The organism is Herbaspirillum sp. (assembly GCF_017744395.1).
Lineage (GTDB): Bacteria > Pseudomonadota > Gammaproteobacteria > Burkholderiales > Burkholderiaceae_D > Herbaspirillum.
The window spans coordinates 115,343-576,715 of sequence record NZ_JAGIBI010000003.1 but is presented as its reverse complement, the minus strand read 5'-3'; the positions used below and the strand labels follow the sequence as shown (position 1 = coordinate 576,715).

At 63.5% G+C, this 461,373-nt stretch carries 418 protein-coding genes, 3 tRNA genes, 2 pseudogenes and 1 riboswitch (2 of these 424 only partly in view); of the genes and pseudogenes, 224 read left to right on the top strand and 199 right to left on the bottom strand.

The window, feature by feature from the left end; genetic code table 11:
- Both J7548_RS11430 and J7548_RS11425 read left to right on the top strand, forming a co-directional pair.
- Positions 1-442 carry the 3' portion of a response regulator gene (locus J7548_RS11430; protein WP_290974702.1) on the top strand. The gene continues 149 nt to the left of window position 1, outside the view, so 442 of the gene's 591 nt are visible here — the last part of the coding sequence; its start codon lies beyond the left edge, outside the window; its stop codon occupies positions 440-442.
- 18 nt (positions 443-460) lie between these two features.
- Entirely contained in the window at positions 461-1,351 is an 891-nt protein-coding gene (locus J7548_RS11425) for an AEC family transporter (protein ID WP_290974700.1), read from the top strand.
- 19 nt (positions 1,352-1,370) lie between these two features.
- On the opposite strand, the gene J7548_RS11420 is transcribed toward J7548_RS11425, so the two are convergent.
- Together J7548_RS11420 and queG are read right to left on the bottom strand one after the other, a co-directional pair.
- On the bottom strand, positions 1,371-3,836 hold the full coding sequence (locus J7548_RS11420) for a penicillin acylase family protein (protein WP_290974699.1): 2,466 nt from the start codon (positions 3,834-3,836) through the stop codon (positions 1,371-1,373).
- 43 nt (positions 3,837-3,879) lie between these two features.
- Positions 3,880-4,962: a tRNA epoxyqueuosine(34) reductase QueG gene (queG, locus tag J7548_RS11415; protein WP_290974698.1), complete on the bottom strand. Its 1,083-nt coding sequence runs from the start codon at positions 4,960-4,962 to the stop codon at positions 3,880-3,882.
- 41 nt (positions 4,963-5,003) lie between these two features.
- Here queG and tsaE point away from each other — a divergent pair, with 41 nt between their 5' ends.
- Positions 5,004-5,480, top strand: coding sequence for a tRNA (adenosine(37)-N6)-threonylcarbamoyltransferase complex ATPase subunit type 1 TsaE (tsaE, locus tag J7548_RS11410; protein ID WP_290974697.1), 477 nt, complete (start codon positions 5,004-5,006; stop codon positions 5,478-5,480).
- Positions 5,444-6,796, top strand: coding sequence for an N-acetylmuramoyl-L-alanine amidase (locus tag J7548_RS11405; RefSeq protein ID WP_290974696.1), 1,353 nt, complete (start codon positions 5,444-5,446; stop codon positions 6,794-6,796). Before tsaE ends, J7548_RS11405 begins: the two co-directional genes overlap by 37 nt.
- 75 nt (positions 6,797-6,871) lie before the next feature.
- Here J7548_RS11405 and J7548_RS11400 read toward each other — a convergent pair whose 3' ends face one another.
- Positions 6,872-7,534, bottom strand: coding sequence for a VTT domain-containing protein (locus J7548_RS11400; protein ID WP_290974695.1), 663 nt, complete (start codon positions 7,532-7,534; stop codon positions 6,872-6,874).
- Positions 7,535-7,879: 345 nt separating this feature from the next.
- On the opposite strand from J7548_RS11400, the gene J7548_RS11395 reads away from it, so the two are divergent.
- The 8 genes from J7548_RS11395 to J7548_RS11360 all read left to right on the top strand — a co-directional run bounded on the left by J7548_RS11395 (position 7,880) and on the right by J7548_RS11360 (position 20,292).
- Positions 7,880-9,625, top strand: a complete 1,746-nt coding sequence (locus tag J7548_RS11395; RefSeq protein WP_290974694.1) for a methyl-accepting chemotaxis protein — start codon at positions 7,880-7,882, stop codon at positions 9,623-9,625.
- 126 nt (positions 9,626-9,751) lie between these two features.
- Positions 9,752-12,721 (top strand): EAL domain-containing protein, encoded by a 2,970-nt coding sequence (locus tag J7548_RS11390; RefSeq protein ID WP_290974692.1) that lies wholly within the window; start codon positions 9,752-9,754, stop codon positions 12,719-12,721.
- A gap of 380 nt (positions 12,722-13,101) precedes the next feature.
- Entirely contained in the window at positions 13,102-15,081 is a 1,980-nt protein-coding gene (locus J7548_RS11385; RefSeq protein ID WP_290974691.1) for a methyl-accepting chemotaxis protein, read from the top strand.
- Positions 15,082-15,150: 69 nt separating this feature from the next.
- Positions 15,151-17,034, top strand: coding sequence for a DNA mismatch repair endonuclease MutL (mutL, locus tag J7548_RS11380; RefSeq protein ID WP_290974689.1), 1,884 nt, complete (start codon positions 15,151-15,153; stop codon positions 17,032-17,034).
- Between the two features lie 3 nt (positions 17,035-17,037).
- Positions 17,038-17,994: a tRNA (adenosine(37)-N6)-dimethylallyltransferase MiaA gene (miaA, locus tag J7548_RS11375; protein ID WP_290974686.1), complete on the top strand. Its 957-nt coding sequence runs from the start codon at positions 17,038-17,040 to the stop codon at positions 17,992-17,994.
- Positions 17,995-18,084: 90 nt separating this feature from the next.
- Positions 18,085-18,161 (top strand) — tRNA-Met (locus J7548_RS11370).
- A gap of 317 nt (positions 18,162-18,478) precedes the next feature.
- Complete coding sequence (locus J7548_RS11365) at positions 18,479-19,261, top strand: SDR family oxidoreductase (RefSeq protein ID WP_290974683.1); 783 nt, start codon at positions 18,479-18,481, stop codon at positions 19,259-19,261.
- Positions 19,261-20,292 carry an AraC family transcriptional regulator gene (locus J7548_RS11360; protein ID WP_290974681.1) on the top strand — a complete coding sequence of 344 codons (1,032 nt, stop codon included), beginning with the start codon at positions 19,261-19,263 and terminating at the stop codon, positions 20,290-20,292. The genes J7548_RS11365 and J7548_RS11360 overlap by 1 nt, the downstream gene beginning before the upstream one ends.
- A 394-nt stretch (positions 20,293-20,686) precedes the next feature.
- Here the strand turns inward: J7548_RS11360 and J7548_RS11355 are convergent, their stop codons facing one another.
- Positions 20,687-22,234, bottom strand: coding sequence for a methyl-accepting chemotaxis protein (locus J7548_RS11355; RefSeq protein WP_290974678.1), 1,548 nt, complete (start codon positions 22,232-22,234; stop codon positions 20,687-20,689).
- Between the two features lie 443 nt (positions 22,235-22,677).
- Positions 22,678-23,031 carry a hypothetical protein gene (locus tag J7548_RS11350; protein ID WP_290974675.1) on the bottom strand — a complete coding sequence of 118 codons (354 nt, stop codon included), beginning with the start codon at positions 23,029-23,031 and terminating at the stop codon, positions 22,678-22,680.
- A gap of 39 nt (positions 23,032-23,070) precedes the next feature.
- On the opposite strand from J7548_RS11350, the gene J7548_RS11345 reads away from it, so the two are divergent.
- Positions 23,071-24,663 carry a methyl-accepting chemotaxis protein gene (locus tag J7548_RS11345; protein ID WP_290974672.1) on the top strand — a complete coding sequence of 531 codons (1,593 nt, stop codon included), beginning with the start codon at positions 23,071-23,073 and terminating at the stop codon, positions 24,661-24,663.
- A 102-nt stretch (positions 24,664-24,765) separates the two neighbouring features.
- Here the strand turns inward: J7548_RS11345 and J7548_RS11340 are convergent, their stop codons facing one another.
- Positions 24,766-25,014: a hypothetical protein gene (locus J7548_RS11340; protein ID WP_290974669.1), complete on the bottom strand. Its 249-nt coding sequence runs from the start codon at positions 25,012-25,014 to the stop codon at positions 24,766-24,768.
- Between the two features lie 59 nt (positions 25,015-25,073).
- Between J7548_RS11340 and J7548_RS11335 the strand changes: the two genes are divergently transcribed.
- From J7548_RS11335 to J7548_RS11295, 9 genes are all read left to right on the top strand, one after another.
- A complete protein-coding gene (locus J7548_RS11335; RefSeq protein ID WP_290974667.1) occupies positions 25,074-26,408 on the top strand; it encodes a sigma-70 family RNA polymerase sigma factor in 1,335 nt (444 codons plus the stop codon).
- Between the two features lie 163 nt (positions 26,409-26,571).
- Positions 26,572-28,857 (top strand): TonB-dependent receptor, encoded by a 2,286-nt coding sequence (locus tag J7548_RS11330; RefSeq protein WP_290974663.1) that lies wholly within the window; start codon positions 26,572-26,574, stop codon positions 28,855-28,857.
- Positions 28,858-29,012: 155 nt separating this feature from the next.
- Complete coding sequence (locus J7548_RS11325; protein WP_290974660.1) at positions 29,013-30,104, top strand: TauD/TfdA family dioxygenase; 1,092 nt, start codon at positions 29,013-29,015, stop codon at positions 30,102-30,104.
- Between the two features lie 33 nt (positions 30,105-30,137).
- Positions 30,138-31,145 (top strand): ornithine cyclodeaminase family protein, encoded by a 1,008-nt coding sequence (locus J7548_RS11320; protein ID WP_290974658.1) that lies wholly within the window; start codon positions 30,138-30,140, stop codon positions 31,143-31,145.
- A gap of 6 nt (positions 31,146-31,151) precedes the next feature.
- Positions 31,152-32,588: an alanine racemase gene (locus J7548_RS11315; RefSeq protein WP_290974655.1), complete on the top strand. Its 1,437-nt coding sequence runs from the start codon at positions 31,152-31,154 to the stop codon at positions 32,586-32,588.
- A 32-nt stretch (positions 32,589-32,620) separates the two neighbouring features.
- Positions 32,621-33,700 carry a cysteine synthase family protein gene (locus J7548_RS11310; protein WP_290974652.1) on the top strand — a complete coding sequence of 360 codons (1,080 nt, stop codon included), beginning with the start codon at positions 32,621-32,623 and terminating at the stop codon, positions 33,698-33,700.
- The gene (locus tag J7548_RS11305; RefSeq protein WP_290974649.1) at positions 33,697-35,103 is read left to right on the top strand and encodes an MATE family efflux transporter; all 1,407 of its coding nucleotides are present in this window, start codon (positions 33,697-33,699) and stop codon (positions 35,101-35,103) included. The genes J7548_RS11310 and J7548_RS11305 overlap by 4 nt, the downstream gene beginning before the upstream one ends.
- Before the next feature lie 95 nt (positions 35,104-35,198).
- Positions 35,199-35,684 carry a GNAT family N-acetyltransferase gene (locus tag J7548_RS11300; protein WP_290974646.1) on the top strand — a complete coding sequence of 162 codons (486 nt, stop codon included), beginning with the start codon at positions 35,199-35,201 and terminating at the stop codon, positions 35,682-35,684.
- Positions 35,681-36,421, top strand: a complete 741-nt coding sequence (locus tag J7548_RS11295; RefSeq protein ID WP_290974641.1) for a DUF4198 domain-containing protein — start codon at positions 35,681-35,683, stop codon at positions 36,419-36,421. Before J7548_RS11300 ends, J7548_RS11295 begins: the two co-directional genes overlap by 4 nt.
- A gap of 134 nt (positions 36,422-36,555) precedes the next feature.
- Here the strand turns inward: J7548_RS11295 and J7548_RS11290 are convergent, their stop codons facing one another.
- From J7548_RS11290 to J7548_RS11260, 7 genes are all read right to left on the bottom strand, one after another.
- Positions 36,556-37,656 carry an adenosine deaminase gene (locus J7548_RS11290; protein WP_290974640.1) on the bottom strand — a complete coding sequence of 367 codons (1,101 nt, stop codon included), beginning with the start codon at positions 37,654-37,656 and terminating at the stop codon, positions 36,556-36,558.
- A 30-nt stretch (positions 37,657-37,686) separates the two neighbouring features.
- Positions 37,687-38,655 carry a nucleoside hydrolase gene (locus J7548_RS11285; RefSeq protein WP_290974638.1) on the bottom strand — a complete coding sequence of 323 codons (969 nt, stop codon included), beginning with the start codon at positions 38,653-38,655 and terminating at the stop codon, positions 37,687-37,689.
- A 50-nt stretch (positions 38,656-38,705) separates the two neighbouring features.
- On the bottom strand, positions 38,706-39,719 hold the full coding sequence (locus J7548_RS11280) for an ABC transporter ATP-binding protein (RefSeq protein WP_290974636.1): 1,014 nt from the start codon (positions 39,717-39,719) through the stop codon (positions 38,706-38,708).
- Positions 39,720-39,731: 12 nt separating this feature from the next.
- Positions 39,732-40,511 carry an ABC transporter permease gene (locus tag J7548_RS11275; protein ID WP_290974635.1) on the bottom strand — a complete coding sequence of 260 codons (780 nt, stop codon included), beginning with the start codon at positions 40,509-40,511 and terminating at the stop codon, positions 39,732-39,734.
- Positions 40,508-41,368 (bottom strand): ABC transporter permease, encoded by an 861-nt coding sequence (locus tag J7548_RS11270; protein ID WP_290974633.1) that lies wholly within the window; start codon positions 41,366-41,368, stop codon positions 40,508-40,510. The genes J7548_RS11275 and J7548_RS11270 overlap by 4 nt, the downstream gene beginning before the upstream one ends.
- Positions 41,369-41,445: 77 nt before the next feature.
- Complete coding sequence (locus J7548_RS11265) at positions 41,446-42,489, bottom strand: ABC transporter substrate-binding protein (protein ID WP_290974630.1); 1,044 nt, start codon at positions 42,487-42,489, stop codon at positions 41,446-41,448.
- A 107-nt stretch (positions 42,490-42,596) separates the two neighbouring features.
- Positions 42,597-43,694 (bottom strand): porin, encoded by a 1,098-nt coding sequence (locus J7548_RS11260; RefSeq protein ID WP_290974930.1) that lies wholly within the window; start codon positions 43,692-43,694, stop codon positions 42,597-42,599.
- Between the two features lie 190 nt (positions 43,695-43,884).
- On the opposite strand from J7548_RS11260, the gene J7548_RS11255 reads away from it, so the two are divergent.
- The 4 genes from J7548_RS11255 to J7548_RS11240 all read left to right on the top strand — a co-directional run bounded on the left by J7548_RS11255 (position 43,885) and on the right by J7548_RS11240 (position 48,781).
- Complete coding sequence (locus tag J7548_RS11255) at positions 43,885-44,802, top strand: LysR family transcriptional regulator (protein ID WP_290974628.1); 918 nt, start codon at positions 43,885-43,887, stop codon at positions 44,800-44,802.
- A gap of 191 nt (positions 44,803-44,993) precedes the next feature.
- Complete coding sequence (locus J7548_RS11250; RefSeq protein ID WP_290974625.1) at positions 44,994-46,202, top strand: MFS transporter; 1,209 nt, start codon at positions 44,994-44,996, stop codon at positions 46,200-46,202.
- A gap of 159 nt (positions 46,203-46,361) precedes the next feature.
- Positions 46,362-47,852, top strand: a complete 1,491-nt coding sequence (locus J7548_RS11245) for a methyl-accepting chemotaxis protein (RefSeq protein ID WP_290974622.1) — start codon at positions 46,362-46,364, stop codon at positions 47,850-47,852.
- Between the two features lie 203 nt (positions 47,853-48,055).
- Complete coding sequence (locus J7548_RS11240; RefSeq protein ID WP_290974620.1) at positions 48,056-48,781, top strand: flagellar brake protein; 726 nt, start codon at positions 48,056-48,058, stop codon at positions 48,779-48,781.
- 42 nt (positions 48,782-48,823) lie between these two features.
- Here J7548_RS11240 and J7548_RS11235 read toward each other — a convergent pair whose 3' ends face one another.
- The gene (locus J7548_RS11235; protein WP_290974617.1) at positions 48,824-49,036 is read right to left on the bottom strand and encodes a hypothetical protein; all 213 of its coding nucleotides are present in this window, start codon (positions 49,034-49,036) and stop codon (positions 48,824-48,826) included.
- A gap of 97 nt (positions 49,037-49,133) precedes the next feature.
- On the opposite strand from J7548_RS11235, the gene J7548_RS11230 reads away from it, so the two are divergent.
- Positions 49,134-50,036 carry a LysR family transcriptional regulator gene (locus J7548_RS11230; protein ID WP_290974614.1) on the top strand — a complete coding sequence of 301 codons (903 nt, stop codon included), beginning with the start codon at positions 49,134-49,136 and terminating at the stop codon, positions 50,034-50,036.
- On the opposite strand, the gene J7548_RS11225 is transcribed toward J7548_RS11230, so the two are convergent.
- The 3 genes from J7548_RS11225 to J7548_RS11215 are packed head-to-tail and all read right to left on the bottom strand — an operon-like array spanning position 50,033 to position 55,775.
- Positions 50,033-51,502, bottom strand: coding sequence for an efflux transporter outer membrane subunit (locus tag J7548_RS11225; RefSeq protein WP_290974611.1), 1,470 nt, complete (start codon positions 51,500-51,502; stop codon positions 50,033-50,035). The genes J7548_RS11230 and J7548_RS11225 overlap by 4 nt on opposite strands.
- Positions 51,502-54,651, bottom strand: a complete 3,150-nt coding sequence (locus J7548_RS11220) for an efflux RND transporter permease subunit (RefSeq protein ID WP_290974608.1) — start codon at positions 54,649-54,651, stop codon at positions 51,502-51,504. The genes J7548_RS11225 and J7548_RS11220 overlap by 1 nt, the downstream gene beginning before the upstream one ends.
- A complete protein-coding gene (locus J7548_RS11215) occupies positions 54,648-55,775 on the bottom strand; it encodes an efflux RND transporter periplasmic adaptor subunit (RefSeq protein WP_290974929.1) in 1,128 nt (375 codons plus the stop codon). Before J7548_RS11215 ends, J7548_RS11220 begins: the two co-directional genes overlap by 4 nt.
- 175 nt (positions 55,776-55,950) lie before the next feature.
- Between J7548_RS11215 and J7548_RS11210 the strand changes: the two genes are divergently transcribed.
- On the top strand, positions 55,951-56,643 hold the full coding sequence (locus J7548_RS11210) for a TetR/AcrR family transcriptional regulator (RefSeq protein WP_290974605.1): 693 nt from the start codon (positions 55,951-55,953) through the stop codon (positions 56,641-56,643).
- A 21-nt stretch (positions 56,644-56,664) separates the two neighbouring features.
- On the opposite strand, the gene J7548_RS11205 is transcribed toward J7548_RS11210, so the two are convergent.
- Complete coding sequence (locus J7548_RS11205; RefSeq protein WP_290974602.1) at positions 56,665-56,967, bottom strand: putative quinol monooxygenase; 303 nt, start codon at positions 56,965-56,967, stop codon at positions 56,665-56,667.
- Between the two features lie 47 nt (positions 56,968-57,014).
- Positions 57,015-57,914 (bottom strand): helix-turn-helix domain-containing protein, encoded by a 900-nt coding sequence (locus J7548_RS11200; RefSeq protein WP_290974599.1) that lies wholly within the window; start codon positions 57,912-57,914, stop codon positions 57,015-57,017.
- A gap of 245 nt (positions 57,915-58,159) precedes the next feature.
- On the opposite strand from J7548_RS11200, the gene gdhA reads away from it, so the two are divergent.
- Complete coding sequence (gene gdhA / locus J7548_RS11195; protein ID WP_290974596.1) at positions 58,160-59,506, top strand: NADP-specific glutamate dehydrogenase; 1,347 nt, start codon at positions 58,160-58,162, stop codon at positions 59,504-59,506.
- Between the two features lie 68 nt (positions 59,507-59,574).
- Here gdhA and J7548_RS11190 read toward each other — a convergent pair whose 3' ends face one another.
- Positions 59,575-60,177 (bottom strand): cysteine hydrolase family protein, encoded by a 603-nt coding sequence (locus tag J7548_RS11190; RefSeq protein ID WP_290974593.1) that lies wholly within the window; start codon positions 60,175-60,177, stop codon positions 59,575-59,577.
- 109 nt (positions 60,178-60,286) lie between these two features.
- On the opposite strand from J7548_RS11190, the gene J7548_RS11185 reads away from it, so the two are divergent.
- The 11 genes from J7548_RS11185 (at position 60,287) to J7548_RS11135 (ending at position 72,831) form a co-directional block, all read left to right on the top strand.
- Positions 60,287-61,156 carry a LysR family transcriptional regulator gene (locus tag J7548_RS11185; protein WP_290974591.1) on the top strand — a complete coding sequence of 290 codons (870 nt, stop codon included), beginning with the start codon at positions 60,287-60,289 and terminating at the stop codon, positions 61,154-61,156.
- Between the two features lie 256 nt (positions 61,157-61,412).
- Complete coding sequence (gene miaB, locus J7548_RS11180) at positions 61,413-62,753, top strand: tRNA (N6-isopentenyl adenosine(37)-C2)-methylthiotransferase MiaB (protein WP_290974589.1); 1,341 nt, start codon at positions 61,413-61,415, stop codon at positions 62,751-62,753.
- Between the two features lie 23 nt (positions 62,754-62,776).
- Complete coding sequence (locus tag J7548_RS11175; protein ID WP_290974587.1) at positions 62,777-63,913, top strand: PhoH family protein; 1,137 nt, start codon at positions 62,777-62,779, stop codon at positions 63,911-63,913.
- Positions 63,900-64,355 (top strand): rRNA maturation RNase YbeY, encoded by a 456-nt coding sequence (ybeY, locus tag J7548_RS11170; RefSeq protein ID WP_290974585.1) that lies wholly within the window; start codon positions 63,900-63,902, stop codon positions 64,353-64,355. The genes J7548_RS11175 and ybeY overlap by 14 nt, the downstream gene beginning before the upstream one ends.
- A 185-nt stretch (positions 64,356-64,540) precedes the next feature.
- Positions 64,541-65,419, top strand: a complete 879-nt coding sequence (locus tag J7548_RS11165) for a transporter associated domain-containing protein (RefSeq protein WP_290974581.1) — start codon at positions 64,541-64,543, stop codon at positions 65,417-65,419.
- A gap of 20 nt (positions 65,420-65,439) precedes the next feature.
- Positions 65,440-67,065: an apolipoprotein N-acyltransferase gene (lnt, locus tag J7548_RS11160; protein ID WP_290974578.1), complete on the top strand. Its 1,626-nt coding sequence runs from the start codon at positions 65,440-65,442 to the stop codon at positions 67,063-67,065.
- 145 nt (positions 67,066-67,210) lie between these two features.
- Entirely contained in the window at positions 67,211-68,128 is a 918-nt protein-coding gene (gene glyQ, locus J7548_RS11155) for a glycine--tRNA ligase subunit alpha (protein WP_290974575.1), read from the top strand.
- A 77-nt stretch (positions 68,129-68,205) separates the two neighbouring features.
- Positions 68,206-70,326 (top strand): glycine--tRNA ligase subunit beta, encoded by a 2,121-nt coding sequence (glyS, locus tag J7548_RS11150; RefSeq protein WP_290974573.1) that lies wholly within the window; start codon positions 68,206-68,208, stop codon positions 70,324-70,326.
- 97 nt (positions 70,327-70,423) lie between these two features.
- Entirely contained in the window at positions 70,424-70,981 is a 558-nt protein-coding gene (gene gmhB / locus J7548_RS11145; protein WP_290974570.1) for a D-glycero-beta-D-manno-heptose 1,7-bisphosphate 7-phosphatase, read from the top strand.
- Between the two features lie 32 nt (positions 70,982-71,013).
- Positions 71,014-71,799: a lysophospholipid acyltransferase family protein gene (locus J7548_RS11140; RefSeq protein ID WP_290974567.1), complete on the top strand. Its 786-nt coding sequence runs from the start codon at positions 71,014-71,016 to the stop codon at positions 71,797-71,799.
- Between the two features lie 30 nt (positions 71,800-71,829).
- Positions 71,830-72,831, top strand: a complete 1,002-nt coding sequence (locus J7548_RS11135) for a SprT family zinc-dependent metalloprotease (RefSeq protein WP_290974565.1) — start codon at positions 71,830-71,832, stop codon at positions 72,829-72,831.
- 98 nt (positions 72,832-72,929) lie between these two features.
- Here the strand turns inward: J7548_RS11135 and J7548_RS11130 are convergent, their stop codons facing one another.
- From J7548_RS11130 to J7548_RS11095, 8 genes are all read right to left on the bottom strand, one after another.
- A complete protein-coding gene (locus tag J7548_RS11130; RefSeq protein ID WP_290974562.1) occupies positions 72,930-74,501 on the bottom strand; it encodes a PAS domain-containing methyl-accepting chemotaxis protein in 1,572 nt (523 codons plus the stop codon).
- A 437-nt stretch (positions 74,502-74,938) separates the two neighbouring features.
- Positions 74,939-76,486, bottom strand: a complete 1,548-nt coding sequence (locus J7548_RS11125; protein ID WP_290974560.1) for a methyl-accepting chemotaxis protein — start codon at positions 76,484-76,486, stop codon at positions 74,939-74,941.
- A gap of 411 nt (positions 76,487-76,897) precedes the next feature.
- On the bottom strand, positions 76,898-77,302 hold the full coding sequence (gloA, locus tag J7548_RS11120; RefSeq protein ID WP_290974558.1) for a lactoylglutathione lyase: 405 nt from the start codon (positions 77,300-77,302) through the stop codon (positions 76,898-76,900).
- A 156-nt stretch (positions 77,303-77,458) separates the two neighbouring features.
- The gene (locus J7548_RS11115; RefSeq protein ID WP_290974556.1) at positions 77,459-77,821 is read right to left on the bottom strand and encodes a hypothetical protein; all 363 of its coding nucleotides are present in this window, start codon (positions 77,819-77,821) and stop codon (positions 77,459-77,461) included.
- Positions 77,822-78,257: 436 nt separating this feature from the next.
- Positions 78,258-79,034, bottom strand: coding sequence for a 16S rRNA (adenine(1518)-N(6)/adenine(1519)-N(6))-dimethyltransferase RsmA (gene rsmA, locus J7548_RS11110; RefSeq protein WP_290974555.1), 777 nt, complete (start codon positions 79,032-79,034; stop codon positions 78,258-78,260).
- Positions 79,031-80,056: a 4-hydroxythreonine-4-phosphate dehydrogenase PdxA gene (gene pdxA / locus J7548_RS11105; protein WP_290974554.1), complete on the bottom strand. Its 1,026-nt coding sequence runs from the start codon at positions 80,054-80,056 to the stop codon at positions 79,031-79,033. The genes rsmA and pdxA overlap by 4 nt, the downstream gene beginning before the upstream one ends.
- A gap of 74 nt (positions 80,057-80,130) precedes the next feature.
- Positions 80,131-81,627 (bottom strand): peptidylprolyl isomerase, encoded by a 1,497-nt coding sequence (locus J7548_RS11100; RefSeq protein WP_290974552.1) that lies wholly within the window; start codon positions 81,625-81,627, stop codon positions 80,131-80,133.
- Positions 81,628-81,648: 21 nt separating this feature from the next.
- Entirely contained in the window at positions 81,649-83,922 is a 2,274-nt protein-coding gene (locus J7548_RS11095; protein WP_290974549.1) for an LPS-assembly protein LptD, read from the bottom strand.
- A 97-nt stretch (positions 83,923-84,019) separates the two neighbouring features.
- Between J7548_RS11095 and J7548_RS11090 the strand changes: the two genes are divergently transcribed.
- The 5 genes from J7548_RS11090 to upp all read left to right on the top strand — a co-directional run bounded on the left by J7548_RS11090 (position 84,020) and on the right by upp (position 89,001).
- Complete coding sequence (locus tag J7548_RS11090) at positions 84,020-85,051, top strand: phosphotransferase (protein WP_290974548.1); 1,032 nt, start codon at positions 84,020-84,022, stop codon at positions 85,049-85,051.
- Between the two features lie 12 nt (positions 85,052-85,063).
- Entirely contained in the window at positions 85,064-85,780 is a 717-nt protein-coding gene (gene murU, locus J7548_RS11085; RefSeq protein WP_290974547.1) for an N-acetylmuramate alpha-1-phosphate uridylyltransferase MurU, read from the top strand.
- Positions 85,777-87,123, top strand: a complete 1,347-nt coding sequence (gene pepP / locus J7548_RS11080; RefSeq protein ID WP_290974545.1) for a Xaa-Pro aminopeptidase — start codon at positions 85,777-85,779, stop codon at positions 87,121-87,123. The genes murU and pepP overlap by 4 nt, the downstream gene beginning before the upstream one ends.
- Positions 87,124-87,143: 20 nt before the next feature.
- The gene (locus J7548_RS11075; protein WP_290974543.1) at positions 87,144-88,292 is read left to right on the top strand and encodes an FAD-dependent monooxygenase; all 1,149 of its coding nucleotides are present in this window, start codon (positions 87,144-87,146) and stop codon (positions 88,290-88,292) included.
- Positions 88,293-88,353: 61 nt separating this feature from the next.
- Positions 88,354-89,001 carry a uracil phosphoribosyltransferase gene (upp, locus tag J7548_RS11070; RefSeq protein WP_290974541.1) on the top strand — a complete coding sequence of 216 codons (648 nt, stop codon included), beginning with the start codon at positions 88,354-88,356 and terminating at the stop codon, positions 88,999-89,001.
- 81 nt (positions 89,002-89,082) lie between these two features.
- On the opposite strand, the gene J7548_RS11065 is transcribed toward upp, so the two are convergent.
- The 4 genes from J7548_RS11065 to J7548_RS11050 all read right to left on the bottom strand — a co-directional run bounded on the left by J7548_RS11065 (position 89,083) and on the right by J7548_RS11050 (position 92,465).
- Positions 89,083-90,522 carry an NAD(P)(+) transhydrogenase (Re/Si-specific) subunit beta gene (locus tag J7548_RS11065; protein WP_290974539.1) on the bottom strand — a complete coding sequence of 480 codons (1,440 nt, stop codon included), beginning with the start codon at positions 90,520-90,522 and terminating at the stop codon, positions 89,083-89,085.
- A 2-nt stretch (positions 90,523-90,524) separates the two neighbouring features.
- A complete protein-coding gene (locus tag J7548_RS11060; RefSeq protein ID WP_290974537.1) occupies positions 90,525-90,842 on the bottom strand; it encodes an NAD(P) transhydrogenase subunit alpha in 318 nt (105 codons plus the stop codon).
- Positions 90,843-90,897: 55 nt separating this feature from the next.
- On the bottom strand, positions 90,898-91,260 hold the full coding sequence (panD, locus tag J7548_RS11055) for an aspartate 1-decarboxylase (RefSeq protein ID WP_290974535.1): 363 nt from the start codon (positions 91,258-91,260) through the stop codon (positions 90,898-90,900).
- An 89-nt stretch (positions 91,261-91,349) separates the two neighbouring features.
- Positions 91,350-92,465: a Re/Si-specific NAD(P)(+) transhydrogenase subunit alpha gene (locus tag J7548_RS11050; protein ID WP_290974534.1), complete on the bottom strand. Its 1,116-nt coding sequence runs from the start codon at positions 92,463-92,465 to the stop codon at positions 91,350-91,352.
- A 187-nt stretch (positions 92,466-92,652) separates the two neighbouring features.
- On the opposite strand from J7548_RS11050, the gene J7548_RS11045 reads away from it, so the two are divergent.
- The 9 genes from J7548_RS11045 to bfr all read left to right on the top strand — a co-directional run bounded on the left by J7548_RS11045 (position 92,653) and on the right by bfr (position 98,017).
- Positions 92,653-93,144 carry an NUDIX hydrolase gene (locus J7548_RS11045; RefSeq protein WP_290974532.1) on the top strand — a complete coding sequence of 164 codons (492 nt, stop codon included), beginning with the start codon at positions 92,653-92,655 and terminating at the stop codon, positions 93,142-93,144.
- Between the two features lie 33 nt (positions 93,145-93,177).
- On the top strand, positions 93,178-94,287 hold the full coding sequence (gene mnmA, locus J7548_RS11040; protein ID WP_290974530.1) for a tRNA 2-thiouridine(34) synthase MnmA: 1,110 nt from the start codon (positions 93,178-93,180) through the stop codon (positions 94,285-94,287).
- Between the two features lie 203 nt (positions 94,288-94,490).
- Positions 94,491-94,679: a hemin uptake protein HemP gene (locus J7548_RS11035; RefSeq protein ID WP_290974528.1), complete on the top strand. Its 189-nt coding sequence runs from the start codon at positions 94,491-94,493 to the stop codon at positions 94,677-94,679.
- Positions 94,680-94,778: 99 nt separating this feature from the next.
- Complete coding sequence (locus tag J7548_RS11030; protein WP_290974526.1) at positions 94,779-95,102, top strand: hypothetical protein; 324 nt, start codon at positions 94,779-94,781, stop codon at positions 95,100-95,102.
- Between the two features lie 30 nt (positions 95,103-95,132).
- A complete protein-coding gene (locus J7548_RS11025; RefSeq protein WP_290974524.1) occupies positions 95,133-95,360 on the top strand; it encodes a (2Fe-2S)-binding protein in 228 nt (75 codons plus the stop codon).
- Between the two features lie 7 nt (positions 95,361-95,367).
- Positions 95,368-96,069, top strand: a complete 702-nt coding sequence (locus J7548_RS11020) for an energy transducer TonB (protein WP_290974522.1) — start codon at positions 95,368-95,370, stop codon at positions 96,067-96,069.
- Positions 96,070-96,106: 37 nt separating this feature from the next.
- Complete coding sequence (locus J7548_RS11015) at positions 96,107-96,838, top strand: MotA/TolQ/ExbB proton channel family protein (protein ID WP_290974520.1); 732 nt, start codon at positions 96,107-96,109, stop codon at positions 96,836-96,838.
- Positions 96,838-97,254, top strand: a complete 417-nt coding sequence (locus J7548_RS11010; RefSeq protein WP_290974518.1) for a biopolymer transporter ExbD — start codon at positions 96,838-96,840, stop codon at positions 97,252-97,254. Before J7548_RS11015 ends, J7548_RS11010 begins: the two co-directional genes overlap by 1 nt.
- Before the next feature lie 283 nt (positions 97,255-97,537).
- A complete protein-coding gene (gene bfr / locus J7548_RS11005) occupies positions 97,538-98,017 on the top strand; it encodes a bacterioferritin (protein WP_290974516.1) in 480 nt (159 codons plus the stop codon).
- Positions 98,018-98,105: 88 nt separating this feature from the next.
- Here bfr and J7548_RS11000 read toward each other — a convergent pair whose 3' ends face one another.
- Complete coding sequence (locus J7548_RS11000) at positions 98,106-98,720, bottom strand: glutathione S-transferase N-terminal domain-containing protein (RefSeq protein WP_290974513.1); 615 nt, start codon at positions 98,718-98,720, stop codon at positions 98,106-98,108.
- A gap of 216 nt (positions 98,721-98,936) precedes the next feature.
- Here J7548_RS11000 and purB point away from each other — a divergent pair, with 216 nt between their 5' ends.
- From purB to J7548_RS10970, 6 genes are all read left to right on the top strand, one after another.
- Positions 98,937-100,304 (top strand): adenylosuccinate lyase, encoded by a 1,368-nt coding sequence (gene purB, locus J7548_RS10995; RefSeq protein ID WP_290974510.1) that lies wholly within the window; start codon positions 98,937-98,939, stop codon positions 100,302-100,304.
- Positions 100,305-100,646: 342 nt separating this feature from the next.
- Positions 100,647-101,171 (top strand): cytochrome b, encoded by a 525-nt coding sequence (locus J7548_RS10990; RefSeq protein WP_290974507.1) that lies wholly within the window; start codon positions 100,647-100,649, stop codon positions 101,169-101,171.
- A 78-nt stretch (positions 101,172-101,249) separates the two neighbouring features.
- A complete protein-coding gene (locus J7548_RS10985; RefSeq protein ID WP_290974504.1) occupies positions 101,250-101,828 on the top strand; it encodes a YceI family protein in 579 nt (192 codons plus the stop codon).
- A 129-nt stretch (positions 101,829-101,957) separates the two neighbouring features.
- A complete protein-coding gene (locus tag J7548_RS10980; protein ID WP_290974501.1) occupies positions 101,958-102,533 on the top strand; it encodes a YceI family protein in 576 nt (191 codons plus the stop codon).
- Positions 102,534-102,728: 195 nt separating this feature from the next.
- Positions 102,729-103,364 carry a pyridoxamine 5'-phosphate oxidase gene (gene pdxH / locus J7548_RS10975; RefSeq protein ID WP_290974498.1) on the top strand — a complete coding sequence of 212 codons (636 nt, stop codon included), beginning with the start codon at positions 102,729-102,731 and terminating at the stop codon, positions 103,362-103,364.
- 56 nt (positions 103,365-103,420) lie between these two features.
- Positions 103,421-104,632, top strand: a complete 1,212-nt coding sequence (locus J7548_RS10970; protein ID WP_290974495.1) for a cyclopropane-fatty-acyl-phospholipid synthase family protein — start codon at positions 103,421-103,423, stop codon at positions 104,630-104,632.
- 69 nt (positions 104,633-104,701) lie between these two features.
- Here the strand turns inward: J7548_RS10970 and msrA are convergent, their stop codons facing one another.
- On the bottom strand, positions 104,702-105,235 hold the full coding sequence (gene msrA, locus J7548_RS10965) for a peptide-methionine (S)-S-oxide reductase MsrA (protein WP_290974492.1): 534 nt from the start codon (positions 105,233-105,235) through the stop codon (positions 104,702-104,704).
- Between the two features lie 178 nt (positions 105,236-105,413).
- Between msrA and J7548_RS10960 the strand changes: the two genes are divergently transcribed.
- Positions 105,414-105,923: a flavin reductase family protein gene (locus J7548_RS10960; RefSeq protein WP_290974489.1), complete on the top strand. Its 510-nt coding sequence runs from the start codon at positions 105,414-105,416 to the stop codon at positions 105,921-105,923.
- 88 nt (positions 105,924-106,011) lie between these two features.
- On the opposite strand, the gene J7548_RS10955 is transcribed toward J7548_RS10960, so the two are convergent.
- The 10 genes from J7548_RS10955 to J7548_RS10910 all read right to left on the bottom strand — a co-directional run bounded on the left by J7548_RS10955 (position 106,012) and on the right by J7548_RS10910 (position 115,896).
- Positions 106,012-106,743, bottom strand: coding sequence for an OmpW family outer membrane protein (locus J7548_RS10955; protein WP_290974486.1), 732 nt, complete (start codon positions 106,741-106,743; stop codon positions 106,012-106,014).
- 311 nt (positions 106,744-107,054) lie between these two features.
- Entirely contained in the window at positions 107,055-108,104 is a 1,050-nt protein-coding gene (locus J7548_RS10950; protein ID WP_290974481.1) for an L-threonylcarbamoyladenylate synthase, read from the bottom strand.
- Between the two features lie 17 nt (positions 108,105-108,121).
- Positions 108,122-109,327: a 5-(carboxyamino)imidazole ribonucleotide synthase gene (locus tag J7548_RS10945; protein ID WP_290974479.1), complete on the bottom strand. Its 1,206-nt coding sequence runs from the start codon at positions 109,325-109,327 to the stop codon at positions 108,122-108,124.
- The gene (gene purE, locus J7548_RS10940; RefSeq protein ID WP_290974476.1) at positions 109,324-109,824 is read right to left on the bottom strand and encodes a 5-(carboxyamino)imidazole ribonucleotide mutase; all 501 of its coding nucleotides are present in this window, start codon (positions 109,822-109,824) and stop codon (positions 109,324-109,326) included. Before purE ends, J7548_RS10945 begins: the two co-directional genes overlap by 4 nt.
- A gap of 3 nt (positions 109,825-109,827) precedes the next feature.
- Positions 109,828-110,724 (bottom strand): phosphoribosylaminoimidazolesuccinocarboxamide synthase, encoded by an 897-nt coding sequence (locus J7548_RS10935; protein WP_290974473.1) that lies wholly within the window; start codon positions 110,722-110,724, stop codon positions 109,828-109,830.
- 81 nt (positions 110,725-110,805) lie between these two features.
- On the bottom strand, positions 110,806-111,870 hold the full coding sequence (gene fba / locus J7548_RS10930; RefSeq protein ID WP_290974470.1) for a class II fructose-bisphosphate aldolase: 1,065 nt from the start codon (positions 111,868-111,870) through the stop codon (positions 110,806-110,808).
- Between the two features lie 26 nt (positions 111,871-111,896).
- Positions 111,897-113,330 carry a pyruvate kinase gene (gene pyk, locus J7548_RS10925; protein WP_290974467.1) on the bottom strand — a complete coding sequence of 478 codons (1,434 nt, stop codon included), beginning with the start codon at positions 113,328-113,330 and terminating at the stop codon, positions 111,897-111,899.
- Between the two features lie 108 nt (positions 113,331-113,438).
- Positions 113,439-114,629: a phosphoglycerate kinase gene (locus J7548_RS10920; RefSeq protein WP_290974464.1), complete on the bottom strand. Its 1,191-nt coding sequence runs from the start codon at positions 114,627-114,629 to the stop codon at positions 113,439-113,441.
- A 146-nt stretch (positions 114,630-114,775) separates the two neighbouring features.
- Positions 114,776-115,099 (bottom strand): AzlD domain-containing protein, encoded by a 324-nt coding sequence (locus J7548_RS10915; RefSeq protein WP_290974462.1) that lies wholly within the window; start codon positions 115,097-115,099, stop codon positions 114,776-114,778.
- Positions 115,096-115,896 (bottom strand): AzlC family ABC transporter permease, encoded by an 801-nt coding sequence (locus J7548_RS10910; protein WP_290974459.1) that lies wholly within the window; start codon positions 115,894-115,896, stop codon positions 115,096-115,098. The genes J7548_RS10915 and J7548_RS10910 overlap by 4 nt, the downstream gene beginning before the upstream one ends.
- A 182-nt stretch (positions 115,897-116,078) precedes the next feature.
- Here J7548_RS10910 and J7548_RS10905 point away from each other — a divergent pair, with 182 nt between their 5' ends.
- The 5 genes from J7548_RS10905 (at position 116,079) to J7548_RS10885 (ending at position 119,380) form a co-directional block, all read left to right on the top strand.
- Positions 116,079-116,999 (top strand): branched-chain amino acid transaminase, encoded by a 921-nt coding sequence (locus J7548_RS10905; RefSeq protein WP_290974457.1) that lies wholly within the window; start codon positions 116,079-116,081, stop codon positions 116,997-116,999.
- Between the two features lie 70 nt (positions 117,000-117,069).
- The gene (locus J7548_RS10900) at positions 117,070-117,270 is read left to right on the top strand and encodes a zinc-finger domain-containing protein (RefSeq protein ID WP_290974454.1); all 201 of its coding nucleotides are present in this window, start codon (positions 117,070-117,072) and stop codon (positions 117,268-117,270) included.
- 54 nt (positions 117,271-117,324) lie between these two features.
- The gene (locus J7548_RS10895) at positions 117,325-117,759 is read left to right on the top strand and encodes a nuclear transport factor 2 family protein (protein WP_290974451.1); all 435 of its coding nucleotides are present in this window, start codon (positions 117,325-117,327) and stop codon (positions 117,757-117,759) included.
- A gap of 27 nt (positions 117,760-117,786) precedes the next feature.
- Positions 117,787-118,779 carry an alpha/beta fold hydrolase gene (locus J7548_RS10890; RefSeq protein WP_290974448.1) on the top strand — a complete coding sequence of 331 codons (993 nt, stop codon included), beginning with the start codon at positions 117,787-117,789 and terminating at the stop codon, positions 118,777-118,779.
- Entirely contained in the window at positions 118,772-119,380 is a 609-nt protein-coding gene (locus tag J7548_RS10885; protein WP_290974444.1) for a DUF2946 family protein, read from the top strand. Before J7548_RS10890 ends, J7548_RS10885 begins: the two co-directional genes overlap by 8 nt.
- Positions 119,381-119,403: 23 nt before the next feature.
- On the opposite strand, the gene J7548_RS10880 is transcribed toward J7548_RS10885, so the two are convergent.
- Positions 119,404-120,906: a M48 family metalloprotease gene (locus J7548_RS10880; RefSeq protein ID WP_290974441.1), complete on the bottom strand. Its 1,503-nt coding sequence runs from the start codon at positions 120,904-120,906 to the stop codon at positions 119,404-119,406.
- A 181-nt stretch (positions 120,907-121,087) separates the two neighbouring features.
- On the opposite strand from J7548_RS10880, the gene moaC reads away from it, so the two are divergent.
- Positions 121,088-121,597, top strand: a complete 510-nt coding sequence (gene moaC / locus J7548_RS10875) for a cyclic pyranopterin monophosphate synthase MoaC (RefSeq protein ID WP_290974439.1) — start codon at positions 121,088-121,090, stop codon at positions 121,595-121,597.
- An 81-nt stretch (positions 121,598-121,678) separates the two neighbouring features.
- Here the strand turns inward: moaC and J7548_RS10870 are convergent, their stop codons facing one another.
- The 6 genes from J7548_RS10870 to recA form a co-directional block, all read right to left on the bottom strand.
- Entirely contained in the window at positions 121,679-122,185 is a 507-nt protein-coding gene (locus J7548_RS10870; protein WP_290974437.1) for a pilin, read from the bottom strand.
- A gap of 112 nt (positions 122,186-122,297) precedes the next feature.
- A complete protein-coding gene (locus J7548_RS10865; RefSeq protein ID WP_290974435.1) occupies positions 122,298-123,023 on the bottom strand; it encodes a TerC family protein in 726 nt (241 codons plus the stop codon).
- A gap of 139 nt (positions 123,024-123,162) precedes the next feature.
- The gene (sucD, locus tag J7548_RS10860) at positions 123,163-124,044 is read right to left on the bottom strand and encodes a succinate--CoA ligase subunit alpha (RefSeq protein WP_290974433.1); all 882 of its coding nucleotides are present in this window, start codon (positions 124,042-124,044) and stop codon (positions 123,163-123,165) included.
- A 100-nt stretch (positions 124,045-124,144) separates the two neighbouring features.
- On the bottom strand, positions 124,145-125,305 hold the full coding sequence (sucC, locus tag J7548_RS10855; protein ID WP_290974431.1) for an ADP-forming succinate--CoA ligase subunit beta: 1,161 nt from the start codon (positions 125,303-125,305) through the stop codon (positions 124,145-124,147).
- Positions 125,306-125,816: 511 nt separating this feature from the next.
- Entirely contained in the window at positions 125,817-126,284 is a 468-nt protein-coding gene (gene recX / locus J7548_RS10850; RefSeq protein ID WP_290974428.1) for a recombination regulator RecX, read from the bottom strand.
- 229 nt (positions 126,285-126,513) lie between these two features.
- Positions 126,514-127,563 carry a recombinase RecA gene (recA, locus tag J7548_RS10845; protein ID WP_290974426.1) on the bottom strand — a complete coding sequence of 350 codons (1,050 nt, stop codon included), beginning with the start codon at positions 127,561-127,563 and terminating at the stop codon, positions 126,514-126,516.
- 378 nt (positions 127,564-127,941) lie between these two features.
- Here recA and J7548_RS10840 point away from each other — a divergent pair, with 378 nt between their 5' ends.
- The 6 genes from J7548_RS10840 to J7548_RS10815 all read left to right on the top strand — a co-directional run bounded on the left by J7548_RS10840 (position 127,942) and on the right by J7548_RS10815 (position 133,366).
- Positions 127,942-129,570, top strand: a complete 1,629-nt coding sequence (locus tag J7548_RS10840; RefSeq protein WP_290974424.1) for a tetratricopeptide repeat-containing response regulator — start codon at positions 127,942-127,944, stop codon at positions 129,568-129,570.
- A gap of 2 nt (positions 129,571-129,572) precedes the next feature.
- Positions 129,573-130,181 carry a HAMP domain-containing sensor histidine kinase gene (locus tag J7548_RS10835; protein ID WP_290974422.1) on the top strand — a complete coding sequence of 203 codons (609 nt, stop codon included), beginning with the start codon at positions 129,573-129,575 and terminating at the stop codon, positions 130,179-130,181.
- Positions 130,182-130,319: 138 nt separating this feature from the next.
- Complete coding sequence (locus tag J7548_RS10830) at positions 130,320-131,306, top strand: aliphatic sulfonate ABC transporter substrate-binding protein (RefSeq protein WP_290974419.1); 987 nt, start codon at positions 130,320-130,322, stop codon at positions 131,304-131,306.
- A 4-nt stretch (positions 131,307-131,310) separates the two neighbouring features.
- Positions 131,311-132,186 (top strand): ABC transporter permease, encoded by an 876-nt coding sequence (locus J7548_RS10825; RefSeq protein WP_290974417.1) that lies wholly within the window; start codon positions 131,311-131,313, stop codon positions 132,184-132,186.
- A 25-nt stretch (positions 132,187-132,211) separates the two neighbouring features.
- On the top strand, positions 132,212-133,198 hold the full coding sequence (locus tag J7548_RS10820; protein ID WP_290974415.1) for an aliphatic sulfonate ABC transporter substrate-binding protein: 987 nt from the start codon (positions 132,212-132,214) through the stop codon (positions 133,196-133,198).
- 6 nt (positions 133,199-133,204) lie between these two features.
- Entirely contained in the window at positions 133,205-133,366 is a 162-nt protein-coding gene (locus J7548_RS10815; RefSeq protein WP_290974413.1) for a hypothetical protein, read from the top strand.
- 33 nt (positions 133,367-133,399) lie between these two features.
- Here J7548_RS10815 and J7548_RS10810 read toward each other — a convergent pair whose 3' ends face one another.
- The 3 genes from J7548_RS10810 to J7548_RS10800 form a co-directional block, all read right to left on the bottom strand.
- Positions 133,400-133,822: an OsmC family protein gene (locus J7548_RS10810; protein ID WP_290974412.1), complete on the bottom strand. Its 423-nt coding sequence runs from the start codon at positions 133,820-133,822 to the stop codon at positions 133,400-133,402.
- A gap of 403 nt (positions 133,823-134,225) precedes the next feature.
- Complete coding sequence (locus J7548_RS10805; protein ID WP_290974410.1) at positions 134,226-135,176, bottom strand: Tim44-like domain-containing protein; 951 nt, start codon at positions 135,174-135,176, stop codon at positions 134,226-134,228.
- 199 nt (positions 135,177-135,375) lie between these two features.
- A complete protein-coding gene (locus J7548_RS10800; RefSeq protein ID WP_290974408.1) occupies positions 135,376-135,789 on the bottom strand; it encodes a hypothetical protein in 414 nt (137 codons plus the stop codon).
- Between the two features lie 357 nt (positions 135,790-136,146).
- Between J7548_RS10800 and J7548_RS10795 the strand changes: the two genes are divergently transcribed.
- Genes J7548_RS10795 through J7548_RS10780 form a run of 4 tightly spaced genes read left to right on the top strand, consistent with a single transcriptional unit; the run spans position 136,147 to position 140,830 of the window.
- Positions 136,147-136,848, top strand: a complete 702-nt coding sequence (locus J7548_RS10795; RefSeq protein ID WP_290974406.1) for a response regulator transcription factor — start codon at positions 136,147-136,149, stop codon at positions 136,846-136,848.
- 56 nt (positions 136,849-136,904) lie between these two features.
- Positions 136,905-138,500 (top strand): sensor histidine kinase, encoded by a 1,596-nt coding sequence (locus J7548_RS10790; protein WP_290974403.1) that lies wholly within the window; start codon positions 136,905-136,907, stop codon positions 138,498-138,500.
- A 1-nt stretch (position 138,501) separates the two neighbouring features.
- Positions 138,502-138,786: a DUF4212 domain-containing protein gene (locus J7548_RS10785; protein WP_290974401.1), complete on the top strand. Its 285-nt coding sequence runs from the start codon at positions 138,502-138,504 to the stop codon at positions 138,784-138,786.
- Positions 138,776-140,830: a VC_2705 family sodium/solute symporter gene (locus tag J7548_RS10780; protein ID WP_290974399.1), complete on the top strand. Its 2,055-nt coding sequence runs from the start codon at positions 138,776-138,778 to the stop codon at positions 140,828-140,830. Before J7548_RS10785 ends, J7548_RS10780 begins: the two co-directional genes overlap by 11 nt.
- A 9-nt stretch (positions 140,831-140,839) precedes the next feature.
- Here the strand turns inward: J7548_RS10780 and J7548_RS10775 are convergent, their stop codons facing one another.
- The 4 genes from J7548_RS10775 to phaZ form a co-directional block, all read right to left on the bottom strand.
- The gene (locus J7548_RS10775; protein WP_290974397.1) at positions 140,840-141,790 is read right to left on the bottom strand and encodes a transglutaminase family protein; all 951 of its coding nucleotides are present in this window, start codon (positions 141,788-141,790) and stop codon (positions 140,840-140,842) included.
- Between the two features lies 1 nt (position 141,791).
- Positions 141,792-144,296 carry a circularly permuted type 2 ATP-grasp protein gene (locus tag J7548_RS10770; protein ID WP_290974395.1) on the bottom strand — a complete coding sequence of 835 codons (2,505 nt, stop codon included), beginning with the start codon at positions 144,294-144,296 and terminating at the stop codon, positions 141,792-141,794.
- 30 nt (positions 144,297-144,326) lie between these two features.
- Positions 144,327-147,695 carry a transglutaminase family protein gene (locus J7548_RS10765; protein WP_290974392.1) on the bottom strand — a complete coding sequence of 1,123 codons (3,369 nt, stop codon included), beginning with the start codon at positions 147,693-147,695 and terminating at the stop codon, positions 144,327-144,329.
- A 105-nt stretch (positions 147,696-147,800) separates the two neighbouring features.
- A complete protein-coding gene (gene phaZ / locus J7548_RS10760; protein ID WP_290974389.1) occupies positions 147,801-149,027 on the bottom strand; it encodes a polyhydroxyalkanoate depolymerase in 1,227 nt (408 codons plus the stop codon).
- Positions 149,028-149,183: 156 nt separating this feature from the next.
- Here phaZ and J7548_RS10755 point away from each other — a divergent pair, with 156 nt between their 5' ends.
- From J7548_RS10755 to J7548_RS10735, 5 genes are all read left to right on the top strand, one after another.
- Complete coding sequence (locus tag J7548_RS10755) at positions 149,184-149,840, top strand: glutathione S-transferase family protein (RefSeq protein WP_290974387.1); 657 nt, start codon at positions 149,184-149,186, stop codon at positions 149,838-149,840.
- An 82-nt stretch (positions 149,841-149,922) separates the two neighbouring features.
- Entirely contained in the window at positions 149,923-150,360 is a 438-nt protein-coding gene (locus J7548_RS10750; RefSeq protein WP_290974384.1) for a cupin domain-containing protein, read from the top strand.
- Positions 150,361-150,639: 279 nt separating this feature from the next.
- Positions 150,640-152,067 carry a circularly permuted type 2 ATP-grasp protein gene (locus J7548_RS10745; RefSeq protein WP_290974382.1) on the top strand — a complete coding sequence of 476 codons (1,428 nt, stop codon included), beginning with the start codon at positions 150,640-150,642 and terminating at the stop codon, positions 152,065-152,067.
- Position 152,068: 1 nt separating this feature from the next.
- The gene (locus tag J7548_RS10740; protein ID WP_290974380.1) at positions 152,069-153,043 is read left to right on the top strand and encodes an alpha-E domain-containing protein; all 975 of its coding nucleotides are present in this window, start codon (positions 152,069-152,071) and stop codon (positions 153,041-153,043) included.
- 144 nt (positions 153,044-153,187) lie between these two features.
- Entirely contained in the window at positions 153,188-154,066 is an 879-nt protein-coding gene (locus tag J7548_RS10735) for a peptidase (protein ID WP_290974378.1), read from the top strand.
- Positions 154,067-154,214: 148 nt separating this feature from the next.
- Here the strand turns inward: J7548_RS10735 and purM are convergent, their stop codons facing one another.
- A complete protein-coding gene (gene purM / locus J7548_RS10730; protein WP_290974375.1) occupies positions 154,215-155,258 on the bottom strand; it encodes a phosphoribosylformylglycinamidine cyclo-ligase in 1,044 nt (347 codons plus the stop codon).
- Positions 155,259-155,359: 101 nt separating this feature from the next.
- Here purM and J7548_RS10725 point away from each other — a divergent pair, with 101 nt between their 5' ends.
- From J7548_RS10725 to folK, 5 genes are read left to right on the top strand one after another with little or no spacing between them, the layout of a single operon-like run.
- Entirely contained in the window at positions 155,360-156,445 is a 1,086-nt protein-coding gene (locus tag J7548_RS10725) for an AI-2E family transporter (RefSeq protein WP_290974372.1), read from the top strand.
- Positions 156,442-157,149, top strand: coding sequence for a DnaA regulatory inactivator Hda (gene hda, locus J7548_RS10720; RefSeq protein WP_290974369.1), 708 nt, complete (start codon positions 156,442-156,444; stop codon positions 157,147-157,149). Before J7548_RS10725 ends, hda begins: the two co-directional genes overlap by 4 nt.
- Positions 157,146-157,826: an HAD family hydrolase gene (locus J7548_RS10715; protein ID WP_290974366.1), complete on the top strand. Its 681-nt coding sequence runs from the start codon at positions 157,146-157,148 to the stop codon at positions 157,824-157,826. Before hda ends, J7548_RS10715 begins: the two co-directional genes overlap by 4 nt.
- Positions 157,823-159,364: a polynucleotide adenylyltransferase PcnB gene (pcnB, locus tag J7548_RS10710; protein WP_290974363.1), complete on the top strand. Its 1,542-nt coding sequence runs from the start codon at positions 157,823-157,825 to the stop codon at positions 159,362-159,364. Before J7548_RS10715 ends, pcnB begins: the two co-directional genes overlap by 4 nt.
- An 8-nt stretch (positions 159,365-159,372) precedes the next feature.
- Entirely contained in the window at positions 159,373-159,870 is a 498-nt protein-coding gene (gene folK, locus J7548_RS10705) for a 2-amino-4-hydroxy-6-hydroxymethyldihydropteridine diphosphokinase (protein ID WP_290974928.1), read from the top strand.
- A gap of 7 nt (positions 159,871-159,877) precedes the next feature.
- Here the strand turns inward: folK and J7548_RS10700 are convergent, their stop codons facing one another.
- The 10 genes from J7548_RS10700 to J7548_RS10655 all read right to left on the bottom strand — a co-directional run bounded on the left by J7548_RS10700 (position 159,878) and on the right by J7548_RS10655 (position 171,277).
- Positions 159,878-161,140: an EAL domain-containing response regulator gene (locus J7548_RS10700; protein ID WP_290974927.1), complete on the bottom strand. Its 1,263-nt coding sequence runs from the start codon at positions 161,138-161,140 to the stop codon at positions 159,878-159,880.
- The gene (locus J7548_RS10695; RefSeq protein WP_290974360.1) at positions 161,118-162,293 is read right to left on the bottom strand and encodes a chemotaxis response regulator protein-glutamate methylesterase; all 1,176 of its coding nucleotides are present in this window, start codon (positions 162,291-162,293) and stop codon (positions 161,118-161,120) included. The genes J7548_RS10700 and J7548_RS10695 overlap by 23 nt, the downstream gene beginning before the upstream one ends.
- Positions 162,294-162,372: 79 nt before the next feature.
- Positions 162,373-163,185, bottom strand: coding sequence for a CheR family methyltransferase (locus tag J7548_RS10690; protein ID WP_290974357.1), 813 nt, complete (start codon positions 163,183-163,185; stop codon positions 162,373-162,375).
- A 22-nt stretch (positions 163,186-163,207) separates the two neighbouring features.
- A complete protein-coding gene (locus tag J7548_RS10685; protein WP_290974354.1) occupies positions 163,208-163,801 on the bottom strand; it encodes a chemotaxis protein CheW in 594 nt (197 codons plus the stop codon).
- 34 nt (positions 163,802-163,835) lie between these two features.
- Positions 163,836-165,413, bottom strand: a complete 1,578-nt coding sequence (locus J7548_RS10680; RefSeq protein WP_290974351.1) for a methyl-accepting chemotaxis protein — start codon at positions 165,411-165,413, stop codon at positions 163,836-163,838.
- Positions 165,414-165,464: 51 nt separating this feature from the next.
- Positions 165,465-167,252: a methyl-accepting chemotaxis protein gene (locus J7548_RS10675; protein ID WP_290974348.1), complete on the bottom strand. Its 1,788-nt coding sequence runs from the start codon at positions 167,250-167,252 to the stop codon at positions 165,465-165,467.
- Positions 167,253-167,255: 3 nt separating this feature from the next.
- Positions 167,256-169,490 carry a chemotaxis protein CheA gene (locus J7548_RS10670; protein WP_290974345.1) on the bottom strand — a complete coding sequence of 745 codons (2,235 nt, stop codon included), beginning with the start codon at positions 169,488-169,490 and terminating at the stop codon, positions 167,256-167,258.
- Positions 169,487-169,816: an STAS domain-containing protein gene (locus tag J7548_RS10665; RefSeq protein ID WP_290974342.1), complete on the bottom strand. Its 330-nt coding sequence runs from the start codon at positions 169,814-169,816 to the stop codon at positions 169,487-169,489. The genes J7548_RS10670 and J7548_RS10665 overlap by 4 nt, the downstream gene beginning before the upstream one ends.
- 35 nt (positions 169,817-169,851) lie before the next feature.
- Complete coding sequence (locus J7548_RS10660; protein ID WP_290974339.1) at positions 169,852-170,220, bottom strand: response regulator; 369 nt, start codon at positions 170,218-170,220, stop codon at positions 169,852-169,854.
- A gap of 10 nt (positions 170,221-170,230) precedes the next feature.
- A complete protein-coding gene (locus tag J7548_RS10655; RefSeq protein ID WP_290974336.1) occupies positions 170,231-171,277 on the bottom strand; it encodes a chemotaxis protein in 1,047 nt (348 codons plus the stop codon).
- Between the two features lie 462 nt (positions 171,278-171,739).
- On the opposite strand from J7548_RS10655, the gene J7548_RS10650 reads away from it, so the two are divergent.
- Complete coding sequence (locus tag J7548_RS10650; RefSeq protein ID WP_290974332.1) at positions 171,740-172,381, top strand: deoxynucleoside kinase; 642 nt, start codon at positions 171,740-171,742, stop codon at positions 172,379-172,381.
- Between the two features lie 5 nt (positions 172,382-172,386).
- Positions 172,387-173,217 carry a 3-methyl-2-oxobutanoate hydroxymethyltransferase gene (gene panB, locus J7548_RS10645; RefSeq protein WP_290974329.1) on the top strand — a complete coding sequence of 277 codons (831 nt, stop codon included), beginning with the start codon at positions 172,387-172,389 and terminating at the stop codon, positions 173,215-173,217.
- Between the two features lie 90 nt (positions 173,218-173,307).
- Here the strand turns inward: panB and can are convergent, their stop codons facing one another.
- From can to J7548_RS10610, 7 genes are all read right to left on the bottom strand, one after another.
- Complete coding sequence (can, locus tag J7548_RS10640) at positions 173,308-173,985, bottom strand: carbonate dehydratase (RefSeq protein ID WP_290974326.1); 678 nt, start codon at positions 173,983-173,985, stop codon at positions 173,308-173,310.
- Positions 173,986-174,331: 346 nt separating this feature from the next.
- Positions 174,332-175,459 carry a molecular chaperone DnaJ gene (gene dnaJ / locus J7548_RS10635; protein WP_290974323.1) on the bottom strand — a complete coding sequence of 376 codons (1,128 nt, stop codon included), beginning with the start codon at positions 175,457-175,459 and terminating at the stop codon, positions 174,332-174,334.
- A 244-nt stretch (positions 175,460-175,703) separates the two neighbouring features.
- Positions 175,704-177,632 (bottom strand): molecular chaperone DnaK, encoded by a 1,929-nt coding sequence (gene dnaK, locus J7548_RS10630; RefSeq protein WP_290974320.1) that lies wholly within the window; start codon positions 177,630-177,632, stop codon positions 175,704-175,706.
- Positions 177,633-177,787: 155 nt separating this feature from the next.
- Positions 177,788-178,327, bottom strand: coding sequence for a nucleotide exchange factor GrpE (gene grpE, locus J7548_RS10625; RefSeq protein WP_290974317.1), 540 nt, complete (start codon positions 178,325-178,327; stop codon positions 177,788-177,790).
- A 567-nt stretch (positions 178,328-178,894) separates the two neighbouring features.
- A complete protein-coding gene (hemH, locus tag J7548_RS10620) occupies positions 178,895-179,935 on the bottom strand; it encodes a ferrochelatase (protein ID WP_290974314.1) in 1,041 nt (346 codons plus the stop codon).
- A gap of 3 nt (positions 179,936-179,938) precedes the next feature.
- Positions 179,939-181,585, bottom strand: a complete 1,647-nt coding sequence (gene recN, locus J7548_RS10615) for a DNA repair protein RecN (protein WP_290974311.1) — start codon at positions 181,583-181,585, stop codon at positions 179,939-179,941.
- Positions 181,586-181,669: 84 nt separating this feature from the next.
- The gene (locus J7548_RS10610) at positions 181,670-182,587 is read right to left on the bottom strand and encodes an NAD kinase (protein WP_290974308.1); all 918 of its coding nucleotides are present in this window, start codon (positions 182,585-182,587) and stop codon (positions 181,670-181,672) included.
- 36 nt (positions 182,588-182,623) lie between these two features.
- Between J7548_RS10610 and J7548_RS10605 the strand changes: the two genes are divergently transcribed.
- Together J7548_RS10605 and hrcA are read left to right on the top strand one after the other, a co-directional pair.
- On the top strand, positions 182,624-183,337 hold the full coding sequence (locus J7548_RS10605; protein ID WP_290974306.1) for an HAD family hydrolase: 714 nt from the start codon (positions 182,624-182,626) through the stop codon (positions 183,335-183,337).
- Positions 183,338-183,386: 49 nt separating this feature from the next.
- Positions 183,387-184,412 carry a heat-inducible transcriptional repressor HrcA gene (gene hrcA / locus J7548_RS10600; RefSeq protein WP_290974304.1) on the top strand — a complete coding sequence of 342 codons (1,026 nt, stop codon included), beginning with the start codon at positions 183,387-183,389 and terminating at the stop codon, positions 184,410-184,412.
- A 114-nt stretch (positions 184,413-184,526) separates the two neighbouring features.
- Here the strand turns inward: hrcA and fur are convergent, their stop codons facing one another.
- The gene (fur, locus tag J7548_RS10595) at positions 184,527-184,952 is read right to left on the bottom strand and encodes a ferric iron uptake transcriptional regulator (RefSeq protein WP_013232645.1); all 426 of its coding nucleotides are present in this window, start codon (positions 184,950-184,952) and stop codon (positions 184,527-184,529) included.
- Positions 184,953-185,045: 93 nt separating this feature from the next.
- Here fur and J7548_RS10590 point away from each other — a divergent pair, with 93 nt between their 5' ends.
- From J7548_RS10590 to J7548_RS10570, 5 genes are all read left to right on the top strand, one after another.
- Positions 185,046-185,612 carry an outer membrane protein assembly factor BamE gene (locus tag J7548_RS10590; protein WP_290974295.1) on the top strand — a complete coding sequence of 189 codons (567 nt, stop codon included), beginning with the start codon at positions 185,046-185,048 and terminating at the stop codon, positions 185,610-185,612.
- A 20-nt stretch (positions 185,613-185,632) separates the two neighbouring features.
- A complete protein-coding gene (dapB, locus tag J7548_RS10585) occupies positions 185,633-186,439 on the top strand; it encodes a 4-hydroxy-tetrahydrodipicolinate reductase (protein ID WP_290974293.1) in 807 nt (268 codons plus the stop codon).
- A 112-nt stretch (positions 186,440-186,551) separates the two neighbouring features.
- On the top strand, positions 186,552-187,247 hold the full coding sequence (locus J7548_RS10580; RefSeq protein ID WP_290974290.1) for a MotA/TolQ/ExbB proton channel family protein: 696 nt from the start codon (positions 186,552-186,554) through the stop codon (positions 187,245-187,247).
- Between the two features lie 16 nt (positions 187,248-187,263).
- Positions 187,264-187,683 (top strand): biopolymer transporter ExbD, encoded by a 420-nt coding sequence (locus tag J7548_RS10575; RefSeq protein WP_290974287.1) that lies wholly within the window; start codon positions 187,264-187,266, stop codon positions 187,681-187,683.
- A gap of 2 nt (positions 187,684-187,685) precedes the next feature.
- Positions 187,686-188,012 carry a barstar family protein gene (locus J7548_RS10570; protein ID WP_290974284.1) on the top strand — a complete coding sequence of 109 codons (327 nt, stop codon included), beginning with the start codon at positions 187,686-187,688 and terminating at the stop codon, positions 188,010-188,012.
- Positions 188,013-188,443: 431 nt separating this feature from the next.
- On the opposite strand, the gene J7548_RS10565 is transcribed toward J7548_RS10570, so the two are convergent.
- From J7548_RS10565 to J7548_RS10540, 6 genes are read right to left on the bottom strand one after another with little or no spacing between them, the layout of a single operon-like run.
- Entirely contained in the window at positions 188,444-189,271 is an 828-nt protein-coding gene (locus J7548_RS10565; protein ID WP_290974282.1) for a phosphodiesterase, read from the bottom strand.
- Positions 189,268-190,338, bottom strand: coding sequence for an ABC transporter ATP-binding protein (locus J7548_RS10560; protein ID WP_290974279.1), 1,071 nt, complete (start codon positions 190,336-190,338; stop codon positions 189,268-189,270). Before J7548_RS10560 ends, J7548_RS10565 begins: the two co-directional genes overlap by 4 nt.
- The gene (locus J7548_RS10555; RefSeq protein WP_290974276.1) at positions 190,335-191,138 is read right to left on the bottom strand and encodes an ABC transporter permease subunit; all 804 of its coding nucleotides are present in this window, start codon (positions 191,136-191,138) and stop codon (positions 190,335-190,337) included. The genes J7548_RS10560 and J7548_RS10555 overlap by 4 nt, the downstream gene beginning before the upstream one ends.
- Before the next feature lie 10 nt (positions 191,139-191,148).
- On the bottom strand, positions 191,149-192,009 hold the full coding sequence (locus tag J7548_RS10550) for an ABC transporter permease (RefSeq protein WP_290974273.1): 861 nt from the start codon (positions 192,007-192,009) through the stop codon (positions 191,149-191,151).
- The gene (locus J7548_RS10545) at positions 192,009-193,016 is read right to left on the bottom strand and encodes an ABC transporter substrate-binding protein (RefSeq protein ID WP_290974271.1); all 1,008 of its coding nucleotides are present in this window, start codon (positions 193,014-193,016) and stop codon (positions 192,009-192,011) included. Before J7548_RS10545 ends, J7548_RS10550 begins: the two co-directional genes overlap by 1 nt.
- A gap of 42 nt (positions 193,017-193,058) precedes the next feature.
- Positions 193,059-194,123 carry a LacI family DNA-binding transcriptional regulator gene (locus J7548_RS10540; protein WP_290974269.1) on the bottom strand — a complete coding sequence of 355 codons (1,065 nt, stop codon included), beginning with the start codon at positions 194,121-194,123 and terminating at the stop codon, positions 193,059-193,061.
- 247 nt (positions 194,124-194,370) lie between these two features.
- Between J7548_RS10540 and J7548_RS10535 the strand changes: the two genes are divergently transcribed.
- The 15 genes from J7548_RS10535 to J7548_RS10465 all read left to right on the top strand — a co-directional run bounded on the left by J7548_RS10535 (position 194,371) and on the right by J7548_RS10465 (position 210,192).
- Complete coding sequence (locus tag J7548_RS10535) at positions 194,371-195,042, top strand: DUF1120 domain-containing protein (RefSeq protein ID WP_290974267.1); 672 nt, start codon at positions 194,371-194,373, stop codon at positions 195,040-195,042.
- A 222-nt stretch (positions 195,043-195,264) separates the two neighbouring features.
- Complete coding sequence (leuS, locus tag J7548_RS10530; RefSeq protein WP_290974264.1) at positions 195,265-197,913, top strand: leucine--tRNA ligase; 2,649 nt, start codon at positions 195,265-195,267, stop codon at positions 197,911-197,913.
- A gap of 16 nt (positions 197,914-197,929) precedes the next feature.
- The gene (lptE, locus tag J7548_RS10525; RefSeq protein ID WP_290974261.1) at positions 197,930-198,469 is read left to right on the top strand and encodes an LPS assembly lipoprotein LptE; all 540 of its coding nucleotides are present in this window, start codon (positions 197,930-197,932) and stop codon (positions 198,467-198,469) included.
- 54 nt (positions 198,470-198,523) lie between these two features.
- Positions 198,524-199,543: a DNA polymerase III subunit delta gene (gene holA / locus J7548_RS10520; RefSeq protein WP_290974259.1), complete on the top strand. Its 1,020-nt coding sequence runs from the start codon at positions 198,524-198,526 to the stop codon at positions 199,541-199,543.
- An 82-nt stretch (positions 199,544-199,625) separates the two neighbouring features.
- The gene (locus tag J7548_RS10515; RefSeq protein ID WP_290974257.1) at positions 199,626-200,894 is read left to right on the top strand and encodes a glutamate-5-semialdehyde dehydrogenase; all 1,269 of its coding nucleotides are present in this window, start codon (positions 199,626-199,628) and stop codon (positions 200,892-200,894) included.
- A 96-nt stretch (positions 200,895-200,990) separates the two neighbouring features.
- Complete coding sequence (locus tag J7548_RS10510; protein ID WP_290974255.1) at positions 200,991-201,416, top strand: CopD family protein; 426 nt, start codon at positions 200,991-200,993, stop codon at positions 201,414-201,416.
- Positions 201,417-201,463: 47 nt separating this feature from the next.
- Complete coding sequence (locus J7548_RS10505; protein WP_290974253.1) at positions 201,464-202,069, top strand: 2-hydroxychromene-2-carboxylate isomerase; 606 nt, start codon at positions 201,464-201,466, stop codon at positions 202,067-202,069.
- A gap of 101 nt (positions 202,070-202,170) precedes the next feature.
- Entirely contained in the window at positions 202,171-203,427 is a 1,257-nt protein-coding gene (locus tag J7548_RS10500; protein ID WP_290974249.1) for a class I SAM-dependent RNA methyltransferase, read from the top strand.
- Positions 203,428-203,580: 153 nt separating this feature from the next.
- Positions 203,581-203,994, top strand: coding sequence for a DoxX family protein (locus J7548_RS10495; protein ID WP_290974246.1), 414 nt, complete (start codon positions 203,581-203,583; stop codon positions 203,992-203,994).
- A gap of 62 nt (positions 203,995-204,056) precedes the next feature.
- A complete protein-coding gene (locus J7548_RS10490; protein ID WP_290974243.1) occupies positions 204,057-204,887 on the top strand; it encodes a class III extradiol ring-cleavage dioxygenase in 831 nt (276 codons plus the stop codon).
- A gap of 55 nt (positions 204,888-204,942) precedes the next feature.
- Complete coding sequence (locus tag J7548_RS10485; RefSeq protein ID WP_290974241.1) at positions 204,943-205,842, top strand: LysR family transcriptional regulator; 900 nt, start codon at positions 204,943-204,945, stop codon at positions 205,840-205,842.
- A 470-nt stretch (positions 205,843-206,312) separates the two neighbouring features.
- A complete protein-coding gene (locus tag J7548_RS10480) occupies positions 206,313-206,840 on the top strand; it encodes a 2,4'-dihydroxyacetophenone dioxygenase family protein (RefSeq protein ID WP_290974238.1) in 528 nt (175 codons plus the stop codon).
- 291 nt (positions 206,841-207,131) lie between these two features.
- The gene (locus J7548_RS10475) at positions 207,132-208,418 is read left to right on the top strand and encodes an MFS transporter (protein WP_290974235.1); all 1,287 of its coding nucleotides are present in this window, start codon (positions 207,132-207,134) and stop codon (positions 208,416-208,418) included.
- A gap of 114 nt (positions 208,419-208,532) precedes the next feature.
- Positions 208,533-209,258, top strand: a complete 726-nt coding sequence (locus J7548_RS10470) for an SDR family oxidoreductase (protein WP_290974233.1) — start codon at positions 208,533-208,535, stop codon at positions 209,256-209,258.
- A gap of 136 nt (positions 209,259-209,394) precedes the next feature.
- Complete coding sequence (locus J7548_RS10465) at positions 209,395-210,192, top strand: IclR family transcriptional regulator (protein ID WP_290974230.1); 798 nt, start codon at positions 209,395-209,397, stop codon at positions 210,190-210,192.
- 71 nt (positions 210,193-210,263) lie between these two features.
- Here J7548_RS10465 and J7548_RS10460 read toward each other — a convergent pair whose 3' ends face one another.
- Complete coding sequence (locus J7548_RS10460; protein WP_290974227.1) at positions 210,264-211,886, bottom strand: alkaline phosphatase D family protein; 1,623 nt, start codon at positions 211,884-211,886, stop codon at positions 210,264-210,266.
- Positions 211,887-212,230: 344 nt separating this feature from the next.
- Here J7548_RS10460 and J7548_RS10455 point away from each other — a divergent pair, with 344 nt between their 5' ends.
- The 3 genes from J7548_RS10455 to J7548_RS10445 all read left to right on the top strand — a co-directional run bounded on the left by J7548_RS10455 (position 212,231) and on the right by J7548_RS10445 (position 221,177).
- A complete protein-coding gene (locus tag J7548_RS10455) occupies positions 212,231-213,433 on the top strand; it encodes an ammonium transporter (protein WP_290974224.1) in 1,203 nt (400 codons plus the stop codon).
- A 694-nt stretch (positions 213,434-214,127) separates the two neighbouring features.
- A complete protein-coding gene (locus J7548_RS10450; protein WP_290974221.1) occupies positions 214,128-215,855 on the top strand; it encodes a ShlB/FhaC/HecB family hemolysin secretion/activation protein in 1,728 nt (575 codons plus the stop codon).
- A gap of 60 nt (positions 215,856-215,915) precedes the next feature.
- On the top strand, positions 215,916-221,177 hold the full coding sequence (locus J7548_RS10445; protein WP_290974218.1) for a YDG domain-containing protein: 5,262 nt from the start codon (positions 215,916-215,918) through the stop codon (positions 221,175-221,177).
- 105 nt (positions 221,178-221,282) lie between these two features.
- On the opposite strand, the gene J7548_RS10440 is transcribed toward J7548_RS10445, so the two are convergent.
- The 8 genes from J7548_RS10440 to J7548_RS10405 form a co-directional block, all read right to left on the bottom strand.
- Positions 221,283-222,749, bottom strand: coding sequence for a methylenetetrahydrofolate reductase C-terminal domain-containing protein (locus J7548_RS10440; RefSeq protein ID WP_290974215.1), 1,467 nt, complete (start codon positions 222,747-222,749; stop codon positions 221,283-221,285).
- Positions 222,750-222,853: 104 nt separating this feature from the next.
- Entirely contained in the window at positions 222,854-223,363 is a 510-nt protein-coding gene (locus tag J7548_RS10435) for a flavin reductase family protein (protein WP_290974212.1), read from the bottom strand.
- Positions 223,364-223,481: 118 nt separating this feature from the next.
- Complete coding sequence (locus J7548_RS10430) at positions 223,482-224,510, bottom strand: methionine synthase (RefSeq protein WP_290974209.1); 1,029 nt, start codon at positions 224,508-224,510, stop codon at positions 223,482-223,484.
- Positions 224,511-224,537: 27 nt separating this feature from the next.
- Entirely contained in the window at positions 224,538-225,521 is a 984-nt protein-coding gene (locus J7548_RS10425; protein WP_290974205.1) for a DUF1852 domain-containing protein, read from the bottom strand.
- Positions 225,522-226,088: 567 nt separating this feature from the next.
- Positions 226,089-226,817 carry a YitT family protein gene (locus J7548_RS10420; RefSeq protein ID WP_290974202.1) on the bottom strand — a complete coding sequence of 243 codons (729 nt, stop codon included), beginning with the start codon at positions 226,815-226,817 and terminating at the stop codon, positions 226,089-226,091.
- 230 nt (positions 226,818-227,047) lie between these two features.
- A complete protein-coding gene (locus J7548_RS10415) occupies positions 227,048-228,016 on the bottom strand; it encodes a DMT family transporter (RefSeq protein WP_290974199.1) in 969 nt (322 codons plus the stop codon).
- A gap of 142 nt (positions 228,017-228,158) precedes the next feature.
- Positions 228,159-228,527 carry a hypothetical protein gene (locus J7548_RS10410; protein WP_290974196.1) on the bottom strand — a complete coding sequence of 123 codons (369 nt, stop codon included), beginning with the start codon at positions 228,525-228,527 and terminating at the stop codon, positions 228,159-228,161.
- A 342-nt stretch (positions 228,528-228,869) separates the two neighbouring features.
- Positions 228,870-229,754 (bottom strand): NAD(P)H-binding protein, encoded by an 885-nt coding sequence (locus J7548_RS10405; protein WP_290974193.1) that lies wholly within the window; start codon positions 229,752-229,754, stop codon positions 228,870-228,872.
- Positions 229,755-229,932: 178 nt separating this feature from the next.
- Here J7548_RS10405 and J7548_RS10400 point away from each other — a divergent pair, with 178 nt between their 5' ends.
- From J7548_RS10400 to J7548_RS10360, 9 genes are all read left to right on the top strand, one after another.
- Positions 229,933-230,805, top strand: a complete 873-nt coding sequence (locus J7548_RS10400; protein ID WP_290974190.1) for an AraC family transcriptional regulator — start codon at positions 229,933-229,935, stop codon at positions 230,803-230,805.
- A 142-nt stretch (positions 230,806-230,947) separates the two neighbouring features.
- Entirely contained in the window at positions 230,948-232,027 is a 1,080-nt protein-coding gene (locus J7548_RS10395; RefSeq protein WP_290974188.1) for an ABC transporter substrate-binding protein, read from the top strand.
- 3 nt (positions 232,028-232,030) lie between these two features.
- Entirely contained in the window at positions 232,031-232,873 is an 843-nt protein-coding gene (locus J7548_RS10390; RefSeq protein ID WP_290974185.1) for an ABC transporter permease, read from the top strand.
- Positions 232,874-232,882: 9 nt separating this feature from the next.
- Positions 232,883-233,680, top strand: a complete 798-nt coding sequence (locus tag J7548_RS10385; protein ID WP_290974182.1) for an ABC transporter permease — start codon at positions 232,883-232,885, stop codon at positions 233,678-233,680.
- Between the two features lie 17 nt (positions 233,681-233,697).
- Positions 233,698-234,537 (top strand): ABC transporter ATP-binding protein, encoded by an 840-nt coding sequence (locus J7548_RS10380; RefSeq protein WP_290974179.1) that lies wholly within the window; start codon positions 233,698-233,700, stop codon positions 234,535-234,537.
- A complete protein-coding gene (gene soxC, locus J7548_RS10375) occupies positions 234,534-235,814 on the top strand; it encodes a sulfite dehydrogenase (RefSeq protein ID WP_290974176.1) in 1,281 nt (426 codons plus the stop codon). The genes J7548_RS10380 and soxC overlap by 4 nt, the downstream gene beginning before the upstream one ends.
- Positions 235,801-236,391, top strand: a complete 591-nt coding sequence (locus J7548_RS10370) for a cytochrome c (protein WP_290974174.1) — start codon at positions 235,801-235,803, stop codon at positions 236,389-236,391. Before soxC ends, J7548_RS10370 begins: the two co-directional genes overlap by 14 nt.
- A gap of 59 nt (positions 236,392-236,450) precedes the next feature.
- Positions 236,451-237,371, top strand: coding sequence for a TauD/TfdA family dioxygenase (locus J7548_RS10365; RefSeq protein WP_290974171.1), 921 nt, complete (start codon positions 236,451-236,453; stop codon positions 237,369-237,371).
- Positions 237,368-238,735 carry an LLM class flavin-dependent oxidoreductase gene (locus tag J7548_RS10360; RefSeq protein WP_290974168.1) on the top strand — a complete coding sequence of 456 codons (1,368 nt, stop codon included), beginning with the start codon at positions 237,368-237,370 and terminating at the stop codon, positions 238,733-238,735. The genes J7548_RS10365 and J7548_RS10360 overlap by 4 nt, the downstream gene beginning before the upstream one ends.
- 48 nt (positions 238,736-238,783) lie before the next feature.
- Here J7548_RS10360 and J7548_RS10355 read toward each other — a convergent pair whose 3' ends face one another.
- From J7548_RS10355 to J7548_RS10340, 4 genes are all read right to left on the bottom strand, one after another.
- Positions 238,784-241,801: an FAD-binding and (Fe-S)-binding domain-containing protein gene (locus tag J7548_RS10355; RefSeq protein WP_290974165.1), complete on the bottom strand. Its 3,018-nt coding sequence runs from the start codon at positions 241,799-241,801 to the stop codon at positions 238,784-238,786.
- A gap of 38 nt (positions 241,802-241,839) precedes the next feature.
- Positions 241,840-242,607, bottom strand: coding sequence for a 2-keto-4-pentenoate hydratase (locus tag J7548_RS10350; RefSeq protein WP_290974163.1), 768 nt, complete (start codon positions 242,605-242,607; stop codon positions 241,840-241,842).
- 31 nt (positions 242,608-242,638) lie between these two features.
- Positions 242,639-243,922, bottom strand: coding sequence for an MFS transporter (locus tag J7548_RS10345; RefSeq protein ID WP_290974160.1), 1,284 nt, complete (start codon positions 243,920-243,922; stop codon positions 242,639-242,641).
- Positions 243,923-244,079: 157 nt separating this feature from the next.
- Positions 244,080-245,297 (bottom strand): aminotransferase class V-fold PLP-dependent enzyme, encoded by a 1,218-nt coding sequence (locus J7548_RS10340; protein ID WP_290974157.1) that lies wholly within the window; start codon positions 245,295-245,297, stop codon positions 244,080-244,082.
- A gap of 267 nt (positions 245,298-245,564) precedes the next feature.
- Here J7548_RS10340 and J7548_RS10335 point away from each other — a divergent pair, with 267 nt between their 5' ends.
- Positions 245,565-246,293, top strand: a complete 729-nt coding sequence (locus tag J7548_RS10335) for a GntR family transcriptional regulator (protein WP_290974153.1) — start codon at positions 245,565-245,567, stop codon at positions 246,291-246,293.
- Between the two features lie 13 nt (positions 246,294-246,306).
- Here J7548_RS10335 and J7548_RS10330 read toward each other — a convergent pair whose 3' ends face one another.
- The 4 genes from J7548_RS10330 to J7548_RS10315 form a co-directional block, all read right to left on the bottom strand.
- Complete coding sequence (locus J7548_RS10330; protein ID WP_290974150.1) at positions 246,307-246,969, bottom strand: methionine ABC transporter permease; 663 nt, start codon at positions 246,967-246,969, stop codon at positions 246,307-246,309.
- Positions 246,941-248,113 carry an ATP-binding cassette domain-containing protein gene (locus tag J7548_RS10325; RefSeq protein ID WP_290974148.1) on the bottom strand — a complete coding sequence of 391 codons (1,173 nt, stop codon included), beginning with the start codon at positions 248,111-248,113 and terminating at the stop codon, positions 246,941-246,943. The genes J7548_RS10330 and J7548_RS10325 overlap by 29 nt, the downstream gene beginning before the upstream one ends.
- Before the next feature lie 29 nt (positions 248,114-248,142).
- Positions 248,143-248,949 carry a MetQ/NlpA family ABC transporter substrate-binding protein gene (locus J7548_RS10320; RefSeq protein ID WP_290974147.1) on the bottom strand — a complete coding sequence of 269 codons (807 nt, stop codon included), beginning with the start codon at positions 248,947-248,949 and terminating at the stop codon, positions 248,143-248,145.
- A gap of 64 nt (positions 248,950-249,013) precedes the next feature.
- A complete protein-coding gene (locus tag J7548_RS10315; RefSeq protein ID WP_290974145.1) occupies positions 249,014-249,838 on the bottom strand; it encodes a MetQ/NlpA family ABC transporter substrate-binding protein in 825 nt (274 codons plus the stop codon).
- Positions 249,839-250,331: 493 nt separating this feature from the next.
- On the opposite strand from J7548_RS10315, the gene infA reads away from it, so the two are divergent.
- On the top strand, positions 250,332-250,595 hold the full coding sequence (gene infA / locus J7548_RS10310) for a translation initiation factor IF-1 (RefSeq protein WP_290974142.1): 264 nt from the start codon (positions 250,332-250,334) through the stop codon (positions 250,593-250,595).
- 213 nt (positions 250,596-250,808) lie between these two features.
- Here infA and J7548_RS10305 read toward each other — a convergent pair whose 3' ends face one another.
- A complete protein-coding gene (locus tag J7548_RS10305) occupies positions 250,809-251,291 on the bottom strand; it encodes a hypothetical protein (protein ID WP_366005225.1) in 483 nt (160 codons plus the stop codon).
- 81 nt (positions 251,292-251,372) lie between these two features.
- Here J7548_RS10305 and J7548_RS10300 point away from each other — a divergent pair, with 81 nt between their 5' ends.
- Positions 251,373-251,882, top strand: a complete 510-nt coding sequence (locus J7548_RS10300) for a hypothetical protein (RefSeq protein ID WP_290974139.1) — start codon at positions 251,373-251,375, stop codon at positions 251,880-251,882.
- 9 nt (positions 251,883-251,891) lie between these two features.
- Here the strand turns inward: J7548_RS10300 and J7548_RS10295 are convergent, their stop codons facing one another.
- Entirely contained in the window at positions 251,892-253,520 is a 1,629-nt protein-coding gene (locus J7548_RS10295; protein WP_290974137.1) for a hypothetical protein, read from the bottom strand.
- A 136-nt stretch (positions 253,521-253,656) separates the two neighbouring features.
- Positions 253,657-254,583, bottom strand: a complete 927-nt coding sequence (locus tag J7548_RS10290; RefSeq protein ID WP_290974134.1) for a cation diffusion facilitator family transporter — start codon at positions 254,581-254,583, stop codon at positions 253,657-253,659.
- A 251-nt stretch (positions 254,584-254,834) separates the two neighbouring features.
- On the opposite strand from J7548_RS10290, the gene J7548_RS10285 reads away from it, so the two are divergent.
- Both J7548_RS10285 and J7548_RS10280 read left to right on the top strand, forming a co-directional pair.
- Positions 254,835-256,472 (top strand): FapA family protein, encoded by a 1,638-nt coding sequence (locus tag J7548_RS10285; RefSeq protein ID WP_290974131.1) that lies wholly within the window; start codon positions 254,835-254,837, stop codon positions 256,470-256,472.
- A 12-nt stretch (positions 256,473-256,484) separates the two neighbouring features.
- Positions 256,485-256,886: a hypothetical protein gene (locus J7548_RS10280; protein WP_290974925.1), complete on the top strand. Its 402-nt coding sequence runs from the start codon at positions 256,485-256,487 to the stop codon at positions 256,884-256,886.
- Between the two features lie 10 nt (positions 256,887-256,896).
- Here J7548_RS10280 and J7548_RS10275 read toward each other — a convergent pair whose 3' ends face one another.
- A complete protein-coding gene (locus J7548_RS10275) occupies positions 256,897-257,745 on the bottom strand; it encodes a LysR family transcriptional regulator (RefSeq protein ID WP_290974128.1) in 849 nt (282 codons plus the stop codon).
- A gap of 140 nt (positions 257,746-257,885) precedes the next feature.
- On the opposite strand from J7548_RS10275, the gene J7548_RS10270 reads away from it, so the two are divergent.
- From J7548_RS10270 to J7548_RS10250, 5 genes are all read left to right on the top strand, one after another.
- On the top strand, positions 257,886-258,890 hold the full coding sequence (locus tag J7548_RS10270) for a bile acid:sodium symporter family protein (RefSeq protein ID WP_290974125.1): 1,005 nt from the start codon (positions 257,886-257,888) through the stop codon (positions 258,888-258,890).
- Between the two features lie 144 nt (positions 258,891-259,034).
- Positions 259,035-259,406 carry a VOC family protein gene (locus tag J7548_RS10265; protein ID WP_290974122.1) on the top strand — a complete coding sequence of 124 codons (372 nt, stop codon included), beginning with the start codon at positions 259,035-259,037 and terminating at the stop codon, positions 259,404-259,406.
- Between the two features lie 121 nt (positions 259,407-259,527).
- Positions 259,528-260,235 carry a YafY family protein gene (locus J7548_RS10260; protein WP_290974119.1) on the top strand — a complete coding sequence of 236 codons (708 nt, stop codon included), beginning with the start codon at positions 259,528-259,530 and terminating at the stop codon, positions 260,233-260,235.
- A gap of 113 nt (positions 260,236-260,348) precedes the next feature.
- Positions 260,349-260,789, top strand: coding sequence for a DUF2325 domain-containing protein (locus J7548_RS10255; RefSeq protein WP_290974116.1), 441 nt, complete (start codon positions 260,349-260,351; stop codon positions 260,787-260,789).
- A 122-nt stretch (positions 260,790-260,911) separates the two neighbouring features.
- The gene (locus J7548_RS10250) at positions 260,912-261,415 is read left to right on the top strand and encodes a hypothetical protein (protein WP_290974112.1); all 504 of its coding nucleotides are present in this window, start codon (positions 260,912-260,914) and stop codon (positions 261,413-261,415) included.
- Between the two features lie 87 nt (positions 261,416-261,502).
- Here the strand turns inward: J7548_RS10250 and J7548_RS10245 are convergent, their stop codons facing one another.
- From J7548_RS10245 to J7548_RS10235, 3 genes are all read right to left on the bottom strand, one after another.
- Positions 261,503-263,176: a diguanylate cyclase gene (locus tag J7548_RS10245; protein ID WP_290974109.1), complete on the bottom strand. Its 1,674-nt coding sequence runs from the start codon at positions 263,174-263,176 to the stop codon at positions 261,503-261,505.
- A gap of 119 nt (positions 263,177-263,295) precedes the next feature.
- Positions 263,296-264,864 (bottom strand): class I SAM-dependent methyltransferase, encoded by a 1,569-nt coding sequence (locus J7548_RS10240; protein ID WP_290974106.1) that lies wholly within the window; start codon positions 264,862-264,864, stop codon positions 263,296-263,298.
- A 72-nt stretch (positions 264,865-264,936) separates the two neighbouring features.
- The gene (locus J7548_RS10235; RefSeq protein ID WP_290974103.1) at positions 264,937-265,344 is read right to left on the bottom strand and encodes a nucleotide pyrophosphohydrolase; all 408 of its coding nucleotides are present in this window, start codon (positions 265,342-265,344) and stop codon (positions 264,937-264,939) included.
- A gap of 170 nt (positions 265,345-265,514) precedes the next feature.
- Between J7548_RS10235 and J7548_RS10230 the strand changes: the two genes are divergently transcribed.
- From J7548_RS10230 to J7548_RS10205, 6 genes are all read left to right on the top strand, one after another.
- A complete protein-coding gene (locus J7548_RS10230) occupies positions 265,515-266,111 on the top strand; it encodes an attG domain containing protein (protein ID WP_290974100.1) in 597 nt (198 codons plus the stop codon).
- Positions 266,112-266,396: 285 nt separating this feature from the next.
- On the top strand, positions 266,397-268,046 hold the full coding sequence (locus J7548_RS10225; RefSeq protein WP_290974097.1) for a PAS domain-containing methyl-accepting chemotaxis protein: 1,650 nt from the start codon (positions 266,397-266,399) through the stop codon (positions 268,044-268,046).
- Positions 268,047-268,226: 180 nt separating this feature from the next.
- Positions 268,227-268,436 (top strand): protamine P1 domain containing protein, encoded by a 210-nt coding sequence (locus tag J7548_RS10220; protein ID WP_290974094.1) that lies wholly within the window; start codon positions 268,227-268,229, stop codon positions 268,434-268,436.
- A 436-nt stretch (positions 268,437-268,872) separates the two neighbouring features.
- On the top strand, positions 268,873-271,791 hold the full coding sequence (locus J7548_RS10215) for an autotransporter domain-containing protein (RefSeq protein ID WP_290974091.1): 2,919 nt from the start codon (positions 268,873-268,875) through the stop codon (positions 271,789-271,791).
- Between the two features lie 134 nt (positions 271,792-271,925).
- A complete protein-coding gene (locus tag J7548_RS10210) occupies positions 271,926-272,552 on the top strand; it encodes a trimeric intracellular cation channel family protein (RefSeq protein WP_290974089.1) in 627 nt (208 codons plus the stop codon).
- Positions 272,553-272,603: 51 nt separating this feature from the next.
- Positions 272,604-273,260 (top strand): uracil-DNA glycosylase family protein, encoded by a 657-nt coding sequence (locus J7548_RS10205; protein ID WP_290974086.1) that lies wholly within the window; start codon positions 272,604-272,606, stop codon positions 273,258-273,260.
- 22 nt (positions 273,261-273,282) lie between these two features.
- Here the strand turns inward: J7548_RS10205 and J7548_RS10200 are convergent, their stop codons facing one another.
- The gene (locus J7548_RS10200) at positions 273,283-273,891 is read right to left on the bottom strand and encodes a rhodanese-like domain-containing protein (protein WP_290974083.1); all 609 of its coding nucleotides are present in this window, start codon (positions 273,889-273,891) and stop codon (positions 273,283-273,285) included.
- Positions 273,892-274,160: 269 nt separating this feature from the next.
- Between J7548_RS10200 and J7548_RS10195 the strand changes: the two genes are divergently transcribed.
- A complete protein-coding gene (locus tag J7548_RS10195; protein ID WP_290974081.1) occupies positions 274,161-274,961 on the top strand; it encodes a hypothetical protein in 801 nt (266 codons plus the stop codon).
- Between the two features lie 35 nt (positions 274,962-274,996).
- On the opposite strand, the gene J7548_RS10190 is transcribed toward J7548_RS10195, so the two are convergent.
- The 3 genes from J7548_RS10190 to J7548_RS10180 all read right to left on the bottom strand — a co-directional run bounded on the left by J7548_RS10190 (position 274,997) and on the right by J7548_RS10180 (position 277,165).
- A complete protein-coding gene (locus J7548_RS10190) occupies positions 274,997-275,536 on the bottom strand; it encodes a cytochrome b (protein WP_290974078.1) in 540 nt (179 codons plus the stop codon).
- 1 nt (position 275,537) lies between these two features.
- Entirely contained in the window at positions 275,538-276,233 is a 696-nt protein-coding gene (locus tag J7548_RS10185; protein WP_290974075.1) for a VIT family protein, read from the bottom strand.
- A 155-nt stretch (positions 276,234-276,388) separates the two neighbouring features.
- Positions 276,389-277,165, bottom strand: a complete 777-nt coding sequence (locus J7548_RS10180; protein ID WP_290974073.1) for an alpha/beta hydrolase — start codon at positions 277,163-277,165, stop codon at positions 276,389-276,391.
- A 293-nt stretch (positions 277,166-277,458) separates the two neighbouring features.
- Between J7548_RS10180 and J7548_RS10175 the strand changes: the two genes are divergently transcribed.
- From J7548_RS10175 to trmB, 6 genes are all read left to right on the top strand, one after another.
- Positions 277,459-277,878, top strand: a complete 420-nt coding sequence (locus tag J7548_RS10175; protein WP_290974069.1) for a YidB family protein — start codon at positions 277,459-277,461, stop codon at positions 277,876-277,878.
- Between the two features lie 307 nt (positions 277,879-278,185).
- Positions 278,186-278,440 carry a GlsB/YeaQ/YmgE family stress response membrane protein gene (locus J7548_RS10170; protein ID WP_366005216.1) on the top strand — a complete coding sequence of 85 codons (255 nt, stop codon included), beginning with the start codon at positions 278,186-278,188 and terminating at the stop codon, positions 278,438-278,440.
- A gap of 60 nt (positions 278,441-278,500) precedes the next feature.
- Positions 278,501-278,941, top strand: coding sequence for a DUF3761 domain-containing protein (locus tag J7548_RS10165; protein ID WP_290974067.1), 441 nt, complete (start codon positions 278,501-278,503; stop codon positions 278,939-278,941).
- A gap of 351 nt (positions 278,942-279,292) precedes the next feature.
- Positions 279,293-280,147, top strand: coding sequence for a DUF2846 domain-containing protein (locus tag J7548_RS10160; RefSeq protein WP_290974064.1), 855 nt, complete (start codon positions 279,293-279,295; stop codon positions 280,145-280,147).
- Between the two features lie 428 nt (positions 280,148-280,575).
- Positions 280,576-280,649 (top strand) — tRNA-Gly (locus J7548_RS10155).
- Between the two features lie 73 nt (positions 280,650-280,722).
- Positions 280,723-281,442: a tRNA (guanosine(46)-N7)-methyltransferase TrmB gene (gene trmB / locus J7548_RS10150; protein WP_290974061.1), complete on the top strand. Its 720-nt coding sequence runs from the start codon at positions 280,723-280,725 to the stop codon at positions 281,440-281,442.
- A gap of 83 nt (positions 281,443-281,525) precedes the next feature.
- Here trmB and recQ read toward each other — a convergent pair whose 3' ends face one another.
- The 3 genes from recQ to J7548_RS10135 all read right to left on the bottom strand — a co-directional run bounded on the left by recQ (position 281,526) and on the right by J7548_RS10135 (position 285,236).
- Complete coding sequence (recQ, locus tag J7548_RS10145; RefSeq protein WP_290974058.1) at positions 281,526-283,379, bottom strand: DNA helicase RecQ; 1,854 nt, start codon at positions 283,377-283,379, stop codon at positions 281,526-281,528.
- A 37-nt stretch (positions 283,380-283,416) separates the two neighbouring features.
- Positions 283,417-284,289, bottom strand: coding sequence for an undecaprenyl-diphosphate phosphatase (locus J7548_RS10140; protein ID WP_290974055.1), 873 nt, complete (start codon positions 284,287-284,289; stop codon positions 283,417-283,419).
- A gap of 92 nt (positions 284,290-284,381) precedes the next feature.
- On the bottom strand, positions 284,382-285,236 hold the full coding sequence (locus J7548_RS10135; RefSeq protein ID WP_290974052.1) for an undecaprenyl-diphosphate phosphatase: 855 nt from the start codon (positions 285,234-285,236) through the stop codon (positions 284,382-284,384).
- A 208-nt stretch (positions 285,237-285,444) separates the two neighbouring features.
- On the opposite strand from J7548_RS10135, the pseudogene arsC reads away from it, so the two are divergent.
- A pseudogene (gene arsC / locus J7548_RS10130) lies at positions 285,445-285,795 on the top strand (arsenate reductase (glutaredoxin)); the annotation flags it as partial.
- A gap of 116 nt (positions 285,796-285,911) precedes the next feature.
- Positions 285,912-286,853: a DUF2520 domain-containing protein gene (locus J7548_RS10125; protein WP_290974046.1), complete on the top strand. Its 942-nt coding sequence runs from the start codon at positions 285,912-285,914 to the stop codon at positions 286,851-286,853.
- 9 nt (positions 286,854-286,862) lie between these two features.
- Here the strand turns inward: J7548_RS10125 and J7548_RS10120 are convergent, their stop codons facing one another.
- Entirely contained in the window at positions 286,863-287,126 is a 264-nt protein-coding gene (locus J7548_RS10120; protein ID WP_290974923.1) for a YkgJ family cysteine cluster protein, read from the bottom strand.
- 339 nt (positions 287,127-287,465) lie between these two features.
- Here J7548_RS10120 and J7548_RS10115 point away from each other — a divergent pair, with 339 nt between their 5' ends.
- The 7 genes from J7548_RS10115 (at position 287,466) to J7548_RS10085 (ending at position 295,189) form a co-directional block, all read left to right on the top strand.
- Positions 287,466-288,095 (top strand): TetR/AcrR family transcriptional regulator, encoded by a 630-nt coding sequence (locus J7548_RS10115; protein WP_290974044.1) that lies wholly within the window; start codon positions 287,466-287,468, stop codon positions 288,093-288,095.
- Positions 288,096-288,156: 61 nt separating this feature from the next.
- Positions 288,157-289,344, top strand: coding sequence for an efflux RND transporter periplasmic adaptor subunit (locus J7548_RS10110; RefSeq protein ID WP_290974041.1), 1,188 nt, complete (start codon positions 288,157-288,159; stop codon positions 289,342-289,344).
- 3 nt (positions 289,345-289,347) lie between these two features.
- A complete protein-coding gene (locus tag J7548_RS10105; RefSeq protein WP_290974038.1) occupies positions 289,348-292,545 on the top strand; it encodes an efflux RND transporter permease subunit in 3,198 nt (1,065 codons plus the stop codon).
- Positions 292,535-292,681: a hypothetical protein gene (locus tag J7548_RS10100; protein ID WP_290974035.1), complete on the top strand. Its 147-nt coding sequence runs from the start codon at positions 292,535-292,537 to the stop codon at positions 292,679-292,681. Before J7548_RS10105 ends, J7548_RS10100 begins: the two co-directional genes overlap by 11 nt.
- Before the next feature lie 10 nt (positions 292,682-292,691).
- The gene (locus J7548_RS10095) at positions 292,692-293,357 is read left to right on the top strand and encodes a protein-L-isoaspartate O-methyltransferase (RefSeq protein WP_290974032.1); all 666 of its coding nucleotides are present in this window, start codon (positions 292,692-292,694) and stop codon (positions 293,355-293,357) included.
- An 8-nt stretch (positions 293,358-293,365) separates the two neighbouring features.
- Entirely contained in the window at positions 293,366-293,689 is a 324-nt protein-coding gene (locus J7548_RS10090) for a rhodanese-like domain-containing protein (RefSeq protein WP_290974029.1), read from the top strand.
- A 195-nt stretch (positions 293,690-293,884) separates the two neighbouring features.
- Positions 293,885-295,189, top strand: a complete 1,305-nt coding sequence (locus tag J7548_RS10085) for a TolC family outer membrane protein (protein ID WP_290974027.1) — start codon at positions 293,885-293,887, stop codon at positions 295,187-295,189.
- Between the two features lie 22 nt (positions 295,190-295,211).
- Here J7548_RS10085 and J7548_RS10080 read toward each other — a convergent pair whose 3' ends face one another.
- Together J7548_RS10080 and J7548_RS10075 are read right to left on the bottom strand one after the other, a co-directional pair.
- Positions 295,212-295,853 (bottom strand): TetR family transcriptional regulator, encoded by a 642-nt coding sequence (locus tag J7548_RS10080; RefSeq protein ID WP_290974025.1) that lies wholly within the window; start codon positions 295,851-295,853, stop codon positions 295,212-295,214.
- Position 295,854: 1 nt separating this feature from the next.
- Positions 295,855-296,208, bottom strand: coding sequence for a hypothetical protein (locus J7548_RS10075; RefSeq protein ID WP_290974022.1), 354 nt, complete (start codon positions 296,206-296,208; stop codon positions 295,855-295,857).
- A 287-nt stretch (positions 296,209-296,495) separates the two neighbouring features.
- Between J7548_RS10075 and J7548_RS10070 the strand changes: the two genes are divergently transcribed.
- From J7548_RS10070 to J7548_RS09935, 28 genes are all read left to right on the top strand, one after another.
- On the top strand, positions 296,496-297,671 hold the full coding sequence (locus J7548_RS10070) for an efflux RND transporter periplasmic adaptor subunit (RefSeq protein ID WP_290974019.1): 1,176 nt from the start codon (positions 296,496-296,498) through the stop codon (positions 297,669-297,671).
- Positions 297,672-297,682: 11 nt separating this feature from the next.
- On the top strand, positions 297,683-300,844 hold the full coding sequence (locus J7548_RS10065; RefSeq protein WP_290974016.1) for an efflux RND transporter permease subunit: 3,162 nt from the start codon (positions 297,683-297,685) through the stop codon (positions 300,842-300,844).
- Positions 300,837-302,288, top strand: coding sequence for an AdeC/AdeK/OprM family multidrug efflux complex outer membrane factor (gene adeC / locus J7548_RS10060; RefSeq protein ID WP_290974922.1), 1,452 nt, complete (start codon positions 300,837-300,839; stop codon positions 302,286-302,288). Before J7548_RS10065 ends, adeC begins: the two co-directional genes overlap by 8 nt.
- A gap of 189 nt (positions 302,289-302,477) precedes the next feature.
- Positions 302,478-302,975 (top strand): transcription/translation regulatory transformer protein RfaH, encoded by a 498-nt coding sequence (rfaH, locus tag J7548_RS10055; protein WP_290974014.1) that lies wholly within the window; start codon positions 302,478-302,480, stop codon positions 302,973-302,975.
- A 430-nt stretch (positions 302,976-303,405) separates the two neighbouring features.
- A complete protein-coding gene (locus J7548_RS10050; RefSeq protein WP_290974011.1) occupies positions 303,406-304,704 on the top strand; it encodes a nucleotide sugar dehydrogenase in 1,299 nt (432 codons plus the stop codon).
- 26 nt (positions 304,705-304,730) lie between these two features.
- On the top strand, positions 304,731-305,786 hold the full coding sequence (locus J7548_RS10045) for a Gfo/Idh/MocA family oxidoreductase (RefSeq protein ID WP_290974009.1): 1,056 nt from the start codon (positions 304,731-304,733) through the stop codon (positions 305,784-305,786).
- A 2-nt stretch (positions 305,787-305,788) separates the two neighbouring features.
- The gene (locus J7548_RS10040; protein ID WP_290974006.1) at positions 305,789-306,364 is read left to right on the top strand and encodes an acyltransferase; all 576 of its coding nucleotides are present in this window, start codon (positions 305,789-305,791) and stop codon (positions 306,362-306,364) included.
- A 9-nt stretch (positions 306,365-306,373) separates the two neighbouring features.
- Positions 306,374-307,465 (top strand): DegT/DnrJ/EryC1/StrS family aminotransferase, encoded by a 1,092-nt coding sequence (locus tag J7548_RS10035; protein WP_290974921.1) that lies wholly within the window; start codon positions 306,374-306,376, stop codon positions 307,463-307,465.
- A gap of 5 nt (positions 307,466-307,470) precedes the next feature.
- Entirely contained in the window at positions 307,471-308,685 is a 1,215-nt protein-coding gene (lhgO, locus tag J7548_RS10030; protein ID WP_290974003.1) for an L-2-hydroxyglutarate oxidase, read from the top strand.
- Between the two features lies 1 nt (position 308,686).
- Complete coding sequence (locus J7548_RS10025) at positions 308,687-309,688, top strand: NAD-dependent epimerase/dehydratase family protein (protein ID WP_290974000.1); 1,002 nt, start codon at positions 308,687-308,689, stop codon at positions 309,686-309,688.
- The gene (locus tag J7548_RS10020; protein WP_290973996.1) at positions 309,685-310,866 is read left to right on the top strand and encodes a DegT/DnrJ/EryC1/StrS family aminotransferase; all 1,182 of its coding nucleotides are present in this window, start codon (positions 309,685-309,687) and stop codon (positions 310,864-310,866) included. The genes J7548_RS10025 and J7548_RS10020 overlap by 4 nt, the downstream gene beginning before the upstream one ends.
- Positions 310,866-312,746 carry an asparagine synthase (glutamine-hydrolyzing) gene (gene asnB / locus J7548_RS10015; protein WP_290973994.1) on the top strand — a complete coding sequence of 627 codons (1,881 nt, stop codon included), beginning with the start codon at positions 310,866-310,868 and terminating at the stop codon, positions 312,744-312,746. The genes J7548_RS10020 and asnB (J7548_RS10015) overlap by 1 nt, the downstream gene beginning before the upstream one ends.
- Positions 312,747-312,756: 10 nt before the next feature.
- Positions 312,757-313,419, top strand: a complete 663-nt coding sequence (locus J7548_RS10010; protein ID WP_290973992.1) for a class I SAM-dependent methyltransferase — start codon at positions 312,757-312,759, stop codon at positions 313,417-313,419.
- The gene (locus J7548_RS10005; RefSeq protein ID WP_290973989.1) at positions 313,419-314,441 is read left to right on the top strand and encodes a GNAT family N-acetyltransferase; all 1,023 of its coding nucleotides are present in this window, start codon (positions 313,419-313,421) and stop codon (positions 314,439-314,441) included. Before J7548_RS10010 ends, J7548_RS10005 begins: the two co-directional genes overlap by 1 nt.
- Before the next feature lie 13 nt (positions 314,442-314,454).
- On the top strand, positions 314,455-315,861 hold the full coding sequence (locus J7548_RS10000) for an FAD-dependent oxidoreductase (protein ID WP_290973986.1): 1,407 nt from the start codon (positions 314,455-314,457) through the stop codon (positions 315,859-315,861).
- The gene (locus tag J7548_RS09995; protein ID WP_290973984.1) at positions 315,854-317,011 is read left to right on the top strand and encodes a class I SAM-dependent methyltransferase; all 1,158 of its coding nucleotides are present in this window, start codon (positions 315,854-315,856) and stop codon (positions 317,009-317,011) included. Before J7548_RS10000 ends, J7548_RS09995 begins: the two co-directional genes overlap by 8 nt.
- Positions 317,008-317,739 carry a hypothetical protein gene (locus J7548_RS09990; RefSeq protein ID WP_290973982.1) on the top strand — a complete coding sequence of 244 codons (732 nt, stop codon included), beginning with the start codon at positions 317,008-317,010 and terminating at the stop codon, positions 317,737-317,739. The genes J7548_RS09995 and J7548_RS09990 overlap by 4 nt, the downstream gene beginning before the upstream one ends.
- Before the next feature lie 72 nt (positions 317,740-317,811).
- Complete coding sequence (locus J7548_RS09985; RefSeq protein ID WP_290973979.1) at positions 317,812-318,729, top strand: methionyl-tRNA formyltransferase; 918 nt, start codon at positions 317,812-317,814, stop codon at positions 318,727-318,729.
- Between the two features lie 10 nt (positions 318,730-318,739).
- Positions 318,740-320,029, top strand: coding sequence for a hypothetical protein (locus J7548_RS09980; protein WP_290973977.1), 1,290 nt, complete (start codon positions 318,740-318,742; stop codon positions 320,027-320,029).
- Complete coding sequence (locus J7548_RS09975) at positions 320,029-321,459, top strand: flippase (protein ID WP_290973974.1); 1,431 nt, start codon at positions 320,029-320,031, stop codon at positions 321,457-321,459. Before J7548_RS09980 ends, J7548_RS09975 begins: the two co-directional genes overlap by 1 nt.
- Positions 321,449-322,324 carry an NAD(P)-dependent oxidoreductase gene (locus tag J7548_RS09970; protein ID WP_290973971.1) on the top strand — a complete coding sequence of 292 codons (876 nt, stop codon included), beginning with the start codon at positions 321,449-321,451 and terminating at the stop codon, positions 322,322-322,324. The genes J7548_RS09975 and J7548_RS09970 overlap by 11 nt, the downstream gene beginning before the upstream one ends.
- Complete coding sequence (locus tag J7548_RS09965; RefSeq protein WP_290973969.1) at positions 322,321-323,097, top strand: hypothetical protein; 777 nt, start codon at positions 322,321-322,323, stop codon at positions 323,095-323,097. The genes J7548_RS09970 and J7548_RS09965 overlap by 4 nt, the downstream gene beginning before the upstream one ends.
- On the top strand, positions 323,090-323,986 hold the full coding sequence (locus J7548_RS09960; protein ID WP_290973966.1) for a formyltransferase family protein: 897 nt from the start codon (positions 323,090-323,092) through the stop codon (positions 323,984-323,986). Before J7548_RS09965 ends, J7548_RS09960 begins: the two co-directional genes overlap by 8 nt.
- Positions 323,979-325,136, top strand: coding sequence for a glycosyltransferase family 1 protein (locus tag J7548_RS09955; protein ID WP_290973964.1), 1,158 nt, complete (start codon positions 323,979-323,981; stop codon positions 325,134-325,136). Before J7548_RS09960 ends, J7548_RS09955 begins: the two co-directional genes overlap by 8 nt.
- A 3-nt stretch (positions 325,137-325,139) precedes the next feature.
- A complete protein-coding gene (gene asnB / locus J7548_RS09950; protein WP_290973962.1) occupies positions 325,140-327,038 on the top strand; it encodes an asparagine synthase (glutamine-hydrolyzing) in 1,899 nt (632 codons plus the stop codon).
- Positions 326,999-328,219 carry a hypothetical protein gene (locus J7548_RS09945; RefSeq protein ID WP_290973959.1) on the top strand — a complete coding sequence of 407 codons (1,221 nt, stop codon included), beginning with the start codon at positions 326,999-327,001 and terminating at the stop codon, positions 328,217-328,219. Before asnB (J7548_RS09950) ends, J7548_RS09945 begins: the two co-directional genes overlap by 40 nt.
- A 3-nt stretch (positions 328,220-328,222) precedes the next feature.
- The gene (locus J7548_RS09940) at positions 328,223-329,509 is read left to right on the top strand and encodes a glycosyltransferase (RefSeq protein WP_290973956.1); all 1,287 of its coding nucleotides are present in this window, start codon (positions 328,223-328,225) and stop codon (positions 329,507-329,509) included.
- 116 nt (positions 329,510-329,625) lie between these two features.
- Entirely contained in the window at positions 329,626-331,572 is a 1,947-nt protein-coding gene (locus J7548_RS09935; RefSeq protein WP_290973953.1) for a nucleoside-diphosphate sugar epimerase/dehydratase, read from the top strand.
- 145 nt (positions 331,573-331,717) lie between these two features.
- Here J7548_RS09935 and waaA read toward each other — a convergent pair whose 3' ends face one another.
- From waaA to J7548_RS09890, 9 genes are all read right to left on the bottom strand, one after another.
- Positions 331,718-332,989, bottom strand: a complete 1,272-nt coding sequence (waaA, locus tag J7548_RS09930) for a lipid IV(A) 3-deoxy-D-manno-octulosonic acid transferase (RefSeq protein WP_290973950.1) — start codon at positions 332,987-332,989, stop codon at positions 331,718-331,720.
- Positions 332,990-332,991: 2 nt separating this feature from the next.
- Entirely contained in the window at positions 332,992-333,861 is an 870-nt protein-coding gene (locus J7548_RS09925; RefSeq protein WP_290973948.1) for a Kdo hydroxylase family protein, read from the bottom strand.
- Positions 333,862-334,016: 155 nt separating this feature from the next.
- Entirely contained in the window at positions 334,017-334,994 is a 978-nt protein-coding gene (gene waaC / locus J7548_RS09920) for a lipopolysaccharide heptosyltransferase I (RefSeq protein ID WP_290973946.1), read from the bottom strand.
- A gap of 49 nt (positions 334,995-335,043) precedes the next feature.
- Positions 335,044-336,420 carry a phosphomannomutase/phosphoglucomutase gene (locus J7548_RS09915; protein WP_290973943.1) on the bottom strand — a complete coding sequence of 459 codons (1,377 nt, stop codon included), beginning with the start codon at positions 336,418-336,420 and terminating at the stop codon, positions 335,044-335,046.
- 500 nt (positions 336,421-336,920) lie between these two features.
- A complete protein-coding gene (locus tag J7548_RS09910; RefSeq protein ID WP_290973940.1) occupies positions 336,921-338,147 on the bottom strand; it encodes a DegT/DnrJ/EryC1/StrS aminotransferase family protein in 1,227 nt (408 codons plus the stop codon).
- Between the two features lie 2 nt (positions 338,148-338,149).
- Positions 338,150-338,788 carry a NeuD/PglB/VioB family sugar acetyltransferase gene (locus J7548_RS09905; RefSeq protein ID WP_290973937.1) on the bottom strand — a complete coding sequence of 213 codons (639 nt, stop codon included), beginning with the start codon at positions 338,786-338,788 and terminating at the stop codon, positions 338,150-338,152.
- Positions 338,781-339,383: a sugar transferase gene (locus J7548_RS09900; protein WP_290973934.1), complete on the bottom strand. Its 603-nt coding sequence runs from the start codon at positions 339,381-339,383 to the stop codon at positions 338,781-338,783. The genes J7548_RS09905 and J7548_RS09900 overlap by 8 nt, the downstream gene beginning before the upstream one ends.
- Entirely contained in the window at positions 339,380-340,543 is a 1,164-nt protein-coding gene (locus tag J7548_RS09895) for a glycosyltransferase family 4 protein (RefSeq protein ID WP_290973931.1), read from the bottom strand. Before J7548_RS09895 ends, J7548_RS09900 begins: the two co-directional genes overlap by 4 nt.
- A complete protein-coding gene (locus tag J7548_RS09890; RefSeq protein WP_290973928.1) occupies positions 340,540-343,452 on the bottom strand; it encodes a lipid II flippase MurJ in 2,913 nt (970 codons plus the stop codon). Before J7548_RS09890 ends, J7548_RS09895 begins: the two co-directional genes overlap by 4 nt.
- A 192-nt stretch (positions 343,453-343,644) precedes the next feature.
- Here J7548_RS09890 and J7548_RS09885 point away from each other — a divergent pair, with 192 nt between their 5' ends.
- A complete protein-coding gene (locus J7548_RS09885) occupies positions 343,645-344,463 on the top strand; it encodes a symmetrical bis(5'-nucleosyl)-tetraphosphatase (protein ID WP_290973925.1) in 819 nt (272 codons plus the stop codon).
- Here J7548_RS09885 and J7548_RS09880 read toward each other — a convergent pair.
- The 17 genes from J7548_RS09880 to polA all read right to left on the bottom strand — a co-directional run bounded on the left by J7548_RS09880 (position 344,393) and on the right by polA (position 363,212).
- On the bottom strand, positions 344,393-345,193 hold the full coding sequence (locus tag J7548_RS09880) for a lysophospholipid acyltransferase family protein (protein WP_290973922.1): 801 nt from the start codon (positions 345,191-345,193) through the stop codon (positions 344,393-344,395). The genes J7548_RS09885 and J7548_RS09880 overlap by 71 nt on opposite strands.
- Before the next feature lie 31 nt (positions 345,194-345,224).
- Positions 345,225-346,511, bottom strand: a complete 1,287-nt coding sequence (locus J7548_RS09875) for a dihydroorotase (protein WP_290973920.1) — start codon at positions 346,509-346,511, stop codon at positions 345,225-345,227.
- A complete protein-coding gene (locus tag J7548_RS09870; protein WP_290973918.1) occupies positions 346,511-346,795 on the bottom strand; it encodes a GIY-YIG nuclease family protein in 285 nt (94 codons plus the stop codon). Before J7548_RS09870 ends, J7548_RS09875 begins: the two co-directional genes overlap by 1 nt.
- 155 nt (positions 346,796-346,950) lie before the next feature.
- The gene (locus J7548_RS09865; protein WP_141914558.1) at positions 346,951-347,910 is read right to left on the bottom strand and encodes an aspartate carbamoyltransferase catalytic subunit; all 960 of its coding nucleotides are present in this window, start codon (positions 347,908-347,910) and stop codon (positions 346,951-346,953) included.
- The gene (gene pyrR, locus J7548_RS09860) at positions 347,903-348,424 is read right to left on the bottom strand and encodes a bifunctional pyr operon transcriptional regulator/uracil phosphoribosyltransferase PyrR (RefSeq protein WP_290973912.1); all 522 of its coding nucleotides are present in this window, start codon (positions 348,422-348,424) and stop codon (positions 347,903-347,905) included. Before pyrR ends, J7548_RS09865 begins: the two co-directional genes overlap by 8 nt.
- Positions 348,421-348,807, bottom strand: coding sequence for a Holliday junction resolvase RuvX (ruvX, locus tag J7548_RS09855; protein WP_290973909.1), 387 nt, complete (start codon positions 348,805-348,807; stop codon positions 348,421-348,423). The genes pyrR and ruvX overlap by 4 nt, the downstream gene beginning before the upstream one ends.
- Before the next feature lie 7 nt (positions 348,808-348,814).
- Positions 348,815-349,591 carry a YqgE/AlgH family protein gene (locus J7548_RS09850; protein ID WP_290973906.1) on the bottom strand — a complete coding sequence of 259 codons (777 nt, stop codon included), beginning with the start codon at positions 349,589-349,591 and terminating at the stop codon, positions 348,815-348,817.
- Between the two features lie 66 nt (positions 349,592-349,657).
- On the bottom strand, positions 349,658-351,076 hold the full coding sequence (locus J7548_RS09845; protein WP_290973903.1) for an amidohydrolase family protein: 1,419 nt from the start codon (positions 351,074-351,076) through the stop codon (positions 349,658-349,660).
- A 151-nt stretch (positions 351,077-351,227) separates the two neighbouring features.
- Positions 351,228-352,031 (bottom strand): ABC transporter permease, encoded by an 804-nt coding sequence (locus J7548_RS09840; protein WP_290973900.1) that lies wholly within the window; start codon positions 352,029-352,031, stop codon positions 351,228-351,230.
- The gene (locus tag J7548_RS09835) at positions 352,015-352,890 is read right to left on the bottom strand and encodes an ABC transporter ATP-binding protein (RefSeq protein WP_290974920.1); all 876 of its coding nucleotides are present in this window, start codon (positions 352,888-352,890) and stop codon (positions 352,015-352,017) included. The genes J7548_RS09840 and J7548_RS09835 overlap by 17 nt, the downstream gene beginning before the upstream one ends.
- A gap of 31 nt (positions 352,891-352,921) precedes the next feature.
- The gene (locus tag J7548_RS09830) at positions 352,922-353,947 is read right to left on the bottom strand and encodes an aromatic ring-hydroxylating dioxygenase subunit alpha (RefSeq protein ID WP_290973898.1); all 1,026 of its coding nucleotides are present in this window, start codon (positions 353,945-353,947) and stop codon (positions 352,922-352,924) included.
- A 97-nt stretch (positions 353,948-354,044) separates the two neighbouring features.
- Complete coding sequence (locus J7548_RS09825; protein ID WP_290973897.1) at positions 354,045-355,034, bottom strand: 2-oxoglutarate and iron-dependent oxygenase domain-containing protein; 990 nt, start codon at positions 355,032-355,034, stop codon at positions 354,045-354,047.
- A gap of 59 nt (positions 355,035-355,093) precedes the next feature.
- Positions 355,094-356,098, bottom strand: a complete 1,005-nt coding sequence (locus J7548_RS09820; RefSeq protein WP_290974919.1) for an ABC transporter substrate-binding protein — start codon at positions 356,096-356,098, stop codon at positions 355,094-355,096.
- 73 nt (positions 356,099-356,171) lie between these two features.
- Positions 356,172-357,206 carry a PDR/VanB family oxidoreductase gene (locus tag J7548_RS09815; RefSeq protein WP_290973895.1) on the bottom strand — a complete coding sequence of 345 codons (1,035 nt, stop codon included), beginning with the start codon at positions 357,204-357,206 and terminating at the stop codon, positions 356,172-356,174.
- A gap of 278 nt (positions 357,207-357,484) precedes the next feature.
- Positions 357,485-358,369 (bottom strand): dienelactone hydrolase family protein, encoded by an 885-nt coding sequence (locus J7548_RS09810; protein WP_290973893.1) that lies wholly within the window; start codon positions 358,367-358,369, stop codon positions 357,485-357,487.
- Positions 358,370-358,459: 90 nt separating this feature from the next.
- Positions 358,460-360,139 carry a methyl-accepting chemotaxis protein gene (locus tag J7548_RS09805; protein WP_290973890.1) on the bottom strand — a complete coding sequence of 560 codons (1,680 nt, stop codon included), beginning with the start codon at positions 360,137-360,139 and terminating at the stop codon, positions 358,460-358,462.
- Between the two features lie 310 nt (positions 360,140-360,449).
- Positions 360,450-363,212, bottom strand: coding sequence for a DNA polymerase I (gene polA, locus J7548_RS09800; RefSeq protein ID WP_290973887.1), 2,763 nt, complete (start codon positions 363,210-363,212; stop codon positions 360,450-360,452).
- Between polA and J7548_RS09795 the strand changes: the two genes are divergently transcribed.
- The 5 genes from J7548_RS09795 (at position 363,213) to J7548_RS09775 (ending at position 368,235) form a co-directional block, all read left to right on the top strand.
- On the top strand, positions 363,213-363,959 hold the full coding sequence (locus tag J7548_RS09795; protein ID WP_290973885.1) for a TIGR00730 family Rossman fold protein: 747 nt from the start codon (positions 363,213-363,215) through the stop codon (positions 363,957-363,959).
- 167 nt (positions 363,960-364,126) lie between these two features.
- Positions 364,127-364,567, top strand: a complete 441-nt coding sequence (locus J7548_RS09790; RefSeq protein ID WP_290973882.1) for a hypothetical protein — start codon at positions 364,127-364,129, stop codon at positions 364,565-364,567.
- Between the two features lie 157 nt (positions 364,568-364,724).
- Positions 364,725-365,702: a homoserine kinase gene (locus J7548_RS09785; RefSeq protein ID WP_290973879.1), complete on the top strand. Its 978-nt coding sequence runs from the start codon at positions 364,725-364,727 to the stop codon at positions 365,700-365,702.
- A gap of 20 nt (positions 365,703-365,722) precedes the next feature.
- A complete protein-coding gene (locus J7548_RS09780; protein WP_290973876.1) occupies positions 365,723-366,526 on the top strand; it encodes a BPSS1780 family membrane protein in 804 nt (267 codons plus the stop codon).
- A 146-nt stretch (positions 366,527-366,672) separates the two neighbouring features.
- Positions 366,673-368,235, top strand: coding sequence for a PAS domain-containing methyl-accepting chemotaxis protein (locus J7548_RS09775; protein WP_290973873.1), 1,563 nt, complete (start codon positions 366,673-366,675; stop codon positions 368,233-368,235).
- 72 nt (positions 368,236-368,307) lie between these two features.
- Here J7548_RS09775 and xylB read toward each other — a convergent pair whose 3' ends face one another.
- The 7 genes and pseudogenes from xylB to J7548_RS09740 form a co-directional block, all read right to left on the bottom strand.
- Positions 368,308-369,783, bottom strand: a complete 1,476-nt coding sequence (gene xylB / locus J7548_RS09770; protein WP_290973871.1) for a xylulokinase — start codon at positions 369,781-369,783, stop codon at positions 368,308-368,310.
- Between the two features lie 54 nt (positions 369,784-369,837).
- Positions 369,838-371,283, bottom strand: a complete 1,446-nt coding sequence (gene dalD, locus J7548_RS09765) for a D-arabinitol 4-dehydrogenase (protein WP_290973867.1) — start codon at positions 371,281-371,283, stop codon at positions 369,838-369,840.
- Positions 371,284-371,312: 29 nt separating this feature from the next.
- Entirely contained in the window at positions 371,313-372,431 is a 1,119-nt protein-coding gene (ugpC, locus tag J7548_RS09760; protein WP_290973864.1) for a sn-glycerol-3-phosphate ABC transporter ATP-binding protein UgpC, read from the bottom strand.
- A gap of 45 nt (positions 372,432-372,476) precedes the next feature.
- Positions 372,477-373,172 carry an HAD-IA family hydrolase gene (locus J7548_RS09755; protein WP_290973862.1) on the bottom strand — a complete coding sequence of 232 codons (696 nt, stop codon included), beginning with the start codon at positions 373,170-373,172 and terminating at the stop codon, positions 372,477-372,479.
- Positions 373,172-373,954 (bottom strand): annotated as a pseudogene (locus J7548_RS09750) (carbohydrate ABC transporter permease); the annotation flags it as partial. The pseudogene J7548_RS09750 and the gene J7548_RS09755, both read right to left, overlap by 1 nt.
- A 29-nt stretch (positions 373,955-373,983) precedes the next feature.
- Positions 373,984-374,967, bottom strand: a complete 984-nt coding sequence (locus tag J7548_RS09745; protein ID WP_290973856.1) for a sugar ABC transporter permease — start codon at positions 374,965-374,967, stop codon at positions 373,984-373,986.
- Between the two features lie 126 nt (positions 374,968-375,093).
- Complete coding sequence (locus J7548_RS09740; protein WP_366005374.1) at positions 375,094-376,302, bottom strand: sugar ABC transporter substrate-binding protein; 1,209 nt, start codon at positions 376,300-376,302, stop codon at positions 375,094-375,096.
- Between the two features lie 427 nt (positions 376,303-376,729).
- Between J7548_RS09740 and J7548_RS09735 the strand changes: the two genes are divergently transcribed.
- Both J7548_RS09735 and J7548_RS09730 read left to right on the top strand, forming a co-directional pair.
- Positions 376,730-377,695 carry a sugar-binding transcriptional regulator gene (locus J7548_RS09735; protein WP_290973850.1) on the top strand — a complete coding sequence of 322 codons (966 nt, stop codon included), beginning with the start codon at positions 376,730-376,732 and terminating at the stop codon, positions 377,693-377,695.
- A 40-nt stretch (positions 377,696-377,735) separates the two neighbouring features.
- Positions 377,736-378,641 carry a carbohydrate kinase gene (locus tag J7548_RS09730; RefSeq protein ID WP_290973847.1) on the top strand — a complete coding sequence of 302 codons (906 nt, stop codon included), beginning with the start codon at positions 377,736-377,738 and terminating at the stop codon, positions 378,639-378,641.
- Between the two features lie 27 nt (positions 378,642-378,668).
- Here J7548_RS09730 and J7548_RS09725 read toward each other — a convergent pair whose 3' ends face one another.
- Positions 378,669-380,945 carry a UvrD-helicase domain-containing protein gene (locus tag J7548_RS09725; RefSeq protein WP_290973844.1) on the bottom strand — a complete coding sequence of 759 codons (2,277 nt, stop codon included), beginning with the start codon at positions 380,943-380,945 and terminating at the stop codon, positions 378,669-378,671.
- A gap of 64 nt (positions 380,946-381,009) precedes the next feature.
- On the opposite strand from J7548_RS09725, the gene aroQ (J7548_RS09720) reads away from it, so the two are divergent.
- The 3 genes from aroQ (J7548_RS09720) (at position 381,010) to J7548_RS09710 (ending at position 383,695) form a co-directional block, all read left to right on the top strand.
- The gene (aroQ, locus tag J7548_RS09720) at positions 381,010-381,576 is read left to right on the top strand and encodes a gamma subclass chorismate mutase AroQ (RefSeq protein ID WP_290973841.1); all 567 of its coding nucleotides are present in this window, start codon (positions 381,010-381,012) and stop codon (positions 381,574-381,576) included.
- A gap of 179 nt (positions 381,577-381,755) precedes the next feature.
- Complete coding sequence (locus J7548_RS09715) at positions 381,756-382,979, top strand: MFS transporter (RefSeq protein ID WP_290973839.1); 1,224 nt, start codon at positions 381,756-381,758, stop codon at positions 382,977-382,979.
- 221 nt (positions 382,980-383,200) lie between these two features.
- Complete coding sequence (locus tag J7548_RS09710; protein ID WP_290973837.1) at positions 383,201-383,695, top strand: Dps family protein; 495 nt, start codon at positions 383,201-383,203, stop codon at positions 383,693-383,695.
- An 85-nt stretch (positions 383,696-383,780) separates the two neighbouring features.
- Here the strand turns inward: J7548_RS09710 and thiE are convergent, their stop codons facing one another.
- The 3 genes from thiE to J7548_RS09695 all read right to left on the bottom strand — a co-directional run bounded on the left by thiE (position 383,781) and on the right by J7548_RS09695 (position 386,293).
- Positions 383,781-384,413: a thiamine phosphate synthase gene (gene thiE, locus J7548_RS09705; RefSeq protein WP_290974918.1), complete on the bottom strand. Its 633-nt coding sequence runs from the start codon at positions 384,411-384,413 to the stop codon at positions 383,781-383,783.
- 252 nt (positions 384,414-384,665) lie between these two features.
- Complete coding sequence (locus J7548_RS09700; protein WP_290973834.1) at positions 384,666-385,493, bottom strand: hydroxymethylpyrimidine/phosphomethylpyrimidine kinase; 828 nt, start codon at positions 385,491-385,493, stop codon at positions 384,666-384,668.
- 2 nt (positions 385,494-385,495) lie between these two features.
- Positions 385,496-386,293 carry a thiazole synthase gene (locus J7548_RS09695; RefSeq protein ID WP_290973832.1) on the bottom strand — a complete coding sequence of 266 codons (798 nt, stop codon included), beginning with the start codon at positions 386,291-386,293 and terminating at the stop codon, positions 385,496-385,498.
- Between the two features lie 150 nt (positions 386,294-386,443).
- On the opposite strand from J7548_RS09695, the gene J7548_RS09690 reads away from it, so the two are divergent.
- Positions 386,444-387,025, top strand: a complete 582-nt coding sequence (locus tag J7548_RS09690) for a LysE/ArgO family amino acid transporter (RefSeq protein ID WP_290973829.1) — start codon at positions 386,444-386,446, stop codon at positions 387,023-387,025.
- Here J7548_RS09690 and thiS read toward each other — a convergent pair.
- Entirely contained in the window at positions 387,022-387,222 is a 201-nt protein-coding gene (gene thiS / locus J7548_RS09685) for a sulfur carrier protein ThiS (RefSeq protein WP_290973826.1), read from the bottom strand. The two genes, J7548_RS09690 and thiS, sit on opposite strands and share 4 nt — an antisense overlap.
- A gap of 7 nt (positions 387,223-387,229) precedes the next feature.
- Positions 387,230-389,143 carry a phosphomethylpyrimidine synthase ThiC gene (thiC, locus tag J7548_RS09680; protein WP_290973823.1) on the bottom strand — a complete coding sequence of 638 codons (1,914 nt, stop codon included), beginning with the start codon at positions 389,141-389,143 and terminating at the stop codon, positions 387,230-387,232.
- An 87-nt stretch (positions 389,144-389,230) separates the two neighbouring features.
- A riboswitch (TPP riboswitch) is annotated at positions 389,231-389,336 on the bottom strand.
- A gap of 210 nt (positions 389,337-389,546) precedes the next feature.
- Between thiC and J7548_RS09675 the strand changes: the two genes are divergently transcribed.
- Positions 389,547-392,357, top strand: coding sequence for a valine--tRNA ligase (locus tag J7548_RS09675; protein WP_290973820.1), 2,811 nt, complete (start codon positions 389,547-389,549; stop codon positions 392,355-392,357).
- A 200-nt stretch (positions 392,358-392,557) separates the two neighbouring features.
- On the top strand, positions 392,558-393,031 hold the full coding sequence (locus tag J7548_RS09670) for a DUF2147 domain-containing protein (RefSeq protein ID WP_290973817.1): 474 nt from the start codon (positions 392,558-392,560) through the stop codon (positions 393,029-393,031).
- 81 nt (positions 393,032-393,112) lie between these two features.
- Here J7548_RS09670 and J7548_RS09665 read toward each other — a convergent pair whose 3' ends face one another.
- The 4 genes from J7548_RS09665 to ruvA form a co-directional block, all read right to left on the bottom strand.
- On the bottom strand, positions 393,113-393,568 hold the full coding sequence (locus J7548_RS09665; RefSeq protein WP_290973814.1) for a YaiI/YqxD family protein: 456 nt from the start codon (positions 393,566-393,568) through the stop codon (positions 393,113-393,115).
- Between the two features lie 48 nt (positions 393,569-393,616).
- Entirely contained in the window at positions 393,617-394,459 is an 843-nt protein-coding gene (locus J7548_RS09660) for a fumarylacetoacetate hydrolase family protein (protein ID WP_290973811.1), read from the bottom strand.
- A 213-nt stretch (positions 394,460-394,672) separates the two neighbouring features.
- On the bottom strand, positions 394,673-395,728 hold the full coding sequence (ruvB, locus tag J7548_RS09655; RefSeq protein ID WP_290973809.1) for a Holliday junction branch migration DNA helicase RuvB: 1,056 nt from the start codon (positions 395,726-395,728) through the stop codon (positions 394,673-394,675).
- Between the two features lie 11 nt (positions 395,729-395,739).
- On the bottom strand, positions 395,740-396,318 hold the full coding sequence (gene ruvA, locus J7548_RS09650) for a Holliday junction branch migration protein RuvA (protein WP_290973806.1): 579 nt from the start codon (positions 396,316-396,318) through the stop codon (positions 395,740-395,742).
- Positions 396,319-396,439: 121 nt separating this feature from the next.
- Between ruvA and J7548_RS09645 the strand changes: the two genes are divergently transcribed.
- Complete coding sequence (locus tag J7548_RS09645; RefSeq protein WP_290973803.1) at positions 396,440-397,384, top strand: DUF808 domain-containing protein; 945 nt, start codon at positions 396,440-396,442, stop codon at positions 397,382-397,384.
- A 116-nt stretch (positions 397,385-397,500) separates the two neighbouring features.
- Here J7548_RS09645 and ruvC read toward each other — a convergent pair whose 3' ends face one another.
- From ruvC to tyrS, 9 genes are all read right to left on the bottom strand, one after another.
- Positions 397,501-398,043: a crossover junction endodeoxyribonuclease RuvC gene (gene ruvC / locus J7548_RS09640; RefSeq protein ID WP_290973800.1), complete on the bottom strand. Its 543-nt coding sequence runs from the start codon at positions 398,041-398,043 to the stop codon at positions 397,501-397,503.
- A 17-nt stretch (positions 398,044-398,060) separates the two neighbouring features.
- Positions 398,061-398,711 (bottom strand): glutathione transferase, encoded by a 651-nt coding sequence (gene yfcF, locus J7548_RS09635; RefSeq protein WP_290973798.1) that lies wholly within the window; start codon positions 398,709-398,711, stop codon positions 398,061-398,063.
- 90 nt (positions 398,712-398,801) lie between these two features.
- Positions 398,802-400,373, bottom strand: a complete 1,572-nt coding sequence (gene purH / locus J7548_RS09630; RefSeq protein ID WP_290973795.1) for a bifunctional phosphoribosylaminoimidazolecarboxamide formyltransferase/IMP cyclohydrolase — start codon at positions 400,371-400,373, stop codon at positions 398,802-398,804.
- Between the two features lie 70 nt (positions 400,374-400,443).
- Entirely contained in the window at positions 400,444-400,677 is a 234-nt protein-coding gene (locus tag J7548_RS09625) for a Fis family transcriptional regulator (RefSeq protein ID WP_006463627.1), read from the bottom strand.
- 181 nt (positions 400,678-400,858) lie between these two features.
- The gene (gene dusB, locus J7548_RS09620; RefSeq protein ID WP_290973788.1) at positions 400,859-401,875 is read right to left on the bottom strand and encodes a tRNA dihydrouridine synthase DusB; all 1,017 of its coding nucleotides are present in this window, start codon (positions 401,873-401,875) and stop codon (positions 400,859-400,861) included.
- 301 nt (positions 401,876-402,176) lie between these two features.
- A complete protein-coding gene (locus J7548_RS09615; RefSeq protein ID WP_290973785.1) occupies positions 402,177-402,821 on the bottom strand; it encodes a histidine phosphatase family protein in 645 nt (214 codons plus the stop codon).
- Positions 402,822-402,823: 2 nt separating this feature from the next.
- The gene (locus tag J7548_RS09610) at positions 402,824-403,465 is read right to left on the bottom strand and encodes a YbhB/YbcL family Raf kinase inhibitor-like protein (RefSeq protein ID WP_290973782.1); all 642 of its coding nucleotides are present in this window, start codon (positions 403,463-403,465) and stop codon (positions 402,824-402,826) included.
- Between the two features lie 103 nt (positions 403,466-403,568).
- Positions 403,569-404,024: a D-aminoacyl-tRNA deacylase gene (dtd, locus tag J7548_RS09605; protein WP_290973779.1), complete on the bottom strand. Its 456-nt coding sequence runs from the start codon at positions 404,022-404,024 to the stop codon at positions 403,569-403,571.
- Between the two features lie 12 nt (positions 404,025-404,036).
- Positions 404,037-405,296: a tyrosine--tRNA ligase gene (gene tyrS, locus J7548_RS09600; RefSeq protein WP_290973776.1), complete on the bottom strand. Its 1,260-nt coding sequence runs from the start codon at positions 405,294-405,296 to the stop codon at positions 404,037-404,039.
- Between the two features lie 248 nt (positions 405,297-405,544).
- On the opposite strand from tyrS, the gene J7548_RS09595 reads away from it, so the two are divergent.
- Together J7548_RS09595 and J7548_RS09590 are read left to right on the top strand one after the other, a co-directional pair.
- Positions 405,545-406,939 (top strand): M23 family metallopeptidase, encoded by a 1,395-nt coding sequence (locus tag J7548_RS09595; RefSeq protein ID WP_290973773.1) that lies wholly within the window; start codon positions 405,545-405,547, stop codon positions 406,937-406,939.
- Between the two features lie 69 nt (positions 406,940-407,008).
- Complete coding sequence (locus tag J7548_RS09590) at positions 407,009-408,139, top strand: anhydro-N-acetylmuramic acid kinase (RefSeq protein WP_290973770.1); 1,131 nt, start codon at positions 407,009-407,011, stop codon at positions 408,137-408,139.
- A gap of 71 nt (positions 408,140-408,210) precedes the next feature.
- Here J7548_RS09590 and J7548_RS09585 read toward each other — a convergent pair whose 3' ends face one another.
- From J7548_RS09585 to mpl, 9 genes are all read right to left on the bottom strand, one after another.
- On the bottom strand, positions 408,211-408,591 hold the full coding sequence (locus J7548_RS09585) for a hypothetical protein (protein ID WP_290973767.1): 381 nt from the start codon (positions 408,589-408,591) through the stop codon (positions 408,211-408,213).
- 147 nt (positions 408,592-408,738) lie between these two features.
- Positions 408,739-409,704, bottom strand: a complete 966-nt coding sequence (gene corA / locus J7548_RS09580) for a magnesium/cobalt transporter CorA (RefSeq protein WP_290973765.1) — start codon at positions 409,702-409,704, stop codon at positions 408,739-408,741.
- A 177-nt stretch (positions 409,705-409,881) separates the two neighbouring features.
- Positions 409,882-410,589 carry a monofunctional biosynthetic peptidoglycan transglycosylase gene (gene mtgA, locus J7548_RS09575; RefSeq protein WP_290973763.1) on the bottom strand — a complete coding sequence of 236 codons (708 nt, stop codon included), beginning with the start codon at positions 410,587-410,589 and terminating at the stop codon, positions 409,882-409,884.
- A gap of 27 nt (positions 410,590-410,616) precedes the next feature.
- The gene (gene aroE / locus J7548_RS09570; RefSeq protein WP_290973761.1) at positions 410,617-411,432 is read right to left on the bottom strand and encodes a shikimate dehydrogenase; all 816 of its coding nucleotides are present in this window, start codon (positions 411,430-411,432) and stop codon (positions 410,617-410,619) included.
- 60 nt (positions 411,433-411,492) lie between these two features.
- Positions 411,493-412,374: a TonB C-terminal domain-containing protein gene (locus tag J7548_RS09565; protein WP_290973759.1), complete on the bottom strand. Its 882-nt coding sequence runs from the start codon at positions 412,372-412,374 to the stop codon at positions 411,493-411,495.
- A 55-nt stretch (positions 412,375-412,429) separates the two neighbouring features.
- Positions 412,430-414,496, bottom strand: coding sequence for an RNB domain-containing ribonuclease (locus J7548_RS09560; protein ID WP_290973756.1), 2,067 nt, complete (start codon positions 414,494-414,496; stop codon positions 412,430-412,432).
- 11 nt (positions 414,497-414,507) lie between these two features.
- Positions 414,508-415,107, bottom strand: a complete 600-nt coding sequence (locus J7548_RS09555) for a chorismate lyase (RefSeq protein ID WP_290973753.1) — start codon at positions 415,105-415,107, stop codon at positions 414,508-414,510.
- On the bottom strand, positions 415,107-415,697 hold the full coding sequence (locus J7548_RS09550; RefSeq protein ID WP_290973751.1) for a YqiA/YcfP family alpha/beta fold hydrolase: 591 nt from the start codon (positions 415,695-415,697) through the stop codon (positions 415,107-415,109). The genes J7548_RS09555 and J7548_RS09550 overlap by 1 nt, the downstream gene beginning before the upstream one ends.
- Positions 415,694-417,073: a UDP-N-acetylmuramate:L-alanyl-gamma-D-glutamyl-meso-diaminopimelate ligase gene (mpl, locus tag J7548_RS09545; RefSeq protein ID WP_290973749.1), complete on the bottom strand. Its 1,380-nt coding sequence runs from the start codon at positions 417,071-417,073 to the stop codon at positions 415,694-415,696. Before mpl ends, J7548_RS09550 begins: the two co-directional genes overlap by 4 nt.
- 86 nt (positions 417,074-417,159) lie before the next feature.
- On the opposite strand from mpl, the gene J7548_RS09540 reads away from it, so the two are divergent.
- The 9 genes from J7548_RS09540 (at position 417,160) to J7548_RS09500 (ending at position 424,748) form a co-directional block, all read left to right on the top strand.
- Positions 417,160-417,801 (top strand): hypothetical protein, encoded by a 642-nt coding sequence (locus J7548_RS09540; protein ID WP_290974917.1) that lies wholly within the window; start codon positions 417,160-417,162, stop codon positions 417,799-417,801.
- Positions 417,798-418,319: a TlpA disulfide reductase family protein gene (locus J7548_RS09535; protein WP_290973746.1), complete on the top strand. Its 522-nt coding sequence runs from the start codon at positions 417,798-417,800 to the stop codon at positions 418,317-418,319. Before J7548_RS09540 ends, J7548_RS09535 begins: the two co-directional genes overlap by 4 nt.
- An 85-nt stretch (positions 418,320-418,404) precedes the next feature.
- Positions 418,405-418,842 carry a type II 3-dehydroquinate dehydratase gene (gene aroQ, locus J7548_RS09530; RefSeq protein ID WP_290973743.1) on the top strand — a complete coding sequence of 146 codons (438 nt, stop codon included), beginning with the start codon at positions 418,405-418,407 and terminating at the stop codon, positions 418,840-418,842.
- 131 nt (positions 418,843-418,973) lie between these two features.
- Positions 418,974-419,447, top strand: a complete 474-nt coding sequence (accB, locus tag J7548_RS09525; protein WP_290973740.1) for an acetyl-CoA carboxylase biotin carboxyl carrier protein — start codon at positions 418,974-418,976, stop codon at positions 419,445-419,447.
- 179 nt (positions 419,448-419,626) lie between these two features.
- Positions 419,627-421,003 carry an acetyl-CoA carboxylase biotin carboxylase subunit gene (accC, locus tag J7548_RS09520; protein WP_290973738.1) on the top strand — a complete coding sequence of 459 codons (1,377 nt, stop codon included), beginning with the start codon at positions 419,627-419,629 and terminating at the stop codon, positions 421,001-421,003.
- A gap of 14 nt (positions 421,004-421,017) precedes the next feature.
- The gene (gene prmA / locus J7548_RS09515; protein WP_290973736.1) at positions 421,018-421,932 is read left to right on the top strand and encodes a 50S ribosomal protein L11 methyltransferase; all 915 of its coding nucleotides are present in this window, start codon (positions 421,018-421,020) and stop codon (positions 421,930-421,932) included.
- A 4-nt stretch (positions 421,933-421,936) separates the two neighbouring features.
- Positions 421,937-423,109, top strand: a complete 1,173-nt coding sequence (locus tag J7548_RS09510) for a DUF3426 domain-containing protein (RefSeq protein ID WP_290973734.1) — start codon at positions 421,937-421,939, stop codon at positions 423,107-423,109.
- A 102-nt stretch (positions 423,110-423,211) separates the two neighbouring features.
- Positions 423,212-424,147, top strand: a complete 936-nt coding sequence (locus tag J7548_RS09505; RefSeq protein WP_290973731.1) for a carbohydrate kinase family protein — start codon at positions 423,212-423,214, stop codon at positions 424,145-424,147.
- Positions 424,148-424,190: 43 nt separating this feature from the next.
- Entirely contained in the window at positions 424,191-424,748 is a 558-nt protein-coding gene (locus tag J7548_RS09500) for a peroxiredoxin (protein ID WP_290973728.1), read from the top strand.
- Positions 424,749-424,826: 78 nt separating this feature from the next.
- On the opposite strand, the gene J7548_RS09495 is transcribed toward J7548_RS09500, so the two are convergent.
- The 10 genes from J7548_RS09495 to J7548_RS09450 form a co-directional block, all read right to left on the bottom strand.
- Complete coding sequence (locus tag J7548_RS09495; protein ID WP_290973726.1) at positions 424,827-425,366, bottom strand: YggT family protein; 540 nt, start codon at positions 425,364-425,366, stop codon at positions 424,827-424,829.
- 265 nt (positions 425,367-425,631) lie between these two features.
- Positions 425,632-426,306 carry a histone H1-like DNA-binding protein gene (locus tag J7548_RS09490; protein ID WP_290973724.1) on the bottom strand — a complete coding sequence of 225 codons (675 nt, stop codon included), beginning with the start codon at positions 426,304-426,306 and terminating at the stop codon, positions 425,632-425,634.
- A 503-nt stretch (positions 426,307-426,809) separates the two neighbouring features.
- Positions 426,810-427,976 carry a ribonucleotide-diphosphate reductase subunit beta gene (locus J7548_RS09485; protein WP_290973721.1) on the bottom strand — a complete coding sequence of 389 codons (1,167 nt, stop codon included), beginning with the start codon at positions 427,974-427,976 and terminating at the stop codon, positions 426,810-426,812.
- 208 nt (positions 427,977-428,184) lie between these two features.
- Entirely contained in the window at positions 428,185-431,181 is a 2,997-nt protein-coding gene (locus tag J7548_RS09480) for a ribonucleoside-diphosphate reductase subunit alpha (protein WP_290973719.1), read from the bottom strand.
- 362 nt (positions 431,182-431,543) lie between these two features.
- Positions 431,544-432,191, bottom strand: a complete 648-nt coding sequence (gene ampD, locus J7548_RS09475; RefSeq protein ID WP_290973717.1) for a 1,6-anhydro-N-acetylmuramyl-L-alanine amidase AmpD — start codon at positions 432,189-432,191, stop codon at positions 431,544-431,546.
- Positions 432,192-432,194: 3 nt separating this feature from the next.
- Entirely contained in the window at positions 432,195-432,467 is a 273-nt protein-coding gene (locus J7548_RS09470; protein ID WP_290973714.1) for a PP0621 family protein, read from the bottom strand.
- Positions 432,464-433,276 carry a cytochrome c biogenesis protein CcsA gene (gene ccsA, locus J7548_RS09465; RefSeq protein WP_290973711.1) on the bottom strand — a complete coding sequence of 271 codons (813 nt, stop codon included), beginning with the start codon at positions 433,274-433,276 and terminating at the stop codon, positions 432,464-432,466. Before ccsA ends, J7548_RS09470 begins: the two co-directional genes overlap by 4 nt.
- Positions 433,277-433,467: 191 nt before the next feature.
- A complete protein-coding gene (locus tag J7548_RS09460; RefSeq protein WP_290973708.1) occupies positions 433,468-434,277 on the bottom strand; it encodes an ABC transporter ATP-binding protein in 810 nt (269 codons plus the stop codon).
- Position 434,278: 1 nt separating this feature from the next.
- Positions 434,279-435,100 (bottom strand): ABC transporter permease, encoded by an 822-nt coding sequence (locus J7548_RS09455; RefSeq protein WP_290973705.1) that lies wholly within the window; start codon positions 435,098-435,100, stop codon positions 434,279-434,281.
- A gap of 17 nt (positions 435,101-435,117) precedes the next feature.
- Positions 435,118-436,077, bottom strand: coding sequence for an ABC transporter substrate-binding protein (locus J7548_RS09450; RefSeq protein ID WP_290973703.1), 960 nt, complete (start codon positions 436,075-436,077; stop codon positions 435,118-435,120).
- A gap of 309 nt (positions 436,078-436,386) precedes the next feature.
- On the opposite strand from J7548_RS09450, the gene ffh reads away from it, so the two are divergent.
- The 3 genes from ffh (at position 436,387) to J7548_RS09435 (ending at position 439,311) form a co-directional block, all read left to right on the top strand.
- Positions 436,387-437,754 (top strand): signal recognition particle protein, encoded by a 1,368-nt coding sequence (gene ffh / locus J7548_RS09445; RefSeq protein ID WP_290973699.1) that lies wholly within the window; start codon positions 436,387-436,389, stop codon positions 437,752-437,754.
- 447 nt (positions 437,755-438,201) lie between these two features.
- The gene (locus tag J7548_RS09440; protein WP_290973696.1) at positions 438,202-438,675 is read left to right on the top strand and encodes an SWIB/MDM2 domain-containing protein; all 474 of its coding nucleotides are present in this window, start codon (positions 438,202-438,204) and stop codon (positions 438,673-438,675) included.
- Between the two features lie 213 nt (positions 438,676-438,888).
- On the top strand, positions 438,889-439,311 hold the full coding sequence (locus tag J7548_RS09435; protein ID WP_290973693.1) for a hypothetical protein: 423 nt from the start codon (positions 438,889-438,891) through the stop codon (positions 439,309-439,311).
- Between the two features lie 110 nt (positions 439,312-439,421).
- Here J7548_RS09435 and J7548_RS09430 read toward each other — a convergent pair whose 3' ends face one another.
- Positions 439,422-441,149 (bottom strand): proline--tRNA ligase, encoded by a 1,728-nt coding sequence (locus J7548_RS09430; protein ID WP_290973692.1) that lies wholly within the window; start codon positions 441,147-441,149, stop codon positions 439,422-439,424.
- A gap of 228 nt (positions 441,150-441,377) precedes the next feature.
- On the opposite strand from J7548_RS09430, the gene J7548_RS09425 reads away from it, so the two are divergent.
- A complete protein-coding gene (locus tag J7548_RS09425) occupies positions 441,378-441,965 on the top strand; it encodes an RNA pyrophosphohydrolase (RefSeq protein ID WP_290973689.1) in 588 nt (195 codons plus the stop codon).
- Positions 441,962-442,537, top strand: coding sequence for a CNP1-like family protein (locus J7548_RS09420; RefSeq protein WP_290973686.1), 576 nt, complete (start codon positions 441,962-441,964; stop codon positions 442,535-442,537). Before J7548_RS09425 ends, J7548_RS09420 begins: the two co-directional genes overlap by 4 nt.
- 85 nt (positions 442,538-442,622) lie before the next feature.
- Here J7548_RS09420 and proB read toward each other — a convergent pair whose 3' ends face one another.
- The 4 genes from proB to rplU all read right to left on the bottom strand — a co-directional run bounded on the left by proB (position 442,623) and on the right by rplU (position 445,749).
- Positions 442,623-443,741: a glutamate 5-kinase gene (gene proB / locus J7548_RS09415; protein ID WP_290973683.1), complete on the bottom strand. Its 1,119-nt coding sequence runs from the start codon at positions 443,739-443,741 to the stop codon at positions 442,623-442,625.
- A gap of 77 nt (positions 443,742-443,818) precedes the next feature.
- Complete coding sequence (cgtA, locus tag J7548_RS09410; RefSeq protein ID WP_290973680.1) at positions 443,819-444,928, bottom strand: Obg family GTPase CgtA; 1,110 nt, start codon at positions 444,926-444,928, stop codon at positions 443,819-443,821.
- Positions 444,929-445,125: 197 nt separating this feature from the next.
- Positions 445,126-445,383: a 50S ribosomal protein L27 gene (gene rpmA / locus J7548_RS09405; RefSeq protein ID WP_290973677.1), complete on the bottom strand. Its 258-nt coding sequence runs from the start codon at positions 445,381-445,383 to the stop codon at positions 445,126-445,128.
- A gap of 54 nt (positions 445,384-445,437) precedes the next feature.
- Positions 445,438-445,749 (bottom strand): 50S ribosomal protein L21, encoded by a 312-nt coding sequence (gene rplU, locus J7548_RS09400; protein WP_006713215.1) that lies wholly within the window; start codon positions 445,747-445,749, stop codon positions 445,438-445,440.
- Positions 445,750-446,034: 285 nt separating this feature from the next.
- Between rplU and ispB the strand changes: the two genes are divergently transcribed.
- The 10 genes from ispB (at position 446,035) to yacG (ending at position 455,856) form a co-directional block, all read left to right on the top strand.
- Positions 446,035-447,024 carry an octaprenyl diphosphate synthase gene (gene ispB, locus J7548_RS09395; protein WP_366005171.1) on the top strand — a complete coding sequence of 330 codons (990 nt, stop codon included), beginning with the start codon at positions 446,035-446,037 and terminating at the stop codon, positions 447,022-447,024.
- 16 nt (positions 447,025-447,040) lie between these two features.
- Positions 447,041-447,117, top strand: a tRNA-Pro gene (locus tag J7548_RS09390).
- 198 nt (positions 447,118-447,315) lie between these two features.
- Positions 447,316-449,061 (top strand): tannase/feruloyl esterase family alpha/beta hydrolase, encoded by a 1,746-nt coding sequence (locus tag J7548_RS09385; protein ID WP_290973666.1) that lies wholly within the window; start codon positions 447,316-447,318, stop codon positions 449,059-449,061.
- Between the two features lie 172 nt (positions 449,062-449,233).
- Positions 449,234-450,547 (top strand): HlyC/CorC family transporter, encoded by a 1,314-nt coding sequence (locus J7548_RS09380; RefSeq protein WP_290973663.1) that lies wholly within the window; start codon positions 449,234-449,236, stop codon positions 450,545-450,547.
- 159 nt (positions 450,548-450,706) lie between these two features.
- The gene (locus J7548_RS09375; protein ID WP_290973660.1) at positions 450,707-451,915 is read left to right on the top strand and encodes an ATPase, T2SS/T4P/T4SS family; all 1,209 of its coding nucleotides are present in this window, start codon (positions 450,707-450,709) and stop codon (positions 451,913-451,915) included.
- On the top strand, positions 451,902-453,158 hold the full coding sequence (locus tag J7548_RS09370; RefSeq protein WP_290973658.1) for a type II secretion system F family protein: 1,257 nt from the start codon (positions 451,902-451,904) through the stop codon (positions 453,156-453,158). The genes J7548_RS09375 and J7548_RS09370 overlap by 14 nt, the downstream gene beginning before the upstream one ends.
- Positions 453,159-453,186: 28 nt before the next feature.
- On the top strand, positions 453,187-454,050 hold the full coding sequence (locus J7548_RS09365; RefSeq protein WP_290973656.1) for an A24 family peptidase: 864 nt from the start codon (positions 453,187-453,189) through the stop codon (positions 454,048-454,050).
- 10 nt (positions 454,051-454,060) lie between these two features.
- The gene (coaE, locus tag J7548_RS09360; protein WP_290973654.1) at positions 454,061-454,681 is read left to right on the top strand and encodes a dephospho-CoA kinase; all 621 of its coding nucleotides are present in this window, start codon (positions 454,061-454,063) and stop codon (positions 454,679-454,681) included.
- A 223-nt stretch (positions 454,682-454,904) separates the two neighbouring features.
- Positions 454,905-455,660: a cell division protein ZapD gene (zapD, locus tag J7548_RS09355; protein ID WP_290973652.1), complete on the top strand. Its 756-nt coding sequence runs from the start codon at positions 454,905-454,907 to the stop codon at positions 455,658-455,660.
- A gap of 10 nt (positions 455,661-455,670) precedes the next feature.
- A complete protein-coding gene (yacG, locus tag J7548_RS09350) occupies positions 455,671-455,856 on the top strand; it encodes a DNA gyrase inhibitor YacG (RefSeq protein ID WP_290973650.1) in 186 nt (61 codons plus the stop codon).
- Positions 455,857-455,942: 86 nt separating this feature from the next.
- Here yacG and mutT read toward each other — a convergent pair whose 3' ends face one another.
- The 6 genes from mutT to secA all read right to left on the bottom strand — a co-directional run.
- Complete coding sequence (gene mutT, locus J7548_RS09345; protein WP_290973649.1) at positions 455,943-456,362, bottom strand: 8-oxo-dGTP diphosphatase MutT; 420 nt, start codon at positions 456,360-456,362, stop codon at positions 455,943-455,945.
- The gene (locus tag J7548_RS09340; protein ID WP_290973646.1) at positions 456,362-457,234 is read right to left on the bottom strand and encodes an ATP-binding protein; all 873 of its coding nucleotides are present in this window, start codon (positions 457,232-457,234) and stop codon (positions 456,362-456,364) included. The genes mutT and J7548_RS09340 overlap by 1 nt, the downstream gene beginning before the upstream one ends.
- Before the next feature lie 169 nt (positions 457,235-457,403).
- Complete coding sequence (gene argJ / locus J7548_RS09335; RefSeq protein WP_290973643.1) at positions 457,404-458,639, bottom strand: bifunctional glutamate N-acetyltransferase/amino-acid acetyltransferase ArgJ; 1,236 nt, start codon at positions 458,637-458,639, stop codon at positions 457,404-457,406.
- 45 nt (positions 458,640-458,684) lie between these two features.
- A complete protein-coding gene (locus J7548_RS09330) occupies positions 458,685-459,431 on the bottom strand; it encodes an SGNH/GDSL hydrolase family protein (RefSeq protein ID WP_290973640.1) in 747 nt (248 codons plus the stop codon).
- 10 nt (positions 459,432-459,441) lie between these two features.
- Positions 459,442-460,260 (bottom strand): DUF2272 domain-containing protein, encoded by an 819-nt coding sequence (locus J7548_RS09325; protein ID WP_290973638.1) that lies wholly within the window; start codon positions 460,258-460,260, stop codon positions 459,442-459,444.
- A 103-nt stretch (positions 460,261-460,363) separates the two neighbouring features.
- Positions 460,364-461,373: the end of a preprotein translocase subunit SecA gene (gene secA / locus J7548_RS09320; protein WP_290973635.1), read on the bottom strand. It continues 1,747 nt past the right edge of the window; 1,010 of the gene's 2,757 nt are visible here — the last part of the coding sequence; the start codon falls outside the window, past its right edge; its stop codon occupies positions 460,364-460,366.

The window sequence follows — 461,373 nt, the reverse complement described above, 5'->3', positions numbered from 1 at the left end:
GTGCATCCTGCTCGACGTGCGCATGCCCGACATGAGCGGCGTGGCGCTGTTCAACGAGCTGACGGCCAGGGGCCTGGCGCGGCGGCGCCCGGTGATCTTCCTGACCGGCCACGGCGATGTGCCGATGGCGGTCGACATGCTGAAAAACGGCGCCTTCGACTTCTTCGAAAAACCCTTCAACGACAACCAGTTGATGGACCGCGTGCTGCAGGCGCTGGAAAGCTCGCGCGCGGCCGGCGCGGAAGATGCGGTGCAAACCCGGCTGGCCGGCCTGTCGGCGCGCGAACGCGAAGTGCTGGACCTGATCCTGGCCGGCAAGATGAACAAGGTCATCGCCGACGAGCTCGGCATCAGCATGCGCACGGTGGAAGTGCACCGCGCCCATATCTTCGACAAGATGAACGTCAAGACCGCGGTCGAACTGGCGCGCCTGCTGAAATAACCGCGCCTAGGCCGTGTCATGAATATCCTCAACCTCCTGCTGCCCGACTTCAGCCTGATCGCGCTGGGCATGCTGGTCTACCGCATCACCAACTGGGGCGAGCACTTCTGGGCCGGGCTGGAAAAACTGGTCTACTTCCTGCTGTTCCCCGCCCTGCTGTTTTATTCCACCGCGCGCCTGAAGCTGGACCTGTCGGTCACCGGCGGCCTGCTGCAGACCGGCATGCTGGCGCTTCTGTGCGGCATCGCGCTGACCTGGCTGGGCAAGCCTTTCATCAAGGCCACGCCGATGACCTACGAGTCCGGCATGCAGACCGCCTACCGCTTCAACTCCTACATCGCGCTGGCGCTGGCGACCCGCATGGCGGGCGAGGAAGGCGCCGGCCTGATGGCGATGCTGCTGGGCTTCGGCGTGCCGTTGTGCAATGCGGCGGCGGTGCATGCGCTGGCGCACAAGAGCGGCAACCTGCTGCGCGAACTGGCGAAGAACCCGCTGCTGATCGCCACCGCCGCCGGCTTGCTGTTTTCAGTCGCCGGGCTGCATCTGCCGGAAGTGGCCGGCGTGGTGCTGTCGCGCCTGGGCGGCGCATCGATCGCGCTGGGGCTGCTGATGGTGGGAGCCGGACTTCGTTTGTCGGGCCTGAAGGAAAGCAAGCTGATGGTGGCCTGGCTGGTCGGCATCAAACTGCTGGCGGTACCGGCGGCGGCCTTCTTCATCGGCCGCTACCTGCACTTGCCGCCGCTGCAATGGCAGATCGCGGTGCTGTTCTGTTCGCTGCCGACCGCCTCCAGCGCCTACATCCTGGCGACCCGCATGGGCGGCAACGGGCCGGCCACCGCCTTCCTGATTTCCTTCGGCACGCTGGTGTCGGCCGTCACCATCCCGTTCTGGCTGACGCTGGTGCATTGACCGGCGCCAGCCATACACGCTACTGCCCCGGCGTCGCCACGATCCGCTGCTCGGTCTCGCGCAGGATCGCCGCGCGCGAATACAGCAGCGGGAAGTACTCGCCCTTCAGCCATTTCCCGGCCAGGTCTCGGTAATGCGGGCTGGCCGGATCGCCCGACTGCCCCGGCGAATTGACGGCCCAGGAGTTGTCCCAGCGGCCCACATCCACCACCACCCGGAACGACGGCCCGTTGGTCTGGCGGAAGTCGCTCACGCGGTAAGTCGACTGGTTCGGCGAATAGGCGCCGCCATGCTTGGGCAAAGGTCCCACGTTCAGCTTGGCGCGCATCGCCTCGTCCACCACGCCGGCCAGCGGATGCTCCATCAGGTTGTGGTGCAGCTTGCCCCATTGCCATTGCGCCGCATCGCCGCCCTGCAGCTTGACCATTTCCGCATAGGCTGCGCCCAGGCTGGACAGCAGCACCTGGTCGCGCTTGGCGCGCGCCGCGCTGTCGGTGGCGCCGAAAGACGGCGTCGGTTGTTCCAGCGTATCGAGCAGCACCGCGGTATCGGGCGCGCCCATCGCATCGGCGGCGGCACGGCTCAGCACGGCCTCCTTGAAGGCCTTGCCCAGATGGCGCGACAGCCAGACTTCGTACAGGGCCGGTTGGGCGGCATCGCTGCGTTCGACGTAATCCCAGTTGGCCAGCAGGGCCAGCGCCGCCTTGGTATTGGCATCCTCGGACGACAGCGGCTTGAGCAAGGCCCCCAGCCGCCGCGCCGGAATCGCCAGGTCGTCGTTCTGCAGCTTCATCGAATCCTGCAGCGACACCTTGGGCAAAGCGGCCAGCACTTCGCTGATGCGGGTAAAGCGCGAGTTGTTGGTCCACTCGAAGCCGAGCTTGCGTTCCTGGTAGGGATAGTCGGCCGGCAGGTTCATCTGGTTGGCCGAGGCGAACCAGCCCTGCTTCGGGTTGTAGGTCGAAGGCAACTGGTCGCCGCGCCAGAAGCCGTCCCATTCGTAGCGGCCGTCGCCGGGCACCGGCAACAGGCCGTCCCAGTTGAGACGCTTGGGCGCCAGCCCGCCCGGCACCCAGCCGATGTTGCCCTTGACGTCGGCATACACCTGGTTCTCGGTAGGCGCGCCCCAGTTCAGCATCGCATGCTTGAAGCTGGAGAAATTACGCGCGCGCATGTAATCGATGCTGCCGAAATACGGCGACATGCCCGGCTCCAGCCAGCCCGAACGCACCGCGTAGGCGCGGTGCTTTTCCTTGTCGACGTAGATCACCGGGCCGTGCCGTGTAAAGACCAGGTCGGCGACCGCCGGCGCGCCGCCTTTCACCCGCACCGGCTCGTGCAGCACCTTGAACGGCTCCCAGCCGCCCTTGTACTTGTACTCGCTGGAATTGGCCGGGTTGAGCTCGTACACGTAGAGGTCTTCCTGGTCGATGTTGAAGATGGTCAGGCCGAAGGCGATGGTGCCGTTGTGGCCGATCGAGATGCCCGGCAGCGCCGGCTCCCCGGCGCCGATCACGTCCAGCCCCGGCGCGCTGATATGGGCGATGTAGCGCAGCGACGGCGCCGAATAGGCGCGGTGCGGATCGTTGGCCATGATGGCGCGGCCGGTGGCCGACTTCGACGGCGCCACCACCCAGTTGTTGCTGCCTTCGGTGGTTTCTTCCGGGTTCGTCGCCAAGGCCAGCCTGACCAGGCTGCCATCGTCGGCATTGGCCGCGCTCAAGCTTTCCCGGGTGATCTTCACGCCCTGCGTGGCCAGCGTGAACACCTTCAGCAAATCCTTGGGCAGGCAGGGATCGAGGCCTTCGGGCATCTGCGCGGTCCACTTCGGCGTCAGGCCGGAACGCACCTCGTCGGACTTGAGGTCGGCCGCGCAGGCGACCTTGGCGCGCGCCACTTCGCTTTGCAAATTGCGCGTCAGGCCGTGGCTGCGGATGCGCACCACGTCTTCGGCCTGCCACTTGGCGGGCAGGTAGCTCAGTTGACGGAATTCATACGGCAGCTTGTCCCGGTGCTGGCCCACATGATCGATATAGGCGTTGATGCCTTCGACGAAGGCCTGCGCCACTTGCTCCGAACCCGGGCCATAGGATTTCCACTCGCGCCGCATGTCGCCGCGGTAGAGGAACAGGCGGGTCGCCTTGTCCTGCTCCAGGTAGGCCGGGCCGAACACTTCCGACAATTGCCCCAGCCCGCGCCGGCGCCACAGGTCGATCTGGAACAGGCGGTCGCGCGCGGCGTTGAAGCCCTGCATGAAGAAGGCATCGCGCTGGCTGGCGGCGAAGATGTGCGGCACGCCCCAGCGGTCGACCAGGATTTCCGCCTGGTGCTGCAGGCCGGGAATGGCCAGTGTTTCGGTGGATGCGGAAGAAGGCAGCTTGGCCGCTTGCGCGTCGCGGGCCTGCGACGCCGGCACGAAGATGAGGGGGATGCTGCAGCCCAATGCGGCGGCGATGACGCCCGCCCGGTGTTTCAATCCTGGCATGGTTTGTCTCCGTATGTTTTTTTAGAACCTGTTTAGCGGAGACTCACTTTACCCCATGCCGCTCCAGCGCCCAAGCCACATGTTCGCGCACCAGTTCCGACGGATGAGTTTGACGCGTGCGCAGCGCGGCGACGATGGCGGCATCGGCCTTGCCGGCCGGCGACGCGGCGGCGTTGCCCAGGCCGACGGCGAGATTGCGCAGCCAGCGCTCATGGCCGATGCGGCGGATCGCGCTGCCTTCGGTGTTTTTCAGGAATTCCTCTTCGCTCCAGGCGAACAGCTCGACCAGCCCGGCCCGGTCGAGGCCGTGGCGCGCATCGAAGTCCGGCAGGCTGGCGCGCTGGGCGAACTTGTTCCAGGGGCAGTAGAGCTGGCAGTCGTCGCAGCCGTAGATGCGGTTGCCGATCAGCGGGCGCAGCTCCAGCGGGATGCTGCCCTTGAGTTCGATGGTGAGGTAGGAGATGCAGCGCCGCGCATCCAGTTCATACGGGGCGACGATGGCCTTGGTCGGGCAGACATCGATGCAGGACGTGCACTGGCCGCAATGCGGGGTGACCGGCTCGTCCACCGGCAGCGGCAAGTCGATCAGCATCTCGCCGAGGAAGAACATCGAGCCAGCCTCCCGATGCAGCAGCAGCGTGTGCTTGCCGCGCCAGCCGAGACCGGCCTTTTCGGCCAGCGCCACTTCCATCACCGGCGCCGAATCGGTGAACACGCGATAGCCGAAGCTGCCGATCTCGCCTTCGATGCGGGTCGCCAGCTGCTGCAGGCGGGCGCGCAAGACCTTGTGGTAGTCGCGGCCGCGGGCGTAGATGGAGACCTGGGCCGCGGCCGGGTCGGCCGCGCGCGCCTCTTCGCGGGCGCGCCAGTCATCGTCCCGGGCCGGCAGGTAAGGCATGCGCACGCTGACCGAACGCACCGTGCCCGGCACCAGTTCGGCCGGACGGGCGCGCTTCATGCCATGGCTTGCCATATAATCCATCTCGCCGTGGTAACCCTTGTCCAACCAGGCCTGGAAGCCGGCTTCGCGATGCGAGAGATCGACGTCGGCGATGCGCACCTCGGCAAACCCGAGCTCACGCCCCCAGGCTTTGATGGCAACGGCAAGTGCGGCGAGATCGGCCATGAATCGGTTATAAAACAGTCAATCGGAAATCAGGTTTGAACATGCAACTCCACCTCCCCGACGAAGCCGCCACCGCCAGGCTGGGCGCCGACCTGGCGCACGCGCTGGCGCCGGGCCTGGCGCTGTACCTGCACGGCGACCTGGGGGCCGGCAAGACCGCGCTCACGCGCGCGCTGCTGCATGCGGCAGGCCACCAGGGGCGGGTCAAGAGCCCCACCTATACGCTGGCCGAGCCCTATGAGGTCGAAATTGCAGGACGCATGGTAACAGCCATCCACTTCGATCTCTACCGGATGGCCAGCCCGGAGGAGTTCCTGGAGGCGGGATTCCGCGAACATTTCAACGAAAATACCGTCTGTATCGTCGAATGGCCCGAAAAGGGGGAAACAGTGTTGCCGCCGCCGGACATTCACATCACCCTGGCGCTCGCACAGCACGGCCGTGATGTAGAATTACGTGCGTTGTCCGACAAGGGTCATCAATGCCTCGCTCGACTGAAATTCGCTCCCAACCTGTAAAGTCCAAAAGCCGCCGCACCATCCTTAAAGCAGGCGGCGCCCTCTTCGTCTCCGTCATCACCCCGCTGCCCGCCTGCGCTTCGCAGATCCTGGCCGTGCGCGTGTGGCCGTCCGACGACTATACCCGCGTGACGCTGGAGAACGACAGCGACCTCAAGGTCACCCACTTCGTGGTGAAGAATCCCGAGCGCCTGGTGGTCGACATCGAAGGCATCGACCTCAACAGCACCCTGAAGGACCTGGTCGCCAAGATCCAGCCCAACGACCCCTATATTAAACAAGTGCGCGTGGGCCAGAACCGCCCCAGCGTGGTGCGCCTGGTGTTCGACCTGAAGGATGAAATCAAGCCGCAGGTGTTCACGCTGGCGCCGGTGGGCGAATACAAGTACCGCTTCGTGATCGACCTCTATCCGGCCAATCCGCCGGACCCGATCGCGGCGCTGATCCAGAAAGGCGACTGGTTCAAGGAAACCCCGCGCGACCCGGCGCAGGCCCAGATACCGATGCAGCCGGAACCGGCCCCGCAGGCGGAGGCCAAGCCGCAGCCCGAGGAAAAAGCCGACAAGAATCCCAAGCTGGCGCAGGACGAGCCGCGCATGCAGCTCACCCGCATGATCACCATCGCGCTCGACCCCGGCCACGGCGGCGAGGATCCCGGCGCCACCGGCGCGCGCGGCAACCGCGAGAAGGACGTGGTGCTGTCCATCGCCAAGCGCCTGAAACGCAAGATCGAGCAATATCCCAACATGCGCGTGATGCTCACGCGCGACGCCGACTTCTTCGTGCCGCTGGGACAGCGCGTGGTCAAGGCGCGCAAGGTGCAGGCCGACCTGTTCGTCTCGATCCATGCAGACGCTTTCGTGCAGCCCACCGCGCGCGGCTCCTCGGTATTCGCGCTGTCCGAAAAGGGCGCCAGCTCGACTGCCGCGCGCTGGCTGGCCAACAAGGAAAACTCGGCCGACCTGATCGGCGGCGTCAACATCAAGACCCACGACCGCCAACTGGCCAGCGTGCTGCTGGACCTGTCGACCACGGCCCAGATCAACGACAGCCTGCGCGTGGGCAATGCGGTGCTCAAGGAAATCGGCGGCATCAACCGCCTGCACAAGGGCGCGGTGGAACAGGCCGGCTTCGCCGTGCTGAAGGCCCCGGACATCCCCAGTATCCTGATCGAGACGGCCTTCATCTCCAACCCGGAGGAAGAAGCCAAGCTGACCGACGAGCGCTACCAGGACCAGATGGCCGACGCCATCCTGACCGGCATCCGCAAGTATTTCGCCAAGAACCCGCCGCTGGCCAAGAACAAGCTGACCTGACCGGCTCGCATCAAGCAAAAGCCCCGGCCCGCATTGCGCGGCGCCGGGGCTTTTGCTTTCATGCGGCCGGGAAAATCAGGCGTTGCTGACCTTGCGCTTGCCGCGCAGCTTGCGCCATATCTGCCACAGGGCGCCGATGACGATGGGTACCACCGCGGCAATGAGGCCGACGATGACCAGCAGGTTCAGGTTCTCCTGCACCAGCGGAATATTGCCAAACCAATAACCCAGCACCACCAGGCTGACCACCCACAGCACCGCGCCCAGGATGTTGAACAACTGGAACTTGGCGAACGTCATGGCCGAGACGCCGGCGATGAACGGCGCGAAAGTGCGGACGATGGGGGTAAAACGGGCGATCACGATGGTCTTGCCGCCGTGTTTCTCGTAGAAGGCGTGGGTCTTTTGCAGCGCCTCGGGGTTGAGCCAGCGATAGCTGTGGGAGTAGACCCGGTGGCCGACCAGCGAACCTATCCAATAGTTGAGGGTATTGCCCGAAACGGCCGCCGCCACCAGCAGGATCATCAGCACCCAGATATTCATGGCGCCGGTGGCGCAGAACGTGCCGGCGATGAACAGCAGCGAATCCCCCGGCAAAAACGGCAGCACCACCAGGCCGGTCTCGCAAAAGACGATCAGGAAAAGTACTGCGTAGATCAGGGTACCGTACTGCTCGATCAGAACACCAAGGTATTTATCGACGTGGACCAGCACGTCAAGCAACTGCAGATAATCCATAAGAACCTGTTCAAAACCCGCCTGCCCCGATTGCACCGCCATGCCTGTGCCCCATGCCGCACGGCCTTGCGTTTCCCGCATTGCCCTGGCGACAACACTGCCGGAAGGATGACGAGGTGTAATGACCTCATCACGACGAAGCATCATACACCATCGCCCTTCCCGTTTTGGACTACATTGAATCGACACCGGCGAACGCCGCCGGCATCCGGCACGTTAAGCACGTTAACGAAAACGGGCCACAAATTGGCGGAGCGCTCTTCAGAACCGCCATGCGCCGGCCGATAACAAGCATGGCTTATGCATAAGAACCTGCCGGACAACTAAAACAAATGGGGGATCAAGATGAATATCAGCCTGAAGAATACGAAAATCGGCATCCGTCTCGCCATGGGTTTCGCCGTCATGGTGATATTGCTGGTGGGCATCGGCACGCTATGCCTGACCCGCATGGCCGAACTGAACCGCCAGATGCACAGCGTGACGCAAAGCGCCTACCCGAAGACGGTCATGGCCAACGACATCATCCTGCAGGAAAACATCATCCTGCGCTCCATGCGCAACCTGGTGCTGATGACCGATCCGGAGCAGTTGAAACAGCAGCATGAGGCGATCGCCTCCGCGATCAAGAATATCGCCGGCGACATGGACGGCCTCGACAAAAGCATCGCCAGCGCCAAGGGCCGCGCCCTGTTCAACGAAATCCGGCAAGTGCGCACCGCCTATGTCGCCGGCAGCGAGAAAGTGGCGCAACTGATCAAGGATGGCAAGCGCGAAGAGGCCATCGCCGCCATGTACGACCCCGCCGAGCAGAGCCTGCGCGTGGCCTACCTGGGCAAGGTCGCCGAACTGGTCCGCTACCAGGATCAGATCATGCGCGACGCTTCCGATGCCGTGAGTGCCCAATATGAACAGGCGCGCGACCTGACCCTGGGTATCGCGGCGCTGGCCATCCTGTTCGCCGTGGTCGTCGCATGGAAACTCACCAGCGGCATCACCCGCCCGCTCAACCATGCGGTAAACCTGGCGCGCACCGTGGCCCAAGGCGACCTCACCAGCAACATCGAAGCCACCACCCGCGACGAAACCGGCCAGTTGCTCGAAGCGCTGCAAACCATGAACGGCAACCTGCAAAAAATCGTCGCCCAGGTCAGGCAGGCCACCGACACCATCAATACCGCCTCCGGCGAAATCGCCACCGGCAACCTCGACCTGTCTTCCCGCACCGAACAACAGGCCGGCTCGCTGGAAGAGACCGCCTCGGCCATGGAAGAACTGACGTCGACGGTGCGCCAGAACGCCGACAATGCGCGCCAGGCCAACCAGCTGGCCGCCTCCGCCTCCGAAGTGGCGCAGCAGGGCGGCAACGTGGTCGGCGAAGTGGTGCAGACCATGGATTCGATCAACGAATCGTCGAAGAAGATCGTCGACATCATCAGCGTGATCGACGGCATCGCCTTCCAGACCAACATCCTGGCGTTGAATGCGGCGGTGGAAGCGGCGCGTGCCGGCGAGCAGGGCCGCGGCTTCGCGGTGGTGGCGTCGGAAGTGCGCTCGCTGGCCCAGCGCAGCGCCTCCGCCGCCAAGGAAATCAAGGCGCTCATCGACGACTCGGTGGAAAAGGTGGGCAACGGCAGCAAGCTGGTGGAACAGGCCGGCGTGACCATGAGCGAAGTCGTCGCCAGCGTGCAGCGGGTGACCGACGTGGTGGTGGAAATCTCCGCCGCCAGCCAGGAACAAAGCGAGGGCATCGAACAGATCAACCTCGCCATCTCGCAGATGGACCAGACCACCCAGCAAAACGCGGCGCTGGTGGAACAGGCCGCCGCCGCCGCGCAGGCGCTGCAGGAGCAGGCCAACGGCTTGACCGCGGTGGTCGGCGTGTTCAAGATCGATGGCATGGCGGCCGATATTCCCGCCTTGCCGGCCGCGCGCCCTCAGCCGCTCAAGGCGCCGGCCCGCGCGCCGGCGAAAATCCCGCCGGCGCAAGTCGGGCGCGTAGCGCTGGCGCCTGAAAAGCCGCCGGTCAAACCGGATCGCCCGAAAGCCGGCGCGGCGACCGGCGACGATGGCGACTGGGAACAGTTCTGAGCGGGAACTGCCGGCCCACAATGCAAGAATTCGGCAGGACAGGCTGGAAAAAACGGCATATGATCAAGCTCAGCGGCGCGGAATCGGGGTCCGTGTCGTTTCCGCCAAGCCAAGGGGATAAAGAGGATGTACAACCATGAGCCGTTCATCAGGGAATTGAACCGCAGGCATTTGTCGGGAGACGAGCGGGATGCGCTGCTGGCCGCCCTTTCGCGTTCGATGGCGATGCTCGAATTCGCCGCCGACGGCACCTTGCTCGACGCCAACGACAACTTCCTGCGCCTGCTCGGCTACCGGCGCGAAGAACTGGTCGGCAAGCACCACAGCATGCTGTGCGACGACACCTATTCCAATACCGACGACTACAGGCAATTCTGGGAACACCTGCGCAGCGGGGAAGTCATTTCGGACACCCTGCAGCGCATCCGTTCCGACGGCTCCACCGTATGGCTCGAAGCGATCTGCAGCCCCATCCTGGACGACCGCGGCCAACTGCTGAAAGTCATCTCGGTGGCGGCCGACATCACCGCCTACATCGACGACTCGCGCCATAGCAACAGCGTGCTCAATGCGCTGAACCGGTCGCTGGGCGTGGTCGAACTGTCGCCCGACGGCATCATCCTGTCGGCCAATGGCAACTACCTCAAGACCATGGGCTACCTTGCCGACGAACTGATCGGCCAGCCGCACAGCATCCTGTGGAGCGGCGACTGGGCCGACAGCGCCGAATACGCCACCTTCTGGCGCGACGTATGCAACGGCCGCTTCTTCTCCGGCCGCTTCCAGCGCCGCGCCCGCAATGGCCGCTCGGTGTGGTGGGAAGCCACCTACTCGCCGGTGCTCGACGCCAGCGGCCGCCCCGAGCGGATCATCTGCATCGGCGCCGACGTCACCTACCGCGTCACGCGCGAAGTCAACGACCGCAAGCACCTGCACCTGCTCTCGCTGGGCATCAACGAGACCGACAACGCCGTCCTCATCACCGACGACAACAACCGCATCGTCTTCCACAACATCGGCTTCACCCGCATGCTGGGCTTCCAGGCGCAGCAGGTGATCGGGGAAAGGCCCAACGACCTGTTCGCCGGCCATCCCGCCTTCGTGCGCCTGATCGAGCGCTGCCACGGCGAACTGCTGCAGGGCCAGAGCTTCCATACCGAAGAACTGATCCGCGACATGAACGACCAGCCGATCTGGATATCGGCGGTGGTCAACCCCATCCTCGACGCCGCCGGCAAGCTGGTCAACGCCGTGTGCGTGATGACCGACATCACCAACACCAAGGTGCACGAGGTGCTGCAATACCGCGTGCTCAATGCGATGGCGCGCGATTCCTCGCTCAACGAGCAGATGAGCCTGCTGTGCGAGGAAGTGGAACGGGTGGCGCCGGAAGTGATCGCTTCCGTCCTGCGCGTGGATGAACAAGGCAAGCTGCATACCCTGGCCGGCCCCAGCCTGCCCGAGTTTTACAACCGCGCGCTGGACGGCATCCAGATCGGCCCCGATGTCGGCGCCTGCGGCACCGCCGCCTTCACCGGCGAGCCGGTCGTCTCCGCCGATATCGAAACCGACCCGCACTGGGCCGACTACAGGAACCTGGCCCTGCCGCACGGGCTGCGCGCCTGCTGGTCGACGCCGGTCAAATCCTCAGACGGCAAGGTGATCGGCACCTTCGCGTTCTATTTCCGCGAACCCCGCGCGCCCGGTCCGTTCCACCAGTTATTGGTGGATGCCGGCCTGCACCTGTGCGCGCTGGCCATCGAGCGCGAAGCCTCGCGCGCGCGCATCCACCAGTTGGCCTTCTACGATTCCCTGACCGGCCTGCCCAACCGCAGCCTGCTGCTGGTGCAGGCCGGGCAGGCGATCGCCACCGCCGAACGCAACCGCAGCACGGTGGCGGTCATGTTCATCGACCTCGACCGCTTCAAGCAGGTCAACGACTCGCTCGGCCACCAGGCCGGCGACGAGCTGCTGCGCACGGTGGCGATGCGGCTGCAGTCGCAGGCGCGGCGTTCCGACATCGTCGGCCGGCTCTCCGGCGACGAGTTCGTGGTGGTGCTCACGCAATACGACGACCGGCACCTGCCCGAAGTCGTCAAGCGCATCCAGGAAAAACTGGCGCAGCCCTGCCACATCAACGGCACGCCGCTCAATCCCTCGGCCAGCATCGGCGTGGCGATGTTCCCTGCCAACGGCAACGACATCGAGACGTTGCTGCACCGCGCCGACATCGCGATGTACCAGGCCAAGGCCGTCAACCGCGGCCGCCACAGCTTCTTCAGCGACGAGATGAACAGCATGGCGCAAGAGCGCCTGGCGCTGGAAAGCGCCTTGCGCGACGCCTTGCGCGGCGGCGACTTCGAGCTGCATTACCAGCCGCAGATCCACCTGGAAGACAACCGCCTGCATGGGGTGGAGGCGCTGGCGCGCTGGCAGCATCCCCAACTGGGCAACGTCTCGCCCGGCCGCTTCATCCCGATCGCCGAGGAGTGCGGCCTGATCGGCGAACTGGGAAAATGGGCGCTGGAGGAAGCCTGCTTCCAACTCTCCGACTGGCGCCGCCGCGGCATCAAGGTGCCGTCGGTATCGGTCAACCTTTCCGCCACCAACTTCCACGACCTGGAATTGCCGCGCTTCCTGACCGACCTCCTGCAGCGCCATGCGCTGTCCCCCTCGGACCTCTCCATCGAGATCACCGAAACCGTGCTGATGGATACCAACCCCAGCACCAACCAGACCATCGCCGCCGTGCATGCGCTGGGCGTGCCGCTGGCCATGGACGACTTCGGCACCGGCTATTCCAGCCTGGGCTACCTGCGCAAACTGCCGGTTTCCGAACTGAAGCTGGACCAGAGCTTCGTGCGCGACATGGCCAAGGATGCCGCGGTGAGCGCGCTCACCAACGCCGTCATCCGCATCGGCGAAAGCCTGAAACTGACGGTGGTGGCCGAAGGGGTCGAAGACGCGGACCAATACGAACTGTTGGTGCGGCAAGGTTGCGACGTGGCGCAGGGCTATTATTTTTCGCCCCCGTTGTCGCCTGCCGGCCTGGAAAACTGGATCCGCGATTTCATGGCCGGCCAGAACAAGCACTGACGCACTGATGCGCCAAGGAAGAAATTGACTGATTGACTGCCATCGACAGCAAGATGGCATATCAAAAAAATAAGTTTCCTGACGGAAAAACAACAGGACCGATAAATGTAGGCGCAAACATCGAAAGTATCCGAAACAGATCAAAAGCCTGTCGGTATACTTCGGCCTTCCCCAGCACATCCTGAAATGCGGACGTAACCGCCGGCATCCACATGCCTGGCCGCTTCCCGCCATTCCTGCATGGCGATGGCCATGTTCCGGAACGCGCCGTACCGGCACCGACGAAGGTGCAGCGGGTTACTCCGATGCGATATGCAAGGCATTCCGGGCGGCGCGTATGCGCCTTCCCTGCCCTTTGATCCAACAACAAGAACATCATCATGTCTATTGACCTGTCCGCTCCGGCGCGCCGCGCCTCTTTCCTGAGCCGCTCCGTCGGCGCCAAGCTGACGGCCCTGACCGTCACCCTGGTCGGCGCCGTCTTCATCATCGCCCTGCTGCTCATCACCTATTCGGCATCGCATATGGTCGAGAAGCGCTCGATCGAGCAGATGTCGGGCGAAGTGCGCAGCGTGTCGCACATGGTGCGCATGTTCGACCATACCGTCACCAGCCAGGTAGACCGCTTCTCCGACATGTTCGGCAATGAGTTCGCCGGCAAATTCGCGCTCGATGAAAGCCGCTCCGTCCAGATCGGCGAGCGCGCCACCCCGGTGCTCACAAGCGACGGCCGCGACCTCAACCTCGACTTCACCATTCCCGACCGCTTCACCGCCGAAACCGGCGTCTCCGCCACCATCTTCGCCAAGACCGGCGACGACTTCGTGCGCGTGTCGACTTCCCTGAAAAAAGAGAACGGCGAGCGCGCCATCGGCACCCTGCTTGACCGCGCCCATCCGGGCTACGCCGCGCTGAAGGCCGACAAGGCCTATAGCGGCCTGGCCACGCTGTTCGGCAAGCAATACATCACCAAGTACGTGCCGATCAAGGATGCCGCCGGCCAGATCGTCGGCATCCTGTATGTGGGCATCGACATCTCGGCCGACATCAAGGCGCTCAAGGACCAGATCAAGTCGCTCAAGATCGGCGATACCGGTTTCTTCTATGTACTCAACGGCAAGCAAGGCAAGGAGCTCGGCACCATGATCGCCGGCGCCCCGCGCGAGGGCAAGGAAGAAGGCGCCAGCCTGCTCGACCTGAAGGACGCTTCCGGCAACGGCTATATCAAGGCCATGCTGGAACAGAAGGAAGACGTGCTGCACTACACCGCCGCCGCCGGCCGCAAGAAGATCATCGCCCTGGCCCGCTACCCCGGCTGGAACTGGGTGGTCGCCGGCGAAGCCTATGTCGACGAACTCACGCGCGAAGTCAATTCGATGCGCAACATCTACATCGGCTGCGGCCTGCTGTTCCTGGCGCTGCTTGGCCTGGTCCTGGCCCTGATGGTGCGCAAGATGGTGTCGCGCCCGCTGGACGCGGTCTGCCAGGCGGCCGACCAGATCGCTGGCGGCGACCTGACGACCCGCCTGACGGTTACGCGCGGCGACGAAATCGGCCGCCTGATGCGGTCCTTCAACGGCATCAGCGAAGGCTTGTCGGCCGTGGTGGCCAGCGTGCGCTCCGGCACCGAGGAGATCAATACCGCCGCCAGCGAAATCGCGGCCGGCAACCTCAACCTGTCAGGGCGCACCGAGCAGCAGGCCAGCGCCCTCGAAGAAACCGCCTCGGCCATGGAAGAGCTGACCTCGACCGTCAAGCAAAACGCCGCCAATGCGGCGGAGGCGGACCAACTGTCGGGCTCGGCATCGACCGTCGCCAGCCAGGGCGGCGAAGTGGTCGGCCAGGTGGTGGAAACCATGAATGCGATCAACACCTCCTCGCAACGGATCGTCGACATCATCGGCGTGATCGACGGCATTGCCTTCCAAACCAACATCCTGGCGCTCAACGCCGCCGTGGAAGCGGCGCGCGCCGGCGAGCAAGGCCGCGGCTTCGCGGTGGTGGCCACCGAAGTGCGCACGCTGGCGCAACGCAGCGCCACCGCCGCCCGCGAGATCAAGGAACTGATCGATGCCTCGGTCCAAACCGTGGGCGCCGGCGGCACACTGGTGGCGCAGGCCGGCGCCACCATGGGCGACGTCGTGGCCAGCGTGCGGCGCGTCTCCACCGTGATCAACGAAATCTCCACCGCCAGCCGCGAACAAAGCGAAGGCATCGACCAGATCAACCGCGCCATCGCGCAAATGGACGAAAGCACCCAGCAAAATGCCGCCCTGGTGGAGCAGGCGGCCGCCGCCGCCCAGTCGCTGCAGCAGCAAGCCCAGCGCCTGGCGGAGGCGGTCAGCACGTTCCGCATCTGAGCGGTAATGCCCCCGCCGTCCAGGCGCCCGGCACTGACCCCGGGGCGCCTGCGGCGGTATAATCGCGCCATGAACGCACCGCTTTCCCCTCCCCCCGCGACACCCTCTTACCGCCCCATCCAGGCCCTGCCGGATCAGCTGATCTCGCAGATCGCCGCCGGCGAGGTGATCGAGCGCCCGTCGGCGGTGGTCAAGGAATTGCTGGAAAACGCGCTGGACGCCGGCGCCACCCAGATCACGGTGCGCCTGGAGCAAGGCGGCGTCAAACGCATCGCCATCACCGACAACGGCCGCGGCATCCCGCCCGACCAGCTGCCGCTGGCGCTGGCGCGCCATGCGACCTCCAAGATCGCCTCGCTGACCGACCTGGAAAACGTCGGTACGCTGGGCTTCCGCGGCGAAGCGCTGGCCTCGATCGCCTCGGTGGCGCAACTGACCGTCACCACGCGCACCGCCGACGCCGCCCACGCCTGGGAAATCACCGGCTCGCAGCACGGCACGGTCGCCCCCGCCTCCGGCGCCCTGGGCACCACCATCGACGTGCAGGACCTGTATTTCAACACCCCGGCGCGCCGCAAGTTCCTCAAGTCGGAGCAGACCGAATACGGCCATTGCGCCGAGGTCGTACGCCGCATCGCGCTGGCGCGGCCGGATGTGAGCTTCTCGCTGTCGCACAACGGCAAGACCGTCGACCACTGGAACGTCGGCGAATTCGCCAAGCGCAGCGCCCACATCCTCGGCGACGAATTCGCCAACGCCCGCCTGCCGCTGGACGAAGCCGCCGGCCCGTTGCGCCTGCACGGTTTCGTCGGCCTGCCGACCGCCTCCAAGGCGCGCGCCGACAGCCAGTATTTCTACGTCAACGGCCGCTTCGTGCGCGACAAGCTGCTGACTCACGCGGTGCGCGCGGCCTACCAGGACGTGCTGCACGGCGACCGCTACCCATCCTACGCGCTGGCGCTGGAACTCGATCCAGCGCTGGTCGACGTCAACGTCCACCCGTCCAAGATCGAAGTGCGCTTCCGCGACAGCCGCAGCGTGCACCAGTTCGTGTTCCACGCGGTCAGCCGCGCGCTGGCGCAGACCTCGGCCACCTCGTTCGGCAATACGCCACCTCCGCAGTTGCAGCAGGCGGCATCCAATGCGCCGATGCCATGGATACGCGAGCAGCAGCAAACCTCGTTCGCCAACCAGTTCACCGCCGAACCGGCCAAGCCCTTTTCCTTCGGCGGCAACAGCAGCTTTGGCGTACGCCAGAATTCGGAAGCCTACGGCGCCATGTTTCGCGGCGACGCCACCACGCCGCCGCAGTTCAGCCCAAGCGATGCCGCAATCCGCACGCAAGCGCCGCAAGACTTGCCGGCCGGCGACTTCCCGCTCGGCTTCGCGCTGGCGCAATTGCACGGCATCTACGTGCTGGCGCAGAACAGCGCCGGCCTGGTGGTGGTGGACATGCACGCCGCCCATGAGCGCATCCTGTACGAACAGCTCAAGACCGCGCTGGACGGCAACGAGATGTTCGTCCAGCCGCTGCTGATCCCGGTCACCTTCTACGCCGACGCGGTCGAAGTCGGCACCGCCGAGGAACACCAGGAAACGCTCTCGGCGCTGGGCTTCGACATCGCCGTGATGTCGCCCACCACGCTGGCCGTGCGCGCGGTGCCGGCGCTGCTGAAGAACGCCGACGCCCAGACGCTGGCGCGCGACGTGCTGCGCGACGTGCGCGAATACGGCGGCTCGCGCGTGCTGCTGGAGCGCCGCAACGAACTGCTCGGCACGCTGGCCTGCCACACCGCCGTGCGCGCCAACCGCAGCCTGACCATCCCCGAGATGAACGCCCTGCTGCGCCAGATGGAAGCCACCGAACGCGCCGACCAATGCAACCACGGCCGGCCGACCTGGAGCCAGATGGCCTTGTCCGACCTGGACAAGCTGTTCCTGCGCGGACAATAAGCGATGACCGCAGTTCGTCCCCTGGCCGTGGCCATCATGGGCCCCACCGCCTCCGGCAAGACCGCCGCGGCCCTGGAAATCGCCCGCCGCCTCCCGTGCGAAATCATTTCCGTCGACTCTGCGCTGGTCTATCGCGGCATGGACATCGGCACCGCCAAGCCCAGCCCGCAGGAACTGGCCGCGGTACCGCACCACCTGATCGACATCATCGACCCGGCCGACGCCTATTCGGCCATGCAATTCCGCCAGGACGCGCTGCGCCTGACCGAAGAAATCGCCGCGCGCGGCAAGCTGCCGCTGCTGGTGGGCGGCACCATGCTGTACTTCAAGGTGCTGCGCGACGGCCTGGACGAACTGCCGCAAGCCGATCCCGCCCTGCGCGCGCAACTGGATGAAGAAGCCGCGCGCGTGGGCATGCCGGCCATGCACGCCAAACTGGCGGCGCTGGATCCGGCCACGGCCGAACGCCTCAAGCCCAACGACAGCCAGCGCATCCAGCGGGCGCTCGAAATCACGCTGCTGACCGGCCAGCCGATGTCCTCCCTGCTGTCGCAGAAGGCCCCGGAACCGCTGCCGTTCGACCTGCTGCCATTGGCGCTGGAACCGTCCGACCGCGCCGTCCTGCACCAGCGCATCGCCCTGCGCTTCGACCAGATGCTCGACGGCGGCGGCCTGCTGGAAGAAGTCAAGGCGCTGCGCGCGCGCGGCGACCTGCACCCGGGCCTGCCGTCGATACGCTGCGTCGGCTACCGCCAGGCCTGGGAATACCTGGACGGCCTGATCGACTACGCCGCCATGCGCGAAAAAGGCATCGCCGCCACCCGCCAGTTAGCCAAACGGCAACTGACCTGGCTGCGTTCGATGCCGGATCGGATCGTGATCGATTGCAATGCGCCCGATGCCACGGAAAAGGTATGGGAGCAGGTGAGAAATGCCCGAATGGGCCGCCAGGAAGGCTGAACAGGCCGGAATTACCGGTATCGGCAATAAAAAACAGTACTACCTATTGACAGATTCAGGCAATGCCAATATAGTTGCGGGCTTGCTTCTGGTGATATAGCTCAGCTGGTTAGAGCACAGCACTCATAATGCTGGGGTCGGTGGTTCAAGTCCACCTATCACCACCAGACATTGATTCTAAGCAGTCCGATAGAATCCAAGAACCCGCTCCAAACCCCGTGTTTGAGCGGGTTTTTTGTTTCCCTCCTCTAGGTTTGCCCCACCTCCCACTGCCTTCCGAAGGCAGCCAGCGCAAGAACACGTCCATGCCGCATGCGGTGAAGCCTTGACCCGACGTACCGGCATGTGCCGCCGCCAGATCGCCGCGCTCATCGCATCCAAGATTGGCGCGATCGGAATTATTTATGGCGCATTGTGCTAGTGAATTGTAGAGATTAAACTTCTACCATCTCCTTATTCATTCAATCTGAATCAAGGAGAAATCATGCAAAATGCAACCGCATTGATTACCGGCGCTTCGAGCGGCATAGGCCTGGAATTGGCGCGCATCCATGCAAGCAAAGGCGGTGATGTCATTCTAGTGGCACGTTCCCGCGACAAGCTCGAATCCATCAGGCATGAACTGCAGACGAGGTACGGCGTAAAAGTGCATGTAATCGCCGCAGATCTTGCTGATCCCACATCGGCTGACAGGATCTTCGCTGCCACCGAGGCGCAGGGACTTTCTATCGACGTGCTGATCAATAACGCCGGCTTCGGTGGCCATGGCAAGTTTTTCGAACGAGACCTTGCCGCTGACCAAGCCATGATGCAGGTGAACATGGTAACGCTGACCAACCTGACTCATCATTACCTGGCAGGCATGGTGGCGCGTCGGCGCGGACGCATCCTGAACGTCTCGTCGACCGCGTCGTTCATGCCGGGCCCCCTGCAAGCGGTGTATTACGCGACCAAGGCCTATGTCACTTCGTTCACCCAGGCTATCGCCGAAGAAGCACGCGAATACGGTGTAACTGCCACGGCTTTATGCCCAGGCGCGGTCGCTACCGGTTTTGTTGCTGCCGGCGATCTGCAAGGCGTAGAAGTCTGGAAAAACGCGAAGTCGGCCGAGTCTGTAGCGCACTGCGGCTACAAGGCCATGGAACGAGGAAAACTGGTGGCTTTTAACGAGAAGAAGCTGCAAATCATGCTCGATTGGATTGTCCCGCTATTGCCGCGTAAAGCGGTGCTGAAGATGTCACGTCAAGCCATGGAAAAGGCATCTTGATGAAACAAGCCACGCGCTTTGCCGTGCACCCCGGCTGGAAACTGATCCTCACCGACATGAACGTCGCTCCTGGCGATTTGCTCGCACTGGCCGAGCTGCCTGCCGATCTGTTCAGCCGCAAAGATGCCTCGCTTACTCCCGCCGAGTACTTTCGTATTTTTCACAGCCTCGAGCAAATGGTCGGTGACGCGCAGCTACCGCTGCAACTCGGCAGCGCCATCTCCGTTGAAGCCTTCGATCCGTCGCTCTTCGCCTGCCTGTGCAGCCCGAACCTCAATGTCGCCCTCACCCGGCTCGTCGAGTACAAACGCCTTTGCGGACCATTGGCATTGAATCTCTTCATCAGCAAGGACTACACCGAGGTAACCGTTGAATGCTACGGATACGACCGCCCGCTGCCGCGCAGCCTGGGCGCCATGGAGGTCGTTTTCCTCACAAAACTGGCACGTCTTGCTACGCGGCAAGCGATTCGCCCGATCGAGACGGAATTGGCAACCCTGCCAAGCCAGGTCGGCCCATGCGAAAACTTCCTCGGTTGCAGTGTGCAGCAAGGCTCCCATAACCGAATCCGCTTCTCGGCAGAGGATGCTGCACGGCCCTTCCTGACCGAGAACATCGCCATGTGGCAGTTTTTCGAACCAGAGCTCCAGGCGCGCCTCTCCCAGCTTGATGCCAAAGCCAGTATGCGGGAACGCGTGCGCAGCGCACTGCTCGACATGCTGCCGAGCGGCCAAAGCACTATTGAAGATATATCCAGTCGTCTTGCGGTAAGCAAGCGATCATTACAGCGCCATCTTTCTGACGAATCGATCAGCTATCAAGACGTTCTTAATGAAACCCGACAGGAATTGGCCAGCTATTATCTAACCCGCTCCGCCATCTCGCCGGGAGAAATTTCTTTCCTGATTGGTTTTCGGGACACTAACTCATTCCTGCGCGCCTTCAAAACCTGGACCGGAGTTACGCCGGGAGAATACCGCAGTTCGCAACGCTCGGCCGGGCGCCCCGTTGGTACTGCATCCGTCATGTGACTGTTGAATCAGGCCCCCTCTTTCCTCCCTCATTTTTCCGCCGCCACCAGTACCAAAGAAGTCGGCAATTCAACCTGCCGGGAATACCTGCCTTGCCGAAATTGCGATTGGAATTTCCGCCGCCCTGACGGAAAGTCAGGACCTGTCGTTCCACGGCCGTTGAGGCAAGATGAAAGACACGGGATCCCGGCCTTCGCCGGGATGACGATCTGCGGATGGAAGGCTTGGCTGAACGGCACTACCGCGCATTGCGGACGTTTCGCCATCCGGAGCGCCTGATTACAAGTCCGGCACGAAAATCAATTAATCAAATACTTAGAGATATTGGCGAAGACGATCCACGACGCAACAGGATCATCGTTGGCACGAATTCGCCAGCGATGATTCCTTGCGCTCAGGCTGTCTGCAGGGCAAAGAACGCCACCGCCCGTTTCAGTTGCGCCGCCTGGTCTTCCAGCGACTTGGCTGCCGCCGCGGCCTGTTCCACCAGCGCGGCATTTTGCTGGGTCACGCCATCCATCTGGCCCACTGCCTGGTTGACCTGATGGATGCCCTCGGCCTGTTCGCGGCTGGCGGTGCTGATCTCGCCCACCAGGGAATGCGTGCCGTGCACGCTGTCCACCACTTCCTGCATGGTCTTGCCGGCCTTTTCCACCAGCTGGCTGCCGGCGCCGACCTTTTCCACCGCATCATCGATGAGCTGCTTGATTTCCTTGGCCGCCGATGCCGATCGTTGCGCCAGGGCGCGCACCTCGGAAGCCACCACCGCAAAGCCTCGCCCCTGCTCGCCGGCGCGGGCCGCTTCCACCGCCGCATTGAGGGCCAGGATATTGGTCTGGAAGGCAATGCCGTCGATTACGCCAATGATGTCCACGATCTTGCGCGAAGAGGCATTGATGTTACCCATGGTGGAGATCAGTTCCTCCATCACCGTCCCGCCCTGGCCGGCGATGGAGGCGGCGGAGCGGACCAGGTTGTCGGCCTGATGCGCGTTCTCGGAATTGGTGCACACGCTGGAGGTCAGCTGCTCGATGGAGGCGGCGGTCTCTTCCAGCGCGCCGGCCTGCTCTTCGGTCCGCGCCGATAGGTCGAGATTGCCATTGGCGATCTCGCCGGAGGCGATGGCGATACTGTCAGCACCGTGGCGCACCGTGGACACCACGTCGTGCAGGCGTTCGCTCATGCCTTGCAGCGACGCCACCAGCTGTCCCAGCTCATCACGGCCCATGGGCTGCGTGCGCGAGGTCAGGTCGCCGGCCGCCACGCGCTGGGAAATGGCCAGTGCCGCATGCACCGGCCGCGTGATGCTGCGGGTGAGCAGCACCGCGAATGCCACGCCACAGAGCAGGATCACCGCTTCCAGCACGAAGATCTGCCATTGACTGTTGGCGGCAGCCTGCTGGATTTGCGCGGAGATGTCATCGATGCGCTCGCGCTCGAAATCGAGCAAGGCGCGCATGGCGTTCTGGGTATTCCTGGCGATGCCCATGTATTGCTGCTGATAGAGTTCGTCCACCTTGGCGGCATCGCCCTGCTTCTTGGCGGCATAGATCTCATCGCGTATCGCCAGGAACTGCTTGCGGGCGACATTGATGGCAGCGAACATCTTCTTCTCATCGTCGCTGGTCAACAGCGTCTCGACATCCTTGAGGGTCTGGGCCGATTCCTTGCTGGAGGCGGCAGCCTCCTTGGCCAGGAAGGCTTCCAGTTCGGGATCGCGGCTCTTGACCACGGTGGTGGTGCGCTGGATGGCGATCAACAGCAAGGTATTCCACTGCGAGACCAGGCGCTCGGTACGCAACGGCACATCCATCATCTGCCGGGTCTGCTGCGCCACGGTCTTGAGTCGCCAGATCCCCACTGCCGCCACCAGCATTGAAAATACCAGCACCACGGCAAAGCCTGTACCCAGGCGCGAACCGATACGCATATCCTTGATCATTCTTGTTTTCCACCCCTGCAGCGTTGTTCCCGGCACTCCGGAAGATGGATCATCCCTCTGTTCCATCACAACCGGCTTGCCCCCATGCCGGCTTAGCAAGACCGGTGCCAGCCCGCATGCCCGCGATACTGGCATGCGATCGATTCTAGAAGCACGCTACGTTCTCGGCTATATCAAAATTAAGAATCCTGCCATGCCGATACGGCAATGATCTGACATAAAGCGATGTGTTGATTTGCCCGCAGAATTGTCTATTTCCATCAGCCCCCTCCATTGCCTTCCGAAGGCTGCTACACGGTCATACACATCCTCATAGGTTCGATCGCTTCAGATCGAATGTAGCGTCGATCCATGTTCCGGGAAATGTCCAGCCTGCGTACAACTTCCCTGATCGGGCAGAAGTAGAAATTTCGGGCGTCTCACGTCTCCCCCACTTGTCGTGGTCAAGCAATGCAACGATGCATTGGCCACTCATTCTCATCATTGCAACGCTCACGCCAGATGCGCGTTTTCGACTCTTTATTTTCGGCAACCAGCATATTGTTCACTAATCGCTCAATCTGATCGATAGTCGCACGATTTTGGAAAATCGCCAGTGGAGTCTCCACATCCTCATCCCTAAAATAACCAGATGTACTTGCGCGCTGCAAAGAAAGAAACACGGCATACCGCAGCTTGAAAAGTCCCGGAAAGTATTTTGCGATCCGTTCCGGGCGCTCTTCGTTGCCGCCCCAAAGGCCGTAGTACACAAAAAACATGAGGATTTGACGGCAAATCAACGCCAGCAGGAAAAACAACGGACAAGTTCCCAGGGCCTTTTTCACTTCAAAGACACTATGAAAATTTCGACACGATTGATGCTCCTGGTCGGCGTTGCGGTGATCGCGCTGAGCGCGCTGTGCGGAGCAGGTCTGTACTCGCTCAAGACATCCATGATGGACGATCGCAAGGCGCAAATCGTCAACATGCTAAAGATGGGCATGAAGTTGGTGACCTACTACCAAAGCCTGGAAGCCAATGGCACGTTGACCCGCGAACAAGCGCAGGCCGCGGCCAAAACCGCCTTGTCGCAACTGGACAACGACAGTAAAAGCTATTACTGGGCGCGTTTGCCGAATGGCTTGACCTTTGTCCACCCCAACCCTCAAGTGCGCGACACCATCACCCAGGGTGAAACCATGGATGGCAAGATAGATGCCATCGCTTACCGAGAAGCCATGGATCGCGATACCTACGGTCTGGTGCTGATCAAAATCAAGCGCGGCGATCAGGGCGTCGTGCCGAAACTGAATGGCATCGTCGAGTTCAAGCCATGGAATTGGTGGATAGGAACCGGTTTCTATATCGATGACATCAATCAAGTGTTCTGGCATGCCGCCATGATTTTCATGGCCATTTGTGCCGTATCGATTTTTCTTCTGGCAGTCATCGGTTGGCGCTTCATTCTCGATTTCGTTAGAGAATTGGGCGGAGAGCCGACCTATGCTTCAGCTGTCACGCAAAAAATAGCCGGCGGCGACTTATCCTCGCCGGTGCAATTACATCGTCGCGACCGCAGCAGCTTGCTGCATGCCATCTCGGGCATGCAGCAAAGTCTGATTGGCATCATTTCCGGGATTCGCGCCGGTGCGACCAACATCAGCACCACCTCATCTGAAATCGCGCTCGGCAATCAGGATTTGTCATCCAGAACCGAGCAGCAGGCCAGTTCGCTGGAAGAAATCGCGTCGACGATGGAACAGCTCACCAGCGCAGTGAGGCAAAACGCGGAGAACAGCCAGCATGCCAATACCCTGGCGGGCAAGGCCTCGGAAGTCGCGGAGCTGGGCGGCAGCGTGGTGGCGGAAGTGATCGATACCATGTCGTCGATCAATGCATCTTCAAACAGGATTGTCGACATCATTGCCGTGATCGACGGCATCGCCTTCCAGACCAATATATTGGCGCTCAACGCGGCAGTCGAGGCGGCCCGGGCCGGTGAGCAGGGGCGCGGCTTTGCGGTGGTCGCCAGCGAAGTGCGCAGCCTGGCGCAACGCAGCGCCAGCGCCGCCAAGGAGATCAAGGAATTGATCGCCGACTCGGTACAAAAAGTGCAGACCGGCAGCTCGCTGGTGGAACATGCCGGCGCCACCATGACGGAGGTCGTTTCCAGCGTCAAACAAGTTACCGACATCATCGCCGAAATTGCGGCCGCCAGCCGCGAGCAAAGCACGGGGATTGACCAAGTCAATCGGGCCATCACCCAAATGGACGATGTCACGCAGCAAAACGCAGCGCTCGTGGAGCAAGCCGCCGCGGCCGCAGAATCGCTGAAACAGCAAGCGCTCGCCTTGGCGCAATTGGTGGAAGTGTTCAAGCTCGCGGCGCCGTCCCAGAACGCTGCCAGCATCACACCAGGACGGCCAATGTTGCCACTGATGGGAGCTTGAGTCGGTTCTGCCAGGTGCATTTCCAGGTACACCTGCAGTAATACCCGCGATCACTCCTGTTGTGGCGCCAGCTCAAAATGGCTACCGATTCGCAGATCGCAATTAGCGATGATGCACATTGGCGGCCTCTCCTCTTGAATAAACCTCCTGCTCGAATTGCAAGGAAATCCGCGTCGGCTTTTCCAAAGCTTCTTGCCACCCCACATCCTGGTTGCGCCCCATCCCGGATCGGAAAAACCGTTGATATGGCATCGACTTCGCCGCGAGCGGCGATGCAAAGCTCATCAGGACTGCTTTCTCCACATCAATCCATGCGCGCCCGGCAACAATGCAGGGGCTCGAATAAAACATCAAATAAAAATCATTATCATTTATAATTTGCCGCTCCCCCTCTCATCGATATTGGCGGTATGCGCGAAAACTCACAGAATCTGCCTCTGCTGGATGCCCTGATGCGCCACTACGACGAGCTGGTTGATCATGTGCGCAGGCGTTTCGGCGACAAAGATTTTGCACATGAAGTCGTGCATGAGGTGTACATGCATGTGGAGAATGCGCGCCCGCGCGAACAGGCCGGCACGCCGCTGGCGCTGTTGAAGCATATCTCCACTTGCAAAGCGATCGACCTGCAGCGTGCGTCCAACAGCCGAAATCAATGGCAAGAGTCGGTGGATTCCATTCCTGACGTTGAGCAACATCACATTGATGGCGAAGAAATATTGCGCAACAAGCAACTGGTCGATGCGCTCGACAGCGTCATTGGCGGCCTGCCGCCGCGCTGCCGTGAAGTCTTCGTGCTGCACAAGCTTGAGGAGATGTCGCAGGATGAGGTGGCAGCGCTCCTGGGCATCTCGCGCAAGATGGTAGTCAAGCACATGGAGCGCGCGATGTCGGCGATTCGTCCGGTGTGGTCCGGCGCGCACGGGGAAATCGGCGGCGCGGCACTGCGCGAGCCGATGGGCAGGCGCTTCCCATCAAGGGAGGCCATTGCGCGCGGGGCGGCCAAACGCCGCGTGGTGCGCAAGATAGCCGCCATGACCGCGATGCTGCTGCTGAGCGCCGGCACGGCATGGCTGGTCGATCCGGTCTATGACACGCATCGGCTGGCCACCGCGGTCGGTGAGACAACAACCCTGACCATGGCCGACGGCACCCGCATCTATCTCAATACCGACAGCGAACTGCGCGTCGAGTCGCGCCTGTTCTCGCGACGCATGACACTAGTGCGCGGCGAGGCCGGATTCGACGTCGCCCATACCTACCGCTCCTTCGTGGTCGAGGCCAATCGCACGACGGTGACCGATATCGGCACCGTGTTCGATGTGCGCAACCTGGAAGACGGTGCTCGCGTGAGCGTGCAGCAAGGTTCGGTGGAAGTGCGCAGCGACGGCGGCCAGACGGAAGTGCTCGCCGCGAATCAGGCGCTGCGCTCCGCCGGCGGCCGACTGGAGCACCGGCCCGATCTGGATGCCGACCAGAACGGCGCATGGCGGCGCGGCAAGCTCTACTTCAACGGAACTCCGCTGCGCGAAGCGGTGACCGACATGCAGCGCTATCTGGCGCAACCCATCATGCTGTCCGATGCGCGCATCGGCGAACTGCGCCTGTCCGGCGAATATGACATAAAGGACGTGGACGATCTGCTGCGCGTGCTGCCCACCATCCTGCCGGTGACGGTAAAGCGCGGCGCGCACGCAGTTGTCATTTCGGCCAGTTCCAACACCGCCAGGGATTTGGCCAAATAAAAATAATTTTCATTCCGAGGTTCCCAGATGGCGCTTTGGTTTCGGTAACTCCTATAAGCATCACTCATTTTTATAGGAGTAGTTCATGCGTTGTGCTGTTCCGGGGGCAGGCCATTCCTCTCGCCATACACTAAAACTAAAATCGTGCGTCTTCGCCGTCGGCATGTCGCTGGCCGCGCTGTCCTGGGCGCAATCCGCGACGGTGGATCTGGATATCCCGGCGCAGCGCCTGGACAATGCCCTGCGCTCCCTGGCGCGGCAGTCGGGCAAGCCCATCGTGTTTTCCACCGACATCGCCGAAAAGCGCCAGGCGCCCGCTATCAAGGGCGCGCTGACCGTCGATGAAGCGCTGCAGCGCCTGCTCGACCACAGCGGCCTGGAAGCGCACCCGACCGGCGCCGGCGGCTACGCCATCAGCGACGGCAAAAGCCCCGCGGCCGACAAGTTGCCGGAAGTCGGCGTGATCGGATCGCGCCCATCGCTGTATGCCACCGATGGCGTCAATGTCGGCGCGCTCGGCTACAAGCAGCCGGAAGAATTGCCGTTCTCCGTGCAGTCGTATTCCAGCGAACTGATCCAAACGCAGGAATCGCGCACGATGATGGACGTACTCAAGAACGACCCGTCGGTGCAGGACGCGACGCAGGCCGGCGCCTATGAGATGGTGCGCATCCGCGGCTATTTCTCCGACTGGACCAACACCGTGCGGCGCGACGGCATGTCGGTCGCTCCCTACTATGAAATCCCGCTGGAAAACATCGAACAGATCGACCTGCTGAAAGGCCCGTCAGGCTTCCTGTACGGCATCAATTCGCCGGGCGGCACGATCAACTACGCCATCAAGCGCCCCACCAAGGAACGCTTCACCAGCATCAAGACCTCGCTGCGAGACAATGGCGGCACCTACATCGCGCTCGATACCGGCGGCCCGCTGGACGATGGCCGCTTCGGCTATCGCTTCAACATCGCGCGCGAACGCAACGGCGATTTCCATCACAACGGCGACACCTCGCGCGACTTCGTCAGCGGCGCCTTTGACTGGGCTATCAACTCAGACCTGCTGGTGCGCGCCAACTTCGATTACCAGGAGCGCAAAATCTCGGCGCAACCCTCGATCGGCCCCTACCTCAACGGCCAACTGCCGCCGATCAGCGGCATCGATCCGCGCACGCTGCTGGGCCAGCCGTGGCTGCAATATGAAACGCGCACCTTCAACATCGGCGCCGATCTGCAATACCGCATCAACGACAACTGGAAACTGACCACGCGCGCCGCACAGTCGTACAACGGCCGCGTGGCAGCCTTCCCCGATGTGTATAACGTCGCGGCAAACGGCAACATCCTGTCGGGCGACATTTACTACAACCCCAACCAGAGCTTCCGAGTGATCTCGACCGACACCTATGTGTCAGGCGATTTCGATACGATGGGCGTCAAGCACCAACTGGTGACCGGCTTCTCCACGCGCAACTTCCAGGCCATCGAATCCGGCTTCGCGGTGCTGCCCGACACGGTCGGCAACATCTACAATCCGGTCTTCACGCCCGCGCCGTCCAATCTCAACTACCCGAATCACAACAAGTCGAAGAACTATCAGCCCAGCGTCTTCATCAGCGACCTGATGTCGCTGTCGGATCGCTGGGACCTGATGCTGGGCCTGCGCCACGTCCGCTACAAGAACGACAGCATGCCGGCCTCGGGCAAGAATACCTCGCAGACCGCCAGCATCAATGCGCCGTCGGCGGCTGTGACCTTCAAGATCCTGCCGAATCTCTCGACTTATCTGAGCTATGCAGAAGGTTTCGAACAACCCGGCCCAGCCGGCTACGACACCAACAATGCCGGCGAAAACCTGCCGCCGCTGAAGACCAAGCAATATGAAACCGGGGTCAAGTACGGCCTCACGCCGGACCTGATGCTCACAGGCGCGGTGTTCCGCCTGGAGAAGACGCTGCAATACGTCAACTCTAGCCGCTTCACCGTGCAGGGCGGCGTGCAGCGCCATACCGGCGTCGAGCTGATGGCCAACGGCCGCATCAACAAGCAACTGTCGGTGGTCACCGGCCTGGCCTATCTGCGGACCAAGGCCGACAACCCGGCCGATCCCACGGTCGCCGGCAAGCAGATCGCCGACGTGCCCAAGCTGCAAGGCAGCGTGTTCCTCGATTACCGCGTTCCTGCCATCGACGGCCTCAACGTCAACGGCGGCCTGTACTACGTCGGCCGCCGTCCGCTCAATACGCAGAACACGGCATGGATGGGCGGCTACACGCGCTTCGACGCCGGCGCGCGCTATGCCACCCGCATCGGCGGCTACAGGACCACCTTCGGCCTGACCGTGCAGAACCTGCTGGACAAGCGCTACTGGGCCGCCGGCGATGCCGACATCAACGGCGCCTGGGCCGGCAAGCCGCGCACCATGTTCATCAGCGCACAGGTCGATATGTAATCCGCGCCGCATCCCGGCCTCGCCGTCAGTTTCAGGCAACAGCAGCATCGCGTTCCGCGCCCCGCCGGGGGAAGCGGAACGCCCATCGCCCGCCAGCCCTTGCCAGCATGCGCGACCCTCATCCCGTTCAACCCGGATCAGATCAGGAAGGCATCATGGCACTTGCTCTTGCTCACACTATCTCCGCAACCGGACCGGCGGCCTCGCCGCTGCCGGCCATTTCCTCCTCCATTTACCGGCATCGCCTGACGCCGCTCGAATGGACGGCCATCACCCGCATCGTCGATGAACTCGAGCAGAGTTTCGGTAGCGTCGAGACGCCCGAATTCGCCGATGCCTGCAGCCTCTCTGCCCAGCAGCTTCCACGCAGCCTGCGCGAACTGGCGCATCGCTTCAAGTATCTGCATCTGCCATGCGGCGCGGTGCTGCTGAGCGGCGTGCCGGTCGACGATGCCCGCATCGGGCCTTCGCCCGCACACTGGGATGCGCCTTGGCGCAATCCGCCCAGCCTGCGGGAAGAGATCGCGCAATGCCTGATCTCGGCGGCGCTGGGCGACATCTTCGGCTGGCGCACACAGGAGAACGGCCGCTTCCTGCGCCACATCGTCCCCATCGACAAGGAGCGCAACGAACAGCTGGGCGGCAGCAGCAGCGCCACGCTGGTATGGCACAACGAGGAAGCCTTCCACGCGCTGCGCTGCGACTTCCTGTCCATCTTCTGCTATCGCAACGAGGAACGCGCCGAGACCATTCTTTCCTATATCGGCGACCTGCACATCCCGGACGACAAATGGGCGGTGCTGGCGGCGCCGCGCTTCGTCATCCTGCCGGACAAATCGCATCTGCCGGACCAGAACATCAGCGAACATTGGCGCCTCGACGACCATGTCTTCGAGCACATCCGGCGCATGCATGCCGATCCGCAGCCGGTGCCAGCCTTGTCGGGCGCGCGCGAACAGCCTTTCATCCAGGTCGATGAAGCCTTCATGCAGGCGCTGCCCGGCGACCAGGACGCCGCCGACGCGCTGGATTGGCTGCTGCGCCAGTTCGACGCGCACAAGGCCTCGGTCATCATGCAGCCCGGCGACATGCTGTGGATCGACAACAAGCGCGCCGTCCACGGCCGCTCGATTTACCGGCCCAACTACGGACCGCGCCATCGCTGGCTGCGCCGGGTCAACCTCACGCTCAATCTGCGCGGTTCGCTGCCCTACCGCGAAAACGCCATCGGCCGTCACATCGTCTGAACGGCCTCCATCCCCCTACACCACGGAGACACCATGGCTTCCATCAATGCAGTCGACGCAGGCTCCATCTGCGTCCTCAACAAGCAAGACCTGGCCGGTCTGCGCTATTCCCTGGCCGAGGTGCTGAGCACCGTCGAAGGCGCTTACAAGGCTTATGCCGCCGGCCTGTCCGCCAATCCGCGCAAGCTCGCTGCCAAGCCCGACGACGGCCACTCATTGGCTTACTCGATGCTGGGCCGCGACGGCGAGAGGCAGACGGTGGCGTTCAAGACCTCTTACAAATTCAACGCCGACAAAGAGCAGTCGCTGCAAAAGTACTACACCTCGCTGCTCCTGTATGACGACATCACCGGCCTGCCGATCGCGCTGATGGATTGCAGCCTGGTCGGCGCGCTGCGCACGCCGGCGGCATCGGCCTTGCTGGCGCGCAGTTGCGCGCATGGCGACGCCCGGACCGCGCTGGTGATCGGCAGCGGCGTACAGGGACAGAACGCCTTCCCTTTCCTGGTCGCCGCCATGCCTCAGCTGGAACGGCTGATCATCCACGGCAATCACGAAGATGGCATCGCCGCGGCCAGGGAACGCCTGCGCGCGCACTACCCAGAGCGTGATATCGAAGTCTCCACCGATCTGGAACGCTCGGCGCGCGCCGCCGATATCATCATCGGCGCAGCCGGCCCGGCCTCGGAAAAAACTTACGGCGCGGTGCGACGCGCCTGGATCAGGCCCGGCGCGCTGACCATCCTGGTCGGCTACGGCCTGCACGCCGAACTGCTGCATCAGGCCGACCATCGCGTGGCCACCAGCGAAGCCCAGATGCGCGTCACCGGCACCGATCTGGCCGATGCCGAAGGCGCATTGCCGGCGGTCGATGCCGAACTGCCCGACATCCTGGCGGGCAACAAGCCGGGACGCGCACACGATGACCAGCGCATCTTCGCCTACAACAGCGGCATGATCGTCACCGACATCGCGCTTGGCCGGCTGTTTGCCGAACGCGCCCGCGCCCAGCAATTGGGCCAGACCATACGCCTGTGGTGAGCCGGCATGGATCGATTCCACGATGAGGCGCTCGGCGCCACGCCATTTGCGCTGCCGCGGGTTCCGGCGCTGCAGCATCCGCTCACGGCCGAACTGACCGGCCGCCATCGCGACCTGCTGCGTCAGCTCAGCCATGGCCTGGGCAGCACCTTGCATGTACTGCTGCCGGAGGTGTTCGCCGACAACGCGCGGCAATTCAAGCGCGCGCTGGGCGAGGCCGGCGTGAGCGGCTTCGTCCTGTTCGCGAAAAAGGCCAACAAAGGCCGCGGTTTCGTCGAGCAATGCCCGGCGCTGGGCATCGGCGTCGATGCCGCGAGCCTGCAGGAAGCCGAGCAGGCACTGGGCTGCGGCGTACCCGGCGCGCATATCGGCATCACCGGCCCCGGCAAGCATCCGGCGCTGTTGAACCTGGCGCTGCGCCAGCGCTGCCTGGTAGCCATCGACAGCGTGGAAGAATTGCGCGTCTTCGCGGCGCAAGCCCGTCAAACCGTGAAGGCCCTGCTCGGCGGCTACCGCGGCCGGGTGCTGCTGCGCTGCCGTCCCGCCAGCCAGCCGCGCAGCCGCTTCGGCATGTCGCCCGAGGAACGCGAAGCCGCGTTGCAATTGTGCCTGGCGCATCGCGACGTGATCGACATGGAAGGCTTCTCCTTCCATCTCTCCGGCTACAGCATCGCCGCGCGCGCGGAAGAAGCCCATCGCATGATCGATGCCTGCCTCGACGCGCGCAGCCGGGGCCTCGCGCTGTGCGCGAGCATCAATATCGGCGGCGGCTTCGCGGTGCGCTACGTCGATGAGGCGCACTGGTCGGATTTCCTGCGGCAGCAACAGCCGCGGCACTACCATGCCGGCAAATCCTTCGACGACTTCTATCCCTACTACAGCGCCGCTCCCGGCCACGAGATGCTGTCGGCGATCCTGGCGCACGCCGTTGACGGGCGCGCGCTGGCGCTGCGCCTGCGTGAACACGACATTCGCACGCTGCTGGAGCCCGGCCGGGCGCTGCTCGACCAGGCCGGCTTCACCGCGTTCGAGATCCAAAGCGTGAAGCACAGGCACGGCGCCGGCGATGCCGGGCAGGACTATGGCATCGTCACCGTCGGCGGCACCAGCTTCAGCCTCTCCGAACAGTGGTTCAACAGCGAATACATTCCCGATCCCCTGCTGCTGCCGCGGCAGGACGGCGCCGTCGGCGATGCCTATGCCGCCTGCGTGGGCGGCGCCAGCTGCCTCGACGGCGACATGGTGAGCTGGCGCAAGATCCGATTCCCGCAGCCCCCGCAGCCCGGCGATCTGCTGCTCTACCTGAACACCGCCGGCTATCAGATGGATTCCAACGAATCGCCCTTCCACGATTTACCCCTGCCAGCCAAGGTCGTCGTCACGATGCATCAGGGCAAGCCATGCTGGCGTCTGGATAGCCGTCCGCACGCCGACTTCGCATAAATCATCTTCCTTATCCCCGAAGGAGAAACAATATGGATCGTCAATCCCCGCAGGTCTTGTCCCTCATCGCCGCGCCCGAGCGCAGGCATGCCGCCGGCATCGTCAAGCGCGTCTCGGAGCTGATCGGCGGCACGCCGCTGATGGAGTTGCTGCGCACGCGCTTCGGCAGCCGCATCCTGCTCAAGCTGGAGCAGAACAATCCCACCGGCAGCGCCAAGATCCGCATGGCGCGCCAGATGCTGGACGAAGCCGAACAGCAAGGCCTGCTGGCGCCGGGCGGCTGGGTCATCGAATCCACCTCGGGCAATACCGGCATGGGCCTGGCCCTGCTTGCGGCCGAGCGTGGTTATCGCTTCACCGCGGTGGTCGACCATCACGCCTCCAAGGACAAGCTGCGCGCGATGCAAGCCTTCGGCGCCGAACTGATCTACGTCAACGAAGACGGCGGCGATTCGCTCGCCACCGCCGACCGCGAAGCGCTGGCCGAAAGGATCGCGGCCGACCAAGACGCCTATTGGACCGAGCAGCACAACAATCCGGCCAACGGCAACGGCTACGCCTATGTCGCCGAGGAATTGCTGGACGCGCTGGGCGAAGACATCACGCACCTGATCGGCGCGGTCGGTACCGGCGGTTCGCTGTTCGGCACGGCGCGCGCGCTGAAAACCCGGCTGCCGCTGCTACGCACCATCGGCATCGAACCGGAAGGCTCGATCGCCTTCGGCGGCCCCGGCGGCCCCTACTATCAATCCGGCACCGGCACGCCGCCTGGCGCCGAGATCGGCGCGCTGGTCGATTACGAGCTGCTGGACGAGGGGCTCAAGGTCTCCGACAAGCAAGCCTTCAACACGGCGCGCTACATCGCCCGCAAATACGCGCTGCTGGTCGGCGGCTCCGGCGGCGGCGTGCTCTACCAGTCGATCAAGCGCATCGAGACTGCGCCGCCGGGCAGCACCTTCGTGGTGCTGATCTGCGACGGCGGCGAGAAGTATCTCGATACCGTCTTCAATGACGACTGGATGAATGAGCGCAATCTCATCGACGCCTCGGTCGGCGCCGAGCTGGACGGCATGCTGGCGCAGCTGACGGGTCAATCGCCGGAGCGCGCATGAGCCTCTCCCCGTCCATGCTGAAAGCCGATATCGCACACATCGGCGCGCTGGCCGCGCCGCTGATCCTGACGCAGTTCGCTCAGGTGGCGCTCTCGACCACCGGCGTGGTCATGATGGGCTGGCTCGGCCCGCTGGACATCGCCGCCGGCGGGCTGGCGCTGGCGGTGTTCAATTTGCTGCGCACCACCGGCGTCGGCCTGGTCACGCCCACCGGCAACCTGGTGGCGACGGCCGCCGCGGCCGGGTTGGAAACGCCTCACGCCGCCGCCGAAGTGCGCGGCATGGTACGCGCCAGCTTCGCCATCGCGACGCTGGCCGGCCTGGTGTTCTGGGCAGTGATGCTAGGCGCCGGCCATGCCTTGCGCTGGATGGGGCAGGACGCGGCCGTGGTGGCGCGCACGGCGGACTACCTGTTCGCCTCCGCTCCGGGCATCCTGCCCTTGCTGTGGTTCCAGGCGCTGCGCAATTTCACGGTCGGGCTGCGGCGACCGGGGCCGCTGCTGGCGATCACGCTGGCGGCGGTAGTCGTCAACATCGCGCTGAACTATGTGCTGACGGTGGGCGCGTTCGGCATGGCGGGCATGGGGCTGACCGGCATCGCGCTGTCTGCGACCATCGTCAATCTGTTTTCCTTCGTGGCGTTCCTGCTGGTCGTTCGCCGCGATCCCGTGCTGGCGCGCTTGCTGTCGGTGCGCATCTGGAAGACCGCGCCGCAGGCGCTGTGGCGTACCTGGAAGATGGGCTTGCCGGTGGCGGCCACCTATGGCTCGGAGGCCGGCTTCTTCGCGGTCATCGCGCTGCTGGTCGGTTCGCTGGGCGCGGATGCGCTGGCCGCGCATACGGTGGTGAACCAGGCGGTGTATATCGTGTTCATGGTCTCGGTCGGCCTGTCGCATGCCACCTCGATCTGCATCAGCCGCACCTGGGCGCAGAACGACATCGCCACCTCGCGCCGCTACGGCTACACGGGTCTCGGCATGGGCATGGCCTGCATGGCGCTCATCGGGGCGATCTATTGCATCGCGCCGCGACTGGTGCTGGCGGCCTTTCTGCGCGACACCGGCGCCGGCGACGCCACCGTGCTGCTGATCGCGGGCAAGCTGCTGCTGTTGGCGGCCGTGCTGCAGGTCTTCGACTGCGCGCAGAATATCGGCATCGGCATCCTGCGCGGCGCCGGCGAAACCGGATCGTCTTTCGTGATGACGCTGATCGGCTATTGGGCCGTCGGCCTGCCCGGCGCATGGCTGCTTGGCCACTGGCTCGGTTTGGGCGCCGCGGGCGTCTGGCTGGGACTGATGCTGGGGCTGATCGTGACCGCCGCGCAACTGCTCATCCGTTTCCGCCGCCTGATTGCGGAGCGGACGACCGGCAATGAGGCCGCACACTATGAATTGGCGCAGTAAGGCGATCGGCTGAAATGACGCCCTGCTCGCATCAATGCCATTCGGCGATTAACTGAGCGGTACGATCCGCTCCAACCATTTTTTGGAAAATGCCCATGCTCCACTGGATCTGGAAAACCTTCGACCAACTCTCGCTGGAACAACTGTACGATGCCATCCGCCTGCGCCAGCAGGTCTTCGTGATCGAGCAGGAATGCCTCTATCCAGACGCCGACGGTTTCGACCCGGCCTGCCTGCACGGCCTGGGCTATGACAACGAAGGTGCGCTGATGGCCTATGCGCGCGTCCTGCCGCCGGGGGTGCGCTATGCCGAACCATCGATAGGCCGCCTGATCGTCGCGGAACAGCTGCGCGGCAAAGGCGCCGGCGAGGCCTTGATGAAACAGGCCATGGCGCGCACCACGGCGCTCTATCCGGGCATGCCGATGCGCATCAGTGCCCAGGCGAGACTGGAGCGCTTTTACCGGCGCCTCGGTTTCATCAGCGTCGGCGACCTGTACGACGACACCGGCATTCCTCACGTGGATATGCTGGCCCCTGCGGATGTGCAAATCCCGCTTTCCATAAAAGAGGCTCCATGATGAAAAACAAATGGCTTCCCATTACACTGGCCCTCGCCGGGATTCTGAGCGCAGCGACGGCCCAGGCTCACGGCGTCTGGGTTGCCCAGCGCGCCGGCGAGTGGGCGCTGGTGCTGGGGGAAAACGGCGTGGATGACGCCTATAAACCCGAAGCGGTGAAGAAAGTCATTGCGCTGTCTGCCGACGGTACGGAGAGTACGATCAAGATCCGGCCGCAGGAACGCAATGTGATTCTCGAACCCGCCGCCAGCGCCAAAGCCATCGCCGCGAGTTTCGAGGACGGCTATTGGAGCCAGGACGCGAACGGGAAATGGCTGCCAGGCCCGAAGACTGCGGTCGCCGGCGCCAAACATGGCGGCTTTTATCAGATGTATACCCAGACTATTCTGGCGCCTGGATATCAGCCGACCTCAACCACGTTGAGCGCGGCGGATTTCCCGCTGCAGATCATTCCGCTCAGCGATCCGCTGGCCTTGAAGAAAGGAAAATCGCTGCGGGTGCAGGTACTGTTCCAGGGCAAGCCGTTGCCTGGAGTGCCGGTAGCCACCGATTACACCGGCGACACCAAGGTACGCACCGGCAAGACCGACAAGCAGGGCCAAGTCGCGTTCAACATCCGCAATGCGGGCCTGAACGTAATCAAGGTCTCGCACACCGTCAAGCGCATCGATCGTACCGACGCGGACGAAGACGGTTACGCGGCAACGCTGGCTTTTACCTTCCCGCACGAGGATTGACGCTTTGTGGAGGGCAGTGGCAGTTAGCGGCCAACCCTTAACCGCTTCAGCTTGCCGACAGTTCTCAAGACGGACACTAGGGCCTGTTGGCGTACGCAGCGCCAGGTCCATGTTGATGCTGCCGGTGATGTGGATTATGTGCTCACCCGTTCCAGGGAATCGCCAGGCGCCAGCCGCATGCGCAAGGCATCGAAGCGCGCGCTCCACTCGCTGCGCCAGCGCTGGCGCAGGGCGTCGTCCATCCAGGCCGCGTCCAGGCCGTTGAGCATGAAGCCGCGCAGGTCGTCGATGCCGGCGCCCAGATGCAGCATCATCAGCCAGGCGCCGGTGGGCGTGACCAGGTGCAGGGTCGGGTCGTCGGTATTGGGATGCAGGCGCAGGCCGGCCGCCAGCATCCGGCGGATCGGATGGTCCTGGGCCCAGCGCTCGGCAGGCAGTGTGCGCAGGTAATAGGAATTGGTGGGCACGACCGTGAAAACCAGGCCGCGCCCAATGCAGCGCTGCAGCAAGGCAGGATTGTCGATGACCGTATAGCCATGATCCACGCGGTCGACCCGCAGCAGGTCGATGGCCGTGGCCACATTGTTCCAGGGCATGCCGAACTCGCCCGCATGGGCGGTGGCCTTGAAGCCGGCTTCGCGCGCCAGGCGGTAGGCTTCCTCGAACAGTTCCGGCGGACGATCGTTCTCGCGGTAATCCATGCCGATGCCGGGCACCTCGGGAACGCGCCGCGCGCACATCCAGCGCACCATGGCCACCGCCTCGTCCGGACTGGCTTCGCGGTCGATGCTGGGGATCAGGCGGCCGATGATGCCGAAGTCGCGCCCGGCTGCGGCGATGGCCGCGACGATGGCGTCCTGGGCATCGCCATAAGCGATGCCGGAGACGCGCACCGTCCCGGTCGGGTTCCAGAAGAATTCGCTGTAGGCCACGCCGTGGCCGTGCGCATCCTGCAGGTATTCATAGGCGATGCGGTACAGGTCGGCCGGTTCCCGGATCAGTTCCGCATCCAGCGCGCGCAGCACGCGCAGCACGCCGACCGGCTTTTCGCCGCGCGTGTAGAAGGCATCGATCTCCTCGCGCGATACCGGGTTGCCGGCCTTTTCGGAGAGGTCGATGAAAGTCTGGCGCCGTACCGCGCCGAACAAATGGCAATGCAGTTCGGCCTTGGGCAGCGCGCGCACGAACTGTTCGAGCGACAACGTTCCCGCGGACGTTTCTTGAAACGGGGTCATAGGGCCTATCGGTGAAAGAAGACGGGCTGCTCAGGACAAGGTGCCCAGCAGTTCCTGCATCATGCATTGCAAGGCGCGCGGGCCATCGACGCTCATGGCGATCTCGGCGTTGGCCTGGGCGCGGCGCGGCACGCGGAATTCGCAAACCGTCATGCCGCGCGTAAAGCGGCCCTGTAGTTCGATGTCGACGTGGGCCGGCAGGAAACTGAACAGCTCGGGGCGCTTGAGCCAGATGGCCACGGCCGGGTCGTACATGGGCATGGGCACCGATCCGTCGGGACTGCGGATGCGCATGTAGGCGTCGAAATAGCCCGCCAGCCATTTCGCGCGCGCCGTTCCCAGCGCGCGCACCTGCTGCACCTCGGCGCCGGTGACCAGTATCTGGCGGCACAGGTTCAGGCCGAACATGCGCAGCGGGATGCCGGCGCGGAATACGACATCGGCGGCTTCGGGATCGGCGAAGATATTGAATTCGGCGGCCGCAGTATGGTTGCCCTGGTCGGAAGATCCTCCCATCAGGATAATCTCCTTGACCCGCGGCGCGATGTCCGGCGCGCGCTGCAGCGCCACGGCGATATTGGTCAGCGGGGCGATGCACATCAGGGTGATCTCGCCGGCATGGGCGCGGATGGCTTCGATCAGCGCGTCCACCGCATGCGGCAACGGGGAGCGCTTGAGGCGCTCGGCCTGCTGCGCCTCCAGCACGCCGATATCGACCTGCGGCAAGGGCTCGCCGATGGTGGCCATGCCGGCGTCGCCCAGGATCGATTGCGCGGTCTCGGCGACGCCGCCGAGCGGCGCGTCGCAGCCGGCATAGACCGGCACGTCCAGGCGGTAGTGCTTCTTGATGCGCAGCGCATTGTCATAGGTCGTGACCAGCGGGGCATTGCCCGCCACTACCGATACGCCCAACCAGGTAACGTCGAGGTTGGCCGACAACATCAGCATGGCCAGCCAGTCGTCGAAGCCGGGATCGGTATCAAGCCAAATCTTGTGCATGGATTGCTCTTGCTTGTTCTGGTTGGAGACAGAGGTTCGGGCGCCGGAATTTATGCCGGCAGCAACAGCGCCTCGCCGGCCGGCAGGCTGAACGGCACGTCCTGCCCTTCGCGCGCCTCGGCGCCGGCGGCCGGCGCCATGCCCTTGACCTCACCGATCGGCGTTTGCAGCAGGTATTCCACGCTGTCGCCGAGGAAACCGCGCGACAGCACGCGGCCGGTGTACGGGCCTTCGCCCACCAGCACCTGCTGCGGACGCCAGGCCACGCAGGCGGTGCCGGCCGGCAGCGCCGCCAGCGGCAATTGGCCGCGATTGCCGTGCAGGTGGCCTTCGCGATAGTCGAACAGGTTCTCGAAACCCATGAAGTTGGCGACAAAGCGCGTGCGCGGCGCATTGAACAGCCGCTCCGGGGTATCCAACTGTTCGATCCGGCCGCCGTTCATGACCACGATGCGGTCGGACATGGCCAGCGCTTCTTCCTGGTCGTGGGTCACGTACAGCATGGTGATGCCCAGTTCGCGCTGGATGCGGCGCAGTTCGGCGCGCATCTGCACGCGCAGCTTGGCGTCCAGGTTCGACAGCGGCTCGTCCAGCAGCAACAGTTTGGGCTCGATGACGATGGCCCGCGCCAGCGCCACGCGCTGCTGCTGGCCGCCCGACATCTGCGCCGGCAAGCGCGATTCGAAGCCGGCCAGGCCGACGGCGGCAATCACCTTTTCCACGCGCTGGCGCAACTGCGGCGCCGGCACCTTGCGCAAGCGCAGGCCGAACGCGACGTTGTCGAACACGTTCAGATGGGGAAACAGGGCATAGGACTGGAACACCAGTCCGATATTGCGCTTGTTGGGAGGCAGGCGGCCGATGTCGCGCCCATCCAGGGCGATGCTGCCGCCGCGCAGTTCAATCAGGCCGGCAATGGCGCGCATGGTGGTGGTCTTGCCGCAACCGCTGGGGCCCAGCAGCGAGATCAGCTCCCCTTGCGCGACCTCCAGGTCGAGCCGCTCCACGGCGGTCTTGCTGTTGCCGTAGCCGAGGGAGACTTGCTGCAATTTCAGGTAACTCATCGCGTTCTCACATCACATGTATTTGGAAATGCCCAGCACCTTCTCGGTGGCCAGCACGAAAGCCATGGTGAACAGCACCAGCAGCGTGGAAAGAGCGGCGATGGACGGATCGAAGCTGTTTTCCATGTGGCCCAGCATTTCGATCGGCAGGGTGCTGATGCCGGGGCCGGTCAGGAACAGCGACACCGGCACCTGGTTGAAGGAAGTGACGAAAGCCAGGAAGAAGGCCGCGATCACGGCGCTGCGGATATTGGGCAGCACCACCAGCCGGAAGGTCTGGCCGCGCGTGGCGCCCAGGGTGATGGCGGCTTCCTCGATGTCCATGCGCAGGTTGGCCAGGCTGGAATACACCACGCGCACCGCATACGGGGTGAGCAGGCCGACGTGGCCGATCAGCAGCCCCAGGAATACCGGCGCATCCACCAGCAGCACGAAATGGCGCAGCAGGCCCAGGCCTACCAGCATGGCCGGGATGATCAGGGGCGAGGTCAGCACCTGCTTGATCACGGCCATGCCCGGCGGCGGCGTGCGCGACATCGCATAGGCCACGGGCACGCCCAGCAGCAGCGCGATGACGGTGGCCAGCAAGCCGATCTGCAGGCTGGTGAAAAAGGCCTGCCGGAACTCCTCGGCCGCCACCACTTCGACGATCCAGCGCCAGGAATAGGACGGCGGCGGAAACGCCAGCGTCTCGCCGCCGCTGAAGCCGGCCAGGAAGACGATCAGGAACGGGCCTAGCAGGAACAGCATCACGGCCCACAGCACGATGCGCGAAAACAAGCCTTGCTTCATTTGGAACTCCGGGCCGAGGAAATGCGTTTGAGGGCGGCGTTGACCGCCAGCGTCATGGCCACCAGGATCACCGCGATCACATTGGCGGAGCCGAAGTCGCTTTCGACGCTGACTTTCTGGTAGAGCAGGGTTTCCAGCATCAGGACCTTGGGGCCGCCCAGCAGGGCCGGGGTGACGTAGGCGGTGACGCTGCCGGTGAAGACCAGGGTGCCGCCGACGATCAGGCCTTCCTGGGTCAGCGGCAGGGTCACGCGCGAGAACACTTGCCAAGCATTGGCCCCCAGGGTGGATGCCGCCAGCGCGAGGTCGGCGGAGATGTTCTCCATGGCGCTGACCAGGGACATCAGCATCAGCGGCAACAGCAACTGCAGCAAGCCGACGAACACCGCCATCTCGGAGAACAGCAGGCGTTGCGGCTCATCGGCCAGGCCGAGGTGGAGCAACGCGGCATTGACCGCGCCATTGCGGCCGAACAGCACGATCCAGGCGTAAGTGCGGGCGATAGGCGACACCATGAGCGGCAGGATCATCATGCCCAGCACCAGGCCGCGCCAGCGCGGCGACACGCGCACGATGGCCTGCGCCGCCGGATAGCACAGCAAGGCCGAGCACAGCGTCACCAGCACGGCGATGCGCAGCGTGCGCAGGAACACCTGGACATGCAGGGGCTCGGCGAAGAAGGCCGCGAAGCGCTCCAGGCTCCAGCGCAGCGCGCCGCCATCCAGGCTGTCCGGGCCGCCGACGCGGAACGCGTCCAGCAGCAGCGCCGCCACCGGCAGGAGGAAGCACACGACGGTGAAGATCAGCGCCGGCGTCACCAGCATGATGCCCAGGCGTGTTTTTTGTTGTGCAAGCATGTCGCGCGATATCGATACAAAAAGCAAAACATGGCGGCACCCGATGAACGGATGCCGCCATCGGATGGCGCCTCAGCTTATTTGCTGATGCCCTTGTTCCATTGTTCCAGCCAGGCCGAGCGATGCTGGAGCAGGTCGGTCGGCTTGACGAACTTGAGCGAAGCGATGTGCTCGCCGCCGTAGGTATTGAATTCCGCCTTGTCCTTGGGCAAGGACACCTGGGTATTGACCGGCGAATCCACCAGCTCCATGGCCAGCGCGGTCTGGACTTCCTTGGACAGCCAGAAGTCCATCAACTGGTAAGCCAGGTCGGCGTTCTTGGCCTTGGCCACGATGCCCATGACGTTCATGCCGGCCGCCTGGCCTTCGGCCGGGATGCTCCATTTCAGCGGCATGCCGGTCTTCATCAATTGCGCCCAGGTAAAGCGCGCCACCGGCGCGGCCCAGATCTCGTCCTGCGCGAACAGCGACGACAACTGGGCGCTGTTCTTGGTAAACGTCACCACGTTGTTCTTCACCGCCAGGATCTGCTTCATGCCGGTGGCGAAGTCGCCGCCCTTGCCGCCCCAGGCGATGTCGGCCATCTGCAGCGCCAGCGGGCCTTGGGTGGTGCTGACGTCAGGCAAGGCGATGCGGCCCTTCATCGCCGGGCTCCACAGGTCTTTCCAGGAGTCCAGCGACTTGATCTTGTCGGTCCGATAGACCAGGCCCACCGAGTAGATGGTGTAGCCGACGGCATAGTTGCCGCCGATGGGATTGCGCGCGAAGGGATAGATCTGGCCGTAGTTCTTCAGGCGGCTGTAATCCAGCGGCTGCACCAGGCCCTTGCGGGAGGCTTCCAGCATGCCGAAGTCCGACAGCAGCACCAGGTCGACCACCGGGTTGTTGCGGCGCGCATCCAGCTTGGCGATGCGGTCGGCGTTGTTGCCGGTCTCGACCACGATTTCGCAGCCGCATTTTTCCTTGAACGGGGCATAGACCAGCTTGTTGAACAGCGGCTGGGCGATGGGATAGGCCGACAATACCAGCGTGCGCTTTTCGGCATGGGCCGGTGCGGACAGGACCGCCATGGCCAGGGCGGCCGCGGCAAATGCACCGGAAAAACGGACTTTGTTCAACATGATGATTCCGAGGACGGACAGAAAGGTCATCTATTGTAGACCCGCCCCCAAGGGCGGATCCGGCCGGCGCTGGATACCCGGCGCCGGCGCGCCGGACGGCGAACCGGTCAGAACACGTGGCGCATGCCCAGCATCAGCACGGCCTGCTTCTTGTCGCTGGAAGCGGGGAAGCCGAAGATGTTGGCGTTCTTGGCGTCGCCTGCAGCCAACTGGTAGCTGTAGGTGATGGCCACGTCGGTGCGCTTGGACAGGAAGTAGTCGGCCTGCAGGTTGATCTGGTGCCACTTGGGCCTGGTGTTGGTGGTCTCGTACTTGCCGGTCGTGAAGAAGTAGGACGCGCCCAGGTTCAGCGCCGGCGTGTAATGGTTCACCAGGTTGATGTCGAAGTTCTCCAGGGTCAGCTTGGTGTTGTCCAGGTAGTCGTACTTGACGTTGCTGTACATGGCCCCGAAATCGGTGTTGCCCACGGTATAGAAACCGCCGGTACCGGAAATGCGCTGGCGGCGCACGCCGGCGCCGCCGACGCTCTTGTTGAAGATCAGCAGCGAGCTGGCGTAATCGTTGCCCATGGCGCCGTCCGGGCTCTTGGGGCTGTTAGGCGTATCCATTTGCGTGAACGCCACGGCCCAGCGGAAATTGCCGCCCTTGTAGCCGGAACCGATACTCATGACGCGGTTGACGCTGCTGTCGCCGGCGGCCTCGCCGAAACCGTACAGCGCGGTGACATTGAAGTCATTGAAGTAAGGGCTGACGTACTTGACCGAATTCTGCGCGCGCAGGTTGTTGTAGCCGTTGTCGTTGTCGCCGATGTGCACGCCGTTACTGGCGATCACCACCGGGCCCAGGTAATCCTTGACCGCTTCATACTGGCGCCCCAGGGTCACGGTACCCATGGTATTGCTGGACAGGCCGACGAAGGACTGGCGTCCAAACAGGCGGCCGCTTTGCGCGGCGGCGCCGGTCATCATGTTGAAGCCGTTTTCCATGTTGAAGATCGCCTTGTTGCCGCCGCCCAGGTCTTCCTGGCCGCGGAAACCGATGCGCGGGTTCTGGTTGGTGCCCGACAAGGCTTCCAGGTTGTGCGCCCCCTTCTCGTTGGTCAGGTAGCCGATGCCTCCCGAAATCAGGCCATAAATCTCGACCTTGCTTTGCGCCTGTGCCTGTACCGCGGCCAGTGCAGCCGGAATTGCCAGCGTACCGATCATCCAATGCTTCATCATGCCTACCCCCATTCGATTTGATAATGGCCTTGCAGCCCTAAATTGCTTAAATTTGCTGCGAATGGTGTGGAGAATAGGTCAAGTGGTTAAATAATATAATTTGTTTATATTTATAATTTCATAAACCAAATTTATAAACAAAGCGCCCCGCCGCCCCGCGGCCGCGATCTTCGCCATGATCAAATTGAACCAGAAAGTCACTCTGCGGCATTTGCAGGCCCTGGTTACGCTGGCCGCCACCAACAGCTTCAGCCGGGCCGCCGACGAGTTGGCGGTAACCCAGCCGGCCCTGTCGGCCGCTATCAAGCAGCTCGAAAACCAGCTTGGGATAAGGCTTTTCGACCGGACCACCCATCAGATCAACCTGACCGCGCAAGGCGCGGTGGTGCTGGAATATGCCCGCCATCTCCTCAACACCGCCACCAATATCTTCAATGACATCGAGCACGCCATTGGCACCGGGCGCCAACGCATCCGCATCGGCGCCATCCCGTCGGCGGTGACTTTGACCGCCGCGACGATCGCCCGCTACAACCAGGCGCACGACCAGCATGTGGAAATTATGCTACAGGACATGCCCAACGACGCGCTGCTGGATGCCTTGTATTCCGGCAAGCTGGACTTCTGCGTGGGCATCAAACCGCCCGATTCCCAGGCGCTGGAAACGGTGCCCCTGTTCGAGGACGAACTGGTGCTGATCGTCCCTCGCCACCACGCCCTGGCCGGCGCCAAGGAAGTGCAATGGCGCCAGATGGCCGGCGAGGAAATCGTCATCTTCACCCAGGGCAGCATCTGGGAATTCGCCTCGGCGGCGCTGATGCAGCACGGGCTGGCCGCGTCGCAGCGCTACCAGATGGTGCACAGCGAGTCGTTGTACGGCGTGGTGCGGGCAGGCATTGCCATCGGCATCATGCCCAGCCTCTATACCAGCTACCTGCGCGACGACAGCCTGCACGTGGCGCCGCTGCGCCAGCCCACGCTCAAACGCAAGATCGTGCTCATGCGCCGCAACGAAGTCAGCCGCAGCCGTTGGACCGACCATTGCTTCAAGGAGCTGCGCAACGACCTGAAACAGGCCAACCATTGGTTTTGAAAGCGGAGCGGGCATCTCCGCTTCCCTTCTCTTTAGCCAGCTACATAATGGCGTATCCTTTCACAAGGCAATCCATGGCGCCGTTGAAGAACGGCCGGCAGATGAGTGAAGCCCATGGGGCCCTTCCTGCAGTCCGTTTTCAAACCCAGGGAACAGCGATAAATATCCTCCTTTGAAAAAGACCAAGAACAATGAACAGCCCCTACGCCGAAGCCGACAACACCCAAACATCCCGCCCTGAAGCGTCGCCACGACGGCGCAGCTTATTCGCCGCGTGCGGCGCGCACGCGGTCCACGACGGCCTGACCGATGTCATCTACGTTCTCCTTCCGCTATGGCAGTCGCAGTTCGCGCTGAGCTATTCCCTGGTCGGCCTCTTGCGCGGCTCCTACTCCGGCGTGATGGCCGGCTTCCAACTGCTGGCGAGCCGCTTCGCCCGGCGCTGGGGCCGCAAACGCGTGCTGGTGGGCGGCACTGCGCTGGCCGGCCTTTCCTACCTGATTGCCAGCCAGGCGAACGGCATCGGATGGCTGCTCTTGGCGCTGGTGCTCGGCGGGCTGGGCGCCAGCACGCAACATCCGCTGGCCTCGTCGCTGGTGGCCGACAGCCAGCAAGATGGCGGCAAGGTCAAGGAAGCGCTGTCGCATTACAACTTCGCCGGCGATATCGGCAAGACCCTCATTCCCGGCCTGATCGGCCTGCTGCTGGTGGTGGCGAGCTGGCAGGCCGGCGCCGCGCTGATCGGCCTGCTGGGCATGGGAGCCGCTGCGCTGCTGTGGTGGCTGATCCCGCGGAACCAAGGATCGGATACGAACCGCCCCAAGAATTCCGCAGGCAAAGCCGCCGCGCCGCGCGGCGGCATGTGGGCATTGCAGGCGACCGGCATCATCGACAGCGCGGTACGCATGGGATTCCTCACCTTCCTGCCGTTCCTGCTCAGCAGCAAGGGCGCCGGCACAGCCGGCATCGGCGTCGCGCTTTCGCTGCTGTTCGTCGGCGGCGCCTTCGGCAAGCTGCTGTGCGGCTATCTCGGCGCGCGCGTGGGCATGATGAAGACGGTCTGGCTGACCGAGGGCACCACCTCGTTATGCATCCTGCTGGCCGTGTGGCTCCCGCTGTCCTGGCTGATGATGATGCTGCCGCTGCTGGGCCTGGCCCTGAACGGCACCTCCTCGGTCTTGTATGGCACGGTGCCGGAACTGGCGGGCTCCGAAAAGCGTGACCATGCCTTCGCGCTGTTCTATACCGGCACCATCGGCGCCGGCGCGCTGTCGCCGGTGCTGTTCGGCCACCTGGGCGATCTCTCCGGCGTTCCGGCCGCCCTGCAGATGCTGGCGGCATTCCTGCTCCTCACCTTGCCGCTGTCATGGAAGGTGCAGAACAGCCTGGATGCGGGCTGAACAATCGCTGCAGCGCCATGTCGCGGCTCAACTACGCAGGGCGCCAAATTGCGCCGTCCCCCTTTCTTTTCAGCCGCCTTTAGGTAAGATCAGCAAAACGCATAACTACAATCACCAGGGGGATTTATGAAAATAGGAACCCGTCTAGGCGGTTCGTTCATGCTGGTGACATTGCTCACCTGCGTCTTGATCGCTGTTTCCCTCCTGACTCTGGGCCAGATAGGACGGCACTGGGATGGATTTTCCGGCACGGTCCTGAATAAGCAGGCTTATGCCACCCAGGGCTATATCAAGCTCGGGGACGGCGTCCAGAATTTCAAGAACTATGTTGTCAGAGGCAAGGAGTACGACAAGAAATTTCTTGGCGATATGGATGCGATTTCCCAGCTGGTTGCGGACTACAGGAAACTGGGGATCGACAATCCCAAAGAGCAGGAACTGCTGGAAAAAATAAAATCGGGCGAGCAGCTGTACCGGGAGGCCTTGTCCAAGGCCCAGTCGATGAAAGCGAGCGGCGCATCGATTGCCGAGATAGACGCCGCAATCAGCGGCGCGGACAAGATACTTGCCGCCGGATTTTCCGGCTTGCTCGCCATTGCCCGCGATAGCGCCGACTCCACCGGCCAGGGCATTTCCACCTCGATCGGGTCGGGCAAAATCATTGAGATAAGCGTCGGCGCGGCGACGCTGGTTCTCGCCATCGTTCTCGCCGTCCTTGCCACGCGTTCCATCACCCGCCCCATGCGCGATGCGGTCGAGATCGCCAAGACGGTCGCCGCAGGCGACTTGAGCAGCCGCATCGATGTCACACGAAAGGATGAGACGGGAGAACTGCTGCAAGCCTTAAAGGATATGAATGAAAGCTTGAGAACGGTTGTCGGCAGCGTGCGATCGGGAAGCGATACCATCGTGGCGGCGTCGACCCAGATCGCCGGAGGCAACCTGGACTTGTCGGCGCGCACGGAGGAACAGGCCAGCTCGCTGGAACAGACCGCCGCGGCCATGGAAGAAATCACATCGACGGTCAGGCGCAATACGGACCACGCCCGGCAAGCCAATTCCCTGGCAGCCTCGGCCTCGGCGGCAGCCACCAAAGGCGGCGCCGTGGTCTCCGACGTGGTGACGACCATGGGGCAAATCAGCGAGTCCGCCAAAGAAATCGTCGATATCATTTCCGTGATTGACGGGATAGCGTTCCAGACAAATATCCTGGCGCTGAACGCGGCAGTCGAAGCGGCCCGCGCCGGCGAGCAAGGCCGGGGATTCGCCGTTGTCGCCTCGGAGGTGCGCAGCCTGGCGCAACGCTCCGCCACCGCCGCCAAGGAAATCAACCTCCTGATCAGCAACTCGGTGGAGAAGGTGGAAGCCGGCAGCAAGCTGGTCCGGGAAGCCGGCGCGACGATGGATGAACTGGTCGCCAGCGTGAAAAACGTGACGGACATCATGGGCGAGATATCGGCCGCGAGCAGCGAACAGGAGGCCGGCATCGAGCAAGTCAACCAGGCCATTGCGGAGATGGACACCGTGACGCAGCAAAACGCGGCGCTGGTCGAAGAAGCCGCGGCGGCGACCGAATCGCTGAAGACCCAGGCCAGGAACCTGTCCGCCGCGGTCAGCGTCTTCAAGCTGGAACGCATCCAATTCGCTTAGACCGACCTTCAAAACACCCCGTCCCAGCCCTTCCCCCGACCCGATTGCCGCATGGCAATCCGGGTGCTATGCTATGGCCTCGTTTCATGCACTTTTCTGCTGCATCGCACAACGACGGGATAATTCGATTCTTTGTTGAACCGAAATGAGGGGTCTGACAAATGAACACTAATGCGCCTGATACAGAGGACGCAAGATACCAGGTGTCGTCCAAGAGGGAAATCGTCGCTCTGCTGAGCACGATGATGAAGGAGAGCCTGGAGCTGTCCATCCGGGTCAAGGATATGGAAGGAGCGGTCGCGACCTCCATCCTGCGCATGGACGAGAACGTGATGTTCATCAAGGCGGCGCCGAACGCCGGCCTGAACAAGGCGATCGTCGAAAGCAGCGACGTGGTTTTTTCCGCCAATCCGCGCAACGCCCTGATCAAGTTTTCCGCCAAGCAAATCCTCCACACCGGGGCCAATGAACAATACCTGGCGCTGAAAGTCGCCATCCCCGATCAGCTGGTGCGCATACAGCGGCGCGAATTCTTCCGGATCGATGTTCCGCCGACTTCTTCCTTGCGCTGCAAAATCCGCTTCACCGGCCCCGACGGCAAATTCAACCTGCTGTGGGCCGCGGTCAGCAACATCAGCGCGGGGGGCATCGGCATTATCGACAAAAGCGCGTCGCTCCCGTTGCAGGCCGATACCGTCTACGACGATTGCCACCTGGAACTGGGCGTGGCCACCACCGTCCCCGTCAGGCTGAAGGTGCGTTCGGTCAAAAAAGAAGAACAGCCCAACGAAAACCATATCCACCATTTCGGCTGCGAATTCGTCGAGACGCCGCGCGCCGTCCTGGCCGCCATCCAAAAATTCATCTTGCAACTGGAGCGGGAACAGAACGCCCAGAAGATCAAGGTCAAGGACGACCCCGCCAAATAAGTCCATGCGACGGCAGGATGTCTCCGGCGTCCGCCCCCCTTCCTATAGAAAAATAGAAAAGATGTTGCAGCCGTTGATCACCTCCAGCGGCAGCACATTGACCAGCGGCCGCCCGTCTTCGCGACCGTTGATGGCGCTGAACGCGCTTGCCGTCACTCGGCATCCCGTTCGGCGACCAGGATCTGCCCGTCGATCCGCATCCACTTCACGCTTCGCGCCGATGCGGGAGAAGCCCGGGGTGTGGATGGCGATCATGGTTGGCTCCCCCAAATTCGTACTGGCATCGTTAAGAGTACGAATCATGAAGTAAGATGGCCTCATCTCAACAATCCATGATTTTTCCTCATCCAACATGCTTGATCGAATCCATTTGTCCATCGTGCAGGAAGTGGAGCGGCAAGGTTCGCTGACCGCCGCCGCCGGCGTCCTGCACGTGACGCAGTCGGCCCTGAGCCACAGCATGAAGAAGCTGGAGCAGCAACTGGGCACCGACATCTGGCTGCGGGAAGGCCGCAGCCTGCGCCTGACCCAGGCCGGGCAATACCTGCTGGCGGTAGCCAACCGCGTGCTGCCGCAGTTGTCCCTGGCCGAAGAACGCCTGCGCCAGTTCGCCCAGGGCGAACGCGGCGCGCTGCGCATCGGCATGGAGTGCCATCCCTGCTACCAGTGGCTGCTGAAGGTGGTGTCGCCGTACCTGGCGGCGTGGCCCGACGTGGATGTGGACGTGAAGCAGAAATTCCAGTTCGGCGGCATCGGCGCGCTGTTCGGTTATGAGATCGACCTGCTGGTGACGCCCGATCCGCTGGACAAACCGGGACTGGTATTCGAACCAGTGTTCGACTACGAGCAGGTGCTGGTGGTGGCCGGCAAGCACCAGTTGGCCAAGGAGGAATACATCAAGCCCAAGCAATTGACCAATGAGGTACTGGTGACTTACCCGGTGCCGGTCGACCGCCTGGATATCTACAGCATGTTCCTCACGCCGGCCGGCATCGCGCCCAAGCGCCACAAGGCCATCGAAACCACCGACATCATGATGCAGATGGTCGCCAGCGGCCGCGGCGTGGCCGCGCTGCCGCGCTGGCTGGTGCTGGAATACGCCGACAAGATGGACGTGGTGCCGGTGCGGCTGGGCAAGCACGGCATCGCCAAGCACATCTTCCTGGGCGCCCGCGAAGCCGATGTCGGCATCGACTACCTGAGCGCCTTTATCGAGCAGGCGCGCGGACCGCTCTCCGCGGCGCCGAAAAGCTAACGCCGCTCCTGAATCGCCTGCGCCGGCGCATCGATGCCCACGCCCATGGCCTGGAACAAGGTCGCCGTATCGGCCAGCCGCGCCGCCGTGGCGCGGATCTCGCCCAGGCGCGCATTGCGGTATTGGCGCTCGCCGGCGCGCACGGCGCCGGGTGCGATAGCGCCCAGCGCGTTCCGCTTTTGCGCATTGCGCCAGCTCTGCTCGCTGTGGCCGCGCGCGGCGGATGCGGCCTGCAGCGCGTCGGCGTCATGGGTCAGCGCCACCAGGCTGTCGGCCACGTTCTGGAACGCGTTCAATACCGTCTGCCGGTAATTGTCTTCCGATGCCAGGTAAGCCTCTTGCGCGGCGCGCCGGCGCGCGCGCAAGGCGCCGCCGTGGAAGATCGGCTGCGTGAGAGAGGCGCCGATGCCCCACACCGCGCCCGCGGCGCCGGTGGCCTTGGGCCAGGTGAAACCGGATTGCCCGAACGATGCATTGATCGACAGGCTGGGGAACATCTCGGCCGTGGCCAGCGCTTCCTGGGCCGCGGCCACCTTCAGCGCGGCGTCGGCCGCCAGGATGTCCGGCCGCTGGCGCAGCAGGTCGGACGGCACCGACAGCGGCACCTGCTCGGGCAGGCGCAAGGCGGCGATGTCGAGGTCGGCGGGTGCGGCGTCGGGCGTGCGTCCCATCAGCACCGCCAGCGCATGCCGCATGGCCTGCCACTGCGATGTCAGCCCCGGCAGGCTGGCGTGCAGCGATTGCGCATTGGCCTGCGCCGCCAGCACGTCGTCGGCGGCCACCGCGCCGACGGCGGCGCGCCGCCGCAATTCATCCGCATCGGTGTCGGCCAGCGCCGCCAGGCGCTCGGTCTGCATGACCTGCTCGCGCAGCGAGGCCGCATTGATGGCGGCGATCACCACATTGGCCGCCAGCGCGCGGCGCGCCGCATCGAGCTGGTAGGACTGGGCGTCGACCTGGGCCGCCAGCGCCGAGTTGGCGTAGCGCTCCACGCCGAACAGGTCGAAGGTATAGCTGGCGCGGATCTGGCCGGCAAAGACGTTGTACAGGTTGGTCTGCGGTCCCATGGTGGGCAGGCCCAGCGCGCGCTGGCGCGAGGCTTGCCCGACCGCGTCGATGGTGGGCCACAGCGACTCATTGACCTGCGCGCGCAATTGTTCCTTGGCGCCGGCCAGGCTACGTTCGGCCTGCGCCAGCGAATGGTTGTGCCGCAGGGCCTCATCCACCCAGGACGACAATTCGGGCGAGGCATAGGCCTGCCACCACTGCGGCACGGCGCGCTGGCCCAGCACGAATTGCTGGCGGGCGCCGTCGGTGCCGATGGCCGCCGGGGTCGCCTCCACCGCATAGTGATCGGGCTGCGGCATGGCGGGCGCATCGCCGGCCGGCCCCAGGGCGCATCCGGACAATGCCGACAGCGCCAGCGCCGCCAGCAGCCGGGGCTTGAACAATTCATGAGTAAGCATCAGTGGCTCCCTTGCGTGGCCGCATTGCCGTGGTGGGTTTCGCTGGTCTTGACCCGGTAGCACAGCGCATACAGCGCCGGCAGGTAGAACAGGGTCAGCACGGTGGCGATGGTGATGCCGCCCATCAGGGCGGTGGCCATCGGACCGAAGAAGTTGCTGCGCAACAGCGGGATCAGCGCCAGCACCGCCGCCGCCGCGGTCAGCGTGATGGGACGGAAGCGGCGCACGGTGGCGCCGACGATGGCGTCGAAACGGCCGCGGCCGGCGGCGATGTCCTGCTCGATCTGGTCCACCAGGATCACCGAATTGCGCATGATGATGCCCAGCATGGCGATGGTGCCCAGCATGGCGACGAAGCCGAACGGCTGGTGGAACAGCAGTAGCGCGCCGACCACGCCGATCAGGCCCAGCGGCGCGGTCAGCACCACCATCATGGTGCGGCCGAAGCTTTGCAACTGCACCATCAGGAGCAGCAGCACGGCGATCACCATCAGCGGCATCTGCGCCGAGATCGAGGACTGCGCCTTGGCGTTTTCCTCGACCGGGCCGCCGACGTCGATGCGGTAGCCCACCGGCAAGCCGGCGCGCAGCGCATGGAGCTTCTGGTCCACCGCGTTGGTCACGTCGATGCCCTGCACGCCGGCGCGCACGTCGGCCAGCACGGTGATGGTAGGCTGGCGGTCGCGTTCCCAGATCACGCCGTATTCCAGCGTATTGCGGAACTGGCCGAGCGTGGCCAGCGGCACCGGGCCGTTGGCGGTCGGCATGGACAGCGTGGCCAGGCGCGCGGGATCGACGCGCTCGTTGCGCGGCGCGCGCAGGTCGACGCTGATCAGCTTGTCGCGCTCGCGATACTGGGTCACGGTGTAGCCCGACAATTGCATGGCCAGGAAGTTGGAGATCTGCAGCGAGGTCAGCCCCAGTTCGCCGGCGCGCTTCTGATCCACCTCGAACGACACCGAGCGCTGGGCCGGCTCGTCCCAGTCGAATTGCACGTTGGTGGCGCGGCTCTCCTTGCGGATCTCGGCGGCCACCTGTTCGGCGATGGCGCGCACCTTGGGGATCTGCTCGCCGCTGACGCGGAACTGCACCGGGAAGCCGACCGGCGGGCCGTTCTCCAGTCGCGTCAGGCGTGTGCGCAGGCCGCTGAACTGCGTGCGCAGCGGCTCTTCCAGGGCCTTGGCCAGCGCCTCGCGGTCTTCCACCGATTTGGCCGTGACCACGAATTGCGCGAAGTTGGCGCTGGGCAGCTGCTGGTCCAGCGGCAGGTAGAAGCGCGGCGCGCCGGTGCCGACGAAGCTGATCACGTGGTCGATCTGCGGGCGGCCCTTGAGCACCGCTTCCATGCGCTGCGCCTCGCGCTGGGTGGCCTCGAAGGAAGCGCGCTCCGGCAGGCGCAGGTCGATCAGCAGTTCGGGACGGTCCGAACTGGGGAAGAACTGCTGCGGCACCAGGCCGAACGCGGCCAGCGAACCGATGAACAGCAGCGTCGTGGCCAGCACCACGCGGCCGCGGTAGGCCACGCACCAGGCCACCATCTTGCGCAGGCGGGTGTAGATGCGGGTCTGGTAGATCGGATGGTCGTGGTCTTCCTCGTCGTGGCCGGCGTGGGGATTGGCGGCCAGCTGCTCGTCGGTCAGCGCATCCGGCTTTTCCTTGAGCATGTGGTAGCCCAGCAGCGGGATCAGCACTACCGCCGCCAGCCAGGACAGCAGCAAGGCGATCGCCGACACCTCGAAGATGGAGCGCGTGTATTCGCCGGTGCCCGACTTGGCCAGCGCGATCGGCAGGAAGCCCGACACCGTCACCAGCGTGCCGGTCAGCATCGGGAAGGCGGTGCTGGTATAGGCGAACGCGGCGGCGCGGCGGCGGTTCCAGCCCTGCTCCAGCTTCACCGCCATCATTTCCACGGCGATGATGGCGTCGTCCACCAGCAGGCCCAGCGCCAGCACCAGCGTGCCCAGCGAGACCTTGTGCAGGCCGATGTCGAACATGTACATGAACAGGGCGGTGACCGCCAGCACGATGGGAATCGAGATCACCACCACCATGCCGGTCCGGATGCCCAGCGACACCAGGCTCACCACCAGCACGATGGCGACCGCCTCGGCCACCGCCTCGAGGAAGTCGTCGACCGACTTCTCGACCGCGTGCGGCATGCTGGCCACCGGCGTCAGCGCCAGGCCGGCCGGCAAGCGACGGCGCAGCTCGTCGGTGCGCGCGTCGAGCGCCTTGCCCAGGCGGATGACGTCGCCGCCGGGCTGCATGGTCACGCCGATGCCAAGCACCGGCTTGCCGTTGGAACGCATCTCCTGCTCCTGCGGCTCGTCGTAGCCGCGCCGGATGGTGGCGATATCACCCAGGCGGAAATTGCGGTTGTTGATGTGGACGATCTTGTCCTCGATCGCGCGCAGGTCCTCGAACTGGCCGCTGGGCCGCACATACACGCGGTCGCCGCCGGTGGTCACCAGCCCGCCCGGCGCCACCGCGTTCTGGCCGCCGATGGCGTCGGCCAGCTGTTGCGGGCTGATGCCCAGGCGCGTCATCTTGGCGTTGCCGATGTCGATGTAGATGTGCTGGTTGCGCTCGCCGAAGTAGTCGATCTTGCCCACGCCGGGCACGCGCAGCAGTTCGCCGCGCAACTGGTCGGCATAGTCGCGCAGCTGCGCCGGCGTGAAGCCGTCGCCTTCCAGCGCGTAGATGTTAGTGTAGACGTCGCCGAACTCATCGTTGAAGTAAGGCCCGCGCACGCCCTGCGGCAGGGTGGCTGCGATGTCGCCGACCTTCTTGCGCACCTGGTACCAGGTCTTGGGCACCTGCGCCGCCGGCGCCGTGTCCTTGATGGTAAAGAACAGCTGCGACTGCCCCGGGCGCGAATAGCTGCGCAGGAAGTCGACGTCCGGCGTCTCCTGCAGCTTGCGGGCGATGCGGTCGGTGACCTGCTCCTGCACCTGGCGCGCGGTGGCGCCCGGCCAGTCGGTCTGGATCACCATCACCTTGAAGGTGAACGGCGGATCTTCCGATTGCGACAGGCGGGTGTAGGAGCCGATGCCCAGCAGCGTCACCAGCGCCAGGATGAAGGTCACCAGCGCCTGGTGCCGCAGGGTCCAGGAAGACAGGTTGAAACGGTCGGTGCCGGGCGTGCTCATAGTGCGAAGTCCTCGGCGTGCAGCGGGGCGATGGGCTTGACCTTTTCGCCGACGGTCAGCGTGTGCACGCCCTGCACCACCACCTTGTCGCCGGCAGCCACGCCCTGCGCCAGCGAGATGCTGCGCTCGCCGTAGGCGGCCACCGTCACCGGACGCAGCGCCAGCTTGCCGTCGCCGCCGACGATCCATACCGCGGGCTTGTCGCCCTGGTGGAACAGCGCCGTGGCGGGCAGCACCATGACCGGCCCGGCCTGCTGCGCGCGCGCGCCCGGCGCAATGGCAACCTCACCGGTCATACCCAGGCGCAGGGCCGCATCCGGTTGCTCCAGCGTGACCTTGACGCGGTAGGTGCGGCTTTGCGGATCCGCCGCCGGGCTCACTTCGCGCACGCTGCCATTGAAGCGCTTGCCCGGCAAGGCCGGCAGCGTGACGGTCGCCGCCGCGCCGGGATGGATGCCGGCGACCTGGCTGTCGGCCACGTCGGTGATCACATCCACCGCGCCGGACCAGGCTAGCGAGAACACCGGCTGGCCGGCCGCCAGCACATCGCCGGTGTTGGCCTGCTCGGCGCTAATCACGCCGTCGTGTTCCGCCACCAGGCCGGTGTAGCCGCGCTGGTTGCCGGCTACCGCCGCGCGCGCCTGCGCCGCCTTGAACTGGGCTTGCGCCGCCGCGTGGGCATCCTGGCTTTGCTCCAGTTGCTGGGTACTGATCAGGTTGTCGCGCGCCTGTTCGGTATCGCGCCTGAGCTGCTTTTGCGCCGCCTCCAGGTGCTCGCGCGCCGACGCCAGTTCAGCCTGCGCGCTGGCGGCATTATGTTCGGCATCGGCCGGATCCAGGCGCGCCACCACCTGCCCCTTGCGCACCGTATCGCCCAGGTGTACGCGGCGCTCCACCAACTGGCCGGCGACGCGGAAAGACATCGCGGTAACGAAGCGCGGCTGCACTTCGGCCGGCAAGTACAGCGTTTGCGCGCCGTCGCGCTGCTGGGCTTGCAGGACCACCACTTCACGCGGCATTTCGGCCACCGGGGCAGGCTTGCCGCAGGCGGCCAGCGCCAGGGTGAGCGACAGCGCCAGCGCCGGGGGCGCCAGGCGATGCGTGCCGGCAATGCGCGCAGGCAGGCTGCGCAGGGAGGGATGGAGGACGAGCTTCACGACGTTCCTTTCATGGAAGGTGGATGTCCGGACCGCCGTGCGCTCCGAATCCCGGGGGCAATTGAATTTCCCGGAATTCTAATTCACATACGAATTCAAATGCAACATTGTATTTGAATTCACCGATGCTAGAATTCGCCCCATGACACGCCAACGACTCAGCCGTGAACAAAGCCGTGAGCAGACCAGGGAAAGGCTGCTGGAGGCGGCGCACGCGGTTTTCACGCAAAAGGGATTCCCGCTGACCAGCGTGGAGGACATCAGCTCTGCCGCGGGCTATTCGCGCGGCGCCTTCTATTCCAACTTCGACGACAAGAACCAGCTGTTCTTCGAACTGCTGCGCCGCGAAGGCGAAAGCATCGACCAGGAATTCCGCCGCATGCTGGGCGGCCCGGTCGACGACCCGGCCGCCCTGGAAGAAGCTGTTGCCGCCCATTACTCCCGGCTATACCAGGGGGACAAGTGCAGCCTGCTGTGGATGGAGGCGCGCATCGTCGCCTTGCGCGACGAGAAGTTCCGGGCTGAACTCAACGGTTTCCTGGAAGAGCGCTATCGCCAGATCGCCGGATTCGTCGAGATGTTCTCCAAACTGACCGGCACCGAGACCGCGGCGCCGCCGCGTGAAATCGCCATCGGCCTGATGGCCTTGTGCGAAGGCGTGAGCTTTGCGCACCGCTGCGCGCCGGACATGGTGGATGACAAGACGGCTGAATCGGTCTTGTCATGGTTCCTGAAGGCATCCATTACGGCGCGCGCTCCCGCCGCGCCCGAACCCAAACCAAAACGGGAAACACCGATGGGCAAACCGGCGGCGAAAAGAAAAAAAGCGGCCTGAGGCGCGTTGCGCGCCTTTCCTTCAAACAGCCGAACTTATCGCGACGGCATCGCAGAAAGTCAACTTGGGCGGCGCCGCCAGCAGGGAGTCAAAACGGTCGAGCTGTTCCTTCGCCGGCGCGTACTGCAGATGCGTTTCCCAGGCGGCCTTGTCCGCATAGTATTCGTAAAGGATGAACCTGCCCGGATCGCCTTGAGGGCGCTGGACCGCGTAAAAGAGAATGCCGGGTTCGGCCCGGGCGGATGCCGCCAGCGAGCGCAGGACGCTTTCCAGCTCAGCGGCCCGCGCCGCATCGGTTTCAAGTTCGACTAACAATACAAACATGGTTCGGCTCCATCGGTTTATTGATCGGGAGCCGGCAGCATGCCGGGTCAGCGCAAGGGCGTATTGTAAAAATGCGTCTTGTCGCGGGCCAGCCGCAGATAATGCCCGGGCGCCATCCCCACCCGGCGCCGGAAATCATGGATGAAATGGGCCTGGTCGAAATAACCGCAAGCCAGCGCGGTATCGGCCACGCCGGCCGAGGGGATGATCATCAGTTGGCGCACCGCCCGCTGGAACCGGATCAGGCCCTTGACCTCGCTCGGGGACTGGCCGCTGAACTTCTGCCAGCGGCGTTCGAATTGCCGGCGCCCGAGGTTCGCCCCGCCGGCCAGCGCATCGATCGACAACGCCGTGCCTTGCCGGTAAAGCAGACCCATCGCCTGCTCGACCGGCAAGTCTTCCGACTCCGTCCGCAGATGGCGCAGCAGGAAGCGCTGGAGCAGCGCGATTCGCTCCCGGTGGCCGGCTGCGCCGGACAGCTGCTGCGCCAGCCGCGTTCCCGCCACACCCCACAGGTCATGCACGCAAAGCCGGCTATCCGCCAGTTCATTGGCAGGGAGATTGGTGAACCGGCGCAGCATGCCGATCTTGAAGCGGACGGCGACGAAACCGATGCCGGACGCCGGGGACAGCGGAATCGGAGTATTGCGGATGCAGAACAGATGCCCCCGGTCGACGGCGGCCGGCGGTCCGCCCCGGGTTTCGATCCGGAACGGTTCGCCGTAGTGCACATAAAGCTCGGCGCCCGTGCCGGGCAGCAATGTCGGCAGGCGGACGGGTTCCGGGGACACGCTCTCCCAGCCCCACAGGCGATCAATGAAGGGGCTGAGTGCCGCATGCGGATATTGGTGAAATATTTTCACGGGAAACAAGGATGGCTGGCCGCCGGAGCAATGTTTTCTATGTACTGGCGCCGTGCCGTGCAAACCATCCGTTCCGGCGTCCATTCTTTGATCATAGCGGCAATCCCCTGCCTGCGGCCATGGCCGGGCGCATGCCCAATCCAAGCCGCCATCGGACGTCTCCCCATTTAATTGGCAAAGAATAAATTCTAATTTTCACCATATCGATGCAAAAACACCCAAAACGCACCAACACCGGATGCAATACGCACCATAAACAATCGTTTATGCACCACTTTTTGGCATAATTAAAGGTTACCCCGCAACCACAAACAGCCAGAGAGTCCTTCATGAAGTACCAGTCAGTCGGCCAGTTCCTCGAAGAAGTGGCGCAACGCAATCCCGGCCAGCCAGAATTCCTGCAGGCGGTCACCGAAGTGATGGAGAGCCTCTGGCCTTTCATCGGCAAGCATCCGAAGTATGCGGAAAGCGCCTTGCTTGAACGCTTGGTCGAACCCGAGCGCATCATCCAGTTCCGCGTGAGCTGGACCGACGACAAGGGCCAGGTGCATATCAACCGCGGCTTCCGCATCCAGCACAGCATGGCCATCGGCCCCTACAAGGGCGGCCTGCGCTTCCACCCGTCGGTGAACCAGTCGGTGCTGAAGTTCCTGGCATTCGAACAGACCTTCAAGAACGCGCTGACCACGCTGCCCATGGGCGGCGGCAAGGGCGGCGCGGACTTCGATCCCAAGGGCAAGAGCCCGGCCGAAGTGATGCGCTTCTGCCAGGCCTTCGTGGCCGAACTGTTCCGCCACGTCGGCCCCGACACCGACGTCCCGGCCGGCGACATCGGCGTGGGCGGGCGCGAAGTGGGCTTCATGGCGGGCATGTACAAGAAGCTGTCCAACACCGCGGGCAGCGTGTTCACCGGCAAGGGCCTGTCGTTCGGCGGCTCGCTGATCCGCCCCGAAGCCACCGGCTACGGCACCGTGTACTTCGCCCAGGAAATGCTGGCCACGCGCGGCCAGTCGTTCAAGGGCAAGACAGTATCGGTTTCCGGCTCTGGCAACGTGGCCCAGTACGCCGTGGAAAAAGCCATGCAGCTGGGCGCCAGGGTCGTCACCGTCTCCGACTCCTCGGGCACGGCCTATGACCCGGAAGGCTTCAGCGCCGAGAAGCTGGCCCTCCTGATGGACATCAAGAACCACCACTACGGCCGCGTCAGCGACTACGCCGCCAAGGTGCCCGGGGTGCAATTCCTGGCCGGCCAGCGCCCGTGGTCGATCAAGGTGGACGTGGCGCTGCCCTGCGCCACCCAGAACGAGCTGGACCTGGACGACGCCAAGGCGCTGATCGCCAACGGCGTGCAGTGCGTGGCCGAAGGCGCCAACATGCCCTCGACCATCGAAGCGGCCAAGGCCTTCGAAGCCGCCGGCGTGCTCTACGCGCCCGGCAAGGCATCCAACGCCGGCGGCGTGGCCACCTCGGGACTGGAGATGAGCCAGAACGCCATGCGCATGTCCTGGACCCGCGAGGAAGTGGATGCGCGCCTGCTGCAGATCATGCAAGGCATCCATGCCGCCTGCGTGCAGTACGGCAAGCGCGAGGACGGCACCGTCAGCTACATCGACGGCGCCAACGTGGCCGGCTTCGTGAAGGTGGCCGATGCCATGCTGGCGCAGGGCGTGATCTAAGACCCTGCTCCAGCCCGACTACTTCGCAATCCCCATCCGGCGCCATGCCGGGTGGGGATTTTTCTTTCCTACCGCAATGCCGCCGCGTCCGGCACCACCGTGGCGTAACGGTCGGCCAGTTCGGCCAGCGCCGCGCGCTGCAGGTCGGCCGCCTTGATCGGCGCGCCGCCCAGCGGATCGGGCAAGTCGCGGGTGGCGCAGGCGGCGGCCACCACGGTCGATGCGTAGCCATGGTCCAGCGCCGAACGCGTGGTGGCGCTGACGCACATGTGGGTGGCGAAACCGGCGATCACCAGCGACTTGCGGCCGGTCTTCTTCAGTTCGGCGTCCAGCGTGGTGCCGGCGAAGGAATTGGGCAGGCTCTTCACGATGACCGTTTCGCCATCCTGCGGCCGCACGCCGTCGATGATGGCCGAGGACGGCCCTTGCGGATCGAACAGCACGCCGCCCGGCTTGCCGTGATGGACGATGTGGATCACCGGCGCGCCGGCGGCACGCGCCTGGCGCAGCAATTCGGCGACCTGCGCGAGCGCGGCGTCGATGCCGGCCAGCGGCACCTTGCCGGTGGTGTACTCGGCCTGGTGGTCGATGACGACCAGGGCGGCTTCCTGCCACGTCGGGATGCGCGGCGCGGCGCCGGCGATCTGGTTCAGGGTCTGGGGGATGCTCATGGCGGCTCCTCTGTGTCGGTGGATGGTGAAGCCATCTTAGGCTAGTAAAATACGCACACCAATTCCCTAAAACTGCCAGCCGACTGTGAAAAAATCATCAGCCCCGCCTTTGGCCGCCAGCGCTGCCGCCCTGCCCGACTGGGAAGGCCTGCGCACCTTCGCCGCCTTCATCGAGTCCGGCAGTTTCTCGGGCGCGGCGCGGGCGTTGGACCTGACGCACGCCACCGTCAGCCGCCGCCTCCAGTTGCTGGAACACGCCATGGGTGCGCCGCTGTTCACCCGGCGCGGCGGCGATACCGAACTGACCCGGCTGGGCGAGACCGTGCTGGCGGCGGCGCGGGCGATGCGGGAACAGACCGCGCAGCTGGCGCGCACGCTGGCCGGCGAAGACCTGCGGCTGGAAGGCAAGCTGCGCATCGCCGCCACCGATGCCTTCGGTTCGCTGTTCCTGGCGCCGCGGCTGCCGTCGCTGCTGCAGCGCTGGCCCAATCTCGACGTGGAATTCACGATGGGCCACCAGACCGTCAGCCTGGCGCGGCGCGATGCCGACCTGGCGATACGCTTCGCGCGGCCGCAGGACGGCGAGCTGATCGCGCGCCCTCTGGGCAAGCTGGCGTATTACCTGTGCGGCACCGCCGAGGTCGTGGCCGCCTGGCGCGAGAATCGCAAATCCGCGCCCTTCGTCGGTTACGACGACGGCGTGCCCGACATTCCCGAAACCCTGTGGCACAGCGCCCACGCCGCCGGCAATCCGGTGCGCCTGCGCAGCGCCAGCCTGGCCGCGCAATGCATGGCCGCGCGCGCCGGCGTAGGCCTGGCGCTGCTGCCGCGCTACCTGCTGGCGCCGGAGCTGGTGCCGGCCGAACCGCAGGTGCAGCTGGAGCGCGAACTGTGGGCGGTGTTCCACCGCGACCTGAAAGCCGTGCCGCGGCTGCGGGCGGTGCTGGACTGGCTGGAGCAGTGCTGCCAGGATCTTTGAATGCGCAAACCGGCAACATTGCCGCAAAGACATTATTTCCAGCGCCCACCCGCTCCGCCAAAGCCGCCTCGGGCGGGCTCCGCAAGGCTTCCGGTGCTATAATCGCCAGCCTTTGAGGAATGGTCCGCCCACCGCGCCGGCATCGTATCTGATGCCCTGCGCCGCGCCCGCCGGCCACGCTGCCGGCCCGCCTCCCTTTGCCGGCGCCCGCATCCCACATGCGTCTTCCCTTGCGTCCCACGCTGGATTGAGATTTATGCAAAAGAAAATATTCATCAAAACCTTCGGCTGCCAGATGAACGAGTACGACTCGGACAAGATGGCCGACGTGCTCAACATCGCCGAAGGCCTGGTCAAGACCGACCGCCCGGAAGAGGCGGACGTGATCCTGCTCAACACCTGCTCGGTGCGCGAAAAGGCGCAGGAGAAGGTGTTCTCCGACCTGGGCCGCCTGCGCGCGCTGAAGAAGAAGAACCCCGACCTGCTGATCGGCGTGGGCGGCTGCGTGGCTTCGCAGGAAGGCGAAGCCATCGTCAAGCGCGCGCCGCACGTGGATATGGTGTTCGGCCCGCAAACCCTGCACCGCCTGCCGCAGATGATCAGCGAGCGCCGCTACACCGGCCGCCCGCAGGTCGACATCAGCTTCCCCGAGATCGAGAAGTTCGACCACCTGCCTCCGGCGCGCGTGGAAGGCGCCACCGCCTATGTCTCCATCATGGAAGGCTGCAGCAAGTACTGCAGCTATTGCGTGGTGCCTTACACCCGCGGCGAGGAAGTCTCGCGCCGCTTCGAGGACGTGCTGACCGAAGTGGCCGGCCTGGCCGAGCAGGGCGTGAAGGAAATCACGCTGCTGGGCCAGAACGTGAACGCCTACCGCGGCGCGATGGAAGACGGCGAGATCGCCGACTTCGCGCTGCTGATCGAATACATCGCCGAGATGCCCGGCATCGAGCGCATCCGCTTCGTCACCAGCCATCCCAAGGAATTCTCGCAGCGCCTGATCGATACCTACGCCAAGGTGCCCAAGCTGGTCGACCACCTCTACCTGCCGGCGCAGCATGGTTCCGACCGCACGCTGGCGGCGATGAAGCGCGGCTATACCGCGATCGAGTACAAGTCGGTGATCCGCCGCTTGCGCAAGGTGCGCCCCAACATCACGGTGTCGTCCGACTTCATCGTCGGCTTCCCCGGCGAGACCGAGGAGGATTTCGAAGCGCTGATGAAGCTGATCGACGACATCGGCTTCGATAACAGCTTCTCCTTCGTCTTCAGCGCCCGTCCCGGCACCCCGGCCGCCAACCTGGCCGACGACACGCCGCAGGAAGTCAAGCTCAAGCGCCTGCAGCGCCTGCAGGCCGTGATCAACGACAACGTCGCCAAGATCAGCGAAGCCATGCTTGGCAGCGTGCAGCGCATCCTGGTGGAAGGGCCGTCCAAGCGCGATCCCAGCGAACTGCAGGGCCGCACCGAGAACAACCGCGTGGTCAACTTCGACGGCGGCCCCAACGGCGCGCGCCTGGTCGGCCAGATGGTCGACGTCACCATCCTGCAGGCCTTCCCGTTCTCGCTGCGCGGCGAAATCGTCGTCAAACAATAACCAGACAAGATACCGGACCCTCATTGAAAAAGATCCCCAACCAGCCGCACCACTTCATTCCGCAACCGCTGGACAACCGGCGCCTGGCCAACCTGTGCGGCGCGCTGGATGAAAACCTGCGGCAGATTTCCAACGCGCTGGACGTGACCATCTTCCGCCGCGGCGACCGTTTCGTGGTCACCGGCAGCAACGCCGAGCGCGCGGTGGAAGTGCTGGAGCGCTTCTACCAGTTGGCCGACCGCGCGGTGTCGCTGGACGACGTGCAACTGGCGCTGGTCGAGCAACGCGCCAGCGCGGCCGCCGATGAGGAAGCCGGCCTGCCGCCGGCCGCCGCCGGCGTGCGCCGCGCACGCAAGGCGCAGGCGCCGAATAAGGACGACCGGGAAGACGCCGTCCCCGACGAGCACGCGCTGCCCGACAGCCCGATCCTGAAAACCCGCAAGCACGACCTGCGCGGCCGCACGCCGCACCAGAGCCAGTACCTCAACGCCATCCTGGAGCACGACATCACCTTCGGCGTCGGCCCGGCCGGCACCGGCAAGACCTACCTGGCCGTGGCCTGCGCGGTGGATGCGCTGGAGCGCGACGCGGTGCAGCGCATCGTGCTCACGCGCCCGGCGGTGGAAGCCGGCGAACGCCTGGGCTTCCTGCCGGGCGACCTGGCGCAGAAGGTCGATCCGTATTTGCGCCCGCTGTACGACGCGCTGTACGACCTGCTGGGCTTCGACCGCACGCAGAAGCTGTTCGAGAAGCAGGCCATCGAGATCGCGCCGCTGGCCTACATGCGCGGCCGCACGCTCAACCACGCCTTCATCATCCTGGACGAGGCGCAGAACACCACGCCGGAACAGATGAAGATGTTCCTGACCCGCATCGGCTTCGGCAGCAAGGCGGTGGTCACCGGCGACGTCACCCAGGTCGACCTGCACCACGGACAGAAGAGCGGCCTGGTGGATGCGCTGGCGGTGCTGCACGATGTGCGCGGCATCGCCTTCTCGCGCTTCACCAGCGCCGACGTGGTGCGCCATCCGCTGGTGGCGCGCATCGTCGACGCCTATGACGCCGCCGGCAACGCCAAGCCCGATACCGCCCGCGCCACCGCGCGCGCCGCCACCAACCTGCTGACCAAATCCGCCAAGCCACGCCATGCCAAAACCTAAGCTGACGCTGTCGGTGCAATACGCCGACGACCGCCTGAAAGACACCATCACCCGCCCCATGCTGCGCCGCTGGGTGCAGGCCGCGCTGTTTGCGCCGGCCGAACTGACGCTGCGCTTCGTCGGCAGCGAAGAAGGCCAGGAGCTGAACCGCGACTATCGCGGCAAGGACTACGCCACCAACGTGCTGACCTTCGCCTATACGGAAGACGAAGACAGCGAAGTGACGCAAGCCGACATCATCTTCTGCACCGACGTCTTGCAGAAGGAAGCCGCCGAGCAGAACAAGAGCATCGAGGAACACATTGCGCACCTGGTGGTGCACGGCGTGCTGCACGCCCAGGGCTACGACCACGAAGAGGAAGAGGAAGCGGTCGAGATGGAAGCGCTGGAAACCGAGCTGCTGGCCGGACTGGGATTCGCCGATCCTTACAAGCAGCGCTGATTTCTTGCCGTTTTCATATTGTTTTTCTCCATCGTCGCCCCGGCCGAAATCCGGGCGACGATAAAAAGGCGGAACAGCACGTTTCCGACATACAACATCCGGCAATTGCCGCTGTTTCGCTGTTTTGTCATATAAGTGTTGTATCCTATGGCCTTCGAAACTACGTCGGGCTAGCGCCTAACGCCATGCAAGAACACCCTAGTAGCGTCAAGTCTGACGCTAAACCCCACCGTTCATTGTTTGAACGCCTCACCGCACTGATTTCCCCCGAACCAGAAAACCGCGCCGAGCTGCTCGAAGTGCTGCACGACGCGCATGAACGCAACCTGATCGACGCCGACGCCCTGTCGATGATCGAAGGCGTGTTCCAGGTCTCCGACCTGGCCGCGCGCGACATCATGGTGCCCCGCTCGCAGATGGACACCATCGACATCAGCAAGCCGATCGATACCTGGATGCCCGATGTGCTGTCGACCTCGCACTCGCGCTTCCCCGCCGTGGACGGCGAGCGCGACAAGGTGGTCGGCATCCTGCTGGCCAAGGACCTGCTGCGCTACTACGCCGAAGAATCGTTCGACGTGCGCGACATGCTGCGCCCGGCCATCTTCATCCCCGAATCCAAGCGCCTCAACGTGCTGCTGCGCGACTTCCGCGCCAACCGCAACCACATGGCCGTCGTGGTCGACGAATACGGCGGCGTGGCCGGCCTGATCACTATTGAAGATGTGCTGGAACAGATCGTCGGCGACATCGAGGACGAATACGATTTCGACGAAGCCGAAGACAACGTGCTGGCCCTGAAGGACGGCCCCAACGGCGCGCGCTGGCGCGTCAAGGCGCTGACCGAGATCGAGCAGTTCAACGAAGAAACCGGCAGCCATTGCGCCGACGAGGATGCCGACACCATCGGCGGCCTGGTCGCCAATCACCTGGGCCGCGTGCCGCGCAAGGGCGACGAGTTCGACATCGACGGCCTGCATTTCGAAGTGCTGCGCGCCGACGCGCGCCAGGTGCACGTGCTGCTGGTCTCCATGCTGCCGCCCGCGGCGGCGCAAGACGAATAATCCCGCCCGCACTGCCCAGCGTGAACTCCCCCGCCCCCAACAACACTCCCGGCCTGCGCGGGGATGCCGCCGCGCCCGGCCGCATCGCCGGCGCGGCCGCGCTGCTGCTGCCGGTCCTGGCCGGCGCGGCCAACGTCTTCGCGTTCGCCCCTTTCAAGCTGTGGCCGCTGCAAGTGATCGCGCTGGCCTGGCTGTTCCACCAGACCATCGCCGCTCCCGCGGCCACTACCCGCAGGCACTTCCTGCAAGGCTGGCTGTACGGCTTCGGCTGGGCCGCGGCCGGGGTGCACTGGCTGTACATCAGCATGCACGACTACGGCGGCATGCCGGCCTGGATGGCGGCGCTGGCCGTGGCGCTGCTGGCGCTGTACCTCGGCCTGTATGCGGGCGGCGCCGTGGCGCTGGCCGGCCTGCTGCGCCGGCACTGGTCGTCGTCGTCGCTGATCATGGGCCTGCTGATGCTGCCGGCGCTGTGGGCCTTGTCGGAATGGGCGCGCGGCTGGATCTTCACCGGCTTTCCCTGGCTGGTGTCGGGCTATGCGCATACCGCCGGGCCGCTGGCCGGTTTCGCGGCGGTGGGCGGCGTCTATGGTGTGGGCTGGATCGCCGCGCTGGCGGCCGGCGCGCTGGCGCTGCTGTGGCAGGGCCTGGGCCGCAAGGGCAGCGCCGGCGGCGCCCTCCGCATCGGCGTGCCGCTGGCGACGCTGCTGGCGCTGGGCGCGCTGGGCCTCTTGCTGCGCCAGGTGGCATGGACCACACCGCAGGGCGAACCGATCTCGGTACGGCTCCTGCAGGGCAATATCCCGCAGGAGATGAAATTCTCCAACGATGCGCTGGTGTCCACGCTCACCATGTACGAGCAGATGATCACGGCCGAACCGGCCGACCTGATCGCCACCCCGGAAACCGCCATCCCCTTGTTGCCGCAGCAATTGCCGCCGGACTACCTGGCGCGCCTGGTGCGCTTCGCGCAAACCAGCGGCAGCCACCTGGCGCTGGGCATCCCGCTGTCGGACGCGCCCATGCAATATGCCAATTCAGTGCTGGGCTTCGGCCCCGAAACCGGTTCAGCCGCCTCGCCTTATCGTTATGACAAGCACCACCTGGTGCCTTTCGGCGAATTCATCCCGCTGGGATTCCGCTGGTTCGTCGACATGATGCATATCCCGCTGGGCGACATGACGCGCGGCGCCCCCGTACAGCCGCCGTTCGCCGTGGGCGGCCAATGGGTGCTGCCCAACATCTGCTACGAAGACCTGTTCGGCGAGGAAATCGCCGGCCAGCTGCGCGACGCCTACCGCGCCGGCCAGCCGCAGGCCAGCGTGCTGCTGAACCTGTCCAACATCGCCTGGTTCGGCAATTCGATCGCCCTGCCCCAGCATTTGCAGATCTCGCAGATGCGCACGCTGGAAACCGGCCGCCCGATGCTGCGCGCCACCAACACCGGCGCCACCGCCGTGATCCTGCCCGGCGGCGCATTGCAGGAACTGGCGCCCTATACGCGCGGCACGCTGGCGGCCAAGGTACAGGGCTATGCGGGCCAGACGCCCTATGTTCTGCTGGGCAACAAACTGGCAGTCGGCCTGGCCCTGCTGATGCTGCTGGTGGCCTGGGGCCACAACAAGGCGGCGCGCATCCGGCACTGATCCCCGCGCCGAACCGTTTCAAGGCTGCAAACGGTTCGGCCCCGCCAGCATCCGTCCATCCCGAAACCGGGTCAAACAGGCCAAAAGACGCTAAAATTCAAGGTTTTAGCAATTCCTCGCCGGTTCCACCAGGCAACCACACAAGATGCTGACATTTCAACAAATCATCCTCAAGCTGCAAGAATATTGGGACGCCCAAGGCTGCGCGCTGCTGCAGCCCTACGACATGGAAGTCGGCGCAGGCACTTCGCACACCGCGACCTTCCTGCGCGCGATCGGCCCGGAGCCGTGGCGCGCCGCCTATGTGCAGCCCTCGCGCCGCCCCAAGGACGGCCGCTACGGCGAGAACCCCAACCGCATGCAGCACTACTACCAGTACCAGGTGGTGTTGAAGCCGGCGCCGGAAAACATCCTCGACCTGTACCTGGGTTCGCTGGAGGCGCTGGGGCTGGACCTGAAGCAGAACGACGTGCGTTTCGTCGAGGACGATTGGGAAAACCCGACCCTGGGCGCCTGGGGCCTGGGCTGGGAAGTGTGGTTGAACGGCATGGAAGTGACCCAGTTCACCTACTTCCAGCAAGTCGGCGGCCTGGACTGCAAGCCGGTGCTGGGCGAGATCACCTACGGCATCGAACGCCTGGCGATGTACCTGCAGGGCGTGGAAAACGTCTACGACCTGGTGTGGACCGAATGGACTGAAAACGGCGTCAAGAAGAAGCTGACCTACGGCGACGTGTTCCACCAGAACGAAGTCGAGCAGTCGACCTTCAACTTCGAGTACTCCAACACCGAGTTCCTGTTCTCGCTGTTCACCAACTACGAAGCCGAAGCCAAGCGCCTGATGGAAGTGCCGCTGGCGCTGCCGGCCTACGAGCAGGTGTTGAAGGCGGCGCACACCTTCAACATGCTGGACGCGCGCGGCGCCATCTCGGTCACCGAGCGCGCCGCCTATATCGGCCGCATCCGCAACCTCTCGCGCGCCGTGGCGCAAGCCTATTTCGAGTCGCGCGAACGCCTGGGCTTCCCGATGCTGGGCGCGGACGCGGCCAAGGCCGCCGCCTGAGCGCGGCGGCAGCCGCATACGACAGAACCGGCGCCTGACATCGCAGGCGCACCGAGCAAGACAGCAAGACATACAACATGAACCAAACACTTCTCGTAGAACTCGTCACCGAAGAACTGCCGCCGAAAGCGCTGGCCAAGCTGGGCGACGCCTTCGCCGCCGGCATCTTCAACGGCCTGCAAAGCCGCGGCTACCTGGAAGCCGATTCCGCCGCCACCGCCTACGCCACGCCGCGCCGCCTGGCGGTGTCCGTCACCAACGTGCGCGCCGCCTCGCCCGACAAGGCGATCCGCGAAAAGGTACTGCCGGTGTCGGTCGCGCTGGATGCCGAAGGCCGCCCGGCCGCGCCGCTGGTCAAGAAGCTGGCCGCGCTGGCCGCCCAGACCGGCGCCCCCGTGATCACGCCCGACCAGCTGGAACGCGCCCAGGACGGCAAGGCCGAAAGCTTCTTCTACACCTACACCGCCAAGGGTTCGGCCCTGGCGCAAGGCCTGCAGGCGGCGCTGGAAGACACCGTCGCCAAGCTGCCCATCCCCAAGGTCATGAGCTACCAGCGCCAGTTCGGCCGCGCCGCCGGCGAGACCGTGCATTTCGTGCGCCCGGCGCATTACCTGGTCGCCCTGTTCGGCGAGGAAGTGCTGCCGCTGACCATCCTCGGCCTGGACGCCAGCCGCACCACGCTGGGCCACCGCTTCCTGTCGCAGGGCGTGCTGCAGATCACCTCGCCGCAACAGTATGTCGAGACGCTGGCCACGCAAGGCCGCGTCATCGCCAGCTTCGCCGAGCGCCGCGAAAAGATCCGCGCCGCGCTGCTGGACAAGGCCGGCGCCGACCAGGTGCTGATGCCCGACAGCCTGCTGGACGAGGTCACCGCGCTGGTCGAGTGGCCGGTGGTCTACGAATGCAAGTTCGAAGACGAATTCCTGGCCGTGCCGCAGGAGTGCCTGATCCTGACCATGCAAACCAACCAGAAGTACTTCGCGCTGACCGACGCCAACGGCAAACTACGCTCACGCTTCCTGATCGTCTCCAACCTGGAAACCGCGCATCCAGAACACATCATCGGCGGCAACGAGCGCGTGGTGCGCCCGCGCCTGTCGGACGCAAAGTTCTTCTTCGAGCAGGACAAGAAGAAAAAACTGGCCGACCGCGTGCCGCTGCTGGCCAACGTGGTCTACCACAACAAGCTGGGCAACCAGCTGCAGCGCACCGAGCGCGTCCAGGCGCTGGCGGGCAAGATCGCCGGCCTCCTGGGCGGCGACGTGGCGCTGGCCGAACGCGGCGCGCTGCTGGCCAAGGCCGACCTGCTGACCGACATGGTGGGCGAGTTCCCCGAGCTGCAAGGCATCATGGGCACCTACTACGCGCGCCATGACGGCGAAGCCGAAGAAGTCGCGCAGGCCGCATCCGAACACTACCAGCCGCGCTTCGCCGGCGACGCCCTGCCGGCCACCGCGACCGGTACCGCCGTGGCGCTGGCCGACAAGCTGGAAACCCTGGTCGGCATCTGGGGCATCGGCCTGCAGCCGACCGGCGACAAGGACCCGTTCGCGCTGCGCCGCCACGCCCTGGGCGTGCTGCGCATGCTGGTCGAAAAGCGCCTGCCGCTGTCGCTGCCGGCGCTGGTCGACGCTAGCGCCGCGCTGTTCGCCGGCAACGCCAACTTCAAGGACCCGCGCGCCGACGTGCTGGCCTTCCTGTACGACCGCCTGCGCGGCCTGCTGCGCGAGCGCGGCTTCGCGCAGAATGAAGTCGAGGCGGTGGTAGCGCAGCAGCCGGCCGTGCTGGACAACGTGGTCGAGCGCCTGGACGCGGTCAAGGCCTTCGCCGCCCTGCCCGAAGCCGAAGCGCTGGCCGCGGCCAACAAGCGCATCACCAATATCCTGAAGAAGATCGAAGGCGTGGCCATCGACGGCCACGGCCAGGTGCAAAGCAGCCTGCTGCGCGAAGCCGCCGAGCAGGGCCTGTATTCGGCCATGCAGCAGTCGCGCCCGCAGGTCGAGGCGGCCTATGCCAAGGGCGATTTCGCCGGCGCGCTGAAGGCGCTGGCCCAATTGCGCGAGAACGTCGACGCCTTCTTCAACGATGTGATGGTCAACGCCGAAGACGAGCAGTTGCGCAAGAACCGCCAGGCATTGCTGGCCGAATTGCACGGCATGCTCAACCAGGTCGCCGACATCTCCAAGCTAGCCGCGTAATAGCGTAATAAATACCCAGGCACGACCGATACCGGGAAAATCCGCCGCGCATGGCCCCGTGCCTGCGCGGCGGATTTCATGAAGGGAAACCTAGCGCATGAAACTGATCATTCTCGACCGCGACGGCGTCATCAACCACGACTCCGACGCGTTCATCAAGTCGCCCGACGAGTGGATCCCGATCAAGGGGTCGCTGGAAGCCATCGCCCGCCTGAACCAGGCCGGCTACCGGGTGGTGGTCGCCACCAACCAGTCCGGCGTGGCGCGCGGGCTGTTCGACATCAAGACCCTGAACGCCATCCACCAGAAGATGCACACCGCGGCCCAGCAGGTCGGCGCCGACATCGACGCCGTGTTCTTCTGCCCGCACTCGGCCGACGACAACTGCGATTGCCGCAAGCCCAAGCCCGGCATGTTCCTGGAAATCGCCAAGCGCTTCGGCATCAGCCTGCGCGGCGGCGTGGCCACCGTGGGCGATTCGCTGCGCGACCTGCAGGCCGGCTTCGTGGCCGGCTGCGCGCCTTACCTGGTGCTGACCGGCAAGGGCGAGAAAACCAACGCCAAGGGCGGCCTGCCGCCCGGCACGCTGGTCTATCCCGACCTGTCGGCGGTGGTCGATTTCATCCTCAAATCGCCGGTCGACGTCTCGGTATAGCCGTCCGTTCCATCACAACAACATGCTGCGGCATGGGAGAAAGTATTTTGCGCCTTATCCTGATTCTGCGTTCCGTGCTGTTCCTGGTCCTGATGGCGGTCGCCACCATCATCTGGTCGTTCGCCTGCCTGCTGTCGGCTCCCTTCCCATATAAGCTGCGCTACTGGTGGACCTCGCGCTGGAACGTGTTCGTCCTGTGGGCGGCCCGGACCGTCTGCGGCATCCGCTACCAGGTGCGCGGCGATGAAAACCTGCCGGATGCGCCGGCGATCCTGCTGTCCAAGCACCAGTCGGCCTGGGAAACCATCTTCTACGTGCTGCACATGCCGCGCCCGCTGGTGTATGTGTTCAAGAAGGAGCTGACCTACATCCCCTTCTTCGGCTGGGGCATCGGCCTGTTGCGCATGATCCCGATCGACCGCAGCAAGGGCCGCGACGCCTTCGCGCAAGTGCTGGAGCACGGCCGCCGCCGCCTGCGCGACGGCCAGTGGATCATGATGTTTCCCGAAGGTACGCGCACCAAGGTAGGCTCGCAGGGCAAGTACAAGGCAGGCGGCTCGCGCCTGGCGGTGGAAACCAACACGCTGGTGGTGCCGATCGCCGTCACCTCCGGCGAATGCTGGCCCAAGGGCACATTCATCAAGAAACCGGGCGTCATCCAGGTATCGATCGGCAAGCCGATCTCGCCGGAAGGATTGACACCGGCCGAACTCAACGCACGGGTTGAAAATTGGATAGAATCCGAAATGCGCGTGATTTCGCCGGACGCATACAAGAACAGCGCGCCCCGGCAGGCTGCAGATTCCACCCAACCTTAGCAACTGCACTATCAGGACGCCGCGACTCCCTTGAAACTGCTTCGCAAACCCAAGCCCAATCCGAACCAGCTTTCGCTGCAACTGGATTTGTTCGCTCCGGAGCCGGAGCAGGCCGGGTCGCCAGCATCCCCATCCGTCATTCCCGCCGCCGAACTCGGGCCTGCCTTGCCGTCGCCGACGGTGCAGCCGCCGCTGATCGTCACGCCCGCGCCGGTAGTGCACGCCGCACCACTGCCGCCGCCCGTCATCGCCGCTCCGCCGGTCCCCGACAACACCCTGGTGCCGCCCCCGGCGGGCCGCCCGGCCGACGGCAAGCGCCGCATCCAGTTGGGCGAGCACACCCTGGACTACGCCCTGCTGCGCTCCAAGCGCCGCACCATCGGCTTCCTGGTAAGCGATGAAGGCTTGCGCGTGACCGCGCCTAAGTGGGTGACGATCGCCGAGATCGAGAACGCCGTCCGCGAAAAGCAGCGCTGGATCCTGGCCAAGCTCAACGAGCGCCGCGAGCGCTCGGCGCGCCGCCTGCAGCCGCAGATGCAATGGCGCGACGGCGCCACCCTGCCCTACCTGGGCCACGACATCACGCTGCGCATCCGCGCCGGCCAGCGTTCCGGCGTACAACTCGATGAGGAAACGCGCGAACTGAACGTCAGCCTGCCCGCCGACGCCAGCGAGCAGCAACTGAAAGACCGCGTACAAGGCTGGCTGCAGGCGCGCGCCGAAGAACTGTTCGGCAAGCGCCTGATCATCTACGCCGAAAAGCTCGGCGTCACCTACCGCTCCTACGCGCTGTCCTCGGCCACCACCCAATGGGGCTCGTGCACCGCCGACGGCCGCATCCGCCTGAACTGGCGCCTGATGCATTTCGCCCTGCCGCTGATCGACTACGTCATCGCGCATGAGCTGGCGCACCTGCGCGAAATGAACCACGGCCCGCAGTTCTGGGCCACGGTGCAATCGATCTTCCCCGAATTCGAACTGGCCAAGAAAGCGCTGCGCGACAGCGCACCGGAGACCTTGCCGATCTTCTGAGCGTCCTCCGCCATACCGCCGGACCAAGAAAAAATGCCGCTGCGAATCACTTCGCAGCGGCATTTTCCCGTTACAGGCCTCGGCTCGGCTGACTGGTATTACGCCATGACCGAAACCAGCTTGAACGTATCGACCAGTTGCGCCAGCTTGACCGACTGCTGCCGCATATCCGACGCCGCAGCTGCCGCTTGTTCGACCAGGGCATAATTTTCATGGGTGACGCTGTCCATTCTCGCAATCGCCTGGTTGACATGCTCGATCCCCTGGCTTTGCTCCTGGCTGGCGGAGGTGATCTCATCCATGTAGCCCGCCACTTGCTGCACCGATGCCATGATCTCGTCCATGGTCTTGCCGGCGCCGTCGACCAGCTTGCTGCCCGCTTCGACCTTTTGCGCGGAATCGTCGATCAGCTCCTTGATTTCCTTGGCGGCGCTGGCCGAACGTTGCGCCAGGCTGCGCACTTCCTGGGCCACCACCGCGAAACCGCGACCTTGCTCTCCGGCCCGGGCGGCCTCCACGGAGGCATTCAACGCCAGGATATTGGTCTGGAAGGCGATGCCGTCGATCACGCCGATGATGTCGCCTATCTTGCGCGAACTGTCCTTGATCACGGCCATCGTGTCGATCACTTCCCCGACGGCTTGTCCGCCGCGGGTGGCGATATCGGAAGCCGATGCGACCAGGTTGTTGACATCGTGCGCATTGTCCGCGTTCTTGCGCACCGTGCTGGTCAGCTCTTCCATGGAAGCCGCCGTCTCTTCCAGCGAGCTCGCCTGCGACTCGGTCCGGGACGACAGATCGGCGTTGCCGCTCGCGATTTCGCTGGCGCCGTAATTGACGACCTCGGTGGCTTCCTTGATCTGTCCGACCAGCAGTTTCACGTTGGTCTGCAAAACGCGCAGCGACTGGACCAGCCGGGTCAGCTCATCGTCGCCTTCGGCCATGATCTTCCCGGAAAGATCGCCGGCGCTCATCCGCTCGATGTCATTTCGCACGCGTTCCATCGGCACCACGGTGGCGCGATGGAGCAGGTATCCGAACAGCAGGCTCGATACCAGCCCCGCCATCGCGGCTCCCGCCGACCAGGTGTCGAATGGCTGGCCGGCCAATGCTGCCGCGGTCAGGCTGGCGGCGAACAGCAGCATCAGCAAGCCGGATGACAATACGATCTTGGAGCGGATCGAGCACGCGCCCCAGAAATTGAAGTGCCGGAAAAACGACCGCTTGACGACGGCGCCCTCATGAATCTTGAGAGACTTGTTGCCGTTCCTGATTTCGGCATAGGCACGCTCGGCCTCGATCACCCGTTCCCGGCTCGGCTTGACCCGGATCGACGTGTAGCCGACGATCTTGCCGTTCTCCAGCATCGGCGCGGCGTTTGCCTCGACCCAGTAATGGTCGCCGTTCTTGCAGCGGTTCTTGACCAGGCCGGTCCATGCCTTGCCGCTCTTGATGGTGCGCCAGAAATCCGCAAACGCTTCGGCCGGCATGTCCGGATGGCGCACGATATTTTGCGGCGCCCCCATCAGTTCCTCGGCGGAGAATCCGCTGATGTTGATGAAATCCTGGTTGATATAGGTGATGTTGCCGTACAGGTCGGTTTTGGAAACCACGGTTTCCCCATCTTGAAGAATGTACTCGACGTTGGTGACTGGCAGTCTGTTTCGCATGGTGCTACCCCCTGACGATGGTTGACTTGTTGAAAGCGGAATTGCTCGCATGTCGTGGCAGCTGGCGCCTGGTTCCGGGTTATTTCCCGGTCGCCCGAATTGCCGTTCCATGCAACAAGTTCAGTGTAAAAGTCGGGGGCGATCGGCCACACCTGACAAGAACGAAAGCAGGGGCTCCCCTTGTAGTTCCAGTACGAAATTGATTCGTTGAAGAAATGGATAAGAAAGCTTGAAGCCAGTGTCTGCGCGGCTCTGAAGGTAGATCGCATGGATTGCGCCGACATGGGACTCGTCCCAGTCATTGCGTACGCGATTCAGGAATGCGCTTACGCGGCCTCGTCGTCCGAAACCGGAGCGCCCATGAAAAACGCCGCAGCGGAAACATCCGCAGCGGCGTTGATTGCCGGCCGGCTCACCCCATCGGGAAGGATGGCCGCTTATTCCAGCTTGAATTTCCCGACCAACAACGCCAGGTTGCTTGCCTGCCCTTTCAATGCATCGGCCGCCGCCGCGGCCTGTTCCACCAATGCCGCATTTTGCTGGGTGGTCTGGTCCATCTGGGTGATGGCATTGTTGATTTCGTTGATGCCGCCGCTTTGCTCGTGCGTGGCGGCGCTGATTTCGCCGACGATATCGGTCACGCGTTTCACGCTGGCCACCACCTCGCCCATCGTCGCGCCGGCGCGGTCGACCAGTTGGCTGCCGGTGCCGACCTTCTCCACCGAGTCGTCGATCAGTTCCTTGATCTCCTTGGCGGCAGCGGCCGAACGTTGCGCCAGCGAACGCACTTCGGAAGCCACCACGGCGAAGCCGCGCCCCTGCTCGCCGGCGCGTGCGGCCTCCACCGCGGCGTTCAATGCCAGGATGTTGGTCTGGAAGGCGATGCCGTCGATCACGCCGATGATGTCGGCGATCTTGCGCGAGCTTTCGGTGATGCCTTCCATGGTCTGCACCACCTGCCCCACCACTTCGCCGCCCTGGCTGGCGATCTCGGAAGCGGATACCGCCAGTTGGTTGGCCTGGCGCGCGTTGTCGGCGTTCTGTTTGACGGTGGAGGTCAGTTCCTCCATGGCCGAAGCGGTCTCTTCCAGCGAACCGGCCTGCTGCTCGGTACGCGAAGACAGGTCGAGGTTGCCGGTGGCGATTTCCTGCGAAGCGGTGCTGATGGCGTCGGTTCCCTGGCGCACTTCGTTGACAATGTTCTTCAGGCTTTCGCTCATCGCCCGCAGCGCTTCCATCAGGCGGCCTGTCTCGTCGCGGCTGCCGGCGCGGATATGCATCGCGAGGTCGCCCCCGGCCACGCGTTGCGCGACCTCCACCGCCTCCCGGAGCGGACGCGACACGTTGCGCCCCACCACCATCGCCAGCGCGAAGGCGATCAGGACGGCCGCCGCCAGCAGGCCGAAGATCAATGTCCTGGCGCCCCGATAGACGCCGGTGGCGGCCTGGTCGGCGCGCGCGCCGCCTTCGCTGTTGACTTTCACGATCGCGTCGAGACTGGCGACCATGCCGCGAAACAGCTTTTGGGATTCGCCGTTGAACAGCGCCCGCGTTTCGTCGTATTGCTGGTTGGCCGCCATCTCGGCCAGTTGCTTGTCTATTTCGATATAGGCGGCGAAGCTCTTGGCGAACTGCGCGTATTGCTCTTTTTCAGCCGGCTCCGAAATCAGCTTCTCGTAGGCCGCGCGCTGTTTGGCGATGATCTCCAGGCGCGTCTTGATCGCGGTGTTTGCGGCGGTACGCTCGGCGGGCTGCACCGCTGTCACCAGTTCCAGTTCGGAAATGCGCATGCGCGGCAGCGATCCTTGTATTTCCCGCGCCGCTTCGATCGACGGCAGCCACCTGCTGACGATTTCCGAAGAGGCCTTGTTGACTTCCTTGAGCTGGATAACAGCGAACAAGCCGAGCAGCACGGTCAGCGCGATCACCGCCGCGAAGGACAAGGCCAGCTTTTTCGCGATGTTCAGATTGTGGAACCAGTTCATGTCATCCTCGAATTTCTATTTATATAATTTTTGAGGGGCGATCCCGGACGTCCCTGCGTTGCCGGGCGCGGCAGGAAACCTGGAGCGAGCGTCCAAGGAATGGGAATCTCGTGAGAATGGACCGGATCGACGCCCCGTTCTGACTTGGCTTATCCCGGTACTTGTACTGCAGGTTCCGGCGCGCCTTCCCTCGTCGGCTCGCCGGTCATCGCATCATTCCGGCATGGCTGACCGAAATAACAGTGAATGGTAAATAGTCGAACAATGTCTTTCCAATGAATTAAATCGCAAAGCCCATGCGCGATTCGATATCACTTGCCGGCGAAAAAAATGCCCGGTTCAGCCAGGCTGAATCGGGCATGTTCAAGGAATCCGGCCGGCGGCACCGATGGCCGCCGCGGCGATGGCGCGTCAGTCCGGTGCGCCTGAGTGTTCTTTTTTCTGGATGAACTCGATCTTGTAGCCGTCGGGGTCCTGGACAAACGCAATCACGGTCTTCCCGTGCTTCATGGGGCCGGCTTCGCGTGTGACCAGGCCGCCTTTCTGCTTGACGGCGTCGCAGGCGGCGTAGGCATCCTCGACTTCGATCGCGATGTGTCCATAGCCGGTGCCGAGGTCGTAGCTCTTGGTGTCCCAGTTGTGGGTCAATTCGAGCACCGTGTGGTCGCTCTCGTCACCGTATCCGACAAATGCCAGGGTGAACTTGCCGTCCGGGTAATCATTGCGGCGCAAGAGCTTCATGCCCAGCACCGTTGTGTAGAAATCGATGGAACGATCGAGATCGCCTACGCGAAGCATCGTATGCAGCATCCTCATTTGGCTCTTCCTTATGTGGCTGATTATGGCTAATGGCAACCGGCGCATTATCGTACATTTGGCCTCGGGGCGCTGGCGCATGGCCGCGGGTTCGGCAACGCAAAACGGGCAAGCCGCGAAGCTTGCCCGTTTTCTTCCCACTGGTTTCCGGCGCGATCAATCGTCGTCATCGCCCCAGCGGTCACGATAGCGATAGCTGCGCACCACGGTGCGTTCGACATAGCGCGGCGGCGGTGCGTAATAGCGCGGCTGCTCGTAATACACGCGCTGGGGAGCTTCGTAGTACAGCGGCTGCGGGGCTTCGTAATATACCGGCTGCTGCGGCGGCGCCTGGTAGACCGGTGCGGAATTGGCGTTGGCGATCAGCGAACCGATGGCGACAGCGCCGATGATGCCGGCGGCGATGGCGACGCCGTTGTTGCCGCCGCGGTCATGCGCCATGGCGGGCGTGCTGACGGCGGCGGCCGTTGCGAGCAGTGTGGTTGCGATCAGAACCGTTGCGATTTTTTTGCTGGCCATGATTGGCTCCTGTCTAGAACTCATTTCATCAATAGGCGTGAGTGCGAGCGAGTCCCGTTTGGGATGAAGTGCAAGGCGCGAACTTGGGTCAAGACTGGGCGTCTTGACCCAAGTTCGTAACGCGGCAATTCGCCCAAACGGGCCGCTCCCTCCGGGTTCTGCTCAGAAAGGGCGCTGGCCGCGTTGCGCTCCTTGCGTGTGGCACCGCCACACGACGCGTCGCGCGCCTTGCCAGCGCCCTTTCTGAGCAGAACGCATCTCACGCCTATTGATGAAATGAGTTCTGGTCCGCTATGTTGTCGCGGCACGATTCCACTATATGTCAGCGAATCTCGAATTTCATCGATTCTGAAACTTGGTTACAGTTCTTACGAGTCACGTCCCGGATGTGACTTTCTGCAACCGGATGGCCCTGGAGCCGCCTTGGAAGCTGTCCTTAGCGTTGCCCCAGCAGATTGGCCAGCGCCACGAACTGCTCCACCGGCACCGTTTCCGGACGGGCCTGCGGATTGACGCCGGCCTGACGCAACTCGTCTTCGGTGAACAAGCTCGCCACGCAATTGCGGATCACCTTGCGGCGCTGCGAGAAGGCCTTGGTGACCACCTGCTCCAGCAGTTTTTCTTCGCACGGCATCGGCTGCGCCAGCGGAATCATGCGGACGATGGCCGAATCCACCTTGGGCGGCGGATCGAACGCGGTGGGCGGCACCACGAACAGCAGCTCCATGTGGTAGCGCCATTGCAACATCACCGACAGGCGTCCGTAATCCTTGCCGCCCGGCTCGGCCACCATGCGCTCCACCACTTCCTTTTGCAGCATGAAATGCTGGTCGCGCACCTGCGGCGCGATGCCGGCCAGATGGAACAGCAGGGGACTGGAGATGTTGTACGGCAGGTTGCCGACTACCCGCAGCTTCTGCCCTGGCGGCACCGGAATGCTGCCGAAATCGAACTTCAGCGCATCGGCCGAATGTACCGTCAGGCGCGCCGGGTCGAAACGCTTGTTGAGCCGCTCGACCAGGTCGCGGTCGAGTTCGACCACGTGCAGGTGCCTGAGCGAGTCGAGCAGCAGCGACGTCATCGCCGCCAGGCCGGGGCCGATCTCGACCATGGCGTCATCCGGCTGCGGATCGATGGAGCGGATGATGTCGTACAGGACGGCATCGTCAGTCAGGAAGTTCTGGCCGAAACGCTTGCGGGGAATGTGCTTCATGTCTTGCCTTGTTGGTTGCGCGCCATGCCGGCGGCGGCGCGGATCGCCACTGCCATGCTGCCGTGGTCGGCGTGGCCCAGCCCTCGCGCGGCCAGGTCCAGTGCGGTGCCGTGGTCGACCGAAGTGCGGATCAGCGGCAGGCCCAGCGTGATATTGATGCCGTGGCCGAAGCTGGCGAACTTGAGCACCGGCAGGCCCTGGTCATGGTACATCGCCAGCACGCAGTCGGCGCCTTCCAGGTACTTGGGCTGGAACAGCGTATCGGCCGGATACGGCCCGCGCGCGTCAATGCCGCGCTGCTGCGCTGCCAGCAGCGCCGGCGCGATGACGTCGATTTCCTCGTGGCCGAGATAGCCGTTTTCTCCGGCATGCGGGTTCAGGCCGGTGACCAGGATGCGCGGCGCGGCGATGCCGAACTTGGCGCGCAGGTCGGCCTGGATGATATCCAGCGTACGTGCCAGGCTGTCGCCGGTGATGGCGGCCGGCACATCCTTCAAGGCCAGGTGGGTGGTGGCCAGCGCAACGCGCAGATGCGGCGCATCGCCGCCGGCCAGCATCATCACCACTTGCGGCGTATGCGTGGCTTCGGCCAGATATTCGGTATGACCGATGAAGGCCACGCCGGCGTCGTTGATGGTGCTCTTCTGCAGCGGTGCGGTGACGATGGCGGCAAAGCTGCCGTTCATGGCGCCTTCGACCGCCAGGTCCAGCGTCTGCAGCACTGCCAGGCCGTTGCGCGCATCGAGCTGGCCGGGGCGCACCGGCTCCGCCACCGGGCAGTCGATGACGGTCAGGCAGTCGGTCGGGAAATCCGGCAAGCCGCTGTTGCGCCACGCCTGTATCGACAGCGCCGCCACCCGCATCCCCGGATCGATGGCCTGCGCCGTTTGCGCCAGCAAGGCGGCATCGCCCAGCAGCACGCAACGCACTTCGGCGCGCAACTCCCAGGCCGCGCGCAGCGAGATTTCAGGTCCGATGCCTGCCGGTTCGCCGCAGGTCAGCGCAAGGATGGGTCGGTTCATAGCGTAAAGAGCGGTATCAGAAACGCAAGAGCCGGCACCAGGGCCGGCTTCTCGCGACAGCGGGAAAAAATGCGTCAGTCGTCGTTGCGGTACTCGACGTAGGCGCGGTCGCGGATCTGGCGCATCCAGTCTTCGTTGGCCTCTTCGATCTTGCGCTCGCGAATGGCTTGGCGGGCTGCCTGGCGGGTGCGTTCCTTGGAAGCGTCGTCGGTCTTGCGCTCGACCACCTGGATCAGGTGGTAGCCGAACGGCGATTCGATCGGCTGGCTGACCTCGCCCGGTTTCAGCTGGTCCATCGCGCGTTCGAATTCAGGCACGGTATCGCCCGGGTAGACCCACCCCAGGTCGCCGCCCTTGGCCGCCGACAAGTCGTTCGAATACAGCTTGGCCAGCTCTTCGAACGAGGCCGATCCGTGGTCCAGGCGCTCCTTCAGTTCGGTCAGCTTGCGCTTGGCTTCGGCGGCCGTGACCACCTGGGTGACCTTGATCAGGATATGGCGCACATGGGTCTGCTGGACTGCCGGCGCCGCAGCCTGCTGGTTGCCGGCGGCGCGACGGCCGACCAGCTTCAGGATGTGGAAGCCGTTGCCGCTCTTGAGGATGGCGCTGACCTGGCCGTCCTGCAGCTTGGCCACGCCGTCAAGGAACAGCTGCGGCAGGCGCTCGGCCGCGCGCCAGCCGAGGTCGCCGCCATTGAGGGCATCGGCGGCGTCGGAGTAGGCGGCGGCGGTCTTGGCGAAGTCGGCGCCGGTGCGCAACTGGCGCAGCACGTCCTCAGCCCGGTCGCGGCGCGCGGCCAGTTGTTCCGGCGTGGCGTTCTCGGGCACGCGGATCAGAATCTGGGCGATATCCAGTTCCTGGTGCTCGCCGCCGGCATTGGCTTCGGCGGCCAGGTAATTGTCGATTTCCGATTCGGTCACGGTGACCTTGTTGTCGACCTCACGCTCGCGCAGGCGCTGGCCCAGGATTTCGCGCCGGATTTCTTCACGGAAGGTGGCGTAGACCATGCCTTCCTTTTCCAGGCGGCTGCGGAATTCCGGCATCGACATCTTGTTCTGCTCGGCGATGCGCTGCATGGCGCGGTCCAGCATGGCGTCGTCGACCACGATACCGCTTTCCTTGGCCATCTGCGCCTGGGCGCGCTCGACGATCATGCGCTCGACCAACTGGCGCACCAACTGGTTGCGCGGGGGCAGTTGCACGTTCTGCGCGGCCATGCGCTGTTCGACGCTGGCCAGGCGCTCGGCGACTTCCTGGCGCGTGATGACCTCGTTGTTGACCACCACCAGGATGGAATCGACCGGCCTGGGTTCACGGGATGCGCGGGCGGCCTCCGGCGCCGGGGCTGCCACGGGAGGCGCCGCCAGCGGCACGGCGGCGGCCGGTTTGGCGGCGGCCGCCGCTGGCTTGGCCGCCGGCTTGGCAGGCGCCTGCGGCGCCGTGTCCGCCGGCACGGCCGGGGTGATGGTCGTGGCAAACTGCGCATGCGCATTGCCGATCACGCCAAGCATGCACAGCAGCGCGGTCACTGTTTTGGTTTTTGCGAGGAGTGGTGTATGCATATTACGCATGGATTGTGGGTCAGGAAAGGGTTAGAAGTTGTTGTCTACCGCGCTATCGGGCAAATTCACTTTCTGATAGCCCGGAACGCTGCTCTTGATCGCATCCAGTGGATTGGAGCCAATCTGCGAGAAACCGTTAAGTTCCAGCTGGAAGAAGAAACCGGTCGACGCCTTGCTGGACGAGGTCGGGATGCGCTGCGCCACGATGCGGAACACCCAGCAATCCGCCTTGTACTCCATGCCTAGCAGGCCTTCGGCCACGGTCCTGTCGGGGATCGAGTAGTTCATGCGGCCCACAGCATACCAGCGTTGCGACACCGGCCATTGGCCGGACACGTCGACTTGCTTGAGCGGAGTCATCAGGCCGGTGTAGGGGTTCAGGTAAGTGCGGTCCAACCGGTATTGCAGGTTCAGCACGCGCTTGGGCGCCGGCTGCCAGCGCACGCCGAAAGTCGAGCGCACCATCTGGCGCAGGGTCTCGCTGTACTGCACCGTGTTGTCGGTCGAGAATTCCTTCGAGATCTGGCCTCCCAGCGCTAGCAGCAGATCGGATTTGCTGCCCAGCGTAGTCGTGGTGGTGGTGTTGAGGCCAACCTTGGGGTCGGCAAAATAATAGCGCTGTCCCACCGCCATGCGCAGGCGCTCCAGGCCGTTTTCCTCGATCAGGCGAGAAGTCACGGCCGCGGTCAGTTGGTTCGCATCGCTGATGCGGTCATGCCCGACGAAGCGGTTTTCGCTGAAGATTTGCGCGAAGTTGAAGTCAGCCAGCCCGGAATCGAAATTGGGCAATTGCGACTGGTCGCGATACGGCGTGCGCACATAGAACAGGCGCGGCTCCAGGGTCTGCGTCATGGAGCGGCCCAGCAGCGTGGATTCGCGCTCGAAAATCATGCCGGAATCGAGCGACACCGTCGGCACTGTGCGGTTGAAACTGGTCGGCTGTCCCGGGGAAAGGTTGTTCAGGCGATAACTGGTGGCGTCCAGGATGACCTTAGGCGTGATGAAGTAGCCCGGGCGCACGAACGGATACGACACGGTCTGGGTAACGAAGGCGCGGTCACCACCGACCAAGTCGCCACTGGAAAAGCGGGTGAAATCGGCCGTCGTCGAAAAATCGAAGCCCCCGACGTCATAGCGGTTGCCGTTGAAGACGATCTGCGGCACGCGGTCGTAAGGCTTGGTGATGGGATTATTGACATCCTGCAGCAACTGGTACTTGGAGACATGGCCGTACAGGCTCCAGTAAGTGCTGCCATAGGTCAGGCTCACGTCGCGCGTGAGCAGGCGCTGAGTGCTGGCCGTGATCGAATGGGCGAAATCCGACGGATAGTCGTTATCGGACGCCTTATTCAGGTTCCAGGCCAGTTGCAAACCTGGCGCCAGCGTCTGGTTATGCAGCGAAGACAGCGAGTAGCGGCCGGTGCCGGTCACACGATCCTGGATGCCCTCCACATAGGTGGTGCCGGAGTAGGTATCGCCCAGGTAGCGCGTTTCCGCGCCCAGTTGCAGACCGCGGCGGACGATGTACTTCGGAACCAGCGTCAGGTCGTAGTTGGGTGCCAGGTTGAAATAGTAAGGCACCGCGATTTCCGCGCCGCCGGTACTGGTCATGCCGATGGTCGGCGGCAGCACGCCGGACTTGCGCTCGCCCGACAGCGGAAAAGTCATCCACGGCGAACCGAGGATAGGCACGTCCTTGAAATACAGCAAACCGCCATGCGCGGTACCGACATCGCGCCCGCTGTCCAGGTCCATGGTATTGACGCGCAGGTACCAGTCGGGATCGGTCGCTTCGCAGGTACTGTAGGTGCCCTGCGTCACCTGCGCCTGGTCGTTGGACAGGAAATCGATGCGCTCGGCCTTGCCGCGCCCGCCATTCTTGCCAAACAGATAGGTCGGATTGGTCACGAAGCCAGCGCCGGACTCCATGTTCATCTGCGCATGGTCGCCGGTGTACTGGTCTTGCAGTCGCCGCATCCAGACGTGGCCGGTCGCCTCGACTTCATCCTGGATGATGCGGTATTCCGCTTTATCGGCCTTGATCGTGGTGCTGCCCTTGACCACTTCGACGTCACGGTCCAGGTTCACCTGGCGGTCGGGGCGGCCGGTCATCTGTTCGGCGCTTACATTGACGGGGGCATCCTTGTCGTCGGCCGGCGCCGCGGCCGGCTTGGGCATCGCCATCTGCGCATGCACCGTGAGCGGCAGCAGGCCGGAGGCCGATGCCACCACCGCCGACGAGAACAGGCGCGCCAACCGCCAATTGACGGCGCGTTCAGAAAGAGACTTGGAAAACCGGATCATGAAAAGAGTGGCAAGACACCGTGCAGGCGGATTTTTTGAGGTTAATCCCTTATTATATGGGAACTCATACACATCAAACGAATTCCTCAGATTGTTCATGTCCTCCCCAAGTTCTTCCCCCGATTTGCGCTTATCCGAATTGCAAGACTGGCTGGCCACGCTGGCGGCCACGCCAGTATTGCCGGCCACCCTGCGCCCGGCCTCCGCCGACGCCAGTTTTCGCCGGTATTTCCGCGTGGATACGCCTGACGGCGGCACCGCCATCGTCATGGACGCGCCGCCGCCGCAAGAAGACGTGCGTCCGTTCATCCACGTGGCCGGCGTCTTCGGCGCCACCGGCGTGACGGTGCCGCAAATCCTGGCGCAAGACGTGCAGCGCGGCTTCCTGCTGCTGTCCGACCTGGGCTCGGTCACCTACCTGCAGCAACTCTCGGCCGACAGCGCGCACAAACTATACATGGATGCGATCGATGCCTTGGTACTTTTACAAGCGCAAAGCAAGCCCGACGCCCTGCCCGAGTACGACCGCGCACTGCTGCTGCGCGAGCTGGAACTGTTCCGCGAGTGGTATATCGGCAAGCACCTGGGCGTGACGCTGACTGACGAACAGAACGCGGTTCTGACCAAGACCTTCGACGCCATCCTGGCCAACAACCTGGCGCAGCCGCAGGTCTACGTGCACCGCGACTACCATTCGCGCAACCTGATGGTGCTGCCCGCCGGCAATCCCGGCATCCTCGACTTCCAGGACGCGGTCTACGGCCCCATCACCTACGATCTGGTTTCGCTGCTGCGCGATGCCTACATCCAGTGGGACGAGGAACTGGTGCTGGACTGGACCATCCGCTACTGGGAAAAGGCGCGCCGCGCCGGCCTGCCGGTGGCGCCGGACATCGACGGTTTCTACCGCGACTTCGAGTGGATGGGCCTGCAGCGCCACCTGAAGGTGCTGGGCATCTTCGCCCGCCTGTACCACCGAGACGGCAAGGACGGCTACCTGAAGGACATGCCGCTGGTCATGGACTACACGCTCAAGACCGCGCGCCGCTACGTCGCCTTCACGCCGCTGGTGCGCCTGATCGAAAAGCTCGAACAGGAACACGCGCCCAAGTTCGGCTATACCTTCTGAAGGCGCGCATACATGAAAGCCATGATCTTCGCAGCCGGCCGCGGCGAGCGCATGCGCCCGCTGACCGACGCCACACCCAAGCCGCTACTGAAAGTACGCGGCCGACCGCTGATCGTGTGGCAGATCCTGTCGCTGGTGCGCGCCGGCATCACCGAGATCGTCATCAACCATGCCCACCTGGGCCGGCAGCTTGAGGAAGCGCTGGGCGACGGCGGCAAGTTCGGCGCGCAATTGCATTACTCGCCCGAAGGCACCGCGCTGGAAACCGCCGGCGGCATCGCCAAGGCCCGCCACCTGCTGGGTGAACAACCGTTCGTGGCCGTCTCAGGCGACATTTATTGCCCGCACTTCGACTACGAGCAAGTCAAGACCGTGCTGGAAGACGAAGACCCGTGGGGCAACCCGCTGCCGCTGGACAAGCGCGACGTGGCCTGGATCTGGCTGGTCAAGAATCCGCCCTTCCATCCCGAGGGCGATTTCGCGCTCAACAATTTCTCGATCGCCAATGAAGGCGAGAACAAGCTGACCTTCGCCAACATCGGCGTCTACCGCCCGCAGATGTTCGACGCCATCGCCCCCGGCGAGCACGCCAAGCTCGGCCCGCTGCTGCGCGAATACGCCGCGCGCGGCCAGGTCGGCGGCGACGTCTATCGCGGCGAATGGCATAACGTTGGTACCATCGACCAACTGGAAGCATTGAACCAGCCGCCCGGAGGAACTCGTCCATGAGCTTCAACGCCACGCCCTTCATCGAACGCCGCGCCCGCCTGCTCGCCAGCATGCGAAAGGCCGGCGGCGGGGTCGCCATCATCCCGACCGCGCCGGAAGTCATGCGCAACCGCGATGCCGACTATCCCTATCGCCACGACAGCTATTTCTACTACCTGACAGGCTTCACCGAACCCGAGGCGGTGGTGGTGCTGGTGGCCGGCAAGGAAAGCCGCAGCATCCTGTTCTGCCGCGACAAGAACCTGGAACGCGAAATCTGGGACGGCTACCGCTTCGGCCCGCAAGCGGCGCAGCAGCAATTCGGTTTCGACGCCGCCCATGCCATCGACGAACTCGACAAGAGCATGCCGGCATTGCTGGCCGACGCGCCCGCCATTTATTACGCGCTGGGCCACGACGATAAGCGCGATGCCCAGCTGCAGCGCTGGCTGCAGGGCGTGCGCGCCCTCGCCCGCAGCGGCGTGGCCGCGCCCGGCGCGGTAGTCGACGTCAGCGTGCTGCTGGACGACATGCGCCTGTTCAAGGACTCCTTTGAGATCGACCTGATGAAGCGCGCCGGCGTGATCTCCGCAGAAGCCCATTGCCGCGCCATGCGCATCGCCCGCCCCGGCTTGCTCGAATACCAGCTGGAAGCCGAGCTGCTGCACGAATTCCGCCGCAACGGCTCCCAATACCCGGCCTACGGCTCCATCGTCGCCACCGGCGCCAATTCCTGCGTGCTGCACTATCGCGCCGGCGACGCCGAACTGAAGGATGGCGACCTGGTGCTGATCGACGCCGGCTGCGAACTGGACAGCTACGCCTCCGACATCACCCGCACCTTCCCGGCCAACGGCAAGTTCTCCGGCCCGCAAAAGGAGCTGTACGAAATCGTGCTGGCCGCCCAGAACGCCGCCGTCGCCGAAATCGTTCCCGGCAAGCGCTTCATGGACGGCCACGACGCCGCCGTGCGCGTGCTGGCGCAAGGCATGCTCGATACCGGCCTGCTCGACAAGAACCGTGTCGGCTCGCTGCAGGACGTGATCGAGAAAGGCGACTACCGCCAGTTCTACATGCACCGCACCGGCCACTGGCTGGGCATGGACGTGCACGACGTCGGCGACTACCGCGATCCGCCGGCCGCCGATGGCAGCAAGCCATGGCGCACGCTGCAGCCGGGCATGGTGCTCACTGTCGAACCGGGCATCTACGTGCGCCCGGGCGAAGGCGTGCCGGAAAAATACTGGAACATCGGCATCCGCATCGAGGACGACGCCCACGTTACCGCCACCGGCTGCGAACTGCTGACCACCGGCGTGCCGAGCAAGGTCGACGACATCGAAGCGCTGATGCGCCAGGGCTGACCCGACATCGTTTCCGTACCATGAACATCGCCGACTTCGACCTGATCATCTGCGGCGGCGGCCCGGTCGGCCTGTGCGCCGCCGGCCTGCTGGCGCGCCGCGGCCTCGATCCCGCGCGCATCGCGCTGGTCGATCTGAAGACGCCGCAACAGGCTGCCGCCGACCCGCGCACCATCGCCCTCTCCTACGGCAGCCGCCAGATCCTGGAAGAACTGGGCGCCTGGGACGGCGTAGGCAAGGCGGCCACCGCCATCGAACAGATCCACGTCTCGCGCCGCGGCCATTTCGGCCGCACCCTGCTCGACCGCGCGGATTACGACTTGCCCGCATTGGGCTATGTGGCCCGCTACGGCAGCGTGAACCAGGCGCTGGCAACTGCCACCGACCATTTGGGCCTGAACCTGTTGCGCCCGGCAGAAGTCGTGGCGCTGGCCGAGGAAGACGACCACGTCGCCGTCTCGCTGCAGGATGGCAGGATATTGCGCGCGGCGCTGGCCATCCAGGCCGAGGGCGGCGTGTTCGGTGAGCAGCAGCAGAAAAGCATGCAGCGGGACTACCGGCAACTGGCGCTGATCGCCCATGTGCACGCCGACCAGGCCGTCGCCCACCGCGCCTTCGAACGCTTCACCGACGAAGGGCCGCTGGCCCTGCTGCCGCAGGACGACGGCTACGCGTTGGTCTGGTGCGTGCGTCCGGATACCGGCGAACGCCTGCTGGCGCTCGATGACGCTGCCTTCCTGGCCGCATTGAACCAGGCCTTCGGCCAGCGCGTGGGCCGCTTCACCCGCACCAGCCCGCGCCACTCCTATGCGCTGGGCCTGAATGCCAAACCCGGCCGGACGCAGCGCGTGGTCGCCATCGGCAATGCCGCCCAGACGCTGCATCCGGTCGCAGGCCAGGGCCTGAACCTCGGCCTGCGTGACGCCAGGGTGCTGGCCGATGTGCTGGCGCGCGAACGGACACCGGAGGCATTGCAGCAATTCCACCGCCGCCGCGGCCAGGACCGCGACCTGACCATCCGTCTGACCGACCTCATGGCGCGCATCTTCGCCAGCGCGCCGCAAGGCACGCCGGCGCAGGCGCTGCTCGGCCTGTCGCTGGGCGCGATCGACCTGCTGCCGCCGGCGCGCGACCTGCTGGCCGGGCAGATGATGTTCGGCCGGCGCTGACCCCAAGCCCTTGACGGCATGAGACAATGCCGCATCAACACAGCCAACACCGCTTGCCGCCATGAAACAAGACCCGCGCTTCAAGAACCTCTACATCCTCGATCACCCGCTGATCCAGCACAAGCTCACGCACATGCGCGACAAGCGCACCTCCACGCGCACCTTCCGCGACCTGCTGCGCGAGATCACGCTGCTGATGGGCTATGAAATCACGCGCGACCTGCCGCTGACCACCGAAACCATCGAGACCCCGCTGGTGACCTACGACGCCCCCGTGATCGCCGGCAAGAAGCTGGCCATCGTGCCGGTGCTGCGCGCCGGCGTAGGCATGAGCGACGGCCTGCTGGAACTGATCCCGTCGGCGCGCGTGGGCCACATCGGCGTCTACCGCGACGAGAACCACCAACCGGTGGAATACCTGGTGCGCCTGCCCGACCTGCAGGACCGCACCATGATCTTGTGCGACCCGATGGTGGCCACCGGCAACTCGGCGGTGCACGCGGTCGACGCGCTGAAAAAGCGCGGTGTCCCCAGCGAACACATCGTGTTCGTGGCACTGGTGGCCGCGCCTGAAGGCGTGAAGGTATTCACCGACGCACATCCGGACGTCAAGCTGTATGTCGCGTCGCTGGATTCACACCTGGATAGCCACGCCTATATCGTGCCAGGACTGGGCGATGCCGGCGACCGCATCTTCGGTACAAAATGAAATAAGCGGCTAGTAGTAGCCGCCATAAAAAACGCCGCCGCGAAGTGATTCGCGGCGGCGTTTTTCATGGCAAGGAAAAACTCAGTCCACTGCCTTAACCATATCTTCGATGACCTTCTTGGCGTCGCCGAAGACCATCATGGTCTTGTCCATGTAGAACAGTTCGTTGTCCAGGCCGGCGTAGCCGGCGGCCATCGAGCGCTTGTTCACGATCACCGTCTTGGCCTTGTAGGCTTCCAGGATCGGCATGCCGGCGATCGGCGACTTCGGATCCTTGGCGGCCGGGTTGACCACGTCGTTGGCGCCCAGCACCAGCACCACGTCGGCCTGCGCGAACTCGCTGTTGATGTCTTCCATCTCGAACACCTGGTCGTAAGGTACTTCGGCCTCGGCCAGCAGCACGTTCATGTGGCCCGGCATGCGGCCGGCCACCGGGTGGATCGCATACTTCACGGTCACGCCCTTGTGGGTCAGCTTCTCGGTCAGCTCCTTCAGCGCATGCTGCGCGCGCGCCACCGCCAGGCCGTAGCCGGGAACGATGATCACGGTCTCGGCATTGCCCATCAGGAAGGCCGCATCGTCGGACGAACCGGACTTGACCGGACGCTGCTGCTGCGCGCCGCCGCCGGCGGCCGCCGCTTCGCCGCCAAAGCCGCCCAGGATCACGTTGAAGAACGAGCGGTTCATCGCCTTGCACATGATGTAGGACAGGATCGCGCCCGAGGATCCCACCAGCGAACCGGCGATGATCAGCATCGCGTTGTTCAGCGAGAAGCCGATGCCGGCCGCGGCCCAGCCCGAGTAGCTGTTCAACATCGACACCACCACCGGCATGTCGGCGCCGCCGATGGGGATGATGATCAGCACGCCCAGCGCGAAGGCGATCGCCGCCATGATGATGAAGGGCAGCCAGTTCTGGGTCAGCACGAAGATGATGCCGAAGCCGATCATGGCGATCGCCAGCAGCAGGTTCAGGAAGTGCTGGCCGGAGAAGTTCACCGGCGCGCCCTGGAACAGGCGGAACTTGTACTTGCCCGAGAGCTTGCCGAAGGCGATCACCGAACCGGAGAAGGTGATGGCGCCGACGAAGGTGCCGATGAACAGTTCGACGCGGTTGCCCACCGGGATCAGCGCGCCATGCGCCGAGATGCCCAGCGCCCACGGTTCGGCCACGGCCGCGACCGCGATACACACCGCCGCCAGACCAATCAGCGAGTGCATTGCCGCGACCAGTTCAGGCATCTTGGTCATTTCAACGCTGCGTGCGAGGTAGGCGCCGATGCCGCCGCCGACGATCACGCCGGCCGCCACCAGCAGATAGCCGATGTCGCCCGAAGCGTTCGCGCCTTCGCCCTTCAACTTGACGATCAAGGCCAGTGTGGTCAACACCGCAATCGCCATGCCGGCCATGCCGAAGGTATTGCCGCGGCGCGCGGTGGCCGGGTGCGACAAGCCCTTCAACGCCTGGATGAAGCAGATCGAGGCGATCAGGTACAACAGGGTAACCAGATTCATGCTCATGCTTATGCTCCCGCCTTGTCTGCCGCTGCCTTGGGCTCTTTCTTCTTGAACATTTCCAGCATGCGCCGGGTCACCATGAAGCCGCCGAACACGTTGACCGCCGCCAGCGCCACGGCCAGCGTGCCGGCGATGCGGCCCACGGTGCCTTCGGTCAGGCCGGCAGCCAGCATGGCGCCGATGATGATGATCGCCGAGATGGCGTTGGTGACCGCCATCAGCGGCGTGTGCAGCGCCGGGGTGACGGTCCAGACCACGTGGTAGCCGACGTAGATCGCCAGCACGAAGATGATCAGGTTGATGATGGTATGGCTGACTTCCATTTCTTGTTCCTCTCGTTATTGCGCGATGCGGGCATCGCGGGTCAGATCGCTGGGGTCAGATTGCCTTCAGGCTGGTGATGCGGTTCTTGTCGTCGACGAAGACGACCTTGGGCTTGTACTGCGCCACCTGCTCGTCGGTCATCGGCGCATAGGTGCAGATGATCAGCAGATCGCCCAGGTGCGCGAGGCGGGCCGCCGCGCCGTTGAGGGAAATCTCGCCGCTGCCACGCTTGCCGCGGATAGCGTAGGTGGAGAAGCGTTCGCCGTTGTTGACGTTGTACAGCTCGATTTTTTCGAACTCGCGGATGTCGGCCGCCTCCAGCAGGTCTTCGTCGATGCCGCAGGAGCCTTCATAGTTGAGGTCGCATTGGGTGACGGTTGCGCGATGGATCTTGGCGCGCAGCATGATGCGTTGCATGTACTTCTTTCCTTGTAAGGCGTGCGCCGGCCGCGCCGGCGCGTAGTAATAGGGATAGGAGCCGCCGCGCGAGCGCGGCAGGCCCTTTTTTATTTGCGCAGGACTTCGCCGCCGCTGCACAGCAGCGTGGCGGCGACGATGTCGTCTTCGCGGTTGATGACCAGCTTGCCTTCGCCATCGATGATCAGCTTCAGGAAATCCAGCACGTTGCGCGCATACAGGGCCGAGGCATCGGCCGCCACCAGGGCCGCCAGGTTGCCTTCGCCGATGATGTGCACGCCGTGTTTGATGACCGTCTTGCCCGGTTCCGACAGCGGGCAGTTGCCGCCCTGGTCGACCGCCATGTCCAGGATCACCGAACCCGGCTTCATCGCCTTCACCGTCTCCTCGCTGATCAGCACCGGCGCCTTGCGACCCGGAATCAGCGCGGTGGTGATGATGATGTCGGCCTGCTTGGCGCGCTCGTGGACCAGTTCGGCCTGGCGCTTCATCCAGTCGGGCGGCATCGGGCGCGCATAGCCGCCCACGCCCTTGGCGATTTCCCTTTCCTCGTCGGTCAGGAACGGCACGTCGAGGAACTTGGCGCCCAGCGACTCGATCTGTTCCTTGACCGCCGGACGCACATCGGATGCCTCGATCACCGCGCCCAGCCGCTTGGCGGTGGCGATCGCCTGCAGCCCGGCTACACCGGCTCCCATGATCAGCATGCGCGCCGCCTTGACGGTGCCTGCGGCCGTCATCAGCATGGGCATGAAACGCTGGTACGTGTTGGCTGCCATGATCACCGCTTTGTAACCGGCGATATTGGCTTGCGAGGACAGGACGTCCATCGATTGCGCACGGGTGGTGCGCGGTGCGGCTTCCAGCGCGAAGGCGGTCAGCCCTGCGCCGGCCATGGCCGCGATGTTGTCGGCATCGAAGGGATTCAACATGCCGACGACAACAGTTCCAGCTTTGATCTGCGCGCGCTCCGACTGGCTCGGGGCGCGCACCTTGAGAATGACTTCCGCGGTATAGACGGCGTCGGCGCTGCCGATACTGGCGCCGACGGCGACATAGGCTTCATCGGGAATGCTGGATTTGACGCCTGCGCCCGATTCGACCATGACTTCGTGCTTGGCGGCCACCAGTTTCTTGACGGTTTCCGGAGTTGCCGCGACACGCGTTTCCCCATCCCGACTTTCGGCGGGAATACCTATCCTCATTCAAAGCTCCTGTTTGGTTGATTCTTACCCCAATCTTACACGACAAAATTTGAAACCCAACAACTTTACCAGGGCATGGGGATAAGAAAGGAATCCGCCTGCAGAAGCAGGAAATCCGCCTGCGGCGGGGCTTTGCGCTGAAGAGTCCGGCGCGACGCGGTAAAATGGCGGATTCACGAGGTAATCAATGTCTGAAGTCTGGAAACCTTCGGTCACCGTCGCCGCCATCATCGAGCAACAGGGCCGCTTCCTGCTGGTGGAAGAAGAAAGCGGCGGCGCCATTCGCATCAACCAGCCGGCCGGCCACCTGGAGCCGGGCGAATCGCTGCTGGACGCGGTGGTGCGCGAAGCGCTGGAAGAGTCGGCGCGGGCCTTCACGCCGACGGCGCTGGTAGGCACCTACCTGTCGCGCAACGTATCGTCGTCGCGCGGCGGCATGAGCGTGACCTATCTGCGCTTCGCCTTCGCCGGCACGGTTGGCGAACAATTGGAGCGCGCCCTCGACGAAGGCATCCTGCGCACCGTCTGGATGACCCGCGACGAACTGGCGGCATGCGCCGATCGCCACCGCAGCCCGCTGGTGCTGCGCTGCGTGGACGACTATCTGCGCGGCCAGCGGGCGCCGCTGGAACTGGTGCATACCGATCCAAGCGCGATCGGCAGCCTGGCAGACTATTGACATCGATTCCCGCCATTTGCGAGCAACATCATCATGAGTAAGAAAAGAGTAGTCATCGGCATGTCGGGCGGCGTGGATTCGTCGGTCTCGGCGTGGCTGCTGAAGGAACAGGGTTATGAAGTCATCGGCCTGTTCATGAAGAACTGGGAAGACGACGACGATTCCGAATACTGCTCGACGCGCGAAGACTGGATCGACGCCGTCAGCGTGGCCGACGTGGTCGGCGTGGACATCGAAGCGGTCAACTTCGCCTCCGAGTACAAGGACCGCGTGTTCGCCGAATTCCTGCGCGAATACCAGGCCGGCCGCACGCCCAACCCGGACGTGCTGTGCAACGCCGAGATCAAGTTCAAGGCCTTCCTCGACCACGCCATGAAGCTGGGCGCCGACTACATCGCCACCGGCCACTACGCGCGCGTGCGCGAAAATGCGGCCGGCAAGTTCGAGCTGCTCAAGGCGGTCGACGCCAGCAAGGACCAGAGCTACTTCCTGCACCGCCTGAACCAGGAGCAGCTCGCGCGCGCGATCTTCCCGCTGGGCGAAATCCACAAGACCGAGGTGCGCAGGATCGCCGAACAGTTGCAATTGCCCAACGCCAAAAAGAAGGACTCGACCGGCATCTGCTTCATTGGAGAACGCCCGTTCCGCGAATTCCTGAACCGCTACCTGTCGTACAAACCCGGCCCGATCAAGACCGCGGACGGCAAGACCGTGGGCGAGCACGTCGGCCTCTCCTTCTACACGCTGGGCCAGCGCAAGGGCATCGGCATCGGCGGCCTGAAGGCGCACCAGAACGCCGATGGCCACGGCGACGCCTGGTACGTGGCGCGCAAGGATGTGGAAAACAACACCTTGTATATCGTGCAAGGCCACGACCATCCCTGGCTGCTGTCGCCCACCCTGTCGGCCGGCCAGGTCAGCTGGGTGGCGGGCAACGCCCCCGACAAGGCGGCGCTGTCGGCCAAGACGCGCTACCGGCAGGCCGATGTGCCCTGCGGCTTTACCGCCGGCGCCGGGCAATTCGCGCTCAGCTTCGACACGCCGCAATGGGCGGTCACCCCGGGCCAGTCGGCAGTGTTGTACGACGGCGATATCTGCCTGGGCGGCGGCATCATCGAAAGCGGCGGCGCCGGCCCCGGATAAATGCCAATCAATTAATAAAATCACGCCCCGCAAGCGTTTCCGCTGCGGGGCGTTTTCTTTTCGGCAAGACAATCCGCGCACAATGCCGGGAGGAAATCCTTTACTGATAAAAATAATCAATCGCATTGATAAAAGGACTTGCATTCTGGCCGCAAATGACAAATAATCTAAATAAGAATTGTTCGCATTTAATAGGAGGTGTTATGAGCCAACTGCACGAACAAGGCACGGACCGCCGCAACAAGCCGGGTACGGCTGCCAACGGTACGCCGATTACCCGCATCAAGAGCACGGACCTGTTCCGCCAGATGCGCGAACTGGAAATCGACCATGGCGGCCGCATTTATAAATTGCGTTTGACCCAGTTGAACAAACTGATCCTGACGGCGTAATGCCGTCGCAACCGAAGTACAAGTTGGACAAACAAGCCAGCCGACGTTGAGGCCATTCTGACGTCCAGCCAGCAAAGCTAGCCTAGCGAGGAGAGTTTGATGGTTACCGACAAAATGAATTCCGCTTTCGTGGAACCCAACGGCGCGCCGGCCCAGCCTGAACTTCTGGTTTCGGCCGTCTTGCATTTGATGTCCCACTACACCGCCAACAACCATCAGGAAACTCAAAGCTGCGTCAAACTGGCGTCAGTCATCGAGCGCCACCTGAAAGCCCTGGCGGATCTGCCCAACCTGGCGCCGGTGCTGCGCGCGACTTGCCAGCAGCTCTCGGAACAATGGGCTAATGTAGTGGAACGAACGATGCCGCAGCCGGAAAAATTCAATTTCTTCACGCGTATCGTCGCAGGAGCGCGATCCGCATAAGGCCTGATCAAGCAGGCGGCAAGGCGTAAAATGATCGTATGTGTTTGCAATAATGTCTCTGAAGGCAAGATTCATCAGGCGGTCGATGCAGGACTGACGTCGATGGCCGAGTTGCGCACGCAGCTCGGCGTCGGCACCTGCTGCGGCAAATGCCATTCCTGCGCCAAGCACGTCCTGCGCGAGTGCCTGAGCAACGCCGCCCAAATGCACCAACAAGCGCGCCCCATCATGTTCCATGCATCGATGGCTGCCGCGTAAGTCACTCATGAATGCAATTTCTCCACCGGTTATTATGAGCAGCAGTACCCCCAGCGCATGGATGCGCCAGGCAAGAAAAATCGGCCCGCTCGGGCTGATCGTCCTTCTGCACATCGCCTTTTTCTGGGCCTTGCAAAGCGGCCTGGTGCACCAAGTGACCAGTGCCGTCCCGAAAGAAGTGATCGCCACTTTCATCGTTCCGCAAAAAGCCCCTGAACCGGCGCCGCCCAAAGCCGAGCCGGCACCGCCCAAAGTCGTCCAGACCGTCAAGAAGAACATCGCCCCGCCGCCGATCCCGGTGACGCAAGCGCCGGCGCCCACCGCCATCACGGCGCCGCCGCAACCGCCGCAGCCGGCAGAACCTGCGCCGCCGGTCGCCGCCGCGCCCGCGCCGGCGCCGGCCGCGCCTCCCGGCCCGGTGCTGCCCAAGCAGATCACTTCCGGCATCGAATATATCGAGCCGCCGCGCGTGAACTACCCCGCCACTTCCAAGCGCATGGGCGAAGAAGGCGTGGTGCAGTTCAAGGTGACAGTCAACACCAGCGGCCGCGCCGAAAAGGTGGAAATCATCAAGTCCTCCGGCTATCCGCGCCTGGACGATGAAGCGCGCCGCGCCGTCATGCGCGCCGTGTACAAGCCGTATATCGAAGATGGCCGCGCCATCGTCGTCGCCACCACCGGCAGCATCGCCTTCAAGCTGAACTCATAAATCCATAAACTCATCAACAGTATCAAAGGAAGTCATCATGGAAGTTAGTCCGTACGGATTGGAAAGCCTTTGGGCGCAAGGGGATTTCGTCACCAAGGGCGTCGCGGTCCTGCTGCTGGCCATGTCGGTCGCATCCTGGTATGTGATCGTCACCAAGGCCATCCAACTGCTGCGCCTGTCCAAGGCATCGGATGCCGCCGGCCACCAGTTCTGGGATACCACCAGCCTGCCGGAAGGCGTGGCCACGCTGGGCACCGACAACCCGTTCGCCGATGTCGCCAAAGCCGGCGTCACCGCGATGAGCCACCACACCGCCCACAAGGGCCACCTGCACGACCAGTTGTCGGTCAGCGACTGGGTCACCCTGTCGCTGCGCCAGGCCATCGACGAAGCCTCCGGCAAGCTGCAGACCGGCATGGCCGTGCTGGCCTCGGTCGGCTCGACCGCGCCGTTCGTCGGCCTGTTCGGCACCGTCTGGGGCATCTACCATGCGCTGGTGTCCATCGGCACCACCGGCCAGGCCAGCATCGACAAGGTCGCGGGGCCCGTGGGCGAAGCGCTGATCATGACCGCGCTGGGCCTGGCCGTGGCGATTCCCGCCACCTTCGGCTACAACGCCCTGGTGCGCGGCAACAAGACCATCATCGCCAAACTCAACAAGTTCGGCTTCGATCTGCACGCGCTGTTCGTGACCGGTGCGCGCACCGCCTCGGAAGAGTCTGAAAAGAACGGCGGCAAGGCCAAGCTGTCCGCTGTCGGAGGCGCGTAATGGCGATGGGCTCCCTGTCCGATTCGGACGACGATTTCAATCCGGAGATCAACACCACGCCGCTGGTCGACGTGATGCTGGTGCTGCTGATCATCTTCATCATCACCATCCCGGTGATGAACCATGCGGTCAAGATCGATCTGCCCAAGGCCAGCAGCCAGCCTGACCAGGTCAAGCCGGAAAGCATCAACCTCTCCATCGATGCCGCCGGCCAGGTGTTCTGGAACGAAGAGAAGATCGACAGCAACCAGCTCGGCATGCGCATCGCCGCCGCCGCGCAGAAGCAACCGCAACCCGAGCTGCACCTGCGCGCCGAACGCACCACGCAGTATGAGAAAGTGGCCCAGGTCATGTCGGCCGCGCAATCCGGCGGCTTGACCAAGATCGGTTTCGTGACGGATCCGGTAAAGAAGTAAGCTGTACATGCGATGGCCGCGGTCCGGCCATCCTGCTGCGAACGAAGACGAAGGCCTCCCTCGCCATGCGATGGAGGCCTTTGTTTTCCGTACCGGGTAGTCGCCGGCTTCGCTATGCAAAGCAGCGCGGAACTATGACAAGAATGATTCGCGCTAATTAATGGTGAAGAAACAAAAAGCCTGCGATATGATGCGTCCGTTCTTGCCGCCGCACGCCTGCTGTCCGTTTGTCAATGTTCCGTGCGCGGTTTCTCCCTCCCCCCCAACGAATTCAGAGGTTTCTATGAAAGGCGATCCCGCAGTCATCAAGTTGCTCAACGCGCAACTGACGAACGAGCTCACCGCAATCAACCAATATTTCCTGCATGCCCGCATGTACAAGCATTGGGGCCTGGAGAAGATCGGCGCAAAGGAATACGCCGAATCGATCGGCGAGATGAAGCACGCCGACAAGCTGATCGACCGCATCCTGATGCTGGACGGCCTGCCCAACCTGCAGGCGCTGCACAAGCTGATGATCGGTGAAAACACCAAGGAAATGATCGAGTGCGACCTGAAGCTGGAGAAGGCCGCGCAGAAGACCGTCAAGGAAGGCATCGCCGCCTGCGAACAGCATAACGACTATGTGTCGCGCGAACTGTTCCAGATGATCCTGGACGATACCGAAGAGCACATCGACTGGCTGGAAACCCAACTGGACCTGATCGAGAAGGTCGGCATCCAGAATTACCTGCAAAGCCAGATGTCCCCGGCCGGCGAATAAGCCTTGCCGCAACGCCCGGCGAAAAAAAAACGCGCTTCCTGGAAGCGCGTTTTTTTATGTACGCCGGCTACGGCAGGCACTGACCGCATCAAACGTGCGGCACCGTTTCCTTGAACGATTGCCGTTCGGACAGCTTGTCGAACAGGCGAACCAGTTCCGGATAATCCTCGCGCCACGCCAGTTCGGGAAAACGGAAAGTCAGCCAACCCAGGGCACAGCCGACGGCGACATCCGCCAGGCTGTAGTGGTTGCCGACGCAAAACGGCTTTTCGCCGAGGCCTTCGGCCATCGCTTTCAGGGATGCCTCCACCTTGCCCCACTGGCGTTTGATCCATTCCGGGCTCTGCTGCTTGGCGGGGCGCTGGGTCTTCTCCAGGCGCACCAGCACCGCGGCGTCCAGCATGCCGTCGGCCAGCGCTTCCCAGCACTTGATCTCGGCGCGCTCGCGGCCATTGGGCGGCAACAGCTTGCCGACCGGAGTCAAGGTATCGAGGTATTCGACGATCACGCGCGAATCGAACATGGCGCCGCCGTCATCCATCAACAGGCAAGGTACCTTGCCCAGCGGATTGCTTTGCTGAATGGTGGTCGATGCGCTCCAGACGTCTTCGAGGATGAATTCGTAATCGATTTTTTTCTCGGCCATCACAACGCGCACCTTGCGCACGAATGGACTGCCGTAAGAACCAATGAGTTTCAGCATAGTTTTTAGCGTAATTATCCGCAGCGATTATAGCATCCGGCCCCCGGCGTAAATTCAGGCGCAAGGCTCGCCTGCCGGAAAGCAACAGCGCGGCAAAACTGGGGCCGGATGGCCGGCGGATGGTAAAATCCCGCCTTCGGGCGATTCCGGGGTTGATGTCACTTAACGTCAAATTTCCGCCAATCTTCAGTCAACGCACCTCATCCGTTTTCCATCATGTCTCTCTCCGCTCTCTCGGCCCTGTCCCCGCTGGACGGCCGCTATGCTTCCAAAACCGACAAACTGCGCCCCATCCTGTCCGAGGCCGGCTTCATGCACCATCGCGTGAAGGTCGAGATTGCCTGGCTGCAAGCTTTGTCGGAAGCCGGCTTTGCCGAAATCAAACCGTTCCCGGCCGCCGCCAACAACCTGCTCAACAAGCTGGCCGCCGACTTCACCGAAGCCGATGCGGCCCGCATCAAGGAAATCGAAGCCGTCACCAACCACGACGTCAAGGCCGTGGAATATTGGCTCAAGGAAAAAGTGAAGGATGTGCCGGAACTGGTGGCCGCGTCGGAATTCATCCATTTCGCCTGCACCTCGGAAGACATCAACAACACCTCGCACGGCATGATGCTCAAGGCCGCGCGCGACGGCGTGATGCTGCCGGCGCTGCAGAACGTGATCGCCAAGCTGACCGAACTGGCGCATGAGCATGCCGCCGTGCCGATGCTCTCGCGCACCCACGGCCAGCCGGCCAGCCCGACCACGCTGGGCAAGGAAATCGCCAACGTGGTGGCGCGCCTGCAGCGCGCCGCCAAGCGCATCGCCGCGGTCGAGATCCTGGGCAAGATGAACGGCGCCGTAGGCAACTACAACGCCCACCTGTCCGCCTACCCGAATACCGACTGGGCCGCCTTCTCGAAGAACGTGATCGAGCAGCGCCTGGGCCTGGTCTTCAATCCCTACACCATCCAGATCGAGCCACACGACTACATGGCCGAACTGTTCGACGCCTTCGCCCGCGCCAACACCATCCTGCTGGACCTGAACCGCGACATCTGGGGCTATATCTCGCTGGGCTACTTCAAGCAACGCACCAAGGCCGGCGAAATCGGTTCCTCGACCATGCCGCACAAGGTCAACCCGATCGACTTCGAAAACTCGGAAGGCAACCTCGGCATGGCCAACGCCGTGCTCAAGCACCTCTCCGAGAAGCTGCCGGTCTCGCGCTGGCAGCGCGATCTGACCGACTCCACCGTGCTGCGCAATATCGGCGTGGGATTCGGCTATGCGCTGCTGGCCTACGACAGCTGCCTGCGCGGCCTGAACAAGCTGGAAGTCAACCCGGCGCGCCTGGCCGAAGACTTGGATGCCACCTGGGAAGTGCTGGCCGAACCGGTGCAGACCGTGATGCGCCGCTACGGCATCGAAAACCCGTACGAGCAACTGAAGGAACTGACCCGCGGCAAGGGCATTTCCAAGGAAGCGCTGCGCGACTTCATCAATGGCCTGGCGATCCCGCAGGAAGCCCGCGACCACCTGCTGGCCATGACGCCGGCCAATTACATCGGCAACGCGGTGGCATTGGCCAAGCAGATCTGAGCCTACTTCCGGATTGCCCGTCATCGGACGGGCAATCCAGCTCCCTTCATGGCGTGCGTCCCGCACGCCATTTTTGTTTCCCCCATGCCGCCACGGCCTGCTCTCCCCGCTCAATTACTCGCAAAACTGGACGAGTGAAATTCGGTTTAGTCCAGTAGCAGACGGCTGCGAACCTCTTTATACTCACAATCGGCCCAAATAGTGGCATGATGCAACGCGCTTGGCGCATCCCGCCCTGCAAGCCGCCATCGTGCGATCCTTGCCTGGATATCCGGGATATTTCCCGCGACGAAACCATTTCCAGCCACATTGCTCCAATCGCAACAACAAAATTCACACGCCATGGACCGTTACACCAAACCCGCCGTGCTGCTGCACTGGCTGATCGCCCTGCTGATCATCTCCACCTTCGGCCTGGGGCTGACAATGGTCGACATTCCCGGCCTGACCCCGACCAAGCTCAAGTATTTTTCCTGGCACAAATGGCTCGGCGTCACGGTACTGGCGCTGGCCTGCCTGCGGCTGCTGTGGCGCCTGGCCAGCAAGCCCCCCGCCTACCCGGCGCACATGCCGCAATGGCAGCAGACCATGGCGCACTGGATGCATGCGGGCCTGTATGTACTGATGTTCGCAGTCCCGGTTTCCGGCTATTTCTACAGCCTGGCGGCCGGCGTGCCGGTGGTCTACCTGGGCATCGTGCCGCTGCCGGTGCTGATGGCGCCCAATCCTGAGCTCAAGCCTTTGCTCAAGGAAGTCCACTATGTGCTGAACATGGCCATGCTGGCCGCTTTCTGCCTGCATGTGCTGGCGGCGCTGAAGCACCAGTTCATCGACCGCGACAATCTGTTCCGGCGCATGCTGCCGTAAGCAGCCGGCCTCAGCCATTACCGCACCGGAATCCCATCGGCCCGCTATTCGTTTAGCTTGTTTTTATCGGAACCACCCATGACACTGCGAAGCTTCCTCTCCCCGTCCCTGGCCGCCATCGGCGCGATCGCCCTGGCTACTGCCGCCCAGGCTGCGCCGCTCAAGATCGATGCGGCAAAAAGCACGGTCGGCGCCACCTTCAAGCAACTGAATGTGCCGGTCGACGCCAAGTTCAAGAAATTCACCGCCGCCATCGATTTCGATCCGGCCAAACCCGCCGCCGGCAAAGCCAGCATCGACATCGACATCGCCAGCTTCGACCTGGGCGAGGCCGAATACAACAAGGAAGTGCAGAAGAAGGAATGGTTCAACGCGGCCCAATTCCCCAAGGCCACCTTCGTCGCCAGCTCGATCAAGCCCAGCGCCGGCGCCCCTGCCGGCACCAAGTTCGATGTCGCCGGCAAGCTGACCATCAAGGGCAAGAGCACCGATGTCAGCTTCCCGCTGGCGGTGAAGAAGGAAGGCAACGCCCAGGTCTTCGACGGCACGCTGCCGATCAAGCGCCTGACCTACAACATCGGCGAAGGCGAATGGAAAGACACCGGCATGGTGGCCGATGAAGTGAACATCAAGTTCCATATCGTTGCCACGCAGTAATCCGGCTTGCCTGCGGCGCATTGCCATATACCGTATGCCGCAGGCGAGGACGCATAACAAAACATCGCCATCCACGCATCAACCCACCTCACACCGCGCGCAAGCGCCAACCCTGTTAAGGAAGTACGCATGAAACTGAACCACGCCCTCCTCGCCCTGATCGCCGCCGGCACCGTCGGCTCCGCCTTTGCCGCCGACAGCTACACCATCGACCCGAACCACACCTATCCGAGCTTCGAAGCCGACCACATGGGCATCTCGGTCTGGCGCGGCAAATTCACCAAGACCAGCGGCACCGTCACCCTGGATCGCGCCGCCAAGACCGGCACCATGGAAATCACCATCGATACCTCGTCGATCGACTTCGGCCACGCCAAGATGAGCGACCACGCCAAGAGCGCCGAGATGTTCGATGTGGCCAAGTACCCGACCGCCGTCTACAAGGGCACCGCCATCAAGTTCGAAGGCGACAAGCCGGTTTCCGTCGAAGGCACGCTGACCCTGCACGGCGTGACCAAGCCGGTGGCCCTGACCATCAACAAGTTCAACTGCATCCAGCATCCGATGCTCAAGCGCGAAGTCTGCGGCGCCGATGCCTCGGCCAGCTTCAACCGCGCCGACTTCGGCGTCGACTACGGTGCAAAATATGGCTTCTCGATGGAAACCAAGCTGGCTATCCAGGTCGAAGCGATCAAGACCAACTGATCAGCTTCGCAAAGAACGAAAGCCGATGCCCTGCGCATCGGCTTTTTTATGCCGCCTGCTCGTAGGGAATTCTTGCAATAGATCATTGAGTCAAGCACCGGGATGCCGCACAATGGCTCGCATTCGCCGTTCTGCTGCTCTGCAGAACTTTTTAAAACGCGCTAATCTAGCGCTGTTCCAAAAGGACCAAGTAGCATGTCGATAGCAGACCTACGTAAAGACTACAGCCGCGCCAGTTTGTCCGAACTCGAAGTCGCCGCCGATCCGGTTGACCAATTTGCAATCTGGTTCGATGAAGCGACCAAAGCACAGATCCCCGAACCCAACGCGATGAGCGTTGCCACGGTCGGACCTGATGGAAGACCATCTTCGCGCATCGTATTGATCAAGCAATTTGATCAGCATGGCTTTACCTGGTTTACCAACTACGACAGCCGCAAGGGAAAGGAAGCCGCCGCCAACCCGTACGTCGCCTTGCTGTTCCACTGGGTCGAACTTGAGCGCCAGGTTCGCATCGAAGGCAAGCTGGAACGCGTCAGCAAAGAAGAAAGCGACGCGTATTTCGCCAGCCGCCCATTGGCCAGCCAGTTGGGAGCGATCGCTTCCCGGCAAAGCCAGGTAGTTGCGGATCGCGACACGCTGGAACGGCAATACGAAACGACGAAACGGCAACACGGCGACCACCCGGTCCGCCCTGACCATTGGGGCGGCTACCGGGTCATCCCTGATCGCATCGAATTCTGGCAAGGCCGGCCATCGCGCATGCACGATCGCGTGCTCTATACCCGCACCAGCGGCGGGGAATGGCAACGGCAACGCCTACAGCCCTGATCCCGCGAGCGTGAACGGGGCTGTTAAGCATTCACGTCACTACGCGGAGGAATATCGTGTTTTGGGAAAAGAAGCTTAACGCCTGGGTAGAGAATGTACGCAACGTGTCGGCGCTGCCGCTGCCGCTGCGGCTGGTGCTGTGGAACGGCCAGCAATACGACTTCAGCCAGGGAGCCCCGGAAGTCACGCTGAAAGTGCCGCAGGCATCGGCCATCACCTCCCTGCTAAACCCCTCTCTCGCCAACCTCGGCGAGGCCTACGTCGAGGGCAGGATCGAGGTCGACGGCGCGGTCAAGAACATCATCAGCGTAGCCAACGCGCTGGCCTCCAACACGCTCAAGGCCGAAGGCAAGCTGGGACGCATGGTGCGCAGCGTGACCCACACCAGGAAGAAGGATGCGGAGGCGATCCAGTACCACTACGACGTCTCCAACGACTTCTACAAGCTGTTCCTCGACGAGAACATGGTGTATTCCTGCGCCTACTTCGAAAACGGCGACGAGGACCTGGGCGCGGCACAGATCAAGAAGATCGACCACATCCTCAATAAGATCCAGCTCAAACCCGGCCAGACCCTGCTTGACATCGGCTGCGGCTGGGGCGCGCTGGTGCTGCGCGCGGCGCAAAAGTTCGGCGCCAGGTGCGTGGGCATCACCCTGTCGCAGAACCAGTACGCGCTGGCCAGGGAACGCGTGGAGCGCGCCGGCCTCGCCGACCGGATCGAGATCCGCCTGCAGGACTACCGCGACGTCACCGGCACCTTCGACCGCATTACCAGCGTGGGCATGTTCGAACACGTCGGCATCAAGAATCTGCCGCTGTATTTCAGGCAGATCCACAACCTGCTGGCCGACGGCGGCATGGCGATGAACCACGGCATCACCACCACCGACATCGACAACGGCGAATCGCCTTACGGCGCCGGCGAATTCATCGACAAGTACGTGTTCCCGGCCGGTGAGCTGCCGCATATCAGCGTGGTCCTGAAGACCATGCAGGAAGGCGGGCTGGAGGCTTTCGACGTGGAAAACCTGCGCCGCCACTATGCCAGGACCTGCGGCATCTGGGCCGACAACTTCGAGGCCAACGCCGATGCCATCCGCCAGGCCACCGACGAGAAGCGCTACCGCATCTGGCGCGTCTACCTGGCGGGCAGCGCCTATGGCTTCGAGCGCGACTGGATTTCGCTGTATCAAGTGGTTTGCACCAAGGCCAACACCAGCGCGCAAGGCTTGCCGTGGTCGCGCAACTACATCTACGGCAAGTAAAGTCCAAAAGAAAACGGGCATGCGGATGATCCGCTGCCCGTTTCTTTCTTGCCCCATACAGGGCCGCGCTTATTCCGGCTTGCTCTTCTCGGCGAAGACCTCGCGCAATTTCGCCACCTTGGGCGCCACCACGAACGCGCAATATCCCTGGAAAGGATGCTGCTGGAAATAATTCTGGTGGTAATCCTCGGCCTTGTAATAAGGCTGAGGCGGACTGAGTTCAGTGACGATCGGCGCATCCCACACCAACGCCATTTCGGCGATGACATGCCTGGCGGTCTCGTGCTGCCGCTCGTCCTGGTAATAGATGACGGAACGGTATTGGGTGCCGACATCGTTGCCTTGCCGGTTCAGTGTGGTCGGGTCATGGATGGTGAAGAATATCTCCAGGATTTCCCGATAACTGATGGTTTGCGGATCGAAAGCCAGTTTCACCACTTCCGCGTGGCCGGTCTGGCCGCCGCAAACCTGCTCGTAGCTGGGATTGGCGAGCGCGCCGCCGGTATAGCCCGACTCCACCGACTCAACGCCCTTGACCTGCTGATAGACCGCCTCCAGGCACCAGAAGCAACCGCCGCCCAGCACTGCGATTTCGCCAGCCATAATGACCTCCCCGTTCTCAATTGCATTAGTAAAACTCTAACGCAAAACGGCGGCTGCCGTACGGCTTTGTTGACACGCACCAATAGGGCGGCAGGACATGCCGCGATCCGTTATCATTCGTATATCCGGCCATTGCGCTTGCGGGCGCCGCCATTTCGAAACAACCCCCATATCTTCGATGCACACACGCTTTCCGCGCGCCGAGTCGCGCGAATTCGACGCCGCCCATTTCCGCCAGGCCCTGTCCCAGTTCGCCACCGGCGTGACGGTCATCACCACGCGCCTGGCCGACGGCACCTTGCTCGGCCTGACCGCCAGCTCCTTCAATTCGGTTTCGCTGGACCCGCCGCTGGTGCTGTGGAGTCTGGGCACGAAGGCCAACAGCCTGCCGGTTTTCTCGGGCAATTCGCACTATGTCATCAACATCCTAAGTGCCGATCAAGCGCACATCGCCCAGCAGTTCGCCAGCAAAAAAGAGAACCGATTCGAAGGTATTGCCTACTCGCTCTCGCGTACCGGGCAACCGGTGCTGGATGGCGCCTCGGCCTGGTTCGAATGCCACAATCGCAGCCAGTATCCTGAAGGCGATCATGTGATTTTCGTCGGTGAGGTGGAGCATTGCGAAGTACAGCCGCAGGCGGCGCTGGTATTTCATAACGGCCGCTTCATCAAGACGGATGATGTGTGATCCGCGATCCTGCAAAGGCTTGCCCTAACTTTGATGCAAGCAATAAAAAAGCGCCCGAAGGCGCTTTTTTATTTGGTACTGATTCAAATCAGAACTTGTAGCCGACGGACAGGAATGTCACCACCGGATTGATCTTAACTTCAGTTTCCGAACGAACCGTACCCAGGGCGGTATTGGTCGTCGTCAGCTCAGCCTTGGTTTTCAACGGAATGTAGGAAACCGACAAGCCAACCGACCATTTGTCGTCGATGTTATAGACACCACCCAAATTGAACACCGGCGCCCACGAGCTGCTCAGATTTGCACTGGTCGGGGAGTTGGGATTGCCGAAGCGAGTGCCGATGGTGCGCTGGAAGTTGGAGGTCAGGTTGACATCGTCATACCACACGTAGGTAATACCCAAACCGACAAAAGGACGGAATGCCGACTTCGCCTCGCCGAAATAATATTTTGCGACCAGTGCCGGGCTCCACTGCTTCGCGCTACCCAGTTCACCGACGCCTGCCAGGGTGCCGCTGCCATTGAGTTTGAATGTCGGCGGGATGCCCAGGTCAGCAGTCAGTGCAACGTTGTCAGTGAAGAAGTGCGTGAAAGCAAAACCCACGGTATCTGCGTTGGAGACCGAGGATCCCGAACCTGCCAATGTCGTTTGGAGCGGGCTGGTGACGCGAATCGGATCGCTGGAATCACGTGGCGTAAAATGAAACCAACCTAGGTTGACGATATTGCTGCCAGCGCTTTGCGCCATCGCCGGAGCGGCGAATGCAGCCATCACGGACAGCGCTGCGATCTTGGGCAAAAGGGAAAATTGTTTCTTCATTTATACGTCTCCAAGTAATTGGGGGCTGCGCCCCGATTTTTATTCCCCCGGTTAATACCGGCAGGCTTGTTTTCCAACGGCTGGTTTACCGTTTTTTGATTTTTCTACCTAATTCAGGGTTACCGCCCCTCGGTGCTTACTTACATCAAGCAAAAAGAACGCGCGTGCTATTCTTTGAAGATACTATGCCAGCTTTGTGACAATTTGTATAGACGATGTTACCCGCTGTCTTGTTTTGACAACCAGCAACTGACCAAAAGGTCAGTACTGGCGCGAATGGCAGAGCTATGAGGAAGGGGAAGACGGCGCGCTCAGGCGCCGGTCAGGCGTGACAGGATGCCAATGGAATCGAAGGCGGCGCGGCGCAAACGGTCGTTCACTCCTTGCCATTGTCCAGTCACAGGAAGCGCCTCGACGACGATGATGTCGGCGCCGGCGTGATCCATGTCGCGCAAGGCGGCATAGATGTCGTGCGCATAGGCATCCGCCTCTTGCGGCATGCGCCGGGCGGCGAATACCTGGGGCGGTTGCGGCGCGCGGTGGATCAGCGCCGCTGTCTTGTTCTGCGCGTGCAGCCTGGCGAGCACCTGCGGTACTTCTTCCGGGCTCACCTGCACCACCGGCGTATGCGGCGCGTAGTGCGCATCCAGCGTCCCCGAAGCGCGCGGCGCGGCGGCATCCGGCGCGGCAGGCGCGGCGCCCAGCACCGCGGCGATCTGTTCGGAACTGATCTGGCCCGGACGCAGCAGCACCGGACCATGGGTATCGATGCGGCTGAGGTCGACGATGGTCGACTCGATCCCGACCTCGCTCTGGCCGCCATCGAGCACGTAATCGACCAGGCTGCTTTCATCGTCGCCGAATTCTTCGCGCACATGCGCGGCGGTGGTGGGGCTGACGTGTCCGAATTTGTTGGCGGAGGGGCCGGCGATGCCGCCCTTGCCGCCGCGGAATTCGCGCAGCAGCGCCTGCGCCACCGGATGCGACGGGCAACGCACGCCCACCGTATCCTGGCCGCCGGCGACGGCGTCGGGAATGTGCGGCGCGCGTTTCAAGATCAGCGTCAGCGGCCCCGGCCAGAATGAAGCGATCAGGCGGCGCGCCTCCACCGGCACCGATGCCGCCCAGTAGCCGATGTCGGCCTCGGGCGCAATATGCACGATCACCGGATGGTTGGCCGGACGCCCCTTGGCGGCATAGATCGCCGCAATTGCCGCGGGGTTTTCGGCATCGCCGCCAAGGCCGTAGACCGTCTCGGTCGGGAACGCCACCAGCTTGCCCTGCTCCAGCTTGCGCGCGGCCAGCATCACGGCGGCCGCATCGATCGCTTGTTCGTGGGGAATACGCTTGTCGTCGCTCATGGTTGCGTCCCGCCGGCTTAAAGCGCGATGCCGAGGATGGCGCAGGCGGCAGCGAGCTGCCGTTGCGCATCTTCCATCGTGGCGCCGGTGAAGGTCACGTGGCCCATCTTGCGGCCACGGCGCGGTTCGGCCTTGCCGTACAGGTGCAGATGCGCGCCGGGCAATGCCAGCACTTGCTCCCATGCCGGTTCGCGCACGTTCTCGCCCGCGCCTTCGTACCAGACGTCGCCCAGGATGTTCAGCATCACCGCCGGCGAATGCTGGCGCGCGTCGCCCAACGGCAAGCGCGCCATCGCGCGCGCCTGCTGCTCGAACTGACTGGTGACGCAGGCGTCGATGGTGTAGTGGCCGCTGTTGTGCGGACGCGGCGCCATTTCGTTGACCACCAGCGAGCCGTCCTGCAGCACGAAGAATTCGATGCACAGCACGCCCACATAATGCAAGCCGTCGATGATCTGCAACGCGGCCTGCTGCGCACGCGCGGCTGCTTCCGGCTTGATGTTGGGGCCGGGCACGGTCGTGGTGAACAGGATGCCGTCGCGGTGCACGTTCTCGGCGATCGGATAGACCACGGCCTGGCCGTCGTCGCCGCGCGCCACCAGCACCGAAACTTCATAAGCCAGCGGCAGCATCTTTTCCAGCACACAGGTCACGCCCTGCATGCCGGCGAAGGCAGCGCGCACTTCGTCTTGCGTGCGCACGCGCACCTGGCCCTTGCCGTCGTAACCCATGCGTGCGGTCTTCAGGATACCGGGCAGCAGGTCGTCGCCGATGCCGTCGATGTCGGCGGCGGTATTGATCACGCGGTGCGGCGCCGGCAGCACGCCGGAACGGCTGCCGCATTCGGTGAAGAAAGCCTTCTCGGCTGTGCGGTCCTGGGCGATCGATACGCCGCTTGCCGCAGGCGCCACGAAGGTCTGTCCCGCCAGGGTCGCCAGGCTTTGCGCCGAGACGTTTTCGAATTCGGTAGTCACGGCGGCGCACAAACCGCCCAACTCGGCCAAAGCCTTGGCATCGTCATAAGGCGCGGCCAGCAAGCGATCCGCCACCTGCCCGGCCGGGCAATCGGCGTCGGCCTCCAGCACGGCGACCTTGAAGCCCATGCTTTGCGCGGCATGGGCGAACATGCGGCCGAGTTGGCCGCCGCCCATCACGCCCAGCCAGGTGGCTGGGGTAGTCGAAGGAACGGCGGGACGGGCTTGTTTCTGGGACTGCTTGGTCATACGGGCAATTTCATATCTAGGGCGACTTGCGTCTGGGTCTTGCGGAAGGCTTCCAGCTTGGCGGCCAATGCGTCGTCGGTGGTCGCCAGCATGGCGATGGCCGACAGCGCGGCGTTCGCGGCGCCGGCTTCGCCGATGGCGTAGGTCGCCACCGGAATGCCCTTGGGCATCTGCACGATGGACAACAGCGAATCCTCGCCGCGCAGGTACTTGGAGGGCACCGGCACGCCCAGCACCGGCACGATGGTCTTGGCGGCGATCATGCCCGGCAGGTGGGCGGCGCCGCCGGCGCCGGCGATGATGGCGCGCAGGCCGCGCCCGCGCGCGGTCTCGGCGTAGGCGAACATCTGGTCCGGCATGCGGTGCGCGGAAATCACCTGCGCCTCATGCGCGACGCCGAAATCCTTGAGGATGGCGACCGCGTGCTGCATCACGTCCCAGTCCGAGGACGATCCCATGACGACGCCGATCACCGGCTTGATTGCGGAGGTGCTCATCGTTCAGTCCTTCAGCTTTTCGCCGGTCAGGCGCTCCAGCGCTTCGCGGTACTTGGCGCCGGTCTTCTCGATCACGTCGGCCGGCAGCGCCGGCGCCGGCGGCGTCTTCTTCCAGCCGTCCACGGTTTCCAGGTAATCGCGCACGAACTGCTTGTCGAACGACGGCGGCGAGATACCGACCTGGTAGCTGTCGGCCGGCCAGAAGCGCGAGGAATCGGCGGTCAGCACCTCATCCATCAGGTGCAGCACGCCGTTGTCGTCCAGGCCAAACTCGAACTTGGTGTCGGCGATGATGATGCCGCGGGTGGCGGCGTAGTCGGCGGCGGCGACGTACAGCTTGATCGCGACGTCGCGGATCTTGTTAGCCAGCTCGGTGCCGATGCGCTTCTCGGTTTCCTCGAAGCTGATGTTCTCGTCATGCTCGCCCAGATCCGCCTTGGCGGCCGGGGTGAAGATCGGCTGTTCCAGCTTGGAAGCCTGCTGCAGGCCGGCCGGCAGCTTGATGCCGCAGATCGCACCGGTCGCCTGGTAATCCTTCCAGCCCGAACCGATGATGTAGCCGCGCACCACGGCTTCCACCAGGATCGGCTTGAGGCGCTTGGCCACCACGGCGCGTCCGCGCACCTGCTCCACTTCATTGGGCGCCACCACCGAGGCCGGGTCGATGCCGGTCAGGTGGTTGGGCACGATATGGCCCAGCTTCTCGAACCAGAAGTCGCTCATCTGGTTCAGCACGCGGCCCTTGCCGGGAATCGGCTCGTTCATGATGACGTCGAAGGCCGACAGGCGGTCGGTGGTCACGATCAGCAACTTGTCGTCGCCGACGGCGTAGTTTTCGCGGACCTTGCCTGTGCCCAGCAGCGGCAGGGAAGTGATCGAGGATTTGTACAGACTGCTCATGGTGGTATTCCGTAAAGTCAAAAACCGGAACCGCTGTGAACGGTCCCGGTCGGTTAGTGCGCGTGCGTCGAATAACTGAAATTATTGAACGATTTGCGCCAGTTCGCCCTTCTTGTACTTCTCTGCAATCTTCTCCAGCGGCAGCGCCTTGATCTTGCCGGCCTGGCCTTCGCAGCCGAACGACAGGTAGCGCGCCTTGCACACCAGCTTGGCCGCTTCGCGCGCCGGCTTCAGGTAGTCGCGCGGGTCGAACTTGGACGGATTTTCGAACAGGTAGCGGCGGATCGCGCCGGTCATCGCCAGGCGGATGTCGGTGTCGATGTTGATCTTGCGCACGCCGTGCTTGATGCCTTCCTGGATCTCTTCGACCGGCACGCCGTAGGTTTCCTTCATGTCGCCGCCGAATTCGCGGATCTCGGCCAGCAGTTCCTGCGGCACCGAGGAGGAGCCGTGCATCACCAGGTGGGTGTTGGGGATGCGGGCGTGGATTTCCTTGATGCGGTCGATCGCCAGGATGTCGCCGGTCGGCTTGCGCGAGAACTTGTAGGCGCCGTGCGAGGTGCCGATGGCAATCGCCAGCGCGTCGCACTGGGTCTGCTTGACGAAGTCGGCGGCCTGGTTGACGTCGGTCAGCAGTTGCTCGCGGGTCATGGTGCCTTCGGCGCCGTGGCCGTCTTCCTTGTCGCCCTTCATGGTTTCCAGCGAACCGAGCACACCCAGTTCGGCTTCCACGGTCACGCCGATGGCGTGCGAGAACTCGACCACCTTGCGCGAGACTTCGACGTTGTATTCATAGCTGGCGACCGACTTGCCGTCTTCCATCAGCGAGCCGTCCATCATCACCGACGAGAAGCCCGACTTGATCGCGGCCATGCACACCGCCGGCGACTGGCCGTGGTCCTGGTGCATGACGACCGGGATGTGCGGATAGGCTTCCACCGCCGCCGAGATCAGGTGGCGCAGGAAGGCTTCGCCGGCATACTTGCGGGCGCCGGCCGAGGCTTGCATGATCACCGGCGCGCCGACTTCATCGGCCGCCTGCATGATGGCGGTGACCTGCTCCAGGTTGTTGACGTTGAATGCCGGCAGGCCGTAACCGTTTTCGGCGGCGTGGTCCAGCAATTGACGCATAGAGACGAGAGGCATGATAAGAACTCCAGAACGATAAAAAATCAGTACTCGCCGACCCGCAGGATCTTCAGGGCGTTGGTGCCGCCGACCTGGCCGATGGGCTCGCCCCAGGTCACGACGATCAGGTCGCCCTTCTGCACGACGCCTTGCGCCAGCAGCAGGTCCTGCACGCCCTTCAAGACCACTTCGGTATCGGTCGATTGGGCCAGTTCGAAGGTACGCACATTGCGGTACAGCGCCGCCTTCTGGCGGGTGGCCACATTGGGCGTGATGGCGAAAATGGGAATATCGATGTTGTGGCGGCTCATCCACAGCGCGGTCGAACCCGACTCGGTGAGCGCGGCGATAGCCTTCACGCGCAGATGGTGCGCGGTAAACAGCGCGCCGTACGCGATCGACTGGTCGATGCGGGTAAAGCGCAGGTTCAGGAAATCGGCATCCAGGCGGACATCTTCGGAGCGCTCGGCTTCCAGGCAGATGGCCGACATGGCTTCCACGGTTTCCACCGGATACTTGCCGGAGGCGGTCTCGGCCGAGGTCATCACGGCATCGGTGCCGTCCAGCACGGCGTTGGCGACGTCGGACACTTCCGCGCGGGTCGGCACGGCGTTGACGATCATCGACTCCATCATCTGGGTCGCGGTGATGGTCAGCTTGTTGGAGGCGCGCGCCATCTTGATCATACGCTTTTGCAGGCCCGGCACGGCGGCGTTGCCCACTTCCACGGCGAGGTCGCCGCGCGCCACCATGATGCCGTCGGAAGCGTCCAGGATTTCCTGCAGCAGCGGGATCGCTTCGGCGCGTTCGATCTTGGCGATCATCATCGGCTTGTGGCCGAACGGCTCGCCGGCGACGTTGGCCAGCTGGCGCGCCATTTCCATGTCGGTGGCGTTCTTGGGGAAGGAGACGGCGATATAGTCGGCCTGGAAGCTCATCGCGGTCTTGATGTCGTCCATATCCTTGGCCGTCAGCGCCGGCGCCGACAAGCCGCCGCCCTGGCGGTTGATGCCCTTGTTGTTGGACAGCTCGCCGCCGATCTTGACCACGGTGTGGATCTCGTTGCCCAGTACGCGTTCGACGATCAGCACGATCAGGCCGTCATTGAGCAGCAGCACATCGTCGCCCTTGAGGTCGCGCGGCAATGCCTTGTAGTCGAGGCCGACGCGCTCCTGGTTGCCCAGCTGGCAATCGGCGTCGAGGATGAACTTGTCGCCGTTGGCCAGCGTGATCTTGCCTTGCTCGAACTTGCCCACGCGGATCTTCGGACCTTGCAGGTCGGCCATGATGGCGACCTTCTTGTTGCATTCGTCGGCCACCTGGCGCACCAGCGTGGCGCGGTCGATATGGTCTTGCGGCTTGCCGTGCGAAAAGTTCAGGCGCACGACATCGACGCCGGCGCGAATCATGCGAGTCAGGGTTTCACGGTCGCTGGAGGCCGGGCCGATGGTTGCGACGATTTTTGTTGCTCTGGACATGAGGACTCTCTGTTTTCGACTTTTCGACTGGGTGCGGAAAACCGCCGGCTTGGCGGGCGGGTTTCCAATTCCGGGATGCGCATCTCCCGCGCATCCCCATGGATGCTGTTACTGCGCGCGCTGCAGCAGGATCTCGACCGCCGGCAGGGTCTTGCCCTCCAGGAATTCCAGGAAGGCGCCGCCGCCGGTCGAGATGTAGCCGACCTTGTCGGCGATGTTGTACTTGGCGATCGCGGCCAGGGTGTCGCCGCCGCCAGCGATCGAGAAACCCTTGGAGGCGGCAATCGCGCGCGCCAGCGTTTCGGTGCCTTTGCCGAACTGGTCGAATTCGAACACGCCGACCGGACCGTTCCAGACGATGGTGCCGGCATTGGCGAGCTGCTCGGCCAACAGGGCCGCGGTCTTCGGGCCGATGTCGAAGATCATGTCGTCGTCGGCCACATCCTTCGCATCCTTGACGGTCGCCGCGGCGGTCGGCGAGAACTCCTTGCCGCACACCACATCGACCGGGATCGGCACCGAGGCGCCGCGCTTGGCCATCATGTCGATGATCGCCTTGGCGTCATTGACCAGGTCCGGCTCGGCCAGCGACTTGCCGATCTTCAGGCCGGCCGCCAGCATGAAGGTGTTGGCGATGCCGCCGCCGACGATCAGGTTGTCGACCTTTTCGGCCAGGGTCTTCAAGATGGTCAGCTTGGTCGAGACCTTGGAGCCGGCCACGATCGCCACCAGCGGACGGGCCGGCTGGTTCAGCGCCTTGCCCAAGGCATCCAGCTCGGCCGCCAGCAGTGGACCGGCACAGGCGACCGGCGCGAACTTGGCCACGCCGTGGGTGGTGGCTTCGGCGCGGTGCGCGGTGCCGAAGGCGTCGTTGACGTATACATCGCACAGCTTGGCGATCTTTTGCGCCAGTTCGTCGCTGTTCTTCTTCTCGCCCTTGTTCAAACGGCAATTTTCCAGCAGCACCACCTGGCCCGGCGCGACATCCACGCCGTCAACCCAGTTGGCGACCAGCTTGACTTCAAAACCCAGCAGCTCGGACAGGCGCTTGGCGACCGGCGCCAGCGAATCTTCCGGCTTGAATTCACCTTCCACCGGACGCCCCAGATGGGACGTCACCATCACCGCGGCGCCGGCCTTGTGCGCATCGCGAATGGCCGGAATCGAGGCGCGAATGCGCGTATCTTCGGTGATATTGCCTGCATCGTCCTGCGGCACGTTGAGATCGGCACGGATGAAGACGCGTTTCCCTTGTAACTGGTTGGCAGAAATCAGGTCGCTCAGTCGGTTGAATTTCATAAGTCCAAATGCGAAGGTGAGGGCGAAAAATGCAGTATTTTACTCCAGCCAGCCCGCCTCCAGACGGTTTCTGGGGGAATTCGCCCGGTATCCGCGCTGGGCTGGCGACGACGCATGGCAATCCCGGTCAACTGCCCCGCAACTGCCTACAACACCAGTCTCAATACGGTAAAGAGTGCCATTCCCGCCACAATAGTTCCCAGCAGGCTTCGTGTTGCCAGGAAGAAAACCGCGCCGCCGATGCCTGCCAGCAATTTGGGATTGGCCAGGCTGATATCGACCATGCCGTCAGCGGCCGCCAGGTCGGGAATGACGATGGCCGCCATGGCCGCCGCCGGCGCATAGCTCAGGGCATGCTTGAGCCGGGGCGGCAGCTTGACGGCGTGGCCGAACAGGAAGAAGCCGCTGCGGGTGACCAGCGTGGACAAGGTCATCAGGGCGATGGCCGCCCAGACATACCAATCGCTCATGCCGCCACCTCGCCGCCCTCGTCTTCATCCTCATCCTCTTTCTCGCGCATCGGCAGGAACTTGTCCGCCGCCAGCGCCGCGGCCATACCCGTGACCATCGCCGCCAGCAAACCCAGGCGATAAGGGAAATGCAGCGCCAGCACCGCGACGGTGCCCGACACCGCCACGCCGGCCAGCGCCGGCAGGTTGTTGGTCATCGGGATCATGATGGCGATCAGCGCCAGCGTGCCGGCAAAGCCGATGTTCCAGCTTTCCGGGATCTGGCTGGCCAGCAGGATGCCGACGGTCGCGCCCAGTTGCCACGCGACCCAGCCGGGATAGCAGATGGCCGCGAAGAAACCGATCTTGCCGGCCGGCTGGCCCACGGTATGGAGGGGGAAGCGCTGCGGAAAAAACGCCATCGAGATGTCACCGTTGAAAAAGCCGTACCAGACCCGCCGGTACCAGGGCAAATGCTCGAAATGGGGAGCCACGGCGGCGGAAAAGATGACGAAGCGCAAATTGACGATCATCGCCGTGAAAAACACCACCAGCAGCGGCGTGCCAGCCGCCAGCAGCGGCAGCACCGCGAACTGCGCCGACCCCGCATAGACCAGCAGGCTCATGCCCAGCGACTGGAAGATGCTCATCCCCGACTTGACCATGGCCATGCCCGACACGATGCCCCAGGCGAACACCGCCGGTATGGTCGAGGCGCTGGCCCGCCAGCCTTCCTGGAACGCTTCCTTTTCGACGCGGCGCGCCTGCGACAGCGCGGTGCTGTCCGATGGCGTAGCGGCGCCAGTCTCCTTCTGCATTGTTGTTTCCGCTTTGCGCTTGATGAAATGGGCGCCGGCCTCCGGAACGGAGGGCAGGCTTGCCTCACAGCATTTTTACCCAAGCCTGTCATTCTATAGATGAAAGTTTTTGCTCGCTTGAATCCGCTAAAATGGAGCTCTTTCGTTCCGTTTTCCGATTATTCCCCGGGGAGATATCCATCATGTCCATGGCAGACCGCGACGGCAAAATCTGGAAGGATGGCAAGCTGATCGATTGGCGCGACGCCACCATCCACGTGCTTACCCATACCCTGCACTACGGCATGGGCGTCTTCGAAGGCGTGCGCGCCTACAAGACGCCGCAGGGCACGGCGATCTTCCGTTTGAAGGAACACACCCAGCGCCTGTTCAATTCGGCCAAGATCTTCCAGATGGAGGTGCCGTTCGACCAGCAAACCATCTACGAGGCGCAGCGCCAGGTGGTGCGCGAGAACAAGCTGGAATCCTGCTACATCCGCCCGCTGGTCTGGATCGGCTCGGAAAAGCTGGGCGTGTCCGCCAAGGGCAACACGATCCACGTCGCCATCGCCGCCTGGCCGTGGGGCGCCTACCTGGGCGAAGATGGCATCGCCAAGGGCATCCGCGTGAAGACCTCGTCGTTCTCGCGCCACCACGTCAACGTCTCGCTGGTGCGCGCCAAGGCCTGCGGCTACTACATCAATTCGATCCTGGCCAACCAGGAGGCGCTGGCCGACGGCTACGACGAAGCGCTGCTGCTGGACACCGACGGCTACGTCTCGGAAGGCTCGGGCGAGAACGTCTTCATCGTCAAGAACGGCAAGATATATACCCCCGACCTGGCATCCTGCCTGGACGGCATCACCCGCGACGCGGTGCTGACCATGGCGCGCGACCTCGGCATCGATGTCATCGAAAAGCGCATCACGCGCGACGAGATGTACTGCGCCGACGAAGCCTTCTTCACCGGCACCGCCGCCGAGATCACGCCGATCCGCGAACTGGACCGCCGCACCATCGGCAGCGGCGCGCGCGGCCCCGTCACGGAGAAACTGCAATCGCTGTTCTTCGACGTGGTCGCGGGCAAAGTGCCGAAGTATTCGCACTGGCTGACGCTGGTCTAAGAACCTGTTCACCATCGATTCATTGCATCAACGTTTCAACGCTTACACAGCATCACCTACGGAGAAAAACATGAGCCAAGCTCAATCCCCCCAGGCAGTCGTCCAACTCGAAGGCCGCGACCTGCCGGCCCACTGCCCCAACCCCAACATGACGAGCTGGTCCTCGCACCCGCGCGTGTTCCTGGAGCTGGACGAGCATGGCGCGGCCAAGTGCCCGTACTGCGGCACCCAGTACCAATTGAAACCCGGTACCGTGGTCAAGGGCCACTGAAGCAAAAACGAAGAGGGCCGAACGGCCCTTTTCTCATCTGACTCGGAGATTCTCATGCCCCGTGCCAAAATGATCCACGGCTCCCCCGATGAAATCGAAGCCGCCTACTACGATGCCCTCGCCCGCGCCGATGTCGAAGCGCTGATGGACCTGTGGGCCGAGGACGAGGAGATCGTGTGCATCCACCCCGGCGCCCGGCGCCTGGTGGGCCATGCCGAAATCCGCGCGGTGTGGGAAGAGATCCTGGGCAACGGCGGCCTGCATCTGCGGCCGCGCCAGCTGCATGCCACGCAAAACATGATGGCGGCGGTGCACAGCGTGGTCGAAGAAGTCCACCACGGCGGCGATCCGCAACCCGATGTGCATGTCATCGCCACCAATATCTACATGAAGACCACGCTGGGCTGGCGCATGGTGATGCACCACGCCTCGGTGGCGCCGGGCGCGGCGCCGGCCGAACCGATTTCCAGCGGCGCCATGCTGCACTGACGCCACGACCGCGCAACAAGGCTGCATATGCTCTACATCCCGCCCCGCTGGCTTCCCGGCGGCCACCTGCAAACCATCTATCCGTCGACCTTCATCGCCAAGCCGCCGGTGACCTACCGGCGCGAGCGCTGGGACGCGCCCGACGGCGACTTCGTGGACGTCGATTTCGTCGACGGCAAACCCGGCCGCCCGCTGGTGGTGCTGTTCCACGGGCTGGAAGGCTCGTCGCACAGCCATTACTCGCGCGCGCTACTGGCCGAGGTGCAGCGGCGCGGCTGGCACGGCGCGGTGCCGCATTTCCGCGGCTGCTCGGGCGAGATCAACCTGGCGCCGCGCTTCTACCACTCGGGCGATTCGGCCGAGCTGGACTGGATCCTGCGGCGGCTCAAACAGCGCCAGTCGAACCTGGGCGCCACACACCTGTATGCCGCCGGCGTCTCGCTCGGGGCCAACGCCCTGCTGCGCTGGCTGGGCGAGTCGCAGCACGAGGCCGAAATCGTCGACGCCGCGTGCGCGGTATCGGCGCCGCTCGACCTGGCCGGCGGCGGCGCGGCGCTGGCGCGCGGCTTCAACCGCCTCTACACCTGGGTGTTCCTGCGCACCATGCGGCCCAAGTGCCTGCTCAAGCTGGGGCAATTCCCTGGCCTGTTCGACCGCGATGCGCTGCTGGCCGCGCGCGACCTGTACGCCTTCGACAATATCGTCACCGCGCCGCTGCACGGTTACCGCAACACCGACGACTACTGGGACCGCGCCAGCGCCAAGCACATCCTGCACGACATCACGGTGCCGACGCTGGTCCTCAACGCCAGGAACGATCCCTTCCTGCCGGCGCGCCACCTGCCGCGCACGGCGGCGCCCGAAGTGCTGCTGGAGTACCCGGAACAGGGTGGCCACGTGGGTTTCGCCGCCGGCGGGCCGCCAGGCCGCCTGGACTGGCTGCCGCGCCGGCTGCTGCACTTCCTGGAAGGCCGTGCCGAATCGGCCTTCGCCGCGCAAGAGGAGCACGCGCATGGATAAGATCGTCCGCCAGGCCATGGCCAAGTGGCCCAACGTGCCGCACTGCTTCGGCTGGCTGCGGCTGGATGCGCGCGGCGGCTGGCGCATGCGCGACGAACGCGCGCAGCACCTGGACCTGCCGGGCGAACGCATCGCCCACCCTGCCTTGCTGGCCTTCATCGAACGCAACTATGCCAACGACGAAGCCGGCCGTTGGTATTTCCAGAACGGCCCGCAGCGGGTGTATGTCGATCTCGAACTGATGCCCTACATCGTGCGCACGCAGCCCGGCGCCGACGGCGGCATCGAGCTGGTCCTGCACACCGGCCGACGCATGGAAAACATCGATGCCGCCTGGCTCGACGAGCAAGGCCGCCTGTACCTCGGCGACGGGGAACGCGCCGGCGCGCTGGACGACCGCGACATGCCGCAGATGCTGGGCGCATTGAAGGTGGATGGCAAGGCGGACGAAGATGCGCTGCTGCGCTGGCTGGAAGGCAGCAGCGGCAATGGCGCCGCCCTGCGGCTTGAGCACGCCGGGAAGACAATCGACGTGCAGCGCCTGGACTCGAACGAACTGGCGCGGCATTTCGGCTTTGTCGCCATGCCGCGCCAGGATTGAAGATGCGCTGAAGCGCCGCCGCGTCAGCCGCGGTCCTTCATGTCCTTGGACTCATCCTTCCATTTTTCCTTCCACTCGCGCTCGCGCGCATCGATCAGCGCCTGGTCGTAGAAGGTGGCATCGGGCGCGCGGCGCGCGATGCCCAATTGCTCGATGGCCGCCAGCAGGCTGCCGTTCAAGGCATAGGACTCGGCCAGCGCCAGATGCTGCAAGGCTTGCTTGCCCTGCAGCGCATAGACTTTCGCCAGCTGGTTCTGGATTTGCGGATCGGAACGGTAAAGCTGGGCCTGGTCGCGCAGGTAGGCCACCGCTTCGTCATAGCGCTTCGTCGCTATCAAGGCCTCCCCATACTGGCGCGCCATCACGCGCGAGATCGGGAATTGCTTGCGCATCGCGTCGGCCAGTTGCAGCGCCTGCTGGCCTTGCTTGCGGGCGATCTTGATGTCGATGTCCAGGCTGGCGAACATGATGCCGGCCTTGAACGGCTGCGATGCCTCCTGCGCTTCCTTGAGCATGGCGTCGGCCTGCTCCAGCTTGTTCTGACGGTAGTAGACATAGGCCAGCCCGTACTTGGCGGCCACCGTCTGCAGCTTGGTGTTCTGCTTGGCCTGGCTCTGGAAGCGCTCGGCCGCATCGCGCAAGCCCTGCACCGAATCGTTCTGCAGCACCTGGGTGCGCACGCGCACCAGCTGGAATTGCGGATTGTCCGCGCGCTGCTTGTAGCGCTGGTCACGGATGCGCGCTTCGATATCGGCGATACGCTCGGTGGTCAGCGGGTGGGTCAGCAGGTAAGGCGGCACGGCATCGCTGAAATTGCGCGAAGCCGTCTGCAGGCGGCCGAAGAAGGTGACCATGCCGGACGGATCGAAACCGCCGTCGCGCATGATCTGCAGGCCGATGCGGTCGGCTTCGCGTTCGGCGTCGCGGCTGAAGCTGAGCTGGCGCTGGATGGCCAGGCCGGTGCCGCCCATCATGGTCGCCATGGCGGCATCGCCGCCGGCCTTGGACACGCCGGCCAGGGCGCCCAGCACGATGGCCGCCAGCTGGATCATCGAGTTCTGCTTCTGCTGCCCCAGCATGCGCGCGATGTGGCGCTGGGCGACGTGGCCGATTTCGTGCGACAGCACGCCGGCCAGTTCGGATTCGGACTGCGCCGCCAGGACCAGGCCGCTGTTGACGCCAATGAAGCCGCCCGGCAACGCGAAGGCATTGAGCGTCGGGTCGCGCACCATGAAGAACTGGAAATCGAAGCCGGCTTCGCCGCGCACTTCAGGGTGGACCGACACCAGGTTCAGGCCGAAATCGTTCAGGTATTCCGAGACCGGGCCGTCGTCGATATAGTCGCGGTCGCTGCGGATGTCGCGCATGATCTGCTCGCCCAGCTTGCGCTCCATCAGCGGCGACAGCCCCTCGCGCTCGGTATCGCCCAGCGTCGGCAGGTTCTGCGCCACGCTCGCCGCCGGCGCGATCGTCAGCGGCACGGTAGGCAACAGCAGCAGCGCCGCGGTCAGCGCGCGCGCCAGCATCCTGCGCGCCGGGTGAAGTGGAAGGGTAACGGGCAAAGTCTCGGATCGTTGCATGGACAAAATCTGGAAATGATTACCGTCGTGCCGAAAGCGGAAAGATGGACGCCGCAAGCCGTCCCGGCACGCCTGATATGATACCCGCTCTGTTTCAACGTTCATCATTTTCCCGGCGGACCCGCACATGAGCACACCCAGCGACCAACAGCCCCCCAACGGCGGCCTCACCCATTTCGACCAGAGCGGCCAGGCCCATATGGTCGACGTCGGCGGCAAGCACGAATCGCACCGCGTGGCCGTGGCCAGCGGTGTGATCCGCATGAAGCCGGAGACCCTGACCATCATCGAATCCGGCAGCGCAAAAAAGGGCGATGTCCTGGGCATCGCCCGCATCGCCGCCATCATGGCCGCCAAGCGCACCGGCGACCTGATCCCGCTGTGCCATCCGCTGGCGCTGACGCATGTATCGGTAGAGTTCGAGACCAACGCCGCCGATTCCAGCGTACTGTGCACCGCGCGCGTGGAAACCTACGGCAAGACCGGGGTGGAAATGGAAGCGCTGACCGCGGTGCAGGTCGGGCTGCTGACCATCTACGACATGAGCAAGGCGGTCGACAAGAGCATGGTGATGACCGATATCTGCGTGACCGAGAAGCGCGGCGGCAAGAGCGATATCAGCATGGCGCGGCCTTGAACCCTCCTCCCCCTCGCCAATGAAAAAAGCGCCTCATGGGCGCTTTTTTCATTGAGACGTCGGCGCTAACGCCGGCACGGATCAAGCGCGGCAGTTCGCCGGTGCGAAGCGCGCTTCCAGCGTCCCGGCAGCAAAACCGGTATTGTTGATAGCGCCTTCCGGGGTTGTAGCCTGCGCGACGCCGGCTGCGGCGCACTGCCACTGGATCGAGGAAGAAGTCAGGGTCGGGGTCAGCGTCAGCGTGCCGCCGTTGCCGACACGCTGGGTGAAGGTGATCGTAATGACACCGCCTACGCCGCGTTCCGTCATGGGAGTAACGGTAATGTTTTCCACATTTTCAGTTTTCGTGAAGGTCGGCAAGCCCAACTGGGACACATTGAAGATGCCGTTGTTGGTATTGGCCTGCTCCGCCACCGCCAGCTTGTAGGGCGTAGCCAGGTTCAGGCCCTCGGACACGCGCGAGCGGGCGATGTAATCCTGGAGCTGGCTGGCGCCGATAGTAGCGAGGATGCCGATGATGGCCAGCGTCACCATCAGTTCGAGCAGGGTGAAACCTTGTTGCTTCTTGTTGCGGACGACGGTTTTCATTGAATTCCTGTTTAAAGATGAAGGGCGTTGCCAGTATCGGCAGCGCCCATGATGCGGCAAAGCGAAATACTTCCAAACTAGCAAGATTTAGCGCACACCGCGCTGACCTGCATCAAGGCTGCTGAGTTTCCTGGTTCCTGCGCTTGAGGCTCAGGCCGACCAGCACCACGCCGATGGCGCCGACCAGGCCGGGCAGGCTCAGGTGCAACTGCGCGCCGGGGACGACGAATTCGCTGTCGGGGATGAAGTTCTGCAGGTAGGGCTGGATGCCGCTATCGCTGAAGATCATGCCGCCGGCGATGTAGCCCAGCAATGCAGCGCCCAGCGTGATGATAACTGGGAATTTCTCCATCAATTTCAAGACCAGCGTGCTGCCCCAGACGATGATGGGAATGCTGACCACGATGCCGAACACCACCAGCGCCATCTGGTGCTGGCCGGCCTGTTCGGCTGCGCTGGCAATGGCGATCACGTTGTCCAGGCTCATCACCAGGTCGGCCACGATCACGGTCTTGACCGCGCTCCACAGGCGGTCGCTGCCGCTGACTTCGGCGTGGCCGTCGTCTTCGTTGAGCAGTTTGACGCCGATCCACAGCAGCAACAGGCCGCCGACCAGCTTCAGGTAAGGCAGCTCCAGCATGGTCACGGCAAAGGCAATCAGCGCGATGCGGATGGCGATGGCGCCCAGGGTGCCCCAGACAATGCCCTTGATGCGCAGGTTGGCCGGCAGGTTGCGGCATGCCAGCGCGATCACGATGGCGTTATCGCCGCCAAGCAGGATATCGATCAGGATGATTTGCCCGACCGCCACCCAATTCAGATTTGCCAGAAATTCCATTTACGTCCTTTGCCGTACCGATAGCACGTCGTTGCGCCGCAAACTCCACGGCGACAACCGGCTGCCCGAGCTTCCATAAAAAGACATGGGGAGCCGAAGCTCCCCATGCTTGTCTTGCTGGTTCTGCGTTGGCGCTAAATTACAGCACCGACTTCAGCAGGCGGCCCATTTCGGACGGGTTGCGGGTCACCTTGATGCCGCACTCTTCCATGATCGCCAGCTTGGCTTCAGCGGTGTCGGCACCGCCGGAGATCAGCGCGCCTGCGTGGCCCATGCGCTTGCCCGGGGGCGCGGTCACGCCGGCGATGAAGCCGACCACCGGCTTCTTCATGTTGTCCTTGATCCAGCGCGCTGCGTTGGCTTCGTCAGGACCGCCGATTTCACCGATCATGATGACGGCGTCGGTGTCCGGATCGTCGTTGAATGCCTTCATCACGTCGATGTGCTTCAGGCCGTTGATGGGATCGCCGCCGATGCCGACTGCCGACGATTGGCCCAGGCCCAGGGCGGTCAGCTGGCCGACCGCTTCATAGGTCAGGGTGCCCGAGCGCGAAACCACGCCGATGCGGCCCTTCTTGTGGATGTGGCCCGGCATGATGCCGATCTTGATTTCGTCCGGGGTGATCAGGCCGGGGCAGTTCGGGCCCAGCAGCAGGGTCTTGGAACCGGCCTTGGCCATGCGGTCCTTCAGGGCCAGCATGTCACGCACGGGGATGCCTTCGGTGATGCAGATGGCCAGGTCCAGCTCGGCTTCGACGGCTTCCCAGATCGCGGCGGCGGCGCCGGCGGGCGGCACGTAGATCACCGAGACGGTGGCGCCGGTGGCGTTCTTGGCTTCGCTCACGTTGGCGTAGATGGGAATGCCTTCGAAGTCTTCACCGGCCTTCTTCGGGTTCACGCCGGCGACGAACGCGTTCTTGCCATTCGCGTAATCGCGGCACATGCGGGTGTGGAACTGGCCGGTCTTGCCAGTGATGCCTTGGGTGATGACCTTGGTGTCTTTGTTGATGAGGATCGACATTTCTCTTCCTTGACTGTGATGCCCGCGCCCGGATTCGGTCGGTGCGCAATCTGTTTTCTGGCTCCGGACCTTGCCGGCGCAGGCTTTCGTGTTGGGTTACTTACTTGGCTGCAGCCACGACCTTTTGCGCGGCTTCTTCCATCGAGTCGGCCGAGATGATCGGCAGGCCCGAGTCAGCCAGCAGCTTCTTGCCGATCTCTTCGTTGGTGCCCTTCATGCGCACCACCAGAGGCACCTTCAGCGAAACCGCCTTGGATGCGGCGATCACGCCTTCGGCGATCACGTCACAGCGCATGATGCCGCCGAAGATGTTGACCAGGATGGCCTTCAGGCCCGGGTTCTTCAGCATGATCTTGAAGGCTTCGGTGACCTTCTCGGTGGTGGCGCCGCCGCCCACGTCCAGGAAGTTGGCCGGTTCGCCGCCGAACAGCTTGATGGTGTCCATGGTGGCCATGGCCAGGCCTGCGCCGTTGACCAGGCAGCCGATGTTGCCGTCCAGCGAGATGTAGGCCAGGTCGAACTTGGAAGCTTCGACTTCAGCCGGATCTTCTTCGTCCAGGTCGCGGTAGGCGACGATTTCCGGATGGCGGAACAGGGCGTTGGAGTCGAAGTTGAACTTGGCGTCCAGGGCGACCACGCGGCCGTCGCCGGTCAGGATCAGCGGGTTGATTTCGGCCAGGGAAGCGTCGGTTTCCCAGTAAGCCTTGTACAGGCCTTGCAGGTTCTTGCGGGCTTCGGGGATCGAAGCGGCGGGCACGCCGATCTTGGCGGCCACGTCATCGGCTTGCGCGTCGGTCAGGCCGGCGACCGGGTCGATGACCACGTTGTGGATCTTTTCCGGGTTGCTGTGGGCAACTTCTTCGATGTCCATGCCGCCTTCGCTGGAGGCCATCAGCACGACCTTCTGGGTCACGCGGTCGGTCACCAGGGAAACGTACAGTTCCTTCTTGATGTCGGCGCCTTCTTCGATCAGCAGGCGGCGGACCTTCTGGCCTTCGGGACCGGTCTGGTGCGTGACCAGTTGCATGCCCATGATCTGGTTGGCGTATTCCTTGACCTGCTCGATCGACTTGGCGACCTTCACGCCGCCGCCCTTGCCGCGGCCGCCGGCGTGGATCTGCGCCTTCACGACCCACACCGAGCCGCCCAGGCTCTTGGCTGCCGCTTCGACTTCGTCGACAGACATGCAAGGAACGCCGCGCGGAACGGTTACGCCGAACTGGCGCAGGATTTCTTTACCCTGATACTCATGGATTTTCATGGGAGCTTCCCTTTAGACACTAAATGAATAAAACTTGCCGGATTGAATTTCTGCCGTCGGCGCAATGCCGGATGGCGAGAAAGCAGACCGCAACCCGCAGGCGGGTGTCGCGTCCGTCGCCGGACGAAAACTGGCGCAGGCATGAGCTGCGCGGATTGCGAAAGAATTCGTAGAATTGGGCATGTTCATGCCGTCTGCATGAGTTGGTCTCTGATAGTCGCATCGCGCCGGCATGCGCCGGAGCGATCCGCATTATCCGCCTTCGCTGCTGTCGCCAGCCTTACATCGACCAGTCGCCTTTCAAAGAAACGGCGATAAATCGACACCCTATCGGCTACCGCGCCGCAGCAAAAACTCCCGAATTCTAGCACAGGGCAGGACGGGCGGAGCGGTGGTAGCGCTAACGTTGCCGATAAAGACCTGGGCGCCAGGCTTTTCAGGCACCATTGAGGTCCAATGCCGCCGGAACCGGCATCACCGAAAAACAGGCGCCGCGACGGCCGCACGGCAGTCAGGCATCCATCTCATCCTGGTCCGCCCAGGCGCTATCGAGCGCTTCGCGGATACTGCGATGGGAGAAGCCGCGCTGCTGCAAAAAACGCATGCATTTGGCGCGGGATTCCGCATCCGCCGGCGGCGCGCTGAATTTGCGCCGCAACACCTGGGCCGCACGCGCGCCCTCATCCTCGGCAAGGCCGGATTTCAGCTCGGACAAGGCCTCGCCTTCGATGCCATGGCTTTGCAACTCGGACAGGATGCGATTGTTGCCATAGCGCGCCGCGCGCCGGTGCACCAGGGATTCGGAAAAACGCTCGGAAGAAAGGAAGCGGGACTGCTCAAGCCAGTTGAGCAAGGCGTCGACATCATCGCCCTCTTGCGCGTAAGGGGTAAGCTTACGCGCAAGTTCCAGGCGACTATGCTCACGTGAAGAGAGATATTTGAGCGCCCGTGCTTTCAGGCTGATCGGCGGTCTAGGCATGACGTTCGACTACACGGGCAATAAGGCGGATGACACTGTTGCCGCACACGGCCAAAACGCTACCGGCATGCGGACAAAACGGATACAGCAAAACAATTGAACCACAACTGCTGATATACCAACTGCGGCCGATACGGCGCAACAAGACCTCGCCATACCGACAACAGCTACCACAAGCGGGACGGCGGCGACGGGCGAGGCATCCCTTGCCGCCGTCCCGGCATGCGAATTACGAGGCTTCGGCTTCAGCTTCGCCGTTGGCCAGTTCCGGCACGCCAAGCGCGACGCGGACCTTGTTTTCGATTTCACGCGCCAGTTCCGGATGCTCTTTCAGGAAGTTGCGCGCATTGTCCTTGCCCTGGCCGATCTTTTCGCCGTTGTAGCTGTACCAGGCGCCGGATTTTTCCACTACCTTGTGCTCGGAGCCGAGATCGAGGATTTCGCCTTCGCGCGAGGTGCCTTCCCCGTACAGGATGTCGAAATGGGCTTCGCGGAACGGCGGCGCGACCTTGTTCTTGACGACCTTGACCTTGGTCTCGCTGCCGATCACTTCATCGCCGGACTTGATCGAACCGGTACGGCGGATATCCAGGCGCACGGAAGCGTAGAACTTCAGCGCATTGCCGCCGGTGGTGGTTTCCGGGTTGCCGAACATGACGCCGATCTTCATGCGGATCTGGTTGATGAAGATAACGGTGGTGTTGGTGCGGTTGATGCTGCCGGTCAGCTTGCGCAGCGCCTGCGACATCAGGCGGGCCTGCAGGCCGGGCAGCGAGTCGCCCATGTCGCCTTCGATTTCGGCCTTGGGGGTCAGCGCCGCGACCGAGTCGACCACGATCAGGTCGACCGCGCCCGAGCGCACCAGCGCGTCGGTGATTTCCAGTGCCTGTTCGCCGGTGTCGGGCTGCGAAATCAGCAGGTCGCTCAGGTTGACGCCCAGCTTTTGCGCATAGGTGACATCCAGCGCGTGCTCGGCATCGATGAAGGCGCAGGTGCCGCCCAGTTTTTGCATTTCGGCAATGGCTTGCAGGGTCAGCGTGGTCTTGCCCGAGGATTCCGGACCGTAGATCTCGATGACGCGGCCGCGCGGCAGGCCGCCGACGCCCAGCGCGATGTCCAGCCCCAGGGAACCGGTCGAGACGACCTGGATTTCCTCCGCGACGACGCCATCCTCCATGCGCATCACGGAGCCCTTACCAAACTGCTTTTCGATCTGCGCCAGCGCGGCGGCAAGCGCCTTGCCCTTTTCAGAGTTGTTCGCAGCTTTTTTGTCGTCCATAAATCTCTCTCGGCAAAAGGTCGTGAAGAAGGTGTATCGGAAAATTGTTTCCCTGGTGCACGATGCGCCGGCCATTTCCAGCGGCGCTGCACTCATGAAGCGATACTGTATAAAAAAACAGTAATCGATGCAAGCTTTTTTGTCGCCTGGCCACGGCGACCGGTCCGCGCGCAAGGCGCAAGATTATAAAAGATCGGAAATTGCGCGGGAGAAATGCCACACAAATGCTGCAAGCCCAAGCAAAAACCGGCAGACTATACGGTTTGCTCAGAAATGCCTATCGTTTCCGCCCCTGACTTTGCTACGGGAGCATATCGATTTGGGATACATTTCAGGCTAGCAATATAACGAGATAAAGACTGTTTCCAGATTGTTGTCATGAGTTTAGTCCCCTTTAGCCATATCAGCGCCCTGCGCTGCCTGATCATCGACGACATGCCGACGATGCGCCAGAACATCCGGATGCACCTCGGCCAGCTCGGCGTGACCAAGGTGGACCAGGCCGCCACGCCCGACGAGGCCATCCGTTTCGTCCAGGCCGCGGCTTATGACCTCATCATCTGCGACTACAACCTGAACAAGGAAAGCAACGGCCAGCAGTTGCTGGAGTTCTTCCGCACCCAGAACATGCTTTCGCCGACGTCCATGTTCATCATGGTGACGGCCGAAAGCGGCTACAACCTGGTGGCCAGCGCCGCCGAATTCCAGCCCGACGCCTACATGCTCAAGCCGCTCACCGCGAGCCGCATCGCCGAGCGCGTCGACCGCCTGCTGGAAAAGCAGCACGCCATGCTGCCGGTGACCGAAAAGATGAAGCGCAAGGATTTCGCCGGCGCCATCGCCGAATGCGACAACGTCCTCAAGGCCGCGCCCAAGTGGGTCGTCGAAATCATGAAGACCAAGGGCTCGCTGCTGATCGAGCAGCGCCGCATCGACGAGGCGCGCGAGGTCTACACCCAGGCCCTGGCCATGCGCGACGACCTGGTATGGGCCAAGATCGGCATGGCGCGCTGCAATATCGTGGCCGGCCAACTGGATGACGCGCGCCGGACCGTCGAAGAAGTGCTGGCCCAGAACAAGCAGTTCATCGCCGCCTACGACCTGCTGGCGCAGATCGACGAGGCGCAGGGCAACCACGAAGGCGCCCTGGCGGCGCTGACGATGTCCTCCGAAATCATCCCCTCCGCCCGCCGCAGCCGGCTGGTAGGAGACGTCGCCTACCGCAACGGCCATCTGCAGCAGGCGCGCGAAGCCTACGACAAGGTACTCAAGCACACCAAGGGCTCGCTCACCGCGCAGCCGACCGACCTGCTGTCGCTGGCCCAGGTGCATGTCGACAGCGGCGATCCCGACCAGGCCCTGCGCCTGCTCGAAAGCGCCCCGCGCCGCTATGAGGAGTCCAAGATGTTCACCGCGGCCCAGGCCGCGGTGCAGGCCCAAGCCTATGTGCAACTGGGCGATACCATCTCGGCCCAGCAAGCCTTCGACGCGGCCAGGCAAGCCGCCGGCAGCGACATTTCCGAAGCTGCCACGCTGGCCCTGGCCAAGGCCGCCTTCTCGATGGGCAAGGACGACGAGGGCGCCCAGCTGATCGCCGGGGCCATCAAGTCCGACCACGAAAACAAGACGCTGCTGATGCTGGCGCGCAAGGTATTGGCCGACACCGGCAAGGCCGCGCTGGCCGAAGAACTGATCGACGGCACCGTCAAGCACTGCATGAGCATCATCGCCGAAGCCAATGCCCTCATGCGCAATGCCAAGCCCGACGAATCGCTGGCCAAGCTCGAGGAAGCGCTCTCCAGCATGCCGGAGAATACCGGCGTGCTGCTGGCGTCGGCCCAGTTGCACCTGCTGTGGATGAGCCAGCGCGGCTGGAACGAGGAATATGTCAAACGCGTCAGGCGCTATCTCGCCACGCTGGACCGCCTGATTCCGGGCAATGACCGTGTCGCCAAGATGCACAAGTTCCTGCGCGACACCTTGAGCAAAGTAGCCCCGAAGAGCTGACCATGGATCCCAAGCTTGCCGCGATCATCATTCACGACATCAAGAACTCGCTGGGCGTCCTTGAGGGCGAACTGCGCAGCCTTTCCGACGATGTGCCGCGCGTGCAGCAGGCGCATGTCACCTGCCTGGCGCTGCAGGAAAAGCTGATCGCCTTCCTCACGCTCTACAAGGCAGACTCGCAAGGCTTGCGCGCGCAGGTCGAAGCGGTCTCGCCGCTGGATTTCCTGGAAGCGCTGCTGCGCGAACAGGCCGTCGGCCGCAATGGCCAGGGCGTGGAGGTCAAGCTGGATGAGACCGACATGCCGCTGATCGGCTTTTTCGACGAACACCTGGTGTCCCTGGCGCTGGAAGCCGCGCTGCAAAACGCCAGCCGTTTCGCCTGCACGCGCATCGAGCTGGGCTGCCGCAAGAACCCGGCCGGCGGCGTGATCTTTACCGTGCGCGACGACGGCCCCGGTATCGGCGCCCAGGAAAAGAAACAGTCCACCGGACTGGGCATGGACCTGTGCAATGCCATCGCCACCGCCCACAACAAGGAAAACCAGCAGGGCGAAGCGCGCCTGTCCAGCCATCCGGACGGCGGCGCGCTGTTCGAGCTCATCCTGCCGTAACCGCTGCGCCCCCGCGCTCCCGTCGCCGCCGCGAGAGCATGCGCAAAGCGCATATCCAAGTTTGAAAATAGTCGTTCTGCCGCATCGCGTTCGTCCTTAGAGTGTTTGTCTTCCCCCGACACAACAAGAACGGACCCCATGGAACGCAGACACTTCCTCCGCCTCGGCCCGGCCGCATTGGGCGCCGGCCTGCTGGGCGCGGCACCCCTGATCGCGCGCGCCGCGACAGCGCCCAAGACCATCCGCCTGGACTACGCCTACTACTCGCCGCCCAGCCTGGTGCTGCGCAAGTTCGGCTGGCTCGAGGAAGACCTGAAAGCCCAAGGCACCGACGTCAAATGGGTACTGAGCCAGGGCAGCAACCGCGCGCTCGAATACCTCAACAGCGACAGCATCGACTTCGGCAGCACGGCCGGGCTGGCGGCGCTGCTGGCGCGCGCCAACGGCAATCCGATCAAGGCGGTGTATGTCTATTCGCGCCCGGAATGGACGGCGCTGGCGGTGGGCAAGGATTCGCCCATCAAGTCGGTGCGCGAGCTCAAGGGCAAGAAGGTGGCCGCCACCAAGGGCACCGATCCCTACCTCTTCCTGCTGCGCGCGCTGCATGAGAACGGCCTGAAGAAGGGCGATGTCGAGATCGTCCACCTGCAGCATCCCGATGGCCGCGCCGCGCTCGAGCAAGGCCGCGTCGACGCCTGGGCCGGGCTCGATCCGCACCTGGCCGCCAGCGAACTGGAAGCGGGCTCGCGGCTGATCTATCGCAACGTCAACTTCAACACCTACGGTTTCCTCAACGTCAGCGACAGCTTCGCTGCGCGCCATCCGGACCAGGTCAGGCGCGTGATCGCCGCTTACGAGAAAGCGCGCGCGTGGATCAAGGCCCATCCCGACGAAACGGTCGCGCTGCTGGCCGAAGAATCGAAACTGTCGCCGCAGGTGGCGCGCCTGCAATTGCAGCGCAACGATTTCTCGCATCCGCAGATCGGCCGCGAACACGCCGATGCCTTGCGCGCCGCCGCGCCCATCCTGACCGAAGAAGACCTGGTCAAGAGCGGCACCGACCTGCCGCGCACCATCAACGCGCTGATCGACTCTTCGTACGCGCAAGGCGTGATCAGGGCATAAGGCGATGAGCGACCCCGGATCCGGCAGCCTGCCCGCGCAGGTCATCCCCCCCGCGCCGCCGCAAGGCCAACGCACGGCGAAGAAAGGCTGGCCGCATGACGATGGTTACCGTCCCGGCAAATTCACCGGCTGGATCCTGCCGCTGGGCTTTCTGCTGCTGGTCGAGGCCGGCGCGCGGCTGGAGCTGATCCCGGCGCGGCTGCTGCCGCCGCCCAGCGAACTGGCGCAGACCTTGTGGTCGCTGGCCGCGCGCGGCGAGTTGCTGCCGCACATCTGGGCCAGCCTGGCGCGGGTATTGGCGGGCTTTGCCATCGGCAGCCTGCTGGCCGTGGCGCTGGGCCTGCTGGTAGGCATCAGCCGCCGCGCCGAAGCCTTGCTCGAACCCTGCTTCCAGGCCTTGCGGGCCATTCCCAGCCTGGCCTGGATCCCGCTGCTGCTGCTGTGGCTGGGCATCGACGAAACGCCCAAGATCGTGCTGATCGCCATCGGCGCCTTCTTCCCGGTCTACCTGAACCTGGTAGCCGGCATCCGCGACATCGACCACAAGCTGATCGAAGTCGGCACCAGTTCCGGCCTGGGCGCCTGGGCGCTGATACGCCACATCCTGCTGCCGGCCGCCCTGCCCTACCTGTTCGCCGGCTTGCGCGGCGGCCTCAGCCTGGCATGGATGTTCCTGGTGGCGGCCGAACTGATCGCCGCCACCCGCGGCGTCGGCTATCTGCTCTCCGACGGCCGCGAGAGCAGCCGGCCCGATCTGGTGCTGGCGGCGATCCTGATCCTGGCGCTGCTGGGCAAGCTCAGCGACAGCCTGCTGCGTGCGATCGAACAGCACAGCCTGCGCTGGCGCGACGCCCACCGGGCTTCATCCGCCAAATCCTGAACGCTCCATTGCTCCTCACATTCCCATGTCCAAGCACACCCAACCATCCTCCATCCGCCGCCGCCTGCTGCAGGCAGGCGCCGCCATCGCCGCGGCCACGCTTGCGCCAGCCGTGCAAGCGCAAGGCAACGGCCGCGCGATTCGCATCGGCTACCAAAAATCCTCAACGCTGCTGACCATTCTCAAAGCCAACGGCACGCTGGAGAAACTGCTGGCGCCGTCCGGCGCCCGGATCAGCTGGCATGAATTCGCCAACGGCCTGCCGCTGCTGGAAGCGCTCAATGTCGGCGGACTCGACCTGAGCGCCGATGTGGCCGATACGGTTCCGGTGTTTGCCCAGGCCGCGGGCGCGCGGCTGACCTATCTGGCGCAAGAGGCGCCCTCGCCCGCGGCGCAAGCGATCATCGTGCGCGCCGATTCGCCCATCCGCAGCGTGGCCGAACTCAAACGCAAGAAGATCGCCGTGACCAAGGCTGCCGGCGTGCATTACCTGCTGATCGCCACGCTGGAAAAGGCCGGCCTGAAATTCTCCGACATCGAAGCCGCCTACCTGTCGCCGGCCGACGGCCGCGCCGCCTTCGAGCGCAACAACGTGGACGCCTGGGTCACCTGGGATCCCTTCCTGGCAGGGGTGCAGCGCCAGACGCAGGTGCGGGTGCTGGCGGATGGCCGCGGCGTCGCCGATTACCAGCGTTACTATCTCGCCGCGACGCAATTTGCCGAGACCAACCCGGATGTGCTGCGCGTGGTATTCGATGAACTGCAGAAAACCGGGCAATGGGTCAAACGCAATCCCAAGGAAGCAGCCAGCTTTCTCGCCCCGCTGTGGGGCCTGGATGCCGCCACCATCGAACTGGCCAACAGCCGGCGCAGCTATGACGTGCGCGCGGTCAAGCCGGAGGCGCTGGGCGAACAACAGCGCATCGCCGACACCTTCTTCTCCGCCGGCCTGCTGCCGAAGAAGATCGACGCCGCCAGCGTCGCCATCTGGCAACCTGCGCGCCAGGGATGATGCCGCATGGACGGGCTCGATAAGGTGACACTGATCCTCACGGCATGCCTGGTGGTGGTAGCGTTGCTGTTTCCTCTTTCGTCGCGCCGCCTTCCCGGCGACGATGCCGCAGAGCCAAAAGAAGACGGCGCCCGGAACGAGCAAAAGAACCAAAAGAAGCGCCGCTGATGCGGCGTTTCTTTCGTACCGCCGACGGTGTCGTCAAACCAGCGTCGCGGCCACCGAAATATCCGCCTCCAGCGCCTTGGATACCGGACAGCCGGCCCTGGCTGCGGCCACTGCCTCGTTGAACTTGTCCTCATCGCGCTCATCCAGGGCGACCTTGACCTCCAGGTGGATGGTAGTGATGGCCAAGCCTGGATCGGACCGCTCCAATGTCAGCGTGGCTTCCGTGTCGATCCGCCTGGGTCCCAGGCCGGCCTTTTCCAAGCGCCCCGACAAATCCATCGAAAAGCAGCCGGCATGCGCCGCCGCGATCAGTTCTTCCGGATTGGTGCCTGCGTCGTTTTCGAAACGGGTGGAAAACGAGTATTGGGTATCGGACAGCGTCTTGCTCTCGGTGGTGAGCGCCCCCTTGCCGTCCTTCAGATTGCCGATCCATACCGCCGATGCCTTGCGTTTCATGACAACCTCCTTCGCTCAGGGTTGAGACAGGCGCGGCAACCTCCGCGCGGATCGTAATCCGACACCGACAAGCTGCCCGCAGAGTCCTCCATCATGCGGCCGCGAACAGCGGCGCGACGATAGGACAACAGCTTGGCAGCGCGTAGGAATTTGCGAGGGGAAGCGATGAAGATGATGCAAAGGCGGCTGGCCGCAATGGCGAGGCCGGAGGGATGCCGTCACACAGCGAAGCAGCGTGGCGAAGGGGAACCGCAAGGCAGGGACAACTGGCGTGGAATGCAAATAAAAAAACCGCCGGCAGAGCCGGCGGTAAAACGGACTGGCGACGCTCATCCACTAACCGCCGCCTTCCGCGCCAAACTTTTACTACTGATGCATGAGCTTGCTCACGCTAAAACCGGGTTCAAGCCGACACCGGATCCAGTTGCTGGATACCCGCCAGCACCCAGCCGCCCTGGCCGGCAACCGGCTTGGACAGGTTCCAGATCTCGGCGAACTGCGCCGGCGAACTGTTCGGGTCTTCCTTAATGAAACCGAAGAATTTCACGCTGGCCAGGTAGTCGTTGCCCACGGTTTCCACGCCCAGCACTTGCGCGTCCAGCGACACCACATCGGTCTGGTTGGGCGAAGCGCCGCGCTCCTGCAATTGCAGGCGCAGCTCGGCAAACATTTCCGGCGTGGTGAATTCGCGGATATCGTTGACGTTGGCCTTGTCCCATGCCGCTTGCAGGCGGATGAAATAGGTCTTGGCGTTGCGCACGAAACCGACGGTGTCGAAACCGGCCGGGATGCCATACGCAGGGGCCGCTTCGGTGGCGCCGAAACCACCACCGAAACCAGTGCCTTGCGATGCTGCGGACGGCTGCGAGGCTTCCAGCATCGAACCGATCTGCGGCGTCGCGGCAGCGTCGGCCGACTGGCCGCCGTTAGCTGCGGCCCAGGCCGGACGCGGCTGCGAAGCTTCCGATTTGCGGCGGAACATGCGATAGATGAACATCGCCGCCATGGCGATCAGCGCCACGGTGAGGATGGTGCTGATCATGCTGGCCAGCGCGCCGCCCAGGCCGAAATGCGAGAGCAAGGCGCCCAGGCCGAGGCCCAGCAGTGCACCGCCCAGAATGCCCTTCCACGGGCTGGGCTTGGGTGCGGCAGCAGGCGCCGCGGCCGGTGCTGCCGGCTTGGCTGCAGCGGCTTGGTTCTGCTGCATCGGGGCCGGGCTTTGCGCCTGGCGGCTGGCCGACGAAGACTGTTTGCCGAACGAACCGCCGCCGCCAAGACGCTTGGCTTCGACGCTGGTGATGCCGACCGACAATGTCATCGCCGCCACTATCAGCGCGACAAATGCTTTTTTCATGCTATCTCCTGAGATGGAATCTGATGTGAACCGGTCACATCTTCCGTATTGATTGAACTGTTGAGTACCCGAACGGCACCGGACGAAGCCGGCGAACGCGCCATGCGCGGACAGGCATCGCCGTCGCGGGACGCAAAGCCACAGGTATCAGGAGCGGTTCAGCGGACGCGGCAGATGCATGTCGCGCAAGGCGACAGGATCAGGCCCGGGGAGGACGGCCTGCGAGGGGGAGGAACGGGGGTTGGCTGGCGTCGTCGCTGCGAAGAGCGGGCGCCAGGCGCGAAGCTTCCGGCAAAACCGCCAGGGATTGCACCAGCATCGGCTCGTCACCGATACCGGCATGGGTAGAGAAGTCTTCGCCGCTGTCGGCGTAGCCGTTGCTGTCGTCATCGGCGCTGCCGTTGTCGGCAACTGCGCCATGCCGCAGGTCGTCGGCCGCATGATCGGCCACGCTGGCAGTATGGACACCAAGATGCTTGGCGGCGACATTGAGCTCAGCCTGGACCGGGGCCGAGAAATCGGTTGCGGCAACCGAGCTGGCATAAGTCAGCACCGCTGCAAATACTTGCACCGGGAGCAAACAGATCAGCAACAGAACCCACAAACGTTTCATCAGACTTTCCAGCAAAGATGCGAGAAATTATAACAACAAAAATTAGGACAACAGCACGGAAAAGATCAAACCAGGAACAATATGGAGACCATGCAGGCAATTTCAAGGGCCAATCTGCCGCGTCGTGACATCGGCGAATGGTCGCACGATGCCGGCGCCCTTTTTCTGATCTTCTGCAAGCTTTCCGGATAAATCGCAAACCCTGCGAAAACCGTTGGCCGGATTGCGAGCTTGCATGCAAGACAATCGCCGCCCTCATTTGCATTGGCGATTGAATTAGTAGATTATGCGTAAAAATACCACAATAATCCTACATTACGAGACAAATCAGACGAGGCCCCTCTCTGATCGATTCCTATGCGCATCCTCCTAGCTGAAGACGATAGTGTTCTGGCCGATGGCTTGACGCGCTCCCTGCGCCATTCGGGATATGCCGCCGATTGCGTCAAGAATGGACTGGAAGCCGACTCCGCCCTCTCGACCCAGGATTTCGATCTGCTGATCCTGGATCTCGGCCTGCCCAAGATGTCCGGACTGGAAGTGCTGCGCCGCCTGCGCGCGCGCAACTCGCGCCTGCCGGTGCTGATCCTGACGGCGGCCGATTCGGTGGAGCAGCGTGTGCAAGGACTTGACCTGGGCGCCGACGACTACATGGCCAAGCCGTTCGCCCTGTCCGAACTGGAGGCCCGCGTGCGCGCCCTGACCCGGCGCGGCGCCGGCGGCGGCCCGACCGTGATCAAGCACGGCCCGCTCTCATACGACCAGGTCGGCCGCATCGCCTACATCGGCGAACAGATGCTGGAATTGTCGGCGCGGGAACTGGGCCTTCTGGAAGTATTATTGCAACGCACGGGACGGCTGGTTTCCAAGGAACAGCTGGTGGACCATCTGTGCGAATGGGGAGAGGAAGTCAGCAACAATGCCATCGAGGTCTATGTCCATCGCCTGCGCAAGAAAATCGAAGTCGGCGGCGTGCGTATCGCTACCGTACGCGGGCTGGGCTATTGCCTTGAAAAGCTCCCTGAAGCCGCAGCCGGCACAGCCAGCAACGCCGCCTGAGGCGCCGGCGCCCCGCGCCGGCCTTGCCTTGCGCCCATCCCCTGCGGCACGCCACCATGCCGCAGCGTAATCCATCCTCCGCGCCGCCGGAACAGGCCGCGCCGCCCGCCGGCGAATCCCAGCCTGCGCCGCGCAAGAAACGCCGCGCCGCCATCGCCACCCAGCCGGTGGAACGCATCCAGCGCTCGCTGTTCGGCGAGATCCTCGACTGGATGCTGGCCCCGCTGCTGCTGCTGTGGCCGATGAGCATCGCCATCACCTACCTGATCGCGCAATCGATCGCCAACCAGCCGTTCGACCGCGCGCTGGAGGACAGCGTCACCGTCCTCTCCCAGCAGGTGTCCGAAGTCAACGGAAAGGTGGTGGCGAAGCTGCCCGTCTCCGCCCGCGACCTGCTGCGCGCCGACGACATCGACAACATCTATTACAAGATCAGCGGCCCGGACGGGGAATACGTGGAAGGCGACGTCGACATGCCGCAGCCGCCGCCGGAAGAAGACCGCCAGAACGTCGGCACCGTGCAGTTCCGCAACGACATCCTGCACGGCAGCGACGTGCGCATCGCCTACGTGCAGGTCGACCTGCGCCGCAGCGCCGCGCAACGCGCCGCTTCGCGCGAGCCGCGGCTGGCCACGGTGCAGGTTGGCGAAACCCTGGAAAAGCGCGCCCAGCTCGCCAATGAAATCATCAAGGGCGTGATCCTGCCGCAATTCATCATCCTGCCGGTGGCGCTGGCGCTGGTGTGGTTCGCGCTCTCGCGCGGCCTGTCGCCGCTGTCGGAACTGCAGCAGCGCATCCGCGCGCGCCGTCCGGACGACCTCAGCCCGATCGACTCGGGCCAGGTGCCGGAAGAAATCTCGCCGCTGGTGCGCTCGCTCAACGACATGCTGGAACGGCTGTCGCAGACCATCGCGATCCAGAAGCGCTTCATCGCCGACGCCGCGCACCAGATGAAGACGCCGCTGGCCGGCATGCGCATGCAATCCGAACTGGCGCTGCGCCAGGATGACCAGGTCGACGTGCGGCGTTCGCTGGAGCAGTTGGCCAAGAGTTCCGAATCGGCCACCCGCCTGGTCAACCAGCTGCTGTCGCTGGCGCGCGCCGAGAACCAGGGCTCGCAGGCCGGCGCCATGGCGCCGGTCGAGCTGACCGAGCTGGCGCGCACGGTGGTGCAGGACTGGGTGCCGATGTCGTTCACCCAGCGCATCGACCTGGGTTTCGAACAGCCCGGCCATCCGATCATGATCTACGGCAATCCGCTGATGCTGCGCGAGCTGCTCTCCAACCTGCTCGACAACGCGCTGCACTACACCCCGCACGACGGCAGCGGCAGCGTGACGGTGCGCGCGCGCACCGACGAGGGCGGCGGCCTGGCGGTGCTGGAAGTGGAAGACACCGGCCCCGGCATCCCGCCGGCGGAACGGCAAAACGTCTTCGAGCGCTTCTACCGCATCCTCGGCACCTCCAGCACCGGCAGCGGGCTGGGACTGGCCATCGTGCGCGAAATCGCCCAGCAGCATGACGCCAAGGTCGACATCGCCAACAACCCGCGCAGCAGCGATCCCAGGTTCCCGGGCAGCCTGTTCAGCGTCAGCTTCCGCATGATGCCGCGCACGCCCTACATCAACAACAATAGCGACGACATCGGCTGACATGGACCAAGGCTCATCTCATCACGGCCCCGGCGACGCCGGCAACCACTGGAACAGGATCCGCAAGCACACCACGGTGCTGCTCGCCGTCTGGTTCCTGGCCACCTTCTTCTTCATCTTCTTCGCGCGCGAGCTGGACCGGGTCCACCTGTTCGGCTGGCCCATCTCTTTCTACATGGCGGCCCAGGGCATGATGCTGATCTACCTGGCCATCGTGGTGATCTACATCCGGCGCATGAAGCGCATCGAACAACTGGTACACGGCGAGCAGGGACATGGAGAGTAACCGCGACTTTTTCTGGCGGCTGACCCGCTACTACTCGCTCTACACGATCGGCTTCATCGCCTTCCTGTGCGTGCTGGCGATCCTGGAACACGAGGGCATGCCGCGTTCCTGGATCGGCTACCTGTTCCTGTTCGTCACCATCGGACTGTACGCCGCCATCGGCGTGGTCTGCCGCACCTCGGACGTACCCGAATACTATGTCGCCGGGCGCCGCGTGCCACCGCTGTTCAACGGCATGGCCACCGCCGCCGACTGGATTTCCGCCGCCACCTTCATCAGCCTGGCCGGCGGGCTCTACCTGCAAGGCTTCGACGGCCTGGCCTACATCCTCGGCTGGACCGGCGGCTACTGCCTGGTGGCGCTGCTGATCGCGCCCTACTTGCGCAAGTTCGGCCAATACACCATCGCCGACTTCCTGGCCGCGCGCTATCCCGGCAAGTTCGGCGGCACCCCGATCCGCATCCTCGCGGTGGCCGCCACCATCCTGATCTCCTTCACCTATGTGGTGGCGCAGATCTATGGCGTTGGCCTGATCACCTCGCGCTTCACCGGCATCGATTTCTCGATCGGCATCTTCCTGGGCCTGGCCAGCATCCTGGTGTGCTCCTTTCTCGGCGGCATGCGCGCCATCACCTGGACCCAGGTGGCGCAGTACATCATCATCCTGTTCGCCTACCTGATCCCGGTGGTCTGGCTATCGGCCAAGCACACCACGGTGCCTGTGCCGCCGGTGGCCTACGGCGCGGTGCTGCCCAAGCTCAACGCGATCGAGCACAAGCTCGAAGACGACCCCAAGGAACAGGAAATCCGCAAGATCTTCCAGGCGCGCGCCGACGAACTCGAGCGCAAGCTGCAGAACCTGCCCCGCTCCTGGGAAGAAGGACGGCTGGAAGCGCAGCGTCACATCGACGAGGTCAAGCGCGACACGCATGCGTCGCTGGCGGAAATCAAGGCGGCCAGCCGCGCGCTGTCGTCCTATCCAAAGAGCGAGGAAGAAGCCGAGCGGCGCTGGAGCGATGCGCGCGCCGCCAACCTGGTGCGGGCGCAGCCGCCGGTGTCGCAGACCGAGCCCTTCCCCGGCCGCGGCAACGGGAAAGAGCGGGAAAGCTCCGACACCAAGCGCAACAACTTCCTCGCGCTGGTGTTCTGCCTGATGCTGGGCACCGCCGCGCTGCCGCACATCCTGATGCGCTACTACACCACGCCCACCGTATCGTCGGCGCGCAAGTCGGTGTTCTGGACGCTGTTCTTCATCATGCTGATCTACCTCTCGGTGCCGGCGCTGACGGTGCTGGTCAAATACGACATCTACACCTCGCTGGTAGGCAGCAGCTACAGCCACCTGCCCGACTGGGTCTATTACTGGGCCAACATCGACAAGGTCAACCCGCTGGTCAGCATCAACGACCTCAACCACGACGGCCTGGTGCAGCTCGGCGAAATCTCGATGGACGGCGACATCATCGTGCTGGCCATGCCCGAGATCGCCGGCCTGCCCTACTTCATTTCCGGGCTGGTCGCCGCCGGCGGCCTGGCGGCGGCGCTGTCGACCGCCGACGGCCTGCTGCTGACGATTTCCAATGCGCTCTCGCACGACATCTACTACAAGGTGGTCGACCCCAGCGCCTCGACCCAGAAGCGCGTGACCATCTCCAAGCTGCTGTTGCTGGTGGTGGCGCTGCTGGCGGCCTATGCCGCCTCGCTCAAGCCCGGCGACATCCTGTCGATGGTCGGCGCAGCCTTCTCGCTGGCCGGCTCGACGCTGTTTCCGGCGCTGGTGCTGGGGGTGTTCTGGAAGCGCGCCAACCAGGCCGGCGCGGTAGCCGGCATCGTGTGCGGCTTCCTGATGTGCGTGTACTACATGCTGCATACCAACCCGACCTTCGGCGGCAACGCCAGCGGCCAGTGGTTCCACATCGCCCCGATCTCGGCCGGCGTGTTCGGCGTGCCGGCCGGCATCGCGGCCATGGTCATCGTCAGCCTGCTGACGCCGCCGCCGGACGAGGCCACCATCGCGCTGATCGATCACATCCGCACGCCATGACAGCCGCCTTCAGACGGAGAATTGCAGCCCCTGCGCCTCCTCGCCCGGCATCACCGTCACCGCGACCCGCATGCGCTGCTGGCCGCCGCCGATCAGTACGCCGCGCAGCGGCGACACATCGAGGAAATCGCGCCCCCACCCCAGCGTGATGTGGCTGGTATCGGGGAACAGGCCGTTGGTGGGATCGGCATCGATCCACACGCCCGCTTCCCCGTCCCGCCCCGGGCAATACACCGACACCCAGGCATGCGAGGCATCGGCCCCGATCAGGCGCAGCTGGCCCGGCGGCGGCTGGGTCAGCAGGTAGCCGCTGACGTAGCGCGCGGCGAGGCCGATCGAACGCAGGCAGGACAGCATCAGGTGAGCGAAATCCTGGCAGACGCCGCGCCGGTTGGCGAACACCTCGGTCACCGGCGTCGATACCGTGGTGGCGGCGGGATCGAAAGCGAACTCGTCGAAGATGCGCAGCATCAGCGCACGCACTCCCTCCAGCAACGGCAGGCCCGGCGTGAAGCATTGCTCCGCATAGCGGATGAATTCGCGCTTGATGCGCACATGGGAAGACTCGAACAGGAAGTTGGACGCATCCAGCATCGCCGGCGACAAAGTGCGCGCCCCCTGGTACGCCAACAGCGCCGACGCCTCTTCCCACGGGATCGTGTTTTCCGGCAGCAGGCGCGGCGTCAGTTCGACCCATGACTCGGCATCCACATCCAGGCTGGTATGGTCGCCATCCAGCGAAAATGCCTTGATGACGTTGCCGAAATTGTCTTCATAGGTACGCACCAGCGGCGGCTCCGGCCGGATATCGACCTGGTGCGAGATGCAGCGCTGCCAGGCCAGTTCGCGCGGCGTCAGGTGCAGCATCTGGTGCGACAGGCGCACCGGCAGCGAATACTGGTACGTGGTCTGGTGGTGGATCCGGTAGATGATGCGCCCGGCGGCGTCTTTTTCCGTCATCTCATACCCCCTGGCTGACCGGCGCCGTCAACGGCGTGAAGTAATGGCGCGACAGGTCGTCGGAGAGCATGTAGCCGCAACTGACGGCGTCGCGCATCAGTTGCGCCAGGCGCGCATTGGCCTCTTCCGCGGCGGGCGCCCCATGCGCGAAATCGGCCAGGCTCATCGCCTCCAGTTGGCCGGCCAGGTGCGTGGGAATGGTCATGCTCAGCATGCCCAGCTGCTGCCCGATGTCGGCCAGGTATTGCCGCAGCATGCGGAACTGGTAAGCCATGCCGTGCGGATTGCTGGGGTCGAACACCAGCAGGTGCAGCACCGGCAACCATTCCGGCGTGCGCCGGTAGCGCACGCGGTAGGTGACGATGCTGCTGGCCGCTTCCAGCAGCCACGGCAGCGCCGCCGTCTGGCGCGCCGGCGGCAGGCGCAGGAAATTGTCGAACAGCGCGGCCATGTTGACCATGCGCTCGATATGGCGCCCCACCATCAGGAATTGCCAGCCGGCGTCGCGCGTCATGTCGTCCAGCGCGTGGCCCGCCAGGCCGGAACAGGCGTCGATCACATTGCCCAGCGCCTGCTGGGTGGCGGCGGGCGTGCCGATGCGCTCATGCACCATGGCCGGCATCTTGGCCAGCGCATGCCAGTTGTCCAGCGACAGGTGTTCGCGCACCTGGTACGCGGCCTGCGCCAGTTGGCGCAGCTGGGTCGCCACGCTGACCGGCGCCGAGGTATCGATGACGGCCGCCTGCAAGCTCTGCTGCACGCCGGTGATGGTCGGGCGCGGATCGGGCTTGGGCATGAGCACGCCGAGCTGGCCGCACATCCAGCTCGCGCTGCCCAGTATGCCGCGGCTTTCGGCCTGGCCGTCCATCGTGTATTGCATGGTGGTGCGCAACAGGCGCGCCAGGTTCTTCACGCGCTCGGAATAGCGCCCCATCCAGAACAGGTTTTCGCCGGAATGGGAAGACACGTCGACGGTGCTGCAAATCGGCGTGCCGCCGGCCGCTCCCGCGGCATCGTCGGACGCCTGCTCGAGATGGCCGGATTCGCTCTCGCGCAACACCCACACATCCTTGGTGGTGCCGCCCTGCTGCATCGACACCACGTCGCGGCGCTGGCGCGAGGCCACCCGGGTCAGGCCGCCCGGCATCACCTGGTAGCCGCCATGGCCGTCGGCCACGGCGAACACGCGCAGGCTGATGGTACGGCCGGCCAGGCCATGGTCGCCGCTGCGCGCCATCACCGGCGCCTGCGACAGGCGCACCCATTCTTGCGCGGCATAGGCGTGCGGCTGCAATTGCAGGCTCTCGATCAGGCGCCGCCGCGCGGCGCCGGACACGGCATGGCCGAACACCGGCTGCATCCGCATCGAGGAAAAGGCCGGCACGATCACCAGCTCATCCAGATGCTCCAGCGTGTAATCCAGCGCCGGCTTTTCGCCGCACCACCAGGATGCCACCGCCGGCAACGCCAGCGGCTCGCCCAGCAGGCGTTCGCTGATGGCCGGCAGGAAACCGTGCAGCGCGGTCGACTCCAGCACGCCGCTGCCCAGCGCGTTGGCCACCAGCACGTTGCCCAGGCGCGCCGCCTGCGTCAGGCCGGGAATTCCCAACGCCGAGTCGGCACGCAGTTCCAGCGGGTCGCAATAGTCGTCGTCCATGCGGCGCAAGATGGCGTGCACGCGGCGCAAGCCGTTCAGCGTCTTCAGGAATACCTGGTCGCCGCGCACCGTCAGGTCGACGCCTTCAACCAGCGGGAAACCCAGCGTATGCGCCAGGAAAGCGTGTTCGGAATAGGTTTCGTTGTAAGGCCCCGGCGTGAGCAGCGCGATCAGCGGCACCTCGCCGCCGGCCGGCGCCAGTTGCGTGAGCATGGCGCGCAGCGTGTGGAAGTAGCCATGCGGCGCCTGCACGTGCATGTCGCGCAGCGCCTCGGGCATGGCGCGCGACATGATCTGGCGGTTCTGCAGGGCATAGCCGGTGCCCGACGGCCCTTGCGTGCGGTCCGACACCACCCACCAGTTGCCGTCGGCCGAGCGCGCCAGGTCGATCGCATAGGCATGCAGGTGCACGCCGCCCGGCGGCCTGATGCCGTGGCATGGCATCAGGTAGCCGTGCTGGCCGAACACCAGCGCCGGCGGCAACAAACCTTCGCTGAGCAAAGACTGCTCGCCGTACAGGTCGGCCAGCACCGCGTTCATCAGCCGCGCCCGCTGGGCCACCGCCTTTTCCAGGAACTGCCATTCGTCGGCGGCCACGATATGCGGCAGCAAATCCAGTTCCCACGGACGGTTGGCGCCCTTGGGGTCGGCGTAGACGTTGTAGGTGACGCCGTCCGCGGCGATGGCCTCGCGCACCTCGTTGGCGCGCCGGCGCAGCATCTCCGGCGACAGGTTTTCCAGCTGGTCGATCAGCGTCCGCCAGTGCGGCCGCAGGCGGCCGTCGGCCTGCAGCATTTCGTCGTAACGATCGCTGCCGGCCTGATAGCTTTCCAGTAAACGCTGGTGCATGGGTAAGGCGATACGGGGCGCCCGGTTGGGTTAAAAGTAGCGCAAGTCTAACGTAAAAGGAAACTCCGCAGACGGCCGCGCGGGCTGCACGTCGAACTTCCCCGGCGTATGGTTGAGGCGGAAATAGCGCGCCAGGCGGCGGCTTTCGGCCTCGAAGGCATTGACCGGGAAAGTCTCGTAGTTGCGTCCGCCCGGATGCACCACGTGGTACTGGCACCCGCCCAGGCTGCGGCCGTTCCAGGTATCCATCAGGTCGAAGGTCAGCGGCGTGTCGACCGCGATCGTCGGATGCAGCGCCGACGGCGGCTGCCAGGCGCGGTAACGGATGCCGGCCACGAACTGGCCGACCGTGCCGGTGGGCTGCAGCGGCACCGAGACGCCGTTGCAGCTCAGCACATAGCGCTCGGAAGCCATGCCCGAGACCTTCACCTGCAGCCGTTCCAGCGACGAATCCACATAGCGCGCGGTGCCGCCGGCCGTGCTTTCCTCGCCCAGCACGTGCCAGGGTTCGAGCGCCGTGCGCAACTCGATCTGCATGCCCTTGACCGCGTAGTCGCCGATCTTGGGGCAACGGAATTCCATGTGCGGCGCGAACCATTCGGCCCGCATCGGATAGCCGGCCTCGTTCATGTCGTCGATGACGTCGCGGAAATCCTGTTCGATGAAATGCGGCAGCAGGAAGCGGTCGTGCAGTTCGGTGCCCCAGCGCACCAGCCGCGCCGGCCGGTACGGCTGCTTCCAGAACCGCGCCACCAGGCCGCGCAGCAACAGCTGCTGGGTCAGGCTCATGCGCGCATGCGGCGGCATCTCGAAGGCGCGCAATTCCAGCAAACCCAGGCGGCCGGTGGCGCTGTCGGGCGAATACATCTTGTCGATGCAGAACTCGGCGCGGTGGGTGTTGCCGGTGACGTCGATGAGCAAATTGCGCAGCAGGCGGTCCACCAGCCACGGCGGGCAGTCGCCTTTGGCGACCTGCTTGTCCATTTCGCTGAAGGCCAGCTCGATCTCCACCGTGGAATCGTTGCGCGCCTCGTCGATGCGCGGCGCCTGCGAAGTCGGGCCGATGAACATGCCCGAGAACAGGTAGGACAGCGACGGATGGTTGTGCCAGTACGAGATCAGGCTGCGCAGCAGGTCGGGCCGGCGCAGGAAGGGCGAGTCGCCGGTGGTGATGCCGCCCAGCACCATGTGGTTGCCGCCGCCGGTGCCGGAATGGTGGCCGTCCAGCATGAATTTCTCGGTGGTCAGGCGGGATGCGCGCGCGGCGTCGTACAGGTGGGTGGTCTGCTCCACCAGTTCGCCCCAGTTGTTGGCCGGCTGAATATTGACCTCGATCACGCCGGGGTCGGGGGTGACGCTGAACTTGCGCAGGCGCGGATCGTTGGGCGGCTCGTAGCCTTCCAGCAGCACCGGCTGGCCGAGTTCCTCTGCCACCGCCTCGATGGCGGCGACCAGTTCCAGGTAATGCTCCAGTTGCGCCAGCGGCGGCATGAACAGGTAGAACACGCCATTGCGCACCTCGGCCGACAAGGCCGTGCGGGTGATCCAGTTGGCCGATTCGGCATGGGCCGGCGCTGCATCGCCGGCATGGGCGGCATGGCCTGCGTGTGTTGCATGTGTCGCGTGCGTTGAGTGTGTCGCGTGCGCGGCCTTGGCCGCACGCGATGGCGCGTCCTGCGGCCCGCCCATCTGGCGGCGAATCTCGGCGGCGCTGGGCAGCGCCTTGAACGCTTGCGACGGGTCGGCCGGATATACCGCCGGATATTCGCTGCCGCTGACCCAGGGCAGCGAATCGAGAGGCAGGCGATAACCCAGCGGCGAATCTCCCGGATACAGGTAGCAGCGCTCGCTGCGCAGGAACCAGTTGCCGCTTTGCCAGCCGCTGCCGTCGAAACGGCGCGCCAGCGGCAGCACATGGCCCACTTCGCTTTGCAGCCCCTGCGTGAACACGCGCATCAGGCGTTCGCGTTCCTGTTTGTCATCCACCCGCGAATCGAAGGGGTCGACATTGCCCGGCAGGCGGCGCTCGCGCCACATGTAGTAAAACACGTCCTCGTACGCCGGGAACACGTTCTTGCCGTCCACCTTCAGGCGCTGCGCCACGCGCTGAAGGAAGCGGCTGGTAATGCTCTTGTCGGCCACGTTCGGTTTGGTCTCGTCACCGATCAATGCCGGGTTCAGCCAGATCGGTTCGCCGTCGCGCCGCCAGTAGCAGTTCAGCGCCCAGCGCGGCAACTGCTCGCCGGGGTACCACTTGCCCTGGCCGAAGTGCGGCAGGCCCTGCGCGGCGTACTTGTCGCGCATGCGGTGGTAGAGGTCGGCCGCCAGCGGCTTCTTGGTCGGCCCCATGGCGGCGGTGTTCCACTCCGGCTCGTCCGGATAATCGAGCGCGACGAAGGTCGGCTCGCCGCCCATGGTCAGGCGCACGTCGCCGGCGGCCAGGTCATGGTCGATGGCATGGCCGAGCGCTTCGATCTCGGCCCATTGCTCCTCGCTATAGGGCTTGGTCACGCGCGGCGCTTCCCAGATACGCTTGACGCTCATCAGGTGTTCGAACTCGACTTCGCAGGGATCGACCAGGCCCGACACCGGCGCCGCCGACGCCGGCTCCGGCGTGCATGACAACGGGATATGGCCTTCCCCGGCAAACAGGCCGGAAGTGGGATCCAGCCCGACCCAGCCGGCGCCCGGCAGGTAGACCTCGCACCAGGCGTGCAGGTCGGTGAAGTCGGCTTCCGGGCCGGAGGGGCCGTCCAGCGATTTCTGGTCGGCCGTCAGCTGGATCAGGTAGCCGGAGACGAAACGCGCCGCCAACCCGAGATGGCGCAGCAATTGCACCAGCAGCCAGGACGAGTCGCGGCATGAACCCGACTTCAGTTCCAGCGTCTGCTCCGGCGTCTGCACGCCGGGTTCCATGCGGATGGTGTAAGCGATGTGATTGGCCAGCTTCTGGTTGAGCGCGACCAGGAAATTGGCGCTGCCGGTTTTCTCGCGCGAAATGCCGTCCAGGAATTCCTTGAACAGCGGCGACAGCGGCAGCTTCTGCCGGTAAGGCAGCAATTCGTTTTGCAATTCCTCGGCGTATTCGAAGGGAAATTCCTCCGCGTAGGGCTCGAGGAAAAAGTCAAACGGATTGATGACCGACATCTCGGCCACCAGGTCGACCTCGATCCTGAATTCGGTCGTCCGCTCGGGGAACACCAGCCGGGCCAGGTAGTTCGCTTCCGGATCCTGCTGCCAGTTGATGAAATGCGGCTCCGGCAGGATGCGCAGCGAATAGCTCAGGATGCGGGTACGGCAATGCGGCGCGGGCCGCAGCCGGATGACCTGCGGCCCCAGGTTGATGGCCCGGTCATAATGGTACGAGGTGACATGGTTCAGCGCCACGTGAATTGACATGGTGATCCTTTACGGCGAGCAAAAAATGAGAGGTGCCTTGCCGGGTACGGAAGGCAGGCTGGATGGTGCTTTATTCTCCCTATCGACTGCGGCTGTGCCGCGCGCCTACCTGTGATGCATATTAATGAAATCGCGCAGGCGCGGATAGATTTCGTTTTCCCAGCGTCGGCCATTGAACACACCGTAATGCCCCACCGCCGTCTGCACATGGTGCAAGCGCATATAGGGCCGGATGCCGCTGCACATTTCCTGTGCCGCGACGGTCTGGCCGACGGCGCAGATGTCGTCTTTCTCCCCCTCGATGGTGAACAGCGCGGTGCGGCGGATGGCGCGCGGGTCGACCGCATCGCCCCGATAGGTGAGCGTGCCCAGCGGCAATGCATGCTCCTGGAACACCGTGCGCACAGTCTCCAGGTAAAACTCGGCCGGCAGGTCCGACATGGCGAAGTATTCCTCGTAAAAAGTCTTGATCTGCAGCGCTTTCTCGTCTTCTCCCTCTACCAGGTGGCGATAGAGGTTTCGGAATGCGTCGACATGGCGGTTCAAATTCATGTTCATGAACGCCGCCAGTTGCATGAAACCCGGATAGACGCGCCGCCCGCGCCCCGGATGGCGGGTCGGCACGGTGCTGATCATGTTCTTCTCAAACCATTCGATCGGCTTGCTCTTGGCGAGCGCGTTGACGGTAGTGGGGTTGACCCGCGTATCGAGCGGGCCGGCCATCAGCGTCATCGTGCGCGGCTGGGCCGGATTGCCGTCCCCGGCCATCACGGCCGCCGCGGTCAGGGCCGCCACAGTCGGCTGGCACACCGCCAGCAGATGGGCGCCCGGCCCCAGGATTTCGAGAAAGGAAATGATATGGGAAACGTACTCATCCAGGCCGAACTTGCCGTGTTCCAGCGGGATATCGCGCGCATTGTGCCAATCGGTGATGTAGACATCGTGATGCCGCAGCAACACGCTGACGGTGCCGCGCAGCAAGGTAGCGAAGTGGCCCGACATGGGCGCCACCACCAGGACCTTGGGCTGGCTGTCCGACGTTTCCTTGTGGAAACGCAGCAAGCTGCAAAAGGGTGTGGCGGCGACGACTTCCTCATGCACCAGAACTGTGCAACCATCTTCCTGAACCTGGTCGATCCCGAAATCCGGGCGCGCATGGGTAAGCCGGGTACGCGAAAAGACTTCACACGCCGACGCCAGCTTGCGCATCAGCGGATGTGCCGGCACGCCCGGCCATTCGTATCCGAACAGGGGCGCCATCATCCCGGCGCAAGCCCGTAGCGGATCGGTGGCGTCTGCGTATTGCTGGTAGAACTGATAGGTATCGATCATGAGGACGCCGCCCTTCCGTCTTTTCTTGTCGGTTCGCAGTGGGGATGCGATGCAATATGCATGCCATTGAGATCGGCGGCGCGACAATCCCATGGGCTGGCACGGGCTTTGCAAGCATACCGGCAAGCCAACCAATAAGACGGATAAAGGACTGACATGCCTAAGACGACTTTGCGCATCACCAGCAAGAACTACTCTTCCTGGTCATTACGCGGCTGGCTCCTGGTCAAGTTCGCGGGACTGCCGTTCGAAGAAGACATCGTGCCGCCGGACGATCCGGCCATGCGCGCGGAGATCCTGCTGCTCTCCTCCTCCATCCTGGTGCCCAGCCTCAAGCACGGCAACGTGCTGGTATGGGACACCCTGGCCATCGCCGAATACCTCAACGAAATCCGCCCCCGGGCCTTGCTGCTGCCGGCCGACCAGGCGGCGCGCGCGCACTGCCGCGCGGTATGCGGCGAGATGCATTCGGGCTTCTCGGCGCTGCGCGCGGCGCTGCCGATGAACCTCAAGGCGCACTTCCCCAACTTCAAGGTGTGGTCGCGCGCCGAGGCCGACATCGCCCGCATTACCACCATCTGGAAGGAATGCCTGGCCCGGTACGGCGGCCCGTTCCTGTTCGGCGAGCAGCGCACCATGGCCGACGCCATGTACGCGCCGGTGGTGACGCGCTTCGTCACCTACGGCGTGCCGCTGGACCCGGTGTGCGCGGCCTACGGCAAGCGCATCATGGCCATGCCCGAAATGCAGGAATGGATCGCCGCCGCCAAGAAGGAACCCGAGGATATTGATGAGCTGGATGTGGAATTCTGAACACTGCTTTTGAGGTGCGGCAGCCGCCGCGCCTGTTTTTGTCGCAAGCCAAATGCGGGACGCCGCGGAAAGGATGGATGTGATGAATACGGTAGATCAAAGCGTATCGGCAGCGAACACGTTCTCGCATGTCTGCGAGGGCGACACGCCCTACGAATCGGGAGGATTGCGTGACTTTTTCCTCTACCGCGACCTCGGCATCGCCGCGGCCACCGGCGGGCAGGTGGTGGCGCAGCTGGTCAAGGCCAACATGGCGCCGGAACAAGGCACCGGGTGGCACCGGCACGAGGCCAATTTCCACATCGTCATCATGCTCAAGGGATGGGCGCGCTTCATGTATGAAGACCAGGTCACCTTGGTAAAAACCGGCGATTGCGTACACCAGCGGCCCGGCATCGTACATTTCCTGTTCGATTATTCGCCCGACATGGAATACCTGGAAATCGTCAGTCCGGCCAATTTCACGACCATCGACATGCCCGGCCCGTGTGCCGTACCGCCGCCCACGCCGTGGAATTAGGCGAGGTTGCGACCGTGCATTCCGTTTCATCAGCGCACTGACATCGATGAAACGGGACACATTTTTTCAGATTTGTTCGAACGTATGCAAGAACGTAAAACAACCACGGAGAAAAGGTCCCCACCATGTAATTTTCCACTGTCCAAAACCAGATGCCTCTGCTAGGCTTAACCGGCAAACGCCAGCAAGCATGCGCGTTTGCAGAAATCATCACGTCTCGCTTGTCGTCAAATTCAACCCGGAAAATTTCCTGCCCACACAGGAAAACGAATCAAATCTATGGCACATTTTTTCGATGAGATGTATTCGGGAATCGCCGCAGGCGACAACCCGCAAGTGCGCCAGCACTACGCCGAATTCGCCAGCTGGCTGGCGTCGCAGTCGGCGGAAACCATCGCCCGCAAACGTGCCGAGTCCGACCTGATCTTTCGCCGCGTCGGCATCACCTTCGCGGTCTACGGCAACGACGCCGGCACCGAACGGCTGATCCCTTTCGACATCATCCCGCGCATCATCCATAAGGCCGAATGGGCCAAGCTGGAAGCGGGGCTGGTGCAGCGCGTCAAGACGCTCAACATGTTCATCCACGACATCTACCATGAGCAGAAGATCGTCAAGGCCGGCATCATCCCGCCCGAGCAGATCTTCCAGAACGCGCAATACCGCCGCGAGATGCAGGACGTGAACGTGGCCAGCGACATCTACGCCCACATCGCCGGCGTCGATATCGTGCGCGCCGGCGAGGGCGAGTTCTACGTGCTGGAAGACAACCTGCGCGTGCCTTCCGGCGTGTCGTACATGCTGGAGAACCGCAAGATGATGATGCGCCTATTCCCCGACCTGTTCACGCGCCACAAGATCGCCCCGGTAGCCCACTATCCCGACCTGCTGCTGGACAACCTGCGTTCGGTGGCGCCGGCCGGCGTGACCGATCCGACGGTGGTGGTGATGACGCCCGGCATGTACAACTCGGCCTATTTCGAGCACGCCTTCCTGGCCCAGCAGATGGGCGTGGAGCTGGTCGAGGGCCAGGACTTGTTCGTCAAGGACAACGTGGTCTACATGCGCACCACGCGCGGCCCCAAACGCGTGGACGTGATCTACCGCCGCATCGACGACGACTTCCTCGACCCGCTGGCGTTCCGTCCCGATTCCGCGCTGGGCGTGCCGGGCCTGCTGCAGGCCTACCGCGCCGGCAAGGTGACGCTGACCAACGCCATCGGCACCGGCGTGGCCGATGACAAGTCGATCTATCCCTACGTGCCCGACATGGTGAAGTTCTACCTGTCGGAAGAGCCGATCCTCAACAACGTGCCGACCTACCAGTGCCGCAAGCAGGCCGACCTCGACTACACGCTGGCCAACCTGGAAAAGCTGGTGGTCAAGGAAGTGCACGGCGCAGGCGGCTACGGCATGCTGGTCGGCCCGGCATCCACGAAGCAGGAGATCGAGGACTTCCGCGCCCGCGTCATCGCCAAGCCCGACGGCTACATCGCCCAGCCGACGCTGGCACTGTCGGTCTGCCCGACCTACGTCGAGGCCGGCATCGCGCCGCGCCACCTCGACCTGCGCCCGTTCGTGCTGTCCGGCAAGAACGTGACGATGGTCAAGGGCGGCCTGACGCGCGTGGCGCTCAAGGAAGGCTCGCTGGTGGTGAACTCGTCGCAAGGCGGCGGCACCAAGGACACCTGGATACTGGAGAAATAAGATGCTCAGCCGCACCGCCGATCACCTGTTCTGGATGGCCCGCTATACCGAGCGCGCCGAAAACACCGCGCGCATGCTCGACGTGCATGTGCAGACCGCCCTGCTGCCGCAATCGGCCGACGACGCCGAGCAAGGCTGGCGCGCCGTGCTCGGCATCTCCGAGCTGCTCTACGGCTACAATCAGAAATACGACAAGCTCACGCAGCAGGACGTCATCGACTACATGGTGCGCGATCCGAACAACCCGTCGTCGATCGCCTCCTGCCTGCGCCAGGCGCGCGAGAACGCGCGCGCCGTGCGCGGCGCGCTGACCACCGAGGCCTGGGAAATCCAGAACGCCACCTGGATCAAGATGCAGTCCTACCTGCAGACCAATGCGCTGGAGCACAGCCCGAGCGACTTCTTCGAATGGGTCAAACACCGTTCGCACCTCTCGCGCGGCGTCACCATCGGCACCATGCTGAAAGACGAGGCCTTCCACTTCATCCGCCTGGGCACCTTCCTGGAACGCGCCGATAATACCGCGCGCATCATCGACGTCAAATTCCACGGCGCCCGCGAAAGCCAGTCGCAAACGCAACCAGGGCAACCGGGCAAGAACGGCGACGGCCAGATCGACTTCTACTACTGGGCGGCGATCCTGCGCTCGGTGTCCGGCTTCGAGATCTACCGCAAGGTCTACCGCGACGTCATCACGCCCGAGCGGGTGGCCGAACTGCTGATCCTGCGCCCCGACATGCCGCGTTCCTTGCTGGCCTGCATGGGCCATGTGCTGTCGAACCTGAAGAACGTGCACAACGACGTCTCGGCCGACACCGAACGCTTCGCCGGCAAGCTGCATGCCGACCTCAAGTTCGCGCGTATCGAGGAAGTGCTGGACGCTGGTTTGCACGATTACCTGACGGTATTCCTGGAACGCATCTTCGAGCTGGGCAATCGCATCAGCCGGGATTTCCTGGTCCCCCTGGCAGCATGAAAATACAAAAAATCACCTGCCCCGCCTAAGAAAATCTCGAAATGTGCCGTGAATGTAGGTAAGCGGCGACAGCCAGCCCCGCCCGCAGCCTTTGCCGGCGGGGCTTCCTGTAGAATCCGGTATTTACATTTATCAGATCACATCATGACTTATTGCGTTGCCATGCGCCTGAACAGCGGCCTGGTATTCCTCTCCGATTCGCGAACCAATGCGGGCGTCGACCATATCGGCACCTTCCGCAAGATGAGCGTCTATGAAAATCCCGGGGATCGCGTCATGGTATTGATGACTGCCGGCAACCTTTCGATTTCGCAATCGATCCGCCAGATGCTGAACGAGCGCACCAACGCCGAAGGGCGCAGCATCTGGACCGCCACCTCCATGTACGAAGCGGCCCAGATCCTGGGCGACGCCATCCGCGCGGTGCATGACCGCGAAGCCGCCGAGCTGAGCAAGTTCGGCATCGACTTCAACGTCAGCATCATCTTCGGCGGCCAGATCAAGGGCGAGCGCTGCCGTCTGTTCCAGATGTATTCGGCCGGCAACTTCATCGAATCGCACGACGAGAACACCTATTTCCAGATCGGCGAAGCCAAGTACGGCAAGCCCATCATCGACCGCGTGGTCACGCCGCAGACCACGCTGGACGAAGCCGCCAAGTGCGCGCTGATCTCGATGGACTCCACGCTCAAGTCCAATATCTCGGTCGGCCTGCCGCTCGACCTGCTGCTCTACAACAACGACGAATTGGCCGTCAGCCGTTTCGTCACCATCGACGAGCAGAACCAGTATTTCCAGATGATCCGCCGCAGCTGGGGCTCGCAATTGAAGCGCGTGTTCGAGGCCATCGACGACCCGGTCTGGGATGCCGCGCCGGAAGCCACGCGCAACGTGCTGTCGTCGTCGTCCGACCATAGCGAGCCGGTACGCGTGCCGCCGCCGGCCGAGATCGCGCGCAATGCGCCGACCGTGCCGCGCCAGATCCTGGCGCATCAGGACGGCTCATCCAAGCAGGCGAGCTAAATTCCTTTCAGGCAATAAAAAAATGGCTGCGATAGCAATATCGCAGCCATTTTTCATTCAATGCCGTTGTTGCCTTGGCAAGTGTGCTTCCGGCGCCACAAACGACGCTGGCCCCTGACTTTCGTCAGGGCGACGGGCTTGTTTCAGGTCAGATAACGATCGTCTGCGCTTCGCCTTCGGCGCGGGCGCGGATCTCGCCGATGCGGTACACGGTCTCGCCGGCCGCCTTCAGGTGAGCTTCGGCAGCGTCGGCATTCTCCTTGGAAACGATCACGGTCATGCCGATGCCGCAGTTGAAGACGCGGTGCATCTCGGCGTCAGCCACGCCGCCGTGCTGCTGCAGCCAGGTGAACAGCGGCGGCATGGTCCAGGACTTGGCGTCCAGCACCGCGGTCAGGTTGTCCTGCAGCACGCGCGGGATGTTTTCCACCAGGCCGCCGCCGGTGATGTGCACCATGCCCTTGACTTCCAGCTTCTCCATCAGCGACAGCAGCGGCTTGACGTAGATGCGGGTCGGGGCCATCAGCACGTCGGCCAGCTTGCGGCCGTGGAAGTCGGCGTTCAGGTCCGGCTTGGCCACTTCCAGGATCTTGCGCACCAGCGAGTAGCCGTTGGAGTGCGCGCCCGAGGAGGCCAGGCCCAGCACCACGTCGCCTGGGGCGATCTTGGTGCCGTCGATGATCTTGGACTTTTCCACCGCGCCGACCGCGAAACCGGCCAGGTCGTACTCGCCGTCCGGGTACATCGACGGCATTTCGGCGGTTTCGCCGCCGATCAGGGCGCAGCCGGCCTGTTCGCAGCCGGCGGCGATGCCCTTGATGACGTCGGTGGCCGACGGCACGTCCAGCTTGCCGCAGGCGAAGTAATCGAGGAAGAACAGCGGCTCGGCGCCCTGCACCAGGATGTCGTTGACGCTCATGGCGACCAGGTCGATACCGACCGTATCGTGCTTGTTAAGATGGAAAGCCAGTTTCAGCTTGGTGCCCACGCCGTCGGTGCCGGACACCAGCACCGGCTCCTTGTACTTCTTGCCGATCTCGAACAGGGCGCCGAAACCGCCAATGCCGCCCAGCACGCCTTCGCGGGTCGTACGCTTGGCGAAAGGCTTGATCGCCTCGACCAGGGCGTCGCCAGCATCGATGTCGACGCCAGCGTCACGGTAGGAAAGGGAGACATTGGATGATGAAGTCATGATGATATTGCCAGTGAAGACGGTAAAATAGGAAATTCAGGGCAACAAACCCTGCCAAAACCGTGATTTTAACAAAACCGACACCCCCGAAGCCCGATTCCATGCCTTTTTCTTTGTCCGAAGAGCAAAAACAAAATCTGGTGTGGCTAATTGTCGGAATCCTGCTGTTGGCCCTGCTGGTCGCGCTCGGTCCCATGTTGTCGCCCTTCATCGCCGCCGGCATCATCGGCTACGCGCTCAATCCGGGCGTGGACTGGATCGCCAGCCGCCGCATCGGGCCGCTGCGGGTGCCGCGTTTCGTCGGCGTCACCGTCATGGTGCTGCTGCTGATCCTGGTCGTGCTGGCGCTGGCGCTGATCGTGGTGCCGCTGGTGCTGCGCCAGATCCCGCAATTGCAATCGCATGTCCCGCCGCTGCTGGACAAGCTCAATGCCCTGGTCTCGCCGCGCCTGCACCAGCTGGGCATCGACGTGCGGCTGGACCTGGCCGGCATCAAGGCCTTGCTGACCCAGCAGATCAGCACCAGCAGCGATGAAATGTGGACCTCCGTGCTGGCCTCGGCGCGCGCCGGCGGCACCGCGCTCCTGGCCTGGGCCGCCAACCTGCTGTTCGTGCCGATGGTGCTGTTCTACCTGCTGCAGGACTGGCACCCGTTCCTCAAGCGCGTGCAAACCATGATCCCGCGCCGCTGGGCGCCGCGCATCAACCTCATGGCCGCCGAAGTGGACGACCTGCTGGGCCAGTACCTGCGCGGCCAGTTGCTGGTGATGCTGACGCTGGCGGTCTATTATTCGGTGGCGCTGACGGTGGCCGGCTTCGACAGCGCCCTGCCGGTCGGCGTGCTGACCGGCATCCTGGTCTTCATTCCCTACGTCGGCTTCGGCCTGGGCCTGGTGCTGGCGGTATTGGCCGCCATCCTGCAGTTCGACGGCGCCAGCGGCCTGCTGTGGGTCGCGCTGATCTACGGCATCGGCCAGGTGCTGGAAAGCTTCTTCCTGACCCCAAAGCTGGTCGGCGAACGCATCGGCCTGCACCCGCTGGTGGTGATCTTCGCGCTGCTGGCGTTCGGCCAGTTGTTCGGCTTCGTCGGCGTGCTGCTGGCGCTGCCGGCCTCGGCCATCGTCTCGGTGATCGCTACGCACGTGCGGCGCGCTTACCTGGCGAGTAATTTTTACAATCAGTCATGAAACAAATTCCGCTCGATCTCAGCGCGGACCAGCCGCAAAGTTTTGACAATTTCGTCACTGGCCGCAATGAAGAACTGCTGCAACGCCTGCAACAACTCGCCGCGTCCGGCGCGGACAAGTCGGCCCATACCGCCAGCGCCAGCACCGACCGCTTCCTTTACCTGTGGGCAGAAGACGGCGCCGGCAAGAGCCACCTGCTGCACGCCATCGCGCACCAGGCCGGCCAACAGGCGCACCTGATCCCGGCCGATGCGCCCGAATCGGCGTTCGACTACAGCCCGCACATCTCGTATTACCTGGTCGACGACGCCGACAAGCTCGGCCCGCAAGCCCAGATCGCCGCCTTCAACCTGTTCAACCAGATCCGCGAACAGGGCGGCTGGCTGGTGTCGACCGGCGAATTGCCGCCGACACAGCTCGAACTGCGCGAAGACCTGCGCACGCGCCTGGGCTGGGGCCTGATCTACCAGGTGCACGGCCTGTCGGACGATGAAAAAATCGCCGCGCTGACCCAGGCGGCCCAAGGCCGCGGGCTGGAACTGCCGCCAGGCATGCTGCCCTACCTGCTGACCCATTACCGGCGCGACATGCCTTCGCTGTCGCGCATGCTCGATGCGCTGGACCGCTATTCGCTGGCGACCAAGCGCGCCATTACGCTGCCGCTGCTGCGCGATCTGTTACAACAGGAAACCGAACAACAATGAACCTCGCCCTATTCGACCTCGACCATACGCTGCTTCCGCTCGACTCCGACCACGAGTGGGGCGAGTTCCTGGCCCGCACCGGCGCCGTCGATGCCGACAGCTTCCGGCAAGCCAACGACGAATGGTTTGCCCAGTACCAGGCGGGCACGCTGGATCCGGTCAAGTACCTGGAATTCGCCTTCGGCATCCTCTCGCGCTTCCCGCGCGCGCAACTGGATGAAATGCACCGCCGCTTCATGACGGAAGTGATCCAGCCGGCGGTCCTGCCGCAAGCGGTGGACCTGGTGAAGAAGCACCTGGACGCCGGCGACCTGGTGGCCATCGTCACCGCCACCAATCACTACGTGACCTCCCCCATCGCCTCGCACTTCGGCGTGCAGCACCTGATCGGCGCCATGCCGGAACTGGACCAGCACGGCAACATCACCGGCAAGCTGCTCGGCACGCCGACCTACGGCCCCGGCAAGATCACCCACACCAAGGCCTGGCTGGAAAAGCTGGGGCTCAAGCTGGACGGCTTCGAGCGCAGCTACTTCTACAGCGACTCGCAAAACGACATCCCGCTGCTCGAACTCGTGACCGATCCGGTCGCCACCAACCCCAATGCCAAACTGCTGGCGCATGCCCAGGCGCGCGGCTGGCCGGTGATCAATCTCTTCGACGGCCACGCGCAATGATCAAGAAACTGATTCGCTCGATCCTGGGCAAGGGCAAGAAAGGCGCCTCCTCCGGTTCCTCGGAACCGGACGTGCTCGGCCCCAAGCAGCATGGCATCAACCCGGCGCTGGTCTCTCCCAACGCCATCCGCGTGACGCAAACGCTGCAGGAAGCCGGCTTCAAGGCCTTCATCGTCGGCGGCGCGGTGCGCGACCTGCTGCTGTCGGTCAAGCCCAAGGACTTCGACGTCGCCACCAACGCCACCCCGGAACAGGTCAAGGCATTGTTCCGCCGCGCCTTCATCATCGGTCGCCGCTTCCAGATCGTGCACGTGATGTTCGGCCAGGAGCTGATCGAAGTCACCACCTTCCGCGGCGCCTCCTCCGACAACGCTCCCAAGGACGAGCACGGCCGCGTGCTGCGCGACAACACCTTCGGCGAACAGCATGAGGATGCCGCGCGGCGCGACTTCACCATCAACGCCATGTACTACGATCCGGCCACGCAGACCGTGCTGGACTACCACGGCGGCATCGCCGACATCCGCGCCAAGAAGCTGCGCATCATCGGCGAACCGGAAGCGCGCTACCGCGAAGACCCGGTGCGCATGCTGCGCGTGGTGCGCTTCGCCGCCAAGCTCAAGTTCACCATCGACCCGGCCAGCAGCGCGCCCATCCGCGTGATGGCGCCGCTGATCGACAACGTGCCGGCCGCGCGCGTGTTCGACGAGATGCTCAAGCTGCTCATGAGCGGCCACGCCCTGGCCTGCCTGCAGCAGTTGCGCAAGGAAGGCCTGCACCACGGCCTGCTGCCGCTGCTGGACGTGGTGCTGGAACAGCCGCTGGGCGAGAAGTTCGTGACGCTGGCGCTGGCCAACACCGACGCCCGCGTCAAGGAAGGCAAGCCGGTTTCGCCCGGCTTCCTGTTCGCCTCGCTGCTGTGGCACCAGGTGCTGGAAAAATGGCGCGCCTACCAGGCCGCCGGCGAATATCCCATCCCCGCGCTGCACCTGGCCGCCGACGACGTATTGGATGCCCAGACCGAGAAGCTCGCCCTGCAGCGCAAGATCGCGTCCGACATGCGCGACATCTGGGCCATGCAACCGCGCTTCGAACGCCGCGTCGGCAAGGCGCCCTACAAGCTGCTGGAACACCTGCGCCTGCGCGCCGGCTACGACTTCCTGATCCTGCGCTGCGAATCCGGCGAACTCGACGCCGAACTGGGCGAATGGTGGAGCGCCTTCATCAGCGGCGGCAGTGCCGAACGCGAAGAACTGATCGCTCGCAAGCCGGCCGACAGCGCCGCCGGCCCGGCCCCCAAGAAACGCAAGCGGCGCGGTGGTCGCAACCGCTCCAAGGGCGCGGCGCCGGGAGAACAGGACAACGAGTCCGCGGCCGAAGCAGCGCCGGCTCCTGAAAAGACCCCGCCTGCCGCACAGGAAAACGCCGCCGATGCGGAAGGCGCAGGCGAAGCGCCCAAGCGCCGCCGCCGACGCCGCAGCAGCAAGCCGGATGCCGAGGGCGGCGCCCCCGCCTCCGCCGCTGGCGGCAACGACTGATGCAGCAGATGGAAATGCCGGCGCCCGCGCCGCAAGCCATCGCCTACATCGGCATAGGCGGCAACCTGGGCGACGCGCGCCATACGGTCGAACAGGCCATTGCGCGGCTGGCGGCCTTGCCGCAATCGCGCCTGCTGCGCACGTCCTCCCTGTATCGCACGGCGCCGGTCGACTCCAGCGGCGACGACTACGTCAACGCCGTCGCTCAACTGGCCACCTCGCTCGCTCCCCTCGACCTGCTGCGCGCATTGCAACAGGTCGAACTGGAGCACGGCCGCGAACGTCCCTACCGCAATGCCCCGCGCACGCTGGATCTGGATGTGCTGCTGTATGGTGATCTGGTCGTCGACAGCGACGCATTGTGCGTGCCGCATCCGCGCATGGCGCAACGCGCCTTCGTGCTGGTGCCGCTATTGGAAATCGAACCCGCCATCGCCATTCCCGGCATCGGTACCGGGCAAGACTGCCTGGCCCGCATCTCCGGACAAGACATCACCAAGCTGTGACAAATCCTCAGGTAGTGCCGTTGTGCTCGTCGCTCCTCGGCGCCGGACGCAATTCCGGCAGGCGCCGGTGGTGCCCCTTGAGCCACAGCGGCAGCTCATTGGCCGGCATCGGCTTGGCGATCAGGTAGCCCTGGCCGAGGTTGCAGCCGAAGGACTGCAGCAGGCGCCAGTCCTCCATGGTCTCGATGCCTTCGGCCACGGTAACCAGTTCCAGGCGCTTGGCCATGTCCAGCGCGGACTGCAGGATCACGCGCAGGTTCTTGCGCTCATGCGCCCCATCCACGAAGGAGCGGTCGATCTTGAGTTCGGTGAAGGGAATGCGCGCCAACTGCTGCATCGAAGAAAAACCGGTGCCGTAATCGTCAATCGACAAGCCGAAGCCCTTCAGGCGCAATCGCGACAGCATGCCCAGGGAATTACCCTTGTTCGCCACCACCGAACCTTCCGTGATTTCCAGCACGATGCGCTCGGCCGACAGTTCATAACGGTCCACCAGCGCCAGTATCCGCTGCAAGAAGTCGGGCTGCTCCAGCGACAGCGGCGACAGGTTCACCGCCACCTTGATCGTCAGGCCTCGGCTGTACCAGATGGCGGCCTGCGCCATCGCCTGGTCCATCATGCGGATGGTGAGGTCATGGATCAGCCCCGAGCTTTCCGCCATCGGGATGAAGCGGTCGGGCGGTATCATGCCGCGCTCCGGATGCTTCCAGCGCGCCAGCGCCTCGACGCCTTTCAGGATGCCGGTCTGCACGTCGACCTTGGGCTGGTAGTACGGAATGATTTCGCCGTTGGCGATGGCCGCGGCAAGGTCGGCCTCGCACATCGACGGCCCGGCATCGGCCTTCTGCCGCACCATGTTGCCGGCGCGCGTGAAGGCGCGCAAGGCGGAAGCGATCTTCCCGTTGTCCAAAGGCTTTTGCAGCGCGCCCAGCACATGCATGCCGAGCGTCTGGATCATGTTCTCCACCGACAGCAGCAACGAAGCCTCGCGGCTGGACGCCACGATCAGCGGCATGTTCACGCCCTTCGCCTGCAGATGCTGGATCAGTTCGATGCCATCCATGCCGGGCATCTCAAGGTCGATGACGGCCAGCCCCGGCGGCAGCTTCAGCAAGCCCAGCAGATCCAGCGCCTCGTTGCCGTTGCCGGCTTCGTAGATCAGGTCGATGCCCAGCTCCCGCAGCAGGCCGACAGTGTGCTGGCGCTGCAGCGCACTGTCGTCGACCACCAGCGCCGACTCGATCAGGTCACTTAAATTCTCGGGGACCATATTGTTCAATCACGGCAGAGATGTTTTCAAGGGAGATGACATCCTGGACGCCACCTAGCTGTATTGCTTCTTTGGGCATGCCGAAGACGACGCTGCTGCGTTCGTCCTGGGCGTAGGTATTGGCACCGCAATCGGCCATTTCCTTGAGGCCGCGGGCGCCGTCGTCGCCCATGCCGGTCATGATGATGCCGACCGCGTTGCTGCCGGCGGCCTTCGCCACCGAGCGAAACAGCACATCCACCGAAGGCTTGTGCCGGCTCACGAGAGGGCCGTTGATCACTTCCACGTAGTACTGTACACCATCCCGCTTGACTACCAGATGCATGCCGCCCGGCGCGATCAGGACGCGTCCCGGCACCACCATGTCCAGATGGGCGGCCTCCTTGACGTCGACCTGCGAAATCTTGTGCAGGCGCTCCGCGAAACTGTAGGTGAAACGTTCCGGCATATGCTGCACCACCACCACTCCCGGACAGTGTTGCGACAGTCCGCCCAATACCAGTTCCAGCGCCTGCGGCCCGCCGGTCGAGGCGCCGATGGCGACGATCCTGGCGGTTTCCGGGTGGAAGGCGTCGCGCCCGCCCGGCGCATCGAGCACCACATCGGCGCTGTATTTCTGCGAGCCGCCAAACAGCCCCTGCTGATGCAGCATTTCGCGCGGCGGCGCCTTGGGCTGGCGGACTTCCGCCTGCGGCACTGGCGCTGAAGCTGGAGCCGCCGGAACCGGCTGCGCATGCGGCGCGGCATGCTGCCCCAGGCGCGCCAGGGCCGCGGCGCGGATGGCGTTAGCCAGGTCGTCGAACGCATCGTGCAAGAAATCCCTGACGCCCAGCGCCGGCTTGGAGATGATGCTCACCGCGCCGGCCGCCAGCGCTTCCATGGTGACCTGGGCGCTGCTGTCGGTGCGCGTGGAACAGATGATCACCGGCGTCGGCCGCAGCGCCATGATCTGCTTGAGGAAGGTAATGCCGTCCATGCGCGGCATCTCGATATCGAGCACGATCACATCCGGCCACTCCTGCCGCATCTTGCGCATGGCGAAGATGGGATCGGAGGCGGTCGCCACCACCTGGATATCGCTGGTGGCCCCGAGCAGCTCCTGCATCAGCTGGCGCACCACTGACGAATCATCCACCACCATGACCTTGATCATGCCGACCTCCCGCCCGGGAAGAAAAGCCCCGCGCCAGCCCGCCCGCCCCGCGCGTTGGCAATGGCGGCGCGCGGAGAGTTCATTGCGGCTTCCTGTAAATCGACGGCGAATGCATCTCCAGATCCAGGTGCATCCCATGCAGCGATTCCGAGTGCCCGACCACGAGATAGCCGCCGGGGTTCAGGCGCCTGATCACATCGTCCAGCACCTTGAGCTTGGTCGGAAAATCGAAATAGATGATGACGTTGCGCAGGAAAATCAGGTCGAAACTGCCGTCGTCGAACGCATCCAGGTCGGTCAGGTTGCGCTGCGCGAACTCCACCTTGCTGCGCAACTCGCCTTCCACCAGGAAGTGCCCTTCGTATTCGCCGATCCCGCGCAGGCAATAGCGTTTCAGGTAAGGCTTCGGGATGTTCTGGCCCCGCACCATCGGATACAGCGCCCGGCGCGCGAAACTGAGCACGCGGGTGCTGATGTCGGAAGCGAACACCGACCACGAGCCGCCGGGACGATAATGGTCCAGCAGCATGGCCAGCGTGTAGGCCTCTTCTCCGGTCGAACTGGCCGCGCTCCAGACGCGCAGCGTTTTTACATCGGCCCAGGCCGGCAACAGTTCGGCGCTGAGGAAATCGAAATGGCTCTGCTCCCGGAAGAAATACGTTTCGTTGGTAGTAATCAGGTCGATCGCCCGCTGGCGCTCTTCGCGCCCGTCCTCGCTGGCGATGAGCGCATGGTAATGGCTCAGCTGCGCCAGTCCCAGCTCATGCATGCGGCCGCACAGCCGGCTTTGCAGCAGCGCCTTCTTCGACAGCGGCAGGTGCAGGCCGATATGCTGCTTGAAGAATTGCTGGAACAGCAACATGTCGCCGTCGCTGACATCCTCCGGAGCCATCGCGAATCCGCCATCCATGGGATCAGCCCTCCCGGCTTTCCGACTGCTGCCGCCCTGATCGTTCGTCACGCTCGCCCCCCGCCAGCACGCTGTCCGAACTCATTCCCAGCAAGCTGGACAGCTCCTCTACCGACAACACCTTTTGCACGTCCAGCACCACCAGGAAACGCTCGTTGATGTTGATCATGCCTTCGATGAAATCGGCCCGCACACCGGCCCCGAAGGACGGGCGCGGCTCGATGCGGTCTTCCTGCACGCTCAGCACCGCGCTGACCGCGTCGACCATGACGCCCAGCAGCAATTGCTGCCCGTCTTGCGCCAGTTCCATGATGATGATGCAGGTGCGTTTGGCGACCACGGTGGGCGCGCGCCCGAAACGTACCGACAGGTCGATCACCGGTACCACCGAACCGCGCAGGTTGATCACGCCGCGCAAAAAGCTGGGCATCAGTGGCACTTCGGTCAGGCCGCCGAATTCGATGATTTCACGGATGCTGCCGATGGGCATGGCGAAACTTTCGGCGCCGACCAGGAAGGTCAGGTACTGGCGGCTCTCCAACACCTCTTCCTGCTGCCTTTTCTTGACGGATGCGCCGTTCAACGACACGCTAGGCATGGCCCTCTCCTCTTGCAAATCCTGTTCTCATGTATCACGTGGCCTCCAGTGCCGCTACCCGGGCCGCATCCAGGCGCGGTGTCCCGGGCAGCGCCGCGTCCGCGCCATCCTGGCCGCGGCGCTCGCCCAGCGCGAAGAAACGCATGAGCTCGCGCAGGTTCAAGGCCTGGGCGCTCATCTCTTCCGATGTGGCCGACAACTCTTCCGATGCCGCCGCATTGAGCTGCGAAGCCTGGGAAATCTGTTCGATCGCCACATTGATCTGCACCAGGCCGGAATTCTGTTCGCGTGCCGAGAAGGAAATGTCGTCGACCAGGTCGGCGGTGCGCTGGATCGACGGCAACATGTTGTCGAGCAGGCTGCCGGCGCGTTCGGCCAGCTCCATGCTGCGCGCGGCGACGTCGACGATCTCTTGCGCCGCCGCCTGCGAACGCTCGGCCAGCTTGCGCACCTCGCCGGCCACCACGCCGAATCCCCGGCCATGCTCGCCGGCGCGGGCGGCCTCGATGGAGGCGTTGAGCGCCAGCAAGTTGGTCTGGTAGGCGATATCGTCGATGACGCCGATCTGGCCGGCGATGGCGCGCATGGCCTCGATCGTGTCGCGCACCACTTGCGCGCTTTCCTTTGCCGTGCGCGCCGAGTCCCCGGCGATCTCGTTGGTCTTGTTGGCGTTGTCGGTATTGTGACCGACGGTGGCGGTAATTTCCTCGACCACCGAACTCGTCTCCTCCGCATTGGTCGCCTGCGACGCGGAATTGTCGCTCAATTGCTGGGCGGCGGCGGCCAGTTGGCCGGATGCGCTGGCCAGCATGGAAATGGCCAGGCTGACGTCATGCAGCACGCCGTTGAGCTTGTCCATCATCTTTTGCGCGCTGTCGAGCATGCTGCCGCTTCCCAGCCGCGACACATTGAAACGGATCGTCAGGTCGCCTCCGGCCGCGCGCCGCAGCGCCTCCATCGCTTCACGCGGATCGCCGCCGATCTGGCGCGCGAACAAATAGCGCGTGTAAATCCCCAGGAACAACGCGATGGCCGCGGCCAGGATGGTGATGGCGATCATGCCGAGAATGTTCTGCCGTTCCAGCTCGTCGGCGCGCGTCTTGTTGTCGGTGGCCTGCCGCACGTTCTCTTCGGTCAGCGACTGCAACTGGTTGCGCACGCGCTCCGATTGCAGGTAGACGTTGGCCACCGCCTCCTCGGCGGCTTCGCCTGCCCGCAAGGTTTTCATTGTCTGCTTCACGGCCTGCACGTAATCGCCCAGCATCTGCTGGCACTGCTGCTGCAATTCACCTTCCAGCGCCGACAGGACCGTGGTCGCCTTGTACGCGGCAAAAGACTTGCTCATCTCGGTCATGGCCGACTCGACCAGGCTGGAGAAGCGTACCCGTTCGGCCGAACCGTCGGCCTTTTGCAGCAGGCTCATGTTGAGATAGACGTCCTGCGCATATCTGCGGGTGTCATCCAGGTTGACGATGGTCTTCAGGTTGGAGACGTAGATCTCCTGGAGCAGGCGGTTGACCTTGAAAAGGTTATAGGTACCCCCGGCGCCCACGGCCAGCGTGATCGAGGCGGCAACCGCGAAGAACAAGGCAAGCTTGTTGGCAAGTTTCATATTCCCCCCTATGCCCTCAACCGGCGCCGCTCCCGTGCGCCGCCAAGGTTGTCAGAAACGCTTGAAGGATGTTTCGTCGACGACCGGCTGCCGGTCGGCTCCATCGAGCATCGACAAGCGGTGCATGCGATGGTCCCCGCCGATGGTCGGCTTCTGGTTGACCGGATGTTCCGGATGTACCGCCGCCTTTTTCTGTTCGCCCACATGGAAAAAGCGCATCAGGTCCTGCAAATGGATCGCCTGGGCGCTCATCTCTTCCGATGTCGCCGACAGTTCCTCGGATGCCGATGCCGTCATCTGCGTGGTCTGCGCCATCTGGTGCACCGCATTGTTGATCTGCTCCAGGCCTGCCGACTGCTCGTTGGAAGCGGCGGCGATCTCCTGCACCAGGTCGGCCGTCTTGCGGATCGACGGCACCATCTGGTTGAGCAGCCCCCCGGCCTTCTCCGCCAGGCCCACGCTCTGCTCGGCCACCGCGATGATTTCCTGCGCCGCGGTCTGCGAACGCTCGGCCAGCTTGCGCACTTCGGCCGCCACCACGGCAAACCCCTTGCCGTGCTCGCCGGCGCGCGCCGCTTCGATGGCGGCATTGAGCGCCAGCAAATTGGTCTGGTAGGCGATGTCGTCGATGATGCCGATCTTGCTGGCGATCTGCTTCATGGCCAGCACCGTCTCGCGCACCGCCTCGCCGCCTTCGGTGGCGGCGCTGGCCGACATGCTGGCAATGGCATCGGTGGTGCGCGCATTCTCGGCGTTCTGGGCGATGGTGGAGGTGATCTGCTCCACCGAAGCGCTGGTTTCCTCGACGTTCGACGCCTGCTGGGAAGCGTTATGCGAAAGCGCCTGCGATGATGAGGAGATCTGCTCCGATGCCGACGCCAGCGAACTGGCGGTGCCGCCGACATCGCCGATCACGTCGGTCCACTTGTTGATCATCTGCTGCGTGCTGTACAGCACGCTGACCTTGTCGTTTTTCCCCAGCGGCACCGTCACCGTGAGGTCGCCCTCGGCCACGCGGCGCAGCACGGTCATGGCGTCGCGCGGTTCGCCCCCGATCTGCGACCGGATGGTGTAATAGGCGAACCACAGGCAAACGAACGACAACAGCACCGACGCCGTCAGCAGCCAGAATATCTTTTGTCCCAGTTCGGCATATTCCCGCTGCGCCCTGGCGACATTGGCCTCGGTGCGCTCATCGACCAGCCGCAGGAAATCGTTGATCGGCGCCATCACTTTTCCGAACAGGGCGCGGTAGGTCTGGTCGAACACCAGTTCCTGCGCCATCGCCTGGTTGGGGGCGCCGACCACGGTGAATTTGCCCTCGCCATCGTCGAACTCGCCCTTGACGGCATGAAAGGCGGTGACATCGATCTTGGACAGCTGGTCCGCCACCTGCATGGCTTCATGCATCTTGGCCATTTCGTTCTCGCTGAAGCCGGATTGCTTCATCAGCACGTTCAGGGGCATCGACGTGGCCTCCGCATCGGCCGGCAGCTTGCGCGCGCTGACCAGGTCCCAGTTGAAGCGGTCGTAATTCCTGGGCCGCGCGCGCTTGCCGTTGCGGATGTCCATGATCATGTAGTAGCGGTCCTCGTCGTTGGGATCGCCGGTGGTGACATAAGCGCGCGCGAACTTGGTCATGTCCTCGGTGGTGCGGCGCAGCTCGTTGGCCAGCGTCGACGAGTAATAGCGCGCCTCGTGCGCGCGCTCCAGCGCCGAGTTGGCGTCCCTGAGCGCGCCGATCAGGCTGACCTCGGCCGCCATCAGGATGAACAGCACCACCGCCAGCCAGATGAAAAGCTGTTTGATGCTCATCCGGTAAGTCATCTTCTTTCGCATGGTTTATTCCCTCTCTGCCGACGCCTCTGGTTCGGACGCCGCGCCGCGTTCTGCCTGCGCCATCGGATTGCTTTGCTCCTGCTGCTGGGTATAGTGCACCAGGTGCGGGATATCCAGGATCAGCGCCACCCGGCCGTCGCCCAGGATGGTCGAGCCGGACAAGCCCTTGACCTTGCCGAACAGCCGCCCCAGCGGCTTGATCACGGCCTGGCATTCCCCCAGCAGGCCGTCGACCAACAGGCCCGCGCGCAGGTGCCCGTACTGCACGATCACCAGGCTCTTGCGCCCGCGCTCCCGGGCCGGCAATTCGAACAGCTCGCTCAGGTGCACGAAAGGCAGCGGTTCGTCGCGCACCGAAATGATGTTGTGTTCCGGCCGCTGCGCGGGCATGTCGATGCACTCCACCACCATGTCCAGCGGAATCACGAACACCGCATTGCCCACCACCACCTGGAAGCCGGAAATGATGGCCAGCGTCAGCGGCAAGCGCACCCGCACGATGGTGCCCCGGCCGCGCTCGGTGTCGATGGCGATCTCGCCGTGCAAGGCATCGACATTGCGCTTGACCACATCCATGCCGACGCCCCGGCCGGACAGTTCGGTGATCTGCCGGGCCGTCGAAAATCCTGGCTCGAACACGAAACGGTAGATCTCGGCATCGCTCAGGTCGGCATCGGCGGTGGTCAGGCCGCGGCTGATCGCGGTAGCCAGGATGCGGTCGCGGTCCATGCCGCGGCCATCGTCCATGACTTCCACCACCACGCTGCCGGATTCATGCGTGGCATTGAGGCGCAATGTGGCCTTGGGCTCCTTGCCGGCCGCGATGCGCTCGTCGGCCGGTTCGATGCCGTGGTCGATGGCGTTGCGCACGATATGCATCAGCGGCTCGGCGATGCGTTCGATCATCGATTTGTCCAGCTCGGTTTCGGAGCCGGTCATGACCAGTTCGATATCCTTGTTCATGTCGCGCGCAATGTCGCGCACCACCCGCGGGAAGCGCTGGAACACTTCGCTGATCTGCACCATGCGCAGCGTCAGCGCGGCGTCGCGGATCTGCTCCATCAGCGCATCGATGGCCTGGGTGGCCTCTTCGAACTGGCTGTCCTTGCGGCGGCGCGCGATCAGGCGGGCGCCGGCGCCGGCGATCACCAGTTCGCCGACCAGGTCGATCAACTGGTCCAGCTTGGACACTTCGATCTTGATGAACTTCTGTTCCTGGGCGCGGCGGTCTTCCAGGCCGCGCGAACGCGATATGCCGAAAGGCGCATCGCCGGCAAGCGGCGCCGGCGGCGCACTCTCTTCAGCCGCCATGACGGCCGCCTCGTGTGCGCCTTCCGCCGCCATCCGGCGCCAGTCCTCTTCGTTCAAGGCGCCATGCTGGTGCCACATGCGGCTCAGCCGGCCCGCCTCTTCCGCATCCAGCCGGGCCAGCAGCGCGGCGTAATCGGGCAGCGGGCTGCGCGGCGGCAGGATGTCGATGCGGCTGTCTTCGCGCACGAATTCGAATACGCCTTCCAGCGTCTGCCTGCTCGAATCGGATGCCAGGCAGATCTCGAAACCGATATAGCAGCTCTCCGGATCCATCGCCTCAGCGTCGGGCATATGCTTCAACACTGGCATGATGGCGACGATGCGTCCCAAGGTGCGCAGATAATGCAGGAACGAAATCGGATCCAGGCCATCGCGCATCACGTTTTCGTTGAACTGCAGCGACAAGTGCCAGTATGGATTGGAGGCCAGCGCGCCGCTGTCGGCGGCAGTTTCGGCGCCGTCCACGGCGGGTTCCTGGCCAGGCGCCTCGGACGATGCATCAACCGATTCCGCTTCCTGCGCGGCCGGTTCGCCGGCGCCGCGGGACAATGCGTCAAGCTCGGCCTCCAGCGCCTGGCGCCGGGCCAGGTTCGGTTCCGCGTTTTCCTCGCAGCGTTCGATGGCGTCGACCAGTTCGCCGATGTAGTCGCCGCATTGCAGGAGCAGCGACATCAGGTAGTCGTTGAGCGGCAGCTCCTCGTTGCGCACCTTGTCGAGCACGTGCTCCACCAGGTGCGTGAACTGCACGATGCTGTCGAAGGCGAACAGCCCGGCCGATCCCTTGATCGTATGGGCGGCGCGGAAAATGGCATTGATCGTGTCCTTGCCGGGCCCTTCCATTTCGATCTGCAGCAGCGCGGCTTCCATCGCCACCAGCAGTTCGCGGGCCTCCTGCACCACGGCGTCGCGCGCGGCGTCCTTTTTCATGCGCCCTCCTCCGCCTGGTCCGCGGTTGCGGCATGGAACATCGAATGCAACTGCAGCAGGTCGAACGCGGCCAGTACCGCCGGGCTGCAAGCCGCCACTTCCAGTTGCAGGCCGCTGCGCTCAGCCTCGCGCCTGAGCAGCAACAGCAGCTGGATGCCGGCCGTATCGATCTCGTCCACTCCGGACAGGTCCAGCGACAGTGTCCGGCTTGCCTGCGACAGGATATGCAGCAGCTCCGGCTTGCGCTCGGCAGCCTGGAAGATGGTCAAGCCGCCGTTGAAGGCCAACAGCAGGTTTCCGTTTTGTTCGGTGTATTTCAGCGACATGACGACACTCTTTGCTCCGTGCGGTGGCGCGACGGCTACGGCAACACCAGCTTGGCCACCGCATCGAGCAGCACCGGCGGCTGGAACGGCTTGTGCACCCAGGCGCGGATGCCCGCCGCGCGGCCTTCCTGCTTGCGCGCCTCGCCGCTCTCGGTGGTGAGCATGATGACGGGGGTAAACCGGTAGGCGGCGATCTGCTTCATCTCGCGCACGAAACTCAGGCCATCCAGGTTGGGCATGTTGAGGTCGGAGATGACCAGGTTGAACTTGCGTCCGTCGAGCTTCTTGAGCGCCTCCTGGCCGTCGGCCGCCTCGACCACGTTGTAGCCGGCCGCCTTGAGGGCGACCGAGATGGTCTGTCGCAAGCTGAAAGAATCGTCGACAATCAAAATACTCTTTTCCATGGCGGCTCCGTCAGAAAAAATCCACTTGTGGCTGCTGCGTACCTGGCACTTGCTGGCCCGTATGGACCAGGCGTTGCTCTGGGGTGGTATACGTCTTTTCGAGATCGGCCAGCCACTGTTCGGGGGAAGGCAGGTCCGCCTCCTGCGCCGCATCTTTCAGGCGTTCGATATCGCGCTGGACATGGTCGAGAATCTGGCTGATGCGGTCCTGGAATTGCAGGTTGACCAGGATGTCGCACACTTCCTGGTCGACGCCGCGGTTCTCTCCTTCCAATTGTTCCACGGTCGCGGAAAGCTTCAGGGCCGACTGGCGGAAATCCGACACCACCTGGTCGATCACCACCCGCGAGTTTTCGATGATGCCGCCGGCCCCGGACGACAGGTCGCCGGCCGCGCCCACCGCGCCCTGGATCTGCTGGCGCACGCCTTTGGCGCGCGCGACGATCTGGCGGCTGTTCTCGGCTGAACGCTGCGCCAGCTCCTGCCAGCTCTGCTCGCTGCTGAGCAGGTCGGTCACGCCGGTGCGGCCGGCCAATTGTTCGTTTTCCTGCGCCAGGTGGCGGATGTCGTCGTTGGCGGCGGCCAGCCCCTCCAGCTTGCTGATGAGCGCCTGGCGCGAGGCCAGCACGCTCTCGAGCGCGGTGGCGATGCCGCCCAACTGTTCGGCGGCATTCTGGATCACTTGCAGCACATCGGCGTTCCTGCCGCCCTGCGACAGGTTCAGCGCATCGCCCAGGCGTTCGTGAATGCCGGCGAAACGCGCCGTCAGGTTGTCGATGGCGCCCTGGGTCTGGGTGCGAGCCAGCTGCACGTTGCCTTGCCACACCGGCAGCACGCGCACCAGCAACTGCGGCAATTTTCCGGCGGCACTTCCCCGTTCGGCGGCAACCGGCGACACCGCCGCCGGCGCATCAGGCGCCGGCAGGCAAGTCAGATAAAAAGCCCCTCCGATCAGCAAGCCGACCAGGCCGCCGAGCCACCAATGCTGCGCCAGCATCATGAACAGCAGCAGGTTCACAAAGCACAGCACCGGCAAGATATTGCGAAGCAATTTCACAGACACAATCCCAAAAAATGTTGTTGTTATGGCTTCCCGCTGCCGGACTGGCCGGCATCCACTGAGTGTTATCGGCAACTCGACGCTGTTTTTTTAGCAATATCCGGAATATTTAATTTATTTTTCTTTTCAGGCGATCAATTCCTCTTGCCCCTGGCGAAAGCGCCGCATCGCCCGTTGCGCGTCCAGCCTGCCCTGTTGCCGGACGACGTTCCTGCGCGCAAGAAGAGGCAAGTTTATTGTGCAGCTTGAATCCTGCCGTCTTTCCAAGGAATAAAGGCCGAATTCCGGCTAATTGTCAGCCAGTTGCGGAAAGCCGGTTGCGAAGTTATCAAAAAGCAAAACATGCCTTCCGATTACCGGCAGGGATGCATCCCCTCCCCTGGCTGGCCCGATAATCCTGGTTGCAACGCAAAATCATCTACAATGCCGCACCCGGTGCATCTGCTCTGAAAAATGGCCATGGAACTGGACAGCTACCGCTATATCGCAATCGAAGGCCCGATCGGGGTCGGCAAGACTTCGCTGGCACGACGGCTGGCGGCGCTGTCCGATGCCCGCCTGCTGCTCGAACAGCCGGCAGCCAATCCGTTCCTGGAGGACTTCTACCGCGATGCCGGACGGTATGCCTTCCAGACCGAGGCCTGCTTCCTGCTGCAGCGCATCGCGCAACTGCAGGCGCCGCTCGATCCGTCGCTGGCCGGGCAGCGTTTCGTGGCCGACTTCATGCTGGAAAAGAACATGCTGTTCTCGCAGCTGACGCTGTCTGACGCGGAACTGCAGCTTTACCGGCAACTGCACGCGCAACTGCGCCCGCAGGTCAGGACGCCGGACCTGGTGATCTACCTGCAGGCGCCGCCGTCGGTGCTGCTGGGACGCATCGCCCGGCGCGGCATCGGCATGGAAGAAGCGATTTCTTCCGACTATCTGCAACGGCTGTCCGACAGCTATGGCAATTTTTTCCATCACTACGAAGAGGCGCCGGTGCTGGCCGTCAACACCGAACACCTGGATCCGGCCCACGACGATGCCGATCTCCAGGTACTGCTGCAGCACATCCGGACGATGCGCGGCAAGTGCGCCTTTCTCAATCAGGGAGGTTGAATCTCATGGCAGGCTATCTTCAGGAAACCGGCGCCGCCGCGCGCAGCAAGCCGGTCACGACCCACACGCTGCAAGCCATGCGCGGCAAGGGCGACAAGATCACCATGCTGACCTGCTACGACGCCAGCTTCGCCACGCTGATGGAGCGCGCCGGCGTGGAAACCGTGCTGGTCGGCGACTCGCTGGGCATGGTATGCCAGGGCCACGGCTCGACGCTGCCGGTGACCGTCGCCGACATCGCCTACCACACCGCCAGCGTGGCGCGCGGCGCCGGCACGATGCTGGTGATCGCCGACCTGCCCTTCGGCACCTATCCCACGCGTGAGGAAGCATTCAGGAATGCCGCGCTGCTGATGCAGGCCGGCGCCCACATGGTCAAGCTGGAAGGCGGCGCCTGGCTGGCCGACACGGTCCGCTTCCTGACCGAACGCGGCATCCCGGTATGCGCCCATATCGGCCTGACGCCGCAATCGGTGCATCAGTTGGGCGGCTTCAAGGTGCAGGGCAAGACCAGCGACGGCGCCGCGCAATTGCACGCGGATGCGCTGGCGCTGCAGGAACATGGCGCCTCGCTGATCGTGCTGGAAGCGATTCCCGCGGCGCTGGGCGCGGAAGTGACGCAGCGCCTGGCCATCCCCACCATCGGCATCGGCGCCGGCCCCGAATGCTCGGGCCAGGTGCTGGTGATGCATGACATGCTGGGCGTGTTCCCCGGCCACAAGAGCCGCTTCGTGCGCAACTTCATGGACGGCGCGCCGAGCATCGAAGCCGCGCTCAAAGCCTATGTCGCCGCGGTCAAGGACGGCTCGTTCCCGGCGCAGGAACACTGTTTCTGAGAACCTGTTCAATGAACAGGTTCTAGCGGATGCGCACAAAAAAACAGCCCGGCGTGCCGGGCTGTTTTCATTGCTGCGCCGCTGCCGGCATCAAGCCTGCACGTCGTTGTAACGCGCCAGGCCTTCCGCCAGGTAGGACTGTGCCTCTTCCGGGTTGCTGATGGCTTTGCTGAGGTTGCGCAGCAGGCCGTCATGCACGCCATACACCAGGCCGTAGAAGCTCAGCTCCTGGCCGCGCTCCCAGGCGTCCCTGACGATGGTGGTGCGGCACAGGTTGGCCATCTGCTCCAGCACGTTCAGTTCGCACAGGCGGTCATGCTGCTCGGTGTGGGTCATGCTGTCATGGAAGCAATGCGCATGCTTCTCGTGCACGTCCTGCACGTGCTGCAGCCAGTTGTCGGCCAGCCCGACGCGGCGCTTGGTAAGCGCCGCGGCGACGCCGGCGCAGCCGTAGTGGCCGCAGATGATGACGTGCTTGACCTTCAGCACATCGATGGCGAACTGCAGCACCGACAGGCAATTCAAGTCGGTATGCACCACCATGTTGGCGATATTGCGGTGGACGAACAGCTCGCCGGGCAACAGCCCCAGCAGGTCGTTGGCCGGCACGCGGTTGTCGGAGCAGCCGATCCACATGTATTCGGGCGAACGCTGCGCGCCCAGTTTCTTGAAGAAGTCCGGGTCGCGCGCGGTAATTTCGGAGGCCCAGCGGCGGTTACCCTTGAGCAATTGTTCCTGGATCAGGTCTTGTGGGCTTGGTGTAGTCATCGTAGGCAAGATCTGGTTGTTCACGCACACGCATGCACCGCGCGCAGGATACGCGACGCGGGCCACGGGCATGGGGTTGGATGAGCGAAAGGCATGCCGCTTCGGCTTGCGCGGCCTTGTGGACGGTCGCGGTACTGCTGCCGGGGTGTCGCATTCATGCATTCACAAGATGCGGCCGCTGCCTTCCGGTATTGCCGCGGCGCATCACCGGGGGAGAAAAATCCGCCGATGCCGTGCGCGTCCTGACGATCCGGACAGCGCACATCGCCGCGTGTGCATTGTATAGAAAATAGAAAAAACGCACAAAAAACCGGCATGCCGCCTGGCATGCCGGTTGGATCGATTGTTACTCGAAGAACTCCTTGACCTTGTCCTTCCAGGTTTTGGTCTGCGGGCTGTGCTTGGCGCCGCCTTCGCTGGTCAGCTGCTCGAATTCGCGCAGCAATTCCTTCTGGCGCTCGGTCAGCTTGACCGGCGTCTCGACCACCACGTGGCAGAACAGGTCGCCCGGGAAGCCCGAGCGCACGCCCTTGATGCCCTTGCCGCGCAGGCGGAAGGTCTTGCCGCTCTGGGTGCCTTCGGGGATCGAGAACGAAGCCTTGCCGTTGAGCGTGGGCGCCTCGATGTCGCCGCCCAGCGCCGCCTTGGCGAACGAGATCGGCATTTCGCAATGCAGGTCGTCGCCGTCGCGCTGGAATACCTCGTGCGGCTTGATATGGATTTCCACATACAGGTCGCCCGGGGGGCCGCCATTGACGCCCGGTTCGCCGTTGCCGGAGGAGCGGATGCGCATGCCGTCGTCGATGCCTTCCGGAATCTTCACTTCCAGCGTCTTGTTGCGCTTGATGCGACCGGCGCCGGCGCAGGTGGTGCACGGCTCCGGAATCACCTTGCCGCTGCCGTGGCACTTGGGGCAGGTCTGCTGGATGCTGAAGAAGCCTTGCTGCATGCGCACCTGGCCGTGGCCGCCGCAGGTCGAGCAGGTCACGGGCGAAGTGCCCGGCTTGGCGCCGCTGCCGTGGCAGGTGTCGCACTCGTCCCAGGACGGCACGCGGATGGTGGTGTCGAAGCCGTGCGCGGCCTGCTCCAGCGTGATTTCCAGGTTGTAGCGCAGGTCGGCGCCGCGGTAGACCTGCGGGCCGGCGCCGCGGCCGCGGCCACCGCCGCCGCCGAAGATGTCGCCGAAGATGTCGCCGAAGGCATCGGCGAAACCGCCCGCCCCGGCACCGCCGCCCGCGCCCATGTTGGGATCGACGCCGGCATGGCCGTAGCGGTCGTAGGCGTCGCGCTTCTGCGGGTCGGACAGCATCTCATAGGCTTCCTTGACCTCCTTGAACTTCTCTTCCGCGCCCTTGCTGTCCGGGTTGCGGTCAGGATGGTACTTCATCGCCAGCTTGCGATAAGCCTTCTTGATCTCTTCGTCGGAGGCGTTTTTCGCCAGCCCGAGAATTTCATAAAAATCGCGTTTTGCCATGTTCTCTAACCCACTTTGTTATTGTGTCCGCCGCATGCGGCAAGCCCCATCCGATCGGAAGCCAACAATGTGAAAAAGCCGAGTGCAGCTTTTGGCTGCGGGACTCGGCGTGCCCTGCCTTGCGAAACTGCGGTGCAAGCCGGGAGATGCATCTCAAAAATCCGCCCGGGCCGCAGAATCCGCATGCCTGAACATGCGCATTCCGCCCCCGGGCGCGAAGTCCGATCTTGCGACCGGGTTCGGATTACTTCACTTCCTTGAAGTCGGCGTCCACGACGTTGTCGTCCTTGGGACCGGCTGCGCCTTCCGCACCGGCAGCGCCCGCGGCGCCACCTGCAGCGGCTTGCGCCTGCTGGTCGGCGTACATCTTCTCGCCCAGCTTCTGCGCGGCGGTCGACAACGCGGCGGTCTTGGCGTCGATGGCGGCCTTGTCGTCGCCCTTCAGGACTTCTTCCAGTTCCTTGATGGCGGCTTCGATGACTTCCTTCTCGCCGGCGGCCAGCTTGTCGCCGTATTCGCCCAGGGCCTTCTTGGTCGAGTGCACCAGCGCGTCGCCCTGGTTACGGGTTTCGGCCAGTTCCTTCAGGCGCTTGTCTTCCTCGGCGTTGGCCTCGGCGTCGCGCACCATCTTTTCGATCTCTTCCTCATTCAAGCCGGAGTTGGCCTTGATGGTGATCTTGTTTTCCTTGCCGGTGGCCTTGTCCTTGGCGCCCACGTGCAGGATGCCGTTGGCGTCGATGTCGAAGGTCACTTCGATCTGCGGGGTGCCGCGCGGCGCCGGCGGGATGCCTTCCAGGTTGAATTCGCCCAGGCCCTTGTTGCCGGCGGCCATTTCGCGTTCGCCCTGGTAGACCTTGATGGTCACGGCCGGCTGGTTGTCGTCGGCAGTGGAGAACACCTGGCTGAACTTGGTCGGGATGGTGGTGTTCTTCTTGATCATCTTGGTCATCACGCCGCCCATGGTTTCGATGCCCAGCGACAGCGGGGTCACGTCCAGCAGCAGCACGTCCTTGCGGTCGCCCGAGAGCACCGAACCCTGGATCGCGGCGCCCACGGCGACGGCTTCATCCGGGTTGACGTCGCGGCGCGGGTCCTTGCCGAAGAATTCCTTGACCTTCTCGATCACCTTGGGCATGCGGGTCATACCGCCGACCAGGATCACGTCGTCGATGTCGGACACCTTCACGCCAGCATCCTTGATGGCGGTGCGGCAGGGTTCGATGGTCTTGCTGATCAGTTCCTCGACCAGCGATTCCAGCTTGGCGCGGGTGATCTTCAGGTTCAGGTGCACCGGCGCGCCGTTGGCCATGGCGATGTACGGCTCGTTGATCTCGGTCTGCTGCGACGACGACAGTTCGATCTTGGCGCGCTCGGCCGAAGCCTTGATGCGCTGCAGGGCGATGGCGTCCTTGGACAGGTCCAGGCCGTTGATCTTCTTGAACTCGTCGATGATGTAGTCGATCAGGCGCTGGTCGAAGTCTTCGCCGCCCAGGAAGGTGTCGCCGTTGGTCGACAGCACTTCGAACTGCTTCTCGCCGTCCACGTCCGCGATTTCGATGATCGAGACGTCGAAGGTGCCGCCGCCAAGGTCATACACGGCGATCTTGCGGTCGCCCTTTTCCGCCTTGTCCATGCCGAACGCCAGCGCGGCCGCGGTCGGCTCGTTGATGATGCGCTTGACGTCGAGGCCCGCGATGCGGCCGGCGTCCTTGGTCGCCTGGCGCTGGGCGTCGTTGAAGTAGGCCGGCACGGTGATGACGGCTTCGGTGACTTCTTCGCCCAGGTAGTCTTCGGCGGTCTTCTTCATCTTGCGCAGGACTTCAGCCGAAATCTGCGGCGGCGCCAGCTTCTTGTCGCGCACGCCGATCCAGGCGTCGCCGTTGTCGGCGGCCACGATTTCGTAAGGCATCAGGTTGATGTCCTTCTGCACTTCCTTTTCCTGGAACTTGCGGCCGATCAGGCGCTTGGCGGCGTAGATGGTGTTCTTCGGGTTGGTGACGGCCTGGCGCTTGGCGGGTGCGCCGACGAGGATCTCGCCGTCTTCCTGGTAAGCGATGATGGAAGGCGTGGTGCGCGCGCCTTCGGAGTTCTCGATCACCTTGGGCTGGTTGCCTTCCATGACGGAAACGCAGGAGTTGGTGGTGCCCAAGTCAATGCCAATGATTTTTCCCATGATTTTTCCTTTGATCTTTCAGCCCTGGATGCCGGGCTACGGTAGTTTTTGATGGTTTTAATATATGGAGGGAAAACGGACTTTCAAGCGCCGGAACCAGGCCAAAAAGCAATTTTTATGCCGTTTATGCTTTTTCCCTTCCGGCGCCGGCCCGCTTACTTTCCCTGGGCCACCGTCACCAGCGCCGGGCGCAGCAGACGGTCGGAAATCATATAGCCCTTCTGCAGCACGGCCACCACGGTATTGGCGTCCTGCTCGGCCGGCACGGCCGAGATGGCCTGGTGCTTCATCGGGTCAAGCTTCTCGCCGGCTTGCGGGTTGACTTCCTGCAGCTTGTTCTTTTCGAAGGCCGAAGACAGTTGCTTCAATGTCATGTCGACGCCTTCCTTCAACGACTCCAGCGACGGGTTCTCGATCTTCAGGGCCATTTCCAGGCTGTCCTTGACCGCCAGCAGCGATTCGGCGAAGCCCTCGATGGCGAACTTGTGGGCCTTGGCGATGTCTTCCTGGGCACGGCGGCGGATGTTTTCGCCTTCAGCACGGGCGCGCAGGAAGGCATCCTGCATCTCGCTCGCCTTAGCTTCGGCGGCGGCCAGCTTGTCTTCCAGCGTCGGTTCGGCAGGAGCTGCCGGCGCGGCCTCGGTTGCGGGCTGTTCGACCTCGTTTTGCACTTCCTGTTTTTCCATGTCTTGCATTCCTGAATTACCTCCAACAAATCAAACTGTGACGGCCGCCCGTCGGAACGACTCTCAACGGCACAAGATGCCCGTCAAATAAGGCATTCCCTTTATATTTCAAGGGTTTTTGCTTTTTCTTGCCATGTTGGCAAATAAAATTGTTACTGGCACTTACAGAAATTACCGCCCCGGCCTTCAAGTTAATCTGGCCACGGCCTAAAATAAATTCAAGCCTGAGCCGTTTTTCCATTGCTTCGCTCAGTGCCGGCCGGACGCGGCGCTGCCCGGGCAGGAGCCACCGGGCCCCGGGTCCTTTTCCAATGAGGTGCCACCATGAAATTGCCACTCATCGCGGCAACCGCTCTGGTTACCGCCTACAGTCTCCTGGCTACTGCCTGGATCAGCTATTCCCATCTTGTCGGCCTGTACGCGCTGTAAGCGAACGAAACCAGCCAGCTTCCCGCCAGCCTTGGTTTCCAGCCGAAGATTTCACCGGATTTTCCCGCCGGCAAGGCGCAACCCGCTATTCTAGCAGGCTGCAGACGGCTTTCCGCAGGTTTTGGGCTGCCGCCCTTTGAAGGGATATCAGCGCGGCGCGCCCATGGTCGGCCAGCCGGCCAGGTGCTGCCCGGCGATGTCGGCCATGCCGGCGATCCATGCCGGGGACTCGTTCAGGCAAGGGATGAAATGGAACTCCTTGCCGCCGGCGTGCAGGAATTCCGCTTTGCCTTCCATGGCGATCTCTTCCAGGGTTTCCAGGCAATCGCTGGTGAAACCCGGACACATCACATCGACCCGCCGCAGGCCTTGCCGCGCCAATTCCTGCAAGGTCGGCGCGGTATAGGGCTGCAGCCATTCGGCCTTGCCGAAACGCGACTGGAAGGTGACCAGATAGTCGTCCTGCGCCAGGCCCAGCGCCTGCGCCAGCAGGCGAGCGGTGCCAAGGCATTCGTCATGGTAGGGGTCGCCCAGCAACATGGTGCGCTTGGGCACGCCGTGGAAGCTCATCACCAGCTTGTCCGGCCGGCCGTTCGCGGCCCAATGGTCGAGCACCGACTGGCGCAGCGCCCGGATGTAGCCTTCACTGTCGTGATAGTCGCGCACCAGGCGCAGCTCGGGAATATTGCGCACCTTGCGGTAATGGGCGAAGACCGCGTCGAAGATCGACGCCGTCGTGGTGCCGGAATACTGCGGATAAGCCGGCAGCACCAGGATGCGCCCGCAACCCTCGGCCTTGAGCCGGTCCAGCACATCCGGCAGCGCCGGGCTGCCGTAGCGCATCGCATAGGTCACCTGCAACTGGCGATGGCCGCGCGCGGCGAGCTCCTCGCCCAGCGCCCGGGCCTGGTGTTCGGTATGGAATTTCAGCGGCGAGCCCTGCTCGCTCCAGATGCTGGCGTATTTCTTGGCCGACTGGGACGAACGGAACGGCAGGATGATGCCGTTCAAGATCAGCCACCAGAGGGCACGCGGGATTTCCACCACACGCGGGTCGGACAGGAATTGCTTCAAGTAACGGCGCAATGCGGGCGCATCCGGCGCATCCGGCGTGCCGAGGTTGACCAGCACCACGGCGCTGGAGGATGCCGCGCCGTCGGCGCGAGGCGGTTCTTTACGGAAGGCCATGGTTCAGGACGCCAGCAATTCTCGCGCATGCTTGCGCGTGGTGGCGGTGATTTCCAGGCCGCCCAGCATGCGCGCGATTTCCTCCACGCGCATCTTGGCATCCAGGCCGTCGATCTGCGACAGGGTCTTGCCGCCCTCGTTACGCTTGCTGACCTGGAAATGCTGGTTGGCCTGGCTGGCTACTTGGGGCAAGTGGGTCACGCACAGCACCTGGCGCTCCTGTCCCAGACGTTTCAACAAGCGTCCGACCACTTCGGCCACGCCGCCGCCGATGCCGCTGTCGACTTCGTCGAAGATCAGCGTGGGCGTGCCGGTGGCATGCGAGGCGATCACCGAGATCGCCAGCGAGATGCGCGCCAGTTCGCCGCCGGAAGCGACCCTGGCCAGCGACCGCGGCGCCACGCCGGCATGGCCGGCAACCAAAAATTCCACTTGTTCCAGGCCGCAGGCCGCCGGTTCGCAGGCATTGAGCGCGATCGAAAAACGCCCGCCCGCCATCGACAGGTCCTGCATGGCGGCGGTGACCGCTTCGCCCAGGGCCGCGGCCGCCTTGGCGCGCGCGCCGGACAGTTGCTGAGCGAGCGCGAGATAGGCCGCCTTCAATTTGTCTTCCTGGGCGCGCAGCGCATCGAGGTCGCTGGCGTCGGCCAGTTGCTTGAGCTGCTCCGACAACGTGGCGTATTCCTGCGGCAGGTCGTCCGGCTGCACATGGAATTTGCGGGCGGTGGAATGCACCGCTTCCAGCCGTTCTTCGACCGCCTGCAGGCGCGCCGGGTCGAGTTCGACGCGGCCGAGGTAATCGTTCAGTGCGTACACCGCCTCCTGCAACTGTATCTGCGCCGGCTCCAGGGCATCGAGCACCGGCTTCAGCGCGCTGTCCACGTCGACCAGCTTGTTGAGCTTCTGCGTGATGGAAGACAGTTGCGACAGGATCGGCGACTCCGATTCCGAAATCGCCTCCAGCGCTTCCTGGGCGCCGCCGATCAGCGACGCGGCATGCGACAGGCGGCTGTGCTCGGCGCTGATCTCGGCCCATTCGCCGGGCTTGACCGCCAACTTTTCCAGTTCGGACACCTGCCACTGCAAGCGCTCGCGCTCCAGCAGCACGTTGCGCGCATTCTGTTCGAACTCCTCGCGCTGGCGCGCCAGCGCGCGCCAGTTCTTGTAGGCCGCCGCCACCTGGCGCGCCTCTTCCAGCAAACCGGCCTGGCTATCGAGCAACTGGCGCTGGGCATCGGCCTTCATCAGCGACTGGTGCGCATGCTGGCCGTGGATGTCGACCAGCATCTCCCCCAGCTCGCGCAATTGCGCGGCGGTGGCGGCGATGCCGTTGACGTAGGCCTTGGAACGGCCGGCGTTGTCGATCACCCGGCGCAGCAGCACGCCGCCATCCTCATCGGTAAACTCATGCTCTGCCAGCCAGGCCTGCACCTCGGGCGTGGCGGCGAAGTCGGCCGTGATGTCGGCCTTGGCCGCGCCCTCGCGCACCACGCTGGCGTCGCCGCGCCCGCCCAGCGCCAGCGCCAGGGCATCGATCAGGATGGATTTGCCGGCGCCGGTCTCGCCGGTGAAGACGGAAAACCCGCGCGCGAATTCGAGCTCGATGGCATCGACAATCACAAAGTCGCGGATCGTGAGGGTACGCAGCATGGTTGGTCTGAGAAAGATTGTGCGGTACAGGCAGTGTCGGCCGCGATCATGACGCGAGGATGACGGCCGCCGATTGGAATCGGCTTATTGTAATCGGCCCTCTATCGAAGGGTATTCATTCCAGTGCAGCTTCTCCCGCAGGGTATCGAAATAGCTCCAGCCTTCGGGATGCAGGAAGGTGATCTTGTGCGCCGAACGGCGGATCACGATACGGTCGCCGTGCTGCACACTGGTCAGCGACTGCATGTCGAAATTGGCGCTGACCTCGCGCCCGGCGACCACCTGGATCACGATCTCGCAGGAATCGGAGACGGTAATCGGGCGGTTCGACAGCGCATGCGGCGAAATCGGCACCAGCACGATGCCATGCAGGCTGGGATGCAAAATGGGGCCGCCGGCCGACAGCGAATAGGCGGTGGAACCGGTCGGCGTGGCCACGATCAGGCCGTCGGAACGCTGGTTGTACATGAAGCGGCCGTCGACCTCGACATGCAGCTCGACCATGCCGGTGGTCGCGCCGCGCGCCACCACCACGTCATTGAGCGCCAGCGCGTGGAAGATTTCCTTGCCCTCGCGGTAGACCCGCGCCTCCAGCAGCGAACGCGACTCGGCCTCGACTTTTCCATCCAGCATATCGCCCAGAGCCGGTATCATTCGGTCCTGGGGAATATCCGTGATGAAACCCAGGCGCCCCTGGTTGATACCGATCAGCGGCACGCCATACGGCGCCAACTGGCGCGCGATGCCGAGCATGGTGCCGTCGCCGCCGACGATGATGGCGACATCGGCCTGCTGGCCGATCTGTTCCGGCGTCAAGGCGCCATACCCATCCAGCGCGACGTTGCGCGCGGTCTCCGCCTCGAACACCACGGTATGCCCGTGCGATTCGAGGAAGACGGCGATGTCGGAAAGCGTCTGCGCGATACCGACGGCCTGGTACTTGCCGACGATCGCGACGGTTTTTGGCACGGCTGCCTGGACGGGTAATTTGATGGGCCACATGCTGCGGATTAGACCATAATTTGAGATGACTTTGTAATGAATACACCACGCGTTTCCGCCACCAGGATCGAGGCCGTCCTGTTCGACCTCGACGATACCCTGTGGGCCATCGAACCGGTGCTGGTACGCGCCGAAGGCCTGCTCTACGAATGGTTGCGCCGGCATGCGCCCAAGCTGGCCGCCGCCCACACCGTGGCGTCGCTGCGCGAGCGCCGCCTGGCCCTGATGCAGACCGATCCGGTCTATCGCATCGATCTGTGGCAATTGCGCCATGATGCGCTGGTCGCGGCCTTCACCGAATACGGCGAAGATATCGGGCTGGTCGGCGAAGCGATGGCGCTGTTTTCCGAAGCGCGCAGCACGGTGTCGCTGTTCGACGATGTCGAACCTGCCTTGCAGCGCCTGAAAACGCAACTGGCGCTGGGCTCGGTCTCCAACGGCTTCGCCGACCTGGAGCGCATCGGCCTGGCGGATCACTTCGGCGTCTCCATCGCGGCCCACCGCTTCGGCCGCGCCAAGCCCGACGCCGCCATCTTCCACGCCGCCTGCGCGGCGCTGGACGTGGCCCCGGCGGCGGCCGTCTATGTCGGCGACGACCTGCAACTGGACGTGCAAGGCGCCCAGCAGGCCGGCCTGCGCGCGGTGTGGATGAACCGCTTCGACCGCCCCCTGCCGGAAGGCATCGTGCCCGACGCGGTCTGCCGCGACCTGCACGAACTGCAGGCCTGGCTAAACACACAAGCCGCATAAGCGGATGGATAACGGACTTTTCCGCTCATAAATCGTTAGAATATGAGGTATGCAACTCGATAACCGCGCCCGTACCCTGCTCAAGGCGCTGGTCGAACGGTATATCGCCGACGGCCAGCCGGTGGGTTCGCGCGCCCTGTCGAAACTGTCCGGACTGGAACTGTCGCCGGCCACCATCCGCAACATCATGGCCGACCTCGAGGAAATGGGGTTCGTCGCCAGCCCGCACACATCGGCCGGCCGCGTGCCGACGCCGCGCGGCTACCGCATGTTCGTCGATACCCTGCTGACGGTGGAAACGATCAATGAGAGCGCGCTGGAAGGACGCCTGCAGCATCGCCTGCAAAGCTCGTCGCCGCAAAAGATCATCACCAACGCCGCCCAGGTGCTGTCCTCGCTGTCGCAGTTCGCCGGCGTGGTCATGACGCCCAAACGCGAATCGGCGTTCCAGCAGATCGAGTTCCTGCGCCTGTCGGAAAAGCGCATCCTGCTGGTGATCGTCGATCAGGGCGGCGATGTGCAGAACCGCATGCTGCTCACCGAGGTCGACTACACCCCCAGCCAGCTGACCCAGGCGGCCAACTACATCAACCAGCACTACGCCGGCCAGTCCTTCGACCAGGTGCGGCTGCGTCTGCAAAACGAACTGCGCCAGCTGCGCGACGACATGACGGTACTGATGCAGGCCGCGGTCGAAGCCGGCAGCGACGCCATGAGCGAGGATGCCGACAACAACGTGGTGATCTCCGGCGAACGCAACCTGCTGTCGGTGACCGACCTGTCGTCCAACATGAACTCGCTGCGCCAGCTGTTCGATATGTTCGAACAGAAGACCGGCCTGCTGCAGTTGCTGGACGTCTCCAGCAAGGCCACCGGCGTGCAGATCTTCATCGGCGGCGAATCGCAGCTGGTGCCGATGGACGACATGAGCATCGTCACCGCGCCCTACGAAGTGAACGGCCGCATCGTCGGCACGCTGGGCGTGATCGGCCCGACCCGCATGGCCTACGAGCGCGTGATCCCGATCGTGGATATCACGGCCAAGCTGCTCTCCAGTGCGCTGAGCCAGCACTGAACGCTGGTTCCGCAAGTCAAAAACAAGAAAGCCACGTGGACCCACGTGGCTTTTCATTTTATTGCCGCTGTAAAGGGAAGAAAAACTCCCCCGTTTTTACGCGCAGCACATCCGTTACTTCTTGAGTTTCTTGCAGTTCTTGCAATGACCGTACAGCGCCAGGGCATGGTCGGCGATTTCAAAGCCGTGTTCCTGGGCGATCTTCAATTGGCGCTTTTCGATCTCGGCGTCGAAGAATTCCTCGACTTTGCCGCAGTCCAGGCAGACCAGGTGGTCGTGGTGCGAGCCCTCGTTGAGCTCGAACACGGCCTTGCCGGTCTCGAAGTGGTTGCGCTGCAGGAGGCCGGCTTGCTCGAACTGGGTCAGCACGCGATAGACGGTGGCCAGGCCGACGTCGAGATTGTCGGACAGCAACTGTTTATAGACATCTTCAGCGCTCAAATGGCGTACCGATGTGTTCTGGAAGATTTCCAGAATCTTCAGCCGCGGCAGGGTCGCCTTCAGGCCGCTTGCTTTGAGTTCGGATGGATTATTAGGCATGGTTGGTTAATTTCCCGGTTATCTGCTTTATCATATAGTGTTTTAGGCCCATGGCTCAACCCGGTTGACATCTTTATGCGAATGCTTTCCCGAATGAAGTCCCACTCCCTCATCGCCGCCATCGGCATGTTTGCAGTCCTGGGCGTCACGCTGTCCGGCTGCTCCTCGACCAAGGCGCCGGAACAGGCCGCCTCGACCGACGGCACCTCGGGCGTGAAGGTGTCCGGCAAGAGCACCAGCCTGTTCGGCTTCCTCAAGCCCTATCGCATCGACATCCAGCAAGGCAACTTCGTTTCCAAGGAAATGGTCGCCCAACTGCGTCCCGGCCTGACGCGCGACCAGGTGCGCTTCGTGCTGGGCACGCCGCTGCTGAACGACATGTTCCACTCCGACCGCTGGGACTACGATTTCCGCCTGGCCAAGGGCAATGGCGAAATCATGTCCAGCCGCGTTTCGGTGTTCTTCAAGGATGACCTGGTCGACCATGTGGACGGCGGCGAGAACCTGCCCACCGAAAGCGAATACCTGACCCTGATCACCAACGCCAAGACCGGCGCCAAGGCGGCTTTCACCAATACCGACGCCAAGCCGGCCGAGGCTGCGGCGCCGTCCGCCCCGGCTACCCCGGACGCAGCACCGGCTGCCAAGGGCAAAGAATAACCACCTGAGCTGAACCATTCATGACCGTACTGAAAATCGCGGTAGCCGGCGCCTCCGGGCGCATGGGCCGCATGCTGATCGAAGCCGTCCTCAATGCCGATGACCTCCAGCTCGCCGGCGCGCTGGACGCCCCCGGCTCCGCCGCCATCGGCACCGACCCCGGCGCCTTCCTGGGCCGCGCGACCGGCGTGAAGATCGAATCCGACCTGGCCCGCGGCCTGGCCGGCGTCGATGTGCTGATCGACTTCACCCGCCCCGAAGGCACGCTCAAGCACATCGAGTATTGCGCCGCGCACGGCGTCAAGGTGGTGATCGGCACCACCGGCTTCGAACAGCCGGGCAAGGACGCCATCGCCGCCGCCGCGCAAAAGACCGCCATCATGGCCGCGCCCAACATGAGCGTGGGCGTGAACGTGACGCTCAAGCTGCTGGAAATGGCCGCCAAGAACTTCTCGCACGGCTACGACATCGAGATCATCGAAGCGCACCACCGCCACAAGGTCGACGCCCCCTCCGGCACCGCGCTGAAGATGGGCGAAGTGATCGCCGACGCGCTGGGCAAGAAACTCGACGACGTCGCCGTCTACGCCCGCGAAGGCGTGACCGGCGAACGCGATCCCTCCTCGATCGGCTTCGCCACCGTGCGCGGCGGCGACATCATCGGCGACCACACGGTGCTGTTCGCCGGCATCGGCGAGCGCATCGAGATCTCGCACAAATCCTCCAGCCGCGTCTCGTACGCGATGGGCAGCCTGCGCGCCGCACGTTTCCTGGCCGGCAAGCAGACCGGCCTGTACGACATGCAGGACGTGCTGGGCTTCAAGTAAGACCGCGAAGATGCCATGACAGAAATTCGCTGCCGCGCCTGCCTGGTCCGGCAGCGAATTTTTTTGTGGAACACCGATCCAAGAACCTGTTAACGATCAAGAGACTGCTCCTATGGAATCGAATGTCGGATTTGCCCATTACTGGGCGCAAGGCGATGCCGTTTCGCACACCGTGGCCTACCTGCTGCTGATCATGTCGATCGCCAGCTGGTTCTACATCCTCTCCAAGGCCTGGGCCGCCTGGCGCATCCGCCGCGGCAGCAACGCGCTGGAGCAGTTCTGGCAAGCCCCCACGCTGCCCGACGCCATCGCCGGCATGCAAAAAGTCGACACCGAACAGATCTACACCCCGATGGCCGAACGCGCCGCCGACGCCGCCGAGATCGGCACACGCCAGCAATCGGCGCCCTCGCTCAACGCCACCACCGACCGCGACGAACTGATCACCCGCACCTTGCGGCGCGAGATCAACCGCGTCTCGGCGCGCCTGGAACACGGCCTGACGCTGTTGGCCTCGGTCGGCTCGACCGCCCCCTTCGTCGGCCTGTTCGGCACGGTATGGGGCATCTACCACGCGCTGGCGGCAGTCTCGGCCAGCGGCACGGTGCAGATCGACAAGGTCGCCGGCCCGGTCGGCGAAGCGCTGATCATGACCGCGCTCGGCCTGGTGGTGGCGATCCCCGCGGTGCTGGCCTACAACGCCTTCACCCGCATCAACCGCGTGGTGCTGGCCGAACTCGACGGCTTCGCCCACGACCTGCACGCCTACCTCACCACCGGCGAACGCGTCGGCGGCGTACGTAAATAATCGATCGGAGGATGCCATGAGTTTCGGCGGCTTCAACGACAACCAGAACTCGGCCCCGATGGCCGACATCAACGTCACGCCGATGGTGGACGTGATGCTGGTCTTGCTGGTGATCTTCATCATCTCGGCGCCCCTGTTCACGCACGCGCTCAAACTCGACCTGCCCACCGCCCAATCGGCCCCCGCCCCGGAAAAACCGGAAACCGTCACGATCAGCATCGACGGCGCCGGCAAGCTGTACTGGAACGACCAGCCGGTCAGCACGCAAGAACTCGACGCCCGCATGGCCACCGCCTCGGCCCGCCAGCCGCAACCCGAACTGCAACTGCGCGCCGACAAATCCACCCGCTACCAAACCATCGCCGAAGTCATGTCCGCCGCCCAAGGCGCCGGCCTGACCAAGCTCGGCTTCGTCACCGACCCCAAACCCAAATAAGCATGGCTACCGTACAACTCGCGGGCGACCGCATCACCGACTGGGACAGCTTCCACACCGAAAGCGCGCAAGCCTTCGGCTTTCCGGACTTCTACGGTCGCAGCATGGATGCGTGGGTCGATTGCCTGTCCTACCTGCGCGATGACGACGGCATGTGCAAGTTCAAGCTCAAACCGAAGGAAGTGCTGCGCATCGAGATCAGCTGCAGCGCCGACTTGCATAAGCGCTTGCCGGAACTGGTAGAGGATGTGGAGTTTTGCTGTACGGCGATCAATGATCGTTGCGAGGATTATGGGGAAGAGCCGGTGCTGGAGTTGATCTGGAAGTGATGTGAGGCGCTAAACGACGCTGGGTCCTGACTTTCGTCAGGACGACGCGTAGAAGCGAGAGCGATCAAAAACACCGAAGCCGCAGGCGAGAAGCAAGCACCGCAAAGCCGAAGGCGAGCCGGACACGAAGTCCGCTTCTGACCAGCCGCTGGAGTTGCCGAAAAAATGGATCAGCAAGGCAGTCGGAGCGAAGCGACTCTGCCTTGCCCATTTTTTCGGCAACTCCAGCGGGAACCCCGAAGGGGCTGGGCAGTAGCCTTGTTGGAGCAGTGCTCCAACCCTTCTTTTGCTTACTTTTCTTGGCGAGACAAGAAAAGTGAGCGGCTGCCGGGCCGCCCCCGGCGCTCCGTTCCGACCGGAGAGAGAAAAGACTAAAGCCAGTACATCTGCACGCAGCAAGACCAGACTACCCAACAACGCAGCAACACAACTCAATCAATCAACCCATCCCCATCATAAAACGGATAAGGCCCCTCAAACTCCCCAACAAAAGCAGTATGGCTAACCAGCCCCCGCCCAACCTCATCCCACCAATGCAACTGAAACCCCGCCGGCTCCATCACAAAACATGAAGCCGCCTGCGGATCCAGATCAAGCAACACCTGGTGCGACACCCCAGGGCAAGTAGAAGCCAAAGTCCCGCCAAAGCGCCGCTGAATAGAGCGATGCAAGTGCCCGCATAACACTCGCTCAACCTGCGGATGCTTGCGCACCACCGCTTCCAGCGCCTGGATATCAGACTGAGCCAGCCCGATATCATCCATATGCCCGATACCGGTAGCAAACGGCGGATGATGCATCGCCACCACGGTAGGCTTATGCGGCTGCGCCGCCAGCACATCATCCAGCCAACGCAAACTGGCCGGCGCCAGCGCCCCGTTGCTGGAACGCGGAATCACCGTATCCAGCGCCACGATGCGCAAAGGATGGTCGTCGATCACATACTCGATACGCTCCCCGCCCTGCTGCAGGTAGGTATGATCGGGAAACGCCGCGCGCAACGCATGGCGCTCGTCATGGTTCCCCGGCAACAGGTAATACGGCATGCTCAACGGCGCCAACAGCTTGCGCAGGAAATCGTATTCGGACGGCTTGCCGAAATCGACCAGGTCGCCGGTGATCACCACGGCATCCGGCTTCTGCCGCAAGCCATTCACCTGCGCCACGCAACGGCGCAAACTCTCGGCGGTATCGACCACGCGATACGACTTCTTGCCATCGGTCTTGATATGCAGGTCGGAAATTTGTCCCAATATCATGCTGCCTCCTTGCCGGCCGGCACCTTCACCAAGGCCTCGGCCGGCACGTTCAGCGCGACAAGCTGGCCCGGCTGCCACAATCCGCGCTTGCTGGTTTCCACGATCACCGGACGGCCGGCGCCGATGTCGATCTCGAAACGGGTGCGGTCGCCCATGAAGAAGGTATTGAGAATGGCGCCGCGCAAGGTATCGCCGGCGGCATCCTCCGTCTCCAGCAACTGCACGTCTTCCGGACGGAACATGGCAGTCGCAGGCTGGCCGTCCTCCACATTATCCGGCAACGGCAGGCTGCCCGCAGGCAGCCGCAGGCGGCCGGCGCCGGCCACGCCGTCGACCCGGTTCATGGCGCCGATGAACTCGGCCACGAATGCGTTGGCCGGACAGTAATAGATATCCTGCGGACTGCCGATCTGCGAAATCCTGCCGCGCTCCATGACCACGATACGGTCGCCCAACGCCATCGCCTCGCCCTGGTCGTGGGTCACGTAGACGGCGGTAATGCCGAGCTTGCGCAGCAACTGGTTGAGGTCGCTGCGCACCGCTTCGCGCAGCTTGGCGTCGAGCGCGGTCAACGGCTCGTCCAGCAACAGCACCTTGGGTTCCACCGCCAGGGCGCGCGCCAGCGCCACGCGTTGCTTCTGGCCGCCGGAAAGCTGGTCGACGCGACGATGCGACAAGCCCTGCAGGTGCACCATCTCCAGCAACTTCTCCACCCGCTCGGCGCGCTCGTGGGCGCCGACCTTGCGGATCTTCATGCCGTAGGCGATATTCTCGCCCACCGTCATGTTGGGGAACAGCGCGTAGTTCTGGAACACCATGCCGACGCCGCGCTTCTCGATCGGCAAGGCGGTCACGTCCTCGTCGCCGAACATCACGCGCCCGCCGTGGTCGGGAAACTCCAGCCCGGCGATCATGCGCAGCGTGGTGGTCTTCCCGCAGCCCGAGGGACCCAGCAGCACCAGCGTCTCGCCGGGCCGGATTTCAAGGTCGAGCGGCTGCAGCGCGCGCGTACCATTTTCAAAGGACTTGGCGCATTGCGCCAGCCGGATCGAAACTGCTTGCTTCATAGACTTGCTCTCTTGCGTGTCGCCTGGGTCACCCACTGCATGCCGACCAGCAGCGGAATGATCATGAAAAAGAAAATCAGGGTATAGGCCGAGCCGACTTCCAGCCGCATCGAAGCGTAGGCATCGGCCAGGCCCACCGGCAGGGTCTGGGTCAGCGGCGTATGCAGCATCCAGGTGATGTTGAATTCGCCGATCGACAGCGTCACCACCATCAGCGCGCCGGCCAGGATGCCGGACATGACGTTGGGAATGACGACGCCGAAGAAGCGCCGCATCATGCCGGCGCCGAGGCTGGCCGCCGCCTCTTCCAGCAGCGCTAGCTGCGAGGACTGCATCACCGCCAGCACCGGGCGCACCATGAACGGCAGCGTGAACAGCACATGCCCCACCAGGATGAAGGCAAGGCTGGCGCGGAAGGCGCGCAGCTGGCCGTAGGCCATGATCAGCGCCAGCGCGGTGGCCAGCCCCGGCACTGCCACCGGCATCATCAGCAACTCCTCGATGATGCGCGCGACGCGGCTGCGGCCGCCCTTGTAGCGCGCCAGCATGTAGGCCAGCGGCACGCCGGCGAGCGCCGTCACCACGAGGCAGGCCAGCGCGATGAAGATGGAGCGCCAGATGGTGGGCTGGTACATCTCCCACACCTGCGCCACCCAGCGCAGCGTGAGGCCGCTGGAAATGCCGACGAAGAAATTCTCGGTCACGCCGGCCAGCATCGACAGCAGCACCGGCACGATCAGGAAGGCGCACACCAGCAGCGTGAAGGCCAGTTGCAGGTAAAAACGTAGATTGCGTTTCATCGCCATTCCCTCACGCCGCCGCAGCCACGCCGTTGCCGGTGAACGACCGCGCCAATGCCAGCACCAGCCAGGTGATCGCGCCCAGCACGATGGACAGCGACGCGGCCGCGGCAAAATTGGCATAGCCGGTGAATTCGTTATAGATGGTCATCGGCAGCACGTCGATATTGGCCGCCAGGGTGAAGGCGGTACCGAAGGCGCCGACGCTGGTGGCGAAACAGATCGCGCCCGACGAAACCAGGGCCGGCAGCAATGCCGGCAGCACCACATGCAGCAGTACTTGCCACGGCTTGGCGCCCAGCGAGCGCGCCGCCTCTTCCAGCGAAAGGTCGAGCTTCCCGGCGCCGGCCACCACGGTCAGGATCACGCGCGGGATCGAGAAGTACAGGTAACCGAGGAACAGCCCCGACAGCGAATACGCGAACACCAGTGACTCGCCGAACAGCCAGCCGATGAACGCGCCGACCAAGCCTTGGCGGCCGGCCAGCATGATCACCATGAAGCCGACCACCACGCCGGGAAACGCCAGCGGAAAAGTCAGCATTGCCAGCAACAAGGGCTTGCCGGGAAAACGGTTGCGCTGCAGGAACAGGCCGACGAAGACCGAGATCGCCAAGGTGGCGGCCGTGACCGCTGCCGACAGCGCCAGCGTCGATGCCAGGCTGGCGAAGTAATGGCGGTTGGTCAGCACCGCGAGATAGGCCATCGCGCCTTCCGGCCCGGAAGCTCCCACGCCGAGCAGGCGCACCATGGGCAGCAGCCAGAAGGCGCAGAACAGGCTCATGCCCGGCACGGCGAACCAGAGCCAGACGCCATTGCCCCTGCGCCGGTCCTGGCCCGGTGCTGCCGTTACCTGTGCTACAGCTTGCATCAGCGAACTTCCGCCAGGTAGCGCTCACCGAACTTGCGCTGCACTTCGGCCATCTTGCCGTAGTTCACCGGCTTGGCACGGGCGTATTCCGACGCCGGCAGGAAGCGCGATTCGGCTTCCTTCGACATCGCCGAGGCGCGCACCGGGCGCAGGTAGGCATTGGCCCAAATCGCCTGGCCCTGGTCGGACAGCAGGAAGTCCAGCACCTTCCTGGCCTCGGCCGGATGCGGCGCGTTCTTCACCAGCGACACCACGTAGGGCACGGTCACCGTGCCTTCGGCGGGAATCACGAAGGCAACGTTGGCGTGGTCCTTGTATTTGGCGCGATAGGCATCGAAGTCATAGCCCAGCAGGATGGGGATCTCGCCCGAGATCAGGCGCGCATACGAAGTCTGCTTGGGCACGATGGGCTGGTTCTGCTGCAGCTTCTTGAAGTAGGCGATGGCCGGCGAGAAGTCGTCCAGCGTGCCGCCCAGCGCCTGGTTGACGGCCACCGCGCCGACGTAGCCGACGAAGGCCGAGGCCGGGTCGAGGTAGCCGATCAGGCCCTTGTATTCAGGCTTTTGCAGGTCGGCCCAGGACTTTGGCACCGGCTTGCCCTTCAGGGCGTCGACGTTGACCATGATGCCCATGGTGCCGGAGTGGATGGTGAACCAGTGGCCGTCCGGATCCTTCAGGCCGTTGGGAATGTCGTTCCAATTGGCGGGCTTGTACGGCGCCACCAGATCCTTGCCCTTGGCTTCGATGCCGAAGGACACGCCAAGGTAGGTGAAGTCGGCCACCGGACTGGCCTTCTCGGCCGTCAGCTGCGCCAGGGCCTGGCCGCTGTTCTTGTTGTCCGGCGGCACGGTGATGCCGGTCTTGTCCTTGATGGCCTTGATCTGGGCGGCCCAGTCGGCCCATTCCGGCGGACAGTTGTAGCAGATCGCGGTCTGCGCGGACGCCGCGATGGATGCCGACAGCAGCATGGCGCCGGCGACGGTTTGAACAACACGTTTCAGGAACATGTCAGGTCCTCTTCAGTAGGTTGGACAACAAGAAAAAACAAGTCAGGACTGGCCCGGCGCCGCGGCCGACCCGCCGGCCCGCACCGTATGCGGCAGCACATGCCGCCTGCCACCGGCAGGCGGCGCTTTCGATTCCCCGCCGACGGCAACGCCGCGCTCGATCGCCGCCACCAGCGTGCGCAAGGCGACGTCGCCGATCTGCTCCGACGGCTGCACCACGCTGGCCAGCACCGGCTCCATCAGCGCCCCCACGGGAATGCCGTCGAAGCCCATCACCGAGATGTCCTGCGGCACGCGCAGGCCGAGCGCGCGCAGGTCGCGCATGGCGCTCATGGCCAGCAGGTCGTTGGAACAGAACAAGGCGGTGGGACGCTGGGCCGGGTCGGCCATCATCTGCTGGTAGTCGGCCGTCGCGGTGAACGTATGGCGCTCGGCTTCGATGGCCGGCAACGGGTCCAGCCCTGCCGCGCGCATCGCGTCGAGATAACCGTAGTAGCGCTGGATCGCGCGGTCCGATGCGTTGAAGCGGCCCGACAACATGCGGATGCGGCGGTGCCCGAGGCCGATCAGGTGCGCCACCGCGTCGCAGGCGGCGGCCCGGTTGTCGACCGATACCGACACCCGCGTACACGGCGATGCGCCCGGAACCGGCTGCGCCAATTGGTTGTAGGCCAGCACGAAGGGAATCTGCTCGCGCTCCAGCAGGTCGAGCGTGGCGTTGGCGCCGGCGTCGGCCACCGTCAGGATGACGCCGTCCACCCGATGGCTCAGCAGCAGTTCCACCGCGGCCGACTCGTCCTGCGGCTGGTATTCGGTGGTGGTGAACATCACCGAGTAATCGAGTTCGCGCGCGGCCAGTTCGATGCCCTGCAGGCATTGGGCGAACACCGTGTTCGACAGCGTCGGCACCACCACGCCGACCGTGCGCGAATTGCCCGCGCGCAGGTTGCGGCCGTTGAAGTTGGGACGGAAGCCCAGTTGCTCGATGCTGCGATGGATCTTCTCGGCTGTCTCGGAACTCACCGAACCGGGCTTGTTCAACAGCCGCGACACGGTGGCGATGGAGACGCCGGCCAGATTGGCCACTTGCTTGATGGAGGGTCGCACGGGAATCGCTTGACGATATGAAAACGATTACATCTTGCCGTCCGATTGTTACGGCCTAATGACCACATGCGATGCATGGGACGCCGCCGACGATGCATTTATTGCAACTCCCAAAACGTTTTTGAGACATTTCTCATATAAGTACGAGAGGCGAATCGGCAAACTGGCGTCACTGCATCAAGCAAACCAAGGCCGCAAACAGCGCGATGCACATGAATCCAACCCATAACGCCCCGAGGAAACCATCATGCAAAACATCATCGCCCGCGCCGCCTTCATCGCCACCGCCGCCCTCGCATCGGCCTCCGTCTTCGCCGGCCCCAGCACCGAACTCAAGGTCGTGGGCGTGATCAAGCCGGTTGCCTGCCCCCCCACCATCGGCAACGGTACTGCCGTGGTCGATTACGGCACCATCACCGCCGGCTCGCTGGCCGCCGGGCAGAACAAGGTGCTGGACCCCATGGAAGTGCCGTTCACCATCTCCTGCGAAGCGCCGGTCAAGATGGCGGTGACCGCCATCGACAACCGCGCCTCCAGCAAGGTGACCGGCCTGGCCTCGCGGGTGTCCGCCAGCGCCACGGAAACCGGCATGTTCGGCCTGGGCAGCGCTTCCGGCAAGAACATCGGCGCCTTCCACTTCACCATGAAGCAGGGTTCCTTCACCGGCGACGGCGTCAGCGTGGACACCATCGGCTCGATCAACTCCGCCACCCCGAGCTGGAGCAAGAGCGGCAACGGCGGCATGTCCACCGACCGCATGCTGTCGTGGGCGCCGGCCGGCAGCACCACTCCCGGTTCGTACAAGCTGATCTCCGGCACCATCGGCGTGACCGCCGTGCTGAACAAGCCGGAAAACCTGAGCCTGACCCAGGACATCAACCTGGACGGTTCGGCCACCATCGAAGTGAAGTACCTGTAAGAACCTGTTCACGAATCATCCCGAAATAGTCTTCCTCGTGCCCTCCTCCTGAGGCCATTTGCCCGCTTCGTCCGCGAAGCGGGCTTTTTTGTTTCCAGAAGGAAAATCCGGCATACCTCCGCCTCCCCAACGCCTATCGCCGCCGAACTGCCTGCCCCGGGAACGAGCCGGTATAATGCAGGGTTTCGAAATTCCAACCGTTTCCATTCGTTTCATCCCGTCATGCAAGATAAATACAGCCCAGCCGAAGTCGAACAGTCCGCGCAGCAGCATTGGAACGCCATCGACGCCTACAAGACCGTCGAACACGCCAAGGACGCCCAGGGCCGCGACAAGAAGAAGTTCTACGCCTGCTCGATGCTGCCCTACCCGTCCGGCAAGCTGCACATGGGGCACGTGCGCAACTACACCATCAATGACGTGATGTACCGCTACCTGCGCATGAACGGCTACAACGTGCTGATGCCAATGGGCTGGGACGCCTTCGGCATGCCGGCCGAGAACGCCGCGATGGCCAACGGCGTGCCGCCGGCGCAGTGGACCTATTCCAACATCGAGTACATGAAGAAGCAGATGGCCTCGATGGGCCTGGCCATCGACTGGTCGCGCGAGATGACCGCCTGCCGTCCGGAGTACTACAAGTGGAACCAGTGGATGTTCCTGAAGATGCTGGAGAAGGGCATCATCTACAAGAAGACCGGCACCGTGAACTGGGACCCGATCGACCAGACCGTGCTGGCCAACGAGCAGGTGATCGACGGCCGCGGCTGGCGCTCGGGCGCGCTGATCGAAAAGCGCGAGATCCCGATGTACTACTCCAAGATCACCGACTACGCCGACGAGTTGCTGGAGCATGTCGAGACCAAGCTGCCCGGCTGGCCGGAACGCGTGCGCCTGATGCAGGCCAACTGGATCGGCAAGTCGACCGGCGTGCGCTTCGCCTTCCCGCATGACATCAAGGGTGACGACGGCGCGCTGATCAACGACGGCAAGCTGTACGTCTTCACCACCCGCGCCGATACCATCATGGGCGTGACCTTCTGCGCCGTGGCGCCGGAACACGCGCTGGCCACGTTCGCTGCCAAGAACAAGCCGGAACTGCAGGCCTTCATCGCCGAGTGCAAGAAGGGCAGCGTCATCGAAGCCGACATGGCGACGATGGAAAAGAAGGGCATGCCGACCGGCCTGTACGTCACCCATCCGCTGACCGGCGACAAGGTCGAGGTGTGGGTCGGCAACTACGTGCTGATCACCTACGGCGACGGCGCCGTGATGGGCGTGCCGGCGCACGACGAGCGCGACTTCGCGTTCGCCAAGAAGTACAACCTGCCGATCAAGCAGGTCATCGCCGTGGACGGCAAGGATTATTCCACCGACGCCTGGGAAGAATGGTACGGCGACAAGGAAGCCGGCAAGACCATCGCTTCCGGCAAATATGACGGCCTGGGCTACCAGGCCGCGGTCGAGGCGGTCGCCGCCGACCTGGCCGCCAAGGGCCTGGGCGAGAAGAAAGTCACCTTCCGCCTGCGCGACTGGGGTATCTCGCGCCAGCGCTACTGGGGCACTCCGATCCCCATCATCCACTGCCCGGACTGCGGCGACGTGCCGGTGCCGGAAAAGGACCTGCCGGTGGTGCTGCCGGAAGACTGCGTGCCGGACGGCAGCGGCAACCCGCTGAACAAGCATGAGAAATTCCTGCACGTCGACTGCCCGACCTGCGGCAAGCCGGCGCGCCGCGAGACCGACACCATGGACACCTTCGTGGACTCGTCCTGGTATTACATGCGCTATACCTCGCCGCAAAGCGACAAGGCCATGGTCGACAGCCGCAACGACTACTGGATGCCGATGGACCAGTACATCGGCGGCATCGAGCACGCCGTGCTGCACCTGCTGTACGCGCGCTTCTGGACCAAGGTCATGCGCGACTTCGGCCTGGTCAAGTTCGACGAGCCGTTCACCAACCTGCTCACGCAGGGCATGGTGCTGAACGAAACCTACTACCGCGAAGACGCGGCCGGCAAGAAGACCTGGATCAATCCGGAAGACGTCGAACTGACCTTCGACGACAAGGGCCGCCCGGTCTCGGCGATCCTGAAGGCCGACGGCCAGCCGGTGGAAATCGGCGGCACCGAGAAGATGTCCAAGTCCAAGAACAACGGCATCGACCCGCAAGCGCAGATCGACCAGTACGGCGCCGACACCGCGCGCCTGTTCACCATGTTCGCCTCGCCGCCGGAACAGACGCTGGAATGGTCGGGCGCCGGCGTGGAAGGAGCCAACCGCTTCCTGCGCCGCGTGTGGGCGTTCGGCTTCAACAACGCCGGCCGCATCGCTACCGCCGGCAAGCTGGATGCAAGCGCGCTGGACGACAAGCAGAAGGAACTGCGCCGCGAAGTCTACAAGGTGCTGCAGCAGGCCGACCATGACTTCAAGCGCATCCAGTACAACACAGTGGTCTCGGCCTGCATGAAGATGCTCAACACGCTGGAAGGCGCCAAGCTGGAAGACAGCCCGGCCGCCAACGCCGTGATCGCCGAAGGCTTCTCGATCTTCCTGCGCGTGCTCAACCCGGTGGCGCCGCACATCACCCACGTGCTGTGGCAGGAACTGGGCTTCGCCAAGTCCTTCGGCGACATCCTCGACGCCGCCTGGCCGCAGGTCGACGCCGGCGCGCTGGAACAGAGCGAGATCAAGCTGATGGTGCAGGTCAACGGCAAGCTGCGCGGCGACGTCACCGTGCCCAAGGATGCCGACAAAGCCGCCATCGAAGCCGCCGCGCTGGGCAACGAAGATGTGAGCAAGTTCGTCACCGGCGCCCCGAAGAAGGTCATCGTGGTGCCGGGCAAGCTGGTCAACATCGTGGTCTGATTTCCAACGGATATCCATGCACGCTCAAGCACAAACAAAACGTATCGGGCAATGGCTGGCCATGCTGGCCGCCACCCTGCTGCTGGCCGCCTGCGGCTTCCACCTGCGCGGCGCGGCCGACCTGCCGTTCAAGACCATCTATCTGGGCTTCTCACCCAATTCGGCGGTCGGCGTCGAACTCAAGCGCAACATCGAGGCCAGCGGCGCCAAGGTGGTCGATGACCAGAAGGAGGCCGAGGCCGTACTGAAGGTGCTCGCGGACACCCGCGACAAACAGGTGCTGACCCTGAACACCGACGGCCGGGTGCGCGAATACGCCTTGTTCCAGCGCTTCACCTTCTCGGTGACCGACGCCAAGGGCGCGGTGACCATCCCGCCGGCCGCCATCACCCTGCGCCGCGTGATCACCTACGACGCCAACCAGGAACTGGCCAAGCAGGCTGAAGAGGCGCTGCTGTACCGCGACATGCAGTCCGACCTGGTGCAGCAGATCCTGCGCCGCCTGTCGGCCTCGAAATCGGCTATCGCCGCCGAAAACACCGATCCCGAACCCTGAGCCGCCGCATAATAAGCAAACCCGGCAAACCCGGCAAAACAGGAAGACAGTCAGATGCAACTGCGGCACGACGCCCTCGACACCCATCTCGGCAAGACGCTGGCGCCGCTGTACGTGATCGCCAGCGACGAGCACCTGCTGGCGCTGGAAGCGGCCGACAAGATCCGCCGCAGCGCGCGCGCCAACGGCTATACCGAGCGCGAAGTGCTGGTGGTCGAACGCAGCTTCAAGTGGGGTGAACTGCTGGCGGCCAACCAGTCGCAATCGCTGTTCGGCGACAAGAAACTGATCGAGCTGCGCATCCCCACCGGCAAGCCCGGCAAGGACGGCGGCGCCGCGCTGCAGGAATACGCCGCCAACCTCAGCCCCGACAACCTGACCATCATCAGCCTGCCCAAGCTGGACTGGGCCACGCAAAAGGCGGCCTGGGTCGGCGCCTTGCAGCAGGCCGCAGTCTACATCGACATCCCGCTGGTGGAGCGCGCCCAGTTGCCCGGCTGGATCGGCAACCGCCTGGCGGCCCAGCAGCAGAGCGCCGACCGCCCCTGCCTGGATTTCATCGCCGACCGCGTGGAAGGCAACCTGCTGGCCGCGCACCAGGAAATCCAGAAGCTGGCGCTGCTGCATCCGCCCGGCAAGCTCTCGTTCGAGCAAGTGCAGGACGCGGTGCTGAATGTGGCGCGCTATGACGTCTTCAAGCTCAACGAAGCCATGCTCTCCGGCGACGTCGCGCGCCTGACGCGCATGATGGACGGCCTGAAGGGCGAAGGCGAAGCGCTGCCGCTGGTGCTGTGGGCGGTGACCGAGGAAATCCGCACGCTGCTCAAACTCAAGTCCGGCATGGCGCAAGGCAAGCCGGTCGGCGCGCTGTTGAAGGAATACCGCATCTGGGGGCCGCGCGAGAAGCTGATGGAACCGGCGCTGCGCCGCATCAGCCTGTCGGCCTTGCAGGATGCGCTGCAGGAAGCCGCGCTGATCGACCGCATGGTCAAGGGCTTGCGCGCCAAGGCCTTCGCCGGCGATCCGTGGGATGCGCTGTCGCAACTGGGCCTGAAGCTGGCGCGCGGCCGCTGAAACAAGCCGTCTGGCATAAAATCAACAATTCGATATTCGGTTCCGGCGCAATACCGCACCGGAAGCGGAGGGAAACGCAATCATGGAAAACATCGAGCTCTACATGCACCGGATCGGCCAGCGCGCGCGCGCAGCTTCGCGCGCCATGGCCCGCGCCGACACCGCCGCCAAGAACCGGGCGCTACAACTGATCGCCGCCGCCATCCGGCGCGACGCCGACGCCCTGCGCGCGGCCAATGCCAAGGACCTGGAAGCGGCCCGCGCCAACGGCCTGGCGGAAGCCATGCTGGACCGCCTGACGCTATCCGACAAGGCCATCGCCACCATGGCCGAAGGCCTGGAGCAAATCGCCTCGCTGGCTGATCCGATCGGCGAGATCAGCAACATGAAATACCGCCCCACCGGCATCCAGGTCGGCCAGATGCGCGTACCGCTGGGCGTGATCGGCATCATCTACGAAGCCCGCCCGAACGTGACGGTGGACGCCGCCGGCCTGTGCATCAAGAGCGGCAACGCCACCATCCTGCGCGGCGGCTCGGAAGCGATCCACTGCAACCAGGCGCTGGCCAAGCTGGTCAAGGAAGGCCTGGCCGGCGCCGGCCTGCCGGAAGACGCGGTGCAGGTGGTCGAGACCACCGACCGCGCCGCCGTCGGCGCGCTGATCACCATGCAGGACTACGTCGACGTCATCGTGCCGCGCGGCGGCAAGGGGCTGATCGAGCGCCTGATCAAGGAATCCAAGGTGCCGATGATCAAGCACCTGGACGGCATCTGCCACGTCTACATCGACGACAAGGCCGACGCCCAAAAGGCGCTGGACGTGGCCTTCAACGCCAAGTGCCACCGCTACGGCACCTGCAACACCATGGAAACCCTGCTGGTGGCGCGCGGCATCGCCGCCGCCATCCTGCCGCCGCTGGCCGAACTGTACCGCGCCAAGGAAGTGGAGCTGCGCTGCGATCCCGAAGCCGCCGCCATCCTGGCCGGCTATCCGCTGCTCAAGGATGCCGTGCCCGAAGACTGGGACACCGAATACCTGGCGCCGATCCTGTCCATCAAGGTCGTGGCCGATATGGACGAGGCGATCGAGCACATCAACCATCACTCGTCGCAGCACACCGAGAGCATCATCACCGAGGATTACACGCGCGCCATGCGCTTCCTGCGCGAAGTGGATTCGGCCTCGGTCATGGTCAACGCCTCGACCCGCTTCGCCGACGGCTTCGAATACGGCCTGGGCGCCGAGATCGGCATTTCCAACGACAAGCTGCACGCGCGCGGCCCGGTCGGGCTGGAAGGGCTGACCTCGCTCAAGTACGTGGTGCTGGGCCAGGGCCAGGTTCGCCAGTAAGCGCAGCAATCAAGCAGACACAAGCCGCCGCCATCATGTCGCCAATGCTGATGGCGGCGGTTCGTATTCCCCCCATCGCCACCGTCAAGGAAAGCCATGCTCTGGATCAAAGCCCTGCACATCGTCTTCATCGCCTCCTGGTTCGCCGGCCTGTTCTACCTGCCGCGCATCTTCGTCAACCTGGCGCAGGAGACCGAAGTGGTCGCCCGCGAACGCCTGCTGGGCATGGCGCGCCGGCTGTACCGCTTCACCGGCATCACGGCGCTGGCGGCGCTGGGCCTGGGCGCCTGGCTGCTGGGAGTGACCTGGCAATTCTGGCAAGGCCCGGGCAACGGCTGGCTGCACGCCAAGCTGCTGCTGGTGGTGCTGGTGATCGGCTACCACCACGCCTGCGGATCCCTGCTCAAGAAATTCGAACTGGGCGAGAATAAGCGCAGCCACCTCTGGTTCCGCTGGTTCAACGAAGTCCCCGTGCTGCTGCTGCTGGGCATCGTGATCCTGGTCGTGGTCAAGCCGTTCTGATCCCGCTGTACCTGTCATCCACTCTCATCAGCCATCCGGAGCCGGTCATGAGCAAAACCTGTGAATACTTCTTCGCGCCGCATTCGCCGTTCGCCTACCTGGGCCACGAGCGCTTCGTCGCCCTCGCCGAAAAATACAAGGTGCAGATCCTGCCCAAGCCGTTCGACCTGTCGAAGATCTTCGGCGTCTCCGGCGGCCTGCCGCTGGCCAAGCGCGCCCCGCAGCGCCAGGCCTACCGCTTGAAGGAACTGGCGCGCTGGAGCGAATTCCTCGGCAAGCCGATGAACCTGCAGCCGACCTACTTCCCGGTCAACAGCGACACCGCGGCGCGCATGATCATCGCCGCCCAGCTGGCGCACGGCACCGCCGCCTCGCTCAAGCTGGCCGGCGCCGTCATGCGCGGCGTGTGGGAAGAGCAGAAGAACATCGCCGACCACGATACGCTGGTGGCGCTCGCCAACGCGCTGGGCCACGACGGCGCGGCACTGCTGAAGTCGTCGGAAACCGCCAGCGTGCAGGCCGAATTCGACCGCTTCACCGATGAAGCCAATGCCGCCAACGTGTTCGGCGCGCCTTGGTTCATCTATGACGGCGAAGGCTACTGGGGCCAGGATCGCCTGGACTTCGTCGAGCGCGCGTTCGCCAAATCCTGAGCAAGCAGCTTCAAGCGGTAAAATGACGCCGGGCCGCGAATGCGCGGCCCGGCGTCTTCATTTTGACAATAGCAGTTTCACAACGGACAAAAGGTACCCCAATGCAATCCTTCCAGACCACCTATTCCTATTTCTGCCCCTGCCCGCGCGGCCTGGAGGCGGCGCTGGCCGAAGAACTCAACGAGATCGCCCAGCACGCCGGCCCGGCCGCCGCGTTGAAGGTGCATAACCAGGTGCCGGGCGGCGTGCACTGCTCGGGCACGCTCTTGGCGGCCTACCAGTTGAACCTGCATTCGCGCATCGCCAGCCGCGTGCTGCTGCGCATGGCGCACGGTTCCTACAAGAACGAAAACGACATCTACGACCTGACCCTGGCGCAGCCGTGGGAAGACTGGTTCAAGGTCTCGCACACCATCCGCGTCGACATGACCGCCGTGAAGTCGCCGCTGCGCAGCCTGGAATTCACCACGCTCAAGATCAAGGACGCCATCTGCGACCGCTTCCTCGACCTGATGAAGCTGCGTCCCTCGGTCAACACCCGCACGCCCGACATGCGCATCGCCGGCTTCGTCGACGCGCACAACTACACGGTCTACCTCGACACCTCCGGCGAGGCGCTGTTCAAGCGCGGCTGGCGCGAAGAGACCGGCGACGCGCCGCTGCGCGAGAACCTGGCCGCCGGCCTGTTGCGCACTTCCGGCTGGAAGCCGGGCGTGCCGCTGTTCGATCCCATGTGCGGCTCCGGCACCATCCTGGCCGAAGCGGCACAAATGATCGCCGGCGTGCCGCCGGGCGCGCGCCGCCGCTTCGCCTTCGAGAAATTCAGCAACTTCAATGCCGAAGCCTGGCTGGCCATCAAGGGCGACTTCAAACCCAATCCGCTGCCGACTACGCCGACGCTGTTCGGCAGCGACATTTCGGGCGACATGGTGGAACTGACGCGCGAGAACCTGCGCCGCGCCGGCATCCAGTTCGAAGTGCCGCTCAAGCAGATCGAGGCGCAGGAGATCAAGGCGCCGACGGACGCCGACGGCAAGCCGCTGGTCGGCATCATGCTGTCCAACCCGCCGTATGGCGAACGTATCGGCGTGCGCGGCGACCGCGCGCTGCCGACCGAGGAACTGTTCACGCAATTCTTCAGCGCCTTCTCCACCACGCTCAAGCAGCGCTTCGCCGGCTGGAGCGTGTTCCTGTTCTCGGCCGACCTCGGCCTGCCCAAGCTGATGCGCCTGAAGGAATCGCGCAAGACGCCGTTCTTCAACGGCGCGCTGGAATGCCGCCTGTTCCGCTTCGACATGGTGGCCGGCTACAACCGCCGCGAAGAAGCCAAGCCGCAGTCCAGGAACAGCGAAGACTGAATCCCTCCCTCTGGCGGGAAGCGATTGTCAATCTGGATGAGACAATCCTTCCCGTCCAAGCGGATTTATCCGCTCCAGCTCTTTCCTTAAAGTGTCGTCATGGCAGCCGATCCAGTGGTCGGCACATCATTCACAGACTCTTCGGGGAAAATCATGACTACCGTCACCGTCAATACCAAAGCCGACTACGCCGCCTTCCTGCTGCGCGTCACCATGGGCATCTTCTTCCTGGTCCATGCTGGATTGAAGATCTTCGTCTTCACGCCGGCCGGCACCGTGGGCTTCTTCGCCTCGCTGGGCGTGCCCGGCTTCCTCGCCTATCCGGTGATCCTGCTGGAAGTGGTCGGCGGCATCACGCTGGTACTGGGCTACTACGGCCGCTGGCTGGCGATCCCGCTGGCGCTGGACCTGCTGGGCGCGATCGTGCTGGTGCACGGCCCGGCTGGCTTCTTCTTCACCAACCCGCATGGCGGCTGGGAATACCTGGCGCTGTGGATCGTCGGCCTGATCGCCGTCTTCCTGCTGGGCGATGGCGCGTTTGCCCTCAAGCGCGATAATCGCAACTAAGCCTCACATCAATCACTAGCGGGCCGCCACGCCATTGAGCATGGCGGCCACAGGAGAACACCATGTCCGATTCCATGCACCTGCCTTCGCTGTTCGTCTCGCACGGCTCGCCCATGCTGGCCGTGGAACCCGGCCGCACCGGCCCGCTGCTGTCGGACATCGGCATTACCCTGCCGCGGCCCAAGGCCATCGTGGTGGTCTCGCCGCATTGGGAAACCGTGACCGCGCGCGTGGGCAACCAGGTCAAGCCGACGGTGATCCACGACTTCGGCGGTTTCCCGCAGGCGCTGTATCAACTGGATTACCCGGCCCCGGGCCAACCGGCACTGGCCGAGCATGTGGCGCGCCTGCTGCGCGACGGCGGCGTGGAAGCCGGCACCGACGGCAGTTGGGGGCTGGACCACGGCGCCTGGGTGCCGCTGCGCTACCTGTATCCGCAGGCCGATGTGCCGGTAGTGCAGTTGTCGCTGCAACCGCATATGCCGCCGGAGTACCACTACCGCATCGGCCGCTTGCTGGCGCCGCTGGCGCAGGAAGGGATCCTGCTGGTCGGCTCCGGCAGCTTCACGCACAACCTGCGCGAACTGCGCCGCAACGATCCGGACTCTGCGGACGCGCCGCATACGATGGAATTCCTGCACTGGTTCCTCGACCGCATGCAGGCCGGCGACCTGGAAGGCCTGTTCGGCTACCGCAGCACCGCGCCGCACGCGGTACGCACCCATCCCAGCGACGAACACTTGCTCACGCTGTTCTTCGCCATGGGCGCGGCCGACGACTGGACGCAGTTCGTCCACCTCGACAGCGGTTCGACGTATCATAGCCTGCGCATGGATGCCTTCGCCTTCGGCACCGCCTCCAAGCTGCTGGCACAACTACCGGCCGCCGCCTGAGCCGCCGTTCCTGAACAGGGATGGCGCCCGCGCGGCGCCGTCTCGGAGATAGGGATTGAACAAACTGCGGGAAATCGAATGCTTCATCGCCGTTGCCGAACTGGGCAGCTTCGTGAAGGCCGCCGATGCGCTGGGCATCTCCAAGGCGGCGGTCTCGCGCACGGTGCTTGACCTGGAGGCGCGGCTGGGTTCGCGCCTGATGCAGCGGACCACGCGCCGCCTGTCGCTCACCGAAGCCGGTACGCTCTACCTGGAGCGCTGCAAGCAGATCGTGGCCGCGCTGGAAGAAGCCGACGACCTGCTGCTGGCCGGCGCGGCCAACCCGACCGGCCTGCTGCGCATCAACGCGCCGCACACCTTCGGCGTGCTGCATCTGGCGCCACTGTGGCCGGTGTTCATGGAGCGCCATCCCGGCGTGGCGCTGGACATCACGCTGTCGGACCGCATCGTCGATATCATCGACGAAGGATTCGACATGGCCATCCGCATCGCCCGCCTGTCCGACTCCACGCTGGTGCACCGCAAGCTGGCCACCACAAAACTGCTGGTGTGCGCCGCGCCGGCCTATCTCGAAAAACACGGCACGCCGTCCCATCCGTATGAGCTGGCGCAGCATCACACCATCAGCTACAGCTACAACGCCAGCAAGGACGACTGGCAGTTCAACGGCCCCGAAGGCACGGTCAGCGTCAAGATAAATTCGCGCATCCACGTCAACAACGGCGACAGCTGCGTGGCGGCGGCGCTGGGCGGCGCCGGCATCACGCGCCAGCCGACCTTCATGATCGACCAGTACCTGCGCAGCGGCCAACTGGTGCCGATACTTCCCGACTACACCGCGCCCGACCTGGGCATCTACGCCGTCTACCCTAGCCGCAGCCACCTCCCGCCCAAGGTGCGGGCGATGCTGGATTTCCTGTCCGAGGCGTTCAGGCAGGTGCACTGGAACGACTGAACGCCGGCTTGGCGCCAATGCCGTTCAGTGAAGCCCGCCATCTGAAAATCGTCGTCCCGGCACAAGCCTCCCATCATTTGGGATGAATTTGGCGGAAGCAGAATTTTCATCCTTCATCGCGTGTATTTCCGCGCGCTATTGCACTACACTTCGGCCTCTTCAAAATTGGTACGACCACTGCACTGGTCAGTGATTTTGTCGCGGGCAAGCGACTTCATACCCGCCAAATTGAAAATATAGCTCGTGTTTGCAAAGCATGGTTTCCCCCTGCCTCACGAACCGCAATTTTGAAGAAAAATGACGCTTCGGCGGATTGACCCCACTCATCCGCCACTCGCTTTCAGGGCGACATCCGTACCGATCACCGGCTTGACATCGATCCGCCAATCGCTCAAAGTGACCATATTGCAGACTATATGTCCATATATTAGACAAACAAGTCTACGGAACACACCTATGAGGAGACCCCGATGAGCGAACCCACGCCTGCCGCATCGAAGATGATGCCCTACCAATTTCCCAATCCCAAGGAAGCCCCGCTGGAGATCGTCGTCAACCCGGCCATTCCCGAAGACGAGCGCGTCTGGGTGCCGCAGGCCGAAAACGTCTGGTTCCGCCCGCTGTGCCTGAACGTCTCGCAAGGCTACTGGACCAACCTGCTGCGCGTGCGCAAGTCGGGCGTGCTGTCGCGCCACCGCCATCCGGCGCCGGTGCACGGCATGGTGCTGAAGGGCAAGTGGCGCTACCTGGAGCACGACTGGATCGCCGAGCAAGGCAGCTACGTGTTCGAACCGCCGGGCGAAACACATACCCTGTACGTGCCGGAAGACGTGGAAGAAATGATCACCTACTTCCACATCACCGGCGTGATGTTCTATTGCGATCCTTGGGGCAAGTTCGAAGGCTATGAAGATGTCTTCACCAAGCTGGACATGTGCCGCAAGCACTACGAAGCGGTCGGCCTGGGCGCCGACTACGTCAACCGTTTCGTGAGATAAGCATGGCCCGCAACGGCGCCGGCTGCGATTTTCAGGATGGCCAGGTGCTCGACGTACTCGATGTAAAAGAATGATCCGGGCAAGGGGCGGACGCGGGAAGGCATTGCGCTACCCGCGCCGGACCGGCCGGCAACGGCCGATCAAACACGCGCCGGCGGTCTCCACAACGCCGACAGCGACTGCGCCGCCCCATATAACGAAGCTTTCCGCATCAAGCACCGCGACATAGACGGCGCAGGCAGGAAGCAACCAAATGGCAGTCACTCATTCACTTTGGAGACGTACACTTACATGGAAACCAAAAAAGAAAAGAGCCCACGGCTCAAACGCGTCCAGGTCGTCGCGCTGACGTTCCTGATGCTGGCGGGCATCGTCAACTACCTCGACCGCAGCACCCTGTCCATCGCCAACCACTCCGTCAGCCAGGAGCTGGGGCTGTCGGCGTCGCAGATGGGCCTGCTGCTGTCGGCCTTCTCGCTGGCCTATGCCTTCTCGCAACTGCCCATCGGCGCCATGCTCGACAAGTTCGGCGCGCGCCTCATGCTGGGCGCGGGCATGTTCGTCTGGTCGGTGGCGCAACTGGCCGGCGGCTTCGTCAACTCGCTGCAGCAGTTCCTGGTGGCGCGCGTGTTCCTGGGCCTGGGCGAAGCGCCGCAGTTCCCGGCCGGCGCCAAGGTGGTGTCGGAATGGTTCGCCACACGTGAGCGCGGCGGCCCGACCGGCATCTTCGTTGCCTCCTCCACCATTGGCCCGGCCCTGGCGCCGCCGATCCTGACCGTGCTCATGCTGTCCTTCGGCTGGCGCATGATGTTCGTCATCATGGGTGTCGCCGGTATCGCGGTGTCGGTGGGCTGGTACCTGTTCTACCGCAACCGCAACGAAGTCGAACTGACCCCGTCCGAGATCCTGTACCTGGCCGACGGCGACGACACCGATCCGAACGCCAACGCCAAGCTGACTTGGAGTGAGTGGAAGAGCCTGTTCAAGTACCGCACCACCTGGGGCATGCTGTTCGGCTTCATGGGCGTGATCTACATGGTCTGGCTGTACCTGACCTGGCTGCCGGCCTACCTGGAACACGAACGCCACCTGACCATCGCGCGCACCGGCTGGGTGGTCGTCATTCCCTACATCTTCGGCACGCTGGGCATGCTGTCTTCGGGCTACATCGCCGACGGCCTGATGAAGCGCGGCATGGCCGCCATCCGCAGCCGCAAGTGGCCGCTGTGCGTCGGCCTGATCGGCGCGGGCGCCTTCACCATCCCCGCCGCCTACACGCCCAGCACCACCATGGCGATCGTCTACATCTCGCTGGCCATGGCCTTCGTGAACATGGCCTCGGGCGCGGCCTGGGCGCTGGTGTCGGTGGCGATCCCGCGCCGCCTGGTGGCCTCGCTGGGCAGCATGCAGAACTTCGGCGGCTACCTGGGCGGCTCGCTGGCCCCGGTGATCACTGGCGTGGTGGTGGACCGCACCCACTCCTTCGTCAACGCCCTGCTGATCAGCGCCGCCGTGGCGTTCGCCGCTGCGCTGGTTTACATGTTCGTCGTGAACAAGCCGATCGAGGCGCAAGCCTGACGATGACAGTGTTTCTCCCGGAAAGCGCAGGAGCCTGACCCGATGCCGCCGGCCGACAACGCCGGCGGCATCCAGCCAGTCCCCCGCACCATGAAAAATAGCAAAGGAAACCACATGACTTTCTCCCCCGACCTGTTCAAGGGCAAAACCGCGCTGGTGACCGGCGGCACGCAAGGCATCGGCGGCGCCATCGCGCGCCAGTTGGCAACGTTGGGCGCCGAGGTAATCGCCGCCGGCCTGCCGCCGTTCGCCAGCGAGGAATTCAAGGACACCGGCATTTCCCTGATCGAGATGAACGTGGCTTCCGAAGACAGCGTGCGCGCCGCGCTGGCCAGGATCCCCAGGCTCGATATCGTGGTCAACTGCGCCGGCATCATCAAGCGCGGCGCCGAGCTGGAAACCGAAGTCTTCGAACAGGTGATCGCCGTCAACCTGACCGGCACTATGCGCGTGTGCGCCGCCGCGCGCGAACTGCTGAAGCAGTCCAAGGGCTGCATCGTCAACACCGCCTCGATGCTGAGCTTTTTCGGCGGCGGCCTGGTGCCGGGCTACAGCGCCAGCAAGGGCGGCGTGGCGCAACTGACCAAGTCGCTGGCGATCGCCTACGCGGCCGACGGCATCCGCGTCAACGCGGTGGCGCCGGGCTGGATCGCCACACCGCTGACGCAAGCCCTGCAGGACGACCCGGCGCGCGCCGGCCCGATCCTGGCGCGCACCCCGCTGGGCCGCTGGGGCACGCCGGAAGACATCGGCAACGTGGTGGCCTTCCTGTGCGCCCCGGCCGCTTCCTTCATGACCGGCACCATCGTCCCGGTGGACGGCGGCTATTTGGTGTCTTAAGTACAGATTGCATGCCATTTGCCCGCGTCTGCACCTCCATGCCGGCGCGGGCTTTTTTGATTAAGGCAGCGCAATCCGCTCCGCTATAATCGCCGCCGTATCCCGCAACAACGAATCCACCAGCCAGGCAGCGCCCATGTCCGCACCCGATAAAGCCACGGAAGACCAGACCAAGATCGCCGGCACCGCCGCCTTTTCCAAGTTCATGGCCGTGCTGCAACTGATCGCCGACCAGGACGCGCCGCTGAGCATCGCGCAACTGGCCGCCTTGTCCGGCTATCCGCGCCCGACCGTCTACCGTATCCTGGCCGCGCTGATGGCCGAAGGCATGGTGCTGGAAAACCCGCGCACCAAGCAGTTCGAAGTCGGCCCGCGCCTGATCAACCTGGCCAGCCGCGCCTGGGACCGCAGCGACATCCGCGCCACCGCCATCGAGCACCTGCGCGCGCTGCGCGACGCCACGCGAGAAACCGTTCACCTGGCGCTGCCTTCCGACGCCGGCATGGTCTACATCGAGAAACTGGAAAGCCCGCAGGCGGTGCGCATGGACTCGCGCATCGGCACGCGCGTGACGCTCTATTCCAGTTCGGTGGGCAAGTCTTATCTGGCCGCGCTGGACGAGGAACGCCGCGAACGGCTGCTGCGCGGCATCCGCATGGAACGCTTCACCGAACACACCATCACCGACCTCGCCGCCCTGCGCCGCGAGATCGAAGAAACCCGCGCGCGCGGCTACGCCGAAGACCGCGAAGAGAACGAAGCGCAGATCTTCTGCTACGGCGCCGCCATCATCGGCCCGGACGGCCTGCCGGCGGCCTGCATCAGCATCAGCATCCCGCTGTTCCGCAGGCTGGAAGACCCGCTGCAAACCTACGTCAAACCCCTGCTCGACACCTGCGCCGCCATCTCGCGCAAGCTGGCCGGCCCGGGCTGAAGCCGTTCGCCGCAACACGGCAACCAAACGCGCGGCCGTGTTGCAGGCCGCGCGCTTGGCGCACAAATCACTCAAGCCTCCGGCGGCAACTCCACCTTGTAGATTTCCTTGCCGTCGACGTTGTGCAGCGACACCGTCATCGCCTTCGTCTTCGCATCGATCTTGCCGATGCCGAAGAACTGCAACAGCTCGGCCGGCGAACGGTTCTGCTTCATGTCGGCCGGGATGCTGACGTAACGCACGTCCGGCCCGAAGGTGCGGTCGATCTCGCCGGGCCCGAAGGTGCCGGCATTGAGCGGCCCGCCGACGAATTCCCAGAACGGCTTGAACTCGGTGAACTGCGCGCGCTCCGGCGAGTAGTAGGTGGCCGAGGCATAGTGCACGTCGGCGGTGACCCATACCACGTTCTTGATGTCGTGCCGCTTGATGAAACGCAGCAGCTCGGCCACCTCCAGCTCGCGCCCCGACGGCTTGCCGTTGTCGCCGTTGGCCCAGGCTTCGAAGGTGCCCTTGGGCACGTCGGGATTGAGGTCGGGCACCACGATGGAAAGCGGCATGTCGCTGGCGATCACCTTCCAGGTCGAGCGCGAACGCAGCAGCGCCTGCTTGATCCAGCGCATCTGCTGCGGTCCGAGGAAATCGGCGTCGCGCCCGCCCTTCTGGCGATTGGGCGAATTGGCGCCGCGATAGCTGCGCTCGTCGAGCATGAACACTTCCAGCAGCGGCCCGTAATGGAAGGAACGGTAGATGCGGAAAGGATCGGCGGCATCGATGCGGAACGGGTTGTGTTCCAGCATCGCCTGGCGCGCCCGCGCCGCCAGCACATCCAGATGGCGCTCGCTGTAGCGCGTCTCTTCCTTGCCGATCACCTGGCCCGGATACCAGTTGTTGCGCACCTCATGGTCGTCCCACTGCACCAGGAACGGCACCTCGGCGCAGAAGCGGCGCTTGTTGGCGTCCAGCATGTTGTAGGCGAAGTTGCCGCGGTAGTCGTCCAGCGTCTGCGCCACCTTCGACTTGGCTTCGGTGACGACATTGCGCCACAGGCTGCCGTCATCCAGCTTCACCTCGGCCTGGATCGGCCCGTCGGCATAGATCTGGTCGCCCGAGTGGATGAAGAAATCCGGACGGAAGCGGCGCATGCTTTCATAGACGCGATAACCGCCCCAGGCCTCGTTGATGCCCCATCCCTGCCCGGCCTCGTCGCCGGAGAAGGCGAAGGTGATGTCATCGGCCTGCCCATTGTGCGCAGCGCCCGGCAGCATCAGGCTGCCGGTAACCGGCTCGCTCAGTGCCGATTCATGCGCCAGGTCCTGGAAGCGCACGCGGTAATGCAGGCGCCGGCCGACCGGCAAGCCGCGCAAATCGAGACGCGCGGTGTAGTCGTTATGCACCGTCGCCAGCGGGCCGGCGATACGCATGGCATTGCTGAAATTCTCGTGGGCGGAATACTCCACCAGCATACGCGCGGGGCGATCGGTGCGGCTCCATACCATGGCCGCATCGCGGGTAATGTCGCCGCTCATCACCCCGCCCGACAGCTGTGGGCGCAGGCGTTCCGAAGTGACGATGGCGGGCGCCTGGGCATGCGCGGGAAAAGCCGCGCTTCCTATCGCCGCGCCGGCGCCCAAAGTGGCGCTGTCGAGCAGGAAACGGCGGCGTTGCAGGTCGGTTCGGTCTTGCTGGTCTGGCATGGCAACTCCTCGTGGCAGGTGGCTTGAAGCCTGTTGAACACTGAGCGTTGCAATCTAGCAATCCAGTATGACCGTCCGATGAAACCCCGCCTGCCAACAGATTTTTCTCCGCCTTTCTGCGTGACTCCCCCTCCTTTTTCAAGATTCGCACCAAAACATCGCTTTACGCGTCAGCGCCGGGCCAATTTCGCACAAGCTTCGTGCAGAAAAAGAAACCCCAAAAGAAATAGGATAAAAATTTCCTTTCAGATCAGCTACTTAAAACGAAATCACCAAAATGGAACGATTTTTGCTTTAAAACGAGACTTTAATTCGTTTATTGCACAATCTTTGGGAGTTTTCAGGTGGACGATCACAAAAACGGCGCAGACGCGCTCTTCATCCTGCTGGGCGCCATCATGATCCTGGCCATGCATGCCGGGTTCGCGTTCCTCGAACTGGGCACCGTGCGCAAGAAAAACCAGGTCAATGCGCTGGTCAAGATCCTGGCCGACTTCGCCGTCTCGACCATCGTCTATTTCTTCATCGGCTACTACGTCGCCTATGGCGTCTCCTTTTTCGCCGGCGCCGAGACGCTGGCGCAGAAGAGCGGCTTCGAACTGGTCAAGTTCTTCTTCCTGCTGACCTTCGCCGCCGCCATCCCCGCCATCATCTCGGGCGGCATCGCCGAGCGCTCCAAGTTCAATCCGCAACTGGCGGCCACCGCCGTGCTGGTCGGCCTGGTCTACCCGTTCTTCGAAGGCATCGCCTGGAACGGCCACCTGGGCGTGCAAGCCTGGCTGGCAGCCACCTTCGGCGCCGAATTCCACGACTTCGCCGGCTCCATCGTGGTCCACGCCGTCGGCGGCTGGATCGCGCTGCCGGCGGTGCTGCTGCTGGGCGCGCGCCGCGGCCGCTATAGCAAGGAAGGCGCGGTCGCCGCCCACCCGCCCTCGAACATCCCGTTCCTGGCGCTGGGCGCCTGGATCCTGACGGTCGGCTGGTTCGGCTTCAACGTGATGAGCGCGCAGACGCTGGACAAGATGAACGGCCTGGTCGCCATGAACTCGCTCATGGCCATGGCCGGCGGCACGCTGGTGGCGCTACTGATGGGCAAGAACGACCCCGGCTTCGCCTACAACGGCCCGCTGGCCGGTCTGGTCGCCGTCTGCGCCGGCTCCGACCTGATGCACCCGCTGGGCGCGCTGGCCACCGGCGGCATCGCCGGCGCCATCTTCGTGTGGATGTTTACCCGCACCCAGAACAAATGGAAGATCGACGACGTGCTGGGCGTATGGCCGCTGCACGGCCTGTGCGGCCTGTGGGGCGGACTGGCCGCCGGCATCTTCGGCCTGCAGGCGCTGGGCGGCCGCGGCGGCGTGTCCTTCATGTCGCAGCTGCTGGGCAGCTTGATGGGCATCGCCATCGCCGCGATCGGCGGCTGGATCGTGTATGGCGCGCTCAAAGCCGCCGTCGGGATTCGCCTCGATCCGGAGCAGGAGTTCGAAGGGGCCGACCTGGCCATTCACAAGATCTCGTCGACGGCGGAGCGGGAAACCAGTTGGTAAGGGCGATGATAAATAAAATCTGCCTGCCCCCTTGCTACTGCGTTGAGAACACAATCGCAAAAGGATGAGCGCCAATGCCAAGGCCACCTCTTACGGTGGCCTTTTTCAATATCAGCGCGCGTTTATAGCGGATGTCCTCGCCGGACAGAAACGGTCACTCCAATGTTGAAGGGTTTAACCATGTAATTGGAAACAAGGTGACGACATTCTCAAATTCGATTTCTCAGTAAGAGATGCTCGCAAAGTTGCCACCTCAAAATCCTTATCACATATGGGATTTCCAGTTGGCAGAAGAATAGTGCCATAGTGCCCCATCCATCTTACCAATGGACCTATGCTGCCCGAGCTCCTGCGACCGTACCCGCCATTGGATCTCTCACCTATCGGAATGCAAACGGCTGATACAACTCGTATGCATTTGGGGGGGCAATCATCTCAAAGACACCACTGCGAAATTAATGACAGACCCGAGCCGAAACCAATACAATATGCCGCCGTAAGAGGCCGTCTTTTTCCTATCAATCCTCCCAGGATATGCTGATGGTGCAGGCCTCAAAGAAATTGTTCGCACTCAAATAAGGGAGCTTAGTTGGCAGCCAGATAAGGATCGCCATTCGCCTGTGTTGCGGCGATTTTCCCGTAGGCGGTGCTTACGGTGTCGAATACTCTGGCATAGGCTTTATTGAGGAGCGTAATGATTCAAGGGCGTCGCAAGTGTCTGTTCACTGTTTCAAGTTCAGTGATGTTGACGGCTACGCTGTTCGCTTCGCCAGAAACACTTGCCCAGCAGCCGCCGGCACTGATCCCCCCCAACATCGAGCAACAAGGCATCCCGCAGATCAGGCGCGATGAAATCACGCCGCGCGGCGCGGACCAACCCAAAGCGGCCGGCATGCCAACAATGGCCGAGCAAAACTTGATCTCGCCGATTGCACGCATCGACGTGCGCTCGCCCCTGCTGGCGCCGGAGATCGAAGCGCTGCTGCATTCCTTCATCGGCAAGCGTCGCATCTCCGGGGAAGAGCTCGCAACGGCGCGCGGGGAAATTTGGAACATGCTGCGGCACCGCGGCCGCATGACGCGCATCGAATTAAATGCGGAATCCATCAGCGAGACGGCAGGAGGTAGCGTACTGCACGCCGATGTCCATGACGTTTCCGTCCGCCGGATCTTCGTCGAGCCGGAGCCGGGCAGTGCCCCCGACCAGGCGACACTGAATACCATTCTCGCCGACGCCGGATCGGACATTGCCGAAGGTGGCCTGCTGGATACGGAAAAAATCGAGAACCGCATCCGACGCCGGATCTATCTCAAAGATGTCGACCTCCGCGCTGTCCTGGTGCCTGTCGGTATCGACCTGGTCGACGTGAAAATCATCGTTGCCGCCAAGCCTGGCATGCCGATCGGCCTGGTGGCGCAAGCCGATAATTACGGAGGAAGGACCTACGGGCGCAATCGCTACACCCTCGGCATTTCCCTTCCCGACCGTATCGTCCCCGGCGACCAGTTCGATGCCATGACGATCAACAGCGCGAACATGAACTATGGGCGACTGAGCTATGAAATACCGGTCGTTCCGCTGGGCGCACGCCTGGATGTGTCGGGCGCGATCATGGACTATCGTGCGCCTTCCGGCGAACAGGGGCGCACCACCATGCTGGGAGCGGGCTTGTCCTATCCATTGCATATGGGCGACCGCTCGCAATGGATAGGCCAATTACATTATCAACGCCGGCAGCAAACCGACCGGCTGGAATCGTTTGGCAACATCGCCGACAAGTCGACCGATAGCGTCAGGGGGGCGTTGGGCTTGCGCTACTACCCCAGTCCGGCCCAAGTGGTTTACTTCGATCCTGCCGTGACCGTAGGCCGCCTCGATCTTTCCGGCCTGCCGTCCGCGCTGGAGCAGGATCAGCTCACCGCGCGCACCAACGGCACCTTCGCAAAGCTTGAATGGGAAGCCGGCTGGAACATGCTGTTCGGCCCCGGCGGGAAATTCGACGCTCGCATCAACGCAATGGGGCAATGGGCGAACAAAAACCTCGACCAAAGCGAGAAATTTGCGCTCGGCGGTCCACGAAGGATCAGAGCTTATGGATCGTCGGAAGGCTTGGGAGATGAGGGTTTTATCTTCAATACGGAACTGGGTTATCGTCCAAGCCAATGGCTGCGGACCTTTTCCTTCTACAGCATCGGCCGCATCCGCCGGTACGTTTCCCCTTGGGCGGCCGACTCCATTCCGAACCGCTATACGCTGCAAGGCGCAGGAGTCGGGCTTTCCGTGACATACGGACAAATGGTAGGCTCGCTGGCATACTCCCGTCAGATCGGCAGTAACCCAGGGCTCTCTTCCAACGGCCTGGATTCAGACGGCACGAGCGACCGTCACCGCTTATGGTTCACATTGACCTTTCGACAATAGCCATCAAAACGTTTGAAGAACAATGGCACCGGCAGGCGGAACTCCCGGGCACTTGAAAACATGCAGAAAAATCAACGTTCGATACACCCGGCAAAGCACGGCCTCTTCGATAGCGCAGCGGCGCCCATCTTCCAGCGCCGTGCCCTGGCGGTCGCCATCGCGACCGCGCTGAACGCATCGAACGGATATGCCGCCCCGCCGGGAAACGCGCTACCGCAAGGCGGCGTCGTTGCCGCAGGCAATGTGCAGATCGGGACGCCATCCGGCAATCAGCTCAACATCACCCAGACCAGCCAGCAAGCCGTCGTCAACTGGAACAGCTTCGACATCGGTTCGCAGGCCGCAGTCCGCATCACCCAGCCCAACGCGAATGCGAGCATGCTCAATCGCGTTCTGTCGACCGACCCGACGCAGATTTTCGGCCAGCTCAGCGCCAACGGGCGCATCTATATCGTCAACCCCAGCGGCATCGTTTTCGGCGCGGGCTCGCGCGTGGATGCGGGAGCGCTGGTTGCCTCCACGCTCAATATCAGCGATGTCGACTTCATGGCCGGCAACTATCGCTTCGTGCGCAACGGCGCAACCGGCGCCGTCATTAACAACGGCACGCTGAAGACCGCGCCCGGCGGTTATGTCGCATTGCTTGGCGCCACCGTCGCCAACACCGGCACCATCGAGGCCGATGGCGGCAAGGTCGTTCTCGCCGCGGGAGACAGCGTCCGACTGCCGGTATCGGATAGCGGCCTCATCACGTTCGAAGTCGATCCTGCTACGGTGAATGCGGCCATCAGCAACAGCCCCGACGGCGTGATTGCGGCCCAGAACGGACAAGTCTATCTGTCGGCCGCCGCCGCCAGCGGCCTCACAGCCAGCATACTGAACCAGGGACAAATCACGGCCACTCGCGGCGGCTCCGTCACCCTCAGCACCACCCAGGCCGACGGCCTCGGCGAAACGCTCCACCAAGGCGTGATCGACGTCTCCAACGACACGGGAACGGGCGGCACGGTACGCTTGCTGGGAGACCGGGTCGGCCTGCTGGCAGGCGGCAAAGTCCTGGCCACCGGCAAGGACGGCGGCGGCACGGTACTCGTCGGCGGCAACTACCGCGGCCAGGGGCCGGAACGAAATGCCAATGCGGTCTATATGGACAGCAACGCAGCCATCGACGCCTCGGCCACCGGCAACGGGAATGGCGGCAAGGTAGTGCTGTGGTCGCAGGATTACACGGGCTTCTACGGCAAGATCGCAGCACGCGGCGGCGCGCTGGGCGGCAACGGCGGCTTTGTGGAGACATCCAGCCGCAACAATCTGCAGGCGGCAGGTTCAGTCGACGCGGCGGCCTTCCGGGGCTACGCGGGCACGTGGCTGCTCGATCCGCTCAATGTGACGATCGGTACCGTGACTGGCAGCGGCACATGGAGTGGCAGCGTTTTCACCCCGACCGCTAGCGGCGCCACGATCAGCGCGACGGACATACAGAATGCGCTCAACGCCGGCATGGCGGTATCGGTGACCACTGGCGCCAGCGGAGCGGAGGCCGGCAATATTACCGTGTCATCGGCAATCAGCAAGACTGCCGGAGCGGGAACCTCATTGACGCTTGATGCCGCAGGGTCGATCGTGGTCAATGCCGGCATCAGTTCAACGGCCGGCACACTCGACACCACGCTCAACGCGAATGGCGGCTCCATCAGCGGCACGGGGGCGATCAACACCAACGGCGGCCTGCTGACGCTGAACGCCGGCTCCGGCAGCGGCTCGCTGTCGGGCGCGATCTCCGGCGCCGGCGGGCTGACCAAGACGGGGACGGGCACCGTCCAGCTCACCGGCGCCAATACCTATACAGGCGCCACGACAGTGAGCGCCGGCACGCTGTCGGTAGGCAACGGCGGAACCGTAGGTTCGATCTCCGGCAGTTCCGCGATTGCCATCGCCAGCGGCGCCACGATGATGTGGGATAACGCCAACACCACTTCAACACGAACGATCGCTAACAGCATCAGTGGTGCCGGTACCCTTTTGCTCAAGGGATACAACAGTGCCTCGGCGCTTCAAAACGGCGACTATGACCTGACCGGCAACAATAGCAGCTTGACCGGCACGATTCGGCTCGACCGCGCCAGACTTTGGAATACCACACAGCAATCGGAACTCGGCTCGGCCACGATCGACGTGGGCGCGAATTCGACTGTCAGCTTCAATGGCGGCACGTTCTCCAACAATATCATCATTGAGAATCAGGCGGGCTGGCACCACAATGTGAGCAATAGCGACGTTGTGCTCGGCGCCATCCGGGTAGAAGGCAACAATACGCTTTCCGGCAATATCCAGTTGAACAACACCACCGGGATTGTTCTCGGCGACAATAGCGGCGCCAATAGTGTCATTGGAAGCTACAACGGCGGCACCGACACCTTGACGGGGGTCATTTCGGGGGCCGGCGATTTTTCCATGAGTCGCTACACCAGCACGACTACCGGTTTTGCGACGTTGACCAACATTATCCTGGCCGGCAGCCAATCCAACACCTACACCGGAAAAACCGTGGTTGATGGTCAAGGCATCAATGCGGTACTGACCTTGGCCAAGACCGGCGGGGCCATTGCGATTCCGGGGGGAAGCACGGTTCAAATGGGCAGCCAGACTGGCGGCCAAGCCAGCCTGCGCATGGGCGGCGACAACCAGTTCGGCGCCAATGTCTTGATGAACTTCGTCAATACCAGTAGTCAGTGGATGCGCTTTGACCTGCTGGGAACTCAGCAGAGCCTGCTGGGCGTCATTAGCGGAACCACCTCCACTCTAATCAACGGGGTGGTTCAAAACGGCGGCAGCAATACTGGCACAACCGCCAACGGGACACTGACCCTGACCGGGAACGGCGATTACGTTTTCAATGGCCGTTTCCGAGACGCCGACAACGGCGGTGGCACGGGGCGGCTCAACCTGATCAAGACGGGTAGCGGCCGCCAGACGCTGGTGGACAGCGTCAATTACACCGGCACGACCACCGTCAATGCCGGGACCCTCAGTATCTACAACGCGCCCGGCTTCAACTCGGCCACGACCGTCAACGGCGGCGCGACGCTCGAATTGGCAGGAAACAGCAACATCGATCATCTGGCCGGTTTCTCGCTCACCCTCAACGACGGGGCGACGCTGAACAAGAGCAACACCGGTTACGACACCTTCAACAGTTCCAACGTTACCGTCAACGGCACGGCAGCCATCAATGTCGCTAGTAGCGGCGCCAACAACCAGTTGTTCATCGGCAGCGGCACGACCGGCTTGCAGGGATCGGGCACGATCAACCTGACCAACACCGGCGGCGCGGCCTCGGGCCTGACGCTGCGCAACGGCCAGGGCAATTTCTCCGGCACGATGAACGTCAGTGGCGGCCAGCTCAATATCACCACGGGCGCGAGCCTGGCGTTACAGAACACGGCTCTGAGCCTGTCGAACAACGCAAACTTCAACCTTAACGCCGCCGCCGGATCGGTCATGTCACTCAATGGCGACGCTACCGCCACCGCGACGCTCGGTGGACAGGTCCTGACCATCGGCACCAACAACGGTTCCGGCAATTTCGCCGGCGTCATCAGCGGCTCGGGAGGGCAACTGGCCAAAACCGGCACCGGCACGCAGATTCTGACCGGGAACAACACCTATACCGGCACCACCACGGTCAGTGGCGGCACCTTGCAAGTCGGCAATGGCGGCAGCTCGGGTACGCTGGGTACTGGGGCTGTGACCAACAACGCCAACTTGGTCTTCACGCGGTCTGATTCCTATACCACCCCCAACACGATCACCGGCACCGGCACGATGACGGCGACCGCCGGGGGCAACCTCACCATCGGCGGCAGTATTACCCAGGCCGGCCGTATCACGCTCACTGCCGGTTCTGGCCAGGCGGTTTCGCCCGGTTCCGTAGCCAACGGCAGCGTTACCGGCGGCGACGTGGTTCTCAACAACAATGTCAGTTCAACCGGCGACACCGTCGCCATCTACTCTGGCAACGCCACGACTGCGGCATACAACGCCAAAGTCGCGGGCAGTGCAAGCTCGCTCAACAAGGCTTACGCAACCGCGCCTGGGGCGGGCACGGTAGATACGACGAAGAAGCTCAATGTGTTCTACCGCGTTACTCCCACGGCGACCATCAATCTCGTTGCCAACGATAAAGTCTATGACGCCACCACTACCGCTGCTATCAACACTGCGGCGTCGACGGTGACGGGTATTGATGGCGACATTCTTCGGATCGCCGGCACACCGTCAGGAAGCTTTGGTGACAAGAACGTGGGCACCGGAAAGACGGTTACCGCCAACGGCCTGGGCGTGGAAAGCGCAACTGCTGGTATCACGGTCAGCGGTTACCAGCCTGCCACGGCCACGACCACCGCCGACATTACGCCTGCATCGCTGACGCTGACCGCATCGACCGACAACCGCGTCTATGACGCCACCACCGGTTCAGCCGCAACCCCGACGATTACCGGCCTGCTCGGCAGCGATACGGTCAGCGGCTTGAGTCAATCCTTTGCCGATAAAAATGCAGGCACGGGAAAAACGCTGCAAATCAATAACGGTTACCTCGTCAACGACGGCAATGGCGGCGCCAACTACATCGTCACTACAGCTTCCGACACTCGCGGCGTCATCACGCCAGCCGCACTGACGCTGACGGCAGGGAGCAACAGCAAAGTGTACGACGGGACACTCTCCGCCGCGGCAACACCGACCGCGACGGGCCTGCAGGGCAGCGACACCGTGACGGGATTGAGCGAGTCCTATATCGATCCCAATGTGGGCGCCGGCAAGACCTTGTCGGTCAATAGCGGTTACCAGGTCAATGACGGCAATGGCGGCAATAACTACAACGTCACCCTGGTTTCCAACCACACGGGCGAAATCACTCGCACGGCGCCGGACTTGCCCCGCTCTGTCACGACGACACAACAGCCTCTTCCATTTTCCCGTGCCATAACGACGGTGCAACAGAATCTCCCGCACAGCATCCTGTCGGCGGATGTCGGCGTTGCGGTCGGCACGGATGGACGGACGTCCCAGGACGTTATCGAATTCGGCGATGTCCGCTTCCTGCTTCCAGATATCATGGCGATCACATCTGTGGCCGCGCCTGCAGGTTATATGCTCCCAGCCGATTCGAGTTATGACCCAAAGGCAGCGCGCCTCAACTTCAAGGAATGGAAAGACGTCCCCCAGTATCTGATGGGCATCGGTCTCGATCGCGACCATACGCCGCGCCGTCTCCGCATCCGCGTCAAGGCATGGGAGAAAAGTGCGGATTCACAATAACTGAAATTCTGCTATTGCTCGGTGCTTGGCGGATCTTTCGTAAAGCTGCTTAGAAAAATCCGCAATCGGCCAGAAGGCGACATCTCATTGATCAGCCGCCCTTCCTCATAATTCGATCCGGTGCTCCGGCGTCGGATCTTCCGACGAGAACCATCCAGGCCAGGAGCTGCGGTGCCTGTCATCCGTCTCGATGCCGGGAATCAAGGTTCGCGCCAGCACAGGCAACTGATCAGCGGATTTGGCTATCCGGTATTTGACGCTGTGCACGCACTCCCGGTCGCCAAATTCGCAACGATTAAGGTAGGTACCGCCACAAGGGCCGTTCGCCAGGCCTTTGGGGCATGTTTCCGGGCATACGTAGAGGGTGTCCTGCAAGCGGCAGCGACCGCAGGTATCGCAGCCGAGCAGCGGCCGTTTGATCGCCCGCTCGACGGCATGCAGCGCATTCGCAGCGACGCCGTCCCTCCAGAGCGGCCGCGTCATGCTCCAGCCAAAGGCGTTGCTGATCCATCCCGTGCGACTGAAGAACCGGCCATGTACCTTGGAGAGCAACGTGTATCGCAGGCGCTCCCGGCGAGTGGCGGCAACGCTGGATTGTCCCATTTTCCAGGCGCCGGTTCCGGGGGTGAAGCAGACCCTGGGCGCATCGGGCATCTGCCAGCTTGCCTGCCATCGCTCGATCCAGGCGGTCAATGAGACCGCGCTTTCCCGCTGCTTGCCGATCTCTTGCTCCAACGAGAGCAGTTCGTCCGGCGTATGCACGCCGCACACATGAACGCCGGCATAGCCCATCAATTGCAAGCCCACGATTTGCAGCGCCAGGCGCTCAAGGCTGCGTGCCCAGGCATAGGCGGACGATACCTGCTGCTCCCGGACCAATAATCCGCGCATGGATTCGGTGATAACGATGCCGGGCACGTCCTGCAGCGCGACCGCGCGTTTTTCGGTCAGCAGCATCACGCAGGCCAGCATGGGTTTCGCACATGCCTGAGCGCGCATCCAGGCCTGGGCTTCCATATGCTTGGCGGCATCGAAGCCAAGTTGCAGGGTAAGGAAATCGGCGCCGGCTAAGAGCTTTTTCTGCGCCTTCAGATACTGGGCGCCGCCCTCTTCTTCGCGATATTTGAATGGGTTCAACGCGGCCCCCAGCAGCCAGTCCGGGCAATACGCGCGAGCGAGCTGAAGCGCCGGCACCGACTCAAGATAGCGCACTGGCGCCTGGCCGGGATGGTGGCCTGGCAAGCGGTCGCCGCTGAGGAGCAACAATTGGCTCAGGCCGCGCTCCTTCATCGACGCCATCTGGCGCAGCAAGTCTGCGCGCTCGCGGTCCTTGCCTGAAAAGTGGAGCAAGGCCGAGGCCGGATCGCCCAATGCCTCGGCGCCTGCCAAGGGACTCCGGTCCGAGCGCGGGCCGACCCGGTCGGAAAAGGCAGGCAGCAAAGGCCAGCCGGCCAAATGCCCGCGCCGCACGATTTGCCCAAGCGCGGCCAGGTGTGAAGCAGACGGTTGAGGAACGGCCTCTAGCACGCAGACGAAACGCCCTTCGTTCAGCGCCTGTTTCAATACGCTCAAGACAGTTCGACTCCTTGTAGATCGGAGGATGTCGCCATCGCAGCAGAACGGCGACCGCGTCGATGGCTGGCGCGCCGAACCGATGAGGACAGCGGCAGTAAAGCTCAAGCCACGCTATGCGCGGCGATATTGCGATATTGCCCTTTGAAATACAGCAGCGGCTGCGCGGCAACCGCTTCCTGCAGGTTCAGGGCTTTCACTTCACCAATCACGATGACGTGATCACCCGCGGCATGCTCGGCATACATCTCGCAATCAAGCCAATGCAGGCTGCCGGCGATGATCGGATTGCCCAGCGGCGACGCCTGCCATTCGATCCCATGCCACTTGTCCGTCCCTCGCCGGGCGAACTGGTTGGAAATCCGGATCTGCTCTTCTGACAGGATATTGACGGCGAACCGCCCTGCCTGGCGAATCTTGGGATAGCTGGCCGAACCGGACATGACGCTGAAGGACACCAGCGGCGGGTTCATCGACACGCTATAGAACGACTGGCAAGTGAAGCCGATCGGCTCGTCATCGACGAGGGACGTGATCACGGTGATACCGGATGCGTAATGCCCCAGCGCTTCGCGGAAGCGCAATGGCGCGATGGCAGTACTGGAAATGGACATGGCAGGCACTCAATACAGGTACGGGTCGGCAGTGTTAAGGAAGGCCTGAAGCAGCCCGAACGGCTCCGGGCATGTGGCCGTCACGACGTTTTCGCAACGGCCATGTCCCATGCCGGCATTACTTCGCGAGTTCTTGACGGACGATTTCCGCGCCGGCGCTCAGGGCATTCAGCTTGCCTCTCGCCACGCTGCGCGCCAAGGGAGCCATGCCGCAGTTGGTGCACGGATAGAGCTTGTCGGCATCGACGAACTGCAGCGCCTTGCGCAGGGTATTGGCGACTTCCTCGGGCGTTTCAATGGTGTTGCTTGCCACATCGATGGCACCGACCATCACTTTCTTTCCCCGGATGAGTTCGATCAGATCCATCGGGACATGAGAGTTGTGGCACTCCAGCGAGACGATATCGATGCCGGATTTCTGCAGCTTGGGGAATGCCTCTTCGTACTGGCGCCACTCCGATCCCAGCGTCTTCTTCCAGTCGGTGTTGGCCTTGATGCCGTAGCCGTAACAGATGTGGACGGCGGTCTCGCACTTCAGTCCTTCAATGGCCTTCTCCAGGGTTGCGACGCCCCAGTCGTTCACCTCGTCAAAGAACACGTTGAAGGCGGGCTCATCGAACTGGATGATGTCGACGCCGGCGGCTTCCAGCTCCCTGGCTTCCTGGTTGAGGATCTTGGCGAATTCCCAGGCCAGTTTTTCGCGGCTCTTGTAATGGGCGTCATACAGCGTGTCGATCATGGTCATGGGGCCTGGCAGCGCCCATTTGATGGGTTGCTTGGTCTGTCGGCGGAGGAACTTGGCATCCTCGACGAAGACCGGCTTCTGGCGGGACACGGCGCCTACCACTGTCGGCACGCTCGCATCGTAGCGGTCGCGGATCCTGACGGTCTCGCGCTTCTCGAAATCGACGCCGTCCAGGTGCTCGATGAAGGTGGTCACGAAATGCTGGCGCGTCTGTTCGCCATCGCTGACGATATCGATGCCTGCGTGCTGCTGCTCCTGCAACGCCAAGCGCAAGGCATCCTGCTTGCCGTCGCGCAGTTCTTCATCCTGCAACTTCCAGGGCGACCAGAGTTTCTCGGGTTCCGCGAGCCAGGAAGGTTTGGGCAGGCTGCCGGCAGTCGAAGTGGGTAACAGTTTTTTCACAATAGATGACCTGGTGTGTTGGATGAATCAGTGAGAGAAATTGGCGGACCATTGCGCGAGAACGCCCTGGTAAGGCTTGATGAAGTGCTCCTCGACGAACCTGCCCTGCTCGACGGCCAGCCGGCTGCGCTCTTCCCGGTCATAGACGATCCGGGTCAATGAATAGTCCTGGTGCTTCAGGCTGGGTTGATAGGATTTTCCCGCCGCGGAATTGGCGTTGTAGATCTCGGGCCGATAGATCTTCTGGAAGGTATCCATCGTGCTGATGGTGCTGATCAGCTCGAGGTTCGTGTAATCGCCGAGCAAATCGCCGGAGAAGTAGAAAGCCAGCGGCGCGGCGCTATTGGGCGGCATGAAATAGCGCACCTTCAAGCCCATTTTCCTGAAGTATTCATCGGTCAGGGAATACTCGTCCTGCACGTACTCCACACCCAGGACCGGATGCTGGTTTTCAGTGCGCTGATAGGTCTTGCTGCTCGATACGCTCAGGCAGATGACGGGGGGCTTGTTGAAATGCGCCTTGTACGTATCCGAATTCACGAAGGACTTGAACAGCTTTCCGTGCAGGTCGCCGAAATCCTCCGGTGCGCTGAATACCGGCTGGTTCTTGTTCCGCTCCAGCAGGACAACGCTGAAGTCGTAATCGCGCACATAGGAAGAGAAGTTGTTCCCCACGATGCCCGGGATGCGTTCGTTGGTGTGGCGATCAATGATCGTCGTCTTCAGGATCTCGATCAGAGGGAGGGCGCCGCCGGCGCTTTCGCCATCGACATTCATCTCGACCGAGATGATTTCCAGCTGGACGTTGTAACGATCACCTGTGGGATTGTCCCAATGCGCCAGGGCATTGAAACGGTTGTCGATCATCCGGAAGGTGTTGCGCAGGTTTTCCTGGCGGCTCTCCCCCCTGGCCAGATTGGCGAAGTTGGTGGTGATGCGCGTATTCTCCGAAGGACGATAGTCCTCATCGAAACAAATGCTCTTGATGGCAAATGTGAATTCTTTACTCATGATGATCCGCTACCCTAATTTCTGAGATCAAGCCTGCGTCCGCTGATTGCTCTTGCTTTTCCAGTACGTCCAAATTTTCTTTTTTGGTTTTTTGGATTGGCAGTCTTGACATTGACGATATTTGAGACGAATTCTATGTCGAGCAATCTATGAATAAAAGTGAATTGATCTCATAAAACCATTACATTGGCTCATGCATTACGCACTGAGGCCGCGCGGCCAAGCGGCAAGCCTGATGCGAAGCAGCCATCGGGCGAGCTTGGCGAACGCCTTATCCAATAGACGGGTTCGCCAGCTTCGGATCGGGGCTGGCGGCAGAGTGTGGGGCTGGAGGGTATGCGTAAAAAAGACGGTCTCTGCTGCGGAGACAAGGCATGGAGGATGGCTTGGCCGAAAGCCCGTTCAATCTTGTGTTGAATCGCGGCGGATAAGGGAGGCAGGTCGGTTTCGCACCGCTTCAGATGCGACACCGGGGCGCCCGAGGTATGCGGCGAGTAAAGATGGCATTCCATGCCGATGCGCGACGCGCCCCGCTCACACGGCCATCACGGACATCGCTCATAAAAACTAAGCCCGATAGCGCCCCGGCTTATGCCACACGATCAGCATCCCGTTCATGGCGACGGTGCCCAGGATGGACCAGAGCACCTTGGCCGCCGGCAGCGATGCCGCCGCCAGCGCAAACAAGACCAGGTCGAAAAACAATTGGCTGATGCCGGCGTTGATCCGATAGCGGCGCTGGATCCACAGGACCACGGCGCCGGTGCCGCCCATCGACGCATTGTGGCGCGCCAGGCACAGGATCCCCATGCCCAGGAAGGTGCCGCCGGCGATGGAAGCGAAGCCGCTTCCGATGCTCGATACGTCCAGCCAATGGCCAATGCCGGCGACCGCGGCGCCGATGGCGATGCTGACGACGATGCTCTTGGAGGCGAAAAAACGGCCCATCGCGAAGAAGCTGAACACGATGAACGGGATATTGATCAATGGCACCAGCGGCGCCGGCGCGAGGCCGGTGAGCAAGGATGTCAGCAAGGCCATGCCGGCAATGCCGCCGGTGATCAGCCCGCCCTTGGCCAGCAGGGAAATGCCCATCGCGGAGAACAGGACGCCCAGGTAAAGGCCATACAGGTCATCCCAGGCATTGTGGGGGACAATCTGGGATTGGCCGGCTGTCGGGTCGGGAATTTCGGGAGGATTTGCTGCAGTGCGACGCGACAGGCCCAGCCCATCCAGGGCGGTGCGCAACATATCCGGGTGGTCGCCCGCAACGCGGCGACGAGTGAAGAAATACATGGTTTCCCTTGAAGGTAATCTGGGGAATAGGCCGGCGGCTTGGGGCGTTTGCTTGTGGCTTGGCGACAGCCGCGGCGGTTCGATTTGCTGCAAGTATACATTTTTTGCGCCTACCCGTCCCGCAGCGCAACAAAAAAGGGAATGTGAATGACACATTCCCCTCTTTCCATTCTTGCATCATCCCTCTCAGGACAAGCCGGCATCTCCAACAGGAAGATGCGGCCGATAGGTCAGGCCCGATGGCGTCCCGGCATTTGCGCCGCGGCACGCCGTTTCGAAGCGAGATAAATGCTCGGCAGCACCAGGGCCGCGCCGGCGGCATGGTACCAATGCGGCGCTTCGCCCAGAACGGCCCAGGCCGCCAGGATCGCATAGACCGGGCCGAGATAAAGCAGCAGCGCGGTACGCGTGGCGCCCAGCTGGCTCAGTATGAAGGTGTAGGCCAGGTACGCCATCAGGCCCGGCACCAGTCCGGCGATAAATATCAGCAGGCAGGCATGGGGCGTCACCCACGACCCGGTCGCGGTGACGCTCTCGAAGAGAGTGAACGGCAGCAGGATTGCCAGGCCCGCCAGGGTGCTGCCGAACAGGCGCTGCACCGGCGTCAGGCTGGTTTTCCACCATTGCTGCAGCAGGGTGAAGCCGATCCAGGCCAGGGTCGCCACCACAACCCAGAGATCCCCTGCCGCGAAGCGGATACCCAGCAGCACATCCGGATTTCCTTTCGATATGATGAACAACAATCCGGCCAGGGCGAACACCATCCCCAGCCGCTGGCGCAACGTGAGCCGTTCCTTGAGCAAATAGCTTCCGGCCAGGGTGATGCCAACCGGCGCGGCCGAGTAAATCAGCGCGATATTGGTCGCGGAAGTGGTCTGCGCGGCAATATAAGGGAACGAACTGCAGATCCAGGTGCCCAGCGCGCCAAAGACAAGCAGTTGTTTCCACTCGCGCGGGATGCGTTCAACGGCCGCCTTGCGGTCGCGCCATACCAGCGGCAGCATCAGCGCCAGCGCGACGAACCAGCGTCCGAACGCCAGCGTGTTGGGCGGCACGACGCCGACGGCCGTGCGCGCGATGATGTAGTTGGAAGACCAGATGGCCGGCGTCACCCATAACAGGATCTCGGCCAGCCTGGTTGGAGTGAAATTGAGCGGCTGCGACGGCGCGACGCCATGTCCCATGTTGAACGCTTCCATTGGTGTGGGTTCGGATGCGTTTCATTCTGCAGGAGACGGCCGGCGCGATGGGTGAAAATTATGCGCCGCTGGATGAATCATGGCGCATGCCAGTCGGTCGCTTGCGGCGACCGACTGGCATGCGCTACGGCTTGAAATGGAGTCAAACGATCTTGCAGGGGATCACGGCGTCTTCGTTGAATCCGTAGACTGCGCACAAGCGATGGTAGCCGTCCGCGACGATGACTTTCACGCCGGCTTGCCGCACCAGCAGCAAAGGCGAAAGCTTGGTGCCGGCGAGCACTTTCTTCCGGTCTTTATCGACATGCGAATTGCTTTCGCCCAGCAGCGCGAGCCCGGAGGCGCGCAGAATGTCCTTGGCCTTGAAACTCGATACCGGAGCCTTCCGGAGCTGTTCGGCATAGCTGGCGGCTTTGGCGTCGTCATACAGCAGGTTCAGGTAGGATTGGGCGGCAGGGTAATCGTGGTCTTCCGGCTCGGCCATCCATTGGATAACAAGCTTGTCAGTCATTGCGGTTTTCCTTGGGCTTGATCGCTGCCCGGCAATTCTGCTTCATGCCCGGGCAAAGTCCTATCATCCTCCATTTCGGCAACGGCAGGGGCGGCCCGGACGTGAATCTTCGCTATTTCCACGCCCGCCCTTTCAGAACCCCGCGAAATCATCGTTGCTATCGGGGATCGCGCTCAACAACTGCTGCAACTGGACACAACCCAGCCGCCGGGCGACGCCTGCCAGGGACAAGTACAACGCCAGCGCCAGGCATTCATTGCCTGCGCCAGGGCCGGATTCCTCACCTTGCCGCGCCATGCGCATTGCTTGACAGTATTGCATCCGATGCTCCTTTGATATGCCCTAGCGCGCGCCAGCCGCGGAGACCAGCGCCGCCAGGACTTCATCCAACCCGGTCGTGCCGAAACGCCGTTCAGTGCCCGGCTGCGCATCGATGCGGCCGTCGTTTTGCGCATCGTTGGTCTCGATGATGAGATCGGCCAGCTTGCGGCTCATCCCCGAGCGCAACAGCACCGCCGGCCAATCGTCGCGCGGCACGGCGTACGCGCCGATATCGCGGCCGCATACCTCGCCAAGCATCCGTGTGACGTCATTGACGTCGTAACGCTGAGGCCCTTCGACGCTGACCACACGCACGCCCTTGCCGTCATGCCCTTCGAGCAGCAACTGCGCGGCCGCCGTACCGACATCAGGCGCCGAGACGGTAGGGAATTTTTTGTCGAGCGGGTAATGAAGCGTCGGCAGATGCCCCGATGCCATTGCCACAGGCAAGACGCGCCCCCAGTTCTGCATATGCTCGGCCGAGCGCAGCAAGGTCAGGCGCGGCACAGCCTCCTTGAAGCGCGCCTCCAGCTCGCGGTAAAGCAGCGTGATGCCGGTGCCGGCGTCGAGTTCGGCGCCATAGTCCGACACGGCCAGCACATGCGCTTGCGGGCAGGAACGCAAGGCGCGCGCGGCGTTGCCGATCATCCGGAGCATCGCCGCCGCGGGATCGTCCGCGCGATGCGCTACCGGGCACAGCATCTGCACCGCCTGCGCGCCATCGAGCGCACGCCGCACGGAAGCCTCGTCGTCGAGATCGGCCAGCGCGATCTGGCATCCCATGCGCGCCAGCGTTTCGCCCTGCGCCGGACTGCGCACCACGGCGCGCACCGCATGCCCGGCAGCGCGCAATGCCTGCGCGGCCGAATGGCCGACGTTGCCCGCTGCGCCAAAGATGACGTACATGATGAACCTCCCGCTGTTGTGAACACTGAGCTTACGCAGCGCCGCGCCTGAAAACGCGCATAAAAGGAGGATGCGCAGCAGATTCGGATGACGATCTCCGCCACGCCGGCCCGCGGCTGGCACAGCCGGGCAAAAATGCCGCAGAATAGGCATCCGCCCTACTGCGAAGGAGCAAGCAATGCATGCCGTCCATCCCGCCTTGGCGCCGCATTCCGGCCAGCGTGAAAGCCTGTTGTCGAGCGCCACGCTCGGCTGGTCCGGTTTCGGCGCGGAAATGTTCGGCATCGCCGCCGGCCGGCATCGCATTCCCGGCATGAAGCATCATCGCGTGGGCGTGCATGTCGGCAGGCCCGTCAACGCCATTTGCCGTTGCGACGGCATGCGCTCGTCGCGCATCCAGGCCCCCGGCGACGTCGATGTGATCCCGGCCGGCCTGGATGGCGAATGGTCGGACGATGCCAACTGCACCATCCTCAGCATCTGGTTCGCGGACGACTTCGTGCGCACGACCTACGACCAGCTTGGACTGAACGCCAGCGATGGGCAGATCCGCGCGCAATTGCAATGGCGCGATGCGCGCTTCCAGCACCTGGTGTGGGCATTGCGCGCCGAATTGGAAGCTGAAGACGCTTCCGACCCGCTCTACGCCGAAAGCCTGTGCACGGCGATGGTGGTGCGCCTGGCCGGCGCCGAGGCGGCGCACGGCCGCAAGCGGCGCACGCTGTCGGCGCGCACGGCGGCGCGCGTGCTCGACTATATCGAGGCGCACCTCGACGAACGCCTGTCGCTGGCCGAACTGGCCGCGCTGGCCGAATTGAGCGTGCCGCACTTCAAGGTGCTGTTCCGCGAAACGGTGGGTATTCCCGTGCACCAGCATGTGGTGCAGCGTCGCGTGGAACGGGCCCGGCTCCTGCTGGCGCAAGGCAAGCTCAATGTGAACCAGGTGGCGCTGGAAGTAGGCTTTGCGCACCAAAGCCATCTCGCTGCATGGATGAAGCGGGTACTGGGCGTGACGCCGCGCGAGATCTTGCGAGACCACGCGCGGCATTGAAATGCCGCGCCCAATGCCGGCAAACGCTTCCGCATAAGAACATACGAATTCCTTCGTTCCGGCCCGATTCCGCCTTTCCTATACTGGCCTGCCGATATGCCATCCAGCATGTCGGCAACCATGGAACAGGAAAGGATTGGCCATGCAGCCGGATCGCAGAGACTTGCTGAAACACCTCGCGCTGGGCAGTGCCGCACTCTTGACGCTACCCCTGCACGCGGCAAGCGCGCGCCCGGCCGTGATCCGCATCGGCGTGGCGCAGCAGGGCATCGGCAATCCTCCCGCCTTTTCCGGCAGCTCGGCTGCGGTCGCCAACGCCAAGGGCTGGCTGGAAGACGAATTCAAGGCCGACGGCATCAAGGTCGAATGGCTTTTCTTCAAGGGCGCGGGACCGGCGGTCAATGAAGCCCTGACCAACCAGCAGCTCGACTTCGCCTTCCAGGGCGACCTGCCCGCCATCGTGGCCCGCGCGGCCGGCCTGAAGACCAAACTGGTGCTGGCCACCGGCGTACGCTCCAATATCTACCTGGCGGTGCCGCCCGATTCGCCGATCCAGTCGGTCAAGGACCTGCGCGGCAAGCGCGTGGCGATCTTCAAGGGCACCAATGCCCAATTGCCGATCAACCGCGTGCTCGAAGCCAATGGCCTGCAGGAGCGCGACCTGCGCTCGATCAACCTGGACCAGGCCACCACGCTGGCGGCCCTGAGCACCAAGGATATCGATGCCGCGTTCGGCAACATCAACCTGCTGCGCCTGCGCGACAAGAATGCCGCGCGCATCGTGTACAGCAGCAAGGGCGGATCGCCGATCTTCACCACCCAGTCGCATGTGCTGGTGACCGAGCAGTTCGCGCAACAGTATCCCGACATTACCGCGCGCGCGGTCAAGACCTTCGTCAAGGCTGCCAAGTGGGCCTCGGACGAGGTCAACCGCGAAGAAGTCCTGCGCCTGTGGGCGCGCGCCGGCACACCGTACGAACACTGGCGCGAGGATTACGACGGCCAGCCGCTGCGGGTGCGCATCAATCCGAACTTCGATCCTTTCCTGCTGGCGCGCTACAAGGACTCGGTCGAGCAGGCTTACCGGCTCAAGCTCAGCCGCGCCCGCTTCGATGTCGACCAGTGGGTCGACCAGAGCTATCTCCGGACCGCGCTCAAGGAGCTGAACCTGGAAAACTACTGGCCGGTCTTCCAGCCCAACGGCAAGATCCTGGGGACCTGAGCCATGAGCGCGCAACCCGCCGCCTTGGCCGTCCCCGCGCCAACGCTGGAGCTTCCCTCGCAACGCAGCGCCTATGCCGCCTTCTTCGGCAGGTCGGCGTCCTTCTGGCTGGCCCTGCCGTTCCCGCTGGGCCTGCTGTTGCTATGGTGGGTCGCCGCGCAACAGGGCTGGGTGGCGCCGCAGGTCTTGCCGTCGCCGCAGTCGGTGCTGGCCACCTTCATCGACCTGCTGCAGTCGGGCGAGTTATTCGACAACCTCAAGATCAGCTTCCTGCGCGTCCTGCTCGGTTTCGGCGTGGGCGTGGCCGGCGGCCTCCTGCTGGGGGTGGCGATGGGCTTGTCGCCGCTGTTCAAGGACTATACCTATCCCTTCTTCAAGGCCTTCAGCCAGGTGCCGGTACTGGGCTGGCTGCCGTTGCTGATGCTGCTGGTGGGCATCGATGAAGCGCTCAAGATCATCCTGATCGCCAAGGCGGCGCTGGTGCCGATCGCGGTCAATACCTACAAGGGCATCGAGAACGTGCCGGCGCGCTACGTCGAAGTGGCGCGCGTGCTGCGCTTTTCGCGCTGGCAGCTGCTGTGGCGGGTGGTCTTCCCCGCCGCCTTGCCACCGATCTGGAACGGCGTGCGCTACGGCTTCACCCATGCCTGGCTGGCGCTGGTGGTGGTGGAATTGCTGGCCTCGTCGGAAGGGCTGGGCTACATGATCGTATTCGGCCGCCAATTGTTCCAGCTCGACGTGGTGATTGCCGCCGTGGCGGTAGTCGGCGTGGTGGGCTACCTGGGCGACCAGGTGCTGGCCCGTATCGAAATGATTTTGCTCGGCTGGCGCCGCAGCGGATTTTGAGGAGCTGCCATGGACCAGGCATCGCGTACTGACCGCCATCCGGTTCCCAAGGCCTTGCGCGGCTGGGTGCTGCCGCTGGCGCTGGTAGCGTTGTGGTGGCTGGCGGCGCACAACCATTGGTCGAGCTCGCCGCTGCTGGTGCCGCCCGGCAAAGTCTGGGACACCGCCGTACAGCAATTCCTGAGCGGCGACCTGGCGCGCGCCTTGTACGCCAGCCTGCGGCGTGACCTGATCGGCCTGGCCATCGGCGTGAGTGCCGGCCTCATCTTCGGCATCGCCTTCGGCCTGTCGCGCCTGTTCGAACGCATGATCGGCCCCACCTTCCACACCCTCAAGCAGATTTCCCTGTTCGCGTGGATTCCCTTGCTGTCGGTCTGGTTCGGCCTGGGCGATGCAGCCAAGGTCGCGTTCCTGTCATTGGCGGCGTTCTTCCCGGTCGTGCTCAATACCTTCGAAGGCATCCGCAGCGTGCCCGGCGAGTTGATCGAAGCAGCGCGCGTGCTCAAGTTCACGCGCTTGCAATGGCTCACCAAGCTGGTCTTGCCGGCAGCGGCGCCCTCCATCCTGGCCGGCATCCACCTGGCGCTGGTCTATGCCTGGCTGGCGACGCTGGGCGCCGAATACCTGCTGGTGTCGGGACAAGGCATCGGCAACACCATGATCGATGGCCGCGAACTCTTCCTGATGGATCTGGTGATCTTCGGCGTGATCGTGGTCGGTTTCGTCGGCTTTGCATTGAATTGGCTGGCGGCGCGCGCGGAACAGCGCCTGCTGGCCTGGCGCGGCCGTTCGGTGGCGCGGTTCTGAAATTCCAAGGAGCACATATGGCCCTGGCCGGTACGCTGGAAATCCAGCATTTGAGCAAATCGTACGCCGTCAAGGAAAAGGAGCTGGCCGTGCTGGAGGATGTCTCGCTGAGCATCGCGCCCGGCGAATTCGTCAGCATCGTCGGCGCCAGCGGCTGCGGAAAATCGACCTTGCTGCGCCTGATCGTCGGCCTAGAAGACCAATACCAGGGGCAAGTCCTGCTCGATGGCGTGCGCATCGTCGGCACCAGCCTGCGCCGCGGCATCGTGTTCCAGGAACACCGGTTGTTTCCCTGGCTCACGGTGGAAGGCAATATCGAACTGGGCTTGCTCAATGCGCAGCAGACACCCGCGCAAAAACGCGCAGCCGTGCGCGAGCATATCGCACTGGTGGGCCTGCAAGGCTTCGAGAAATCCTATCCGCATCAATTGTCCGGCGGCATGGCGCAACGCGTGGCGATCGCCCGCGCGCTGGTCAACAAACCGGAAATCCTCCTGCTGGACGAGCCCTTCGGCGCATTGGACGCCATGACCCGCGCCTACCTGCAACAAGAGCTGCATCGCATCTGGCAAGCCGAGGGCATCACCATGATCCTGGTGACGCACGATGTGGAAGAAGCGGTCTACCTGGGCGACAAGGTCGTGGTGATGGAACCGCGCCCGGGCCGCATCCGCCGCATCGTGCCGGTGGAGCTGGCCCATCCGAGGGAGCGCGCGAACAACGGCTTTGCGGCGGTCAAGCAGCGCGTGCTCGATGAGTTCTCGCATGACAGCGCCAGCCTGGCCGAAGCGCCGCTCAAGCCGGAATTGCCGTCGGCATCGCCCGTCGCGCCGGCGCTCTGGCAGTTCGCGGTATGAGCAAGGCATCCGCACCCGGCAGCCGCCGGCGCTTCTTGCGCGCCGGCGGCAGTGCGCTGGCCGGTGCGGCGCTGGCGCCGGCAATCGCCGCTGCGCAAAACAAAACAGAAACGCCTTTGGCCGGACAGGCCCAGCCGCTGGAAGTGGCGCCGTGGAGCAAGACGCCGGGCGAGCCGGTGTTGTGGCAACCCTATGGACAGCCTTCTTCGTTCGAGAAAAACGTGGTGCGCCGTTCGCGCGCCGCCGCACCGTTCGCCGGCGCCAATTCCTCGATGACGCCGCTGCAGGACTTGCACGGCATCATCACGCCGACCGGCCTTGTCTTCGAGCGCCATCATTCCGGCATCCCCCTGATCGATCCGGAGCGGCACCGCCTGGCGGTGCATGGCCTGGTGGCGCGGCCGACCTTGTTCAGCATGGACGACCTGGTGCGGCTGCCTTCCGTATCGCGCATCCATTTCCTCGAATGTTCAGGCAATACCGGCCGCGAATGGAAAGGGCCGGGTACGGCATCGCTGCAGTTCAGCCACGGCTTGCTGTCTTGCTGCGAATGGACCGGCGTGCCGCTGTCGGTGGTGCTCGACGAAGTCGGGATCGACCCGCAAGGCGCGTGGATCCTGGCCGAGGGCGCCGACGCCGCCGGCATGACGCGCAGCATCCCCGTCAGCAAGGCGCTCGACGATGCGCTACTGGTGTACGCGCAAAACGGCGAACGCTTGCGGCCCGAGCATGGCTATCCCTTGCGCCTGTTCCTGCCGGGTTTCGAAGGCAACATGAGCGTCAAATGGCTGCGCCGCCTGAAAGTCGGGCGCGAACCGTTCATGTCGCGTGAGGAAACCTCCAAATACACCGATTCGCTGCCGGACGGCACCGCGCGCCAATTCACCTTCCTGATGGAAACCAAGTCGGTCATCACCTTCCCGGCGCCGGATCACCGGCTGCGCCAACCCGGCTTCTATGAAATATCGGGCCTGGCCTGGACCGGCCGGGGCCGCATCAAGCGCGTCGACGTGTCCACCGATGGCGGACGCAACTGGAGCGCCGCGGCGCTGCAGGAGCCGGTGCTGGATCGCGCCCTGACGCGCTTTCGCCTGCCCTGGCGCTGGGATGGCGCGCCAGCCGTGCTGCAAAGCCGCGCCGTCGACGAAGGCGGCTACGTCCAGCCGACCGGCCGGCAACTGGTCGCCGCGCGCGGCCTGGAGTCCGGCTATCACTTCAATGCGATCCAGAGCTGGAAGGTGGCCGCCGATGGCGTCATTACCAATGTCCAGGTTTAAGCGCGCGCTGGGCCGCTTGCTGCTGGCACTGCTGGCCGGCGTCGCAGCCGGTGCCGCCGGCGCCCAGACCTACGGCATCGGACATCCGGTGAGCGAGCGCGAACTGGCGCCCTGGAACATCGACGTCGATGCCCGCGGCGCCGGCCTGCCGCCCGGCAGCGGCAGCGTGGCCCGCGGCCGCGCCGTGTATGCGCAAACCTGCGCCGCATGCCATGGCGAACGCGGCCAGGGCACGCCGGCCGATGCGCTGGTCGGCGGCAAGGGAAGCCTGGCTTCGGCGACGCCGCTCAAAACCATCGGCAGCTTCTGGCCCTATGCCACCACGGTGTTCGATTTCATCAACCGCGCCATGCCCTACAACGCTCCCAAGAGCCTGAGCGCGAATGACGTGTATGCGGTCACCGCCTACCTGCTGCACCTCAACGGCATCGTCGGCGCCGACGCCGTGCTCGATGCCGGCAACCTGGCGGCGGTACGCATGCCCAACCGGGACGGTTTCGTCAGCGACAGCCGTCCCGATACCGCCAATACCGCCTGCCGCCGTCAATGCAACGGCGGCGCGGCGGCCAGCCGCTGACGTAGTTTTTCGCGTATTTCTTCGCATTGACCGAAGCCACATCCACAAAGGAGATAGCCATGCCTGAAGCCTTGCTCGATATCCATCCCGTCGCCGGCCGCATCGGCGCCGAAGTACGCAATGTCCGCTTGTCCGGAGAGCTGGATCCGGCCACCTTCGCGGCGATACGCGCCGCCCTGCTGCGTCACAAGGTGCTGTTCTTCCGCGGACAGCAGCATCTCGACGATGCCGGACAGGAAGCCTTCGCCAAGCTGTGGGGCGAACTGGTGGCGCACCCGACCGTGCCGGTACGCGACGGCACCGGCTATCTGCTGGAACTGGATTCGGAGCATGGCGGCCGCGCCAACTCCTGGCATACGGATGTGACGTTCGACCTGGCTTATCCGCAGGCATCGATCCTGCGCGCGGTGGTGATTCCCGCCGCCGGCGGCGACACGGTGTGGGCCAACACCGCCCAGGCCTACCTGGACCTGCCGGAACCGCTGCGGCAACTGGCGGACCGGCTCTGGGCGCTGCATACCAATGAATACGACTATGCCTCCCGCTTCAACAGCACCGCGGCCGGCCTGAAGCGTTATCGCGAGATCTTCACCTCGACCGTCTACGAGACCGAGCATCCGGTGGTGCGGGTCCATCCGGAAAGCGGCGAACGCACCCTGGTGCTCGGGCATTTCGTCAAGAAATTGCTGGACTATCCGACTGCCGATTCCGAACACCTGCTGCAATTGCTGGCCAGCTACGTGACCCGCCTTGAGAACACCGTGCGCTGGCGCTGGTCGGTGGGCGACGTGGCGATCTGGGATAACCGCGCCACCCAGCACTACGCCATCAACGACTACGGCGACCAGCACCGCGTGGTGCGGCGCGTGACCGTGGCCGGCGATGTGCCGGTGTCGGTCGACGGCCGCGCCAGCGTGTCGCGCAACGTGCGTCGCCAGGCAGCCGGCACGGCGCTTGCGCAGGAAGCGGTGGCATCATGAGCCGCACCCGCAAGCAATTGAAGCTGGGGGCCTTCATCATGGCCACCGGCCATCACGTGGCCGGTTGGCGCCATTCCGGCGCGCAGCCCGATGCCGGGCAGAACATCGCGCATTACCGCCAGGTCGCCCAGGCCGCCGAACGCGCCAAGTTCGATGCCCTGTTCCTGGCCGATGGCGTGGCGATCCGCTCGCACGATGAACACACCCTGCACCGTACCGCGCGCGCGGCGTCGTTCGAGCCGCTGACCTTGCTGTCGGCCCTGTCCCAGGTGACCGAACGCATCGGCCTGGTGGCGACCGTCTCGACCACCTATAACGAGCCCTATCATGTGGCCCGCAAGTTCGCCTCGCTCGACCACCTGAGCAACGGCCGCGCCGGCTGGAACGTCGTGACCTCATGGTCGGAACAGGAGGCGCATAACTTCAACCTCGACAAGCATCCGGAGCATGGCGCGCGCTACGAGCGCGCCGAAGAATTCGTCGACGTGGTGCGCGGCCTGTGGGATAGCTGGGAAGACGATGCCTTTCTCTTCGATCAGGAGCAAGGCCTGCTGTTCGATCCGGACAAGCTGCACGCGATCCACCACCGCGGCAAGCACTTCGCGGTCAAGGGGCCGCTGAATGTGGCGCGCCCGGTGCAAGGGCATCCGGTGATCGTGCAGGCCGGCTCGTCCGATACCGGCCAGGACCTGGCGGCGCGTACCGCCGAGGTGATCTTTACCGCCCAGCAGTCGCTGGCCGACGCCCAGGCGTTCTACACCAGCCTGAAGTCGCGCATGGATCGCTATGGCCGCGATCCGGAGCAATTGAAGATCATGCCGGGCGTGTTCCCGGTGGTGGGCCGCAGCGAAAGCGAGGCGCAGGAGAAATACGAGGAACTGCAATCCCTGATCCATCCCAGCGTCGGCCTGTCGCTGCTGCAACAGCATCTGGGCGGCATCGACCTTTCCGGCTATCCGCTGGACGGCCCCCTGCCGGACAACCTGAAGGAACCCAACGGCACCAAGAGCCGCTTCCAGCTGGTCACCGCCCTGGCGCGGCGCGAGAACCTGACGCTGCGCCAGCTCTACCTGCGCGTGGCGACGGCGCGCGGGCACTGGTCGCTGTACGGCACCGCCGAAAGCATCGTCGACCAGTTGGAAGAGTGGTTCACCAAAGGCGGCGCCGACGGCTTCAACATCATGCCGCCGACCTTGCCGGGCGGGCTGGATGACTTCATCGCCCTGGTGTTGCCGGAGTTGCGGCGGCGCGGATTGTTCCGCACCGAATACGAGGGCGCCACGCTGCGCGAAAACCTGGGCCTGGCGCGTCCGCCGCACCGGATCTACCGGCAGGACGAGAAGTGGCAGCCCAAAGTGGCCTGACCTGAAAACCCCGGCATCGCTTGCCGGGGCTTTTTCACGCAACCGGCCTCATTCCCGCCACACCCCATCGATGGCCGCGGCAAGGACCCGCGCCACATGCACCGCCTTGCGCTGCGCGCCATCCGCGATCTGGTGGCGGCAACTGGTGCCGTCGGCCACTACCAGCGTGTCGTCATCCGCCTTGCGCACCGCCGGCAACAGCGAGAGTTCGGCCATCGCCATCGACGCTTCGAAATGCTCGGCTTCGTAACCGAAACTGCCGGCCATGCCGCAACATGAGGACTCGACCACCTCGACCTGCGCGCCGGGTATCCAGCCCAGCACGGCCGGGACCGGCTTGAAGGCGTCGAAGGCCTTCTGGTGGCAATGCCCGTGCAGCAGGATCTTGCCGGAACCGAGCGGCTTGAGATCCAGATTCAGGCGGCCGACCTTGTGCTCGGCCAGCAGGAACTCCTCGAACAGGAAGGATGACCCGGCCAGCGCCTGCGCTTCCTCGCCGTATCCATAGTTCAGGAATTCGTCGCGCAGCGACAGCAGGCAGGACGGTTCCAGCCCGACCACCGCGACGCCACGCCGCACATAGGGCATCAGCGTATCCAGCGTGCGCCGCGCCTCGGCCTTGGCCTCGTCGACCATGCCGGCGGCCAGGTAGGTGCGGCCGCAGCACAGCGGGCGCTGGCCCGGCAGGGTATTGAAATGCACCCGGTAGCCCGCCGCCTCCAGCACGCGTTGCGCGGCGCGCGCGTTCTCCGGTTCCATGTGATTGTTGAAGGTGTCGACGAACAGCAAGACCTCCTTGCCTTGCGCGCCCCGCTGCGCCGGCGCGGCGCCATCCAGGAACGACTTGCGGAAGCGCGGCAGCGAACGCTGCCGCGCCAGACCCAGCTTCCCCTTTACCCAGGCCGACAGCACCGGGATGCGCTCGGCCAGCGCCAGCGCGCCGCCGAAACGGCCGGCCAGGTGGGCATAGGCCGGCATGCGCGCGATCAGGCGCTCGCGCAGGCCGACGCCGTGGCGGCCGACCCAGGCCGCGCGCGCTTCGATCTTGATCTTGGCCATGTCGACGCCGGTCGGGCAGTCGCGCTTGCAGCCCTTGCAGGAGACGCACAAGTCCAGCGTTTCCTTCACCTCCGGGCTGGCCAGCCCGTCGCTGCCCAACTGGCCGGAGATGGCCAGGCGCAAGGTGTTGGCGCGTCCGCGCGTGACGTGCTTCTCGTCGCGCGTGATGCGGTAGCTGGAGCACATGGTGCCGACGTCGAACTTGCGGCAGTGGCCGTTGTTGTTGCACATCTCGACCAGCTTGGCGAGGCCGCCGGTCTGGTCGCCGCCGCTGCCCGGCGCGCCTTCTACGCCGGTGAGCGGATCACGCACCACGTTCCAGGCCGACCAGTCCAGCACGCTTTGGTGCGGCTGCTCGCGATAGGTGGGCGGGAAGCGGAAGTTCGACGCATCGTCCATTTTCGGCGGTCGCACGATCTTGTCGGGATTGAAGCGGTTGTCGGGGTCGAACAGTTGCTTGATCTCGGCAAAGGCGGCATTGATGCGCGGGCCGTACTGCCACGCCACCCATTCGCCGCGGCACAGGCCGTCGCCGTGTTCGCCGGAGTAGGCGCCCTTGTACTTGCGCACCAGTGCGGCCGCGGCCTCGGCGATCTCGCGCATGTCTTTCGCGCCGCCGCGCCGCATGTCCAGGATCGGCCGCACGTGCAGCGTGCCGACGCTGGCGTGCGCATACCAGGTGCCTTCGGTGCCGTACTTGTGGAACACCTCGGTCAACTGGCTGGTGTACTCGGCCAGGTGTTCCAGCGGCACCGCGCAATCCTCGATGAAGGAGACCGGCTTGCCGTCGCCCTTCATGCTCATCATGATGTTCAGGCCGGCCTTGCGCACCTCCCACAGCGCCTTCTGCTCGGCCGCGCCGGGCATTTCCACCACGCTGCCGGGCAAACCCAGGTCGGCCATCAGCTCCACCAGTTGCCGGAGCTTGTCCAATTGGGCGTTGCGCTCCTCCCCCGAGAATTCGACCAGCAGGATCGCTTCGGGCTGCCCCGCCAGCGCCTTCCCGATCACCGGCTTGAAGGCCGGGTTGCCCATGGCCAGGTCAATCATGGTGCGGTCGACCAGCTCCACCGCGCTCGGCCCCAGCTTGACGATGTACTGGGTCATGTCCATAGCCTGGTAGAAGGTCGGGAAGTTGACCACGCCCAGGGTCTTGTGCGCCGGCAGCGGCTGCAGCGCCAGCTTGATGCGGCGGCTGTAGGCCAGCGTGCCTTCCGAACCGACCAGGATGTGCGCCAGGTTGGCCACGCCGTCGTCGGTGTAGGCGCGCGGGTTCTGGCAGTCGAACAGGTCGATGTTGTAGCCGGCCACGCGGCGCAGCACCTTGGGTACGCGCTCGGCGATTTCCGCGCGTTCGCGGCCGGCGATGCGCCGCAGGCCGGCGACGATGTCGCCGATACGGCCGCTGCCCGGCATCTCCGGCAGGCGCGTGAAGTTGCCGCCGCTGCCATCGGCCAGCACGGCTTCGATGCCCAGCACGTTGTGCACCATGTTGCCGTATTCGATCGAGCGCGAGCCGCAGGAGTTGTTGCCGGCCATGCCGCCGATGGTGCATTGGGCGGCGGTCGACACGTCCACCGGGAACCACAGGCCGTGCGGCTTGAGCCAGGCGTTGAGGTGGTCCAGCACCATGCCCGGTTCGACGGTGACGGTGCGCGCGGCGGCGTCGAACTCCACCACCCGGTTCAGGTATTTGCTGTTGTCGACCACCAGCGCCTCGGCCACGGTCTGGCCGCACTGGCTGGTGCCGGCGCCGCGCGCCAGAACCGGCATCTTGTGGTGGCGCGCGATCGCCAGCGCCAGGTCCAGGTCATCCTGGTCGCGTGGCAAGACCACGCCTAACGGCATCACTTGGTAGATCGATGCGTCGGTCGCGTAGCGGCCGCGGTCGGCGCGGCTGAACAGAACGTCGCCGCGCAATTCGCTGCGCAATTGGGTTTCGAACGCGGATGCGCCCGGCGCGCCGCGTGCGCCCGGCGGCACCAGATGGATAGGCTTGACTTGCATGGAGGGGCCTCTGAATGGTGTTGGCTCGGTGGATGGCGTCAGGTGATTTCGAACTCGATGGGCGGCAGGTCTTCGATCTGGCCGATGAACATCCCGCGCTCCTTGGGGAAGAACATGCCGGTGTAGGAACCGGTGGTGATGACGGTGCCAGCCGGCAGCGCGATGCCCTGCTCCTGGCAATGGCGCACCACCCAGTGCAGCAGGCGACGCGGGTCGCCTGCCGGATTCACGCCGCTGCCCTTGAAGACGTCGTCGCCCTTGAAGGTCAGGTGCGCATAGGGGCGGCGGAAGTTGAAGCCATCGTCGTAGCCGACCAGGTCGCTGGTGATGAGCGCGCCGTGGTTTTGCAGGTCGGCCAGCTGGTTCAGCTTGGGCACGTCGGGCCAGCCCGCCAGCCGGCTGGAGACGATCTCGACCGAGGTGCCGACCTTGGCGATGCTGTCGAGCACCTCGCGCTCGGTTGGCGCGCGCTCGCCGGGAAGATAGTCGCGGCCGAGCGCGAACATGATCTCCAGTTCGACGCCCAGCACCGGAAAGCGGTCGCCGCGCAGCATGGCCGAGGTCGGGTGCATACCCTGCGCCGGCAGGGGCGCGCCCTGGATCGGGCCATCCGGCGATTTCGACCCGACCTTCCAGCCCCCGATCCTGGCGCCGCTCCGTTTCAGGAATGCGCGTTGCGCCATGTAGGCTTCATCGGCATCGGCCGGTTCCAGCGCTGCCGGCACGATCGCCTTGATGCCTTTTCCGGCATAAGCGTCGCTCAGGAGCATGCCCAGTTCTTCGGGGGCGGTCAGCAGGGTCGTCATCGTTTTTTCCGTTGTCAGGGTTGAGGGAGGATCAGGCGCGCGCCTTCGCCACGGCGTCGTCATGCTGCGGCTGCGCCTGCTGGAACTTGCTGTCGGGCTGCATGCGGAACGCCAGGAACACGCCCAGCCCCATCAGCACCATGCTGCCGACGAAAGGCAGTTCCCAGTTGCCGGTGCGGTCGATCAGGTAGCCCGACAGCACCGGCGAGATGATCGCGGCCAGCGCCGAACCGGTGTTCATCATGCCGCTGGCGGTGCCCGAGTATTCGGGGGCGATATCCATCGGGATCGCCCACATCGGGCCGATGGTCATCTCGGCGAAGAAGAAGCCGGCGCCCAGGCTGAGGACGGAAATGGTGATGTCGTGGGTGAATAGCAGCGGCAGCAGCGACAGCAAGGTCAGCAGCATGCACACCGACACCATGTAACTGCGCGCCTTCTTCAGGTTGCCGCTGTTCTTCAGGATGCGGTCGCTGACGATGCCGCCCAGGGTGTCGCCCACCACGCCGGCGAAGAACACGCTGGATGCGAACAGGGCCGACTTCTTGATGTCGAGGTCGTAGCTGTGCAGGAAGTACTGCGGGATCCAGCTCAGGAACAGCCACAGCGTCCAGCCGTAGCAGAAGTAGACGATGGTCACCGGCAGCATGCGGCGAAACAGCGGGCCCCAGGGAATCTGCAGGTTTTTCTTCTTCACCGGCGGCAGCACGGCCAGTTCCTCGGCGCTGATGCGCGGATGCCTGGCCGGGTCTTCGGTAAAGACGAAAGCCCATATCACGACCCACACCAGGCTGAGGGCACCGAAGATATAGAACGATTCGCGCCAGCCGTGCGCGGCCATGATGTAGACCACCGCCGCCGGCGCCACCGCATTGCCCACGCGGGAGAAGGCATGGGTAATGCCTTGCGCGAAACCGCGGTTCTCCTTGGATACCCAGCGCGACATGGCCGAAGTCGCCGCCGGGAAGGTCGCGCCCTCGCCCAGGCCCAGCAGCAGGCGCGCCAGCAGCAGCGAGACCAGGCCGCCGGCGAAGCCGGTCAGGATGGTGGCGACCGCCCACAGCACGCCGCACCAGATCAGCGTGCGGCGCGCGCCGAACTTGTCGCTGACCCAGCCGCCGATGATCTGGAACACCAGGTAGGGATAGGCGAACGCGGAAAAGACCAGGCCGATCTCGGTCTTGTTGAGGTTGAATTCCTTGCCGAAACCGGATGCCGCCGTGCTGACGTTGACCCGGTCCAGATAGGTGATGAAATACATCAGGCACAGCATCAACAGGACGACGGTGGTCGCCCGCATGCGCAGAAATTTCATGGGTGTCTCCTCTTTGTGCCGGCGCGCTGTCTTTTGCAGCGGCTGTCCTCTGCGGGACTGGTGGCCGGCCTGCTTCATGGTGAAGTTGCCGGCGCAGGACTTGCCTGCGCCGGCGCCAATTTCCTCCTTCGGAACAACTTGTCTTGCGTGCTGCGGATCAGGCGACTTTCAGGTCGGGTTTCTTCTTTTGCGCGGCCAATACCTCCATCGCCGCCTGCACGCCGCTACCGGCCAGTTTCACACCCGCCAGCTTCAGCCCCATTTCGCAGCCGGCCAGCGTCGCCATCAGGGTCAGGTCGTTGGCTTCGCCCAGGTGGCCGATGCGGAACATCTTGCCCTTCATCTTGCCCAGGCCGGTGCCCAGCGACATGTCGAAGTTCTCGTAGATGGTCTTGCGGATGGCGTCGGCGTCGAAACCCTCGGGCGTCATCACGCCGGTCAGCACCGGGGAATACACGGCCGGGTCGGCGCACTGGATTTCCAGCCCCCAGGTGGTGACGGCCTTGCGGCAGGCTTGCGCCAGGCGCTCGTGGCGCGCGAAGGTGTTTTCCAGGCCTTCGCTCAGGATCATGTCCAGCGCTTCGTTGAGGCCATACAGCAGGTTGGTGTTGGGGGTGTACGGCCAGTAGCCGGTGGCGTTCATCTCGATGATCTCGGCCCAGCCCCAGAACGCCTTCGGCAGCCTGGCGCTCTTGCTGGCTTCGATCGCCTTCTTCGACACCGCGTTGAAACTGATGCCTGGCGGCAGCATCAAGCCCTTCTGCGAACCGGATACGGTGACGTCCACGCCCCATTCGTCATGGCGATAGTCGGCCGAGGCCAGGCCTGAGATGGTGTCCACCAGCAGCAGCGCCGGGTGGCCGGCAGCGTCGATGGCGCGGCGCACGGCGGCGATGTCCGAGGTCACGCCGGTGGAGGTTTCGTTGTGCACCACGCAGACCGCCTTGATCTGGTGGCCGCTGTCCTTGCGCAACCGTTCTTCGATCAGGTCGGCCTGGACGCCGCGGCGCCAGCCTTCGATGCCGGGCAGACCGAGGAATTCGGGTTTCAGGCCCAGCGCTTCGGCCATCTTTTTCCACAGAGTGGCGAAGTGGCCGGTCTCGTACATCAGCACGGCGTCGCCAGGGCTCAGGGTATTGGTCAGCGCCGCTTCCCAGGCGCCGGTGCCGGATGCCGGATAGATCACCACCGGCTGCTCGGTCTTGAAGATCTTCTTGATACCGGCCAGCACCTGCAGTCCCAAGGCGCCGAACTCGGGGCCGCGGTGGTCGATGGTCGGGTAGCTCATGGCCCGCAGGATGCGATCGGGAACGGGGCTGGGGCCAGGGATTTGCAGGAAGTGGCGACCGGCTGGGTGGAAATCCAGTTTAAGCATTTACTCCTCCATGAAAGGCTGGAAAATTCATTTTGTATTTTGCATGCAAAATTAATTTAACAGTCGAAAAGCGAGGCGTAAAGGTTTTTTTTGATCCCGACAGTCGATACCCGAGGTATCAGATCATCTGAATAAATTAACTAAATCATTGATATAAATGATTATTTACTGCTATTCGACACGCATAATGACTACTCGCCACCATCCATGCCTGTAGCGCTTTGAAGTGGTAAAATGAATGCAAAATTCAGTCAGAAGGAATTTTGAATGCAAAATTCAGCAATTGAAGCCCATCCCGCACAAGACATGGCAGCCCCTGCCGTCCCCCGGCTGGAACGCCAGCACCTGCACGACACGGTGGTCGAGCACCTGCGCAACCTGATCGTCGAGGCGGTCCTGCCGCCGGGCACCAAGCTCAATGAACGTGAACTCTGCGAGACCATGGGGATTTCGCGCACGCCGTTGCGCGAAGCGTTGAAGGTACTCGCGGTGGAAGGATTGATCGAGATTTCGCCAAATCGCGGCGCCTCGGTCTACAAGATGACGGAAACCGAAATCTGGGAAACCTTCGAATTCATGAGCGGGCTGGAAGCCCTGGCCGGCGAACTGGCCTGCGAGCGCATCACCGCGGTGGAAGTGGCCGAGATCAAGGCGCTGCACTACGCCATGCTGGCCTGCAAGGCGCAGGGGGATCTGCCCGGCTACTACGGCCGCAACCAGACGATCCACAACAAGATCAACGAAGCCGCGCGCAACTCGGTGCTGCACGAGACTTACCTGAGCATGAACCGGCGCCTGCAGGCGTTGCGCTTCAAGTCGAACTTCAAGCCGGAGAAATGGGACAGCGCGGCGCACGACCACGACGAAATGATCGCGGCGCTGGAAGCGCGCGACGGCAAGCGGCTGGCCGCCGTCTTGCGCCAGCACTTGCTGGACAAGCGCGATGCGGTCATGAACATGCCGGCGGCGCCCGCCGCGCCGGCGCCGCAGAGATAATCAGCCGGCCGTCTCAGCGGCTGCGCAGCCAGCGCACATAACCGTCGCCGGCGGCCTGCACCACGCTCACCAGCAAGATCAGCACGGCGATCACGATCAGCATCACCTGGGTATCGAAACGCTGGTAGCCGTAGCGGATCGCCAGGTCGCCCAAGCCACCCGCCCCCACGGCGCCGGCCATGGCGGAGGAACTGATCAGCGCCACCAGCGTGATGGTGAAGCCGCCGACTATCCCAGGCAGCGCCTCGGGCAGGTAAACGTGACGCACGATATCCCACTTCTCGCAGCCCATCGCCTGGGCCGCCTCGATCAGCCCCGGATCAACTTCGCGCAGGCTGACTTCGACGATGCGCGCGAAGAACGGCGTGGCGCTGATGGCCAGCGGCACGATCGCCGCCCATACGCCGATGGTGGTGCCGGCGACGATGCGCGTAAACGGAATCAGCGCCACCAGCAGCACGATGAAGGGCGTGGCCCGGAAGCCGTTGATCAGGCTGCCGAGCACGCGGTTGATGCGCGGCGAAGCGAGAAAGCCGCCCGGCGCCGTGACGATCAGCAGGATCGCCAGCGGCACGCCGGCGACCAATGCCAGGCCGCCCGAGACGCCGACCATCATCAACGTATCCAGCAGCGCGTTCCAGTAGCGGTCAATGGAGATGCTCAGGCTCGGCAACATATCCCAGTTCCTTGATGTCATGCGCAATGGCTTGCAGCCCTTGCGTCAGTTTTTCCAAATCCGGTTTCGTTGCCGCGCCCTGCAATGCGATCAGCAACTGCCCCTGCGCATGGCCCTGGATGCGGTCCACCCCGCCATGCAGCAGCCGTACGGCGCCGCCCAATGCGGCGGCGATGCGCGGAAAATCCGGCTCCAGCCCATCGGCACCGCGATATCCCAGTTGCAGCACGCGCGCGTGCTTGCCCGGCGGCGGATCGGGCAGCAGCGACTGCTGCAGGTCATCCGGCAAGCCATGCTGCAGCGGCGCCAGCAAGGCCCGCGTCGCCGCATGCGCGGGATTGCCGAAGACTTTCCAGACTTCGCCCAGTTCGGCGATGCGCCCCTGCTCCAGCACCAGCACCCGGTCGGCGATCTCGCGGATCACGCTCATCTCGTGCGTGATCAGGATCACGGTGATACCCAGCTTGCGGTTGATGTCGCGCAGCAGTTGCAGGATGGCCTGGGTGGTTTCGGGGTCGAGCGCGGAAGTGGCTTCGTCGCACAGCAGGATCTCCGGGCCGGTCGCCAGTGCGCGGGCGATGCCCACGCGCTGCTTCTGGCCGCCCGACAAACGGGTAGGATAAGTGCCGGCCTTGTCCTGCAAGCCGACCAGCGCCAGCAGTTCGCGCACCCGCGCCTCGATCTGCGCCTTGGGTACGCCCGCCACCCGCAGCGGCAACGCCACGTTCTCGAACACGGTCTTGGCCGCCAGCAGGTTGAAGTGCTGGAAGATCATGCCGATGCGCCGGCGCAGCTCCACCAGTTGCGCATCGTCCAGGGTGGCGATATCCACGCCGTCGACCAGCACCTGGCCTTCGGTCGGCCGCTCCAGGCGGTTGATGGTGCGCAGCAGGCTGGACTTCCCGGCGCCGCTGCGGCCGATGATGCCGAAGATGCTGCCCGGCGCGATGTCCAGGTCGATCGCGTCCAATGCCTGCACCGGGCCGGCCGACGACTGGTAGGTCTTGCCCACTGCGCGAAAGGCCACCGCGCCCTGCCCTCTTGCCGGCGCACTTTCCGCCAACGCCGCCTGCGGCGCGCGGCGTTGCGCCGGATCGGCCGGCGGAATGGCCAGCGACTGCCGTGCGGTAATCGAGAGTTCCATGAGCGCGTCCTTTACTTACGAATGACGGATTACGACTTGACCCAGGCCAGCGTGTACAGGCGCTTGTCGTTGGCGAAAGCGCGGTTGATATCGGCCTTCACCGCGGCGGAGTTCTGGTAGATACGGATGAATTTCTGCACCACCGGATCCTGCGTGCGGTTGGCCTTGACCACGAACTGGATGGCGAAGCGCGCATCCTCGATGCCCGAGTAGGCCAGGCCGCTGGAAGGGTTGAAGGCCTTGGCGGCGACGATGAAGTGCGGATAGCCCTGGGCCAGGTCGACGTCAGGCGTGATGCGCACCAGTTGCGGCCCCTCGACTTCGACGAAGCTCAGCTTCTTCGGATTCTCGACGATGTCGTTGATGGTGCCCAGGTAGCCGACATTGGGCTTGAGCTTGACCAGCCCCACGCTCTGCAGCAGCAACAGGCCGCGTCCCTGGTTCACCGGATCGTTGGCGATGCCGACCTTGCCGCCCTGCGGCACATCGGCAATCGCCTTGTACTTGAGCGAATACAAACCCACGTTGGCGAGGATGCCGGTGCCGGCGCTGGCGAGCTTGTAGCCGTTCTGCTTGATCGCGTTGTCGAGGAAGGGCTGGTGCTGGAAGTAGTTGATGTCCAGGTCGCCCGAATTGACCGCCACGTTGGGCGTGGTCCAGTCGGTGAATTCGACCACGTCGACATCGATGCCCTGGGCCTTGGCATCCTTGGCGGCGGCGACGATCGAATCGGCATAGGCGCCGGGGACGACGCCGATGCGCAGCTTGTCGGCCGCATTGGCATTGGAAACGGCCAGGGCGGCCAGCGAGGCGATGAGGAAATGCGACAGCTTCATGAATGGCTCCGGGAAACGAGGGATGCGGGAATGCAGGAATACGGAAATACGAAAAGAGGAGGCCTTACTTCTTCTGCCACGGCAAGCTGTAGAGGCGCTTGTCGTGGACGTAGAGTTCGTCGATCTTGGCCAGCACGGCCGGGGACTCCTGGTAGATGCGGATGAATTTCGCGATGCGCGGATCACCGGCCTTGTCGGCGCGGGCGACGAACACGATGGCGTATTGCACGTCGTCCACCGTCGAATACTGCAGGCCGCTCTTGGCGATCTCCGGCCGGCCTGCGGCCACGAAGTGCGCCGGATAGCCCTGCGCCAAGTCCACGTCATCCAATGCCCGCACCAGTTGCGGGCCTTCGATTTCCTTGAACCGGAGCTTCTTCGGGTTGCTGGCGATATCGGCCAGCGTGCCCTTGCTGCCCACGCCCGGCTTGAGCTTGATCAGGCCGGCGCGCTCGAACAGCAGCAGGCCGCGCCCCTGGTTCACCGGATCATTGGCCACGGCCACGGTGGCGCCATCCTTCAGTTCGGACAGGTTCTTGATCTTGGAAGAGAACAAGCCGATGTTGGGCAGCACGCCATAACCGGCCTTGGCGAATTGGTAGCCGCGGTCGCGCACGGCGTTGTCGAGGAAGGCCGAATGCTGGAAGTAATTGAGGTCGAGGTCGCCCGACTGCAGCGCCACGTTCGGCGTGGTCCAGTCGGTCATCTCCACCACGCGCACCTCCAGCCCTTGCTTTTTGGCTTCGCGGGCGGCCACCTCGACGGAGTCGTTGATGACGCCCGGCGTGGTGCCTATCGTCAATGCCTGCGCGTGCAGCGCCGCCGATGACAGGGCCAGCAAAGCGGCAAGGGAAATGCGCAGTAAAGTCTTGGAATTCTTGGTGGTCATGGTCGGGCCGGGAAATGATTTCCAAAAATTCTAGCCGCGCAACCATGCAGTTCCTACGAAGCAAAAAGTGCATGCATATCCGCTTTTGGCATGTACCGCCAACCGTTATGAGAGCATCCGCAACGCCAAAACATACGCTTGCGCCGGAAGTGCTGAAAGTTTCCCTCCGGACAATTATTGTGCATTGCATCAAATAATACTGGCCGAAAAGGCATATCCTGTGTATAGTGTCGCGACTCCTCATCAAGCGGCGTAAGAGTCTGGCCTCTCACCTGTCTTGCCTCCCCGGCAAGTCCTGTCTGATCCCTCGTTTCTGTTTCTTCTCGTTTGGCGTGTTTGCGAACGCATGCGCCGGCTGCTTGGCCTGTTCGAGGAATACCGGCAATCTCCCGCACCATTGGCGCCGGGGATTCTCATCGGGGACACACCCATTAACACGAGTTGCGGCAACGGCTTGCCGGCCTGTGCCAGGCTCACCTGTTTCGGAGATTGAATGGCGAAGGAAGAGCTGATCGAAATGCAAGGCCAGGTAACCGAAGTGCTGCCTGATTCGCGGTTCCGCGTCGACCTGGACAACGGGCATACGCTGGTCGCCTATAGCGCGGGGCGCATGAAGAAGAACTTCATCAAGATCCTGGCGGGCGACAAGGTAACGCTGGAGCTCTCGCCCTACGACCTGAGCAAGGGCCGGATCATTTTCCGCCACATCGAGAACCGCGGCCCCGGCAGCGCGCCGAAGCCTCCCCGCCGCCGTTGAGGCGGCAGCGCGCACCTGGCGCCAGGTGCGCGGCCCCCGGTATCGATACTTGAGTGGATTCACTTTCGGCGGCATCACTTTCCAGATAGGACTGGATGCTGCGAATCTGCTCAAGTATCAGTATCGGTACTGAACCGGCACAAAAACGCCAAACGAAAAGCCCCGCTCATCGGATCGGGGCTTTTTCTTTTCAAGCGCGCATCGGGCAAGGGATCAGAGTTTCCCCGCCGCGATATCGGCATCCATCGCCTGCCGCCCCATGCCGATCGCATGCTCCTCGGCCTCCACCGGGGTATTGCCGCGAAAGTCGTCGCAACTGGCGCGGCGAAACGGCACCGGGTTGTCGTTGCGGTGGAACTGGTAGCTGCCGACCCAGCTGCCGTCGCGCTGCTCGCTGCTGCTGACGCGGATGAAGTAGCCGCGGTATTCCACCGCATCGACATCGAGTTCGGCATCGATCAGGGCGCGCGCGAAAGCGGCGCCGGTGGCTTGCGCCGCCGCGGCCGAACGGAAGGGGTTGCCGCGGATTTCCGGATAGACCGCATCGCCGACCGTGACCGCGCAGCGCACATCGCCGCTGCGCGCATCTTCCTGATACTCGACAGTGATGCGCCTGCCGCGATAAACCAAGCCGTATTGCGCCATGTCCATGCCCATGCCCATGCCCATGCTATCCAAATGATCGTTGCGGGGCATCGTAGCATAGCGGTCCCGCCGCCGTTGCGGCACGCATTCCATTATCATGGCGGGCCTTTTTCCCATCTTCCGATTTCCCGCATGTCCGACTTCGACACTACCGCCGCCGACGATTCCTCCTCCGGCGCAGACGCCATCAACGAGGCGCGCCTGTGGCGCGAGGACGGCTGGACCGCCCGCATCATCAAAAACGACGATGACGACGGCTGGGCGGTCGAAATGACGCGCGCCGGCGAACGCGAACCGACGCTGATCGGCCCCTGGACCATGGGCCGCGACAAGAAGAACCCCAAGCCGCTGGACAAGTCCGCATTCAACACGCTGGTGAAGACCGCCTCGGAATTCCGCCGCCGCAGCGAGCAGCAGCTGCACGCGCAATTGCACAAGCACGTCACCGTCGACGGCGACGACGGCGCATCCATCAAGGTGACGCTGGATATCGTGCCCGACGACGATTTTCCCTATGCCGACCTGGCGGCCTGGGACGAGATGGGCGAGCTGCTGGCCAAGGTGCAAGTCGCCCCCGGCTACAAACTGAATGCCGACAGCGCCGCGCGCTGGGTGGCCGGCGGCTTCCGCAAGCCCGGCTGAGCCGGCGCTTCAGGCCGCCAGGGGCAACGCGGCCTGGCGCTTCAACACGGCCGGATCCTGCTTCAGCAACGACAGCGAACCGATCAGCGACAGCATCTGCTCCCAGCGGAATTCGCCGCCGGCAGCCTGGCGCTCCTTGTCGGCAGCCGCATCCCGCAATTGCGCGGTGAAGTCCCGCACGATGGACGACTGCGACGGCGTAGTGATGTCCGACACTTTCTTCCCCAGCACATACTTGGTCACATGCGTCTGCTGGCTGGCCGACTGGCGCAGCAGCGCCCTGGCCAGGAAGCCTTTGTCGTAGGCGATCTCCAGGGTGCTCGATGCCTCGTCATCGATCTGGCGATAGGTGTAGTTCTGGGATTGCTTGTCGGTGGTGAGCTTAAGGGGCGCGCCGGCATGCAGCGGCTCGTGATAGGCGGCGTGCAGGCTGGACTGCTGTTGCTGCACGATGTGCCGGTTGGCCTGCGAACCGCCGCCCAGGGTGGTGCGCTGCGAAACCCGGTAGTCGAAGCTGTCGACCTCGCCGTGGTCGAGCGGATTGGGGACGCGGGTGGTTCCCGACACCGATGCCGTGAAGTCGGCCAGGCCGGTCAGCATCTTGCGGTCGGCGTCTTCCATGCCGACCGCGGGCGACACCTGGCCCGCCTTGGAGGCCTGCCCCGGATAACTGCTGTTGAGCTGCGCGAAGGCATCCTTGAACAAGGCGTTCAGGGATTCGTCGCCGTGGCCGCGGCGCGCGGCCGCATCGAACTGTTCAAGATAACTGGCGATGGCGTCCTGCCGTTGCCGGGCGCTGCCGGCGATGGCGGCGCCGTTCAGGTCGACCGCCACCTTGATGGCGCCGGCCGCGCCGCTGGTGGACAGCGTGCGCTGCCCGGCGTCGGCATGGAAGTCGATGGCCTGGTCGCCGCCGCCAAGCGCGGCGTGCAAATCGATAGACGCCAGCGCCGCCGTGTCGAACTTGAGCAAACCCTCCAGCGCAAGGCGCGGCGGCTGTTCGGCCAGTCCGTTCACGGCGGCCTGGAAGGCATCGCCCAATCCGCCGATGGCCTCACGCTCGTCATCGGCCAGCTTTCCCTCGGCGACCTCGACCTTCACGGCAATGCCGTTGCTGTCGGCCGACAGCGAGAAATTCACCTTGGCGCCGCCGGCCGTGACGACCGACAGCCCGATGCCATTGCCGGCGAAATCGTGCAATTGCTGGCGCAGGATGGCTTGCACGCCCTCGTCCGCCTGCACCGCCTGCCAGGATTGCAGTACCGATTGCGAGAAGCTGCCGCCGCCATCCTTGATGTGGTCCAGCAGCGCCTTGCCAAGGCCGTGCCAGCGGCCGGCCAAATCGCCCGCGACAGCGTCGCCGGCCATCAGCGAACTGATGGCGCCGGTCTGCCGGCTTTCCCAGACGAACGGCCCGGAGGTGACGGTGTTGTCGGACACTGCCGCCATCGTTCCGTCCGCCGAATAAAGCTGCACAAGGGCGCCATTGGCCCTCCCCGACAGCACGACGGCCGACGATGGCGAAGCCGTGGAAACGGCAGCGGGCACAGGCCCGGTACTTCCTGCAACCGTGCCGGCGCGCGCGGCACTGCCGGCCTGGTAGCCGGTGGCGGCAGACAGCGTGGAGAGTGTGGTCATGTCGTAGGTGCCTGATGCATGGCGCGCTGATAGGAACAGCAGCATTAACGGCCGACATGGCCGAAGCTTGAGGACAGGCGCCCGGAATTGCCGGTGCGGGAACGCAGCGTTCCGATACGCTGCGCCTTATGCCGTCTTATGCCGCCCCGATCGGATGCGCCCCGACCGTGACCGGATCGACGTGGGTCATCACATCCAGCACATTATGCGCATCCAGCACGCGCTGCCGCGCCAGCGCGGCGATCGCATGGCCTTGCGCCACGGTCAGCGTGCCGTCGATTTCCAGGTGCACGTCGACCTGGGCCAGGTCGCCCATCTTGCGCGTGCGCAGGTCGTGCACGCCCTGCACGCCCGGCGTCTCCAGCAAGGTCCGGCGGATCGCCTGCGACTGCTCTTCCGAGACCGCGCGATCCATCAGGTCATGCAGCGCGGCCCAGAAGAAACGCCAGCCCATGCGCCCCACCATCCCGCCGACTACCGCGGCCGCCACCGGATCGAGCAGCGTGAAACCGAGCAGGTTGCCGCCCACGCCGAGCGCCACCACCAGCGAGGAAGCGGCATCCGAACGCGCATGCCAGGCATTGGCCACCAGCATGCCGGAGCGTACCCGCTCGGCCACCATGAGCATGTAGCGGAACAGCAATTCCTTGGCCAGCAGCGCCGCCAGCGCCACCCACAGCGCGGCGGCATGCACCGGCGGCAGATGGCCGAAATCCTGGATCTTGTGCGCGGCCGAGAGCAGCATGCCGATGCCCACCGCCAGCAGCAGCCCGCCCAGCGCCAGCGAAGCGGCGTTCTCGTAGCGCTGGTGGCCGTACTGGTGGTCGTCATCGGCCTGCTTGCGGCTATGGTGCGCGGCGAACAGCACCACCACATCGGCCACCAGGTCCGACAGCGAATGCACGCCGTCGGCCACCAGCGCCTGCGAACCGGACAGGAACCCGGCCGTGATCTGCAACGCGCTCAGGCCGACGTTGACCGCGCTGCTGGCGAACGTGCTGCGCCGGCCGGCGCAATAGCGCGCTTCGGCATCGGGCGTGTTTTCTTTTTCGTGACTTAACATAAAGATAACTATCTGCCTGCGAACCGGCTTTAAATAACCGCAAACGCCCGCAAAACTTGTGCTGTTGATCAAATTGCAGGATCATCTTGCCACAATACAATGCCAGTCGCCGGGGGCCGAGGGGGCCGCCGGCGGCTGGCCGTTCTGCCAGCGCGCAATCTTGCATGCCCGCCGCCGATAGGCTGCGGGCCTGTGTATCATCGCGCCGCAGCCAAGGCAGGCCAAGAGCAGCAACTCATCCGAGGACCAGCATGGAACAAGCAACTCCGCAACCGCTGTCGTTCGCATTCGACAGGGCCAGCGGCGAACTGAGCGCAACCTTCACTCCGACACCCGGCTTCCCGCCACTGACCCTGGCCTTCCTGAAACAGGCCATGGCGGAGAAGGGGCTGACCAAACTGTTCTTCCAGGATTCGGTGCTCAACGGTTTCGTGCGCAAGGTCGAAGAGGCCAGGGAAGCCGTGACCCAGGTGATCGCCGAACGCCGCGACGGCGAGTTCTCGCTGGAAGTGGACAACGACCTGATGAGCGCATCGCTCACGCTGGTAGCCCCGTTCGGCGGCCGCGCCAAGAGCGTGGAGGTGGTCAATGCGATTCGCGCCGCCGGCATCACCTACGGCATCCTGCACGAAAAACTGCGCGGCGCCCTCGCCGCCGGCCACTGTAACAAACTGGTGATCGCACAAGGCCTGATGCCGACGCCGGGCGAGCCGGCGCGCTTCGAAAGCCTGATCGAGGAAAAGCGGGAGGAGCTGGCCGATATCGACGACGACGCCGTCATTTCCTACGCCGATATGAGCCATCTGCTGCTGGTGTCGGCGGGCGACCCGCTGATGCGCCGCATCCCGCCGGTGCCCGGCAAGGACGGCATCGACATCAAGGGCGGCAAGGTGCCGGCGCGCCCGATCGCCGATGTCCCGTTCGCCAAGGAATCGGTCGGCGCCGAGCCGAGCCCCGACGATCCCAACCTGCTGGTAGCGATCGTGCCGGGCCAGCCGGCGGTGATCAAGAACGGCGTGAAGATCAACCCGGTGATCGATGTCGAGAACGTCGACCTGTCTACCGGCAACCTGACCTTCGAAGGCACGGTGTGCGTCTCCGGCGACGTGATGACCGGCATGAAGCTGCATGTAGGCGGCGACGTGGTGGTCAACGGCACGGTGGAGGCGGCCGAGATCGTGGCCGGCGGCAACGTCACCGTCAAGGGCGGCGTGATCGGCCATAGCGAAGGCGTCGCCGCTGCGGCGGGCACCACGACCATCGCCTCGCGCATCAAAGCCCAGAAATCGGTGCAGGTCATGTTCGCCGAAAGCGCCCACATCGAGGCCGGCGAGAGCATCCTGGTGCTGGGCAATGCGCGCCAGTGCGAACTGCTGGCCGGCGACGAGATCACGGTGGGCAAGGGCAACCCGCGCACCGGCCAGATCATCGGCGGCCGCGTCGAGGCCACCAACATGATCCGCGCCAATGTCATCGGCGCACCGACCGGCAACTTCACCCGGGTGCAAGTCGGCCTCGACCCCTACATGGAAGAAAAGATCGCCATCAAGGAACAGGAATACGCGCGCAAGGTGGCCGAGCTGGACCGCACCATCAAGCAGCAGGGCTACTACAAGCTCAACCCCGAGAAAGCCACGCCGGAAATCCTGTTCGAGACCAGCGAGAAGCGCAAGGCGCTGGCCTATGAGGTCAAGACGCTGCTGGAAGAAGTGGGACAGATGAAGGAAGGCATCGTGGCCGCGGAAGACTCCCGCATCATCGTCGCCAAGGCGGTGTACGAAGGCACCGAACTGCGCATCGGGCACCAGGTATGGCCGGTGCAGTCCGACCTCGGCGGCGGCACCGCGCAGCTGTTCGAGGGCGATATCCGCTACAACCCGAAGAAGTAACGACTCACGATGATGGATGATCTTCCCAAGCTCGGCAGCGCCGGGCTGCGCGCCCTGGCGCAGGCCTCCGGCGCCGTCGCCCAGCCATGCAATTGCTGCTCCGGCGCCGCCGACGCCGCCGGCTGGATCAGCCTGCCGCTGACGCTGCCGGAGCAACAACTGGCCGACGTCGGCACGCTGGTCGCCGATCCCTACGACGAACCAACCTTCGCCGAATACCATCCCGACGGCACCCGCTACGACGGATCCGCCGCCCCTGTGGCGCCGCGCTACTACCCCTACAACCGCTGCAACGTGGCGCGCTGCACACTCTGCGGGCGCCATTACTTGCGCTATACCGAGGCCGGCGGCTACTTCGTCGACCGCCGCATCCGCGCACTGGACCGTCCCGAGCTGGTCGTCGACGCGGCTTAAGCATCCCCCTTCATCCCCGGCTCAGGCGGCTGGACATCAGGATCTGGTAAAGCGTGTCCGCCGGCTTCGACAGCCGGCGCGCCGTCAGCGCCACATATTCCACATCGGGCAGCACCGGCAGGCTGGCATTGTTGAGCGGCGCCGTCAGGTCGCGCGAGGCCAGGTGCTGCGGCAAGGCCGCCAGCCCCAGTCCGCCGCGCGCGGCCGCCATGCAGCCGGCGTGGCTGCCGCTGGTGCAGACGATGCGCCAATGGCGGCCCGACTTGCCCAAGGTCTGCAGGGTGGCTTCGCGGGTAATGCTGGGCTCGGGCAGCAGGATCAGCGGCAGCGGCTGCGACAGGTCGACATGGGTCTCCGGCCGGGCCAGCCACTGCATCGGCGTGGAAAACATGCTGTGCCCGCGCGATTCGCCGCTGCGCCGCTTGCCGACCAGCAAGTCCAGCTTGCCCTGGTCGAGCAGGGCGTACAGTTCGCTGGTCAGGCCGATGGTGATTTCCAGCTCCACTTCCGGATGCTGGTTGCGAAAGGCCGCCAGCATGTCCGGCAGCGGCCCCATGGCGAGGTCGTCGGAGGTGCCGAAGCGCACCCGGCCGCGCAGGCGCGCGCCGCTGAACTGGGCCTCGGCGCGGGCGTGCGCCTGCAGGATCAGGCGCGCATGCACCAGCAGGCTCTCGCCGTCGGCGGTCAGCGCCAGCGAATGGGTGTCGCGCACGAACAGGCGCCGCCCCAGGCTTTGCTCCAGGCGCCGGATATGGTCACTCACGCTCGATTGCGTCAGCCCGAGCTGGCGTCCGGCCTCGGTGAAGCTGGCCGATGCTGCGGCAGTGGTGAAGGTGTGCAGCCAGACGGGGTTGAGCATGGGGGCGATACCCTCGAAAGCGGGGAAGGAAATGCCATTGTTATCGACATTTCCGTTGACAGTCAACGCCATCAAAGGGCTTCCCGATCATCATCCGATTTCCTATCATGGGACAAAATCATTCAACTTCGTCCAACCCCATGAAACGCTTCCTTCCCGACCGCTTTACCCAATTGCTTCTCGGCACCGTGCTGCTGGCCACGCTGCTGCCGGCCACCGGCCGCTTCGAAGGCTTCATGCATGCGGCCAGCAACGTGGCGATCTCGCTGCTGTTCTTCCTGCACGGCGCCAAGCTGTCGCGCGAGGCGGCGCTTTCCGGCCTGAAGCAGCCCAAACTGCACCTGCTGACGCTGGCCTCGACCTTCCTCCTGTTCCCGCTGCTCGGGCTGGCGCTGCAAGCGGCGGTGCCTGACCTGCTGACGCCGCAGTTGTGGATGGGCGTGCTGTTCGTCTGTACGCTGCCTTCCACCGTGCAATCGTCGATCGGCTTCACCTCGATCGCGCGCGGCAACGTGCCGGCGGCGATCTGCGGCGCCACCGCCTCCAACCTGCTGGGGATCCTGATCACGCCGCTGCTCGTGACCCTGCTGCTGCATCGCCACCATGACGGCAACGGCTTGTCGCAGGTGCTGTCGATCCTGCTGCAGTTGCTGCTGCCGTTCGTGCTGGGCAACCTGCTGCGCCCCTGGATCGGCGCCTGGATCAGCCGCCACAAGGCGGTCGTCAACGTAGTCGATCGCGGCGGCATCCTGCTGTCGGTGTACGCCGCCTTCAGCGCCGCCGTGGCGCAGGGCATCTGGCACCTGTTCCCGCCCGGCCAGCTGGCGCTGCTGGTGCTGGTCAACGCCGTGCTGCTGGGCGCGGTGCTGTTGGCCACCACCTATGGCGCGCGGGCGCTGAAGATGCCGCGCGGCGATGAAATCGTGCTGGTGTTCTGCGGCTCCAAGAAGTCGCTGGCCTCCGGCATCCCGATCGCCTCGGTGCTGTTCGCCGGCAGCGGCGCGGCCGTGGTGCTGCTGCCCATCATGCTGTTCCACCAGATGCAGCTGATGCTGTGCGCGGTGCTGTCGCGCCGCTATGCCGAGCAGCAGGAACGCCACGAACAAGCCCAGGCCGGCGCAACGGCAGCCGTCGCCGGCCGCTGACTCTACTCCTCCTCCGTTTTTCCTTTCCCGTGCAGGCTCCTGACACAACGTTGTCAGGAGCCTGCCTGCATGATGCGTCCCATGCCGACACCTGATACCGGCATCCATGACACGACATTCATCAACAACGAAAGGAAGACAAACATGCAAACCAACGTCAACTGGTTCGAAATCGCCACCAAGGACCTGACCCGCGCCGCCAATTTCTACGAAACCGTATTCGCCACCAAATTGCGCCTGGAAAACCTGGATGCGGAAATGCCGATGGCCATCTTCACCCGCGACGACGGCCAGTCGATCGGCTGCCTGACCGGCGGCGACTGGTTCGAGCCTTCGACCCAGGGCACGCTGATCTACCTGGATGCCGGCCCCTCGATCCAGGCCGTGATCGACCGCATCGAAGCCGCCGGCGGCAAGATCGCGATGGCGAAAATGCAACTGCCCAAGGATCTCGGCTACATCTGCCACTTCATCGACACCGAAGGCAACCGGGTCGCACTGCACGCGATGAACTAAAGCCAGCGGCAGCAGGCGGGCGGAGCATCGATATGGACTACCGCCCGGCTACATTGCAAAGCAGTAGCGAAGCCGGGCGGCGCATGCCAGAATGGCGCACACCGTATTTTCCCGCCCCCGCATGCGCCGAGCCGACCGACTGTTCCAGATCACCCAATACCTGCGCGGACGCCGGCTCACCACCGCGCGCCAACTGGCCGAATGGCTGTCGGTCTCGGAACGCACGGTCTACCGCGACGTCCGCGACCTCTCCCTGTCCGGCGTGCCGGTGGATGGCGAAGCCGGCGTCGGCTACCGCATCAAGCCCGGCTACGACCTGCCGCCGCTGATGTTTACCGCCGATGAAGTCGAGGCGCTGGTGATCGGCATGCGCATGGTGCAGGCCTGGGGCGGCCCGCAATTGTCGGCCTCGGCCGCCGCCGCCCTGGCCAAGGTGGTGCTGGCGCTGCCGCGCGACAAGCGCGACTTCGTCGAAGCCACCCCGCTGTTCGCGCCCAATACGCGCATGGATCTGCAACAGGGCGAACGCCTGGAGCAGATCCGCCAGGCCATCAACAGCCGCCACAAATTGCTGCTGCACTATTCGGATGCCCAACAGCGCGGCAGCCAGCGCGTGGTCTGGCCGCTGGCGCTGGCCTTCTTCGGCGGCAGCTGGCTGTTGGCGGCGTGGTGCGAAGTGCGCGAGGACTTCCGTTCCTTCCGCCTGGACCGCGTGCAGCAGCTCAGCGAACAAGGCTACTACCCCGACCGCGACGGCCGCCGCCTGGCCGACTTCGTGCGCGCCATGCGGCGCGAACACAAGGAACAAGGGTTCCCGCCGCCGCGGTGAATTGCAAGGCAGCTCGGCGCGGCACAAACCGCATATGCAGATGCAAATTCATTCGTTCGTCCGCCGCGGCGGCGGGTTTAGGCTTGAAGCGTCATCAATTTCAGGCCTTCCCTATGCGAAAAGAGAACCGCCGAGCCAAGTCCGACAACGCTCCCTCCGCCGTCGCTTCCCAGACGGCCGCCCCCATTTCGCTGGATGACCGCTGTGTACTGTGCGTGGGCGGATTGACCGGCGCCCGCAATCATTACCGCGCCGAGATCGAGACGCGCGACGGTCGCTTCATCCATCACGACGGCGGCCGCGAAGACAACCTGCACCGCCTGGCGCCGATGCTGGCCGCGGCCGATATCGTGATCTGCGCCTCCGGCAACATCAGCCACAACGCCTACCACCTGGTCAAGAGCACCTGCAAGAAACTGGGCAAGCCGTGCGTGCTGGTCAAGGGCACCGGCATCGCCTCCTTCCTCGACGGCCTGGGCAGCCTGGCGCAACCGCATCCGGCGGCAAGCGGCCCGTCGGCGCGCGGCGAACGCATGCTCAAAAGCGGGCGCTGAACGGCCCTGCCTGCCGCGCCGATTGGAAAAAATCGGCAAAGCCCCCTACAATCGACTCCCACGGCCATACATGATGGCCAAAGTGACAATCAGCCGATCCGGCATCATCCTCGGGAGTTCGTTTGAAAATCGTACGTCGCCTGGCCGCAAGCCTTCTGGTGCTGGCCTGTTCGGCCGGCGTGGCTCCGGTCGCGCAAGCCGCGCCGCAACCCAGCTTCGGCATCGAGATCGGCAATGCCCTGCTGTGCCTGAACCAGCTCAACAGCAAATATTTCTACGACTACCTGACCGAAGCCTTCGGCCCGCCGTACAAGACCGAAGGCGGCGCCTTCTGGTTCAAGGCCAGCAACGTCAACCTGTGGGGAGTGCAGGTCACCGACCTGCTGGTCAACGACAGCAGCAGCCAGGCCGATTTCATCGGCGCCTTCTTCAACGCCACCCCGGTCAAGCTGACCGAGTCGATCAGTTCGGCGCTGGGCATCCGCTTCACGCCGGATGACAATTCCGCCTACCCGGTGCGCCAGTCGCAAGCCGGCAGCAAGATCGTCTACAACAACACGAACGCCAAGATGTATTGCGCCAAATCCAAGTTCCTGGTGCCTTCGCCGCAGCAGCCGGGGCCCTGAACCGGTTGCCGAGGCAGGATGGAAAAAGCCGCGCATGATGCGCGGCTTTTTGATTGGGCCGGGCTTGCGCCCTTGCAGCCGCGCCGCTTAATCCTGCTCCCGGGAACGCTTCACATCCTCGATGCTGCGGATGCAATCGCGGCCGGCCGCCTTGGCCAGGTATAGCGCTTCATCGGCCTGGCGCAGCACATCGTCCGGCTGGTCCTGCTGACGCCGGGGGATCATGGCCGAAACGCCGATGCTGATGCTCAGGTAGCCGGTGGCGCTGGCGGCGTGCCCGATCCTGAGGCCATGAACGGACTGGCGGATGCGCTCGGCGACCGTCAGCGCGCCCTCCAGCCCGGCGCCCGGCAACAGCACCGCGATCTCTTCGCCGCCGTAACGCGCCGGCAGGTCTTCCGGGCGCACATCGGTTTCGCGAATGGCGCTGCCCAGGCGGCGCAGCACCTCGTCGCCGGCAATGTGGCCGTACAAGTCGTTGTACTGCTTGAAGTAGTCGACGTCGATCATGATCACCGCCAGCGACAGGCCGGTGCGGGCCGCGCGGTTGAATTCCTCCTGCAGGCCGCGCTCGAACTGGCGGCGGTTGGCCAGGCCGGTGAGCGCATCCTCCAGCGCCAGGCGGGACAGGGTCTTGTTCATTTCCTCCAGGTTGACGCGCGTCTCGTCCAGTTCGGTCTCGATGTTCTTGCGCTCCTGCATCAGGGCATTGAAAGCGCCGTGCAAATCGCCCAGCTCATCCTGGCGCACTTCGCCGGGAAGCTGTTCCAGGCTCTTGTCCTGGCGGATGCGGTGGATGTGCGCCAGCAAGCTCTGCAGCGGAAAGAACAGGCGGCCGATGAACCACCAGGCCAGGGCGCCGGCCAGCAGCGTCAGCACGCTGGCGGCCAGAATGGCGCGCTCCTGGATGTCGGCGATGGGCGCGTAGGCATCCGCGCTCAGGTAGTGGGCGCCGATGATCCAGTTGGCGCTGCTCATGCGCTTGTAGGAAGACAAGGCCGGCTCGCCATCCTCATCCATGCTTTCCATGCTGCCTTCGAACCCCTTGAGCGCCTGCGCATTGGCAAGGCTGCGGCCGCCCACGGCATCCATATGCTGGAGGATGAGTTCCTTGTTCGGATGCTCGACCACGATGCCGTCGGTCGTGAAGATATACATGAAGCCGCTCTTGCCCAGGCGCATGTCGGTGAACTGGCCCAGGAAATTGTGTTCCTTCAGGTCGATGCTGGCCACCAGCACCAGGTCCACCTCGCCGCGCGCATTGAACAGCGGCTCGGTCATCAGGACCACCGAGCGGTTCGACATCTTGCTTTTCAGCGGCTTGGAAATCACGCCCTTGCCAGTCTTGAGCGTATCCTCCAGATAGTCGCGGCCGGCCAGGCTGAAGCGGCCGACCTGGCTTGCATCGGCATAGTTGGCGATGATGGCGCCATTGGTTTCGACCACCGTGACATTGAAGAACTGCTCGCGCAGCGACAGGTGCCGCTCAAGGTAATGTTGCATCTGCGCCGGATCGTGGCGCGCGGCGACGGGAATGCCTTCGGCCAGCAGGCGCAACGCAATGCGCCGGCCCTCGAAGCCGGCATCGAGCGCCGATGCGGTCAATTGCAAGGCGGTGAATTGCTGCGCGCCCAATTCATCGCGCATGTCGCGCCGGATGACGATGAGCGAAATGGCCGTCACCACGATGGCGGTCACCACCACCGCAGCCACGACAGCCAGGGCCAGGCGGGTCTTGAGTTTCAGGTTCAGGAGCGACATAGACAGAGTATTGATTTTCCCGCCGGGAACACCCTTGATGCTTTTAAGAATACATCCCGCGGATTATTCCGGGCTGCATGCAGATAGCGCCATCGATGATGATGCATGCTGCCCGGCTTTCACACTACCTGCAACGCGCGCAGCAACGGCAGGCGGGTGCGTGCGAACAACTGCGCCTGGGTCGCCAGCTCGCCCAGGTTTTCCTGCTCCCCTTCCAGCCGCACGCCATCGCGCACCAGCTTCTTGCCTTGCGCGCTGATATGCCGCCATGCCAGCGCCGGCCACGCCTCCACGTTCTCGCCCTGTTCCAGATACGCCAGCAGGAACAGCTGGCCGATGCGATCGACCGCCACCCCGCCGCCGGTTACCGGGCTGCACAGGTGGCCGACGCCGCCCTCGGCCGCCGGCGGCTCGGCCTGGGCGGCCTTTTCCAGCAGATGCAGATTGAGCGCGCGGGTGCGCTGCGCGATCTCCGCGCGCGCATGGCCCGCCGGCTCCGGCGGCAGCGGCGCGGCATGGCCGGTGCCGATCAGCATCAGCGCCGAATCCAGCACTTGCGACAGGTTCAGGTTGCGGTGCGCCAGCGACGCCGCCAGGTCGACCAGCGTATGCGGCTGGTAATCGCCCAGCGCCTGCAGGATGGGTTCGTAGATCAGCCGGTTCAGGGTGATCTCGGAGGCCACGTTCTGGATCGTCAGCGGCACCTTGTCCGGTTCGGTGAGCAGCACGATGCTTTGCAGCGCCAGCGCCTGCACCCGCTGGCGGTCGTCCAGGGCCTGCCCGCCGCGCACCCAGTAATCGCGCCGGAACTGCTGGTTGACCATGAAATCGCGCACGCCCTGCTGCATCACCGGATCGCCGATGCCTTGCATGAACTGCCGCTGCGCCGGCGTCAGGTTGGCCATGTCGAGATGGTCGGCGTAGTTGGCCGGGCAGGCGAACTGCAGGCCTGCCTGCGACAGGCGGCGGTGCATGTCGGTGAACGACTCGGCATGCCAGTCGCGGTTGAAGTATTCGTGCGCCAGGTAGTCGCGGCCTTGCTGCTGCAGGATTTTCAGGCGGTCGCGCATGAACGGGTTGGCCTGCGCGTACACCGGGTCGGCGTCGAACATGCGGGCGGCGAAATCCAGCGCGGCATCGATGCGCGCCGCGGTCGGCAGCGCCTGCTCGTCGTTGCCGGCCTGCTGCGCGTGCTGCACCATCAGGTCGCGCAGCGGCATGAAGGCGGACCAGCCGGGCTGGGTGTTGTAGCTGATGTAGAGCACGCCGCCGGGCTTGAGCTTGCGGTCGATGAAGTCGAAGATGATGTCGCGGTTCTCTTGCGAGACCCAGCTCCAGACGCCATGCAGCGCGATGAAATCGAAATCCGGCAGGTCTCCGCGGCGGCAGAAATGCGAGAAGCTGGAGTCTTCCAGCTGCGCGCCGCTGCCGCTGGCCTGCGCAAGTTCCCTGGCGAAGGCGGCTTGCATGGGGTTGAAATCGTTGCCCCACCAGCGCGTGCCCGATGCCGCCGCATGGAAGTTGGTCGACAGGCCCTGGCCGAAGCCCAGTTCGCAGGCCTCCTGGACCACCGGCGAGCGCAGGCCGTGGAAGGCGAACGCCAACGGCAGGCGCGCCGGGTTCATGCCGGGATAGTAGCCGTAGGTGTAGGCGATGTCGAAGACGTATCCGTCGTTCCAGTTACTCAAGGCTTGCTCCCGGCAGAAGATGGCATTGGCATCATCGGGGCCGCCGCGGTTCAACTGCGGCGGCGGTTCCTGTTATTGCTTGTCGCTGCTTGCGTCATTCTTGCCGGTGCCGTAAGCCGTATATTTGCGCGAACTGCCGCGCGCCTGCTCGACGGGGTACTTGCGGCGATTCAGTTCCATTTTCTCCAGCACCGCTTCGCGCAGGTCGACGCCGGTGTGGTCGGCCAACTGGATCAGGTAGACCAGCACATCGGCCATCTCATGCCGTATGCCCTCGCGGGCGGCGGCGTCGAGTTCATGGTCGGCGCCGGTGGGCAGCCACTGGAAATGTTCCATCAGCTCGGCCGCCTCCACCGACAGCGCCATGGCAAGATTTTTCGGCGTATGGAAACGCAGCCAGTCGCGTTCGCTGGAAAACTGGCGGATGATGCCGCGCAGTTCGTCAAGGTCGGAGGTGCGTTGCACTGATAGGTCGCTCATGGGATGGCAATGCATGGAGATGTCGGTAAAACGGCCACTTTATCATCATCGCCGGCTATGCGGCACTGCCGCATGCCGCCGGCAATCCCGCCTATCCTTGATCTGTGGCAGGTTGCGCCACGACGATCTGGTGCACAATGCCACAACCTACACCACCGATTGTTCCGGCCATGATGCACTCGCCTTCCCTCCTTTCCCAGCGCCTGCTGCTGTGCGCCGCCCTGGCGACGGCAAGCCTGCTGGCCGGCTGCGACCGCTCCGTCGACCGGAAACTGGCGCAACACGCGGCGGCGGAAACCACGCTGGGTGTCACCCCGACCGAATTTGCCAGCCGTTTCAACGCGCGGCTGCCGGCCGTACTGGCCGGCATGCGGGTGGAGGAGCCGGAACATATGGCCGGCCTGTACCGGCTCGACCCGTCCCGCCTGCATCCCGGCCGGTATGAATACGTCCTGGAAACCAGGGTCGGCCCAGCACAGACCTCCATGCTCGGCACGCTCAACAAGAAAGGAGAACTGCGGGCGGTCGGCGTGCTGCTCACCGACCGCTCCCAGGCGGCCCGCGACGAATTCCTGATCTGCGCGGATAGTACGGCGCGCAGTTTCATCGTCGCCGCCCCGGAAAAACTGTTGCCGCTGATCACCCGCCTGACCGGCATCGCCCTCGACAATCCGGGACAGCGCATGACGGAAGTCGTCTCCGATCAGTTGCTGTCGGTAGAAGTGGTGCCGCAAGGCCTGCTGTTCCAGGTACAACCGAAACAATAACGGCGACAAGCCGGCTCCTCTGGAGCGCAGTCTCCACGCGCCGGAACGTAACTGTTAATCAACTTATATTTTAATAAAAATACATGGAGATCGAGTTTCACCAAGTCCCGCCGATACACCCGCACCATCGACCCGCTTTACCGACGTATCCAGTTTCACCCACAGTAGCGATAGTTTGAGTTCGCAGGGCTGCCGCACCTGGAGAAGGTGCGCAGCGTCCACAACGACAGGCGCCGGGCCAGCCGATGGCATAGGATCCGGCGCTCTAACGCAAGGGGAAATAGCATGCGCAAGAACCTGCCGGTCACCACCCACGAACGCCTGATGAAAGATGGCAAGTCGATCGTCTCCAAGACCGACCTCCAAGGCAACATCACCTACGTCAATCCCTACTTTATCGAGATCAGCGGCTTCACCGAAGCCGAACTGATCGGCGCCCCGCAAAACATCGTGCGCCATCCCGACATGCCGCGCGAAGCCTTTGCCGACCTGTGGGCCACGATCAAATCGGGGCTGCCGTGGAACGGTCTGGTCAAGAACCGCTGCAAGAACGGCGACTTCTACTGGGTGCAGGCCAACGTCACGCCGGTGCGAGAAAATGGCCGGATGGTCGGCTACATGTCGGTGCGCACCCGTCCCTCGCGCGAGCAGGTGCAAGCGGCCGATGCCGTCTACCGCCGCTTCAGCGCGGGCCAGGCGGGCGGCTTGCGCATCCGGCGCGGCGCCGCCGTGCGCAGCGGCCTGGCCGGCTGGCTGCTGAACCTGCGCAATACCTCCATTGCGCGCCGGCTAGGCCTGGTCATGACCGTACTGGCAATCATGTTCGTTGCCGGCGGCTTCGTTTCCGGCAACGCCGTGCGCCTGGCCGGCGCCAACCCGTATCCGATATGGGCCGGCACGCTGGCGGGCGTCACACTGCTGCTGGGCTCCTGGGCCCTGCTGCACAGCGCTATCGTGACGCCGCTCAAACAAGCCATCGGCGCCGTGCACGGCCTGGCCGGCGGCGACCTCAACCTGCAGGTCGACACCAACCGGCATGGCGACATGGGACTGCTGCTGCAGGCGCTGCAGCAACTCAACGTCAACCTGCGTTCCATCATCGGCGACGTACGCAGCAATGTGGATTCCATCGCGGTATCGACGCAGGAAATCGCCAACGGCAACCTTGACCTCTCCGGCCGTACCGAATCCCAGGCGTCCAGCCTGGAAGAAACCGCCTCCAGCGTCGAACAGTTCGCCGCCACGGTACGCCAGAACGCCGAGTCGGCGGCCAATGCCGACCGCCAGGCGCAATCGGCATCCGAGATTGCCAACCGCGGCAGCGAATCGGTGCGGCGCATGGGCGTGACGATGGAAGAAATCAATACCGCTTCCGCCAAGATCGTTGACATCATCGGCCTGATCGACGGCATCTCGTTCCAAACCAATATCCTGGCGCTCAATGCCGCCGTGGAAGCGGCGCGCGCCGGCGAACAGGGGCGCGGCTTCGCGGTGGTGGCGGCCGAAGTGCGCACGCTGGCGCAACGCTCGGCGGCGGCGGCCAAGGACATCAAGACCCTGATCGACGATTCCGGCAGCAAGGTGGAAAGCGGCAACCTGCTGGTGCGCGAAACGGCGCACGCGATGGATGAGATACGCAATGCGGTGCAAGGCATGGCCGTGACCATGAACGAAATCACCATTGCCAGCAGAGAACAAAGCGGCGGCGTCGAACAGCTCAACCAGTCGATCAACTCGATCGACGAAACCACGCAGCAGAACGCGGCGCTGGTGGAACAGGCCGCCGCCGCTGCCGAGAACCTGCGCGACCAGGCGCACCGGCTGGGCCAGGCGGTCTCTGTATTCAAGATCGGCGACGAAGCCCCGCCGCGCCCCCAGGCGACATTGCCCGCCACGGCGCATCCGATGGCCGCGCGCCAACCGGCGCGGCAATAACACATCCGTGGATGGGGCTCTGCCGCCATCATCCTTTACACCGACTTGCAAATCTTTACCCGGAATGCCGTGAAGACGGCATTCACGCTGCCCTCTTGCGTGGCTATGATGCAGCCATGCCCTGTAACGGCCATTGTGGCCGCTGCGGCCGGCACCATCCATACAACAAGGGAGTCCAGCATGAGCGTCTCATCCGTATCGTCCGGCAACGGCAGCTTCTACAACACCATCGTGCAACCGATCAAAAACGTCGTGAAGGAAGTCGGCGACGACATCGGCGATGCCTACGACACCACGGTGGACACCGTAAAGTCTGCCGCCGCCACTGTCGGCGACGACATTTCGGCCGGCCTCAAGAAGATCGGCAATATCATCGATACCAGCGCCTGAGCCTTAGGGCCTGTTCACATTCAATTTGTGAGTGCGAACGATCATCAGGCGTTGTCTGCCTAGGTGTGGCTCCTTGCCGTAGCCGGTGCTACGGCAAGGAGCCACAACAACGGCAGGCGACGCCTGCCGCCTCCGATCCGGATGGCGTTTCCCCCCCACGAAAATTTCTCCTCCTCTTGCTTCGGTTACGGCGCCGGAACACCCGCCATATCGAAATGCATTCAGCTAAAAAACGAACATCCTTCACGTATTGAGCGAAGAACTTCTGGTTTAAAACAACCTTTCTCGTCTTCCCGTTTTTTTCATATTCCGTTCATACGCGGCTCGCATTCTTCACGCCTTGCGACCCGGTACGTTCGTCTTTCTTCCTCATCTGAACCGCTCTTCATCAGCGGACGGACCGGCCTTTTCACCGCTACGTTGAGGCGATCCATCCATGAAACCGAAACACTCCCTCGTCCTGCTCGGGCTGCTTGCCGCCCATTCCACCTGGGCCGGCACACCGGCCCCCAATGAAGCCGATCCCATCATCGGCAATCGTGACCGCTGGTTCGAGCAGTTGCGCGACAATGTGCTCACCAGCTACCCCCGTCCCGGCTCCGAGCTTGAGCGCATGGATCGCCTGACCACCCACAAGATCAGGTCCACTTCGTCAGCATCGCGCCGCGAGCTGGCGAAGCAAGATGAAAATGAAAAAAACAATCACCCGTACCTGACCTTCCTGGCCAATGCGCTTGGTGCAGAAATGGCAAATTCAGGACCGGGAGCCGGGCTGGAACTGAATGAAGGGTTTCTCAACCTGGAGAGCATGCTGTACGACGCAACCCGTGTCTACGATCCAAACAGGAAGCGGGATCGCTCGATCGATTTCATCCTCAAGGATCTTTACCAACGCGGCCGGCCTTATCAGGTGCTGGACGACAACGGCAACTTCGTCCCCGGCTATACGGAAATCAAAGGATCGTCATTCCCCAGCGGACACTCATGGAACGGCTACGAGAAAGCCTTCCTGTTGGCCACGGTGTTTCCGGAGCGAGGCGAGGAAATCTATGCCCGCGCGCTGCAATATGCGGAAAGCCGCGTCGTGCTGGGCAGGCATTTCGCCACCGACACCATCGCCTCGCGCATCGGCATGTACTACACCACCGCGCAAATGCTGGCCAATGACCAGATCGCGGCTGACATCGCCGCCAACGCGCGCGCTGCCCGCAAGCACATGGAAAAAGCCTGCGGCGACATTGCCTTGCGCCAGTGCCTGGCCGCGCTGCCGACGACGGTCGCCGATGGCTTCCGCGCCGACCAGGACCGCATCGGCTATTACGGCTCGCGCAGCGGGTCATCCGATACGCCGCTCGCCCCTTCCGCCTTGCCGGAACAGGCCCCTTACCTGCTCCGGCTGCGCTTCCCCTACCTGAAACCGGAGGACTGGCGCGACATCCTGGCCGGCAGCGCCTATCCGCAAGATTCGCTGGCCGGCATGCTCACCCCCGGCTCGACCTGGGGCCTGATCAACATGCCGGGCGCCTATCGCGGCCCGGCCTACCTCTACCGCGACATGGAGATCGACCAGCAAGCCGGCAATCCCTACGACATTGCCGGCTTCGGCGAATGGGACGTCTGGAAAAACGACATCGCCGGTCCCGGTGGCCTGGTCAAGCGCGGCGACGGCACGCTGGTGCTGACCGGCAACAACACCTACGCCGGCCCTACCACGGTCAACGGCGGCGCCTTGCTGGTCAACGGTTCCCTGACCTCCGATGTGACCGTCAACAACCATGGCACGCTGGGTGGCAACGGCACGTTGAAGAATCTGCGCGTCACACATGGCGGCATCCTGGCGCCCGGCAACTCGATCGGGAAACTGACCGTCACCGATAACCTGGTGCTGGAAGCCGGTTCCCGCTTCCAGGTGGAAGCCAACGGTGCGGGCCAGGCGGACCAGGTCCAGGCCGGCAACGCCGCCATCAACGGCGGGACGGTGGAAGTGCTGGCCGACCGCGGCATCTACAAGCGCCACACCAACTACACGCTCATTGGCGCCGATACGCTGACCGGCGCCTTCGACAACATCACCACGAACCTGGCCTTTCTCACGCCCACGCTCAGCTACACCGGCCAGGGCGCGTTCATGACGCTCTCGCGCAATGACATGCAGTACAGCGCGGTTGCCGCCACCCGCAACCAGCGGGCGGTCGCCAATGCCTTGGAACGAATTGCCGCCTCCCCAGCCAATGCCGGCCACCATGCCGTGGCCACGATCGACAGCCTGTCGGCGCCGCAAGCGCGCATCGCGCTGGCCGCCGCCAGCGGCGCCGGACTGGTGTCGGCCCAACAGACAGGCGCGGCATTTTCAAGCGGCTTCAACAATCAGCTGCGCGGCCGCCTGGATGTCGTTGCCAATACCTGGAACAACAACACCGCGGCGCAGGATGCGCCCATCATGCTGGCGGCCAACGACAGCGTCGACGACCTGATGCAATCCTTGCAGAAGCAGTCCAGGTTCTCGCTGGCCGGCGGCATCCCCGAAGCGCAGGGCAACCAGGCCGGCCTCTGGCTGCGCCGCTATGGCAGCCAGCAAACCACCGGCGGCGATGCCGAGAATGCGGCGGCGCGCCTGCGCGACGGCGGCACCAGCATCGGCTTCGATGCCAAAGCGGCGCCCGGCCTGGTCGTCGGCATCGCCTTCAACCACGGCAACAGCGACCTGCGCACGGACGATGCCGTGACCGGCCGCTCGCGCGGCAATGCCGTGGCGCTCTACGCCGGATACGCCAGCGGCAACTGGAACTTGAGCGCTTCGTTCAACATCGCCCGCAACAACAACCATACCGAGCGCCGCTTGTCGTTCGGCAGCCTGCAACAGACCGCCATCGCCGACTTCCGCAGCCGCAGCCTGGCGCTGTACGGCGAGGCCGCCTACGACATTCCCATGCCGGGCTGGATACTGCGCCCTCTCGCCGGGCTGTCGTGGACGCATAGCAAGACCGACGGCTTCACCGAGAGCGGCGCGCCGGGGTTCAACCTGCAAGTCGCCCCGCGCAGCGAACATTCCGTCAAAACCCTGCTGGGCGCGAAGGCGGTAGTCGCTGTCGGCGACAGCATCCAGGTGCAGCCGCGCCTGGCCTGGTCGCACGATTTCGGCAATGCCAATGCGCCGATGACCAGCCAGTTCCAGGACAGCGGCATCGTGTTCTCCAGCCACGGCGCCGCCATCCCGCGCGATGCGCTGGTCGGCGGCCTGACCGTGTCAGGCCGGGCCGGCAGCCGCATCTCGCTGTTCGCGGATGTGCAGGCGCAATACAATTCGCGCCAGAGCAATCTTGGCTTTTTGGTGGGTGCAAGAAGCAGCTGGTAAGCGCCGGCATTGATGCCAAAGCGCCTGTTCCCGACGCAGCGCGAACAGGCGCGCGCCCCCTGGCCGGCACAATAGCCGCGGCGCATATAATTCGGCACCGGCCATAGAGGCCATAGAACACGAGAGAAGCCTTTATGCTGCTGCACTACATCTACCTGCTCGCCATCTCCGCCGAAGCCGTCTCCGGCGCGCTGATGGGCATCCGCAAGGACATGGACATCTTCGGCATCTGCCTGATCGGCACGGTGGCGGCGCTGGGCGGGGGGACCGTGCGCGACGTCCTGATCGGCCACTATCCGCTGGGCTGGGTGACCCACCCGGAATACCTGGCCTTCACCATCTGCGCGGCAGTCGTAGCGGCCGTTGCGGCGGGCGCCCTGCATCATTTCAAATCGGCATTCCTGGTAGTCGATGCGCTGGGCCTGGTCGCCTTCACCATCATCGGCTGCGATATCGCCAGCGGCTTTTCCAGTTTCCATCCGGCCATCGTGGTGATCCTGGGCATGGTGACCGGCGTTTTCGGCGGCCTGCTGCGCGATGTGCTGTGCAACGAAATCCCGCTGGTGCTGCGCCGTGAAATCTACGCCAGCGTCTCGCTGCTGACCGGCGCCATGTATGTCGGCCTTCAGCATCTCCCCATCGACCCGCATATCGCCACGCTGGGCTCCTTGCTGCTCGGCTTTGCGGTGCGGCTGCTGGCGATCCGCTTCCATTGGGAACTGCCTCGGCTGAACAAGGAAAACGTCCGCGGCTTCGACTGAAGCCGCGCGCCGCCGGCGTCTGCAGGGACAATCCCGACAGATGGAAGCGCCATGAGCACCCCGATTGCCGGCGATACAATAGGCCTCTCCCACCGGCATCAAGGCCGCAACCAGGAGGACATCGTGGTATCCCGCTCGTTTCCGTTGCTATTGGAAGAGGTCAGGCATTGCACGCTCTGCGCCGAGTCCCTTCCGCTCGGCCCGCGCCCGGTGGTGCAGGCGCATCCGCAGGCACGCATGCTGATCGCCGGGCAGGCGCCGGGCAAGAAGGTGCACCTGTCCGGCATCCCGTTCGACGATGCCAGCGGCGACAGGCTGCGCGCCTGGCTCGGCATCGGCCGCGAGACTTTCTACGATCCGCATGCGGTCGCCATCCTGCCGATGGGTTTCTGTTATCCGGGAACCGGAAAATCCGGGGATTTGCCGCCACGGCCCGAATGCGCGCCGAAATGGCGGGCATCCCTGCTGGCGCAATTGCCCAATATCGAGCTGACGCTGGTCATCGGCCAATATGCATTGGCCTACCATTTCCCATCCGCCTACGCCTCGCTGACCGAAGCGGTCCAGGCCTGGCGCGACCGCCCGCAGGATGTCATCGTGCTGCCGCATCCGAGTCCACGCAACCAGCTATGGCTACGCCGCAACCCGTGGTTCGAGTCGGAATTACTGCCGCACCTGCGACGCAGGGTCGCCAGGCTGCTCGGTTAGCCTGGCGACCCGCAGGACGGGTTCAATCGTCGCCGCCGGCCTCTTCCTGGGGCTTCTTGAATTTCTTGCCCGCCGCCTTCCAGGCATCGCGACCGCCCCGATACCAATACACATTGGTATAGCCGGCCGCCTTGGCATGCAATGCCGCGTTATAGGAAAGCCAGCATTTCGGCCCGTGGCAATAGAACACTACCGCCCTGCTTTTATCGCCGTTCGTATGCTTGGCGAGCAGGTTGGTGAACTTTTCCAGGTCGCTCCCGAGCAACCGCCCCTCCCCCGATCCTTCGGCCACAATCGCCCCCGGAATGACACCTTGCGCGCCATACGCCACGAAAATGACCGGCTTGGGGTCGGCCTTGCGCATTTCCACCAGCTCTTGCGTGGAAACCACTTTGGCGCCCGGGATGCTGGTCGGCGTAGGCGAGCCATAGCCTTGCGTGCGCGGATAGTCGGTCGGCGCCACGCCAAAGTCCTTCAGTTCATCCGCATAGCCGGTGTCTTGCGCGGCAGACAGCGCATGCATGGCGCCAAGGAACAGCAGAAGTAGCAAATGGCGGATACGTGTTGTTATTGTCATCATAAACACCTCGATCAGGTTGTGGAAACGGTGCGATATCCGGGCGCCGGCCACGCTGTTTCGAACCGTCCCGGCACAGGCGGCGGGCAATCCAGGGACGCCCCGCCGCCTGTACCCCAATGTAGATCTTTAGTGGGCGCGGCGCCTCATACGTTTGCATGAGGCGCAAACGCCCGGAAAAATATACATTCCCATCCGGATCGGGGCAACGGGGAGAGCATGCGGCGGCGCCCGTCGGCGCAAGAAGCCCGGGACGCTTGCCGCCAGGCCGATCCCGCATTGCACACAATAATCGACCGACCGTACCTGAGGGGGAATGGAACATGCGCATCCGGGACAACCTGTTCTTGCTTGTGGCGGCGTTAGCCGGTTGTGCCGCGCCATCGCCATACCTTGATGAAGTGCGCGCTGCCGATGCCCTGCGCAACAGTGGGAACTATGCCGCCGCCGCAGAGGAATATGAACGGCTCGCCATCAAATACAGCGGCAGCCGGGGCAAGTCGGCCCTGCTCTGGCTTCATGCGTCGCACGCCTGGAACAGCGCCGGCAATACGGTACGGGCGCAGCAAGACCGCGCCATGTGGGAGGGACTCACCAACAGCGCCGGCAGTGCCCAGCCCAGTCCGTCGCCAATGCTGATGTCGACGCCTTACCAGGCGCCGGCCGCGGCCGCTTCCAAGAACAGGAGTTCCGGCCAATACCAGGCCAACACTTACGCGCCAGCCGGCACCAGCAGCTATAACGGCAACTATGGCAGCGGCAATAGCGGCGGCAATGGCAATTCCCGCTCAAGCGCCGGCTCCCAGGATCCGTTCCTCTATGCCGAGGGCGTCAACAACTGCCTGGTGACCGAGCCGAACCCGGCGATCAAAGGCACCAGCCGCTGGCGCAACCAATGCGGCTTCAAGATCAACATCACCTTTTGCTCGATCCGGAACAACCGCAATGAATGCGCAATGCGCCTGACCGGCGGTTCCAGCCTGGAAGCCGGCGCCACCGCCTATCTCTTGCGCGATGAGCGCAGCGACATGTACATCGCCTGCAGGGATCCCTACTACATCCCCGGTTCGAAACTTACCTGGTCGGGAGAGCGTTTCTCAGGACGCTGCCAGAAAAACCGATGAAGGGAATTGCCAGGCACTGGCAGACGCCCGCCCGTTCATTTCTTCCGCGAGTGGAAAGCCATACGCTGCAGGACAGGAACGCGGTCGACAAACTGGTGCCACAAGGCTCCCAGCACATGCGCCCCGACCAGGAAGTAGACGGCATTGCCGATCAGTTCGTGCAGTTCCTTGAGCTGATCGCGCATCGCCTGATCGGGAGAGACCAATGCCGGCAACTGCATCCCGAAAAACATCACCTCCTTGCCGCCGGCCTGGGTAAACAGGATCCCGGTAACAGGCAAGGCGAACATGACGATGTACAAGGCCCAGTGCACGCCCCTGGCTGCCCACTGCTGCCAAGGCGCACCATCAACTTCTGCCGGCGCGCCCCAGATGCCCCGGAAAATCAGGCGCAACACGGCCGCCCACAGGACCAGTTGCCCCGCATGCATATGGATCGTGCGCAATATGTCTTTCCAGGGGTGCCCCTTGGGAAGATCGCCCCGCACCTCGATTGCGGCAAGCGCCACCACGAACAACCCGAAGATCAGCCAGTGCGCGGCCACAGAAAGAGGATGGTATTTTTCTCTCGTCATATCAGGCTACCGCTCCAAATATTGCGCCCGCGCCGGCCGTCACGGCCATCGCAAGCGAGCTCCAAAACGTTACCCGGCACGCCCCCTTGAAGACATTGGCGCCGCCGCTCTTGGCCGCCCATCCGCCGAGCACGCCGAGAAACAGAAGCGAAGAGGCGCAGATCCAGGCAACCAGGGTATGCGCAGGCGCCAGCGCAGCCACCCCCAGCGGCAATGCCGCCCCCGACGCAAAACTGAATGCCGAAACCACGGCCGCTTGCAGCGGCTTGGCCGCCATGGCCTCGGAAATGCCGAGCTCGTCCCTGGCGTGCGCATCCAATGCATCATGCGCCATCAATTGCTCGGCGACCTTGCTTGCGGTGTGCTGGTCCAGCCCGCGGCGCATGTATATACCCATCAGCTCGCGATGCTCGCCGGCAGGGTCGGCCGCCAGTTCTTCACGTTCTTGCTTCAAGGCCGCGCTTTCGCTGTCGGCCTGGGAGTGCACCGATACATATTCGCCGGTCGCCATCGACATCGCCCCGGCGACTAGCCCGGCAACACCCGTGAGCAGCAAGTTTTCCTGCGCCGCATTGGCGGCAGCCACGCCCAGCAGCAGGCAGGCAATCGAAACGATGCCGTCATTGGCGCCAAGCACGGCGGCCCTGAGCCATGAGATGGCATCAACCTTATGGTATTCGAGATGAAATTTGGCCATGGCGCCACCTGGATCCGAAATCCTGAAATTGTAGAGATGGCCTCCGGAAAAAGCTAAGAGAATTACTGAAAACGTGCACGGTATCGATTCGCATTAATCCGATTTAGCGCCAGCGGCGGCAGCCAGCCACTGTGCGGCCGCCCCTTTCCATGCGATCAGGACGACGGATTGCGGATCCAATCCGTAATCAGCTTGACGGTTTGCGCTTCGAAGTTGACGTAGCCGTGCCAGTGCATCGCCTCGCAGGGTTCTCCCCGCAGCGATGAACCGCCATCGACCAGGATGAATTTCCTGGCCGGCGCGTTCTTCAGTTTGGCGACGATGGCCGCGGCCTGCTCCGGCACGCAGATCGGGCAGGCATCGAGCTTGTGGTGCAGCACCAGCGTGGGGACGACGATCTTGTCGAGCTCCTGCGTCCCGATCGCGCCTGCCTTGCGGTTGGTGATGCTGGAGGTCAGCACCAGGCCGGAAATCTTCCCCTCTCCCAGGGTGATCGCGGCGGCAGTCGCCGACACCGTTCCCCGGCTGGTTCCCACCAGCCATACCGGCTTGCCGAACGTGCCGCGGGCGTAGTCGACCACATTGCCGATCTCGACCATGTGCTCATGGCTGATCCGTTCGGGCAAGTCGAGCAAGCGCAAGTCGCTGGCGCGAAACACCACCAGCACATTGAACCCTTCATCCTCGAATAGCTGCCGCGAACGCGCCAGGAAATTGCCGCTGCCCGGCTTGCCGTCGACGATCTTGCCGGTGCCGGAATCGCCGCCCGGCAACAGCACCAGCGTGGCGACCGCCTGGGGATTTTCCATCGCATACACCGGGATGCGCGCCTCGCCGCGGCCGGCATCGAGATAGACGAAGCCTTCGCCGGACCAGGCGCGCAACGGCAGCAGGAAGGCAATGACCAGAAATAGTGACGTCGGTATGCGCATTGCCGTTTCCTCCCCAGTATCAGGCTATCTCTGTACGCCCCATGCGCTGCGGGCAATGGCAGCGCCACGGCATGAAAAACAAGAGCAGCATATCCAATCCCGCAGAATGCGCAAACGCCAAAATGACACAAAGGTGCTTGCCGAAAAACCGGCAGCGCCGCTCCGGTGTTACGCTACCACCTGAAATCCAGCCAGCGTATTTGCCATACTTTCGCTTCCCCCGTGCCAGTGCGCACTATCAACCCGCGTGCAACAGCCCCATGTCCGTTGCAATGCATCCGAAGGAGAAAATAATGGGCTTACTCGACCAACTCGCAGGACAGGTTTTGAACAACCTCGGCACGCAATCGCAGGAGCAGCCGCAGTCTTCGGCGCTGTTGTCCGGCGTGATGGCGCTGGTCAACCAGGCCGGCGGCGTGCAAGGGCTGCTCAACCAGTTGCAGCAAGGCGGCCTCGGCGACCAGGTGGCATCCTGGCTGGGCACGGGCCAGAACCAGCCGGTTTCCGGCGACCAGATCACCAACGCCCTGGGCAACGATGCGCTGTCGCAAGTCGCGCAGCAGGCCGGCGTGGCGCCCGAACATGCGGCCGCCGGGCTGGCGCAACTGCTGCCGCAGATCATCGACCACCTGAGCCCGAACGGCCAGGTCAGCGACAACAACGAACTGCTGGAACAGGGCCTGGCCTTGCTCAAGGGCAAGCTGTTCGGCTGATCCGCCACGGCATGCCGCCGGCCGCGCGCCGGCGGCGCCATTCAAATCAAACGAATCCCGGGATTGCATGGATTGCAATTCCCGCGTCCCATCCAACCCTGTGCAACGCGCGTCAAAGCACGCTTCCCGTCTGCAATTGCAATTTGTTACATCTCCCCGGTCAACATCCGTTCCGGAAAGTTCGTTGATGGGGACATCACCTCAGCAATGCATCATTGAAATCAAGTCAAACATTGCAGGAGCGTGACAAGAAACAAAGACGTATTCACCAACCCGAATCCATTGCCTATCAATCAAGGAGATGACAATGATGCATTACCTCTGGATGTTCATCGTCGGTATCGTTGTTGGCGCGATCGCCCGCCTGGTCGTTCCGGGCAGCGAGCATATGGGCATTTTCCTCACCGGCATCCTCGGCATCGTCGGTTCCTTTGTCGGCGGCTTCATCAGCCGCCTGTTCAGCCGGCCCGCCGACGGGGCCGTGATCCATCCGGCAGGCATCATCCTGTCCGTGATCGGCGCCGTCCTGGTGCTGCTCGCCTATAACCATTTTGTACGTTGATGCTGAAAAGCGGTGTTGCACGAAGCTGTGTTCGATAACCATTCTTTGACGGAGTTAACCATGAATACCACGTTGAAATCCTTACTCGCCGCAGCCGGATTCCTGATCGCGGCCAGCAGTTTCGCCCAGACGCCGGCCCCGGCTGCTGCGGCTCCAGCAGCAGGCGCCGCCACCGCGCTGTGCAAGGACGGCACATCGTACACGGGCGAATCGAAGAAGGGCGCCTGTTCCGGACATAAGGGCATCAAGGAATGGTACGGCGCCAAGGGCGCGCCGGCAGCTGCCGCAGCCGCTGCTGCGGCGCCCGCCAAGGCCGCTCCGGCACAACCTGCAGTTGCCGCCGGCGGCGGCGCAGGCAAGGTCTGGGTCAACAGCGCCACCAAGACCTATCATTGCTCCGGATCGAAATGGTATGGCAAGACCAAGGCCGGCGAATACATGAGCGAAGCCGATGCCAAGGCCAAGGGCAATCACGCCGACCATGGCAAGGCCTGCTCCTAAATCCGGGCCTGTCGCCGGGTGATACCGGCTTCACGCTTCACTCATGAAGGGTTACGTTGACGCGTAACCCTTCATTCATTTCCGGGCCCGCAAAATAGAAATAAAAGTCTCGCGCATCACCAGCATCACGTTGGAGATTTCGCGTCAGAGATGGACATTGTGCGGTTGTATCCGATCTCTTCATATCTACGACAGCGCCATCGCACAGGAATCTCTTGCTGTCGCTCTTTACATCTGCAAGAATCGGCGCGGGGTTCCATTAATTAAAAACAGGGCATGGGCGGGGGCAGATGGCGGCGCAGCCGGCATCGCTGCGCACGTGCGCCGCATACGCCGATTCACAAAAGAAAAATGCCTATCGCCATTGCCAGCTTCCGGAAACTCCTTATCACCGCTATTGCCCTCTCGCTGCTGGCTTGTACCCATGCGCCACGCAACAAGGCTGAAATCTCAGTACAAGACCCGGGCATGGCCACAATCTACCTGTACCGCGGCTTGGCCACATCCGAGCAACTGCGCACTCCCCCCTTCTACGCCACACTGAACAACAAACCAGTCACGCCGCTGCCCGCCGGCAACTACATTAGCCTGACCGTGCCGCCTGGTCGCCACCATCTGGTAGTCAGCCCCGGCCCCTACGGCTACAACCGCGGCGTGACCGTACAAGCCGAAGCGGGTGCCACCTATTTCTACCAGTTCGAGTTCAAGCTGTCAGAAGACCACAGTTTCTTCTCCGAAACCGCACTCAGTGCGCGCGATGAGGCCATCGGACGCAACGACGTAAAAACATTGACGCGCGCACTGGCGAACTTCAACGATCGTCGGCTAAGCTATCGACGCACCAACTACGCAGGCATATCAGATATTGATGCGGTGCCTGCTATCAATGAACGCGGACGCGAGGGATACCGCAACTGGCTCAAACAGAAACTGCCGCGTGCCTTCGTAATCGCCAGCAATGGCGCCTGGGACAGCTCCTGGGGTATGAGCGTGACCGACATCCCGGGCATCTCCGATCCGACCACCCGTGCCATGCAACGTTGCGCAGCCCGGCAGGATGTCGTGTGTCAAGCCTATGCGATCAATAACAGCGTGGTCTGGAAACCGCTGCCTGTGGTACTGGTACAGCGCGAACGGGAACGTCGGACGGGCGCTGCCGCGGCAACAACTGATTCAATGGCGAATCAGGATAAGAACAAACCGTAATAGCCCCAGACTCACATGATCGCGCCGATCTTCAGCCAGCCCATGATGCGTGCCTGCCATCGGGATTCAAACCAGATGGCTGGAGCGCTACAACGAGTTGGTGCCAGTCAAGCTGTGCAATCGCATTCCCGGCGAAAAAACGCCTTATCCAGTTACGCCAACAGCCCGCGTACAGGCTGAGATGCCGCCATCTAATCCGCTGCTTATTCAATAATGGATACCTGATGTTCCCTATATAATCCGAGACACAATGAGCTGCTGTTTGAGTTTGCCAATACATGTCAAAGTTATTCAGGGAAACCAATTTCAGGTGTGAATTGACTATTTTCCTTCGACAAATCAATATCATAGCGGCATCCGTAGCGCCCCCGGCAAATTCCCAACGTTGGAAAAGACCCTCCGTAACCCGGTATAATCCCCACCCACACGCGGGTGTAGCTCAATGGTAGAGCAGGAGCTTCCCAAGCTTAAGACGAGGGTTCGATCCCCTTCACCCGCTCCAATTCCATGCGGCCTTGCGCCGGAGTCTTCCTGCCGGATATCCGGGCCGCGCCTCACCGATTCACGAGTACTTCATGTCTGAGAACAAATCCGGCAAGCCGCTTTTCTACGATCCCAGCGAGCGCCGCATCCGCAGCTTCGTCACCCGCACCGGGCGCGTTTCCAATGCGCAAGGTCGCGCGCTGGAAGAGTTGGGACCGAAATTCCTGCTGCCTTACGCCAAGGAAACGCTGGACCTGGAAGCCGCTTTCGGCCGCAATGCGCCGACCGTGCTGGAGATCGGGTTCGGCATGGGCGAGACCAGCGCCAAGATCGCCGCGCTGATGCCGGAGAAGAATTTCATCGGCGTGGAGGTGCATACGCCGGGCGTGGGCAGCTACCTGAAGCTGGTGGGCGAAGGCGAACTGGCCAACGTGCGCATCATCCAGCACGATGCGGTGGAAGTGCTGAACCATATGATCGCGCCCGGCGCGCTGGCCGGCGTGCATGTATTCTTCCCCGACCCGTGGCACAAGGCGCGCCATAACAAGCGCCGCCTGATCCAGGGGCCGCTGGTGCAGCTCCTGAGCTCGCGCCTGGCCGTCGGCGGCTACATCCACTGCGCCACCGACTGGGAAGAATATGCGGTGCAGATGCTGGAAGTGCTGGGAGCCGAACCGACGCTGAAGAATACGTCCACCGATCCGTCCGGCTATGCGCCGCGCCCGGATTACCGCCCGACGACCAAGTTCGAGAACCGCGGATTGCGCCTGGGCCATGGCGTGTGGGATCTGGTATTCGAGAAGAAGGCCTGACACCTCCTTTCATTTCGACGCCACAATAAAAAACGGCATGCCCATTTCGGCATGCCGTTTTTTTGCGTTTCAGGCTTTCTTCCTCAGCCCTGCTCCTCTTCAGCCCCGGCAATCAGCGCAATGATCTGCGCGCCATAGGTTTCCAGCTTCTTTTCACCGACGCCGTTGACATGCCGCAAGTCATCCAGCGATTGCGGGCGCGCCTTGGCGATTTCGCGCATGGTGGCGTCGTGGAAGATGACGTAGGCCGGCACGTTATGCTCGCGCGCGGTTTCCACGCGCCACCAGCGCAGTTTCTCGAACAAGGCCTGCTCCTCCGGAGAGAGATCGCTCTCGACGAAGGCGGAGCGTTGCGAGCTGCGCTTGGCCTTGACCGGTTTCTGGTATTGGCGCAACTGTATCTTTTGCTCCCCGCGCAGCACCGGGCGGGCGGCGTCGGTGAGTTTCAATGCGCTGTAGTTTTCCGCATCGACGGTGAGCAGGCCCAGTGCGATCACCTGGCGCAGGATGGCGCGCCATTCGGCTTCGCCGCGGTCGCTGCCGACGCCGAAGACCGACAGCTGGTCGTGGCGCCATTGCTTGACGCGGTCGCCGTCGATGCCGCGCAGCACCTCGATCACATGGCCGGGGGCGAAGCGTTGTTCGACGCGGTAGACGGTGGACAGCAGCTTCTGCACTTCGACCGTGGCGTCGAAGGAGACCGGCGGCGTCATGCAGATGTCGCAGTTGTTGCAGGGGCTGGCTTCCTGGCCAAAGTAATTGAGCAGGCGCACACGCCGGCACTTCAGGGTTTCGCACAGGCTGAGCATGGCGTCGAGCTTGGCGCCCTGCACCCGCTTGAAGCTTTCGTCGGCTTCCGATTCGTCGATCATGCGGCGTTGCTGCACCACGTCCTGCAGGCCGTAGGCCATCCAGGCATCGGCCGGCAAGCCGTCACGGCCGGCGCGGCCGGTTTCCTGGTAATAGCCTTCGACGCTCTTGGGCAGGTCGAGGTGGCAGACGAAGCGCACGTCGGGCTTGTCGATGCCCATGCCGAAGGCGATGGTGGCGACCATCACGATCTTGTCTTCGCGCAGGAAGCGCGCCTGGTTGGCGGTGCGCTGCGCATAGTCCATGCCGGCGTGGTAGGCCAGCGCGTTGAGGCCTTCGCCGCGCAGGAATTCGGCGGTCTCTTCCACCTTCTTGCGCGAGAGGCAATAGACGATGCCGGCGTCTTCCGGGTGCTCGCTCTTGATAAAGTCCAGCAACTGCTTGCGGCCGTTGGCCTTTTCCACGATCTGGTAGCGGATGTTGGGGCGGTCGAACGAGGAGACGAACTGGCGCGCCTGCTCCAACTGCAGGCGGTGGATGATTTCTTCACGCGTCTGCGCATCCGCTGTCGCCGTCAGGGCGATGCGCGGCACCTGCGGGAAGCGCTCGTGCAGCACCGACAGCTTGATGTATTCGGGGCGGAAGTCATGCCCCCATTGCGAGACGCAATGCGCCTCGTCGATGGCGAACAGCGCGATATTGGCCGACTGCAGCAGTTCCAGGCAACGAGGCGTCATCAGCCGTTCCGGCGCGACGTAGAGCAGGTCGAGGTCGCCCTGGCGCAGGCGGCGCTCGATCTGCAGCGCCTCGTCGAAACTCTGGGTGGAATTGAGGAAGGCGGCGCGCACGCCGACTTCGGCCAGCGCGTCGACCTGGTCCTGCATCAGCGCGATCAGCGGCGATACCACCACGCCCACGCCGTCGCGCAGCAGCGCCGGCACCTGGTAGCACAGCGACTTGCCGCCACCGGTCGGCATCAGCACCAGCGCGTCGCCGCCGGCGGCGACGTGCTGGACGATGTCGCCCTGGTGGCCGCGGAAAGAGGAATAGCCGAAGACGGTTTCCAGCACGTGCAGGGCGCGTTGCGACAAAGGGGCGTCGGCAGGCAGGGTATCGAAATCGACCATGGATCTTTATGCGGGGGCGGAAACGGAAGGCGCTATTTTATTGCAGCCAGCCCTGGCCGACCGCCGCCAGCAGAAATACTCCCAGCGCAGCTCGATAAACGATGAAGGGCCAGGTCGAAAATCTTTCCAGGAATTTCATCAGGCCCCAGATTGCGGCGAAGGCCGAAAGGCTCGCCACGGCCAGGCCGAACAGCAGCACGCCCCAGGCTTCCAGCGGGATATGCGCGTGCAGCAGCACGGCCAACTCCTTCAAGCCGGCCAGTGCGATGGCCGGCAAACCCAGAAGGAAGGAAAAGCGCGCCGCCTCTTCGCGGCGGAAATTGAGGAACAGGGCGGCCGTGAGCGTGGAGCCGGAGCGCGACACGCCCGGGATCAGCGCGCCGACCTGGGCCAGGCCGACGATGAGCGCATCGCGCAGGCGCATCTGGTCGACGCTGCGGCGATGGCGGCACACCAGTTCCGAAATCGCCAGCAGGACCGCCATGACGATGCAGGAATAGCCGATCACGGTCAGGCTGCGCAACGGCGAGCCGCAGGCATTGAGCACGTGCGACAACGCCAGCCCGGCGATACCGATGGGAATGGTGGCCAGGATGATGGCCACGGCCAGCTTGAACATCGGATCGTTGAAGTCGCGCCGGCGCCAGGCGGCCACGCTGCCGCCGGTAACCGCCGCCACGTCGCGGCGGAAATAGCTGATCACCGCGGCCAGGGCCGCCAGTTGCATCGCCGCCGAGAACGCCGAACCGGGGTCATGCCAGCCGAGGAAGGCCGGCACCACGCGCATGTGGGCGGTGGAAGAGATCGGCAGCAGTTCGGTGATGCCCTGGACGATGCCGAGGAAACCGATCTGCAGGTAGCTGAGCGAGGCGAAGCCGATATCGAGGCCGGCGCTGCAAACATTGGCCATGAGATGTCCTTTTACAGAAATGGGGTTGGCGAAAGATCATTGTGCAGCCGGACGCATCGAGGCGTCCGGTCTGGTCCTGCAAGCGGGCGGAATTACTCCGCCCAAACCACTACGCCGCTATATGCCGTGGCCAGCACGACGATGCCGAACACGATGCGGTACCAGGCGAAGATGGTGAAGTCGTGCGAACTGATGTAGCGCAGCAGCCAGCGCACGCACAGGAAAGCCGAGACGAAGGCGGCCACGGTGCCGACGGTGAACAGCGGCGCATCGGCGGCGGAGAGCAGCGCGCGCTCCTTGTACAGCGAATAGATGGTGGCGGCGAACAGCGTCGGGATCGCCAGGAAGAACGAGAACTCGGTGGCCGCCTTGCGCGACAGGCCGAACAGCATGCCGCCGATGATGGTGGCGCCGGAACGGCTGGTGCCGGGGATCAGCGCGAAGGCTTGGGCGATGCCGACCTTGAGCGCGTCGAGCGGGGTCATGTCGTCCACGCTGTCGATGCGCGCCGAGGCCATGCTCATGCGGTCCTTGTTGCGGCGTTCGACCCACAGGATGACCAGGCCGCCGACGATGAAGGCGATCGCCACCGACAGCGGGTTGAACAGCACCGCCTTGATTTTCTTGCTGAACAGGAACCCGAGGATGGCCGCCGGCAGGAAGGCGACGATCAGGTTGATCACCAGGCGCTGCGCCTTGCGGTCGCTGAACAGGCCGGCCAGCACCGCGGCGATGCGCGCGCGGTATTCCCAGCACACCGCGAGGATGGCGCCGGCCTGGATCACGATTTCGAAGACGTCGGCTTTTTCCTTGGAGAAATCCGGACTGGTGAACTGCAGCAGGCTGCCGGCCAGGATCAGGTGCCCGGTGGAAGAAATGGGCAGGAATTCGGTCAGGCCTTCGACGATGCCCATGATGAGCGCCTTGAGCGCGAGGATGGTGTCCATACGTGGCTGGATTGGCTTCTTTGGGTGGAATTGACAGGAAAAAGCGGCGGATGAATCGGAAAAACCGGCTTTTTGACTATGCCTGCGCGCAAAGGTGCGCTGCAACAGGCCGAAATTCTACAGCACGACACTTAGCCGTCAGTTAGCCGGCGGCCAGAAACGTTACCATGTCGGTTTTGCCATCGACACACGCGTAAAAAGGATTCCCATGAGCGACATCACCATCTATCACAACCCCAAATGCGGCACCTCCCGCAACGTGCTGCAGGCGCTGCGCGACGGCGGCGCCGAACCGACCGTGATCGAATACCTGAAGATCCCGCCCGACCGCGCCACGCTGAAGAAGCTGGTGGCGGCCATGGGCGTGCCGCTGCGCGAGGTGATCCGCGCCAAGGAAACCCTCTATAAGGAACTGGGCCTGGACGATCCTTCGCTGAGCGACGAGCAACTGCTCGACGCGATGATGGAGCACCCCATCCTGATCAACCGTCCTATCGTGGTGGCGCCCAAGGGCACGATGCTGGTGCGGCCCAGCGAGCGGCTGGTGGAAATCTTCCCCTGAAGAGACAAGAGCGGCCCGGGCTGCGGCCGCAAGCCTTGCTATGCATTTCCTCATTTGGTTGGATTTATAGTTGCGTATCGCAACTAATTGAACTAAGCTGATTTGAACCGGCCATGTCGCCCATCGGCGACATTTGTCCGGCCTTCTTTCATTTGAGGGGGAGGCCCACCATGAGCGCAGTAGCATTGCTTTCCCGCATCGGCTTCATCGGCGCCGGGCGCGTAGCCCAGACGCTGGCCAGCGCCTTCGCTCGCTCAAATTATCAGGTGGTCGCCGTCAGCAGCCGCAGCCAGGCCAATCTCGCCGGCTTTTGCGCCCGCTTCCCGGCCGGCCGAGGCGAGATGGCAGCGGGCTCCCCACAAGAGGTGGTCGACAGATCGTCCATTGTCTTCCTGACGGTCAGCGACGATGCGATCGCCCCTGTTTGCGCCAGCCTGAAATGGCGCGCCGGCGTCGCGGCAGTGCACTGCTCCGGCGCAACCGAGATCGCCGCCTTGCAAAGCGCCCGCGAGGCTGGCGCTTTCGTCGGCGCCTTTCATCCCATGCAGATGTTCGCCAATCCGGATGTCGCGCTGGCCAGCCTTCCAGGATGCACGGTGGGCATCGAATCGGACGAAGAACTGCGCGATGATCTGCATGACCTGGCGCGCGCCATCCACTGCGTCCCGTTCTCTCTGCCGCCGGGCGCCCGGCCTCTGTATCACGCTTCAGCCTACTACGTAGGACCGTTCCTGGTCGCCCTGCTCAGCGAAGGGAGCAAGCTGTGGAAGCGTTTTGGCGCAACCGAGCGCCAGGCCATGGAGGCCATGATGCCCTTGTTGCACGGCACCCTGGCGGCAGTGATGGATGGCGGCCTGGCGCGCGGCATGGGCGGCTGTGTCGCGCGCGGCGATATCGGGACCATCCGAAAGCATCTCGATGCGCTGGAGAACTTCGACTTGCCCGCCGCCAGCCTATACCGTGAACTGGCGGCCCGGAATGTGCCGCTGGCCTTGGAACGGGGAACGTTATCGCCCGCTTCGGCAAAGAAAATTCAGGAGCTGCTGCAGCACTAGGGCCGCAAGTCAGTGCGCGGCGGGGGCGGTTAACGTCTCCAGCGCAGACAACCATTGGATGGCCTCTTCCCTGGTGGCCCCGCACATCTCTTGCGAAGGCTGCAAACCGCCGCAGAATGCCGGCCGCTCCGGCTTGCCGAAGATCAGGCAGCGCTCGTCATCCCCCAGTTGCACGCATCGGACGTTGGCCGGCTTGCCGTCGGGCATCCCGGGGATTGGGCTGGTGATGGAGGGGGCGATGCAGCAGGCACCGCAACGATCTCGGCAATTCATGGAAAAAGGCATTCAGGCCAATAAGGGCCGGGGAAGACGTGAAGGACGCTATTTTAAGCCCTGCCCCATCCGCCCCCCATTCCCTGCGCCTTCGCGCCCGCTTTGCCGCGCTTCATTGCCCGGCTCCGGCCGTCCGTCGCAATGCGCCTGCGCCCTGCCGGACCATCCCTTTACATTGGCTTACCCAATCACCTGCGGCCCATTCTTGACGCCATGCCGTTTGCCACTTACATTGCTGACTCTCCGGTAATTTACTGGCGCATTCGCTTTTCGCTCCGGCACGCCTACAGCAGCAATGGGCGCCGGTGCGCCAAGCTTTGCACTACGCCTTGCTCGCCTATGCCTGAAGCCGCCAAAGAACCCCGTTGGGAACGCCGCAAGCAAGACCGCCCGCAGGAATTGCTGGCGGCGGCATTGCAATTGTTCGTCGAACGCGGCTACGCGGCGACACGCCTGGAAGACGTGGCCGCGCGCGCGGGCGTTTCCAAGGGCACGCTCTACCTGTATTTCGAAAACAAGGAAAGCCTGTTCAAGTCGGTGGTGCGCGCCAACATGCTGCCGCTGCTGGATGAGGCCGAAACGCTGGTGGACAGCTACCCCGGCAGCAGCGCCGACCTCCTGCGCGACCTGGTGATGCGCTGGTGGCAGGCGGTGGAAGCTTCGGGCCTGGATGGCATTACCAAGCTGATGATGGCCGAGTCGGGCAATTTCCCGGAGCTGGCGCGCTTCTACCATGACGAAGTCATCGTGCGCAGCGACGCCATGATCGTGCGCATGCTGGAGCGCGGCATGGCGCGCGGCGAATTCCGCCGGGTCGATGCCGATTCGCTGAAGAAGGTGATCGTGGCGCCGGTGGTGATGCTGATGCTGTGGGACCGCTCCTTCGGCCCCTGTTCGATCACGCCGATCGATCCGCAAGCTTACCTGGCCAGCCTGATCGACCTGTGCATCAACGGCCTCAAGGCCTGAACTTCCAAAACAATAAAACGCCTGCCGGCACGTCTGCAGGTTCAAACCCGGGATTTTCCGAATGACGCTTTCCTTCCTGAAACGCCGCTGGCTGCGATGGACCTTGCTGGCGCTGGTGCTGCTGATGGCGGTGCTGACGCTGTTGAAAAAACGCGGCGCGCCGGCCGCGCCGCAGGCGACCGCCTCCGCCGCCGCCATTCCCACCGCGATGGAATTCCTTCCCGGCGACCTGTACACCGTACAAGCCGGCGAACTGCGCCGCGTGCTGCCGCTGTCGGGCGCGCTGCGGGCGCTGAACCAGGCTTCGGTGAAGGCGCGGGTGGCCGGCGAGGTGCAGCAGGTGCTGGTGCGCGAAGGCGAAGCGGTCAAGGCCGGCCAGGTGCTGGCCCGCATCGACACCGCCGATTACCAGGCCAAGGTCGACCAGGCGCGCGGTTCGCTGGTGGCCGCGCAGGGCCAGCTGGAAATCGCCACCCAGACCCGCAACAACAACCAGATGCTGCTGGACAAGGGCTTCATCTCGCGCAACGCCTTCGATACCGCCAGCAGCCAGTTCGACATCGCCCGCGCCAACGTCGACAGCGCGCGCGGCGCGCTGGAAGTGGCCAGGAAGGCGCTGGCCGATACCGTGGTGCGCTCGCCGATCGCCGGCATGATCAGCGCGCGCAACGTTCAGCCCGGCGAAAAGGTGGCGGTCGACGGCAAGCTGCTGGACGTGGTCGACCTGTCGCAGATGGAACTGGAAGCGCCGGTGCCGACCAACGACATCCTGAAGGTGCAGACCGGCCAGGAAGTGCTGGTGTCGGTCGAAGGCCTGCCGCAGAAAGTGGCCGGCCGCGTGGTGCGCATCAACCCGGCCACGCAGTCGGGTTCGCGCTCGATCATGGTCTATGTGCGCGTGGACAACCCCAACGGCCTGCTGCGCGCCGGCATGTTTGCCGACGCCGGCCTGACGCTGGAAAAGAAGGACGACGTGCTGTCCGTGCCGGGCACCGCGATCCAGGTCGAGGACGGCAACGCCTATGTCTACACGATCGACAACGGCGTGCTGGCGCGGCGCCCGGTGGTGACCGGCCTGCAGGGGCGCAACGCCGACGGCGGCGCGGTGGAAATCGCCAGCGGCCTGGCCGCCGGCGTGCAGGTGGTCAAGGCCAACCTGGGCATCCTGCGCGCCGGCACGCCGGTGCGCATCCTGCAGCGCGGCGCCGGCCAGCCTCCGGCGCCCGCTCCCCAACCGCAGGGGCATTGAGCGATGTGGTTCACGCGCATCTCGATCGGCAACCCGGTCCTGGCCACCATGATGATGATGGCCTTCGTGGTGCTGGGCCTGTTCTCCTACCAGCGCATGCGGGTCGACCAGTTCCCCGACATCACCTTCCCGGTGGTGGTGGTGCAGACCACCTACCCCGGCGCTTCGCCGGAAAACGTCGAATCCGACGTCACCCGCAAGATCGAGGAATCGGTCAACACCATCAACGGCATCGACACGCTGGTATCGCACTCGTATGAAGGCCTGTCGGTGGTGATCGTGCAGTTCGACCTCACCGTCGACCCGGCCCAGGGCGCGCAAGACGTGCGCGAGAAGGTGGCGCTGGTGAAGTCGGCCTTCCGCAAGGAGGTTGACGAGCCGCGCATCACCCGCTTCGACCCGGCCGACCAGCCGATCTTCTCGATCTCGGTCACCAATGCGCCCGACGCCAAGCCGCGCACGCTGCGCGAGCTGACCACCATCGCCGACCAGGTCATCAAGAAGCGCCTGGAGAACGTGCGCGGCGTGGGTTCGGTGACGCTGGTGGGCGGCGTCAAGCGCCAGGTCAACATCTACGTCAAGCCGGCCGAGATGGAGGCGCTGGGCATCGGCGTGAACCAGGTGGTGGACGCGGTCAGGAACGAGAACCAGGAGCTGCCCACCGGCGCCATCCGCATGCTGGATGCGGAAAAGACGGTGCAGGTGCAGGGCCGCGTGAAGAACCCGGAGGATTTCAGACGCATCATCGTGGCGCGCCGCGGCGGCCAGCCGGTCACGCTGGAGCAGGTCGCCAACGTGGTCGACGGCCAGGAAGAGCAGGAGACGCTGGCGCTGTACAACGGCCAGCGCACGCTGGCGCTGGACATCCTGAAGGCCCAGGGCCAAAACACCATCGATGTGGCCGACGGCTTGAAGCGCAGCATCAAGGAAATGGAACCCAGCCTGAAGCAGCTGTACCCGGGCGTGACGCTGCAAGTGGTCAAGGACGGCTCGCGCCAGATCCGCACCGGGGTGGAGAACGTGCGCCGCACCCTGATCGAGGGCGCGCTGCTGACCATCGTGATCGTGTTCCTGTTCCTGAACTCCTGGCGCTCCACCGTGATCACCGGCCTGACGCTGCCGGTGGCGCTGATCGGCACCTTCCTGTTCATGTACATGTTCGGCTTCACCATCAACATGATCACGCTGATGGCGCTGTCGCTGTGCGTGGGCCTGCTGATCGACGACGCCATCGTGGTGCGGGAAAACATCGTGCGCCATGCCGGCATGAAGGTGCACGGCAAATTCAAGTCGCACCGCATGGCGGCGCTGGAAGGCACGCAGGAAATCGGCCTGGCGGTGCTGGCCACCACCTTCTCGATCGTCGCGGTGTTCCTGCCGGTGGGCTTCATGGGCGGCATCATCGGGCGCTTCTTCCACCAGTTCGGCGTGACCGTGGCGGCGGCCGTGCTGATCTCGATGTTCGTGTCCTTCACGCTGGATCCGATGCTGTCGTCGGTATGGCCCGACCCGGATGCGCATGGCGAGCACGGCAAGAAAGCCGGCTGGTACGACAAGACCATCGGCCGCGTGCTGCATGCCTTCGAGCGCCTGGTGCAATGGCTGTCGGCGCGCTACCAGGAAATGCTGCGCTGGTCGCTGAAGCACCGCGTGCTGACGCTGGTGATTGCACTGGCCACCTTCCTCGGCGGCTTCGCGCTGCCGGCCTCGGGCCTGATCGGTTCCGAGTTCGTGCCGCAGGCGGACTATTCCGAAACCGGCGTCACCTTCTTCACGCCGGTGGGTTCCTCGCTGGAACTGACCGAAAGCAAGGTGCGCCAGGTCGAGGCGATCTTGCGCCAGTTCCCCGAGATCACCGACATCTACAGCACCGTCAACACCGGCAACGCCCAGGGCAAGAACTACGCGACCGTGTTCGTGCGGCTCAAGCCGCGCACCGAGCGCACGCTCACCACCGGCCAGATGGCGCCGCTGCTGCGCCAAAAGCTGTCGCAGGTGGCCGGCATCACGGTGACCCACGTCGGCACGCTCGACGGCGTGGGCGGCGACAACAAGCAGATCCGCTTCAGCCTGCTGGGGCCTGACCTGCAGCAGCTGGCGCGGCTGTCGGACCAGGTGCAGCAAAAGCTGCGCCAGATCCCCGGCGTGGTCGACCTGGATTCCAGCCTGAAAGCGCAAAAGCCGACCATCTCGATCCAGCCGCGGCGCGATATCGGTTCCGACCTGGGCATCGGGGTGGCGCAACTGGGCAATGCGCTCTCGCCCTTGCTGGCAGGCGAGGCGGCCAGCAGCTGGCGCGCGCCGGACGACGAGAACTACGACGTCAACGTGCGCCTGGCGCCGAGCGACCGCAGCACCGTGGACGACCTCTCGCGCCTGATGCTGGCCAGCACGCAGACCAATTCAGACGGCTCGCCGCGCATGGTGCCGCTGCGCCAGGTGGCCGAGATCCAGCATACCCTGGGCGCCAACCAGATCAACCGGCGCGACCTGAACCGCGAAGTCGAACTGTCGGCCAACGCCCAGGGCGTATCGGCCGGGCAGGTCAACGCCCAGATCAAGACCATGCTGGACGGCATGCACTGGCCGCCGGGCTACCGCTACCAGATCGGCGGCTCCACCAAGAGCATGAACGAATCCTTCGGCTACGCGGTAGGCGCGCTGGCGCTGGCGATCGTGTTCATCTACATGATCCTGGCCTCGCAGTTCGCCAGCTTCCTGCAGCCGGTGGCTATCATGTCGTCGCTGCCGCTGACGCTGATCGGCGTGTTCCTGGCGCTGATGCTGTTCCGCTCGACGCTGAACATGTTCTCCATCATCGGCTTCATCATGTTGATGGGCCTGGTGACCAAGAACGCCATCCTGCTGGTGGACTTCGCCAACCAGGCCCGGCGCGAAGGCATGGAGCGCGGCGCCGCGCTGCTGGAAGCGGCCCACGTGCGCCTGCGCCCGATCCTGATGACCACGCTGGCGATGGTGTTCGGCATGGTGCCGCTGGCCTTCGGCGTGGCCGAAGGATCCGAGCAGCGCGCGCCGATGGGGCAGGCGGTGATCGGCGGCATCATCACCTCTTCGCTGCTGACGCTGGTGGTGGTGCCGGTGGCCTACACCTACCTGGACGACCTGGGCGCCTGGGCCAAGCGCAAGTGGTTCGGCCCGGCGCAGGACGGCGCCGGGGCGGGAGAACGCCATGAAGATTGAGCGCCGGCTCGCCGCCGCAACGGGTTGCGCCGGGGAAATCCCGCAACAGGCGGCTTTTTGCGGGCATTTTCCGGGCGCACATGGGCTGTTTAGCCGGGCGGTGTTTGATAAAATGTCGGCTTTCCGTCGCTATTGAGCCTACTGCCATGAATATCGAACAAGCCCGCTTCAACATGATCGAACAGCAAATCCGCCCCTGGAACGTGCTGGCGCAGGATGTTTTGGACCTGCTGACGGTCGTCAAGCGTGAAGATTTCGTCCCGGCCGCGTACCGCAACCTGGCCTTCTTCGATACCGAAATCCCGCTGCCGGGCGGCGAAAACATGCTGGCGCCCAAGATCGAGGCGCGCATCCTGCAGGAAGCCAACGTCAAGAAACACGAATACGTGCTGGAAATCGGCGCCGGTTCGGGCTACATGGCGGCACTGCTGGCGCACAAGGCGCGCCACGTGACCACCGTCGAAATTTCGCCGGAACTCAAGGCGCTGGCCGAGCAGAACCTGTCGGACTACGGCGTGGCCAACGTCGACGTGCAACTGGGCAACGGCGCGCAGGGCTGGACCGGCGCCGACGGCAAGGCCGGCGAATACGACGTGATCGTGATCTCCGGCTCGCTGCCGTTCCTGCCGGAAGGCTTCGGCAAGCAACTGAAAGTCGGCGGCCGCCTGCTGGCCATCGTCGGCACCGCGCCGGTGATGGAACTGAAACTCATCACCCGCACCTCCGAACAACACTTCGACACCGTCAACGTGGTGGAAACGCTGGCCAAGCCCCTGCACGCAGCCGCCGCGCCCTCCCACTTTACCTTCTAGGAATCTTTATGGAGCACATCACCGCCCCGGACCTGGCCGCCTGGATCGCCGATCCCGACCGCCCTACCCCTCTGCTGCTGGATGTGCGCGAACCCTGGGAACACCACACCTGCAGCATCGAAGGATCGCAACTGATCCCGATGAACACGATTCCCGGGCGCTTTTCCGAACTGGATGAAGCGCAGCCCGTGGTCTGCATCTGCCATCACGGCGGGCGCAGCATGCAAGTCGCGGCGTTCCTCGAACGCCAGGGCTTTGCCAAGGTCATCAACCTGACCGGCGGCGTCCACGCCTGGGCCAACCAGGTCGACCCGTCCATGCCGACGTACTGAGCCCGATGCGCCTGCCCCTCGTCCGGGGCGGGCGCAGCAAGCGGCAGGCAACTTCCGGCGGATTTCCCCGTTTCCCTTTGCAACGCCCCGCATGCGCGAGGCTCGCACTCCTTCCGCCCGACGCCGGCCCGGCCGCGCCGATGCACTTGCATTCCCAACGTTTGTTTAGTCCTGTTCCGCCCGGAGAAACCGTCCATGCGCCGTACCCTGCTCGCTTCCCTGATGGCCGCCGGCCTGGCCCTGCATGCCGCCGCCGGCGCCGCCGACCTGCTGCAGGTCTACCAGCTCGCGCTGGCCAATGACCCGGTCTACACCAGCGCGCGCTACGCCCTCACGGCCGGGCGCGAGAAGGAAACCCAGGGGCGCGCCGGCCTGCTGCCGAACATCGGCGTGGGCGGCAGCTATACCCGTTCGGACGAGAATTTCGACAGCTCGGCCAACAGCTACGCGCTGCAACTGACCCAGCCGCTGTTCCGCCTGGCCAACTGGGAAAGCTACAAGCAGGGCAAGCTCTCGGTCGCCGCCAGCGAGGCGCAGTTCGCGCAAGCGCAGCAGGACCTGATCCTGCGCGTGGGCCAGGCCTATTTCGACGTGCTGGCGGCGCAGGACGCGCTGTCCTTCCTGGGCGCGCAAAAGATCGCTATCTCGGAACAACTGGCCTCGGCCAAGCGCAATTTCGAGATTGGCACCTCGACCATCACCGACACCAACGAAGCCCAGGCCCGCTACGACCTGGCCAATGCGCAGGAAATCGCGGCCCGGAACGACCTCGACGTGGCGCTGGCCAGGCTGCAGCAGATCATCGGCCAGGCGCCGGCGCCGCTGGCGGTGCTGCGCGGCAACGTCAAGCTCGCGCCGCCGCAGCCGGCGCAGATCGACACCTGGATCGCCAGCGCCCAATCCGACAATTACGGCGTGGTGGCGCAGCAGGTGGCGCTCGAGATCGCGCAAAGCGAGATCAAGCGCAACCGCGCCGGCCACGCGCCGACGGTGGACCTGGTGGCGGCGCGCAACTTCACCGACCAGAAGAGCGTGCGCACGCCCTACCTGAACGGGCGCGGCTACAGCAATTCGATCGGGGTGCAGTGGAATATCCCGCTGTTCTCCGGCTTTGCCACCGGCAGCAAGGTGGATGAGGCGGTGGCGCTGGCCGACAAGGCGCGCTCCGACCTCGACAATGCGCGCCGCACGGCCGTGCTCAATGCGCGCCAGGCCTACCTGGGCGTGGCTAACGGCTTGTCGCAGGTGAAGGCGTATGAGGCGGCGGAAGTGTCGAGCCAGTCGTCGCTGGACTCCAACAAGCTGGGCTACCAGGTCGGCGTGCGCATCAACATCGACGTGCTCAATGCGCAACAGCAGTTGTATTCGACCCGGCGCGACCTGTCCCGGGCACGCTACGACACGCTGATGAACGGTTTGAAACTGAAGGCGGCGGCCGGCGCGCTGCGCGAGGAAGACCTGGCGCGGATCAATGCGCTGCTGACCGCGCCGCCTCAATAAGAATCAAACGGCAAGGAGCCGGTCAAGCCTCGGGATTTTGCAGCGAAGGCGCGATCTTGAGGGCATGCAGCGAAGCGGCCAGGATCTGCTCGCCGTCCTTGACCAGGTCGAAGCTGTCCGGCGCGAAGAACCAGTCGGCCAGCAAGCCGCTGAAGATCGAATGCGCCATCTGGCGCGCCAGGCGGATGTTGAGCGTGGCCGGCAACTGCCCGCGCGCGATGGCGTTGGCGAGGATCTGCCCCAGGCGCAGCATGCCGTCGGCATGGCATTCGCGCTGCCGCACCAGGATCGGGTCGTTATGGTCGGCGAATTCGCACTTGTTATAGATGATGTCGAACACCCGGCGGCAATGCTCGTCGGTGGCCGCCAGCGTCAGCACGTAGACGCCGCTGCGCAGGAACTGCCCGAGCGGGTCGGCCACCTGCGGGCTGGCGTTTTCTTCCAGCACCGCTTCCATCGGCAGCGTCACCCGTTCGCACATGGCGTCGAACAGGTCGCTCTTGTTCTTGAAGTGCCAGTAGATGGCGCCGCGCGTGACGTCGGCCGCCTTGGCCACGTCGGCCAGCGACGTGTGAGAGACGCCGCGCTCATGGAATACCAGCTCGGCGGCATCCAGGATGCGCGAGCGCGTTTCCAGCGCTTCTTCCTTGGTCGAGCGGGCCATGTCAGCTCCTTGCGCCGGCGGCCGGCGCGAAAACAGGGGCGAAAAGAGGAATCTGGTTCATGGCAAGGCCTGCGATGCTTGATGTAATGGAAGAAAAAAGCGGTGCCGCCACCTTCGGATCGGCATCGATGCTGCAGCCGCACAACGGATTTGGGCAAACCGCGACAGTATGCAGCTTCTGCCGGGGCGCTACCACTCTGTGTCCGCGCGACAACATTGGCCGCGACGACGCGGCGCCGGGCCAGCCCACCCGGATGAAGCGGATGGCCGCACGCGCGAGGATTCCGGCTCGGTTCTTGACTGGCGGAAATGGCGTAAAAACGGCATGATTCATAAAATGCAAGGAATCGCTCATATTTTGCTACGCCTATTTCAACAAGTTTGATAAATTACTACGGAGCATCCGGCACATACATACATTCACGAATGTATGTATAATAGCACCCGCTTCGAGTCCCTGCCGTAAATCAACCGCAAAAAGATGACTGCTTCTGCCGGGAAGCCAGCAGTTTCTTTTTTGCCCTGCAACAACCAATGTCTTGGTCCACATCTCGCAACCAGGCGAGATCGCAACATCTGCTTCATCGAATTCGTTTCATTGCCGCCACGGCGGCTCCACTTTTACTTTCGTGCGAGATATCTATGAGCTCAGTCAGTCGTTTCACGCGTCTTACCATGACCGTCGCAATCGCTGCCGCCCTGGCCGCCTGCGGACAAAAACCTGCCGCCGGCCCAGGCGGCGGCATGCCGCCGTCGGCCGTCTCGGTCATCACCGTGGCGCCCCAGCGCATCGCCATCACCAATGAACTGCCGGGCCGCCTTGAGGCGTATCGCGTGGCCCAGGTCCGCGCGCGCGTGGCCGGCATCGTGCAAAAGCGCGTGTTCAAGGAAGGCAGCGAGGTCAAGGAAGGCCAGGTGCTGTTCAAGATCGACCCGGCCCAATACCAGGCCACCTACGACAATGCCAAGGCCACGCTGACCCAGACCACCCTGAAGGCGCAGCGCTACAAACCGCTGGTGGAAGTCAACGCCGTCTCCAAGCAGGAATATGACGACGCCGTCGCCGCCCAGCAGCAAGCCGAGGCGGCGGTACGCATCGCCGCGCTGAACCTGGGCTACGCCACCGTGACCTCGCCCATCTCCGGCCGCATCGGCCGCGCGCTGGTGACCGAGGGCGCGCTGGTGGGCCAGGGCGACGCCACGCAACTGGCGCTGGTGCAGCAGCTCGACCCGATCTACGTCAACGTGACCCAGTCCAGCGCCGACATGCTCAAGCTGCAGCAGGCGATGGCCAGCGGCCAGTTGAAGAGCGTGGGCGAGAACAAGGCCAGCGTCACGCTGGTGCTGGAAAACGGCCAGCCCTACCCGCTGCCGGGCAAGCTGCTGTTCTCCGACGTCACGGTCGACGAAGCCACCGGCTCGGTCTCGCTGCGCGCCGAATTCCCCAACCCCAAGCGCGTGCTGCTGCCGGGTACCTACGTGCGTACCAAGATTGAACAGGCAGTAGACGAACAGGCGCTGGTGGTGCCGCAGCAAGCCGTCATGCGCGACCTCAATGGTGCGTCCGTGTTCGTGGTCGGCGCCGATGACAAGGTGGCGGTGCGTCCGGTCAAGACCGGTTCGGCGCAAGGCAACAACTGGCAGATTCTCGATGGCCTGAAAGAAGGCGACCGCGTGATCGTCGAAGGCCTGCAAAAGGTCAAGCCGGGTGCGCCTGTGAAGCCGGTGCAATGGAATCCCGCGGGCGCCGCGCCGCAAAGCCAATCGGGCCAGCCGGCCCAGCAAGGTGCGGCGGGCGCCCAAACGAAAGCTAACTAAGAGGCTGCCAGATGGGAAAGTTCTTTATTGATCGCCCCGTTTTCGCGTGGGTGTTGGCCATCTTCATCATGTTGGCCGGGGCATTGGCGATCACCGGCTTGCCGGTGGCCCAGTACCCCAGCATCGCGCCGCCCACCATCGTGGTGACGGCCAATTATCCGGGCGCGACCGCCCAGACCCTGGACGATTCGGTGACCAGCCTGATCGAACAGGAAATGAACGGCGCCGACGGCTTGCAGTACGTGGAATCGCAAAGCCAGGCCAATGGCCAGGTGCAGATCACCATCACCTTCTCGCCGGAAACCAACCCCGACCTGGCTGCGGTGGACGTACAGAACCGCCTGAAGCGCGTGGAAGCGCGCCTGCCGGCGGCGGTGACGCAGCAAGGCGTGCAGGTGACCAAGTCGCGCAGCAACTTCCTGCTGTTCATCGCGCTGTCGTCGAGCGACGGCAAGCTCGACCCGGTGGCGCTGGGCGACTACCTGTCGCGTAACGTCCTGAACGAAGTCAAGCGCGTGCCGGGCGTGGGCCAGGCGCAGCTGTTCGGCACCGAGCGCGCCATGCGCATCTGGATCGACCCGAACAAGCTGATCGGCCTGAACCTGACGCCGGGTGACGTGACGGCGGCCATCACCGCGCAGAACGCGCTGGTGGCCGGCGGCACCCTGGGCGCGCTGCCCAGCACCAGTTCGCAGCAGATCACGGCGACCGTGGTGGTCAACGGCCAGCTCACCTCGCCCGAGCAGTTCGGCGACATCGTCCTGCGCGCCAACAGCAACGGCTCCTCGGTGCGCCTGCGCGACGTGGCCCGCATCGAAGTCGGCGGCCAGACCTACGACACCTCCGGCCGCCTGGACGGCCAGCCAAGCTCGTTCATCGGCGTGCAGCTCTCGCCCACCGCCAACGCGCTGGGCACCGCCACCGCCGTGCACAAGAAGATGGCCGAACTGTCCAAGTATTTCCCGGCCGGCGTGAAGTACACCATCCCCTACGACACCTCCAAGTTCGTCAAAATCTCGATCGAGGAAGTGGTCAAGACCCTGATCGAAGCGATCGTGCTGGTGTTCCTGGTGATGTTCCTGTTCCTGCAGAACATCCGCTACACCATCATCCCGACGGTGGTGGTGCCGGTGGCGCTGCTGGGCACCTTCGCCACGCTGCTGGTGTTCGGCTTCTCGATCAACGTGCTGACCATGTTCGGCATGGTGCTGGCGATCGGTATCCTGGTCGACGATGCGATCGTGGTGGTGGAAAACGTCGAGCGCATCATGAGCGAGGAAGGCTTGTCGCCGCCTGAAGCCACGCGCAAGGCGATGGGCCAGATCAGCGGCGCGCTGATCGGCATCACGCTGGTGCTGATCGCGGTGTTCATCCCGATGGCCTTCTTCGGCGGCGCCGTGGGCGCGATCTATCGCCAGTTCTCGCTGTCGATGGTGGCTTCGATGGTGTTCTCGGTGCTGATGGCGTTCACGCTGACGCCGGCGCTGTGCGCGACCATCCTCAAACCCGTGGAAAAGGGCCACCACCACGAGAAGAAGGGCTTCTTCGGCTGGTTCAACCGCAGGTTCAACAGCACCGCCGGCGCCTACCAGGGCCTGATCGGCCGCATGCTGACCAAGGCCGGCCGCTACATGATCGTCTACGCGATCATCGTGGCCTGCGTGGGCCTGCTGTATGTGCGCCTGCCGGCGTCCTTCCTGCCCAACGAAGACCAGGGCTACATCATCACCAACATCCAGTTGCCGCCGGGCGCCAGCACGGCGCGCACGACCGCGGTGGTGAAGCAGGTGGAAGACTACTTCCTGAAGGAACCGGCGGTCGAACACGCCATCGCGGTGCTGGGCTTCTCGTTCTCGGGTAACGGCCAGAACGCCGCGCTGGTGTTCACGCCGCTGAAGGACTGGTCCGAACGCAACAAGTCGCAGTCCGCCGACGCCATCGCCGGCAAGGCCTTCGGCGCGTTCATGCAGATCAAGGACGCGATCGTGTTCCCGCTGAACCCGCCGCCGATCCCGGAACTGGGTAACGCCACCGGTTTCACCTTCCGCCTGCAAGACCGTGCCGGCCTCGGCCACGCGGCGCTGGTGCAAGCCCGCAACCAGATCCTGGGCATGGCCTCGCAAAGCAAGGTGCTGGCCGGCGTGCGTCCGGAAGGCCTGGAAGACGCGCCGCAGCTGCAACTGGACATCGACCGCGACAAGGCCAATGCGCTTGGCGTGCCGTTCTCCTCGATCAACAGCGTGCTGTCGACCGCCCTGGGTTCGTCGTATGTGAACGACTTCCCCAACCAGGGCCGCCAGCAGCGCGTGATCGTGCAGGCCGACGCCAAGCGTCGCCTGCAGCCGGAAGACCTGGTCAACCTGTACGCCAAGAACTCCGCCGGCACCATGGTCCCGTTCTCGTCCTTCGTGACCGCGAAATGGATCAACGGTCCGGTGCAGCTGGTCCGCTACAACGGCTATCCGGCCATGAAGATCGCCGGCGGCGCAGCGCCGGGCCGCAGCACCGGCGAAGCGATGGCCGAGATGGAATCGTTCGTGGCCAAGCTGCCGGAAGGCTTCGGCTTCGAATGGACCGGCCAGTCGCTGGAAGAAAAGACCTCCGGCAACCAGGCGCCGGCGCTGTACGCGCTGTCGCTGATCGCCGTGTTCCTGGTGCTGGCGGCCTTGTATGAAAGCACCTCGATTCCGCTGGCGGTGATGCTGGTGGTGCCGCTGGGTATCCTCGGCGCGCTCTTGGGCGTGACGCTGCGCGCCATGCCCAACGACGTGTACTTCAAGGTGGGCATGATCGCGGTGGTGGGCTTGTCGGCCAAGAACGCGATCCTGATCATCGAGTTCGCCAAGGACCTGCAGGCGCAAGGCATGGGCCTGATCGAAGCGACGCTGGAAGCGGTGCACCTGCGCTTCCGTCCGATCATCATGACCTCGCTGGCCTTCATCCTCGGTGTGCTGCCGCTGGCGATCGCCTCCGGCGCCGGCTCCGCCAGCCAGCGCGCGATCGGCACCGGCGTCATGGGCGGCATGATCACCGCCACCGTGCTGGCCGTGTTCCTGGTGCCGATCTTCTTCGTGGTCGTGCGCAAACTGTTCAAGGGCAGCGAGCGTCAGCACAAGTTCGACGCTGAACACTCCCCCAAGATTAATGTGGAGAAACACAATGACAATGGCTAATCTGTCGATGCCGCGCCCGCCCCGCTTGCTGCAACTGTGCGCAGCGCTGGCGCTGGCCGGCGTACTGGGGGGCTGCTCGCTGGCCCCCACCTATGAGCGCCCGCAGGCGCCGGTTGAAACAAGCTACCCGGCCAAGGCCGAAGGCAACAAGGAACTCGAGGCGGTCAACCTGGGCTGGCGCCAGTTCTTCCCCGACCAGCGCCTGCAATCGCTGATCGCCGCCGCGCTGGAAAACAACCGCGACCTGCGCACCGCGGCGCTCAATATCGAAGAGGCGCGCGCGCAATACCAGATCACTCGCGCCGACCTGCTGCCGAACCTGAACGTCACCGGCTCGGCGGCACGCAGCCGCACCGCGGCCAGCCAATCGCTGACCGGCCAGCCGTTCATCAGCAACAGCTACCAGGTCGGCCTGGCGGTGCCGGCCTATGAGCTGGACTTCTTCGGCCGCGTGCGCAGCCTGAAGGACGCCGCATTGGCGACTTATCTTTCCACCGAGGAAGCCCAGAAGTCGGCGCAGATCAGCCTGGTCGCCCAGGTAGCGCAGGCTTACCTGACCGAACGCTCCTACGCCGAGCAATTGCTGCTGGCCGAACAGACGCTGCAGTCGCGCCAAGCCAACATCGAACTGGCGCAAAAGCGCTTCGACGTGGGCGCCGCCTCGGCGCTGGACTTGCGTCTGTCGCAAACGCTGGTGGAATCGGCCCGGGTCGCCAAGACCCAACTGGAGCGCCAGCGCGCCCAGGCTGAGAACGCGTTGACGCTGCTGGTCGGCAAGAAGGTCGCCGACCTGCCACCGGCGCAATTGCTGTCGGATGAAAAGATCGTCACCGACATCCCGGCCGGCCTGCCCTCGGACCTGCTGACCAACCGCCCCGACATCCGCTCGGCCGAACAAAGCCTGATGGCCGCCAATGCCAACATCGGCGCCGCGCGCGCAGCGTTCTTCCCGAAGATCAGCCTGACCGGCAGCTTCGGCAGCGCCAGCAGCACGCTGGGCGGCCTGTTCGAATCGGGCTCTGGCGCCTGGAGTTTCGGCCCGTCGCTGTCGCTGCCGATCTTCGACTTCGGCCGCAACAGCGCCAACCTAGACCTGGCCGAAGTGCGCAAGAACAAGGCCGTGGTGACGTATGAGAAGACCATCCAGACCGCCTTCCGCGAAGTGGCCGACGCATTGGTCGCCCGCGGCAGCCTGGACGACCAGGTCAAGGCGCAGGAAGCTTTCCTGAATGCACAGCAGGAACGGCTGAAGCTGACCGACCTGCGTTTCAAGAACGGCATTTCTTCTTCGCTTGACCAGTTGGATGCGCAGCGTGATCTGTTCTCGGCGCAGCAGGCGTTGATTCAGGCGCGGCAGTTGCGGTTGAATAATGCCATTGACTTGTACAAGGCCTTGGGGGGTGGGTTGAATGAGAATTCGGTGAGTGTGGCGGCGAAGCAGTAAACCTTCACCGCCTGCCCGGCAAAATACCCCGGCTCCAGCCGGGGTATTTTTTTGGCATTAGGAACCTGCGCCGGATTTCAACAAAATTCAATACAACACCCCGGTGTCCCACGCAGGCCATATCCCGAATCCCGAGAATAAGCTGGGTTAAAATACAGCCTTGAAGGATTGGCTGACCGGGAGGCGGTGATGCATTGGTACCTTGTTCATACAAAACCAAAACAAGAAAAATGTGCGTTGCAGAACCTGGAGCAGCAAGGCTACCAATGCTATCTGCCGATGCTGCGCGAAGAAAAAGTACGCCATGAAAATATTTGCATCGTGGAAAATCCACTATTTCCTCGCTATCTCTTCGTCCGGCTTGGCCTCGGCCCCACCGCCAAAAGCTGGCAGCCGATCCGCTCGACCAAGGGCGTCAGCCGCCTCGTGACATTCGGTACCGAACCGGCAAGGATTGACGATGGCCTGATCGAGGGCCTGCGTGCCCAAGAATCCGCCCACAACACCCACCCTCTATCGCTATTCGCTCAGGGCCAGAGCGTGCGCCTCACACGCGGCGCCTTTGCCGGCATCGAAGGCATCTACCAGATGGCTGATGGAGAGCGTCGCGCAATGGTGCTCATCGAGTTCCTCAGCAAACCCATCCGCGTAAGCATTCCCGTCGGCCATCTGGTCAGGGTTATCTGATCGAAGAATTGCATTTTGGCAATGTTGCTCGCTGGGATGCCAGCATTTTCAAACCCCACTGGATATGGCAAAATTCCGTCAGGCCTTGCTGTACCCCGTTTCTCGGCCCATTCTGTCGCGTTTTTAATCCCGTGTGCTGATGATTCGGCATGCGGTAGCCTACCCGAATCACTTTCACAAAAAAGATGGGAGGCACCTGCGGCCTCATGAACGACGCGCCTGAAACCCAATAATTTCTTATGCTCATTGCCCTGCGCCACCTTTGGGAATATCCGGTTCCGCTCATCCTAATTGCGGCCGCCCTCGGCCAGGACGCACTGCGTTAAGCAGGGAGCAGCCTCTCCCCCGTCCAATTCTCGCCAGATCGAATCTTTGCATGCCTGGACCATCGCTTCCGGGCATGTATTGTTACTCCAACAAAGGAAGTTGAATGATTGACATTTTGAACGAAAAGATCGCCATCATCGGCTTAGGCTACGTAGGCCTCCCTCTTGCGGTTGAATTCGGCAAAGTACGCCCTGTCCTCGGCTTCGACATCAATCAGGGGCGCATCAAGGAATTGCGCGCGGGAAAGGACAGTACGCTGGAAGTTACCGCCCAGGATCTGGCGGACGCCAAACAGCTAAGCTATAGCCATGAACAGGCCGACCTGCGCGACTGCGGCGTGTTCATCGTGACCGTCCCGACGCCGATCGACCAGGCCAACCGCCCCGACCTGACCCCGCTGGAAAAGGCCAGCGAAACCGTCGGCCGCGCCATCAAGCGCGGCGCCGTCGTCATCTACGAATCGACGGTCTACCCAGGTTGCACGGAAGAGGTGTGCGTCCCTATTCTTGAGAAAATGTCGGGACTCAAGTTCAACGTGGACTTTTTCTGCGGCTATAGCCCGGAACGCATCAACCCCGGGGACAAGGTCAACACGCTGACCAAAATCCGCAAGATCACCAGCGGTTCCACCCCCGAGGTCGCCAAGGCCGTCGATGCGCTGTATGGCAGCATCATCACCGCCGGCACTTTCAAAGCCACCAGCCTGCGCGTCGCCGAAGCGGCCAAGGTCATCGAGAATACCCAACGCGACCTCAACATCGCCCTGGTCAATGAGCTGTCGGTAATCTTCGCCCGCCTGGGCATCGACACCACTGAAGTGCTGGAAGCCGCCGGCAGCAAATGGAACTTCCTGCCGTTTAAGCCCGGCATGGTCGGCGGGCATTGCATCGGCGTGGACCCCTACTACCTGACGCACAAGGCCGAACAGGTCGGCTATCACCCGCAGGTGATCCTGGCCGGACGCCGCATCAATGACAACATGGCGCGCTACAGCGCCCGCAACGTCGTGCGGCTGATGCTGAAGAACGGTATCGATGTCGCGCGCAGCACGGTCGGCGTACTCGGCGTCACCTTCAAGGAAAACTGCCCTGACATCCGTAACAGCAAGGTCGCCGACTTGGTCGCCGAACTGAAGAACTGGAATGTGAACGTGGTGACGGTCGACCCTTGGGCCGATCCGGAAGAGGTACGGGAAGAATACGGCATCGAACTTGGCCGCATCGACGAGACCAATCCGGTCGATGCGCTGGTGGTCGCCGTCGGCCATAACCAGTTCCGCGAAATCAAGCCCGCCGACCTGCGCAAGCTCTGCAAGAGCGAGCGCCCCGTGCTGGCCGACATCAAGGCCCTGTACGACCGCCATGCCGCAGCCGACGCCGGCTTCACCGTTTTCCGCCTCTAACGATAATCGCAGCCCACGAGCCCAATATGCCCTTTTACGCTCCCATCAAAGACAGAAAAATCCGCATCGCCATCGTTGGCTGCGGCCGTATTTCGCGCAACCACTTCGGTTCCATCGAACAGCACGCCGACAACCTTGAACTAGCCGCAGTATGCGACACCGACCCCGCCACCCTGGCCGAACACGCCGAGCGCTACAAGGTGCCGGCTTATGCCAAGCTGGAAGAAATGCTGGAAAAGGAACGGCTCGATGTGGTCGCCCTGTGCACTCCCAGCGGCATCCACCCCGACCAGGCCGTGACCATCGCCGCGCGCGGCGTGCATGTGATCACTGAAAAACCGATGGCAACCCGTTGGCAGGACGGCGTGCGCATGGTCAAGGCCTGCGACGATGCTGGCGTGCGCCTGTTCGTCGTCAAGCAAAACCGTCGCAATACCACGCTGCAGTTGCTCAAGCGCGCCATCGAGGAAAAGCGCTTCGGCAAGATCCACCTGGTGCACCTGAACGTCTTCTGGACCCGCCCGCAATCGTATTACGACCAGGCGAAATGGCGCGGCACCTGGGAATTCGACGGCGGCGCATTCATGAACCAAGCTAGTCATTACGTCGACCTGCTGGATTGGCTGATCGGCCCCGTCGACAAGATCCAGGCCATGATGAGCACCACCCGCGACATCGAAGTGGAAGACACCGGCGTGCTCAACATCCGCTGGCGCAACGGCGCCCTGGGCTCGATGAGCGTCACCATGCTGACCTATCCGAACAATCTCGAAGGCAGCATCACCATCCTCGGCGAAAAAGGCACGGCGCGCATCGGCGGCGTAGCCGTCAACGATATCCAGCAATGGCAGTTCTCCGAGCCTCGCGACTACGACGCCCAAGTACAGAATGCCAATTACGAAACGACCTCCGTCTACGGCTTCGGCCATCCGCTGTACTACAAGAACGTCGTTGATACCTTGCGCGGCGATACGGAAGCGGAAACCGACGGCCGCGAAGGCCTCAAGTCGCTGGAGCTGCTGATCGCCGCCTACCTGTCCGCGCGCGACGGCCGCACCGTCTCGCTGCCGCTGGAATTCTGAGCATGAGCTACAGCGTCCATCCCAGCGCCATCGTCGACGACGGTGCCCAGATCGGTGAAGGCAGCCGCATCTGGCATTTCGTCCACGTATGCGGCAAAGCCCGCATCGGCAAGAACGTCTCGCTCGGGCAAAACGTCTTCGTCGGCAACAAAGTGACGATCGGCGACAACTGCAAGATCCAGAATAACGTCTCGGTGTATGACAACGTGACGCTGGAAGAGGGCGTGTTCTGCGGCCCGAGCATGGTGTTCACCAACGTCTACAATCCACGTTCCCTGATCGAGCGCAAGAACGAATACCGCGACACCCTGGTCAAGAAAGGCGTCACCCTGGGCGCCAACAGCACCATAGTCTGCGGCGTGACCATCGGCGAATTCGCCTTTATCGGCGCGGGCGCCGTCATCAACCGCGACGTCGCGCCCTATGCCCTGATGGTCGGCGTCCCCGCCCGCCAGATCGGGTGGATGAGCGAATACGGCGAACAGATTCCCCTGCCCATCAGCGGCTCCGGCACCTATACCTGCCCCCATGACGGCTCGCTCTATACACTGAGCGGCAATACCATTACCAAGGCGTAAGACATGTCTATCCCGTTCATCGATCTGAAGACGCAATACCAGGCCCTCAAACCCGCCATCCAGGAACGCATCAACCGCGTCCTGGATCATGGGCAATACATCATGGGGCCGGAAGTGGCCGAACTGGAACAGCGCCTGAGCGCCTACACCGGCGCCAAGCATTGCATCACCGTCGCCAGCGGCACGGAAGCCTTGCTGATCAGCCTGATGGCGCTGGGCGTCGGCCAGGGCGACGAGATCATCACCACGCCGTTCACTTTCGTGGCCACGGCCGAAGTCATCGTACTGCTCGGCGCCGTACCGGTCTTCGTAGACGTCGAAGCGGACACCGGCAACATCGACGCCAAACTGATCGAAGCCGCCATCACCCCGCGCACCAAGGCGATCATGCCGGTCAGCCTGTACGGCCAGCCTGCCGACATGGACGAGATCAACGCCATCGCCGCACGCCACGGCAACATCCCGGTCATCGAGGATGCCGCCCAGAGCTTCGGCGCAGAATACAAGGGCAAGAAGAGCTGTAACCTCAGCACCATCGGCTGCACCAGCTTTTTCCCCAGCAAGCCGCTGGGCTGCTACGGCGACGGCGGCGCCATTTTCACCAACGACGACGCCATTGCGCTGGCTTGCAAGGAAATCCGGGTACACGGCCAAAGCAAGCGTTACGTCCATACGCGCGTCGGCGTGGGCGGCCGCATGGATACCATCCAATGCGCGGTGGTGCTGGCCAAGCTGGACAGGTTCGACTGGGAAATCGAACAGCGCCTGGAAATCGGCCGCCGCTACAATGCCCTGCTCGACGAGCATGGCATCAGCCGCATCGTCCAGCGTGACGACCGCACCAGCGTATTCGCGCAATACACCGTGCTCCATGACAACCGCAGCCAATTGCAAGCGGCATTGGCGGAAAAGGGCATCCCGACCGCGGTCCATTATCCGATTCCGCTCAATGAGCAAAGCGCTTACGCCGGCCGCTGCAAAGGCGCGGCGACCCCGATCTCCCAGCAGTTGGCACAACGGGTAGTGAGCCTGCCCATGGGCGCCGACCTAACGGCCGAACATCAACGCGCAACAGTCGACTGTGTTATCGCGTCCCGCTGAACTTTATGAATAAGAGAGCGGACTTTCTCATCATCGGCGCCGGGATTGTTGGACTGACCATCGGGCGCGAACTCAAGCTGCGCTTTCCCCGGCAATCGGTGCTTGTCCTGGAGAAGGAGCGGGCTCCCGGCCTGCACTCAAGCGGACGCAACAGCGGAGTCCTGCATAGCGGCATCTATTACCCTCCCGGCAGCCTGAAAGCCCAGGTCTGCCGCCAGGGCGCCATTGAAATGGCGGCTTACCATGAAGAACATGGCCTTCCGCTGCGGCGCCTGGGAAAGATTCTGGTCGCCGGCAATGAATTCGACGCCCCGCAGCTGGACCTGCTGGCTGACCGGGCCCGCCAGCATGGCATCCCCATAGAGACGCTGGACGCCGCCCAACTGGCCGAACTGGAGCCCGAGACACGCTCGGTCAATGGACGGGCGCTGCTGGTCCCCTCGACTTCGGTTGGCAGTCCCGGCGCCGTAATGCAAACACTGCTGGAAGAAGTGCGCAAGCTGGGCCTGGAATTGGCGCTTGACAGCAGCATCGTCGCCGTCGATACGAAAAACGGAACAGCCACGACCGACAAGGGCGACGTGATCGGCTTCGGCCATGCGATCAATACCGCAGGCTTGCACGCCGACAGCGTGGCGCACCTGTTCGGCGCGGGAAAACGTTATACGCTGCTCCCGTTCAAGGGTTTGTATTGGAAACTCGACCCGGCAGCGGGATTCAAGATCAACCGCCTGATCTATCCCGTACCCGACCTGCGCGTGCCATTCCTCGGTATCCACACCACGACCACCACGGACGGCACGACTTATCTGGGTCCCACGGCGGTTCCCGCATTCGGCCGAGAGAACTACCACGGCCTCGAGGGCGTGAGCTTGCCGGAATTGTCGCGCATCACGGGCCTGCTGGTACGCCAGTTCAGCGCCGGCCGTGACGGCTTCAGGCGCCTTGCGATGCAAGAAGGCCGCCGCTATTTCAAAAAATGGTTCGCCGAAGCTGCAAGCGCCATCCTGCCGCGCCTGCGCCCCGAACATCTTCTGCCGACCGACAAGGTCGGCATTCGAGCCCAGATGCTGGATACGGAAACCGGCAAGCTGGTCAATGATTTCCTCGTCGAAAGCGGCGAGCGTTCCACGCATGTCCTGAACGCCATCTCCCCCGCATGGACGAGCTCATTTCCGTTTGCGCGTCACGTCTGCGACAACTTCATAGAAAGGAATTGAAATGGATCTCAAAGGCAAGAAAATCGTTGTTGTCGGAGGAGCCGGCCTGATCGGATCCCATACCGTCGACCACCTGATCAAGGAAGACGTCAAGGAAGTCGTAATCTATGACAACTTCGTGCGCGGCAGCCGCGAGAACCTGCACGACGCCATGCGCGACCCCCGCGTAAAAATCTACGACGTCGGCGGCGACATCCTGCAGACCGACATCCTGCAATCGGCGTTCGAAGGCGCCGATGGCGTGTTCCACCTGGCCGCCTTGTGGCTGCTGCAATGCCACGAATACCCGCGCAGCGCATTCGACGTGAACGTGCGCGGCACCTTCAACGTGATGGAGGCTTGCGTCGCCAAGGGCGTCAAACGACTGGTTTATTCCTCGTCCGCCTCGGTCTACGGCGATGCCGTCCACGAGCCGATGGAAGAAGACCACCCATTCAACAACAAGAATTTCTACGGCGCCACCAAGATCGCCGGTGAAGCGATGCTGCGCTCCTTCCACCATCGCTATGGGCTGGACTACGTCGGCCTGCGCTACATGAATGTCTATGGCCCGCGCCAGGATTACCACGGCGCCTACATCGCCGTGATCATGAAAATGCTCGACGCGATCGACAAGGGTGAAAGCCCGACCATCATGGGCGACGGCTCCGAAGCGTTCGACTTCGTCGCCGTCGAGGACTGCGGCCTGGCCAACGTATGCGCGATGAAGTCCAGCGCTACCGACAACTTCTACAACGTCGGCACCGGCAAGCGCACCTCGCTCAAGGAACTGGCCGAGCTGCTGCTGGAAATCACCGGCTGCCAGAAGCCGATCAACTATGCGCCGCGCAGCCAGGCCACGCTGGTGCGCAACCGCATCGGCAGCCCGGTCAAGGCATCGAAGGACATCGGCTTCACCTCCACCATCGACCTGCGCGAAGGCCTGGACCGCCTGATCAAGTGGCGCGCCTCGCACAAGGCCGAAGTCGCTACCCGCCGCAAGGCAGTGGGGTTGCCGGAATGAGCAACGCCAAATTGAATGTGCCGATCGCGCGCACATCGCTGGAAGAAGCTGAAATCCAGAGCGTGCTCGAGCCCCTGCGCTCGGGCTGGCTGGTGCAAGGCCCCAAGGTCCGCGAATTCGAAGAAAAGTGGAGCGCCTTCACGGGAGCCGAACATTCCATCGCCGTCACATCCTGCACCACCGCCCTGCATCTTTCTCTCGCCGCCCTGGGGTTCGGCCCAGGCGACGAGGCCATCGTCCCGGCATTTACATGGATTGCCACCGCCAACGTGGTCGAACATCTGGGAGGCAAGGTCGTTTTCTGCGACATCGACCTGAACACCTTCAACCTCGACGTGGAACAACTGGCAGCCAAGATCACTCCGCGCACCCGCGCCATCCTGCCGGTCCACCTGTTTGGCCTTGCCGCGGACATGGATCCGATCAATGCGCTCGCCAAGCAGCATGGGCTATGGGTTGTCGAGGATGCCGCCTGCGGCTTCGGCACACGCTACCACGGCCGCCACGTCGGCACCCTGGGCGACACCGGCTGCTTCAGCTTCCACCCGCGCAAGGCCATCACGACGGGGGAAGGTGGCATGATCACGACCAATGACGCCAAGGTTGCGGAAAAGGTCCGGCGCCTGCGCGACCACGGCGCGGCGATGAGCGACCTGCAGCGCCACCTGGGCGCACGCCCCTATCTTCTGGCCGACCACCCCGATGCCGGCTATAACCAACGCATGACCGACTTGCAGGCGGCGCTCGGCGCGGCGCAAATGGCGCGCGCGCACGACATCGTGGCCGAACGGCAACGCCTGGCCGCCGTATACGACGACGCGTTCGCCGGCCTCGGCTGGTTGCGCACCCCGGCCAAGCCGGACGGCTACGAGCACGGCTACCAGAGCTATCCCTGCCTGTTCCAGCCCGAGGCTGTGACCCCGGCCAACGTCGAGCGCATCAACCGCATGCGCAACGACTGGATGGATCAGTTGCAGCAAGCGGGGATCTCCACTCGTCCGGCCACCCACGCGGTGCATATGCTCACGTTCTACCGTGACAAATATGGGCTGCGTCCGGAAGACTTCCCCAATGCCTACGCGGCCAACCATTGCAGCATTTCGCTGCCGCTGTTCCACGGCATGGGCGAAGCGGAACAGCAATATGTCATCGATCGCGTCAAGGAGTACCAGACCTAATGTGCGGCATCGCTGGCCTGATTGACCTATCGGGCGAAACCATTTCTCCGGTCGTCCTCAAGCGGATGACGGACGCGATCGCGCATCGCGGCCCGGACGGGGAAGGCCAATGGATAGAAGGCCCGGTTGGCTTCGGCCATCGGCGCCTGGCCATCCTCGACCTGTCTCCGGGTGGGCACCAGCCGATGATCAGCCCCGACCATCGCTATGTCCTCACCTACAACGGCGAGGTCTACAACTTCCGGGAAATCCGCGCTGAACTGCAAGCCGAAGGCTTCTGGTTCCGTTCGCAAAGCGATACGGAGGTGGTGCTCCAGGCCTTGGCACATTGGGGCCCTGACGCCCTGCTGCGCTTCAACGGCATGTTTGCGCTGGCGCTTTGGGACCGCAAGGAGCGGACACTGCTGCTGGCGCGCGACCGTTATGGCATCAAGCCGCTCTACATCGGCCGCCAGGGAAAAACCCTGGCGTTCGGCTCCGAGCAGAAAGCCATCCTGGCGCAGCCGGAATTCCGCCGGGAAATTGATAAATCGGCCCTGCTCGAGTACCTCACGTTCCAAAACCTGTTTACCGACCGGACCCTACTCAAGGACATCCAGTTGCTGCCGGCCGGGCACTATGCCCGGCTGGACCTCAATGAAGCATCGCCCGAATTGCGGCGCACCCGCTACTGGGACTATCGATTCCGGGAACCGGACCATGCCCGGCCCCGGGAAGAATACCTGGAAGAGCTCGACCGCCTGTTCCGCCAGGCCGTCAAACGGCAACTGGTCAGCGACGTCGAACTTGGCGCCTACCTGAGCGGCGGCATGGACAGCGGATCGATCACCGCCGTCGCCGCGCAGTCCTTCCCCTATCTCAAAACGTTCACCTGCGGCTTCGACCTGAGTTCCGCATCCGGCATCGAACTGGCCTTCGACGAGCGGGTGCGCGCCGAAGCGATGTCCGCACGCTTCAAGACCGAACACTATGAGATGGTGCTCAAGGCTGGCGACATGGAGCGCTGCCTGCCCAAGGTCGCCTGGCACCTGGAAGAACCTCGGGTGGGACAAAGCTACCCCAACTACTACGCCGCCCAGCTTGCCAGCAAATTCGTCAAGGTCGTGCTCTCCGGTGCCGGGGGCGACGAACTGTTTGCCGGCTATCCCTGGCGCTACTACCGCGCCGTCGTCAACCAGGATTTCGAGCACTACATCGACCAGTACTACGTCTTCTGGCAACGCCTGATCCCCAACAGCGCGCTGTCGAAAGTCTTCGCCCCCATCTGGAACGACGTCAAGCATGTCTGGACGCGCGACATCTTCCGCGACGTGTTCCTGACGCACGACAATGAGCTGAACCGGCCGGAAGACTACATCAACCACTCGCTCTACTTCGAGGCAAAGACCTTCTTGCATGGCCTGTTTGTCGTGGAAGACAAACTCAGCATGGCGCATGGCCTGGAGGCACGGGTTCCGTTCATGGACAACGACCTGGTGGATTTCGCGATGCAATGCCCGGTCAACCTGAAACTCAATAACCTCGCGGACGTCATACGGCTCAACGAGAACGATTCAGGGAGTAAAACCAACCGCTATTTCCACAAGACCAACGACGGCAAGCAGATTCTGCGCGACATGATGTCGCGGCATATTCCCTCCGAAATCACGAATGCCGAAAAGCAAGGCTTTTCATCTCCGGATGCGAGCTGGTTCAAAGGCGAAAGCATCGAATTCGTCCGGCGCAAGCTGTTGAACGGCAATGCGCACCTGTACCAGTTGTTGGACCGAAATACCGTAACCAGCTTAGTGAGCCAGCATCTGGATGGGCATGAAAATCGTCGATTGCTGATCTGGTCGCTGCTGAACCTGGAAACATGGCTTGAACAGATCGCCATTTAAAGTAAAACCAATGACACACGACACCAACGCAGGAGTGCAACCGACCTTGGTCGAACAGTACCAGCGCGCCTTCGCTGAACATGGCGATACGCCGGCGGGCGTAATGTGGCCCAGAGGCCGCCAAGCGCTGCGGTTTGATGCGCTGACCAGACACTTTCCGGACAAGGATTTTTCCGTCCTGGATTATGGCTGCGGTCTGGCTCACCTGAAAGCATACCTGGACCAACGCTGCAGCCAGTATGAATATCTCGGCGCCGACCTTGTGCCTGAATTCGTGAGCGCGGCGACCGCCAAATATCCTGAAGCCCGTGTTCAATTGGTTCAGTCATACATGGACGTATCGACGCCTGTCGACCATATCGTCATCTCTGGCACCTTCAACATCATCGAAGGAGATGATCGGGAAGCGTATATAAAGCGTGTACAGGCTGCCTTGATGCACTTGTTCGGTCTCGCCCGTAAATCGTTGGCGGTCAACTTCATGACAGACCGCGTCGACTTCATGCAGCCGCAGGCGCTCCACATGAATGTAGAGGAGATGATAGCTTTCATGCGCCGGTCTTTGTCGCCCCGCCTGAGACTCGACGAATCCTATATGCCCTATGAATTCACTCTGGTGGCGCTGAAAAACAGCGAGATTATCCGACCAGACAACATATACCAGCCCCTGTGATGCGCATCGAGGCCCTGACCCCCGACTTCGCGGAGCGCTATGAGGCATTTCTTCTGGCACGGCCCGAGACATTGCTATACCAGTCCTGGCGCTATCAGAACCTGCTGATCGACTTGCTGGGATGCCGCCAGCAGAGCCTTCTGGCCCTGGATGACAATGACCAGCTCCTGGCGGTTCTGCCGCTAATGTCCATGGACGGCCCGTTTGGCACTGTCCTGAACTCCCTGCCTTTCTATGGCAGCAATGGTGGCCTGGTGGGAAAAGACCCAAATGCACGAGCCGGACTCATTGATGCCTACACGCAGATGGCTCAAGCATCGGGTATAGCGGCAGCCACCATCATCGAGAATCCCCTGGCGCCTGATGGCGCCGACGGGGCAAGCTACAACATAACGGATGAGCGAATAGGCCAACTGACACCGTTGCCCCATACGGACAATGTAGAGGAAACCTTGATGCAGTCTTTCCACTACAAAACGCGCAACATGATTCGCAAGGCCGAGAAACTTGGCGTCGAGGTTACCGTCGATAACGACGCCATGCCTTTCCTGGTCGGCGTTCACGAGGAAAACATGCGTGAGATAGGCGGCTTGGCAAAATCGCGTCGTTTCTTTGATGCTTTACCGAGACATTTCCGTCCAGGAGAAGACTACCGGATTTATGTCGCCCGCCTGGGGCAGGAGTTGGTCGCTGCGATGTTGGTGTTCTTTTATAACCGCACAGCCGAGTACTACACCCCCGTGGTCCGCAAGGAATATCGGGAGTCCCAAGCCCTCAGCGCCGCAATTTTCCGCGCAATGAGTGATGCCGCTGCTCAGGGATTCGCATGGTGGAATTGGGGTGGAACCTGGCTGTCGCAGGATGGCGTATACCGTTTCAAGAGCCGTTGGGGGACACAGGATCGCCGCTACCGGTACTTTACCAGCGTACACAATCCCGAGATCCTGAAGGCAAGCCGAGCAGAGTTGCTCGCAGCCTACCCCTCTTTCTTTACGGTGCCGTTCTCGGCGCTATCTGCCTAAAAGGATGGCTGCGATGCAAGAAATGGATGTTGTTGTCGGTGGTGGCATTGCCGGGCTGCTCGCCGCGCTGCTGCTGGCGGAACGAGACAAGCGCAAAGTCGTCGTGATCGAACGCGAGAATCGGGTGGGGGGCCTGCTGCGCTGTTTCGATTATGGCGAATATGGCGTCTTCGACTATGGCATGCATAACATGTACGAGACGGGAATCGCTCCGCTTGATGAACTGCTGTTTGGTTTACTCCCCCAAGAAGACTGGCAACTTCTGGAGCGGGGAGGCCGTGATTTGGCAGGTGTCGTTTTCAATGGCATCGTCCAGCACAACTCTCCATTCCCCGATCTGCGCTCCTTGCCACGCAAACAATGGGAAGCCTGCGTTCTGGGATTTTTCCGACAATTGGAAAGCCAAGAGTTCGATGGGCATGACAACGCCTGGGACGATATCCGCACCCGCTTTGGCACGGAAGTTGCCGCAGTCATCGATACCGCCTTGCGCAAGCAATTCGGCAAGTGCGCTCAGGAACTGGCGCCTTTTGCCACCAGCCTGACCACCTTGTCCAGGGTGGTAATGTTCAGCGAAGATCTCTTTGCCAACCTAATGGAGTCCTCGACGCTGCGTGAACGCCTGGCCTGGCCGGAACAGCGCACCCTGCCTGTGCAATGGGAATCCGGCCGGAAAGCCTATTACCCTAGGAAATACGGTATGTACCGTGTGATCGACGCCTTGCTTGCGAGGCTCGAGGCCGCCGGCGTAGAAGTGCTAACGAGCGCGCAGGTACAGTCACTTGAAATTGAGGATGGCCAGGTAAAAAGCCTGATTGTCGAACATGGCGGTAGCCGGAAGACGATTGGGTCCCTCAGGCAAATGATTTGGACTTCCGGCTTGCCAGCGATAATGCAATTGTTCGGTCTGGACATGTCCTGCTATCGCTTCGATCCTCCTCGCAAGACGGTTGTAGTCAATCTGCTATTGCGCCAGCCGCCGAATATGGGGGATCTCTATTACCTCTACTGCTACGAACCCGGCTGCCATACTTTCCGGATCACCAATTTTGCAGGATATTGCGAAGGAGCGCCTCGCTCTGGCGGATGGCCCGTGGCTGTGGAATTGTTGCTAGACGCGCCGCTACCTGATGCCGACGATATGAAGCGCTTGGCACTGGACGAGCTCAAGCGATTCAAGATCATCACTGGCGACGAGGATGTGAATTTTGCCAAGGTTGAGCCGCTGTCCACAGGATTTCCCATGCCTTCGACCAACAACTTCAGTGCTTTGTCCGACATGAGGGCAAAGATTACGGCATCCAAGGTTACCAATCTGACGCTGCTGGGCATCCTGTCTGAAGAGAATGTATTTTTCCAGCGCGACGTGCTGGCCCAAACTTGGATTAAGCTAACAAAGAAGGAAAAAATCAATGGTTGAGCCTCTTGAATTAGGCGAAGTCCCTTTCTATTGGCGCGTCAAGAAAACGCCAACGCAACCGCCGCATGACATCCCGGCGCGCCTGCCGTTTTCCTTCACATTTTTAAGCGAACTGCAACTGGTGATCCAACAACGGAACCCCTCAGTACTCCAGTGGCTCGAGCGTGTATACACCGAAGATGCCAATGTCGGCTATTTGCAGGATGGGCATGCCTTGGCGGAATCGTATGGAGGGGAATTCATTGATTTCTTTCAGCGCGCGAGCGCATTGCTTCGCAAAAAACCTGCGAGCGCGGCTGATATCGGATGTGGTGGCGTCTACCTGTTGCAAAAGGTGCGCGAACAAGGACTGGCTGTCAAAGGCATCGATCCCAGCCCGGTAACTTCAGCCGCCGGAAAAAAGGTCGGCATCGAGATCGTCCCGGATTTCTATCCTTCGCCATCTCTTACGGAACGCTTTGATGTGCTGTTCCACTATGACGTGCTGGAACATGTCGAAGATCCGGTCGCATTCCTCCGCGCCCACCATGGGAATCTGTCATCGGATGGCGCCCTCATTTTCGCCGTCCCTGACTGTTCACACCATATTGCACTGGGTGACGTGTCCATGCTTTTGCATGAGCATCTCAATTATTTTGATGAGGATTCACTGGCCCGAGTTGTACGGGCGGCAGGCTTCGAACCGCTGCGGCTCGAGCCCGCACGCCACGGTGGCGTATTGTTGTGCTGCGCAGTTCCTGCTGCCTCGCATGCTTCGCCAATCGAGCCGGCGAAAGACGACTCTAAATTCCTGGAATTCCGCCAAAAGGCACAAGCTGCGCTGCATCGATTCTCGGCATTGGCACGCCAATCAATGAACGATGAGCTAGGCCTGTATGTGCCATTGCGAGCCTTCCCCTATCTTGGCCAGCTCTCTCCCGAAACCAAGCTGCGCTTCTTCGACGATGATCCTGGGTTGCGTGGCCGCTATTATGATGGTTTTGATGTCGCCATCGAAAACAGAGATGAACTGGCTGCACGCCCGCCGGAACGAGTAATGGTTTGCTCCCTTGCCTTTGGCGACAAGATCGCCGCACGGCTGCGCGAAAAAAAGATCAACAATCTTCGTATTGTTCTGTGGTCCGATTTGTTTGATGGGGTAGCGGGGTGAGTGCTCAAGCTGTCATCACGCTCGATATCGACTGGGCCCCGGACTACGCGATAGATTTTGCCGCCAACCTGTTGATCGAGGCTCAGGTGCGGGCCACATGGTTTGTCACGCACGATTCGCCAGCTGTCAGGCGCCTGCGTCAGTACCCATCTCTTTTTGAACTGGGCATCCATCCCAATTTCCTACCAGGGACGACCCACGGAAAAACCGAATCGGACATCCTGCAGCACTGCATGGATATCGTACCCCATGCACGTGTCGTACGAACGCATGGACTTGTTCAGACGTCCAACCTGCTGGAAAAAATCATCGACGAAACACCGGTCCAGGTGGATGTTTCGTTATTCCTGCCGCATGCTGCAGCACTTGAACCAGTCGTCTATTACTGGGAAAACCAGAAGCGTCTGGTTCGCTTGCCATACATGTGGGAGGATGATTTCGAGATGGTCCGTCCTGATGGCGTCTGGGATCTTGGGTCGCTGATCGACCGTGGCACCGGGTTGATGATCATGGACTTCCATCCGATACACATTTTTCTCAATTCAGTAACACTAGACACCTACCGTTCAGTGCGCGCGCTGGGTCGCTTGGTCGACCTGTCGGAAGAAGTTGTCCGTGGCCATATCGACGAAGGACGCGGAGCCGGATATGCCTTCCGTTCCGCTATCGAGCGCATGCAACGCAGCGAAACAATTTTTCTGCAAAGCTTTTCAGGCGCAATCGCCTGATCCTCAAACCTGCCGCTACGCCGGACAGCCCACCGCCGGCAGTCATGAATAGAAAAGCATTGTGAGCCTGGAATGAAAATAGCCATCATCGGCCGAACAGAAATCCTCTATGAGACGGCCCGCCAATTGCACGAAGCCGGGCACGAAATCGTCTGCATCCTGACCGCTAAGGAAGCGCCGGAATATACGCGTAATGCCGAAGACTTTCGACACCTGGCAGAACAATGGAATATTCCTTACGCATGCTCCGCGAAGATCTCCGAGCATCAAGATTTCTTGGCTGCATCCAAGGCGGACATTGGCGTCAGCATCAACTATTCCGGAGTCATTCCCGACACAATCACGAATTTGTTCGGTTTGGGCATCCTGAATGCCCATGGAGGCGATTTGCCGCGCTATCGCGGCAACGCCTGTCAAGCCTGGGCCATTCTCAATGGCGAAGAAAAGATAGGCCTTTGCATCCATCGAATGATCGGGGGTGAACTCGACTCTGGAGACATCATTGCCCGCGCTTATTTGCCAATCGATATCAACAGCACTATCGAGCAGGCAATGGATTGGATCAGCAGCACGACTCCAGGCCTTTTTAACGATGCGCTAAAGCAGTTGCAGCACGATCCGGAATTCGTCCTTGAGCGTCAGTCGAAAGACCCCTCTCTTGCGCTTCGCTGTTATCCGCGCCGCCCCGAAGATGGACGTATCGATTGGTCCAATTCGGCCGTCAAAATATTGCGGCTTATCAATGCATCCGGTCGCCCGTACCCCGGCGCTTTCTGTTTTCTGGAAGACAAGCGCATCACCGTCTGGCAGGCCCGGCTCGGCGACGATGAGCGCTTTCTGGCAGTTCCCGGCCAAGTAACAGCTATCACTCCTGAATATCTGGAAATAGCGACCGGCGATGGTAAGGTCCGCCTGACGGAAATGGATCTTGACAACACCCCTGCTGCGGCACCGGCCGTATGCAAGTCCATTCGTACCCGGCTCAAATAGAAAGAACTTGATGAAAGCCTGGTTGAGAAGTACGGTCTTTTGGATGACGGTGCCGGTATTCGTGCTGGCTGCCCTCTTCATTGGTCTTTATCTCCGCCTCGGTTCGCGCAATACGCAGCGTTCAAGCCTGGTATGGGGAAGCACTCCTCTGCTCAATAACCGGCATTGGTCGCACGCTATGCGCGCAGCGGGTTATCGGTCCGAGACATTTACTACCATGTATTATGGAACGATCAACAAACGGAGCGATTGGGACCGGATACTGGATGAGGAATGGACGGGCTGCCCTGCCACACTCAAACCATTGCTGGCATTCTTGGATTCACTGTTGCGATACGACGTCTTCTTTATCTCGGCGGATGGCTATTTCATCGGGCACACCATCGGATTGTGGCGCCTTCAAGCACCGCTTCTGCGCTTTTGCGGTAAAAAGACCGTCTTTATCCCCTACGGCAGCGATACTTATGTCTATCGGCGTGTCCGTTCGACAGCCCTACTGCACGGCTTGTTAGCCTCCTATCCTGAGGCTGCAAAAAGACAAGCACAAGTTGCGGCAAGACTAGACTACTGGTGCCGTCATGCCGATGCATGTGTACCTGCGGTCATGGGCATAGACGGATTTGGCCGATGGGATGTGCTGACAACATCACCACTATGCCTCGACTTGAACGAATGGCCTGCCTCCTCACGACGCTCTCCCGCCGATGGCAGCACTGCTCCGGTAGTGATCTGTCACGCCCCCAATCATCGCGGATTCAAAGGAACCGAGTTCGTCATCGATGCGGTTAACCAACTCAAACAGGAAGGATTGAAAGTAGAACTGGTTCTTCTGGAAAAAATCCAGAATGACAAGGTTCGCCAAATTCTGCAAAACGACGCGGATATTCTAATTGAGCAGCTCATTTTCACCGGTCATGGCTTGAATGGTCTGGAAGGCATGGCCAGCGGCATCCCGGTCATCTCCAATCTTGAGGATGAGGCGTATATCACTCCGATCAGGCGCTGGTCCTTTTTTTCCGAATGCCCACTTGTTTCAGCCAGCCCGGAAACTCTTGTCGATGTCCTTCGAAAGCTCATCACACGACCGCAATTGCGGCACGATATTGGCCGTTCCAGCAGAGCTTATGTAGAAAAATATCATGACCTCGATTCAGCGGCCTATCTCTTTGAAGCAGTGGTCGACTACGTGCACAAGCGCCGGGAATCGCTGATAAACCTCTATCATCCGATCCTCGGCGAATACCCAAATCGCAGCGCCAAGATCGTTTCGCCGCTGCTGAACAACAAGATTGTCGACTGATGCTGCTCAAAATCTTAGCAAAAGATTCCGCGATCTACGGCGGCGCTGACTTCCTCTCGAAGCTGCTGGCCTTTTTTTCGTTCCCGCTGATTGCCGCGGCATTATCGCCGCATGCGTTCGGCTCGCTCGAGCTGTTGGTTACCGCCACCGCACTATTGGGCATGGCGGCCAACTGCGGACTGAACAATGCACTTCAGCGCTACTATTGGGACAGCGAGACCGCTCGCGATGAACGCCCGGTATTAGTATCATCCGGCCTGGCAGCCCAAATGATATTGGCCGGTATCGCAGTCATCGCAGGGATTGGCATACTAGCGATCGCATGGCCGCATATCGACGAGTCCTCCACCCCCATGAGCTGGCATGCCGTCGTCGCGGCCCTGGTATTGATGTTTGCCAACCAGGCAACCCAGTATGCGCTGGACGTCATACGCCTGCATATAGCGCCGTGGCGCTTCCTTTCCATCGCGATGGTGTCCCGTGCATTATCGGCCTTGGTCGGCGTCGTCGTGGTCGTCCGCTTTCACTGGGGACTGGATGGTTTGCTGATCGCCCAGGCCGCTGCCAGTCTGGCAGTGTTGCCAATTGCGCTGTACATGATCCGCGCCGACCTGACCTTGCGCATCAGCAGATCTGTTGCCGACAAGCTGATGCGGTTCGGCTACCCGTTCATCTTTTCCGGCCTGGCTTTCTGGCTCTTTGGTTCCATGGACAGATGGATGCTCGCCAGCATGTCTTCGGTTGATGAGGTCGGCATCTACTCTGTCGCTTATCGTTTCGCATCCGTCGTCATGTTCGTTTCCGTCGCATTTGGACAGGCATGGAGCCCCTTGGCGATGAAAATCAGGACGGATCATCCTGATAAATACCGGACAATGTACGCTGACGTGCTGATGATCCTGGGTTGCGCGATGCTGCTTCTGGGCGCAGGCGTGGCGCTGTTTTCCAATGAGATCATCCGGCTTCTGATGCCAACGAACTATCTTGCTGCGGCCCAGCCCCTTGCCATCCTGAGCCTTGGCATAGTGCTGCAATCGACGCAGCAAATTACCGCGGTCGGTATTTCAATCGAAAAAAAGACCTTTCTTTTCGCAAGGCTCTCCTGGGTGGCAGCCTTGCTCAACTTCGTGCTGAATCTCATTTTGATTCCACGATTCGGCGCATCGGGGACCGCCTTGGCCACGACACTGACGTATTTGATGCTGACAGCAAGTTATATGTATTTCACCCAACGCCTGCATCCACTTCCGATTCCGGGCAAAAAAGTCGTTGGCTTAGGAAGTTTATGGATTGCGGTTTTCTGCTTTGCAATCATTCCACTGCCCGTGTCCGGATTACAGCTTTATGTGTTTAAGGGCCTGATTTTCAGTCTGTGCCTTTTTTCTGCCTATCTTCTTATTCCTTTGCGAATTGCAAATCATGTCAAATAAGAAATCAGTCCTTGTCACCGGAGGCAATGGCCTTCTGGGCCGCCAATTGTCTTCTGCTCTGGTCGCGACAAACCATGATGTCTTTGCACTAGTTCATCGCTCTCCGCCCAATCCAATTGCCGGCGTAAATTATTGTGTAGTCGACCTGAGCACAGAATGGCCAGAAACCGAGTTGCCATCGCAAATTGATGCCATTGTCCACTTGGCCCAATCCGCACATTTTCGCGAGGTTCCGACCAAGGCTTTGGACGTATTCACCGTAAATGTCGCCTCTACGGCACGATTGCTCGATTTCGCCCATAGAATCGGCACCAAACAATTTTTGTACGCATCATCCGGTGGGGTCTACGGTGCAGGAGAAAAAGCCTTTCACGAGAACTCGCCGATCAACGCGCCTGGTCACTTAGGTTATTACCTAGGCAGCAAATTAAGCGGAGAGATACTCTCCCAAAGCTACGCCGCACATATGCAAATCATGGTCCTGCGTTTCTTCTTTATCTATGGCCAGATGCAGAACCGTGCCATGCTTCTTCCCCGGTTGGTGGATAGCATCAAGGAGGGGCGCAACATTTCCCTACAGGGAAGCGAGGGATTGCGCATCAATCCAATACACGTATCCGATGCGAGCCAGGCGGTCGTCGCCGCGCTGAACACGACTGAAAGCGCGACCTACAATATCGCCGGAGCAGAAATTTATTCCTTACGCGCCCTGTGCTCAAAGATTGAAACCATGGTCGGCCGTACTGGACAGTATATCCAGGCGCCGGGCACACCGCTCGATGTCATCGGAGACATTTCTGCTATGCGTTCCCGCCTTCATGAACCGAAGGTTGGGATTGTCGACGGATTAAAAGAGCTAATATGAGGTCGCCCTACAGCTTAACAAGCTACCACAACTTGATGCAGGGCCTGCTCAACGCGGGCTACAGCTTCATAGGCTATGACCAGGTTACAGCGCATTCGCCATTGTCGCCCCAATGCTTATTGCGGCACGACATCGACGCAGATCTTTCAGCCGCCCTGCAGATCGCACAATTGGAAGCGGAACTGGGAATTAAGTCCACCTATTTCCTGATGACCCGCTCACCTGTCTATAACCTGCTTTCCCGACATAACCATCGGATAGTGGAGCAAATTATCGGCTTGGGCCATGCGATCGGGCTGCATTACGATCGGGGCTTCGGCGGCAACGACAATGGCCGGCATGGCCGTCTTTTGGATTTAGAGGCGGAGTTTATAGAGCAGTTGTTTGACATCGCCATTCATTCCGTGTCGTTCCATCAGCCAGATGCGGAAATACTCGCCGGCAAGGTGTCGACTGCACCAAGAATCAATACATACGATAAGACTGCACTTTCATCTTACACGTACTATTCTGACTCCAATCGCTCGCTTCGCCTCGGGACACCTGATTGGAAAACGGCAGACACCAGGATAACGACTACCCAACTCTCCGGACAATCCATACAGTTGCTGCTGCACCCTATGTGGTGGGTCTATGATGAATTCTCCACAGTCGACGTCTGGGATCAGGCGATATTGTCCAATTTCGAGATGATGCAGCAACAATGCCTTGCAACAGAGCGCGCCTATGGGCCGCGCCGCAATATGACGTTGATTCGGAGCGAACATGAATAACGGGAAAAGAATGGTGATGTGCGGCTGCCATCAAGGTGGAGAAAACGCCATCAGGGATCTGATCCATCGCGGCTACATTTTCGACTATTTTGTCTGCTTAACTCCGGAGCAGGCTGCCCAGGCCAACGTCTCTGGCTACTACGATTACCGCCCTCTGGCTCAGTCGCTTGGCATTCCGGTGTATATCCCTGAAACTTATGGCCTCACCTCTGAAGCAGATCTAGGATTCTTTGCGCAACAGCGTTTCGACTTGCTGATCCAAGGCGGCTGGCAAAGGCTTTTCCCTGAAAAGGTACTGGCCACATTGGGGATCGGTGCGCTTGGCCTGCACGGGAGTGCAGACAAACTTCCGAAAGGACGCGGCCGTTCTCCGCTCAACTGGTCCCTCATTGAAGGGAAAAGCAGGTTCTTGATGCATCTGTTTATGATCAAACCAGGCGCCGACGATGGAGACGTTATTTCGATAGTCGACTTTGACATCACGGAGTTCGACGATATAGAAACGCTGTATTTCAAATACGACCTGTCCTATCGGAAACTGCTGCTCGACAATCTCCCATCCGTTCTTGCCGGGCAACACAAAACAATCCCTCAACTCGGCCAACCCAGTTACTACCCAAAACGCACTCCTGCGGATGGGGAAATTCACTGGGAAACAATGGATGTCGCAACAATCTATAACTTCGTGCGCGCCCAAACGCGTCCTTACCCCGGCGCATTCGCAATCATCCAGGGAAAGCGTACGCAAATTTGGAAATGCCGCCCTTTTGATACCCGGCTGCGCTATGACGATGCGGACTATGGAGCTGTCGTGGAACAGTTCGGAACGCGCCTATTGATCAACTGCCGTGGCGGGCTCTTACTGGTAGATGAATGGAGCCATGTCTAAAAGCACGTTAAAAGTACTGCACCTCCCAACCACTGTCGGCGGCAATCCTCAAGGATTAAGCAAGCAGCTGGGGAAAGCCGGGGTATTCAGCAAGACATGGGCATTCCAAGGAAACTATTTTAATTACGATTGCGATCACGTTATTTGGAATCAGGACGACACTTTCATTTCCCGTGAATTCAAGCGTCTGCGGGCAATCCTGAATGCAGCGGCACATTTCGATGTCATCCATTTCAATTTTGGCCAAACGCTTGCACAAAGATCCGCCAAACCGAATGCGACTTCAGTCTTGAAAAAGCTAAAGCATACGCTCTCCGACTGCTATCTCGATATTCTGCAGATTGTGGAACTGAATCTCTACAAGGCATATGGACGGCCATTGTTCGTCCACTATCAGGGGGATGACGCCCGCCAAGGAGATGTATCGCTCAAGCTGTTCAAATACTCCGCCGCACAACGGGTTCCCGAAGGGCACTATTCCGCGGAAACGGATGCACTCAAAAGAAAGATGATCCAACGGTTGAATAAATACTGCGCGCAGATTTATGCGGTAAATCCCGACCTGCTCCATATACTTCCAAAGCGATCCCGCTTTATCCCCTATTGCCACATTTCGCTGGACGAATGGCAGCCGTTTTACACGCAGCGAGATAACAGCAGGCCCCTGAGAATTGGGCATGCCCCGACGAATCGCGCTGCAAAAGGAACCGATCTCATTTTAGCCGCTCTCGATGCCCTCGCAGCCGAAGGCTACCAATATGAACTGGTCCTGGTCGAAGGCGTCTCGAATGCCGAAGCGCGCAAAAAATACGAGTCTGTCGACGTGCTGATCGACCAGTTGTTCTATGGGTGGTACGGCGGACTGGCCGTGGAAGCAATGGCCCTGGGCAAGCCTGTCGTGGTCTATATCCGGGAAGAGGATCTGGGCTTCATCCCCGAACAGATGAAAGCCGACCTGCCTTTCATCCAGGCCACGCCGGATACTGTCAAAGAAACGCTGCGCCATGTGCTGGAAATGCCGCGTGAAGAGCTGTATCGCCTGGCACAATGCAGCCGCGCATACGTGGAGCGCTGGCATGATCCGGTCAAGATCGCCAAGGAAATCCAAGCCGACTATGAAAAAGCGTTACATCACAAAGGACGTTTCTGAATCATGTGTGGAATAGCAGGTTACTGGGTCGTATCGCCCGAGCAAAATCGCCCCGATCTAGATGCCGCCTTGCAAAGAATGAGCCGTCGCGGCCCCGACGACCAGGGCAGCGAGAAAATGGCGGCATTTGCCGGCGAACTCGGACTGGGGCACAGGCGCTTGTCCATCATCGACCTGTCCAGCGCTGGACACCAGCCCATGCATTCTGCCGACGGGCGTTTCTCGATTGTCTACAACGGCGAAATCTACAACTTCGAAGCCCTGCGCGACGAACTTTCCGGATTCGGCATGCAGTTTCACAGCCAGTCGGACACTGAAGTCCTCCTGGCTGCCTGGGAGCGGTGGGGAATCAATTGCCTGCGCAAACTGGTCGGTATGTTTGCCTTCGCCATCGCTGACCGCGCCGAAGGCACACTGACATGCGTACGCGATGCATTTGGCATCAAGCCATTCTTCTATTCCTACACCGACAAGGGACTGTGCTTCGCATCGGAACTGCCGGCCACCGTTACCTTGCGCGGCGTGGGCGCGCAATTGAATCTGCAGCGCGCCTACGATTATCTGGTTCATGGCGACTACGACTCCACCCCCGACACCTTCGTCAAGGGCATCGCGCAACTGGAGGCGGGCAAATATCTGGTCCTTGACATGCGCACCGGCCAGGCATCCGCCCCGGCTACCTGGTGGACTCCAGATATCCGCGAGACCAACACGCTGTCATTCAAGGATGCTGCGGACAAATTACGCGAATTGTTCTTGCAAAGCGTGCGGCAGCACCTGCGCAGCGATGTTCCGCTCGGTGCAGCGCTCTCTGGCGGCATCGACTCCTCTGCGGTCGTCTGCGCCATGCGCCATGTAGCGCCGGATGCCCCCATCCACACTTTCAGCTTCATTGCCAAAGACTCTCCGGTATCTGAAGAGGAATGGGTCGACGTCGTTAATGCGCATGTCAAAGCCGACTCCCACAAAGTCCTCGTGGAAGCGGATGAACTTGCCGCCGACCTGGACGACATGATCCTCGCCCAGGGCGAGCCTTTCGGCAGCACCAGCATCTATGCGCAATACCGGGTATTCAAGCTGGCCAAGGAAAAGGGCATCACTGTCACTCTAGACGGACAAGGCGCCGATGAACTGATCGCCGGTTACCAAGGCTATCCCGGCAAGCGTGTCCACAGCATCCTGGATGGATTCAGGCCGGATCGGGCGCTGGCATTCTTGCGTAACTGGTCGCAATGGCCAAACCGGTCCTTCTCGTTCGGTGTTAAAGCCTCGGTAGCCGAATATATCGATGGCTCGCTGTATCACACCATCCGCAGTTTGACCGGGGAACGCCTGCAGCCGGACTGGATAAATGCCGGCATGCTGGATGAACAAGGAGTGAATCTGCGCTTCCCCCGGCAGGTGCCGGAGCAAAACATTCGCAAGCGCAGGCTAATGGCCGAATTGGCATTATCGTGCACCCGTCGCGGCCTGCCCGCCCTGCTGCGCCACGGCGACCGCAATTCGATGCGTTTCTCGGTCGAAAGCCGGGTTCCGTTCCTGACCACGGAAATGGCGGAATTCCTTTTTTCCCTTCCAGAACACTATCTGATTTCGGAACAAGGGGAAACCAAGCATATCTTCCGGGCCGCCATGCGCGGCATCGTTCCCGACGCCATTCTGGATCGGCGCGACAAGATCGGTTTTGCCACGCCCGAAAAGGATTGGCTGATGCGGCTCGCCGATAAAGCCAGAAGATGGCTCAAGGAAGGCGACGATCTTCCGTTCCTGAACCGCGAGTGCATTCTGGAGGAGTTCGAACAAATTCTTACGGGACAAGTGGCCTTTTCCTGGCAGGCTTGGCGCTGGATCAACTTTTATCGATGGCATACAACCGTATTTATGCCGCTCACCCGCGCATGAAGAAAAAATTACTCATCATTTCCTATTCGCCGATCGGGCGCGATCCGCGAGTCATGCGGCAAATCCGCGCGCTACAGGCCGATTATGCATTGACGATCGTTGGATTCGAACCATCCCCGGCACTTGATGGAATTGAATTCATCCCTGTGTCCCTGGTTCCCAAGCTATCGCGCAAGATATGGCGCGCCTGCCAACTGCTTGCGGGCGCCTTCGAATACGCTTACTGGCAATCGCATCTGGTCAAGACCACCCTGATGTCTCTCGCAGGACGAACCTTCGATGCCGTCATTGCAAACGATGTCATCGCGGTTCCTGTTGCCTTGAAGCTGGCATCGGGAGCTCCGGTTATCTTCGACGGCCACGAATATTCGCCACGCGAGTTCGAAAATTCCTTCGTCTGGCGGCTATTCCTGCAGCGCTACATGACTTACCTGTGCTCCCGATACCTTCCTCTCACCACGAGCGCAATGACTGTCTGCCAAGGTATCGCCGACGAATACAAGCGACATTTCGGCATTGAGGCGGTGGTCGTTCACAACTCGCCAGCCTACGAGGACTTGCCGGTCCACCCTACGGCAACGAACCTGGTTCGCCTTATCCACCATGGCATTTCAGCCAGATCCCGCCATCTGGAATGCATGATTGACATGATGACCCATTTGGATGAACGCTTCACGCTGGATCTAATGCTGGTCAATTCCGATTCTCGTTATTACGCCGAATTGCAGCGACGAGCGCATGGCAACACCAGGATTCGATTCCGAGAGCCGGTTCCGATGGAACAGATCAGCCGCACTATCAACAGCTACGACATCGGCCTGTTTTTACTGCCGCCCGTCAATTTCAATTATCACTTCGCGCTGCCGAACAAGTTTTTTGAATTCATCCAGGCGCGACTGGCAGTGGCCATTGGGCCGTCGCCGGAAATGTCACGGTTGATTGTGCAATACCAAAATGGTGTGATCGCCGCCGACTTCGCCCCGGAAACACTGGCCCGAGCGCTTAATGCGTTAACGCCGCAGGATATCGAACAAATGAAAAGGCATTCCTCAGAAGCAGCAGGCCATCTCAATGCCAACACTGTCACACAGCAACTGCGGGAACTGATGCAGCGCGTATTGCCTGGCGCCGCCTCGACTAACGTCACCAGCCATGGTACGGAAAGCACTTCATCGGCCTGAACCATGCGCATCCTGCTAATCAGCTATTACTTCCCTCCTTACAATACCGTAGGTGCCATCCGCCCAGGGAAGTTTGCCAAATATCTGCACCTTAATGGGCATGCCGTTGAAGTCATTTCGGCGGCAAATCCTGCTTATGTCAAAGGATTGCAACTGGAAATCCCGCCCGAATTCGTCCATGAAGTAAAAAGCTGGTCCATCAATGCGCCAATCTACTGGCTGCTCGGCGGCAAGGGCAAGGTAGCGCAGGAAGGCTTTCACGGCGGCAAGGCCGGAAGCGGATGGCGAAAGCGCCTGGGGCTTTGGTACAAGACCCTGCTGCATTGGCCGGATGCCGAGTCGAACTGGGTACGCAGCGCCATCGACAAAGGGCTTGAATTGTTCAAGCAGCGTGGATTCGACCTGATCTATGTCTCTGCGCCTTCGTTTTCGGCACTCCGGGTCGGCCATCGCCTGTCGGCCCGTACCGGTACGCCGTGGGTGGCTGAGTTTCGCGATCTCTGGTCCGCCAATCACAATTACCCGCATCCGGCTTGGCGTCGCGCAATTGATCGAGCCTGGGAAGCCAGTTTGCTGCGCACGGCATCTGCCTTGGTGACAGTGTCGCTTCCACTGGCCCAAGAATTACAGCGCTTCAGCAAACCGGTATGGGAAATCCGCAATGGCTACGACCCCGACGACCTTTCCGGGATATCCGTGCGCAATACGCCTTCCGATATCCTTAATATCGTTTATACCGGCAGCGTTTATCCGGAACACCATGACCTGAATACCTTTTGCGCCGGTGTAACCGAATTCGTGCGGAAAGGCGGGAAGATTCATGTGGATGTAGCGGGGCGCAACGTGGCGGCGCTCAGGACCATGGCCCACCAATTCGGCATCGAAAGCCATTTCACCTTCCGTCCGACGGTGGATCGCCATGAAGCCCTGACCATGCAGCGCTCAGCCGATGTCCTGCTGATGTTTGCCTGGAACGACGGCAGTGCCGGCGTCTATACGACAAAATTGTTCGAGTATGCCGCCGCCCGGCGGCCCATCCTTGCCGTTGGGCCAGACTGCGATGTGGTACAGTGGGTCAGCCAAGCGCAAATCGGCTCCAGCACCGCAACCCCCGAAGGCGTGGTCTCGCTGCTCGCAGGCTGGACGGAGCAAAAGCGCATTTCAGGCACATTGAATACGTCCCCCTCCCCCGAGCATGATTTCACGCGCAATGCGCAATTCTCGAAGCTGATACCGCTACTGACGTCACTCATACAGGATGGCCATGGCAAGCCTGCCATCCAGCAATGACGTCAGTAGCACATATTGATAACACCTATTTGCTTCTGGCCCCCGCTTAGACAGCAACATAACAAAATCCTGACCGCCATCGTCGTCCCCCGCCTGCTGACTGCAGGGAGAAATCCATGATCACTTCCCTGAACAAACTCGTTGAACCCGTCCTGGAGCTGCCGCGCTCCGCCAAACGCATCATCGTGCTGACCGTGGACATCAGCATCTGCTTGCTCAGTCTATGGATAGCACTTTATCTGAGACTTGGTTATTTCGTCTCCCTGACCGGCAACGCCCTCATTGCCGGCGGGGTATCTATCGCCCTGGCCCTGCCTATCTTCACCGTGTTCGGCCTGTACCGGGCGATCTTCCGATATACTGGCTGGCCCGCGCTGGTCACCGTTGTCAAGGCAGCCGGTACTTACGGCATTTTGTACATGTCGATCTTCACCGTGGTCGGCATCAACGACATACCGCGCACTGTCGGCATCATCCAGCCCATTCTCCTCGTGCTGTTGCTGGGCGCATCCCGTACATTCGCACGCATCTGGCTGGGGGATCGTTATCTCAGCATCGTCCGCCATACCTCACGACCGAAAGTATTGATCTACGGCGCCGGGACTTCCGGCCTTCAACTCGCGGCCGCGATGGCCAATAGCCCTGAAATGCAGGTGGCGGGATTCGTGGACGATGATGAACGCCTGCACAACCATGTGCTCAACGGCCATACCATCTATGCGCCGACGGAACTCTCCAATCTGGTGCACGCATTGGGCATCTCCACCATCCTGCTGGCCATGCCCAGCATCGACCGCAAGCGGCGCAATGAGATCCTTTCCCGGATCCGTGAAGCGCATGTCTCGGTACGGACCTTGCCGCGGGTATCAGACCTTGCTCAAGGAAAAGTCAGCCCGACCGACCTGCGCGACCTGGATATCGACGATCTGCTGGGACGCGAACCGGTTTCGCCCAACCATATCCTGCTGATCAAGAACATCGCCGAGAAGGTCGTCATGGTAACCGGCGCCGGCGGTTCCATCGGCAGCGAGCTATGCAGGCAAATCGTCAATGTCGGCCCGGAAAAGCTGCTGCTCATCGAGCAGAACGAGTATGCGCTCTACCAGATCCACCAGGAGCTGGAAGCGAAGGCCGCCGGCCATAATATCGTGCTGGTGCCCTTGCTGGCATCGATCCAGGATGAAGAGCGCTTGCACGAAATCATGTCGACCTGGAACCCGAACACGGTCTACCATGCGGCCGCCTACAAGCATGTGCCGCTGGTCGAACACAACCCGACCGAAGGCATCAAGAACAACGTGCTGGGCACCCTGAAAACCGCCAATGCAGCCATCAGCAACGGTGTTTCGGATTTCGTACTCATCAGCACCGACAAGGCTGTACGCCCTACCAATGTCATGGGCGCGAGCAAGCGTCTGGCTGAAATGGTGCTTCAAGCCCTGGCTGCCACACAAACCGGCACCAGATTCGCCATGGTGCGTTTCGGCAATGTGCTGGGTTCGTCGGGCTCCGTCGTACCGAAATTCCGCCAGCAAATCCGGAATGGCGGCCCCATCACGCTGACCCACCCCGAGATCACGCGTTATTTCATGACGATCCCGGAAGCGGCCCAGTTAGTCATCCAGGCCGGCACGATGACCAAGAACGGGGATGTTTTCGTGCTCGACATGGGCCAACCGGTCAAGATCATGGCATTGGCCCAGCGCATGATCGAGCTCTCCGGGCTGACCCTGCGGGACGAGAAAAATCCTAACGGGGACGTGGAAATCTGCATCACAGGCTTGAGGCCTGGAGAGAAATTGTATGAGGAGCTGCTGATCGGCGATTCGCCCTTGCCTACCTCCCACCCAAGAATCATGAGAGCCAGGGAAAGCTTCATCCCCTGGGAGGAGCTGGCCGCAAAAATCAAGGCGCTCGAGGTTGCATTGAACGTCAACGATGTCGGCATCGTCCGGCGCATGATGGAAGAACTTGTGACCGGCTATACCCCTAACAGCGATATCGTGGATTGGGTCTACCTGGAACAGGAAGCGGAGGCCGAAACATTGGGCTTGCGCGGATAACGGCAACGGTTCGCGCGGCGCAGGAATAAGCCGGCGGAGACACATCACTCATCTCCGCCGGCCTGCCCATGCGACCACCGGCTACCGCAGCCCCCTTCAAAGAAGCAAGCCAGCGCCGCACCATGGCAGACTATCGGCGTGGCGCCTACCCTCTCAACAAAGGCTTCAGCATCGCCATGGTGCGCGCCGTCGCCCCCCGATGCTGGAGCGCAAATCCTGCCGCGGCACTTCCCATGCGCGAGCGTGCCATTTCATCAGACTGCAGCAGCGCCCACATGCGCAACAACTCTGCGGCATCCGCGACACGCGCAGCGGCTCCCGCCGCGATAGCATCTTCCGTTATTACCTGAAAATTGAAGGTGTGCTGGCCAACCAGCACCGCCTTGCCCAATGCAAACGCCTCGATAGGATTCTGCCCGCCCATCGGCAGCAGGCTGCCGCCGATAAAGGCCACGTCGCACACCGCGTAGTAGGCGAACATTTCCCCCATCGAATCGCCCAATACGACGTCGGCCTCCCCAGCCAGGAAAACATCCCCCATTGAGGAGCGTCGCCGCATGTTCAAGCCATGCGCCTCAATCAGCGCCGCCACCTCATCGAAACGCTGTGGATGGCGCGGCACGATCACGGTCAGCCAATCCGCCTTGCCCTGCTTGCCAAGCGCATCGAGGATCAATTGCTCTTCCCCCTCCCGCGTGCTGGCGCATAGCAATACCTTGCGCGCACCAAGCATCCGCCTCCAGGTCGCTCCCCGGTCGATCATCTCGGCCGGCGGCTGCACATCGAACTTGAGACTGCCGGTCACCTCCACATGGCGTGCACCGAATGCGCGCAGGCGCGCGGCATCCGCTTCCGATTGCGCGCCGACGCGGGCAACCGCCCCGGCCGCGGGTCGCAGCAAGGAGGAAAAGCGCTGTCCGCGCCGCAAAGAACGCTCGGACAAGCGCGCATTGGCCAGCATTACCGGAACATCGTATCGCTTGCATTGCTCCACCAGGTTGGGCCATACCTCGGTTTCCATCAGGATGCAGGCTTCCGGCCTGAAATGGCGCAAGAAACGGGCGCACATCCAGCCCGTGTCATAGGGCAGGAAACTCTGCACTACACGCCTTCCCTGCTTGCCGAACAACTGGGCGCCGGTGGCGCGACCGGTTGCGGTCATATGGGTAAGCAAGATGGCGTGTTGCGGATATTCGCGCAGCAAGGCGTCGATCAACGGTTCGGCCGCGCGCGTCTCGCCGACGGAGACCGCATGGACCCAGATAAAACGGACTGTACCGTCGGGCAGGACTGGATAAAAGCCAAGGCGTTCGGCGATGTGCTGCCGATAGCCCGGCTCCTGGCGGCCGCGGCGCCACAGGCGCAACAGGACCAGCGGCATGCCGATCCACCAAAATGCGGAATACAGCAAGCGCATCGTCAAACCAGCGGATGGCCGGCCAGGCGGGTCAGGATGGCCAGCGGACTGGCCTGCGGATCATATTGCTGTTCCGGCGGCAGGTGCAGCGTCTGCTCCAGCATGTATTGGCCCGACATCACGGCATGCGAAGTCTGGTCGGAGAAGCAGACCCAGGCCGAACCGGCGGCAAACGGCATGGTGACCTGTTGCGCATCTTGCTGGTATTGCATATCGCCCTTCATGCCGTCATGCAATTGCAGCATGAGGTGGTCGTATTCGCTGCGGAAGGATTTGGTCACGTGAAGCGCCTTTAGCACACCGGCCTGCCAGCGTACATAAGGCTTCGCGCGCGGCAGGAAACGGCGCGCCACGGTTTCAAACGGCTCCCCTACGCGCCAGACACGCGGCACTCCCTCCGGATTGACGTTGGCAAATACGCGAAGGATGCGTTCGCCATAGTTGGGCCGCGAGGGAAAGGCGTCCACATGCATGCGGCGGTCGTCAGCGCGCCAGGATTGGCTGCGCGTCTCGACTTGCATCGGGCGGTAACTTGTCGGCGCCACGCGCAACACATCACGGTACTTTGGAAAGAGGGAATGAACCAGCGACAGCGCCTGGCCGCGGAAGCGACCGATCATGGCTGCCAATGCCAGTTGCAGCTCGGTGCTGCCGGCCGCGCCCTTGATATGGCCACGCGCATCCAGACTGATGTTGCGCGCCTTCGGGTCGCGCACGGCCGGGTTGAACAGGCCGTGCTCCGACTCCAGCAGTTCGAAGCCCAGACGCGGGAAATACAGCACCTTGCCGGCTTCAAGGCCGGCGATCCATTCGTGGTTGGGGTTCTCAGCCTGCCAGTCGGTCAGGCCGATCTCAATGATTTGTGATTCCATGGCGACATTATGCCCGCAAGCGACAGCCTCGTGTAACCGCGGAGCCCGGCAAACAGCGCCAAAACGCCCGCCGCATATGGCTGTGAGATACTTCAAACGGGTTTCATGAGAGGATTTGAGCTGCCTCAACGTATGCCATTCGACGGCCTTTGTTATCAGGCAAGCAAGCGATCCACTGCCGCCAACACCTCTTCGCCGCCTGGCGGGGCGCCATCATCGCCCAGGTTAATAATGCGGGGCGACCAGTTGCCTTCAGTCTTCCAGCGCGGCGAGTCGCAATAAATCTCCACGGTCGGCTTGCAATACGCCGCCGCGATATGGGTCAGCCCGGTATCAAGCCCCACCACCAGATGCGCCTGCTGTACCAGAGCGACCGCCTCCATCAGCGGCAGCGCCGGCAGCACCTCGGCTCCGGGAATCTGGCAGGCCAGCGTCTGCGCAGCCTGCAGCTCTTTCTCGCCGCCCCAAGGCAACAGTACCGGCAGCCCCCGTTCAGATAGTGCGCGACCCAGCATGGCCCATCCTGCCTGTGGCCATTGCTTGGCGGCGCGCGCAGTGCCATGGAAGAACACAACGTAGGGCCGTGCCGGCATCCAGGGCAAGCGCTGCGGTTCGGGCGAGCCAAGGGCGAAGTCGGCGGGGCCTTCCGGCCGGTAGCCCAGCGCATCGGCGGCCACCAGGCGCGCGCGCATCACCGCGTGCGTATGCAAACCGACCTTGATGCTCTGGTCATGGAAGATGCGCGACAACGGTTCGTAGCCGGAACCTTCCGTGGCGTTGGCCAAGCCGACGCGGTGCCCGCCGGGAACCAGGCGCGCCATGCGCATGACCACGCTGGTCTTCATCAGGCCCTGGGTATCGAATACGATGTCGTAGGATTCAGCGCGCAGCCTGCGCCAAAATGCCGCCATTTCGGTACGCGTGGCGTCCGAGAACAGGGTCTTGCGCCAGCGCCGCAGCGCGATCGGGATGATGTTGCGGATGTGGGGATTGAGCCGGACCAGGCTGGTATATGCCTCTTCCACCACCCAATCGATCTGGGCGTCAGGGAAATGGCGGCGAATATCGGCCACCATCGGCATGTTATGGACGACGTCTCCCAGCGAGGAGACACGCACGATCAGGATTTTCAAGGCTAGCCCACTGTATCTTCTTTATTCCGTGGGCCAGCATCTTACCTGATCAGAACGGCAATGCCACGTCCGGACGCGCGGCCAGGATCACCTTGCGAAACTCGCCCTGGATGCGCGCAAGCGCCTGCGGCGTCTCGGCCTCGAAACGCAGCACCACGACCGGTGTGGTATTGGACGAGCGCGCCAGCCCAAAACCATCAGCATACTCCACGCGCAGGCCGTCGATGGTGATGATCTCTTGCGCGCCGTCAAACTTCGCGTCGTTTTGCAGCTTCCCGATCAGCTCAAAATTCTCTCCCTCCTGCAGCTTCAAGTGCAACTCCGGAGTACTGACCGATTGCGGCAACGCATTGAGCGCGGCCGATGGATCGGCTTCGCGCGCCAGCAATTCCAGCATGCGGACACCGGCATACAAGCCGTCATCGAAGCCGAACCAGCGGTCCTTGAAAAAGATATGGCCGCTCATCTCGCCCCCCAGCGGAGCGCCTGTTTCGCGCAGCTTGGCCTTGACCAGCGAATGACCGGTCTTCCACATCAGAGGCTTGCCGCCGCGCGCCGAGATCCACGGCGCAAGGTGGCGGGTACATTTGACGTCATAGAGGATTTCGCTGCCCGGATTGCGCTTGAGAACGTCGGCGGCAAACAGCATCAGTTGGCGATCCGGATAGATGATCTGGCCGTCCTTCGTCACAAGGCCCAGCCGGTCGCCATCGCCATCGAAGGCCAGGCCCAGCTCATTGTCCGTCGCTTGCAGGCAGCGGATCAGGTCCTGCAGGTTTTCAGGATGGGCCGGATCGGGATGGTGGTTGGGGAAATTGCCGTCGACATCGCAGAACAGCTCGGTGACTTCGCATCCCAAAGCACGGTAGAGCTCCCCGGCGAAGGCGCCGGCTACGCCGTTACCGCAGTCGACCGCGATCTTCAGCGGCCGCGCCAGCTTGACGTCGCCGATCATGCGCTTGATATAGGCATCCTTGATGTCGTGCGTGGAATAGCCGCCGGCACCTTGCGGGAAACCGCCCTTAACAATGGCGTGGTATAGCGCCTGGATAGTTTCTCCGTGGATAGCCTCGCCGGCCAGGACCATCTTGAAACCGTTGTAGTCAGGAGGATTGTGGCTTCCGGTCACCATGATGCCGGACTGGGTATCCAGTACATGGGTGCCGAAATAGACCATGGGGGTCGCTACCATGCCCAGGTCGATCACGCCGATGCCGACCGATTGCAAGCCTTTGGCCAGTTCGCCAGCCAACTCGGGACCGGACAAGCGGCCATCACGGCCGATCACGACTTTCTTCTGCCCTTTGGCCAAGGCGGCGGCGCCAAAGGCCTGGCCAATTTGAAAGGCGACGCGGCCATCCAGGTTTTTGCCGATGATGCCGCGAATGTCATAAGCTTTGAAAATGGCGTTGTCCAGCGTCGTCATATCGTTTCCCAAAAATTAGGCGGCATTGTCTGCCACAGGGGGCAGTCCACGCTGCGCAACATCGGCAACTAATTGCCGGCTCGCACGGAATAACGGGAGTGCGCCAACATCATGATTGCCTGCGGCATCCGGAATCACGTGTAAAACAGTGCGCCAAAGAAATCATCGGATGAATTTCCGCATATATGGCCAATCGGCCGCAGATTCTTTCCGATTACAAGTTCTTCATAAAGTTTCTCATCTAGGCGCAAACCGGCCACTGCCGCAGCAATACCACCAGGGAAATAAATGCCTGTCGCCTTGCCCCGACAAGGCGACAGGCGCGGCCATGCCATGCGCCGGACTTGACGCCCCGCATCTCGGCAATCCTCTCAACTGATGATAGAAAGAAATCGCGCCTCCTTGCCTGCATCTCGGAGGAGGCGCTGGATAAGGTGATTCTGCCCTCAAACCGGCCTCAGACTTTCAGCCCCCTCCCGGAAGGCAATGCCAACAGTCATTCAAGCCAACGCTTGCGAAAGCGCCACGGCCATGACCTTCTTGATCGCAGCCGCAGCGATCTGCATATCGGACACCGACAAGGTCGGATGGACCAACAACGCCAGGCTGGACTGCGTGAGCCGGCCCGCATTGGGCAATGCATGCTGCAGTCCCCAGCCGTTGTCGACAAAAGCCTTTTCGCGGTAGATCTCGCTGCAGCTGCCGACAAAGCAAGGCACGCCTTCAGCCGAGATTGCCTCCACGACCGCGACCAAGTCCCAGCCTGGCGCCAATTTCGGCAGATCCAGGAACGCGTAATAGCGGTACCAGCCATGCTTCACAGCCGTATCGGGCATCGCACGCACCAGCCCCGGAACGTCCTGGAGCCCCTCATGCAAGGCCAAGGCGTTTTCTGTACGGCGAGCGTGCCAATGAGGCAGCTTGCGCAGCTGCAGGCGACCGATCGCCGCCTGCATCTCGGTCATGCGCATATTGGTGCCGAACGAGTCGTGCAGCCAGCGAAACCCTTTGGGGTGGTTTTCCTGATGCACCCGGTCATATCCCTTGCCGTGGTCTTTGTATGCCCAGGCGCGCTTCCAGACGGCTTCATCCTTGATCACCAGCATGCCGCCTTCGCCGCCGGTAGTAATGATCTTGTCCTGGCAAAATGAAAAAGCGCCGCAATCGCCGAATGAGCCGACCGGCTTGCCGTCGATCTCCGCGCCATGCGCCTGGGCGCAATCTTCGATGACCCACAAGCCATGTTCGCGCGCCAATGCCATGATGGCATCCATTTTGGCCGGCCACCCGCCCAGGTGAACGATGACGATGGCCTTGGTCCGTGGCGTCAACACCGCACGAATGGTATCGGCCGTCAGGTTTTGGCTCAGCAGGTCCACGTCCGCAACCACCGGGCGGGCTCCGCAGGTCACAACAGCGCTGGCCGAGGCAATGAAGGTTTTGGCCGGTACGATCACCTCGTCGCCAGCCTGCACGCCCAGCGCCTTGAGCGCCAACTCCAGCGCAACCGTCCCATTGGACAGGGAAATGGCATGCGGTACACCGACGAATGCCGCATATTCATCCTCGAATGCACGGCACTGCGGCCCCGTCCAGTAATTCACTTTTCCGGAAGACAAAACGGCGCTCACTGCATCGATTTCATCCTGCTCGAACAGTGGCCACGGTGCCGTTGCAAGGGTGCGCGTAGGCGTACCGCCGCACATAGCCAGAGTACTCAAAGACATTTTCAGGAGTTCCTTTTCTGCAAGACGGCGGGAACCCCCGCCACCATCGTATTCTTTTCCACATCAGCGACAACCGCTGCGCCAGCGCCAATGATAGCAGCGGCGCCAATCGTCGTCCCCGGGACAATAACCGCTCCCACGCCGACCAATACCATATCGCCGATCCCCACATCGCCGCACACGCGCACGCCCGGCGCCACGTGCACGACATCGCCGACCCGGCAGTCGTGGTCAATGGACGCCGCGGTATTGATGATGCAATGGCGGCCGATGACCGCATCGGCATTGACGACTGCGCCAGCCATGAGCACCGAGCCCGCGCCGATCGTCGCTGAGGAGTCGACCACCGCCGCGGGGTGGACCGCCACGGCGAAACGCACCCCAAGGTTTTCCAAGCGCAAAGCGACCTTGGCCCTGGCCGCATTCGAACCGATCGCAATCAATGCGCAGGAGATCCCCTGTTCGATCAACTCTCTGACCGCCGCGTCGCCGCAACGTACCGGAATCCCTCGGCACAAGGTTCCGGACAATGCCGGCGCATCATCTACGAAGGCGACCACTTCAAATCCTGCCCGGACCGCGACATCAAATACCACCTTGGCATGGCCGCCTGCGCCAACGATGAAGATTTTCTTATTCATCCTTATTCGCCGTCCCGGTAAATTTGCTCATCGTCTCCTGCCCCGGCTGGCTGATGCCGCTACGCCGCACTACCTTTATGAGCGTGGCGAACAAAATCCGGATATCGAGCATCCAGCTCCAATGGTCGACATACCAGACGTCCAGCGCAAAACGCTCTTCCCAGCCAATTGCGTTCCTGCCGTTGACCTGCGCCCATCCCGTGATCCCTGGACGCACCAGATGGCGCCGGCGCTGCTCGGCCGAATAAAGCGGCAAATATTCCATCAACAATGGACGCGGGCCAACCAGGCTCATGTCGCCCTTGAGCACGTTGAACAATTGCGGCAACTCATCGAGGCTCAGCCTGCGGATGACCCTGCCCATCTTCGTCAGGCGTTGCGCATCCGGCAACAAATCGCCGGCGGCATCACGTGCGTCAGTCATCGTCCTGAATTTATAGAGCATGAAAGGCTTCTCATTGAGGCCGGGACGCTGCTGCGTAAAGACAACCGGCGTGCCCAGATAGCGCCGCACCAGCACGGCCACGATCAAAATGACCGGCGACAGCAGCAGCAGCGCACAGAAGGACACCAGGAAATCGAACACCCGCTTCATACCCGCGACGCCTCCCGCTCCTGCCGGCACGCATCGATGTAGGCGACAAAAGCCGCCGTGACCGCCTTGCTGGAAAACAAGGTCTGAGCTCTTTGCCGGGCATTTTCCCCCATCACCTGGCGCAAGGCCGGATCATCCAGCATTCTCGACAGATTCCGAGCCAAATCAGGCACATCGGCCGCAGCAAACAACAATCCGGTACGCCCATCATCGACAGCATCGGTCAGGCCGTAGATGCGAGACGCCAATGCCGGCACGCCTACCGCTGCAGCCTCAATGACGACCGAACCGAAGCCCTCCCGATAACTGGGCAGGCAAAAAATGTCGGCAGCCGCCATATACTTCTGCGGCTGATCCGTGTAATCCACAAAATGCAGCCGCTCCGCGGCCATTGCACAAATTTCCTTCATTCTGGCGCGCAAGCCCCCTTCATCCGGCCCCACCACCAGCAAATGCCAGTCATCGCGTCCGGCCGCAGACAAATCGGCCATTGCCTGCGCCAGATCAAGCACACCCTTGTCACGGTTCAGGCGGCCAAGGAACAACACGACTGGCACTTCTCCGGCAATCCCCAACTCGCGGCGGATCATTTCCCGCGCACCGGCATCTGGCCGGAAGCGCTCCGTATCGACGCCGCAAATCGATCCCTCGGCGAGAACGCGGCAACGCGCCGACGCCACCACCTTTTCCTCAACCAGGAAAAGCCGTTGCGATTCGCTATCGACCAGCAATCGCGTCGCCAAGCGGGCGATAAGGCGATCGGCCGCTTTCAGGATGCGGCGCGCCATACCTGAGCGGGTTGCCCATACCTGGCCGGTAAACATATGGATACGTACCGGCACACGCGCCACGAAGCCGGAAAGCATGCCGAGCAAGCCTCCTTTGGGCGTCACTGAAAAGACGATGTCGAAACGCTCCCGGAACATGATCCGCACCAGCTCCGACAACACGCTCAAATCCTTCCATGGGCTGATCTGGCGCGCGATATTCACCGGAATCACCCGCACGTCCGGCATCCCCAAAGCCGCGAGGAATCCAGGTTCACCGGTATTGACAATAACCGTCACCGCATGGCGGCGGCGCAAGGCGTCGATATGTTCACGCAGGAATGCCTTTATTGTCATTTCGCTGGTGGCTACGATGGCCATCTTGGTTTTCACATTGATTCCAATAATTCTTGTCCGTCCTTCGGCGCCCGCCGCCATGCCGGCAACAGTTCAGTCACGGCTACCAACACAAAAATGACGCAAACGATCACCGCACCGGCGCCACTGGAAAAATACAAACACATGCACAACGTCAGGAAGAGCCACCATCCTATCAAATTCAGTCCCGCATCCAGCCAGCCAAGCACATCATCCTTGATCAGCAAGAATAAAAAACAGACCGTCGATGCGATAACGCCCGCAGACCCCGCCAACGCCACCCCCGCCACGCCAAGGCCGCCAAATCCGTAAATCGCCAGGAACAGCGTCACCACCTGCGCCAAGACCGTGATGACCAAGGCCCGGGAAGCTTGGGAGGAAACTTCAGCGAATCTGACAATCAACAGATTGGAAATCATGAAGGGCAACTGCAAGCTGGCAAATTGCACCACCTTCGCCACGGTATAGGCGTCATCCGCACTGAAGCGGCCGCCGCCAAACAACAGGCTGACAAACTGGTTCGCAAAACCAAAAAGCAGGGCGGCAGCCGGCACGCTCACCAGCAAGGACATGTACAACAATTTTGCCAGTCCATGCTTGGCGCGCCACATATCGCCAGCAACGATATGCCGGGAAAAATAGGGCACTACAACCGCAGTCGTCAACGCAGATACCACCGCATAGGTCAGCGACAGCATCTTATACCCCAGCGCAAACGCTCCGGCATGGCCGGTACCCAGTTGCATCGCCAGCCATGTTCCCAGCGGCACTGCCGCGCCGAATAAAAAACTGGTGGCGGTAATCGACAAATAGCCCCAAACCGTATCTCGAGAAACGACGGGGCGATGACCAAAACGCGGCCACAACACAAACCCGGCCGCCTTCACCTTTCGCATCACGAATAACAAATTCAGCAACTGGCCGACGACCATGCCTGTCGCCACCACCATGGCCCCCCCGGCATCCCCCATGAAGAGCAGCAAAAGAATAGGCGGCCAGGGCACCAGCATTTGCCCGACCGCCGCCATACGCTGCATGCCGTTCACATTCAGCACCGCATTACCAATAGTCACCCAGCCTGAAAGCGCCAGTATGGCCAGGGACATTCCGAACACCGCATTGGCCCCATCGGGATGGAACCCGGAACGCCCTTGCTCCTCCCATAAGAACAGGCAAAAGCCAATCACCAAGAGGGCTCCGACTAAACTCCAGCCAAGAATGTCTCGAATCCACTCCTGCGCCACGAGACGATCCATTCCCTGCCGCCGAATCAGTTCCGGCGTGATCGCATTAGTCAGCGGAACAAAGAACAATGCGGCAAAAAAGGTTGGAAGCACACTTCCTATCTGAACCGCATCCAATACGGCGCCCAATCCGAAAATCCTTGCCATGACAAGGTCTCGAAGAAACAAGCCGGCCAACCCAATCAGCGATATTCCCAGCACCCATATTCCCATGCGCACTAACTGAGAGCGCTCATTTTTTTCTGCTGCAGGCTGCGTACTCTCCAGAGGCTGCGCAACCACAGGCTTTGCTTCTGGCGCACTTCGATTGCGAAAAGTCCTCCTCTTGCCAATCCATTTACCCACTGCATCGGACCAGCCGATCGAACCCAACAACATCAGCATGAACAAAAATGGATATCTGATACGGTGCAACGTTCCCAGATTCGTATTCACCAATCCAAGCAGCCCTAAAACAGCAAGCACTGCGGCCAGGATGGCAATACCAGCGACCGTAGATCGCCTCCATACATACAAGAGCAATCCTGGCATCAATAAAAACCAAACGGCTATTTCGAAAACACCAACAATGCGTGTCGGCGAACGGGCATCCACCCAGGTGGAGGGAAACGGTGCGAACACTGCATTCAACAAAGCTTTCGGTGCATAAGCCAGCACATCAACGGCTTTAGTCATCCGATAATCTGGATCGACTGTGGAACCCGCACGCGCTTTTTCGCCATAAAACAACATGCCGGCACGCAGTTCGGCTATTGATTTCAAACGATTATCAATCATGCGTGGCAGCCAGGAGGTCTCTTGCCAGGCATTAACGACGCGATCTTTCCTGGCGAGGCTATCTTGATACACTTCCAGATTCTCGACCTTCGCATCAAATTTGGCGTTAGCATTAATCACTCTTCCGAGCATAGCAATCGATGCCAAGATGACAAAAAGCATGACAATACGAATCACGCCTAATCGTCGCCAATTTTCCAACCTGAATACGCCATAGGAAACAACAACGACAAATGCAGCCACTCCGATCAACAACAACAAGATTGAGATATATTGGGGCCGAACAAATGCGAGCAGGCACGCTCCGATCATGCTTTGAATAAAACTGGCGGTCCACTCTTTACGGCCACTCCCTTGGACCACCCTGAGTACCGCATGGAAAATCAGCAAATAAGCCAGATTTGAATAATTATCCTTATGCAATTGGGCATACCAATTCAATGCGGACGGGAAAACTACAAAAAGAGTCCCAACAACGACACTGGCGATTTGCGCACCTTTTCTTGCACCCAAACGCCAACCGCAGGCAATGATCAATACACCGCTCAATGCATGCATAGCAGCGTTCAGGGGCAGCATGAGCAGCGGATCGTCACCAAACACAGCATAGAGCGCGCCCAATATCGCCACATTGCCAGTGTTATATTGATCTGGCCATGCCGACCAGCTAGCCCACCCTTCCGTACTTATTCGTTGCGCCAGTAACAGGGCATCATGATGAAATGCCTCAGCATCACCTATCAGCAATCCCATTCCCCCGTGCAATGACGGTATGGCCGGCAATATCAGCTTTTGAAACAGAATTGCCAGGCAAGTCGAATAGGAAAAGAAAATTATCCAGACCAGGAATAAGGAGATTTTTTTATCTTGGGATGGCAAGCCATCGGCTCTAACTGAATTCATACCTAACCACCAATAGGGAGCTTTGATTCATTTTTTTGGAAATCTGAGACCATATCCGCTATGCTCCCTGATTCATCCTGAAATCGGGACATCCATTATATAGACGGATTCCTTGGCAGCAGATTCCTCATTGCACCTATTTACACACGATCATCGAGGTCCTGCGCCATATTCCTCGCTGCACCACTGAATATGTACCCTACTTATGTAATCGGCGACCTGCAAGGTTGCGGGCAGCAGTTACAACATTTACTGGACAACATCAGCCCTCCCGACGACAAACATTTCATTTTCGCCGGCGACCTGATCAACCGCGGCCCCCAATCCCTGCAAACCCTGCGCACCGTCATGTCCATGGGCGACCGGGCACGGGCCGTCCTGGGCAACCACGACCTGCATCTGCTAGCCGTCTCCCAGGGCATCCGCCCCCTGCACAAGGACGACACCCTGCACGACATCCTCGACGCCCCCGACCGCGACGAGCTGATCGACTGGCTGCGCCGCCGCCCGCTGGCCATCCATGAACAAGGCCACCTGATCGTCCATGCCGGCGTGCTCCCGCAATGGGACTTGCCGCAAGCCCTCGCCTTGGCCGGCGAAGTGGGGGCCATGCTGCAAAGTGACCGCTGGGTGGATTTCCTGACGCATATGTACGGCAACCAGCCGGCGCGCTGGAGCGACGACCTGGCCGGTTACGACCGCCTGCGCTGCATCATCAATGCCTTCACGCGGGTGCGCTTCTGCCAGGCCGACGGCACCATGGATTTTTCGATGAAGGAAGGCGCTAGTTCGGCGCCGGAGGGGCTGATGCCCTGGTTCGAGGTGCCGGGACGGCGCACCGAGGACGTGACCGTGGTGTTCGGCCACTGGTCGACGCTGGGGCTGGTGATGCGCCCCAACCTGATCGCGCTGGATACGGGCTGCGTCTGGGGCGGCAAGCTTACTGCGGTGCGGTTATCGGATCGGGCCCTGTTCCAGGTGCAGTGCCCGCAGGCGCAGATACCGGGCTGATCTCTTCCACCGCATACCCCAGGCCGCCGGCGATGACCTCGCGTGCAACGCGCGCCAGGTCGCGACGGTGTGCGCCTTCGGTCGGAATCAGCGGCAACTGCTTGAGCTCGGCCGTCATGCCGCTGGACTTCAAAATGGCGAGAATGCTGCCCACGATAGTCATGTCGCCGATGAAGTCGGCGGCCGGATGCAGCTTGCCTTCGCGGTCCACATAGCGCAGCGCATACGGCTGTACCGGTGCCCTGGCGTCGATCGCCGCCTCGAACAGGTTGGCGTGGAACGGCAGCAGCGTGCCTTGCGATGCGGTCGTTCCTTCCGGGAAGAAGGCCACGTGCTCGCCCTTCCCGATACTTTCCACCAATCCCTTGAAGATGCGGCGCACGTCGCTAGCCTTGCCGCGCGAGATGAAGATGGTGCCGGTCTTGGCGCACAGCCAGCCGATCAGCGGCCAGCCGCGGATGTCGGATTTGGCCACGAAGCGGCAGGGTTGCAGCGTGTTGACCACGAAGATGTCCAGCCAGCTGATGTGATTGGCCACCAGCAGCGAGCGCGGGATCGGCTGAGGGCTGTCGATCTTCACGGTGATGCCGCAGATACGCAGCAACTTGTGCGACCAGCGGCGGATATGCCCCTCCTGCCCCTTGGCGGATGTGAACGGGAACAGGAAGGCGCAGATCGCCATGCCCAGGAACAAATGCGCGATCAGGCGCAGCAGACGGAAAACGAACATGGCGTGGTCAACTGGTTGACGGAGACTGCGGTCAGCGCTCGAAGGCGATATGGCCGGACACGATGGTGGCCTTGACCACGCCCGGCAGCTCATAGCCGAGGAACGGCGTGTGCTTGCCCTGGCTGGCCAGCGCCGCGCCTTCCACTTTCCACATGGCGTTGGGGTCGAACAGGCACAGGTCGGCCACGCTGCCCAGCGCCAGGTTGCCGGCCTTCAGGCCCGCCACCTTGGCGGCGCGGTGGGTGATCTTGGCGATAGCCTTGGACAGCACGTCCTTGCCCGCGCCATCGGACTCCAGCGCCCACTTCAGCGACAGCGACAGCAGCAGTTCCAAACCGGTGGCGCCCGGCGAGGCTTCGCCGAAAGGCAGCAGCTTCTCGTCGTCGTCGACCGGCGTGTGGTCGGAGCAGACGGCGTCGATGGTGCCGTCCAGCAGCGCCGTGCGGATCGCCTCGCGGTCGCGTTGCGAACGCAGCGGCGGAGTCAGGCGGGCGTTGGAGTCGAAGAAGCCGATGTCGAGGTCGCACAGGTGGATGTGGTGCACGCCGACGTCGCAGGTGACCGGCAAGCCTTCGCTCTTGGCCTGGCGCACCAGCTCGAGGCCGGCGGCGGACGACATGCGGCACAGGTGCACGCGCGCGCCGGTGGCGCGCATCAGTTCGAACAGGGTGTACAGCGCGATGGTTTCCGACATCACCGGCACGCCGGACAGGCCCAGGCGCGACGCCGCCGGGCCGCTGTGGGCGATGCCGGAACGGCCCAGGTGCGGGTCCTGCGGACGCAGCCAGACGGTGTAGTTGAAGGTCTTGGCGTATTGCAGCGCCGACAGCAGCACGGTGGTGTCGGTGATCGGCTCTTCGGCTTGCGAGAAGCCGATGCAGCCGGCTTCGGTCAGCTCGGCCATCTCGGTCAAGGCACGGCCCTTGAGGCCGGCGGTCAGCGCGCCCAGCGGGTAGACGTGCGCCTGGTTGAGCGACTTGGCGCGGTGCTTGAGCATTTCCACCAGGCCCGGCTCGTCCAGCACGGGATCGGTATCCGGCGGGCACACCAGGCTGGTGACGCCGCCCTGGACCGCGGCCTGCATCTCGGACTCCAGCGTAGCCTTGTATTCGTAGCCGGGTTCGCGCAGGCGCGCCGACAGGTCGACCAGGCCGGGCGAGACCACCAGGCCGGTGGCATCGAGCGTCTTGTTGGCTGTGAAGTCGGCGGGCGCCTGGCCGATGCCGACGATCTTGCCGGCGGCCACGTACACATCCTGTTGCGCATCGATGCCGTTGGCCGGGTCGATCAGCCGGCCGTTCTTGATATGCAGTTTCATCAGTTAAATGTCTTCTTACCGAGTCGTCTTAATTCTTCAAAATCGCCCGCTAGCCATGCCTCTTTTTTCTTGCGGGACCATCCCTTCAGTTGCTGTTCAGCCGTGAGCGCTTCCTCTCGGGTCACAAAACTTTCAGACTTCAGCAATTCGACAGGAAGCCGGGTTGATGTGTAAGACCTGACTGCCGCCGATTGATGCTGTGCCATTCGTGTTTCAATGTCGTCAGTATGGCCAACGTAATAACTACCGTCCGAACAACGTAGCAAATAAACATAAAAGGCCATGAATCACCTTCTGCTGAACGCAAACTCCGTGCGCTGGCTTCGATACGGCCCTTCGGGCCTACTCAGCCCGAACGGGGAAACCTAAAATCTTTGACTCCGTTCGCCCTGAGTAGCCGCGCAGCGGCGTATCGAAGGGCAGATTAAAATCGCCGAACTCAATTTCCCGCCACGATGCTCATCACCGCCATGCGCACCGCGATGCCGAAGGTCACCTGCGGCAGGATCACCGCCTGCGCGCCGTCGGCCACCGCCGAATCGATTTCCACGCCGCGGTTCATCGGGCCGGGGTGCATCACGATCGCGTCCGGCTTGGCCAGCGCCAGGCGCTCGGGCGTCAGGCCGTAGCTCTTGAAGAACTCCTGCGCCGAGGGCAGCAGGGCGCCGCTCATGCGTTCGTTCTGCAGACGCAGCATGATGATGACGTCGACGTCCTTCAGGCCTTCTTCCATGTTGTGGAACACGCGCACGCCCATCTGCTCCAGGCCGCCGGGCAGCAAGGTGCGGGGGCCGATGGCGCGCACTTCGGGCACGCCCAGCGTGGTCAGCGCATGGATGTCGGAACGCGCCACGCGGCTGTGCAGGATGTCGCCCACGATCGCCACGCGCAGGTTGGTGAAGTCCTTCTTGTAGTGGCGGATGGTGTACATGTCCAGCAGACCCTGGGTCGGGTGCGCGTGGCGGCCGTCGCCGGCGTTGACCACGTGGACGTGCGACTGTTTGGTGTCGATCAGGTGCTTGGCGATCAGGAACGGCGCGCCGGACTGCGCGTGGCGCACCACGAACATGTCGGCGTGCATCGCCGCCAGGTTGTCGATGGTGTCCAGCAGCGACTCGCCCTTGCTGGTGCTGGAGGCCTGGATGTTCAGGTTGATCACGTCGGCCGACAGGCGCTTGGAGGCGATCTCGAAGGTGGTGCGGGTGCGCGTGGAGTTCTCGAAGAACAGATTGAACACGCTTTTTCCCCGCATCAGCGGCACCTTCTTCACTTCGCGGTCGCCGATGCTGACGAAGGATGACGCGGTGTCAAGGATGTGGTTCAGGATCGCCTTGGGCAGACCTTCGATGGTCAGCAGGTGTTGCAGTTCGCCGTTTTTGTTCAGTTGTGGATTAAGCATGGACCACCGTCAGGGAGAATCGGCCGTCGTCGGCGCGTTGCAGTTGCAGGTTTTCTTGTTTGGAAAGCGTGGTCGTCGCGGCCAGGAAGTCGGCGGCGACCGGCAGCTCGCGCCCGCCGCGGTCGACCAGCGCCGCCAGCAGCACGCGCGCCGGACGGCCGTAGTCGAACAGCTCGTTGATCGCCGCGCGCGTGGTGCGGCCGGTGTAGAGCACGTCGTCGATCAGCACGATGGTCGCGCCTTCGACGTCGAACGGGATCTGGCTGGGCTTGACGTCGGAACGCAGGCCCTTGGCGGCGAAATCGTCGCGGTAGAAGGAGACGTCGACGAAGCCCAGGCGCTCGCCCAGCTTCAGCTCATCGGCCAGGCGCTCGGCCAGCCAGGCGCCGCCGGAATGGATGCCGACCAGCGCGGCATTGGGCGCGCCCTGCAGGCCGGCCTTGACCTGCTGCGCCAGCGTTTGGTACAGCGCTTCGGCATCGAGCGCGGAAGGCGGGGTGGGTGTTGTACTCATGCTTCGGACTCGTCAAAGTATTGCTGCAAAATGATGGCGGCCGCCTGGTCGTCGATCTGCTCGCCGCGCTGCTGCGCGATCACGGCCGACGAATAGCGCTCGTCGACCAGCGCCACCTCGACGCCGAAGCGGCCATGCAATTGGTTGGCGAAACGCCGGCAGCGCACGCTCATCTCGTGCTCGGCGCCGTCCGGATGCAACGGCAGGCCGACCACGCAGCGCCTGGGCTGCCATTGCGCGATCAGCTTGCCGACCGCGGCGAACTTGCCGTCGTTGGTCGGTTCGTTGATCACCGCCAGCGGCTGCGCCTGCTTCAGGCCGGTATTGCCCACGGCCACGCCGATGCGCTTCAAGCCGAAATCGAAGGCCAGCAAGGTTTCCAAGGCGTCCTCAGGCGCGCCCGGCATCGCCGGACAGCATCACCGGGTCGATCCCCAGCAGGGCCAGCGCGGCGGTAAAGCGCTCTTCCACCGGCAGCTCGAAGATGATGGCCGGGTCGGCCTTCACCGTCAGCCAGCCGTTGCGGCCGAGTTCGTCTTCCAGCTGGCCGGCGCTCCAGCCCGAGCAGCCCAGGCTGACCAGCACCCGGGCCGGGCCGTTGCCGTGCGCCACCGCTTCCAGCACGTCCTTGGAGGTGGTCAGGGCGATGCCGTCGGTCACCTGCAACGTGGAAGAGAACTGGTCCGAGGTCGAATGCAGCACAAAGCCGCGCTCCACCTGCACCGGGCCGCCGAACATCACCGGGCGGCGGTACACCTCGGGCATGGCGTCGGGCGTGTCGGGCTTGATTTCGAGCTTGAGGTTGATGCGGTCCAGCAGCACATCCATGGTCATGTCGGTGGGCTTGTTGATGACCACGCCGAGCGCGCCGTTCTGGTTGTGTTCGCACAGGTAGACCACGGTGCCGCCGAAGATCGGGTCCAGCATGGACGGCATGGCGATCAGGAAATGGTCGGTCAGGTCGAGGTCCAGCGGGGCCTTGGCCTCTTCCTCGGCGGCGGGAGCGCCGTCGCCGGCCTCATCGCCTTCGCTGGCCGCCACGGCGGCAGCGGCTGCGGCGCGGCGGATCTTGGCACGGGTGAAGGGATCGAAACCGCCAAAGGAATCCTCGGATTCGTCGGAATCCTCGGCAGAGAAGCTGAAGGGAACGTTACGTCTCTTGATCATCCCGCCATTTTAGCAGTTTTGGCCGCCGCCCCGTACCGCTGGGCCGGTAGCGGCGATGCCAAAACGTCAAGACGAGGCCAGCAGTTTCCGCACGGCATCGCGCGCCTGCCGCCCCAGTTCCGCCAGGTCGACGTTGGGGATGGCATCCTCGCGCACCACTTCCCGCCCGGCAACGAACAAGGACTTGAGCGCCGGCCGCCCGCCCGAGGCCACCGGCCCGATGGCCGGGTCGTGCAAGCCGAAATAGCGCGGGTCGTCCAGGCGGTAGAGGGCGATGTCGGCCTGCTGGCCGACGCGCAGGCCGTCCAGCGCGCCCAGGCCCAATACCTTGGCGCCGCCGCTGCTACCCCAGCGCACCACGTCTTCCACCGTGGCTTCGTCCGCCCCGCCCTCGCAGCTGCCGCCGCGAAACGCCGGAGTCGCCTGCTGGCCGCGCCGCGCGCGCTGCATCAGCCAGGCGGCATGGGTTTCCGAGATCATGTCGGCGGCCTCGTTGGAAGCGGCGCCATCGACCCCGATCGACACCGGCACGCCGGCCGCCTCCAGGGCCCGGATCGGCGCGATGCCGCTGCCCAGCCGGCCGTTGCTCTGCGGACAATGAGCAATGCCGGTGCCGGTCGCGCCCAGCAGGCGGATTTCCTCTTCATCCAGCTTCACCAGATGGGCGAACCATACGTCCTGGCCCAGCCAGCCGATTCGCTCGCAAAACTCCACCGGCGTGCAGCCGTGCATGGCGTGCGCGCTGTCCTGGTAGCCGACGGTTTCCGACAAATGGCTGTGCAGGCGCAGTCCGAGTGCGCGGGCGGCTTGCGCCATCTCGCGCAATTCCTCAGGAGCAGCCGAATACAGCGGCGTGGTCGGCGCCATCACCACGCGCCGCATCGCCGCCGGCGCGGGATCATGGAAACGCTTGGCCAGGCGCGCCATGTCCTGCAGGAAACCGTCCAGCGTCTCCGGCCGCAGCGCGCTCGGCAGTTCCGCCTCCAGCTGGCGCGTGCGGGTGGCGGTGCCGCGGCACAGGACGAAACGCAGGCCGAGCTTTTCGGCTTCCTCGAACAGGATCTCCGAGGTGTCGAAAGGCATGCCGGGGTAGTACAGGTAATTGTGATCGGCGATGGTGCCGCAGCCCGAACGCATCAGCTCGACCATGCCGATGCGCGCCGCCAGGCGGAACAGATCCGCATCGAATTTGGCGCGGTAGCGGTAAGGCGTGGCCGCCAGCCAGGGCGTGAGCGTGGCGTTGATGCCCAGCGGGTCGCCCTTGAGCAGCGACTGGAACAGGTGGTGGTGGGTATTGACCCACGCCGGATACGCCACGCAATCGGCCGCGTCGATCACGCGCTCGCCGGGCAGCGGCGCCAGCTTGCCGATGGCGGCGACCGCACCGTTGTCGATACGGATGTCGGGGCCGGCATGGCGGGCGGCGGCGCCGGGCAGGCCGGTCATGATGGCTTGCAGGTTGCGGATAAGGATGGATTCACTCATTCAAGACACTCCAGATGGATGCTTCGTCGTCCTGACGAAAGTCAGGATCCAGCGGCGTTAACGCGGTTCGCTTTTATAGCGGACGCCGCACAACGACACTGGGTCCCGGCCTTCGCCGGGACGACTGCGTAAAGTTGTCGCGCAACGCGCACTACCCCATTTCGCTCTCATGCCATCCCGCCAGCACCGCCTTGGACAAGGCACTCATCATCCAGAACAACAGGATGCCTGTCAGCGTGATCAGGAACAGCGCGGCGAACAGGCGCGGGATATTCAACTGGAAGCCCGCCTGCAGGATCTGGTAAGCCAGGCCCGATCCGGTGCCGCCGGTGCCCGCCACGAACTCGGCCACCACCGCGCCGATCAGCGCCAGCCCGCTGGAAATGCGCAGGCCGCCGAAGAAGTACGGCAAGGCGCTGGGAATGCGCAGGCGCGCCAGGGTCTGCCAGCGGGTCGCCTTGTTCAGCTTGAACAGGTTGAGCAGGCCCGGATTGACGCTGCGCAGCCCCAGCGTGGTGTTGGAGATGATCGGGAACAGCGCCATGATGGTGGCGCACACCGTCAGCGCCGCCGTGGTGTCCTTGACCCAGATGATGATCAGCGGCGCGATGGCGACGATGGGCGTGACTTGCAGGATGATCGCGTAAGGGAAGAAACCGATCTCGATGAAGCGGCTCTGCACGAACAGGAAGGCGATCGCCACGCCCAGCAGCACCGCGAACACAAAGGCCAGGAAGGTGATCTTCAGCGTCATCAGCAGCGAATCCAGCAGCATGCCCCAATCCGAGGCCAGCGTCCTGGCGATCACCGCCGGCGTCGGCACCAGGTAGTCCGGCACTTCCAGCGACATGCACACCAGTTGCCAGGCCAGCAGCAGGAACACGCCGATGCCCAGCGGCGCGGCCACGCGCCAGAAACCGGGCCGGTTGACCAGGGGTTTAATGTTCGCCGGCATGGCTGTCTCCTTGCTGGTTGGCCAGCGTCAGGTAATCGGAAAGGGTCTTGCAGTACTGCATGAAGGGCGCCGAGATGCGGAAGGCCTCATCGCGCGGGCCGGGGGCGTCGATCGCCACGTCGGCGATCACCCGCCCCGGGCGCGCCGCCATCACGATCACGCGCGAGGACAGGAACACCGCTTCGTAGATGCTGTGGGTGACGAACACCACCGTCAGATCCTGTTTGCTCCAGATGTCGCGCAGGTCGGCGTCGAGCTTGTTGCGGGTGAACTCGTCCAGCGCGCCGAAGGGTTCGTCCATCAGCAGCAGGTTGGGTTGCGTGGCCAGCGCGCGCGCGATCGAGGCGCGCATCTGCATGCCGCCCGAGAGTTCGCGCGGCAGCACCTTGTGGAATTTCTCCAGCCCCACCAGCTTGAGCGCCTCGCGCACGCGCGGCTCGCTCCCGGCGCGCGGCATATGGCGCAAGTCCAGCGGCAGGCGCGCATTCTGCTCCACCGTGGCCCAGGGCATCAGCGTGGCTTCCTGGAACACCATCGCCAGCGTGCGCTCCGGCGTGCCGACCGTGGCCAGGTTCTTGCCCCACCAGCGGATATGGCCGTGCGAAGGCTCTTCCAGCCCGGCGAACATCTTCAGCAAGGTGCTCTTGCCGCAGCCGGACGGCCCCAGCAGCGAGACGAACTCGCCGCGCCTGATATCCAGCTTCACCTCGTCCAGCGCGCGCGTGCCGTTGCGGTAAGTCTTCTCCACCCGCTGCGCCGACAGCACCGGCGCATCTTGCTCACCTTGCGCATCCGGCGCTTCCGCCCCCATGTCTTCCCATGCCGCGGCCTGCGACATAGTGTGATCGTCTCTTTGCATCATGGCTCCCTGCCCGGTCAAGTGGATCGTGTCAGACATTGCTGCGGAAAACTTCCTGCTCGCCGTGCTCTTCCAGCAACTGCAGCAGCATGCGGCGCATGATCAGGCCCGGCCGGTCGGAAGCCATGTGGAATTCCTGGCGGCGCCGCACGTCGATGCAAGCGTCCGGATCGGTGGCTTCCAGGATCTCGCGGTCTTCCACCAGAATCGGCGCGTCCCACGCGACCAGCTCGGCTTCCGGGCAATCCTCCTCGGTGTCGTTGCGGTACAGCCATTGCGACAGCATGATGGAACCGTCGTCGATGGGCGTGGCGCAGTTGTAAATGATGTGATGGCGGCCGCTCTCCGGATACTGGCAGCCGAAGCGGCGCACGAACGGCAGGTACCAGCGGTTGAACATGTGGCGCACGGTGGTGTCGGCCTCGCTGCCGGTGACGCGGTAGCTGGCCGGCACGTTCTTGATCGGCACCCGGGTCTCGGCTTCGAAGCCGTAGTCGGTCTCGTTGATCTCGTACTTCTCCGGCTTGGGCTGGTCGTACAGGCCGAAGGTGGCGCGGTGCACGTAGCTGAAGTGGGAGTTGTCGAAGGAGTTCTCCATCATGCGCAGCGCGCTGGTTTCCCAGCGTTCGTAGAACTGGAAGATGCGGCGGTAGCCCGGCGCGCCGTCTTCGGGGAAATCGGGGATGTCGCGCAGCGGATCTTCCAGCGCCACCCACACGTAGCCGTAGCGCTCCTTGCAGTGGTAGGACTTGACGCAGGCGCCCGCCGGCACCGAGCCATCCGCGTTTTGCGGCACCCGCACGCAGGCGCCGGCGCCGTTGAACGTCCAGCCGTGGTAGCCGCAGACGATGTTGCCGTTCTCGACGAAGCCCTTGGACAGCTTCGCGGTGCGGTGACAGCAGCGGTCCTGCAAGGCGGCCGGCACGCCGTCTTCCTTCAACCAGACCACGATCTTCTCGCCCAGCAGCGTGAACGGCTGCGGGCCATCCTTCAGCATCGAGATGGGCATCAGCGCGTACCAGAACTTGCGCAGGACTTTTTGTTGGGTGACCAGCATGGTGTTGCTCCTTCCTTGTCGGCCGCGGGTGTCATGGTTCCGCGGCGCTCCGGCCGGCGCGCCAATACGGTCGCCTTCGCCGGGTAATGCAAAAACTCTAGGCCTGCACCGTGGCGGCGCCGAAGGTTTCACGCACCTTCATATCGAGGTAGCCGCCGATGGTGCAGGGTTCGTAGCGCGCCGGACGCTCGGGCGAGCAGCAGCTCGGCAGGCAGGACACGGTGGCCGCCTGGTCGCCGTCCTGGAAGAACGGCAGCGAATAGCGCGGCGTCGAACCGCCGTTGAGCACACGGTGCGGATTGCTGTGGTAGAGGTCGTTGCTCCAGCGCTGCAGCAAGTCGCCGATGTTGACCACGAAGCTGCCGCGGATCGGCGTGGCGCGCACCCATTCGCCGTCGGCGTTGCAGATTTCCAGGCCGCCGGTTTCGTCCTGCGCCAGGATGGTGACCAGGCCCCAGTCGGTGTGCGCGCCGGCGCCGATCTGGTTGGCCTGCGCCTGGGCCGGCTGCGGCGGGTAATGCAGCATGCGCTGGGTGGCGATCGGCGTTTTCAGCACCGGCTCGAAAAAGTCTTCCGGCATCTGGAGCGACAGTGCGATCACCGATAGCAGGCGGTGCGACAGCGCGCGCATGGCGTCGTAATAGCGGCGCGAATGCTGCTCGAAATCCGGCAGGTCGGCCGGCCACAGGTGATGGCCGTAACGCAGCAGGCCGCGCTGCACATAGGGATGCGCCGGATCGATGTCGAAGCCGAACTGGAAGCCTTCCTTCAGGTCGGCCGGCGCGCCGTCGTCCAGCGCCTGCGCGCCCATACGTTCATAGCCATAGCCCGAGGGCGAATGGCGCATATCGATGGCCGACTTGCTCGCCTGCGGCAGCGCGAAGAAGCGCCGCGCCCAGTCGAACTGGCCGTCGATCAGCGCTTGCGGCACGCCGTGGTTGACGATGTAGAAGAAACCGACGTCGCGCGAGATCTTGTGGATTTCCCACGCGACCGCTTCGCGCCGGTGCAGCTCGGGCGAGAAGGCATCGGCGAAATCGATCACGGGAATCGTGCGCGCAGTGGCGGGTGGAGTGTAGGGAATCATGGCGTCCTCACGCGGGCGGCAGGGCGGCGTCCGGGCCGTCCCGCCACACCTTTTCTATATCAGGGCATGACCTTCATGTCCTTGACGAACTGGGTGGTGTAGGCCTTGCGGTAATCGGTGCCGGCCTTGAGCAAACCGGTCGACACCATCACGTCATAGGTCTGCTTCCAGCGTTCGTCGGTCATCACGCCGATGCCGTACTTGGCGGCGTCACCGCCGGTAACCACCTTGAGTTCCTTCAGCTTGGCCACCGCGTACGCCAGTTGCTCGTCGCCCATGCTCTTGTTGTCCTGCTTGATCAGGGCGTTGGCCGGCGCCGGATCCTGCAGGTAGCTCTTCCAGCCTTCGGCGGTAGCCTTGACGAAGCGCTGCACCAGGTCGGGCTTGGCGGCGACCGTCTTCTGCAGCGTGATGATGGTGGTGCCGTACGGCGGATAGCCGCCATCGGCGAACAGGAAGAACTTGCTCTTGGCGCCGGCCTTCTCGGCCTGGAACAGCTCGGAGGAAGGATAGGCCTGCTGCGCGATATTCGGGTCGGCGAAGAACGGCTGCAGGTTGAAGGTGTAGGCCTTCGATTGCGCATCGGTGTAGCCGTACTTGGCCTTGAGCCACGGCCACCAGCTCGCCTGGCCGGAGCCGGCGACCAGGATGGTCTTGTTCTTCAGGCCGCCCAGGCTGGTGACGTCGTCGTGCGTCATCATGCCTTGCAGGTCGGACTGGAAGGAAGTGCCGACCGTCACCAGCGGCAGGCCCTGCTCGATGCCCTTGAGCACGGTGAAGTCGTAGCCCATGCTGAAGTCGGCCTGGCCGGCCACCAGGATCTGCATGTTGTTGACCTGCGGGCCGCCCATCTTGATGGTGACATCCATGCCGTACTTCTTGTAGATGCCCGTGGCGACGGCCTGGTAGAAGCCGCCGTGTTCGGCCTGGGCATACCAGTTCGACAGCAGCGTGACCTTGTCGTCGGCATGCGCACCGGCGGCCGCTGCCAGCTGCAGCACCGCCGCGCCGAACAGGGCTCCGGTGGCGCGCAGGGTGCGCATCATGAATGTTCGCTTGTCCATCGCCTTGCCTTGCATTTTCTGTTTCATGGCCTTCCTCTCCGGTGGGTTGATAGGGTGATTCATGGGGATGGGTTCACAGGTCCAGCACCAGCCGCGGCCCCGTGCAACGCGAGACGCAGGGCATGATGCGGCGTCCCGCCGCGCGCTCGGCGGCCGACAGCACGCTGTCGCGGTGCGCCGGTTCGCCGTCGAGCACGACACTCTCGCAACTGCCGCAAAAGCCTTCGCCGCAAGACGTGGCGATATGCACGCCGGCTCCGGCGGCGGCAGCCACGATGCTCTGCCCAGGCTGCACGGTGCAATGCACGCCCGAGCGTTGCAGCACCAGTTCGAATGTGTCTTGCACGGAATTGTTAGCTGCGTTGGGAACTGCACTTGCGGGCGCGGAGAACAATTCGAAATGCACGTCGGCATCGCGCCATCCACCTTTTCGCGCGGCTTCGCGCACGGCTTCGATGAACGGCGACGGCCCGCACACATACAGCGGCGTGCCCGCAGGCGACGCCGCCAATGCGGCGCGGATGGCGGCCTGCGTCTCGGCGACGTCCAGGCCCAGGTGCATGCTGAGGCCTTCCTCGCGCCTGGCCAGCGCATCGAAGAAGGCCGCATGTTGCAAGCCGCGCGCGAAATAATGCAGGCGGTGGCTGCGTCCGGCATCGGCCAGCGCGGCGGCCATCGCATAGATCGGGGTGATGCCGATGCCGGCGGCCAGCAGCAGCGGCGCGCGCTGGTCATCGGCCAGCGCGAAGGCATTGGCCGGCGCTGTTGCGACGATCACATCGCCTTCGAGCACATGTTCATGCAGGTAGGAAGAGCCGCCGCGCGAAGCGGCTTCGCGCTTGACGGCGATGCGGTAGCCATCGCGTTCATGCGGCGTATTGCACAGCGAATAGCTGCGTGCCATATCGCCGGGCAGATGCAGCCGGATATGCGCACCCGGCGTCCAAGGCGGCAGCGGCGCGCCATCGACGGCATGCAGTTCGAACAGGCACACATCGGCGGCGATCTCGCGCACGGACGCCACGCGCAAAGACAACAGTGCCGGCGTTGCCGAAGCGGAAACGGAGATGGAAGAAATAAAAGGATGAAGGGCAAGGGCTGTCGTCATGGTCTCGTGTCCCAGCAAATTGCACAGGACCATCGGAGGGATCCGATGGCATCACGAGCAATGCCCCGCAAGTCTGATGATGCCGACTGCTAGCCGCTTCTACTCAGTCAACGATATAGCAAACCGCATGCCAGCTGCGCCGGCGCTGCCTGGCGGCGAAAACACATGGTTTTTTCTTCTTACCAATGAAAAAGGGGACGGATATTGCCGTCCCCTCGCATCATGCTGACACAAATTGGTGCACGCCGCACTGGCGCGCACTATTACGATACTGCCGCTCAGATCACGCCATGACTCTTGAACCAGGCCACCACTTGCGCCCACGCATCCTTGGCGTCGGCCTCGACATAGCTCGGCCGGTAGTCGGCGTTGAAGGCATGGCCGGAGTTCGGATAGACGTGGAACTCCGACTTGTTGCCGGCCTTCTGCAAGGCTTCCTTCATCTGTTCGACGGTGGCGACCGGGATGCCCTGGTCCTTGCCGCCGTACAGGCCGATCACCGGCACCTTCAACGAGGGTGCGATGTCGATCGGATTCTGCGGGAACAGCGCGCTCTTGTCGCCGACGATGCGGCCGTACCAGGCCGCGCCGGCACGGACCTTGGGATTGTGCGCGCTGTACAGCCAGACGATGCGGCCGCCCCAGCAAAAGCCGTTGATGCCCAGGCGGCTGATGTCGCCACCGTTTTCGCCGGCCCATTTCACGTAGGCGTCGATGTCACCCATGACCTGTTCGTCGGGCGTCTTGGAAATGATGTCCTTCTGCAGCTCGGCAATCGAGGTGTAGGCCATCGGATTGCCCTGGCGGATGAAGAAGTCCGGGGCGATGGCCAGGTAGCCGAGCTTGGCGAAACGGCGGGCGATGTCGGCGATATGCTCGTGCACGCCGAATATCTCCGACACCACGATCACCACCGGCAGCTTGGTCTTGCCTTCCGGCTGGGCGCGGTAGGCCGGCACGCGCTGGCCGTTGACGGTGATCTCCACCTCGCCCGCGGTCAGGCCGGCGGTGTCGGTCTTGATCATGGTCTGCGCGCACACCGGCAGCACGGCGGCGGCAAACCCCGTACCCAGCGCGGTCTTGAGGAAAGTGCGGCGATCCGGGGTACCCGACAGGCTGCTCTGGCCGAGCAGGCTGTCGAGGTCTTTGCGAAAGTCGTTCATCGGGTTCTCCGTGGTTGGAATCGATAAAGCCTGTTCCCGCCGGATACTACCCGCAAACGGCCTTTCGTGCAGCCCGGCGGCGCCAACTCGTCAGGCCTGCACCGCCAGCACCTTGCCGCCGGCCGGCAGCTCCGGCGCCGCCGGCGTGACGTCGATGATGCGCTCGCCGCCGTCATAGCTTGGCGCCGCAAGACCCTGGCCGGCATCCAGGCGGAACACGCTGACCAGCTGCTGCAGGCCGGAAGCCTGCTCCTGCAGCGAACGTGCGGCGGCTGCCGCCTGCTCCACCAGCGCCGCATTCTGCTGGGTCATGTCGTCGATCTGGATGATGGCCTCGTTGACCTGTTCGATGCCGCTGCTCTGTTCGCTGTTGGCGTGAGTGATCTCGGTCATCACTTCGGTCACGCGCTTGATGCTGGCGACGATATCGTTCATGGTGCTGCCGGCCTGTTCGACCAGCTTGCTGCCGTTCTCGACCTTGCCCACCGAGTCGCCGATCAATACCTTGATCTCCTTGGCCGCCGCGGCCGAACGCTGCGCCAGCGAGCGCACTTCGGAAGCCACCACCGCGAAGCCGCGGCCCTGCTCGCCGGCGCGCGCCGCTTCGACGGCGGCATTGAGCGCCAGGATGTTGGTCTGGAACGCGATGCCGTCGATCACGCTGACGATGTCGGCCACCTTTTGCGAAGAGGCATTGATCGACTGCATGGTCTCCACCACCTGCGACACGATGGAGCCGCCCTGCACCGCCACGTCGGATGCCGCCAGGGCCAGGTCGTTGGCCTGGTGCGCGTTCTCGGCGTTCTGCTTGACGGTGGAATTGAGCTGCTCCATCGAAGAGGCGGTCTCTTCCAGGGCGCCCGCCTGCTGCTCGGTGCGCGAAGACAGGTCGAGGTTGCCGCGCGCGATTTCCGACGAAGCGGTGGTGATGGTCTCGGAACCGTTGCGCACCTCGGCCACGATGGCCGCCAGCTTGTCGCGCATGGCGCGCATGGCCACCATCAGGCTGTCGGTATCGCCCGGACGGGTATTGATGCTCACCGCCAGGTCGCCCTCGGCGATCTGGCCGGCGATCTTCACAGCGTAATCGGGTTCGCCGCCCAGCTTGTGCAGCAGGTGACGGGTCAGCCAGACCGCGGCCAGGATCGCGGTCACCACGCCGATGGCGCTGGTGATCAGCATCAGCAGGCGCGCCTGGGCATAGGCGGCGGCGCTGGAGGCGGCGGCTTCCTTGTTGAGCTTGTCTTCCAGCACGGCGAGCGCCTTCAGTTCGACCTGCCAGGCCTTCTGCACCGGCAGGTATTGCTCCTTCAGGAACTGCGCCAGTTCATAGGCTTCGCGGCGCTGGCCGAATTCCACCGCCTGGACGATCAACTTTTCGGCGTTGTCGGACTGCGCCTTGATTTTTGGCAGCGCCGCCTTTTCCTCGTCGGTGGTGCCGGGCGACTCGTCGAACAGCTGCTGCAGCTTCTGCGCCGACATCTTGTACTTGAGGGTCTGGGCATCGATGTATTGCGCCTCGATGTCGGTATCCTCGGGCGCGGCCGGCAACATCAGGTTGCGCAGCGAGATGGAGCGCTCGGCCACGGTGTCCATCATGTCCTTGACCAGCGAACTTTCCGGATTCTTCACCTCGACCACGTTGGTGAAGCGCGCCTGCACCTGGTGCATGTTGTAGATGCCGAACGCGGTCACCATCACCAGCAGCAGCACCACCCACGCAAACCCAAGCCCCAGGCGCGTGCCTACTTTGATCCCTGACTTCTTCACGTCTGTCTCCTCCTAGTGTCATGACCGGAGGCATGGAGCGAAAAGCCGGGGAATAACGGCACGCGCCGCGCGCCGTCCCTGCGCGCAGGCCTGCCCCGATGAATCCTTCTCCCCTGCCGGCGCCTTCGCCGCAGCCTCTTCCCAGTGGCCGGATGCCATCCGGCCGTCCCTCTGTCCGTACGCCCCGTCTTGTGCTTGTTGCGGCGGTGGCGGCGGCTTGTTCCTGATTCTTATTGTTCTTGGTGTACGGCGCGACTGCGACTTATCCAAATGACATCTTTTTTGTTACGTAACTTGTGCCAGGTGGAAATTAATGCGCCTCGTCCCAATTCTTACCGATTCCTACCTCGGCAAGCAAGGGAACTTTCAGTTCCGCAACATTTTTCATCAGTTCCGGCAGCTTTTCACGCACCCGGTCCAGTTCCTGCTGCGGAACTTCCAGCACCAGTTCATCATGCACCTGCATGATCATGCGCGTGGCCAGCTGTTCCGACTCCAGCCAGCCTTGCACGGCGATCATCGCCAGCTTGATCAGGTCGGCGGCGGTGCCTTGCATCGGCGCGTTGATCGCGGCCCGTTCGGCGCCCTGGCGGCGCGGGCCGTTGGGGGAATTGATCTCGGGCAGCCACAGGCGGCGGCCGAACACGGTTTCGACGTAGCCGCGCGCCTTGGCCTGCAGGCGCGTCTCGTCCATGTAGCGCTTCACTCCGGAGAAGCGCTGGAAGTACTTGTCGATATACATCTGCGCGGCCGAGCGTTCGATGCCGAGGTTGCCGGCCAAGCCGAAGGCGCTCATGCCGTAGATCAGGCCGAAGTTGATCACCTTGGCGTAGCGGCGCTGCTCGGATCCGACCTCGGCCGGGGGAATGCCGAAGATCTCCGCTGCGGTGGCGCGATGGATGTCCTCTCCTTCAGCGAAGGCCTTGAGCATGTTCTCGTCTTCGGAGATGTGCGCCATGATACGCAGTTCGATCTGCGAATAGTCGGCCGAGACGATCACGCTGCCCTCCGGCGCCACGAAGGCCTCGCGGATGCGGCGGCCTTCGGCGGTGCGGATCGGGATGTTCTGCAGGTTGGGATCGTTGGAGGCCAGGCGGCCGGTCACCGCCACCGCCTGCGCGTAGTTGGTGTGCACGCGGCCGGTGCTTGGGTTGACCATCTTGGGCAGCTTGTCGGTATAGGTCGACTTCAGCTTGGCCAGGCCGCGATAGTCCAGCAGCACCTTGGGCAGCGGGTAATCCTCGGCCAGCTTCTGCAGCACTTCCTCGTCGGTGGACGGCGCGCCGGAGGCGGTCTTCTTCACCACCGGCAGCTCCAGCTTGCCGAACAGAATCTCGCCGAGCTGCTTGGGCGAGTTCAGGTTGAACGGCTGGCCGGCCAGGTCGTAGGCCTGCTGCTCGATCTCCAGCATGCGGCGGCCAAGCTCGTGCGACTGCTGCGCCAGCAGGTCGCTGTCGATCAGCACGCCGTTGCGCTCTATCTTTTGCAGCACCACCGAGGTCGGCACTTCGATCTTCTCGTAGATGAAGCGCAGCTTGGGGTCGTGCTCGATCTGCGGCCACATCGCGCGGTGCAGGGCCAGCGTGACGTCGGCGTCTTCGGCGGCATAGGCGGTGGCGCGGTCGAGCGCGACTTCGTTGAAGCCGATCTGCGAGGCGCCCTTGCCGCACACCTCGGCGTAGGTGATGGTCTTGCGGTCGAGATGGCGCGCGGCCAGGCTGTCCATGTCATGCGTGCGGTGCGACTCGAACACGTAGGACTCCAGCAGCGTGTCGTGCCGGATGCCGGCGAGCTGGATGCCGTAGTTGGCGAAGATGTGGCTGTCGTACTTCAGGTGCTGGCCGAGCTTGGGCCTGGCGGCGTCTTCCAGCCAAGGCTTGAGCTTCGCCAGCACGTGCTCGCGCGCCAGTTGCGGCGGCGCGTCCTGATAGTTGTGGCCGACCGGGATATAGGCGGCGCGGCCCGGCTCGCAGCACAGCGAGATGCCCACCAGCGTCGCCTGCATCGCCTCCAGCGAGGTGGTTTCGGTATCGACGGCGGTCAGTTCGGCGGCGCCGATGGCGGCGATCCACTTATCCAGTTGCTCGTCGGTCAGCACCGTCTCGTACTCGACGGGCGCGGCCGGCGCGAACAGGCCGCTTTGCGCCGGGCCGTCGGCCGCCGGTGCGCCGGCGGCAGGCGCGGCGGCGGCCTGCGTGGCGCCCGAGCCGTTGTCTTCGCTGATCTCGCGCAGCCAGGTGCGGAAGTTGTAGCGTGTGAAGATCTCTTTCAGCGCGGCCTTGTCCTGCGGCGCCATGGTCAGCGATTCCAGGATCGACACCATGTGCGCCGACAAATCGCAGTCGGTCTTCACGGTCACCAGAACTCTTCCCTGCGGCAGCCAGTCCAAGGCTTTACGCAGGTTGTCGCCGACCACGCCGGTGATCTTGTCGGCATTGGCCATCACGCCGTCCAACGAACCATAAGCGGTGAGCCATTTGACCGCGGTCTTCGGTCCGCATTTCTCGACGCCGGGCACGTTGTCGACGGTGTCGCCGATGAGGCTGAGGTAATCCACGATGCGCTCCGGCGGCACGCCGAACTTTTCGGTCACGCCGGCGATGTCGAGCGTCTCGTTGCTCATCGTATTGACCAGCGTGACATGCTCGTTGACCAGTTGCGCCATATCCTTGTCGCCGGTGGAGACGATGGTGTCCAGCCCGGCCGCGGTGGCCTGCACCGACAGCGTGCCGATCACGTCGTCGGCCTCGATGCCTTCGACCATCAGGATCGGCCAGCCCAGCGCGCGCACGGCGGCGTGGATCGGTTCGATCTGCAAGGCCAGGTCTTCCGGCATCGATTTGCGGGTGGCCTTGTAGTCGGGATAGAGGTCGTCGCGGAAGGTCTTGCCCTTGGCGTCGAACACACAGGCGACGTAACTTGCGGGATAATCGTTACGCAGTCGGCGCAGCATATTGATGATGCCGTACAGCGCACCGGTGGGCGCGCCTTCCGCGTTACGCATATCGGGCAGTGCATGGAATGCGCGATACAGGTAACTGGAACCATCAACTAACAACAAGGTTTTTTGCATATGGAACAAAGAGGAAAAAAAGTACCGCGCCTGCGGGAAGTGAACGACATCGAGCGCGCCACGGCCAAGAAGGCGCGCGAGTCGTGGCATGTACTCACGATTATGGCAGAATTCATCGAATCGACCGAACGCCTGTCGGAGCTGCGTCCCGCCGTTTCCATCTTCGGTTCCGCCCGCACCAGGCCCGACGATCCGCACTACGCGCTGTGCATCGACATCGCGCGCCGCCTGTCCGACGCCGGCTATGCGGTGATCTCCGGCGGCGGCCCCGGCATCATGGAAGCGGCCAACAAAGGAGCCTACGACGGCGCCTCGCCCTCGGTGGGCCTGAACATCGAATTGCCGCACGAACAGCACGGCAATGACTGGCAGGACATCTCGCTGTCGTTCCGCCACTTCTTCGCGCGCAAGGTGGCCTTCGTCAAGTATGCCGACGCTTACGTGGTGCTGCCGGGCGGCTTCGGCACGCTCGACGAGCTGACCGAGGCGCTGACGCTGATGCAGACCGGCAAATCGCGCCTGATGCCGGTGATCCTGGTGGGCAGCCAGTTCTGGGCCGGCCTGATCGACTGGATCAAGACGCGCCTGATCGACGACGGCATGATCTCGCCCAAGGACCTGAACCTGCTGCAGGTCATCGACGAGCCGGCCGACGTGGTCTCCGCCATCCAGAAATTCTATGCGGAGCGGGAGGAGCCGGCCGCGACCCACGTCGAAACCGAGCGGCAAAGCGGCATGTTCCTGTAATCCCCGGAAACGCCCGACGATCCGTCTCAAAAGCCCGCGACCGCAAGCCGCGAGCTTTTTCATGCCGGGTGTTGCAACAAAGGCCATTTCCGCATTGAAACCCGGCGGGCCCGGAACGATGGTTTGCTACAATGGCTTAAAACAACACCACTTCTTTTCAAAAGATCATGAAACCAACCAACGTCTGGTCCAAAGAGTCCCTGGCTGCCGCCCTGCTGTGCGCCGCCGCCGGCCTGGCAGCCCCGCTGGCCGTGGCGCAGCAGCCGCAACAGGCGCCTTCCGCCCAGCCGGCGCCGCCGCCGCCCGAGCTGGAAAAGCTGGAAGAAGGCGAACCGCCGGCCGTGACCATCCGCAAGCCCGGCGATGACAACCGCAACAGCGGCAACAGCATCAAGGAACAGCGCGACCACGGCCAGACCAAGGAAATCGAAGTCAAATCCGGCCCCAGCACCTATTACCTGCGTCCCCACCAGAACGTCGGCAGTTCGACCCCGGGCGATGCCCAGAGCGGCCCGCCGACCAATGCGCAATGGAAGGTCGGCGAGTTCGACTGGGGCGTCAAGAAGAAGCCGGACGGCAGCGACGACGGCGACACCAAGGCCAAGTAAGCACTTTCTGTATCGATAGCCGGTGCGCCTTCGATACGCGGCGTTGCCGCTACCCAGTCCGAACGGTCTCAATAAAAGCCGTTCGGACTGAGTAGCCGCTTTGGCGGCGTATCGAAGACGCGCCGAGACTTTAAAGCACCACTTCTTTCTCTTCGTCATGGCAGTCTTTACACCGGTCAGTCTGGAACAGCTCTCGGACTGGATCAAACAATTCCCGCTCGGCAAGGCCACCTCGATCAAGGGTATTTCCTCCGGCATCGAGAACAGCAACTTCTTCATCGGCACGGAGCGCGGCGAGTACGTGCTGACCCTGTTTGAAAAACTGCACATCGAACAGCTGCCGTTCTACCTGGAACTGATGCGCCACCTGGCCCAGCGCGGCATTCCGGTGCCGGCGCCGGTGCCTAACGGCGACGGCGCCATCGTCAACCTGCTCAACGGCAAGCCGGCGGCCATCGTCAGCAAGCTGGAAGGCGAATCCCAGCTCGATCCGCAACCGGTGCACTGCGCCTCGCTGGGCGACATGCTGGCGCGCATGCACCTGGCGGCCAAGGATTTCAAGATCATGCAGCCAAACCTGCGCGGCCTGGCCTGGTGGCTGGAAACCACGCCGGCGGTGCTGCCCTTCCTGCCGGCCGAGCTGGGAGGCCTGCTGGCCGACGAAGTGCAATACCAGAAGGACTTCGCCGCCACCGCGGCCTATCGCGCCCTGCCGCGCGGGCCGGTGCATGCCGACCTGTTCCGTAACAATGCGATGTTCACCGGCGACAAGCTCTCCGGCATCTTCGACTTCTACTTCGCCGGCTGCGACACCTGGCTGTTCGACCTGGCGGTGACGGTCAACGACTGGTGCGTCGACCTGGACAGCGGCGCGCTCGACCTCGACCGCACCGAAGCGATGCTGGCGGCCTACCGCGCGGTGCGTCCGTTCTCCGAAGCCGAATCCCAGGCCTGGCAGCCGATGCTGCGCGCGGCCGCGCTGCGTTTCTGGCTGTCGCGCCTGTTCGACTACTATATGCCGCGCGCGGCCGAGATGCTCACGCCGCACGATCCCACGCATTTCGAACGCATCCTGCGGCTGCGCATCGAAGCAGCGCCGCCGGCGCTGTCGCCGGCTCCCGCACAGCGTCCCTGACAGACAAGCAAGCGAACGATATGGAAAAAATTCCCGCAAAAGACGGCTGGCTCTGGGTCAAGCAAGGCTTTGCGCTCTTCCGCAAACAACCGGCCGAGATGTCCACGCTATTCCTGTCCTACATGTTCCTGATGCTGGCGCTGGGACTGATCCCGGTACTGGGCCAGATCCTGCCGCTGATCCTGATCCCGGTGTTTGCGATGTCGTTCATGCAAGCCTGCGTGCAGATCGAAAAAGGCCAGCGCGTCTATCCCAACCTGCTGCTGGTCGGTTTCCGCGATCCGGCGCGCAACACCCTGCTCAAGCTGGGCCTGCTGTACCTGCTGGCCGCCACGCTGGTGGTCGCCGTGTCCGCGCTGGCCGATGGCGGCGTCTTCTGGCAAGCCATGATGGGCGGCGGGCTGGACGCCAAGGACCTGGAAAACGCCGCCGGCAGCATGCGCATCGCCATGCTGGTCGCGGCCGCGCTGTACGTGCCGGCAGCCATGGCGTTCTGGTACGCGGCGCCGCTGATCATGTGGCAGAAAATGCCGCTGGGCAAGGCGCTGTTCTACAGCTTCTTCACCGTGCGCCGCGCCGGCGCCGCCTTCCTGCTGTATGCGCTGGCCTGGATCGCGATCGCGGTCATGGCGCCGACCCTGGTCAGCCTGGCCATCAGCCTGCTGACCGGCAGCATCAACGCCGTCATCTTCATCCTGCTGCCAATCTCAATAATATTGACGGTGATCATGTACTGCTCGTTTTACCCGACATACACTGCAGCCTTCGGAAAACCCCAGAACGGGCCCAACGGCCCGGCACAGGCGGCAGACCAGCCCTACTAATCCTGTTAGCGAGGCGCCTGGCCTGGCGCCTTGGCCTCGGGCGTCCACACCGGGAAATGTGGACGCCGCCGGCATGCGCAACCCGCGCCTGACGGCCGCCTGGCGGTTTTCATTCGGAGTCAGGGTTCTCTACAGGGGAGTAACAGATGCGCATGAACATGCCGGTCAGCGGCGTGGAACGCCTGCTGGTCGATGGCAGGGCGATCGTTTCAAAGACCGATCTCAAGGGCAACATCACCTACGTCAATCCTTATTTCATCGAAATCAGCGGTTTCGATGAAGAGGAATTGCTGGGCGCGCCGCAAAACCTCATCCGCCACCCCGACATGCCCGGCGAGGCCTTTGCCGACCTGTGGACCACCATCAAGGGCGGCATACCCTGGACCGGGCTGGTCAAGAACCGCAGCAAGAACGGCGACCACTATTGGGTATGCGCCAACGTCACGCCGATCCGCGAGAACGGCCAGGTGGTCGGCTACATGTCGGTGCGCACCAAGCCCGACCGCGCCGCGGTGGCGGCCGCCGAAAAGCTCTACACCGCGATGCGTCGCGGCCAGGCCAAGGGCATCGCCCTGCATCGCGGGGAAGTGGTGCGTACCGGCCTGGCCGGCTGGCTCGCCAAACTCACGCGCATCAGCCTGAGCACCCGCATCAACCTGTGCATGGGCTCCATGCTGGCGATCCAGTTGGCGGTGATGGCCACCAGCTTCGCCACACAGGGCCACTGGTGGATCGGCGGATTGGCCGCCGCATCCGGCCTGATCAGCATCCTGCTGTGGCTGGCGTTGCACAGCGCGCTGATCAAGCCGCTGCGCCAGGCGCTCGACGTCACCCACGCTATCACCGGCGGCGACCTCTCCTCGCGCATCGACGCCGGCGGGCATGACGAACTGGGCCATTTGCTGCTGGCGCTGCGCCAGATGAACATCAACCTCACGGCCATCATCGGCGACGTGCGCGCCAATGTGGAAAGCATCAATGTCGCCACGCGCGAAATCGCGTCCGGCAACATGGACCTGTCGCGCCGCACCGAAGCGCAGGCCGCCAGCATCGAGGAAACCGCGTCGAGCATGCAGCAACTGGCATCGACCGTGAAGCAAAACGCCGAGCACGCGCTGCAGGCCAACCAATTGGCCGATTCCGCCTCCTCTATCGCGACCAAGGGCGGCGACGTGGTGGCCGGCACCGGCGCCACGATGAACGAGATCAGCGACTCTTCCAGGAAGATCGTCGACATCATCGGCCTGATCGACAGCATCGCCTTCCAGACCAACATCCTGGCGCTGAACGCGGCGGTGGAAGCCGCCCGCGCCGGCGAACAGGGACGCGGCTTCGCGGTGGTGGCGTCCGAAGTGCGCAGCCTGGCGCAACGCTCGGCGGGCGCCGCCAAGGAGATCAAGCACCTGATCGACGACTCCGTGGAAAAGGTCGCCATCGGCAACCGCCAGGTCGAGGATGCCGGCAACACCATGCGCGAAATCGTCAATTCGGTGCAGCGCGTATGCGGCATCATGGGCGAAATCAGCGAAGCCACGCTGCAGCAGAGCGCCGGCATCGGCCAGGTACATGAAGCGGTGACGCAGATGGATGCCGGCACCCAGCAAAACGCGGCGCTGGTGGAACAAGCCGCCGCGGCGGCGTCCAGCCTGGAAGAACAGACCATGCGGCTGCTGCAGGCGGTGTCGGTGTTCAAATTCAGCAAGCGATAAACCGGCAACGCAAGCGCATCAATAAAAAACGCCACGGCCTCCCGTGGCGTTTTCACATCCGCAAGACGGATTTCAAGCGCCCTCTTCTCCTTGCAAGGGCGGATATGGCGCGTAGATGGCGCGATAGCGCCGCAGCCGCACCTGCAATCCATCATGCCGGCGCGCGTCGGGCTCGAACGAAGCCTGCCGCTCCGGCTTGCGGCACACCCGCTCCTCGATGCCGCCATCGGCCAGCCAGGCCAGGCGCGCCGCGCCCAACGCCCCGCCGGCCTCGCTGCCGACATGGGTGACGATGCGCACATTGAGCGCGTCGGCAATCAGCTGCGCCCAGTAGGCGCTGCGCGCGCCGCCGCCGACCAGCGACAGCTGGCTGACATCGGTGCCGGCCGCGCGCAAGGCATCCAGGCCATCGACCATGCCGAAGGCCACGCCTTCCAGCACCGCGTAACCCAGCGCGGCGCGCTGGTGATCCGGCGACAGGCCGTGGAACACGCCCAGCGCATAGGGGTCGTTATGCGGCGTGCGCTCGCCGGACAGGTAAGGCAGGAACAGCGGCGCATTGGCCAGCTGTTCCGCATCGAGTTGCGCGATTTCGGCCAGCAGGCTTTTTTCATCCACCGAGCACAGGCGGCAAAACCAGCGCAGGCAACTGGCCGCCGACAGCATCACGCTCATCTGGTGCCAGCGCTGCGGCAGCGTATGGCAGAAGGCATGGATGGCGCGCGCCGGATTGGGACGGAAACGATCATTGACCACGAACAGCACGCCCGACGTGCCCAGCGACAGGAATCCGTCGCCCGGATTGACCGCGCCGATCCCCACCGCGCTGGCGGCGCCATCGCCGGCGCCGCCGGCCACGACCACATCCTCCGACAGGCCCCAGGCCTGCGCCACCGCCGGCAGCAGCGTGCCGGAAGCGGCGCTGCCGTCGACCAGCGCCGGCATCTGGTCGCGCCGCATGCCGCTGGCCTCCAGCAGCTCATCCGACCAATTGCGGCCTTCCACATCCAGCCACAAGGTACCTGCCGCGTCCGACGGGTCTGACACCTTGCGTCCGGTCATCTGCTGGCGCAGCCAATCCTTGGGCAGCAGCACGGTGGCGATGCGTTGGAACAGATCGGGTTCGTGGCGCGCCACCCACATCAGCTTGGGCGCGGTAAAGCCGGGCATGGCCAGGTTGCCGGCGATGCCATGCAGGCGCGGTGCGCGCCGGGTCAACTCGGCGCATTCCGGCGCGCTGCGCGAATCGCTCCACAGGATGGCCGGACGCAGCACATTGTCGTGCTCATCCAGCAGTACGGCGCCATGCATCTGGCCCGACAGGCCGATGGCGCGCACGCCGGCAAAACGCTCATCCCCCAGTTGCGCGCGCAGCTTGGCCACGGTATCGCAGGCGGCCTGCCACCAGTCGGCCGGGGCCTGCTCCGACCAGCGCGGATGCGGGCGCGATACATTCAGCGCGCTGCCGGCCAGCGCCAGCAAGGCGCCATCGCCATCGATCACTACCGCCTTGACTTCCGACGTACCCAGGTCGATCCCAAGATACATGGCGCTCCTCTTTTATCGTTATTGGTTGGCAATTCTATGCTGCCTTAGAGCGCGTCAAGGCGATTTGTTTCCCTGCGCCAGCCATTGCCCGACCCGGTCGACACCGGTGCGCACCAGTTCCAGCAGGCGCGCGTCGCCGGCCAGCGCGCCCCACAGCAGCTTGTCGTCGCAAAAGGCCCTGACCGGATCGGCCGCCGCCAGCATGGCGCGCGCCGCGGCCGGATCGAAGATGCCGTCCTGGTATTCGTAAGGCAGCTCGCCGGCATTCCAGCGCTGCAGGAACACGAAGAACAGCGCCGGCAGCATGGCGGTGGCCTGGGGCGAACGGCCGGCGTCCAGGCTTTCCTGCAGCGTCGGGCGGATGAAGCCGGGAATCTTGGAATAACCGTCGGCGGCCACGCGCTGGTTGGTGTCCTGGATGGCCGGGTTGCCGAAACGCGCCAGGGTGGTGTCGCGGTAGACCGCCAGGTCGATCGGGCTGGGCGTCAGGCATGGGATCACGTCCTGCGTCACATAGTCGTGGGCCATCAGGCGGATATCGTCGCGCAGCGTGCCTTCGTGGATGTATTGCAGGCCCGCCAGCGTGCCGGCCCAGGCGATGCAGCTATGGCTGGCGTTCAAGATGCGGATCTTGGCTTCCTCATACGGCAGCACCGACTTCACCATCTCGACGCCGGCCTGCTCCAGGCGCGGGCGCCCGGCCTTGAAGTCGTCCTCGATCACCCACTGGATGAAGGACTCGCCCATCAGCGCGCAGGGATCGTCGACGCCGGTGGCCTGCTTCACGCGCTCGGCCACGGCCGGGGTCGGGCGCGGCGTGATGCGGTCGACCATGGCGTTGGGGCTGGTGGTGAAACGCTCCACCCACTGCGCCAGCGCCGCCTCCTTGCGCAGCGCCAGGAACTGCAGCAGGCCGTCGCGGAAGCGTTCGCCGTTGTGGCGCAGGTTGTCGCAGTTCAACAGCGTCAGCGCCGCCTGCGGATGAGCCTGGCTGCGCGCCTGCAGGATCGCGGCGATGGCGCCGTAGATGGTGCGCGGCTGGCCGCTGCCGTCGAGCTTGCAGCGCAAGTCGTCGGCCAAGTCGGGATTGGCGGTGTCCAGCCTGAACCGGTGGTCGAGGTAATAACCGCCCTCGGTGACGGTGAAGGAAATGATGCGCGTGCGTTCCTCGGCGCCGGCCGCGATCAGCCGCGTCAACTGCGCATTCCAGGCAATGATGCGTCCGATGGCGTCAATGGTCTGGTAGCTGCGCTCGCCCTGCGGCGTGACCGTCTCCAGCGTGTAGCGTCCGTGTTGGCGCGCCAGCGCATCGAGCAACGGCCCCATGTCGGCCCGGATGTTGGCCAGCGCCAGTTGCCAGCGGCGATCGGCGCCGCTCTCGCGCAGTGTATTGAGGTAGACCGCCTGGTGGGCGCGATGGAAAGAGCCGGCTCCGATGTGCAGCCAGGTCAGGCTGTCCTCGGCGTCCTTGTCCTGAATGGAGGTGGCGATACTTGTCATGCCGTTTCCTTGTTCGTTGCGCCGATGGTTCAATGCTGTATGGCCGGGGCGGACGCCGCGGCCAAACGCGGCAGCGCGCGGCCGTCCTGGCGGAACAGGTGGCAGCGCGCCGGATCGGCGGCCAGGCCGAGCATGCTGCCGTGCTCCGGGTTGAGGCTGTCGGGCACGCGCAGGATCAGCGCTTCGTCGGCGCCGTCATAGGCCGCGTAGAGATAGGAGAAATCGCCCAGCAGTTCCAGCGCCGTGCAGCGCGCCTGCAGCGCCGCCTGCCCTGTGGCGATATTGAGGTGTTCGGGACGCACGCCCAGCGTCACCTTCTCGCCCAGTTGCAGGCCGGCGCCGTCGACCGCCGCCAGCTGTCGCCCGCCGCCGGGCAATTGCAGCAGCACGCCGCCGTCCTGCAGCGCCGCCACCGTGCCGTCGATGAAGTTCATCTTGGGCGAACCGATGAAGCCGGCCACGAAACGATTGGCCGGATGATGGTAGAGCTGCTGCGGCGAGCCGACCTGTTCAATGCGGCCCTCGGACAGCACCACGATCTTGTCGGCCAGCGTCATCGCTTCGATCTGGTCGTGGGTGACGTAGATCATGGTGGTCTTGAGGTCGTCGTGCAGCTTGGCGAACTCCAGGCGCATCTTCACGCGCAGCGCGGCGTCGAGGTTCGACAGCGGCTCGTCGAACAGGAACACGCTGGGCTGGCGCGTGATGGCGCGGCCGATCGCCACGCGCTGGCGCTGGCCGCCGGACAGCGCGCGCGGCTTGCGGTCCAGCAGGTGGTCGATGTGCAGGATTTTGGCGGCATGCTGCACGGCGCTATCGATCTCGGCCTTGGATTTGCCGGCGATCTTCAGGCCGAAAGCCATGTTGTCGTACAGGCTCATGTGCGGATACAGCGCATACGACTGGAACACCATCGCCACGCCGCGCTTGGAGGCTGGCACGTCGTTCATACGGCGCGCGCCGATGTCCAGGTCGCCGTCGCTGATGTCTTCCAGGCCGGCGATCATGCGCAGCAGGGTCGACTTGCCGCAGCCCGAGGGGCCGACGAATACGACGAACTCGCCGTCGTCGATTTCCAGGTTGATGTCGCGCATGACTTCATTGTCTTCGTAGCGCTTGGCCAGGTTTCTGATGCTCACTGCTGCCATGTGTTTCTCCTCGTTCTCTTGAATCGCGTCAATCGTCATGCGCCTTCAGCGCAGCCAGACCAGTTCGCAGATCAACTGCGGAAATTGCTTCATGTCGTCGAACACCTTGCTGGCGCCGGCCTCCAGCAGCCGGCGTGCCATCGCCTTGCGGTCGTGCGCCACACCGGTGAAGCCCAGCACATGCATGCCGGCAGCCGCCGCCGCGCGCACGCCGGTGGCGCTGTCGTCTACCGCCACGCAGCGCTGCGGATCGACGCCGAAACCGGCCGCGGCGGCGAGGTAGACATCGGGCGCCGGCTTGGGCTTGCCGACGTCGTGCGCGCTGTAGATGTGCCCTGCGAACTGCGCATACAAGCCGCAGCGGCGCAGCCCGCTCTCGATGCGCGGGGCATCGCTGTTGCTGGCCACCGCGCGCGGCAGGCGGATCGCCTGCAAGGCTTCGGCGATGCCCGGTACCGGCAGCGCCTCTTCGCCGCAGGCGCGGCCGACGCTTTCATGCAGGCGTTCGACTTGCTGCGCGCTCAAGCCCAGTCCGAATTCGGCATCCACTTCTTCCAGCAGCAGGTCGGTGTACATGCCCAGGCGGTTGGCGATGGCGGCATGCAGGGCGGCATCGGCAGCCGGCGCCGGCAACAGCGGCAGCAATTCGCGGTGCAGCACGCGCAGCGCGATGCTTTCGCTGTCGAGCAGCACGCCGTCGCAGTCGCAGACCAGGTGAGTGATGGCTTGCCGCGTCATCATCACTTCACCGCGCCGAAGGTCAGGCCGCGCACCAGTTGCTTCTGCGCCAGCCAGCCGAGCGCCATGATGGGCGCGATCGCCAGCAGCGAGGCGGCCGACAGCTTGGCCCAGAACAGCCCTTCCGGATTGGAGTAAGAGGCGATGAACACGGTCAGCGGCGCGGCGTTGACGCTGGTCAGGTTGAGGCTCCAGAAGGCCTCGTTCCAAGACAGGATGATCAGCAGCAGCGCGGTCGACGCCAGCCCCGGCATGGCGGTCGGCAACAGCAGGTAGAGCATCTCCTGCCAGGCGTTGGCGCCGTCGATGCGCGCCGCTTCCAGGATTTCCTTGGGCACGTCGTTGAAGTAGGTGAAGGCCATCCACACCGCGATCGGCAGGTTGATCAGCGTATAGATCAGGGTCAGGCCGGAGACGGTATCGAGCATGCCGCTGTTCTTGGCCAGCAGGTAGATCGGGATCAGCACGCCCACGGCCGGCATCATCTTGGTCGACAGCATCCACAGCAGCAGCTTCTGGGTGCGGCCGGTCGGGAAGAAGGCCATCGAATACGCCGCCGGCACCGCCAGCAGCAGGCTCAGCACGGTCGATCCCAGCGAAACGATCGCCGAGTTCTGCACGAAGCCGAGATAATGGCTGCGCCCGAAGACTTCACGGAAGGTGTCCAGCGTGGGCAGGAAGAACAGCGTCGGCGTGTAGGCCTGGTGCTCGGTCTTGAAGGCGGTGATGGCCACCCAGAAGATCGGGAAGAACAATACGATGGCGCAGGCCCAGGCCAGCACGCCGACCCACCATGGGCTTTTCTTTTGTTCGCTCATTTTTCGTTCGCTCCTTTCAGGTTCTTGGCCAGCATGCGCACCAGGAAGAAAGACACGATGTTGGCCAGCACCACGGCAATAATGCCGCCGGCCGAGGCGATGCCGATGTCGAACTGCTGCAGGCCAATGGCGTAGACCAGGTAGGTCAGGTTGGTGGTGGCGGTGCCGGGGCCGCCGGCGGTGGTGGTGAAGATTTCGGCGAACACCGAGAGCAGGAAGATGGTCTCGATCATGATCACCACCGTGAGAGCGCGCTTCAAGTGCGGCAGCACGATGTAGAAGAAGATGCGCACCGGCCCTGCGCCGTCGAGCTGGGCGGCTTCCTTCTGGTCGCTGTCGAGCGACTGCAGGGCAGTCAGCAGGATCAGGAAGGCGAACGGAATCCATTGCCAGGCGACGATCGCGATCACCGACAGCATCGGGTACTCGGCCAGCCAGTCGACCGGCTCCAGCCCGAGATGGCGCATCGCGAAGGCCAGCATGCCGTAGACCGGGTGCATGATCATGTTCTTCCAGATCAGCGCGGCCACGGTGGGCATCACGAAGAACGGGCCGATCACCAGCAGGCGCGCGATGCCGCGGCCGCGAAACGGCTGGTCGAACAGCACCGCCAGCAGGGTGCCGCCGATCACGCTGATGGCCAGCACCGAACCGATCAGCAAGGCGGTATTGCCGATGGAAGGCCAGAAGGCGGGATCCTCCAGCAGGAACTGGTAGTTCTCCAGGCCGACGAAGCCGGTCTGGTCGGGCGCCATCAGGTTGTAGCGGTTCAGCGAGAACCAGATGGTCATCGCCAGCGGCACGATCATCCAGGCCAGCAGGATCAGCACCGATGGCGTCTGCAGCAGACGGATCGGGTTGAAGCGCTGCGGGCTGGCCCGCTTACCGGAGGCCCTGGCGGCACTGGATGGCGGCGGACGTGATGCGGGTGTCGATTGGCTCTGCATGCTGGACGGATGGGGGGGATGGATCGATGACATGGCGGCCTCGGCAAATCGGGACGGCGCGGCGGCACTCGGTGCCGGACCGGCCGGAAAGGCGCGGCAACCGTTCCCCCGGCACTCAGGAGGAACGTACTGCGTTGCGCGCAATGACTACGGTGGCGATTACTTGATGTAGCGGCCCTGGCGCATCATGCGCACGGCCTGGGCTTGCGCGCCATCCAGCGCGGCATCCGAAGTGGTCTTGCCGGCCAGCGCGCCGGCGATGGCCTGCCCGGTCACGGTGCCGATCGACTGGAACTCGGGGATGGTCGCGAACTGCACGCCGGTATAAGGCACCGGCTTGACGGTCGGGTTGTTGGCATCGGCCGTCTGGATCGCATCGAGCACGAAGTCGGAGAACGGCGACACCTTCTTGTAGTCGGCCGAAGCGTAGGTCGACGTACGGGTGCCCGGCGGCACCAGCGCCCAGCCGCTGTCCTTGGCGACCAGGTTGATATATTCCTTCGACGTGGCCCAGGCGGCGAACTTCCTGGCGGCATCCTGCGACTTGGAAGACTTCGGCACCGCCAGCGACCAGATCCACAACCAGTGCGAGCCCTTGTCGGTCGCGGCGACCGGCGCCGGCGCGAAGGCGGTCTTGTCGGCCACCTTGGAATCCTTGCCGTGGTACAGCATGCCGGCGGCCACGGTAGCATCCACCCACATGCCGCACTTGCCGCTGGAGAACAGCACCAGGTTTTCATTGAAGCCGTTGGAGCTGGCGCCCGGCGGGCCGTACTTGCGCATCAGGTCGACATAGAAGGCGACCGATTTCTTCCATTCCGGCGAAGACAGTTGCGGCTGCCATTTCTCATCGAACCAGCGGCCGCCCCAGGCATTGGCCATGGTGGTGAGGATCGCCATGTTCTCGCCCCAGCCGGCGCGTCCGCGCAGGCAGATGCCATAGACGCCCTTGGCCGGGTCATGCAGTTGCGCGGCCAGCTTGGCGACTTCGTCCCAGGTCGGCTGCTTGGGCATGGCCAGCTTCTTCTGCTCGAACAAATCCTTGCGGTAATAGGTCATCGAGCTTTCGGCATAGAACGGCAGCGCGTACAGCTTGCCGTCCACGGTCAGCCCTTCGCGCACCGGCTTGATCAGGTCGGCCTCGTCGTAGTCGGCAGGCAGGCCGCTCATCGGCGCCAGCCAGCCCTTCTTGGCCCAGATCGGCGCTTCATACGCGCCGATGGTCATCAGGTCGAACTGGCCGCTGTTGGTGGCGATGTCGGTGGTCAGGCGCTGGCGCAGCACGCTTTCTTCCATCGTGACCCAGCGCAGCTTGATGTCGGGATTGGCCTTCTCGAATTGCGGGGCCAGCTTCTGCAGCTCGATCATGTCCGGATTGTTGATCGAAGCGATGTTCAAGGTTACCGGCTCGGCCTGGGCCACGGCGAACGGGAACAGTGCGGAAATGACGGCGGCGGTCGCGCCAAGGCGAACGCTGTAACGGGTGATGCAGCGGGCGATGCTGTGCATGCTTGTCTCCATGGTTTTATGTGCCGCCGGCTCACTTCCCCCGGATGCCGGACGAAGTTGCGCGCCTGGCTGTCGTGCGTATTCCGAACGGCTGATTTTGAGCTTTTTGTGTTTTTATGAGCAAATAATCAATCATTCAACAAAGCTTGTCAAGCATTTGAATTTCAATTGAGCAAATGCTCGAATTTATGAATAATGCAGGATGAGACTCGCCGTAAAATGGCGCCACGCAATCGCGCATATCACGAACACAGCTGCCGCCCATGCTGCGGCGCACGAGGAGAACATGTCATCCGGCGCATCCAAACTTGACCTGGCGGCACGCGCCGCCTGGATGTATTACGTGGCGGGCAATACCCAGAACGAAATCGCGGAACGGCTGGGCATCTCGCGACAGATGGCGCAGCGCATGGTGGCCTACGCCGGCGCGGCCAACCTGGTGAAGGTGCAGATCACCCACCCGGTCTCGTCCTGCCTGGAGCTGGCGCAGGGCCTGCAGGAGCGCTATGGCTTGCAGGTATGCCGCGTGGTGCCGGGCGCCGGCGGCGGCGACAATCCCAACGAATCGCAGGAAGTGCAGCAGATGCTGGCCGTGGCCGGGGCCGAAGTGATGGACCAATACCTCAGCCCGGAAACGCCGCTGGTGGTCAACGTCGGCTCCGGCCGCACGCTCAAGGCCGCCATCGAAAAGATCACCGAGATCGACCGTCCCCAGCACCAGATCGTCTCCATGATCGGTGCCTTCGCCTCGGACGGATCAGCCAACCGCTACGACGTGGCGCTGCAGGCGGCGGAAAAGCTGCAGGCGCGCTTCTACCTGCTGCCCGCGCCGCGCGTGGCCGAAAGCGAAAGCGACCGCAAGCAATGGTGCAACCACCGCGCCTACAAGATCGTCGCCGGCCTGGCCGAACGCGCCGACATTACTTTCCTCGGCATCGGCACCATCGCCTTGCAGGGCGCCATGCATGAAGACGGCTTCATCGACGACGCCGAAGTGGCGCAGTTGCAAAAGCAAGGGGCGGTAGGCGAAATGATCTGCCACGCCTTCGACGTCGAAGGCCGCATGCTGGCAACGGCGCTGGCTTCGCGCATCACCACGCCGCCGCTGGCGGCCCGCCCGAAGCATCCGGTGATCGCCTTCGCCGGCGGCAGCAAGAAAGCCGAAGCGGTGCGCGCGGCGCTGCGCGGCGGCTGGCTGACCGGGCTGGTGACCGATGAGGTGTGCGCGCGCCATGCCTTGCAGGACAGCTGAGCGCCGCTCCAAACACATAACGATATTCCGGAGACACCGCATGACCCAGCCCGCAGCATTCGTCGTATTCGGCGAAGCCCTGACCGACTTCATCCGCCAGCCCGACGGCCAGTGGCGCGCCATCCCCGGCGGCGCCTGCTGGAACGTGGCGCGCGCGGCCGCGCGACTGGGCGTGCCGACCGGCTACGCCGGCAGCGTCAGCACCGACGTGTTCGGCCAGGAACTGCATACGCTGGCGCGCGAAGCCGGGCTCGACATGCGCTTTACCCAGCAGGTTGCCAAGGCGCCGCTGCTGGCGATGGTCACCTCCACCACCCCGCCCGAATATTTCTTCATCGGCGACGACAGCGCCGACCTGCACTTCGACCCGGAACGCCTGCCGCAAGGCTGGATGGACGAAGCGCGCGTGCTTCACTTCGGCTGCATCAGCCTGGCGCGCGAACCGCTGGCCTCGCGCCTGCTGCAAGTGGCGCGCGCCGGCGCCGCGCAAGGCAAGCGCATCGCCTTCGACCCCAACTGGCGCAAACTGATGGACAGCCCATCCTACCGCGTCCTGCTGCGTGAATTATTGGCGCTGTCGCATTATGTGAAAGTGTCGGATGAAGACCTGGAACGGCTGTTCCCGGGCGACGCCAACGCGCTGTCGACCTTGCAGTCGCTGGCGCCGCATGCCGAGATCCTGCTCACGCTGGGCGCGCAGGGCATGAAGTGGATCAAGGGGGAACAGGTAATCGACCAGCCGGCCTACAAGGTGCAGGTGGTCGACACCGTCGGCTGCGGCGACGCCTCCATGGGCGGCTGGATCGCCAGCCAGTTGCGCCAGCCGGATGCGCCGGCACAGGTCCATTTGCAATGCGCGGCGGCCGGCGCGGCGATCGCGGCGTCCAAGGCAGGCGCCTATGCCGCGACTTGGGATGAAGTGCAGGCGATGATCAGGCGCGGCTGAGCGGGATACGCCCAGCCGCGCGCCAGATCAAACCTTCTCCAGCTTCGCCACCGACAAGTCGAGCAGCTTCATCCCGAACTTGCCGAAGTTGATATGCGCGCGCGTGGCTCCGCCGCCGCCTTCGATGTTGACGATCACGCCTTCACCGAACTTGGCATGCGCCACGTTCTGCCCGATGCGCCAGCCCGAATCGGAGCGCGAGAAACTTTGCGCGATCTTGTTGTTGCCGGACTCGGGCGCATCGTCCCAGGCCGACTTCGGATGCGCAAACCAGCTATGCTGCTGCACCTTGGGCGAGAGCCATTTGATGGCGTCTTCCGGCAGCTCGTCGAAGAAGCGCGAACGCATGTTGTAGCGCGTCTGGCCGTGCAGCATGCGGGTCTGCGAGAAGGTCATGAACAGGCGCTTGCGGGCGCGCGTGATGGCCACGTACATCAGGCGCCGCTCCTCTTCCACGCCGCCGTCTTCCTTGGCGCTGTTCTCGTGCGGGAACAAGCCCTCTTCCAACCCGGTGATGAACACCGCGTCGAATTCCAGCCCCTTGGCCGAGTGCACCGTCATCAGCTGCAGCGCGTCCTGGCCGGCCTGCGCCTGGTTATCGCCGGCCTCCAGCGAAGCGTGCGAGAGGAAGGCCGACAGCGGCGACATGATGGTCGCCAGCGGCGCATCGGCATCCAGCACTTCGACGCCATCGGCGGTGGTGATCGCGGTGCCGACGCTGGCCTGCGCCTGCGGCCCCAGGAAGGCCGGCGCATCCAGGCCATAGCCTTCTTCCGAGACGAACAGCGTGGCCGCGCTGACCAGCTGCTCCAGGTTTTCGATGCGGTCGGCGCCTTCCTTCTCGTTACGGTAATGCGCGATCAGGCCGGACAGCTCCAGCACCACCTTGACCATCTCCTGCAGCGGCAGGTGCTGGGTCTCGAAGCGCGCGCCCTCGATCAGCTTGACGAAGGCGTTCAGCGAGGAACCGGCCTTGCCGGCCACGTACGGTACGGCGGCATAGAGCGAACAGTTGTACTGGCGTGCCGCATCCTGCAGCGACTCCATCGCCTTGGCGCCGATGCCGCGCGTAGGGAAGTTCACCACGCGCAGGAAGGCCGAGTCGTTGTGCAGGTTGTCCATCAGCTGCAGGTAGGCGATCGCGTGCTTGATTTCGGCGCGCTCGAAGAAGCGCTGGCCGCCGTAGACGCGGTAGGGAATCGCCGAACTGAACAGCGCATGCTCCAGCACGCGCGACTGCGCGTTGGAACGGTAGAGGATGGCGATCTCGCTGCGGCCCCAGCCGGCGGCGATCAGGTCCTTGACCTGCTCGATGATCCATTGCGCTTCCTGCAGGTCGCTGCTGGCTTCGAACACGCGCACCTGTTCGCCGTGGCCGGCGTCGGTGCGCAGGTTCTTGCCCAGGCGCTTGCTGTTGTTGGAGATCAGCTCGTTGGCGGCATCCAGGATGTGGCCGTGCGAGCGGTAGTTCTGCTCCAGCTTGATCAGGTTCTCGACGCGGAACTCGCGCTCGAAGGCCGACATGTTGCCCACGTTGGCGCCGCGGAAGGCGTAGATGCTCTGGTCGTCGTCGCCCACCGCGAACACCGCGCCGTGCGAGCCGGCCATCAGCTTCAACCACTTGTATTGCAGGTCGTTGGTATCCTGGAACTCGTCCACCAGGATGTGGCGGAAACGCGCCTGGTAATGCTCGCGCAGCGGCTGGTTGCGCACGAGCAGTTCATAGGTGCGCAGCAGCAGTTCGGCGAAATCGACCACGCCTTCGCGCTGGCATTGCTGGTCGTACAGTTCGTAGAGTTCGACGAACTTGCGATTGTAGTCGTCGTGCGCTTCCACATCCTGCGCGCGCAGGCCCTGGTCCTTGGCGCTGTTGATGAAGTACATCAGGTTGCGCGGCGGATACTTCTCGTCGTCCACGTTCATCTGCTTGAGCAAACGCTTGATGGCCGAAAGCTGGTCTTGCGAATCGAGGATCTGGAACGTCTGCGGCAGGCCGGCGTCCTTGTGGTGCGCGCGCAAGAGGCGGTTGCACAGGCCGTGGAAAGTACCGATCCACATGCCGCGCGTATTGATCGGCAGCATCGCCGACAGGCGCACCGTCATTTCCTTGGCGGCCTTGTTGGTGAAGGTCACCGCCAGGATGCCGGCCGGCGACACCTGCCCGGTCTGGATCAGCCAGGCGATGCGGGTGGTCAGCACGCGGGTCTTGCCGGAACCGGCGCCGGCCAGGATCAGCGCCGACTGCGCCGGCAGCGTGACGGCGGCAAGCTGCTCTTCGTTGAGGTTGTGGAGGAGATTTTGCATCCCGAGATTATAAGGCGGCACGCTATACTGCGCCTTCTCTGAGGCAGTCTCATCTTCTTCCGCCATGACCGACCCGCGCTCCCTCCGCCACCTATTCTGCTGCATCACAGCCCTGCTGCTAGCCGGCTGCGCCGCAGCCCCGGCCGCCCCCGCGCGCACCGACGTCAGCCAGTTGCTGTCGCTGCAGAAAACCCGGCTGGACGTGGCCGCCCCGGTGGCGCGCAGCAAATGGAATTCACATGCGCCGATCGACGACCCGGCGCGCGAGCAGGCCATCCTCGACGACGTCGCCGTACGGGCGCAAAAGCTGGGGCTGGATGCGCAATGGGCGCGCCGCTTCTTCCAGGACCAGTTCGACGCCGGCAAGATCGTACAGCGCGACCTGCACCGGCAATGGAAGCTGGAACAGCGCCCGCCCTTCGCCAACCCGCCCGACCTCGCGCAGGAAGTCAGGCCGGTGCTGGACCGGCTGACGCCGGAACTGCTGTCGGCCTTGGCGCGCCTGAACGGCCATTGGTGCGATCCGGCGGTGGCCGGCTCGCTCGATGAGCTGGCGCCGCAGATCCTGGGCGCCGACTATGCGCCATCGGTGCAGGAAAAGGCGACGCAGGCCTTGCGTTGCCTGCGATAAGGCGGCCGGCAACGCACCTTGCCAAATTGCCATCGTCGTGCAAAAGCGACTAAATTGCCCCGAACCCGCTGAAAATCTTTTGCTGTCCTGCAGCATTTTTCTCGCAAGGGTAGAATTCGGACTGGCCGTTCACGCGCACATCCGCGCCTGCGGCTCCCCCATTCCGAAATTCCCCCATCATGTCCGACGATTCATGTAGTCCCACCTCCGTGCCGGCGCGTCCCCTGACGCCCGCCAAGGTGACGCAGCAGATTATTGCCACCGCATTCTTCACTTTCCTGGTGTACCTCGCCATCGGCGTCCCGATGGCGGTGCTGCCGGGTTATATCCACCTCGACCTCGGCTACAGCTCGGTGGTCGCCGGTCTGGGCATCAGCGTCCAGTATTTCGCCACCTTCGTCAGCCGCGCCAACGCCGGCCGCATGATCGACACCGTCGGCGCCAAGCAGACCGTGATGCGCGGCATGCTGCTGTGCGCCGGCAGCGGCGGCATGCTGTTGCTGGCGGCGCTGGCGCAGCCGCTGCCGTTCCTGAGCCTGGTGCTGCTGTTCGCCAGCCGCGCGCTGCTGGGCCTGGGCGAAAGCCTGGTCGGCACCGGCGCCATCATGTGGGGCGTGGGCCGCGTGGGCTCCGAGAACACCGCCAAGATGATTTCCTGGAACGGCATCGCCACCTATTCCGCGCTGGCCATCGGCGCGCCGCTGGGCGTGGTGCTGGACCGCTCGCTGGGCTTCGCGGTGATCGGCCTGACCGGCATGCTGCTGGCCGTCCTCGGCTACGTGCTGGCGCGCGGCGGCCCGGTGACGCCGGTGGTGCAAGGCGAGAAGCTGTCCTTCAAGCTGGTGCTGCGCCGCGTGTTCGCCTACGGCATGGGCCTGGCGTTCGGCACCATCGGCTTCGGCTCGATCGCCACCTTCATCACGCTGTACTACGCCAACCAGCACTGGGGCGGCGCGGCTTTCGCGCTGACCGCCTTCTCCAGCGCCTTCGTCGGCGCGCGCCTGCTGTTCGCCAATGCCATCAACCGCTTCGGCGGCTACCGCGTGGCTATCGTCTGCTTCCTCATCGAAGCGGTCGGCCTGTTGCTGCTGTGGGTCGCCAGCGCGCCGGAACTGGCGCTGCTGGGTGCGGCATTGACCGGCTTCGGCTTCGCATTGGTGTTCCCATCGCTGGGCGTGGAAGCGGTCAACCTAGTGCCGGCGGCCAACCGTGGCGCGGCGCTGGCGGCCTACTCGGTGTTCCTCGACCTGGCGCTGGGCTTCACCGGGCCGCTGGCCGGCCTGATCGTGGGCCAGCTCGGCTATCCGGAAGTGTTCCTGTTCGCTGCCATTGCCGCCATCGGCGCGGTGGCCTTGTCGCTGTCGCTCTACCGCAGCGCGCAGCAGAGCAACGGACAAGGATGATCCGAAGCTGATGTATCGCCCGTCGCAATGGGGCCGATAGCTGTAACGCTATCGGCCCCATTGTCATTCTCGTCGGCGATTTTTGTTGAAATACGGAACAATCGCCCCATCTCTTTTATCAGTGCAATCGGATCGAAAACTTTCCCATGCGCGATTTGCAATAGAATCGCGATGTTGTTTTCATCTGCCGACGAAAAACCAAATTCCTGAAGGAGCGAAACATGGCAAAGAAGAATGCTGCTGCACCATCGATCAACATCGGCATCAGCGACAAGGACCGCAAGAAGATCGCCGACGGCCTGTCCAAGCTGCTGGCCGACAGCTACACGCTCTACCTGAAGACCCACAACTTCCACTGGAACGTCACCGGCCCGATGTTCAACACCCTGCACCTGATGTTCGAAGGCCAGTACACCGAACTGGCCGCCGCGGTCGACCTGATCGCCGAACGCATCCGCGCACTGGGCTATCCGGCGCCGGGCTCGTACAAGGAATTCGCCAAGCTGTCGTCGATCCCCGAAGCCGAAGGCGTGCCGAGCGCGCAAGAAATGATCGCCCAGCTGGTGGCCGGCCAGGAAGCCGTGACCCGCACCGCGCGCTCGATCTTCCCGGCCGTCGATGCCGCCGCCGACGAACCGACCGCCGACCTGCTGACCCAGCGCATGCAACTGCACGAAAAGAACGCATGGATGCTGCGCAGCCTGCTGGAAGGCTGATCACTGCCTGCTCCACGAAAAATGCCGCCCGGTGCACCGAAATGCACCGGGCGGCATTTTTTCTGCCTGCGGTTCTTGCGCAGGCTCAGCGATACAAGTCGGCCAACTGGCGCGTCTTGCGTTCGGCCTGCGGCACCAGGTAGACGCTGCTGATCACCGCCACCATGTCGGCGCCCTGCGCCACCAGCGGCGGCGCGTTCTCCAGCGTGATGCCGCCGATCACCACCACCGGCAGCGGGATCTCGCGCTTGGACTGGGCGATGATCTCAGGCGCAGTGCGGAAGTCATACTTCTTCACCCGCGACGGATAGAAGCCGCCAAAGGCCACATAGCTGGCGCCGTCCTTGTAGGCCGCATGCGCCAGCTCCAACGTGCCGTAGCAGGAGGCGCCGACGATCTTGTCCGGCCCCACCGCGCGGCGCACCTCGGCGATGGACGAATCGGTGCCGCCGACGTGGATGCCGTCGGCATCGATTTCCATGCACAGGTCGACATGGTCGTTGATCACCAGCGGCACCTTGTATTGCCGGCACAGAGCGAGCAGCGCCTCGGCCTGCTCGCGCCGGCGCTGCGGGCTGGCGGTCTTGTGGCGATACTGCACCAGCGCCGTGCCGTTCTGCAGCGCCAGTTCGGTGGCTGCCAGCAATTGCGCGGTGTCGTCCCAGTCGGGCGTGACGATATAGAGGCCGCGCAGGTGTTTGGAATAGTCGGGTTTCATCATCCTAGATCCGGTAGTTGAATGCGTTCGCCGGTGCCGTGATCGTCGTGCCAGGCAAGGCGCGACGACGCGGCGCACTGCTGTGCGCAAGGAGGAGCAACGCCGCATGGCGCGGCGAGCATGGTGCCGGCGAACGCATAGCGCTCTCACCAGCAAAAAGAAAGGTATTGATACAGCCAACGTTTGTGTTCATGAGGCTTTCCAGGAATAGCAAGCGGTCAACTGCCGGATCTAGGATCAAGCTCCTGCCGCTCAAGAGGCGGCTTCATCAAATAGGCCGATGCGATTGGGGATGCGCTGTCCCGCTGCGATCGCATAGGAAGTGGATAAGGCATGCTGCGTGTAGCGCTGGGCCAGGTCGATCGCCTCGCGCATGGCCAAGCCGCGCGCCAGGCAAGCCGACAGCGCGGCGGCCAGCGTGCAGCCGCTGCCGTGGAATTCGTCAGGCAGGCGCGTCCAGCGCCAACTGGCGCTTTCCCCGCTCTCAGCTTGATTGGCATACCAGCGGTTGACCACATCCTCCTGCTGCGCGCCGTGGCCGCCCTTGAGCAGCACATGCCCGCAGCCGCGCCGCATCAGTTCCCGCGCCTGCTGCAGCGGCGGCATATCGCCGCACAGGCGGCGCGCTTCGTTGAGGTTGGGCGTGATCACGGTGGCCAGCGCATAGAGCGGTTCGATCACGCGCGCGGCGTCGTCGTTGGAGAGATTGTCGCCTTTGCCGTTGGCCAGCACCGGATCCAGCACCACCGGCAGCGCCGGATTCCTGGCGCGCAACTGGCGAATCAGCGCGGCAATGGTTTCCGCGTTCCCGCGACTGCCGGCGATGCCCAGCTTGACTGCGGCGATGTCGAAACGGTCGATCAGCACCTGCGCCTGGTGGCGCACCAGTTCCGGATCGAGCGCATGCACCGCGAACACGCTGACGTTGTCCTGCACCGTCAGCGCGGTCGGCACCGACAGCGGATGGCAGCCGAGCGAGGAAATCGCCGGGATATCCGCCTGCATGCCGGCGCCGCCGCTGGGATCGGAGCCGGAAAACACCAGTACGCAAGGCGGCGCCGGACGATATGCGGCGTCCATGCTCAAGCCACGCGCCCGGCCATCGGCGAGGACGGCGACGCACTGAACTTGCGCGGGATGCGGCCGGAGAGGAAAGCCTCGCGCCCCGCCTCCACCGCCAGCTTCATCGCGCGCGCCATGCGGATGGGATCGCGCGCGCCGGCGATGGCGCTGTTCATCAGCACGCCGTCGCAGCCCAGCTCCATCGCAATGGCCGCGTCCGACGCCGTGCCCACGCCGGCGTCGACCAGCACCGGCACCTTGGCCTGTTCGATGATCAGCGACAGGTTCCACGGATTCAGGATGCCCATGCCGGAGCCGATCAGCGAGGCCAGCGGCATCACCGCCGCCACGCCCAGGTCTTCCAGCATGCGCGCCTGGATCGGGTCGTCGCTGCAATAGACCATCACGTCGAAGCCGTCCTTGACCAGCGTCTCGGCCGCCTTCAAGGTCTCAGGCATGTTGGGGAACAGCGTCTTCTCGTCGCCCAGCACTTCCAGCTTGACCAGCTTGTGCCCGCCCAGCAGTTCGCGCGCCAGTTGCAGCGTGTAGACCGCATCCTGCGCGTTATAGCAGCCGGCGGTATTGGGCAGGATGGTGAATTCGGAAGGCGGCACCGCATCCAGCAGGCTGGGCGCGTTCGGGTCCTGCCCGATGTTGACGCGGCGGATCGCCACCGTGATGATGTCGGCGCCGCTGGCGATCGTCGCCGCGCGCGTCTCGTCCAGATCCTTGTACTTGCCGCTGCCCACCAGCAGGCGCGAGCGGTAGGTCTTGCCGGCGATGGTCAGGCCGGCATTGTCTTTGTCATTGCTGCTCATCTCTATCCTCACATGCGTAAGCCGTTACGCGTTTAGAATTCGTGCTTGCAAAAAATTCCATCCGCCAACTTACTTTTCCCGGCTCTTTCCGAGCCATCGAAACAATTGTCAAATTTCCACGCGCTTGAATCTTTCGGCTCCGGTTTCGTGATGAGCCTGTCGCTCATCGTCGCCATCGGCGCCCAGAACGCCTTCATCCTCAAGCAGGGCATCCGCGGCCAGCATATGTTCCTCGTCTGCCTGCTGTGCGCCGCCGCCGATGCCTTGCTGATCGCCGCCGGCGTCTCCGGTTTCCAGACCTTGCTGCAACGTTTCGACTGGATCGATCCGGTAGCCCGCTATGCCGGCGCCGCCTTCCTGCTGTGGTACGGTTTGCGCAGCCTGCGGGCGGCGCTGGGCAACACCCAGGCCTTGCACGCCAGCAGCGAGGCCGACCAGCCGCTGGCGCGCACGCTGGCGATTTGCCTGGCGCTGACCTTCCTCAACCCGCATGTCTACCTCGACACGGTGGTCCTGATGGGCAGCATCTCCGCGCGTTTTCCGGAACACGGCCTGGCATTCTGGGGCGGCGCATCGCTGGCATCGTTCAGCTTCTTCTTCACGCTGGGCTACGGCGCCAGGCTGCTGCGTCCGCTCTTTGCCCGGCCGCAGGCGTGGAAAGTGCTGGACCTGCTGATCTGCGCCGTCATGTGGTCGATTGCGCTGATGCTGCTGGTGGGAGAATCGGCTTAACCGCCGCCAATCGCCCGCACCACGTCCACCTTGTCGGCCGCCGCCAGCGCGCGCGCCGCCCATTGCTGGGACGGCACCACCTGCCGGTTGACGGCCACCGCCACCGCCTTGCCGCTCAGCTCCAGCGCGGCGATCAATTGCTCCAGCGTGGCGCCGTCCGGCAGCGGGTGCGGCTTTCCGTTCAGTTCGATCTGCATGGCCGCGTCAAGCCTTCGAATAGATCTCGGCGCCCATCTTCACGAATTCGACCGACTTCACTTCCATGCCCTGCTTGAGCGCCTCGATTTCCGAGATGCCTTCCTTGGCCGCGTAGTCGCGCACTTCCTGGGTAATCTTCATCGAGCAGAAGTGCGGGCCGCACATGGAGCAGAAGTGCGCCACCTTGGCCGAGTCCTTGGGCAGGGTCTCGTCGTGGAATTCACGCGCCTTGTCGGGGTCGAGGCCGAGATTGAACTGGTCTTCCCAGCGGAACTCGAAGCGCGCCTTGGACAGCGCGTTGTCGCGGATCTGCGCTCCCGGATGGCCCTTGGCCAGGTCGGCGGCGTGGGCGGCGATCTTGTAGGTGATGATGCCGTCCTTGACGTCGGTCTTGTTGGGCAGGCCCAGGTGTTCCTTGGGCGTCACGTAGCACAGCATGGCGGTGCCGTACCAGCCGATCTGCGCGGCGCCGATGCCGGAGGTGATGTGGTCGTAGCCCGGCGCGATGTCGGTGGTCAACGGCCCCAGCGTGTAGAACGGCGCCTCGTGGCAGTGTTCCAGTTGCAGTTCCATGTTTTCCTTGATCAGGTGCATGGGCACGTGGCCGGGACCTTCGATCATCACCTGCACGTCGTGCTTCCAGGCGATCTGGGTCAGTTCGCCCAGGGTGCGCAGCTCGCCCAGTTGCGCCTCGTCGTTGGCGTCGTAGATCGAGCCGGGACGCAGGCCGTCGCCCAGGCTGAAGCTGACGTCGTAGGCCTTCATGATCTCGCAGATGTCTTCGAAGTGCTCGTAGATGAAGGATTCGCGGTGGTGCGCCAGGCACCACTTGGCCATGATGGAGCCGCCGCGCGAGACGATGCCGGTCATGCGCTTGGCGGTCAGCGGCACGTATTGCAGGCGCACGCCGGCGTGGATGGTGAAGTAGTCCACGCCCTGTTCGGCCTGCTCGATCAGGGTGTCGCGGAAGATTTCCCAGGTCAGGTCTTCGGCCTTGCCGTTGACCTTTTCCAGCGCCTGGTAGATCGGCACGGTGCCGATCGGCACCGGCGAATTGCGGATGATCCACTCGCGCGTCTCGTGGATGTTCTTGCCGGTGGAGAGGTCCATCACGTTGTCGCCGCCCCAGCGGATGGCCCAGGTCATCTTCTCGACTTCCTCGCCGATGGAGGAAGTCACCGCCGAGTTGCCGATGTTGGCGTTGATCTTCACCAGGAAGTTGCGGCCGATGATCATCGGCTCGACTTCCGGGTGGTTGATGTTGGCGGGGATGATGGCGCGGCCGCGCGCCACTTCGTCGCGCACGAACTCGGGCGTGATCTCGGCCGGGATCGAGGCGCCGAAGGATTGGCCGGGATGCTGGCGGCCCATCAGGTCGGACAGCTTGGCGCCCATCGGGCCGGATGCCTTCAACTGTTCCAGGTATTCCTTGCGGCGCAGGTTTTCGCGGATGGCGATGAATTCCATCTCGGGCGTGATGATGCCTTTGCGCGCATAGTGCATCTGCGAGACGTTGCCGCCCGCCTTGGCGCGGCGCGGCTTGCGGTGCAGGTTGAAGCGCAGCTCGGCCAGCGCCGGGTCGTTCAGGCGCTGCTGGCCGTATTCGGAGGTCGGGCCCGGCAGCTCTTCGGTATCGTTGCGCTCAAGAATCCAGGGCAGGCGCGGCGTGTCGAGGCCGGCGCGGATGTCAATCTTCACGTCCGGATCGGTGTACGGGCCGGAGGTGTCGTAGACGTAGATCGGCGGGTTCTTTTCGGAACCGAACATGGCCGGGGTATCGGCCTGGCTGATCTCGCGCATGGGCACGCGGATGTCCGGACGCGAGCCGGTCACGTAGATCTTGCGGGAATTCGGGAGGGGCTGGATCGCTGCCTCGTCGACGGTAGCGGTCGCGGACAGGAATTTCGGGTTGGCATTCATTTTGGCTCCTTTGCTTGATGATTCTTGGCTCGGAGCCAGCAAAGGAGGTTGCGGAAGAAGACGCGGGGCCGAGAGGCCGGAGGTACGTCGTGCTGCCGGTTGCTTCCCTTCGCTGGCATTATCCAGATCAGGTTCAAGGGTATTTCTCACCCGGCTGCCGATGTGCTGGCTGCCAGGACCCCTAGCGTTGACACCTACTGCGATGTCGTGGGGCGGATTCTACACCGATCCTCCGTACCCGCAACACTTGCCCCGCGCCAATACCGACTATTCGCCCCATGCATGAGCGCCCGTCTTGCCCCGCTCCGCCCTTGTGTTGGTTTTTCTGCAATCCCGTGCTGTTTAGCCCGATCGGCGCGCCCTCCCTTATAATGGACGGTTTCGCAAAAATACACGTCAAATCATGGAATTAGCCAAGTCGTTCGAGCCTGCCGAGATTGAAAAATTCTGGCGCGAGGAATGGGAAAAGCGCGGTTACTTCGCCGCCACCACCGACGCCGGCAAGCCGTCGTTCTCCATCCAGCTGCCGCCGCCGAACGTGACCGGCACGCTGCACATGGGCCACGCGTTCAACCAGACCATCATGGACGGCCTGACGCGCTACCACCGCATGCGCGGCTACAACACCGCCTGGATCCCCGGCACCGACCATGCCGGCATCGCCACCCAGATCGTGGTGGAACGCCAGCTCGACGCGCAAAAGATTTCGCGCCACGACCTCGGCCGCGAAAAGTTCGTCGAGAAGGTGTGGGAGTGGAAGGAAAAGTCCGGCTCCACCATCACCGGCCAGATGCGCCGCATGGGCGCCTCGACCGACTGGGACCGCGAATACTTCACGATGGACCCGAAGATGTCCAAGGCCGTCACCGAAGTGTTCGTGCGCCTGTACGAGCAGGGCCTGATCTACCGCGGCAAGCGCCTGGTCAACTGGGATCCGGTGCTGGGCACCGCGGTGTCCGACCTGGAAGTGGTGTCGGAGGAAGAAGACGGCTCGATGTGGCACATCAAGTACCCGCTGGCCGACGGCAGCGGCACCATCACGGTCGCCACCACCCGCCCGGAAACCATGCTGGGTGACGTCGCCGTGGCGGTCGATCCGACCGACGAGCGCTATGCCGCGCTGGTGGGCAAGATGCTCAAGCTGCCGCTGGTCGGCCGCGAGATCCCCATCATCAAGGATGAATACGTCGACAAGGAATTCGGCACCGGCTGCGTGAAGATCACCCCGGCGCACGACTTCAACGACTACCAGGTCGGCGCCCGCCACAACCTGGACAAGATCAGCGTGTTCACGCTGGACGCCAAGATCAACGAGAACTCGCCCGAGAAATACCGCGGCCTCGACCGCTTCGAAGCGCGCAAGCAGATCGTGGCCGACCTCGAAGCGCTGGGCCTGCTGGAACTGGTCAAGCCGCACAAGCTGATGGTGCCGCGCGGCGACCGTACCGGCGTGGTGATCGAGCCGATGCTGACCGACCAGTGGTTCGTGGCGATGAGCAAGCCGGCGCCGGAAGGCACCTACTTCCCCGGCAAGTCGATCGCCGAAACCGCGCTGGAGAAGGTTGCTTCCGGCGAGATCAAGTTCGTGCCTGAGAACTGGACCAACACCTACAACCAGTGGCTCAACAACATCCAGGACTGGTGCATCTCGCGCCAGCTGTGGTGGGGCCACCAGATCCCGGCGTGGTACGACGAAGAGGGCAACATCTACGTCGCGCGCAGCGAGGAAGAAGCCCGCGCGCAAGCCGGCGGCAAAGCCGTCACGCGCGATGCGGACGTGCTCGACACCTGGTTCTCCTCGGCGCTGGTGCCGTTCTCCACGCTGGGCTGGCCGGAAGAGACGCCGGACTACAAGCTGTTCCTGCCATCGTCGGTCCTGGTGACCGGCTTCGACATCATCTTCTTCTGGGTGGCGCGCATGGTCATGATGACCACGCACTTCACCGGCAAGGTGCCGTTCGACACCGTCTATGTGCACGGCCTGGTGCGCGACGGCAGCGGCCAGAAGATGTCCAAGTCCAAGGGCAACACGCTGGACCCGATCGACCTGATCGACGGCATCGGCGTGGATGAACTGGTGGCCAAGCGCACCAGCGGCCTGATGAACCCGAAGCAGGCAGCCAGCATCGAGAAAGCCACCCGCAAGGAGTTCGCCGACGGCATCCCGGCCTTCGGCACCGATGCGCTGCGCTTCACCTTCGCCTCGCTGGCGACGCTGGGCCGCAACATCAACTTCGACCTGAACCGCTGCGAAGGCTACCGCAATTTCTGCAACAAGCTGTGGAACGCCACCCGCTTCGTGCTGATGAACACCGAAGGCCAGGACTGCGGCTTCGACGGTCATGTGAAGGGCGTGTGCGACAAGGAAAAGCTGCAGTTCTCGCAAGCCGACCGCTGGATCGTGTCGCTGCTGCAGCGTACCGAAGCCGAAGTGGCGAAGGGCTTCGCCGACTACCGCTTCGACAACATCGCCACCGCCATCTACAAGTTCGTCTGGGACGAGTACTGCGACTGGTACCTGGAAATGGCCAAGGCCCAGATCCAGACCGGCAACGAGGCGCAGCAGCGCGCCACCCGCCGCACCCTGCTGCGCGTGCTGGAAGTGATCCTGCGCCTGGCGCACCCGGTGCTGCCGTTCATCACCGAGCAGCTGTGGCAGACCGTGGCGCCGATGACCGACAAGAAGCTCGACCCGGCCGGCGACTCGATCATGCGCCAGCCGTATCCGCAAGCCGACCTGGACAAGGTCGACGCCGAAGCCGAAGCCTGGATGGCGCAGTTCAAGTCGCTCACCGACGCCTGCCGCAACCTGCGCGGCGAGATGCAACTGGCGCCGTCGCTGCGCGTGCCGCTGATCATGGAAGCGGCCGATGCGTCGGCGGTGCAGTCCTTCCTGCCCTACCTGCAGGGCCTGGTGCGCCTGTCGGAAACGCAGGTGGTGGCGCAGTTGCCGGAGTCGCCGGCGCCAGTGGCCATCGTCGGCGACGTCAAGCTGATGCTGAAGGTTGAAATCGACGTGGCCGCCGAACGCGAGCGCCTGGGCAAGGAAATTACCCGCCTGACCGGCGAGATCGCCAAGGCCAACGGCAAGCTGTCCAACGAAAGCTTCGTGGCGCGCGCGCCGGAAGCGGTGGTGGCACAGGAGAAGGAACGCCTGGCGACCTTCACCGCTACGGTAGAAAAACTGCAGGAGCAGTTGGCGAAGCTGAAGTAAGTTTCACTTCCGGCGCCAACAGAAAAGCCGCCGTCCTTTACGGGACGGCGGCTTTTGTTTTTGCCGCGCCTGGCTTATCCCGGGCAACAGTCTTGCCGTGCTATTTTTATCGCTTGCCCTGCGCGTCCGGCTTGACTACACTGAGTCGAAAAAATTAGAACAATCGTGCTTTTAATTGCAAATATCGACCGGAGACAACCATGAACACCAAGGCTTCCCCCACCTCCTTTTCCCGCCTTGCCGCTGCCGGCATGCTGATGGCCGGCCTGCTGGCATCCGCCGGCGCCTGGGCCGACGGCTCCCCCGTCGGCCTGTGGAAGAACATCGACGACGCCACCGGCAAACCCAAGGCGCTGATCCGCATCACCGAGAACAACGGCGAACTGTCGGGCAAGATCGAGAAACTGTTCCGCGCTCCGGAAGAAGACCAGAACCCAGTCTGCGAAAAGTGCGAAGGCGAGCTGAAGGGCAAGCCCATCGTCGGCATGACCATCCTCACCGGGCTGAAGAAGGATGGCGACGAGTACAACGGCGGCCAGATCCTAGACCCGTCCAACGGCAAGCTCTACAAGAGCAAGCTGACGGTGATCGAAGACGGCAAGAAGCTCAACGTGCGCGGCTACATCGGCATGCCGATGCTGGGACGCACGCAGACCTGGGTGCGCGAGGAATAAGCGCCGCGCTGTCGTCCACGACAGTACAAATGCAAACGGCAACGAAAGATTCGTTGCCGTTTTGTTTTGGACGCGCGTTCCTTAACGTCCTGACTGGAACTTCTGCACGCAGCGATCAAGCTCGCGTGCGAACGCACGGCCATCGCTCTGGCTGAAGGCCGGCGGACCGCCGGTTTCCATGCCGCTGCTGCGCAGTTCTTCCATGAAATTTCGCATGCTCAGGTGGTGGCGGATGTTGTCCGCGGTATAGAGTTCGCCGCGCGGATTGAGCGCCGCGCCGCCTTTGGCCACGACCTCGGCCGCCAGCGGGATATCGGCGGTGATGACCAGGTCGCCGGGCTGCGCCAGCTTGACGATTTCGCGGTCGGCCACGTCGAAGCCGGCCGGCACCACAATCGATTTGATATAGCGCGAAGGTGGCGTGCGCAAGCCACGGTTGGCGACCAAAGTCACGACGATGCCGGTACGGTCCGCCACGCGGAACAGCATCTCCTTGATGACGCCCGGGCAGGCGTCGGCATCAACCCAGATCTGCATGGAAGACGTCCGCCGCGAACGCGGCGGCGCACGGCATTGTGTGCAAGTTCAAACGAAGGAAACGGTCAGGCCCGGCAGCGTGACGCCGGAAAACGCCGTGACCCAGGTCTGGCCCGGTTCGATCGGCAAGGCGTCGGTCCAGGTGCCGGTGGTGATGATCTCGCCGGCCTGCAACTGGCGGAACTGGGACTGCTTCTGCAGCAGCTGGTGCAGGTGCCACAGGGCGTGCAGCGGGCTGTCCATCTCGTCGTTGCAGAAACCGGCGGCGCGCAGCACGCTGGACGACTCGGTGTTGCAAGACAGCGAGACGGTGGCGCTGGCCAGGATCTGCGACAGGTGGTGGCGCGTGCCGGAGGACAGCACGTGCGGCTCGCCGATGATCAGCGTGCCGTGCAGGCCGAAGGCGGCGATCGAATCGGCCACCGTGAATTCCCAGTTGGCGAAGGGGCACACCACGATCTCGAAACCGTGCGCCATCCATTCCAGGCAATCGGCCAGCTCGTCCAGCGTGGCGCCGGGCGCTGGCGTCTTGCCCAGCTTGAAGACGATCTCGGGTTCGATGCGCGGCTGCACCGCGCCGGCCAGCGATTGCGTGCCATGGTTGTCGTCGGCGAAGCGCACGGTGGTGTCGAACACCGGCGACCAGATCGGCGTGCGGGTGTCGTCGGTAACGCCGTAGCGCGACCACGACTTGCGCACCGAGAAGCCGATCTTGCGCCCGACCGGCTGTTCGCCTTGCGCCACGCGAATATTGTGGATGCGGTAGGCGATGTCGTAGGCATCCTCGACCGACAGCGGCTCGGTCTTGGAGAGCAGGGGAATCAGCCTGGAGTTGGCCCGCGCATCGAGCAATTGATGCGCATAGCGGCTGGCTTGGCTCGACATTAGCATGAGAGGCTCACATCGAAAGATAGTGAATAGCTATCCATTGTCGATGACGATTAGTTTTCGCACAAGTAAAAACTCGCTTTTATCGCGCTTTATCGGCCTTCATGCAAAAAAATCATGTGATTGACATGTTTCATGCAAACCAGCCTTACGTATCCTGCAACAATCGTCGCACCGACCGGGAATCGACAACGCCGCGGCCGGATCGTTGCCGGATCAGTTGCCCCACAGGTCGCCGGTAGGGCTGGTGCGCGGGGCGGCGACGCCGAAATGCTGGTAGGCCGCCGGGGTGGCGATGCGCCCGCGCGGCGTGCGCTGCAGGAAGCCTTGCTGGATCAGGTAGGGTTCCAGCACATCCTCGATGGTGTCGCGCTCTTCGCCGATGGCAGCGGCCAGGTTGTCCAGCCCGACCGGGCCGCCGCTGAACTTGAACAGTACCGCTTCGAGCAGCTTGCGGTCCATCAGGTCGAAGCCGACCGGGTCGACGTCCAGCATCACCAGCGCCGCATCGGCCATCTCGCGCGTGATCTTGCCGCTGCCCTTGACCTCGGCATAGTCGCGCACGCGGCGCAGCAGGCGGTTGGCGATGCGCGGGGTGCCACGGCTGCGCTTGGCGATTTCCAGCGCGCCGTCCTCGACGATGGGGGCATTCAGCAGCCCGGCGCTGCGCGTGACGATGCGCGCCAGCTCGGGCGGAGTGTAGAACTCCAGCCGGGCGACGATGCCGAAGCGGTCGCGCAGCGGGTTGGTCAGCATGCCGGCGCGGGTGGTGGCGCCGACCAGCGTGAAGGGCTGCAGGTCGAGGCGCACCGAGCGCGCGGCAGGACCTTCGCCAATCATGATGTCGATCTGGTAGTCCTCCAGCGCCGGGTAGAGGATTTCCTCCACCACCGGCGACATGCGGTGGATCTCGTCGATGAACAGGACGTCGTTGGCTTCCAGGTTGGTCAAGAGCGCCGCCAGGTCGCCGGCGCGCTCCAGCACCGGGCCGGAGGTCTGGCGCAGGTTCACGCCCATCTCGCGCGCGATGATGTGCGCCATGGTGGTCTTGCCCAGACCCGGCGGGCCGAACAGCAAGGTATGGTCGAGCGGCTCGCCGCGCCCGCGCGCGGCCGAGATGAAGATCTCCAGCTGGCTGCGCACCTTCTCCTGGCCGACGTATTCGTCGAGCTGCTTGGGGCGCAGGGCGCGCTCGATCGCCTCCTCGTTGGCCGAAGCCGGCGTGGCGGCGATGATGCGCTGTTCGGAAAAGTCGTCGGTCTGGATACTCATGCGCCGGCCCCTTATGCTTTAGACAAGGCCTTGAGCGCGTGCTTGATGCCGTCGGACACGCTGGCGTCCTTGGGCACCTGCTTCATCGCCAACGCCGCTTCCTTGTCGGAATAGCCCAGCGCCAGCAGCGCGTTGAGGATGTCGGCGGAGGCATCGGTATGCACGACGCCGCCGACCGCACCGAGGTCGGCGCCGAGCTTGCCCTTGAGTTCCAGCAGCAGGCGCTCGGCGGTCTTCTTGCCGATGCCCGGCACGCGGGTCAGGCGGCCGGCTTCCTGCAGCGTCACCGCCTGCGCCAGGTCGGCCACCGACATGCCCGACAGGATCGCCAGCGCGGTGCGCGCGCCGACGCCGGAAATCTTGATCAGCTCCTTGAACGTGTTGCGCTCTTCGGCGCTGCCGAAGCCGAACAGGATGTGGGCGTCCTCGCGGATCGCCAGGTGAGTCAGCAGCACCACCTTCTCGCCCAGCGCGGGCAGGTTGTAGAAGGTGCTCATCGGCACCGCGACCTCGTAGCCGACGCCATTGCAGTCGACCAGCAGATTCGGGGGATTTTTTTCGAACAGGGTTCCGGAGAGGCGACCGATCATGGCGAGAATATGTTGGGCGTTGGTATCAACGATAATCACCGAATGATACAGTACTGTTTGGATAAACAGTATCCCGCCTCGTCCGGCGACACCCGCCGGAAGGCATATAAAAAGGAAAAAGATGGCAGGCAGCAGTTTTTTCGCCCTGATCGACGATATCGCTTCGATCCTGGACGACGTTTCCGTGATGGCCAAGGTCGCGGCCAAAAAAACCGCCGGCGTGCTGGGCGACGACCTGGCCCTGAACGCCCAGCAGCTGACCGGCGTGAATGCCGACCGCGAACTGCCGGTGGTGTGGGCGGTGGCCCTGGGCTCGCTGAAGAACAAGGCGATCCTGGTGCCGGCGGCGCTGGCCATCAGCGCCTTCATCCCGTGGGCGGTGACGCCGCTGTTGATGCTGGGCGGCGCCTTCCTGTGCTTCGAAGGCTTCGAAAAGCTGGCGCACAAATACCTGCCGCATGGCGCAGAGGAAGAGCATCACGCCGTGGCAGAACCAGCCGCCACCGACCCGGCGGCCTATGAGCAGGACAAGATCAAAAGCGCCATCCGCACCGACTTCATCCTCTCGGCCGAAATCATCGCCATCACCCTGGGCGCCGTGGCCGGGGCATCGCTGCAGCAGCAGATCACGGTGCTGGCCGGCATCGCGCTGGTCATGACGGCGGGGGTGTACGGCATCGTCGCGGCCATCGTCAAGCTCGACGACGGCGGACTCTATCTGCTGCGCACGGCCGGCGCCGGCGCGTTCGGGCGCCTCAAGGAAAAAATGGGACGCGCCATCCTGACGGCGGCGCCGGCCATGATGCGCAGCCTGTCGGTAATCGGCACCGTGGCCATGTTCATGGTGGGCGGCGGCATCCTGACGCACGGCCTGCCGTTCGCGCACCACGGCATCGCGGCGGCGGCGGCAAGCATGGCCGGCGTGCCGGCCGTCGGCGGCGCGCTGGCCGCATTGGCGCCGGCGGTGCTCGATGCCGTGTTCGGCGTGGTGGCGGGAGGTGTGGTGTTGCTTGCGGTAGAAGCGATCAAGCGTGTTCTTGCATTGGTGAGAAGACCGGCACAGTAACTATCACCGTCGTCCTGACGAAAGTCAGGACCCAGCGTCGTTCAACGGCCATCGATACGCAACGGAAGCCACTGGATCCCGGCCTGCGCCGGGATGACGGCGGAAAGAATACGGCTTCATCCGACCAACCGTCCGCCGCGCATACGCAACCCCTTCTTCGCCAGCCCCGGCGCCAGCGTCCCCAGGTTGGCCAGCACATCGCCGCCATGCGCATGGCAGATCGCCACGCCCAGCGCGTCGGCGGCGTCGGTGCCGGGCAAGCCCGGCAACTGCAGCAGCCGCGCCACCATTTCCTGCACCTGCGCCTTCTGCGCCCGGCCGTGGCCGGCCACCGCCTGCTTGATCTGCAAGGCAGTGTATTCGGCCACCGCCAGATCGGCGCTGACCAGCGCGCAGATCGCCGCGCCGCGGGCCTGCCCCAGCAGCAAGGTGGATTGCGGGTTGACGTTGACGAACACCTTTTCGATGGCCGCGCAATCGGGCGCATAGGTGCGCACCACTTCGGAGACGCTGTCCAGGATCACCTTGAGCCGCTGCGGCAAGTCGCCGTCGGGCGTCTTGACGGTGCCTGAGGCGATGTAGGAAAGCTTGTTGCCCTGCTTGCGGATCACGCCGAAACCGGTGGTGCGCAAGCCAGGGTCGATGCCGAGGATTTTCATGCCGCCAGTCTAACCGATCACGGCGTGGCCGCCTTCAGCGCCTGCGCCTGGCGCACCCATTGCTGCACCGACGGGCGCTGCCATTGGTGCCGGGCGTATTGCTGCAACTCCGGCGGCAAGGGATCGCCGTGCAACGCCAGGCGATTGAGCATCAGCGCCAGGTCGGTGTCGGCGATGCACCAGTCGTCGAACAGGTTCTGCTTCCCGCCCAGCAGGCTTTGCGCGGCCGACACCAGCTTGCCGGCCGCCGCCCTGGCTGCTTCCGACAAGGGCGCGAAACCTTCGCCATAGAACACCACTTCGGTCGGCCGCTCCTGGCGGATCGGCATCAGGTCGCTGCGCAGCCAGGCCTGCACCTCGCGTGCCCTGGCGCGCTGCCTGACATCAGCCGGATACACCGCGCGGTGCGCCGGCGCCGGGAAGCGTTCTTCCAGGTATTCGGCAATCGCGGTCGACTCGGCCAGGTGGAAACCGCCATCCGACAAGGTCGGCACGCGCCGCGTCAGCGACACGCTGGCGTAATCGGCGCCATGGTTCTGCCGCGCGGCAAGGTCGATCGTCCGCAACTCGAACGGCAATGCCTTCTCGGTCAGCACGACGAAGGCCGACATGGCGTAAGGGCTGATGAACTGGGCATCGACATAGAGTTGCAGTTGCGGTGTATCCAAGCGGTTCTCCCTGATGGTCTGGTATGGACATACATTAAAGCAAAACGCCCGGCATTGCCGGGCGTTTTCGATCGCATGACTGCCAGCGGATCAGTGGCGGAAGTGGCGGGTGCCGGTCAGCAGCATCACCACGCCGCGCTCGTTGGCGGCGTCGATCACTTCCTGGTCGCGCATGGAGCCGCCCGGATGGATCACGCAGGTCGCGCCCGCATCGACCACCACGTCCAGGCCGTCGCGGAACGGGAAGAAGGCGTCCGACGCCACGGCCGAACCGGCCAGGGTCAGGCCGGCGTTGGCCGCCTTGATCGAGGCGATGCGCGCGGAGTCGATGCGGCTCATCTGGCCGGCGCCCACGCCGAGCGTCATGCCGTTGCCGCAGAACACGATGGCGTTCGACTTGACGAACTTGGCCACGCGCCAGGCGAACATCAGGTCTTGCAGTTGCTGCGGCGTGGGCTGCAGCTTGCTGACGACCTTCACTTCCGGCAGCAGCACGTTCTTGGCGTCAGGCGACTGCACCAGCAGGCCGCCGCCGACGCGCTTGAAGTCGTAGGTATTCAGGCCATTGCCCAGCGGGATTTCCAGCAAGCGCACGTTCTGCTTGGCGGCGAAGATCTTCTTGGCTTCGTCCGAGAACGCGGGCGCGATCAGCACTTCCACGAATTGCTTGGCCACCGCTTCGGCCGCCGCGCCGTCCAGCGGACGGTTGAAGGCGATGATGCCGCCAAAGGCCGAGGTCGGGTCGGTCTGCAGGGCCTTGCTGTAGGCTTCCAGCGGGTTGGCGCCGACCGCCACGCCGCAGGGGTTGGCGTGCTTGATGATGACGCAGGCGGCGTTCTCGGCGGCGTCGAAGGTCTTCACGCATTCCCAGGCGGCGTCGGCGTCGGCGATGTTGTTGAACGACAGTTCCTTGCCCTGCAGCTGGGTGTAGTTGGCCAGCGCGCCGTCGACCTTCTTGACGTCGCGGTAGAAGGCGGCGCTCTGATGCGGGTTCTCGCCGTAGCGCATGTCCTGCACCTTTTCGAAATGCAGGTTCAGGGTGTCGGGATAGGCGCTGCGGGTGGCGTGCTGCTTGTCTTCACCCAGCGAGGTGAAGTAGTTGGTGATGGCGCCGTCGTATTGCGCGGTGTGGGCGAAGACCTTCTTGGCCAGCGCAAAGCGCTTTTCATACGGCAGGTCGCCGCCGGCCTTCAGGTCGGCCAGCACTCCATCGTAGTCGCTCGGGTCGCAGATCACCACCACGTCCTTGTGGTTCTTGGCCGATGAACGCAGCATGGCCGGGCCGCCGATGTCGATGTTCTCGATCGCGTCTTCCAGCGAGCACTCTTCCTTGGCCACGGTCTGCTGGAACGGGTACAGGTTCACCACCACCATGTCGATGGTCGGGATGGCGTGCTTTTCCAGCGCGGCCACGTGCTCGGGGAAATCGCGGCGCGCCAGGATGCCGCCGTGCACCTTTGGATGCAGCGTCTTGACGCGGCCATCCAGCATTTCCGGGAAACCGGTGTAGTCGGCCACTTCGGTGACCTTCAGGCCGTTGTCGGCCAGCAGCTTGGCGGTGCCGCCGGTGGACAGGATGTTGACGCCCATGGCGGACAGCGCGCGCGCGAATTCGAGCACGCCTGCCTTGTCGGATACGGAAATGAGTGCTTGTTTGATCATGGTAGGCAAGACTGGAGATGGAAGATAAAAACCCGGGAAACCGTTGAAGGAATAACTTGGATCAGGCCGCTCAGAGCAGGCCGTGCTGCTGCAATTTCTTGCGCAGCGTATTGCGGTTGATGCCGAGGATTTCGGCGGCCTGCGACTGGTTGCCTTCGGCGCGCGCCATCACGGTCTCGAAGACCGGCTTTTCGACCGTCGCCAGCACCATGTCGTAGACGTTGGTAGGCAATTGCTCGCCCAGATCCCGGAAATATTTTTCCAGGCTCTTCTTGACGACATCCTCAATGCTTTCTTTGCTCATTCTTTGTTGCTTCTGTTTTTATCGGCGCCGCCGCGGCCGCACGCAATCTGATGTTGCGTCCCCCGTGGACTGGTTGGTTTGCAGCGATGCCGTGCTGTTGATCAATTTGCGCGTCCAGCGCATCCGATTCGTTTCACTTACTGTTTCGCGAGGGAAAACGCCTCCCTCGACACCCGGAAAATCAGGCGGCAAGCGGCTCTTCGGAGAAGCCGTATTGTAACCGCTCGCCGTAGGCCGCCTGCCCCGCGAAGAAATTGCGTACCGCCCTGAGCTGTTCGGCGCAATTCTCGATGCGGTTCATGCCGCGGCGGAAATCCTCGCCGCCGGGCAAGTCGCGCACATACCATCCGATATGCTTGCGCGCCGTGCGCACGCCGAGGTAATCGCCGTAGAACGCGTAATGCGCCTGCAGATGCTCGTCCATCAATTGCTCGACTTCGGTCACCAGCGGCGCCGGCAGGTAAGTGCCGGTTTCCAGGAAATGCGCGATCTCGCGGAAGATCCACGGCCGCCCCTGGGCGGCGCGGCCGACCATGACGGCGTCGGCGCCGGTGACGCGCAGGACTTCGCGCGCCTTCTCGGGCGAGGTGATGTCGCCGTTGGCGACCACCGGGATCTTCACCGCCGCCTTGACCGCCGCGATGGTCTCGTACTCGGCCTCGCCGCTGTAGCCGTCGGCGCGGGTGCGGCCGTGCAGCGTCAGCATGGCGATGCCGCTTTGCTCGGCCCGCGCGGCGATCTTCAGCGCGTTCTTGTTGGCGCGATCCCAGCCGGTGCGAAACTTCAAGGTCACCGGCACGTCGACCGCGCCCACCACCGCATCGAGGATGCGGGCCACCAGTTCTTCGTCCTGCAGCAGGGCCGAACCGCACCAGCTGTTGCAGACCTTCTTGACCGGGCAGCCCATGTTGATGTCGATGATCTGGGCGCCGCGCTCGACGTTGTACTTCGCGCAATCGGCCAGCATGGCGGGATCGGCGCCGGCGATCTGCACCGCCTTGGGCTCCATCTCGCCATCGTGGTTGATGCGGCGCGAAGTCTTCTCGCTCTGCCACAGCCGCGGATCGGAAGCGGCCATTTCGGACACGGCGTATCCCGCGCCCAGTTGCTTGCACAACTGGCGGAAAGGACGGTCCGTCACGCCCGCCATGGGGGCGACGAACACGTTGTTTCGCAAGGAATACGGTCCAATGTTCACGAATCGGATTGGGGGAAATGCGGGGAAGGGCGCTATTTTAGCGCGATTGCGGACGGCGCCCAACTAGATTTGGGCGCCGTTACATCTCAGTGCGGGGATTTGCAGCTGTTCAATTATTGAGCAGAACCGGCTTATTGACGAAACGGCAATCCGGGTTTGCGCAAATCGTTTGCGGATATCCTGCAACGGCGTTTTTCATCGGGCAAATAGTGGCGAACGGCGCTCAAAAAAGCAGCAGTCCGTCTTCGCTACGCTTTACCTGAACAACAAAGCAGCCGCGCTCGATTGTTGCCGGGACGACTCAGCGGTCGACTTCGTCCAGCGTCTCGCGGTCGAGGTGGCCGATCTCGCCCCAGGAACGGATGCGCGCACGCTCGCCGTCCCAATGCAGGCGGTTGACGCTGGCGTTGAAGATATCGAAGGTGCGCGGCTGCACGAACTCGGTGCCGCTGGCCCAGTGGTGGATGCATTCGAGCACGCCGCCGTGGGTGACGATGGCGACCTTGCGGTACTTGCCGCCGGCGACGATACGCTGCACGGCATCGACCGAGCGCTGGTAGAACTCGCGCATGGTCTCGGCTTCGCGCTCGCCGGCCGGATAGCGGGCGTCAGGCTCGCGCGCCTTCCAGACCCGGTAGGCCTCCGGATATTTTTCCTCGATGTCGGGATGGCGCAAGCCTTCGAAGGCGCCATAGCAGCGCTCGCGCAGGCCGGCGTCGATACCCACCGGCAGCCCGGCCGCATCGGCCACGGCCTGGGCGGTGGCGCGCGCGCGTTGCAGATCGCTGGCGAACACGGCATCGATCCCCTCGTCGGCCAGCACTTCGCCCAGCGCCGCCACCTGGCGCCGGCCGGCTTCGTTCAGGGGGATATCGATATGGCCTTGCAGGCGCTTGTCGATGTTCCAGTCGGTTTCGCCGTGGCGGATGACAAGTATCTCGGTCATGCTCACCTGGCCGCGGATGGGTTGAGCCAATACAAACCCTGGATCGACGCCTGCGCCAGCACATGGTCGCGCAGCGCGGTCAGCACCACCGCACCCTCCAGGTTGCCGGTCAGCGGCAATTGGGCGACGTCCAGCGCGTACAGCGTGAAGATGTAGCGGTGCACCAGCGCGTCGTTCCACGGCGGGCAAGGACCGTCGTAGCCGAAATAGTCGCCGCGCATGTCGCCGTCGCCGGCGAACCAGCCGGTGTAGTCGTTGAGGCCCTGGCGCGCGCCAGGCATGGTGTCGCCCAGCACTGCCGGGCCCGGCTTGCCGCGCGCGGTGATGCCGTTGCTGAACTGGCCGGCCTGGATCTGGGTGACGCCCGGGGGAATATCGATCAGCGTCCAATGGTAGAAATCGACCCGCGGCAGGTCCGGCGGCACGGTCTTACCTTCCTGGTTGACGTCGTCGCCGCGCGAAGGCACGTCGGGATCGTGCATCACCAGCGCCAGCGACTTGGTGCCGGCCGGCAGGTCGCTCCAGGCGAAATGGGGATTGCGGTTGGAGGACAATGCGACATGGGTCTTGGGATCGGCCACCGCAAAGGCGAACTCGCCGGGGATGGCCTCGCCATCCTTGAAAGAATCGCTCCAGAATTTCATGTCACTTACCTCCTGAGAAAAATGGGCCGGATGCCAATGTCATCCATGGATGAAAGGATGAGATAAGGGCAAGAACAACAGCTTCAATCCCTCACCGCATGTGCTAAACCTTGGGCTTGACCTGCAGCCAGAACGTGACCGGGCCGTCGTTGGTCAACGACACTTTCATGTCGGCGCCGAAACGGCCGGTGCCGACACGCCCGTCACCATGACGGTTGCGCGCCTGCCCGACAAAATGGTCGAACAATTGCCGCCCGACATCGGGCGTCGCCGCCGGCGTGAAGGACGGCCGCGTGCCCGAATTGGTGTCGGCCGCCAGCGTGAACTGCGGCACCAGCAACAGACCGCCTTGCACGTCGGCAACGCTGCGGTTCATCTTGCCGGCCTCGTCGGCGAACACGCGGTAGGCCAACAGCTTGCCCAGCAGCGCATCGGCTTCGGCCGCGGTGTCGTTGCGCTCGGCGCAGACCAGCACCATCAGGCCGGCATCGATCGCGCCTATGGTTTCACCATCCACTACGACAGCCGCCTGGCTGACTCGTTGCAACAAAGCGATCATGCGGCGCTGCGCTTACGCCAGTGTGACGCGCGCGAACTTGCGCTTGCCGACCTGCACCACGAACTGCCCGGCCTCGACCTTGAGGCCCTTGTCGCTGATGACCGTACCGTCGATGCGCACGCCGCCCTGCTCCACCATGCGCAAGGCTTCCGAGGTGGAAGCGCACAGGTTGGTTTGCTTCAACAGCTGGCCGATGCCCAACGGCGCGCCCGCCAGCGACACTTCCGGGATGTCGTCCGGGATGCCGCCCTTGGAGCGGTTGACGAAGTCGGCCAGCGCGTCTTCCGCGGCCTGCTGCGAATGGAAACGGGCCACGATTTCCTGCGCCAGCGCGACCTTGATGTCGCGCGGGTTCTTGCCGGCTTCGACCTCGGCCTTGAAGGCGGCGATCTCGGCGATCGAGCGGAACGACAGCAGGTCGTAGTAGCGCCACATCATCACGTCGGAAATGCTCATCACCTTGGCGAACATGGTGTTGGCAGGTTCGGTGATGCCGATGTAGTTGCCCTTGGACTTGGACATCTTTTCCACGCCGTCCAGGCCTTCCAGCAGCGGCATGGTCAGGATGCACTGCGGCTCCTGGCCGTAATCCTTTTGCAACTCGCGGCCCACCAGCAGGTTGAACTTCTGGTCGGTGCCGCCCAGTTCCAGGTCGGCCTTCAAGGCCACCGAGTCGTAGCCCTGCATCAGCGGGTAGAGGAATTCGTGCACCGAGATCGGGGTGCCTTCCTTGAAGCGCTTGGTGAAGTCGTCGCGCTCCATCATGCGCGCCACGGTATAGCGCGACGCCAGCTGGATCATGCCGCGGCTGCCCAGCGGGTCGCACCATTCGGAGTTGTAGCGGATCTCGGTCCTGGCCGGGTCCAGCACCAGGCTGGCCTGGGCGAAATAGGTCTTGGCATTGATCTCGATCTGCTCGCGGGTCAGCGGCGGGCGGGTGGCGTTGCGGCCGGACGGGTCGCCGATCATCGAGGTGAAGTCGCCGATCAGGAAGATCACCTGGTGGCCCAGGTTCTGCAGCTGGCGCATCTTGTTGAGCACCACGGTATGGCCCAGGTGCAGGTCGGGCGCGGTCGGGTCCAGCCCCAGCTTGATGCGCAGCGGCTGGCCGCTTTGCTCGGAACGCGCCAGCTTCTGCGCGAACTCGCTTTCGATCAGCAGCTCATCCACGCCGCGCTTGGCGATCGCCAGCGCCTCCAGGACGTTATCGGAGAGCGGCAAGGAGGCGCCGGAAGCGGCTTGGGCGGAGAGGGTAGACTGTTCGGCGTTCATCGATATAACTAAAAAATAGGCTTTGTAGGACAGTGCGGCGAAGTCGTATTGCTATAATCCGGACTTTCGTTTTTCTGCTGAGCGCCTCGACGCGGCCTTCAGAGCTCAGTCAGCAGAAAGTGCATTCACATCTGTTCGGGATGTTGCGCAAATACAATACGGCGGTTCGGGCAGCGGGGGGACAGTAACGCTGCGCAAACCGGTGGGCGCGGTTTTCCGGAACAGAACCTCAGATTTTAACGTATTGCATGTTCCCACAAGATAAATTCAAGCGCGTCACGTCCCGATGCATCTCCACCCTCCAGTCCTGCCACCACAAAATCTCGGGCTCCTCGCCTAAGACCCGCATCGTCGGCGCCAGCGCCTTGTTCCTGGCCGCGTTCACGATCGGCGCCGCCGGTTTCGCCCCGGCCGAGCCCGACCTGAAGGATGCGCCGGTCAACCCGATTTCCAAGGAACTGGCCTTGCCTGATTTGCAACAGCAGATCAGCGCGCTGGAAGACAACGCCCAGTACTACGTCAACGAAGAAAAGGTGCGCACCGGCGACACGCTGGCCACCCTGCTCAACCGCCTGGGCGTGGATGACGATGAAGCCGCCAGCTTCATCAAGTCCGACACCCTGGCGCGCTCGGTCATGCAGTTGCGCGCAGGCAAGCGCGTGGTCGCCAAGACCGACGAGAACGGCGAGCTGGTCAGCCTCTCGGCCACCCTCGATGACGGCGGCGACACCCCGCGCAACCTGGTGATTTCGCGCGAAGGCGAACACTTCAAGGCCGATGCCGTACCGGCCACGCTGGAGCGCCGCGTCGAGATGCGCGCCGGGGTCATCTTCTCCTCCCTGTTCGCCGCCACCGATACCGCCCAGATCCCGGACGCCATCGCCCTGCAGCTGGTCGACATGTTCGCCACCAACATCAACTTCGCCGCCGACCTGCGTCGCGGCGACCGTTTCAATGTCGTTTATGAAACTTTCTGGCAGAACGGCGACCTGGTGCGCACCGGCCGCGTGCTGGCCGGCGAATTCGACAATGCCGGCAACCGCTACCAGGCGGTCTGGTTCAGCGACCCGGCCAGCAAGACCGGCGGGGGCGGCTACTACGCCTTCGACGGCAAGTCGCTGAAGAAAGCCTTCCTGAAGTCGCCGCTGGCCTTCACCCGTATCTCCTCCGGCTTCTCGATGCGCCTGCACCCGATCCTGGGCAAGTGGAAGCAGCACACCGGCGTCGATTTCGCCGCCCCCACCGGCACCCCGATCCATGCCGCCGCCGATGGCGTGATCGACTTCGTCGGCAAGCAGAACGGCTACGGCAACATCGTCGTGGTCAAGCACTGGAGCGGCTACTCCACCGCCTACGGCCACATGAGCCGCTTCGCCGCCGGCCTCAAGAAAGGCATGAAGGTCAGCCAGAGCGATGTGATCGGTTATGTCGGCATGACCGGCTGGGCCACCGGCCCGCACCTGCACTACGAGTTCCGCGTCAACAATGTGCCGCGCAATCCGCTGTCGGTGGACGTGCCCAACAACCAGGCGCTGAACGGCCAGCAGCTGCAGCGCTTCCGCGCCGTGGCGGCCGACATGCAGCACCGCATGGCGATGCTGCGCGTGCCGGGCGCGCCGGACGTGAAGCTGGCGTCGAAGTAATCACGCTTGGCCACATCCCTCGGGGCGGCGCTGTAGAATCAGCGACCGCCCTTTTCTTTTTTGCGCGCCATGCCTGATTCCGTTTCCTCCCTCTACATCGGCCTGATGTCCGGCACCAGCCTCGACGGCGTCGACGGCGTGCTGGCCTCGTTCACGCCCGGCAGCGACAGCATTTCCGCGACGCTGGCCGCCGCCTACGTGCCCTTCCCCGAACACCTGCGCGCCGACCTGATGGCGCTGCAGGCGGCCGGCCCCAACGAGATCGAGCGCGAAGCGCTGGCGGCCAATGCGCTGGCCGTGCACTACGCCGACTGCGTGGCGCAACTGCTGCGGCAAACCGGCCGCAATGCCGCCGACATCCGCATGGTGGGCGTGCACGGCCAGACCATCCGCCATCGTCCGGAACTGGGCTTCACGCGCCAGACCAACAATCCGGCACTGCTGGCGGAGCTGTGCAATATCGACGTGGCGGCCGATTTCCGCAGCCGCGACGTCGCCGCCGGCGGCCAGGGCGCGCCGCTGGTGCCGGCCTTCCATCGCGCGCTGTTCGGCGACGACCGCCAGTCGCGCGTGGTGGTCAACATCGGCGGCATCGCCAACGTCAGCATCCTGCCGGCCGGCGCCGGCCAGGCCACCTACGGCTTCGACACCGGCCCCGGCAATGCCCTGATGGATGCCTGGATCAAGCTGCACCGCGGGCAGCACTACGACGCCGACGGCGACTGGGGCGCATCGGGGAAAGTGCACGAGGGATTGCTGGCGCGGTTGCGCGATGAGAATTTCTTCCGACTGGCGCCGCCCAAGAGCTCGGGCCGCGACCTGTTCCACATGGATTGGCTGCAGGCGGCACTGCAAAAGACCGGGGAAGCGGTCGCGCCGGCCGACGTGCAAGCCACGCTGGCGATGCTGACCGCCGGCACCATCGCCGACGCCATCGCCGCCCATGCGCCGGATGCGCAACAGGTTTACGTCTGCGGCGGCGGCGCCGAGAACCGCTTCCTGATGCGCCTGCTGCAACAGGCGCTGCAAGGGCGCGCCGGAGTGCAATCCACGGCGGCGCTGGGCATCGCTCCCAACCAGGTGGAGGCGCTGGCCTTCGCCTGGCTGGCGCGCCGCTTCGACCTGCGCCTGCCGGGCAACCTGCCGGCCGTCACCGGAGCGCGCGGATTGCGCGTACTGGGCGCGCTGTATCCGGCATGAGGCTGCGCGGCCGGCAATAAAAAATCCCCCGTCGCTTGATCGGGGGATTTTTTTTATCCATGAACAGGCTCTCAGTAGCGCGAAATCCGGCCATCCTCCAGGCGCACATGGTCGCCGACGCGGAAGTCGGTACTGTCCTGTTCGGAGAAAGTCTGCAGGGAACCGTCGTCCATGCGCACGCGGATGTTGTAGAGCTGCCGGGCCACGGCGTTGTTGCGCTGGATCTGGCCGCCCGCGGCTACATAGGCGCCGGCCGCGCCCTTGCTTTCCTGATGCGTCGCCTCGATGGATTCGACCACCCCGGCGCCGGCATCGGAGGCCTGGGCCGCCATGCGCTGGTAGTTCTGCCCGGGCGGCGCCAGGGCGGTATTGGACTGGAGCTCCGAGCAGCCGAGCAACACGCCGGCGAAGCTCAGGCTGACGATGGCCAGCGAACAATAATGATGCCGCATGTGCCGCATGAAGCTCTCCTGACAATCTGTGCCGAAGGTATCAGTGTGCGCCATCCGCATGGCGCATTGCATAGGAAAACGGCGTGATCGGCCGTCGGAAAAACAGAAACGTCGCCGGCGGCAGACAGCCGCCGGTTCGCGAGAGATTCAGTTGAGCCAGCCGCGGCGGCGGAAATACCAGAACGGTGCGATCGCCGAGCCGACCATCATCAGGATCGCCAGCGGGTAGCCCAGGCCCCAGTCCAGCTCCGGCATCCACTTGAAGTTCATGCCGTAGATGCTGGCAATCAGCGTCGGCGGCAGGAACGCCACCGAGGCCACCGAGAATATCTTGATGATCTTGTTCTGGTTGATGTTGATGAAGCCGACGGTGGCGTCCATCAGGAAGTTGATCTTGTCGAACAGGAAGGCGGTGTGGCCGTCCAGCGATTCGATGTCGCGCAGGATCTGGCGCGCATCCTCGAACTGCTCCGAACTCAGCAGCCGGCCGCGCATCAGGAAGCTGACCGCGCGCCGGGTGTCCATCATGTTGCGGCGGATGCGGCCGTTCAAGTCCTCTTCGTGGGCGATGGTGTTGAGCACCGCGGCGGCGTCCTGGTCGGACAGGCTCTTCTTGAGCACGCTGGTGCTGACCGCCTCCAGCTTCTGGTAGATGCCTTCGAGCGCATCGGCGGAATATTCGGCATCGGTCTCATACAGATCCAGCAACACGTCGCGATAGTCGCCGATGGAGCCTGGGCGGGAACGCGCCCGCATGCGCACCAGGCGGAACACCGGCAAGTCTTCCGAATGCACCGAAAACAGGATGTTGCGCGCCAGGATGAACGCCACCGTCATGGTGGAGGAAGCATCGTCATCGCCCTCGAACAGGAAGTCGGTGCGCAAGTGCAGGTCGCCGTTCTCCGCTTCGAAATAGCGGGCCGAGGCTTCGATGTCGCTGAATTCGTCTTCGTCCGGCAGGGTCACGCCATAGATGCTCTTGACCCAGGCGCGCTCCTCGTCGCTCGGCTCGCGCAGGTCGACCCAGACCGGCGAGACCTGTTCCAGATCGGCGCGGCTGTCGATGTTGACCTGGTTGAGTCGTCCGTTTTGCAACACGAATACATTAATCATGGGGGCTCACTGGCTGGAACGCAGGGGATGGCGCGGCGGGCGCCGCATCTGTCCGGTGTCCGGGCTGGCCGGAACGTGCGCAAGTGTACGTTCAACGATTGCGCCAGGCAAGCGCGGCGCGCGACAGTGCATTGATGTCACGCGCCTGTCATCGGATCGGTCCGAAGGCCGGGGGTATCAGGGATGCGCCGGCGGCAAGGTAGCGGCGTTCATGCGCCGCAGGATCAGCCCGGTGCGGGCCGCCAAGTAGCCGGAACCGCGGTTCTTGTCATAGAAACGCGGGCGCGGCAGCATCACCGCCAGGCGCGCCGCCTGCTCCGCCCCAAGCCCGGCGGCCGAGGTATGGAAATAGTGCTGGGCGGCCGCCTCGGCGCCGAAGACGCCGTTGCCCCATTCGACCACGTTCAGGTAAATCTCGAAAATACGTTGCTTGTCCATCAAGAATTCAAGCATGTACGTGATGATGAATTCCTGCCCCTTGCGCAGGTAGCTGCGCTGGCCCGAGAGGAACAGGTTCTTCGCCAGCTGCTGGGTGATGGTGGAGCCGCCGGCCACCACCTTGCCCTTCTTCTCGTTCTTCTCGTAGGCCTTTTGCAGGGCATCCCAGTCGACGCCGTCGTGCTCGGAGAAATTGGAATCCTCGGAGGCGATGATGGCGCGCTTGAGGTTGTTGGAAATGCGGTTGTACGGCACCCACTTGAACTGCAGCTGGGCATTCGGATTTTTCTCGCGCAGCAGCGACAACTGCTGGCGCATGAAGCTGGTGGAGCCGGGATTATGGTCCACCCACCACCAGATCTGCACGAAGAAATACGCCTGCAGCAACAGCACGCAGGCGATGGGCAGGAGGATGATCCAGAGGAGCAGCTTGCGTAGGGATTTCATGTGGCTGGTCGCGTCGATGCCCCGGACTTATTCGGCCAACTGGCGGCGCAGGCTGGCGAAGACTTCCGACGTGTCGGGCCGCACCCCGCGCCACAGCAGGAAGGCTTCGGCGGCCTGCTCGACCAGCATGCCCAGGCCGTCGCGGGCGAGGGCGCCATGCTCCTGCGCGCTCTGCATGAATACCGTCGGCTGGCGGCCGTACATCATGTCGTAGGCCAGCGTCTCGGAGCCGTACACGCCGGCCGGCAATGGCGGCAGGTCGGCGTTCAGGCTGGCCGAGGTGGCGTTGACGATCAGGTCGAACGGGCCGTCAAGGTCGGCATAGGCGGCGCTCCTGACCGGCCCGTACTGGGCGAACTGCGCGGCCAGCTCATCGGCCTTGGCAACAGTCCGGTTGGCGACCACCAGCTCGGACGGCCGCTGCTCCAGCAAGGGCCCGAGCGCCCCGCGCGAGGCGCCGCCGGCGCCCAGCAGGAGGATGCGCCGGCCCGCCAGCGACAAGCCGGCATTGGCCGTGATGTCGGTCACCAGGCCGGCGCCGTCGGTATTGTCGCCATAGATTTCCGCGCCGTCGAACTTGAGCGTATTGACCGCGCCGGCCAGCCGCGCGCGCTCCGACAGGCGGTCGGCCAGGGCATGCGCTTCCAGCTTGAACGGCAGCGTGACATTGGCGCCGCGCCCGCCGTTGCGCCGGAACACCTGCACGCTGGCCTTGAAGCCGTGCAGCGGCGCCAGCAAGCGCTCATACTGCAGCGCCTGCCCGGTCTGGGCAGCGAACTGCGCGTGGATCTCGGGGGATTTGCTGTGTGCAATCGGATTGCCGATGACGACGTATGCATCCATGTTGGTCCGCCTGTTCCGGTATTTGCCTGTCTTGTTGTTGATCGCCTGTCGCGCCGCCGCTCAGCCGGCGCCGATCTGCGCCTGCAATCCCTGGTCGCGCGTGAAGCGGAAGCGCGTCACGATTTCCCATACGTCGTCGCGGCCGCCGGTGCGCATGTTTTCCGGGAAGCGGCCGAACGGCGCCGAGCGCCGCACGATGGCGACCGCCGCCTGGTCCAGCGCCGGATTGCCGGAACTGGTCTTGACCACCACGCCGCCGTCGCGCTCATAAATGGTGCCGTCCTGGAATACCGGGATGATCACCAGCAGCTCGCCGTACAGCTTGTTGCCGTCCTTGGTCGGGAAGTTCAGCGTGCCGACCTTTTCGATCTTGTCCTGCAGCGTCTTGTAGTACTGGGCGTAGCCGACCTCGCGCGTGCTGGGCGTGATCTGGGTCTTCTTGGGACGCTTGTTGTACTCCTCGATGTTCCTGGCCACCTCGGCTTCCATGCGCGCCATCGCGCGGGCGGTCTCCAGCATGTCGCGCGCGTTCAGGCGCGGCTCTTCCTTCGGCTTTTGCTCTTCCGCGCTGGCCACGCGCGACGCCGCCGGCTGCATCTGCGCCAGCATCTTGCGCTGCTGCGCTTCCAGCTCGGCCACGCGGCGCTGGGCGGCCTTGACGCTGTCGCCGGTTTCCTGGCGCTTCATGTCCGGCAGCGGCGACTTGGCGCGCCCCTTGTCGACATTGCCGCCGCCGTCCAGGTTGGCCTGCGCCAGCGCGTCGGCGTTGAGCGGCTTCTTGTCGTGCCTGGCGTTGACCAGGATCACTTCCAGTTCCGGGTCGGACGGCTTCAGGCGGAAGGCATCGGGCGCGGCGAAATGCACGGCGAGTAGTACGCCATGTACCAGCAGCGAGATGCCGAGCGCCAGGCTCAGCAGACGATGTTGGGAAAACAGGTTCACAGCAGGAACGGACGGCCGGAGGTGGTCAAAGCAGCAATTCTACGCCAGCGCCGGCTCATTGCGCGGCATCGGCGGGCTTGTTTTCGGCATCGTCCGTCGCATCCGCGGCTGCCTGCCCGCCGGCCTCACCTTCAGTTCCGTCTTCCCCGGCGCCCGCGTCGCCCAGGCCGTCGAGCATGTCGTCCTCTTCATCCCCCAGGTCGGCCAGCGCCTGCGCCGCGGCCGTCGGCACCTCCAGCAGGCGCGCCTCGACCGAGAGGTCGACCTCGTCCCAGCGCAGCAGGTCGAGCTTGACCTGCAGGCCGCGCGCCAGTTGCGGCAGGCCCGGCATGCGCAGCACCAGCGGGATCTCGGTCAGGCGCAGGATCTCGTCCTTGAGCACCACGGCGTCGACGGTGCGCGCGTTTTCCTGCGCCAGCCAGCGCAGGCACCAGTAGCGCTCCATGGTCGACTGGAAATCGGCATAGCCGGAATAGGCGGCGTCGAAGCCGGAGACGATGGCGAACAGGTCGGCGTCGCGCGGCTTGAAGGGCGCCGCCAGCGGCGCGGCCACGCCATGCTCGATACAGGCCAGGATCTGCCACTGGTTGACCAGGTCGGTATAGCGGCGCAGCGGCGAGGTGCTCCAGGCGTACTGGTCCACGCCCAGGCCCTGGTGCGGCGCGGCATGGGTCACCATGCGCACCTGCATCTTGGCGGCCCAGCCGCCGGCGCCGCCCCCTTGGGCGCGGTAGATGCCCGGCACGCCGTGGTCGGCCATCAGCTTGCCCCAGGTGCTGTTGGCGAAGATCATCAGCTCGGCCACGATCTTGTCCAGTGGCGCCCCGCGCTTGCGGCGCACGATGCTGACCACGCCGTCTTCCACGTAGAAGTTGAAGTCGACGCGGTTGTTCTGCTCCGGCCGCAGGCCGAAACTCTCGCGCTTGGCCATGCGGCCCTGCTCCAGCAGCTGCACCCATTGCCACAACAGCGCGATCTCTTCCTTGTGCGGATAATCGCCGCGGCCCTCGGCCAGCGCCTCTTCGGTCACCAGCTCGTCAAGGTCGTTATGGCGCAGGTTGGCGGTGATCGGCACCAGTTCGGCGCGGGTCTCGGTGGCCAGCACTTCCCAGGTGGCCGGGTCGAGCGTGGCGTAGAGCGACAGCGCCGGGCGGGCGGCGCCGGCGTCCAGCGTGTAGGCCGCGACCAGGTCGTCGGGCAGCATGGTGATCTTCTCGCCCGGCATGTAGACGGTCGACATGCGCGCACGGGCGATGGCGTCGATGGCGTCGTTGCGCTTGATCGCCAGGCCGGGCGCTGCGATGTGGATGCCCACGCGCAGCTTGCCGTCGGGCAGGCGGGTGACCGACAGGGCGTCGTCGATCTCGGTGGTGGTGACGTCGTCGATCGAGAAGGCCTGCACCTCGGCGGTCGGTAGGCCGGCCGGCGCGGCCGGGATGTCGATGGCGGCGAAACCGGTGCCGCGCGGGAAGTATTCGTAGAGGAACTTGGCATAGTGCAGTTCCTTGGGCGAAGCGATGCCGCCGACGGCCAGCATCAGGCGCTGCGGCGTGGTCTGCAATTCCTTGGCGGCGGCATCCAGCGCCTTGTATTCGATGCCGTTCTTGTCGGGCTTGAACAGCAGCTGCAGCGCGATCGGCCTGAAGGCCTCGGGCAGGCGGTTGGCCTTGAGCTCGTCGACATACGCGGCCTGCGCGGCCAGTTGCTGCTTCTTCTTTTCCAGCCCGGCCAGCGCGGCCTGCAGCGATGCCTGCGGCGCCGCCTTGTAGCGGCCGCGGCCCTTCTTGTAGAAGTAGATCGGCGCGGTATGCAGGCGCAGCAGCAAGCCGGCCGCTTCCGGCGGCAGCGGCGCGTGGCCGAAGTATTCGGCGGCCAGCTCGGCGAAGCCGAACTCTTCCTCGCCCGCCACTTCCCACAGGAAGTCGAGGTCGACCTCGTCGGCGATGGCCTGGGCCTGCTGCAGCAGCTCCTGCGGCGAAGGCGCGGCGAACTGCAGCAGCGCATCCTTGGACTTAACCTTGGTGCGCTTGCCGGAGGCCATCTCGACCTGGTAGGACTCGCCCTGCTGGGTCATGATGGAGCCGGCCTTGAAGTCGCCGGATTCTTCGAACAATAAATTCATCGTCTGCTTCTTTACATGGAACGGACATCGGCGCGCATCAAGGCGCCCAATGCCGGGAGAAAAACGTCGGTGACCATCAGCACGCCGCCGCGGCGCGAAAACAGCGAGCGGCGGGCGTACAGGGCGGCCGGGATGGCCTCGCCGGGCAGCGCCGCCGCGATGCGCCGCATCAGCGGATGGCTGGCCGGCAACTTGGCGTACTCGATCGGGCTCCGCCCCACCAGCGGATCAAAGAACAGGTTGGCGCCCAGCGGCGTATTGCCCAGCTTGCTGAAGAACGGCCAGTCGGATTTCACCGAGGAAGTCGATAGCACGGTATGGCCGAACACCACCGGACGGCCGTCGCAATGCAGGATCACATCGCGCTCGACCACACGGCTGCGCGCCGGCACGCCCAGCGCCGCGTACTCGTCGGCCAGGACCGGCCCCGACCGCTGGCGCAGCAGGCGCACCGAGAAATCGCGGGTACGCGCCTTGAGCTTCAGGGTCATCGAACCGGGATCGGCCAGCCACGCGCGGGTACGGCGCATCAGCGCGCCGTCGGTCGCCAGCAGCGAGGCCAGCGCCTGCGGATACGGCATCCATGCCGCCTTGCCCTGCGAATGCGGCATCAGGACACCGCCTTGCCCGAACCGTCCACGCCGCAAAAGGCCAGCACGTCGTCAAGATAATCGGCGAATTCGGCGATGCCGTGGTCGCTGCCTTCGATCACCGTCTGGCGCGCGCCGGGGTAGTGCGCGACCATCTCGCGCCAGTCCAGCACTTCGTCGCCGGTGGCGGCGATCAGGAAATAGCGTTCGGGGCGGCTGATCTTGTCCACCGCCAGCGCGCGCAGTTCATCGATGTATTCGCGCTTGAACTCGAACGGTTCGTCGGAGTGGTATTGCGTGGTCACGCCGACATAGGATTCCAGTTCGCGCGGCGGCTGCACCGCCGGGTTCAGCAGCACCGCGCGGCAGCCGTACTGCTCGGCCAGCCAGGTGGCGTAGAAGCCGCCCAGCGAAGAGCCGACGATCGTGAGCCGCCGCTGGTCGGCGCCGTCCGCGATGGAGCGGGCCAGCGCGATGGCGCCCGCCGGCGAAGCCGGCAGTTGCGGGCAGGCATACATATCCTGCAAACCCAGTTCGCGCATGCGCTGCCCCATCAGCCGCGCCTTGAAGGACTGCGGCGAGGAACGGAAGCCATGCAGGTAGAGGATCATGCCAGCGCGTCCAGGATCTTCTGGTGCACGCCGCCGAAGCCGCCGTTGCTCATCACCAGCACGTGGTCGCCCGGCTTGGCCGCCGCCCGCACCGCCTGCACCAGCGCGCCGAGGTCGTCGAAGGCGGCGCCCTTGTCGCCCAGCGGGGCCAAGGCCTCGGCCAGGTTCCAGCCGAGCGCGTCCTTGCCCGCGCGAGCGCCGTAGCCGAACACCAGGTCGGCGTCGGCCAGGCTGGTCGGCAAGGCTTCTTTCATGGTGCCCAGCTTCATGGTGTTGGAGCGCGGCTCCAGCACCGCCAGGATGCGGGCCGCGCCGATTTTCTTGCGCAGGCCGGCGACGGTGGTGGCGATCGCGGTCGGGTGGTGGGCGAAGTCGTCGTACACGGCCACGCCGTTGACGGTGCCGCGCAGCTCCATGCGGCGCTTGACGCTCTGGAACGCGCCCAGCGCTTCGATGGCCTGGGCCGGCGGCACGCCGACGTGGCGCGCGGCGGCGATCGCCGCCAGCGCGTTCATGCGGTTGTGTTCGCCGCTCAACTCCCACGCCACCGTGCCTTGCAAGGCGCCGTCGAACAATACGTCGAAACGGCCGTCGTCATGGTTGGCCAGCGCCCAGCCCGCTGTGCCGGCCACGCCGAAGTCTTCGCGTTCGCTCCAGCAGCCGCGCGCGATCACGCGCTGCAATGCCGGCTCGCGGCCGTTGACCAGCAACCGGCCGATGCCGGGGACGGTGCGCACCAGGTGGTGGAACTGGGTCTCGATGGCGGCCAGGTCGGGGAAGATGTCGGCGTGGTCGTATTCAAGGTTGTTCAGGATCGCGGTGCGCGCGCGGTAATGCACGAACTTGCTGCGCTTGTCGAAGAAAGCGGTATCGTATTCGTCGGCTTCGATGACGAAGAACGGCGAGGGGCCGCCCTGGCCGTCGCTGCCCAGGCGCGCCGAAATGCCGAAATTCATCGGCACGCCGCCGATCAGGAAACCGGGGGTGTAGCCGGCATGTTCCAGGATCCAGGCCAGCATGGCCGAAGTAGTGGTCTTGCCGTGCGTGCCGGCCACGGCCAGCACCCATTTGTCCTGCAGGATGTGGCGGCCGATCCATTCCGGGCCGGAAACATAAGGCAGGCCGCGGTTGAGGATCTCTTCCATCAGCGGGTTGCCGCGCGAGACGACGTTGCCGATCACGAACAGGTCGGGCGCCAGGTCCACCTGGGACGGGTCGAAGCCTTGCATCAGTTCGATGCCCTGGGCTTCAAGCTGGGTGCTCATCGGCGGGTAGACATTGGCGTCGCAGCCGGTCACCTTGTGGCCGGCCTCCTTGGCGAGGACGGCCAGACCGCCCATGAAGGTGCCGCAAATGCCGAGAATGTGGATATGCATAACAAATCTTCGGGTGTAATCCTGGGATTTTACCTGAGAACAGGCGCCGGACAGCCCGCGGGCGGCCGTGGCCGCGAGCGGGTATGATGTCGCCCATGCCAGACTTCACTTCCCCCGCCGAACAACTGCGCGCCGAGATCGCCGCGGCCGCCGCGCGCATGATCGCCGAAGACGGCGCCGACTACGGCAGCGCCAAGCGAAAGGCGGCCAAACAGATCCTGGGCAACCAGAAAGTACGCGGCGAGATCATGCCCGATAACGAGCAGATCGAAGACGAAGTGCGCATCTACAATGAACTGTTCTTCGCCGATACCCAGCCGGCGCGCCTGTTGCACCTGCGCCGCACGGCGCTGAAGCTGATGCAGGACCTGCAGGCGTTCAATCCCTACATCACCGGCGCGGTGTTCAACGGCACCGCCGGCGAGCATTCGGACATCCACCTGCAGCTGTTCACGCCCAGCGCCAAGGACGTGGAGATTTTCCTGCTCAATAAGAACGTGAATTTCGAAGTCGGCGAGACGCCGCACTTCCGCAATGGCCAACCGGTGGAGACGCTGAGCTTCCTGCTGCCGCAAAAAGGCGCGGCGCCGGAGCTGGCCCACCTGGCCCTGTATGAAGAAGACGACCTGCGCGGCAGCGTGCGCACTGCCGCCGGCAAGCGCCCGGAACGCGGCGACGCGGCCGCGCTGGTGCGCCTGATCGAAACATCCGAGGAAGACAATCCATGAAAAAGCTACGCAATGCCGCCCTGTTGATCGTTGTTGCCGTCATTTGCGCGAGCGTGGGCCTGTACGCCAGCCATCGCGGCAATCCGGCCGATTCGCCCGAAACCCAGGCCCTGAATCGCCTGCTGTCGCAATCGATGCCGGATGCCTCGGGGCAACAGCAGTCGCTGGCGCAATGGAAGGGCAAGCCGCTGGTCGTCAATTTCTGGGCCACCTGGTGCGGCCCTTGCGTGGAGGAAATGCCGGAGCTGACGGCCTTGCAGCAGGAAATCGCCCCGGTGCAAATTCTGGGAATTGGCGTCGATAGTCAGGACAATATCGCCAAATTTGCACAAAAATACCAAATCCGCTATCCTCTCTACGTTGCCGGGACCGGCGCCACCGACTTGCTCAGGCAATTCGGCAACCAGGCAGGCGGTCTCCCCTTCACCGCTCTGGTAGGCAAGGACGGCAAAGTCAAAAAGATCTACCTCGGCCGCTTGAAGTTCGACGAGCTGCGCCAAGACCTCTCCCAACTGTAAATCCGCGAAAAGAAAGTTTTTCTTGCCAAATGATGCCATTTGACGGCAAAATGCGCGCATCGTCGTCAAACGGAGCTTAATCTCCATGGCAAAACACCTCCTCCTGCTCAATGGCCCGAACCTGAATCTGCTCGGGACCAGGGAGCCGGAAGTCTACGGATCGACCAGCCTGGCCGACATCGAGAAGCTGGCGCAGGCACAGGCAAGCGCCGCCGGCGCCAGGCTGCAATCGTTCCAAAGCAACCACGAAGGTGCACTGATCGACCGCATCCACCAGGCCCGCACGGAGGGCGTGGATGCCATCGTCATCAACCCCGGCGGACTGACCCACACCAGCGTGGCCCTGCGCGATGCGCTGGCCGGCGTGGCCATCCCGTTCGTGGAAGTGCATATTTCCAATATTCATCAACGCGAGGAATTTCGGCATTTTTCATACCTGTCCGGCATTGCCCGGGCAGTCATGTGCGGCTTTGGAGTCGACGGCTACCGCCTGGCCATCGACTACTGGCTGCGTCAGTCCTGACGGCAGGTTCATCCACGCCTGAACGGGCCCATCAAGAAACCAGCAACAAGCACTGCACCGATAACCGCCGGCCGTGTTCCGACTGCCGGCGCTTCTTTAATTAACACTTATCTACATTCCGAGGGATTCAAATGGATTTACGAAAACTCAAGACGCTGATCGACCTGGTTGCCGAATCGGCCATCGAAGAGCTGGAAGTCACTGAAGGCGAAAGCAAGGTCAGGATCGTCAAATCCTCCCCGAATGCGCAAAACCAGGTCGTGATGGTGCCGCAGCAGCAGGCTTACGCGCCCGCCCCCGCACCGCTGGCAGCCGCCCCCGTGGCCGCTGCGCCTGCGGCCGCAGCCGCGCCGGCGGCCGCCGTGCCGGAAGGCTATATCGTGAAGTCGCCGATGGTCGGCACCTTCTACCGCTCCTCCGCTCCGGGCGCCCCGGCGTTCGTCGAAGTCGGCAAGGAAGTCAAGGAAGGCGATACCCTGTGCATCATCGAAGCCATGAAGCTGTTGAACGAAATCGACGCCGACAAGGGCGGCGTGGTCAAGCAGATCCTGGTGGAAAACGGCCAGCCGGTCGAATTCGGCCAGCCGCTGTTCGTGTTGGGCTGATCGCCGTACCGCACCGGACCTGATGGCATTCCCGGCTCAGCCGGATGACGCCGCCTCCGGGCGGCAATCGAAGTGGAAATGCTGTACTGTCGATACGGGGCGCGGCGCCAGGATGGCGCACCGCGGCCCCGGCATCCGGAACCTATAACGCTTGACCTTAGCGACGCCTCATTCCAGTTATGTTTGAAAAAATCCTGATCGCCAACCGTGGCGAAATTGCCCTGCGTATTCAGCGCGCCTGCCGCGAATTGGGCATCAAGACCGTGGTCGTGCACTCCGAAGCCGACCGTGAAGCCAAGTACGTGAAGCTGGCGGACGAATCGGTATGTATCGGCCCGGCGCCCTCGCCGCTGTCCTACCTGAACATGCCCGCCATCATCAGCGCCGCCGAAGTGACCGACGCCCAGGCGATCCACCCGGGCTACGGCTTCCTGTCGGAAAACGCCGACTTCGCCGAGCGCGTGGAACAGTCCGGCTTCGTCTTCATCGGCCCGCGCGCCGAGAACATCCGCATGATGGGCGACAAGGTGTCGGCCAAGCAGGCGATGATCCGCGCCGGCGTGCCCTGCGTGCCGGGTTCGGAAGGCGCGCTGCCTGACAACCCCAAGGAAATCGTCCAGATCGCCCGCAAGATCGGCTATCCGGTCATCATCAAGGCGGCCGGCGGCGGCGGCGGACGCGGCATGCGCGTGGTGCATACCGAAGCCGCGCTGATCAACGCCGTGACCATGACCAAGACCGAAGCCGGCGCCGCGTTCGGCAATCCGGAAGTCTATATGGAGAAGTACCTGGAAAATCCGCGCCACGTGGAAATCCAGGTGCTGGCCGACGAGCACAAGCAAGCCATCTGGCTGGGCGAGCGCGACTGCTCGATGCAGCGCCGCCACCAGAAGGTGATCGAGGAAGCGCCTGCGCCGGGCATCCCGCGCAAGATCATCGAGAAGATCGGCGAACGCTGCGCCGAAGCCTGCCGCAAGATGAACTACCGCGGCGCCGGCACCTTCGAATTCCTGTACGAAAACGAAGAGTTCTACTTCATCGAGATGAACACCCGCGTGCAGGTGGAACACCCGGTGACCGAAATGATCACCGGCGTGGACATCGTGCAGGAGCAGATCCGCATTGCCGCCGGCGAAAAGCTGCGCTACCGCCAGCGCGACATCGAGCTGAAGGGCCACGCCATCGAGTGCCGCATCAACGCCGAGGACCCGTTCAAGTTCATCCCGTCGCCGGGCCGCATCACGGCATGGCACGTACCGGGCGGCCCCGGCATCCGCGTCGACTCGCACGCCTACGCCGGCTATTTCGTGCCGCCCAACTATGACTCGATGGTGGGCAAGGTGATCGCCTATGGCGCCACCCGCGAGCAGGCCATCCGCCGCATGCAGATCGCGCTGTCGGAAATGGTGGTCGAAGGCATCTCGACCAATATCCCGCTGCACCGCGAGCTGATGGTGGATGCGCGCTTCTTCGAAGGCGGAACCAATATCCATTATCTGGAACATAAACTGTCGGAACGCCCGGCATCGTCGGACGCCGACAAATCCAAGAAGTGAAAGTGAAGTAATCCATGAGCTGGGTTGAAATCGTCATCGAAGTGGCGCGTGAACAGGCGGAGGCGTTGTCCGATGCCCTGATGGAGGCTGGCGCTTTGTCGGTGTCGGTGGAAGATGCGGACGAAGGCACCGATGCCGAACGTCCGCTGTTCGGCGAGCCCGGCATGGAGCCCGACGAAGCGGCATGGGACCGCAGCCGCGTGGTGGCGCTGGCCGACAAGGACGCCAATCTGGCGACCATCGTCGCCGACGCCACCGCGGCCATCGGCCTGGGCTATGCCCTGCCCTTTGCCACCCGCGCGGTGGAAGAGCAGGACTGGGTGCGCCTGACGCAGTCGCAGTTCGAGCCCATCCATATCGGCCGGCGCATCTGGGTCGTGCCGAGCTGGCACGACGCGCCGCAGGATGACGACGCGCTGGTGCTGGAGCTGGACCCCGGCCTGGCCTTCGGCACCGGCAGCCATCCCACCACCCGTTTGTGCATGGAGTGGCTGGAAACCAATGCCACGCAAACCCGCACCCTGCTGGACTACGGCTGCGGTTCGGGCATCCTGGCGCTGGTGGCGGCCAAGGTCGGCGTGCCGCAGGTGATCGGCGTGGACATCGACCCGCAGGCGCTGGAAGCGGCCCACTACAACTCGGCCCGCAACCAGTGCCAAGTCGCCTATTTCCTGCCGGAAGCCTTCGCCCAGACGCATCCGGAAGGCGAGCGCTTCGAAGTGGTGGTGGCCAACATCCTGGCCGGCCCGCTGCAACTGATGGCGCCGATGCTGGCCGGACGCGTCGCGCCCGGCGGCGCGCTGGTGCTCTCCGGCGTGCTGGACCGGCAGGCGCAGGAAGTCATCGCCGCCTATGCGCCCTACATTGCGCTGACGGTCTGGGCCGAGCACGAAGGCTGGGTGGCGCTGGCAGGCCGTATGCCGGAGTAAGCGCATGGCGTTGGCGACCCAATGTCCGCATTGTTTCACCATCTTCCGGGTCGCCGGCGACCAACTCAAGCTGCGCGGCGGCCTGGTCCGCTGCGGTAGCTGCAAGCAAGTCTTCAACGGCAACGACTACCTGGTCGAAGCCAGCGTCAGCGACGGCCACTACCAGCCGGTCCCGGGCAGCAAGGCGCAGGCTGCTGCCACGGCCGCGCCCGAAGCCGACATCCCGGTTCCGGCAGCACCGCCGCCGCCTCCCGCGACGGCCGCTCCGGCTTCCCCTGCTCCCCCAGCCCCCATTCCCGCCGTCGCCGGCCCCAACGTATTCCGTTCGCCCGACAACCCCGGCTATATCCCCGACCTGAGCCTGCCGCTGCGCGCCACGGAGCAGGGCGAGGAGCACTTCCCGCTGCCGCTCACGCCGTCCCATGCGGACCACGAGGCTGAGCCGCATGACGCGGTTGCAGACGCAACGCCCGATGCCGTCCCTCGGGACGACAACCCGGCCGGGTACGCCGACGAAAACCCGTTCGCCGCCTACGAACGGGCCGCCGGCGCCGCAGCCGCCGGGGAGGATATCCACTCCCTGGGCGAAACCGGCGCCAATGCCGAACCTGAACCGGAAGAAGCCGGCGATGCGGCCGACCAGGACGCCGAGGCGCCGGCCTTCGTCAAAAAGGCCGAGCGCAAGGAACGGCGCGGCCACTTCCTGCAGATGGCGATGATGGTGCTGGCCGGCGTGATGGTGCCCGTCCTGCTGCTGCAGTCCGCCTATTACTGGCGCAACCAGTTGGCCGCCGCCGTACCGCCGCTGCAGCCCATGCTCAACGGCATGTGCGCCGCCTTCCATTGCACGGTCGGCCTGCCGGCCGAGATCGACCGCTTGTCGCTGGAATCGAACGAGCTGCAGGTGGTGCCGCCCAACCAGAACATCTACGCCCTGTCGCTGGTGCTGCGCAACCGCGGCGCCACCCCGCAGGCCTGGCCCTACATCGAGCTCACGCTCAACAACGACGACGAAAAGCCGGTGGTGCGCCGGGTCTTCCGGCCGCGCGAATACCTGCCCAAACAACAGCAGATCGACAGCGGCATCGCCGGCGAAAGCGAACAGCAGGTCAAGCTGACCTTCGAGCTGAACGACGCGCTGGTCTCCGGCTATCGCATCTACCTGTTCTATCCCTGATCCGGGTATCGCCCGCCCGGCCCCGTTTTTTCGACGGGCGGCGCTGAACTCCCCGCCGCTTTCTTCTACAATGCGGGATTCACCACCACTTTACCCTTCCCCATGAGCTCACTGATCTGCGGTTCCCTCGCTTACGACAACATCATGCAATACGAGGGCCGCTTCGCCGAAGCGCTCCTGGCCGACCAGTTGCACAAGGTCAACGTCTCCTTCCTGGTGCCGACCATGCGCCGCGAGTTCGGCGGCTGCGCCGGCAACATCGGCTACAACCTGAAGCTGCTGGGCGGCGCCCCGGTGGTGATGGCCACCGTCGGCCTGGACAGCGCCCCCTATATGGAACGCTTCGCCGAGCTGGGCATTTCCACCCAATGCGTGCGCGCGATCGATTCCTCGTTCACCGCGCAATGCTTCATCACCACCGACGCCGACAGCAACCAGATCACCGCCTTCCACCCGGGCGCCATGACCTTCTCGCATGAGAACAAGGTGGGCGACGCCGGCCCGGTGAAATTCGCCATCGTCGCCCCCGACGGCCGCGACGGCATGCTGCAGCACGCGGAGCAGGCGGCTGAGCTGAAAATCCCGCTGATCTTCGATCCGGGTCAGGGCATGCCGATGTTCGGCGGCGACGACCTCAAGCACTTCATCGACCTGGCGACCTATGTGGCCGTCAACGACTACGAAGCCGAGATGCTGACCGCGCGCACCGGCCTGACGCTGGCGCAGATCGCCGAACGCGTCTCGGCCCTGGTCGTCACCCGCGGCGAACTGGGCGCCGAGATCTACACCGGCGGCAAGAAGATCGACATCCCCTGCGTGCCGGCCGAGAAGATCGCAGACCCGACCGGCTGCGGCGACGCTTTCCGCGCCGGCATGCTGCACGGCCTGACCGAAGGCTACGACTGGGAAACCACCGGCCGCCTGGCCAGCCTGATGGGCTCGATCAAGATCGCCTCGCAAGGCCCGCAGAACCACGCGCCGTCCAAGGCCGAGATCGAAGAGCGCTTCCACAAGGCGTTCGGCTACCGTTTCGGCTGACGCCTGCCCGGCAACGGAGGCGCATTACTTCAAGGAGATGCATATGTTGAAGACTTCATCCGCACGACTGGCCGCCCCGTTGCTGCTGGCCGCCGCCCTGCTGGCGCAGCCGGCCCTGGCCGCACTCAAACCCGGCGACAAGGCGCCGGAATTCTCCGCGCCGTCGTCGCTGGGCGGCCAGGTCTCCACCTTCACGCTGTCGGCGGCGCTGAAGAAAGGCCCGGTGGTGCTGTACTTCTACCCGGCCGCCTTTACCACCGGCTGCACCATCGAAGCCCACCTGTTCGCCGAAGCGACCGACCGCTACAAGGCGCTGGGCGCGACGGTGATCGGGGTTTCGGCCGACAGCATCGACACGCTCAACAAGTTCTCGGTCAGCGAGTGCCGCAGCAAGTTCGCGGTGGCCGCCGACGTCGACCAGAAGATCATGAAGTCCTACGATGCGGTGCTGGGCAAGAACGCCGAGCGCGCCAGCCGCACCTCTTACGTGATCACGCCGGACCACGCCATCCTTTATGAATACACCGACATGAATCCGGAAAAGCACGTGGAGAACACCATGCATGCCCTGGAGCAGTGGTCGGCCGCACGGAAAAAGTGAACGCGGGCAGGATCTCCCCGCACCAATGAAAAAGCCGCTTGCAACAAGCGGCTTTTTTTACGCGGCCGGAACCGGGCTTCAGAGCAGCGACAACAGCAGCGTGCTGACCACCCGCACGGCGATCTGCAGCAGGATCAGCACCGCCAGCGGGGAGAGGTCGACGCCGCCGACCAGCGGGATGATGCGGCGCACCGGGCGCAGCAGCGGCTCGTTGAGGGCCCGCACGAAAGGTGCCAGCGGCGCGTAGGGGTTGACCCAGCTGAAGACCGCTTCGATGATCAGCGTCGCCATGAAGCCGTAGAAGATCCATTGCAGGAAACGCACCAGCGACAGCAGGAAGATGGTCTTGAAGTCGAAGCCGGAATCGATGCCGACGGCGGCGACGATCGACAGCAGCACGATCAGGAAGGCGCCGACCAGGCTGGCCCAGTCGTAGGCGCCGCCCGGCATCACGCGGCGCAGCGGCTTGACCAGCCAGTCCGACAACTGATAGACGAACTGCCCGACCGACTGAGGCGGGCGCACGCGCACCACCTGCATCCAGAAACGCAGCAGCATGACGCCAGCCAGGATGCTGGCGACGGCATCGACGATCAACATGAAAATACTATGCAGCACGGAGCTCTCCATCAGTGACAAACCCGGTGACCGGAATGGCCCGGATATCGCAGCGCACATACTAGGGCCTGTTGGCGCAATCGCCAAGCATCCCGGGCCGCGACATCCTTCGCCTCCATATTGTGCCATTCCCGCGCATTGCCAGACCTTCGCGGCACAAAAACGGGCGGGAGGCGCAAGAATCCGGACAAAAAAAACCGCTGTATGGCGCGAAGCCATACAGCGGGATTTTGCCTGAAAAAATCAGGCGGCAGAGACGCCCGGATTACGGACGGCTGGTGCCGGTCGGGAACGGCCAAGCCGCTGCCGGGTTCAGCACAGTCTTCACGGCCGGAGCGGCAGCCGGCTTAGCTGCTGCCGGCTTTTTTGCCGGAGCGGCCTTCTTCGGCGCTGCGGCCTTGGCTGCTGCCGGCTTCTTGGCGGCGACGGCCTTCTTCGGCGCTGCAGCCTTCTTCACTGCCGGCTTGGCGGCTGCCTTGGCGGCGGGCTTCTTGGCGGCGACTGCCTTCTTCGGCGCTGCTGCCTTCTTGGCTACCGGCTTCTTGGCGGCGACGGCCTTCTTCGGTGCTGCTGCCTTCTTCGCTACCGGCTTCTTGGCGGCGACGGCCTTCTTGGCTACCGGCTTCTTGGCTGCAACTGCCTTCTTCGGTGCTGCTGCCTTCTTCGCTACCGGCTTCTTGGCGGCGACGGCTTTCTTGGCTACCGGCTTCTTGGCTGCAACTGCCTTCTTCGGTGCTGCTGCCTTCTTCACTGCCGGCTTCTTGGCGGCGACGGCCTTCTTCGGCGCTGCTGCCTTCTTCACTGCCGGCTTGGCGGCTGCCTTAGCGGCTGCAGGCTTCTTGGCGGCGACGGCCTTCTTCGGTGCTGCGGCGGCCTTGGCGGCTGCCGGTTTCTTTGCAGCAGGCTTCTTGGCTGCTGGCTTCTTTGCTGCTGTTGCCATTTTGTTTCTCCTTCTTCACGTGATGGAAAAAATCAAGCTTGATATAAGAAACCCTCCTGCGACATCGCGATGAACGCAGGCGGATTATTCATCGGCACAAGCATGCCTCTGCTTGCACTAATGAATTCGGCACCAGCTGAACTGCTGCATCCCCTCACCTATGCAGCGCTTCAGCTATCTTGGCTGGACCTCTCCGGCAGTCCCGCGCACCGGGCGCGGCCATGATCGACTACGGGAGCAGGCGCGAAGCCAAAAAAAACGCCGGCGTGTTCAAACGCCAGCGTCGGGATAGCACTCCTGAAAAACCACCAGGTTTTTCAAAGGAAAAGCCGCCTTACCCGACATGATGGGGTTAAGCGGCAATAACAGAGAAGAACGTTTCGGTCTCTGACTGTTCATTAATTTGGCGATCGCCTTTCAGTTTCAGCAGCCGGGTATCTTGCAAGCTACCCGACTGCCGCTGTGCAATGTGTCTCGTGGAAGAGCACTGACGAGACTGCACATCATTCCCAACTCAACGCGCCCCCGGTCTGGTATTCGATGACGCGGGTCTCAAAGAAGTTGCGCTCCTTCTTCAAGTCGATCATCTCGCTCATCCACGGGAACGGATTTTCTTCTTGCGCGAACAACGGATCCAATCCGATTTGCTGTGCGCGACGATTAGCGATGAATCGTAGGTAGCCCTTGAACATCGTAGCGTTCAACCCGAGCACGCCTCGCGGCATTGTATCCTCTGCGTAACGATATTCCAACTCCACCGCGCTTAAAAACAACGATTTGATCTCTTCGCGGAACTCCGGAGTCCACAAGTGCGGGTTCTCCATCTTCACCGTGTTGATCAAGTCGATGCCGAAGTTGCAGTGCATGGACTCGTCGCGCAGGATGTACTGGTACTGCTCGGCGGCGCCCATCATCTTGTTCTGGCGGCCCAGCGCGAGGATCTGCGTGAAGCCGACGTAGAAGAACAGGCCTTCCATGATGCAGGCGAAAACGATCAGCGACTTCAGCAGCTTCTGGTCGTTCTCGACGGTGCCGGTCTTGAATTCCGGGTTGGTCAGCGTGTCGATGAAGGGGATCAGGAATTCATCCTTGTCGCGGATCGACTTCACCTCGTGGTAGGCGTTGAAGATCTCTGCTTCGTCCAGGCCCAGCGATTCCACGATGTACTGGTAGGCGTGGGTATGGATGGCCTCTTCGAACGCCTGGCGCAGCAGGTACTGGCGGCATTCCGGCGCGGTGATGTGGCGGTAGGTGCCCAGCACGATGTTGTTGGCGGCCAGCGAGTCGGCGGTCACGAAGAAGCCGAGGTTGCGCTTGACCAGGCGGCGTTCGTCTTCGGTCAGGCCGTTGGGGTTCTTCCACAGCTCGATGTCGCGCTGCATGTTGATTTCCTGCGGCATCCAGTGGTTGGCGCAGCCGGCCAGGTACTTGTCCCAGGCCCACTTGTACTTGAACGGCACCAGCTGGTTGACGTCGGTGTGGCCGTTGATGATGCGCTTGTCGGCGGCGTTGACGCGGCGGGTGGTGTCCACCGGCGCGTCGCGGGTGACCAGCGCCGGGTTCAGCGCCGCATCGGCGAACTGCGGGTTGAATTGCGGATGGCCGCCCACGGCCGGTTGCAGTTGGGGCTGTGCCGATTTCGCGCTTGCTTCGTCGTCCCAAGAAAGCATGGTTATTCCTCTTTGACTGTGTATTGCGGCGATGCCGGGAACGGGCTGGCCATTCGCATCGGCATCTATTCAGGTGACAACGGCGCATCCGGTGAAGTTCACCGCGATGCGCCGGCTGCGAAGCCCGGCGCGAAACCCGCTACTGCCGAGGATGATGGCTTTCCCATCCTCTTGAGCTGGCGGTCCCGGCCGGCGCTTCAGGTTGCTGTTACTGGCAGGCCTCGCACTCTTCGAAGCCCGGGTCGCCCGGACGCATGGTGCAGACCGGACCGTCGGCTTCGATCGAAGCGCCAGGGTTGGGCAGCACGTAGGCGCTGGAGGCAGCGGCGGCCGAGGCGATCGGCGCGGCGGCAACCGCCGGGGCCGATGCCGCGGACGCTGCCGAGCCGCTCATGCCGCCGTCCACGGCCACGGCGTTCAGGGCGCCGGTGCGGGAAGTCGACTTCTCGGTGTGGGTGGCGCCGATGGTGCGCAGGTAGTAGGTGGTCTTCAGGCCGCGCAGCCATGCCAGCTTGTAGGTCTCGTCCAGGCGCTTGCCGGAGGCGCCGGCCATGTAGATGTTCAGCGACTGTGCCTGGTCGATCCACTTCTGGCGGCGCGAGGCGGCTTCCACCAGCCACGACGGGTCGACTTCGAAGGCGGTGGCGTAGATGTCGCGCAGGTCTTGCGGGATGCGGTCGATCTTGGCCAGGCTGCCGTCGAAGTACTTCAGGTCGGCGACCATCACTTCGTCCCACAGGCCGCGCGCCTTCAGGTCGCGCACCAGGTACTCGTTGATTTCGGTGAATTCGCCCGACAGGTTCGACTTCACGTACAGGTTCTGGTAGGTCGGCTCGATGCAGGCCGACACGCCGATGATGTTCGAAATGGTCGCGGTCGGGGCGATCGCCACGCAGTTCGAGTTGCGCATGCCGTGTTCCTTGATGCGGGCACGCAAGGCGCTCCAGTCCATGGTTTCGCTGGTGTCGGCTTCCAGGTAGCCGCCGCGTTCCTCGGCCAGCAGCTTCAGGGAATCCTGCGGCAGGATGCCGCGGTCCCACAGCGAACCGCGGTAGGAGGTGTAGCGGCCGCGCTCTTCGGCCAGCTCGGTCGAGGCCCAGTAGGCGTAGTAGCAGACGGCTTCCATCGAACGGTCGGCGAACTCGACGGCGTCCATCGAAGCGTACGGGATGCGCTTCATGTGCAGGCAGTCCTGGAAGCCCATGATGCCCATGCCCACCGGACGGTGGCGCAGGTTGGAATCACGCGCCTTCTTGACGGCGTAGTAGTTGATGTCGATCACGTTGTCCAGCATGCGCATCGCGGTGCGGATGGTGCGCTGCAGCTTGGCGTGGTCCAGCTCGCCGTTGACCAGGTGCGCCGGCAGGTTGACCGAACCCAGGTTGCACACCGCGATTTCGGAATCGTTGGTGTTCAGGGTGATCTCGGTGCACAGGTTGGAGCTGTGCACCACGCCCACGTGCTGCTGCGGCGAACGGATGTTGCAAGGATCCTTGAAGGTGATCCACGGATGGCCGGTTTCGAACAGCATCGACAGCATCTTGCGCCACAGGTCCAGCGCCTGCACCTTCTTGAACAGCTTCAGCTCGCCGCGGGCGGCCTTGGCTTCGTAGCCGGTGTAGGCTTCTTCGAAGGCCTTGCCGAACTTGTCGTGCAGATCCGGGGTGTCGCTTGGCGAGAACAGGGTCCACTCGCCCTTTTCCATCACGCGCTTCATGAACAGGTCGGGAATCCAGTTCGCGGTGTTCATGTCGTGGGTGCGGCGGCGGTCGTCGCCGGTGTTCTTGCGCAGCTCGAGGAATTCCTCGATGTCCATGTGCCAGGTTTCCAGGTAGGCGCACACCGCGCCCTTGCGCTTGCCGCCCTGGTTGACCGCCACGGCGGTGTCGTTGACCACCTTCAGGAACGGCACCACGCCTTGCGACTTGCCGTTGGTGCCCTTGATGTGGGCGCCCAGGGCGCGCACCGGGGTCCAGTCGTTGCCCAGGCCGCCGGCGAACTTGGCCAGCAGGGCGTTTTCCTTGATCGCTTCGTAGATGCCGTCGAGGTCGTCGGCGACCGTCGTCAGGTAGCAGGACGACAGCTGCGAACGCTGGGTGCCCGAGTTGAACAGGGTCGGGGTCGAGCTCATGAAGTCGAACGACGACAGCAGGTCGTAGAACTCGATGGCGCGCGCTTCGCGGTCGATTTCATTGAGGGCCAGGCCCATCGCCACGCGCATGTAGAACGCCTGCGGCATTTCGATGCGGGTGCCCTGGATGTGCAGGAAGTAGCGGTCGTACAGGGTCTGCAGGCCGATGTAGCCGAATTGCAGGTCGCGCTCGGGCTTCAAGGCGGCGGCCAGCTTTTCCAGGTCGAACTGGGCCAGCTTGGTGTCCAGCAGCTCGGCGGCGATGCCCTTCTTGATGTACTTGGCGAAGTATTCCAGGTACTCGGCCGGAGCGTCGGCCTGCGCCACTTCCTTGCCGAACACTTCCTTGCGGATGGTGTGCATCAGCAGGCGCGACGTCACCTGGCTGTAGGCCGGATCCTTTTCCATCAGCGCGCGGGCAGCCAGGATGGCGGACTTGTACAGCTCTTCGACGGGCACGCCGTCGTACAGGTTCTTCATCGTCTCGGCCAGGATGGCCTGGGCGTCGACATGCTTTTCCAGGCCTTCGCAGGCGGCGTTGATCAGCGTGCGCACTTCGGCGATGTCCAGCGGACGGCTCTGGCCGTCTTCCACCACGTGCAGTTGCGGCGCGGCCACATCGGCACGGGCAGCGCCCTGCTGGGCGCGCTCTTCCATGCGCTTGGCGCGGTACAGCACGTAGGCGCGCGCGACATCATGCTCGCCCGAACGCATCAGGGCCAGCTCGACCTGGTCCTGGATGTCTTCGATATGGAAAGTCCCGCCGGTGGGCTGGCGGCGCACCAGCGCCGAGACCACGTTGGTGGTCAGCTGCTCGACCATCTCGCGCACGCGCGCCGAGGCCGCGCCCTGGCCGCCGTTGACGGCCAGGAAGGCCTTGGTGACGGCGATGGAGATCTTGGACGGCTCGAAACCGACCACCGCGCCGTTGCGGCGGATGATGCGGTACTCGCCCAGGCCGGCGCCGGCTTTCACGGCGGGTGCCTTGGAGGCGTCGGAAGACACCTCCAGGTCGGCGGCGGTGACGCCGAACACGGCAGGGGAATTGACGGAAATTTCTTGAGTTGAGCGCACTTAGCCTCCTGAATACATAAGACAGACAACCACGTGGAGATTGCCCCGAGTTGCTAAATTAGAACCCCTACCTGCCCTGGGGTTCGCGAACGACAGAAGCGCCCCACAATAAATATCCCTTTGCGCGGATATTCATGCTGACGCAAAACCTGCTTGAAACTAATGTGTAGACCGATGTTGGAAGGAAGGAGCCGCGAGACGTTGTAGGACTTGATTACTGCCTCACGAACCTTTCACCTTCTGAAGCACTGCCATTCTGGATGACAAATCCGGATACAACTGGGGATTACCGAAACACTACATCTAGTACCAAAAGAACGATTGAGACTAATTCTAGTGGCGGCATTCCGATGTTGCAACCGCTATTTCTCGAATTTTTCTGTCCCGGCGGCTTGACTTTTGACAAGGCCAGCAGGGAAGCGCAGTTGCGCGCCGTCAATGATTTTCGCCAGCTCGTTCCGGTAGCGGCCCCAATCGAAAAATGGACCCGGATCGGTCTTGCGCACCGGGGCGATATGCTCGTGCCCGGCCACGTCGGTGAGCGCGTAACGCTCTCGCAGCGCAGCAGTGAGTCTGGCCAGCGCCGGATACTGGGCCTCGGCAAACGGCTCGTGGTCGGTACCCTCGACCTCGATGCCGATCGAGAAGTCGTTGCAGCGCTCGCGCCCGTCGAACACCGATACCCCGGCATGCCAGGCCCGGCGGTTGGCGGACACGAACTGGACCACCTCGCCGTCGCGCCGGATCAGGAAATGCGCCGACACCCGCAGCGGCCGCAACTGGTCGAAATAGGGATCGGCCTCGTAGTCGAGCCGGTTGCAGAACAGGTCGGCGATGTAGGGTCCGCCGAACACGCCCGGCGGCAAGCTGATGTTGTGGACCACCAGCAGGTCGGTGACGCAGCCGTCGGGCCGCTCATCGCAGTTCGGGGAAACTTCGCGGCGGGCCATATTGCACCAGCCATCGCCGTCGATGAACCATGCGCCGGCGTCGGAAGGAGAAGTCGGCATGGCTCAGAACGAGGCCAGGCGGCGGTGTTCTTCGGAGCAGTAATGCGCGCCGGAGGCATGCGTGACCGCTTCGGAAATGGGGAAATGGATGCCGCAGTGCGCGCACTGCACCATCGTTTCGGCGCTGCCGTCGGCGCTGCGGCGGAACTGCCGCGCCTTGGGACGCTCGGCATCGGACTCGCGCGCGGCCTCGCCGCCGGCCAGCATCGACTTCTTGGCGCGCTGGAACCACACCACCACGGCCAGCAAGACCACCAGCCAGATCAGATATTTCATGTCAGTACCCGATGCAGCACGACTTCGAGCACGAATCGGCTGCCTACATAAGCCAATAAAAGGATGGCGAAACCGGCCAGCGTAAAGGACAGCGCGGTGCGCCCGCGCCAGCCCTGCCAGCGGCGGCCGGCCAGCAGCAGGCCGAACAGCAGCCACGACAGCATGGTGAAGACCGTCTTGTGGTCCCAGCGGAACGGTTCCCCGAACAACTGCTCGGAAAACACCACGCCCGACAGCACGGTCAGCGTCAGCAGCACAAAACCGAAACCGATCAGGCGAAACAGCAGTTTTTCCATCGTCAGCAGCGCCGGCAAGCGGTCCAGCGCCATCGCGAACCAGCCGTTCTTGACGGCCGGGCCGGGCCGCGTGTGCAGGCGCGACTCCTGCAGCACCATCAGCACCGCATGGAAGGCGGCGATGGTCAGCGTGCTGTAGGCCAGGATGGAAACGGCGATATGCGCCAGGAACCAGTCCGACTTGCCGGCCAGCAGGATCATGTTGCCCGGGAAAATGCTCGGCAACACCACCGACACTGCCGCCACCGGCAGCACCAGCACGCGCATGCTGTCGAGCGAGAAGTTGCGGTTTTCCAGCCAGTAGGCGGCCACCGAAATCCACATCGTGGCCGACAGCATGACGGCAAATCCGACCCGCATCGCCTCGGCGGCGAACATGTCCGACAGCAAGGCGCCGCCATGCAGGACCCAGCCGAGCACGATCCCCAGCGAAATCGGCAGGCGCCGCTCCGACGGAAGGATGGCGCATGCCAGGTAAAGCAGTGCGGCCAGGATGAAAAAGTATGTTTGCATCGGCTAAGTTTACACCATGTCAGGCCGCGCCCTTGTGCCGCGGCCGGGCGCGAAAAGCATCCCCTCTATATATAGAGGCGAATGCCCGGAACCCCAGATCCGCCCCTGATGGCGGGCGGGGCGCGCATTTTACACGCCCAAACGAAACACGGCAGGAAAACCTGCCGTGTCCGGATGCCGCTGCCAACGGATCAGTCGACCGCCGCCGCCTTCATCTCCGCATTGTGGTGGCGCTGCTGCTCTTCCATCACCAACTGGCCGAGTTCGCGCTTCAGGGCGTTGAACTCGGGATCGGCCGGGTCGCGCAGGCGCGGCAGCGTGACCAGCATGTCGCGCTTGATGGTGCCGGGACGGTAGGTCATCACCACGATGCGGTCGGCCAGGTAGATCGCCTCCTCGATGCTGTGGGTGACGAAGACGATGGTCTTCCTGAATTCATCCCAGATGCGCAGCAGCTCGTCCTGCAGGTTGCGGCGGGTCAGGGCATCGAGCGCGCCGAAAGGCTCGTCCATCAGCATGATGGGCGAGTCCAGCGCCAGCACGCGGGCGATCGCCACCCGCTGGCGCATGCCGCCGGACAGGTCCTTGGGGAAGCGGCTGCGGAAGTCGATCAGGCCCAGCTTGTCCAGCAGCTGGGTCACGCGCGCGGCGATCTCGGCCTTGGGCGTGCCCTTGATCTCCAGGCCGAAGGCGACGTTCTGCTCCACCGTCATCCACGGGAACAACGCGTATTCCTGGAACACCATGCCGCGGTCCGGGCCAGGCTCCTCCACCAGCTTGCCGCCGGTGGTGATGCTGCCCGAAGACGGCAGCGCGAAGCCGGCGATGGCGTTCAACAGCGTCGACTTGCCGCAGCCCGAAGGCCCCAGCAGGCAGACGAACTGGCCGTCGGGGATGTCGAGGTTGATGTCCTTCAGGGCCACGACCTCGCGGTCGTCGGTCTTGAAGACCTTGTTGACGCCCAAGATATGGATCTGGGGCGAAGAAGTATTCGTGCTCATCTCAGTTCTCCAGCCCGCGGTGCCAGCGCAGCATATAGTTGTTCAGGCGGCTCATGCCGAGGTCGATCGCCAGGCCCAACAGGCCGATGGTGATCATGCCGGCGATGATCTTGTCCGACCAGAAATACTCGCGCGCCTCCATGATGCGGAAACCCAGGCCGTTGCTGACCGCAATCATCTCGGCCACGATCACCACGATGAAGGCGGTGCCGATGCCGATGCGCACGCCCGACAGGATGTAAGGCACCGCCGCCGGCAGCATCACCCGCAGGAACAGGGTGGTCTGGCTGGCGCCGAGGTTGCGCGCCGCGCGCAGGTAGATGCTGTCAACCTGGCGCACGCCGGCGATGGTATTCATCAGCACCGGGAAGAACGCCCCCAGCGAGATCAGGAACAGCGCCGGCGGGTTGCCCAGCCCGAACCACAGGATCGCCAACGGGATGTAGGCGATCGGCGGGATCGGGCGGACCACCTGCACGGTCAGGTTCATCAGGCCGTAGACGCGCTGGCTGGAACCCATCAGGAGGCCCAGCGGCAGCGCCAGGCCGGCGCCGATCAGGAAACCGGCCACCACACGGTACAGGCTGCCGATGGCATCCATCACCAGTTCGCCGGAAAAGGCCCAGGCCAGCCAGCTGCCGTCGGCAGAGTCGTACGCCTTGGCCGGCGTCGCATATTCGTACCACTTGTGCAGCACCGCCCAGGGCGACGGCAGGATCTGCGGATTGATCCAGCCCGCGCGGGACGCGCCCTCCCAGAACGCCACCACCAGCAGCGGCACCAGCAGCCCTTGCAGGACGCTCCCGTTCTTCTGTTTTGCCATCGGACTTCCTTGCCTGGTTACTTGAGGTTCATGCTCTTCTTGGCCTGCTCCAGCAGGTCGGTCTTCACCCAATCCTTGGCCAGCGGCGGCTTGGCCATCTTGCCGGTGCCGTACTTGGCCATGGTGTCGGTGGTGACCTGGATATGCTCGGCCGTGATGTCGTAGGCGTAGGGCGAGTTGCCGATGGCGTCGTAGAAGTCTTCCTTGGTGATCTGGTTCTTGAAGATCACTTCACGCACATACTTCTCGGCCACTTCCGGCTTGTCGATGAAGGTCTTGGTGGCTTCCAGGAAGCAGCGCATGAACTTCTCGGCCAGCGGGCGCTTCTCCTTGTAGAACTTCTCGGTCATCACCATGGTGCGGTACGGTTCGCCGATCGGGGTGTCGTAGGGCTTCATCACTTCCACGCCGAAGCCCTTGTTGATCGCCTGCGAGGACTGCGGTTCGCTCTGCATCATGGCGTCGATGTTCTTGCCCAGCAGCGCCTGGTTGAGGTCGGCAAAGGCCAGGTAGACGATGGTCACGTCCTTGGCGGTCAGGCCGTTCTGGCCCAGTTCGGCGTCCAGCAGCACTTCATGGATACCGCCGCGGGTCACGCCGACCTTCTTGCCCTTCAGGTCCTTGACCGACTTGATGCCGGAATCCTTGCCCGCCACCAGGCGCGCGCCGCCCTTGGCGAAACCGGCCACCACATAGATCGGGGCGCCGTTGGCGCGGCCCGAGATGGCGGCTTCGGACGCGGTGGTGCCCACATCCAGTTCGCCCGCCAGGATGCCCTGCATCACGTCGGGGCCCTTGGGAAAGACTTTTTCATCGACCTTGATGCCGCACTTGGGGGCGATTTCCTTGATATAGGACACCGCGCCATAGTGGGCGAACTTCAGGTTGCCCAGGCGGATCACATCGTCGGCCGCCTGGCTGGAAGCCGCAAAACCGGCGCTCGCCAGCAGGGCCATTGCAATCAGTTTCCTTTGCATTTCCACTCTCCTCGTTATGTGTGTTTATTGTTCCGTCGGCCGGCGCGCTCAGGCGGTTTCGATGGGTTGCCGCTGCTACTCCTCGGCTTTTGTTTTCTTTGTTTTTATTGCGCCCGGAAATTCAGGCCAAATGTATACACAAAGTCCGCCTGCAGGACAAGCTGTGAATTTCCCTTACAACCACGATGTGGACAATACCTGCGGCGCAGGTGCGGGGCGGCCGATCGGTTAAAATGCAGGATTGCCCGCTGCCATGCCGCCCGCATCCCGTTTGCGGCGGCGACAGCCCACTCATTTGCAGATATCACCATGCTAGACAACCTGACCCAACGCCTCGCCAAAGTCGTCAAAACCATGCGCGGCGAGGCGCGCCTGACCGAATCGAACACCGCCGAGATGCTGCGCGAAGTGCGCCTGGCCCTGCTGGAGGCCGACGTCGCCCTGCCCGCCGTGCGCGAATTCATCGCCAAGGTGAAGGAAAAGGCGCTGGGCGAGGAAGTGATCGGCTCGCTCACCCCCGGCCAGGCCCTGGTCGGCGTGGTGCAGCGCGAACTGGCCAGCCTGATGGGCGCCGACCTCGGGCCGGAAGCCTCGCAGCTCAGCTTCGCCACCCAGCCGCCGGCGATCATCCTGATGGCCGGCCTGCAGGGCGCCGGTAAAACCACCACCGTCGGCAAGCTGGCCAAGTACCTGCGCGAGACCAAGAAGAAAAAGGTCCTGACCGTCTCCGCCGACGTCTACCGCCCGGCCGCGATCGGCCAGCTGGAAACCGTGACCGGCCAGGCCGGCGCCGACTTCTTCCCGACCCAGACCAGCGACAAGCCGGTCGACATCGCCCTGTCCGCGCTGGACTACGCCAAGAAGCACCACCATGAAGTGCTGATCATCGACACCGCCGGCCGCCTGGGCATCGACCAGGTCATGATGGATGAGATCCGCGCCGTGCATGCCGCCGTCAAGCCGATCGAAACCCTGTTCGTGGTCGACGCCATGCTGGGCCAGGACGCCATCAACACCGCCAAGGCCTTCAGCGACGCGCTGCCGCTGACCGGCATCGTGCTGACCAAGCTGGACGGCGATTCGCGCGGCGGCGCCGCGCTGTCGGTGCGCCACATCACCGGCAAGCCGATCAAGTTCGCCGGCGTGGCCGAGAAGCTGGACGGCCTGGAAGCCTTCGATCCCGCGCGCATGGCCAACCGCATCCTCGGCATGGGCGACATCCTGGCGCTGGTCGAGGAAGCGCGCAAGGGCGTGGACATGGCGGCCGCGGAAGGCCTGGCCAACAAGATCAAGGGCGGCGGCAAGTTCGACCTGAACGACTTCAAGGCGCAACTCTCGCAGATGAAGAAGATGGGCGGCCTGTCCGGCCTGCTCGACAAGCTGCCGGCCCAGATGCAACAGGCCGCCGGCAACGCCAACATGGACCAGGCGGAAAAGAACGTGCGCCGCATGGAAGGCATCATCAACTCGATGACGCCGGCCGAGCGCGCCAAGCCGGAACTGATCAAGGCCGCGCGCAAGCGCCGCATCGCCGCCGGCGCCGGCGTCCAGGTGCAGGAAGTTAACCGCATGCTGTCGCAGTTCGAGCAGATGCAATCGATGATGAAGAAGCTCAAGGGCGGCGGCATGATGAAGATGATGCGCAACATGAAGGGCATGCTGCCCGGCATGCGCTGATTCCATCGCTTCCGTTTCTCCCGTTTCTCCCGTTTCTCCCGTTTCTCCCGTTTCTCCCGTTTCTCCCGTTTCGCCCATTTCTCCCGGCGGCTTTCAGCGCCGCCGGGGCGCTTCCCTCTCCTTTTTCCCTCACTCCTTCTTGCCGCTCCGGCCTCCAACAGTCGGGAAACACCTTTGCGCCATCGGAAAACGGCAAAGAAACCGGCCGTTTTACCTCACTTCATGATGCTTGCTCATCGCGCAAAGAAACGCCTTTCGCGGTGCCCGGCGATCCGCCGCGATCCCTTTACCGGCGCGGCTTGACGGCCAACCCCACAGGCCCGTTGTTTCCTCGCCGTTTTACGGGGAAAACCCGTAAAAAATACTTGCGTGGCCGTGCAAACCGCACCACTATTAGCGATGCGTGATTGACGCATCCAACTCATTCCTTGTCGAGGAGTCTTTCAGATGGCCACAGCAAAAAAACCAGCAGCCGCAGCAAAGAAGCCAGCAGCAAAACCCGCAGCCAAACCAGCCGCCAAGAAGCCTGCAGCCAAGGCCGCAGCGCCCAAGGCAGCCGCCAAGCCGGCGGCAAAGAAGCCCGCAGCAAAGGCAGCTCCGAAAGCAGCACCCAAGAAGGCAGCAGCAAAACCGGCCACCAAGCCGACGGCAAAGAAACCCGCGGCAAAGCGCACTCCCAACGCCGCTTTCATGAAGCCCCTGACACCCTCGGCAGCACTGGGCGAAGTGGTCGGCTCAAAGCCGCTGCCGCGCACCGAAGTCACCAAGAAGGTGTGGGAATACATCAAGAAGCACAAGCTGCAGAACGCCGAGAACAAGCGCAACATCGATGCCGATGACAAGCTCAAGGCCATCTTCGGCGGCAAGAAGCAGGTCACCATGTTCGAGATGACCAAGCTGATTTCGGCGCACCTGAGCTGATTCCCGGCCCGGCCGCACTGTTTGCAAGGCACTTGCAAACAAAAACGCCCGCTTCCACGCGGGCGTTTTTGTTTGCGTCGCCAAAGCGTTCCGCGACAATATGACCGGCCCGCGCGTAGGAAATGGCCGTCGGACAATTCCCCGTCCGCGCTGAACTTTGCCAGCGGCGCCTCTGTCTAGAAAATATCACTCACTACTTCAAGGGGCGATAACATGACATTCACACAATCCGTTTCAAGCGTACGCAACCTCGCCTGCATCGGCTTCGCGGCCTGCGGCCTCTTGCTGGCCGGCGGCAGCCTGGCCGCCAACAAAGGCCGCGCGCAAGCAGATACGCAGTACCAGGCCGAAAAGACGGCTTGCAGCAACGGCACATCCACCGAGGACAAGGCAACCTGCCTGCGCGAAGCCGGCGCCGCCAAAGCGGCCGCCGCGCGTGGCGAGCTGTCCGCCCCCAGCGCGGCGCAACTGAAAGAGAACGCCATGAAGCGCTGCGAAGGCTTGCCCCAGATCAACCGCGTCGATTGTGAAAAGCGCATGAACGGCGGCGGCATCGCCGATGGCAGTGTGCGCGAGGGCGGCATCTACCGCGAGACCGTCACCATCATCCCGGGCAAGCCGGACGCCAACCAATGAGCTGCGCATAAGCAGCGCGCAAGCGGCTAACGCTAACGGCGTACGGCAGGCGAAAAAGAAAGGCGGATGCCGATGGCATCCGCCTTTCCTCATTGGTGCATCCGTATGGATCAGGCCGCCAGCTTGCCCTTGATGAAGGCCAGCGCATCGGCCAGCGGCACCTGGGTCGCTTCGGTATCGCGGCGGCCCTGGTATTCGACGTTGCCGTCCTTCAGGCCGCGGTCGCCCACCACGATGCGGTGCGGCACGCCGATCAGTTCCCAGTCCGCAAACATCGCGCCCGGGCGCTCGCCGCGGTCGTCCAGCACCACGTCCACGCCGGCGGCGGTAAGTTGCTCGTACAGCTTGTCGATCTCGGTCTTGACCGCTTCGCTGCGGTCGTAGCCCATCGGGCACAGCACCACCTGGAACGGCGCGATGGAAGCCGGCCAGATGATGCCGCGCTCGTCGAAGTTCTGCTCGATGGCCGCGCCCAGGATGCGGGTCACGCCGATGCCGTAGCAGCCCATCACCAGCGGCTGCGGCTTGCCGGCTTCGTCCAGGTAGGTCGCCTTCATCGATTCCGAATAGGTGGTGCCGAGCTGGAACACGTGGCCCACTTCGATGCCGCGCTGGATCGCCAGCACGCCACAGCCATCCGGCGAGGCGTCGCCTTCGACCACGTTGCGGATATCGGCCACCTGCGGCTCGGGCAGGTCGCGGCCCCAGTTGGCGCCGGTGTAGTGGAAATCGGCGTCGTTGGCGCCGCAGACGAAATCGGCCATGTTGGCCACGGTGCGGTCGGCCACCACCTTGACCGGCTTCTTGGTGCCGATCGGGCCCAGGTAGCCCGGCGTGGTGCCGAACCATTCGACGATCTCGCCTTCGTTGGCGAAGCGGTAAGTGCCCAGACCGGGGATCTTGCTGGCCTTGACCTCGTTCAATTCATGGTCGCCGCGCAGCAGCAGCAGCCAGATTTCCTTCTTGGCCGGGTCTTCGTGATCCACCGCCAGCACAATGGACTTAACGGTGCGCGCCAGCGGCAGGCCCAGCAGCTCGGCCACGGCTTCGCACTTGGACTTGCCCGGGGTCGGGGTCTTCTTCAGTTCTTCCTTGGCGGCCGGACGCGCGCTGTCGATGGCCAATGCCTCGGCCGCTTCCATGTTGGCGGCGTAGTCGGAAGTCGGGCAGTACACCAGCGCATCTTCGCCGGTGGCGGCGATGACGTGGAACTCATGCGAGCCGGAGCCGCCGATGGCGCCGTTGTCGGCCGCCACCGCGCGGAACTCCAGGCCGAAGCGGGTGAAGATGCGCACGTAGGCGTCGTACATGGCCTGGTAGGACTTCTTCAGGCCGTCCACGTCGCGGTCGAAGGAGTAGGCGTCCTTCATCGTGAATTCGCGGCCGCGCATCAGGCCGAAGCGCGGGCGGCGCTCGTCGCGGAACTTGGTCTGGATATGGTAGAAGTTGACCGGCAGCTGCTTGTAGCTGCGCAGCTCGGTGCGGGCGACGTCGGTCACCACTTCTTCCGAGGTCGGCTGGATGGCGAAGTCGCGGCCGTGGCGGTCCTTCACGCGCATCAGCTCGGCGCCCATCTTGTTCCAGCGCCCGGTTTCCTGCCACAGCTCGGCCGGCTGCACCACCGGCATCAGCAGTTCGATGGCGCCGGCGCGGTTCATTTCCTCGCGCACGATGGCCTCGACCTTGCGGATCACGCGCAGCCCCATCGGCATGTAAGTGTAGATGCCGGCGCCGAGGCGTTTGATCATCCCGGCCCGCATCATCAGCTTGTGGCTGACGATTTCAGCGTCGGAAGGAGCTTCTTTCAGGGTGGAAATAAAAAAACGTGAGGCGCGCATGACGGTCGGTTCTTTTTAAAAAGAGGAGGGTTATAATCGATGTAATTTTAAAGGATTAGCTGGCTGATGCACCCACTCTTTGCAGAATTGGTCCTTGTTACGATGACATCCGCACGCCGGGGAAATTGCTCCTGATGCGCTTGCCGCGTCGGCATTCACGGCCGCGTGCCCCGTCGCACGAGTCCGCCTGAGAGGGTCGTCCAGCCGCAGAAAGTTTTGAGGTACACCATGCTGGATCGAGAAGGCTTCCGCCCGAACGTCGGCATCATCCTGCTCAACGCCCAGAACGAGGTGTGGTGGGGCAAGCGGGTGCGCGAGCATTCATGGCAATTTCCGCAAGGCGGCATCAAGCACGGCGAGACGCCCGAGCAAGCCATGTTCCGCGAGCTGGAAGAGGAAATCGGCCTGCGCGCGGAGCACGTCAAAATCATCGGCCGCACCCGCGACTGGCTGCGCTACGAAGTCCCCGACCATTTCATCAAGCGCGAAGTGCGCGGCCATTACCGCGGCCAGAAGCAGATCTGGTTCCTGCTGCGCATGGTCGGCCGCGACTGCGACGTCAACCTGCGCGGCACGTCGCATCCCGAATTCGACGCCTGGCGCTGGCACGACTACTGGGTCCCGCTGGACGTGGTGATCGAGTTCAAGCGCGAGGTTTACCAGCAGGCGCTGCAAGAGCTGTCGCGCTTCCTGGCGCGACCTTCGCATGGCCAGCGCCGCGGCGAACAGGGCGGCAACCGCGCCTCCAATCCGCAAAAGAAACCGTCCCAGCAGGCATTGCCGCAGGACGCCGCGCCCGCTCCCAATACCAAATGACTTCTATGCAACCCAAGCACATCGTATCGCTCTCCTCCCTGCGCCACCTGCGTCGTGTCGTCCTGGCCTGCTCCCTGCTGGCGGCCTGCGCCGGCGCCCTGGCGCAAGGTTTCGACGAGGAATTCGACGACGAGGAAAAGCCCTGGCAGGAAATCGCCGTGCAGCTCCCGCCCACGCCGCAAGAGCAGAACCTGGCCGAGTTCTACCTCAGCCCGAACGCCACCATGAAGGCCTATATCGACCTCAATTCGGTCTCCGTGGGTACCGACAAGGTGGTGCGCTACACCGTGGTCACCCGCACCGAAGGCGGCGCGGTCAACGTCATGTATGAAGGCATGCGCTGCGAAACCTGGGAAAAGAAGACCTACGCCTTCGGCCATCCCGACGGCAAATGGTCGCGTTCGCGCCGCGACAAGTGGCAGCCGATCCGCGATATCGGCGTCAACCGCATCGACGGCGCCTTGTTCCGCGACTACTTCTGCGAAGGCAAGATGATCGCCGACAACGAGAACGCCAAGCGCATCGTGGCCCGCCTGAAGTCGCAAACGCGCCTCGATCCGGTGCGCCGCTGAGGCAGCGTCCTCCCGCTGCGGCGGCCAACAAAAAAGCGCGGCATGCCGCGCTTTTTTATCGTTTATACCATTCCAGGCGGCACTTTCAGAGCAGCACCATGTTATCCCGGTGCACCAGTTCCGGCTCTTCGACGAAGCCCAGGATGCCGTGGATCTCGGACGACGCGTGCCGGATGATGCGGCGCGCGTCCGAGCTGGCGTAATTACTCATGCCGCGCGCAATGGCCCGGCCGTTCTGGTCGACGCAGGTGATGACGTCGCCGCGGCCGAACTCCCCCGACACTTCCACCACGCCGATCGGCAGCAGCGACTTGCCTTCCGAAGTCAGCTTCTGCACTGCGCCGGCGTCCAGCACCACGCGCCCGGCGGTTTGCAAGTGGTCGGCCATCCATTGCTTGCGCGCAGTGAGCTGGGCGGTCTCGGCATTGAGCTGGGTGCCGATGGCTTCGCCGGCGGCCAGGCGCGTGAGCACCTTGTCCTCACGCCCCCAGGCGATCACGGTATGCGCACCCGAGGTTGCGGCGCGCTTGGCCGCCAGGATCTTGGTCAGCATGCCGCCGCGGCCGATGCCGGTGCCGGTGCCGCCGGCGATCAGTTCCAGCGACGGGTCGCCGGCGCGCGCTTCGGCAATCAGGGTGGCGGCGGGGTCCTTGCGCGGGTCGGCGGTGAACAGGCCCGGCTGGTCGGTCAAGATGATCAGCGCATCGGCTTCGATCAGGTTGGCCACCAGGGCGCCCAGGGTGTCGTTGTCGCCGAACTTGATTTCATCGGTGACCACCGTGTCGTTCTCGTTGATGACCGGCACCACGCCCAGCTGCAGCAGGGCGAACAAGGTGGAGCGGGCGTTCAGGTAGCGTTCGCGGTCGGCCAGGTCGGCGTGGGTCAGCAGCACCTGGGCGGTGTGCAGGTCGTGCTTGCGGAAACTGGTTTCGTAGATCTGCGCCAGGCCCATCTGGCCGACGGCGGCGCAGGCCTGCAGGTGATGGATGCCGGTCGGACGCTTGTCGAAACCCAGGCGCTGCATGCCCTCGGCCACCGCCCCCGAGCTGACCAGCACCACTTCCTTGCCGAGCCCGCGCAATTGCGCGATCTGCTCGGCCCAGCGGGCGATGGCGTTGGCGTCCAGCCCCTTGCCGTCGTTGGTGACCAGCGAGGAGCCGACCTTGATGATCAGGCGCTTGGCGTTCTGAATGACCGATTGCATATTCTTCTGAGACACGAAATCCGAAAGCCAAGATGATAGCCGGAACGGGGACGCAGCGGCTTAGTGCGTATTAGTCCTCAGTCGAGAACCTTGAAACGCGGATCGTCCGGATCGATGCTGGAGATGCCGCGCGCTTCCTCGGTCATCTGCGTCTCTTCGGCGCGATGCTCCTCGGCGCGCTTGACTTCCAGGTAGCCGTAGATCTCGTTGATCAGGTCTTCGCAGCCTTCGCGGGTCAAGGCCGAAATCTCGAATACCGGGCCCTTCCAGCCGAAGCGCTTGACGAAATCCTTGACGCGCTTGGCGCGCTCGGCCTCGGGCACCACGTCCAGCTTATTGAGCACCAGCCAGCGCGGCTTGTCGAACAGCGACTGGTCGTATTTCTTGAGTTCCTTGACGATGGCCTTGGCTTCCTTGACCGGGTCCACCTCGTCGTTGAACGGCGCCAGGTCGACGATGTGCAGCAGCAAACCGGTGCGCTGCAGGTGGCGCAGGAACTGCACGCCCAGGCCGGCGCCGTCGGCGGCGCCTTCGATCAGGCCGGGGATGTCGGCGATCACGAAGCTCTTTTCATGGCTCACGCGCACCACGCCCAGGTTGGGATGCAGGGTGGTGAACGGATAGTCGGCGATCTTGGGGCGGGCGTTGGAAACCGCGGTGATGAAGGTCGACTTGCCGGCATTGGGCATGCCCAGCAGGCCGACGTCGGCCAGCACCTTCAGCTCCAGGCGCAGTTCGCGGCGCTCGCCTTCCTTGCCCTCGGTCTTCTGGCGCGGCGCGCGGTTGGTCGAGGTCTTGAAGTGGATGTTGCCCCAGCCGCCGTCGCCGCCCTTGGCCAGCAGCACGGTCTGGTCGTGGTGGGTCAGGTCGGCGATATGCTCGCCGGTATTGCTGTCCACGATCAGCGTGCCCACCGGCATGCGCAGGAATACGTCGTCGGCGCCCTTGCCGTAGCAGTCCGAACCGCGGCCGTTCTCGCCGCGGCCGGCGCGGTGCAGCTTGGCGTAGCGGTAGTCGATCAGCGTGTTGACGTTGCGGTCGGCCACGGCCCAGATGCTGCCGCCCTTGCCGCCGTCGCCGCCGTCGGGTCCGCCGAACGGGCGGAATTTCTCGCGGCAGAAGCTGGCGACACCGTTGCCGCCGTCGCCGGCCACGACTTCAATGCGTGCTTCGTCGATGAATTTCATGGTTCTACAACCCCTATGGAGCCGTAAACAAAACGTCGATGCCCGTCTTCGCGTACGGCTCGGCGCTTTGTTGACGGCTCAGAAAACCTGTTCATACCCTCGCTTGAGAGTATAAACAGGCTCAAAAACCAAAAAGGCTCCACCAGCGGCAGAGCCTTTTTTATGCCTGATTCCGGCAAGCCGGATGGCTGATACGCTTAGGCCGTAACGACGACCGCGTATTGGCGCTGTTGCAGGCCCTTGATTTCGAACTTGACCTTGCCGTCCTTCAGGGCGAACAGGGTGTGGTCCTTGCCGACGCCGACGTTTTCGCCAGCGTGGATGCGGGTGCCGCGTTGACGGACGATGATGCCGCCAGCGTTGATCACTTGGCCGCCGTAAACCTTGACGCCGAGGCGTTTCGATTCTGAATCACGGCCGTTGCGCGTAGTGCCGCCGCCTTTTTTGTGTGCCATTTAAGACTCCTTGATAACTTTGAATTGAACTGGTGGGCTCAGGCTCAGACGCGATCAGGCGTTGATCGAGACGATTTGCAGTTCGGTGTAGTTCTGACGGTGGCCTTGGCGCTTTTGATAGTGCTTACGGCGACGCATCTTGAAGATACGGACCTTGTCATGGCGACCTTGCGCTACCACAGTAGCCAGCACCGTTGCACCTGCGACCAGCGGCGCACCGAATTTCACGGTTTCGCCGGCGCCCACTGCGAGCACCTGATCCAAAGTGATTTCGGAGCCAATGTCAGCCGGTATCTGTTCTACTTTGAGTTTTTCGCCAGCAGCAACTTTGTATTGTTTGCCGCCGGTTTTTATGACCGCGTACATGTGAAACCTCATCGAATGATTAATGAACGATTTTCCCCTGCGCGAAACCTCCGCATAAAAGCCGGACGAACAGGAAAACCCCAAATTATACATGGACTTAGCTGCTCGGTCAAAAGGCTTGGCACTTTGCGCGACCGCTACGCAACACAGTTTCCGGCAGGACAACTTGCATTCCAGCAAGACCCCGCCGTGCAGGCGCGCACCGGGCGATGCTTGCCGGCTTTGGCGTCGGGGGCCGTTGTCATCGTATAATCTCGCGAATAACCATTTTCCACAGGTTTCCCCTTGTCCGCCGCCGTACACACCGCCTCGCAACAAACCATCCTGCAACCGATCGTCGCCGACATGGGCGCGGTCAATGCCGTGATCCGCCGGCAACTGTATTCCGAGGTGCCTCTGGTCAACCAGGTCGCCGAATACATCATCAGCGCCGGCGGCAAGCGCCTGCGCCCGGTGCTGGTATTGCTGGTGGCCAACGCCTTCGGCTACAAGGGCGAACACCACCATTCGCTGGCGGCGGTCATCGAATTCATCCACACCGCCACGCTGCTGCACGACGACGTGGTCGACGAATCCTCCCTGCGCCGCGGCAAGCAGACCGCCAACGCCCTGTTCGGCAACGCCGCCTCGGTGCTGGTGGGCGACTTCCTGTACTCGCGCGCCTTCCAGATGATGGTCGCCGTCGGCAACCCGCGCGTGATGGAAATCGTGGCCGACGCCACCAACGTTATCGCCGAAGGCGAAGTGCTGCAATTGCTCAACATGCACAACCCGGACGTGGACGAAACCGGCTACCTGCAGGTGATCCGCTCCAAGACCGCCAAGCTGTTCGAGGCCGCCAGCCAGATCGGCGCCCTGATCGCCGGCGCCGACGAAGCCGGCATCGAAGCCGCCGGCGAATACGGCCGCTCCATCGGCACCGCGTTCCAGCTGATCGACGACGTGCTGGACTATTCCGGCAACAGCGCCGAAATCGGCAAGAACGTCGGCGACGACCTGCGCGAAGGCAAGCCCACGCTGCCGCTGATCTGGCTGATGCAGCACGGCACCCCGCAGCAGCGCGAACTGGTGCGCACCTGTATCGAGAACGGCGACGAACAGCATTTCGACGAAGTGCTGGCCGCCATCACCCATTCCGGCGCGCTGGCCTACACCCGCGAGCAGGCTGAAATCGCCGCGCGACGCGCAGCCGACGCAATAGTTTCACTTCCGGATAGCCAATTCAAAAAATCCCTGTTAGAATTGTCGGCTTTCGCAGTAGACCGGAATCATTGATTCAGTTCTCACTCGACGGGGTGTAGCTTAGCCTGGTAGAGCGCTACGTTCGGGACGTAGAGGCCGGAGGTTCGAATCCTCTCACCCCGACCAGAATACGAAGCCGGATCATTCTCTTGAATGATCCGGCTTTTTCGTTTTTGCTTCCCCCGTCCCTCCCCCCCCCCCTCTATATCGGCGCGACTGCGCTATGATGGTCCGCGCGCCGACCGGCATGCCCGATAGAACCAATAACAAGCCGCAGCCACCACACACCGGCATTCTTCGAATAGCGAAAACAGGAGACAAGCAATGCCTGACCAGCATTCACATCGACAACTCCCCCGTCCTGGACGACTCGCCGCCATCGCCCTGGGCCTGAGCTTTTTAAGCGCGCTCGCCGGCTGCACCACCACCGCCGCGCCCGGCCAGCCCTATGCCGGAACCAATCAAAAGACCTGCGCCGATCTCAATGCCATGTCGATTCCGGCCACCGCCATCGGCTTACCCACCGGCGGCGCCCGCGTCACCCGCGCCGAGACGGTCGCGGCGGCGGGTGACGGCGCCAAGGCCATCGGCGCCTATTGCAAGGTGCTGGGCGAAATTGCGCCGGTGGATCCCGCCGCGCCCGCTATCCGCTTCCAGCTCGACCTGCCCGCGCAATGGAATGGCCGCGCCCTGATGCTGGGCGGCGGCGGTTACAACGGCACCATTCCCGACCCCGCCGCCAATGTCCCGGCCGGCCCGGCCGACCGGCCCACGCCGCTGGGCCGCGGCTACGCCACCTTCAGCAGCGACAGCGGGCACCAGGCCAATGCCACGACCTCGCGCGACGGCTCGTTCGGACTCAACGACGAGGCGTTGCGCAATTTCTCCGGCGACGCCATCAAGAAGACCCACGACGCCGCGCTCCACCTGATCGCCGCCCGCTATGGCGCAAAACCGGGCAAGACCTATTTCGCCGGCGGCTCCACCGGCGGGCGCGAGGCCTTGCTGGCGGCGGGCAACTGGCCCGGCGACTTCGATGGCGCGATCGCCCTGTATCCGGCCTGGAACGCGGTGGCGCTGAACCTGCAGTTCGGCCGCATCACCCAGGCGCTGGCGCGCCCCGGCGCCTACCCGTCCCCGGCGCAGCGCAAGCTGCTGTATGACGCCGCCATGGCCGCCTGCGACGGACTGGATGGCGCGGCCGACGGCGTGATCAGCAACATCGACGCCTGCAATGCGACCTTCGATCCCGCCACGGCCAAGCTCAATGGCGTTCCCCTGCGCTGCCCGGACGGCGGCAGCGGCGGCAACTGCCTGTCCGACGCCCAGATCGCCGCCTTCAAGGTGATCAGCACCCCGCTGCAACTGGACTACACGCTGGCCAGCGGCGAGACCACCTATCCCGGCTTCAATACCTGGGGCACCAACTGGGGCACCGGCGGCGCCGGCATGCAGGCCACCATCCTGACGCTGGGCCTGGGCACCCTGCAGCCGGCCAGTCCGATGCCGGCGGTCAATGCCAATGGCAGCCCGCCCTACCACAGCACCTTCTGGGACCAATGGGTGCGCTATTTCGTCACGCGCGACGCCGGCTACGACTGGGCCAAGCTGGATGGCCAGCATCCCGGCCCCTGGCAAAACCGCATCGTGCAGCTCAATGGCCTGCAGGACGCCAACCGCACCGACCTGTCCGCGTTCCAGGCCAGGGGCGGCAAGATTCTCATCGCCCACGGCACCGCGGATGCGCTGGTCAGCACCCAGGCCACGCGGCAATACATCGAACGGCTGCGCGCGGCCATGGGGCGGGAGCGGCTCGACGGCTTCGTCCGCTACTATGAGATTCCCGGCTACGGCCATGTCTTCGGCACCGCCTTCAATGCCGCCTGGGATTCGCTGACCTTGCTGGAGAACTGGGTGGAGCGAGGCATCGCGCCCGCGCATCCCGTCGTCACCGACACCGCCGGCGTGCCCGGCCGGACCCGGCCGCTGTGCGCCTATCCGGGCTGGCCGCAATACCAGGGCAGCGGCAGCCTCGACGAGGCGTCCAGTTTCCGTTGCGTGTTACAGTGAAATACGCAATGAAATGCGGCAATGACACACCGGCAAACGGCCGTCTTGCGGTAATACAGGCCATCGTCTAGACTTTGCCGCTCGCTGGCCGCCCTGCCGGTGTTGCTTCCGATGCAACACCACAGGCCCGCCGACTCCCTTTATATAAGGGCAACCAACCTCACGGTGCTGTTTGGAATCCGTACCCATATGGGTGCAACTGCTTGCACTCTTCATCCTGATCCTGCTTTCGGCCTTCTTTTCCATGACCGAAACGGCGCTGATGGCCGCCAACCGCCATCGGCTGCGGCACCTCGCCAAACAGGGCAACCGCCGCGCCATCACCATCCTGTGGCTGCTCGACCGCACTGAACGCCTGCTCTCGCTGGTGCTGATCGCCAATACCGGCATCAACGCGCTGGCCACCGCGCTGGTCACCGCCATCGCCATTTCCGCCTTCGGCAACCACCAGCGCGTCATCACCGTCGCCACCGCCTGCGTGGCAGGCCTGCTGATCATCTTCGCCGAGATCGTGCCCAAGGTGATCGGCGCCACTTATCCGGAACGCATTTCGCTGTTCACCGGCTTCTTCCTCAAGCCCCTGATGCGCGTGGCCAAGCCGCTGATCTGGTTCGTCAACATCTTCGTCTCGGCCGTGCTGAAGCTGCTGCGCATCAAGGCCGGCGCGCGCGCCAAGGAGCAGCGCATCTCGCCCGAGGAATTGCGCTCCATCGTGCTGGAGGGCGGCAGCTTCATCCCGCAAAAGCACAAGAGCATCCTGCTGAACCTGTTCGACCTCGAAAAGATCTCGGTGGAAGACGTGATGACGCCGCGCGCCCAGGTCGAGGCGCTCAATCTGGCCGCGCCCATCGAAGACATCCTGAGCCAACTGGCCACCTGCTACCACAACAAACTGCCGGTGTTCGAGGGCGAAATCAACCACATCGCCGGCATCCTGCACGTGCGCAAGGCGGTGGCGCTGTTCAAGCGCGAAGAAGAGATCACCCACGAGGCGATCCGCGAACTGCTGTCAGCCCCCTATTACGTGCCGGTGGAAACCGACGTCTTCACCCAGTTGCAGTACTTCCAGGAAAACCACGAACGCCTGGGCATCGTGGTCGACGAATACGGCGAGGTGCAGGGCCTGGTCACGCTGGAAGACATCATCGAAGAGATGATCGGCGAATTCACCACCTCCGCCCCCGGCTCCTCGGCCGAGGGCTTCGGCTGGGACAAGGATGGCGCCTGCCTGCTCGAAGGCAGCACCACGCTGCGCGACATCAACAAGCGCCTGGGCCTGCAGCTGCCGCTGGACGGCCCCAAGACCATCAACGGCCTGCTGCTGGAATACCTGCAGGACATCCCCGAAGCGCAGGTGTCGCTGAAGATCGCCGGCTGCGTGATCGAGATCGTGCAGGTGCAGAACCAGGCGATCCGCATGGTCAAGCTGATCGCGCCGGCCCAGCCCGGCCGGAGCAACGCGACGGACGCCACCGCCCCCCACTGACCCCGCTTGCCCGCGCCGCCGCCGGATCGTTCGAACTCGCTCGAAAATGCCCGGCAAAGCGCAGGCGCCACCCCGCTCCATCGCGCGAATGTGTGAGACTTTTTCGTTCACGCATCGGCCGCCTTTCCTTGGGCGGTCCCTCACCGAGAGGCGATCACAATGGACAAACATCCGGACAGACATCAGTTTCCCGGCACCGCCCATCCCGACGATGCCCCGGTAGTGCGCCTGCTGCACAAGCTGCTGGCCGACGCCGCCGGCATGGGCGCCTCCGACGTACATGTCGAACCCTTCGAGCATTTCTTTCGGGTGCGCTTTCGCATCGACGGCGTGCTGCACGAGATGGCGCAGCCGCCGCTGTCGCTCAAGGACAAGCTGGCGGCCCGCATCAAGATCCTGTCGCGCCTGGACATCGCCGAGAAACGCCTGCCGCAGGACGGCAAGATGCGTCTGGCGCTGGAGGACGGGCGCGAGGTGGATTTGCGCGTCTCGACGCTGCCCACCCAGTTCGGCGAAAAGATCGTGCTGCGCCTCCTGCACGGCGGGCAAGCCGGCCTCGGCATCGACCAGTTGGGCTACGAACCGCAACAGCGGCAGGCGCTGCTGCGCGCCATCGGCAAGCCGCACGGCATGGTGCTGATGACCGGGCCGACCGGCTCGGGCAAGACCGTGTCGCTGTACGCCTGCCTGCAACTGCTCAACCGTCCCGGCGTGAACATCGCCACCGCCGAAGACCCGGTCGAGATCAACCTGCCCGGCGTCAACCAGGTCGGCATCAACGAGCGCGCCGGGCTGAGTTTCGCCGTCGCCCTGCGCGCCTTCCTGCGCCAGGATCCCGACGTGCTGATGGTGGGCGAGATCCGCGACCTGGAAACCGCCGACATCGCCGTCAAGGCTTCGCAAACCGGCCACCTGGTCTTTTCCACGCTGCATACCAACGATGCCCCGGCCACGCTGGTGCGGCTGCTCAACATGGGCGTGCCGGCCTTCAACGTGGCCTCCTCGGTCAGCCTGATCGTGGCGCAACGCCTGGTGCGGCGGCTGTGCGTTTGCCGCGAGGAAGTGCGCGCCTCGCCCGACAGCCTGCAGCGGGCCGGTTTCAGCGAAGCCGATATCGCCAGCTCGGCCAGCCTGTTCCAGGCGCGCGGCTGCGACCAGTGCAACCGGAGCGGTTATCGCGGCCGCACCGGGATCTATCAAGTCATGCCGATCAGCGCGGCCATGGAAAGCCTGATCCTGGCGCACGGCAGCACCCAGGACATCGCCCGCCAGGCGCGCAGCGAAGGCATTGCCGACCTGCGCCGCGCCGGCCTGGCGAAAGCGCTGCGCGGCGAGACCAGCCTGAGGGAAGTCCTTGCCAACACCTGACGCCGCCCCGCGCACCACCTTCCATTGGCAGGGCCTGGATCGCCAGGGCCGCCCGCAAAGCGGCGTGCTGGTCGCCGGTGATGCCGCGCTGGCGCGCGCCCTGTTGCGCCGCCAGGGCATCCGCGTGGCGCGCCTGCGCGCCGCCGACGGTTCCGCCGAACCCCAAGCCAAACCCGGACAACGCGCCGGCGCCGGCCTGGCGCGCGGCCGCATCCCCGAGAAGCAAATCGTGCTGTTCACCCGGCAACTGGCGACCATGCTGCAAGCCGGCCTGCCGCTGCTGCAGGCGCTGGACATCGCCATCCGCGGCGCCGGCGCCGCTCCCATGGCATCGCTGCTGCGCGCCATCCGCAACGACGTGGCGCAAGGCGAAAGCCTGCATGCCGCCCTGGGCCGTCATCCGCGCCATTTCGACACGCTGTTCTGCAACCTGGTGCGCGCCGCCGAAGCGGCCGGCATGCTCGACACCATGCTGGAACGCATCGCCGGCTACCGCGAAAAGTCGCTGGCCCTGAAGGGCAAGGTGCGCTCGGCGCTGGCCTATCCCTGCGCGGTGGTGCTGGTGGCGGCGGTGGTGACGCTGGTGATCATGCTGTGGGTGGTGCCGGCCTTCGAACAGATGTTCCACAACTTCGGCGCCGAACTGCCGCTGCCGACGCTGGTCGTGATGAAGATCTCGCGCCTGCTGGCGCACTGGTGGCCCTGGCTCCTGGCCGCCCTGGCCCTGCTGGGCGTGGCCGGCCGCCAGGCCTGGCGCCGCTCGCCGGGCATCCGCTCGACGGCCCAGCGCGCCAGCCTGCGCCTGCCGCTGTTCGGCCCGCTGCTGCGCCAGGCCGCCATCGCGCGCTGGAGCCGCACCTTCGGCACCCTGTTCGGCGCCGGCATCGCCCTGGTCGAGGCGCTGGAAACGGTGGCCGGCGCGGCCGGCAACATCGTCTACGCCGACGCCAGCCTGGCCATCCGCGACGCCGTGCGCAACGGCGCCGCGCTGCATGCGGCGATGGAGCAGACCGGCGCCTTTCCCGACCTGGCGGTGCAAATGGCCGCCGTCGGCGAGGAAGCCGGCGCGCTCGACGCCATGCTCGGCAAGATCGCCGACCTCAACGAACGCGAAGTCGACGACGCCGTCGCCGCGCTCACCAGCCTGATGGAACCGATTATCATGGCGGTACTGGGCATCCTGATCGGCGGCCTGGTGATTGCGATGTACTTGCCTGTTTTCCGCATGGGCTCCGTCGTATAGTCCTGCACATTCCTAAAAGAACGTTCCGATGCCCTTCCCCGACGCCTACGGCATACCGCACAACGCCGCCATCGCCCTGATGGCCGGGCTGCTGGGCCTGCTCGTGGGCAGCTTCCTCAACGTGGTGATCCACCGCTTGCCGAAGATGATGATGCGCGAGACGGCCAACTTCGTCGCCCATGAGCGCGGCGAGGCACAGCCCCATACCGGGCGCTACGACCTGCTGCTGCCGCGCTCATCCTGCCCGCACTGCCATGCGGCGCTGCCGGCGCGCCACAATATCCCGGTGCTGAGCTGGCTGCTGCTGCGCGGCCGTTGCGGCCAGTGCAAGGCCCCCATCAGCGTACGCTATCCGGCGGTCGAACTGCTGACGGCGGCCGTGTTCGCGCTGGCCGCCTGGAAGTTCGGCGCCGGACTGACCGGGCTGGCGGTGATGGCCTGCGGCGCCTTCCTGATCGCACTCGGCTGCATCGATGCCGACACCATGCTGCTGCCCGACGACCTGACCTTGCCGCTGCTATGGCTGGGCCTCCTGGTCAACCTGAACCACCGCATCGCGCCGCTGCAGGACGCGGTGCTGGGCGCGGCGGCTGGCTATGCCGCCCTGTGGCTGATCTTCTGGGTCTTCAAGCTGGCCACCGGCAAGGAAGGCCTGGGCTATGGCGATTTCAAGCTGATGGCCGCGCTCGGCGCCTGGCTGGGCTGGCAGGCGCTGCCTTTCGTGCTGCTCTCGGCGTCGGCGCTGGGCGCCATCGTCGGCATCGCGCTGGTGGCCGCCAAGCGCCATGAGCGCGGCCAGGCGATCCCGTTCGGCCCCTACCTGGCGATTGCGGGTATGCTGGCGCTGCTCTACGGCGGCAACTGGCTGTCCTTCGGCATCTACGATTACTAGAACTCACTCCATGACATCCATAGCGCAACGCTTTTCCGTCGGCCTCACCGGCGGCATCGGCAGCGGCAAGAGCACCGTGGCCGACCTGTTCGGCGAACTGGGCGCCTCGCTGGTCGACACCGACGCCATCGCCCACCAGTTGACCGCCCCCGGCGGCCTGGCCATCGACAGCATCCGTAGCCACTTCGGCGCCGATTTCATCGATGCGCGCGGCGCCATGGACCGCGCGCGCATGCGCAGCCACGTGTTCGGCAACCCGGCCGCCCGCCAGGCGCTGGAAGCCATCCTGCATCCGCTGATCCGCAGCGAGACCATCCGCGCGGCCGAGGCGGCGACCGGCGACTATGTGATCTTCGTCGTCCCGCTGCTGGTGGAGTCCGGCAACTGGGTCGGCCGCACCTCGCGCATCCTGGTGGTCGACTGCGAGGAAGAGGTGCAGATCGCCCGCGTCATGCAGCGCAACGGCCTGCAACGCGGCGAGGTGGAGGCCATCATGGCCGCGCAGGCCAGCCGCCCGGCCCGCCTGGCGGTGGCCGACGACGTCATCGAGAACAATGGCACGGCCGCCGACCTGCTGCCGCGGGTGCGCGAACTGCACGCCGTTTACCTGGAACTGGCGCGCGCCGCCTGACGCCGGCGACAGCCGAAACCCTGCCCATCAGGCGGCCGTTCCGGCCCGGTTTCCGCCGTCCGCCACCACGCCCATGCGCGGGCGGCGTGCCCGGCGCTTTCCCAGTGCGCCATTCATTTGTAATTTTCTTCCGCATGGGTCAGAATCACACACAACGCGGCCAACAGCAGTTTTCCTGCGGCCCACCATCGTGTCCGGTTCAACCAATAAAAGGGATCATGCTTTGATCGTCTACGAATACCCTTTCAATGAGCGTATTCGCACGCTGTTGCGACTGGAAGACCTGTACGAGAAGTTCGTCTTCTTCCTGCACCAGGAAAGCCCGCAGCAGCATCACATCGCCCTTGCCACCATTTTCGAAATGCTGGAGGTAGCCGGACGCGCCGACCTCAAGTCCGACCTGCTGCAGGAACTCGAGCGCCAGAAGCAGATGCTGCTGGCCTACCAGTCCAATCCCAATGTCGAGCCGGAGATGCTCAACGCCATCCTGAGCGAGGTCGACAAGGCCAGCAGCGCGCTGGCCGCGGCCCAGGGCAAGACCGGGCAGAACATCCGCGACAACGAATGGCTGATGAGCATCCGCGGCCGCACCATCATCCCCGGCGGCGCCTGCGAGTTCGACCTGCCGGCCTATTACGCCTGGCAGCAGCACAGCTTCGAGCGCCGCTTCAACGACATCTCCAACTGGTTCGCCCCGCTGATCCCGCTGTTCGACGCCATCTCCATCGTGCTGCGCCTGCTGCGCGAATCGGGCCATGCGGTGAAGATCAACGCCGAAGGCGGCAGCTACCAGCAGATGCTGCAGGGCAAGGTCTACCAGATGCTGCGCCTGTCGCTGGACATCGAACTGGGCGCCATCCCCGAGATTTCGGCCAACAAGTACATGCTGTGGGTGCGCTTCACCCAGCAGGACGGCGACGAGAAGCCGCGCTCGTTCGAAGGCGAAGTGCCGTTCGAACTGGCGCTGTGCGGATTCTGAGGAGGCAACGATGGTCACGATAGTCGATTGCCCGACCTGCGGCGCCAAGGTGGAATGGGCCGAAAAGAACAAATACCGCCCGTTCTGCTCCGAGCGCTGCAAACAGATCGACCTGGGCGCCTGGGCCGAGGAAAAGTATGCGATCCCGGCGGTCAACCTGCCGCAGGAAGGCGAGGACGACAAGCCGCTGCAGTAATAAGCAGGCCCAGCTCCGCTGCCGCTAGTTCCGGATAAACAAAAACGCCGCTTGAAGCGGCGTTTTTATCGTCCCGGCCAAGCAGGCTACTCGCGGTTGCCGTAACGCAGCTGGTCCAGCCACTCGATCAGGGGGATGGTGGCCGGCAACAACGGCTCCACGCCCACGCTGCCCTGCCAGGCGAAGGCCTGGCCTTCCAGGCTCTGCGGTTCGCCGCGCCAGCGGCGGCTGATATAGAAATGCAATCGCACATGGGCATGCGGATAGACATGCTCGACGCCGCACCAGCCCTCGCCGTCCAGCACCTCGATCCCCAGCTCTTCCTTGAACTCGCGCTGCAGGGCGGCGAAGATGGTTTCGCCCGGCTCCACCTTGCCGCCGGGGAATTCCCAGTAGCCGGCGTAGGGCTTGCCCTCCGGGCGCTGGCCCAGCAGCACGTCGCCGTTGGGCTGCATCAGGATGCCGACGGCGACGTCGATGGGCTTGGCCGCGACCGTACCGCTCATCAGCCTTGCGCCTTTCCGGCGTAGTCGCGGGCGAACTGCCAGGCCACGCGGCCCGAGCGCGAGCTGCGCTGCAGCGCCCAACGCAGGGCGTCGCCGCGCGCCTCGGCGATCTGGGCGTCGTTGCAGCCGAAATGACGCAGCCAGTGGGCGACGATGTCGAGGAAATCGTCCTGCTTGAACGGATAGAAGGTCACCCACAGGCCGAAACGCTCGGACAGCGAGATCTTCTCTTCCACCGTCTCGCCGGGGTGCAGGTCGCCATCCTCGGTGTGGGTGTAGGTGCTGTTGTCGGACAGGCGTTCCGGCATCAGGTGGCGGCGGTTGGAGGTGGCGTAGATCAGCACGTTGTCCGACTGCGCGGCGATGCTGCCGTCCAGCGCCACTTTCAGCGCCTTGTAGCCGCCCTCGCCTTCCTCGAAGGACAGGTCGTCGCAAAACACGATGAAGCGCTCCGGACGCGCCGAGACCAGCTCGACAATGTCCTGCAGGTCGTGCAGGTCGTCCTTGTCGACCTCGATCAGACGCAGGCCGCGGTCGGCGTACTGGTTCAGGCAAGCCTTGATCAGCGAGGACTTGCCGGTGCCGCGCGCGCCGGTCAGCAGCACGTTGTTGGCCGGGCGGCCTTCGACGAACTGGCGGGTGTTCTGGTCGATCTGTTCTTTTTGCGGGCCGATGTTATGCAGGTCCGACAAGCCGATCTTGGAGATATGGCCGACCGGCTGCAGGTATCCCGGCCGCTGGCCGCTGGCGCCGCGCCAGCGGAAGGCGACGCCGGCGTTCCAGTCCGGCACTTTCGAGGCCGCGGGCAACAGCGATTCGACGCGCGCCAGCAAGGCTTCGGCACGCTGCAGGAATTGGTCTAACTGGGTCATGATGGATAAATGGAATGATGGTTAGCGCCATTGTGGCGCAAAGCGGCCAGCGCCTGAGTGAATTAAATTCTTCCGAGGGCTCCGGGCATTCATGTTGCCGCCACCATCCCGGCACAGCGCCCGCGCCAGATATGGCGGGCGCTGCTGGGTCATCGCTGCCGGCCGAAGATCAGGAACGATAGTCGGCGTTGATCGACACGTAGTCGTGCGACAGGTCGCAAGTCCAGATCGAGGCCTTGGCATTGCCGCGCGCCAGCTTCACGCGCACCACGATCTCGGCCTTCTTCATCACGCGCTGGCCGTCTTCCTCGCGGTAGTCGGGATTGCGGCCGCCGTCCTTGGCGACCCAGACGTCATCCAGCCACAGGTTGATCTTCGACACATCCAGGTCGTCCACGCCGGCGTAGCCGATGGCGGCCAGGATGCGGCCCAGGTTCGGGTCGGAAGCGAAGAAGGCGGTCTTGACCAGCGGCGAATGGCCGATCGAGTAGGCGATCTGGCGGCATTCCTCGACGCTCTTGCCGTCTTCCACGGCCACTTCGATGAACTTGGTGGCGCCTTCGCCGTCGCGCACGATCTGGTGCGCCAGGTTCTGCGACAGGTCGGTGACGGCGGCGGCCAGTTGCTTGTATTCGGCGCTGTCGGCGCTGGTGATTTCCAGTTCGCCGGCGCCGGTGGCGATCAGCATGAAGGAGTCGTTGGTCGAGGTATCGCCGTCGATGGTGATGCAGTTGAACGAGTGGTCGGCGGCATCCTTGACCAGCTGGTTCAACAGCGACTGCGGCAGCTTGGCGTCAAAGGCCAAAAAGCCCAGCATGGTCGCCATGTTGGGCTTGATCATGCCGGCGCCCTTGCTGATGCCGGTCATCACCACTTGCTTGCCGCCGATGGTGACGGTGCGCGACGCCGCCTTGGGCTGGGTGTCGGTGGTCATGATGGACTCGGCGGCGTTGAACCAGTTGTCGGCCCTCAGGTTGCCGATGGCCTGCGGCAGGCCGGCCACGATACGGTCGACCGGCAGCGGCTCCAGGATCACGCCGGTCGAGAACGGCAGGATCTGCGACGGCGCGCAGCCCAGCAGGCCGGCCAGCGCCTCGCAGGTGGCATTGGCGCGCTTGAGGCCTTCTTCGCCGGTGCCGGCGTTGGCGTTGCCGGTATTGATCACCAAGGCGCGGATCGGGGCGCCATCCTTGACCTGTTCCAGATGGGTCTTGCAGACCTGCACCGGCGCCGCGCAGAAGCGGTTCTTGGTGAACACGCCGGCCACCGTCGCCGTGGGCGCCAGCTTGAGCACCAGCAAGTCCTTGCGGTTGGCCTTGCGCACGCCCGCTTCGGCGTAGCCGAGTTCGATGCCGGCGACGGCTTTCAGGTCGGAAGGGACGGGAATCGGGGAGTTGACGGCCATGGCGTGCTTTCAGCTAAAAATGCGGAACGCGTATTTTAAACAAAATCAGTCCCGGCCTGATGACATCCGAATGAACTCACCCTCGATGATCTCGGCCGTCATGCGCGCCCATTGGGCGTACTGGCCGGGGCCGGGATGGAACTTGTCGATCGCCATCTCATGCGGCAGCGCCCATTGCAGTGAGCAATATCGCAACATCCGATCCTGCGCGATCCAAGCGCGCAGCGCGCGGTCCAGCTTGCGGGCGTAGCGGCCGAGATACCAGCGCAGCGGCTGCGGCGCGGCCGGCAGCGTGTGCAGCGGCGGCAGGCCGGTGAACACGATGTTCTCGACGCCGGCCTGCGCCATCAGGCGCTCCACCAGCAACCTGAGGTTGGCGATGTAGCGCCGCGGCGGCATCTGCGAGGTGACGTCGTTGGTGCCCAGCGCCACCACCAGTACGGCGGCCGGGCCGATCTCGTGCTGCGCCAGCAGCTCCAGCGCTTCCAGCGAATTGACGCCGCTCTTTGCCAGCAACTGCCACTGCACCGTGCGCCCGCTGCGTTGCGCCAGATGGCGCGCCAGCGGCAAGGCCAGCGCGCGCTCCTGATGGTCGACGCCGACGCCGGCGGCCGAAGAGTCGCCCACCACCAGCAACCGCAGCGGTTCCGCCGAGGCTGCCGGCGGCATGTCGGGCGCTTCCAGGCCGCTGCGCGGGCCCTCGGCTTCGGGCAGGCGCAGCGCCGTCTTGCGCAGCCATTTGGCCTGGGCCAGCAATACGGGCCCGAGCAGAATCTTGGCGAGGATCAACAAGCGGCACTCCTCACGGCAGCAGGTTCTTGACCACCACCAGCCACGGCCGCTGGGCAATCTGCAGCGCGCGGCCCTGCCCGTCTACCGGGATCAGCGATTCAGACACCGAATTGAACACATTGCCGCCGATCGCCCCGGCCCAGCCTTCATCCGCGTGCACTTCCACCACCATGTCGCAATGCCCCGCCAGGCCGGGCTGGATATCGTCGAGCGTGGCGGCGGTGTTGTTGCCGCGCGGGGCGCAGATCAGGTCGCCCGGCGCGATCGGTTCGCTGGCGGCCGGGCGCAGCACGAACTGCGGCGACGGGCGCGACTCGCGCTGCTTGAGGAAACTCAGGTAGTTGAAATGGGTTTCGTCCGGGGCGAAATCCTGCGGCGCCACATTGGTCGTCACCATCAGCCAGGAGATGAACGCGGCCGACCAGGGCTGCTGGCAATCGGCGCCGGTCAGGTTCTTGCCGACCGCGTGCCAGTACTGGGCCACGCGCTGCACCGCTTCGCCCTCGTCTTCCAGCAAACCCAGGCGCGGCGCGCTCAGGGTTTCGCCGCGCATGTCGATCTGCTGGTTGCCGAAGAAATCCCACTCGCCCTTGGCCGCCGCCACCAGCGCCGCGCGGGTCGGCGCTTCGGTGCTGATGGTCACCGGCGGCACGGGAATCGTGGCGGACTCGACCGGTTCAGCCGGCGCCGGGCGCACCGGCGCATAGCCGGCGTCGGCGGGCTCGCGCCAGGCCGGCATCGGGCTGGAGGCGCAACCGTCCAGCAGCGTCGCCGCCAATACGGCAACGCATATCGCGGAAGACTTCAGGGGAAATTTGGCGGCTGGCATCTTATTGTTCTCCGATAGCCTGGTTCGTCGAATCGGGAATGGAAAAGGCCGCTCACCACGGCGATGGTGAACGGCCTTTACGCTTGCTTTCGCGGCGGCTGGATCAGGCCAGCTTGCCGTGGCACTGCTTGTACTTCTTGCCGCTGCCGCATGGGCAGGGATCGTTGCGGCCGACCTTGGGGTATTCCGAGGCGGGCGCCGATTCGCTGGCGGCGGTCGGCGCCATCAACTCTTCGGGCGCGGCGTCGGGATTGAAGTCGGCATGCTGGTAATGCACGTTCTCCAGCGCCACGCCGTCGGCCAGGCTTTCCTCGGCGGCTTCGATCTCTTCGCGGCTCTGGATGCGCACGGTCATCACGACCTTGATCACTTCGTTCTTGATCAGGTCCAGCATCTGGGCGAACAGTTCAAAGGCTTCGCGCTTGTATTCCTGCTTCGGGTTCTTCTGCGCGTAGCCGCGCAGGTGGATGCCCTGGCGCAGGTGGTCCAGCGCCGCCAGGTGTTCGCGCCAGTGGTTGTCGATGCTCTGCAGCATGACGCTGCGCTCGAAGCCGGCGAAGGCTTCGGTGCCAACTACGGCGACCTTGGCGTCGTAGGTGTCGCGGGCGGCGTTGAGCACGCGCTCCAGCAGATCGTCGTCCGACAGGTCGGGTTCGGCTTCCAGCATCGCCTCGAGCGGCACGTCGAGCTGCCATTCGTTCTTCAGCGCGGCCTGCAGGCCGGGGATGTCCCACTGCTCTTCCATCGACTCGGCCGGCACGTACTGGCGGAACACGTCGGTGAACACGCCTTCGCGCAGCGAGGCGATCATCTCGGCCATGTCGGCTGACTCCAGCAGCTCGTTGCGCTGCTGGTAGATCACCTTGCGCTGGTCGTTGGCGACGTCGTCGTATTCGAGCAGTTGCTTGCGGATGTCGAAGTTGCGCGCTTCGACCTTGCGCTGGGCCGACTCGATCGAACGGGTCACGATGCCCGCTTCGATCGGCTCGCCTTCCGGCATCTTCAGGCGGTCCATGATGGCGCGCACGCGGTCGCCGGCGAAGATGCGCAGCAGCGCATCGTCCAGCGACAGGTAGAAACGCGAGGAACCCGGGTCGCCCTGGCGCGCCGAAC

Bases quoted from the DNA above. Each gene is read 5' to 3' on its own strand.
- mutL (WP_290974689.1), top strand. From the start codon at position 15,151: ATGAACGCACCGCTTTCCCCTCCCCCCGCGACACCCTCTTACCGCCCC.
- J7548_RS10245 (WP_290974109.1), bottom strand. From the start codon at position 263,176: ATGTCGCTCCTGAACCTGAAACTCAAGACCCGCCTGGCCCTGGCTGTC.
- leuS (WP_290974264.1), top strand. From the start codon at position 195,265: ATGCAAGATAAATACAGCCCAGCCGAAGTCGAACAGTCCGCGCAGCAG.
- coaE (WP_290973654.1), top strand. From the start codon at position 454,061: ATGACATCCATAGCGCAACGCTTTTCCGTCGGCCTCACCGGCGGCATC.
- J7548_RS10800 (WP_290974408.1), bottom strand. From the start codon at position 135,789: ATGAAACGTTTGTGGGTTCTGTTGCTGATCTGTTTGCTCCCGGTGCAA.
- J7548_RS10280 (WP_290974925.1), top strand. From the start codon at position 256,485: ATGGATGATCTTCCCAAGCTCGGCAGCGCCGGGCTGCGCGCCCTGGCG.
- J7548_RS10880 (WP_290974441.1), bottom strand. From the start codon at position 120,906: ATGCTGGCGCGCGCGCTGACCGCGGCGCTGCTGCTGTTGCCTACCGTG.
- J7548_RS11000 (WP_290974513.1), bottom strand. From the start codon at position 98,720: ATGCTGAAACTCATTGGTTCTTACGGCAGTCCATTCGTGCGCAAGGTG.
- J7548_RS10700 (WP_290974927.1), bottom strand. From the start codon at position 161,140: ATGGTCCCCGAGAATTTAAGTGACCTGATCGAGTCGGCGCTGGTGGTC.
- J7548_RS10745 (WP_290974382.1), top strand. From the start codon at position 150,640: ATGGCACATTTTTTCGATGAGATGTATTCGGGAATCGCCGCAGGCGAC.
- J7548_RS10420 (WP_290974202.1), bottom strand. From the start codon at position 226,817: ATGTATTTCTTCACTCGTCGCCGCGTTGCGGGCGACCACCCGGATATG.
- J7548_RS11335 (WP_290974667.1), top strand. From the start codon at position 25,074: ATGCGCGAAAACTCACAGAATCTGCCTCTGCTGGATGCCCTGATGCGC.
- yacG (WP_290973650.1), top strand. From the start codon at position 455,671: ATGGTCACGATAGTCGATTGCCCGACCTGCGGCGCCAAGGTGGAATGG.
- J7548_RS10295 (WP_290974137.1), bottom strand. From the start codon at position 253,520: ATGACCACACTCTCCACGCTGTCTGCCGCCACCGGCTACCAGGCCGGC.
- J7548_RS10605 (WP_290974306.1), top strand. From the start codon at position 182,624: ATGAATACACCACGCGTTTCCGCCACCAGGATCGAGGCCGTCCTGTTC.
- J7548_RS10120 (WP_290974923.1), bottom strand. From the start codon at position 287,126: ATGAATTGCCGAGATCGTTGCGGTGCCTGCTGCATCGCCCCCTCCATC.
- ffh (WP_290973699.1), top strand. From the start codon at position 436,387: ATGCTAGACAACCTGACCCAACGCCTCGCCAAAGTCGTCAAAACCATG.
- J7548_RS10175 (WP_290974069.1), top strand. From the start codon at position 277,459: ATGGGCTTACTCGACCAACTCGCAGGACAGGTTTTGAACAACCTCGGC.
- J7548_RS10000 (WP_290973986.1), top strand. From the start codon at position 314,455: ATGCAAGAAATGGATGTTGTTGTCGGTGGTGGCATTGCCGGGCTGCTC.
- J7548_RS09955 (WP_290973964.1), top strand. From the start codon at position 323,979: ATGTCTAAAAGCACGTTAAAAGTACTGCACCTCCCAACCACTGTCGGC.
- J7548_RS09795 (WP_290973885.1), top strand. From the start codon at position 363,213: ATGGAACAAAGAGGAAAAAAAGTACCGCGCCTGCGGGAAGTGAACGAC.
- J7548_RS11270 (WP_290974633.1), bottom strand. From the start codon at position 41,368: ATGCTTGCACAACAAAAAACACGCCTGGGCATCATGCTGGTGACGCCG.
- mnmA (WP_290974530.1), top strand. From the start codon at position 93,178: ATGAGTAAGAAAAGAGTAGTCATCGGCATGTCGGGCGGCGTGGATTCG.
- J7548_RS09890 (WP_290973928.1), bottom strand. From the start codon at position 343,452: ATGAATTCAGTTAGAGCCGATGGCTTGCCATCCCAAGATAAAAAAATC.
- J7548_RS09455 (WP_290973705.1), bottom strand. From the start codon at position 435,100: ATGGCAAAACAGAAGAACGGGAGCGTCCTGCAAGGGCTGCTGGTGCCG.
- J7548_RS10125 (WP_290974046.1), top strand. From the start codon at position 285,912: ATGTCGCCCATCGGCGACATTTGTCCGGCCTTCTTTCATTTGAGGGGG.
- J7548_RS10825 (WP_290974417.1), top strand. From the start codon at position 131,311: ATGAGCGACCCCGGATCCGGCAGCCTGCCCGCGCAGGTCATCCCCCCC.
- cgtA (WP_290973680.1), bottom strand. From the start codon at position 444,928: ATGAAATTCATCGACGAAGCACGCATTGAAGTCGTGGCCGGCGACGGC.
- J7548_RS10770 (WP_290974395.1), bottom strand. From the start codon at position 144,296: ATGCACCAGCGTTTACTGGAAAGCTATCAGGCCGGCAGCGATCGTTAC.
- J7548_RS11320 (WP_290974658.1), top strand. From the start codon at position 30,138: ATGGCTTCCATCAATGCAGTCGACGCAGGCTCCATCTGCGTCCTCAAC.
- J7548_RS10790 (WP_290974403.1), top strand. From the start codon at position 136,905: ATGCCGCAGCGTAATCCATCCTCCGCGCCGCCGGAACAGGCCGCGCCG.
- J7548_RS10335 (WP_290974153.1), top strand. From the start codon at position 245,565: ATGCAAAATTCAGCAATTGAAGCCCATCCCGCACAAGACATGGCAGCC.
- J7548_RS11090 (WP_290974548.1), top strand. From the start codon at position 84,020: ATGTCCTCCCCAAGTTCTTCCCCCGATTTGCGCTTATCCGAATTGCAA.
- J7548_RS09695 (WP_290973832.1), bottom strand. From the start codon at position 386,293: ATGAGCAGCAATGACAAAGACAATGCCGGCCTGACCATCGCCGGCAAG.
- recQ (WP_290974058.1), bottom strand. From the start codon at position 283,379: ATGGTCGATTTCGATACCCTGCCTGCCGACGCCCCTTTGTCGCAACGC.
- J7548_RS10670 (WP_290974345.1), bottom strand. From the start codon at position 169,490: ATGAAAAAGGACGCCGCGCGCGACGCCGTGGTGCAGGAGGCCCGCGAA.
- J7548_RS11345 (WP_290974672.1), top strand. From the start codon at position 23,071: ATGAAAATTTCGACACGATTGATGCTCCTGGTCGGCGTTGCGGTGATC.
- J7548_RS09625 (WP_006463627.1), bottom strand. From the start codon at position 400,677: ATGAGCAAAGAAAGCATTGAGGATGTCGTCAAGAAGAGCCTGGAAAAA.
- panD (WP_290974535.1), bottom strand. From the start codon at position 91,260: ATGCAACGCATCATGCTGCGCGCCAAGATCCATCGCGCAACCGTCACC.
- J7548_RS09560 (WP_290973756.1), bottom strand. From the start codon at position 414,496: ATGAATTTATTGTTCGAAGAATCCGGCGACTTCAAGGCCGGCTCCATC.
- J7548_RS10325 (WP_290974148.1), bottom strand. From the start codon at position 248,113: ATGGAACTCTCGATTACCGCACGGCAGTCGCTGGCCATTCCGCCGGCC.
- J7548_RS09725 (WP_290973844.1), bottom strand. From the start codon at position 380,945: ATGCAAAATCTCCTCCACAACCTCAACGAAGAGCAGCTTGCCGCCGTC.
- J7548_RS10230 (WP_290974100.1), top strand. From the start codon at position 265,515: ATGATGCACTCGCCTTCCCTCCTTTCCCAGCGCCTGCTGCTGTGCGCC.
- J7548_RS09325 (WP_290973638.1), bottom strand. From the start codon at position 460,260: ATGCCAGCCGCCAAATTTCCCCTGAAGTCTTCCGCGATATGCGTTGCC.
- J7548_RS10575 (WP_290974287.1), top strand. From the start codon at position 187,264: ATGAGTTTCGGCGGCTTCAACGACAACCAGAACTCGGCCCCGATGGCC.
- aroQ (WP_290973743.1), top strand. From the start codon at position 418,405: ATGGCAAAACACCTCCTCCTGCTCAATGGCCCGAACCTGAATCTGCTC.
- J7548_RS09900 (WP_290973934.1), bottom strand. From the start codon at position 339,383: ATGAAGCGGGTGTTCGATTTCCTGGTGTCCTTCTGTGCGCTGCTGCTG.
- J7548_RS10680 (WP_290974351.1), bottom strand. From the start codon at position 165,413: ATGAAACTTGCCAACAAGCTTGCCTTGTTCTTCGCGGTTGCCGCCTCG.
- gdhA (WP_290974596.1), top strand. From the start codon at position 58,160: ATGAAGTACCAGTCAGTCGGCCAGTTCCTCGAAGAAGTGGCGCAACGC.
- J7548_RS10695 (WP_290974360.1), bottom strand. From the start codon at position 162,293: ATGATCAAGGTCATGGTGGTGGATGATTCGTCAGTGGTGCGCCAGCTG.
- J7548_RS10300 (WP_290974139.1), top strand. From the start codon at position 251,373: ATGTCCGACTTCGACACTACCGCCGCCGACGATTCCTCCTCCGGCGCA.
- J7548_RS09845 (WP_290973903.1), bottom strand. From the start codon at position 351,076: ATGAGTGAATCCATCCTTATCCGCAACCTGCAAGCCATCATGACCGGC.
- J7548_RS11360 (WP_290974681.1), top strand. From the start codon at position 19,261: ATGAAACAAGCCACGCGCTTTGCCGTGCACCCCGGCTGGAAACTGATC.
- J7548_RS10315 (WP_290974145.1), bottom strand. From the start codon at position 249,838: ATGACCACCAAGAATTCCAAGACTTTACTGCGCATTTCCCTTGCCGCT.
- J7548_RS10610 (WP_290974308.1), bottom strand. From the start codon at position 182,587: ATGTGGCCCATCAAATTACCCGTCCAGGCAGCCGTGCCAAAAACCGTC.
- J7548_RS10835 (WP_290974422.1), top strand. From the start codon at position 129,573: ATGGATCCCAAGCTTGCCGCGATCATCATTCACGACATCAAGAACTCG.
- J7548_RS09505 (WP_290973731.1), top strand. From the start codon at position 423,212: ATGAGCTCACTGATCTGCGGTTCCCTCGCTTACGACAACATCATGCAA.
- pepP (WP_290974545.1), top strand. From the start codon at position 85,777: ATGAGCTTCAACGCCACGCCCTTCATCGAACGCCGCGCCCGCCTGCTC.
- J7548_RS10115 (WP_290974044.1), top strand. From the start codon at position 287,466: ATGCCTGAAGCCGCCAAAGAACCCCGTTGGGAACGCCGCAAGCAAGAC.
- xylB (WP_290973871.1), bottom strand. From the start codon at position 369,783: ATGTATCTTGGGATCGACCTGGGTACGTCGGAAGTCAAGGCGGTAGTG.
- J7548_RS10380 (WP_290974179.1), top strand. From the start codon at position 233,698: ATGGCCCTGGCCGGTACGCTGGAAATCCAGCATTTGAGCAAATCGTAC.
- J7548_RS10985 (WP_290974504.1), top strand. From the start codon at position 101,250: ATGACACTGCGAAGCTTCCTCTCCCCGTCCCTGGCCGCCATCGGCGCG.
- J7548_RS10465 (WP_290974230.1), top strand. From the start codon at position 209,395: ATGTCCGCACCCGATAAAGCCACGGAAGACCAGACCAAGATCGCCGGC.
- J7548_RS11390 (WP_290974692.1), top strand. From the start codon at position 9,752: ATGTACAACCATGAGCCGTTCATCAGGGAATTGAACCGCAGGCATTTG.
- panB (WP_290974329.1), top strand. From the start codon at position 172,387: ATGGCAGGCTATCTTCAGGAAACCGGCGCCGCCGCGCGCAGCAAGCCG.
- J7548_RS10515 (WP_290974257.1), top strand. From the start codon at position 199,626: ATGGAAAACATCGAGCTCTACATGCACCGGATCGGCCAGCGCGCGCGC.
- J7548_RS10185 (WP_290974075.1), bottom strand. From the start codon at position 276,233: ATGGCCAAATTTCATCTCGAATACCATAAGGTTGATGCCATCTCATGG.
- J7548_RS10180 (WP_290974073.1), bottom strand. From the start codon at position 277,165: ATGCGCATACCGACGTCACTATTTCTGGTCATTGCCTTCCTGCTGCCG.
- J7548_RS11400 (WP_290974695.1), bottom strand. From the start codon at position 7,534: ATGGATTATCTGCAGTTGCTTGACGTGCTGGTCCACGTCGATAAATAC.
- J7548_RS11305 (WP_290974649.1), top strand. From the start codon at position 33,697: ATGAGCCTCTCCCCGTCCATGCTGAAAGCCGATATCGCACACATCGGC.
- J7548_RS10010 (WP_290973992.1), top strand. From the start codon at position 312,757: ATGACACACGACACCAACGCAGGAGTGCAACCGACCTTGGTCGAACAG.
- polA (WP_290973887.1), bottom strand. From the start codon at position 363,212: ATGCAAAAAACCTTGTTGTTAGTTGATGGTTCCAGTTACCTGTATCGC.
- J7548_RS10665 (WP_290974342.1), bottom strand. From the start codon at position 169,816: ATGTCGCTGAAATACACCGAACAAAACGGAAACCTGCTGTTGGCCTTC.
- J7548_RS11230 (WP_290974614.1), top strand. From the start codon at position 49,134: ATGCTTGATCGAATCCATTTGTCCATCGTGCAGGAAGTGGAGCGGCAA.
- J7548_RS09610 (WP_290973782.1), bottom strand. From the start codon at position 403,465: ATGAAATTCTGGAGCGATTCTTTCAAGGATGGCGAGGCCATCCCCGGC.
- J7548_RS10725 (WP_290974372.1), top strand. From the start codon at position 155,360: ATGCCTTTTTCTTTGTCCGAAGAGCAAAAACAAAATCTGGTGTGGCTA.
- glyS (WP_290974573.1), top strand. From the start codon at position 68,206: ATGAACCAAACACTTCTCGTAGAACTCGTCACCGAAGAACTGCCGCCG.
- J7548_RS10715 (WP_290974366.1), top strand. From the start codon at position 157,146: ATGAACCTCGCCCTATTCGACCTCGACCATACGCTGCTTCCGCTCGAC.
- J7548_RS09790 (WP_290973882.1), top strand. From the start codon at position 364,127: ATGAAACCAACCAACGTCTGGTCCAAAGAGTCCCTGGCTGCCGCCCTG.
- thiC (WP_290973823.1), bottom strand. From the start codon at position 389,143: ATGAATGCCAACCCGAAATTCCTGTCCGCGACCGCTACCGTCGACGAG.
- J7548_RS09500 (WP_290973728.1), top strand. From the start codon at position 424,191: ATGTTGAAGACTTCATCCGCACGACTGGCCGCCCCGTTGCTGCTGGCC.
- J7548_RS11420 (WP_290974699.1), bottom strand. From the start codon at position 3,836: ATGCCAGGATTGAAACACCGGGCGGGCGTCATCGCCGCCGCATTGGGC.
- J7548_RS09820 (WP_290974919.1), bottom strand. From the start codon at position 356,098: ATGGACAAGCGAACATTCATGATGCGCACCCTGCGCGCCACCGGAGCC.
- J7548_RS11310 (WP_290974652.1), top strand. From the start codon at position 32,621: ATGGATCGTCAATCCCCGCAGGTCTTGTCCCTCATCGCCGCGCCCGAG.
- J7548_RS10550 (WP_290974273.1), bottom strand. From the start codon at position 192,009: ATGCAAGCTGTAGCACAGGTAACGGCAGCACCGGGCCAGGACCGGCGC.
- J7548_RS10370 (WP_290974174.1), top strand. From the start codon at position 235,801: ATGTCCAGGTTTAAGCGCGCGCTGGGCCGCTTGCTGCTGGCACTGCTG.
- J7548_RS11020 (WP_290974522.1), top strand. From the start codon at position 95,368: ATGAATGCAATTTCTCCACCGGTTATTATGAGCAGCAGTACCCCCAGC.
- J7548_RS10840 (WP_290974424.1), top strand. From the start codon at position 127,942: ATGAGTTTAGTCCCCTTTAGCCATATCAGCGCCCTGCGCTGCCTGATC.
- J7548_RS11115 (WP_290974556.1), bottom strand. From the start codon at position 77,821: ATGGCCAGCAAAAAAATCGCAACGGTTCTGATCGCAACCACACTGCTC.
- J7548_RS09745 (WP_290973856.1), bottom strand. From the start codon at position 374,967: ATGTCATCGATCCATCCCCCCCATCCGTCCAGCATGCAGAGCCAATCG.
- J7548_RS10870 (WP_290974437.1), bottom strand. From the start codon at position 122,185: ATGAAAACCGTCGTCCGCAACAAGAAGCAACAAGGTTTCACCCTGCTC.
- soxC (WP_290974176.1), top strand. From the start codon at position 234,534: ATGAGCAAGGCATCCGCACCCGGCAGCCGCCGGCGCTTCTTGCGCGCC.
- J7548_RS10765 (WP_290974392.1), bottom strand. From the start codon at position 147,695: ATGTCAATTCACGTGGCGCTGAACCATGTCACCTCGTACCATTATGAC.
- J7548_RS10910 (WP_290974459.1), bottom strand. From the start codon at position 115,896: ATGCAGAAGGAGACTGGCGCCGCTACGCCATCGGACAGCACCGCGCTG.
- J7548_RS10505 (WP_290974253.1), top strand. From the start codon at position 201,464: ATGAGCAAAACCTGTGAATACTTCTTCGCGCCGCATTCGCCGTTCGCC.
- J7548_RS10140 (WP_290974055.1), bottom strand. From the start codon at position 284,289: ATGGCCAATGTTTGCAGCGCCGGCCTCGATATCGGCTTCGCCTCGCTC.
- dnaK (WP_290974320.1), bottom strand. From the start codon at position 177,632: ATGGGAAAAATCATTGGCATTGACTTGGGCACCACCAACTCCTGCGTT.
- J7548_RS11045 (WP_290974532.1), top strand. From the start codon at position 92,653: ATGTCTGAAGTCTGGAAACCTTCGGTCACCGTCGCCGCCATCATCGAG.
- J7548_RS10170 (WP_366005216.1), top strand. From the start codon at position 278,186: ATGATGCATTACCTCTGGATGTTCATCGTCGGTATCGTTGTTGGCGCG.
- J7548_RS09340 (WP_290973646.1), bottom strand. From the start codon at position 457,234: ATGACCCAGTTAGACCAATTCCTGCAGCGTGCCGAAGCCTTGCTGGCG.
- J7548_RS10775 (WP_290974397.1), bottom strand. From the start codon at position 141,790: ATGACGGAAAAAGACGCCGCCGGGCGCATCATCTACCGGATCCACCAC.
- J7548_RS11140 (WP_290974567.1), top strand. From the start codon at position 71,014: ATGGGAGAAAGTATTTTGCGCCTTATCCTGATTCTGCGTTCCGTGCTG.
- gloA (WP_290974558.1), bottom strand. From the start codon at position 77,302: ATGAGGATGCTGCATACGATGCTTCGCGTAGGCGATCTCGATCGTTCC.
- J7548_RS09510 (WP_290973734.1), top strand. From the start codon at position 421,937: ATGGCGTTGGCGACCCAATGTCCGCATTGTTTCACCATCTTCCGGGTC.
- fur (WP_013232645.1), bottom strand. From the start codon at position 184,952: ATGCCTAATAATCCATCCGAACTCAAAGCAAGCGGCCTGAAGGCGACC.
- accC (WP_290973738.1), top strand. From the start codon at position 419,627: ATGTTTGAAAAAATCCTGATCGCCAACCGTGGCGAAATTGCCCTGCGT.
- dalD (WP_290973867.1), bottom strand. From the start codon at position 371,283: ATGACAAGTATCGCCACCTCCATTCAGGACAAGGACGCCGAGGACAGC.
- bfr (WP_290974516.1), top strand. From the start codon at position 97,538: ATGAAAGGCGATCCCGCAGTCATCAAGTTGCTCAACGCGCAACTGACG.
- dnaJ (WP_290974323.1), bottom strand. From the start codon at position 175,459: ATGGCAAAACGCGATTTTTATGAAATTCTCGGGCTGGCGAAAAACGCC.
- J7548_RS10400 (WP_290974190.1), top strand. From the start codon at position 229,933: ATGCATGCCGTCCATCCCGCCTTGGCGCCGCATTCCGGCCAGCGTGAA.
- J7548_RS09825 (WP_290973897.1), bottom strand. From the start codon at position 355,034: ATGATTCCCTACACTCCACCCGCCACTGCGCGCACGATTCCCGTGATC.
- thiE (WP_290974918.1), bottom strand. From the start codon at position 384,413: ATGAAACCCGACTATTCCAAACACCTGCGCGGCCTCTATATCGTCACG.
- J7548_RS11050 (WP_290974534.1), bottom strand. From the start codon at position 92,465: ATGAGGATAGGTATTCCCGCCGAAAGTCGGGATGGGGAAACGCGTGTC.
- J7548_RS10090 (WP_290974029.1), top strand. From the start codon at position 293,366: ATGGAGCACATCACCGCCCCGGACCTGGCCGCCTGGATCGCCGATCCC.
- dtd (WP_290973779.1), bottom strand. From the start codon at position 404,024: ATGATCGCTTTGTTGCAACGAGTCAGCCAGGCGGCTGTCGTAGTGGAT.
- J7548_RS09980 (WP_290973977.1), top strand. From the start codon at position 318,740: ATGAAAGCCTGGTTGAGAAGTACGGTCTTTTGGATGACGGTGCCGGTA.
- J7548_RS09585 (WP_290973767.1), bottom strand. From the start codon at position 408,591: ATGCGGCATCATTATTGTTCGCTGGCCATCGTCAGCCTGAGCTTCGCC.
- J7548_RS11235 (WP_290974617.1), bottom strand. From the start codon at position 49,036: ATGATCGCCATCCACACCCCGGGCTTCTCCCGCATCGGCGCGAAGCGT.
- J7548_RS11255 (WP_290974628.1), top strand. From the start codon at position 43,885: ATGATCAAATTGAACCAGAAAGTCACTCTGCGGCATTTGCAGGCCCTG.
- J7548_RS10365 (WP_290974171.1), top strand. From the start codon at position 236,451: ATGCCTGAAGCCTTGCTCGATATCCATCCCGTCGCCGGCCGCATCGGC.
- J7548_RS11265 (WP_290974630.1), bottom strand. From the start codon at position 42,489: ATGTTGAACAAAGTCCGTTTTTCCGGTGCATTTGCCGCGGCCGCCCTG.
- purM (WP_290974375.1), bottom strand. From the start codon at position 155,258: ATGACTTCATCATCCAATGTCTCCCTTTCCTACCGTGACGCTGGCGTC.
- J7548_RS10865 (WP_290974435.1), bottom strand. From the start codon at position 123,023: ATGGAATTTCTGGCAAATCTGAATTGGGTGGCGGTCGGGCAAATCATC.
- J7548_RS11125 (WP_290974560.1), bottom strand. From the start codon at position 76,486: ATGAACTGGTTCCACAATCTGAACATCGCGAAAAAGCTGGCCTTGTCC.
- J7548_RS09365 (WP_290973656.1), top strand. From the start codon at position 453,187: ATGCCCTTCCCCGACGCCTACGGCATACCGCACAACGCCGCCATCGCC.
- ruvC (WP_290973800.1), bottom strand. From the start codon at position 398,043: ATGAAAATCCTCGGCATCGACCCTGGCTTGCGCACCACCGGTTTCGGC.
- J7548_RS09960 (WP_290973966.1), top strand. From the start codon at position 323,090: ATGAATAACGGGAAAAGAATGGTGATGTGCGGCTGCCATCAAGGTGGA.
- J7548_RS10955 (WP_290974486.1), bottom strand. From the start codon at position 106,743: ATGAAGAAACAATTTTCCCTTTTGCCCAAGATCGCAGCGCTGTCCGTG.
- J7548_RS11285 (WP_290974638.1), bottom strand. From the start codon at position 38,655: ATGCACAAGATTTGGCTTGATACCGATCCCGGCTTCGACGACTGGCTG.
- J7548_RS10565 (WP_290974282.1), bottom strand. From the start codon at position 189,271: ATGATATTGGGACAAATTTCCGACCTGCATATCAAGACCGATGGCAAG.
- purE (WP_290974476.1), bottom strand. From the start codon at position 109,824: ATGAGCACCTCCGCAATCAAGCCGGTGATCGGCGTCGTCATGGGATCG.
- J7548_RS10820 (WP_290974415.1), top strand. From the start codon at position 132,212: ATGTCCAAGCACACCCAACCATCCTCCATCCGCCGCCGCCTGCTGCAG.
- J7548_RS09425 (WP_290973689.1), top strand. From the start codon at position 441,378: ATGCTGGATCGAGAAGGCTTCCGCCCGAACGTCGGCATCATCCTGCTC.
- J7548_RS10355 (WP_290974165.1), bottom strand. From the start codon at position 241,801: ATGCAAGTCAAGCCTATCCATCTGGTGCCGCCGGGCGCACGCGGCGCG.
- J7548_RS10415 (WP_290974199.1), bottom strand. From the start codon at position 228,016: ATGGAAGCGTTCAACATGGGACATGGCGTCGCGCCGTCGCAGCCGCTC.
- rpmA (WP_290973677.1), bottom strand. From the start codon at position 445,383: ATGGCACACAAAAAAGGCGGCGGCACTACGCGCAACGGCCGTGATTCA.
- J7548_RS10740 (WP_290974380.1), top strand. From the start codon at position 152,069: ATGCTCAGCCGCACCGCCGATCACCTGTTCTGGATGGCCCGCTATACC.
- can (WP_290974326.1), bottom strand. From the start codon at position 173,985: ATGACTACACCAAGCCCACAAGACCTGATCCAGGAACAATTGCTCAAG.
- J7548_RS10980 (WP_290974501.1), top strand. From the start codon at position 101,958: ATGAAACTGAACCACGCCCTCCTCGCCCTGATCGCCGCCGGCACCGTC.
- J7548_RS10545 (WP_290974271.1), bottom strand. From the start codon at position 193,016: ATGTTCCTGAAACGTGTTGTTCAAACCGTCGCCGGCGCCATGCTGCTG.
- J7548_RS11275 (WP_290974635.1), bottom strand. From the start codon at position 40,511: ATGAAGCAAGGCTTGTTTTCGCGCATCGTGCTGTGGGCCGTGATGCTG.
- waaA (WP_290973950.1), bottom strand. From the start codon at position 332,989: ATGCGCTTGCTGTATTCCGCATTTTGGTGGATCGGCATGCCGCTGGTC.
- J7548_RS10045 (WP_290974009.1), top strand. From the start codon at position 304,731: ATGCCCTTTTACGCTCCCATCAAAGACAGAAAAATCCGCATCGCCATC.
- hemH (WP_290974314.1), bottom strand. From the start codon at position 179,935: ATGGCCTTCCGTAAAGAACCGCCTCGCGCCGACGGCGCGGCATCCTCC.
- J7548_RS10260 (WP_290974119.1), top strand. From the start codon at position 259,528: ATGCGCCGAGCCGACCGACTGTTCCAGATCACCCAATACCTGCGCGGA.
- J7548_RS11220 (WP_290974608.1), bottom strand. From the start codon at position 54,651: ATGAGCACGCCCGGCACCGACCGTTTCAACCTGTCTTCCTGGACCCTG.
- J7548_RS09715 (WP_290973839.1), top strand. From the start codon at position 381,756: ATGTCCGACGATTCATGTAGTCCCACCTCCGTGCCGGCGCGTCCCCTG.
- J7548_RS10445 (WP_290974218.1), top strand. From the start codon at position 215,916: ATGCAGAAAAATCAACGTTCGATACACCCGGCAAAGCACGGCCTCTTC.
- grpE (WP_290974317.1), bottom strand. From the start codon at position 178,327: ATGCAAGACATGGAAAAACAGGAAGTGCAAAACGAGGTCGAACAGCCC.
- recN (WP_290974311.1), bottom strand. From the start codon at position 181,585: ATGCTGCGTACCCTCACGATCCGCGACTTTGTGATTGTCGATGCCATC.
- J7548_RS09870 (WP_290973918.1), bottom strand. From the start codon at position 346,795: ATGGCCTTTTATGTTTATTTGCTACGTTGTTCGGACGGTAGTTATTAC.
- J7548_RS10085 (WP_290974027.1), top strand. From the start codon at position 293,885: ATGCGCCGTACCCTGCTCGCTTCCCTGATGGCCGCCGGCCTGGCCCTG.
- J7548_RS11030 (WP_290974526.1), top strand. From the start codon at position 94,779: ATGGTTACCGACAAAATGAATTCCGCTTTCGTGGAACCCAACGGCGCG.
- J7548_RS10390 (WP_290974185.1), top strand. From the start codon at position 232,031: ATGAGCGCGCAACCCGCCGCCTTGGCCGTCCCCGCGCCAACGCTGGAG.
- J7548_RS11205 (WP_290974602.1), bottom strand. From the start codon at position 56,967: ATGTTTGTATTGTTAGTCGAACTTGAAACCGATGCGGCGCGGGCCGCT.
- J7548_RS10215 (WP_290974091.1), top strand. From the start codon at position 268,873: ATGAAACCGAAACACTCCCTCGTCCTGCTCGGGCTGCTTGCCGCCCAT.
- J7548_RS11245 (WP_290974622.1), top strand. From the start codon at position 46,362: ATGCTGGTGACATTGCTCACCTGCGTCTTGATCGCTGTTTCCCTCCTG.
- J7548_RS10320 (WP_290974147.1), bottom strand. From the start codon at position 248,949: ATGAAGCTGTCGCATTTCCTCATCGCCTCGCTGGCCGCCCTGGCCGTT.
- J7548_RS10410 (WP_290974196.1), bottom strand. From the start codon at position 228,527: ATGACTGACAAGCTTGTTATCCAATGGATGGCCGAGCCGGAAGACCAC.
- J7548_RS09880 (WP_290973922.1), bottom strand. From the start codon at position 345,193: ATGTTCGTTTTCCGTCTGCTGCGCCTGATCGCGCATTTGTTCCTGGGC.
- queG (WP_290974698.1), bottom strand. From the start codon at position 4,962: ATGGCCGATCTCGCCGCACTTGCCGTTGCCATCAAAGCCTGGGGGCGT.
- J7548_RS09985 (WP_290973979.1), top strand. From the start codon at position 317,812: ATGAAAATAGCCATCATCGGCCGAACAGAAATCCTCTATGAGACGGCC.
- folK (WP_290974928.1), top strand. From the start codon at position 159,373: ATGGAAATGCCGGCGCCCGCGCCGCAAGCCATCGCCTACATCGGCATA.
- J7548_RS09780 (WP_290973876.1), top strand. From the start codon at position 365,723: ATGGAAAAAATTCCCGCAAAAGACGGCTGGCTCTGGGTCAAGCAAGGC.
- J7548_RS09430 (WP_290973692.1), bottom strand. From the start codon at position 441,149: ATGCGCGCCTCACGTTTTTTTATTTCCACCCTGAAAGAAGCTCCTTCC.
- dapB (WP_290974293.1), top strand. From the start codon at position 185,633: ATGACCGTACTGAAAATCGCGGTAGCCGGCGCCTCCGGGCGCATGGGC.
- rplU (WP_006713215.1), bottom strand. From the start codon at position 445,749: ATGTACGCGGTCATAAAAACCGGCGGCAAACAATACAAAGTTGCTGCT.
- J7548_RS09540 (WP_290974917.1), top strand. From the start codon at position 417,160: ATGTCGCCCATGCCAGACTTCACTTCCCCCGCCGAACAACTGCGCGCC.
- J7548_RS10075 (WP_290974022.1), bottom strand. From the start codon at position 296,208: ATGAGCGATTCCTTGCATTTTATGAATCATGCCGTTTTTACGCCATTT.
- J7548_RS09975 (WP_290973974.1), top strand. From the start codon at position 320,029: ATGCTGCTCAAAATCTTAGCAAAAGATTCCGCGATCTACGGCGGCGCT.
- J7548_RS10330 (WP_290974150.1), bottom strand. From the start codon at position 246,969: ATGTTGCCGAGCCTGAGCATCTCCATTGACCGCTACTGGAACGCGCTG.
- J7548_RS10735 (WP_290974378.1), top strand. From the start codon at position 153,188: ATGACTTATTGCGTTGCCATGCGCCTGAACAGCGGCCTGGTATTCCTC.
- J7548_RS11060 (WP_290974537.1), bottom strand. From the start codon at position 90,842: ATGGAAGTCAGCCATACCATCATCAACCTGATCATCTTCGTGCTGGCG.
- J7548_RS10360 (WP_290974168.1), top strand. From the start codon at position 237,368: ATGAGCCGCACCCGCAAGCAATTGAAGCTGGGGGCCTTCATCATGGCC.
- J7548_RS10070 (WP_290974019.1), top strand. From the start codon at position 296,496: ATGAGCTCAGTCAGTCGTTTCACGCGTCTTACCATGACCGTCGCAATC.
- J7548_RS10815 (WP_290974413.1), top strand. From the start codon at position 133,205: ATGGACGGGCTCGATAAGGTGACACTGATCCTCACGGCATGCCTGGTG.
- J7548_RS10265 (WP_290974122.1), top strand. From the start codon at position 259,035: ATGCAAACCAACGTCAACTGGTTCGAAATCGCCACCAAGGACCTGACC.
- ccsA (WP_290973711.1), bottom strand. From the start codon at position 433,276: ATGCAAACATACTTTTTCATCCTGGCCGCACTGCTTTACCTGGCATGC.
- J7548_RS10660 (WP_290974339.1), bottom strand. From the start codon at position 170,220: ATGGAAAAGAGTATTTTGATTGTCGACGATTCTTTCAGCTTGCGACAG.
- J7548_RS10065 (WP_290974016.1), top strand. From the start codon at position 297,683: ATGGGAAAGTTCTTTATTGATCGCCCCGTTTTCGCGTGGGTGTTGGCC.
- moaC (WP_290974439.1), top strand. From the start codon at position 121,088: ATGAGCACACCCAGCGACCAACAGCCCCCCAACGGCGGCCTCACCCAT.
- J7548_RS10810 (WP_290974412.1), bottom strand. From the start codon at position 133,822: ATGAAACGCAAGGCATCGGCGGTATGGATCGGCAATCTGAAGGACGGC.
- miaB (WP_290974589.1), top strand. From the start codon at position 61,413: ATGCAAAAGAAAATATTCATCAAAACCTTCGGCTGCCAGATGAACGAG.
- corA (WP_290973765.1), bottom strand. From the start codon at position 409,704: ATGATTAATGTATTCGTGTTGCAAAACGGACGACTCAACCAGGTCAAC.
- msrA (WP_290974492.1), bottom strand. From the start codon at position 105,235: ATGGCTGGCGAAATCGCAGTGCTGGGCGGCGGTTGCTTCTGGTGCCTG.
- hrcA (WP_290974304.1), top strand. From the start codon at position 183,387: ATGCAACTCGATAACCGCGCCCGTACCCTGCTCAAGGCGCTGGTCGAA.
- purH (WP_290973795.1), bottom strand. From the start codon at position 400,373: ATGATCAAACAAGCACTCATTTCCGTATCCGACAAGGCAGGCGTGCTC.
- J7548_RS11015 (WP_290974520.1), top strand. From the start codon at position 96,107: ATGGAAGTTAGTCCGTACGGATTGGAAAGCCTTTGGGCGCAAGGGGAT.
- mutT (WP_290973649.1), bottom strand. From the start codon at position 456,362: ATGAGCGGTACGGTCGCGGCCAAGCCCATCGACGTCGCCGTCGGCATC.
- phaZ (WP_290974389.1), bottom strand. From the start codon at position 149,027: ATGATCGATACCTATCAGTTCTACCAGCAATACGCAGACGCCACCGAT.
- rfaH (WP_290974014.1), top strand. From the start codon at position 302,478: ATGCATTGGTACCTTGTTCATACAAAACCAAAACAAGAAAAATGTGCG.
- J7548_RS10385 (WP_290974182.1), top strand. From the start codon at position 232,883: ATGGACCAGGCATCGCGTACTGACCGCCATCCGGTTCCCAAGGCCTTG.
- J7548_RS10190 (WP_290974078.1), bottom strand. From the start codon at position 275,536: ATGACGAGAGAAAAATACCATCCTCTTTCTGTGGCCGCGCACTGGCTG.
- J7548_RS09660 (WP_290973811.1), bottom strand. From the start codon at position 394,459: ATGCTAATGTCGAGCCAAGCCAGCCGCTATGCGCATCAATTGCTCGAT.
- J7548_RS10795 (WP_290974406.1), top strand. From the start codon at position 136,147: ATGCGCATCCTCCTAGCTGAAGACGATAGTGTTCTGGCCGATGGCTTG.
- fba (WP_290974470.1), bottom strand. From the start codon at position 111,870: ATGCCTCTCGTCTCTATGCGTCAATTGCTGGACCACGCCGCCGAAAAC.
- J7548_RS10340 (WP_290974157.1), bottom strand. From the start codon at position 245,297: ATGCTTAAACTGGATTTCCACCCAGCCGGTCGCCACTTCCTGCAAATC.
- J7548_RS10830 (WP_290974419.1), top strand. From the start codon at position 130,320: ATGGAACGCAGACACTTCCTCCGCCTCGGCCCGGCCGCATTGGGCGCC.
- J7548_RS10945 (WP_290974479.1), bottom strand. From the start codon at position 109,327: ATGACCAAGCAGTCCCAGAAACAAGCCCGTCCCGCCGTTCCTTCGACT.
- J7548_RS10895 (WP_290974451.1), top strand. From the start codon at position 117,325: ATGCCCCGTGCCAAAATGATCCACGGCTCCCCCGATGAAATCGAAGCC.
- J7548_RS10290 (WP_290974134.1), bottom strand. From the start codon at position 254,583: ATGTTAAGTCACGAAAAAGAAAACACGCCCGATGCCGAAGCGCGCTAT.
- J7548_RS09615 (WP_290973785.1), bottom strand. From the start codon at position 402,821: ATGACCGAGATACTTGTCATCCGCCACGGCGAAACCGACTGGAACATC.
- mpl (WP_290973749.1), bottom strand. From the start codon at position 417,073: ATGCATATCCACATTCTCGGCATTTGCGGCACCTTCATGGGCGGTCTG.
- J7548_RS11280 (WP_290974636.1), bottom strand. From the start codon at position 39,719: ATGAGTTACCTGAAATTGCAGCAAGTCTCCCTCGGCTACGGCAACAGC.
- sucD (WP_290974433.1), bottom strand. From the start codon at position 124,044: ATGTCGATCCTCATCAACAAAGACACCAAGGTCATCACCCAAGGCATC.
- J7548_RS09865 (WP_141914558.1), bottom strand. From the start codon at position 347,910: ATGCTTAATCCACAACTGAACAAAAACGGCGAACTGCAACACCTGCTG.
- J7548_RS10685 (WP_290974354.1), bottom strand. From the start codon at position 163,801: ATGCCTAGCGTGTCGTTGAACGGCGCATCCGTCAAGAAAAGGCAGCAG.
- glyQ (WP_290974575.1), top strand. From the start codon at position 67,211: ATGCTGACATTTCAACAAATCATCCTCAAGCTGCAAGAATATTGGGAC.
- tyrS (WP_290973776.1), bottom strand. From the start codon at position 405,296: ATGAACGCCGAACAGTCTACCCTCTCCGCCCAAGCCGCTTCCGGCGCC.
- J7548_RS10005 (WP_290973989.1), top strand. From the start codon at position 313,419: ATGCGCATCGAGGCCCTGACCCCCGACTTCGCGGAGCGCTATGAGGCA.
- J7548_RS10495 (WP_290974246.1), top strand. From the start codon at position 203,581: ATGACTACCGTCACCGTCAATACCAAAGCCGACTACGCCGCCTTCCTG.
- J7548_RS11295 (WP_290974641.1), top strand. From the start codon at position 35,681: ATGATGAAAAACAAATGGCTTCCCATTACACTGGCCCTCGCCGGGATT.
- infA (WP_290974142.1), top strand. From the start codon at position 250,332: ATGGCGAAGGAAGAGCTGATCGAAATGCAAGGCCAGGTAACCGAAGTG.
- J7548_RS09910 (WP_290973940.1), bottom strand. From the start codon at position 338,147: ATGTCTTTGAGTACTCTGGCTATGTGCGGCGGTACGCCTACGCGCACC.
- J7548_RS10275 (WP_290974128.1), bottom strand. From the start codon at position 257,745: ATGCTCAACCCCGTCTGGCTGCACACCTTCACCACTGCCGCAGCATCG.
- J7548_RS11065 (WP_290974539.1), bottom strand. From the start codon at position 90,522: ATGAGCATGAATCTGGTTACCCTGTTGTACCTGATCGCCTCGATCTGC.
- J7548_RS09670 (WP_290973817.1), top strand. From the start codon at position 392,558: ATGAACACCAAGGCTTCCCCCACCTCCTTTTCCCGCCTTGCCGCTGCC.
- J7548_RS11355 (WP_290974678.1), bottom strand. From the start codon at position 22,234: ATGATCAAGGATATGCGTATCGGTTCGCGCCTGGGTACAGGCTTTGCC.
- J7548_RS09550 (WP_290973751.1), bottom strand. From the start codon at position 415,697: ATGATCCTCTACCTGCATGGCTTCCGTTCCTCGCCGCAGTCCTTCAAG.
- J7548_RS09810 (WP_290973893.1), bottom strand. From the start codon at position 358,369: ATGAACGACTTTCGCAAAGACCTCGACAGCCTGCTCGGCCAGAGCAGC.
- rsmA (WP_290974555.1), bottom strand. From the start codon at position 79,034: ATGAAGCACATTCCCCGCAAGCGTTTCGGCCAGAACTTCCTGACTGAC.
- J7548_RS10350 (WP_290974163.1), bottom strand. From the start codon at position 242,607: ATGACGACCCTGCTGACCGCCCCCGAAGAACTGGGCATGCTCCTGAGC.
- thiS (WP_290973826.1), bottom strand. From the start codon at position 387,222: ATGCAGATCGAACTGAACGGAAAGCCGCACCCGCTGCCGGACGGCGCC.
- J7548_RS09385 (WP_290973666.1), top strand. From the start codon at position 447,316: ATGCCTGACCAGCATTCACATCGACAACTCCCCCGTCCTGGACGACTC.
- J7548_RS11315 (WP_290974655.1), top strand. From the start codon at position 31,152: ATGGATCGATTCCACGATGAGGCGCTCGGCGCCACGCCATTTGCGCTG.
- J7548_RS10510 (WP_290974255.1), top strand. From the start codon at position 200,991: ATGCTCTGGATCAAAGCCCTGCACATCGTCTTCATCGCCTCCTGGTTC.
- J7548_RS09435 (WP_290973693.1), top strand. From the start codon at position 438,889: ATGACATTCACACAATCCGTTTCAAGCGTACGCAACCTCGCCTGCATC.
- J7548_RS11130 (WP_290974562.1), bottom strand. From the start codon at position 74,501: ATGCGAAACAGACTGCCAGTCACCAACGTCGAGTACATTCTTCAAGAT.
- J7548_RS09830 (WP_290973898.1), bottom strand. From the start codon at position 353,947: ATGCTGGTCACCCAACAAAAAGTCCTGCGCAAGTTCTGGTACGCGCTG.
- J7548_RS10305 (WP_366005225.1), bottom strand. From the start codon at position 251,291: ATGCCCCGCAACGATCATTTGGATAGCATGGGCATGGGCATGGGCATG.
- J7548_RS09815 (WP_290973895.1), bottom strand. From the start codon at position 357,206: ATGACGACAGCCCTTGCCCTTCATCCTTTTATTTCTTCCATCTCCGTT.
- J7548_RS09885 (WP_290973925.1), top strand. From the start codon at position 343,645: ATGTACCCTACTTATGTAATCGGCGACCTGCAAGGTTGCGGGCAGCAG.
- J7548_RS09460 (WP_290973708.1), bottom strand. From the start codon at position 434,277: ATGAGCACGAATACTTCTTCGCCCCAGATCCATATCTTGGGCGTCAAC.
- J7548_RS09840 (WP_290973900.1), bottom strand. From the start codon at position 352,031: ATGCCGGCGAACATTAAACCCCTGGTCAACCGGCCCGGTTTCTGGCGC.
- pdxH (WP_290974498.1), top strand. From the start codon at position 102,729: ATGTCGATAGCAGACCTACGTAAAGACTACAGCCGCGCCAGTTTGTCC.
- ruvA (WP_290973806.1), bottom strand. From the start codon at position 396,318: ATGATCGGTCGCCTCTCCGGAACCCTGTTCGAAAAAAATCCCCCGAAT.
- J7548_RS10960 (WP_290974489.1), top strand. From the start codon at position 105,414: ATGCACACACGCTTTCCGCGCGCCGAGTCGCGCGAATTCGACGCCGCC.
- J7548_RS11165 (WP_290974581.1), top strand. From the start codon at position 64,541: ATGCAAGAACACCCTAGTAGCGTCAAGTCTGACGCTAAACCCCACCGT.
- J7548_RS10490 (WP_290974243.1), top strand. From the start codon at position 204,057: ATGTCCGATTCCATGCACCTGCCTTCGCTGTTCGTCTCGCACGGCTCG.
- J7548_RS11300 (WP_290974646.1), top strand. From the start codon at position 35,199: ATGCTCCACTGGATCTGGAAAACCTTCGACCAACTCTCGCTGGAACAA.
- J7548_RS10105 (WP_290974038.1), top strand. From the start codon at position 289,348: ATGTGGTTCACGCGCATCTCGATCGGCAACCCGGTCCTGGCCACCATG.
- J7548_RS10920 (WP_290974464.1), bottom strand. From the start codon at position 114,629: ATGAAATTCAACCGACTGAGCGACCTGATTTCTGCCAACCAGTTACAA.
- gmhB (WP_290974570.1), top strand. From the start codon at position 70,424: ATGAAACTGATCATTCTCGACCGCGACGGCGTCATCAACCACGACTCC.
- J7548_RS10500 (WP_290974249.1), top strand. From the start codon at position 202,171: ATGCAATCCTTCCAGACCACCTATTCCTATTTCTGCCCCTGCCCGCGC.
- J7548_RS09420 (WP_290973686.1), top strand. From the start codon at position 441,962: ATGACTTCTATGCAACCCAAGCACATCGTATCGCTCTCCTCCCTGCGC.
- J7548_RS11100 (WP_290974552.1), bottom strand. From the start codon at position 81,627: ATGCGTAATATGCATACACCACTCCTCGCAAAAACCAAAACAGTGACC.
- J7548_RS09675 (WP_290973820.1), top strand. From the start codon at position 389,547: ATGGAATTAGCCAAGTCGTTCGAGCCTGCCGAGATTGAAAAATTCTGG.
- J7548_RS09935 (WP_290973953.1), top strand. From the start codon at position 329,626: ATGATCACTTCCCTGAACAAACTCGTTGAACCCGTCCTGGAGCTGCCG.
- prmA (WP_290973736.1), top strand. From the start codon at position 421,018: ATGAGCTGGGTTGAAATCGTCATCGAAGTGGCGCGTGAACAGGCGGAG.
- J7548_RS09490 (WP_290973724.1), bottom strand. From the start codon at position 426,306: ATGGCAACAGCAGCAAAGAAGCCAGCAGCCAAGAAGCCTGCTGCAAAG.
- J7548_RS11330 (WP_290974663.1), top strand. From the start codon at position 26,572: ATGTCGCTGGCCGCGCTGTCCTGGGCGCAATCCGCGACGGTGGATCTG.
- J7548_RS09700 (WP_290973834.1), bottom strand. From the start codon at position 385,493: ATGGACGCCGCATATCGTCCGGCGCCGCCTTGCGTACTGGTGTTTTCC.
- J7548_RS10650 (WP_290974332.1), top strand. From the start codon at position 171,740: ATGGAACTGGACAGCTACCGCTATATCGCAATCGAAGGCCCGATCGGG.
- argJ (WP_290973643.1), bottom strand. From the start codon at position 458,639: ATGGCCGTCAACTCCCCGATTCCCGTCCCTTCCGACCTGAAAGCCGTC.
- J7548_RS09690 (WP_290973829.1), top strand. From the start codon at position 386,444: ATGAGCCTGTCGCTCATCGTCGCCATCGGCGCCCAGAACGCCTTCATC.
- recA (WP_290974426.1), bottom strand. From the start codon at position 127,563: ATGGACGACAAAAAAGCTGCGAACAACTCTGAAAAGGGCAAGGCGCTT.
- J7548_RS09940 (WP_290973956.1), top strand. From the start codon at position 328,223: ATGCGCATCCTGCTAATCAGCTATTACTTCCCTCCTTACAATACCGTA.
- J7548_RS09835 (WP_290974920.1), bottom strand. From the start codon at position 352,890: ATGCAAAGAGACGATCACACTATGTCGCAGGCCGCGGCATGGGAAGAC.
- holA (WP_290974259.1), top strand. From the start codon at position 198,524: ATGCAACTGCGGCACGACGCCCTCGACACCCATCTCGGCAAGACGCTG.
- J7548_RS10425 (WP_290974205.1), bottom strand. From the start codon at position 225,521: ATGAGTAAAGAATTCACATTTGCCATCAAGAGCATTTGTTTCGATGAG.
- pyrR (WP_290973912.1), bottom strand. From the start codon at position 348,424: ATGAGTACAACACCCACCCCGCCTTCCGCGCTCGATGCCGAAGCGCTG.
- J7548_RS10580 (WP_290974290.1), top strand. From the start codon at position 186,552: ATGGAATCGAATGTCGGATTTGCCCATTACTGGGCGCAAGGCGATGCC.
- J7548_RS09665 (WP_290973814.1), bottom strand. From the start codon at position 393,568: ATGCAGATCTGGGTTGATGCCGACGCCTGCCCGGGCGTCATCAAGGAG.
- J7548_RS09965 (WP_290973969.1), top strand. From the start codon at position 322,321: ATGAGGTCGCCCTACAGCTTAACAAGCTACCACAACTTGATGCAGGGC.
- J7548_RS09945 (WP_290973959.1), top strand. From the start codon at position 326,999: ATGGCATACAACCGTATTTATGCCGCTCACCCGCGCATGAAGAAAAAA.
- J7548_RS10025 (WP_290974000.1), top strand. From the start codon at position 308,687: ATGGATCTCAAAGGCAAGAAAATCGTTGTTGTCGGAGGAGCCGGCCTG.
- tsaE (WP_290974697.1), top strand. From the start codon at position 5,004: ATGCAACTCCACCTCCCCGACGAAGCCGCCACCGCCAGGCTGGGCGCC.
- J7548_RS09995 (WP_290973984.1), top strand. From the start codon at position 315,854: ATGGTTGAGCCTCTTGAATTAGGCGAAGTCCCTTTCTATTGGCGCGTC.
- aroQ (WP_290973841.1), top strand. From the start codon at position 381,010: ATGACCGACCCGCGCTCCCTCCGCCACCTATTCTGCTGCATCACAGCC.
- J7548_RS10050 (WP_290974011.1), top strand. From the start codon at position 303,406: ATGATTGACATTTTGAACGAAAAGATCGCCATCATCGGCTTAGGCTAC.
- J7548_RS09710 (WP_290973837.1), top strand. From the start codon at position 383,201: ATGGCAAAGAAGAATGCTGCTGCACCATCGATCAACATCGGCATCAGC.
- ampD (WP_290973717.1), bottom strand. From the start codon at position 432,191: ATGCCGACTTCTCCTTCCGACGCCGGCGCATGGTTCATCGACGGCGAT.
- J7548_RS11035 (WP_290974528.1), top strand. From the start codon at position 94,491: ATGAGCCAACTGCACGAACAAGGCACGGACCGCCGCAACAAGCCGGGT.
- accB (WP_290973740.1), top strand. From the start codon at position 418,974: ATGGATTTACGAAAACTCAAGACGCTGATCGACCTGGTTGCCGAATCG.
- J7548_RS09915 (WP_290973943.1), bottom strand. From the start codon at position 336,420: ATGACGACGCTGGACAACGCCATTTTCAAAGCTTATGACATTCGCGGC.
- J7548_RS11325 (WP_290974660.1), top strand. From the start codon at position 29,013: ATGGCACTTGCTCTTGCTCACACTATCTCCGCAACCGGACCGGCGGCC.
- J7548_RS10285 (WP_290974131.1), top strand. From the start codon at position 254,835: ATGGAACAAGCAACTCCGCAACCGCTGTCGTTCGCATTCGACAGGGCC.
- J7548_RS09730 (WP_290973847.1), top strand. From the start codon at position 377,736: ATGACCCAGCCCGCAGCATTCGTCGTATTCGGCGAAGCCCTGACCGAC.
- sucC (WP_290974431.1), bottom strand. From the start codon at position 125,305: ATGAAAATCCATGAGTATCAGGGTAAAGAAATCCTGCGCCAGTTCGGC.
- murU (WP_290974547.1), top strand. From the start codon at position 85,064: ATGAAAGCCATGATCTTCGCAGCCGGCCGCGGCGAGCGCATGCGCCCG.
- lhgO (WP_290974003.1), top strand. From the start codon at position 307,471: ATGAATAAGAGAGCGGACTTTCTCATCATCGGCGCCGGGATTGTTGGA.
- J7548_RS11095 (WP_290974549.1), bottom strand. From the start codon at position 83,922: ATGATCCGGTTTTCCAAGTCTCTTTCTGAACGCGCCGTCAATTGGCGG.
- ybeY (WP_290974585.1), top strand. From the start codon at position 63,900: ATGCCAAAACCTAAGCTGACGCTGTCGGTGCAATACGCCGACGACCGC.
- purB (WP_290974510.1), top strand. From the start codon at position 98,937: ATGTCTCTCTCCGCTCTCTCGGCCCTGTCCCCGCTGGACGGCCGCTAT.
- J7548_RS10990 (WP_290974507.1), top strand. From the start codon at position 100,647: ATGGACCGTTACACCAAACCCGCCGTGCTGCTGCACTGGCTGATCGCC.
- proB (WP_290973683.1), bottom strand. From the start codon at position 443,741: ATGCAATCGGTCATTCAGAACGCCAAGCGCCTGATCATCAAGGTCGGC.
- J7548_RS11425 (WP_290974700.1), top strand. From the start codon at position 461: ATGAATATCCTCAACCTCCTGCTGCCCGACTTCAGCCTGATCGCGCTG.
- recX (WP_290974428.1), bottom strand. From the start codon at position 126,284: ATGCCTAGACCGCCGATCAGCCTGAAAGCACGGGCGCTCAAATATCTC.
- J7548_RS10220 (WP_290974094.1), top strand. From the start codon at position 268,227: ATGAGCGTCTCATCCGTATCGTCCGGCAACGGCAGCTTCTACAACACC.
- J7548_RS09485 (WP_290973721.1), bottom strand. From the start codon at position 427,976: ATGCTTTCTTGGGACGACGAAGCAAGCGCGAAATCGGCACAGCCCCAA.
- J7548_RS10110 (WP_290974041.1), top strand. From the start codon at position 288,157: ATGACGCTTTCCTTCCTGAAACGCCGCTGGCTGCGATGGACCTTGCTG.
- J7548_RS10555 (WP_290974276.1), bottom strand. From the start codon at position 191,138: ATGAAACGCAATCTACGTTTTTACCTGCAACTGGCCTTCACGCTGCTG.
- J7548_RS10570 (WP_290974284.1), top strand. From the start codon at position 187,686: ATGGCTACCGTACAACTCGCGGGCGACCGCATCACCGACTGGGACAGC.
- J7548_RS10470 (WP_290974233.1), top strand. From the start codon at position 208,533: ATGACTTTCTCCCCCGACCTGTTCAAGGGCAAAACCGCGCTGGTGACC.
- pyk (WP_290974467.1), bottom strand. From the start codon at position 113,330: ATGTCCAGAGCAACAAAAATCGTCGCAACCATCGGCCCGGCCTCCAGC.
- J7548_RS10755 (WP_290974387.1), top strand. From the start codon at position 149,184: ATGCCTAAGACGACTTTGCGCATCACCAGCAAGAACTACTCTTCCTGG.
- J7548_RS09850 (WP_290973906.1), bottom strand. From the start codon at position 349,591: ATGATCAAGAGACGTAACGTTCCCTTCAGCTTCTCTGCCGAGGATTCC.
- J7548_RS11225 (WP_290974611.1), bottom strand. From the start codon at position 51,502: ATGCTTACTCATGAATTGTTCAAGCCCCGGCTGCTGGCGGCGCTGGCG.
- upp (WP_290974541.1), top strand. From the start codon at position 88,354: ATGAAACAAGACCCGCGCTTCAAGAACCTCTACATCCTCGATCACCCG.
- ugpC (WP_290973864.1), bottom strand. From the start codon at position 372,431: ATGGCAGCAGTGAGCATCAGAAACCTGGCCAAGCGCTACGAAGACAAT.
- J7548_RS11075 (WP_290974543.1), top strand. From the start codon at position 87,144: ATGAACATCGCCGACTTCGACCTGATCATCTGCGGCGGCGGCCCGGTC.
- J7548_RS10020 (WP_290973996.1), top strand. From the start codon at position 309,685: ATGAGCAACGCCAAATTGAATGTGCCGATCGCGCGCACATCGCTGGAA.
- J7548_RS11010 (WP_290974518.1), top strand. From the start codon at position 96,838: ATGGCGATGGGCTCCCTGTCCGATTCGGACGACGATTTCAATCCGGAG.
- J7548_RS10225 (WP_290974097.1), top strand. From the start codon at position 266,397: ATGCGCAAGAACCTGCCGGTCACCACCCACGAACGCCTGATGAAAGAT.
- J7548_RS11385 (WP_290974691.1), top strand. From the start codon at position 13,102: ATGTCTATTGACCTGTCCGCTCCGGCGCGCCGCGCCTCTTTCCTGAGC.
- J7548_RS10255 (WP_290974116.1), top strand. From the start codon at position 260,349: ATGCGAAAAGAGAACCGCCGAGCCAAGTCCGACAACGCTCCCTCCGCC.
- J7548_RS10475 (WP_290974235.1), top strand. From the start codon at position 207,132: ATGGAAACCAAAAAAGAAAAGAGCCCACGGCTCAAACGCGTCCAGGTC.
- J7548_RS09645 (WP_290973803.1), top strand. From the start codon at position 396,440: ATGGCAGGCAGCAGTTTTTTCGCCCTGATCGACGATATCGCTTCGATC.
- J7548_RS09740 (WP_366005374.1), bottom strand. From the start codon at position 376,302: ATGATCGAGCTGCAGAAGCTGGCCCCGCAATTCGAGAAGGCCAATCCC.
- J7548_RS11405 (WP_290974696.1), top strand. From the start codon at position 5,444: ATGCCTCGCTCGACTGAAATTCGCTCCCAACCTGTAAAGTCCAAAAGC.
- J7548_RS10785 (WP_290974401.1), top strand. From the start codon at position 138,502: ATGGACCAAGGCTCATCTCATCACGGCCCCGGCGACGCCGGCAACCAC.
- J7548_RS10235 (WP_290974103.1), bottom strand. From the start codon at position 265,344: ATGAGCGACCTATCAGTGCAACGCACCTCCGACCTTGACGAACTGCGC.
- J7548_RS10805 (WP_290974410.1), bottom strand. From the start codon at position 135,176: ATGAAAAAAGCATTTGTCGCGCTGATAGTGGCGGCGATGACATTGTCG.
- J7548_RS09440 (WP_290973696.1), top strand. From the start codon at position 438,202: ATGGCCACAGCAAAAAAACCAGCAGCCGCAGCAAAGAAGCCAGCAGCA.
- J7548_RS09595 (WP_290973773.1), top strand. From the start codon at position 405,545: ATGTTCCCACAAGATAAATTCAAGCGCGTCACGTCCCGATGCATCTCC.
- J7548_RS10160 (WP_290974064.1), top strand. From the start codon at position 279,293: ATGCCTATCGCCATTGCCAGCTTCCGGAAACTCCTTATCACCGCTATT.
- trmB (WP_290974061.1), top strand. From the start codon at position 280,723: ATGTCTGAGAACAAATCCGGCAAGCCGCTTTTCTACGATCCCAGCGAG.
- J7548_RS11395 (WP_290974694.1), top strand. From the start codon at position 7,880: ATGAATATCAGCCTGAAGAATACGAAAATCGGCATCCGTCTCGCCATG.
- J7548_RS11200 (WP_290974599.1), bottom strand. From the start codon at position 57,914: ATGGACGCCGGAACGGATGGTTTGCACGGCACGGCGCCAGTACATAGA.
- J7548_RS09775 (WP_290973873.1), top strand. From the start codon at position 366,673: ATGCGCATGAACATGCCGGTCAGCGGCGTGGAACGCCTGCTGGTCGAT.
- J7548_RS11290 (WP_290974640.1), bottom strand. From the start codon at position 37,656: ATGACCCCGTTTCAAGAAACGTCCGCGGGAACGTTGTCGCTCGAACAG.
- J7548_RS10950 (WP_290974481.1), bottom strand. From the start codon at position 108,104: ATGAGCGACGACAAGCGTATTCCCCACGAACAAGCGATCGATGCGGCC.
- J7548_RS09470 (WP_290973714.1), bottom strand. From the start codon at position 432,467: ATGAAATATCTGATCTGGCTGGTGGTCTTGCTGGCCGTGGTGGTGTGG.
- J7548_RS09905 (WP_290973937.1), bottom strand. From the start codon at position 338,788: ATGAATAAGAAAATCTTCATCGTTGGCGCAGGCGGCCATGCCAAGGTG.
- J7548_RS10535 (WP_290974267.1), top strand. From the start codon at position 194,371: ATGCAAAACATCATCGCCCGCGCCGCCTTCATCGCCACCGCCGCCCTC.
- J7548_RS11025 (WP_290974524.1), top strand. From the start codon at position 95,133: ATGATCGTATGTGTTTGCAATAATGTCTCTGAAGGCAAGATTCATCAG.
- J7548_RS10780 (WP_290974399.1), top strand. From the start codon at position 138,776: ATGGAGAGTAACCGCGACTTTTTCTGGCGGCTGACCCGCTACTACTCG.
- J7548_RS10480 (WP_290974238.1), top strand. From the start codon at position 206,313: ATGAGCGAACCCACGCCTGCCGCATCGAAGATGATGCCCTACCAATTT.
- J7548_RS10210 (WP_290974089.1), top strand. From the start codon at position 271,926: ATGCTGCTGCACTACATCTACCTGCTCGCCATCTCCGCCGAAGCCGTC.
- J7548_RS09925 (WP_290973948.1), bottom strand. From the start codon at position 333,861: ATGGAATCACAAATCATTGAGATCGGCCTGACCGACTGGCAGGCTGAG.
- lptE (WP_290974261.1), top strand. From the start codon at position 197,930: ATGCACGCTCAAGCACAAACAAAACGTATCGGGCAATGGCTGGCCATG.
- J7548_RS10590 (WP_290974295.1), top strand. From the start codon at position 185,046: ATGAAGTCCCACTCCCTCATCGCCGCCATCGGCATGTTTGCAGTCCTG.
- J7548_RS11260 (WP_290974930.1), bottom strand. From the start codon at position 43,694: ATGATCGGTACGCTGGCAATTCCGGCTGCACTGGCCGCGGTACAGGCA.
- J7548_RS10935 (WP_290974473.1), bottom strand. From the start codon at position 110,724: ATGAGCAGTCTGTACAAATCCTCGATCACTTCCCTGCCGCTGCTGGGC.
- J7548_RS10395 (WP_290974188.1), top strand. From the start codon at position 230,948: ATGCAGCCGGATCGCAGAGACTTGCTGAAACACCTCGCGCTGGGCAGT.
- J7548_RS09755 (WP_290973862.1), bottom strand. From the start codon at position 373,172: ATGATGACGCGGCAAGCCATCACTCACCTGGTCTGCGACTGCGACGGC.
- J7548_RS09375 (WP_290973660.1), top strand. From the start codon at position 450,707: ATGGACAAACATCCGGACAGACATCAGTTTCCCGGCACCGCCCATCCC.
- J7548_RS09590 (WP_290973770.1), top strand. From the start codon at position 407,009: ATGCCTGATTCCGTTTCCTCCCTCTACATCGGCCTGATGTCCGGCACC.
- J7548_RS10885 (WP_290974444.1), top strand. From the start codon at position 118,772: ATGGATAAGATCGTCCGCCAGGCCATGGCCAAGTGGCCCAACGTGCCG.
- J7548_RS10900 (WP_290974454.1), top strand. From the start codon at position 117,070: ATGAGCCAAGCTCAATCCCCCCAGGCAGTCGTCCAACTCGAAGGCCGC.
- J7548_RS10750 (WP_290974384.1), top strand. From the start codon at position 149,923: ATGAATACGGTAGATCAAAGCGTATCGGCAGCGAACACGTTCTCGCAT.
- J7548_RS09535 (WP_290973746.1), top strand. From the start codon at position 417,798: ATGAAAAAGCTACGCAATGCCGCCCTGTTGATCGTTGTTGCCGTCATT.
- asnB (WP_290973962.1), top strand. From the start codon at position 325,140: ATGTGTGGAATAGCAGGTTACTGGGTCGTATCGCCCGAGCAAAATCGC.
- J7548_RS10080 (WP_290974025.1), bottom strand. From the start codon at position 295,853: ATGGCCCGCTCGACCAAGGAAGAAGCGCTGGAAACGCGCTCGCGCATC.
- J7548_RS10205 (WP_290974086.1), top strand. From the start codon at position 272,604: ATGAGCACCCCGATTGCCGGCGATACAATAGGCCTCTCCCACCGGCAT.
- miaA (WP_290974686.1), top strand. From the start codon at position 17,038: ATGACCGCAGTTCGTCCCCTGGCCGTGGCCATCATGGGCCCCACCGCC.
- J7548_RS09875 (WP_290973920.1), bottom strand. From the start codon at position 346,511: ATGAAACTGCATATCAAGAACGGCCGGCTGATCGACCCGGCCAACGGC.
- J7548_RS09970 (WP_290973971.1), top strand. From the start codon at position 321,449: ATGTCAAATAAGAAATCAGTCCTTGTCACCGGAGGCAATGGCCTTCTG.
- hda (WP_290974369.1), top strand. From the start codon at position 156,442: ATGAAACAAATTCCGCTCGATCTCAGCGCGGACCAGCCGCAAAGTTTT.
- J7548_RS09555 (WP_290973753.1), bottom strand. From the start codon at position 415,107: ATGCCGCATTCGCAGGGCAAGGCGGCATGGATGCCGTATCCGCAGGCG.
- mtgA (WP_290973763.1), bottom strand. From the start codon at position 410,589: ATGAAATCCCTACGCAAGCTGCTCCTCTGGATCATCCTCCTGCCCATC.
- J7548_RS10195 (WP_290974081.1), top strand. From the start codon at position 274,161: ATGCGCATCCGGGACAACCTGTTCTTGCTTGTGGCGGCGTTAGCCGGT.
- J7548_RS09735 (WP_290973850.1), top strand. From the start codon at position 376,730: ATGTCATCCGGCGCATCCAAACTTGACCTGGCGGCACGCGCCGCCTGG.
- J7548_RS10435 (WP_290974212.1), bottom strand. From the start codon at position 223,363: ATGTCCATTTCCAGTACTGCCATCGCGCCATTGCGCTTCCGCGAAGCG.
- J7548_RS10560 (WP_290974279.1), bottom strand. From the start codon at position 190,338: ATGAAGCAAGCAGTTTCGATCCGGCTGGCGCAATGCGCCAAGTCCTTT.
- aroE (WP_290973761.1), bottom strand. From the start codon at position 411,432: ATGGATGCATACGTCGTCATCGGCAATCCGATTGCACACAGCAAATCC.
- J7548_RS10690 (WP_290974357.1), bottom strand. From the start codon at position 163,185: ATGGCTCCGGAGGATGTCAGCGACGGCGACATGTTGCTGTTCCAGCAA.
- J7548_RS10890 (WP_290974448.1), top strand. From the start codon at position 117,787: ATGCTCTACATCCCGCCCCGCTGGCTTCCCGGCGGCCACCTGCAAACC.
- J7548_RS09450 (WP_290973703.1), bottom strand. From the start codon at position 436,077: ATGCAAAGGAAACTGATTGCAATGGCCCTGCTGGCGAGCGCCGGTTTT.
- J7548_RS10095 (WP_290974032.1), top strand. From the start codon at position 292,692: ATGAATATCGAACAAGCCCGCTTCAACATGATCGAACAGCAAATCCGC.
- J7548_RS11365 (WP_290974683.1), top strand. From the start codon at position 18,479: ATGCAAAATGCAACCGCATTGATTACCGGCGCTTCGAGCGGCATAGGC.
- adeC (WP_290974922.1), top strand. From the start codon at position 300,837: ATGGCTAATCTGTCGATGCCGCGCCCGCCCCGCTTGCTGCAACTGTGC.
- J7548_RS10450 (WP_290974221.1), top strand. From the start codon at position 214,128: ATGATTCAAGGGCGTCGCAAGTGTCTGTTCACTGTTTCAAGTTCAGTG.
- J7548_RS10345 (WP_290974160.1), bottom strand. From the start codon at position 243,922: ATGAAATTTCTGCGCATGCGGGCGACCACCGTCGTCCTGTTGATGCTG.
- J7548_RS10405 (WP_290974193.1), bottom strand. From the start codon at position 229,754: ATGTACGTCATCTTTGGCGCAGCGGGCAACGTCGGCCATTCGGCCGCG.
- J7548_RS09785 (WP_290973879.1), top strand. From the start codon at position 364,725: ATGGCAGTCTTTACACCGGTCAGTCTGGAACAGCTCTCGGACTGGATC.
- asnB (WP_290973994.1), top strand. From the start codon at position 310,866: ATGTGCGGCATCGCTGGCCTGATTGACCTATCGGGCGAAACCATTTCT.
- pcnB (WP_290974363.1), top strand. From the start codon at position 157,823: ATGATCAAGAAACTGATTCGCTCGATCCTGGGCAAGGGCAAGAAAGGC.
- J7548_RS11250 (WP_290974625.1), top strand. From the start codon at position 44,994: ATGAACAGCCCCTACGCCGAAGCCGACAACACCCAAACATCCCGCCCT.
- J7548_RS10915 (WP_290974462.1), bottom strand. From the start codon at position 115,099: ATGAGCGATTGGTATGTCTGGGCGGCCATCGCCCTGATGACCTTGTCC.
- J7548_RS10100 (WP_290974035.1), top strand. From the start codon at position 292,535: ATGAAGATTGAGCGCCGGCTCGCCGCCGCAACGGGTTGCGCCGGGGAA.
- ruvB (WP_290973809.1), bottom strand. From the start codon at position 395,728: ATGAGTATCCAGACCGACGACTTTTCCGAACAGCGCATCATCGCCGCC.
- J7548_RS11340 (WP_290974669.1), bottom strand. From the start codon at position 25,014: ATGTTTTATTCGAGCCCCTGCATTGTTGCCGGGCGCGCATGGATTGAT.
- J7548_RS10675 (WP_290974348.1), bottom strand. From the start codon at position 167,252: ATGCGAAAGAAGATGACTTACCGGATGAGCATCAAACAGCTTTTCATC.
- pdxA (WP_290974554.1), bottom strand. From the start codon at position 80,056: ATGAACCGACCCATCCTTGCGCTGACCTGCGGCGAACCGGCAGGCATC.
- J7548_RS10135 (WP_290974052.1), bottom strand. From the start codon at position 285,236: ATGGACACCATCCTCGCGCTCAAGGCGCTCATCATGGGCATCGTCGAA.
- J7548_RS11210 (WP_290974605.1), top strand. From the start codon at position 55,951: ATGACACGCCAACGACTCAGCCGTGAACAAAGCCGTGAGCAGACCAGG.
- J7548_RS10165 (WP_290974067.1), top strand. From the start codon at position 278,501: ATGAATACCACGTTGAAATCCTTACTCGCCGCAGCCGGATTCCTGATC.
- J7548_RS10460 (WP_290974227.1), bottom strand. From the start codon at position 211,886: ATGCCAGACCAGCAAGACCGAACCGACCTGCAACGCCGCCGTTTCCTG.
- J7548_RS11190 (WP_290974593.1), bottom strand. From the start codon at position 60,177: ATGAGCATCCCCCAGACCCTGAACCAGATCGCCGGCGCCGCGCCGCGC.
- J7548_RS10270 (WP_290974125.1), top strand. From the start codon at position 257,886: ATGAAACGCTTCCTTCCCGACCGCTTTACCCAATTGCTTCTCGGCACC.
- J7548_RS10905 (WP_290974457.1), top strand. From the start codon at position 116,079: ATGTCCATGGCAGACCGCGACGGCAAAATCTGGAAGGATGGCAAGCTG.
- J7548_RS10040 (WP_290974006.1), top strand. From the start codon at position 305,789: ATGAGCTACAGCGTCCATCCCAGCGCCATCGTCGACGACGGTGCCCAG.